We start from the raw sequence: 461,373 nt of genomic DNA on the forward strand, positions 1-461,373 counted from the left end.
GGTGAATCGTCCCAGGAGATTGGTGAAATTACCGAACTGATTTCCGACATTACCGAACAGACCAACGTACTGGCGCTGAACGCGGCAATTCAGGCTGCATCGGCTGGTGAAGCAGGTCGCGGCTTCTCGGTGGTTGCGGAAGAGGTGCAGCGCCTGGCGGAACGTTCGGCTGGCGCGGCAAAACAGATCGGCGCGCTGGTGCGTACCATTCAGACCGATACCCACGATGCCGTGGCCGCTATGGAAAAATCGACCCAGGGTGTGGTTGAGGGTGCCAAGCTGTCCGATGCTGCGGGTGCCGCACTGAACGAAATTTCGCGCGTGTCGAACCGACTGGCGGAACTGATTCAGGGTATTTCCTTCGCAACGGAACTGCAGGCAACGTCCGCTAACGGCGTCGCACACAACATTCAGCACATCTTGTCGGTCACCGAGAGCACGCAGGACGGTACGCAGCAGACGGCGAGCTCGATTCGTCAGCTGACCTTGCTGGCACAAGAACTGAAGAACTCGGTGTCGCGATTCCGCGTGGTTGCCTAAGGTCGAGGCCGTTTAAAGTAAGGTAATAAAACGATGACTGATTTTTCGCACGCGCCCCAATTTGACACTGGGCCGCTCGGCTGGGTCATGGGCGAAATCCGCGAAGCGCTGGGCCGGTCCGGCGCAGCGCTGAACGACGCCACGGCCCTGGCGGGTGATGCCCAGGCAGATTCCCTCAAGCATGCGAAAGCGTACTTGCACCAGGCCCATGGCGCCTTGCAGATGGTCGACGTCGACGGTGTCGGCGTCATGACCCAGGCTGCCGAGGCAGCGCTGGACCGCTTCCGCGATGGCTTGCTCGAATGCACGAGCGAGCACGCGCAGCTGGTCGGCGCCGTCTATACCGCCGTAATTGAATACCTCGAAGAACTGCTTTCTGGCGCGCCGCAGCAACCGGCCCGCCTGTTCCCGTATTACCGCGACTTGCAGGAACAACTGGGCGCGGCGCGGATTCATCCGGCCGACCTGTTCTTCCCCGATCTGTCGCTGGCGGTCACCTTGCCGCAGCACGCAGCCGCGCCGGTGGCAGCCGATTACGCTGCCTGCCGTGGCCGTTTTGAAAAAGCCTTGCTGCCTTTCCTCAAGAGTACCGATCCGGTCTCGCAGCAGGCGACCGCCTCCACCATGCAGGAGGCCATTGCCCTGATCGCGGCTGGTCAGAAGGAAGCGCCTGCGCGCACCTTCTGGGTGGCCATGCAAAGTTTCGCCGAGCTGGTTGCCAAGGGCCAGCTGGGCAGCAATTTGTTCGTCAAGCAGTTGTTCGGCCTGATCAACCTGCAGATTCGCCGCCTGTCGCAAGGCGAGGGCAGTCTGCCGGAAATGATGATGCGCGATGCGCTGTTCTTCATTGCCGCCGCGCCCAACCCGTCGCCCACCGCGCAAGCACTGCGCGCGGCCTACCGCGTCAACGACGTGGTGCCGAGCGACTACCAGAAAAAACGCTATGGCCGCATTGACGCGCACGCGCTCAAAGCTGCCAAGGATGCCCTGGCCCATGCCAGCGCGTCCTGGGACAAGCTGTCGTCGGAAACCGATCCTGCGCTGGAAGCCGAATTTGGCGAACTGGTGGGCAGCATGGCTGCCGCCAGCGAAAAGCTCGGTTCCCCTGCGCTGATTCGCCTGGCTGGCGAAATCGTGCGTGCCACGCGCGACTCGCAAGCGGCCGGGCGCAATCCGCAATTCTCGCTCGAGATGGCCACCGCCTTGCTGTTTGTCGAGCATGGCCTGGACCAGATCCGCCAATTGCCGGACGATTTCGATTCGCACGCCGAAGTGGTGGGCGCGCGTCTGCTGGCGCTGGCCGCCGGCCAGACCCCGCCGGACGCACCGCAGTGGCAGGGCGACCTGTCGCGCCAGATCCAGCAGGATCACACGGTGGCCGTGCTGGCTGCCGAAATGAAAAATGGCCTGCGCCAGGTTGAAAAAGTCCTCGATGATTATTATGCGGACGGCTCCAAGCGGCCAACCCTGACCCAGATCGATCCGGTTCTGCACCAGTTGCAAGGCGCCGTTGCGATCCTGGACCAGGAAGACGCCATGCGCGCTGCCTTGCACGTCAAAGAAGCCGTGCGCGCACTGGCCGCGGCCGAAGGTGATCCGGAACTGGAAGCAGCGTCGCTGCAGAACATCGCCCAGAATATTGGCGCGCTGGGCTTCTTCGTCGACATGCTGGCCAAGAATTTCGAGGCCGCCAAGGACCGCTTCTCGTTCGACCGCGAAGAAGGCATGCTGCGCGAAGTACCGTTTGAAAAGCCAAGCGGCGAAGCCGTGTTCGAACAGGAACCGGTGATCGAAGAAGTCGCGCCGGTGGCAATCGAGCCAGTGCAGGAAGCGCCGCTCGAATTCGTCGACAGCGCGGCCCCGGTTGCCGCGCCAGCCGCACCTGCCGTACCGACCGCGCCACCAATGCCGGTGGAAGGCGAAGTCGAAGCCGAGCTGCTGGAAATCTTCATCATGGAAGCCCAGGAAGTGCTGGAGCTGGTGACTGCGACGCTGCCGAAACTGAAGGCCGAGCCGTCCAACCAGGAAACCATCACCGTGGTGCGCCGTGCCTTCCACACCCTCAAAGGGTCGGGCCGCATGGTGGGCTTGAACAATTTCGGCGAGGGCGCAGCCCTGGTCGAAAAAGTCATGAACCTGTGGTTGTCCGAAGGCCGTTCGGCCACGCCGGACTTGCTGGCCTTGCTGGACTGGGCTGCCGTCGACATGACCGCCTGGGTCAACGAACTGGCATCGACCGGCAGTTCGCCGCGCAGCAGCGATGCGCTGGTGGCGAGCGCCACCCGCATGCTGGAAGGCGCGCCATTCACGATGGAAGCGGCAGCAGCCGTTGCACCGGCCGCCCCAATGGCCGAGGTGCCGGTGCAAGCGCCGGCCGACGTGCAGGAAGAAGCCATCACCGCGCTGGCACTGCCGGACGAGGAAGAAATCACGGCCCTGGCCGTGCCGGACGATGCCGCGCCGTTGGACGAAGTGGCCGCCCCTGCCGGCATGGACGCATTGTCGCTGCCGGGCCTGTCGCTGCCTGACTTGTCGCTGCCGGAACTGAACGACGCACCGCAAGTCGAAGAGACGATCGATGCGCTGGCGCTGGATCTGCCAATGGATGTACTGGCCGATGCACCAGCCGATGTCACGCCTGAACTGCCGCTGGAAATCAGCGCCGAGGCACCGGCAGACGAAGTCGTGGTCGACGAAGTGATCGAGATGACCGAACCGGAGCTGCTCAAGCTGGTGCCGGACAATGTCATCGAATTCCCGGGTAGCCGCAGCGACGCTGCCGACGACAATACCAAGCGCGTGGGCGACCTTGAAATCCCGCTGCCGCTGTATAACATCTATCTGGCTGAAACCGATGAACTGGTGCGCCTGCTGGCCCAGGACTTCGGCGAGTGGCGCCATGAAACGCATCGCGGCGTCTCGCCCGAAGCGATCAAGGCGGCCCACACCCTGGCTGGCACCTCGGCCACGGTTGGCTTCTCGGCCGTGTGCGAAATCGCGCATGCGCTGGAAATGGCACTCGACACGCCGGCACCAGTGCTGGACGCAGCCGAACGCGACCTGCTTGACGAAGCCGTCGAGTGCGCACGCGCCATGTTGCAAGGCTTTGCCCTGGGTGAAATCGCACCGTCGAATCCGGAGCTGGTCGCGCGTCTGAACACGCTGCGCGAACGCCTGGTGGAACGTGAATCGGCGGTGTATGTCGGCGCCGAGAGCTCAGCCATCAGCGCCGACGAAGTGGCAGCGCTTGATCCGCTGTTCGTCGAAACGCTCGACAGCATTGTGGAAGCAGCGCCGGTGGTGGAAGAGACCCCGGTCGTGGCGGAAGCTGCAGAGCCAGAAGCAGCAGAACCAGCAGTTGAAGAAGCTGCAGTCGCAGAACCTGAAGTGGTGGCGCCGGAAGCAATCGATCTGCCGATCGACGCTGCCGACCCTGTGCTCGACGACCTCGCTGACGAGCCGGAAGAGCTGGTTGCAGCAGTCGTGGCCGAGCCGGTCGAGGCCGAAGCTGACGTGACGCTGGAAGAGGAAGACAGCTCACCGGTCCTGGTGCCGGAACTGATTTCGATTCCTGAATCGGTTGCCATGGCAGCCGAAGTGGCCGCCATCGAATCGGCACTGTCGGACAACGCCGTGCAAAATGCGGTTGCCGCCATTCCGTTTGGCGATGACCTTGACGCCGACTTGCTGCCGGTGTTCCTGGAAGAAGCAACCGACTTGCTGCCGGAACTGGGCAATGGTCTGCGCAAGTGGCAGTCCAACCCGGCCGACACTGCGCTGGCCAAGGGCTTGCTGCGTATTCTGCACACGGTCAAAGGTTCGGCGCGGATGGCCGGTGCAATGCGCCTCGGTCAGCACACGCACGAAATCGAAAGCCAGATCGAAAACATGGTCCACGCCGGGACCTCGACGCCAGCGGCGTTCGACGAACTGCTGGCCAACTACGATCACGCCTTGCTGCTGTTTGAACAGCTGCAATCGCCAACCGACGCTGCCGCCGTGGCGCTGCCAGGTGCTGCACCTGCGGCCGCTGGTGACGACGCTGCCGCCACCCAGGCCCGTACGCCGCTGGTGCGGGTCCGTGCCGACATTCTTGACCGTCTGGTCAACCAGGCTGGTGAAGTGTCGATCACGCGTTCGAAACTGGATAACCAGGTGTCGACGCTGCGTTCCTCGCTCAACGACTTCTCGGAAAACTTGGGTCGTCTGCGCCGTCAGCTGCGCGAAGTGGAAATGCAGGCCGAATCGCAGATCTCGTCGCGCATGTCGATTTCCAGCGAACGCGAATTCGATCCGCTCGAGTTCGACCGCTTTACCCGTCTGCAGGAATTGACCCGGATGATGGCCGAATCGGTGAACGACGTTGCGTCGTTCCACGAAAGCCTGACCCGCACGGTCGAATCGGCAACCGACGACTTGACCGTCCAGACCCGTCTGACGCGCGATTTGCAGCGCGATCTGATGCGGGTGCGGATGGTGCCGTTCCAGAGCTTGTCGGAGCGTCTGTTCCGCGTGGCGCGTCAAACCGCCAAAGAAATCGACAAACGGGTCAACCTGGATATTCGCGGTGGCGGCGTCGAGATCGACCGTTCGGTGCTGGAGCAGATGGCCGCGCCGTTCGAGCACTTGCTGCGTAACTCGATCGTGCACGGTATCGAAACGCGCGACAAGCGCAATGCCAACGGCAAGAGCGATATCGGCGAATTGCTGGTGCAAGTGAGCCAGCAGGGTAACGAAGTGGTGATTCAGTTCACCGACGATGGCGCCGGTCTGAATCTGGAGCGTATCCGCGCCAAGGCGATCGAAAATGGCTTGCTCGACCCGAAAGCAGTCATCACCGACAGCGAAACGGCCGACCTGATTTTCGAACCAGGCTTCTCGACCGCCGATGCGCTGACCGAACTGGCCGGCCGCGGCGTCGGGATGGACGTGGTGCGTTCCGAAGCGACTGCCCTGGGCGGACGCGTGAGCATTGCCACCCAGAGCGGCAAGGGCGCACAGTTCACCATCAATCTGCCGCTGACGCTGTCGGTCACGCAGGTCGTCTTGATTACCAGCGGTACCAAGACCCATGCGGTGCCATCGATCCTGGTGGAACAGGTATTGCAGATCAAGGAAGCCGAAATGAACCGGGCACGCGAAGCCGGCTTCATCGAATTCCAGGGCCAGAAGGTGGGCGTGCACTTCCTGCCAACCCTGCTGGGCGATACCGAGACCAACCCACTGGTGCAGCGTTCCTGCCCGGTGCTGGTGCTCAAGCACGGTACCGACCGTCTGGCAGTGCAGGTCGACACGATTGAAGGCAACCGCGAGGTCGTCATTAAAAACATCGGCCCGCAGCTGTCGCGCATGATCGGCATTGCCGGCGCCACGGTGATGGGTTCGGGCGACATCGTCCTGATTCTCAATCCGGTGGCCCTGTCGCACCACATCGATCTGCATCCGCAGATGAAACCGGCTGCAGCAGTTGCTGCCGCCGCCGTGGTACAGCAGGAAACCCGGGCCCGCGACTATGTGGTGATGGTGGTCGACGATTCGCTGACCGTGCGCAAAGTGACCCAGCGTCTGCTGGAACGCGAAGGCTACCAGGTCATGCTGGCCAAGGACGGCGTGGATGCGCTGGAGCGCTTGCAGGAAACCGTGCCCGATCTGATGCTGGTCGACATCGAAATGCCGCGTATGGATGGCTTCGACTTGACCCGCAACATTCGCGGCAACGAAAGCACCCAGGGTGTGCCGATCATCATGATCACCTCGCGTACGGCGGACAAGCACCGCAACTATGCGCTCGATCTTGGTGTGAATGCCTACTTCGGTAAGCCGTTCCAGGAAGACATGCTGCTGGCCGCCATTTCGGGCTTGCTGAACCGGGAAATGCCGGTTGCGCATTAAGGGCTGAACGGCCAAGTGAAAACGCCTCGCATTGCGAGGCGTTTTTTTTGGTGCCAAAAAAACCAAGCACATCGTCCTCGCGAAGGCGGGCTCGCATGCGAGCCCCCTATACCATGTTACCGAATTCGGATGCGTGGTATAGGCCCCCGCCTTCGCGAGGGCGATGTGCTGGCGAAGCGGCTACCGCGAAAGCGATGTAGTGGTTATGCGGCTTGGACCTTTACTACCGCGTAGCGCTCGAGGGTTTTTTTCGCGCTTCGTCGTGCATCACAATCGGGGCCGGGTAGTTGGCCACCAAACATCGTCCTCGCGAAGGCGGGGACCCATACCACGCATCCGAATCCGGTGAAGTGGTATGGGGGGCTCGCATGCGAGCCCGCCTTCGCGAGGGCGATGTGCTGGCGAAGCGGCTACCGCGAAAGCGATGTAGTGCTTATGCGGCTTGGACCTTTACTACCGCGTAGCGCTCGAGGGTTTTTTTGCGTGCTTCGTCGTGCATCACAATCGGGGCCGGGTAGTTGGCCACCCTGGTCGCCGCCAGCCACGGCGCGTGAATTTCCTTGTCGCTCAGCTTGGCCAGCTGCGGCAGATACTTGCGAATGAACTTGCCCTTGGCATCAAATTTTTCCGACTGGGTGATCGGGTTAAATATCCGGAAGTAGGGCTGGGCATCGCAGCCGGAGGACGAGGCCCACTGCCAACCGCCATTGTTCGATGACAGGTCAAAGTCATTGAGCAGCAGCGCAAAATACTGCTCGCCCCAGCGCCAGTCAATCCCCAGGTCCTTGATCAGGAAACAGGCCGCCACCATGCGCAGGCGGTTATGCATGTAGCCAGTCTGGTTCAGCTGCAGCATGGCCGCATCCACCAGCGGATAGCCGGTGCGGCCTTCGCACCAGGCGGCAAACAGTTCTTCCGCCTCCGGACCCGCTTCCCATTCAATGGCATCGTAAGCCGGCTTGAATGCACGCTCGGTCACACGCGGATGGTGGAACAGGATCATGGCGTAAAAGTCGCGCCAGATCAGTTCCGACAGCCACACCGGCGCGCCGGCGCCACCGCCGCCATTGCCGATCAGCGCCTGCATGGTGCGCACCAGATGGCGGATCGAGAGCGTGCCAAAGCGCAGGTGCACCGACAGGTAGGATGGCCCTTTCACGGCCGGATAGTTGCGCGCCTCATCGTAGGCGGGCGCGCGCGGCAGGAAGTCTTCGAACAGGGCTGCGGCGCCCGACATGCCCGCCGCCAGGGGCACGCTGGCTGGCTCGAAGCCGATCTCGGCCAGCGTAAGCAGGCGCGCATCGGCCGGGGCCGCGGCGAACTTGGCAGCGTGTGGCTCGACCGGAAAAGCGTCAAGCGCCTGCGGCTCGGCCGCCAGGCGCTTGAGCCAGGCATTCTTGTACGGCGTGAAGACGGAGAAAATTTGCCCCTGCAAGGTCAGCACTTCGCTCTTTTCGAAAATCACCTGATCCTTGAAGCTGAACAGGCTGCGCCCGTCGGCTTCCAGCACCTGCGCGACAGCGGCATCGCGCGCGATCGCCTGCGGCTCATAGTCGCCGTTAACGAACACGGCGTCCACGCCAAGCTCTGCGGCAAGCGCTGGAATTGCTTCGTGGGCACTGGCATGGCGCACGATCAGGTAGCCGCCCATGGCGCGCAGCTCGGCATCGAGCTCGGCCAGGCTGTCATGGATGAACTGCACGCGCCGGTCCGCCCTGGGCAAGCTGTCGAGAATGTCGGTATCGTAGATGAAGGCGCAATACACGCTGTTCGACGACGTTAGTGCGTGATGCAGTGCAGCATGGTCAAACGCGCGCAGGTCGCGCCGGAACCAGACCAGCGATTTATTCAGTGTCATAGGCGTGTTCAAGGTCAAGATGAGGCCGTTTCAGCCTGTCTAACATCGCTATCAGACCGGTCCGCAATGGCGCTCGCAGTGGGTAACGGCCCCAATTCAGTGTAAACTATCGAAAAGCCCGTTGTTGTAGGCGGGATACTAGCAGCAAACCTCCTGCATCGAGGAACAGAAAGTGACGCATATGAAGAAAAGCAAGATCGGGAAAACGCCACCCATGCCGGGCATGGCCGAAGATGAATCGGGCCGATTTGCCGACAGCATGACGTCGACCTCGTCCTCCGGCCTGAACCTGGCCAACCATTTTCTGATTGCCATGCCGTCCATGCAGGACCCGATTTTCGGCGGCACCGTCGTCTATATCTGCGAGCATAACGACAAGGGCGTGCTGGGCGTGGTCATCAACAAGCCCACCGACATGACCATGGAAATCCTGTTCGAGCGCATCGACCTGACGGTGTCCGACGGCTTGCACAGCGAAGTCGTCAACGAACCCATCATGTTTGGCGGCCCGGTCCAGGATGACCGCGGCTTCGTCCTGCACACGCCAGGCACCCCGTATTCCTCCTCGCTGACGGTCACCTCGGAGGTGGCGTTTACCACCTCGATTGACGTGCTCGAAGCGGTAGCCAACGGCACCGGTCCCTCGCGCCTGCTGGTGTCGATCGGCTACGCCGGCTGGAGCCCCGGCCAGCTGGAAGACGAAATCGGCCGCAATGGCTGGCTGACCGTGGGCGCCGATCCGCACGTGCTGTTCGATCTGCCCATCGAGGAGCGCTACAACGCGGCCATCAAACTGCTTGGCATCGACCCGATGATGCTGGCTTCCGAGGCTGGCCATGCGTAGTGGTGTGTCGATTGGCCGCACCCGTGGTTGACATCGTTTTTGGATTTGATTTCGGCATCAAGCGCATTGGCATTGCGATGGGCAATACCCTGACCGGGCAGGCCCAGCCGCTCGAGGTGGTCAAGGCCATCGACAACGCCGCCCGTTTCAAGCAGATTGGCGACCTGATCGCACAGTGGCGCCCCGCGTGCCTGGTGGTCGGCGAACCGCTGCATCCGGACGGCGCCGAGCACGAGATGACGCTGCGCTGCCGCCGCTTTGCCAATCAGCTGCACGGGCGCTTCAATTTGCCGGTGCACCTGGTCGACGAGCGCTATTCCTCGGCCGTGATTACGTCGCGCCGCGGCGAAATCATCGACGCGAAAGCCGCTGCCATTATTTTGCAACAATACTTTGACGACCATGCCAACAACAACTAAGAACTTCGACGCCGAAGCGCTTTACCAGGTGCTGCTGGGCCAGGTGCGCAGCGGCCTGGCCGGTGTGCCCGACGCGGCCATCGTGGGCATCCATTCGGGCGGCGCCTGGCTGGCCGAACGGCTGGCGCGCGACCTGGGCCTGCAGCAGCGGCTCGGCTTCATCGACGTTTCGTTCTACCGCGACGATTACGCCAAAAAAGGGCTGCACCCGGACGTCAAGCCGACCAACATCGGCTTTAACGTCGACCGTGCCAACGTGGTGCTGGTGGACGATGTGCTGGCCACAGGGCGCACCACGCGCGCGGCCATCAATGTGCTGTTCGACTTTGGGCGCCCGGCGCGCATCATGCTTGCGGCCCTGGCCGACCGCGGCGGGCGCGAGCTGCCGGTGGCAGCCGACTTCGTCGCCACCCATGCCGCGCTCGAGTCAGATCAGTCGTTGGTCCTGGCGCGGGCCCAGGATGGACAATTCACGCTAACGATAGAATAAGAACAGACCCCACCATGCTCAATCCGCAACTCAATAAACACGGCGAGCTGCAGCACCTGCTGTCGATCGAAGGGCTGCCGAAATCGATCGTCAACCACATACTCGATACCGCCTCGAGCTTTGTCGGCATCTCCGACCGTGAAGTGAAAAAGGTGCCGCTCATGCGCGGCAAGAGCGTGTTCAACCTGTTCTTCGAGAACTCGACGCGCACCCGCACCACCTTTGAAATCGCCTCCAAGCGCCTGTCGGCCGACGTGATCAACCTGAACATCCAGGCTTCGTCGGCCAGCAAGGGTGAGTCGCTGCTCGACACCATCGACAACCTGTCAGCCATGCACGCCGATATGTTCGTGGTGCGCCACTCGCAGTCGGGCGCGCCCTACCTGATCGCCAAGCACCTGATCGACACCAAACAGTCGCACGTCCATGTGATCAATGCGGGCGACGGCCGTCACGCGCACCCGACCCAGGGCTTGCTGGACATGTACACCATCCGCCATTACAAAAAGGACTTCACCAACCTGACGGTGGCTATCGTGGGCGACATCCTGCACAGCCGCGTGGCGCGCTCGGACATCCACGCCCTGACCACGCTGGGCGTGCCGGAAGTGCGCGCGATCGGGCCGCACACGCTGCTGCCGGGCGGGCTGGAACAAATGGGCGTGCGCGTATTCACCAACATGGACGAAGGCTTGAAGGGCGTGGACGTGATCATCATGCTGCGCCTGCAGAACGAACGTATGGGTGGGGCATTGCTGCCGTCGGCCCAGGAATACTTCAAGAACTACGGCCTCACGCCCGAACGCCTGGCGCTGGCCAAGCCGGACGCAATCGTCATGCACCCGGGACCGATGAACCGGGGCGTGGAAATTGATTCGGCCGTGGCCGATGGTGCGCAGGCGGTGATTTTGCCGCAAGTGACATTCGGGATTGCGGTACGCATGGCGGTAATGAGCATTGTGGCAGGGACGCAAGGATGAAACTACATATCAAGAACGGGCGCGTGATCGATCCCGCCAACGGCATCGACGCCGTACAAGACTTGTTTATCGCCGACGGCAAGATCGCTGCCCTGGGCAGTGCGCCAGCCGGCTTCGAGGCCGCACGCAGCATCGATGCGCGCGGCCTGGTGGTGGCGCCTGGCCTGGTCGATCTGTCGGCCCGCCTGCGCGAGCCGGGCTACGAATACAAGGCGACGCTCAAATCCGAGATGCAGGCCGCCATGCAGGGCGGCGTCACTTCGCTGGTGTGCCCGCCCGACACCGACCCGGTGCTCGATGAACCGGGCCTGGTCGAAATGCTCAAGCACCGCGCCGGCAAGCTGCAGCAGGCGCACGTGCACCCGCTGGGCGCCCTGACCACCGGCTTGAAAGGCGAGTCGCTCACCGAAATGGCGGAGCTGACCGAAGCAGGCTGCATCGGTTTTTCGCAGGCCGAGCAACCTATCACCGATACCAACGTGCTGCTGCGCGCGCTGCAGTACGCTAAGACCTTCGGCTACACCGTCTGGGTGCGGCCGCAAGATGCGCACATCGGGCGCGGCGGCATTGCCCACAGCGGCCCGCTGGCGTCGCGTCTGGGCTTGTCTGGCGTGCCCGTCATGTCCGAGACCATCGCGCTGCACACGCTGTTCGAGCTGGTGCGTGCCACCGGCGCGCGCGTGCACCTGTGCCGCATGTCGTCAGCGGCCGGGCTGGAACTGGTGCGCGCGGCAAAAAAGGAAGGCTTGCCCGTGACCTGCGACGTGGGCGTGCACCATGTGCACATGACCGACGCCGATATCGGCTTCTTCGATTCGAACGCCCGGGTCACGCCGCCATTTCGCAGTCAGCGCGACCGCGATGCGATTCGTGCGGCGCTGTTTGACGGCACCGTTGACGCCATCTGTTCCGACCACACCCCGGTCGACGACGATGAAAAGCTGCTGCCCTTCGGCGAAGCCTCGCCTGGCGCAACCGGCCTGGAACTGCTGCTGGCGCTGACCATCAAGTGGGCAGACGAGTACGCGGCCAATCAGGCGGCGGGCCAGGGCGCAGCGGCGCCGCTGGCACGGGCGCTGGCCAAGGTGACTTGCGACGCGGCCCGCGTGGCTGGCCTGGCCGCCGGCTCGCTGGCGCCCGGTGCGGTGGCTGACGTGGTGCTGTTCGACCCGCAGGCACGCTGGACGGTGGAAGCGGCGGCACTGGCCAGCCAGGGCAAGCACACGCCCTTCCTCGGCTTCGAGGTGGCAGGGCAGGTGCGCGCCACCATCGTGGCGGGCCAGGTGGCCTGGCAGCGCAGCGCTTGAAGCCACGCCTCGCTTATCGCGTGAGCAGGGTCATCCTGCATCTGATTGGCGGCCTGGCCGTCTGCGCGCTGATTTTCCCGTGGGCCGGTGCCGGGCTGCGCGCGCGCGTTACCGCGCGCTGGTCGCGCGACCTGCTGGGCATCTGCGGCGTGCAGCTGGACCAGGCCGAAGGCAGCGCGGCGCTGGCACACGCCATGATCGTCTCCAACCACGTGTCCTGGCTGGACATCTTCGTCATCAATGCCTTGTATCCCTGCCGCTTCGTCGCCAAGTCGGAAATCCGCGCCTGGCCGGTGCTGGGCTGGCTGGTGGACAAGGCGGGTACCGTCTTCATCGCGCGCGGTAACCGGCGCGAGCTGCGCAACATCTTCAAGGGCATGGTGCAAGCCTTGCAGGCGGGCGAGCGGGTGGCGTTTTTCCCGGAGGGGACCACGGCCTTGCAGGGGCAGGTGCTGCCGTTTCATGCCAATTTGTTCGAGGCCGCGGTGGATGCCGGGGTGGCGGTGCAGCCGTATGCGCTGCGCTATGTGGATGGGGCGGGGGCGTTTCATCCGAATGTGGAGTATGTCGGGGAGCGGACCTTTGTACAGAGCATGATGACTGTACTTGGCGGTGGGCCGATCAAGGCACGCCTGACCTGCCTGGCGCCGATTGCGGCGGCTAACGCCCATCGGCGCGATGTGGCAAAAGCGGCGCATGATGCGATTGCCGCAGCGCTGACCTAACCCACATCGTCCTCGCGAAGGCGGGGACCCATAGCGTGCTGAACGACTTCGGGAACGTGCTATGGGGCCGGCGCATGCGCCGGCACCTTCGCGAGGGCGATGTCGGGTTTTGTAGTTTGCCCTTTCCCTATTTCGGTCCTTATCCCTTGCCCGGCTTTTGATATTCCGGACAATCGACCTCCAGCAGCGTGCGGTCATCCAGGCACACGGCGCTCAGTTTGCCGCCCCATACACAGCCGCTGTCCAGGCCAATCACACCATCCTGCAGCACCAGTCCGCGCGCCGACCAGTGCCCGAACACGATGCCCTGGCCTTGCGTCAGGCGGCCGGGCACCTCGAACCAGGGCATCAGATTCGAGCCCGCGGGCGCGTGCGCGCTTTCCTTCTCCTTGAAGTCCATCACGCCGTCGGCCGTGCACAAACGCATGCGGGTGAGCGCGTTGACGATGCAGCGCAGGCGCGCTATGCCAGTCAATGATTCATCCCAGCGGTCCGGCGTGTTGCCATACATCTGAGCCAGAAACGCCACCCAGTCCGGGCCGCGCAAGGCCGCTTCCACTTCGGCCGCCAGCGCCATGACTTTGGCCGCATCCCACTGCGGCAGCACACCGGCGTGCACCAGCAGGTGGCCGGCCGCCATGATCGCCATGGGCCGGTGGCGCAGCCAGGCAATCAAGGCATCGCAGTCGGGTGCCGCGAGAATCTCGTCCAGCGTGTCGGAACGCGAACGCTGCTGGGCGCCGCAGGCCACTGCCAGCAAATGCAGATCGTGATTGCCCAGCAGCGCGTCGACGCGCCCGCCGCTGTCGATCGACAGTGCCATCACCCGGCGCAGCGCATCCAGCGATGCCGGGCCGCGGTTGATCAAATCGCCCACAAACACGATCCGGGCCGGGCCGGGCGCGTCCTCGGTGATGCGGTTGAGCAGAACCTGCGCTTCGTGGGCACAGCCCTGCAGGTCTCCAATTGCGTAGGTTTTCATCGGCAGGCAGCTTAAAATGCTATCAATCCGCCAGTTTCACATAAAATTGCAGCTGGCCTCCACATTCAAGCAGGATCGCTCATGATTTTTGTAACGGGCGGCGCGGGCTTCATTGGCGCCAACTTCATCCTGGACTGGCTGTCCGGCTGCGACGAGCCGGTGCTCAACCTCGACCGCCTGACCTACGCCGGCAAGCTGTCCAACCTGGCGCCTGTCGCTGGCGACGCGCGCCACATCTTCGTGCATGGCGACATCCGCGACGACGCCCTGGTCGCATCGCTGCTGGCGCAGTACCAGCCGCGCGCGATCGTCCATTTTGCCGCCGAAAGCCATGTCGACCGCTCGATTGCCGAGCCGGGAGAATTCATCACCACCAATATCAACGGTACCTTTACTTTGCTGGAAGCGGCCCGCGCTTACTGGGCCACCCTGGAACGCGATGCGCGCGCAGCGTTTCGTTTTCTGCACGTCTCCACCGACGAGGTGTATGGCACGCTGGCAGCGCAGGACGCGCCGTTTACCGAGCAGTCGGCATACGCGCCCAACAGCCCGTATGCTGCGTCAAAAGCGGCTGCCGACCACCTGGTGCGCGCCAGCCACCATACCTATGGCTTGCCGACCCTGATCACCCATTGCTCGAACAATTACGGGCCGCGCCAGTTCCCCGAAAAGCTCATTCCGCTGATGATTGCCAACGCCCGCGCCGGCCGCGCGCTGCCCGTGTATGGCGATGGCCTGCAGGTGCGCGACTGGCTGTACGTGGGCGACCATTGCGCCGCCTTGCGCATGGTGCTGGGCGCCGGCCAGCCAGGTGAGACCTACAATATTGGCGCGGCCTGCGAGATGAGCAACCTCGAACTGGTCCATGCTCTGTGCGACCTCCTCGACGAGCTGGCGCCCCAGCCAGGCAGTGCGCATGACTTGGTTGCCCATGTCACTGACCGGCCCGGACACGACCGCCGCTACGCGCTCGACGCCGGCAAGCTGATGCGCGAGCTGGGCTGGAAACCGGCCGTGCCGTTTGGTGCCGGTCTGATGAAAACCGTCCAGTGGTATCTTGCCCAACCAGAGTTCACGACAAAGGCCGCATCATGACTGCGCCCCGCATCCGCAAGGGCATCATCCTCGCCGGCGGCTCCGGCATGCGTCTGTACCCGATGACCACGGTGGTCTCCAAGCAGCTCTTGCCCGTGCATGACAAGCCAATGATTTACTATCCCCTGACCACGCTGATGCTGGCCGGGATTCGCGACATTCTCGTCATCTCAACACCGCAGGACACGCCGCGCTTTCGCGAGCTGCTGGGCGATGGCAGCCAGTGGGGTATCACGCTGCAGTATGCAGTGCAGGCGGCGCCAGAAGGCATTGCCCAGGCCTTCCTGATCGGCAGCGCCTTCCTGGCGGGCCAGCCTTGCGCACTGATCCTGGGCGACAATATCTACTACGGTGACGGTCTTGAGCAGAAACTGCAGCAGGCAGCGGCACGTACCGCCGGCGCCACCGTGTTCGCCTACCATGTGAGCGACCCGGAGCGCTATGGCGTGATTGAATTCGGCCCTGGCGGGCGCGCTGTCTCGATTGAAGAAAAGCCGCGCCAGCCACGCTCGCACTACGCGGTGACTGGCCTGTATTTCTACGATGGCCAGGCCGGTTCGATCGCCAGCGGTATGCAGCCGTCCGCGCGCGGTGAACTGGAAATTTCCGATGTCAACCGCGCCTATCTCGAGGCCGGACAGTTGCAGGTAGAAGTGCTGGGGCGCGGCATGGCCTGGCTCGACACCGGCACGCCCGAGTCGCTGCTTGACGCCTCGCAGTTCATCGCCACCCTCGAAAAGCGCCAGGCATTCAAGGTCGGGGTGCCCGAGGAAATCGCGTTCCGCCAGGGCTTCATCAGTGCGGCCCAACTGGCCAGCCTGGCGCAGCCGCTGGCGGCCACCAGTTATGGCAAGTACCTGCTGCGGGTACTGGAAGAGCAGGTATTCTGATGAAAGTCACCCCCACCGCCTTGCCGGAAGTGCTGATTGTCGAACCCCAGGTGTTCGGCGACGAGCGCGGCTTTTTTTTCGAGAGCTTCAATGCGCGCCGCTTCGAACAGCTCACCGGGCTGGCGCTGCACTTTGTCCAGGAAAACCATTCGCGCTCGGCGCGCCATGTGTTGCGTGGCTTGCATTATCAGGTGCGCCGACCCCAGGGCAAGCTGGTACGCGTGGTGGCGGGCGCGATCTTTGATGTGGTGGTCGACATGCGCCGTTCGTCGCCATTTTTCGGCCGCTGGATCGGCCTCGAACTGTCGGCCGACAATCGCCGCCAGCTCTGGATTCCACCTGGCTTCGCGCACGGGTTTGTGGTCACGAGCGACTATGCCGAATGCCTGTACAGCACCACCGATTACTGGTCGCCCGAGGATGAGCGGGTCATACGCTGGAACGATCCGGCGCTGGCGATCGAGTGGCCGATCAGCGGTGTTCCCATGCTCTCCAGCAAGGACAACCAGGGCGTGCTGCTGGCCGAGGCCGAGGCCTTCCCGTGAGAATTTTGCTGACCGGGCCCATTGGCCAGCTTGGCTATGAACTCGAACGCAGTCTCCAGGCGCGCGGCGAGGTGCTGGCGCTGCCGCGCGCGCGCCTCGATCTGAACGACCTGGACCAGGTGCGCGCCACCGTGCGGGCGCTGCGCCCCACGCTCATTGTCAACGCCGCTGCCTATACCGCGGTGGACCAGGCCGAAGCCGCGCCGGCGCTGGCCTACCGCATCAATGCCGATGCGCCAGCGGTGCTGGCAGAGGAAGCGCGGGCGCTGGGCGCGGCCATGGTGCATTTCTCCACCGATTACGTGTTTGACGGTGCCAAGCCCGGCCCGTATGTCGAAACAGACCGGCCCCACCCCCTCAATGTGTATGGACAGAGCAAGCTGGCAGGGGAGCAGGCGGTGGCCGCGGCCGGGATCGCCCACCTGATTGTGCGTACCAGCTGGCTGTACGGCATGCGCGGGCAGAATTTTTTGCAAACCATGCTGCGCCTGGGCCGGGCCGGTGGGCCGCTGCGTGTGGTGGCCGACCAGCAGGGCGCGCCCACCTGGTGCCGCACCGTGGCGGACACCACCGCGCAGATGCTGGCGTTGGCCGCGGCAGGCGGCCACCCGTGGTGGGAGGCCAACAGCGGTCTGTACCACCTGGCCTGCCAGGGACAAACCAGCTGGCATGGCTTTGCCGAGGCAATCTTTGCTCATAGCAACATCGCCTGCGCGCCGCAGGCGATTGCGCGTGCGGCCTATCCGCAGGCAGCCCAGCGTCCTGCCCATTCCGTACTTAATTGCGATAAGCTGATCGGCCGCTTTGGCCCCATTCCGGCCTGGGATAAAGCGCTCGCATTGTGTCTGGCTTAAATCGATGCTATATATGTTTGAGCGACATCAATATTCAGGAGTTTCGCCTGCCGTATGGGCGGTCGACCCTGTAATTTTGCGCATACTGCGCTAATTCGTCTGCTTCCACCCGCGTCCAGATAATGTTTTCTTTCCTCGTCAGTTTTTTGGCGTCGGCGGTGCTGACGCTGCTGGTCATCAAATACGCCGTTTTGCATGCGCCGGCCCTGGATACCGATTTTCTCGGTGTGCAGAAAGTCCATGACCATCATGTGGCACGCATCGGTGGCTTGCCCATCTTTATTGCCCTGATGGTGACAGCGATTGCCAGCGCACTGACCAATCCATCCATCACGCCCTGGCTAATGGCATTGCTGTTATGTGGCGCGAGTGCATTGGCCGGTGGCCTGGCAGAAGACTATACCGGCCGCGTCGGTGCGGGTTGGCGCTTGTTATTCACCATGGTGGCCGCGCTGGCCGGGTTTTTTCTGCTGGACGCGCGGATTGAACGAATTGATTTTCCTCATAGCAGTGTCATATTGCCTGCTTTATGGATCAGCCTGCCTTTTACAGTGCTGGCTGTCGCGGGGATTGCACAGGCCATCAATATTATCGACGGCTTCAATGGTCTGGCCAGTGTCGTCACCATTTGCATGCTGGTGTCGCTGGCCTATGTCGGCTGGCAGGTTGGTGATGTCTTTATTCTGAGCGGCTCGCTCATGGTGGCGGGGGCCATCACCGGCTTTCTTATCTGGAACTACCCGATTGGCCTGATTTTTCTTGGCGATGGCGGTGCCTATTTTATCGGCTTCATGCTGGGCGAACTGGCGGTCCTGCTGGTCATGCGCAATGGCGAGGTGTCAACCTGGTACGCGGTTTTGCTTTTAATATATCCAGCGTTTGAAACGGTTTTTTCCGCTTATCGTCGAATGTTCCTCAGGGGGAAATCGCCCGTTATGCCGGACGGTATTCATTTGCATACCCTGATATTCCGCCGTATCGTCTTATGGACCGCCGGGGCCAAAGAAGCGCGCGCCCTGATCCGGCGCAATTCGCTAACATCGCCTTATCTTTGGATGCTCTCGCTGATGGCAGTAATTCCCGCCACGGTGTTCTGGAAAAATACAGCCGTACTGATTTTCTTCTGTTTATTGTTTGTAGTCAGTTATGTGTGGTTATATACGCGTATCGTTCGATTTAAGTCACCGCGCTGGCTCATTCTGCGCAAGAAGAACTGGCGTTTATAATCGCTTGTAGTATATTGCGACAATTGGTGAGTTTTCACCGAGCTGAATTCAACCACTCTGAAGGAACAATGATGGATCTGTCGAATATGTCCGTTGGTGATTTGCGGAACCTGCAAGACCAAATCAAGCAGGAAATGAAAAAGCGTGAGCACCTCGAAGTGGCCAAGGCGCGGGAACAGATCCTGGCGATTGCGCAAAGCGTGGGCGTGCCCATCAAGGATCTGATCGGCAATGGCATTCGCGCCAAAACCGGCACCGTGGCAGTTCGTTATCGCCATCCTGATAATTCTGCTCAGCAATGGACTGGCCGTGGCCGTCAGCCGAAATGGGTCAAGGAATGGGTCGACGGCGGCAAATCGATCGACAAGCTGCGCGTGTAAGCCGCGCCTGCCGCCTGGCAGGCTACGGTAGCGGCAAGAACGGCGGGCCCGCAATTCCCAAAGGGCCCCGCTTGCCGCTACAATATCACCCTCAGTATTTATAATTTGTTATTTCCCTATTTTCCCCGACGCATGGCGACGTACCGCTGGTGAACACCGCGTGCGCTCGGCGCGCGCCGCGATCCTACAAAGGTATTTCATGCTTGCTCTCTCCCCGACCATTTTCAAGGCCTACGACATTCGCGGTGTGATTGGTAAAACGCTGGACGCCAGCGTCGCCAAAAAAATTGGCCAGGCCTTTGGCCGTGCCGCGCTGGCCAAGGGAGAGCGCAAGGTCGTCATCGGCCGCGACGGCCGCCTGTCCGGTCCGGAACTGGCCGCCGCGCTGGCGCAAGGCTTGCAAGCTGCTGGCGTGGACGTGATCGACCTGGGCGTGGTGGCCACGCCCATGGTGTACTACGGCACCCACGTGCTGGGCGCCGCGTCCGGCATCATGGTCACCGGCAGCCACAACCCGCCTGATTACAACGGCTTCAAGATGGTGCTCGCTGGTGAAGCCATTCACGGCGAAACCATCCAGGCTCTGTACCGCGACATCGCCGCCCATGACGGCGCGCCCGCTGCGACCCAGGGTGCGTACGCCACCCACGATATCCGCGCCCAGTACCTCGAGCGCATCATCGGCGACGTCAAGGTGGCGCGCCCGATGAAAATTGCAGTTGACTGCGGCAACGGTGTCGCTGGCGCCTTTGCTGGTGACCTGTATCGCGGCATGGGCCTGGAAGTCATTGAACTGTTCTGCGAAGTCGATGGCAATTTCCCCAATCACCACCCGGATCCGGCCCACCCGGAAAACCTGCAGGATCTGATTCGCTGCCTGCAGGAGACCGACGCTGAAATCGGCATCGCCTTCGATGGCGATGGCGACCGCCTGGGCGTGGTCACCAAGGATGGCCAGATTATTTACCCGGACCGCCAGATGATGCTGTTTGCCGCTGACGTCCTGTCGCGCAATCCGGGCGCCGAAATTCTGTATGACGTTAAGTGCACGCGCCACCTGGCCCCTTACATCGCCAAGCACGGTGGTCGCCCCCTGATGTGGAAAACCGGCCACTCGCTGGTCAAAGCCAAACTGCGCGAAACGGGCGCGCCACTGGGCGGCGAAATGAGCGGCCATATCTTCTTCAAGGACCGCTGGTACGGTTTCGACGATGGCCTGTATTCCGGCGCCCGCCTGCTGGAACTGCTCACCCGCGAAGCCGATCCGTCGGCCCTGCTGAACGCACTGCCGCAGTCTGACAGCACGCCCGAACTGCACCTGCACCTGCAGGAAGGCGAGAACGTGGCCCTGATCGACAGCTTGCGCAGCAATGCCAAGTTTGCCGACGCTGAACGCATCATCGATATCGACGGCCTGCGCGTGGAATACGCCGACGGCTTCGGCCTGGCCCGTTCCTCCAACACGACGCCGGTGGTGGTGATGCGCTTTGAAGCGGAAACGCCGCAGGCGCTGGCCCGCATTCAGGGTGAATTCAAGCGCGTGATCCTGGCCGCCAAGCCGGACGCCGAACTGCCGTTCTGATCACGGACCGCCCTTGAGCCTGAACATCCTCCTGGTCCGGGTTTCTTCGCTCGGCGACGTGCTGCACAATTTGCCGATGGTGGCCGATCTGCTGCGCCAGCATCCTGACGCGCACATCGACTGGGTGGTGGAAGAGGGCTACGTCAGCCTGGTGCGGCTCAATCCCAACGTGCGCCGCATCATTCCCTGGGGCTTGCGGCGCTGGCGCAAGAGCCTGGGCAAGAAGGAAACCCGGGCCGAGATCAAGGCGTTTTTCAAGACCTTGCGCGAGCAGGAATACGACTACGTCTTCGATACCCAGGGTCTGCTCAAGACCGGCATCATCATGGGCGCGGCGCGCATCAAGCGCGGCGGCGCCAAGGTCGGGCTGGCCAACGGCAGCGAGGGCTCCGGCTACGAGGGCATTTCGCGCATTTTCCATACCCGCAGCATCGCGCTCGACCCGCGCACCCACGCTGTCGCGCGCGGGCGCCTGGTCGCTGCCGCAGCCCTGGGCTACAGCGCCGACACGGCACCTGACTTCGGCCTGCCAGGGCCGGACAGCAGCAACCGGCCCGCATGGATGCCGGCCGCGCCTTTCGCGGTGTTTTTCCACGGGACCGCGCGCGACGCCAAGAAGTGGGCGCCCGCCAACTGGATCGCCACGGGCCAGGCGCTGGCACCCATGCCGGTGCTGCTGGCCTGGGGTTCGCCCGGCGAAAAGCAGGAAGCGGAAACGCTCGCTGCCAGCCTGCCCAACGCGCAGGTCTTGCCCAAACTGTCCATGGACGAAGCGGTCAGCCTGGCGCGCAATGCGGCGCTGGCCATTGGGGTGGACACGGGCCTGACGCACATTGCTGCGGCATTTGTGCGCCCGACCATCGAACTGTATTGCGACTCGCCCAAGTGGAAGACGGAAGGCAACTGGTCGCCTTCCATCATTAACCTGGGCGACAAAGGTGCGCCGCCAGGCGCCCCGGAAGTCATTGCCGCAGCCAGGCGCTTGCTGGGTCAGGCCTGATGCGCCATTTGTATACCCTGATGTGGTGTCTGGCCCTGCCGCTGGTGCTGGGCCGCTTGTGGTGGCGCGGCTTCAAGGAGCCGGGTTACCGCCAGCATTGGGGCGAGCGGCTTGGCATGTACGGCAAAAAGAGGGCGCCTGCGCCGCTGACGCTGTGGGTGCATGCCGTGTCCGTGGGCGAAACCCGCGCCGCCGAACCCCTGGTCGACGCCCTGATGCAGGCATACCCGAACTGCCGCATCGTGCTCACTCACATGACGCCCACCGGGCGCGCGACCGGACAGGCTTTGTTTGCCAAGCATGGCGAACGCCTGTTGCAGTCCTACCTGCCCTACGATATTCCGTTCTTGATCCAGCGCTTCATCGGGCACTTCGCGCCGCGCATCTGCATCCTGATGGAGACCGAGGTCTGGCCGAACCTGATTGCCGTTTGCGGCAGCCAAGTGCCGGTGGCGCTGGTCAACGCCCGCCTGTCGGCGCGCTCGCTGCGGCGCGGCCAGCGCTTTGGCGCTCTGATGACCGATGCCGCCCGCGCGCTGGCGCTGGTGGCGGCGCAGACCGACGCCGATGCCGAGCGCGTGCGCTCGCTGGGCGCGCCGCAAGTTGCGGTCACCGGCTCGATCAAGTTCGACGTGGTGGTGCCGCCCGCAGCGCTGGCCACCGGCGCCTGGCTGCGCGAACGCATCGGGGCGCGCCAGGTGCTGCTGTGTGCCAGCACCCGCGAAGGCGAAGAAGCCTTGATTCTCGACGCCTGGAAAAGCGCTGCGCTGCCGGGCAATCCGCTGCTGCTGCTGGTGCCGCGTCATCCCCAGCGCTTTGACGAGGTGGCCGCCATGGCCAGCACCCGCGGCCTGTCGCTGCAGCGCCGCTCCGCCCTGGGCGACACGGCCGTTGTCAGCCGCGTCCTGCTGGGCGACTCGATGGGCGAAATGTTTGCCTATTACGCAAGTTGCGAGCTCGCCTTCATCGGCGGCAGCCTGCTGCCACTGGGCGGCCAGAACCTGATCGAAGCCTGTGCCCTGGGCAAGCCGGTGCTGACCGGGCCCCACACCTTTAATTTTGCCTTGGTGAGCGAGGAGGCGATTGCCGCCGGCGGCGCCATCTGCGTGGCCAATGCGATAGAGATGGTGGCAAAAGCCGGAGAACTGTTTGGCAATGACGACACCCGGACCCGCATGGGGGAGGCCGCCCTGGCGTTTGCCAATCATCATCGGGGCGCGACAGCGCGCACAGTTGGTTTGCTGCGACACATGATTGACAAGTGACTGGTAACATGTCTCCACAATAAAAGCCGGGGATCGTCATGTCGTGGTTCAATCATCGTTCACAGCTTGACAGCGCACCGCCTGTGGGCGGCCCTCTTCGGCGCGAGACCGTTTCCCCTGTTCCCGTGACCTTGCGTGGCGAAGCCGGTGCAGCGCCCCTGCTGGCGCCCGGCGAACTGCATTTCAGCGTGCGCTACGCCCTGCCTGAATACGTCAGCTTCATGTGGCAGCATGGTGGTTTTCTGATACGGCGCCGCCGTGTGGGGCGCTTTACCGGTGGCTGGCTGCTGGTGCGCAGCACGGCCGCTGCTGCCCTGCATTTCGTGGCGCAGGGGCGCGCCAGCCGGGTGTACGAGTTCAGTGTCGACGATCACGGCATCATCCGCGTGTGCGGCACCGGTGTGACTTTGGTGCCCTGGTCCGATGTGAGTGCCATTCGCCGCTACAGCTGCGGTTACATCGTGGTGCTCAAGCGCGGCACGCTGCCGATTCCCTTCCGTTGCCTGAATGGCGCGCAAAGCCGTTCCATGGATGCTTACGCCGCCGGTGTAAAAGCCGCCCACCACTAACATCGTCCTCGCGAAGGCGGGGACCCATACCACCTTAGCGAATTCGAATAGGTGGAATAGGGGCTCGCATGCGAGCCCGCCTTCGCGAGGGCGATGTGGACGAACTCTGCATTTCGTGACCCAGGGGCGCCAGCGGCACCCTAACATCGTCCTCGCGAAGGCGGGGACCCATGCCACGCCTCCGAAGTTGGTCAGCATGCTATAGGCCCCCGCCTTCGCGAGGGCGATGTAATGCGACTCTGGATTTCGTGACTCAGGGGCGCCAGCGGCACCCTAACATCGTCCTCGCGCAGGCGGGGACCCATGCCACCTCAGCGAATTCGGATAGGTGGCATGGGCCCCCGCCTTCGCAGGGCGATGTTATGGGAACAGCACGGGCAGCTCCTGCGAGCGCTTGCGCAAGCCCTCCTTGGCCCCGTCATAATCCGGGTACACCGATTCCACCGTCGCCCAGAACGCCGGGCTATGATTCATCTCCAGCAAATGCGCCAGTTCGTGCGCGACCACATAATCGATCAGCGGCAGCGAAAAATGAATCAGCCGCCAGTTGAGACGGATGTTGCCTTCCACCGTGCACGAACCCCAGCGCGTGCCGGCCGATGACAGCGCCAGCGACGCATATTCCACGCCCAGGCGCGGCGCATAGACATCGAGCCGCTCCGCAAACACGCGCGTGGCCTGTTCGCAGAACCACAGCCGCACGCGCTCGCGCAACTGCCATTCGGCCAGGCCAGGTACGACGCCCACATTGAGCACCTGCGCTTCGGCATCGAACACGCAACTGCTGCGGCTTGCCTCGTGCAGGCGCAGGGTGACGTGGGCGCCCAGGTAGGGCAATTGGGCGCCATCGACCCATTCGAAGGGCGGCGCTTCCTGGCGCTGGGCACGGCGCTCGCCGCGTTCGCCCAGTTTGGTCAGAATCCAGCGCTGCTTGGCACGGATGGCATTGTCGATTTCTGCCAGCGTGATGCGCTTGGGCGCGGTAACGCGCAGGCCGTTATCGTCGATCATGAAGCCGATCGAGCGCCGGGTCGAGCGGCGCAATTCAAATTCGAGACTGTGGGGGCCAAGCTGGATACGGCGCAGGGGCGGCGCGTCAGGCCGGCGCGGCGGGCTTGGCAAAACAATGTGGGGTGGCGCCGGCGGCGCCTTGAACAGAGGCTGGGTCGGCGCCGGCCTGGCGGCCGGCTCCACTGCAGCGAAGAAGTCCTGGGCGAATAGTTCGAGCTGCTGCCCGTCGAGCTTTTTGGGCGCGCCCGCTTCATGCGGGGCGGACGCCCGGATCAGTGCCCCAACCTCGCTCAGCCAGCGCTGTAGACGTGGGGCGAAATGACGCGCATTTCTGACTCTATCCAATTTTCTACCTCTTGCATCATGCTGTCAGCGGTATGGCCATCCGGCGCAATCGGCTTGCCGATCGAGACGGTGATCACGCCTGGGCGCTTTAAGAAGGAATTCTTTGGCCAGCACTCACCCGAATTATGCGCGATTGGTATGACAACCGTGTTGGTTTCCACCGCCAGGCGGGTACCGCCACTTTTGTATTTGCCCTTTTCGCCAACGGGGATGCGCGTCCCTTCAGGAAACATGATAATCCATTGTCCGTCCGCGAGTCGGCGTTTGCCGTGTTCGACCACATGCTTGAAGGCGTTCTTGCCCTGGCTGCGGTCAATCGGGATCATGCGCAGCAAATACATGGCCCAGCCGAAGAAGGGAATGTACAGAATTTCCTTCTTGAAGACGTAGACCAGGGGGCGCGTCAGATTGGGCAGCAGGAAGATGGTCTCCCATGCCGACTGGTGCTTCGACAGCACGATGGCCGGCGCGTCAGGCAGGTTTTCACGGCCCTTGAACTGGTAGCGGATCCCGCAGATGACCTTCAGGCACCAGATGATGAAGACGTTCCAGCGCGAGGTGAACCAGAAGCGCTTGTTGTACGGGAGCGGTGCGGCAAAGAAGCACAGCGAGGCCCAGATGATGGTGGCAACCACCATCACCAGCATGAAGGTCAGGGAGCGCAGGAAGAGGATAAAGTTACGCAAGTAGGATCTCCGGAGTGCGGGTCAGGCGGAAACGGGGGCGCTCGCCCCCCTGAGCAGGGCATTGACCATGGCGGCCAGGTCGGGGAACACTTCGGTCCCGGGTGGCAGGCCGCCGGTGTCGCGCGTCTTTTCCCCCTTGCCGGTCAAAACCAGATAGGGCACGCAGCCGCTGATGAAGCCCGCCTGCAGGTCGCGCAGGGAGTCGCCTACCGTCGGCACTCCCTTCAGACTGACCTTGAAGCGCTTGCCGATTTCCTCGAACATCCCCGGCTTTGGTTTGCGGCAGTCGCAATTGTCGATGGCCGCGTGCGGGCAGAAGAAGATGGCGTCGATGGTCGCACCCACCTGCTGCGCGCTGGCGTGCAGCTTCTGGTGAATGGCGTTCAGGGTGCTCATGTCGAACAGCTCGCGCGCAATGCCCGACTGGTTCGAGGCGATCACGACCCGGTAGCCGGCCTGGTTCAGGCGCGCGATTGCTTCCAGCGAACCGGGAATCGGAATCCATTCGGCCGGCGACTTGATGAAGTCGGGCGAATCGTGATTGATAACGCCGTCGCGGTCGAGAATGATCATCTTCATGCGCTGCTGTCCTTTATGCCGCGAGCTTGGAGATGTCGGCGACGCGGTTCATCATCGCGTGCAGGGAAGACAGCAGTGCCAGGCGGTTGTTGCGCAGCGCGACATCTTCGGCCATGACCATCACGCCGTTGAAGAAGGCGTCGACGTCGTCGCGCAGCTGGGCCAGGGTTTTGAGCGTGCCTGTGAAGTCGCGCGCGGCAAAGGCGGCGTCCACTTGCGGGCGTACCCGCTGCACGGATGCAAACAGGGCCTTTTCGGCGTCTTCCTGCAGCAGTGCCTCCGACACGTCGCCAATGGCGACATCGGTCTTTTTCAGGATGTTGGTGATGCGCTTGTTGGCCGCAGCCAGCGAGGCGCTTTCTGGCAGCGCCGCAAAGGCTTGCACAGCGTCCAGGCGTTCAACGATGTCGTGCAGACGGTCCAGATCATCAACCAGTACGGCTTCGACTTCATTGGGCGTGAAACCGCGCTCACGCAGGATGCCGCGCAGGCGGTCGACCATGAAGGCGCGCACGTCCTTGACCGGATCGGTGAAGCCGGCGATGCCGGTGAAATTCTTGCCTGCCAATGCGAGCAATTGGGTCAGCGAGACATCGATGCGCTTTTCGACCAGCATGCGCAGTACGCCCAGGGCGTGGCGGCGCAGTGCGAACGGATCTTTCTCGCCCGTTGGCTGCAGGCCGATGCCCCAGATGCCAACCAGTGTTTCGAGCTTGTCGGCCAGTGCCACCACAGTACCGGTGCTGGTGGAGGGCAGGGCGTCGCCGGCAAAGCGCGGCTGGTAATGTTCAGTGGCGGTGAGCGCTACTTCATCCTGCTCGCCGTCGTGGCGTGCATAGTAGGTGCCCATGATGCCTTGCAGCTCAGGGAATTCGCCCACCATGTCGGTCAGCAGATCGGCCTTGGAGAGCAGAGCGCCGCGTTCGGCCAGGGCGGCATCGAAACCGAGTTCGGTAGCGATGTCGCGCGCCAGGGACACCACGCGCTTGGAACGTGCAGCCTGGGTGCCCAGCTTGTTGTGATAAACGACGTTTTCCAGCAGCGGCAGGCGCGATTCCAGCGACTTCTTTTTATCCTGCTCGAAGAAGAACTTCGCATCCGACAGGCGCGGACGCACCACGCGCTCATTACCGCCAATGATGGCGCTCGGGTCATCGGTGGCGATGTTCGAGACGATCAGGAATCGCGAACGCAGCTTGCCATTCGCATCCGTCAGGGCGAAATACTTTTGATTGGTCTGCATGGTCAGAATCAGGCATTCCTGCGGCACGGCCAGGAATTCTTCTTCGAAGTGGCACTCGTACACGACGGGCCACTCGACCAGCGCGGTCACCTCGTCAAGCAACGCCTCCGGCATCAGAACCTTGTCGGCACCGGCCTTGGCCAGCAGCGCGCTGCGGATGTTTTCCTTCCGCGCCTCGATGCTCGCAATGACCTTGCCTTCGGTTTCCAGCGTGGCTGCGTAATGCTCGGCGTGCGGCACGGTCAGCGCGTCACCTTTGGTGAGGAAGCGATGGCCCAGGGTCTGCTTTCCGGCCGTAAGGCCCAGCAGCGTCAGTGGCACGATCTGCTCGCCGTGCAGCGCGATCAGGCGGTGCGCCGGGCGTACGAATTGCACGGTGGTGCCGTCCGGACGCTGGTAGCTCATCAATTTTGGAATCGGCAGCTTGGCGCTGGACTCTTCCAGTGCCAGCTGCAGGCCCGCCTGCAGCGTGCTGCCAGCCACGTTACGGGTGTAGAACAGGCTATCGGCCTTGCCGTCGGCGGCGCGTTCGAGCGCGGCCACGTCGATGTCGGCAATGCCCATGGCGGCCAGTTTCTTGGCCAGCGGCGCGGTGGCCTTGCCATCGGCGTCCAGCGCCACGCTCACGGGCAGCACTTTTTCACGCACCGATTTGTCAGGCGAGACGGCGCGCACGCGCGTGATGGACACGGCCAGGCGGCGCGGCGTGGCGTAAGTGGTGGCAACGCTGTCCGCTTCGAGCAGATCGCGTGTTTTCAAGCCATTGACGATGCCGGCGGCAAAAGCCGCGCCCAGTTTGACCAGTGCCTTTGGCGGCAATTCTTCGGTCAGCAGTTCGACGAGTAGTGTTTGGTTCATGTTCTTGTTCGTTCTATCAGGCGACGGCAGTCTTGGGGGCCATCGGGAAGCCCAGTTTTTCGCGCGAATCGTAATACGCTTGCGCGACCAGGCGCGAGAGCGTGCGCACGCGGCCGATGTAGGCAGCGCGCTCGGTCACGGAAATGGCGCCGCGGGCGTCGAGCATGTTAAAGCTGTGCGACGCTTTCATGATCTGTTCGTAGGCCGGCAGCGTGAGCTGCAACTCGATCAGGCGCTTCGCTTCCGATTCATGGTTGGCAAATTGCGCGAACAGCAGGTCGGTGTTGGCGTGTTCGAAGTTGTAGGTCGACTGCTCAACTTCGTTCTGGTGGTACACGTCGCCATACGACAGGCGCTTGGTCTCGCCATTTTCTTGCCACTCGGTCCAGACCAGGTCGTACACGTTTTCCACGCCCTGCAGGTACATGGCCAGGCGCTCGATACCGTAGGTGATTTCACCCAGCACCGGCTTGCAATCGAGGCCGCCCACTTGCTGGAAGTAGGTGAACTGCGTCACTTCCATGCCGTTGAGCCAGACTTCCCAACCCAGGCCCCAGGCGCCCAGGGTCGGGCTTTCCCAGTCGTCTTCGACAAAGCGCACATCATTCTTTTGCAGATCCAGACCCAGGGCCGCGAGCGAACCGAGGTACAGGTCGAGAATGTTTTCCGGCGCCGGCTTGAGCACCACCTGATACTGGTAGTAGTGCTGCAGGCGGTTCGGATTCTCGCCATAGCGGCCATCCTTCGGGCGGCGCGATGGCTGCACGTAGGCGGCGCGCCAGGGTTCCGGGCCGATGGCGCGCAGGAAGGTGCCGGTGTGGAAAGTGCCGGCGCCAACTTCCATGTCGTACGGCTGGAGCAGGGCGCAGCCCTGCTTGTCCCAGTAGGATTGCAAGGTCAGAATGATTTGTTGGAATGTGAGCATCTTGGGTAGCTGCCGCGCGCCGGGCGCGCGAACGAAGTGAGTTTGCTAAAACGACCAATTTTAGCGGGTTTTGCAGCCAGACTGGGCCTGGCCGTGACAACTAAGTCACTTTTGCCGGCTTTTTTCGTATCTGCGGCCGGAAATCCAGGCCGCCGCCAGGGCCAGCGCGGCCAGCAGCAGCATCGTGTAGTTGCCAAAGCGGATGAACGGCGTCATGCCGCCCATGCCTTGCACGGTCGCTGCCAGCGTGCCCTGGGTGTAGTTGGGCAGGGCACTGGCGATCTTGCCGTGGCTGTCGATCACCACGGTGGCGCCGCTGTTGGTCGAGCGCAGCATCGGGCGACCGGTTTCCATCGAGCGCATCTGCGACATTTGCACATGCTGCGGAATGGCCACCGATTCGCCGAACCAGGCCAGATTGGACACATTGAGCAGCATGGTCGCGGGCCGCGGCGCGCTGCGTAATTGCAGTGCGATTTCCTCGCCGAACACGTCTTCGTAGCAAATATTAGGTAGCACCAGCTGGTCCTTGACCGCAAACGGGGCCTGGACTTCAGCGCCGCGCGACATGTCGCCCAGCGGAATTTGCATCATGTCGACAAACCAGCGGAAACCGGTCGGCACAAATTCGCCGAACGGCACCAGGTGCTGCTTGTCAAAGCGGTATAACTGGCCCGTGGGCGCAAAGCCGATCACGCTGTTGGCATACTTGCCCGGACCGTCCGAGAGGGGAATGCCAAACAGAAGATGGCTGTTGCTGCCCTTGGCGAACAACTGCAGCGATTCGATGTAGTCCGGTGGCAGGTTGTGCGGCAAGCGGGGAATGGCGGTCTCGGGCAGGGCAATCAGGTCGGCCGGCTCTGCCGTGGTCATCTTGTGGTACAGATCGAGCGTGCGGGCAAAGTTTGCAGGGTCAAATTTTTCTTGCTGCGGAATGTTCCCTTGCAGCAGGCGCACGGTAATTGGCTGGCCTTGGGGTGACGTCCAGTTGACGAAGGTCAGCGCGAAGCCCAGCGCCAGGGTGGTGCCCAGCACGGCGCCGCCCAGCACGCGCTTGCGCTGCGTGAACATGACCACGCAGCTGCCGCACAGCGCGGCCAGCACGCCAATGCCGTAGGCGCCAATCAGGGGTGCAAAGCCGCCCAGCGGACTGTTGTTGTGAGCATAGCCCGACGCAACCCATGGGAAACCAGTCATCACCCAGCCGCGCATCCATTCCGACAAGCCCCAGCAGAATGGCAACACCAGCAGCAGGAAACTGGTGACTGGCAGGGTCAGTCGGCGCCGCAGCCAGGTGGCCACGCCGGCGGCGAGCGCGCCGAACAAGCCCATGTAGGCGCCCAGCAGGCATACAGCCGCAACCGCCATCGGACCAGGGATGTGGCCGAAGCGGTTCATGGTGATGTACAGCCAGTGCATGCCGGCCACCGACCAGCCAAAGCCGAAGGCCCAGCCAATCAGCGAACTGCGGCGCACCCGCGTATCCATGCCGACCTGGTAGAACAGGAAGGCCAGCGACAGGATCTGCACGGGCCACCAGCCGAAGGGCGCGAACGAAAACACGCTGGCTGCGCCCGCGAGGGCGGCAAACAGCATGGGCAGGGCAGTGGTGCGCGGCGCGGGCGTGCCGCCCGGCGCAGGGGTGGTGCGGCGACGCAGCATCAGTCGCGTTCGTCTTCAGGCAGGGGCAGTTTTTCCACCAGCAGCACATGCACCTGGCGGGCGTCGGCGCGCAGCACCTCGAAACGCAGGTTGTTCAGGTCGAACACGTCGCCCTTGTGCGGCATGCGGCCCAGGTGGTTGGCGACCAGGCCGCCGATGGTGTCAACGTCGTCTTCGGGCAGGTCGGCGCCGACTTCCTCGTTGAACTGGGCGATTTCGGTCAGTGCCTTGATGCGCCAGCGTGGACCGAGCTGGCCTTCTTTGATGGAGAGGATGTTGTCTTCCTCTTCGTCGAAATCGTATTCGTCTTCGATGTCGCCCACGATCTGCTCGAGCACGTCTTCGATGGTGATCAGGCCGGCCACGCCGCTGTACTCGTCCACCACGATGGCCATGTGGTTGTGGTTGGCGCGGAAGTCGCGCAACAGCACGTTCAAGCGCTTCGATTCAGGGATGAAAATGGCCGGGCGCAGCATGTCGCGCACATCAAATGATTCTTCGGCGTAGTATCGCAGTAAATCCTTGGCCAGCAGGATGCCGACCACGCGGTCACGTTCGCCTTCGATGGCAGGGAAGCGCGAGTGGGCTGTTTCCAGCACCTGGGGCATCCATTCTTCGATAGGCTTGGAAATGTCGATCACGTCCATCTGCGAGCGCGGCACCATGATGTCGCGGGCGGACAGGTCCGATACCTGGAACACGCCTTCGATCATGGACAGCGCATCGGCGTCGATCAGGTTGCGTTCGTGGGCGTCGTGCAGAACTTCGAGCAGCTCTGCGCGGTTTTCGGGCTCGGGGGAGATCAGTGCGGTCAGGCGTTCAAACAGTGACCGGTGGGTTTTGGCGTCCGTGCGGACGTCATAAGAGTGCTCTGGCATAGTTGGCGTGAGCCGTTGTTGCAATAGGCGTAGGATACACCAAAAGCCAAGTTGCCTGTTTTTTAAGCGAATTTGCCATTGTATTGACAAGATTTCCGGGTGGCTTAGGTGCGCCGCGCGGGCAGTCGCCGTTTTATATTTGTATCACCGCCGTCGTCTTCGTGACGGCGGGGACCTGTTCCACGCCGCCGAATCCGGCTAAGTGCTATAGGCCCCCGCCTGCGCGAGGGCGATGTAACTCAGTCTTATTTTTGTACCACCGCCGTCGTCCTCGCGACGGCGGGGACCTATGCCACGCTGCCGAATTCGGCTAAGTGCTATAGGCCCCCGCCTTCGCGAGGGCGATGTAAGTCAGTCTTATATTTGCACCACCGCCGTCGTCCTCGCGAAGGCGGGGACCTGTTCCACGCTGCCGAATTCGGCTAAGTGCTATAGGCCCCCGCCTTCGCGAGGGCGATGTAACTTACTGGAGCCACCCATGCCCGCGCTACAAATTAACGGCAAGACCCTCAATCTCGACGTCACTGACGACATGCCCCTGCTGTGGGCCTTGCGTGACGTGGCCGGCCTGACCGGCACCAAATTCGGCTGCGGGGTGTCGCTGTGCGGCGCCTGCACCGTGCACGTGGACGGCCAGGCCGTGCGCTCCTGCGTTACGCCGGTCGGCTCGCTGGCGGGCAAACAGATCGTCACCATCGAAGCCATAGGCGACGACCCGGTCGGCGCACGCGTGCAGGAAGCCTGGCGCAAGATCGACGTGGTGCAGTGCGGCTACTGCCAGTCAGGCCAGGTGATGGCCGCCACGGCGCTGCTGCGCGCCAAGCCGGCGCCGACCGACGCCGAGATTGACGCCGGCATGTCGGGCAACATCTGCCGCTGCGGCACCTATGGCCGCATCCGCGCCGCCATCAAAATCGCTGCGACCACCAAATAAGGAGCCGGCCATGAAACCATCCATGTCACGCCGCCGCTTCCTGCAGGTGGGCGCCGCTGCCGGCGGCGGCTTGCTCATTTCCTTCAACCTGACTGGCTGCAAGCGCAGCGACGAACGCGCCGAGCCGCCATCGGAACAAGCGGTGGGCACTGCCGCCACCAAGGAATCGAAGCGCGCGCCAGGACTGGCGCAAAACGCCTTCATTAAAATCGGACGCGATGGCATTGTCACGCTGATCGTGCACAAGGCCGAAATGGGGCAGGGCGTGTTCACGTCCATGCCGATGCTGCTGGCCGAGGAGCTGGAAGTGGACCTGGCCAAGGTCAAGCTGGAACACGCACCTGCCAACAACAGCCTGTACAGCGACCCGCTGCTGGGCGGGCAGGTCACGGGCGGCTCCACCTCCGTGCGCGGCGCCTGGAAACCACTGCGCGAAGCCGGCGCCACCGCACGCGCGGTGCTGGTGCAGGCAGCTGCGCAAACCTGGCAGGTTGACGCGGCCACTTGCAGCGCCAAGAACGGCGCCGTTGTGCATGCGGCGTCGGGCCGTTCGCTGCATTACGGGGAACTAGTCGATGCCGCAGCCAAGCTCGATCCGCCAGCCGTCATCCGCCTGAAAAAGCCGGAAGAATTCACGCTCATCGGCACCCCGCTCAAGCGGCTGGACTCGGTCGCCAAGATTAATGGCACGGCGCAGTTTGGCATTGACGCGAAACTGCCAGGCATGCTGGTGGCCACGGTGGCTGCCTCCCCGGTCCCAGGTGGCAAGCTGAAAGGCACCAACGATCAAGCTGCCATGGCCGTCAAGGGCGTGCGGCAAGTCCTCAAGCTCGATAACGCCGTGGCCGTGGTGGGCGACCATATGTGGGCGGCCAAGCAGGGTCTGGCCGCGCTGGCGCCCACGTGGGACGACGGCCCGAATGCCAATGTCACCATTGACGCCATTCGCACCACCATGAACGAGGCTGCGAAGAAGGCCGGCGCCACCGGCGAGAACAAGGGCGACGCGGTCAAGGCCCTGGCCATGCAGGAAGGCGGGCGCAAGATCGAGGCAGTGTACGAAGTGCCGTTCCTGGCGCATGCCACCATGGAGCCGATGAATTGCACCGTCGACCTGCGCGCCGATGGATGCGACCTGTACGTGGGCACCCAGGTGCCGACCTTTGCCCAGGGCGCCGCTGCCAAGCTGACTGGCCTGCCGCCGGAGAAGGTCCGCGTGCACAATTTTTACATCGGTGGCGGCTTCGGCCGGCGGCTGGAAGTGGACAACGTGGTGCAGGCGGTCTCCTTCGCCAAGCTGATGAAGGCGCCCGTTAAATTCATCTGGACCCGTGAGGAAGACATCCAGCACGATATGTACCGTCCCTACTATATCGACCATCTGTCGGCCCGCCTGGGCAAGGATGGCAGGCCGGCCGCCTGGTTCCACAAGGTGACGGGTTCCTCGATCATGGCGCGCTTTGCGCCGGATGCGGTGAAGGATGGCGTCGATCCCGATGCGGTGGAAGGCGCGCGCGATCTGCAGTACACCATTGGCGACATGCGGGTCGAGTATGTGCGCCACGAGCCCTCGCTGGCCACGGCCTTCTGGCGCGGTGTGGGGCCGACCCACAATGTGTTCGTGGTAGAGAGTTTCATGGACGAGCTGGCGCTGGCGGCCGGGCAGGATCCGGTGGCGTATCGCCGGGCGCTGCTGGACAAGTCGCCGCGCATGCTGGGCGTGCTCAATCTGGTGGCCGAAAAATCGGGTTGGACCAGCAAACTCAAGCCGGTGGCGGGGCGGCGCGTGGGACGCGGGGTGTCGGCGCAATTTGCCTTTGGGACGTATATGGCGCAGGTGGCGGAGGTGTCGGTGGGGGCCGATGGCGATATCAAGGTGCACCGCGTGGTGTGTGCGCTCGATTGCGGTCAGGTGGTCAATCCCGATACGGTGGTGGCGCAGATTGAAGGCGGTGTGGTGTTCGGACTGGGTGCGGCATTGTGGAGCGAGATCACGCTGGAGAAGGGGCGGGTGGTGCAGTCCAACTTTGGCGATTACCGGGTCATGCGCATGAACGAGGCGCCGCATGTCGAGGTGCATATCGTGGCCAGCCATGACGATCCGGGCGGAATTGGCGAGCCGGGGACGGCTGCCATCGCACCGGCTGTGGCCAATGCGGTGGCTGCGGCCACGGGCAAGCGGATTCGCAAGCTGCCACTTGCGGCCAGTGCGGGGGTGCTAAAGGCTTAGCACGCCGCTTTGATGCAGGTGTAGAACGAACCACCACATCGCCCTCGCGAAGGCGGGGGGCCTATTCCACGTATCCGAATTCGGTTACATGGGATAGGCCCCCGCCTTCGCGAGGGCGATGTGGTGGTTATGGATGCGCTTCATCCTGCTGCGCGGGCCCCTTGTGTTCATCCGGCGGCTCACTGAGCGTGGCCGCGGCCAGCGGCCTGCGTGCCGGCCCATGCAGCACTTCGCCATCAGCTGCAAAGCGCGAACCATGGCAAGGGCAGTCCCACGACTTTTCCCCGGAATTCCAGTGCACCGCGCAACCCAGGTGCGTACAAGCCGCCGACACCGCCTGCAGCCCACCATCTTCGCTGCGGTACACCGCCAGCAGTCTCCCGCCATCGCGCACCACCGCGCCTTCACCGGCAGCGATTTCATCGACCGATTCCACATCGCCGCCGCGCAGCCAGTCGGTGTACTGGGCCAGCGTGTTGGCCTGCTCGGTAATGAAGTCCCCAATGCCGTGGAAGGCCTTGCGTGCTGGCGAATACAGCGACGACCAGTCGTTGGCCCGCCCCAGAATCAGGTCGCTGATCAGAATCGCTCCGGCCGTGCAATGCGTCATGCCATTGCCCGAGTCGCCAGTGATGATGTACACATTGTCGTGATCGAGCGGATTGCGGCCCAGGTAGGCCACTCCGTCGGACGGCTCCATCACTTCGCCCGACCAGCGGTAATCCACTTCACCGGCCAGCGGGAAGCGCTTGCGCACCCACGCTTCGATCTTGTCGTAGCGGTGCTCTGGGTGGTCATCCTGACCGGTCTTGTGATCCTGGCCGCCCACGATCAGCAACTCGTAATTGGCGCCCGCAGGCGCCGAGGCCAGACGCACGTAGTAGTACGGGTCGCCCGTGTCCCACATCAGCATGCGCGGCAACGCATCTTTCGGCACGCGCGTGGCCACCACGTAGGTGCGGTAACCAGCCTGCTTGGTGTGCATGACCAGACGGTCGTTGAAGGGCGTGTTGGTCGCCACCACCACTGCACCTGCGTGGATGCTGCCCGCTTCGGTGCGCACATGGGCATTGCTGCTGTCGCCATCGATCGAGACAGCGCGCATATTGCCGTGAATGCGGCCGCCCATGCGGGTGATGGCGTCGGCCAGCCCTGCCAGGTAGCGCAGCGGATGGAACTGGGCCTGGCGGGCGAAGCGCAGGCAGGGGCCAGTGTCAAACGACAGACCGGGCACGCGTTCGAGACGGCGCACGTCCAGGCCCAGACGGGTGGTAACGGCGTATTCGCGCTCGAGCGTTTCGTCCCAGCGATGTTCAGGGCTGAACAGATAGCCGTCCAGGCGCTCGAATTCGCAGTCGATCCGCTCGCGCCGGATGATGGCTTCAACGCAGTCGGTGGCCTGGCGATAGGTGTTGGCCACCAGCGCTGCTTTTTCGCTGCCGAAGCCGCGCTCGATTTCGAAATAGCGCTCGTCGGGCGGGAAGAAGTGGGCGGTGGTGCGACCGGTTTCGCCAGCACCAATGCCGGCCGCGTCGATCACGATCACCGATTTGCCGGCGCGTAGCAGCATGTAGGCAGTGCTCAGGCCGGCGATGCCGGCGCCGATGACGCAAACGTCGGCCTGGTCGTCGCCGGGGAGCGGCGGATATTCGGGCACGGTGGCAGTGGCGAGCCACACCGATGTAGTGCCATTAGGACTTTTATTCATGGCAGGTTCCTCCTGTCTTGTTCTTTCTTGATTAGTGAAGCATCAAGTAGACAGGAGGGGCCGCGCTCTTACTGTGCGGCGGCGCACAAATCGTGCCGGAAGGAATTACCTGTTGATGTAGGACGCGAGGCCGTCAGCAAGTGCGGAAAATACTACTGAGCATCTTTTACTATTGCGCAAGTCCTCGTGCATGGCCAGCCAGGTATCGAGCTCGATGGACAGCGCCTCTGGCAGCACGCGCACCAGTTCGGGCGTGCGGCGGGCGATGCCGGCCTGGCAAATGCCGATGCCGAAGCCGGCGCGAATGGCGGCCAGCTGGGCCAGGTCGCTGTCCGAGCGCAGCGCGAACATGGAGCGGGTCAGGTCACCAAGGTGGTGCTTGACGCTGCGGATGAAGGCATTTTCGTGATCGAAGCCGATCAGCGAATGCTGCTGCAGTTCGGCCAGCGTGGCCGGGGTGCCGCGCCGCGCCAGATAGCTGCGGTGCGCGAACAGGCCCAGCTCGATTGGGCCGACCCGGCGCGCCACCAGCGCGTCCTGCGCCGGGCGGACCATGCGGACGGCGATGTCGGCTTCGCGCCGCAGCAGATCTTGGGGGCGGTTGCTCAGTGCCAGTTCGATTTGCAGTTCGGGGTAGTGCTCGTGCAGCTGGGCCAGGATTGGGGGCAGCACTTCGCAGCCGACTGCTTCGCTGGCCGTGACGCGTACGGTACCGCGTGGCCGGTCACTGTCGCCGGAAGCGGCGCGCAGCAGGGCGGCAGCGGTGGCGGCCAGCGACTGGGCGTAGGGCTTCAGGAGCAGCGCCTGTTCGGTGGGGAGGTAACCCAGCTGGGAGCGCACGAACAGGGCGTAGCCGATGCTTGACTCGAGCGCGTCAATGTGGCGGCCGAGGGTGGGCTGGGCCAGGCCGAGTTCACGGGCGGCAGCGGACAGGGACCCGGCGTCGAGGACGGCCAGGAAGGAGCGGTACAGATCCCAGCCGGGTTCTTGCGTAGTCATACATCGTCCTCGCGAAGGCGGGGACGATTCCACGTCCCCGAAGTTGATTGGCGTGCTATAGGCCCCCGCCTGCGCGAGGGCGGTGTGGTGGTTTCGCGGTCTCTTGCGTAGTGATACATCGTCCTCGCGAAGGCGGGGACCGATTCCACGTCCCCGAATTTGTTCAATGTGCTATGGCCCCCCGCCTGCGCGAGGGCGATGTGGTGGTTTCGCGGTCTCTTGCGTAGTGATATATCGTCCTCGCGAAGGTGCTGGCGCATGCGCCAGCCCCATTCCACGTCCCCGAAGTTGTTCAATGTGCTATAGGCCCCCGCCTGCGCGAGGGCGATGTGGTGGTTTCGCCGGCCTTGCGCATTCATTGCATCGTCCCCGAAGTTAAGCTCCGTGGTGGTATGCAAAAATGAATAGTATCACTAATAGTTATGCGCTTCCGTATGGCTCCGGAACCGCGCACACTGATCCCATCAACCAAACAAGGAGATCAGTATGAAAACAGCATTGGTACTTGGCGCAACGGGTGGCGTGGGTGGCGAAGTGGCGCGGCGCCTGCTGGCGGGCGGGTGGACAGTACGGGCACTGGCACGCAAGCCGGGCAACGCGATTGAAGGCATCGAATGGATCCAGGGCGACGCCATGATCGCTGCCGACGTCATCAACGCCGCGCACGGCACGTCGTTGATTGTCCATGCGGTCAACCCGCCCGGCTACCGCAACTGGGGCAAGCTGGTGCTGCCCATGATCGACAACACCATCGCCGCGGCCCGCGCCAGCGGCGCCCGCGTGCTGCTGCCCGGGACCATCTACAACTACGGCAGCGGCACCACGCCGCAATTGTCCGAGTCGACACCGCAGCAGCCGTCGACCCGCAAAGGCGCCATCCGGGTCGAAATGGAGCGCCGTTTAAAGGCGTCCGGCGTGCGCGCGCTGATTGTGCGAGCGGGCGACTTCTTCGGTCCTCGGCTTGGCAATAACTGGTTTTCGCAAGGCTTGATCAAGCCGGGAGAATCGGTGGTCACCTACCCCGGCGCGCGCGGCGTGGGCCATGCCTGGGCCTATCTGCCGGACCTCGCCGACACCATGGTGCGCCTGGTCGAACAGGAAGACAGACTGGCGACCTTCGAGAGCTTCCACTTCCGCGGCCACTGGGACCACGACGGCACGCAAATGGTCAATGCGATCGTGCGTGCATCCGCCCAACCGGCAATGAAGGTAAAGCAGCTGCCATGGCCCCTGCTGTGGCTCGCCGCGCCCTTCGTCACGACCGTGCGCGAGATGCTGGAGATGCGCTACCTTTGGCGCGAACCATTCGCACTCGATAACGCCAAACTGGTGCGCCTGCTTGGCAGCGAAACGCACACGCCACTGCCGGCGGCCGTCCGACAGGCACTGGGCGGCCTGAAGGCGAGGGCGCCATGAAGCGCCTACAGGTAAGGGTCGGGATAACCGAGCGCGCTCAGGATGTCACGCTCAAGCTGTTCCATCTCGGTCGCTTCCTCGTCGTCTTCGTGATCGTAACCCTGGGCGTGCAGAACGCCGTGAACGATCAGGTGCGCGCTGTGCTCTTCCACCGTTTTCTTTTGCTCCGCCGCTTCCTTCTCGAGTACGTCGGTGCACAGAATGATGTCGGCACGGGTCGGTTCATCGTCGGCGATTTCTTCGCCGTCGTTGTAGGCAAAGGTCAGCACGTTGGTCGCGTAATCCTTGGCGCGGTAGTCGCGGTTCAGCACTTGTCCTTCTGCTGCGTCGACAAAGCGGATCGTCAGCTCGGCCGGACCGAGTAAGGCGGCCTGCACCCAGCGCCGCACTTTCTGGCGCGTGATCGATTCCTGCAGACGGGCGTCCGGATACTGGACCGAGAGCGACAGCTTATTTTTTGCGGACATTTTTTGAGGCAGGTTTGGGCAGCGCGGCGAGATCTTCGACCGAAGCGGCGGTTTCATAGGCGTCGACAATGCGGGCGACCAGCGGATGGCGCACTACGTCGACACTGGAGAACTGGGTAAAGGCGATGCCGCGTACATCCTTGAGTACATGGATGGCGTCGATCAAGCCGCTCTTTTGCGTCTTGTGCAAATCGACCTGGGTCACGTCGCCCGTCACCACGGCCTTGCTGCCAAAGCCGATCCGGGTCAGGAACATCTTCATCTGTTCGACCGTGGTGTTCTGCGCCTCGTCCAGAATCACGAAGGCGTGATTGAGCGTGCGGCCGCGCATGTAGGCCAGCGGTGCGATCTCGATCACCTGTTTTTCGAACATTTTTTGTGTGCGGTCAAAGCCCAGCAGATCGTATAGCGCGTCGTACAGGGGGCGCAGATACGGGTCCACCTTTTGCGCCAGGTCGCCTGGCAAGAAGCCCAGGCGCTCGCCCGCTTCCACGGCGGGACGGGTCAGGATGATGCGTTTGACGGCGTCGCGCTCGAGCGCATCGACCGCGCAGGCCACGGCCAGATAGGTTTTGCCGGTACCGGCCGGGCCCACGCCAAATGCGATGTCGTGTTCCAGGATGGCGCGCAAATACTGGATCTGGTGCGGGGTGCGCCCGCGCAGGTCGCTGCGGCGTGTCTTGAGCACCGGGCTGTTGATTTCAATTTCTGGCAAGGCTTCAACGGGCGTATGGTCGGCGCCGGTGTGCGTGTGCAGACCGGTGCGCTGTTCGACCAGGGCCAGCTGGACTTCCTCGATTGGCACCACCTTATTGGCCACGGCGTAGAAACGCTCGAGAATCTCGACCGCGCGCGCGGCATTGCTGCCGCTGACAATGAACTTTTCACCGCGCCGGAAAATGGTCACGTCGAGTGCGGCGGAGATCTGGCGCAGGTTTTCGTCCAGCGGACCGCACAAATGCGCGAGACGCGTGTTGTCGAGAGGTTCCGGAACGAAGTATTCGGGCTGAATGGGCGTTTTTGTTTTCAACTGTGTGGGCGATCGTATCAAGGCAACGGGCGGGTCGCCAGTTTAACGTAAATCCGATAATGGGTCGAAACGGTGTGCCATGTCACGTAAATACTTCTTGGAAATATATCGCTATGGAAAAATCAAATCCGATAGTGCATTTTTACTATCATTCCTGGATTAAACTTATTAACAATGTTTTAATTAAACATTTTCTATTTCCCGCTGAAAATCTCCGAGTTTTCATAGATACAAATGCACAAAATTAAATAAAAAAAACTCTTGCGTGCGCCACAAATCAGCTCCATGTGTTGAAATGACTATGTGACAAGCTTTCCGACAGTTAGCTTGATTTCAAACAATGACGCGTATGTGCGAGTAAGTTGTACTTAAGGCATATGAGTCTGACCATTTGTTTGGACAAGCGTGCGTTGGGGGCGAGTGGCGCGGAGCGCATACGAGCCGGACGCGCACCTTAAGCGGGCTTTCAGATTCATTCTGTTAAATCTTGCCGAAAGGGGCGATGTTGCGGGAACTTCTTTAGACGAAACATAGTCTTTAACAAAGTTCGTAAACGGCACTATTTCAACCAACTCATCACGAGGAATTCATCATGGCACACCATGCTCTGGCATCACAAGAAAGCTACAATCCCAACCACCTGCTCGACATTCTGTTGGGCAAAATGCAGCTGAAGAATGACGCGGCTCTGTCGCGCATGCTTGAAGTCGCGCCACCGGTCATCAGCAAGATCCGCCATCACCGCTTGCCGGTCGGCGCCTCGCTCCTGATCCGCATGCACGAAGTTACTGGCATGAGCATTCGCGATCTGCGCGACCTGATGGGCGATCGCCGCACCAAGTACCGTCTGTCGGACGCCCAGGGCCGTCCAAAGCCAACCGAAGAAAAGGCAGCACCAGACGCTGCTTCGACCACTGGCAACTATGCGCATTGATGGAACGGGCATGACGGCGCTGCTGTTCATGCCCCGAACCATGGGACACTGAACTTGCCCCTGTGTTCTGGCAGGGGCGACTCAACCCAGCAGTATCTGCGTGATTTCCTCGAACTGGAGTTCGGTTTCGCGGAACACGTGCAGCCAGGCTTCTTCGTTCAGTCCCAGCGCGGTCCATGCGACCGTCGAGACTGCGGGGACCAGATCGTCCGCTTCTTGCGCCACATCGAGCGCATGGACGATCGCGTTGGCCACATGCACAATGGTGGCCAAAATGCCCGCGCCCGCTTCGGCCGGGTCGTGATGAAACGCGATTGCCGATTTCATCGTATCTGAAAAATTCCAGTGTTCGGCCAGCGCCACGCCGGCCGCCACATGGTCCACCCCCATGACCGCCTGTTCCGCCTCCTGCACCGAGCCATGGCTGGCATGCAGCTGCGCCATCACTTGCTGGTACTGGCTGGGGAAGGTGCTGATCAGAACCAGGCGTCCAATGTCATGCAGCAAACCGGCCGTGAAGGCATAGTCCTGGTTGAATTTGACCCGGCGCGCAATGACTTTGCAGCAGGCCGCGGTGGCAATGGAGTGGCGCCAGAAGGCCTGGTCATCGAAACCCGGGCACTGGCCGCGGGTAAAGTAGCCAGTGACTGCTGCGGCCGTGATCAGGTTGCGTGTGGTTTGAAAACCCAAAAAGGTGATGGCTTGCTGAATGGTGGTGACCTTGACCTGCAAACCATACAGGGACGAATTTGCCAGGCGCAGGGTTTTGGCGGTGAGGGCCTGGTCGTGCGAGACCTTTTTTGCCAGCACGGCCACGTCGACATCTTCCTGGTCGATGGCGTTAAGCAGCTCCATCACCACGGCAGGCAGGGAAGGCAAGTCTTGCAGATTGCGGACGATGTCATCGAGGCTGAGCGTGTTCATGCGCCATTCCCCCGTTCCAGCCGAAAGTCGGTGATGTAGCGCCGCAGCAGGGCAGTGGCCCAGTCGTGTTCCAGGGACGGATCGTGGCGCCTGAACAGATGGGCAAGGCGTGCTTCGATGGCGGCCGCGTCCAGTGGCGCAGCGGGCGTATCAAGGGCATCGGCCCGCAGTACGGCCAGCGAATCGATCCCATGCCCTGGCAACAGGGCGATGGTGCGGGCGGTCAGGACGGCGCCTTTGGGCAGCAAGACCTGGCCTTGCTGGTCCAGCAGTTCGTCCGACAACACCATTCCTGGCTTGACTTCCGACAGCGCCAGGTGCTGGTAAGCTGCGCTCATGCGTGCCTCCCTCTTCTGCCAATAATCTTACCATTGCAGCTCGGCCCTGTAGCGCCGTCCGGCATCTTTACTTGGTGTTAGATTTCTTGCCATTCGGCAGCTGTTCCCGTACATTGGATGGGCACAGGCTTGGAGGACCGATGTTCAGCATTCAAAACCGTCTCAAACTGCTGTTCGTGGTGATTGTGACGCTGGTGCTCGCCATTTCGGGCAGTTACACCCAATATTCGCTCGGCAAGGACCTGGAGGCCAGCAACCAGCGCCTGCGCCAGGGCGTCCTCACGCGCTTGCAGATCAGCTTGCCATCGGCGCTGTGGGACCTCGACAAATCCAAGGTCGACAGCATCGTCGAGGCGGAAATGCTGCCGCCCGAAGTGGTCTCGATCCGCGTCTACGACACCTCGGTGGGTCTGTTTGCCGGCAAGATGCGTGCGGTCAATGGCCAACTGGTGGCAGTGGATCAGGCCCCCGAGCCGCCTGGCGTGCCGGTCGAGGCCACCCTGGTGTTCCAGGATGGCGGCTCGGCCAGCGCCTCGATCAAGCCCGTTTCCGTGGGCAAGGTTGTCATCAATTTCTCGCGTGCCCAGATCGACGAAGCCCTTGCCTCCGAACTGATGCGCAAAGTGGCCGAAGTGCTGCTGCTCGATATTTTCCTGGTGCTGGCCCTGTCGCTGTCCCTGCGCATGGTGTTCGAGCCCCTCAAGCAATTGCGCGACGGCTTGTTCGACCTGGCCACGCGCGGCACCGACGACGTCGAGGAATTACCGGAAAACCGGCGCGACGAACTGGGCGACGTGATTCGCGGCTTTAACCAGATTCAGCGCCGCCTGAAGTCGACCATCTTGCGCATTCGCGAAGCGGAAGATGCGGCGCGCCGCTCGGCCCAGCAAACCGCGCAAGCGCTGACCGACTTGCGCCAGACGCAGGAGTCGCTGCTGCAGGCAGAACGCCTGGCATCGCTGGGGAGCCTGGTGGCGGGTGTGGCGCACGAAATCAATACGCCGGTGGGCATTGCGCTGACCAGCGCCTCGGTGCTGAAAGCGGCCACTGACGATATCCAGGCCGCTGTCGACACCACCGGTCTGAAAAAATCCGACATCATGCGCTACCTGGACACGGCCAGCGAGAGTGCGCGCCTGATCATGAACAATGCTTACCGCGCCGCTCATCTGATTCACAGCTTCAAGCAAATCGCGGTCGATCAGACCAGCGAAGCGCGCCGCCCCTTTGGCTTGAAGGAATACATCGAGGAAATCGTTTCCAGCCTGCAGCCGAAGCTGAAAAAGACGCCGATCCGGCTGGCACTCAACTGCCCTCCCGAAATTGTGCTCGACAGCTATCCGGGGGCCTTTGCCCAGGTCATCACCAACCTCACGCTCAATTGCTGCGAGCATGCATTTGAAGTGGACACGCCGGGCGAAATTCAGATCAGTGCCCGTCTTGATGGCGACGTGGTCGAGCTGCACGTCAAGGATGATGGCAAGGGCATCGCGCCCGATGTACTGGACCGCATCTTCGATCCCTTCTTCACCACGCGGCGCGGCCAGGGCGGTACCGGGCTGGGACTCAACATCGTGTACAACTTGATCGTCAAACAGTTCGGCGGCACCATTGCGGTGGCCAGCACGCTGGGGCAGGGCACCCATTTCACGCTGCGTATTCCGCGCATTACGCCAATGGAAGCGGAGCCTGAACCCTTGCACCCCGCGGCAGGCAGCCAGGTTCGCGCGAGCACTTGAGGGATACCAAAAGTAGCTGGGAAATCTATTGTATTCTCGGCAGGCTTTCACCTCCCCGCCGCCGTCTCTACTCAAAGGATTTCCATGAAACTCTACTTCAGCCCCGGTGCGTGCTCGCTGTCCCCGCATATCGTTTTGCGCGAGGCCGGCATGGCGTTTTCGCTCGAGCAGGTCGATTTGCGCAGCAAGCGCACCGCCAGCGGTGCCGACTACAGCGCCATCAATCCCAAAGGCTATGTGCCCGCACTGGAAACAGATGAGGGCGTCTTGCTGACGGAAGGCCCGGCCATCATCCAGTTTGTGGCGGACCGTGCGCCGGGCAGCGCGCTCGCCCCTGCCGCCGGCAGCATGGCGCGCTATCAACTGGTCGAGTGGCTCAATTTTATTTCGACCGAGATTCACAAGAGCTTCAGTCCCCTGTTCAATCCGGCTGCCAGCGAAGACATGAAGACCAACGCGCGCAATGCCATCAATAAACGCTACGCCTATCTCGAGGGCATTCTTGGTCAGCGCAACTATCTGATGGGCGAGCAGTTCTCCGTGGCCGACGTGTACCTGTTTGTCATCACCAATTGGGCCGGTCCGGTCCAGCTCGATCTGACACCTTATCCGCATGTGCAGGCGTTCCAGGCCCGCATTGGCGCGCGGCCTGCAGTGCAGGACGCGCTGCGGGCGGAAGGGTTGCTGCAATAATGCAGCGCTTGCATGGCTGCCTGTGGTTGCTGATGCGCGCCTGCGGCCTGTGCGTGGTGCTGTGCGGTTCGGCAGCACTGGCCGCCACGCAGTCGCCCCCCGTGTCCAGCCTGCGCGTGTATGTGCTCGACTGCGGCACGATCGACGTGGCCGATGTATCGGAGTTCAGTCCCGGTATCGATGTCGGCAAGCACAAAACACTGGCGGTGTCCTGTTACCTGGTCGTCCATCCCAAGGGCAGTTTGCTGTTCGATACAGGTTTGGGCGATGCGCTTGCAGCAGAACCCAATGGCAAGGCGTTCGAAGCGAATTACCACTTGCGCCTGCAGCGCCCGCTGGCAACGCAGCTGCAGGACATTGGCCACGCGCCAGCCAGCATTGACTACCTGGCCTTGTCGCATATGCATTTTGATCACATCGGCAATGTCGGCCTGTTTCCCCAGGCACGCTTGCTGATGCAGAAAGAAGAATACGACGCGGCCTTCGGCACGCAAGCCGCCAGGTTCGGCAATGATCCGCGCGACTATCCCACGCTCGCTGGCAATCCGCGCCAGCTGCTGTCGGGCGACTTCGATGTGTTTGGCGACGCCAGCGTGGTGCTCAAACGTGCCATCGGGCACACGCCCGGCCACCAGGTGCTGGCCTTGCGCTTTCCGCGCAGCGGGCTGGTCGTTCTATCAGGCGATCTGGCGCACTTCAGCAAGAACTGGCAACGCCGGCGGGTGCCAGGATTCAATTTCGACAAGGTGGCATCGCGCCGCGCCATGCGCGCCATTGCCGCCTTCGTCAAGGCTGGCAAGGGGCAGTTCTGGATCGGCCACGATCTCGAACAGAACGCCACCATCCCGCATGCACCGCGCTACCTCGATTGACCTGCTTTTTTAAGCACGGTTTAAGGATCGTCTAACGATCCTTGCGTAGCATTATTTCCGCACCAAATGTTGACGAATGCGACGCAGTTGCCGCTTTGATTAGGGAATGTTTGGCAGCATGACAAGAGAGTGCTTGTCGACTTGTCCAGAGCTGTTGCGTCGCAAAATTTTTTCACCAGATCTTGCTGTACCTTGGTTTTTTTTGACGGTATAGTCTCCTTATTCCTATTGCCTTCAAGCACTTTAGCGATGGCAATAAACCAAGTGCGGGCCAGCTTGCCCGCGCTGAGCAAGACCGTATAGCGGGCTGGACATGCGCCAAGTGTCAAACGCCGCTGACTCTGCCAGGCCCCATCCATGCCTGGCAGGCACTGCAGTTTGAAGATCGCCCGTTATCACTTATTCATAAAGCTCGACATGCCCAACCTCGCCAAACTCCAGATCGCTTTCCAGAACATTTACGTCCGCATTGCCGCCGCTTTGCTGATCGCCCTGACGATCGGCATGGCCGTGTATCTGGCGGACGTGCCGCAGGACGCCAGCCCCGTCGTGCACTCGCAGGACATTTCCAAAATCACCGCGCTGGCAGCGAGCAAGGACAAGCTCGACTACCTGCTGGTGGCCAAGCCGCTGTCGGAGTCGCCGCGCTACGTGTTCAAGTTCAAGGGCGCGCCCGAACTGCACGTGGTGAAAGTGCCAAGCACCTCGCATCTGAGCCTGGAGCGCGAAGTGCTGCTCAAGAATGCGATTCCGTATTCGATCGCCCGTGATGATTATCTCGCCTCGCACAAGGCCGTGCTGCTGGACGAAGGCCAGAACGCCACCACCGCCGAAGTGCTCAGCTTCCTCAAGCGCCATGCGCTCGACATTTTCCTGATTGGCTTGATCCTGTACGCAGTCAAGTTCGGCATTCCCGGCATGGGCATGAGCGCCAACGTGATCGCGCCCGACAAGCTCAAAGGCAGCATGGATGACCTGATCGGCATGGAGGACATCAAGCAGGAAGTGCTGCACCTGGAAGACATGATCCGCAACCGCAGCGAATACAAGTCGCACAATATTGACAAGCCGTTCAACGTGATGCTGACCGGGCCTGCCGGTACCGGCAAGACCAAGCTGGTGGGCTACCTGGCCAAGAAGTTGAATGTGCCACTGATTCAAGCCTCCGGCTCGGCCCTGGAATCGGGCTATGTGGGCGGCGGTTCCAAGGCGCTCAATGCGCTGTACCGCAAGGCCTGCGCACGCGGCAGCTGCATCATCTTCCTTGATGAAGCACAGACCCTGTTCATGCCACGCGGGCGCGGCGAAAAAAAATGGGAAGACGATACCGCCAACACCCTGCTTGGCCTGCTGGACGGCGTCAAGAGTGACAAGGGCCAGGGCGTGATCTGGGTGGTCGCTTCCAACTTCGACGATGCCTCGGTGGAGATGGACGAAGCCATGCTGCGCCGCTTCTCGGTCAAGATCAACTTCCGCCTGCCGAACAAGAGCGAGCGCGGCGAACTGCTCAAGAGCTTCCTGGGCCGCAAGAAAGCCGGTCTGGTGGACTGGAATAATCTGGACCTGGGCCAGGTCGCGGAAATGACGGCCAACCTCAGCCCGGCGCTGCTGGAAACCGTGGTCGAACGTGCCTCCATGATTTCGATCCAGGAAAAAGCCATCATCAATACGGATCTGATGTTCCGCGCCTTCGAGCGCGCCACCCTGGGTCTGACCGACCGCGCCACCACCGCCGAAAAGCACAAGCAGCGCGAGCGCGTGGCGTTGCATGAACTGGGCCACTTCTTCATGCAGATCGATCCTTACCTGCGCCAGGGCTGGTCGCTGGACCAGGTCAAGGAAAAGTCGCACCTGCTGAAAATCAGTACTGAGTCGGTGTCCAAGCTGGGCGCGCTGGGTTACGTGCTGCAGTCGGGCGATGACGTGTCGCTGCGCACGCTGGAAGAACTGGAGCAGGATGTGATCCAGCTGTACGGCGGCGTGGCGGCGGAAGAACTGTTCTATGGCGCGCGCGGCATTTCGGTGGGCAGCCAGAACGACATCGAAAAAGCCACCAAGATGCTCAACCTGATGGTCAACCGCCTGTCGATGTATTCGCGTTCGAAGATCGACTACACCCAGCTCAAGAACGAAGGCAGCGGCGAACGCACGATCCGCCAGGTCGAGGAAAAGTCCGATGAGCTCTACAGCTACACCCTGGGCGCGATTCGCGACTACAAGGATGTGATCGAATCGATCAAGGATACCTTGCTGGACCAGTACGTGCTGTCCAAGGACGCCGTGTTCGCGCTGCTGGAAGAGCGCCACGATTTGCTGATGGCGCACATCAGCGGGCCGCACCGCGCCAACCTGAAGCTGTGCACGGAGACGGCCATCGCCGTGTAATCAGTGCGGCCGCAAGGCCGCGGTGATGTGGTCCGTCATGCTGCGCGCCAGTTCCTGCTCGCCCAGGAACACGGTGCCCAGATTGTCCTGGCGCAGCAGCTCGGCATCCTGTTCGCTGTGGGTGCGCACCAGCACCTTGATCGATGGATTGAGGATGCGCGCCGTTTCCACCATGGCCCGCACGTGAAAGGTGTCGGGCGTGGCGATCACCAGCAGCGCTGCATTGGCGATGTGGGCCTGAATCAGCACGGCCGGTTCGGCGGCATTGCCAGCCACCGCCGCAATATCACGCCGGCGCAGTTGGTCCACCAGCTCGCGATTCTGTTCCGCCACCACGAAGTAAATCCCTTTTTCGCTCAGCGCGTCGGCAATCATGCGGCCCACCCGGCCGTAACCGACCAGCACCACCTGGCCGCTCAAGCGCTCCTGCGGCATTGACATGGGCAGTTCGGCCAGCGGATCGGTGGAGCGGTCGCCGGCGGCGCGTTCGGCCAGCCATCCCTGCAGCGGCGCGACGGCCTTGAACAGCAGCGGATTGAGGGCAATCGAGATGATCGCCCCGGCCAGGATCAGGCTTTGTCCTTGCGCCGGCAGCAGGCCAAGCGACATGCCCATGGCCGCCAGGATGAACGAGAACTCGCCGATCTGGGCCAGGCTGGCCGATACCGTCAGCGCCGTATTGAGCGGGTAGCGCAGGGCCAGCACCAGCAGGAAGGCAGCCAGCGACTTGCCGAACATGACAATGGCCACCACCACCAGCACCCGCAGCGGGCTGTCAATGAGCACGGCAGGATCGAACAGCATGCCCACTGAAACGAAGAACAGGACCGAGAACGCGTCGCGCAGCGGCAGCGATTCTTCCGCCGCACGGTGGCTCAGGGGCGACTCGCGCAGCACCATGCCGGCGAAGAAGGCACCCAGTGCGAACGAGACGCCAAACAGTGCCGACGAGCCGTAGGCGATGCCCACTGCGGCGGCAATCACGGCCAGCGTGAACAGCTCGCGCGAGCCGGTTTTTGCCACGCGCCAGAGGAACCAGGGGAACAGCTTGCGTCCGACCAGCAGCATGAAGCCGATGAAGGCGGCCACCTGGCCCAGCGTGAGCGCAAGCGAAGTCCAGAAGCCATTGCTGCTGTCGCTGACGGTGCCGCCCAGGGGGCCGGCCAGCGCCGGCAGCATGACCAGCATCAGCACCGTGACCAGGTCTTCCACCACCAGCCAGCCCACGGCAATACGCCCGTTCAAGGAAGCGAGGGCGCCGCGGTCTTCCAGCGCGCGCAGCAGCACCACCGTGCTGGCCACGGACAGGGCCAGACCGAACACCAGGCCGGCCCCCATGCTCCAGCCCCACAGATACGACACGCCGATGCCCATCGCGGTGGCCACGCTGATCTGCAGCACGGCGCCGGGGAGGGCGATGGCGCGCACCTCGAGCAGGTCGTCCAGCGAAAAATGCAGGCCAACCCCGAACATGAGCAGCATCACGCCGATTTCCGCCAGTTGGCCCGCCAGTGCCACGTCGGCCACGAAGCCGGGGGTGGCGGGGCCAATCAGAATGCCGGCCACCAAGTAACCCACCAGCGCCGGCAGCTTGAAGCGCACGGCAATCATGCCGAACACCAGTCCAAACCCGAGGGCGGCCGCGATGGTTGTGATCAGGCTGAGATTGTGGTGCATGGGCGCGATTCTCCTTGATGGTTCGTGATCCTAGTATAAGGCACTTGGCAAAGTTGCCAGAGAGTTGTCGAAATTCCTTACAGTCAAGTTGTGGACAATTTATAAGTCATTGATTCGGATAAACATTTCCTATTGGCATGAATATTGCTTCTTATGTTAATACGATTAACTTCAACACCAGATTACCCTATGATGATTTCGAAATTGTTCAAGACTTTGCTTGGCGCAGTACTGGCGGCCACCGTGTTTTCGGCTGGCGCAACCCCTGTAACGATGTCCCTGGCAGACGTGGATGGCCTGCAAAACGGCGGTACGATCGATCAGCTGATCGACTCGCCAGTTGCTGGCGCCGGCGTGCTGACCTTTGACCTGGTTGGCCGTGTCAGCCTGGATGGCGAGGGCTGCTGCACTGACATCTTTACGCTGTGGATCAATGGCACCAAACTGTACTCCGGCACCTTCAATATGGGTGGTGGCGGTGCGAACGTGAATTACTTCATCGATCCGTCGGTCACCATCGTGTCGAGCGTATCGAAAGGCGACTACAGCGGCGGCCTGACCAAGTTCAGTGTTGCACACGCCCTGCTCGCCGGCACCAATACCTACAGCTTCGCTTACACCGAACTGCAAGGCGCAGAAGATGAAGGCTGGGCCATCGCCAATGCCAACGTCAGCGTCAATGCCGGTTCGACCGCCGTGCCGGAACCAGGTTCGCTGGCGCTGCTGGGCCTGGGCCTGATGGGCTTTGCTGTGGCCCGCCGCCGCAAGAACTAAGATTGCCGGCCTGGCCGGTGATGGAAAAAAACCGCTGCTTGCAGCGGTTTTTTTATTTCGGCGATCATGCTTACGGTGCGGTGGCCAGGACCTCAAGCGCCTTGCGCATCGAGGCGCGCACGGCCAGAAACTGCGCGCGCCGCTCGCTTTTATTCAAGCGGAACAGCATCAAGCCTTCCACCTGCGCCACCATCAGAATGGCGCGCTGCATGGTTTCCTCGTCGCCCAGTGTCGGGTTCAGGCTGCGGATCATGTTGAAAATCGTCTTGCGCTCGCGCGCGAGCATCATGTCCATCAGACCCGAGGCGAAGTCATTGCGCGAAGCGAGCGCCCACAGTTCGAAGAAAATGGCGTGCGTGACCGGGTCGGTGATCTCGTCCAAAAACATGTCGCAGGTCGACAAAAAGCGCTCGAGCGGCGACGCGTCCTGCATCGCAGCGGCAATCGCGTCCATTTTGTGCTGGAACAGGTCCATGGTGTAGAGCAGTACCGCCTCCAGCAGAGCGTCCTTGCTTTGATAGTAGTGCTGGACATTCGACAGGCTGATGCCCACGTCGGCAGCCACGCGCCGCATCGACAACCCCGCGTAGCCCTCCGCCGCCAGCAAGGCGCGGGCAGCGTGCAAAATGGCTTGCGCCCGTCCCAATCCTTTTTCGGTGGTGGACGAGGCTTTGTGGCGCAGCGGGTCGGCGGTGGTGGCATGCATGGGCGCGATTATCGCATGGCACTTTAAAAAATAGTACGACTGACCTATAATCGGCCCATTAGGTCGTTTGACCTACTTTGACACTTTACACTGCAGAATCCTTCAGGAGTCGACGATGAGCCGCAAAGTCTTTGTCACCGGCGTGGGCATGATCCCGTTCGCCAAGCCGGGCGCCAGTGCGCCCTACGATGCCATGGGCGCGCTGGCTGCCCGCGCTGCGCTGGATGACGCGGGCATCGCCTACGACGACGTCGAGCAGGCCTACGCTGGCTACGTCTACGGCGACTCGACCAGCGGCCAGAAGGCGCTGTACCAGGTCGGCCTGTCGGGGATCCCGATTTTCAACGTCAACAACAACTGCTCCACCGGCTCGACGGCGCTGTTCCTGGCGCGCCAGGCGGTGGCCAGCGGCGCGGCCGACTGCGTGCTGGTGCTGGGCTTCGAGCAAATGAGTCCGGGCGCACTGGGCGCCGTGTTCAACGACCGTCCCAGCCCGTTCGATCCGTTTGATGCCGTCACCGACAAACTGGTCGGCATGCCTGAAATTCCGCTGGCGCTGCGCTACTTTGGCGGCGCCGGTCTGGCGCACATGAAAAAATACGGCACCCCGTTTGACGCCTTCGCCAAAATTCGCGCCAAGGCCAGCCGCCACGCGGCGAACAATCCGCTGGCGCTGTTTCGCAAGGAAGTGAGCACCCAGGACGTGCTGGACGCGCCCATGATCTGGCCTGGCGTGATGACGCGCCTGATGGCATGCCCGCCCACCTGCGGCGCGGCCGCTGCGGTGCTGGTATCGGAGGCATTCGCCAACAAGCATGGCCTGAAGGCCGATGTGTTCATCGCCGGCCAGGCCATGACGACCGACCGCCACAGCACCTTCGATTCGGACGACATGATGCGCGTGGTGGGTTACGACATGAGCCGCGCTGCCGCAGCCCAGGTCTACGAGCAGGCCGGCATCGGTCCCGACCAGCTTGACGTGGTGGAGCTGCACGACTGCTTCGCCCACAATGAACTGATCACCTACGAGGCGCTGGGCCTGTGCCCGGAAGGCGGGGCTGACAAATTCATCAGCGATGGCGACAACACCTACGGCGGCAAAGTAGTCACCAATCCGTCGGGCGGCCTGCTCTCGAAGGGCCATCCGCTGGGCGCGACCGGCCTGGCGCAATGCTATGAATTGACGCACCAGCTGCGCGCCAGCGCCGGCGCGCGCCAGGTGGCGGGCGCGCGCGTGGCGCTGCAGCACAACCTGGGCCTGGGCGGCGCCTGCGTGGTCACCATGTACCAGGCGGCTTGAACATGGCCGCGCTGATGAACGTGACAGGCAAGGCGTCGTCCTGGATGACGCCCGAGCTGGAAGACTTGCGCGACGCCGTGCGCCGCTTTGTTGACAGCGAAATCGTGCCCAATCAGGAGCGCTGGCGCAAGCAGCAGCATGTCGACCGCGCCTTGTGGCACAAGGGTGGCGAGATGGGCATCCTGTGCGCCGATATTCCGGAACAGTACGGCGGCTCGGGCGGCACCTTCGCGCACCAGTCGGTGGTGTTCGAAGAACTTGGCTACGCTGGCGACATGGCCTTTGGCATCCACGTGCATGCCATCGTCGCCCACTACATTCTGAACCAGGGTACCGAAGCGCAAAAGCAGACCTATTTGCCGCGCCTGGCCAACGGCGACATGATTGCCGCCATCGCCATGTCCGAACCGGGCGCCGGCTCGGACCTGAAAGGCATCCGCACCACCGCCGTGCGCGGCCCGGACGGCTATCAGGTCAACGGCTCCAAGACTTTCATCTCGAACGGTTATCTGGCTGACCTGATTGCCGTCGTGGTCAAGACCGATCCACAGGCCGGCGCCAAGGGTGTATCGCTGCTGCTGCTTGAAACGAAGGACAATCCGGGTTTCCGTGTTGGCCGCATTCTGGAAAAGGTGGGGCAAAAGGGGCAGGATACCTGCGAGCTGTTCTTCGACAATGCGCACGTGCCGTTCGAGAATGTGCTCGGTGGCGTCGAAGGCCAGGGCTTTGCCCAGCTCATGACCGAACTGCCGTACGAGCGCACGATTCTGGGTGTGTCCGGCGTGGCAGCGATCGAGCGTGCGCTGCAGCTGACGGTCGAGCACACGCGCGAGCGCAAGGCATTTGGCCAGACCCTGATGGACATGCAGAATACGCGCTTCGTGCTGGCCGAAATCAAGACCGAGGCGACCATCGCGCGCATCTTCATCGACCGCTGCATCGAAGACACCATCGCCGGCGATATGGACACGGTGCGCGCCTCCATGGCCAAGTACTGGATCTCGGATCTGCAGTGCAAAGTGATCGACCAGTGCGTGCAGCTGTTTGGCGGCTACGGCTATATGCTGGAATACCCGATCGCGCAGATGTATGTGGACGCGCGGGTGCAGCGCATTTATGGCGGTGCCAACGAAATCATGAAAGAAATCATCGCCCGCTCACTGTAAGGAAAACCGTTATGGCAGGACCGCTTGCAGGTGTACGTGTGATCGAAATGGTAGGCCTGGGCCCGTGCCCGTTCGCAGCCATGATGCTGGCCGATATGGGCGCGGAGGTGATCCGGATTGACCGGAAGCCAGTGGCGGGCGCGCCCAATCCCTTTCCCATGCTGGGCACTAAATTTGACGTGATGGCGCGCGGGCGCCGTTCGCTCGCGCTGGACCTGAAGCAGGCGGCCGGGCGCGAGGTGGTCCTCAAGCTGGCCGAACAGGCTGACATTCTGATCGAAGGCTTTCGTCCTGGCGTGATGGAGCGCCTGGGTCTGGGGCCGCAGCAGTGCCAGGCGCGCAACCCCGCGCTGGTGTACGGCCGGGTGACAGGATGGGGCCAGGACGGGCCGCTGGCGCAGGCAGCCGGCCACGATATCAATTACATCGCCTTGAGCGGCATGCTGCATGCGATGGGACGGGCCGACGGTCCGCCTGCGCCGCCACTGAATCTGGTGGGCGACTTTGGCGGCGGCGCCATGATGCTAGCGTTTGGCGTGGTGTGCGCGGTACTGGAGGCAAAAAAGTCAGGCCTGGGCCAGGTGGTGGACGCCGCCATGACGGACGGCAGTGCACTGCTGGGCGCCATGATGTACGGGTTTCGCGCCTACGGCAGCTGGACCGACGCACGCGAAGCGAACCTGCTGGACGGTGGCGCCCACTTCTACGATACCTATGCCTGCGCTGACGGCAAGTTCATCTCGGTGGGCGCGATCGAACCGCAGTTCTATGCGCTGCTGCTCAAGCTGGCGCAGATCGACGATCCTGCCTTCGACGCGCAGATGGATCCGCGCCACTGGCCGGCGTTGAGCGCCAAGCTGGCGGCGCTGTTCCTGACCCGCAGCCGCGACGCCTGGTGCACGCTGCTGGAAGGGACCGACGTCTGTTTTGCGCCCGTGCTGGACATGGCCGAAGCGCCACAGCATCCGCACAATGCAGCGCGCGCCACCTTTATCGATATCGATGGGGTGACCCAGCCGGCACCGGCGCCGCGCTTTAGCCGCAGCGTCCCGCAGCCAGGCATTGCACCGGCTGCGCCGGGTCAGCATACCGCGCAAGTGCTGGCCGACTGGGGCTGGACGCCGCACGAAATCGAGGCGCTGGCGCAGCAAGGGATAATCTAGGCGCATGGTGTACCATGGCCTTGTCAACAACCCGCCCAGGACTCGCCGTGGACAATTCCTTGACCGAAGGACTACTCGCTTCGCTTGAGATTACGCAGGTGCCGGGACGCGACCTGTTTGTGATCGCCAAATATCTGGTGCCGACCAATGCCTATCTGGCGCAGGGCTGCCTGGTGGCGGCCGGCATTCCGGCCGTCGTCGCCGACGCCAATCACGCCCAGGCCGATCAACTGATTTTGCCCGCCATGGGTGGCGTGCGAGTACTGGTGCCTGAAGCACACATCGCGCAGTCGCGCGCGGTGCTTGAAGCGCTTGCACGTGGCGAATTTGAAATCGATGAAGATGCCGATGTAGGAACGCCGGAGTAAGCCGTTCGCGTACGGTCTGCAGCCACCATGAAAAACGCCCCGCATCGACGGGGCGTTTTTACATGCAAGGCCAGCTTACTTCGCGGCCTGCACTTGTTTTTGAATCAGCTGCTCCAGCGCCGCGGAGCTGGTCTTGGCCTGGCAGGTGCCTGGGGTGCCGCTGCCGCCTTGCTGGGTCAGCGTGGAAGCCTCAACGCCGCATGCGCTGGCAGCCACTTCGACAGGTGCCTGGACGGTGGTTGGAATCTTGCTTGCATCAACGTTGATTTTTTTCGCGACGGCCGAAGCCACGCCGCTAACGTCGACAGAAATCGTGTTCATGTTGGACTGCTGAGCTGAAGCGAGGGGGGCGTAGCACAGGGCGATGGCGGAGGCCAGGGTGGCCAGTGCGAGGTTTGCTTTAGTCATGGAATTCCTTCATTTCAGATTGACAGAATCATCCGGAAATACTGTGCCGTTGCTGTAACGACATGGATGAAGCGAGGTCGCAGTATCGGCCAATTTGAACATGCATTGAACGCTTTGTTACATGCCCTTACAAGCTTCCAAAAGGCATTATTTTCCGTCGCTAAATTTCCGTTTTCCCCAGTAAGCACTAGGCGCGTTCAAGATTGCTGTGTTGCGCGCAAACCTTATTGCGTCTGCCCATCAAATGATGCCAGCCTTACCGCGCGTCTTCACTCTCGTGCCAATTCCGGGCGCCGAGCAGGATGATTTTCAGTTGCTGCACAAAGTTTTCCGCCATCTCGTCTTCCAGCATCGGCTGGCCCGGCGGCAGATCAAGAATGTCAGTGGCCGCGGCCAGCATGGTCATGACGATCAGGCCGCACACCATTTGCAAACGCGGCGTGGGCAGTTCCGGATACAAGCCCAGCGTGCGAAAATCCTGCGCCATTTCATTGGTGAAGTGGGTCACGTCGTTGCGAATGGCCAGGCGCAGCACGCGGCTGCCGCCCGAGCGTTCACTCGAGATGAACAAAAACTGCAGGCGATTCGCCTTTACATAGTCCTGATACACCTTGACCGAGCGGCGCACCATGCTGCCATGGGCCACATTCACCTGGCGCGCTTCGCGCAGCAGGCGGCGCAGGGTGATGCCCATTTCCTCGACCAGTTCCAGGCCCAGCTCATCGGTATTGCGGAAGTGGCGATAAAAGCCATTCGGGACCATGCCTGCCCGGCGTGCGATTTCGCGCAGCGCCAGCCCGCTGAAGCTGCGGCCTTCGCCCACCAGCTCGAGGGCGGCATTGAGCAGGGCGCGGTGGGTGACCGCTTTGCGTTCGCTGCGGGAAAGGAGCTCGGGATCGGCGTCGGACATGGTGGTTGAGTGTACGGGTGTGTCCGTATTTTACAGTGACTTTACGGAGCCATTCTTCTAATTCCGTCCAATTTCTTGACTTTGGGTGTACACGTGTACACAATGTCGTCTGTTGATACTCAGCCGTACTTGTCTAATGACTACGATTCGAAATGCGCTGGTCGGCCTGGCCGACATGTTTGCCTACCCGCTGCGCCACTCCCATTATCTGGAGCTGGTCAATCCGCTCTGGACCCGCCACGCGCTCATGGCGCGGGTGGAAGCGGTGCACGAGGAAACCGCCGATTGCCGCACCCTGACCCTGCGCCCCGGGCGGGGTTGGCGGACCCATCGCGCCGGCCAGTTCGTGCGCCTGGGCGTGCCAATCAACGGCCAGCGTCACACCCGCACCTATTCCATTTCCTCGGCCCCGGCGCGCGACGATGGCTGCATCACCGTCACCGTCAAGGCCATCGAAGGCGGGCGCGTATCGAACCAGGTCGCGCGCGGCGTCAAGGTGGGTGATTATCTGCCGCTGGGTGAGCCTCAGGGCGAGTTCACGATTCCCGATTCGATGCCCGTGCATCCACTGTTCATCACGGGCGGCAGCGGCATTACGCCGGTGATGAGCATTTTGCGCAGCTATGTGCTGGAGTACGAAGTCATTCCCGACGCGGTGCACATGCACTACGCGCCCCATGCGGACGAAGTCATCTTCGGGGCCGAGCTCAATGCCCTGCAGGCCAGCCAGCGCCACTACCAGCTGCACCGCTACTACACGCGCGCGCTAAAAGGCGCTGCGAGCGTGCACTTCAGCGCCGCGCAGCTGGAAAGCGTGTGCCCGGACTGGCGCGAGCGGGAAGTGTGGGCTTGCGGCCCGGCCACCATGCTGGACGCGGTCGAAGCCCACTGGGCCCAGGCAGGCCTGTCGCGCCAGCTGCACACCGAACGCTTTCATGCGCGCGTGGCCGAGGCGCCGGCTGAGGGCGTCAAGGCAGGGCGCGTGTTCTTTGCCACCAGCGGCGTGCAGGCGCAATCGGATGGCAGCACCAACTTGCTGCTGACGGCGGAAAACGCCGGGCTCAATCCGGCCCACGGCTGCCGCATGGGCATCTGCCACGGCTGCAATACCACCTTGATCAAGGGCTGCGTGCGTGACACCCGCAGCGGCGACATCATCAGCGAAGCGGGCGACAAGGTGCAAGTGTGCGTGTGCACCGCCGTCGGCGACGTCGAGCTGGCGCTGTAAAACCAATCTTCAACAGGACGACCACATGCCAATACCTGCTCACCTGAGCCCCGCCGACATCGACGCTTTCGGGCACGAGATCGAAGCCATCCGCAGTGAAGTGATGGACAGCCGCGGCGCGCGCGATGCGCGCTACATCTACCGCCTGATCAAGGTCCAGCGCAGCATGGCCCTGGGCGGACGCCTGGTCATCTACGCCAGCCTGGCCTTCCTGCCGCAATGGGGCCATGCACTGGCCGCGTGGAGCATGTTCTGGCCCCTGATCGCGCTTGGTACCGTGATCCTGGGTGCGGCCAAGATATTGGAGAATATGGAGATCGGCCACAACATCTCGCACGCCCAGTGGGATTGGCTGCGTGACCCGGCCATCCAGTCGGGCAGCTGGGAGTGGGACCATGTGTGCCCGTCCGACCAGTGGAAGCACTCGCACAACGTCAAGCACCATACCTGGACCAATGTTTTCGGGAAGGACGCGGACGTGGGCGGCTACGGCCTGCTGCGCCTGTTTTCAGCGCAGCGCTGGAAGCCTTTTAACCTGGGTAATCCATTGTGGGCGCTGCTGCTGGCCATCCTGTTCGAATGGGGCATCGCGATTCAGGAACTGGAGCTGGGGCGCATCGTCAAGGGCCGCATGAGCTGGGCCTCGATCCGGCCGATGTGGCTGCGCACGCGTGAAAAAATGCTGCGCCAGATTCTGAAGGATTACATCCTGTTCCCGCTGCTGGCAGGTCCCTTCTTCTTTTACGTGTGCGGCGCCAATGCGCTGGCCAATGTGATTCGCAACCTGTGGACGTACCTGATCATCTTCTGCGGCCACTTCCCGCGCGATGTGCACGTGTTCACCAAGGACGAAGTGGAAAACGAAACGCGCGCGCGCTGGTACGTGCGCCAGCTGCTCGGTTCCTGCAATATCGGCGGCGGCAAGCTGTTTCACATCATGAGCGGCAACCTCAGTCACCAGATCGAACACCACCTGTTCCCCGACATGCCGAGCAACCGCTATCCTGAAATCGCGCCGCGGGTGCGCGCGCTGTGCGAGCGTTACAAGCTGCCGTATAACACCGGTTCCTTGTCGCGCCAGTTCGGCACCACCGTGTGGCGCATCCTGCGTATGAGCTTCCCCGGTTACAGCCCGCGGCTCGACGGCCCGCCGCCAGTGCGGGTCAGGCCGGCCTGAGCGCGTTCAGCTTACTTGAGAGCGTTGGGATAACTGATAATCAGGGCCAGCGGCGCCGCGCCGGTCTGGCGGATGCCGACCACTGCGCCCTTGTACAGGTAGGCGGCGCTGCCTGATGCAAGCGGGCGGGTGACGCCGTCCGAGCTGACTTCGCCCGTGCCGGACAGGACGTAATACACTTCGTCGTGATCAATCGGATGCAGGCCGATGGCGGCCCCCACATGCAGCACGCGCTTGCGAAATTCCATGGCGCGTGGCGCCGGCACTGCATCACTGATGCGGTACGCCGTGGACATGCCGATGGCGCCGTGCGGCGGCGCTTCCTCGCGCCGCACGTCCTCCTCGCGCACGATCACCATGGCCGGGGCTGCCGCCAGCAGCAGGATTGCAGAAATCATTGTCGTGTCTCCCAGTGAAGGCCCCAGCATAGCAGGCGAAACATTGTTCCAGCCCGCGTTGTAGGGCTATGGTTGATGTTAAAATGTCATGTTTAAATTCTTGCACATGGCAGAAATGAAGAAAGCCTTTCAATGGATGGCGCAGCGCTTCGAGCTGGCGCGCCACGGTGACGCCGCCAATGTGCGTCCCATGGAAGGCTTGCGCGGCTTCGCCGTGTTCCTGGTCTTTCTGGTGCATTACGCCACCCTGATGGCGCCCTGGATGCGTGCGCATTCGCCCCTGGCCGAGACGTGGGAATGGGTGCACACGGTTGGCAATGCCGGGGTTGACCTGTTCTTCGTGCTCAGCGGTTATCTGATCTACGGCTCGCTGATTGCGCGCCGCCAGGCGTATCTGCCTTTCCTGCGGCGCCGCATTGCCCGCATTTACCCGGCTTTTCTGGTGATGTTCTTCACCTATCTTGCGCTGTCCTACTTGCGGCCAGCCGAGAGCAAAATTCCGGAAGGCTTCTGGCCTGCACTCACCTACATCCTGCAAAACTTCCTGCTGCTACCCGGGATTTTCAAGATTGAACCCATGATCACGGTGGCCTGGTCGCTCAGCTATGAAATGCTGTACTACATCGTATTGCCGCTGGTGATCGCGGCATGCGGGTTGCGCGAGAAAAGCTTGGCCTGGCGCGTGAGCTTGTTCGTGATGATGGGCGTGCTGCTGCTGGTGGGCTGCACGCTCACCGGCGGGCCGATCCGATTGACGATGTTCATTGCCGGCATTTTGTTGCATGAGGCGATACGCAGCAAGGCGCGTACGCCGCACGCCGGCCTGGTCGCCGCGCTCACCGTGTGCGCGCTGGCGTTCACTGCCACGCCGTATCTGGGGCCGTTTGCCTTCATGGCGAAATTGATGGGGCTGTTTTTTGCATTCTTCCTGCTGTGTCAGGTCTGCTTCAGCCAGCCGCAGTCGTGGTTGGGGCGCCTGTTTTCCTTCACACCATTGCGCTGGCTGGGGAATATGAGCTATTCCTATTACTTGCTGCATGGCCTGGCGCTGAAGGTGATTGTGATGGTGCTGCTGATCAAGGCGCCGGGCGTCAAGAGTGATGCGCTATTTGTGTTCGGCATGCTGCCCTTCGTGTTTGTGCTGACCCTGGTGCCGCCGGCAATCTTGTTCCTGCTGGTCGAGCGGCCATTCTCGCTGGTGGCCAAGGCCGGGCGGCCGGCGCCGGTCGCACCGCAGGGCAATAGCGCCTGAAGACAGGGCGACCCCGCCATGCACCCTGGTGAAGAGTCGCTCGATGGGAATTGAATACAGCATCCAGTTTCTGGTGCCGGAGAATTTCAATTCATCCGCGTTGCTCAATAAACTACCGAGCCCGATTTCCCACGTTTCCACACTCAAGATTTACGAATATGCGTTTGGACCAGACGGATTCTATTCCATCGATCACTTGGTCAATAGGGAGCTTGCGTCGCTGGCACTGCGCGTCCTCATTGACGAGGCCTTAAGCCATTCGGTAACCGTCCAGATCGTCGAACCATGACCGGAATCATAAACAAAAAACGCAGTCTCTCAGGGAACTGCCTCAGGTGGCACGCAAGCGGAATGTGTGAACGCGGCCAAGCGCAGACGCCATATTTCGAACGGAAATAATGACCCATGAATTCTGAGCCATATCAGTTTCGACAGGAGATTCCTGCCGCCACAAGACTCGAACTAGAACGTCTTGTATCTGATGGCTACTGGGTGCATAAAGAGTGGCGCAACGGCATCGAACTACGCAAAGGGAAAGAATTTCGTGCGTGGATGCTGTTCTTGCAGCTCCTTTTCCCATTCGTGCTGTTTCCCGGTTTCATGCGCGGCGTAGTGAATAACTTCTATGGCTATCGACACCGCATTTTTGTGACGATCGATGTTAGTGAACCGAAAATTTTGATGGTCTGACCCCGCCGGAAGTCGCCGGTCAGTGCGCAGGCTTTTATCAGCCGCGACGCACAATCGCGCTGTGGCAGTTACCTCAACGCCAGTGAACAAGGCGTTGGCTGCCTATTTAAACCCATTGCGGTCATCCGCCCATATCTCAGTAAGCCATCATGATCCCATTTCGCCTAAATAAGCTGCAATTCCAAGATCGCTACAGGGGCTGCCTCAATCGTCTGTCTGTGCAGGCGATCAAGGAAATTCAGCAACTGCTCACGCGGCCAGTACCGTCTGATATCAAAGCAGCCGAAGTGCAAATCTTTGTCGGTGTAGATGACCCATATCTTCCGTCTGCATGGATTTACTTTGAGGGCAAAAACAATCGCGTAGACCCCACTGACATGTCGATATTTCCAAGGAGATCCATAGAACTCGGCCTCGGACTTGGAACGTTGGAAGAGTTCGATGATCGCTACTTCACCGACAACTTCGGGGGCAAGGATATCGTCGCAAATGTGCTGAAGACCTGGTTTGCTGAGTGTTGGTGGAAGGCGGGAGGCTGGAGCTATGCCGTTCCCGCGACGGTTAGCGTTCACGATCAATATGGCGATGCCAGCGCAATTGAATTATCTGAACATGGACTCGGTTAGGCTGTAGATAAACGCGCTGCAGGATGGCCAGCCAATATGCCTTGCGGTTTTGAGGTCGCGGCGTTTGGCACCATAGCTTCAAGCGTTGCTCGAAATAGCTCGGACGTAATGGACGTCAAACGTTGGCGCATAAAAAACCGGAGTCTCCTAGGGAGAACTGCGGTTACTTGGACCTCCTGGAACCTCCCAGGAGTAATTCTTGGTGGTGATAGCAGCTATTGGATGGCCGCTTCTGGCCGGAAGTTGCCGATTGTACTGGACGGCGAACTGCTTCCAGCGAACAGTCCGCTGTCGCCAAAGCGGCTATTTTCGGCACGACGCCACGGCTTTTTCAGCCACTGCCGCGTTCAAGGCAGATCGCGCAAAGTGATAACAGCCGCCACCGATATTATCGCCACAATGATGTCGCTGGCACGCTTCAAGATAAGCATCCGTGTGCTGCTTGAAAACGTTTTGGGCACAGGCGCGTTCTTCGCCCTGCAATGCATTGGACTGTGCAAATGCATCCTTCTTTTCCGGCGCGTCGGTCTTGGACACATAGCGTGCATCGCCAGCCAGGGTCTCTTTCATAGCATCGAAGCAGCGGTCAAGCGCTTTAGCGGACAACGCCCATTGCTTCTGACTTGCCGCAGATTCCCGCGCCATCCGTGCCCGGTCTCGTGTGCATTCGCGTTCGCGCGGCAAGCATGCCCGGATTGTCAGCAGTTCATTTATTTCACCGCCCTCAGGGCCCCGCATCGTACCGAAGACGGCGCGCACCTCTTGCCCGACCTTTATCTTGTGCAGGGCACGCAGGGCGGGATTTTTCGCCCCGAACCCGATGTGCCAATCGCCTCCGGGCGCTTTAAGCACCAGACTGGTGTTGGACACTTCCGAAACCTTCCCGACATAGACATCACCGGCAGCCGACGCCTGCGCGCAAAAGCACATGGCAAGAATGATGCTGACGGTGGCAATTCTCATCTAGTCTCCAATCTCGACGCCAAGGGCGCCGGTTTTCCATACGAATACGTCATCACCGCAGCTCCCGCCGGCAGCGACCACCACCAATCGACCGGCGCGAACCAGAACAAGTGAATCCGCCTTGTAGTCAACTCCAAACCCTAGCTAGGCTTACCGAAAAAACCATGCCCAAGCTTTATGGTGCCAGCGAGGCCATACAACTCGAATTTTGGACACTTCGGTCTTAGGTGCAATTTTTACCCAACCATCGGTGGCTGTCGGTCCTTCTAGCTTTTGAAATAGTTGAAGCGTGCTCTCCAGCTCAACTTTCTGGCGCTCATCAGTGACGCACGCATGCATTTCCCGTACTGAGGTCATTAGCTGAGGTAACAAGTCCACCGGGAGCTGAATATCATGACACGCACCAAAGGTATCAAATGAGGCATTAAAACCTTTCGCGAATGACTCAAGAGCGTCGCTTCCGCCACGAACCAACAATGCGCAGCCAAGCTGTGCGAAATGTTCCGGTGTTCCCCACGCCTGCACCGCCCAATGTGCATCCGCAAGAAACAAGTCTTCAAGCAGGGACAATGGCACTCGCTCGGAGTTATCGATGCATTCCTTTACAACTGTCCAACGAAACGATTGATTCGCATCGATGAATTCTGCGGCATGCTTCCCATTCCAAGCGAACGCAATCTTTTCGCGTTCCATTGGGGTGTAGTGCACGATGAATTCGATGATGTCTGACACAAAAGTTCCACTTCAATTGAACGACTGGTAGCGGCCGATAGCCGACCATTGTACTTGACGTCTGTCTCGCTGATCGAGCGCGCAGTCGGAGATGGCCTGGCCGTTCTTTTCGGGCGTGATTGCCGGATAGGTCGTTGATTCTAGAAGGGCTGCAACGGCTTGCCTCGGCGTTTTGAAGATAGCACGCGTACAATATACGTTACGGCAAGAAGTGGTCCTCCAACGTTCGGAAAAAAGCGGCCGAGCACGATTGCACTTTTATCTCCGCACCCAAACTATCCTGCGTATGAAAAGCAAATTGGCTGTTTTCCTGCTTCCCACCATATTCGTCGCGTTATCCGCCTGTGACTTGGCCGGAACATGTGGAAACGAAATATCCCAAACGGTTATCTCGCCATCGGGAAAATTAAAGGCCGTGGTGTTCACTCGCAACTGCGGAGCCACAACGCGGTTTAGCACTCAAGTTTCAATCATTCCAGCCCGAGAGGCACTACCGGGCGAGAGGGGAAACACTCTTATTCTTGACGAAATGGTGCCGCTCAATATTGTGTGGCAGTCAAATTCGGAGTTGTACGTAAATGGTATTGGTGCCGCTAAACCATTCATGCAGGCGTCTTCGATAGAAGGTGTGTCGATCAGATATGGGCGCTAAGTCATGAGAGTCAGTCTCAAATGGTCTCTGTCGAGCGGCAAACGCCAACGACGTTAATGGCGCTACCGGGAACAATCGGCCCAAATCGGGCTTCATCTACATTGCTCCACACCTCCCGGGCAATTGGAAGATTTGCGCGTAACAAACCTGCCCTCTCATCAGATCAAAGCACGGCCCTTACAACTTATGGCGTCCTTGTTAATCCGTACGATGCGTTAGAGCGTGGCAGCTTGCCACTCGCGTGCGAAGCCGGTGCGGTATTTTTGAGAGGATCGCGAGTGTCTAGGAAACTCGTGACGATTCAAACACCGACTTTGCGGGCAGAATTTGCTGAAAATATTTTGAACTTGGCGGAAGGCGAAGTGTGTATGGAAAACGATCAAGGCGAATCGAGCGTCCTAATTTGCAATAACAGTGGAACCCTTTCATATGTCGCAATTGAGCCATGGGGGGAAGAAGTATCACTTCAACCGGGGGATCAACTTGGTTTGGTGGCGAGAGGACCAAAGGACGCGGGACTTCTGAAGCTTGAATACGACAGAGACGCCTTGTTCCTGTACGCATGGCCCGGTTCGACCCTGAGCATTTCACTAAACGGCGAGGTAGTCGATACAGCGTCGAGAGTAATTGCGGCCATCTGACAGCGGCACGGTGCTTCGCTGATCCTGCAAGCAAGCAAGCAAGTGAGGTGAGGGTCATCCTAGCAGGGAAGGCAAAATTGAAGCAGCGTGGGCGGCGAGTCTTAACTGGAATGTTGCTTAGGCTGCGCGCGCCTAACGCAGCACGTCGTACTGCAGCGGGCGCTGCGCCTCGCTCGCCGATGGAAATTTGCCTCACCTTGCGCTCGGCAATCATTCGAGCCGGTCGACAAATTCGATTCCACCAATGATATCGCCCTGAAGGATGTCGAGGACCACCATGCCGAGTACGCGGTGATGAATAGTGACACTCGTCTTAAGTTGCCGCCGGGATGCTGGCTGATTTGGATTGTTGGCCGAAACATAGCGCAGGTATGCACGGCTTTCCCAGACCCCCGCACCCCACTTGTTTATCGCGGTAGGCAACCACGAAAACTCAGCAGCTTGTGCCAGGGCATCTTCCATGAGCATTTGGGGATCAAATCCCGCTGCGAATTCGTCATTCGTATCGATGTGCATTCTCGAATCCCAGGGGCGGAAGGGAGCAGAGTGGTCCGGCCGCTTCTGGCCGATAGCCGACCATTGTACTTGACGTCTGTCTCGCTGATCGACCGCGCGAGAGGCGATGGCCTGGCCGTTTTTTTCGGCCGTGATTGCCGGATAGGTCGTTGATTCTAGAAGAGACGCAGCGGCTTGCCTCGCCATTTATCCACAGTCTGCTTGCGCCCCAAGCCGGAAGTTCAAGATTCCACAAAGCGGTCATTCACCGTTTGAATTGAGAGGCTGTGCCCACTTTGCCGGGTGAGGTCCTCTCGATGAAATGGCTAGTCTTTGCGGCTTTCACCCCAAAGAATGGCTCCAAAAAAAGCTGGCTGTCCCAGAACGGTATCAAACAAGCGCGCACAAAAAAACCGCAGTCTCCTGGGGAGAACTGCGGTTTCTTGAACCTCCTGGTACCACGGAGGAGTAATTCTTGGTGGTGATAGGTGGACTTGAACCACCGACCCCAGCATTATGAATGCTGTGCTCTAACCAACTGAGCTATATCACCCAACAGCCCAGCATTATAGGCACTTCAAATCGCGCTGTCAAGCCACACACCCTAAACGGGTTTGTGCCCAGCGATATGCGCCAGCATCACGCCGGCCGTGTTATCAGCCAAACAATCGATCACCACACGTTCCGGCATTGCGCGCAGCCAGGTGAGCTGGCGTTTGGCCAGCTGGCGGGTGGCCACGATGCCTGTTTCGCGCAAGCCGGCGCGGTCGATGGTGCCGTCCAGGTATTCCCAGCTTTGACGGTAACCCACGCAGCGCATTGAGGGCATGGCGGGATCAAGGTCACCGCGGGCGCGCAGGCTGGCCACTTCGGCCACGATGCCGCTGTCGTCGCTGGTGCCCAGCATCTGGTCGAATCGGGTGGCAATGCGTTGATGCAGGACGGCGCGGTCGGACGGTTCCAGTGCAAACGAAAGCAGCTCAAAGGGCAGCGCCAGCTTCTCGCGGCCGGTCAGCAGTTCGGACATCGGGCGCCCGCTCAATTCAATGATCTCCAGGGCGCGATTGATGCGCTGCGCGTCGTTCGGCTTGAGGCGCTCGGCGGTGACCGGATCGAGTGCACGCAGCTTGGCATGCATGCCAGGCCAGCCGATGGCGGCAGCTTCGGCTTCAATGCGCCCGCGCACAGCCGTGTCAGCCGTGGGCAAGTCGTCCAGACCATCGGTCAAGCCTTTGAAATACATCATCGTGCCGCCTACCAGCAGGGGCAGTTTGCCGCGCGCGCTGATCTCGTCCACCAGGCGCAGGGTCGCGGTGCGGAACTGCGCCACCGAATATGCCTCGGTCGGGTCGATGATGTCGATCAGGTGGTGCGGCGCGCTGGCCAGTTCTTCGGCGCTGGGTTTGGCGGTGCCGATGTCCATGCCGCGGTAGACCAGGGCCGAGTCGACGGAAATGATCTCGGCCGGGATCGCGCGCGCGATGGCTAGCGCGGCGGCAGTCTTGCCCGAAGCAGTCGGGCCCATGATGGCGACGGCAAGTGGCTTCATGGCGCCACCTTGGCCGTGCGTTCACTGAGCAGGCGCGCGGACGCGAAGATCAGCACACCCAGCGTGCAAGCGATGATCGCCAGTGGATACAGCGTGCCATTGAAGCTGGCGCCCACGGCACTCCCCACCGTGAACGCGACGCTCATGTAGAGCGCCCCCATCAAGCCGGCGGCAGTGCCCGCCTGTTGCGGGAAGGGGGTGACGGAACCGGACTGCGACACCGGAAAATTGACCCCGTGCGCGAGCATCGTCAGGAACATGGCCCCGGTCACCAGGGCCCAGTGCGCAATGCCAAAGCCGACCGCCATCAGAAACAGGGCACCTGCCGCCAGCGACATGGTGGTGCCGATGCGCAGCGTGACGGCGGGGCCAAATTTGGGCAGAAGGCGGCGGCACAAAATGGTGCCGCTCATGTAGCCGGACACGCCGAACGCAAAGCAAAAGCCGAACATCCCGGTGGGCACCTGCAGAATGCGGATTAATACCGGCGACGAGCCCGAAATGAATGCAAAGATCGAACCGTACGACAGCGCGCCTGGCAGCGCGTAGATCCAGAATTCGCGGGTGCCGAGCACCAGTTTGAAATTGGCTGCCAGGCCGGCCCACTCCGTGGCCCGGGGATTTTTGTGTTCATTGGTTTCCGGCAGACGCAAAATGACGGCCACCAGCACCAGCGACGACAGCATCGAGAGTGCGACAAACGCCGCCTGCCAGCCGAAGCGCACCTGCAGGTAGGAGCCAAGAATGGGGCCACACAGCGGTGCCAGCGACAGCCAGGTGCTGGCACGCGCGACCACGCGCGCGCTGTCGCCAGGCGCGTAGGCGTCGCGCACGATGGCGCGCGCAATGATGATTGCCGAGCAGCAGCCCAGCGCCTGCAGGAAGCGGGCTGCGATCAGCATGTCGATGGTCGGCGCAAGAGCGCACAGCAGGCTGGCCAGCACGTACAGCGCCAGGCCGGTGATGACCACCGGGCGGCGGCCGTAGCGGTCCGACAGGGGGCCGATGATCAACTGCGCACCACCAAAGGCGATCACGAACATCGACAGCGTCAGCTGCACCTTGGCGGCGGGGGCGCCAAATACCGTGCCCAGGCTGGGCAGCGAGGCCAGGTACAGGTCGGTCGACAGCGGCTGCAGCATCAGAAAGCCGATCACCAGCAGCAGAATCGGCGCCTGCGCGTAGTGCGCGAGCGGGCGTGGCGCGAGTTCGGATTGCTGCATTATTGGCCGCGCAAGAAAAGCTTGTCGAGCGCGGAGATCTCAAGCTGGACCCAGGTGGGGCGGCCATGATTGCACTGGTCGGCACGCTCGGTGCTTTCCATCTGGCGCAGCAGGGCGTTCATCTCGGGCACCGACAAAATGCGGTTGGCGCGCACCGCCGTGTGGCAGGCGAGGGTGCCAAGCAACTCGTTGCGGCGTTCGATCAGCACGCGCGAGCCGCCAAATTCGCGTACGTCGCGCAGCACGTCACGCGCCAGTGTCTGGGCGTCGGCGTTTTTCAGCAGCGTCGGGACCGAGCGCACCGCCAGGGTGGTGGGCGAGATGGCCGCGATGTCGAAGCCAAGCGCCTTGAGCGTGTCCTGGTTTTCCTGGGCGGTGCCCACCTCCACCGCATCGGCAAAGAAGGTCACGGGGATCAGCAACGACTGCACCTGCATGTCCTGGCCATCGACCTGGGCATCGAGGGCGGTCTTGAGCTGCTCGTACAAAATGCGTTCGTGCGCAGCGTGCATGTCCACCAGGACCATGCCCTTGGCATTCTGCGCCAAAATGTAAATGCCATGCAGCTGGGCCAGTGCAAAGCCGAGCGGATACTCGTCGTTGGACATGGTCTGCGCCGGCGCCACGTAGGGCGTGACCGGTGCCGTGGCTGCGCTGTCGCCACTGGCAAACAGGGCGCCGTAGCTGTCCATCTTTTGCGCCACGCCGGGCGCATCGTAGCGGCTGCCGGGGGCGTAGGGCGACGGCGAAAAGGTGGACGAGAACTGGGTGCCAAAGCTGGTTTGCTCATGCTCGCGCGGGCGCCAGGTCGAGGTGCTGCCGGCCACGTCGGCGGCAGGCAGCGGTGCCGGTGCCGTGCCGAACGCGGTGGCAGAGGTTTGCGCCAGTGCGCGCTGGACCGCGTGGAATACAAATTGATGGACCGAGCGGCTGTCGCGGAAGCGCACTTCGATCTTGGACGGGTGCACATTGACGTCGACCAGCGCCGGGTCCAGATCAAGTGCCAGCACGTAGGAAGGGAAGCGGTCGCCATGCAGCACATCCTGATAGGCGGCGCGCACCGCGTGCACCAGCAGCTTGTCGCGCACGAAGCGCCCGTTTACATAAAAGAACTGGCCGTCGGCGCGGGCCTTGGAGGCGGTGGGCAAACCTGCGTAACCATGAATGCGCAAGGGGCCGGCTGCTTCATCGATCGACAAGCGTGCTTCGGCAAATTCGGCGCCAAGAATATGCGCGCTGCGCTTGGCCATCTCGCCCACATTCCAATGGTCGATGGTGCGGCCATTGTGCGAGAGCGAGAAAGCCACGTCGGGACGGGCAAGTGCGATGCGGCGCACGACTTCGGCGCAGTGGCCGTATTCGGTCTGCTCGGACTTGAGGAACTTGCGCCGCGCGGGGGTATTGAAATACAGGTCCTGCACGTCAATGGTGGTGCCGAAAGCGCCCGACGAAGGCGCGACCGTGCCCAGATGCGAGCCGACGATTTCCCATGCGTGCGGCGCATCGGCGGTGCGCGACGTCACGGTAACAGCAGCGACCGCGGCGATGGAGGCAAGGGCCTCGCCGCGAAAGCCGAGCGTGGCCACGTTTTCCAGATCGGTCAGGGACGCGATCTTGGACGTTGCGTGGCGCGCCAGCGCGAGCGGCAACTGCTCGGGCGAAATACCGCGTCCGTTGTCGGTGATGGCAATGCGTTTGACGCCGCCTTCCTCGAGGCGCACCGTGATCTGGGTGGCGCCCGCATCGAGCGCGTTTTCGAGCAATTCCTTGACGACAGCGGAAGGCCGTTCCACGACCTCGCCAGCGGCAATTTGCGAAATCAGCTGATCGGGGAGGGCCTGGATTGGGCGATAAGCGGGGACGGAAGCATTCATCCGTGAATTATATCGCCTGCACCCCCGGGGTCAGACCTCATATTTGCAAAGCCCCCGGGGCTGGGGTCTGACCCCGAAGTTGCAAAAAGCACTATCTGGCCCCGGTGTCAGAGGGCGAAGGTTGAAAGTTGCAAAAAAGAGGTCTGACCCCGGCCCCGCGGTGTTGCAGAATTGAGGTCTGACCCCCGTTATTTTTGCTCGCGGACAGGAATGGTGACGTTGCATAGTTCGACGTGGCCGGGCGCGTATTTGGTCCATGGGCCGCCGCGGTTGCGCTGGGCGTTGATCACGGCCTGGAAGCTGGCGCTGTCGGTACGCATCACTTCGAGCTTGCTGCGCTCGGCCTCGGGCACGTCGGCGGCGATGCTCACTGCCAGAATGGGCGTGGCTTGCTCCGGCTTTTCGTAGAATCCAAGGGGGCCGGTGCCGCGGGGAAGGGTGCTCAGCAACGGCATGCCGCTTACGACCCGGCCGACCATGGTGATGTTGCGATCCAGGTGACGCGGGGCGTGGCCGTTCACCGCGTACAGCGAGGTGCCGCTACCGCTGCCGGCGTCACTGTCGCGCCCCACCCCCACCACGCCGTAGCAATGCGCCATCCAGGCCACGCCGGCTTTGGGGTCGCGCGCGACGGGAAAGCCGTTCGAGTGGCCGACCTGGGCCGCGTACACGTCGCGCTCGGCCAGGCGCGTGAAGCCTTTGTCGTTTTTAACGGGGATGGTAAATTCTGCCGCCAGCGCCGATTTGGCGGTCTTCACCGGTTTCGGGTTCTTTTCGTCCGCGTCGCCCCATTGCACGACGTAGTTGTCTTGTGAACGGATCACGGCCAGGCCGTCGAAATAGTGTTCGCGTGCCAGGGCCTTGATGTTGGCCACGTGCATGGGCGCAAAGCCCGGCGCCAGTTCGATGACCACCCGTCCAGCCGCTGTCTGCAGGTACAGGGTGTTGTCCGGGTCCAGCGCGCGCCAGTCGCTGGCGGGCGCGCCCTTGACGACGTCGGCCACGGTCGGGCGCGGCGGCAGTGGTTTGTCTTCGCGCGCCTGCGCCGGCGTCAGGCTGCCGGCCGCCAGCAGCGTCAGCGTCATGGTCATGCACATCGCATTTTGCATCGTCTTGTCTCCGTGGCACGCCTGGCTTGGCGCCGGGGAATTGTAATCCGGATCACGGGGCGCCGGGGCGTTTCCAGTCCCGAAGATGGTATGATGCGCGGCTACCTTTTTGGGATGATTATGGATCTGATGCAATTTTTCGACATGATTCTGCATGTCGATAAAACCCTGGGCGTATTGCTGGCCAAATACGGCGTGTATATCTATGCCGTGCTGTTTGCGATCGTGTTCTGCGAGACCGGGCTGGTTGTGCTGTTCTTCTTCCCTGGGGACACGCTGCTGTTCATTGCCGGCGCCTTCTGCGCCACCGGTGAAATGAATTATGCAATCCTGTCAGCGCTGCTGATCACCGCCGCCGTCACGGGCAATACGCTCAATTACTGGATTGGCTCGCGCGTGGGGCATCGGGTGTTCACCCACGATTATCGCTGGATCAACAAGGATGCCCTCAAGCGCACCCACGAGTTTTTCGAGCGTCATGGCGGCAAGACCATCATCCTGGCGCGCTTTGTGCCGGTGGTGCGCACCTTCGCGCCGTTCGTGGCCGGCGTGTCCGACATGACGCACACCCGCTTCCAGTTTTTCAACATCACGGGCGCAGTCCTGTGGGTGATCAGCCTGGTTACTGCGGGCTATTTCTTTGGCAACATCCCGGTTGTGCGCGAACATCTGACCGCCATTGTGCTGGTCGGCGTGGGCGCCGCCGTGGTCCCCATGGCGCTGGGCGGCTTGTATAAATTTGCTCGAAAAATGCTGAATCGATAGACAACAAGGTTGCCGCGCGCCACACTGGCGCGCGGAAAGTTTCTTTGTAGATTCAAGTTTTTGACATTCGCCGCCGTTACCCAGACTGTAACGCTACTCTCTGGAAGCCCCATGCGACATCTGATGCTCTTGTTAGTTTGCAGCTTTGCCACGTCGGTGGCCAGCGCGAACGATCCCGTCCCGGCCCCCTCCGCCGCGGCTCACGGTGCCAGCGCGGCCAGCGCCGCCAGCGCCGCCAATGTCGCCAGCGCGCCGTCCATCAAGCCATCCCTGCCATCGATCAAGCCCGCCGTGGTGCCTGGTGCGACGCCCGCCAGCCGTGCCGCCAGTGCCGCCGCTGCCGCGCGCGAAGCGCAGGCCGAGGCAGAAGCCGAAGCCGAGTTGTCCGCCAAGATCGCCGCCCGTCTGGCCGCCATGCGCGCCAACCAGCAAGCGCGCGCCGCCGCTGCCGCCAAGGCACGCAAAGTGGCCGAGGCGCGCAAGAAGGAAGCGGTGGTCGTCAATGAAGCGCCGGTCATCAAACCGTACCCGGGCGAGCACTGGTCGTATGAAGGCGAGACTGGTCCTGCCAACTGGGGCCGCAAACCGGAATGGGCAGCCTGTGGCACCGGTAACCGTCAATCGCCGATCGACCTGCGCGACGGGATGAAGGTCGATCTCGAGCAGATCGTGTTTGACTACAAGCCATCGGCGTTCACGGTGGTGGACAATGGCCACACGGTGCAGGTCACGGTCGGCCCGGGCAACTACATCTCGCTGCAGAACCGCACCTTTGAACTGCAGCAGTTCCACTTCCATCGTCCATCCGAAGAGCGCATCAACGGCAAGGGCTTCGAGATGGTGGTGCACCTGGTGCACAAGGATGCCGACGGCAAGCTGGCGGTGGTGGCGGTGCTGCTGGAACGCGGCAAGGCGCAAAGCATGATCCAGACCGTGTGGAACAATCTGCCGCTGGAAAAGAACGAAGTGGTCACCCCGTCGGTGGTGCTGGACGTGAACGAGCTGCTGCCGGCACGGCGCGACTATTTCACGTATATGGGCTCGCTCACCACGCCGCCTTGCAGCGAAGGCGTGCTGTGGATGGTGATGAAGCAGCCGGTGGAAGCCTCGCCTGCGCAAATGGCGATCTTCAGCCGTCTGTATCCGCTCAACGCGCGGCCGATTCAGGCTAACTCGGGCCGCGTGGTCAAGGAATCGTTCTAAGCGCTTGCCACGATCCGGTGTTCGCCGCGCCAGGCGCCACCGGGCTGCAGCGTCAGTGGTTCAATCAGGGCCGCTTCGACGCAGGTAAAGTGCAGGTAGTCGCTGTCGTCCATGTCGGCCAGGGCTGCCGTATCGGCAGCGCCCGGGTTCCATACCACCGCATCCCTGAAGCCAGTCTGGGTCAGACGGCGTGTTCCGGCGCCGTCCTGCAGTTCGATCGTGCCGGCGATGTCGCGGTAGATCTGATCGTGCTTGTCGCCGATGGCCAATTCCCCCGCCTGCACACCGCGCACCCGCACCGCATCGACCGTATCGACGGCGAAGTAGGTGTGCAGCGCGCTGGAAAACGCAAAGGCGTCGTCGCCGGCGTTGCGTACATCGAGCGACAGCACCAGCTGCGCAGCGCGCACCGATATCTTCAAACGCAGTTCAAATCCGTGGGGCCAGGCTGCCCCATGCGATGCGGCCAGGTCGGCGTGGGTGAGCATGAAGACGGCAAAGGCGCCGTCGTCGCCGCTGCCGCTTTCGCCCTGGCGCCAGGTCGATACGCGCGCAAAGCCGTGGCGCATGCCGGTGCCGCGTTCGGCAAACTGGGGGAAGATGACGGGCACGCCGCCGCGAATGGCGCGGCTGCCGTCCAGTGCCGAGCGCTCGCTCAGGAACAGCTGCTCCTTGCCGGCGGCGCTGGTCCATGACACCAGATGGGCGCCATACAAGGTCACGATCGCTTGCGCGCCATCGGCAGCGCAAATGCGCACGGCCGGCAGCGCGCCGTGGGTGATCAGGGCGATGTCGGTCATGCGGCTGTCTTTCAGGTCATGCGGCTTTTGGCAAGCGGCGGGTTTTTGGAGAAGTAGCGGCGGATGCCCTTGGTAATGGCGGTGGCGATTTCGTCCTGGTAGCCATTGTCCTTCAGGCGCGCTTCTTCTTCGGGATTGGAGATGAAGGCGGTTTCAATCAGGATCGATGGGATGTCGGGTGCCTTGAGCACGGCAAAGCCGGCCTGTTCGACCGAGCCCTTGTGCAGGCGGGCGATGCCGCCAATTTCGCCCAGCACCGCGCTGCCCACTTTCAAGCTGTCGTTGATCTGGGCGGTGGTCGACAGGTCCAGCAGCACACTGGCAAGCTGCTTGTCGTGGCCCTTCATGTTGATGCCGCCAATCGAGTCGGCCAGGTTTTCCTTGTTGGCCAGCCAGCGCGCGGCGGTGGAGGTGGCGCCTTTTTCGGACAGTACGAACACGGATGAACCGCGCGCGCTCGGGCGCAAAAAAGCGTCAGCGTGGATCGAGATGAACAGGTCGGCCTGTACCTTGCGCGCTTTTTCCACGCGCGTGCCCAGTGGGACGAAATAGTCGCCATCGCGGGTGAGCATCACGCGCACGTTAGGCAGCTGTTCCAGCTTGAATTTGAGGCGCTTGGCGATCGACAGCACCAGGTCTTTTTCGCGTGCGCCGGATGCGCCAATGGCGCCCGGGTCTTCGCCGCCATGGCCGGGGTCGAGCGCGATGGTGATCATGCGCACAACCTTGCCAGGTGCGGGTGCGGGCGCCGGTTCGGGACGGGCAGCCACGGCGGGCGGCTCGGGTACCACGGCCGGTGGCTGTGGCGCAGGCGTTGGTGCCGGCGTTGGCGCGGGTGTGGTCGCTGCGACCGGCGGCGCCACCGGCGTGGCGGGCGGCGCGTGCGGCGGCAGTTCGGGACTGACCGGCGCATCCTGGCGCGACCATTCGCCTTTTTCAATCATGGCTGCAATCGGATCGGCCGGGCGAATCGGGTACAGGTCGAAAATCAGGCGATGGTTATACGTGCCCACCGGCGCCAGGGTAAATACCTGGGGCTTGATTTCCTCTTTCAGGTCGAACACCAGGCGCACCACGCCAGGGCGGTTCTGGCCCACGCGCACTTGCTTGATGTACGGGTCGTTTGACTGGATCTTGGCCACCAGACCCTTCAGGGTCGGGTTCAGTTCCAGCCCTTCGATGTCGACCACCAGGCGCTGCGGATCGGGCACGGTGAAGTGCGTGGCCTTCAGATCGGTGTCGTTTTCCAGCGTGACGCGGGTGTAGTCGTCGGCCGGCCACACACGCACGGCGAGAATTTGCGCGGCCTGCGCGGGCAGGGCCGGCAATACCGACAGCAACAGGGTGCCGCCCGCTTTGAGTACGGTACGACGCGTGATCGGGCCGGAGATCAGAGGTTCGGTGCGAATTTGAGGCGGTTGAGGCATAGCAAACCCAGGTCAGACAACGCTTGCAATTCTACATCACGACCGTCGCCGGCGACGTGCAGCCAGACATTCAGATCAGGCGGCGGCAACACCGGCGCGGCTTTTTCGGGCCATTCGACGATGCAGATGTTGTTTGCGTTGAAATCTTCCCTGAATCCGGCGTCAAGAAACTCTTCCGCGCTGGACATGCGGTACAGATCGAAATGGATCACGTTGACGCTCTGGCCATCGAGCGCAATCTGATACGGTTCCGACAAGGTGTAGGTGGGACTTTTCACATTGCCCACGTGCCCGGCTGCGTGCAGCAGGGCGCGCGTGAGCGCAGTCTTGCCAGCGCCCAGGTCGCCATGCAGGTGAATGGCCAGGCCGGGCAGCAGGGCGCGCGCCAGGGCCGCGCCCAGGGCGGCGGTGCCGGATTCGTCGTGAAGGTGGGCTTTGAAATGCTGCATCGAATAGAATACCGTGTGAAATCGGGCGCCAGCGCCTATTGTAAACCGTCTACACCGGCCTCAGCATGCAGCCTTCTTCCCGCGACCCGTCCGCTCTGGCCGAATTGGCACGCACCATCAAGCAATGGGGGCGCGAGCTGGGCTTTGCCGACGTGGGCATTGCCGACGTCGACCTCAGCCATGCCGAGGCAGGCTTGCAAGCCTGGCTCGATGCAGGGCGCCATGGCGAGATGGATTACATGGCCAGCCACGGCATGAAGCGGGCCCGCCCGGCCGAGCTGGTGCCCGGCACGGTGCGGGTGATCAGCGCGCGCATGGATTATTTACCCATCGACACCCCCACCGACTGGCGCGAGCGCGAACAGGCGCGCCTGTCCGAGCCCGGCGCAGCCGTGGTCTCGATCTACGCGCGCGGACGCGACTATCACAAGGTGTTGCGCAGCCGCCTGCAGCAGCTGGCCGAACGGATTGAAAGCGTCACAGGCGAGTTTGGCTTTCGCGTGTTTACCGATTCGGCGCCGGTGATGGAATTGCCGCTGGCAGAAAAGGCGGGCCTGGGCTGGCGCGGCAAGCACACGCTGATGCTCAACCGCGAAGCTGGTTCGATGTTTTTTCTGGGCGAAATTCTGGTCGATTTGCCCCTGCCCGTGGATGCGCCCGCCAGCGCGCACTGCGGCCAGTGCCATGCCTGCATCGACATTTGCCCCACGCAGGCGATTGTGGGGCCGGGCCGGCTGGACGCCCGGCGCTGCATTTCCTACCTGACCATTGAACTGAAAAGCAGCATACCGCCGGAACTGCGGCCGCTGATTGGCAACCGCGTGTATGGCTGCGATGACTGTCAGACCGCCTGCCCCTGGAACAAGTTCGCCCAGCGCGCGCTGGTGCCCGATTTTGACGAGCGCAATGCGCTGGGCAGCGCGCAGATGGTCAGCCTGTTCGGCTGGAGCGAGGAGGAATTCAACCGCCGCCTCGAAGGCAGCCCGATCCGGCGCATTGGCCATGAGCGCTGGCTGCGCAATCTGGCGGTGGGACTGGGTAACGCGGCGGCGGGGGCAGGTGCACAGCCGGACATTGTGGCCGCCTTGCAGGCACGCGTACACCATCCGTCGGCCATGGTGCAGGAGCATGTGCGCTGGGCCCTGGCTTGCCACGGCGTTACCCCTTCCCCCGCTACATCTGCCTGAGGCGCAGGGCCGACCAGTCGGCGTCGAGCGAGATCAGGGCCACGCCGGTGGCGCCCCGCTCCTTGGTCCAGGCATTGATGCTGTCGCGCGTGAGGTCGGTTGCCTTGGGCGCAGTCGCCTTCATGAAGGCAATCCAGAGCGTGCCCTTGTCGGCCAGGCGCCGCATCGCTTCCGGGAAAAATTGTTCCAGCTGCTTGTGAGTGAGGGCAAACAGCAGCACGGAATCCGCATCGCCAGCCGCACCATCGTTATTTTCGTCGATCAGCAATTCCTGCGGCAGTTGCGCCACGATGGCGGGATGAACCGCGCCATTGATGACCGCCAGCGACCGGGCGGTTTTGAGGTACATCTTGTCAGCCAGCGTTTTGTCGTTCATGGCATGTCCTTCAGGCAGTTGCGGCATCGGCGGCCGCGCGCTGGACCACCACTGTCTGTGGGATCGTCAGCGGGCGTGAAGGTTCGCCGCTGGCGCTGCCCGCCAGCGCTATTTCAGCAGGCCGGCCAGTTCGACTGCCGTCTTGACCTGCATTTTGTCGAAGATGTGGGCGCGATGCACTTCCACCGTCCGCATGCTGATGCCCAGCTTGTCGGCCACGACCTTGTTCATCAAGCCGGCCAGAATCAGGTCCAGTACTTCGCGTTCGCGCGCCGACAGCGAAGCCAGGCGCACTTGCACCTGGGCCGCTTCACCTGCCGTGCACGAGCTGGCCATGGCTTGCTGCACCCGGTCCATCAACTGGTTGTCGTTGAACGGTTTTTCAAAGAAATCGAAGGCGCCGCGCTTGAGCGTATCGACCGCCATCGGCACGTCGCCATGGCCGGTCAAAAAAATGACCGGCATGCGCGCCGTCAATCCGCGCGCGGCCAGCTGGTCGAACACGGCCACGCCATTCATGTCGGGCATGCGCACGTCCAGCAGCACGCAGTCGCCGGCAGCATCGAACTGGGCACCGGCTTCGGTCAGGAAACTCGTTGCGCTGGCGTGGGTGCGCGCGGCGATGCCCCGGGTCTGCGCCAGCCAGGCCAGGGCGTCACGAATCACCTCCTCGTCGTCGACGATATGCAGCATGCTGGTCTCCTGTGTGGTTGGAATGGTCTGGCAAGGTAAAGCTGAAGATGGTACCGCCTTCCGGGTTGGCCCGGTAGCTGAGGGTGCCGCCGTGGAACTCAATGGCGGTGCGGCAGATGGACAAACCCATGCCCATCCCTTCGGCCTTGGTGGAAAAGAAGGGAGAGAACAAGCGTTCGCCCACCTCGTCTGCAATGCCGTGGCCCTGATCGCTTACCGAGACGCACACTTGCCCGCTCTGCAAGGCGGCACTGATGCGCAGCACGCGCCGCTCGGGTGGGCTTTGCTGCATCGATTCAATGGCATTGCGCGTCAGGTTCAACAGCACTTGCTCGAGCATGATGCGATCGGCGCTGACGCAAGGCAGGCCAGGGGCGATGTCGACCTGGATGGCAACAAACACTTTGCGCGCCTGCAGTTCGATCAAGGCCCCGATGCCGTCGACCAGCTGGGCCAGGTCGACGGCCTGCCGTTCCGGTTCCCGCTGTTTGACGAACTGGTGCACGCTGCGAATGATCTGGCCTGCGCGCTGGGCCTGGGCACTGGCCTTTTCCAGTGCAGGCAGGAGTTGCGCGGCGTCGACCGGCTGCCCGCTCTGGCGTGCATTGCCCAGCAGATTGAGAGCGCCCGTGGTGTAGCTGGAAATGGCGGCCAGTGGCTGGTTCAGTTCGTGCGCCAGCATGGACGAAATTTCGCCCATGGTGGCCAGGCGCGCGCTCGCTTCCAGTTTTTCCTGTTGTTGCCGGTTCAGTTCTTCGGCCTTCTTGCGGTCGGAGATATCGAGAATGGAGCCCATCCAGCCAGTCTGGCGGCCATTGCTGTCAACCAGGGGCGCTTCGAAAATCAGGACCGGCACGCGCTCGCCATCGGCACGCTGAAAAATTGTTTCGAACTGGGGCGTAATGTGGCCGGCCAGCACGGCGGCAAAGCGCTGCTGGTATTCGGCCATGGCTTCGGGCGCCCAGTACGGCATCGGCGGGGCCTTGCCCACCAGTTCTTCCGGCGGCAAGCCCACCAGCTGGCAGAACGCGGGGTTGACGTAGGTAACCCGTCCTTCCAGGTCGCGTGCACGCAAGCCCGTGACCAGGGAATTTTCCATCGCGGTGCGAAACGCCATTTGCTGGCGCAGCGCGCCTTCGGCTGCCAGGCGCCGTGCAATATGGCGCCACAGGGCGAGCAGGCTGATCAGCAAACCCAGCGCCAGCAGCACCACCGAGCCCACCAGCAGATTAGGCAGCAGCCGCGGCGCGCTTTTGATGCTGTCGGTGGCCAGGCGCAAATTGGCGCCTGGCAGGTCGAGCTCGCGCTTGTGGGTGTATACCCCACGCCCCGGTCCGGCGGCAGCGCGCAGGGCGACCACGCTGTCATCGGCGCCCAGCAGGGAAATCGCATTGTCCTGCGCGAACCACCAGGGCACGGTTTCGTCGAGAATCAGGCTGAGCTTGTACGTGGCGACCAGGCTGGTGCCGTCGGCCAGCGGCAGGTGGTAATCCATCTGGGTCTGGCTGGCGCGGTAGGGTTCGCTGTAGCGCCCGCGCCCGGTCTTGCGCGCGTGCTCGGCCGCGGTTTGCGAGGCCGGCGCTAGCGCGCCCAGCGCCATGCCGGCACGCATCAGAGGATGGTTGCTGGCGTCAAGCCAGGTGATGCCCAGCAATTCGTGGCTATTCTTTTGCAACTGATCGAGCCGGGCAGCAATGGCGCGCCGGTCCAGTGCCGGGCCGGCTGCCACCAAGTCGGCACCCAGCAAGGTCAGGGCTTCTTCGTTGCGGCCCAACTGGAAGCGCACCGCTTGTTCCACCCACAAGGTGTCGGCAATCAATTGCTCTTGTCGCTCGTTGGCTTCCATCTGGCGCGCCTGCCAGGGCAGCCAGAACAGCACCGCCAGAAACAATGCGATCAGCATCACCGGCATCAGCCAGCGCCAGAAACCGATGCCCCGACGCATGCGCGCTTGAAGTAATGTTATGTTCATGCCAGAGATTCTTTTACATTTGCGAAAGTTGCTATTGTGGATTTCCACAATAGGAGTGCAAAATGGTTCCGGGCAGACTCTCTCGTAGTTTTTATAATAACGGTACTTTCCTTACGTCAGGAGACATTGTGAAGATCAAGTTACTGGCCGTCGCATTGAGCGCGGTATTGTGTGTGAATGCCTGGGCACAGGCACCGATCGTCATCAAGTTCAGCCACGTCGTTGCGCTTGATACGCCGAAAGGGCAGGCAGCAGAACGCTTCAAGATGTTAGCGGAAAAGGCCACCAATGGCCGCGTCAAGGTGGAAGTGTATCCAAACAGCCAGCTGTACAAGGACAAGGAAGAGCTGGAAGCATTGCAGCTCGGCGCGGTACAGATGCTGGCACCGTCGCTGGCCAAGTTTGGTCCGCTGGGCGTGAAGGAATTCGAAGTCTTCGACTTGCCCTATCTGTTCGCCAACAAGCAGGCCCTGTACCACGTGACCGAAGGTCCGGTCGGCAAAGGCTTGCTGCAAAAGCTCGATGCCAAGGGCATCACGGGTCTGGCTTACTGGGACAATGGCTTCAAGGTCATGTCCGGTAATAAAGCACTGATCAAGCCAGCGGACTTCCGCGGCCAAAAGATGCGCATCCAGGCATCGAAGGTGCTGGACGCGCAGATGCGGGCTCTGGGTGCCAACCCGCAAGTGCTGGCTTTCTCCGAGGTGTACCAGGCGCTGCAGACCGGCGTGGTGGACGGGACCGAAAATCCGCCATCGAATATGTACACCCAAAAAATGCACGAAGTGCAGAAGTTCGTGACCGTATCGAATCACGGCTACCTGGGTTACGCCGTCATCGTCAACAAGAAATTCTGGGATGGTTTGCCGGCTGACATCCGCACCAGCCTGGCCAAGGCGATGGAAGAAGCCACCACCTACGAAAAAGCCATTGCCCAGCGCGACAACGACCTGGCGCTGGAAGCGATTCGCAAAACCGGCAAGACCGCCGTGCACATGCAAACGCCGCAAGAACAGGCGGAGTGGCGCAAAGCCCTGATGCCGGTCTATCGCGACATGGAAGGGCGCATCGGCAAGGACTTGCTGAGCGCCTTCATCAAAGCGTCTTCGGGTAAATAAGACCGGACCAGCATGCCGCGGCGTCAATACAGCGCCGCGGCATGTTTGCGTCTGAGCGACCCAAACCGTCACTGAAAGAACAACATGAAATATCTCGACCACCTGGAAGAGTGGCTTATTGCCACCTTGATGGGGGCGGCCACACTGGTGGTATTTGTGGCCGTCTTGCATCGCTATCTGTCCGGCCTGGACATTCCCGTCGTGCAGGATTACCTGATCAGCTTGAATACCAGCTGGGCCCAGGAACTGTGCATCTTCATGTTCATCTGGATGGCCAAGTTTGGCGCCGCGTATGGCGTGCGCACCGGCATCCACGTGGGTGTGGACGTGGTGATCAACCGCATGGACCCGAAGTGGCGCGGCCGCTTCGTGATCTTTGGCTTGCTCGCCGGCGCCGTATTCACCGGCCTGATCGGCACTCTGGGCGCCTACATGATCGGCCACCTGTCGCCGGACCAGACCTCGGAAGTGCTGGAAGTACAGATGCGCTGGGTCTACCTGTGCGTGCCGCTGGGTTCCTGGCTGATGTGTTTCCGTTTCCTGCAAGTGATGGTGCAATTCATTCGTCACGGTGAACTGCCGCACCACGACCACGCTTACGTCGAAGGTCTGGATGAAGAAATCGAAGACGCCAAGAAGGGACTTGCACAATGAACGCCGCCATCATCTTTATTTTGCTGCTGGCGCTGATGCTGACCGGCATGCCGATCTCCATCTCGCTGGGTCTGACCGTGCTGGTGTTCTTTGCCACCATGACCAATGTGGCACCCGAAGCGGTGGCACTGAAACTGTTTTCCGGCATTGAAAAGTTCGAGATCATGGCGATCCCGTTCTTTATTTTGGCGGGCAATTTCCTCACGCATGGCGGGGTCGCCAGACGGATGATCAATTTCGCCACCTCGATGGTGGGCCATTGGCACGGCGGCCTGGCGCTGGCCGGCGTGCTCGCTTGCGCGCTGTTTGCTGCAGTATCGGGCTCGAGCCCGGCCACGGTGGTGGCGATCGGCTCGATCATTCTGCCAGCCATGGTGCGCCAGGGTTATCCGAAGAAATTCGGCGCCGGCGTGATCACCACCTCGGGTGCGCTCGGGATTCTGATTCCGCCATCGATCGTGATGGTGATGTACTCGGTCACCACCAACACCTCGGTCGGCCAGCTGTTCATGGCAGGCGTGGTGCCGGGCGTGATCCTGGCGTTCCTGCTGGGCTTGACGACCTGGTTCCTGGCGCGCAAGCACAACTACCCGCGCATGCCGAAGGCAAGCTGGGGCGAGCGCTGGACGGCGTTCCGTAAAAGCGCCTGGGGCTTGATGCTGATCGTGGTGGTGATGGGCGGTATTTATAGCGGCAAATTCACGCCGACCGAAGCGGCCGCCATGGCCGCCGTGTATGCCTTCATCATTGCCGTGTTTGTTTACAAGGATTTGAAGATCAAGCAAATCGGCAAGGTCCTGCTGGACTCCGCTTCCTTGTCGGCCATGCTGCTGTACATCATCACGAATGCCATGTTGTTCTCGTTCCTGATGACCAGTGAAAATATTCCGCAAGCGATGGCGGAATGGATCACGGCGCAAGGCATGGGTGTGGTGACCTTCCTGCTGGTGGTCAATCTGCTGCTGCTGGCAGCGGGCAATTTCATGGAACCGTCCTCGATCGTGCTGATCATGGCGCCGATTCTGTTCCCGGTGGCGATGAAGCTGGGCATCGATCCTGTGCACTTCGGCATTCTGATTGTGGTCAATATGGAAGTGGGCATGTGCCATCCGCCAGTGGGTCTGAACTTGTATGTGGCGTCCGGCATTACCAAGATGGGCATCTCGGAACTGACGGTGGCGGTGCTGCCTTGGCTGCTGACCATGCTCGGATTCCTGGTGCTGGTGACCTACGTACCACAGATTTCGCTGTGGTTGCCAAATTTGATTTACAAGTGAAATAAATTCAAACCGCGTGTTCAAAACGCCACAATTTCCATTTTCAAATCAGTTATGATGGGCACCGATCCAGCACCAACTTGGTGCAAGCAGTCTAGACAATTTGAAGATTTGGGGAGTGGTAGGATAAAAGAACGGTAGTTCATACCGGAGAAATATCGAGGAGACACGCGTTTTACAGAATGCTGTTGGCAAGACCAAACAGCCGGGAACGTGAATAAAATTTGGAACGCGCCGCAAGGCGCGTTTTTTTTCGTCCGTCGAAAAGGGGAGCGGTTCGGTTTGGCGCGGCCTGCGGTACACTGTCGCGCATGAAGACACCGCAAGCGAACAGTATTTTTTCGGCCATCGTGCCGGCCCCGTTTGGCGCTATTGGTATTCGCACCGAAGCAGGGCTTGTGCGCGAACTGGTTTATTTGCCGCCCCATTTTAGTGAGCAGGATGCAGCAGACCCTGTTGCAAACGCAGCAGCCGAGCAAGTGGCGCGCTATCTGCGCGATGCCGATTTTGTCTTCGAGCTGCCGCTGGCGCCGGCGGGCAGCGACTTCCAGCGCCGCGTGTGGGATGCGATTGCCGCCATCCCGCGCGGCACGGTACGTACGTACGGCCAGGTGGCCAAGCACATCGGTTCGGCGCCGCGCGCGGTCGGCCAGGCGTGCGGCGCCAACTGGTTTCCGCTGGTGATTCCTTGCCACCGCGTCACTGCCACCGGCGGCCTGGGCGGCTTTTCCAATCACGATGATGAAAACGGCTTTCACCTGAGCGTCAAGCGCTGGCTGCTGGCGCATGAAGGCGTCAATACTTCCCCATGGCAGCAGCAGTCAATCTTCGGCTGATCGACGACTTCTGCGACAACCTTTGGCTTGAACAAGGGTTGGCCAAGAATTCGCTCGACGCTTACCGGCGTGACCTGCGCCTGTTTGCGCGCTGGCTCGAGCTCAAGCGGCCCGAGCGTGCGTCGCTGCATGCGGTCGAGCCGCATGATCTGGACGCCTACTTTGCCGATCGCCATGCTGAATCAAAACCGAGTTCGGCCAATCGCAGGCTATCGGTGCTCAAGCGCTTTTATCAGCTGGCGCTGCGCAACCGCCAGGTCAGCGTGGACCCTTGCCTGAAGCTGGCGTCGGCGCGCCAGCCGCAGCGTTTCGTGCACACGCTGTCCGAAGCCCAGGTCGAAGCCTTGCTGGCCGCACCGGATGTCACCACCCCACTGGGTTTGCGTGAACGCACCATGCTGGAACTGATGTATGCGAGTGGCTTGCGGGTGTCGGAACTGGTCACGCTCAAGCTGGTCGAACTAAGCTTGAATGATGGCGTCTTGCGCATCACCGGCAAGGGCAGCAAAACGCGCCTGGTGCCCTTCGGGCAAGAGGCACGCCAGTGGATCGAACGCTACCTGCGCGACGCGCGTGGCGTGATTCTCAACGGCCAGGTGGACGATGCGCTGTTTGTCACCGGACGGGGCGGCCCCATGACGCGCCAGATGTTCTGGGTCTTGATCAAAAAACATGCTGCACGGGCCGAGATCAAGGCTGCGCTGTCGCCGCATACGCTGCGCCATGCCTTTGCGACGCACCTCCTGAACCACGGCGCCGACTTGCGGGTTGTGCAACTATTGCTGGGCCATTCGGATATTTCCACCACGCAGATCTACACCCACGTTGCGCGCGAGCGCATGAAACAGCTGCACGCAGAACACCATCCACGTGGTTAATTCAAATGCGGAATGCGTAACTGCGTCATAATGGTGCTGTAGCGCTCCTTTCTTTCCCGACAACCCAGAGGTGATTCATGGCTAAAACTAATTTCCAGTACGAAAAGCGGCAGCGGGAATTAGAAAAAAAGAAGAAGGCGGAAGAAAAAGCCCGTAAGAAAGCCGAGGCCAAAAATGCGCCCGGCGGAGATGAAGCAGAAGACACACCGGATGAAGATGAAGGTGCTGAAGCGGCGCCTGAGTAAGGACCGAATAAAAGAGAAAACGGTGGGACGGGCTTGCGCCTGTTCCACCGTTTTTTTTGTACTCCCTACGGATGAGTCGGTTTCATTGACAGTGCCGAATTCGGGGAGGTGGTATAGGCCCCCGCCTTCGCGAGGGCGATGTGGCGCGGGGTTTGCTAGGCGACTTCGGCGAGTTTGTGTGTTTCGACCAGCTCGCCATGCGGCTCGTCGGCGCCGCGGAAGTATTTCGCCACGCGCTTGCCCCAGCTGTCGAGGTAGGTGTAGGCAACCGGTACCACTACCAGGGTCAGCAGGGTGGAGGTGATGACCCCGCCAATCACGGCGCGGCCCATCGGTGCTTGCTGTTCGCCGCCATCGCCCAGGCCCAGCGCCATCGGCAGCATGCCGAAGATCATCGCCAGCGTGGTCATCATGATGGGACGCAGCCGGACCTGGCCCGCTTCCATGATGGCGTCAAACTGGTTCTTGCCTTCGCGCTGGCTGTGGTTGGTAAAGTCCACCAGCAGAATCGCGTTCTTGGTTACCAGGCCCATCAGCATGATGATGCCGATCACCGAGAAGATGTTGAGCGTGCTGCCCGTTACCAGCAGGGCCAGCAGCACCCCGATCATCGACAGCGGCAAGGACACCATGATGGCAATCGGTTGCAGGAAACTGCCAAACTGCGAGGCCAGCACCAGGTAGATGAAGATCACGGCAATGCCCAGCGCGGTACCGGCTGCACTTAGCGTCTCCGCCATTTCTTCGGCCTGGCCACCGACGGCCATGCGCACGCCGTCCGGCATCTCGATGCTCTTGATGGCTTTTTGCACGTCGTCATTCACGTCGCCGGTCGGGCGCCCTTCAACGCCGGCATAGATGGCCACGCGCCGTTCCAGGGCCTGGCGTTTCAGCACTTGCGGGCTGGTCGATGGCACGAATTCAACCACCTGGCGCAGCGGCACCATGATGGGGTTGCCCGATGCATTCATCTTGCTGGAGGCCACAGACAGGTCAGCCAGATCCGCCACCTTTTGCCGACCCGACTTGGGCAGTTGCACATTGACGTCGTAGTTCTGGCCATCCGGTGCCAGCCAGCGGCTGATCTGGTCGCCGGCCACGAAGGGGCGCAGCGCGCTACCGACTTGCTGCACCGAGATGCCCATGTCGCTGGCCACTTCATTATTCATACGCACGATAGTGGCCGGGTTGGCCCCTTCCTGGCTGTATTCAATGTCTGCCACACCTTTGATGGCGCGCATTTTTTCCATCATCTTGCGGGCCACGGCATCGAGCTTGGCTTCGTCCTGACCCAGAATGCCGATGTAGATGGGCTTCCAGCCCACCGACAGGCTGATGCCGGCAATCGGCTTGAGCCGTTCGCGGATGGCGATCTCCAGTTGCTGCTGCGAGCGGCGATGGGTCAGCTTGCGGTCCGTCAGTTTCAGGTTGACCTGGGCTGCATTGCGGCCGTCGAAGGTGCCGGCAGTGGCAATCACGGCTTCGATTTCCTTGAAGTCCTTGAGCGAGGCTTCTACCTGCTTGAGCTTGCTATCGGTGTACTCCAGGCTGGAGCCGACGGCGGTCTTGAATTGCATCTGGATGAAGCCCTGGTCGGTCTCGGGCATCATTTCGCCGCCAATCATGGGCACCAGTGCCAGGCTGCCAACGAAGGAGAGCAGGGCCAGCGTCAGGGTGGACTTGCGCCAGCGCATGGCCAGACCCAGGACCTTGCCGTACCAGACGTGCATGCGCTCAATACCGTGTTCGACTTTTTCCATCAGGGCGCCCAGCCACGGCACATACTTGAAGCGGTCCTTGACGGGATCGCGCCAGACCGAGGACAGCATTGGATCGAGCGTGAAGCTGACAAACAGGGACACCAGCACCGCCACCGCCACGGTTATACCGAACTGCAGGAAGAAGCGGCCGATAATGCCGTTCATGAAGGCGACCGGAATGAACACGGCCACGATGGCAAAGGTGGTGGCCATGACGGCCAGGCCGATTTCGTTGGTGCCGTCGTAGGCCGCCTGCAAATGGCTCTTGCCCATGGCGAGGTGGCGCACGATGTTTTCGCGCACGACAATCGCATCATCAATCAGCAAGCCAATGCACAGTGAGAGCGCCATCAGGGTCAGGAAGTTCAGGGTAAAGCCGAAGAACTTCATGGCGATGAAGCTGGCCATCACCGAAATGGGCAAGGTCAGGCCGGTGATGATGGTGCTGCGCCAGGAGTGCAGGAACAGGAACACGATCAGCATGGTCAGCAATGCGCCTTCCATGATGGTGCGCTTGACGTTGTCAAGCTGGGACTGCACGCGGATCGATTCATCTTTCAGGATGCTGATCTTGACGTCGGCCGGCAGCGTGGCCTTCATCTTCTCGATGGCTTTCTTGATGCCGTTGCCCACTTCAACCACGTTGGCGTCCTGGATCTTGCCGATCTCGATCGAAATGGCGCGCCGGCCATTGACGCGCGAAATCGATTGCTCTTCCTGTTCGCCATCGATCACCTCGGCCACCTGGTCCAGGTAGACCGGGCCACTGGCGCGGCGCGCCACGATGATCTTGTTGAAGTCGCGAGCATCCTTGATCTTGCCTTCGACTCGCACCAGGCGCTCGCTGGCACCGTATGCAATGTTACCGGCCGGCAGATTGGCATTGGTGGACTGGATCGCGCGCAGCACTTCATCGACGCCGACCGACAGGCTGGTCAGCGCGTCGGGCTTCATATTGACCAGGATCTGGCGGTTGGTCTTGCCGTTGATGCGGATCTGGCCCACACCGGACACGCCCTGCAGACGCTTGCTGATCACTTGCTCGGTCAGGGTCGACAGTTCGCGCAGGCTGCGCGTGTCGGAAGTGAGCGTGATGTCGACGATGGACTGCGCGTTCTCGCCTTCAAAGCGGATGATGAACGGTTCCTTGACGTCTTTCGGGAAACTTGGCCGCACGCGGGCAACTTTGTCGCGCAAGTCCGTCATGGCCTTGTCCATATTGGTCGACAGCTCGAATTCGATCGAGACGCCGGCCCGGCCTTCCCACGAACTGGCCATGATTTTCTTGATGCCCGACACAGTGTTGACCGCGTCTTCCAGCGGGCGCGTCACATCGTTTTCCACCTGCTCTGGCGAAGCGCCTGGGTAATTGACTTCAATCCAGGCACCGGGAATTTCCACGTTGGGCATGGCTTCGACGCCCAGCCCGCGGTAGGACGCCAGGCCAAGCACGATCAGCGCCACCATCACCATGGTGGCAAAGACGGGATTCTTGATACTGATTCTTGTGATCCACATGGCTTAGCCTTTCTTGGCGACGTTCGCGCTTTCGGCCACGGGCGCCACGGCAGCGCCGGCCATGCGTACCTTGGTGCCCGGCTTGACGCCTTCGAGCTTGCCGATCAGGAGGCTGGCGCCGCCGCTCAGGCCATCGGTGACTTCGACCAGGCCCTCATCGTCGTTGCGCATGCCCAGTTTGACTGGCTGCAAGACCACTTTGCCGCCTTCGATCTTGTAGACCACGTCAGCATCCTTGTCCTTGCGCAGGGCGGCGACCGGCACCAGCGGACGCACCGCCGACTTGTGGGTGGTCAGCTGACCCTTGGCAAACATGCCACCCGACAGAGCGCGGTCGGCATTGTTCACACTAATATAGACCAGCATGGCGCGCGAGCCGGTTTCGGCGCTGGGATTGATGCGCGCCACCTTGCCGGCAAAACTTCGGCCGGCAAAACCGTCCACCTTGAACTGCACATCCTGGCCGATTTTTACCCGTGGAATTTCCGACGCCGGCACCTGGGCTTCCAGCGTCATCTGGCGCAGGTCGACAATGGTGAAGACGGGCATGTCGGGCGACAGCTTTTCGCCAGCCTGCACGTGGCGGCGGCTGATCACGCCAGCCATGGGGGCGCGAATCACGGTGTCGTTCAGAGCGATGCGCGCCATCTGCAGCTGGGCCTGCGCCGCCTTGACACTGGCACGGGCCAGGTCGACTGCGTTCTGGGTGGTGTCATGCGCTTGCTGGGAAATATACTTTTGCGACAGCAGGGCCTGGCTATTCTGGCTGTTCTTGGTGGCCAGCGCCAGACGCGCATTGGCTTCGTCCAGCATGGCTTGCTGCTGCGCCACGCGGGCTGCCAGATCGGCCTGGTCCAGCCGCGCCAGCACCTGGCCGGCAGCCACGCTGGTGCCTTCGCGCAGTTCGGCGTCCAGCACCACGCCCGACACCTTGGATTTGACCGTGGCCTGGGCCAGCGGGATCAGCGAGCCCGACAGGGGCAGGTTCTGGCTCAGGGCACGCGCCTCGACGCCGACCACATCCCCTTTTGACAATTCATATTCAGCAACCTTGCCCTCTTCGCCGGGCTTGGCGGCGGCCGCCGCTGGCGCTTTCTGCTGCGACTGCATGGCATACCAGCCACCGGCGCCGAGCGCCAGGACAACCACACCGATGACCGGTGCACGCCAACGTTTTTTCGACACGGTGGGCTGGACGGGGGCGCTGGGGAGGGTCTCTAGTTTCATGGTCGCTGATTTTCTTGTATGAGGGCGGAAGGGGCGCTTGTGCGCCGTCTTGCTGGGCAAGATGGAGCATCTGGCGCATGTTGCCACTATAGGAAATGACAAGGCCGGCCGGGGGCGAAATGCGACAGGCAGGCATTTCGGGACGATGAAATGCAAAAAAGACGGATAAAACGCGCGGCCGGAGGATGAACGGGACTTGGTCGAAATCTCCTTTGCGCCCGCACAAGGGCCTTGTCCGGCATGCGGACAAAAATGCATACACCAGAGGCGCGCCGCCTGGCCGCCTGCATTCGCCTATGAAGGAACGCCTGTGAGCAAGACTGCAACAAACACCTTCGAGCCCGAGGGCCCGGGCCGCGAGGCGCTCGACACCCTGTACCGCTTTGTCGCCGCGCTCGAACTCACGCCCACGGTGGCGGTGCACAGCATCGATCCCAACGGGTTGGTACGTTTCTGGAACCACAGTTGCGAAACCATCTTCGGCGTGCCGGCACGCGAGGCCATCGGGCGCCCCCTGACCAGCCTGGTTTCACACCTGGACAAGGAAACCGAGTTTGAAGACACCCTGGGCGGCATCTGGCATACCCGCCGTTCGCCGGCACCGCGCGACTGGCATGTGCGCCGCCTGGACGGCAAGGAACTCTGGACTTACTCCAGTCACTTTCCCATCATGCGCGACGGTGAGGTGCAGCAAGTGTTCTGTATGGAAGTGGACATCAGCCAACGCAAAGTTGACGAACAAGCATTATTGGAGGCGGGCGCCAACTTCCGCCAGCTGTTCGAGCGTTCGCATGACGCTATTGTACTGATCGAAGGCAATGCCATTGTCGATGCCAACCCGGCGGCCCTGCAGCTGTTTCATGTGCCCGACAAAGATGCCATTCTGGGCAAGACGCTGATCGATTTTTCGCCCGTCCATCAGCCATCGGGCGACTCCTCGCTCATGGCAGACGCATCCCAGAGCGCGCAAAACTTCATTGAAGGCAATCGACGCTACGAGTGGGAGTTCAAGCTGGCCGACGGCACAACATTCTGGTCTGAAATCCTCCTTACCTCGGTCGCACTTGACCATCAGCTCCTGTCGTATGCGGTCGTGCGCGACATTTCCAGTCGCAAAACAACCGAAAGCACCTTGCAAATGGCGGCGCACGTGTTTGAGAACAGCCGCGACGCCATCGCCATTGCCGACCTCGATCATCGGGTGCTGGCGGTCAATCATGCCTTTGTCCACATGACCGGGATTGCCGCCACCGAGGTGGTGGGGCGCGAGTTGCCACAGTTGCAAAGCGATATGCATGAGCCGGCCTTCTTTCAGCAAATCTGGGATTTTGTCGGCAACAACACGCACTGGGAGGGTGAGGTCTGGAGCAAGATCGGCAACGGCCAGGAACAGCCGCTCTGGGTTGCGCTCACCGCTATTTACGATAGTGCCGGCACGCTCTCGAACTATATGGTGATCCTGTCCGACATGACCGACCGCAAGCGGATCGAAGAACACACGCGCCATCTGGCCGAACACGATTTTCTGACCGATCTGCCGAACCGCGTGCTGTTCCTCGACCGTCTGCAGCAGGCGCTGGCCACGGCGCGCCGCAAAGGCACCAAAGTCGCCGTGATGTTTGTCGACCTGGACCGCTTCAAGGGCATCAACGACAGCTTTGGCCATCACGTGGGTGACACCGTGCTCAAGGAAGTGGCCAGCCGCCTGAGCGGCTGCGTGCGCAATGTCGACACGGTCAGCCGCCAGGGCGGCGATGAATTTGTCGTCATTCTCAGCGACATTGGCGGGGCAGATCAGGCAGCGCACGTCGCTGGCAGCGTCATGCAGGCCGTGGCCCGTCCGGTGCAGGCAGACGCGCGCACGATCAGTATTTCGGTATCGATCGGCATCAGCATTTGTCCGGAAGATGGCGAAGATATTGACACCCTGCTCAAGCATGCCGACGTGGCCATGTACCATGCCAAGCAGAGCGGGCGCAATGCCTTCAGCTTTTTCAACGAAGACATGAACGCGCGGGTGACCGAAAAGGTCCAGCTCGAAAACGCCTTGCGCCATGCGCTCGATCAGCAGGAGTTCGAGTTGGCCTACCAACCCGAGATCGACATGTGCAGCGGCCTGACTGTGGGCGTGGAGGCATTGCTGCGCTGGCGCCATCCGCAGCGCGGCTTGCTGCTGCCGCATCAATTCCTTGATGTGGCCGAAGAGTGCGGCCTGATCGTCCCGATCGGTAACTGGGTACTACGCGAGGCGTGCGAGCGCGCACGCAGCTGGCACGATGCAGGCTTGCGGGTGGCGGTGGCGGTCAATCTGTCAGCGGTGCAGTTTACTCACGATGATCTGCTTGGCAATGTCGAACTGGCGCTGTCCGAGTCGGGCTTGCCGCCCGAAATGCTGGACCTCGAAATTACCGAGGGGGTGATCATGAGCGGCAATCCCAAGGCTGTGGCCACCGTCACGGCCTTGCGCAGGCGTGGCATTCGGCTCACCATCGATGATTTCGGCACGGGCTTCTCCAGCCTGAGCTATTTACGCCGCTTCTCGCTGTCCAAACTCAAGATCGACCGTTCCTTCGTTGACGATATCCTCAAACAGCCCGACGATGCCGACATGATTGCCGCCATCATTGCCGTGGCGCGCAGCCTGAAGTTGCGGGTCACCGCCGAAGGCGTGGAAACGGCAGCGCAATTGCGCTTTTTACGCGACCATGGCTGCGACGAATACCAGGGCCATTACGCAGCCTCGGCCGAGGCAGAGCCGGACCTTACACGCCGGCATCACTAAGCCCACGCATTTCATCAAACAGGCGGATGCGGGCAATTACCTGGCCGTGGTCCGAGGCAGCCGGCAGTTCCAGCACCACATGGTCGTTCAGATACACCACGTCAATCACTTCGCCGATGGCATTGGGCAGGGCAGGGTTGAATTCTTCCGACACTAATATATGGTCGATCGTGGTGTAACTGCCGTCGTGCATGATCGAGAAACCCACATGGCGCAGGTGGTCCTGCCGCTGTTGCAGTTGGCAGGCATCGAACAGACGTCCGGACATGGCGCTGCCATTGCCCATCACAATCGTGGTGGACACGGCGTCCGCCACATCGTTGAAGTCGCCCAGCACCACCTGCGGGCGCTTGTTGCGCTGCGCCATACCGGTCAGCAGCACGCGCAGGGCGACCGCCTCGGTGCCGCGCCGCACCAGCGAGCGCAGGCAGGCCAGGCCGAACAGCAGCGGGTCCTCGATGCTGTCGCCATTGCGGTAATCGGGCCGCTTGGACTTCAGATGCACGACCACCACATCGACCACGCAATCGGGCGACACCTGCACCGCCGCATGGATCACGGCGCGCGAAAAAGTGCCCACTTCACGGCTGCCTTCTGGCATGGCCACACCGTCGGGAAAGGCCGCATGCAGCGTACCTGGCGTGCTCAGCGGCAGCCGCGACACCAGTGCCACCGACGGCGTGAGCCGTTCGGCGCCCGGGTCGGGATCGAAGCCCACATGGGTGGCGTCGCGGTAATGGCGGGTGCGGGCAAGGGCTTCGCGCAGCACGGCCTGCGAAAAAATTTCCTGGAATCCGATCACGTCCGCGTCCAGCAGGTCGATCTGGCGCGCGGTCCAGTCCAGCTTTGCCTCGTATTGCTCGGCCGTCAGCGGCAGCAAATTGTCGTACAGCTGTTGCCCAGCGGGGGCCAGGTTGAACGCATTGAAGGTGGCAAAGCGGATTTCTTGCTGCATAATAAGAAGCTCCTCATTGAACGTTTAGCGTATCACGCATGGCCAAGAAAGAGCACATTTCCGAAACCCCGGCAACGCAGTTCTTGCGCAAGCAGGCGGTCGTGTTTACCGAGCATCCCTATGCCTACGAAGAAAAGGGCGGCACCAAAGTGTCTGCGCGCGAACTGGGCGTGGCCGAACACGACGTGGTCAAGACGCTGGTGATGCAGGATGAAGCGGCGCGCCCGCTCATCGTCCTCATGCATGGCGACTGCAAGGTGTCCACCAAAAATCTGGCGCGTGCCATCGGGTGCAAGTCGGTCGAGCCATGCAAGCCCGAGGTGGCGCAGCGCCATTCCGGCTATCAGGTGGGCGGCACCTCGCCGTTTGGCTTGCGTAAGGCCATGCCGGTGTACGTGGAAGAATCGATCCTGGCGCTGGAGAAGATTTACATCAACGGCGGACGGCGCGGTTACCTGGTGGGCATGGCGCCGCAGGTACTGGTCGACCAGCTGGGTGCCAAAGCGGTGACCTGCGCGCTGGCCGAGTGAGCGGCGGCTGCCGTTGCTTCAAAATCAAGTTGACAAGAATTCAGCCCCAAGGCCATACTGCGCCAGATAATGTTAGCGCTAACACTTCTTTGAAAGTTACCCGTGTCCGCAATCGTTCTGTCCTGGCGTGAAAAGCTCAGCTACGGCATCGCCGACATGGGGTTCAACTTCTATTGGACCAACGTGTCCACCTTCCTGCTGATTTTCTACACGGACGTGTTCGGTTTGACTGCCGCGGCGGCGGCGTCGATGATGTTCATCATCAAGATCATTAACGCCTTCACAGATCCCATGATCGGTGCGCTGGCCGACCGGACCAGCACCCGCTGGGGCAAGTTCCGGCCCTTTCTGATGTGGGGCGCGCTGCCGCTGGCCGGTGCCGCCGTGCTGACCTACACCACGCCCGACCTGTCCGGGGACGGCAAGCTGGTCTGGGCCTATTGCACCTATCTGCTGATGATGGTGTGCTACACCTGCATCAATATTCCCTACAACGCCTTGTCGGGTGTGATGTCGAGCGACCCGCAGCAGCGCACTTCGATTAACGGCCTGCGCTTCATCTTCGCCTTTGGCGGCAGCACGCTGGTGACTGCGGCCACGCCCTGGCTGGTGCGCGCGCTCGGCGGGGCCGACGTGCAGCGCGGCTGGCAGCTGACCATGATTGTGTGGGGCGTGGCGGCAGCCTGCCTGTTCGCGGTCACCTTCTTCAACACGCGCGAGCGCATCGCCCCACCGCCGGGCCAGAAAAGCGACGTGATGCAGGACATTCGCGACCTGACCCGCAACGGCCCGTGGGTGGTGCTGTTCTTCCTCGCGCTGATCATCATGGTCACCATTACCCTGCGCGGAACCACGGCAGCTTACTACTTCAAATATGTGGTGGGGCGCCCCGAGCTGATTGCCTCTTTCATCCCGGCGTACATGATCGCGGCCAGTATCGGCGCCGCGCTCACGCCGGTCATGACGCGCTTCGTTGACAAGAAGCGCCTGATGATCATTCTCATGAGCCTGACCACGCTGCTGTCGTGCGGCTTCTTCTTCGTTCCCAGTGACCAGGTGGCGCTGATGTATGTGCTGCAGGTGGCGATGGGCTTTGTGCTCGGGCCAAAATCACCGCTGGCGTTTTCCATGTACGCCGACACTGCCGACTACAATGAATGGCGCACTGGCCGGCGCGCCACCGGCATGACGTTTGCTGCCGCCACCTTCTCGCAAAAGCTCGGCACGGCAGTGGCCGTGGCGGTGATTGGTTCGATTTTCACGGCGCTGGGTTACGTGCCGAACGCCACGCAAAGCGCCGGTTCGCAGGAAGGCATTGTGTGGCTGATGTCCTTCATTCCAGCCTTGTTTGCCTTGCTGGCGGTACTGTGCATGTTCTTCTACCAGCTCGATGGTAAAAAACTCGCGATGGTCCAGGCCGAGCTTCTGGAGCGCAAAGCAGCACAATCAATATAAAAATTACGGAGACAGTTTCATGTTACGCCCAACTGATGGCGGCGAGCGCTTCGAGCTTGCCAGTCCGACCGCCATGCCCAATGCCGCAGGCTTTCTGTGGAATCGCAAGATGATGATCCAGGCCACCTCCCGTGGTTACGCGGTGGCCCAGTTCATGCAGCCGGAGCCGGCCAAATACGCGCATGCGCCCAATTTGCAGGCCAAGTCCTTCATGCAGCCGGAGCAGGCCTACTACGCGCACCATCCGGGCCGCTTTGTCTACATTCGCGATGACGAGAGCGGCCAGCTGTTCTCGGCACCGCACGAACCGGTGCGCCAGCAGCCGGACAGCTTTACTTTCTCGGTCGGGAAATCGGACCTGCTGTGGCGTGTCGAGCATCTGGGCTTGCGGGTGGAACTGCGCCTTGGCCTGCCGACCGACGACGTGGTGGAGCTGTGGACCCTGACCGTGACAAATCTGAGCGGCCGCCCGCGCCACATCAGCGTCACGCCGTATTTCCCGATCGGGTACATGTCATGGATGAACCAGTCGGGCGAATACCGTCCCGACCTGGGCGGCATTGTCGCAAGCTGCGTTACCCCCTATCAGAAGGTGGAAGACCACTTCAAGCAGAAGGACTTCAAGGACAAGACTTACTTTTTGTGCGAAGACGCGCCTGATTCGTGGGAAGTCAATCAGGCAGCGTTTGAAGGCGAGGGCGGTCTGCACAATCCCGCCGGCTTGCAGCACGACTCGCTGGCAGGCGGCGATGCCCGTTACGAGACCCCGGCAGCCGTAGTGCAGTACAAGCTGCCGCTCGCACCGTCGCAGGTCGTTCAAAAACGCTTCCTGTTCGGCCCCGCGTTCGACGACGCTGAAATTGCGCGCATGCGCACGCGTTACCTGTCGGCCGAGTCGTTTGCGCGGACCGCAACCGAATACGCACAATACATCGCCGGAGGCAGCGGTTGCCTGCGCATTCACACGCCCGACAAGGAACTCGACAACTTCGTCAATCACTGGCTGCCACGCCAGGTGTTCTATCACGGCGACGTCAATCGTCTGACCACCGATCCCCAGACCCGCAACTACCTGCAGGACAACATGGGCATGAGCTTCGTGAAGCCGTCGGTGATGCGCGCCGCCTTCCTTCACGCGCTTGGACAGCAGGAGAACACCGGGGCTATGCCGGACGGGATTTTGCTGGTCGACGGTGCGGAGCTCAAGTACATCAACCAGGTGCCACATACCGACCACTGCGTCTGGCTGCCGATCGCGCTGGAAGCGTATCTCGACGAAACCGCCGACTGGACGCTGCTTGACGAAGTGGTGACCGACGTCAGCGGCCGCAGAGAAACGGTGGCGACCCGAATGGGCCGCGCGATGGACTGGCTGCTCAAGGAACGCGATGCGCGCGGCTTGTCCTTCATTGCGCAAGGCGACTGGTGCGACCCAATGAATATGGTGGGTTACAAGGGCAGGGGCGTGTCTGGCTGGCTGACTGTGGCTGCGGCCTACGCGCTGAATCTGTGGGCCGGCATGTGCGAACAGAGCGGAGCGCAGGAACAGGCAACGCACTTCCGCGCTGGCGCGGCCAGCATGAATGCCGCTGCCAACGAACACTTGTGGGACGGGCGCTGGTATGCGCGCGGCATCACGGACGACAACGTCAAGTTCGGCGTCAAGCAAGATGTGGAAGGCCGCATCTTCCTCAATCCACAGGCATGGGCGATGCTGTCAGGTGCCGCCAGCGGCGAACAGCGCCGCTGCATGCTGAACGAAGTGGAGCAGCAGCTGCATTCGCCCTACGGTGTGAGCATGTTCGCGCCGCCGTACAGCAAAATGCGCGACGACGTTGGCCGCGTCACGCAAAAGCATCCTGGTTCAGCGGAGAACGGTGCCGTCTACAACCATGCTGCCATTTTCTACATCTATAGTCTGTACACAGTCGGTGAAACCGAACGCGCCTACCAGCTGCTGCGCCAGATGATCCCTGGCCCGGATGAAGCGGATTACCTGCAGCGCGGCCAGATGCCTGTGTTCATCCCCAACTACTATCGCGGGGCGCATCGCGAATATCCTCGCACGGCAGGGCGATCGAGCCAGCTGTTCAACACCGGTACCGTGTCATGGGCTTATCGCTGCCTGGTGGAAGGGCTGTGCGGCTTGAAGGGAGACCGCAACGGGTTGCTGGTGCAACCGAACATGCCGGCAGCCTGGAACAGCATGCAAGTCGAACGCAGCTTCCGTGGTGCCCATTTCACGCTCAATATCAAGCGCGCCGAAGTGGGCGCAATACAGGTCTGGCGCGACGGGCAGCAGCTCGCACAAGCGCGTATCGACACCTTCGCCGCCGGCGATCACATTCAACTCGAGGTCCTTCTGCCACTATGAAAACCAAACCGAAATCGGTCGCCCTGGCTGTATCGGCCGCGCTGTTCCTGCAAACCGCCCAGGCAGCGACCCCCGATGAGCGCGCGTCGCAAGCCGTTGCCCAAATGACGATGGCGGAAAAAATCCAGACCGTGTTTGCCTATTTTTCCACTGACTTCAAGGGCGTCGCGCGGCCGAAGGAAGGGGTGCCGCAGGCGGCCGGCTTCATTTACGGCGTCGAGCGTCTGGGCATTCCGCATCAGCAGCTGACCGACGCTGGCATCGGCGTGGCCAGCCAGCGCGGCGAGAAGGTGCGCGAGCGTACCGCTCTCCCGGCAGGCATTGCCACTGCTGCCACCTGGAACCCCGCCCTGGCATACGCCGGCGGCGCCATGATCGGCAAGGAGGCCAGGCTGTCGGGCCACAATGTGCTGCTGGCCGGTGGCGTCAACCTTGTGCGCGAGCCGCGTAACGGCCGCAATTTTGAATACGGCGGCGAGGATCCACTGCTGGCCGGGATCATGGTCGGCGAGCAGATTCGGGGCATTCAGTCGAACCATGTGATCTCCACGCTCAAGCACTTCGCCTTCAACGACCAGGAAACGGGCCGCAATCATCATGACACCAAGATTGGCGAAGCTGCGGCGCGCATGTCAGACCTGCTGGCCTTCCAGATCGCGCTGGAGCGGGGTGATCCCGGCTCGGTGATGTGTTCGTACAACCGCGTGCGCGGCGACTACGCCTGCGAGAGCGACTGGCTGCTCAACAAAGTACTCAAGCGGGACTGGGGATTCAAGGGTTACGTGATGTCCGACTGGGGTGCGACCCATTCCACCATCCCCGCCGCACTGCGCGGTCTGGACCAGCAATCCGGCTGGCCGTTCGACAAGTCCCCCTACTTCAAAGACGCGCTGCAGGAAGCGGTGGAGAACGGTCACGTACCCGAAGCGCGCCTGAACGATATGGTGCACCGGATCGTGCGCACGATGGCCAAACATGGCTTGATGGAGCATCCGGTACAGATCGAGCCAGAAAAAATCGACTTCGCCGCGCATGCCAAAATCTCCCAGGCCGATGCCGAGGAATCGATTGTGCTTCTCAAGAACGACAAGGGCCTGTTACCACTGTCGGGCAGCGACAAGCGCATTGCCATCATTGGCGGTCACGCTGACGCCGGCGTGCTCTCGGGAGGCGGCTCGGCGCAGGTCTATCCCGTGGGCGGCCTGGCAGTACCAAACGAAGGGCCAACGGAGTTTCCGGGTCCGATCGTGTATTTCCCATCTTCGCCAATGAAATCGTTGGCCGCGCGGTCAAACGCTAAATTCGTCTACCACGACGGCAAGGACGCTGCTGCGGCAGCCAAGCTGGCTGCGGACAGCGATCTGGCAATCGTATTTGCCAATCAGTGGACCGCCGAGAGTGTGGACCAGCCCGACCTGTCCTTGCCCAACGGGCAGGACGCCGTGATCGCCGCCGTGGCCAAGGCCAATCCGCGCACGGTGGTGGTGCTGCAGACCGGTTCGCCGGTGACGATGCCCTGGCTTGCCAGTGCCGGCGCGGTGGTGGAGGCATGGTATCCCGGTACACTGGGCGGCGAGGCCATTGCGCGCGTGCTCACTGGTGAGGTCGACGCCAGCGGACGCCTGCCAATGACTTTCCCCGCCTCAGAATCGCAGCTGCCGCATCCCAAGGTGAATGGCAGCGATGCACCGCGTGACACACGCTTTCTGGTTGACTACGACGTGGAAGGCGCGGCAGTCGGATACAAATGGTTCGACAAGCGCAAGCAGACGCCCTTGTTCGCTTTCGGTCACGGCTTGTCGTACACCAGCTTTGCCTACACCGGCCTGCAGGCGGTCGCGAAAGATGGCTCGCTGGTGGTGACCTTCACCACGCAAAATAGCGGCAAGCGGGATGGCAAGGCGGTCCCGCAAGTGTATGTAGCCAAGCCGGGCGGCGCGTGGGAGGCGCCAAAGCGCCTGGGCGGCTGGGACAAGCTGGCACTCAAGGCGGGCGAGCGCCGCGCCAGCAGCGTGACCATCGACCCGCGCACGCTGGCGCTGTTTGACGCCAAATCGAACAAATGGAAAATCGCCGCTGGCGAATACGTGGTGACACTGGCCACTGCTGCCGATGCGCCTGTTGGCACGGTCAAGGTGCGCCTGCCAGCGCGCGAGTTTGCCGCTGGCGGGCGTTGAAGCGGACGGGCCTAGGCGCTTTCGCGCGGCATCAGGGTGTAGCCAAGATCGACCTGCCCGACGGCAGGTGCGCGGCCCGCAATGGCGTTGCGCAGCAAGGTCGCCGCCTCGTAGCCAATGCGATAGCGCGGCGTGCTGATGGTGGTGACCGATGGCTTCATCCAGGCTGACGCGGGCAAATCGTTAAAGCCGCACACGGCCAGCTGTTCGGGTACGGCAATGCCGCGCCGCTGGCATTGATAGATGGCGCCATGGGCCAGGTCGTCGTTGCAGCAGAAAATGGCTTCGCAATCGGGCGCCTGGGCCAGCATGCGGCCCAGCAGTTCCGCACCAAGCGCAATGCTGGAGGCATCAGGCACCATCACTTCGAGCCTTTCGTCGGCCAGGCCGGCTTCCTGCATGGCCTGGCGGTAGCCTGCCGCACGGCTCAAGGTACGCTCGTCGAGCTGGGCGCCGATGAAGCCGATGCGCTTGTGGCCTTTTTCAATGAGGTAGCGCGTCATGGTGCGCCCAGCTTCGTGCTGCGAGAACCCGACCGACATTTGGGTGGGGTCGGTGGACAGATCCATCATCGACACTACCGGTACGCCGGACGTGGCCAGCAACTGCTCGACGCGCGGGCTGTGGGTCAGACCGGACAGCAGGATGCCCATGGGATTGGACTGCAGGTAAGTGCTGAGCAGCTTCTCTTCTTCGGCATCGGAGTAGCGCGTGTTCCCGATCAGGAGCTGGTAGTTGGCTGCATCGACGACCTCCTGGATGCCGTCGATGACGGCGTTGAACACGAAGTTTGACAGCGACGGCACCAGCACCACGATCACGTTCGACTGGCTGGAAGCGAGCGCCCGCGCGGCGCGGTTCGGCACGTAGCCAAGCGCGGCCACTGCCTGTTCGACCCGCACCCGCACCTCGTCAGAGACGCGCTCCGGTTGATTGAGCGCGCGCGAAGCGGTCATGGTCGAGACGCCGGCACGTTGGGCGACGACGGCCAGGGTAGTGCGGCCGCTGGAGCGGCTCTTGCTGACAGTTCTGGTCATGAATGTTGGATCGAGGTGAAGTAGCCGTGATTCTCCCATGGGCGGCGGGGTTGGCGAAGGCGAAATCCGATTTTTTTTGAACGTGGTGGATCGTGATGGTGCGGGGCACCATCGATATTCGTTTACATCCCCGAAAACCCGAGTAGAATAAAAAATGTTAGCGCTAACCTTGGGCCGTAACGCCCGCACATCGTCCTCGCGAAGGCGGGGACCCATGGCGCGCTGGCGTTTCGACTGATTTTCTGCGCCATGGGTCCCCGCCTCCGCGAGGACGATAGTGGTTTTTTTCACGCGCTGAAATGTTAGCGCTAACCAGATCTCGGAAGGCTGGATGGAACAAGCAAGCGACAAGCAGGGGCGTGGTATTCGCTGGGTGGTGATGGGTGTCAGCGGCTGCGGCAAGAGCACAGTCGGGCGCGCGCTCGCTGCGGCACTTGGCAGTGCCTATGTGGAGGGTGACGAATTTCATCCGCCCGCCAATGTGGCCAAGATGATGGCCGGCCAGCCCCTGGATGATGAGGACCGCGCCGACTGGCTGCGCACCTTGCAGCAGCAGATCCGCAATGCGTGCGAAAGCGGCACCGGCCTGGTGGTGTCCTGTTCAGCACTGAAACGGCGCTACCGCGACTTGCTGCGCGCTGGCGATCCAGCGTTGCGCTTTGCGCATTTGCACGGCCCGCGTGAATTGATTGCAGCGCGCCTGGCAGCGCGGCGCGACCACTACATGCCGCCGCTGCTGCTCGACAGCCAGCTGGCCACGCTGGAGCCATTGGGCGCCGACGAAGCCGGTATCGCAATCGATATCCGCCACGCCCCGGAGCAACTGGTACACGACATTCTGGCCAGCGAAGGCAGCACTGCGTAGACAGCGCGCTTTCGCCAGCAGGTTTTTGGCAATCGCCGGGCGAGACGGAGCCGGCACAGGTAGCACAGCACGCGGCCCGTCAGTACAAGCCGCGCGACTATAAATGATAAAAATTGGAGACAACACATGAACGTACCAAGCCGCAGGACTGTGATGCACCTTGCCGTGGCCAGCGCATGCTGGTCGCTGGCTTCGCCGGGCTTTGCCCAGCAAGCCGCCCCCGATGCCGCCGCGCCGGCTGCCACACCGGCCGCCGCCCAGAGCGCCGAGAAAATCGAAGTGATCACGGTATCGGGCTCGCGCATCGCCTCGCGCGGCTTCTCGCAGCCCACGCCAACCACCACCCTGTCTGCGGCCGACCTTGAAAAGAACGCCAAGCCGAACGTATTCAATACATTGATCGAACTGCCTGCGCTGCAGGGCAGCACGGGCCGCACCACCGGCGCCTTCAGCACCAGCAGCGGCACCCAGGGTTTGTCTTCATTGTCCCTGCGCGGCCTGAGTCCGATCCGCACCCTGACCCTGCTCGACGGGCAGCGCGTGGTGGGTGCCAACGTGAGCGGCGTGACCGACGTCAGCCAGTTTCCGCAGCTATTGATCAAGCGCGTCGACGTGGTCACCGGCGGCGCATCCGCATCGTATGGGTCCGACGCCGTGGGTGGTGTCGTCAACTTCATCACGGATAAAAAATTCAAAGGCTTCAAGGCCAACCTGGAAGGCGGCCAGACCACCTACAGCGATGACAAGCACGGCACCGTGCAGACCGCATTCGGCAATGCCTTCATGGGCGACCGCCTGCACCTGGTGGGCAGCGCGGAGTACGGCCGCGAGAAGGGCGTGCCCAATCCTGGCTTTGGTGGCAACGCTGCCAACGGGCGTGACTGGTACAAGAGCACCGTCTTCACCAACCGTGGCTTTGGCGCGACCACCGACGGCAAACCGCAGCTGCAAGCAATCGACAATGCGCAGCAGATTCAGTACGCCAAGTACGGCCTGATTACCGAAGGTCCGCTGCGCGGTACCACCTTTGGCGAAAACGGCGCGCCCAGCCAGTTCCAGTACGGGACCAACTGCGTTGGCTCATTCTGCCAGGGCGGTGACCTGAGTGGCAACGTGGGCGCCGGCACCAGCCTGGGCATGGACCTGACGCGCAAGGTGCTGTACGGCCGTGCAGGCTTCCAGCTGGACGACAGGAACGAGATCTACGCAACCGCCAGCTGGAGCGAGGTGGATGCGAATTTCTCGCCTAATCCGGGCGCGGCCAAGCAAGGCAATCTGACCATGCGCTGCGATAACCCTTACCTGCCGCAGTCAGTGCGCGACCAGTGCACGCAGGCCGGCATCACCACCTTCCGGTACGGGACCACCAACGCCAACTTCCCGCAATTCATCGACGTCAATCCAAAGCGCACCATGAAGCGGGTGGTCGCCGGCGCTGAAGGGATGTTCAATTTGGCCGGCAAGGAATGGGGCTACAACGGCTACTTGCAGCACGGCGAAAACGAAATCGAGATCAACGTCGACAACATGACGCTGAACCGGCGCTACGACGCGGCCATTCAGGCCGTGCGCGCGCAGGATGGCTCGATCCAGTGTGCCAACCCGGCCGCCGTCGCCAGCGGCTGCAAGCCGATCAACGTGTTTGGCAACGTGCCGATCGACCCTGCCGCCTGGGCCTACATTGCGCCGTCCAACGGTCCACGCCAGTATTCAAAACAGAAGCAGGACGTGGCCAGCTTCAACCTGACCGGTGAACCGTTCGAATCCTGGGCCGGGCCGGTTGCCATCGCCGCAGGTGCCGAGTGGCGCCGCGAACAGTACTTCGTTACCGGTGACCCGTACGGCAACGGCGTTTTCGCGGACAGCCCCAACACGCCCGAGTACCCGGCCGATCCGATCCTGAGCCAGCCCGAGGGCAATCACTGGTACGCGGGGAATTACCATAACGGCCGCGGTGCCTACAATGTGCGTGAAGCCTATCTGGAAGCAAATATCCCGGTTCTCAAGTCGGCGACGTTTGGCGAAATGAACCTCAATCTGGCTGGGCGCAAAACCCACTACAGTACCTCCGGCGGCGTCGATAGCTGGAAAGTGGGCGCGACCTGGAATACCGGCTTCGATGGCTGGCGCGTGCGCGCTGTGACGTCGCAGGATGTGCGGGCGCCGAATTTGTCGGAGCTGTATGCGGCGCCAGTGGTCATCAACGCAGCTGTCAATTTTGGCGGCCAGTCGGTGCAGATTCAGCAACGCACAGTGGGTAACACCAACCTGCGGCCTGAAATCGCGCGCAACACGGTAATTGGTCTGGTGCTGAACCAGCCGTCGTGGGCGCCCGGTTTTTCTGCATCGCTCGATTATTTTGATGTCAAGGTCGAGGATGTGATTTCCAGCCTGCCGAACCAGACCCTGGTGGATCTGTGCGTGGCCGGCAACCAGGAAATCTGCGCGACCCAGCAGCTCACTGGTCCCGCGGGCAGCAATTTTGTCACGGCCCAGGCGTTTAACCTGGCTTCGCTGCGCAGCAAAGGCTACGACCTGGAACTGGCGTACCGCACCCAGCCCAACCCGCTGGGCATTCCCGGGCGCCTGACGTTCCGGGCGCTGGCCACGCACATGGAAAGCTTCCAGACCAAATCGGGCATCCCGAACACGATTCCAACCGAAGGCGCAGGCGTCAATCTGGGTAACACCCCTGACTGGAAAGTACTGGCCTCGCAATCGTGGGACTGGGACAAGCTGAGTGTGAACCTGGCAGAACGCTGGATCAGCGATGGCGTGTACAGCAATGAGTTCATCGAATGCCAGACCAACTGCCCGGTATCGACGGCGAACAACCGCACCATCTTCAACAATCAGATGAAGGGTGCGTTCTATGTCGACTTTGGCGTGTCGTACAAGATGTCGAAGGCGGTGACCTTGTACGCCAAGATCGACAACGTGGCCAATCGCGACCCGGTGGCGGCGCCACAGGAAAACCCGAGCTATGCGCTCAACCCGGCGCTGTATGACGTGTTGGGACGCACCTACCGGGCCGGCCTGCGCTACCAGTTCTAAACCACTGTCGTCCTCGCGCAGGCGGGGAGCCATCGCACACATGCGCCGTGATGGCGCGTGCGCTCGCTGACACGACATGTCAGTGCGATGTCCACGCCTGCGCAAGCGGAAGGCGCTTGAGGTGAAAATGACGCTCGTATCCCCTTCGGCGGCGTATTTCGGCGTGGCGCCAGTGACCTGGTCCATGCTCGCCGTCTTTTTTTCCGTATGCCTGCTTACCGTGATCATCGCCTGGGCCAAGGTGCAGCCCCTGATCGCGTTCGTACTGACCGCACTGGTTGCCGCGCTGCTGCTTGGCATGCCAATCGCGAACATCCCCAAGGCGATTGAGAAAGGTATTGGCGACTTGCTTGGTTCGCTGACCGTGATCATTTGCCTGGGCGCCGTGTTTGGCAAGCTGATTGCCGACAGCGGCGCCGCGCAGCGCATCGCCAGCTACCTGATTGCCCTGTTCGGCGAAAAGCGCGTGCCGCTGGCGCTGATGATCACCGGCTTCGTGGCCGGCATTCCGCTGTACTACAACGTCGGCTTCGTGCTGCTGGTACCGCTGGTATTCTCGCTGGTGTATCAGAGCGGCCGGCCCGCTGTGGCACTGGCAATTCCGCTGGTGTGCGGCCTGTCGATTGCACACGGCTTTTTGCCGCCGCATCCTTCACCCACGGCGTTGGCCGGACAGTTCCACGCCGACATCGGGCGCACACTCCTGCTGGGGATTGTGGTGGGCATTCCTACCTTGCTGATTGCAGGGCCGCTGTTTGCGATGACGCTCAAGAACATCAAGGGTCAAACCTCGGCTCTGTTCAAAGCCGATCCCAAACCCGAGGCTGAGCTGCCAGGGACCTTCAACAGCTTTGCCAGCGCGCTGCTGCCGGTCTGGCTGCTGGGCGGCTTCACGGTGCTGATCCTGTATCCCAGCGCAAGCGCTCAAGTCAATTCCCTGGTCGGGTTCTTTGCGAATCCCTTGATCATCATGCTGCTCGCATTCGCCAGCGCCGCCGTCACCTTGGGGCTGATGCGCGGACGGCGCCTGTCGGTCATCATGACCGGTTCCGGCGAGGCCTTGCGCGATGTGGCGCCGATCCTGCTGGTCATCGCTGGCGCGGGCGCACTCAAACAGGTGCTGGTGGAGACCGGTGTGAGTGCGCAATTGGGCGCTGCTCTAAGTACGCTGCCGGTCCATCCCCTGGTGCTGGGCTGGCTGATCGCGCTGATTCTACGGGTCTGCCTTGGTTCAGCCACGGTCGCGGGCCTGACTGCCGCCGGCATTGTGGCACCGGTTGTCGTCAGTACCGGAACCGATGCAAGTCTGATGGTGCTCGCCGTCGGCGCGGGCAGTCTGATGTGCAGTCACGTGAACGACTCCGGCTTCTGGATGTTCAAGGAGTACATGGGCCTGTCGATCAAGGACACCTTCCGTTCCTGGACACTGATGGAAACGCTGGTCGGATTATTCGGCCTGTTGTTTGTAATGCTTCTTTCGCTGTGCGTATAGCTCTTCAAGGACAAACATGACAAAGACATTTCAGCCGCTGCTGCTGGCGCTGGCGCTGCTTGGGCCGATTGGTTCAGCCAGTGCATCCGTTTCCGCAATCCAGAACATGCCGGACGACCCGCGCGCGATCAAGGTCAGCGCCACTGGCGACGGCCAGAGCGACGATACCGCCGCCATTCAGGCAGCGCTCGACCAGGCCGCAAACAAGGGCACTGGTGGCGTGGTGTTCCTGCCATCGGGACGCTACCGGATCACCCGTTCGATTCTGATTCCGCTGGCCGTGCGCCTGTATGGTGTTGGATCCACCCGTCCCGTGTTTGTGCTGGCAAAAGATACCCCCGGCTTCCAGAAGGGCGTGGGCACGATGGTCGTGTTCATGGGCGGCGATCAGTACAACACGGGCAAAGTGCCGGTGCCGGTGGCCAGCGCAGTGCCGTACAGCGAGAACGTGCGCGATGCGAATTCGTCGACCTTCTATTCGGCCCTGTCGAACGTGGATTTCGAGATCGGCGAAGGCAATCCGGGCGCGGCTGCGGTACGCCAGCGCACGGCTCAGCATTCCAATCTGTCGCACATTGATTTTCGGCTCGGGTCCGCGTTTGCCGGCATCTACAACGTCGGCAATGTGGGCTACGATCTGAAGTTCTTTGGGGGGCGCTATGGCATCGTGTCGGAGAAAACGTCGCCCGCATGGCAGTACACGCTGATGGACGCCACCTTTGACGGTCAGCGCGACGCGGCCATCCGAGAGCACGAAGCCGGCCTGACACTGGCCAATACAACGATCCGCAATACACCGGTTGGCATCGAGATCGACCGGGGATATGGCGATTGGCTGTGGGGATCGGATGTGCGGTTCGAGAACGTCTCGAAGGCTGCTCTGATCATCAGCAATGAAGACAACGTGTACACCCAGGTCGGCTTTCAGAATGCGTTGGCAGCCAATGTGCCGACCTTCGCGCGCTTTCGCGACAGCGGCAGGCAAGTGCCAGGTGCGGGGCCAAACTACAAGGTGAAGGAATTCAACTACGGCTTGATGCTGCCTGGTCTCGCCAGTGTGGGCAAATTTGGCACCAGCATGCAGGCCGCGCCGCTCAAGCAGTTGCCCGCAGCTTTGCCAAACGTGATGCGCGCTTTGCCGCCAACGGCAGAATGGGCCAATGCCCGCAAGTACGGCGCCAGGGGCGATGGCCAGACGGACGACACGGCGGCGCTGCAAAAGGCAATCGACAGCCAGCGGGTCGTGTATCTGCCGCTGGGCTTTTACATGATCAGCGATACCTTGCGGATGAAACCAGATACCGTTCTCGTTGGCCTGCATCCCGGCCTGACCCAGCTGGTTCTGCCAAACGGCGCGCCGGCCTATGCCGGTGTCGGCACGCCCCGGGCGATGCTGGCAAGCGCCAAGGGCGGGGACGCGATCGTGACCGGCATCGGCCTGGCCAGCGGCGAAGTCAATCCGCGCGCCGTGGCCCTGTTGTGGAAGGCGGGCGCAGCTTCGCTGGTGGACGACGTGCGCATTCAGGGCGGCCACGGCACGGTGCTGTATGACGGCAGCCGCAAGGACCCCTACCAGAAAACGGCGGACTTTGATCAAACCAGTCATTGGGACCGCCAGTACCCGAGCGTATGGGTGACCGACGGCGGTGGCGGGACGTTTGTCGGCATGTGGTCGCCCAGTACCTTCGCCCAGGCTGGGTTCTATGTGAGCGACACCAGCACGCCGGGCAAAGTTTACGAACTATCGGCCGAGCACCACATTCGGGCCGAGATCGTCCTGGACAAGGTCGAGAACTGGGATTTTTTTGCACCACAAACCGAGCAGGAAGTGCGTGACGGGATGGATGCGGTATCGCTCGAGATACGCAATTCGCGCAATATCCTGTTTGCGAACTACCATGGCTACCGCGTCACCCGATCGATCAAGCCTGCGGTGACGGCCGTCAAGCTGCACAACTCGCATAACATTCGCTTCCGTAATGTGCATGTGAACGGCGAGAGCGGATTCGCCGGTTGCGACGACAAAGGATGTGGCACGTATCTGCGCGCCAGCAAATTCCCGTTCGAGAACGCGATTGAAGATGTCAGCGCCAGGGCCTTTGTGCGCGAGCGTGAGTTCGCGGTGCTCGATATCGGCGAAAAGCCGGTGATTGGAAGGCCTAGCGCGCACAAGGTGGAAAAGCTCGCCGACGGCTTCTTCTCGCTTGGCGGCGCAGTAGCCGACGCCAAAGGCAAGCTGTATTTTGTGGAGCGCAAATTCAACCGCATTTACAGCTGGACCAGACCGCGCGGTCTGGAGGTGGTGCGCGATGCACCGCTCGATCCCGTCAACCTGGCCATTGACGCCAGCGGTGCCTTGTTCGTGCAATCGTCGTTCGGACCCGAGACCAGCGTCTACTCCTTCCGCCCGGATGCGCCGTCGGACCAGTTGACCATGATCGCTCCGACGCCGGTGCAGGCGCGTGCAGGTGCGCGCACCGTGCTGCCCGTGAACTGGTGGGTCAATGGGGAGTTCCGCGATCAGCTCAACCCGGATACCTACGAATTCAATACGCTGGCCGAGCTGTTCGCGCGCGAGGTCGGGACCGCCAAAACGCATGAATACGTGTCCCCGGACGGCAGTCTCGTCATGCCGGCCTTCCGCATCTGGCGTCAGGGACCCAAGGACCATCTGGGCTGGCGCTGGACCGATTCGGTGCAGGCCAATGGTTTTGTGACGGGCAAGGTCGGCGAACGTGTGGTGTTTACCAATGGGTCGGAAAACCGCACCTTCAGTGGTGTGGTGGGGGAGGGCGGCGCGATTACCGGCCTCAAACTGCTGGCCAGGCGTGGCGGCGAAAGCGCCGTCGTTGGGAGCGACGGCAAGACCTATGTCGCCAACGGCCAGGTCTTCGTGTATGACGCTGACGGCAAGGAGGCCGGGCGCATTGACGTACCCGAACGCCCGCTGCAGCTGGTGTTTGGTGGCGAGGGTGGGCGCAGGCTGTTTATCCTGACCCACCGCTCTCTGTACGCGGTGCAGCCATGAAGGCGGTGTTGCTGCTTGCCGCGGCGCTGGCACTGCCATGCGCGGCGCAAACGACCGTCAAGCTGTGGCCAGCTGGTGCGCCAGGTTCCGAGAGCCGTCGCAACGAGCCGGAAACGGTGCGCGACACTTACGTCAGCAATGTGCATGACCCGTCGCTGACGGTGTTCAAGGCCGATCCACGGCATGCCAATGGCGCCGCCGTGATTGTCGTCCCAGGAGGCGGGCACCGCATACTGGTGATGGTCAACGAGGGCGTGGCTGCTGCAAAGGCACTGAACCGCTTTGGCGTAACGGCCTTTGTGCTCAAGTACCGGCTGGCGCGCGACGGCGACGCCGGCTACACGATCGAAGGCCATGGCGCTGCCGATCTGCGGCGCGCGGTCAGGCTGGTACGCGCTAACGCCACGCAATATGGTATCGATCCGAAGCGGCTGGGCGTGATGGGCTTTTCCGCCGGCGGTGAACTGGTTGCCCTGGTGGCCGACAATCCAGCGCCACCAGCATCGGGCGCAGACCTCGTCGAACGCACCAGTGCGCGTCCCGATTTCCAGGTGCTGGTGTACCCAGGGCCGCTAGGCTCGCCGGCCAGGGCAATTGAGGGTGCGCCGCCAGCATTCATTGTGGCGGGCGCCGTGGACAAGTGCTGCGCACCGCCGGCCATTGGTCTGTACCAGCAACTGGTGGGGGCAGGGGTGTCGGCCGAGTTGCACCTGTATGCCGACACCGATCATGCCTTCAATATGGGAGCGCGCTCGGAGCGGGTGTCGGTGCAGCGCTGGCCAGACCGGCTGCATGACTGGCTGCTCGACGGTGGCTGGATGGTCCAACGCGGTGACGGCCCGCCACAAGGGGTGCCTGCGCCCACGCCGAACTGGTAGCGTCCGCGCTAGAATGGCGGGATCAACCACGCCACCTGGAACGGAAAATCGATGGGACTGTTTAGTTTTCTCAAGCGCGAGGCGCGCCCGTCGCTGGAGCAGCTGTCGTATAACGTCGCGTACGAGGTGTTCCCCAGGTACGCACACAATGAGCTAGCTGCGCTGACGGAGAAGGTGCGTAGCTCGCCCGATGCGGCCAACGCATGGTTCTACCAGCTGGCCTGCAAGGCGCTCAAAATTCGTCCCGATGCCGCCGCAGCAGCGCAGTACCGCTGGCAACCGGTCACCCAGATCGGGAATCGCAGCTGTCTGGTGCTCGCCTATCCCGACCCAGTGCCGGTGGATTTGTCTGGCCTGTCGTTTGTCGAAGTGCGCAATTCGGTGGGCACCTGGGTCCTGGCGCCATATTTTTCCGCTGTGGTCAAAGACGAAGCCAGTGGCAAGGTCGATTATTTCGTCCTGGGCCAGACCTCGATGGGCGGCGGGACCGTCATGCGCTCGGTAGACGCCGACTGGCAGAACACCGTGCTTGGCCCAGGCCCGGCACCGACGCTGGACAATTTTTTGGCGGAGGTAGCGCGTTACCTCGATGCGCCACGGGTAACCACGCTCTGAGGCTGCCATATTGCTTGCCGCTGAGGGAGGGGCTCAGGTAAGCTGACGCTCCCGGCGATGGTGTATATTCTCGCCCGGCACCCGCACATGCGGGCATAACAATAGAGAGACCCATGAATACAGCTATTTTCACCCTCGTTGCCTACCTGATCGGCTCGATTTCATTTGCCGTGGTGATGAGCCATGCCTTCGGCCTGTCGGACCCGCGCACCTACGGTTCCAAGAACCCGGGCGCGACCAATGTGCTGCGTAGCGGTAACAAAAAGGCGGCCATTGCCACCCTGATCGGCGACGGCGCCAAGGGCTGGTTCGCAGTCTGGCTGGCACAGTTGCTGGGCGCACAGTACGGCGTGGGCGACCTGGGCATCGCGCTGGTGGCCATTGCGGTCTTCCTGGGCCACCTGTATCCGGTGTTCTTCCGCTTTATTGGCGGCAAGGGCGTGGCGACCGCGCTGGGCGTACTGCTGGGCTTGAACGTCTGGATCGGCGTGGCCACCCTGGTGACCTGGCTGGTGATTGCCTACGCGTTCCGCTATTCCTCGCTGGCCGCCCTGATTTCGGCGATCTTCGCGCCGTTCTATTATGGTCTGCTGTTCGGTACCGACCGGCTGGAACAATTGCTGGCGGTTGTTGCCATGAGCGTATTGCTGGTCCTGCGTCACCGCGGCAATATCGCCAATCTGATGGCCGGCAAGGAAAGCCGCATCGGCAGCAAGGCCGCAGCACCCGGCGCCAAGCCAAACGGCAAAAAGAAGTAGTCCGCGGCACGCTTTTGCGGCAAGGCCTAAAATAGGCAACTTAATTTCCCGAGGGCCTAGCCGTGAACCAGCTGCGTATTGATTTCGTCTCCGATATTTCCTGTCCATGGTGCGTGATTGGCCTGAAGTCGCTGGAGCAGGCGCTGGCCAACGCGGCTGACGCCGTCAGCGCCGACCTGCATTTCCATCCCTTTGAACTGAACCCGCAGATGGTGCCCGAAGGCGAGGACATCGGCGAACACCTGGCGCGCAAGTACGGCGCCAGCGAAGCGCAGGGCGCGCAAACACGCGAAATGATTCGTGCCCGCGGCGCCGAGCTGGGCTTTCAGTTCGACATGGGGAAACGTAGCCGGATTTACAACACCTTCGACGCCCACCGCCTTTTACACTGGGCCGATCTGCAGGGCCGCCAGCGCGAGCTGAAAATGGCCTTGTTTGAAGCTTATTTCACCAAGGGCGAGAGTCCAGGTTCGCATGAAGTGCTGGTGCGCGTGGCAGGCGAAGTCGGCCTGGATACGGCCGAGGCATCCGAAGTACTGGCGAGCGGCGCTTACGCCGACGAAGTGCGCGAAGAGGAAGAATTCTTCCAGCGCCAGGGCATTTCTGCCGTGCCTGCCATTATCATCAACCAGCGCCACCTGATTTCGGGCGGACAGCCGCCTGAAGTGTTCGAGCAGGCGTTGCGTCAGATTGCCGCACAAACCGGAGCCTGAGATGCCAACTGCCACCTGGAACGGCGCCGTGATCGCCGAAGCGCGCGACGATGAAGTCCATATCGTCGAAAACAATGTGTATTTCCCGATGTCGGCAGTGCGCCAGGAATACCTGCAGCCCAGCAGCACGCAAACCAAGTGCGGCTGGAAAGGCACGGCCAACTACTTCAGTCTGGCGGTGGACGGCAGCGCCAATCCGGACGCGGTCTGGATTTACCACGCGCCCTTTGATGCTGCCAAGCAGATTGCCGGCCACGTCGCCTTCTGGAAAGGCGTGAAGGTCACGCGCTAAGCCGCCTTGTCGTGCGCCGCCGTGCTGTTTTGGTGCGGCGCACACAAACGGTGCTGAAAAAATCATCAGGACGGCACTGACTGCCGTTCTGACCCGCCTCGCCCCCCCAATTTCCTCCTGGCACGCCAATTGCTGAAGTACCGGCAAGGGCAGCGCACGTCTGCCCGTCCCGGACCAGCCGACAGCCCACGAGAGGATCTATGACGACCGAAGACAATACCAATCTACGCCGCCGCAATGTGCTCAAGGCGGGCGCTGCCGCCTCGCTGACCGGCCTGGCCAGTGGCGGCGTGTTTGCTGCCGGATCCGACAAACCCGAACTGGAGACCGTCAAGGTCGGCTTTATTCCCCTGACCGATTGCGCTTCGGTGGTGATGGCCTCGGTCCTGGGGTTTGACAAGAAATATGGCATCAAGATCGTGCCATCGAAAGAATCATCCTGGGCCAGCGTGCGTGACAAGCTGGTCAATGGCGAGCTGGACGCCGCTCACGTGCTGTACGGCTTGATTTACGGCGTGCAGGCCGGCATTGGCGGCGCGCAGAAGGATATGGCGATCCTGATGAACCTGAACCACAACGGCCAGGCCATCACGCTGGCGAAAAAGCTGTCGGACAAGGGCGGCGTGGACGGCCCCTCCCTGGCCAGGCTGATGCAGACGGACAAGCGCGAATACACCTTTGCCCAGACTTTCCCGACCGGCACCCACGCCATGTGGTTGTATTACTGGCTGGCCAGCTATGGCATCCACCCGATGAAGGACGCCAAGGTGATCACCGTGCCGCCGCCGCAAATGGTGGCCAATATGCGGGTCGGCAATATGGACGGCTTCTGCGTGGGTGAGCCCTGGAACCACCGCGCCATTGTCGATGGTGTGGGCGTCACTGCTGCCACGACCCAGGATATCTGGAAAGACCACCCCGAAAAAACGCTGGGCACCACGCTGGAATGGACCAAAAAGCACCCGAATACAGCGCGCGCCTTGATTGCTGCCGTGCTCGAAGCGAGCAAGTGGATTGATGCCGGCTTGCAGAACAAGACCAAAATGGCGGACACGATTGCCGACAAATCGTATGTGAACACCTCGGTTGATGTGATCAACCAGCGCATTCTGGGGCGCTACCAGAATGGCATGGGCCGCACGTGGGACGATCCGAACTACATGAAGTTCTTCAACGATGGTCTGGTCAACTATCCCTTCCTGTCCGATGGCATGTGGTTCATGACGCAGCACAAACGCTGGGGCTTGCTGAAAGGCGAGCCGGATTATCTGGCGACGGCGACCAGTGTCAATCAGATCAAGCTGTATGCGGAGGCGGCGGCCATGGCCAAGGTCAGCGTGCCCAAGTCGCCCATGCGCAGCGTGAAGATGATTGACGGAGTCGTATGGGATGGCAAGAACCCCAAGGCCTACGCCGACGCATTCAAAATCAAAGTCTAAACAGGGAGGTCGCAATGAGTGCAGTCATGGAGTCGGTCTTGCGCACACCAGCTGCGCCGCCGCTTGAGCAAGCGCTGCCGGACCGGGTGCCGCGCAGCGAACGCCTGGCCAGCAAGGGCATCACGCTGGCCAATGGCAAATCGCGCTCGCGCGCGCTGGCCCTGAAGGTATTGCCGCCCTTGCTGGGCATCGGCATGCTGTTGCTGATCTGGCAGATTTTGTCGGTCAATAACAGTGCGTTTCCCACGCCGTATGTGACGTATGTGGAAGCGGTCAAGATGTTTGCCGACCCGTTCTACAGCAATGGTCCGAACGACCAGGGCATCGGCTGGAATATCCTGGCTTCGCTCAAGCGCGTCGCGCTTGGCTTCGGCCTGGCTGCGCTGGTGGGCATTCCGCTGGGCTTTCTGATTGGGCGCTTCCGGTTCTTGGGTGGCATGTTCAATCCCATCATCAGCTTGCTCAAGCCGGTCTCGCCGCTGGCCTGGCTGCCGATTGGCTTACTGGTGTTCAAGTCAGCGCATCCAGCGGCGATCTGGTCGATCTTCATTTGCTCGATCTGGCCCATGATCATCAACACCGCGGTTGGCGTGCAGCGCGTGCCGCAGGACTACATGAACGTGGCGCGTGTGCTCAATTTGTCGGAGTGGAAAATCCTGACCCGCATCCTGTTTCCCTCGGTGTTGCCGTACATGCTGACCGGCGTTCGGCTGGCGATCGGCACTGCCTGGCTGGTGATTGTGGCCGCAGAAATGCTGACGGGCGGCGTGGGCATCGGGTTCTGGGTGTGGGATGAATGGAACAACTTGAATGTGCCGCACATCATCATTGCTATTGTGGTGATTGGGGTAGTGGGCCTGATCCTGGAGCAGGCACTGGTGGCGCTGGCCAAAGCCTTCACCTACGACGAAGTGGAGAATTAAGATGAACAAGAAATTCATCGAAGTCACCAACACCGAAATGGTGTTCGATACGCGCAAGGGCGCTTTTCACGCGCTGACGAAGGTGAACCTCACCGTTGCGCAAGGCGAATTCATCACGCTGATCGGTCACTCAGGCTGTGGCAAGTCGACACTGCTGAATCTGCTGGCCGGCTTGACCAGCGCCACCGAAGGGGCTTTGATTTGCGCAGGCCGTGAAATTGCCGGGCCCTCGCCGGAGCGGGCGGTCGTGTTTCAAAATCACTCGCTGCTGCCCTGGCTGAGCTGCTTCGAGAACGTCTATCTGGCGGTGGAGCGCGTATTCGGGGGCAGGGAAAGCAAGCATCAGTTGCGCGAGCGCACCGCCGCGGCGCTGGCGCTGGTGGGCTTGACTGCAGCCAGCAGCAAGCGTCCGCATGAAATTTCCGGGGGGATGAAGCAGCGCGTCGGCATCGCTCGGGCCTTGTCGATGGAGCCGAAGGTGTTGTTGCTCGATGAACCTTTCGGCGCGCTGGACGCGCTCACGCGCGCGCACTTGCAGGACGAGTTGCTGCGCATCGTCAGCCAGACCGGCTCGACCGTGGTGATGGTGACCCATGATGTGGACGAAGCCGTGCTGCTGTCGGATCGGATTGTGATGATGACCAATGGACCGGCAGCGACCATTGGTGAGATCGTGCAAGTGCGGCTCGCGCGCCCGCGGGATCGGCTGGCGCTGGCGCAGGATGCGCTGTATCTGGAGTACCGCAGTACGGTGCTGGAGTTTTTGTATCGGCGGCAGGCGAAGGTGCAGAAGCAGGCTGCTTGATTGATCAGTGAGATTGCAGCGCACGCTAGCAAACCTCTACATCGTCCTCGCGAAGGCGGGGACCTATACCATGTCACCGAAGTTGTTCAGCGTGGTATGGGGCTGGCGCATGCGCCAGCACCTTCGCGAGGACGACGTCAGCTCAAATCCAGCACAATCGGCTGATGATCCGATGCTGCCGTCTCTGACTGCACCTCACACTCCACCACCCGGTCCGCCAGATCCCCGGTCACAAAAAAGTAGTCGAAACAATCGGCCCGTTCCGGCCACTTGAAGCCGTGAATACCCGCCGTTGGCGCGCGCGCAATCTCGGGGTGTTTGAGCCGCCAGGCATCGACCAGCGGCAAGGCAATGCTGTCATCGGGCGCCAGCAATTCCTGATAGTCGGGCGACCCGGGTGTGAAGTTGAAGTCGCCGCAATAAATGGCGGACCCGGGCCGGAAACCCAGTTGGTAGGGCGGGTCCAGCGTGGGATCGGGCTGAAAAATGCGCGCCCGCTCGCATGCTTCCCAATGCAAATATTTAATATGCCGCACCTGCGCCATGCGTTGCACGGGCGAGTAATACTCGAGATGGGTGGTCAGCACGCGCACCTTGCCGCCGGGCGCGTCGACCACCGCTTCAATCAAGCCGCGCGGCATGCCGGCCGGATGGTCGGGGTCAGGCGGCCATGGCAGCAAATGCCGGTGCACCTGGTTGATACGGTATTTGGATAACAGCAGATTGCCGAACTGGCGCGGCATATTGTTTTGATAGATTTCGCTGGTGGGCTCGATGACGGGCTGATAGCCGCCAAAGGCGCCGGCCAGCTGCCGGAACTGGTTGGCGTTGGCGTTGCCTTCAAGCTCGGCATGGTTGGATGCGACTTCTTGCAGGCAGATTACATCGGGATTTAATTTCCGCAGTACATCAATGATCGCATGGATACGAATGCGTCCATCCTTGCCACAGCCCCAATGAATATTCCAACTGACAACACGCATACTTCACCTCCGGAAAAACACAACCGGGCGATAGTGCCATTCTTTGGAAAATGGCGGTACACGGTAGGATCAGCGGCGCGGCTGCGAGTTCCGGGTTTTCAGACTACCTTGATCTCATCCAGCGGCCAGCGCGGGCGCACATTGAAGCTGTAGTCGCGCTTGGCGGCCTGCGGATTGATCTGCAGGCGCATGGCGCCGGCAAAGGCAATCATGGCGCCGTTATCGGTGCAAAACTCCAGCTCCGGATAAAACACTTTGAATTTTTTTGCCGCTGCCGCCGCATTGAGCGAGGCACGCAGCTGGCTATTGGCGCCCACGCCGCCAGCGATCACCAGCCGCTTCAGGCCGGTGTGCCGCAGTGCACTGACGCATTTGGCGGTCAGCACATCCACGATGGCGTCGACAAAACCGCGCGCGATATCGGCTTTGTCCTGCTCACAAATATTGGCGATGACTTTTTCTTCGTGGTTCTTGACCACGGTGAGCACAGCCGTCTTCAAGCCCGAAAAGCTGAAGTTGAAATCCTTGGAGTGCAGCATCGGGCGCGGCAATTTGTAGGCAGTCGGGTCGCCAAACTCGGCCAAACGCGAAATGGCCGGGCCGCCCGGATAGCCCAGGCCCAGCAGCTTGGCCGACTTGTCGAAGGCTTCGCCGGCGGCATCGTCGAGCGTTTCGCCCAGCAAGGTGTACTGGCCAACGCCGTCCACCCGCATCAGCTGGGTGTGTCCACCAGACACCAGCAAGGCAATAAACGGGAACTGGGGTGGGTCGCTGGCCAGCAGGGGCGACAGCAGATGGCCTTCGAGGTGATGCACGCCCAGCACGGGTTTGTCCAGCGCCAGGCCGAGGCTGCACGCGATGGACGAGCCCACCAGCAGGGCCCCAGCCAGGCCCGGCCCCTGGGTGTAGGCGATGGCGTCGATGTCGGCCATGGCCACGCCGGCGCCGGCCAGGGTTTGTTCCAGCAAGGGAATAGCGCGCCGGATATGGTCGCGCGAGGCCAGTTCCGGCACCACGCCGCCGTATTCCTCGTGCATGGCCACTTGCGAGTGCAGGGCGTGAGACAGCAGGCCACGTTGCGTGTCATACAACGCAAGGCCGGTTTCATCGCAGGAGGATTCGACGCCGAGAACGATCATGGAAGGTGCAAAAAGAAGGGCTGAATGCGCCATTGTAAAGCACGCAGGCCATCGACGCCCCGGCCGGCCCGGGCAAGTGCCGCTGGCACCGCTCTTGCTACGTCTATGGTTTAGGTGCGAAAGGAGGGCGAGATGGAACCATCATGGAAAGCGGTGTGCCGGATCAGGGACGTGCTGCCGCACAAGGGCGTACGCGTGGCGCGCGGGCTGGCATGGCAGGAACTGCCGGGCGTGGCCTTGTGTCAAACGGAAGATGGCAAGCTGCGGGCTTGCCTGGAAGGTGACGATGCGCGCGTGTACAGCATCAAGGTGGAAGGCGAAAAAATCTACCTTGATGCCAATGAACTCAATGCTCCTGCCAGCCGGGCAGAGGCGGCGCTGGCCGGCCATTTCGCCGTCGCGCCGCACGTCTGAGCGCGCTTAAGGACGCTGCAGCAGTTCCGCGTGGGCCTTGCGCAGCATGGCTTCGGTGGCATCCCAATCGATGCAGCCGTCCGTCACCGAGCAGCCGTATTTCAACTGCGACAGGTCGGCCGGGATCTTTTGATTGCCGCCCACCAGGTTCGATTCAATCATCACGCCTACCAGCGACTGGTTGCCGTGGCGGATCTGCTGGACCACGTCCGACATGACCAGCGGCTGCAGTTCCGGCTTCTTGTAGCTGTTTGCGTGCGAGCAATCGACCACCAGGTTGGCTGGCAACTTGGCCTTGGTTAGCGCCTGTTCGGCAATGGCGATCGAGACCGAATCGTAGTTCGGACGGCCGTCGCCGCCGCGCAGCACCACGTGGCCGTAGGCGTTGCCGCTGGTACGCACGATCGATACCTTGCCCTGGCCGTTGATGCCCAGGAAGGAGTGCGGATGCGCTGACGACAGGATCGCATTGATGGCAATGCTGATGTCGCCGTCGGTGCCATTTTTAAAGCCGACGGGCGTCGACAGGCCGGACGACATTTCACGGTGGGTCTGCGATTCGGTGGTGCGCGCGCCAATGGCGGTCCAGGCAATCAGGTCACCCAGGTACTGCGGCGAAATCGGGTCCAGCGCTTCGGTGGCGGTGGGCAAGCCCAGTTCGCACACGTCGAGCAGAAACTGGCGTGCTTTTTCCATGCCCACGTTGACGCGGAAGGAATCGTCCATATCCGGATCGTTGATGTAGCCTTTCCAGCCCGTGGTGGTGCGTGGCTTTTCGAAATACACGCGCATGACCAGCAGCATGGTGTCGGCCACTTCGGCTTGCAGGGCCTTGAGGCGGCGCGCGTAATCCAGGCCGGCAACCGGGTCGTGGATCGAGCACGGGCCCACGACCACGAACAGGCGCTTGTCTTTACGATCGATGATGTTGCGCAGTTCTTCGCGCCCTTTCATGACCGTGTTGAACGCGCTGTCGGTCAGGGGCAGGCGGGCGTGCAGTTCCTCCGGCGTGGGCATCGTGGCGAAGGAAGTGACATTGGTATTTTCGATATCTGGCGTGATCATGATTGGCGCTACTTAGGCTGTATTTACTATAAGGATCCATGATTTTAGTCTGAAATGCTGTTTGTTGCACTGCAACTTCAATATTCGATGGAAGATAAAAAAAGGGCGGTCCCCGTCAACTTCACACGAGACCGCCCAAAGACCACGCACTTACTCTTTACACCGGCAATACTTTTAGATCGAAAACGCGCTCCACCAGCCAGACAGTAGCCACCAGTGCAATCAGGGCCGAACCACTGGTGCTGAGCTGGCGGTAGAACCAGGTGCGCCGGCTCAGGAAGGCCAGGGGCAGGAACAGCGCGACGATCGCTAGTTGCCCCAGTTCCACACCCACGTTGAATCCCAGCAGCGAGAGCGCCAGTGCACCCTGGGGCAGGCCCAGGTCGGCCAGCACGCTGGCAAAGCCGAAACCATGGATCAGGCCGAAGACAAATGCCGCCAGCGGGCGCCTGCCGTGGAAGATCGGCACCAGGTTGTTCAGTGCCGCCAGGATCACCGACGCGGCAATGGCACTTTCAACCCAGCGCGAGGGCAGCGCCACCACGTGCAGGCTGGCCAGGGTCAGCGTCAGCGAATGGGCCAGCGTGAATGCGGTGACGACCTTCAACACGTCCATGGTTGCTGCGCGCAGTGTTCGGATTTGCGCCTGGTCCTTCGATGTCAGCAGCACCGCCGGCAGCAGTAGCGACAGCAGAAACAGAATGTGGTCGTAGCCAATCCAGATGTGCCAGACGCCGTTCTTGACGTAGTCCGCAAACTGCGTGAATCGGCTCGGCGTGCTCAAAGACAAAATCTGGCGCGCACGATCTGGGCTGAAAATAGCGGTGGAGGTCAGACCGTTCGCGCGCAGCTGAAGCAAACCCTTGTGCTGCGGATCGAGCTCGGCAAACAGGCGGTAATGGACTGTCAGCGCGGCAGGGGCGCCAGGGCAGGTGGCGCTGAAGCGCAACACGGTGTAAGCGCCGTCGGTATGGTTGTCGATCAGTTGTTCGCCAGCGCGGATGGGGCACTGTTGCGTGCCGCTGGCCAGCGCCAGGTGGCTCACGGCGTAGTCGGCAATGACATCGTGCTGGCTGCGAATTTCATCCCAGGTCAGCTCACCGTTGCCATCCTGATCGAGGTTGAGCGCGAAGTCCAGATCGCGCAAGGCGATGTCCCACTGCCCGTCCACACGCGCGCCGTTCACTTGCAAGGTCAGATAGCTGTCGCTTGGTTTGTGCGCCTGCGCCGGGACGTTCATCAGCAACAGGATGGCAAGCAGCAGGCCGCGCAGCATCATGCCCCCGCTTTCATATTGCGCGCCAGGCGCTGTAGCGCGACATCTTCGAACTTGTGACGGGCTACCCAATCCAACGCAAGTCTGACGGTGACTTTGTTGTCTGCTTGTTGGGCTGCTTCGAGCAATATACGCAGGTCGGCGGCTTCCTTTTGCACGGCCCAGTTCTGCAGGGCTAGTTGTAAAGCGGCTGCCGCGTTGCCGCGCACATGCAGTTCGTAACGGGCCTGTTCGCGCTGGTGTACGGTGTCGCCGCGCTGCATGGCGGCAGCAAAGCGCGCCTGCAGTTCGGCCACGGCACGGGCATACGCATCGGCCGAGCCCGGCATTTGCTTGTACGCCAGCGCCTGGCGCAGCAGCAAACCATCGATGCGGCCCTGGTCCTTGAGCAGGGCGAGCGCTTCGGCGGGACGTTGCTCGTCAAGCAAAAAATCAGCGTAGGCGCCCAGCAAATAGCTGTCGCGTGCCGTCAGCACCAGTGCCAGATTGAAGCGCTTTTCCGCCAGTGCCGTCTCGCCGCGGCGCTGGGCAATTTCCGCCAGCAAGGTCAATGCCCACGCTTGCAGTTCCGGGTCGGCGTCGGGATCACGACGCAAGCTCAGGTCAAGCAAGGCCTCGCTGGGCGCAGCGCGGCCGGTCATGGCGCCAATGCCGGCGATGCATGTGGTGCTGACCAGTTGCGAGGTCAGGCGCGACAGGCGCGCGCAGCTGGCCGTGGCTGCCTCGTAGTCGGCGCGCACGGTTTGTACCGTGGCGCGGGTCAGCCAGGCCTGAGGGTTGTCCGGGTCGGCCGCCACCACAGCGTCCAGGTCGCGCATCGCTTCCGGAAAGTGATGGGTGCTCTGCAGCAGCGTGGCACGCAGGAGGCGCACTTCCAGTGGCGGCGCGGGCTGCGCCCACCATGGGGCCAGTGCAGCCTGGGCGTAGCCGTAGTAACGCGGATCGGTTTCGCGCCGTGCGGTGGCAATGTGCTGGCGCGCGACGGCTGTGGCCAGCGCCAGGTCGTCCGGCCGGCTGGCCAGCTGGGCACGCAAGGTGCGCAAGCTTTGCTGGGCAGGGTCGGCGCGGCGCGGCAAGCGTTCGAGCACGGTGCTGCCGCTGGCAGGAATGTAGGGCGCAGCCTGCACTGCGTGCGCAAACAAGGCGCAGGCACAGGCAGCGGCAAGGTGGTTCAGGATGGACATGGTTGTTCTCGGTGCGCGAGTCTTGCAATTTTTTATGTGAAACACCGGCCAGAGGTGGTCCCCTGGCCGGTCATACTGCTTAGCCGCCAACCGGTTCCGTGGCTTCCGGTTCGGTGACGCTGACCGCCGATACATCCTGCGGTTCCGTGTCTTCCGGTGCGCTGCCAATCAAGGCATTGATGCGGATATAAAACGCATCGAGAACCGGGGCCGGTGTGGGCAGTGGCAAGACGGGTCCATTGTCGTGCGAACTGCCGCCGCAAGCGCTGAGCAGCAGCGCGACGGCGATCAAGCTGAGCTTCTTCATGGTGCTCTCCTCAAAGTAGTGTGGCGGGCCATTACATCTGCGGCGAGCCAGGAATTGGCGACTTCAGATACGGGAAGCTGTTGTTGATCATCGTTTCGTCGAGGAAGGCGCCGTCGGTAAAGCGCAGTGCGCCGGCCGGTGCGTCGCCGGGGACGCAGCCGATACTCAGGGTGCACAGCTTGCCCATGACCACGCGCAGCGCGATATCGACCACGTCGTCACCGGGGCGGCGGCCGTTCGGGAAACCGGCAGTGTCGCCATCGATCACGCCAAGGCGTTTCTGGGCGCCCGATGCCGTCACCGGGAGCGAGGTGTTCAGGCGCAGCATTTCTGCCGGGGTGACCGTCAACGGCTTGTTCACGCCGGTTACGCCGGTCAGGAAGGCGGCCACCAGATCGTTGCGCGGGAAGTTGGTCGGCGCCTTGGCACCAGCGCTGCCATACAGAATTTCGACCAGCGCAGGCAAGGTAGGATTGGTGACATAGTCCGCGAACTGCGCATCGGCCGATGGCTTGCTGTGGTTGAACTTGTCCTTGTCCTTCAGTCCGATCACCACCTCATTGACCAGTGGCATACCCAGACGCGACACCTGGGTCCATGCGCCGCCTTCACGCGATGCATCGGCGTCCGACTTGGGCACCGGATTGAGCAGACGGCCCTGGCGCATGCTGGCCGTGGTCCAGCCGCCAATGACGGGGTCGCTGACGGTGGTGCTGAGCAAGCAGGCGGTGGGCACTTCCATGCTCAAGGTGGTTACGTTCTTGCGCGCCAGATCATCCTTGGCATCGCTTTCGGCAGTCGGGCTGAACTCGACGGCGGGCGCTTTGATGTTGATCAGGTCAAAGGTCTCGCCCAGGTTGACGACGAACGGGTCCTTGCGCTGACCGACAAACAAGCGTGCCGGCGTGGCGCAGCCGGGAATGTTCACGCTGTAAATGTGCTTGGCAGCGTAGGCTTCGTAGTTCGGGATCGACTTGGTGCCGATGTTGTCGAGTGGCTTGTCGAACGTGGCGCTGCCACCGGTGGCATTGGTGATGGCCGTGCGCGTGCCGGTGCGGCGGTCGCCGCGGACCACGTTGACGGTGAAGGTTTCGCGCACATTGGCGCCACCCGCATTGGCTTCGGCAATTGCGCCCCCGTTAATGACCAGCGGGATCGACACTTTCTTGCCGCCCACGGTCAGCTGGGTATCCTTGTTGGTATTCTTGAAGCGGAACTGGAAGGTCAGGTCTTCTTTCGCATCGCCATTGTTGTCGATGTGGATTTCGTAAAGCGCTTCCGGATCCATCATGAAATAGTTTGGTCCGCCGTAAGCATCCTGCAGTGGCACATAGTTGGCGATGATGGTGGTGAAGTCGCTGCGGCCAGCCTGATAGCTGCGGAACATATAGAAGTCGGTGGCATCAATCTTGGGATGCTTGGTGATGAAAGGCGCTTCGCGGTGGCTCGACGCCATGGCCGCCGGTGCAAACATGCAGGCCAGCAGGTTGCCTGCCAGTAGTGCGCCCACGGTTGCACGCAATCTCAGTTGTTTCATTTCGATCTCCTGTTTTTGGGTTGTGACACCGATGTGTACAGGCTGATATACGTGGCGAATCTGGCACCGGATTCATTTAGTTTTCAAAACATGCACCTCGGCACGGTCAGGTCGATGGCAATTTTTGTGGTAGCGTCTTTCCTATGACTACTTCTCAAGCTCCCTTCCTTGCAGCAAACATCATCAAGAACATTGGCCGTGGCAAGAAAGGCGCGCGCGACCTGCCGCGGCCCGACGCCCGCGACTTGTACCGGGCCATGCTGGACGGCACGGTTTCGGACCTGGAACTTGGAGCCATCCTGCTGGCCATGCGCATCAAGGGCGAGTCGGTCGACGAGCTGGGGGGCTTCATGGATGCCGCCGAAGAATCGTTCCGGCTCCTGCCTGGCGGCAGTGGCGCGTATGCGCCAGTGAGCATTCCTAGCTACAACGGCTCGCGCAAGATGGCCAACCTGACGCCCCTGCTGGCGCTGCTGTTAGCGCGCGAAGGCGTGCCGGTCCTGGTGCATGGCGTGCTGAACGATCCGGGCCGCGTGACCACGGCCGAAATTTTCAGCGCCATGGGCATTGCCCCGTCGCACACGCCAGACGATGCCGTGGCTGCGTTTGGCCGTGCCGAACCCTGCTTTATGGCAATCGAAACCCTGGCACCGAAGATGGCGCACTTGCTGGCACTGCGCCGCATCCTGGGCGTGCGCAGCTCGACCCACACGCTGGTCAAGATTCTGCAGCCCTTCGAGGTGCCGGCCTTGCGCCTGGTGTCGTACACGCACCCGGAGTACCTGGAAACCCTGGGCGCCTATTTCCAGACGGCCGCGCCGGCCGCGCGCGGCGATGCTTTCCTGATGCGCGGCACCGAAGGCGAAACCGTGGCCAATGCCAACCGCGCCCAGCAGATTGACTGGTTCCATCAGGGGCAACGCACCTTGCTGGTGCAGCGCGATGCACCAAGCGATGAGCTGGCCGAACTGCCGGAGGGCAGGGATGCCGCCACCACCGCTAACTGGATCGCCCGGGCTCTGCGGGGCGAGGTGCCGGTGCCGCGGGCCATTGCCGAGCAAGTGGCACAGTGTTTGCTAGTTTCAAAGGCATTAGGGGCAAACACAGGGGCGCGGCATGGAGAGCAAGGGTAAAGTCATTCTGGTCGGGGCAGGGCCCGGCGATCCTGAACTGCTGACGCTCAAGGCAGTCAAAGCCATTGCCAGTGCCGATGTGGTGCTGGTGGACGATCTGGTCAATCCGGCTGTTCTGGCGCATGCAGCGCCAGCGGCGCGCGTGGTCCCGGTCGGCAAGCGGGGCGGCTGCCGCTCCACCTCCCAGGCTTTCATCGAAAAGCTGATGGTGGCCGAGGCGCGCGCCGGCAACTGCGTGGTCCGGCTCAAGGGTGGGGATCCCTTCATTTTTGGCCGCGGCGGCGAGGAGCGTGCCCACCCCATGGCCGAAGGCATCGCGGTCGAGGTGGTGAACGGCATCAGCAGCGGTCTGGCTGCGCCTGCGGCCATTGGCGTGCCGCTCACGCATCGCGACTGGAGCTCGGGCGCCATCTTCGTTACCGGGCACGAGCGCGGCGACGACGCTGGCAGCGCCCGCACGCCGGACTGGGCCTTGCTGGCGCAGACCGGGCTGACCCTGGTGATTTACATGGGGGTGGCGCGCTGCCGCCAGATTCAAGCGGCATTGCTGGCCGGCGGCAAGGCCGGCAGTACACCGGTTGCCGTGATTCAGTCCGCCACAGGCGTGGGGCAAACCCAGCTGCTGACCACGCTCGACGCGCTGTCCGAAGATCTGGCCATTTCAGGCCTGGGCAGCCCAAGCATTATTGTCGTGGGCGACGTCGTGCGTTGCGCCACCCCGGACAGCCTGGCCGGTGTGGGCATGGACAGCACCGCCCAGCGGATTCAAGCCTGAAACCTGCCCGCCAAGCCGTCCGCAGTTTACAATCACGTCTTTAGTGATTAGCGGAAATCGGCAACAGCCATGGCAAAACAGTTTGATGTAGCGGTAATCGGCGCGGGCGCGGCCGGCATGATGTGCGCGGCGGTGGCGGCCCAGCGTGGCAAGCGCGTGGTGCTGATCGACCATGCCGAGAAGCTGGCGGAAAAAATCCGCATTTCCGGCGGCGGGCGCTGCAATTTCACCAACATCAATGCCGGGCCGGCCAATTTCCTGTCCGACAATCCGCATTTCTGCAAAAGTGCGCTGTCGCGCTACACCCCGCACGACTTTATTGCCCTGGTCAAGAAGCACCGCATTGCCTACCACGAAAAGCATCGCGGCCAGCTGTTCTGCAATGATTCCGCCGAACAGATCATCCAGATGCTCAAGGCTGAGTGCGCTGCCGGCGACGTGACCTGGCGCATGCCGTGCAAGGTCGAATCGCTGGAAAAGCTGGACGACGCCTTTTTCATTTCCACCGACAGCGGCGACATCGAGTGCGCCAGCGTGGTCATTGCCACTGGCGGCTTGTCGATTCCCAAGATCGGCGCGACTGACTTTGGCTACAGCATTGCCACGGAATTCGGCCTGCGCCTGGTCCAAACCCGCCCTGGCCTGGTGCCTCTGACCTTTGATGGCCCCAGCTGGGAACCGTTTGCCCCCCTGGCCGGGATTGCGCTGGAAGTGGAAGTCGAGACCGGCACCAATAAAGGCAAGGGCAACAAGCGCGGCCATTTCCGTGAAGACTTGCTATTCACACACCGTGGCCTGTCCGGCCCCGCCATCCTGCAAATTTCCAGCTACTGGCAGCCCGGTACCCCGATCATCATCAACTTGCTGCCGGAAATGGATGTGGCGCAGGAATTGATCGAAGGCAAAGCCACGCTCAAGAAGCAATTGGGCAATGTGCTGTCGCAGTGGTTGCCAGCGCGCCTGGCCGAATGCCTGCTGGCTACCAACGGACTGGCAGCGGATGCCCGCCTGGCCGATATGCCCGATGCCAAGTTGCGCAAGCTGGGCGACGCGGTCAATCGCTGGGCCATTGTCCCGACCGGATCGGAGGGCTACCGCAAGGCGGAAGTGACCCTGGGTGGCATCGATACGCGTGAACTTTCCCAGCAAACCATGATGGCCACCAAGGTGCCTGGCCTGTACTTTATTGGGGAAGCGGTCGATGTGACGGGCTGGCTGGGTGGGTATAACTTCCAGTGGGCGTGGGCGTCCGCCGTTGCTTGTGGGCAATCTGTATAAGCAGGCAAACCCTGTGGCGATGACGAAACAGGATGCCGAAAAGCTTCCCTTGCTTGCCAAACGGTGCTATTATCTCGTTCTTCCCTAAATCTAACGGTTTAATTTTTTTACATGACCACTATTCGCCTTAAAGAAAACGAGCCGTTCGAAGTCGCAATGCGTCGCTTCAAGCGCACTATCGAAAAAACGGGTCTCCTGACCGAACTGCGCGCACGCGAGTTCTACGAAAAGCCAACGGCTGAGCGCAAGCGCAAGCTGGCAGCTGCCGTGAAGCGCCACTACAAGCGCATCCGCAGCCAGCAACTGCCTAAGAAATTATTCTAAGACTGTTTAGTCGAAACTGATCCGGTGACGGCGACCAGCCAGTCCGGGTCCGTATTGAACGCCAGTCGCAGACCCGCTCCGGTTTACCGCAGCGGGTTTTGCTATTTATACCTACCAACGTGAGGATGCCATGGGCTTAAAAGAACAAATCACCGAAGACATGAAAAACGCCATGCGCGCGAAAGAAGCGGGCAAGCTGGGCACGATCCGCCTGATCATCGCTGAAATCAAGCGCAAGGAAGTCGACGAGCGCATTGATGTGACTGACGAGCAAGCTCTGGCCATCGTCGAAAAGATGATCAAGCAGCGCAAGGATTCGATCAGCCAGTTTGAAGCTGGTGGCCGCCAGGATCTGGCCGACATCGAAAAAGCCGAGCTGGTGGTGCTGAACGCTTACATGCCTGCCGGCCTGTCGGAAGAGCAGATTGCCGCGGAAGTGGCCGCCGCCGTGGCCGCCTCGGGTGCTGCCGGTCCTCAGGACATGGGAAAGGTCATGGCCATCCTCAAGCCAAAAATGCCGAAGGGCACCGACATGGGCGCCGTGTCGGCCCTGATCAAAAAAGCGTTATCCGCCTAAACATCGTCCTCGCGCAGGCGGGGACCCATAGCACGCCTGCAAATAGTTGCGCATGCGTGGCACAGGGCTGGCGTACGCGCCAGCGCCTCCGCGAGGACGACCTCGTTTCCCCCACCGATATTGCGCCCCTGCGGTATAGTCTGGCCTGAGATAAAGACTGTTCGTCCAACGTGATTCCACAAACCTTCATTACCGATTTATTGAACCGGGTCGACATCGTTGACGTGGTCGGCAAGTACGTCCAGCTGAAAAAGGGCGGCGCCAATTACATGGGCTTGTGCCCCTTCCACAGCGAGAAATCCCCCAGCTTCACGGTCAGCCCGACCAAGCAGTTTTACCATTGCTTCGGCTGCGGCGCGCACGGCACCTCCATTGGTTTCCTGATCGAATATTCAGGCATGGGGTTCGTCGATGCCGTCAAGGACCTGGCCCAGAACGTGGGAATGGTGGTCCCCGATTCGGATGACAAGATTCCCCCGCTGCAGCGTGCCCAGAACCAGGCCCAGGCGCTGGCCCTGTCCGACGCCATGACCGCGGCCTGCGAGTTTTATCGCGGCCAGTTGCGTGGCGCCACCAATGCAATTACCTATCTGAAAAACCGCGGTCTGACCGGCGAAGTGGCGGCGCGGTTCGGCATGGGCTATGCCCCGGCCGGCTGGGACAATTTGCGCTCCGTGTTTCCCGACTACGATGCACTGGCATTGGTGGAATCAGGCTTGGTGATTGACAAGGTGGACGAGGACGGCGGCAACAAAAAGCGCTACGACCGTTTCCGCGAACGCATCATGTTCCCGATTCGCAATACGAAAGGCCAGGTCATCGGCTTTGGCGGACGCGTGCTCGACCAGGGCGAACCGAAGTACCTGAACTCGCCGGAAACGCCCTTGTTCCAGAAGGGCTATGAACTGTACGGCTTGTTCGAGGCGCGCCAGGCTATCCGCGACAGCGGCTATGTGCTGGTCACGGAAGGCTATATGGACGTGGTCGCACTTGCCCAGCTCGGTTTTCCGCAAGCTGTTGCGACCTTGGGCACGGCATGCACCAGTACCCATGTGCAAAAACTGCTGCGCCAGACCGATACGGTCATTTTCAGTTTCGACGGCGACCGCGCTGGCCGCAAAGCCGCGCGCCGCGCGCTGGAAGCCTGCTTGCCGCAAGTGACGGACAACAAGACCATCAAATTCCTGTTCTTGCCAACGGAACATGATCCGGACAGCTTTGTGCGCGAGTTTGGCGCTGAAGCCTTCGAGCAAGAGATTCACGAAGCCATGCCGCTGTCGCAATTCCTGTTGCGTGAAGTGTCTGGCGAGCATGACCTGTCGACGCCGGAAGGGCGCGCGCGTGTCCAGTTCGACGCCAAGCCATTGTTGCAAGCCATGACCCCAACCTCCTTGCGCCTGCAAATCGTGCGCGGCCTGGCCAGCATGACCGAATCGACGCCCGCTGAAATTGAAGGCTTGTTTGAACTTGCCAAGCCAGTGGCGGTCGCACGCAAGGCGCCGCCGCGCCAGGGGCGGCCGGAGCCGGTGGGACTGGAATTGCAGATTTTGCGTCATCTGGTGGCCCATCCGCCACTCAGCCTGGAGCTGGACGAGTCGGCTTTGGCTGCCTTTAACTTTTTTGGCCCCGAGGCGGCCGAACGCCTGTTGCAGCTGGTGGCGGCCGGGCAAGCTTTGGGGCCAAATGGCGGATTCGCTGCTTTGTCGCAGCATTTGAAGGCCAGTGGCTCGGAATACGACGATCTCATTGCCGAGATCGCCTGCGAGCCGGAGTCCGACTTCGATAGCGTCAAAATGTGGCTGTTCGGGGCTGTGAGGCAGATCAAACAAGACGCACTTAAACAGGAGTTGAGCCAGTTGTTTTCTTCCGGACTGACCTCAGATCAGATGGGTGTGCGGTACCGCGAAATCACCGCGGAGCAGGCCCGTTTATTGCGCGAAGATGAGGCAGATCGAACGCCTCGCTAGCAGCGAAAAACGGGGTCCGCACGGGGCCCGTTCGTGACTGGAAAAAGAATGTGTGCGTGCTATAATAAAACGCTAAGTGTTGTGTTTGAACTAATTTTTTCGTCGTTCGGTTTTGTTTTTTCTTTCAGTAAGTTAGGCTCTTGATCGGCGTGGCAACAAGGCGTCGGCGGCCAGGGCCAGCTTTGGTTGCGACGGCGCGATGCGCGGTCGACGGCACGCATTCGCGTTGCCTCTCAACCACTCACGGCGCTCGCCCCCAACCGCGGTTGCAATGCAGTAGACTATTGCCGTAATCGGCCAGGGACAGGCCGTCGCGGCAAGTGTGCAGCAGCGCGGATCGTTCCTGCTAAGGTGATGTAAAGGTGTAAAAAGTGCAGCAGTGCCGGAATGGCCCGTTTGGCTTCCGGGGACGTAGGGCCGCAAGGCCGGCAACAAAACTTTATCTTAATCCACCAAGAAGCTAGTCGTTGTGACATCGAAAGCGCCTGTGCCAATCAAGAAACCCGAATCTCAAGTGGCTGAGAAGCCAACGAAAATGTCTGCCAAGGCTGACAAAGCGCAAGACAAGGCCGAAGCACGCACTGCTGCGAGCAATCCGCCTGTCGTGAGCCAGACCACCGACGCCGCCACCTTGGCTGCGATCGACACGTCCGGCTACGTCCTGCCATCGGTCAAAGTGCCAGGGCGGCGCGGTCGCAAACCAAAAGAATTCCAGCCAGAGAACGACGAAGTCGCCGCGCTCAACGCGGTTGAACGCGCCGAACTGAAGGCGGTCGACAAGGCCAAGGCCAAGGACCGCAAGGCGAAAGAAAAAGCCCTGCTGAAAGACGCGTTCTCCTCGGACACCGAAGCGAGCGAAGAAGAGCTCGAGCGCCGTCGTCAGAAGCTGAAAACCCTGATCAAGTTCGGTAAAGAGCGCGGTTTCCTGACCTACGCCGAAATCAACGATCACCTGCCAGAAAATATCGTCGATCCGGAAGCGATCGAAGGCATCATCGGCACCTTCAACGACATGGGCATTGCCGTCTACGAGCACGCGCCCGATGCCGAAACGCTGCTGCTGTCCGATAACGTTGCCACCGTTACCAGCGACGATGAAGCCGAAGCGGCTGCTGAAGCTGCCTTGTCCACAGTTGACTCCGACTTTGGCCGCACCACCGATCCCGTGCGCATGTACATGCGCGAAATGGGCTCGGTCGAGCTGCTTACGCGCGAAGGCGAAATCGAAATCGCCAAGCGCATCGAAGACGGCCTGAAAGACATGATCCAGGCGATTTCCGCCTGCCCGGTGACGATTGCCGAGATCATTTCCGCTGCCATCCGCATCCAGAACGACGAAATCAAGATCGATGAAATCGTCGACGGCATGGTCGATCCGGACGAAGGCGAAGAGCAAGTCGTTGCCGCGCCAGCCGAGGAAGATGAAGACGAAGAAGAAGGCGACGAGGACGAAGAGGGCGAGGAAGAAGAAAACAATGCTTCCGGCGCCGCGGGTTTCTCGGCCGAACAGCTTGAAGCCCTGAAGAACCAGGCGCTCGAAAAATTCGAAGTCATCTCGGTGCAGTTCGACAAGATGCGCAAAGCCTTCGAAAAAGATGGCTACAACTCCAAAGCCTACGTCAAGGCGCAGGAAGCCATCTCCAACGAATTGCTGGGCATCCGCTTCACGGCCAAAGTGGTTGAAAAGCTGTGCGACACGCTGCGCGGCCAGGTGGACGAAGTGCGCCATATCGAGAAGCAGATTCTGGACGTGGCAGTAAACAAGTGCGGCATGCCGCGCGCCCACTTCATTAAAGTATTCCCAGGCAACGAAACCAATCTGCAATGGGTGGACGGCGAAGTCAATGCCGGCCACGCTTACTCCGCCATCCTCGGCCGCAACATTCCGACGATCAAAGAACTGCAGCAGCGCCTGATTGACCTGCAAGCGCGCGTGGTCTTGCCGCTGCCAGACCTGCGCAACATCAATCGCCAGATGGCGGCCGGTGAAATGAAGGCGCGCAAGGCCAAGCGCGAAATGACCGAGGCAAACTTGCGTCTGGTGATTTCGATCGCCAAAAAGTACACCAACCGCGGCTTGCAATTCCTCGATCTGATCCAGGAAGGCAATATCGGTCTGATGAAGGCCGTGGACAAGTTCGAATACCGTCGCGGCTACAAGTTTTCGACCTATGCAACGTGGTGGATTCGCCAGGCCATCACGCGTTCGATCGCCGACCAGGCGCGCACCATCCGCATTCCGGTGCACATGATCGAGACCATCAACAAAATGAACCGCATCTCGCGCCAGATCTTGCAGGAAACCGGCGCCGAGCCGGATCCCGCGACGCTCGCGATCAAGATGGAAATGCCGGAAGATAAGATCCGGAAAATCATGAAGATCGCGAAAGAGCCGATCTCGATGGAAACGCCGATTGGCGACGATGATGATTCCCATCTGGGCGACTTCATCGAAGACAACAACACCCTGGCGCCGTCGGATGCCGCCTTGCACGCCTCCATGCGTGGCGTGGTCAAGGACGTGCTCGATTCGCTCACCCCGCGCGAGGCGAAGGTGCTGCGCATGCGTTTTGGTATCGAAATGTCGACTGACCACACGCTGGAAGAGGTGGGCAAGCAGTTTGACGTCACGCGCGAGCGGATTCGTCAGATCGAAGCGAAGGCCTTGCGCAAGTTGCGCCACCCATCGCGCTCCGACAAGCTGAAGAGCTTCCTTGAGGGCAATTAAGCCTTGACGGGCTCTTGTTAGAAGCCATATCCTCTCGCCACCTTGCCCAGGTGGCGAGTTTTTTTGTGCAACACCTTTTTTTATCCCTATCCGATCAGGCATTTATGGCCACCCAAGGCGAATACGACTACTTCAAGAACATCGGCTCATCTGGTCTTGAGCATGCCACGCACAAGCCTTGGTCCGACGAGCAATGCGGCATGTACCTGATGGAATTGGGCGCTATGATGGGGCTGATGCCGAATGGTGGGCGCTTATTGGACATGGGCTGCGGCACCGGCTGGACCAGCGTCCTGTTCGCCAAGAAAGGCTACCACGTGGTGGGGCAGGACCTGGTGCCGGAAGCGGTGGAAGCCGGGCGCCGGCTGAAAGAGCAGAACGGCATTGCGCATCTGGACTTTGTCAGCGGCGATTATGAATCCTTGACGTTCAACGAAGAATTTGACGTGGTGGTGTTTTTTGACTGCCTGCATCATGCCGTCGATGAGGTCAGCGCCCTGCGCAGTGCCTATCGGGCCTTGAAGCCCGGTGGCATCTGCATCACGTCCGAACCTGGCCTGGGCCACGCGCGCCGTTCGGCGGCCGTCATGGCCGAGTTCGATGTGACGGAGCGCGACATGCATCCGGCCAAGATCAAGCGCGCAGCAAAAAAGGTCGGATTCTCCGGCAGCAGCGTGCACCCGCACGCGCAATATCTTTACATTGCCTTGTACCGAAGCGAACAGCGCGGCATGCTGGGCAAGCTGTTCCGCATTCCCGGCATGCGCGCCCTGGTCGGCATGTTTACCGTGATGTTCTCCAAACACCAGGCCGGGATCGTGGTCCTCAAGAAATAGGATTTGGCGACGGCCGAGCGAAAGCGCCTGACGCCTGCCTGCCTATTGTATAATTCCCGCTCGAAAATCGGTCCAGCGTAGCAGAGCATTGACGCCGCGTCCGTACCCCTCAAGGGCCTCTAGCTCATGCTTGGTTAGAGCAGCGGACTCATAATCCGTTGGTGCCGTGTTCGACTCACGGGAGGCCCACCATCATAATAAGAAGGCCTATTGATTCCATTAGCCCTTTTTAATGCAATCCCTGCGCGCCATCGCAAACGTGGACACCTGACACGACTGTGCGTATGCTGTCTGAATAATCACCATCGCACGTCGCAGTTGGACTTGCCTGGCTGAACATCTGCCCCGGCGTATGCCGGATTTCATGCGTTCCATGATCCCGAGTCTTTCCCTTCGAGGAGATCAATCATGCGTATGTTCGCGAGCCGCAAGCCCTTGCCGCAACAGTCCACTCCTTCGACCCAACTTGCAAACGGACCAGTCTCACTGATGCCCTCGCCGGCGCCGCACGTTGGCCGTGATTTCAGCCAAGTCCCCACCCATGGCGCGGGCCGCAGTGTCATCCAGCGCAAGATGACGGCTGCGCCTGTGCAGCGCCTGGCCTCGCTGGCCCGCGAAGTGTCGGCCAGCCTGGGGGCTCCCGCGCAGGTCACCGCCATGCCCCATCCTTTGCGCCAGGGGCTCGAATCGATGTCGGGTATGGACTTTGGCGATATACGCGTGCATCGCAATTCGCCGCTGCCTGCCCAAGCGCGTGCTCTGGCCTTCACCCGGGGCCGTGACATTCACCTCGCCCCAGGGCAGGAAGCGCACTTGCCACATGAAGCATGGCACGTGGTGCAGCAGCGCCAGGGGCGCGTCAATGCGACCGCGCACGTGGGGCGATTTGCCGTCAATGATCATGCCGGCCTGGAACAAGAAGCCGACGTCATGGGCGCCAAAGCAGCTTCTTTGCCTGCCAGCAGGGGCTTGCCGAAGGTCCCGCCCGTCGCCAGCAGACCCACTGCCGACGTTGCCCAGCGCAAGATCCAGATCACCGGACTGGACGACGCCAAGCGCAAGAACTTCCTCGCGAAAATTAACGAAGGCTCGGTGCTGAAATTCGACATGGACGCGACCGGTTTACTAAAAGAAGCCGAGCCGGGAAAGAAATCGATCGAGGTCTACTCGAATGAAATTCTGGGCGCCGTCAACGATGCGCAAACCGTGATCCTGAACCTGGTGGCGCAGAACGACGCCAATTTCATCGACTCGTTTGTCACCGGTCAGGTCGATTACGATGACATGAAGGACTTGCCGTTCAACATGTTCCGCATCTGGCTGCTGCACTTCGTGATTGAACGCTTCGCAATGGCCAATTACGAGGCCAGCAAGGCCGGTGCCAGCGAAGCAGATTTCAAGGCTGCGCACATCAAGGGGCATGAGGCGCAGGAAAGGCAGATGCGCGAATGGTTCCCCAAAAAGACGATCAAGTTTATCAAAGAGGGTTTCGATGCTGCCACCCAGGTCGTCGACGCGGCTGGCAATGGCACGATGGACTATGTGTTCGACTTTACCGACGTAAAGCACGTGTTCAAGCAGCCGGTGGTCGCGAACAAGGCGCAAGAGCGCATCATCAGCAGCAAAATCATCGTGATTCGATAGGGCCGCGCGAGAACACGGTCGTTCCATTGGCCGTGCGGCGCTATAACGAGCTCCCATTGAGCTGTCTCTTTTCGGCAAGTCCAGCAGCGTTTACCGCGCTGATGGCAGCATCATCTTGCCCGACCAGAAGCAAAAACTAATCAAAAGTTAAGCTTGTCAAAAATGCAGCGAGCATAGCCGAAATTCGGCAGCCGTGTTGCAAATCCCACGCACAAAACTGAACTACGAATGCAAATGATAGCGATTCTTATTTGCATGCACCTGTTGATTCACATATAATCCTGAGCAACCAGCAATATGGCTTTCTGTTTTGCCATCTGCGATTTTCCCATCTTCAGGAGCACGAATTGACCCAGCAACGCAAGCCAGCAAACCTTCGCCAAGAGCAGGTTTCAGCCAAGAAAACGTCCATCGCACTGGCCATCTCGGGCATCATGTTGATGCCTTTTGCATCGCTGGCGCAGTCCGAAGTCGTGGTAACGGCTGGCGCTGCTGCTCCAGAGAAAACGCTGGGCGAAGTGGTGATTCTGGGCAAACGTGTTGAGTCCAATCCGAATGCCGAAGTCGGCGCGCCGTACAAGGCCAAGACCTCGGCCGATACCCGCCACACCCGTCCGCTGGCGGAAACGCCACAGACCATTTCCGTGCTGACGCGCACTGCGCTCGACGATTCGGGCCTGAGCGACCTCAAGCAAGTGCTGGGCGCGCAGCCAGGCATCACGCTCGGCACTGGCGAAAACGGCAATGCCTTCGGCGACCGCTACATCATTCGCGGCCAGGAGGCACGCAGCGATGTGTTCGTTGACGGCTTGCGCGATCCAGGCATGACCACCCGCGAAAGCTTTGCCATTGAGCAGCTGGAAATTTCCAAAGGCCCGAACTCGAGCTTTGCTGGCCGCGGTACCGCCGGCGGCGCCATCAATGCGATCACCAAGCAAGCCACCCTCGATCACGATTTTGAACGCGTATCGATCGGTGCCGGCAGCGACAGCCAGAAGCGCGTGACTGCTGACTTGAACAAAGGTTTTGGCGACCACTTCGCCCTGCGCGCCAACGTGCTGTACGGTGACGAAGAAGTGCCAGGCCGCGCGCCGTCCGAGCGCAACCGCAAGGGTATCGCTTTGTCCGGGCTGTATGAGCTCGACAAGGATCTGTCGGTCACCATCGATTACTACGGTCTGCGTACCAAGGATCAATTGCCGGATCTCGGCTTCTATTTGACCGGCACGGTGCCGAATCGCGTGCCTGCCACCAACGTGCCTGTGTACGCACAAGCGAACGATGCCTTGGGTTCGGATGTCGATACCCTGACGGCCCGCGTCAACTGGACCATCGCGCCTGCGCTCAAGCTGAGCAGCCTGACCCGCGTTGGCAAATCGGACAATTTCTACCAGACCACGGGCGCCTCCGCTGGCACCCGTTATGACGGCGCCACCGGCACCGCGTACACCACCGGCTACATTGACGGTGGCCACACTGGCTGGCAGGAAGTGAAGTACTTCGCCCATCAAAGCAACCTGCGCTGGGACAAGGAATTGTTCGGCCTGAAGCACGAAATGATTTTCGGTGCCGAGTACACGGACCACCAGGTTGTGTCGGGTAACTTCACTGTCGCGAACGGCAATCCGTTCAACTGCAAGAGCACGGCCGGCGTGGGCGCAAACAATGCGTTCTGCTTCACCAACAGTGCCGGTGTTCCGGTTGCCAATCTGGCCAACCTGTCGGGCCGCAGCTATGCGCGCAATACCTACAACCAAGATTGGCAAGTCAAGGCGCTGGCTCTGACCGCCATGGATACCGTGGATGTGACCGAGAACACCACGCTGTTCGGTGGCCTGCGCGCTGACCATTTTGACATGTCCCTGGTCCGCCGCACCCCGGCAACGGGCGTCATTACCGGTGACTATGGTTACAAGGACACGCTGGTCAATGGTCACTTTGGCCTGAGCTACAAAGTGCTGCCAAAACTGATCGTGTACGGCAGCGCAGCAACGGCCCAGGACATCAATGGCGGTGAAGCCGATTCGGGCACCAGCAGCGGCTACGGCGGCGCAGTGCTGTACCAGAACAAGATTGCCGGCGCCAAGCCGGAGACTTCGGTCAATCTGGAGCTGGGCAGCAAATGGAATTTGATGGATGACAAGCTGCTGGCCACCGCAGCGCTGTTCCAGACCAAAAAGAAAGACGTGATGGAAGGCGCCAACTACGACACGATCGGCACCTTCAACACTGGCAGCAATCGCGTGCGCGGCATCGAAATTGGCTTGTCCGGCAACGTGACCGAGAGCCTGTCGGTGCAAATGGGCGCCTCGGTGATCAAATCGAAAGTACTGGCTTCGGCCACGCCGGCCAACATTGGCAAGCCGCTGAGCAACTTTGCTGAGCAATCGCTGTCGGTCCAGGGCAAGTATCAGTTGACTGATGCCTTCTCGTTCGGCGCGGCCGTCCGTCACGAAAGCGACCGCTGCGGCGGCCAGCCTGATACCGCTGCCGGCTTTACCGCAGCAGGGCTGTGCTCGCAGCCGGTGCCATCGTTCACCGTGGGTGACATCTTTGCTGCCTACCGTTTCTCGCGCCGCTTCGATGTCCGGATGAACGTCCTGAACGTGACCAACAAGGACTATTTCACCGCCGTCTATCGTTCCGGTTCCTTCCTGTACAAGGGTGACGCCCGCGCCGTGCGCGTCACGCTCAACTACGAAATCTGATCCGTTCCCGGAACGGCACAGGAAGTTCGATACAATGCCGGCTAACCGCCGGCATTTTTCATGATCATGAGCACAGACCACGTCGCGCTACAACCAGCTTCGAACGCCATTCCTGCCGACATACGTTGCGCGCAGGATTACGAGCTTGCGGCCCGGCGTTACATGGCCGAGGCCAGCTATGCCTATGTGGCTGGCGGCAGCGGTCACGACGAAACAGCAGCGGACAACCGTGCCGCGTTTGCCCAGTGGTCCATCGTGCCCCGGCTGCTGCGCCCGGTGTCCGACGGACACACCCGGATCAGCCTAGGGGCGGTCACGCTGGCGCATCCTGTGTTGCTTGCGCCCGTGGCATTTCAGCGCCTTGCGCATGACGCAGCGGAGATCGCCACGGCGCGCGCCGCAGCCGCGACCGATACCTGCATGGTCTGCAGCACGCTGGCCACGCGCACGCTGGAGGACATCGCCCGCAACGCCGGCCAGCACAAATGGTTCCAGCTCTACCTGCAGCCCAGCCGCGACGCGACCCGCGCCTTGCTGGCCAAGGCAGAACAGGCCGGTTTTGGTGCGATAGTCGTCACCCTCGATGCTTCGATTCAAGTTGCCAGCCTGAGCGCGCTGCGCGCCGGCTTTCGCATGCCGGCCGATTGCGTTGCCGTCAACCTGGCTCTGCTGGCGCAGCCAATGCCGCCCCTGGCACCCGACGCCAGCCCCATCTTCCAGGGCACCATGGCGGCTGCGCCCAACTGGCAGGATCTGGAGTGGCTGCTGACGCAGACCCATCTGCCGGTGTGGGTCAAGGGCGTGCTGCACCCGGATGATGCGGTCGCTCTACAAGCTGCCGGCATTGACGGCGTGATTGTGTCCAACCACGGTGGACGCACGCTCGACAGTGTCCCGTCCAGCCTGAGCATGCTGGCAGCGATCCGCAGCGCCGTCGGGCCCAACTATCCCGTGCTGCTCGATGGCGGCATCCGGCGCGGCGCCGATATCTTCAAGGCATTGGCGCTGGGCGCCGACGCGGTTCTGGTCGGGCGCCTGCAAATGTATGCGCTGAGCGTGGCTGGGGCCCTGGGCGTTGCACACATGCTCAAATTGCTGCGCGAGGAGCTGGAAATCTGCATGGCCATGGCCGGTTGCGCCACGGTCGATGACATCGATGCGGCATGCTTGCAGCCGCACTATTCACGCCTTTAACGACGCCCCGATCGCCATGCTCATCACCATCGAACAAGTCCTCAGCAAAGACGAAGTGCGGCAATTTCGTGCCCATCTGGATGGCGCCGACTGGCAAGACGGCACCCGCAGTGCCGGCACCCTCGCGCGCGCCGTAAAAAGCAATCTGCAGATCGATGATGCGAGCGAGCTTGCCGTCAGCCTGGGCAACCACATCGTGCGCTGCATCAGCCAGCGTCCGACCTTTATTGCAGCGGCCTTGCCGCGCGAAATCTACCCGCCCAAGTTCAACTGCTACCAGGATGGCGGCGCGTATGGCTTGCACATCGATAGCGCCGTCATGCCCTTGCCCGGCACCCGCAAGAACTTGCGCACCGATCTGGCAGCGACCGTGTTTTTGTCCGAACCAGACGACTACGACGGCGGCGAGCTGGAAATCGAGACCGCATTTGGCGCCCAGTGCGTCAAACTGGCTGCGGGCGATATGGTGTTGTACCCGGCATCCAGTTTGCACCGGGTTACGCCAGTCACCCGGGGGGCGCGCCTGGCGTCATTTTTCTGGATCGAATCGCTGGTGGCCAATGAAGCTGACCGGACCATGTTGTTCGACCTCGACCAGACCATCCAGGCCCTGACGCCTGCGCTGGGCGCAACGGACGAGCGCCTGCTACGCCTGACGGGCGTGTACCATAACTTGTTGCGCCGCTGCGCTATTACCTGATTTAACTATTTTACAAAGGAGCATGTATGCGATTGACGATAGCCAAGCTGGTCCCGCTTGTTCTGGCCTGCGCGGTCAGCAGTGCCTGGGCGCACGGCGACGTGAAATGCACGACCAAGCCAAAATCGGAATGGCGTCCGCACACCGAGCTGGAAGCCAAGCTGGTCAAGGAAGGCTGGATCATCCGCCGCATGGAAGCGACCACCACCTGCTACGAGGTGTACGCAAAAGATCCAAAGGGCAAGCGGATTGAAGCCTTCTTCAACCCGGTCACCTTCGAGCGCGTTGAAGAGTAAGCCCATTGCGGTCTGGCAGGCACCGGTGCGCATCGTGCACTGGCTGCTGGCCGTGTCCATTGCCGGCGCCTGGCTAACCCGTTCGCAAGTTGATGGTTACCATGAAGTCTTCGGCTATGTCGCTGCGGGCCTGGTGGCAGTGCGTCTGCTCTGGAGTATGGTCGGCAACCGTTACGCCCGCGTCTCCGCGTATGTGCGTTCCCCGAAGGCGACGCTGGCGTACCTGCGCCAGGTCCTTGGCCACACTGCCGCACGCTATATCGGCCATAACCCGCTGGGCGGGTGGATGGCACTGCTGCTGTGGAGTTGCGTCGCCGCGCTTGCAGTCAGCGGGTGGGCGTTGAATACCGATCTGCTGTGGGGCTATGCCTGGCCAGTACGCGTGCATGTGGCGTTGGGCTGGAGCTTGCTCGTGCTGATCGGCCTGCACCTGGCCGGGGTGGTGTTCACCAGCTGGCAGCATCGCGAAAATCTGGTCGCAGCAATGGTCACCGGACAAAAGAATCCCGCCAGTGGAACTGACGTTGATTGAGTCGTGATAACAATTCTTGTCTGCTAAGGACAGTCATCATAAGTGCCCAAGATGCGCACTGTTTCCGCGCCACGGCTCACGCGCACGGCTACCTTGCGTTCACCAGCAAGATTGAGTGAGTCCATTTCTGACTGGGTCAATACTTCGCATTGTCCGACGCCTTTTTCAAGCACTGCAATCTCTACCTGCACACCGTCACCTTCATAACGCCCTTCAAACGCGACGCGTCCTTTCGGGGCCGGGCGTACGCGCTGCAAGGTATGGGTCACGCCACCGAGGCCGATGAAATAGTCGGACGCTGAGCATCGATCCGTAAAAAAGGCGATACCTTGTTTTGCGGCTGTGATTCGCGCCGCGACACAATCACCTCTTGCCACATCGCTTGGCTGAAGCGGCGCGGCAGCCTTTGCGTGGATTGAAAGGACCGCGGCGAGAAGTAAGACGAATCGAATCATTTTATGCACATCAGAATGTGGAAGGCAAATAGACAGGCTCATCTTACCTTTTGGCATGCAGGACAGTCCATGTGCTAACCTGCGGCCGTAAACAAGGAAATACCTGACTGGTCTCTGCCGCGCAGAGTAAGCCTGTCAACCGGCAAAGTAAAAGGAAGATCTGATTGAACTGGAAACCTAACGCTGCTACCGCCGCGGTGCTTGGCCTGATTGCCGGTCCGCTCGGCATGGTGTACGCCGGCATGCCCTTGGGCGCCTTGATCATTCTGCTGCTTTCGGTTCTTGCCGCGGCATTCTGTTTCGCGTATCCCGCTTCGGTCAGCAGTGACGGTCTTCTGCTGTTAAAACTGGGGATCGCTGTGGTATGCAGCTTTCTCGCCTATCGGGTTGCCCGCAGCGCCAGTCCGCGCCCCCATCCCTGGTATGCGCGCTGGTATGGCTTGATGACGATCGGCGTTGTCATTGCCCTGTTATTCCTGCTGTTCCGCCTGTTTTTGTTCGAGGGCTATCGCGTCAGCTCTGCATCCATGGCGCCTACCGCAGAACCTGGCGATAATCTGCTGATCGCCAAGCAAGGTTACGCCGCGCAGTCGGTCTACGGCATGCGTTTCGGCGTACGGGTCGCAGATCGTGCTGTCGCGCGTGGCGAGTATGTCGCGTTTATCTCGCCCACGCAAAATGCGATGTTTGCCATGCGCGTGGTCGGCGTGCCGGGCGACGCGGTGGCTTATCGCAATCGCCGCCTGTATATCAATGGCGTCGCAACGCGTGGGCCGGCGAATGGTGACTACCTCGATGGAAAGACCATGCGCCGCTATCAACGCTATCAGGAAAAAATCGGCGAGTTCAAGCACGAGGTTCTTGACGATATCGACGTGCGCGCCGTGCCGCCGCCAGATTACGATGCGTTCAAGCCGATAACAAACTGCACATTCGGCGAGAATCTGCTGGAATGCACCGTCCCGCCGGGCCATTACTTCGTGATGGGCGATAATCGGGATAATAGTTTCGATAGCCGCTACTGGGGCTTCGTCTCTGAAACCGCCATCACCGGCAAGGTGATTGGCATCTTCCACTGATCCATGATTGAATGTAACCGCACCATGGAACAAGCCCGGCGCGATTTTTCCGCCGGCCGCCTCAGCAGCGCTCTGTTTGTGCGCGTGCCCATGAGTCAGGGCGAATGGCAGATTCGCCTGCTGGGCGCAAAGGGCGATGCCGGCATGCTGCTGGATGTAAAAAATCTCGAGCCCCAGGTCTTCCCGGGACTCGACAGCGCGGCCAGGGCGCTCGAGCAAATCGGCTTTTCCTTTTCCCAGCTCAAACCCGCGCCGTGAAAAGAAGGCGCCTGTTTACTCGGCGCTGATGTCTTGCACGACTGGCGCCTTGATGCTGGCCAGCGCCAGTTCCGAGCTGTTCAGCGCGCCTTCAACAAAGCCCTGATAGTCTGAAAACGCTTCGCCCACGATGTGCACATTCTTGGCGCCGGAGCCGAAGTCGAAGGCCTTGAAGGCATCCATCACTTTCCATGAACGCACGCCCGGTTGCCAGCCGTGATTGGCGGCGCCATACGGGGCCCGTGCCCAGTCGCGAATGCCGTAGGTGATGATGGATTTCTTGATGTACGCGCTTGCCTCCACCAGCGTCTGTTCGCTGAACACCAGCTTGGAATGGGCATTCAGTTTCAGATGCGTTTCGTTGCTCTCGAGCGAGCGCTTGATGTCGCGCGCCACAAACAGGGCAAAGGCATCGACAATGCGCGCATCCTGGTCCACTTCAGCGCGGTCGTGCTTGTCGGGTTCGCTCAGATAGTGGCGCCAGAATTCCGTCGACGGGCGGTCCATGTACAGCATCATCATGCCGTGCCCATCGCGGTCCTGGTCTTGCGGGCGGCGGAAGTAATGCACTTCGCGCGTCGGCAGGCAGTTCGCATACTGCTGCGGCGGCTGATCGTAATCCCACCACGGCGCATTGCTGACAAAGAAAATCTTCAGCATGGGGAAACCATTCACCGCATCCAAGTGGCAGGAAATATGTTCCGGCAGATGCGAGGACAGTTTGCTCAGTGGCAGGCGCGGCATTGCCAAAATCAGGCGCGACGCTTGCAGCTTGATGGTGCCGTTCTTGGTGCGCACATCCAGTTCCAGCGTGCTCTGGCCCAGCGCCACAGGGCGGAAACCGCGCAGCGTATGGCCGCCGGCCAGGGTGATGTTGGGCTGGGCATGGATCTTGGCCATCAGCGCTTCGGTCAGCCTGGACGAGCCGCCTTCGATGCTGGCCAGTTTCTGGCCCACGGTTTTGAGCGCGCGCAGCCACCAGATGATCCATTCGATCGCGTTCAGGTTCTCCGGGATCATGTGATAGAAGGTGCCCGTATCGCGCAGCTTGACCAGGGCGCGATGGCTCAGCACCCCTTGCGCCGACAGCGCGTTCCAGAAGCCGGTGGCCCACAGCGGTTGCCCGTGCAGCTGCGCGTGCTTGCGCAGGCGCATGTAGTCGTCTTCGTTCAAGCCATCGATCCAGGCCTGGTCGTGCGGGTCGCGCCCCATCACCAGCATGATGCCGCGCTTGAGCAATTGCAGCGAATTCAGTCCCTGTTCGGCGGCCGGCAGTTCGCTGTCCGGCGCGGTGATGGTCTCGGCAGTGGGACCGGAAAAATCGACCAGGCCCACGCCCAGCTCGGCGCACAGGGCGGCAAAACGCGGCTGCAAGGTCGGCTCGAAACGCATCGGGCCGTATTCGGCGATGAAACCATCCATGTCCTCGGTCTCGATACGGCCGCCCCAGCGGTCGGACGAGGCTTCCAGGATCAGCACTTTGTGACCGGCTTCGGCCAGACGGGTGGCACAGAACAGGCCGGAGACGCCGCCACCGGCGATGACGATTGGAGCTTCTTGCATGGGGACAGAGGTATCTGGGAAAGGAGGGCGCGATTGTGCCATGGTTTGCCTGGATCAAGAAAGGAAGTTGGCAGCCTAGGCGTGCTGATAAGGGCAGCCGGGCGCGCTGGCCGGCGGCGCGGCCGGGCCGGCTGGACGGGCCGGGCGCTTGGCCAGCATCAGGCGCAGGCCGCCTTCCGGACGCATGGTCACTTGCAGGCGCATGCCAGGCTGTTCCTGGCCCGGACCCGGACGCAGGGTGTAACGCTGCAGCAGCATGGCCAGGATCAGGGTCATTTCCATCGACGCGAAACTCATGCCGATACACACGCGCGGGCCGGTGCCAAAGGGGAAGTAGGCGCCACGCGGAATCTGGCGCGCCGCGTCCGGCGCAAACCGGTCAGGATCGAAGCGGGCCGGGTCGGCAAACCAGCGCGCATCGCGCTGGACCAGGCTCGACAGCAAGGTGACGAGCGAACCTTTGGGCAGCAGCCACGGTCCAATCTGCACGTCCTGCGCAGCCTGGCGCATGAACACGCCCGGTGCGGGCGAATACAGGCGCAGCGTTTCCTTGACCACCTGGCCCAGGTAGGGCAGGCGGGCAATGTCGGCAAAGGTGGGTACGCGTCCTTCCAGGACGGCATCCACTTCTTCGGCTGCCTTGAATGCCTGCTCGGGGTGGGAAGCCAGTACCCAGCCAGCCCAGGTCAGGCCGGCGGCCGTGGTTTCGTGGCCTGCCAAAAAGGTGGTCATCAACTGGTCGCGCACCTGCTCGTCCGACAGCAGGCTGCCATCACCTTCGTTGTCGGCTGCGGTCAGCAGCATGCCCAGCAAATCGTTGTGCTGTTCGCCGCTGGCGCGGCGGCGCCGGATGTGCGACCAGATCAAGTCGTCCAGCAATTGCATGGCGCGCCGCTTGGCCTTTTTACGGGGCAGGGGCAGCCAGTCCGGCAGCGAGAACGGGTAGAACATGTCGTCATAGGCAATTTCGCTCAGCAGGCAGACTGCATGCTCGATGGCTGCCGTATCCTGTTCCACGCGGGCACTGAACATGGTGCGCAAAATCACGTCCATGGTCAGCATGTTCATGGCCTGTTCGAAGTCAAAGGCCTGGCCCTGGTGACTGACCAGTTTGTCGAGCACCGTTTCGGCTGCGTCCGCCATTTGCTGGGCGTACCCTTCGTAGCGTTTCGGGCTGAAGCCGGGCTGCAGGGTGCGGCGCTGCTTTTTCCATGTGTCGCCTTCCGTGATCAGCACGCTTTCGCCGTGTACCTGGCGCAGCACGTTCATATGATGTTCGTAGCGCACGAAGGAATCGGCTTTTTCTACCAGGCATTCGCGGATCAGGTCCGGGTCCATGAAGGAATAGGTGCCCTGTCCAGCCACGCTCACATACAGGCTGTCGCCATAGGTTTGCTGGGCGCGGCCCCAGAAGCCGAGGTAGTCGCGCGCCATGCTGCGCAGCATGCCGAGGCCAAAAAAACGGTCGCGCGGACCGGGTGGACGTGGGATGTTCATGGTTGCCTGTCTCCTGTTGCATTTATTATAACGGGAGGGGTTCTGAACAACCAAGCAGCTCAGCAGTTGGAGCGCTTTTTCCTTCAGGAGCGTGGCGTTACCACTGCTGAACGCGGGAGCGGGTAACGCGTTCCCACAAACGGCTCAGCAAAGAGGCGCGGCGTACCGGTTCGTCGTCAATCGGATCGCTTTGGGACAGATAGGTACTGGGAATCGGGGCAGCGCGGGCGCCCGGGCCGCTGATCGGGATGGTCATGCCATCTTCGGCCAGTTCCTTTTCGACTGTGCAATTGCAGCCGATCAGGTCCAGCGTTTTGGCCAGGCGCTGCGCACTGACGTGGTCCAGGCGGCGCCGGATCACCGCCTTGGGCGTGGCCAGCATGATCAGCACTTCGTCGCGGTCGCGCTTGAGCAGCGGCATCAGCTTGTCGATCATGGCGTCCTGATCGACCAGTTTCTGGATGCTGTCGAGCGTCAGGCAGAACGTGGCCGGGCGGTGCACCTTGCCTGCCTGCTCGTCAATCACGGTCAGGGCCAGGGCCCCGGCGCGGCGCAGCAGGAAGGGAATCACTTCCACGTTGCGGCAGGTGATGCTGATGATGCCAATCTCGCCGGCAAAACAATCCATCAAGGGGTTGTGGGCCCAAGGACACTGCACGCTATCGTCCATCAGATAGGCACCGCTGGAGGCGCAAGGGAAGCGCTCGGTGATGGCGTCGTGGAACTGGATCAACCGCGGCGCCGGGGCCTGTCCTTTTGCATCGCGCAGCAGTTTGTCCGCAAAACCATAGGCGTCATGGTTGTACGGTGGAACCGACGGAACAACGATTTTGAGGACGTAGCTCATTCGCAACTAGTGTTAGTTCGGTGAAATCGGTATTGTATTTCATCCGAGAAATTTACACGTCGAAAAACGTGTCATGCTGTGGTTTCTCGGTGTTACCATTTATGCAGTTGCACAAAACCCACGGAGCATGCGCCCATGCTGAAGCGTTTCCTTGTCGCCCTTGCATTGTTGCACATCGCATACGCCGCGATGGCAGCCGAGGGAGATTTGCGCATGATCGCGCCACGCAATCAGACCATGCCCCTGGCGCAATTTGAAAACGACAAGCTCACTGGCGGCATGCTCAAGGACCTGGGCGACGCGATCGCGCGGCGCATCGGCCGGCGCGCTGTGTTTGTCAGTGTAGCAGGCGATCAGGTCGCCGCGGCGCTTTCCTCGGGCAAGGCCGACGGCATCTGCTATGTGCGCCCGTTCTGGATAGACGGCGACTTTCTCTGGAGCCAGCCGGTCATCCCGGATGCCGAACTGGTCGCCTCGCTGCCGGACGCGCCCGTGGTGCGCTCGCTGCTGGACTTGCGCGACCGCCCGGTGGGCACCGTGACCGGCTACCGCTACCCGCGCGTGGAACAGGTGCTGGGCTTGCGCTTTCAGCGCCTCGAATCCGCCACCATGGAAGACAACCTGCGCAAGATGATGGCGGGCGGGGCGCGCCACACGCTGCTCGGCCGGGCCACCATGGTGTACCAGCGCAAAATCAACCCGGCGCTCAAGCTGCGGCCCGACCTGGTGATTGCCTCGTTCACGGCCCAGTGCGCGTTTTCGCGCCAGTCCGAAGCACCGTTTGCCGAGATCGACAAGGCCATCAAGGCCATGCTGGCCGATGGCACCGTGAAGGGCATTCTAAGCCGCTACCGCTAGCGGCGGAAACGCTCCCAACCGGGACTGCCGCGTGTACAATTGAAGCGCATTTTGCCTGTCCACGTATCCACGCCATTGACCACACGATGACACCACCGATCCTGCAACGCCGGCGCCAGGTCCTGAAAGGCGCGCTTGCCAGCGCCTTGCCGCTGGCCGTGCCGTCGCTGGCGCTGGCCGACAGCAAGAGCGAACCCCTGGTCGTGGGCGGCTTGCCCGTCACCTGCAACCTGACGCTGCCGATCGCCTGCGTGGCCAAGGCCCTCGCCAATGCACGCACGGGTGCGGCCCCGGCATTCGAATACAGCAAATACAGTGGCTGGCCCGAAATCAAGGAGTCGCTCATGACAGGGCGCATCCAGGCTGCCTACATGCTGGCGCCCCTGGTGATGGACTTGAGCGACAAGCGCATTCCCCTGAAAATCGTCTCGCTGGGCCACCGTTCGGGCGCAGTCATCATGGTGCGCACCGATTCGGCCAACAAGAGCTTCAAGGACTTGCGCGGCAAACGGGTGGCCATTCCCAGCCGCTTCGCGGTGGACTTCCTTTTCCTGCGCAAGATGCTGGCGCGCGAAGGCATGACCCCGAAAGATATTCAGATCATTGAAATGCCGCCGCCGGACATGCCGGCCGCCCTGTATGCCAAGGCAGTCGATGCCTACTGCACCGGCGAGCCGTTTGGCGCGGCCGCCCAGCGCGCCGGCTACGCGCGTGCGCTGTCCATGACGCGCGACCAGTGGCGCAACTACATCTGCTGCGTGCTGACGGTGCGCGAAGAACTGATCCAGACCAATCGGCCGCTGGTGCAGGCGCTGGTCAATCACGTGCAGGCGGCTGGCAACTGGCTCGATGCCGCTCCTGCCAATCGGGCACGCGCAGTCGCCATCGCCTCCGGGCGCAAGTACTTCAATCAGGACCCGAACGTGCTCAAATTCGTGATGGAGAATCCGGCCGACCGCGTCACCTACGGCGACCTGCGCATGATCCGCGCTGAATTCGACGAACTGATGCAGCTGTCAATCGAAGCGGGCACCCTCAAGCGTCCCGTCGCTTACAGCAGCTATGTGGACGAGAGCTTCGTCAAAAACATCGCGCCGGTCGCCATCGCTGTTTGAAACGGACCCACATGATTCGCTTGCCCGCCGTTGCGCTGACCCTGCTCCTGTTTGTGCTGCCTGCCTACGCCGCCCCTGGCGCCGCCTTCAAAGGGGGCGTGTTCGAGCCGCCGCGCGCCGCGCCCGAGATCGTGCTGCCTGCCGCCAGCGGCAAGCCGTTCCGCCTGAGCGACCATCGCGGCAAGGTGGTGGTGCTCGAATTCGGCTACACCCATTGCCTGGACGTGTGCCCGGTGTCGCTGGCCGCGCTGACCCAGGCGCGCCAGAAGCTGGGCACCGCCGGCGCCGACGTGCAGCTGGTGTTCATCACGGTTGACCCGGCGCGTGACGATGCGGCGCGCCTGCGCAGCTACCTGGCGCCGTTCGACGCGGGCATCGCCGGCCTGACTGGCAGCCCGGCCCAGATCGAGGCCGTGCTCAAGGCCTACGGCATCAGCGCCACCCGCCGCCCCGTGGACGGCAGCAAGAGCGACTACACCATGCACCATTCCTCGTACCTGTACTTCATCGACCGCAAGGGCATGCAGCGCGCGCTGATGCCGTTCGGGCGGCCGGTGGACGACATCGTGCACGACTTGCGCCTGCTGCTGCAGAACTAGATGAGCATGGACTACCTGCGCCGCAACTGGCCGCTCAGCACGCTGGTCACCATCGTCCTTGCCACCCTGCTGTGGGCTGCGCTGGCGCCGCTGCACGTGGCCAGTCACGACAAGCTGTTCGAGATTCCGAAGGGGACCTGGGCACGCCGCATGGCGGGCGACAAGGTTGAAATTCTGCCGTCGAAAGTGCGCCTCACGCTGGGCGTGCGCGACGTGCTCCTGCTGCGCAACAGCGACACGGTGCCGCAGATTTTCGGCCCGGTGCTGATCATGCCGGGCCAGGATTTCCGGCTGCCGTTTGAAACCGTCTCGGAGAACCAGTTCGCCTGCAGTGCCCACTTGTCGGGGCAAATGACGGTGATTGTCGAACCCATGCCCGATCCGGGCCTGGCACGCCTGCAATGGCGCCTGGGCGAACTGGCCCATGCCATCCGTACCTACTGAACAAGGCCTATGCAAAAACTCAAACACGCGCTGCCTTCGCTCACGCTCATCACGCTGCTGATTGCGCTGTGGTGGACCGTGGTGGTGCAGACCGACAGCCTGATTTTCCCGACCCCCTGGCAAGTGGTCACCGGCACGCTGGAGCTGGCCGAAGACGGCACCCTGTGGGAGCACATCGGCGCTTCGCTGTTCCGGGTCGGCGCCGGCTTTCTGCTTGCCGTGCTGGTGGCCGTGCCCACCGGCTTGTGGATGGGGCGGGTCGATGGCGTGTACCGCACCTTGAATCCGCTGTTTCAGATCCTGCGCCCGATTTCGCCGATTGCCTGGATCCCGCTGGCCATTCTGTGGTTTGGGGTGGGGGACATCTCGCCGGTCTTCCTGATCTTTATCGCCGCCGTGTTCCCCATGATCGTGCAGACCGCCGCTGGCGTGCACACCATTGAACGGCGCTACCTGCATGCAGCCGACAATTTTGGCGTCTCGCGCGCCACCTTGTTCCGGCGCGTGATCATCCCGGCCGTGCTGCCCGAAGTGGTGGTGGGCATGCGCATTGGCCTGGGCGTGGCATGGCTGGTGGTGGTGGCCGCCGAAATGATCGCGCTGCGTTCGGGTCTGGGTTACCTGATCATCGATTCGCGCAACGCGGGCAACCGCTACGACCTGGTCATCGCCGGCATGATTCTCATCGGCCTGATCGGCCTTTTACTCGATGGCCTCATGCGCCTGCTCGAACAACTCAACGCAGTCAGGTGGCGCTATGGACGCTAAGATCGTCGTCAACGATATCCGCAAACACTTCGGCAGTGGCGCGGCAGCCTTGCCGGTGGTGGGCGGCGTGAGCCTGTCGATTGCCGACGGCGAGTTCGTGGCCATTGTCGGCCCCTCCGGCTGCGGCAAGTCCACCCTCATGAAAATCATCTCCGGCTTCGAGCAACCCGACAGCGGCGCCGTCATCATCGATGGCCAGCCGGCGTTGCGGCCCAGCCCGAAAGGCATCGTGATTTCGCAGCATGGCTCGGTGTTCCCGTGGCTGACGGTGCAGCAAAACCTGATGTTCGGCCTGAACGGCAATGGCCATGGCGACAAGGCCGCACTGGCCGACCACTATGCGGCCATGGTGGGCTTGAAGGGCTTTGAAAACGCCTATCCGCGCGAACTGTCAGGCGGCATGCTCAAGCGGGTCGAGCTGGCGCGCGCGCTGGTGGTCAAGCCGGAAATCTTGTACATGGACGAGCCGTTCTCGGCGCTCGACGCGCTGATGAATCTGCGCATGCGCACCGAGCTGCTGCGCATCCTGGCCGAAGAGCGCCATACCGTGCTGCTGATTACCCATGACGTGGAAGAAGCGCTGTATCTGGCTGACCGCATCCTGGTGCTGTCGGCGCGGCCGACCACGATTCAGGCGACGTTTGAAGTCAGGCATGCGCATCCGCGCAAGCTGTCCAGTCCCGCACTGCAGCAATTGAAGGAAGCGATTCTGGCCGAACTGGGTTTGTAGAATCGTGCTCGTCTCCGCGCCCGCTTTCTGTCATGATGGGGCATGGCGACTCTGACTTTTCCTTTGTTTCCACTTGGCACCGTCCTGTTCCCGGACGGTGTGCTGCCGCTGCAAATTTTCGAGGTCCGCTACCTCGACATGATCAGCCGCTGCATTGCCGACGGCACCCCGTTTGGCGTGGTCCTGCTCACCCACGGCGGCGAGGTGCGCACGCCGGAAGGGCAGGAGCGTTTTGTCACGTCCGGCACGCTCGCCTCGGTGCACGAAAGCAGCGCCTCCGCGCCTGGCCTGCTGCAAGTAGTCTGCCGCGGCGGCGCGCGCTTCCAGGTGCTCTCGAGCGAGCGCCGGCCCAATGGCTTGTGGATGGCCGAAACCGAGCTCATGGAAGATGACCGGCGCATTCCCGTCCCCTCCGAATTGCAAGGCGCCTCCGAAGCGCTCGACAAAGTGCTCGCCTCGCTGCACGAAGTGCCCGAGCAGCGCTGGCCGGTGCAGCCACCGTTCCGCCTGGACGACTGCGGCTGGGTGGCCAACCGCTGGTGCGAACTGCTGCCGCTGCCAAACACCCACAAGCACAGCCTGCTCACGCTGGACAATCCCGTCATCCGGCTCGAACTGATGCACGACGTGCTCGATGAGCATGGGCTGATCACCAGCTAGGTCGCGGCATGCGGGTCAAATAGTGGCCCGGTATTACCGCCAGCTGCAGGCTTAGAAACATCGTCCTCGCGAAGGCGGGGACCTATACCCCGCAAGCAGTACCTTTACGCCAGCGTGGCATGGGTCCTCGCCTGCGCGAGGACGATGTGGGGGGGTAACCAGCAGGGGCGCTGCTGGCGCCCAGCTCCCTTGCCACCGCTTCGCATGCGCCCCTCGGCCTTGCTTAACGCTTTCTGGTACCCGCTTCGGCGCGTTCCTCTTTCTCTTCGTTGTTGACGGTGCCGTTGGCGCTGGCCGTGCCCGCGCCGCCCGTCCGCAGCGACTGGCCGGCCGTGCCCGCGCCCTGCGTCATCTCGATCTGTTTGCGCGCCCCAGCTGCCAGCGGCGCGGCACTCGCGCGCCCTGCGCCAATGGCGCTGCCGGCGGTGTTGCGGGTGGTGCTGGCGGCGTTGGTGTCCATCCCGCCCGCTACGCTGCCCGTGGCATCGCCAGTGGCACTGGCGCCACCCGGATTGACAGTGCCCCCGGCCGTGCCCGATCCGCCAGCGCCAGCATTGACGCCGAGCGAAGTGGTGCGCGCCGCTGCGCCGGTGCGCCGTGCGCCATCGGCTGCGGCCTGCGTGCCCGTCGTGGCCGTGTCGCGCACGTTTGCCACGCTGGCGCCGCCCGCATTGCGCGCGCCGGCCACGGCAGGTGCGGCCGCTTCGCGCACGCCGGTAATTTGTCCCGCCATGCTGCCGTTCCACGCACCCGATGCCTCGGCGCTGCCATTTGTCGCCGCAGCTGTGCTCGGGCCATTGCCGCCTGCGCTGGCCGGCACACGCACGGCTTTGCTGGCGCCAAGCGCACCGGCCAGGCCGCCATCGCCGCTGGCGCTGGCGCCATTGCGGCTGCCCTGAGCGGCTGCGCGACTGCTGCCGGCCAGATCGGCCGATTGGGTCAGGCTGCGGCTATCTGCAGCGCGGCTGGCGCGCAAGTCGCTGGCCAGTGCGCCGCGGCCAGCCATCGAGCCGGCGCCGCTGATCCCGCCGCCCATGTTGCCGGCGCCGCCCAGCAGGCCGCCCCCGGCCCGGCCACTGCCGCCCAGCAGCTGCGCCTGGGCTGATGCCGCCAGGCTCAATGCAAGGATCAGTGCAAGGTGTTTGGCTTTTTGTTTGGTGTTCATGGTGTTCTCCTTTGAAGGGCGCAGACCATCTGCATCCGATGCAAGGAAAACGGTGGGACGCGGCGATTTATTCCCGGCGCGGCCTGACAAACTTGTAAGAAATTATTTCAATGCCTGGGGATCGATGCGCAAGCGCTGGCCGACCACGCCTTTGCCGGTTTCGCCGGCGACGCCGTCGCTGGCTTGTCCGGCCAGGGTGGCGACAGCGCGCGCGGCGGCGGACGGGTCCGGCGTGGGCAGCAGGCGCGCCAGCAGCGCCGCGACAATGGGCGCGGCAAACGAGGTGCCACGCACTTGCCGGTAAGGCGGGCTGCCTGGCGCGGCGCTGACCATATTGCTGCCAGGTGCGGCAAACATGACCTGCGGCCCGCGTCCCGCTTCCGGCAAAACCCGGCCGCGCTTGTCCACGGCGCTGACCCCGACCACCCCCGGGTAGCTGGCCGGATACAGGGGCGGGGCGGCCGGTCCATCGTTGCCCACGGCCGCCACCAGCAAGTGGCCGCGCCGCGTCATGGCGGCCACCACCCGCTCCAGGGCCTGGTTGGGCGGGCCCACCAGGCTGAGGTTGATCACGGCGACCTTTTCGCGGGCCATCCAGGCCAGGGCGCCGGCAATCCGTTCGGCCGAGCCGCCGCTGCCGCTGGCGCAGTAAATGTCCGCCGCGTACAGCCTGGCCCCGGGCGCCGCGCCGCGAAAATGCGCCGATTGTCCGACCAACAGCGCGGCCACGGCTGTGCCGTGCGCGTCCGGCACAGGCTGCGCGCAGCCCCAGCGCGCAATGGCTGCGTCGTGGAAGACGGGATGCGTGCTGTCGATGCCGCTGTCGATCAGGCCCACGGCCATGGCGCCCGGGGCAGCGTCCGGAAGGCGCGCTGCGGGCAGCTGCGCTTCGGCTGCTGCGGCCGACCCGCTGCCCGTGTAAATATGGTTGAAATCATAGCTGCCGTCCGGGTCGCGTGCGCGCAGGCGCGCCAGCAGGGCGGCGCTGTCGGCACCGGGCGGCACTTGCAGCACGACCAGGGTCTCGTCCAGCCCGCTCAACGGCTCGGTGCGCAGCACGCGCAGGCCGGCGTCGGCGGCAGCGTCGAGTGCGGCAGGGCTGGGCGACCATGCTAAAAGTTGCCCACGCACAAAGACATCGCCACGTGGGTCAGTCTCCAGCAGGTCGCGGTGGCGCCCTAGCAATTGATTCAAGGTGGCCAGGCGCAGCGCCCGCACGTCGGGCAGCTCGCCCAGGTCGCGGCGCGCCAGCAGCGTTTCGGCCGGTTCGCGCAGCAAGCGGTTGCCGAGCGGCTGCACAGTTGGTGTTGGTAAATTGACTGACGGCAGTCTCAGCTGGGCATGCGCAGGCGCAACGGATGCGGCGATAGTAAGCGCTAACACCATGCCCCATGGGCGTACCGCACAGAATGGGCGCAATGTCTTCATGGGCCGGATGATAGTATAGAGATTGGACATCATGATCCCATAACGAGCGGGACCGGGAATAAAATCCATTGCCCCATCGTTTACTTCCTATCCATGACTGTAAACGCCGCCACCCATGCCGAGATTGCCGCCTTGCTGCCCCGCCTGCGCCGCTTTGCGCGCGCCATCACCTTTCATCGTGACGATGCGGACGACCTGGTGCAGGTCGCGCTGGAACGGGCCCTGAGCCGCAGCGCCCAATGGGCGCCTGGCACCCGGCTTGACAGCTGGCTGTTCAAAATCATGAAGAATGCCTGGATCGACGAGGTGCGCGCGCGCAAGCGGCGCGAGCAGGTGTTTGCCCCCGAAGAGGCAGGCGAGCACGTGGGCGATGGTTCTGCCGAAGCGCAGCAGCAGCGCATGGCCATCCAGAAGGCCATCAGCCTGCTGTCAGATGAGCATCGGCTGGTCATCGGCCTGGTGCTGGTGGACGGCATGGCCTACAAAGAGGCGGCGCAGGTGCTCGAGCTTCCCATCGGGACCCTGACCAGCCGCCTGGCGCGGGCGCGCGAGGCGCTGCAGGAACGATTATCTGATCAAGCGAGGACGGTAGCATGAGCTTTTCCGACGAAACCCTGATGGCCTTTGCCGATGGCGAGCTCGACGACATCACCAGCCACGAAGTCGAGCTGGCCATGCGGCTCGACCCGGCCATCGCCGAAAAAGTGCGCCTGCACCAGGCGCTGCGCTCGAATGTGTTTGGCGCCTTTGCCCAGAGCCTGGACGAGGAAGTGCCGCAGCGTCTGCAGGCGGCGGTGCGCTCGGGCAAGGTGATTCATCTTGATAATGTGCGTCAGTTGCGCACGCCACCGCCGGCGCCGCAGCCGGTGCGGGTGGTCAAGCGCGCCTGGTCCTGGCCCGAATGGGGCGCGCTGGCGGCGACCCTGGTGGCCGGTGTGCTGGCCGGCATCGTCGGCGCGCGCAGCCTGGGCGGCGGCCAGCAGTTCGCCGCCTTCGATCCGGAAGCTGGCGCGCTCACGGCCCAGGGGCGCCTGGCCACCGCGCTGGCGCAGCAATTGTCGCTGTCGGCACCGCGCGACAAAGATGTGCGGGTGGGCTTGAGCTTCATATCGCGCCAGGGCGAATACTGCCGCACCTTCCTGCTGCCCACCACGGCGGGCCTGGCCTGCCGCAGCGGCGCCCACTGGCGCATTCCGGTGCTGGCCAGTAGCGCCGACAGCAAGGATGGCGCATATCGCCTGGCCAGCAGCGAGATGCCGCCGGCGGTGATGCAAGCCGTCGATGAGCTCATTGTCGGCAAGGCGCTCGATCTGGCGGGCGAGAAAGCAGCGCAGCGCCAGGGCTGGGCCCGCTAGCGCGTGCTACCCGCGGCGCGCCCCGCTCAGGCCAGTGTTTCGGCCAGGGTGGCGCGGTTGCGCCCTTCCTGCTTGGCACGGTACAAGGCGCGGTCCGATTCCGTGATCAGGGTGCTCCAGCTCACATCCTCGTCCGGCATGGCCGTGGCCACGCCAATGCTGATGGTCACCACGCCGTGTGGTGACTTGGCGTGCGGCAGCGCCAGCGCCGCCAGCGCTTCGCAAATCCCATTCGCAATTTCCATCGCGTCATCGGCATTCGTGGCTGGCGCCAGCAGCGAAAATTCCTCGCCGCCGTAGCGTGCCACCAGGTCGCTGGTGCGCCGTCCGTGAGTGGCGATCAAGTCGGCCACGGTGCGCAGGCACTGGTCGCCGGCCTGGTGTCCGTAGTGGTCGTTGTAGGCCTTGAAATGGTCGACGTCGAGCATGGCCAGCGCCAGCGGATAGCCATTGCGGGCGGCGCGGCGCCATTCCTTTTCCAGTGCCGCGTCAAAGCCGCGCCGGTTGTGAATGCCGGTCAGACCATCGGTGCTCGACAGCTCGGCCAGTTTCGCATTGCTCTCTTCCAGTTCGTGGGTGCGCGCCGCAACCATGGCTTCGAGCTGGATCTGGCGCCGCGTCAGATGGCGCACGCGGGCCCGGTACGCCATGGTCAGCAAGGCCAGTGTCAGCACCAGCAGCAAGCTGCGGAACCACCAGGTTTGCCACCAGGGCGGCAAAATTTCAATCTCCAGCGAGGTCGGCTTGTTGTTCCACAGGCCCTGGTTGTTGGCCGCCTTGACCTGGAAGGTGTAATTGCCCGGATCGAGATTGGTATAGGTTGCGCTGCGCCGGCTGGCGTCGGTGTGGACCCAGTCGCGGTCAAAGCCATCCAGGCGGTAAGCATAGGTGTTGCGGCCCGGGTCGGTGTAATGCAGGGCTGCAAATTCGATGGTAAACACCGATTGCTGGACCGACAGCGACAGCGCGGTCGGCGAGGTCACCGGCCCCTCGAGCTTGATGCCGGGCTGGGGCTTGCCGCTTTTCAGCGAATGGTTGAACACGCCAATATCGGTGACTGCCACTTGCGGGACGATCGAGCTGCTGCGCACCAGGTGCGGAGTGACCCCGGTCATGCCCTTGACGCCGCCGAAATACAGTTTGCCGTCCGCTGCCGCATGCGCCGCACCGACTGAAAAGCCTTCGGTCAGGCCATCGGCACTGGTGAAGCGCGCCGTCTTGCCGGTGGCCGGGTCCATGCGCAGCAGGCCGCCCGCCGTGCTCAGCCACAGCATGCCCTCGCGGTCGCTGCGCATGCTCAAAATCTTGATGGCGCCCACGCTGTCCTTGTCCAGGTAGCTGCGGAAACTGATGCTGCCATCGTCGGCGCTGAGGATCTGGTTCAAGCCCTTGGCCGTGCCGGCCCACAGCCGCCCTTGCGGGTCCTGGTACAGCGAAGCGACGTTGTCGTCAGCCAGCGAGGCGTTGTTGCCGGGCTGGTGGCGCAGGTGGCGGAATTTGCCGCTGGCGGTGTCAAGCACATCAAGGCCGCCGCCGCTCCATTCCGAGCCCATCCACACGCGGCCCTTGCTGTCTTCCAGGATCACGTTGGTGCTGTTCACGCTGCGGCTGTTGGGGTCGTCCGGATTAGGGTAGTAATTGGTCCAGGTGCCCGTGCCGGTGTCGTAGCGGATCACCTGGTTGCCAGTGCCCAGCCACAAGGTATTGTTGCTGCCGGCAGCAATCGTGTTGATGAAGTCGGCGCCCACGCTGCCGAAGCTGATGGCCTTGATCGGCTTGTCGTTGCCATCGAGGCGGTTCAAGCCGGCCGAGGTGCCGATCCACAATGGCCCGCCCGGCTGCTGGTACAGGCTGTACACGGTGTCGTTGCTGAGCGAACCGGCTTTGGCGCTGTCGGCGCGCCAGGTCTTGAGCACGTCGCCATTGGCGGGGTCAAACAGGGACAGGCCCGAATTGCCCGCCAGCCAGAGGCGGCCGTCGGGCGCGCCTTCGATGAATTTCAAGGAATTGTCGGGCCGCAGATTGTGCGCTTCCACATCGAAGGGAATGAAGCGCTGGAAGCCCTGGCTGTTCAGGTTGACCAGGCTGATGCCATCGGTGAACGAGCCGACCCACAGCATGCCGCTGCGGTCATGCATCACGGCGCGAATGTAGTCCGACGGCAGGCTGTTCGAGTCGTTGGCACGGTGCACATAATGAATTGCCTTGTTGCTGCCCTTGTCCCAGCGCAGCAGCCCGGCTGCCAGCGTGCCGGCCCAGACCGTGTCGTTGGCGTCGCCGTACAGGTAATTGATGCGGGTGGCAGGCGCATCCATGCGCGCGCGCGTGTCCCAGTCGCTGGCCGTGTTCCAGCTCATTACCCCGTTTTCGGTACCGATCCACAGTGTCTTGTCACGGGCGAAGTGCAGCGCGCGCACGATGTTGAGCTTGGGATCGGGATTGGCGGCGCTGTCGACCCGGTAATGGACAAATTCACTCTGGCCCGGCGCCAGGTAATCCAGGCCGCCCGGCCAGGTGGCGGCCCAGATGCCGCCGCGCTCGTCCATGGCAATGGCATTGATGTCGTTGCTGGCCAGGCTGGTGGCCACGCGCGCATCGTGCAAATGGACAGTGAAGGTGGCCGTGGCCGGATCGAAATGCTGCAAGCCGCCCCAGGTGGCCAGCCAGATGCCGTCGCGGCCATCGCTGATGATCGACTTGATGATGCGCTGGGCCGAGGGCCCCGGCGGCGGCGCATAGCGGGTGAAATCGTTGGTCTTCGGGTTGTAGCGCGCCAGTCCGGCCTGGGTGCCGGCCCAGATGCGGCCCTGCTTGTCTTCGAACAGGGTCGAGACCCGGTCGTGCGGCAGGCTGCTCAAGTCCTGGGTATTGCTGGTGTACTTGACGGCCTGATAGCCGTTGTAGCGGTACAGGCCGCCGCTATGGGTGCCGATCCAGATGAAGCCCTGGCGGTCCTGCATCAGCGCCAGGATCGACAGGTCGTCGGCATCGAGCGAACCGAGGCGCTTGAAGCGCAGCGGCGAAGTCGGCGTGGCCCAGGCGGACAGGCACAGCATGAGCAGGCATAGCAATGCGCAGCTGCGGCGCAGCGTGGCGGGAAAGGCGAAGAACATGTTCAAGGTCGGTCTTTGAGCTGGTGACGGGGTAATGTGCCAAGGGAAGGGCGCAATCACGGCGCCGGCGCTTGAAATGCTTGCCAGCTTAACATTGCAACGGGTAAATGCCCACAAAAACGGGCGCAGCCGGCAGTGTAAACCAAGTTGTCGCGAAAGCAAGTGGCGGGGCGGGCGCAGGCCGGCGTGCCGCGCCGGGCCCCGCATGCGGCCCTGGCGCTATGCAGGATTCCATATACAGTTGCCGGGTTTTAGGGTATCGTTTACGGCACTATTATTGCATCTACGTCCGCGCGTCCGGATTTTGCCGGCGCCCACGCGACATCATTTCGAGCTGGCCAGCGGGGTTTCCTGGTGCCAGCCTTCCATTTTGGGCGTAGAGCTTAATCACATTCGCCCGGAAAATTTATGTCAGAAACACCGATCACCATTGAAGCCGACAGCGCGCCGACCGTGCGTTTTGCCGATTTCGGCCTCGACCCGCAAATCCTGCGCGCGCTGACCGACCAGGGGTATGTGCACCCGACCCCGATCCAGGCCGCTGCCATTCCCATCGTGCTGCAGGGGCGCGACGTCATGGGCGCAGCCCAGACCGGTACTGGCAAGACCGCCAGCTTCTCGCTGCCCATCATCCAGCTCTTGATGGCCCATGCCAACCCGAGCATGTCGCCTGCGCGCCACCCGGTGCGCGCCCTGGTGCTCACGCCCACGCGCGAACTGGCGGTGCAGGTGGCCGACAATGTGCGGGCCTACGCCCAGCACACGCCGCTGCGCTCCACGGTGGTGTTTGGCGGCATGGACATGAAGGGCCAGACCGTGATCCTCAAGGGCGGGGTCGAAATCGTGATTGCCACCCCGGGCCGGCTGCTGGACCACATTGAACAAAAGAACGTCAGCCTGGGCCAGGTGCAGATGCTGGTCATGGACGAAGCCGACCGCATGCTGGACATGGGCTTTTTGCCGGACCTGCAGCGCATCATCAACCTGCTGCCGAAAAAGCGCCAGAACCTGATGTTCTCGGCGACCTTCTCGCCAGAAATCAAAAAACTGGCCAACAGTTTCCTGAACGACCCGCTGGTGATTGAAGTGGCGCGCAGCAATGCCACCGCCGACAAGGTGACCCAGATCGTCTACAAGGTGGCCGAAGACGCCAAGCGCGACGTGGTCGAGCACTTGATCCGCGGGCGCGACCTGAAACAGGTGCTGGTGTTCTCCAATACCAAGATCGGCGCCTCGCGCCTGTCGCGCCACCTGGAGCAGAGCGGCATTCGCGCCACTGCCATCCACGGCGACAAGACGCAGCAGGAGCGCATGGCGGCCCTGGAAGCGTTCAAGAAGGGCGATACCGATGTGCTGGTTGCCACCGACGTGGCGGCGCGCGGGCTCGACATTTCCGACCTGCCCTGCGTGATCAATTTCGACTTGCCCTACAACGCAGAAGACTATGTGCACCGGATTGGCCGCACCGGCCGCGCCGGAGCCTCGGGCGACGCCTTGTCGGTGTATTCCGATAAAGACGAGCGCTTGCTGGCCGATATCGAAAAACTGATCAAGCAAACCATCACCCGCGGCGAACTGAGCGGCTTTGTGGCGCCCACCGCGCGCGCCCCGCGCGACAGTGCGCCCGAGCGCCGTGCGCGCCGGCCCGATGCCGAGGCGCCTGCCCGCGGCCCCGAGCGCAGCGAGCGCGGCCCGCGTCCAAGCGGCCCTGGGCCGCGCCGCGACAAGGTCGACCCGTGGTTCCTCAAGCCCTACGAGCCAACGGTGGCCAGCGCGCCCGTGCCCAAGGCCGCCGCTGCCTCAGGCAAGCCGAAACAGAAGATTGCGGCACTGCTCGGCGGCTTGCCGAAAGCCTGATCCGGCCTGGCGCGGTGGTCCCCGACACGGCCGCGCAGGCGGCCGCTGGAGGCGTGCGCAGAGTGTTGCTAGATAGAATTTCATTTGATGGCAGCAGGGCCGCTCTGGTATCATTGATGTTTGTGCAATCGGAAAGTAAAAGCGACAGCAATGGACCGCATCCTCTCATTTGAAAAAGCATTGGCCGGCAAAAAAGTGCTGGTCACCGGCAGCACCGGCTTCACCGGCGGCTGGGCTTGCCTCTGGCTGCGCTCGATCGGTGCCACTGTGCACGGGTTCTCGCTGGCGCCGGAAACCACGCCCTCGCTGTTCGATGCCCTCGGTCTGGCTGACGAATTTCCCACCACCATAGGCGACATCTGCGACTTCGACGCCATCCACGCGACCGTGCAGTCGTTCGCGCCGGACCTGATCCTGCACCTGGCGGCGCAGCCGCTGGTGCGCCGCTCCTACCGCGAGCCGGTGTCTACCTTCAACGTCAATGCCCAGGGCACGGCCCATGTGCTGGAAGCGGCGCGCCTGACCAGCAGCGTCAAGGGCGTGGTGTGCATCACCACCGACAAGGTCTACAAGAACAACGAGTGGTCCTGGCCCTACCGTGAAAACGACCCGCTGGGCGGCAAGGATCCCTACAGCGCCTCCAAGGCCGCTGCCGAGATGATCATCCAGAGTTACGCGGCCTCGTATCCGCATGCCGAAGGCAAGGGCCCGGCCATCGCGATCGCGCGCGGCGGCAACATCATCGGTGGCGGCGACTGGTCCGAAGACCGCCTGATTCCCGATTTCGTGCGCGCCCTGATCGACAGCCAGCCCATGACGCTGCGCTATCCGGATGCCACCCGTCCGTGGCAGCACGTGCTGGCGCTGGTGCATGGCTACCTGATGCTGCTGTCGGGCCTGATTTCGGCGCAGCCGGCGCGCTACGCGCGTGCCTGGAACCTCGGTCCGCAGGACTTGAAGCATTACTCGGTGCGCGACGTGCTCGAACTGATGTGTTCGCATTGGGAACGCCCCAACCTGGCGTACGAAAACAATCCGCTGCCGGAAGCGGGCGCCCTCGCGCTGGACAGCTCGCTGGCCCGAAACGAGCTGGGCTGGCTGCCAGTGTGGGATACGGCCCAGGTGGTCGAGCACACCGCGTCCTGGTACCGCGACTACTACCGCAACCCGGCCGGGGTGCGTGAACTGACGCTCAAGCAGATCAATGCCTGGCGCGCGGGCGTGCAGGAATGAAGTGTATCGTCGGTGCGCGCGGCCGTCTGGGCCAGGCGCTGGTGCGCCGCTTTGGCCCCGAAGCCGTGTGCCTGGCGCGGGCGCAGTACGAACAGTGGCCGACCCTGGACGCGGATGCGGCGCGGGCCGCTATCCGCGCCTGCTTTGCCGCCCAGGCCCACAGCGGCGCCACGATTTTTGTCACGGCCGGCCTGCTGGACCCGAAACTCGATCCGGCCGAGCATGCCCGCGTCAACGTCGAACTGCCGCGCCGTATCATCGACGCCGTCGCCCCGCTGGGCATTCGCGTGGTGACCTTTGGCACCGTGATGGAAACCCTGCTGGCGCAGCAAAATCCCTACGTGCGCAGCAAAACCGAACTGGCTGCCTATGTGGCGGCCCGGGTGGCGGACGGCGCCGATCTGCTGCACGTGCGCGTGCACACCCTGTATGGCGAAGGGCAGCCCAGCGCCTTCATGTTCCTGGGTCTGATCCTGTCGGCCCTGCGCAGCGGTAGCGTATTTAAAATGACGTCGGGCAAGCAGCTGCGCGAATACCACCATGTGGACGACGAAGCCGCTGCCGTGGCCCTGTTCGAAGCGGCTGCCGTGCGCGGCGTGCTCGACCTGAGCAGCGGCACGCCGCTCAGTCTGCGCGAACTGGCCACGGGCGTATTCGAGGCCTTTGGCGCTGCCGACAAACTGGCGCTGGGCGCCCTGGCCGAACCGCTGGACGAAAATTACAGCACCGTGTTCACGCGCCATGCCTTGCTGGCGCAAGCGGCGTTCCGGCCGGCGCTGCCGGCCATCATCACCTATTTACAAGAATGTGCAGCACAGCAGGAGCTTAGCGAATGACCGCCATACCGCACGCCCAGGAGCGCCACCGACCGCTGATTTCGATCACCATCCCGGTGCTCAACGAATCGGGCAATATTGACGCCTTGTATGCCCGACTGTATGCGCTGGGCGAGAAGATGCGCGACCGCTGCGATCTCGAATTCGTGTTTTCCGATAACCATTCCGACGATGCGACCTGGGACATGCTGGCCGCGCTGGCTGCGCGCGATCCGCGCGTGCGGGCGATCCGCTTTTCCAAGAACGTCGGTTTTCAGCGTTCCATCCTGGCCAACTACCTGCATACCCGCGGCGACGCCGTGATGCAGATTGACGCCGACCTGCAGGACCCGCCCGAGATGCTCGAACAATTCTTCGAGCGCTGGCAGCAGGGCTACCAGGTGGTGTACGGCATCCGCCGCAAGCGCCCCGAATCGTTCCTGCTCAATGGCTTCCGCCGCCTCGGTTACTGGGTCATCGACAAGATCAGCGAACACCCGATTCCGCGCGACGTAGGCGACTTCCGCCTGGTCGACCGCAAGGTGATCGAGGCCGTGGCCAAGGTGCGCACCGCCAATCCTTACCTGCGCGGCATCATTGCCGGCCTGGGCTTCAACCAGACCGGGGTGGCCTATGACCGCGATGCCCGCACGGCTGGCGAAAGCAAGTTCAATGTGTCGCGCCTGGTCAAGCTGGGCTTGACGGCCGTGTTCAACCATTCGGTGATTCCCCTGCGCGCGGCCTCCTTCATGGGCCTGGCGATCCTGGTGGTGTCCATCATTGGAGCGATTTACTACGTGGCCTTGCGCCTGTTCCATCCCGAATTGCCGCCTGGTCTGGCCAGCATCCACATCCTGGTGCTGTTCGGCATTGGCCTGAACTCCTTTTTCCTTGGCATTATTGGGGAATACCTGCTGCGCATTTACCTGGTGGTGCGGGCCGATCCGGTCGCCATCGTCCAGCACAGCCTCAATTTTTCCGCTCCAGAACTCAAACTCTAATAGGTAGACACGACGATGAAAGCAGTGATCCTCGCAGGCGGCCTCGGCACGCGCATTTCCGAAGAATCCGATACCAAACCAAAACCCATGGTCGAAGTGGGCGGCAAGCCGCTGCTGTGGCACATCATGAAGAACTATGCCCACCATGGCATCAACGACTTCGTGATCTGCCTGGGTTACAAGGGTTACGTGATCAAGGAATTCTTCTTTAACTATTACCGCCACCTGTCGGACATGACGATCGACCTGCGCACTGGCGAGCACACCATCCTCAACAGCCAGTCGGAAGACTGGCGCATCACCCTGGTCGACACCGGCCCGGACACGATGACCGGTGGCCGCCTCAAGCGCGTGGCGCCGTACCTGGACAATGAAACGTTCTGCATGACCTATGGCGACGGCCTGTCGAACATTGACATCAGCGCCGAGCTGGCCTTCCACAAGCAGCATGGCAAGCTGGCCACGGTCGCTGCCGTGCAGCCGCCGGGCCGCTTTGGCGTGCTCAACATCGATGCCCAGCACGGTGTATCGAGCTTTGAAGAAAAGCCAAGCGACGAAATCGGCTGGATCAACGGCGGCTTCTTCGTGCTCGAACCGAAGGCGATTGACTACATTGCCGACGACAGCACCTCGTGGGAGCGCGCCCCGCTGGCCAACCTGGCCAAGGATGGCCAGATGTCGGCCTTCCACCACACCGGTTTCTGGCAGCCATGCGACACCTTGCGCGACAAGCGCGAACTCGAAGCGCTGTGGGCAGCAGGCGACGCGCCATGGCGCGTCTGGGACCGTTAATGCAACAAGCCGCCATGCCGCAAAAAAAGCACGGCTGGGTCAAGCACCTGGCTGGCGCTGCCATTACCGTGCTGTGCGTGGTGGTCATTGCACGCCAGGTCAAACTGGCCGACGTGATGGCCGCGATCGAGCATTTCCAGTGGCCTTACCTGGTGCTGGGGATTGGCATGCTCAGCATCGGCTACGCGCTGCGCATCCTGCGCTGGTCGCTGCTGCTGCGCGCGTCGGAACCGAAAGTCACGTTCGCGAATTGCGTGGCACCGTTCCTCGGTTCGATCGCGCTCAATAATGTGCTGCCGCTGCGCCTGGGCGACCTGGTGCGCGCATTCGTGTTCCCGGTGGCCATGGGGGTGCCCAAGATCATGGCCACCAGCAGCCTGGTCATGGAACGCTTGATCGATCTGATGACGCTGCTGTGCTGCCTCGCGCTGGGCCTGTTTGCGATCCGCACCGCCCAGGTGCCGCCCATGATTTCCGAGTCGGCCGTGACGCTGGCCGTGGTCGGTGGCGTGGCGCTGACCCTGTGCTTCCTGTTCAGCGGCGCCCTGGGGCGCCTGCTGGAGGCGCGCGCCCAGGCCGGCGGCGCGCTGGCCAAGCCGCTTGCTACGGCAGCCGGTCTGCTGCGCGGTTTTGAAGCCATGTCGCGTCCGCGCGTGCTGGGCGCCACGCTGCTCATTTCGATGCTGGTGTGGGTCGGCGAATCGGGCATGTTCTATTTCGTCATGCGCGGTTTTGGCCTGGAAGCGACCCCCATCATGGCCTTGCTGGTGATGGCCATTGCCACTCTGTCGACCCTGGTGCCATCCTCGCCTGGCTATGTCGGTCCCTTCCATCTGGCTGCCTTCACCGCCATTTCGCTGGTGGGCGGCACGGCTGCCCAGGCCGGCAGCTATGCGGTGCTCTCGCATCTGGCGCTGTGGCTGCCAACCACCCTGGCTGGCGCGGTGGCCATCCTCACCCGTCCCGAACTGTTCCGTGCCGCACGCACTGGCAACACCTCCGAATTGCCCATTAATTGAATGAACATCATGACTAAATACGACGTAGTTATCGCCGGTGGCGGCTTTACCGGGCTCACCGCCGCTTATGTACTGTCCAAGCAGGGCAAGCGCGTGTGCGTGCTGGAAGCGGACAGCACCCCGGGCGGCCTGGCCGGTACCTTTGAATTCGGCGATGGCGTCACCCTGGAAAAGTTTTACCACCACTGGTTCAACAACGACGTGTTCGTCCCCGAGCTGGTCAAGGAACTGGGCATGGAAGGCGATGTGATCCTGCTGCCGACCCGCACCGGCATGTACTTCAACGGCCGCATGTGGAAGCTGTCGACCCCGCTTGACCTGCTGCGCTTCAAGGCCCTGTCGCTGGTCGACCGTATCCGTCTGGGCTTGCTGGTGTTCCAGGTGCGCCGCATCAAGGACTGGAAAACCATCGAACACCTGTCGATTCGCGAGTGGCTCGAGCAGCTCGCTGGCAAGAGCGTCTACAAGATTGTCTGGGAGCCGCTGATCAATTCCAAGTTCTCGGTCTACGCCGAAGCGGTCAATGCCGTGTGGATGTGGAAGAAGCTGGTTCTGCGCGGCAGTACCCGCAATGACAAGGGCGGCGAAGAACTGGCGTACTTCAAGGGCGGTTTCGGCCGTCTGGCCGAAGCGCTGGCGGCAGCCATCCGCGCCAACGGCGGCGAAGTGCGCTACGGCGCCAAGGTCACCGGCATGCAGACCGAAGGCAAGCGCATCGAAGCGCTGCAGACCACGGGCGGCGACGTCGCTGGCGCCAAGTTCCTGTTTACGCCATCGTTCCCCATCATTGCCGACATGTTCGAAGGCAAGGCGCCAGCGGACTGGCTGGCCAAGCTGCGCCGCGTCAAGTACCTGGGCAATATGTGCCTGGTCCTGCGTCTGAAACACAGCCTGTCCGAGACCTACTGGCTCAACGTCAACGATCCGGGCTTCCCGTTCGTGGGCGTGATCGAGCACACCAACTTTGACAAGCCAGAAAACTACAAGGGTTCGCACATTGCCTACCTGTCGCGCTATCTGGCCAAGGAAGATCCGGTCTGGGCCTACACCGACGAGCAGTACTGCAACTTTGCGCTTGAGCACCTCAAGCGCATGTTCCCGGCCATGGACAAGTCCTGGGTCCAGGAATATGCCGTGTGGCGTTCGGAGTACGCGCAACCGGTGACCGAGCGCAATTATTCGCAGTACGTGCCCGGCCAGGAAACGCCCTACGAGAACGCCCTGATCTCGACCATGGCCCAGATTTATCCGGAAGACCGCGGTACCAACTACGCCATCCGTGAAGGCCGTGCGGTTGCAAAGAAACTGGCTTCCTGACAATGTCTGGCGCGTGGCGGAAGGCGGGCGTCCTGGGCCTGGTGTTGCTGGCCCTGCTGGTCATGGTCCTCTACAACCTTGACCAGGTATGGAGCGCTTCGGTTGATCTGACCCACCACTATGCGCTGGTGTACCGTCTGGCCGAGCAATGGAGCGTCAGCGGTTCCGATCCCAGCCTGGGCGAAATGAACTACTATCCGCGCCTGGGCCATGCGCTTGCCGCACTGATGGGGGCGGCGCTCGATTCGCCCTTCCTGGGCATGCACGTGGTCGCACTGCTGTGTTTTGGCTCGCTGTGGGCTGCCGTTGGCGCCTTGTTTGCCAGCCTGCAGCGCAATGCTGCGCTGCTGGCCAGCCTTACATTGGCCCTGCTGCTGTACGTGAACTTCAACTGGTTCGGCTACCAGCTGCATGGCAGCGAAGTGGTAGGCAATTATTTCTTCTCGCAGCTGATGGCGCAGGCCATGGCCGTCGGCGCACTGGCGCTGGGCGCCGCCTGCGATGTGCGCGGCCGGCCATGGCACGGCGTGGCTGTGATCGTACTGGCCATCCCCGTGGTCGAAGCAACCCATCTTCTGCCGGCGCTTGAGTTGCTTGGCATGCTAGGTGTATTGCTGGCGTTGCGCAATCTGCCACCGTATCCGGTGCGCACCAGCGCGCTGGTGCGGGCGCTGGCATCGCTGGCGGTGTTCGGCGCCGCAGGCGCCGCCGCGCTGTATCATCCTGCCTTTGCTGCCATGCGCGAAATCGCGCAGAACGATGGCCGCTTGCCGCTGGCCGGTCTGGAAGCGCGCTGGGCGCTGCCGCTGCTGGCAGTGCTGGTGCTGTGCATCGCAGCGGCTTTGCTTTGGGATAGCGTGCGCGCCAGGCACAATGCCAACGCGCCGTCGCGCGCAGTGGAAAAATATCTAGGTGCCTATGGCGTGGCGCTTGGTACGCTGTGTCTGCTGCAGCTGGGGGCGCTGCTGCTGGGCGGCGGCTCGTCCTATGCAGTCAAAAAATACGCCTTTGGTTTGTCGAGCTTTGTCGTGATTGCGCTTGCGCTCGTGATCGGCCGCGCGGCGGCACGCTGGCTGCCAGGCCAGGCCGGACCCTGGCTGTGCGGCGCCGCCATGGCCGCGCTGGTGCCGGCCAGCTTCCTGTTTACCGCCGACCAACGCCAGATGCTGGACGGCTCCGAGATGGTGGCGTTGGAGCGCCGTCTGGTCGCCCTGCAGGCGGCCATGCCGCCGCCACCGGCTGGCAAAACCGACGTGATCATCGATCTGCCGGACCAGCCGATGATGGTCAACTATATGTTTTCCATTGCCGTGGCGCATACGCCGCGCCTGTATGGGGAAGACCTGCTGAGCAAGAACAAGCTGGACCATGCTGCCCACTACAACCACATCATCAGTGCACGCATTGGCTCGCGTTTCAAGAACCGCAGTTGCACGCAGGGCAGTGTCGGTACGCTGCAATATTCGGACGCGGCCTGCGTGACGCGCTCCCTGGCTGCGGCCAGCCTGTGCAAGGGCACGTTTGATTTTTCCAGCGCGGGCAATGTCGACCCGGCGATGCTAACGGGCTTCAGCGCGCCGGAAGCGTATTCGCGCTGGACGGCTGAACGTAGCGTGTCGTTCTCGTGCACCGTGGACAAGGCGCCGCGTGCTCTGGTGCTGCGCGCCGGGGCCTTCCTCAATGACAAGCTCCAGCAGCAAAGGGTGGAGATCGCGCTCAATGGCGTCAAGCTCGGCAGCGAGCTCATGCAGCGACCGGGTGAAGTCGAGACGCTGCGCACGGTCCTGCCTGCGCTGTCGCCGACGACCATCGTGACCATCACCCTGACCATGCCCGATGCGGTCGCACCCAAGGCGCTAGGGATGGGCGACGATGGCCGCCTGCTCGGTTTGAACATCCACAGCATCGGCTTCGAATAACCCCCTTTACCTGCCCGTTATGAACTCTTTCCGTGTCCTGCTGGCCCGCGCGCGGCCCTACCTGCTGATCTGGATTGGCTTGCTGCCGCTGTTTGCCGTGCTCGCGCGCTTGGCGGCGGTACGGGTGGGCGATGCGTCCGAATACTATGCCATGCTGCTTGCCTTCGACGGTATCCACCGCCCCTGGATGACCGCGGAACCCTATGCGCGCTATCAGGAATTGTATCAGAGCAACTCGATCCTCGGCTTGCTGCCCACGGACACGCTGGCCCATGCTTTCGAGGCGCTGCGCGTCAACAACACGGCCGATTTCAACCATTTCTGGCTGTACAGCTTGCTTGCCGAACTCAGCGGCACGGCGGCGCGGCTGCTAGGGATCCATCCCACCGTGCACCAGAATTTTGTGGTTCTCCACTATCTGCTGGCGGTGATGGTCGCGAGTATCGGCTACCACACGTTCAGCTGGCGCGGCGTGAGCGCGGTCCTGCTGATCCTGCTGGTGTCGCCCCTGTTTTGGTTCAGCAACAAGGCGCATACCGAATTCATGACCGTGTGCCTCGTGCTAGGGGCGCTGGCGTGGCTGATGCGGGAAAAGTACCTGCCGGCCGCCTTGCTGCTGGCGCTGGCGGCCACCCAGAATCCCAGTTTTGCGCTGCTGGCCGGCCTGGCGCTGGGCATGCGCGTCTGGCTGCAGCGCGCGCGCGCCTACAACCTGGCCGAGGTGGCGATGGTGGTGGCCACTGTGCTGGCGGTGCTGATGCACCCCGTCTACTACTTCCTGCGCTACGGGGTGCCGACGCCGCAATTACTGGCTGGCGGCGCGGCTCTGGGCGCCAATTTGTCGACCTTCTATGTTTGGTTTGTGGATCCGGATCTTGGCCTGTTCCCTAACTGGCCGTTGGGCTTGCTGGCGCTGCTGCTGGGCGCGTTCATCGTGCTGCGCCGCCAATGGCGTTCCGATACCCCGGCGACCCGCCCTTTCCTGCTGTTCTGCCTGGCTTATCTGGCAATCAATCTGTTCGCCCATTCGTCGACCACGAATCTGAACTCGGGCGCCACGCCTGGACTGGCCCGCTACGCCTTGTGGTACATGCCGCTGATGTTGCCGGTGCTGCTGCAAGTGCTGGGCTACCTGCGCGCGCGGCCGCTGGCCGGACGCTTGACGCTGGCGCTGGTTGTGCTGCTTGGCGGGGTCTCGCTGCAGGTCAACGATCCGCGCCGCTTCGAGCGTTACACCACGCCGTCGCTGTCCTCGCGCGCGCTGCAGAAACATCTGCCTGGTCTGTACAACCCGCCGCCGGAAGTATTTGCCGAGCGCTACTCCGGTCACGGCGAAAACGTCTACGCCCAAAACGTGCGCGCCGTCGTCGGCCCCGACTGCCGCAAGGCGCTCATCATGGGCAATCCCGACAGTCGGGCGGCGCTGGCGCCACCGGCCTGCGGCTTGGACAAGCGCGCGCTGGACCGACTGGTCAACAATACCGCGGTCCACCCCGGGGCACCGTATTATCTGCAGTTGCCTGCCACCATAGCGCCGCTCGAAGCGGACAAACTTGCCGCCGGGCCGCACAGGGTGGCTGCCGGAGGCGAGCCGGTAGACGTACTGGGTGAGGGCTGGAGTGTGCCCGAGTCGTGGGGCGTGTGGTCCGACGGCCATGCGGCCACGCTGACGCTGCCATGCGGGCCGGCGCAGTATTTCGGTAATGGCAAGCCGTTCACCTTGCTGCTCAACTTGCGGCCATTCCAGCAGCAGGCGCTGCGTGCCAGCTACCAGGGCAAGCTGTTGTGGGAAGGCGTGGTGAACGAGGTCGATCAGGAGGTGGTGATCAAGGTCCCCGGCGCGCCGTGCGAAGGAACACGCATGGTCATTTCCCTGGCACTGCCGGGCGCGGTATCACCGCAGTCGCTCAAGCTGTCGGGTGACCCGCGACTGCTGGGCGTGGGCTTGTCGCGCTTTGAGGTGCGCGCCGAGTAAGCGACGCGCTGGGCCGGCGCACTCGCCCAGGCCTTATGGCAGCGTGCGATACCAGTTGTCGTGGCAGATTACATCGACCAGTTGCTGCGCACTGGCAGCCCAGGTCAGCCAGGGCATGCTGCTCGACTGCGGGGCCTGACCCGCGCGCTGCAGCGCCAGCCAGGCAGAAATTGTACTGGCCAGCGGCGCCGCATCCTCACCCGTGAAATAATAGGCATGCTCTCCCGCGACTTCACGAAACACCGGGAGCTCGCGTGCAATCAGCGGCAAGCCATGCTGGGCAGCTTCGATCAGGGGCAGGCCGAAGCCTTCGCCGATCGAGGCCGCAAGCAGCGCGGCGCTGTTCTCGTACAGTTTGGTCAGCATTTCATCCGATACGCTGGGCAGCCAGAACAGTTTGCGGTCACGCAGGGCGTGGCCTTGCAGACGCTTGGCGGTATCATCGACCATCCAGCCTTTTTTGCCGACAATGACCAGGTTGACATCCAACCCCTGGTCCCACAACAGCTCGAACGCGGCCAGTGCCTGGGCATGGCCCTTGCGCGGCTCCAGCGTGCCAACCATCAGGAAGCTCGGACGGGACCGGATCGCGTGCAGAATTTGCTCAGCGTCGTCGGGCATGCCGCTGGTGGGCACGCTGGCATTCAAATCCGCGCCCAGGTGGAAGAAACCCAGCCGCAGGGCGGCCGGACGCGCCACCTTGCGCGCCGCAATGGATTCGGCCAGCTCATCGGCGACGGCGCGCGAAATGCAGACAATCCCGTCGGCTGCGGCGCTGATGGTATCGACATAGTCGCCGAACGGTTGATCGGTACCGTAAGGGAAGGCGTGGGGTAGCAGCAGCGGCAGTACGTCGTACAGCACAAAGTGGACGCCGACGCCTCGTTCGCGCATGGCCCATAACTGGCCGCGGTTTTGCGCCGTCACATGGGCAAACAAATCCAGGCCGAGGAACAGATCGCCGGGACGGGTTTCCAGCGGTGGATTTCGGGCCAGCAATTCGCTGTCACCGATCATGCCCAGCGTGAAGTTGCGCGCATACCGGTAGCCGTCCAGGTCGATCGCGCCAAAGACGGGTTCAATCCGGTAGCCGGCTGGCGGCGTGCGAATCAGGGCCAGCAGGATGCTGCGGACCACGCGCTGGATGCCGGTGCGCAAATCGGTCTGGACCAGCGCGGAGACATCGATGAACAGCTGGCGCGGGCCGCGATGGCAACGGTTGGCGCTGATCGCCAGTGCCGTTTCGGCAAGCATTGCGTCGGTGGGCGCGCTGGCGGCCGGCAAGCGGGCAAGCCCGGCAAGCAGCTGGCGGTAGCGGCGCTCGCCACTGCTGCGCTCGAATGCTTCGATGGCGTCGTAAAACACCTTTCCGACCCGCGCCGGGGCGTGTTCGGCGGCGACAAACGCCGCGCCGTTGCGGCTTAGCGTGGCGCGCAGTTCCTGGTCCCCGAACAGCTGTTCGAGGGCCGCGCTGAGCTCTTCTGTGGCAAATTCATCGCGCAGTTTGAGCAGAACATGGTCGGGTAGGGCGCCACTGGAGCCGTGGGCGTTGACAATGGTCGGAATGGCGTGCAGCAGGCAGTCCAGCACCGAAGCCGAGGTTTCCCCGCGCGACTGGCGACGCAGCTGTACCGCGCAGTCCGCGGCCAGCAGGTACTGGTTATACGCGTCGGCATCGACAAAGCCGGTGATAGTGATGCGCGCGGCCGCGGCGCTGCGCTTGATTGTGCGCGCCAGCTCGTCGCCGCTCTGGGATGGGGGATTTTCTCCAACGAACACCAGCTTGCAGTGCCGGTTCGACGCCAGTGTCGAGGCCAGAAACGCTTCCAGCAGCCGATCATTGAGCTTGGTGGTGCCGAGCAGACCGAAGCTGCAGACCACGTAGTCGTCGGGGCTATAGCCGAGCGCCGCCCGCGCGCGCAGGCGCGCCGCATCGAAGCCGATCTCGGCGACCGCCTGGCCGTGGCCGCGGATCATGGGCAAGGTGCGCCAGAGATCGGCCGTACCGAGGCCGTACCATTGATCGGCCAGCGCGCGTGCGTATTCCGAGTGTACGATCACGCCAGTGGCGTGCTCGATGACTGCGCGGTTGCAGGGGTATTTCCAGATTGCGGCATTGCGGCCGGCCTCCAGGTTGTATTCAATGGCGCTGTAACCATGTGATTCGTACAGTGCTGACAGCAAGGCCTGATGCTGGTAACCGCTATGTTCAAGTTCCTGCAACGCGTTGCTGAGGAAAAAATCATGTAGCACAACCACGCCGGGGTAACGCCGCAGCAACGCGAACATATGCTTGTGCATCAGGGAATTGCCTATGTGATACACGACGCGGTCGTACGTGCTGCGCTGCTGCTCGAACCAGGACAGAGTGCGGATCGGATAGCGCTCGGCAAGCGCGCGCTCCGGTGTGGCATCCTGCTCGACGATCAGCTCAATCTCGTAGTGATGTGCCAGTTCGGCCAGCAGCTCGACACTGTAAAACGCAATGCCGGATTTGGCCGGCGGCAGAGGGGAAAAATAAGCCATGCGCGGGCGTGCCGCGGGCGCCGCTGAGGGTACGCTGCGAGCACCCGCCTCGGCCACCAGGGCCGGCGCGCATTCCCATAACAGCGCTGCGCACGCGGCCGGTGCGGCGGGCAGGGACCGAACGGCAGGGCCAGCCGCGCTCAGGGAGGCGCTGCAGGCGGGGCTTGGGCTGAGCAACAAGGCAGCCTGCTGCAGCAGCGGGCGCTGGGCCGGCAGAAAGACAGTCTCGTCTGTATCGGCAAATCCGAGCACCGCGGGCACGCCCGCCAAAAGGGGGCTGCCGCCAAGCCATGCTGTGCCATCGGCGCGCAGTGCGGGAATGAACACCAGGTCGACGTCGCGCTCTGCCACAAAGGCGTCACGTAACCAATGTGCGGCGCCGGTCTGCCAGGGCGAGCCCGCATCCTGGGCTAGGTAGCTGTGCACCAGTGCCGGCGGCACCACCTGGCAAAGCGCGGCGCGCAAGCCGGTCTGGGCGCCGCTGCCGTCCGTGTGCACGGCAACGACGATGTCATGCGGTCCGGATGCCGCATGCACAGCCTGTACCAGGGCGACGGCATCAGCCCAATGGGCAGGGTGGCGGCAGGCTTGGAGATCGATTAGAAGACGCATGGGCGTGGTTCGCGATTCTATTTGGTCGACAATGAACGCTGCAGATCCGCCAGCACTGCGCGGGCCGACAGTGGCAGAGGATTGGCCAGCTCTTCGGCCGATTCAGGCATGACTGCCCCGGCGCCCGAGAGATCCGGGTCGCTGCGGCGCAGTGCCGCGGTGAACCGCAGCAGGCGGGCATCGAGCGCTGGAAAATGGCGCCGCAATGGCGAGATAAGGCGCCGCGCCCATTGGGTTGACGCCAGCCAGGCAACCGTGCGCCTGAGCAGCGCGCGCACGATCTTGCGCACGGAGCGGCCGCGCGCGGCGCGCCCCAGAATGCGCAGGGGGAGGGTCATGCGCCAGATGGTGCTGTTGTGCATGGCCAGCAACTGCTGTTCCATCGAGCGCGCCCATACCTCCATTTCGGCCAGTTGCTGGGCCGCCGTGGCGGCCTTGGCGTCTGCCGTCGCGGCATTGGCGCGCAGGGTCGACAGCGTCACTTCAGCCTCGGCCAGATGCTCCTGAGCGCGCCGCAGTGCAAGCGCGAGCGCGAGCGCGAGCGCGCTGTTCTGCTCGCTCGGCGGCAGGGGGGCGAGGCGTTGCTGCGCATCGCTCATGGGCTGGGACAGGGCGTCCGGCGCGCTTCGTTCGCTTAGGAGAGCCAGGTGCTGTTCGAGCCGGTCCAGGCGCAGAGCCAGCGACTCGTCGGTGGGCGCTTCAGCGTCCGTACGCACCCCACCGTCCGCCAGTGCGGCCTTAAGTTCGCCCAGACGCTGATTCTGCGCGGCGCTTTCTTCGCTCAGGCGCCGGTCCAGGTAGGCCAGGCCTTCGTTGATGCCATCGAAGCGTTGGGTGTTGAGGCTGTTGGCGTCCTGGCGTTGCGTTTCCAGCGCGCTGATCCGGGCCATTGCCTGGTCCAGCGCTGCCAGGCGCTGCTGGTCGTAGCGCTGGGCCAGTGTATGCAGGTCCAGCCCGAAGTTTTCAGCGAACGCGGCGTCGCCAGGCAGCGGCGCGGGACCGGCCTTCTGGGCCACGACGCTGTAGTCGGCGCTGACGCCGTCAAGCACGCCAAACAGCGTGATGCTGCCGGCTTCATGCAAATGCGCCGCTTCCTGGACGCGCACGATCTTGTGGCGGGCGAAGCCGGCAAAGTCGGTGGCAAAGGCAAGCAGCTTGGGCGGCAGCGGCTTGACGTGGGAAGGATCCAGGTAAAACGAGGAACTGCCCACGACCAGGTTTTCGGGATTGGGCGTTTCCATGACCAGCAGCCCGCCCGGCTGCAGCACGCGGAGCGCTTCGGCGATGAGTTGCTGCACCAGGTCGAAGGGCAGATGCTCGACCAGATGGAAGGCCGATACCAGCGCCAGACTGTTGTCGGCGCTGGCGCGCAAGGCTGTCAGCGCGTCATCGGTGCGCACATCGAGCCCGCGTTCGCGGCAAGCGGCCAGCATGCCGTCGTCGAGGTCGACACCGCGCGCGGCGAAACCGAGTTCGCCCAGCAACTCAAGCCATTCGCCGCGCCCGCAGCCCAGGTCCAGCGCCGTGGCCGGGACCAGCGTGTCAGCAAGGGGCGTGACAAACGGCGCGTAGACACGCAGCCGCTCCTTGATCATACTGCGTGTGCCGCGGTGCAAGTCTTCAAACGCACGGTAAAATTGTTCGCTCATCGTAAAATCTCGACTGTCGGTTCAATCCAGCTGGTGCCGACAAATAGTGTGCGGTCCATGTTGACGACAATGAACAGCAGCGCCAGGTCGCGCCATTCGTAGTTGTCGGTCAGGTGGGTATCTGAGCTGGTCAGCGCGGTGGTCACCGAATAACTGCCCGGCCCCAAATTCAGGGGGAACGCGAAACGGAACGTCAATTCCTCGCCGCGCCGCACCTGGTGCTGAACCGCGTCGAGGTGGAATGTATTGGTGCCGTACATGTCCTGGCCCAGCCGGTCCTTGATGGCATAGCCGAACACCAGCTGGTCGATGTCGGCATGGGCGCTGGCGCGGGCGCACAGCGTCACGGCAGTACCGACATTGACCAGTTCCACGCGCTGACCCTGGGCATCCTCGAGCCACAATTCAGTCACGCTCGCTTCGCCGGTGCCGGAGCGGGTCTGGCTGCGTCCTTCGGCGGCAGCGCTGCGGGTCACGGTATCGCCGTCTTTTTCGCCGAGCAAGGCATTGTAATAATCCATCACTTCGTCCGGGCGCCCTTCCATTGCGACTGTGCCCTTGTTGAGCAGAATCGCGCGGTCGCAGATGGACTGGATGGCAGCGCGGTCGTGGCTGACGATCAGCAGGGTGGTGCCGAGCGTGCGGAAAGCGCGGATACGTTCGAAGCTCTTGTGCTGAAAGTAAGCATCGCCCACTGACAGGGCTTCGTCGATGATGAGCACATCCGGCCGGCGCGCTGTCGCCAGGCTGAACGCCAGACGCACCTGCATTCCGCTTGAATAGACGCGCACTTGCTGGTCGATGTAGTCGCCAATTTCGGCAAAGGCTTCGATCTCGGGCATCAGGGCCAGGATCTCGGTGACTGACATCCCCAGCAGCTGGCCCGCCATGATCACATTCTGACGCCCGGTGAAGTCAGGATGGAAACCCATGCCCAGTTCCAGCATGGCGGCCACGCGCCCGCCCATGTGGACCGAGCCGGTACTTGGCTGCGTGGTGCCGGTAATCAGTTTGAGCAGGGTGCTTTTGCCGGCCCCGTTGATCCCGATCAGGCCAACCGCCTCGCCGGGCGCGACCTCGAAGCGGATCTGTTGCAGCACCCACTTGAGCGAATGGCGCGGACCTAGAAACGGCAGCATCCATTCAGCCATGCGCGACCAGCGCGTGGGATATTGTTTGTAGGCCTTGCCGACGCCGTTGACGTGGATGCGACCGCTCATAATTCATCCACCATTTCGGCCGAACGTTTGCGGAACAGGCGCAGGCTGAACACGCACAGCAGGATCGCCAGCACGGCCACCGGCGCCAGTGCGGCCCAGTCCGGCGCTTGCCCGTGCACGAGGATGGCTTGCCAGGCGTTGACAATGCGTGCCATTGGATTCCAGTCGATCAAGGGATGCACTGCGGCTGGCAGAATATTGACCGGATAGACGATCGGCGTGAGCCAAAACCAGAACTGCACGAAAATGCCGAAAAATTGTCCGACGTCGCGAAAGAACACGTTGAGCACGCCGAGAATGATGCCCAGACCGGTCGACAGTGCAATTTGCAGCAGCAGCACCGGCACCACAGCGACGAAGACCCAGCCGGGGAAATGGCCGCTGACGATCAGAAAGCCGACAAACAGGGCAAAGATGATGGCGAAGTTGACCGTCGCACTCATTGCAATGATCAGTGGCAGGCTGATGCGTGGGAAGCTGATTTTCTTGATGAGGTTGGCGTTCTCGATGAACATCGATTGGCCGCGCGAGGTGATCTCGGCAAACAGCCCCCAGCTGATGACGCCGGCGCACAGATAGATGCTGTATGACAGCGGCGAGCTGCTGCCGGGCAAGCGGCTATTCATCACCTTGGAAAAGATGACGGTGTAGACCACAATCATGGCCAGCGGATTGAGAATCGTCCAGGCTGCGCCCAGCATGGTGTTGCGGTACTTGGCCTGGAACTCGCGTTTGACGCTGCCAAGGACGAAGCTGCGGTAAGCGAGAATGCTGCGCACGAGCGCGGGCAACATCATGTTGCCGTTCCAGCCAGTTGCTGCAGCGTGAGTGTAAAAGTCGTCATGGTTCGTGTGATGGGCTGCTGTGATGGCGCGCGTACCAGCGGGCCGCTGGGACGCGCGCAGCCGACGATTATACCTTAGCAGCTTGCCAAAAATACAGGCACGTTTACGCCGTGGCTGTGCCTTCGCCCTGTGGCGCTGGCTGTTCCAGCTTGGCGCAATGTGGACACGACACGCCATACACATACTGAGGCGAGAGCTGCTCGCGCGGGGTGACCACGGCGCGGCAGGCAAAACACTGGGTGGTGGTGACGGCTTCGAGCTGGGGATTGAGCGCAGTGCGGTAGTCGAACACGAAGCAGTCGCCCGTGTAATGGGCGCCGCCCACGTCTTCAAAATACTTCAGGATGCCGCCTTCGAGCTGGTACACGCTGTCGTAGCCGATGTTCTGCATGTGAATGGCGGCTTTTTCGCAGCGGATGCCGCCGGTGCAGAAGGTGACCACGGTCTTGTCGGCCAGTTCGTCCTTGTGGGCGGCGATGACAGCCGGGAACTCGGTGAATTTGTCGATCCGGTAATCGATGGTGTTGTCAAACGTGCCCACGTCCACTTCAAAGGCATTGCGGGTGTCGACCATGACCACCGGCTTGCCGGCGTCGTCATGGCCCTGGTCAAGCCAGCGCTTGAGCGTGGCGGGCGCCACGGCGGGCGCGCGTCCCAGTTCCGGCTTGATCAAGGGCATGCGCATGGTGATGATTTCCTGCTTGAGCTTGACCAGCATGCGCTTGTGCGACTGTTCTTCGGAATAGCTTTCCTTGACCTCGATGTCGGCAAAGCGGGCGTCGCTGCGCAGCCAGGCCAGGAAGGCGTCGATCTTGTCGCGCGGGCCGGACAGGAACAGGTTGATGCCTTCGGGGGTGAGCAAGATGGTGCCTTTCAGGCCCAGTTCCTTGCACAGCGCCTGGTAGTGGGGGCGCATTTCTTCCGTGTTGTCAAAGGTGACAAACTTGTAGGCGGCGATATTGACGTGGGATGGTGCGGATGACATGGCAGTTCAGAACAAAGAGACAGGCCATATTATAAAGCAGCGGCGGGCAGGGCCCGCCACTTCCATCAGTAGGCGGTGACGACGCTGACCGTTTCGCGGTCGCCCCATACGTTGCAGTTGCCGGTGCCAATGACCGACACCGTCAAGCCTTGCGCCTGGGCCGACAGGATCACCGAGATCATGGCCTTGCCCCATGCGGTCGAGTTATCGATGACGAAATCATCGCTCGGGCTGCAGCTTGCCTTGCCCGAGACGGGCCCCACGCGGAAGGCGAACAAGATCGAATTGCCCGCCGTGACCGACAAGACCTTGCCGCTGGCAGTGCCGGCTTGGGCGCCGCTCATGCACAGGACGCTGGCAAGCAGGAGGCTGGTGATGGACAGTGCGCGGAGGCGGGAAAATGGGTTCATTATCGCTTTCGTTGAAAAGAGTGGAGGCGGCCGCTTCTGCTGCAGCAATGGGCATTGCTTGGCAGTTACAGTTGTCATTGTAGCAGTTTTATTTGGCAATTAATCCGACAAAAAATGCCGCACTCAGCAACTTCGGCGCCGCGTGTATTTCATTGCAACAATGTGATCAATGTGACACAATCTAGTAATAAATTGCAACCCGGAATCTTTTCCAGGGAAGCCGCGTCAGGGCCTGCGCTATCATGGGCTTCTTTCCGCGCACGTTCACCCACCGACAGCCGCCGCCCATGCATATACCAAAACGCATCATCCGCCTGGCCAAGGAACGCGCACTGCAGAGCTTTACCAGCCTGGCTGAACAGACCGTTGCCGAAGCCGATGCCCACCTGACGCGCAGCATGAGCGGCGCCAGTTCGACCGAGATGTACAACATCAACCATCTGCGTACCTTCCTGCGCAGCGAAGCGCGCGTCCTGCGCACCCGCATGGAACGCCACTTTGCCGGCCTGCTCGAGCGCGCCATGGTCACCATGCACGTCGATCTGCGCGCCACCCAGACGCAGGACATTGATTACAACAGCCTGGCCCTGATTGACGACGACGTGCTGGTACGCCATCTCGACGTCGAGCGCCTGGTCGGGCGCCTGCGCGACGCCGAAACCACGCCGCTGAACCGGGTCAATCTGACCATTGCGGTCATGCATAACGACCGTGAGGCGCGCGAGCGCGAAAACCCCTTCCGGCCCTACCTGCTGGCGCGCGCCCTGCACGAGGCGCTGCGCGAAACCGTCTTTGACGAGACCCAGGCCAAGCAGCTGTTCGAGGCGCTGGGCGCGGCCATGACACGGCGGCTGCCCGGCTTTTATGCCGGCATCCTGGGCGTGTTTGAAGCCGGGGGCGTGAATGCCCGTCTGGCAGCGCGCCCCTCGGCCATGTCGCGCGCCGAACGCGAGCGCCTGGCCTGGCAGGCAGCGGCGCGCCAGCTGACCGGACGCGCGCGCGGCGGCAGCGGCGGCGGACGCAGCGGCCCGGCCACAATCGCGCCCGGCATGGCTGGCGGCCCGGCTGCCGCGGGCCCGCAGACGGGAATCACCGCGGGAAGCAACGCGGGCGCCAACGCGCAAGCAGGCGCGGGTGGGGCTTTGTCCGGCCGCCTGCTGCCCACGCTCGAGCGTCTGCGCGAGCTGCAGCAGGCGGCGGCCGAATTCGCGCCCCAGGGCCAGTTGCCCGACTTTCTCGACCTGGTGTGGGACATGTTCCATCAGCCCAAAGGGGGCGGCACGGCGCCGCTGCTCGATGATGGCGCCGGCAACAATGTGCGCAATGCGCTCGATACGGTGCTGCTAGCCATGCAGCAGGCCGTCGCCGGCGGCGATCCGGCCCCGGCGCCGCTGGGCCTGCGCGTGCTGCTGGCCGACCATCCCGACAAGCCCGCTGGCGACTCCGAGCAGACCCGCATCATGGATGTGTCGGCACTGCTGTTCCAGTCGATTGCCCACGATGAAACCCTCAGCCCGCTGATGCGCACCCAGTTCGAGCGCCTGTTCCTGCCGTTCGTGCGGGCGGCGCTGATGGAGCCGGAATTGCTGCATCAGGCCGGCCACCCGCTGCGGCGCCTGATTGACCGTCTCGGTTCGCTGGGCGAAGTGGTCGAGCCGGGCTTGCCGGCGCCAGCCCTGCCGCCCGCGCAGCTGGAGGCAGTCGTGGCCACGCTGCTGACCCGGTTCGACGCGGACATGGCCGTGTTCAGCGATGCCGAACGCATGCTGGACCGCCACGTGGCAACCCAGCTCGCAGCCATCGTGCCTGGCGTGGCGGTGTGTGCGGCGGCGCTGGCCGAAGCCGCCGCCGACAGTGCGCGCCTGGCCGGTGCCGGTGTGGCCATGAGCGCGGCGCTGCAGCCGCTGCAGGTCGACCCGCGCCTGGCCGACTTCCTGCTCGCCACCTGGACCCGGGTCCTGAGCCACCCCGGTCCCGGCGCCAGCGCCGCTGCCGCGCTGCTGCCCGAGCTGCTCTGGAGCGCGCAGGAAAAGAACACGCCCGAAGACCGGGCCCAGCTCATGCGCATGCTGCCGCATCTGGTGCGCCAGGTACGCGAGGGGATGGCCTCGATTTCGCTGCCGGAAGGGCCGTCGCAATCGGCCTTTGACCGGCTCGTGGCCGTGCACATGGATGTCTTGGGCGGCAAGCAGGAAGTGGCGCGCCGGCCGATGACGCTGGAACAGTATCAGGCCAGCTTCCGTGATTTTGCGATCCACGAGGATGTGGGCGCCAGCGGCGGCTGGGTGGGCGGCTTCGAACTGGAAGCGGCGCTGACCCGGCGCCAGGCGGCGGCCACCCTGCACGCCAAGTCGGCCGCGCGCATCGCCCAGGCGCAGGACGCCGATTTGCTGGCCTGGGCCCGCCCGGGCACGCCCTTCGAAATGCGCCTGGGCGAGCGCTACGCCCAAGCCTTGCTGACGGCGGCGCCGGCCGGCGACAGCGCCTTCCTGTTTGCCGTGGCCGGCCAGGCGCATGGCGAAATCTATCTGCGCGACGCCCTGCTGGACGCGATGGAGCAGGGCAGTGTGCGTCCGCTCGAGAACGCGCACCTGTTTGACCGGGCCGTGCAGACCTTGATGGCGGGGGCGGAATCGCTGTCGGACTAACGCGGCTCTGTTGTTGTCAGACCGAGCTGCAGCACCAGGCTGTCGTAGCTCGCTTGCGCGCGTGCGCGCTCGGCGTGGGTCAGCCGCTGGAAGCTGCCCGCGCGCCGCTTCAAGGTGGCGCTGTCGGCATCGTGCAGCGCCTCGGCCACGCGGGTCCAGGCATGCGCGTCCACCAGATCGCCTTGATCGAGCGCCTTGGCGGCCATCACGGCCGCAATATGGGGATAGCCTGACTTGATCGCCAGCGAAAACAGCTGGCGCGACAGTCGCGCCGGATCGGCGCCCCGGTCAAATCCGGGATCGTCTTGCAGCACTTCCCATTCCGACTCGTACTGCTCGGCCATCTGGATCATGGCGAAAGAATCGCCCTGCCGTGCCAGCGCTGTCAGGGTGCGCAAATCCATGGTGTAGTACGGCTCAGGCGTACTGTATTGACGGGCCTGCATGCGCTGGCGGCGCGCCGCAATCCGCTGCGGTGGACTGTCGGGTAGCGCCGCGGCGATGCCGAAGGGCGATTGCAAGCTGCCCTGGCCGGCAAGCTGCCAATGTCGGCCAGCTGCCTGTGGCGCGGCAGCTGGCGCCGCGGGCACGGGGCGCGCCGGCACCTGCAGCCAGACATAGGCGCCCAGGGCGAGCGATCCGATCAACACGGCGAGTTGTTTGTGCATGGTAGAAAGCCAGTGTCGGGCCGGGCGCGCTGCCCCGGCCTGTTGTGCTTGCGCCCCGCGACGCTGCGAACGGCAGGGCGGAAGGGGAGTTACTTCGTGCCGGGGAAGGTATCGAGCGGCCAGCCTTCGGCACACAGCCATGCGTTCTGCTGCATCGCCAGATAGGTCGCGTAACGTCCGCCGGAGGCATATACCCAGCTGAGGTATTTCCCGTCCTTGCAGATTGGGAAAAGGTAAATCTGCCCATCATTCGCGCCCGAATCGTCCGTGTACAGGCGCTGCTCGACCCGTCCCCAGCCTTTTTGAATCGTCAGGGAGCCATCTTCGCCCAGCACGAATTGGTAGTTCATGTCTCTGGGCTGGTTGCCGCCGTTGGCGGCGTAGCGCGCAACGAATTTGGGATTGATAAAACCTGGCCCGTAGACGACGAAGTTGCCGTCGGCCTGCATGCGCGCATACGCACGGCCATGACCGGCACCGGTGCTAAAGGGAGTCTTGATGGTCTGGATATGTTTTTTGTACACGACCACGGCACCGTTCTCGCGCGCCATGAACAAACGGCGACGCAGCACCAAATTGCCGTCGTCGGCTTGCATGTGGAGTTCGTAGACGCGATTCTTGCTGACCATCATGTCGCCGGGCATGAGATTGGTTTCGGCGTTGAGGACGGGGCCAACTTCGGCGGCCGATGCGCCCGCAGCGAGCAGCACGGCGGAAAGGAGAGCGATTGCGAGGGAGGTTTTTTTCATGGGATCCAGTGGGTAAGGTTTGCGGCAACCGGCAATGGCGCCGGCCGCCGCGCAAGTGGCGCTCAGCTTGCAGGCCGTCAAACGATCATGCTTTTTTAGCAACTGTGAGTGCGGCACGCAGTCTGGGGGCTGGCGCCGCCGGCGGTAACTAGTCGATATGCGGGTTGACGGGCGGACAGTTCTTCAGATAAGAAGAAAGAGCCCAAGCAAGCGCTTGCGGCGCGGTAAAATAGTGTTTTTTGGTGTGCAGGCGAAGCGGAAATATGAGCATGGAAGTCATGGAAGTGGGCGGCGTGGCCGCGCCAGTCAAGGCAGCCCCCGGGTTTGTGCATCTGCGCGTCCATTCCGAGTACTCGATTGTCGACGGCCTGGTACGCATTGACGACGTCGTCGCCGCTGCCGCCAAGGACAAGCAGGCGGCGCTGGCCATCACCGATCTGGCCAACCTGTTCGGCATGGTCAAGTTCTACAAGGCCGCGCGCGGCAAGGGGGTCAAGCCGGTGATCGGGGTCGATGCCTGGATCTCGAACGACGACAACCGCGACAAGCCGAGCCGCTTGCTGCTGCTGGCCAAAAACCACATGGGTTACCTGCAGCTGTGCGATCTGCTTTCGCGCGCCTGGCTGACCAACCAGCACAAGGGACGCGCCGAACTGCGGCCCGAGTGGCTCGAGCAGCTGGCCACGTCCACCTCGACCCTGCATCCTGAGCAAAGCCAGGCCAATGGCTTGATTGTGCTCTCGGGCGCCCATTTCGGCGACGTCGGCAGCGCGATCGAAAACGGCAACCTGGCCCTGGCCGAACGCTGCGCGGCGCGCTGGGCGAGGGTGTTCCCTGGTCACTTCTACATCGAGATTCAGCGCGCGGGCCAGCCCAACCAGGAAGCCCAGGTGCGCCACGCGGTGGCGCTGGCGGCCAAGCTGGGTCTGCCCGTGGTGGCCACCCATCCGATCCAGTTTCTCTCGCCCGACGAATACATCGCGCACGAAGCGCGCACCTGTATCGCCGAAGGCGAGATGCTGGCCAACGCCAAGCGGGTCAAGCGCTTCAACGAAGAGATGCGCTTCAAGTCGCAGGCCGAGATGCAGACCCTGTTTGCCGACATGCCGGCGGCGCTGGCCAATTCGGTGGAGATTGCCAAGCGCTGCAACGTGGTGCTCACCCTGGGCAAACCGCAGCTGCCGAACTTTCCGACCCCGCCCGGGATGACGATTGACGAGTTTCTGGTGGCCGAATCGAAAGCGGGGCTGGAACAGCGCCTGATTCACCTGTACCCCGATCCGGTCAAGCGCGAGGCGCAGCGCGAGCGCTACGAGTCGCGCCTGAAGTTCGAGACCGACACCATCTGCAACATGAAATTCCCCGGCTACTTCCTGATCGTGGCCGAATTCATCAAGTGGGCCAAGGAAAACGGCGTGCCGGTGGGCCCGGGCCGCGGCTCGGGTGCCGGTTCGCTGGTGGCGTATTCGCTGCTCATTACCGACCTCGATCCGCTCCAGTACAACCTGCTGTTCGAACGCTTCCTGAACCCGGAACGGGTCTCGATGCCCGACTTCGATATCGACTTTTGCCAGGAAGGGCGCGACCGCGTCATCCAGCACGTCAAGGATTTGTACGGCAAGGAAGCGGTCTCGCAGATTGCCACCTTCGGTACCATGGCAGCCAAGGGCGCGATCCGCGACGTGGGCCGCGTGCTCGATTTCGGCTACAACTTCTGCGATGGCATTTCCAAGCTGATTCCCTTCAAGCCGGGCAAACCAGTGACCATTGCCGACGCCATCGAAGAAGAACCGATGCTCAAGGAGCGCCTGGAAAACGAGGACGAGGTCAAGCAGCTGCTGGCGCTGGCCCAGCAAGTGGAAGGCATCGCCCGTAACATCGGCATGCACGCCGGGGGCGTGCTGATCGCGCCAGGCAAGCTGACCGACTTCTGCCCTCTGTACACCCAGGGCGGCGACTCGGGCGTGGTCTCGCAGTACGACAAGGATGACGTGGAGGCCGTGGGCCTGGTCAAGTTCGACTTTCTGGGTCTGACCACGCTCACCATCCTGGACCGCGCGGTGCGCTACATCAAGCAGCTCGATCCGGCCAATGCCGACTTCGCGCTGGAAAAACTGCCGCTCAACGACAAGGCCTCGTACGATCTGCTGACCAAGGCAAAGACGGTCGCCATCTTCCAGCTCGAGTCGCGCGGCATGCAGGGCATGCTGAAAGACGCGCGTCCCGACCGCTTTGAAGACATCATCGCGCTGGTGGCGCTGTACCGTCCGGGCCCGATGGACCTGATTCCGGACTTCTGCAAGCGCAAGCACGGCGAAAAATTCGACTATCCCGATCCGCGCACCGAAGTCATTCTGTCCGAAACCTACGGCATCATGGTGTACCAGGAGCAGGTGATGCAGATGGCCCAGATCGTGGGCGGCTACTCGCTGGGCGGGGCTGACATGCTGCGCCGCGCGATGGGTAAGAAGAAGGCCGAAGAAATGGCCGAGCACCGCGAGATCTTCCGCGCTGGCGCCGCCAAGGATGGCCTGTCGGCCGAAAAGGCCGACGAGATCTTCGACTTGATGGAAAAGTTCGCCGGCTACGGCTTCAACAAGTCGCACGCGGCCGCCTACGCGCTGCTGTCGTACCACACGGCTTACCTGAAGGCGCACCACACGGCCGCCTTCATGGCAGCCAACTTGTCGCTGGCCATGGACGATACCGACAAGATCAAGATCCTGGTGGAAGACGCGATCGAGGTGTGCAAGCTGACGCTGCTGCCGCCGGACATCAACCATTCCGACTACCGCTTTGTGCCGGAAGGCCCGCCGCCATCGGTCACAGGCAAGCGCGTGACCAATATCCGTTATGGCCTGGGCGCAGTCAAGGGATCGGGCCAGTCGGCCATCGAAGCGATCATCGCCGCGCGCCAGAACGGGGGCAACTTCAAGGACTTGTTCGATTTCTGCAAGCGGGTCGACCGCAAGCAGATCAACCGGCGCACGATCGAGTCGCTGATCCGCGCTGGCGCCATGGACTGCTTTGGCGTGGACCGCGCCATTTTGCTGGCCTCGGTGGCGTTTGCGGTGGAAGTGGCGGACCAGGCGCACGCCTCGGCCAATCAGGTCAGCCTGTTTGGGGGCGACGATTCCGACCTGGTGGCGCCGCCCGACTACGTCAAGGCCACGCCGTTTACCGACCGTCAGAAGCTGGCCGAAGAAAAAGTCGCACTGGGCTTTTACCTGTCGGGCCACATGTTCGATTCGTTTGCCGGCGAAGCGCGCCGCTTTGCGCGCACCAAGCTGGCCGACCTGGAGCCCTCGCGCGAAGCGCGCATGATGTGCGGCGTGATCACCGGTGTGCGCACCCAGATGACCCAGCGCGGCAAGATCCTGATCGTCTCGCTTGACGACAAGACCGGGGTGGTCGAAGTGACGGTCTACAGCGAAGTGGCCGACATGAACAAGAACATCTTCAAGGAAGACGAATTCCTGGCAGTGGTGGGCAAGGTGTCGGAAGACCGCTTCAACGGCGGCCTGCGCATCACCGCCGAAAAAGTCTACGACATGACGCTGGCGCGCGTGCACTACGGACGCCAGCTTGGCTTGTTCCTGCCAGGGACCGTGCCCTCGCACCGTCTGGCCGAGGTGCTGCAGCCGCACCGCAACAGCAACGGCTTGCCAGTGGCAATGCGGATCAAGCCGCAGGGCGTGGACGCCACCTTGCAGTTGGGCGAAGACTGGCGCGTGGCGCCATCGGACGCGCTGACGCTGGCGCTGGAGCAGGTATTGGGAGCTAAAGAAGTGGCGGTCGAATACTAGATGCGCGCACCCAGGTCGACAGCGCGGCGCATCCTGATCTGCCGCACAGACAATATCGGCGACGTCGTCCTGACGCTGCCGCTGGCCGGCTGGCTCAAGCAGCAGCTGCCCGGCGTGCAGGTCGACTTTTTGGTGCGCAGCTATGCCGCGCCGGTGGCGCGCCTGTCGCGTTTTATCGACCAGGTGCACTGCATTGACGACTTCCCGCGCGCTGAACAGCTGTTTGCCCATCATGCCTACGACACCGTGGTGTTCGCGTATCCGAACCGGCGCCTGGCGCAGGCGGCCTGGCGCGCACGCGTGCCCGAGCGGATCGGCACCAGCCACCGCCTGTATCACTGGCTGCGCTGCAATCGGCTGGTGCATTTCAGCCGGGTCAAATCGACCCTGCACGAAGCGCAGCTCAATTTTGCCTTGCTGCGCCCCCTTGGCCTGACCCACACGCCCACGCCAGCCGAGATCGTGCCCCTGTATGGTTTGGCAGCACCGGCCCTGGCGCGCGCCGAGGCGCTGGCGGCCCAGGCGCCGTTCAATCTGATCATCCATCCCAAATCCAACGGCAACGGGCGCGAGTGGCCGCTGGCGCATTACACCGCCCTGGCGCAGCAGCTGGCTGACGATGGCGGCATTCGCCTGTGGGTGACCGGCAGCGGCTCGGAAGGCACATTGCTGGCGCAGGCCGCGCCCGACTTGCTGGCCTTGCCCAATGTGGTGAATCTGTGCGGCCAGTTCGACCTGGGCGAGCTGGCTGCGCTGATTGGCGCCGCCGATGGCCTGGTCGCCAGCGGCACCGGCCCAATGCATCTGGCGGCGGCCCTGGGCCGGCCCACACTGGGCCTGTTCCCGCCGATCAAACCAATTGATGCAGGCCGCTGGGGTGCCCTGGGGGCGCAGGCGCAATCGATGACGGCCCCGCAGCGCTGCGCCAGTTGCGCCGACAAGGACAGCTGCCGCTGCATGGAGGCCATCAGTCCGGCCCAGGTGGCGCAGGTGGTGCGTGCCTGGCGCGCGGCCCAAGTGAGCCGGGCCTGCGCATGAAGCCACGGATTCTGGTGACCTTCGATTCGATGCGTTACGCGAACACGGGATTACATACCTTTGGCGCAAGCCTGGGCCGCGAACTGCTGCGCCAGCGCGGCGCCGCATTCGATCTGCATGCCTATGTGTATCCGGTAAACCGGGGCTTCCTGGGCAGCGCGGTCCAGTATGTGCGCCACAACCTGCTGCACCGTTATTTTTTTCCGAAGGCCCGGGCCTACGATCTGGTGCATTTCAGCGACCAGTATTGCCGCTTTGGTCCGGCGCGCGTGCATGCGCCCACGATTCTCACGGTCACCGACCTGAACCAGCTGCACGAACTGGCGCCGGATAGCCCGCGCCTGGTCAAATATCTGGGCCGCATGCGCGCGCGCATCGCGCAGGCGAGCCGGATTGTGACAATTTCCCAGTTTGTGGCGGACGACGTGGCGCGCCACTTCCCCGAGGCTGCCGATAAAATCTCCGTGATCTACTGCGGCACCAATTTCAGCGCCGCACCGGCCGACCACCAGCCCCAGTTTGTGCCGCGCCAGCCCTTCCTGTTCACCATTGGCATGGTGTGCGAGAAAAAGAATTTCCACGTGCTGGTGCCTCTGCTGCAGGGCAACGACCTGCAACTGGTGATCGCTGGCATCGTCAAGGAAGGGTATCGCGACAGGATTCTGGCCGCGGCCCGGGAATATGGCGTGGCCGAGCGGGTGGTCATCACCGGGCCCGTCAGCGAACACGACAAGAACTGGTATTACGCCCATTGCCAGGCTTTCCTGTTCCCGTCGCTGGCTGAAGGTTTTGGCTTGCCCGTGCTGGAAGCGATGCATCACGGCAAACCCGTGTTTTTGTCCACCAGTACCTCGCTGCCGGAAGTGGGCGGCGACGCAGCCTATTATTTTGACGATTTCGGGCCCGACGCCATGCGCGCCGTGCTGGCGGCTGGCATGGCCGACTTTGCTGAGCGCGACGGGGAGGCACGGGCGCGCGCCCGCGCCGCGCTATTTACGTGGGAAAATGCGGCGCGCGATTATGTGGCGCTGTACCACGCGCTGCTCGCACGCCCGCCTTCCCCAGGCGGCGCCACAGCCTGAGCTTGCGGCTGGCGGCGCGCTTGAAGTTGCGCACCAGGCCGCCCGCAAAAGCGCTTTCCACCTGGCGCACGATGACCGCGTCCAGCGTGCGGTCGTTCGAGATCATGCCGTTGCTGCCGGCAATGGCGACCAGGGTGGCCCAGTCGTTGAACAGCCCGCCCACAAACAGCGGCTGGATCAATGCCCGCACGCGGCGCCCGTCGGCGCGCGGCAGCCGGTACGAGTTTTTGACCACACCCACATAGAAGTAGGCCGCGGCGATGTCGAAATGGCGGCGCACCGAGTCGGGCACCGCGCAGGCTTGCAGGTGGCGCCGGGCCACTGGCAGGGCAGCGGCGAAATCGAGGCACCACTGCTCGGACACGGCGCTCTCGCCCGGATGCTGGCGATAGTCGATCACGGGGTGGGGCAGGTGCACCAGCGACGCGCATTGGGCCAGCAGGCGCGGCACGGTAGCCACGTCCTCGAACATGCGCTCGGGCGGGAACACGGGCGCGGGCAGGCGCGCGTAGATCTCGCGCCGGAACACATTCGACCAGATGTACATCTGGCGGTCGGCGAAAAAGGTATTGAGGATGGTTTCGCTCTCGCGCAGCAGCTTGCCGACCGGGTAGCCGAGGCGCACGTCGCGGGTGCGGGCCGGATCGTCCGGGTACCAGAAGCGGAAGTCGCAGGCCAGCACGTCGGGTGCGCCGGCGGCGATGGCCTGGTCCATGGCGGCCAGGGCGCCCGGCAGCAGCACGTCGTCGCCATCGACAAAGGCGATGTAATCGCCCTGGGCCACGCGCAGGCAGTGGTTACGGGCGCTGGCCATGCCGGCCCGCTCCTGGCTGAAAATATGGAAGTTGACGCCGCCGTAGGCTTCTTGTGCCTTGAAGGCGCGCGCCAGGGTATTGTCGCGCGAGCCGTCGTCGACGACAATCAGTTCGTGGTGGGGGCGCAGCTGGCTGAGGATCGATTGCAGACACTGGTCGATGTAGCGCTGCATGTTCTGCGCGGGGACGACGATGCTGATCGACGCTTGCATGGTCAGGCGGCGCGGTGAGAACGCAGGCCCTGCGTGGCCAGGACGGTTTTGGCGGCGGCGCGTTCGAGCACCACGCTGCGGTTCGACGATGCCTGATCGCGCTTGGCTTCGCGGTGCCACAGGTGGAATACTTCGGTGGCGAAGGCGCCATCCTTGCGCATGATGCCGGCGTTGTACAGGCGCACGACCAGGTCGGAATCTTCGTGGCCCCAGCCCAGGAAGCTTTCATCGAAACCGTCGACCGCATCAAGGTCGGCGCGCCACACGCCCAGATTGCAGCTCTTGATGCGGCGCCAGGTAAAGCGCCGGCTTTCGCGGCCCAGGTCGGGCCAGCGCAGCAGCACCTGCAGCACCTTGTTGAAGTCGCCGCGCAGGCGCCAGAGCAGTTTTTGCCAGGCGCTGGCGGCCGGCAGGTCGATTTGTTCGCTTAAAATGCGCCCGGTGAGCGCTTCGCTGAGCAGCACCCGGCTGCCCGACACCAGAAAGCCCGGCCGCGCCAGTTTGCGGTGCTGCGCAATGAAGTCACGCTGGGGCACGCAATCGCCGTCCAAAAACACGATATAGTCGCCGCGCGCGGCCAGGGTACCGCGGTTGCGCGCCATGGCCGCGCGAAAGCCGTTATCGGGCTGCCAGACATGCTGCAAAGGCACCGGCGAACGCGCCTTGAGGGCATCGATGCAGGCCTGCGTGTTGGCAGTGGAGCCGTCATCAGCGATAATGATTTCAAAATTGGTATCGCTCTGGGCAAAACACGCCTGCACCACGGCCGTCAGGGCATCGGGCCGGTTGTAGGTCGTAATGACAACGGAAATGAAGGGTGATTGCTGCATGGGTGTGAAAATAGCGTCCGGACGCATATGGTAGCAAGAATATCCCACTAGAAGATGAATGAACACTAACTTGATAAAATCGCTGGGGTCGAAGCAGGCCGTCACCGCAACCCTGATGTTTCTGCTTCCTTTCCTCAGCGTCAGTGCGCTTTGGGGCACCAGTGTCTGCAGTTTCCTGTTTTTCCTGTTTGCATTAGCCAACTTTTCCGATTGCCGCGCCGCCGTCGCCCGCCATTGGCCTGCGCTGCGCTGGGTGGTGCTGGCGTTTGCCTGCCATTTTCTCTTCGTTGTTGCCTGTTTCCTGCTGCGCAAAGAAGCCATTCTCGGCAGCCTGGAAAAACCGCTGCGCATGCTGCTTGCCGTCAGCGCCATGGCGCTGGTGCTGGCCTACCGCCCCGACCGGCGCCTGTTGTGGTGGGGCGTGACCGGGGGCGCCGTTGGCGGGGCGTTGCTGGTGGCGTATCAGCGTCTGGCGCTGGGCATGGAGCGTCCGGGCGGTTTTTTGAACGCCATCACGACCGGGGACTTGCTGCTGAGCCTGGGATTGCTGGCGCTGGCCGCCGAAATCGACCTGCGCGGCACGCGCTACTGGCGCTGGGCCCTGGTGGGCATTGTGGCCGGGGTGGGTGGGGCGCTCATTACCGGTACCCGCGGCGGGGTCATTTCCTTGCTGCTGGCGCTGCTGCTGCTGATTCGCTATGCCCACGCGCTGGGCGGCAAGCGCGTGCGTGCGCTGCTGCTGGCCGGGCTGGCGGTTGCCGGTGCCAGTTATTTCGTGCCGCAGACCGGGGTCGCGGAGCGTTTGAACCAAGGCGTCGACGATGTGGAAACCTACTTTGCGGGCGGCTCGGCCTACACCAACGTCGGCATCCGCCTGGCCTTGTGGAAGTCAGCGTCGCTGCAGATCGGCGCGCATCCCCTGCTGGGAGTGGACATGGTGCGTGCCAAGCGCGAGCAGCGCGCGCTGGCCGACAAAGGCCTGGTCGACCCGGTGGTGGTGCCAACCGTGCACTATCATAACGACAGCATGCAGGTGCTGGTGACCGGTGGCGTGATTGGCTGGCTGGCCTGGCTGGCCACTTTGCTGACGCCGCTGGCTTTCTTTGTGCGCCAGCTGCGCGCTGCAGCACACACCGGGGCCGCGCACGCACGCGTGGCGCTGGCGCTGGCCGGCGCGCTGGTGGTACTGGGCTTCATCGGTTTCGGCCTGACTGAAGTGATATTCTGGTCGGTCAAGGCCAGCCTGTTCTATGCCCTCACCGTATTTGTGCTCATGGGCCTGTGCCTGAACGCGAAAGAACAAGATGGACAATAGTGTGATCGTCGCCCGCCTGCTGGCCGTGGTGAAACCCTACCGCAACCGGGCGATCCTGTCGTTTCTGACCATGGCCGGTACCGCCGTGACCGAGCCTGCGCTGGGCCGCGCCCTGCAGCTCCTGATCGACAAGGGCTTCGGTCCGCACAAGGTGGCATTCAGCTTGTGGCTGGTGCCGCTGATACTGCTGACGATTTTCGTCTCGCGCGGTATTTTTACCTTTTCAACCGCGTATCTGAACAACTGGATCATGAGCCGCGTGCTCAATGATTTGCGGCGCATGGTGTTCGACCGCCTGCTGCGCTTGCCGGTGGCGCGCTTTCATGACGAGTCGCCCGGCAAAATCATCAACACCGTGATTGCCGAAGTGCGCAACGTGGTCGACATGATCAACTCCGTGTTCATCGCCTTCGTGCGCGATTCGCTGGTGATTGTCGGCCTGCTTGGCATGCTGCTGTACACGAACTGGCGCCTGACGCTGATTGCACTGGTGGTCATGCCGGTCACGGCGCTGATCGTGCGCACCACGGCCAAACGGCTGCGCCGCCTGTCGCGCGACAACCAGCGCGTGACTGGCGAAATGACCCAGGTGGTGGAGGAAGCGGCGCGCGGCCACCAGGTGATCCGGGTGTTTGCCGGCGAGCGTTACGAAAAGGCGCGCTTCGAACAGCGCAGCAGCGCCATGCTGGGTTTTTCCCAGCGCATGACGGTGGCCAGCGCGGCCACGGTGCCGATTACCCAGACCGCCACCGCCATGGCCGTAGCGGTGGTGATCGTGATTGCGATGAGCACCGACATGAGCCAGGGCGCTTTCGTCAGTTTCATCATGATGATGCTGATGCTGCTCGCGCCGCTCAAGTCCCTGGTCGGGGTGAACGGACCGCTGCAGCGCGGCATGGCATCGGCGGAAATCATGTTTGGCATGATCGATGCGCCGCTCGAGGCCGACCCCGGCACACAAGTCATCCAACGGGCGCGCGGGCACCTGCGCTTCGAGCACGTGCGCTTCCGCTATTCGATCAATAATCCGCTGGCGCTGGACGACGTTTCGCTCGAAATCCAACCCGGGCAGACAGTGGCCCTGGTGGGCATGTCCGGTGGCGGCAAGTCGACCTTCGTTAACCTGGTCACGCGCTTTTATGCGCCTGAAAGCGGCAGCATCACCCTCGATGGCGTGCCGTACGAGGAACTGACCCTGGCCAGCCTGCGCGCCCAGCTGGCGATGGTCAGCCAGAACGTAGTGCTGTTTGACGACACGCTCGGCGCCAACATCGCCTACGGTGAAGAAAAGCCCGACCCGGTGCGCCTGCGCGCTGCCATCAAGGCTGCGCACCTGGACGACGTGGTGGCCGGTCTGAGCGAAGGCATCGACACGCCCATCGGCGAGAACGGCGCGCGCCTGTCGGGCGGGCAGCGGCAACGGGTGGCCATCGCGCGTGCCATTTACAAAGATGCGCCGATCCTGATTCTGGACGAAGCCACATCGGCGCTCGACAATGAATCCGAACGGGCCGTGCAGGCCGCACTCGATACCCTGATGGCCGGGCGTACCACGCTGGTGATTGCGCACCGCTTGTCGACCGTGGAGGCGGCTGACCGCATCGTGGTGCTGGACCAGGGCCGCATCGTTGAATCGGGCCGCCATGCCGAACTGCTGGCGCTGGACGGCATGTACGCCAAGCTGCACCAGCTGTCGTTCAAGAAGGCGGACGAATGAGCGGCCCGCGTATCCTGGTCATTTCGCCCAACTGGATTGGCGACGCCGTGATGGCGCAGCCCTTGCTGCAATTGCTGCGCCGTGCGCATCCCGAGTGCGTGATCGATGTGCTGGCGCCGCCCTCCGTGGCGCCAGTCTGGCGCGCCATGCGCGAAGTGGCCGAGGTGCTCGAAACGCCCTTCCGGCATGGCGCCCTGCAGCTGCGCGAGCGCTGGAAGTACGCCCAGGTTCTGCGCGCGCGCGGCTATGCCGAAGCGTATGTGCTGCCCAATACCCTCAAGTACGCATTGATTCCCTGGCTGGCCGGCATTCCCAAGCGGGTGGGCTACAAGGGCGAGATGCGGCATGGCCTGATCAATCGGATGCACCATGACGATGTGCCACCGCGGCCAATGGTGCCGTTCTACGCGTCGCTGGCAGGGGCGCCCGGTCCGGCCGCGCGCGATGTGCCGCGCCCGGTCATGCAGGTGGACCCTGCGCGCAGTGCGGCTGTGTGCGCACAGCACGGGATCGACAGCACGCGTTCGCTGGTCCTGTTTGCGCCAGGCGCCGAATTTGGCGCTGCCAAGCGCTGGCCGGCACGCCATTTCGCGGCCCTGGCGCAAGCCATCCGCGCGCGCGACCCCAACGCGCAAATTGGCTTGCTTGGTTCCCCCAAGGACAAACCCGCCTGCGACGACATTGTCGCCATCACCGGCGCCGACGGCATGTTCAACCTGGCCGGGGTGACCCGGCTTGATGAAGCGGTGGCCCTGATCGCGGCTGCATCGAGCGTGGTGGCCAACGATTCGGGTCTGCTGCATGTAGCGTCAGCGTTGAACCGGCCGGTGGTGGCCTTGTACGGCCCGACCGACCCCGATCACGCGCCGCCGTTCTCGGACATGGCGCGCGCCATGTCATTGCGGCTGGCGTGTTCGCCGTGCCGCCAGCGCGAGTGCCCGCTCGGGCATCACAACTGCATGGAGCAGATGGAAGCAAGCATGGTCTGGCAAGCACTGCGCCCGATGCTCGGTCCGCAGTAAGACCTCAGGGACGCCCGAAGGCGTCTGTCAGCGACAAGATTGTGCCGGTGTCGGCTGCGTCGTAGCCGGTCAGCTCGTTCACCCGCTCGTGATAAGCCGGCGTTTGCAGGACCGTGATCAACTGGCGCAGCAGCGGCGCTTCCAGGGCATCGCGCCGAATGGCGAAAAAATAGCGTTCCTGCAGCAGCGGGATGAAGTCGAGGCGGAAGCGCTGCGCTGCCGTGCGCACCCCGATGCCGACATCGGCCATGCCGCTGGCGATGTAGGCTGCCACGGCCGAATGGGTAAATTCGGCACTGTTGTAACCGGCGATGTCGTGCGGCGCAATGCCCGCCTCTGCCAGCATCAGTTCCAGCAGCATGCGCGTGCCCGAACCTACCTGCCGATTCACAAAGCGCACGCCGCTCTGGGTCAGATCGCGCAAATCCTTGATGCCAAGCGGGTTGCCAGGCGCGACAAACAAGCCCTGATGGCGCACCGCCAGATGAATCAGGCAATGCTCATTTGGATTGAGCCAGCGCGTGTACCACGCCACGGCGGCCTGCTCGAACTGGCCGGTTGGCACGTGAAAGCCGGCCAGATCGCACTCGCGCCGCGAGAGGGCGGCAACCGCATCGGTGCTGTTGCGGTAGCGTAGTTCGACCGGCATTTCCATCTTGTTGAGCATGACCATCAGGGCGGCTACGGCAAAACCGTGGCTGGCATCCATGCGCAGCGAGGCCATTTGTTCGGCCGCCATTTTGCCCAGTTCCCCTTCCAGCTCGGAGGCCAGGCTTTCCAGTGTGGGCGACAGGCGCGCCGCAATGCGGCGGTCGGCCCACACCAGCTTTTGCGCCAGCGCCGTCAAGGCGGTGCCGCGGCCGCGATCGGTCACCAGCAGGCTGCTGCCGAACATCGCTTCTGCGTCGCGCAGCAAACCCCAGGCATAGCGGTAAGACAGTTTCACTGCTTTGGCCGCTTGTGCGATGGAGCCCGTATCGTGCACGGCAACCAGCAGGGCGAGCAGGGCTGCCGTGTCGAGCGCAGGCTCGGCATGGAAACTGATTTCCCAATGGGGGCGAATATGTACGCGGATCATCGGTTAAAAATAGCCTATTTTTGTCCAGTTCAATGCATGTTACGCTCAAAAAATAATAATTGGTTTACAGGAGATATGCTTTCCTAAGCATATTGTCGTTACAAAAATAGAAGTGGAGCGAGACATGGCTTTTCTGGATTTCCTCAACAAAGAGCGGACCATTGCAGATGGTTCCTTTAACCGCTGGCTGGTCCCGCCTGCGGCCCTGGCCATTCATCTGTGCATTGGCATGGCGTACGGCTTCTCCGTGTTCTGGCTGCCGCTGTCGCGCGCCATCGGGATCAAGGATCCGCAAGCCTGCGCGGCCGACATGAGTCTGCTCAGTGAATTGTTTGCCACCGGCTGCGACTGGAAAATCTCGTCGCTGGGCTGGATGTACACCTTGTTCTTTGTGTTCCTTGGTTCGTCGGCGGCCCTGTTTGGCGGCTGGCTGGAACGGGCTGGTCCGCGCAAGGCAGGCGTGGTGTCGGCTCTGTGCTGGTGCGGCGGCCTGGTGATCTCGGCCATTGGCGTGCATCAGCACCAGATGTGGATGATGTGGCTGGGCTCGGGCGTGATTGGCGGTATTGGTCTGGGGCTGGGCTACATTTCGCCGGTATCGACCCTGATCAAATGGTTCCCTGACCGGCGCGGCATGGCCACCGGCATGGCCATCATGGGCTTCGGTGGCGGCGCGGTGATTGGTGCCCCTTTGGCCAACGAGTTGATGAAGCATTTCGCCACGCCCACTTCGGTCGGCGTCTGGGAAACCTTCCTTGCCATGGCCGCGATCTATTTTGTGTTCATGATGGCGGGCGCCTTGTCGTATCGGGTGCCGGCCTCCGGCTGGAAACCGGCCGGCTGGACGCCGCCGCCAGCAAACGCGGCCAACACCATGATCACGACCCGCCATGTGCATGTGAAACGTGTCTGGGGCATTCCGCAGTTCTGGCTGCTGTGGGGCGTGCTGTGCCTGAACGTGACGGCCGGCATCGGCATCCTGGGGATGGCGTCGCCCTTGCTGCAAGAAATCTTTGCCGGGCGTCTGATTGGGCTGGACCTGGCCTTCAACGATTTGAGCGTCGCGCAAAAAGCCCAGACGGCTGCCATTGGGGCTGGACTGGTGGGCTTGCTGTCACTGTTTAATATCGGTGGACGTTTCGTTTGGGCATCGTGTTCCGACTACATCGGACGTAAAGCAACCTATTTCGTTTTTCTCGTGCTCGGCTTTATCCTCTATGCATCGATTCCTTCGCTTGCACACGCCGGTAATCTGTTCCTGTTTGTGACTGCTTTCTGTATCATCCTGTCCATGTATGGCGGCGGCTTTGCAACCATTCCAGCCTACCTGGCCGACCTGTTCGGCACCCAGATGGTTGGTGCGATTCATGGTCGTCTTCTGACCGCGTGGTCGGTGGCGGGCGTGTTCGGTCCGGTGCTGGTCAATTACATCCGCGAGTATCAATTGTCGACGGGTGTGCCAAAGGCGCAAGCGTATGATGTGACGATGTACATCCTGGCCGGCATGATCGTGCTTGGCTTCCTGTGCAACCTGATGGTGCGTCCGGTTGCGGACAAGTACTTCATGACTGACGCCGAACTGGCAGTGGAAAAGAAGCTGGCACATGACCGTGATGCGAGCGCCAATGGGACTGGTGCTGCCGGCGCCGCGGTGGCCGTGCGCAGCAATCCGCTGGTCACCGCGTTTGCCTGGGCCGCCGTGGGCATTCCGCTGGCCATCGGCATCTGGCTCACGCTGCAAAAAGCCGCCGTGTTCTTCAAGTAAGGCGCTTGCCGGTGCGCCCTTCGGGGCAGCGCCTGGCAAGGCAAACGATCCAGTCAGGACCAGTCATGAATCACCCAGTCATTCCCATCGCAGTTCAGGGCAGTACGCGCCAGCGCAAACGCCAGGCACCCAAGGGGCGCCGCGTCGATCCGGACGCGCTGATCGAAGTACAGCGCCTGCTTGGCGGCGCATCGCGCCAGGCCGATCTGCTGATCGAGCATCTGCACAAAATCCAGGATGCGCACGGCAGTTTGTCGGCTGCGCACCTGGCGGCGCTGGCACAGGAAATGAAGCTGCCGCAGGCGGCCGTGTACGAGGTGGCCACCTTCTACCATCACTTCGACATCGTCAAGGAAGACCAGGTGGCACCAGTTGGCCTGACCGTGCGCGTCTGCGATGGCCTGTCGTGCGAAATGGCCGGTGCGCAGGATTTGCTGGCTCGTTTGCCGGCCTTGCTGGGCACCGAGGTGCGTGTGATTGCCGCGCCCTGTATCGGGCGCTGCGAACAGGCGCCGGCAGCGGTGGTGGGGCAGAACCCGGTGCCGCATGCCAGTTGCGAAAAAATCGCCGGCACGGTGCAAGCCGGGGCGGTGCTGCACGCGCCGCAAGTGTACACCGGCCTGGCAGCCTACCGCGCTGCTGGCGGCTACCGCCTGCTGGCCGACTGCGTGACCGGCAAGCGCGATGGCGACAGCCTGATCGCGATCATGGAAAGCTCGGGCTTGCGTGGCCTGGGCGGGGCCGGCTTCCCGGCCGGCCGCAAATGGCGCATCGTGCGGGCCGAAGCGGGGCCACGCCTGATGGCCATCAACATCGATGAAGGCGAGCCAGGCACCTTCAAGGACCGCACCTATCTGGAAACCGATCCGCACCGCTTCATTGAAGGTGCGCTGATTGCCGCCTGGGTGGTCGGTATCGAGACCATTTACATCTATCTGCGCGACGAATACCACGGCTGCCGCGCCCTGCTGGAGGCGGAACTGGACAAGCTGCGCGCCGATCCGCCCATGACCGGCATGCCCGAAATTATTTTGCGGCGCGGTGCCGGCGCCTACATCTGCGGTGAAGAATCGGCCATGATCGAATCGATCGAGGGCAAACGCGGCATGCCGCGCCTGCGGCCACCCTATGTGGCCCAGGTCGGCCTGTTCGGGCGGCCCACGCTGGAACACAACTTTGAAACGCTGCACTGGGTGCGCGACATCGTCGAAAAGGGCGCCGACTGGTTCAGCGGCCACGGACGGCACGGGCGCAAGGGCTTGCGTTCATTTTCTGTGTCGGGTCGGGTGCGCGCGCCCGGCGTCAAACTGGCGCCTGCGGGCATCACCATTGCGGAGCTGATCGAGGAGTACTGCGGCGGCATGCAAGAGGGGCACCAGTTTTATGCCTATCTGCCCGGTGGCGCATCGGGCGGCATTCTGCCTGCTTCCATGAGCGATATTCCGCTCGACTTTGACACTTTGCAGCCGTATGGCTGCTTTATCGGCTCGGCGGCCGTGGTGGTGCTGTCCGACCAGGATACGGCGGCAGCGGCGGCGCGCAACACGCTCAAGTTCTTCAAGCACGAGTCGTGCGGGCAGTGCACGCCATGTCGCGTTGGCACGGCCAAGGCAGTCACGCTGCTTGAACAGCCACAGTGGGATACGGCTTTGCTGGCCGACCTGTCGCAAGTGATGCGTGATGCGTCCATTTGCGGCCTGGGCCAGGCCGCGCCGAATCCGTTCGACTGCGTGATCAAGTACTTCCCGCACGAGGTAAATGCATGAATGCGATAACACGACTGGGCCGCCAGGCTCTGAGCGGCGAAGCGGTCAGCTTCGAGATCAATGGCAAGGCTGTGCGCGGCTTCGCGCACGAAACCCTGATCGAGGTGGCCAAGCGCGAGGGGATCGAGATTCCCCACCTGTGCTACCGCGAAGGCATGGAAGAAGTGGGCAACTGCCGCTCCTGCATGGTGGAGATTGATGGTGAGCGTGTGCTGGCGCCGTCCTGCTGCCGCCATCCGTCCCAGGGCATGAAAGTCAGCACAGACAGTGCGCGCGCCGTTGCAGCCCAAAAGATGGTGCTCGAAATGCTGTTGTCGGACATGCCGGAAACCGAGTACACGCGCCATAACGAGGTGGATTTCTGGGCGCGCAAGCTTGCCGTCGGCAAGCCGCGGTTTGCCTCGCGCAGCCAGCCGCGCCAGGACGCCTCGCACGCCGCCATCACGGTCAATCTGGACGCATGCATCCAGTGCACCCGCTGCGTGCGCGCCTGCCGCGACGAGCAGGTGAACGACGTGATCGGGCTGGCCTTCCGCGGCGACCACGCCCAGATCGTGTTTGATATGGACGACCCGATGGGCAACTCCACCTGCGTGGGCTGTGGCGAATGCGTGCAAGCCTGCCCGACCGGCGCGCTGATGCCTGCGCGCGAGGCGGCGTTGTCGGTGCCCGATAAAAAAGTCGACTCGGTGTGCCCTTACTGCGGCGTGGGCTGCCAGCTGACCTACAACGTCAAGGACAACAAGATACTGTACGTGGAGGGGCGCGACGGCCCGGCCAATCACGAACGCCTGTGCGTCAAGGGCCGCTACGGATTCGATTACGCGCACCACCCGCACCGCCTGACTGTCCCCCTGATCCGGCGCCCCGATGCACCCAAGCGTGGCGACTTCGTGATGGACCCGGACCGTGTGATGGACGTGTTCCGCGAAGCGAGCTGGGAAGAAGCGCTGGCGCTGGCGGGCGGCCAACTGGCCACCATTCGCGACACGCATGGCAAGCGCGCGCTGGCCGGTTTTGGCTCGGCCAAAGGCAGCAACGAAGAAGCCTATCTGTTCCAGAAGCTGGTTCGCACCGGCTTTGGCAGCAATAATGTCGACCACTGCACCCGCTTGTGCCACGCCTCGTCAGTGGCGGCGCTGCTGGAGGGGATCGGGTCGGGCGCGGTATCGAACCCGGTCATGGATGTCATCAAGGCTGAGGTGGTGATTGTCATCGGCGCCAATCCGACCGTTAATCACCCGGTGGCGGCAACCTGGATCAAGAATGCGATCCGCAACGGCACCAAGCTGGTGGTATGCGATCCGCGCCGCTCGGATCTGGCGCGCAGCGCGCACCGCTACCTGCAGTTCAAGCCTGACACCGACGTCGCGCTGCTCAACGCAATGATGCACGTGATCGTCAGCGAAGGCCTGGTCGACAAGGACTTCATCGCCAGCCGCACCATCGGTTACGAGGAGCTGGAAAAGAACGTGGCCGGTTACGATCCGGAGCTGATGGCCCCGATCTGCGGCATCGATGCCGAAACGATCCGCTATGTGGCGCGGCTGTATGCCACCTCGAAGGGATCGATGATCTTGTGGGGCATGGGCATTTCGCAGCATATTCATGGTACCGACAACGCACGCTGCCTGATCGCGCTGGCCCTGATGACCGGGCAGATCGGCCGTCCCGGCACTGGCCTGCATCCGCTGCGTGGTCAAAACAATGTGCAGGGCGCGTCGGACGCTGGTTTGATTCCAATGATGTTCCCCGATTACCAGCGGGTCGACAATCCAGCGGCACATGCCAAGTTTGAACAGGCCTGGGGCGTCAAGCTGGACGACAAGCCCGGCCTGACGGTGGTGGAGATCATGCATGCGATCAAACGCGGCGAGATTCGCGGCATGTACATCATGGGTGAAAACCCGGCCATGTCCGACCCCGACGCAAACCACGCGCGCGAATCGCTGGCAGCGCTCGACCATCTGGTGGTGCAGGATATCTTCCTGACCGAGACGGCCTATCTGGCCGACGTGATTCTGCCGGCCAGCGCCTTCCCCGAAAAAACCGGCAGCTTCACCAATACCGACCGACTGGTGCAGATCGGCCGGCAGGCCATCGATCCGCCAGGCGACGCCCGCCAGGACCTGTGGATCATCGGCCAGATAGCCGCGCGCATGGGCTTGACCTGGCAGTACGCCCACGTGTCGGAAGTGTTCGACGAAATGCGCCACACCATGCCCAGCATCGGCGGCATCACCTGGGAGCGGCTGGAACGCGAACATGCAGTTACCTACCCGTGCACCAAGGAGGGCGACCCCGGCGAGCCAGTGGTATTTACCGACCATTTTCCACGCGAGAGCGGGCGCGCACGCTTCGTCCCGGCCGACATCATTCCTGCCGACGAGCGGCCGGACGCCGACTACCCAATGGTGCTGATCACGGGTCGACAGCTTGAGCACTGGCACACGGGCAGCATGACGCGCCGCACGGCGGTGCTGGACGCGATTGAGCCTGATCCGGTGGCGCTGGTGCACCCGCTCGATCTGGCCAGCATGGGCGGCAAGCCGGGCGACGTGATCACCATCGCCTCGCGCCGTGGCCAGGTTGCCCTGTACGCCCGTGCTGACGACAGCTCGCCGCGGGGGGCGATCTTTGTCCCGTTCTGCTACTACGAGGCGGCAATCAACAAGCTGACCAACGCTGCGCTCGACCCGTTCGGCAAGATCCCGGAATTCAAATACTGCGCCATCAAGGTGGCACTGGGCGGCGTTGTGACAGAGCAGGGCAGTTACGGCGGCGGCCAGGTGCTCGCCGCGCTGGACGCGTCATGAACATGAGCGGCCATCCGGGCCGTCAGCGCCCTGTTCTAAGCTCGGCCAGCGCCGCGTTGACCCACGACGTCGAGGTGGTGGATGAGCGGGGACGGCGCTCCACAGTCGCCATCCCGGCTGAGCGGCCATTGACGGTGTATGTGGACAAGCGCGAGCTGGTTACCTTGATGACGCTGGGCGGTGCCCCGGAAGCGCTGACGCTCGGATATCTGCGCAACCAGCGCCTGGTGCGCTCGATCGGCGACATCGTATCGGTGCAGGTCGACTGGGCAGTCGACGCGGTAGCCGTCGTCACCCGCAGCGGCATTGCCGACGTCGAGCAGCGCACGGCAAAGAAGGTCGTCACGACCGGTTGCGGGCAAGGCTCCGTATTTGGCGGCCTGATGGACGAAGTCGACCAGATTGCGCTGCCGCCGGACGCACGCCTGCGCCAGTCGACCGTGTACCGCATCGTCGACACCATCCGCACCCAGCAATCGATTTACAAGCAGGCCGGCTCGGTCCATGGCTGCGCGCTGTTTTCCAGCAGTGGCGAGCTGCTTTACTTTATCGAAGACGTCGGCCGCCATAATGCAGTGGACGCCATCGCCGGCCTGATGTGGCTTGATCAGATGGATGGCGCCGACAAGGTGTTCTACACCACCGGGCGGCTAACTTCCGAGATGGTGATCAAGGGCGCGCAAATGGGCATACCGTTTTTGCTGTCGCGTTCAGGCACCACCCAGATGGGCCACATGGTGGCCGAGAAGGTCGGCATGTCGCTGCTGTCGCGCTGCACGGGCAAGCACTTCCTGCTGCTGACCGGGCATGATCGGCTGGTATTCGAGCCCGCGCTGCTTGACGTTTCCCCCAATACGGCCTGATGCTGGACGCTAGCGCGCGCGCCTTCGGCTTGCTGTTTTCCGGCGATGCGGCGCTGTGGGGCATCGTCTGGATTTCGCTCAAGACCAGCATGGTGGCCTTGTTCCTGGCAGCGCCGCTGGCGATACTGCTCGGTTATGCGATCGCCATCTTTCGTTTTCGCGGCCGTCGCCTGGCCATCTGGCTGGTGCAGGCCACGCTTTCGCTGCCCACTGTGCTGATCGGGCTGTTGCTGTATCTGCTGCTTTCGCGCCACGGACCCTGGGGCGGCTTGCACTGGCTGTTTTCGCAGCCAGGCGTCATCCTGGGCCAGTTTGTCATTGCCATGCCGGTGCTGGTGGCGTTCACGCTGGCCGCCGTGCAGGCGGCCGATCCGCGCTATGCCGAGACAGCCATCGCGCATGGCGCCTCGCGCTGGCGCACCATGTGCACGGTGCTGCACGAGGTGCGCTTTGGCGTGATGGCTGCTGTCATCAGCGGGTTTGGCCGCGTCATCTCGGAGGTCGGTTGTGCGCTCATGGTGGGCGGGAATATCGCCGGCGAGACACGCACCATCACCACTGCCATCGCGCTGGAAACCAGCAAGGGCGATTTTGCCCAGGGGATTGCGCTGGGCATGGTGCTGATTGCGATTGCGCTGCTGATGAACGGTGCGCTCATGTTCCTGCAGGGCGACGCCCATGCGGCGGGGGCACGCGCGTGAACGCGGCGCCCATGCTGCTGCTGCGTGGACTGCGCAAGACGCTGGGTGAACGCGTGCTGTTCGATATCGACACGCTGGCGGTGGAGAAGGGCCGCGCCTACGTGCTGACAGGCGTCAATGGGGCCGGCAAAAGCACCTTGCTGCGCGTGCTGGCCGGACTGGAGCCTGCCAGCTGCGCAAGCATCAGCTGGCAGGGCGAGGCGCTGCGGCTGGCGCCCTATCCGGCATGTATGCGCACGCGCATTGTGTACGTGCACCAGCACCCGGTGCTGTTCTCGACCAGCGTGGCCCACAACGTCGCCTTTGGCCTGCTGGCGCGCGGCATGCCGAAAGCGGCTGCCGCTGCCGAGGCGCAGGCTGCCATGGAATGGGCCGGCGTGGCCCATCTGCAGGCCAGCGATCCGGCCGTTTTGTCGGGCGGCGAAAAGCAGCGCGTGGCACTGGCGCGCGCCAAGGTCCTGCGGCCCGATCTGCTGTTGCTCGATGAACCGACCGCCAACCTCGACGGCGCTGCAAGGGAGCAGGTCATTGCCCTGATTCCCGCACTGATCGACGCTGGTAATACCGTGATCATGGCTTGCCATGACCGTGATCTGATCAACCTGCCGGGCGTGCGGCGCTTCAAGCTGCGCGACGGCCAACTGGAGTTCAAATGAAAAAACTGCTCACCCTTCTGGCCTGCGCCGCATTGATATCGCCGTACGCGCTGGCACAGCAGACCATTCGTCTGTCCACCACGACCAGCACCGAAAACTCGGGCTTGCTGGCTTACCTGCTCCCCGTGTTTGAAGCGAAGACCAGGACCAAGGTACAAGTCATTGCCGTCGGCACCGGCAAGGCGCTGGAGCTGGCCAAAAACGGCGATGTCGACGTCACGCTGGTGCACGCGCGCCAGGCGGAAGACAAGTTTGTCGCCGACGGCCACGGCGTCGACCGGCGCGATGTGATGTACAACGATTTTCTGGTGGTGTGCCCGGCCAATGACCCGGCGGGCATCAAGGGCAGCAAGGATGTGATTGGCGCCTTTCGCCAGCTCGCTGCGGGCAAGACCAAATTCATTTCACGCGGCGACAATTCGGGCACCGAGGTGATGGAGCAGAGCTACTGGAAGACCGCCGGCGCCAAACCCGAAGGCGGACGTTATCTGTCCGCCGGCCTGGGCATGGGCGAAGTACTGACCATGGCCGCCGAGCTGCAAGCCTGCACTCTGACTGATCGCGCCACCTTTATCGCCTACAAGGCCAAAACCGGCCTGGCGATCATGGTTGAAGGTGACAAACGCATGTTCAACCCCTACGGCATCATCGTGGTCAACCCTGCGCGTCACCCCGGCATCAACGAGAAGGGCGCGCGCCTGCTGGCGGACTGGATCACGTCGGCAGAGGGACAGCGCCAGATCAGCCAGTTCCGTGTGGACGGGCAGCAGGTGTTTTTCCCTTCCGCCGCCACGGGCCCGTGACGTGACACGCGCGGCAGTGTCGAATTTCTTTACATCATCTCTGCTTGATTAAACGTAAGTGTTTGATTTTTATCAATCTTCCGGCTTTGGCATGCAAATTGCATAAAGTGAACTACTCTTAAAAAAACAGGAATATTGATACATGAATAACTTGAAATCCCTGCTGGTTGCAATGTCCCTGATGTTCACCGGCGCAGCAAGTGCCGGCACCATCACCGATACTGGCGCTGGCGCGTACTGGGGCGGCGATCACCATGGCTATGGCGACGTGATTGGTGCCAGCATGTATGACATTCTTTCGGCTGATGCCCATCTGGACAGCGGCTGGTTGACCGTCAAAATCAACACCAACTTTGCCGGTCATGCTGGCGCAGATACCTGGGCAATGCCCAAAGGCATCGGTTACGGCGACTTGTTCCTGGCCAACGCCTGGAATGTCGTTGGAAAAGATGCGCACCACACAACCGACAATGCCAAAACCGGTACCAAATGGAACTATGGCCTGAGCCTGGACAACCGTTGGAGCAACACTGGCGGCACCTTTACCCTGTACGAGCTGAACGGCGCCACCAATGCCGCCAACATCCTCAACTCGGAAAGCTTCATGACCTGCGCGCTGGTGAAAAGCTGCTACTTCCGTGATGGTCAGGAAACGGCTGTCAAAACCAACTCGAGCACCGTGCACAACACCGGCCTGACCGGCAAGTGGACCGTCAACGCCAACAAGGACCTGACCTTCGTCATCGACGTACGCGGTACCGCGCTGGCCAACGCTGGCGACCTGGCCCTGCACTGGGGTGAAACCTGCCAGAACGACGTCATCGAAGGCTTCGTCGATGTGCCGGAACCGTCGGGCATCGCCCTGGCTGGTCTGGGTCTTGGCCTGATGGCGCTGCGTCGTCGCCGCGCCAAGGCTGCGGCCTGATTGCCTGTGGCGTCTGACTGGGATTTCAGCGCACGGTGAGCGATAATAGGGCTGAATTCATTCAGCCCGAGGTCACCCTTTGAAAGTCCTGTTGTTTGGCGCCACCGGCATGGTCGGGCAGGGCGTGTTGCGCGAGTGTTTGCAGGCTGCCGACGTGGAGCTGGTGCAAACCATCGGGCGCGCGCCCACCGGCCAGCAGCATCCCAAACTGCGCGAGCGCGTGCATGCCGACATGTGGCAGTACGACGCGATCGCCAGCGAGCTGGCGGAGTTTGACGTGTGCTTCTACTGCATCGGCGTCACATCGTCCGGCCTCACCGAACAAAAATACACCCACCTCACGTATGACATGACGCTCGCTGCGGCGGGCACGCTGGCGCGCGTCAATCCGCAAATGGTGTTCATCTACGTCTCCGCCGCGGGGGCCGACAGCAAGGAGCAAAGCCGCCTGATGTGGGAGCGGGTGCGCGGGCGGACAGAAAACGCCTTGTTCAAGCTGCCGTTTCGCGCCACCTATGTCTTCCGACCGGGCATGATCGAGCCGCTGGACGGCATCAAATCGCGCACCACCGCCTATCGCATCTTCTACTCGCTGACCAAGCCGCTGCTGCCGCTCCTGCGCGCGGCCCTGCCTAACCAGGTACTGAGCACACGCCTGATCGGGCAAGCCATGCTGGCGATTACGCGTAGCGGCAGCCGCTCGCGCGTACTGGAAATGGCGGACATCGCGCAGGCTGGCAAGGGCGCGCGGGCATGAACCGCCGCGATGCGCTGTATGCGGTTGCCGCCGGCCTGACCGGGGTGCCGGCGTTTGCCCTGCCATCCATGCTGACACGGCGTGTTCCATCGTCGGGGGAAATGCTGCCCGTGATCGGCCTGGGAACCTGGCAAACCTTCGACGTTGGCCATAAGCCGTCCGACCGCGCCGAGCTGGAACTGGTGCTCAAGGAATTCGTCGCGCTGGGCGGCCGGGTGCTCGATTCGTCGCCCATGTACGGCAGTGCAGAACAAGTGGCAGGCGACCTGATGGCGCAGCTGGGTGTGCGCAAGAAGATGTTCGTCGCCACCAAGGTGTGGAGCTCGGACAAGGCGGCCGGCATGCGCCAGATGGAAGAGTCGATGGCCAGGCTGCGCGCGCGCCCGATTGACCTGATGCAGGTGCATAACATGCAGGACGTCGAAATGCATCTTGAGACCCTGCGCGAATGGAAGCGCCGCGGCCTGGTGCGCTACATTGGCGTGACCCATTACACTGCCAGCGAACACGAGACGATGGCCAGGCTGATTGCCAGCGAAGCGGTCGACTTCATTCAGATTAACTACTCGGCAGGCGAACGTCAGGCCGAGCAGCACTTGCTGCCGCTGGCGCGCGAACGCGGCGTGGCGGTGCTGGCCAACCGGCCGTTTGTGGGCGGTGATGTATTCCGGCGTGTGCGCAGCAAGCCGCTGCCGGCATGGGCGGGCGAGATCGACTGCACCAGCTGGGCGCAACTGCTGCTCAAGTTCGTCGTGTCGCATCCGGCGGTTACCTGTGCCATTCCCGCCACCAGCAAGCTCGAACACCTGCGCGACAACATGCAGGCCGGCGTTGGCCGCATGCCGGACGAAAAACAGCGGGTCCGCATCGTGCGCCTGCTGACCAGCTGATGGCGCAGCATGGCGAAGCGCTGGCACCACCATGTGTATGTCATCGAACTGTCGAAGGATGTGCTGTACGAGCCACGCTTCCGCAAGTCCAATCCCGACTATGTGACGGGCAAGCCCTGCGTTTATGTGGGCATGACCGGGCTCAATCCGGATCTGCGCTTTGACAAGCACAAGGCGGGCATCCAGGCCAACAAATTTGTGCAGGAATATGGCCTGCGCCTGCTGCCGGAGCTGTACGCGATGTATAACCCGATGCCTTACAAGGGCGCGGCCGAGATGGAAGTGGAGTTGGGAATCGGTTTAAGAGAAGCCGGTTACGGCGTGTGGCAAGCCTAACCCCTACATCGCCCTCGCGAAGGCGGGGGCCCATTCCACGTTGCAGAATCCGGTAGCGTGGAATAGGCCCCCGCCTTCGCGAGGGCGATGTGGAGTTAGCGCACGCTTTTGAGCAGGAACGATTGCGGGCGGCAGCTGCTGTATGCCAGAGCTGTATGCGATGTATAACCCGTTGCCTTACAAGGGCGCGGCGGAGATGGAAGTGGAGCTGGGAATCGGATTGCGGGAGGCCGGTTACGGCGTGTGGCAAGCCTGACCCCTACATCGCCCTCGCGAAGGCGGGGGCCTATTCCGCTTCACCGAATTCGGAAGCGTGGGGTGGGCCCCCGCCTTCGCGAGGGCGATGTGGGGGTTTTTTTCACGTTTCCGAGCCGGCCCTCGCGAGGGCGACGTGATGTTTAGCGCACGCTTTCGAGCAGGAAGGATTGCTGGCGGCAGCTGCTGTAGGAACGTTTGATCTCGCCATTGCTGCAGCTGCGCGACTGTCCGTTCTTGTCGAAGCAGGCATGTATCTCGCGCAGGAAGCGTCCGCCGCCGCTGCAGAACGGCAGCACCGAATCGCGCGCCATGCCCGGATTGACCGCCTTGAACGCTTGTACGAAGTCGCTGTTGGCCACCCGTACTGGCTGCGCCGGCTGCTGGAACTGGCGCGGAATGACCACCTGGTTTTTCAGCCGCGCTGACAGCGCAAAATACGCCGCAGGATCAAGCCCGGAACAAGTCCCGTGCTTTTTCCATTCGTGCCCAATCAGCTTTTCGGACGGGTAGATGGCTGCGTACTTGCCACGCACGGCGCCTGGCAGCGGCTCACGCGAGCATTCCTGCGGATAGCCCGCTTCGTACTGCGGCCACAAACCATGCAGCACGAAACCCAGCTTGCGCCCGCTGTCGCACTGGTCAGGATCGCGATTGGTGGCGCAATACGATGGCGACCAGCTCAAGGCCACGGCGTAGTAATCGAAGCGGCCAGGCGCATCATCGCCACGGCGCGCCTGGGCACTGGCCGCAAGGCTCAGCATGACAAACAACAGCAACTGGTGCAATGGGCGCATCGAATACCTCACATGAGAATAACGTCGTACTGTTCCTGGTGATAGGCCGTCTCGACCTGCAGCGAGATCTTCTTGCCGATGAAGTCGCCCAGCATCGCCAGGTGCTGCGATTCTTCTTCCAGGAACAGGTCTACCACTTCCTGCGATGCGAGGATGCGGAATTCGCGCGGATTGAACTGCTTTGCTTCGCGCATGAGCTCACGCAAGATCTCGTAGCAGATGGTGCGGCTGGTCTTGACCTGGCCTTTGCCGGCGCAGGCGGGGCAGGGCTCGCACAGAATGTGCGCCAGCGACTCGCGCGTGCGTTTGCGCGTCATTTCCACCAGCCCCAGGGCCGAGAAGCCTGACACCGACACCTTGGTGCGGTCGCGCGACAAGGTCTTCTTCAACTCCTGCAGCACCGCGTTGCGGTGCTCGTTGTTTTCCATGTCGATGAAGTCGAGGATGATGATGCCGCCCAGATTGCGCAGGCGCAGCTGGCGCGCGATGGCATGCGCCGCTTCCAGATTGGTCTTGAAGATGGTGTCGGCAAAATTGCGCCCGCCCACAAAGCCGCCGGTATTGACGTCGATCGTGGTCATGGCTTCGGTCTGGTCGACGATCAGATAGCCGCCCGACTTCAGGTCCACGCGCCGGCCCAGCGCGCGCAGAATCTCTTCTTCTACGCCATACAGGTCGAACAGCGGCCGCTCGCCCGTGTAATGCTGCAGGCGCGCCAGCTCGCTCGGGGTGTACGCCTGCGCAAATTCGACCAGCTTCAGGTAATTCTCGCGCGAGTCGACCTGAATGGTCGCTGTCTCGTCATGCACGAAGTCGCGCAGCACGCGCTGGGCCAGGCTCAAGTCCTGGTAAAGCAGGCTGGTGGGCGGGCGGGTGCGGGCACCGTGCACGATGGCGCTCCAGGTCTTGCGCAGATAGTCAACGTCGGCCGCCAAGTCCGTGTCGGACGCTTCTTCGGCCATGGTGCGCACGATGTAGCCGCCTTTTTCTTCGGCCGGCAGCAAGCTTTGCAGGCGGGTGCGCAGCAGTTCGCGCTCGGATTCTTTCTCGATTTTTTGCGAGATGCCGATGTGGCAGTCCTGCGGCAAGTACACCAGCATGCGCCCGGCGATGGAGATCTGGGTCGACAGGCGCGCGCCCTTGGTGCCGATCGGGTCTTTGATGACCTGCACGGTCAGCACCTGGCCGTCGAACAGGACTTTTTCAATCGGGGTGGGGGCGACGTTCGGGTTGTCGCTGTTGCGCGCTTCCCAGATGTCGGCCACGTGCAGGAAGGCTGCGCGTTCCAGGCCGATGTCGATGAAGGCCGATTGCATGCCCGGCAGGACACGGACCACTTTGCCGGAGTAGACATTGCCAGCGAGGCCGCGCGTGAGCGTGCGCTCGATGTGCAGTTCCTGCACGGCGCCCTGCAGAATCAGCGCAACGCGCGTTTCCTGCGGGGTGATATTGATCAGGATATCTTCGTTCATTGTTCGGTAACACCGTGCCTTGTGTGCAAGACATGATCATACACGGGCAGGGCGCACCTGCGAAACAATCAGGCCAGGGGAATGCCGGCTTGGCGCAGCAGCTTGGCTGTTTCGAACAGCGGCAAGCCCATGATGCCCGAATGGCTGCCGTCGATATGCTCGACGAACAGCGCGGCCAGGCCCTGGATGCCGTAGCCGCCGGCCTTGTCGTACGGCTCGGGGGTGGCGCAATAGGCTTTGATGGAGGCGGCCGAGAGGGTTGCAAAGCGCACGTCCGACACCTGGGTGATCTGTTCGCACATGCCGGTATGCTGCACTGCAATCGACGTCAATACCTGGTGGGTGCGGCCGGACAGGCGTTCGAGCATGGCCACTGCTTCGGCCGGGCTGCCTGGTTTGCCGAGAATTTCGCCGTCAATGGTGACGGTGGTGTCGGCGGCCAGCACCGGGCGCACCGTCAGGCGGCGGTTTTGCACCATGGACCAGGCAAAGGCGGCTTTTTCCAGCGCCACGCGGGCCACGTAGTCGGCCGCCGCTTCGCCAGGCAGAATGGATTCGGTCACATCGGGGCCGCGCGGGGTATCGTTGCGCAGCATGAGCAGCTCGAAATCGATCCCGATCTGACGCAGCAATTCACGCCGGCGCGGGCTTTTGGATGCGAGGTAAATCTTTTTGTCGATCGGTTTCTTCATCGAATTTCCGGATTGTCAGACGCGATGATAAGGGTGATTCTGCGTGATCGACCACGCCCTATACAATTGCTCCGCAAGCATAACACGCACGATGCCATGTGGGAGCGTCATAGAGGAAATACGAATCAGGCCCTCGGCCTTGGCCTTGAGGCCCGGATCGAGGCCGTCGGCCCCGCCGATCAGGAAGGCGGTGTCGCGCCCGTCCTGTTGCCAGTTCATTAATTGCTGAGAAAGGCCCACGCTGGTCAGGTCGCGCCCGTGTTCGTCGAGGGCGATGAGGCGCAGGTTTTTGGCCGGCAGCGCCGCCTCGATGCGCTCACGTTCGAGCGCCATCGCGGTGGCGGCGGTCTTGCTGCCGGAACGCTCCACCGGCTTGATTTCCTTGAGCACGATGCGCAGCTCGGGCGGCATGCGCTTCGTGTACTCGGTAAAGCCAGTCTCGATCCAGGCCGGCATCTTGTGGCCGACCGCAGCAATGATGAGCTGCATGGATGCTTACTCTTCGGTCTTCTTGACGCGCTTGATGACCTTTTTGACCGGCACGGCGTCTGCTGGCGCTTTGACGGCGGCCTTTTTGGCAGCGGCGCGCTTTGGTGGCAATTCCTTGAGCGCCTTGACTGCTGCCGCTTCCGACTTGGTTGGGGCGACCTTGACGACCTTGCCTGCTGGCGTGGCGGCTTTTTTGGCCGGTGCGCGTTTTGGCTTGTCTTCGGCGGCGGCCTTCTTGGCTGCAGGGGCTTTGCGCTCGCGCACCGGCTTGACTTCCGGCGCTTCCTGGGTCGAAGCAAGGTGCTTGGACTTCGGTTTTTTCTCGGATGCTTCGGCCGCTTCCGGGGTCGATTTGCGTTTCGCGGCGCCCAGCTTGACTGGCTTGTCGCCCCAGATTTCTTCCAGACGGTAGTACTGGCGAATTGCCGGCTGCATGATGTGCACGATCATGTCGCCCAGGTCGACCAGCACCCATTCGCCGGTATCTTCACCCTCGATGCCGACCACGTCGCCGCCGGCTTCCTTGACCTTGTCGCGCACGGAGGCGGCCAGGGCTTTGGTTTGACGGTTGGAGGTACCCGACGCAACAGCGATGCGGTCGAAAAGGCTGGTCAGGTGCACGGTGTCGAACACCTGGATGTCCTGGGCCTTGACGTCTTCGAGTGCATCGACGACGAGAGTTTGAAGTTTTTTGATATCCATTAGATTTTGTATAAATTATGTTGTTGAATATAGTCTAGCACTACCGGGGAGATAAGCGAGTTTGCCAATTCTCCGCGTTGTAACGCCGCACGGACCTGGGTGGCTGAGATGTCCACATCCAGCGTCTGTGCCAGGTAAGTGTGGCCAGACGGGGTACTGCGAAGCTGATCCAGGCTCCCCTGGCGCAGTAAAAATTCTTGAGCAACGGCCGGCGGCAATGCCGCTTCGGCCAAGGCATAACCGGGGCGCGCTGCCACGCCAATGTGGGCCAGCGCGAACAAGTCGCGCCAGTCGCGCCAGGTGTCGAGCTGCAGCAGCTGGTCGGCGCCCATCAGGAACACGATCGCCGCAGCCGGTCCCAGTTCGGCGCGCAGATTGCGCAGCGTTTCAACCGTGTAGGTCGGGGTGCTGCGCTCGATCTCCTGGCGGTCAATCGTGATCGGCAGGCTGGCGGCGCGAAACGCCAGCTCCAGCATGGCGACGCGATCATCGGCAGCGGTGCGCAAACCATGTTTTTGCCACGGCTTGCCAGCCGGGAGCAGACGCAGTTGATCGGGTTGCAGCGCCGTGTAAAACAGCTTTGCCAGCGCGACATGACCATCATGGACCGGGTCGAAACTGCCGCCCAGTACTGCAACGCAAAACGTCACGTGGCTAGCCAGTCGCGGTGCACCAAAAAGTCCGTGTACAGGGCCGCTTCGGGCGTGCCGTCTTCGGGCTTCCAGTCGTAGCGCCATTTGACGATGGGCGGCATCGACATCAGGATCGCTTCGGTACGGCCGCCCGACTGCAGGCCAAACAGGGTGCCGCGGTCGAATACCAGGTTGAACTCGACATAGCGGCCGCGCCGGTATGCCTGGAAGTCGCGTTCGCGCTCACCGTAAGGCGTATCCTTGCGCGCCTTCAGGATGGGCAGATAGGCGCTCAGGAAACTGTCGCCCACACTTTGCACCATCGCGTAACTGGCATCGAAGCCAGGCGCGTTGAAGTCGTCAAAGAAGATGCCACCCACACCGCGCGGCTCCTTGCGGTGCTTCAAATAGAAATACTCGTCGCACCACTTTTTGTAGCGCGGATGCAGGTCGTCGCCAAACGGGGCGAGCGCATCGCGGCAGCTCTGGTGGAAGTGACGCGTATCGTCGACGTTGCCGTAGTACGGGGTCAGGTCCATGCCGCCGCCAAACCACCATACCGGTTCCTGGCCTTCGGCCGTGGTGGTGAAAAAGCGCACGTTCATGTGCACTGTTGGGGCGTAAGGGTTGCGCGGGTGGATCACCAGCGAGACCCCCATCGCCTCCCACGAGCGGCCTGCCAGTTCCGGACGGCCAGCTGCTGCCGATGGCGGCAGATTTGCCCCCATGACGTGCGAAAAGTTCACGCCGCCACGTTCAATGACATTGCCTTCCTCGATCAGCCGTGAAACGCCACCGCCGCCTTCGGGCCGCTGCCATGCATCGCGCAGGAAGGGCTTGCCGTCGACTTCTTCCAGCGCCTGCACAATGCGCAACTGAAGATCGAGGAGCCAGGCCTTGACGGCCGCAGGGGAGGGGGAGGACATTCTTACGGGATCAGGAAATGAAAATTTGAGGGCGAATTGTACACTGTTCGGGTGTTTTATGATATGGGAGGGTTTGGCGGAGCAAAGGTGGAATAGGTCCCCGCCTTCGCGAGGACGATGTGCCGCAACGCCGTCGTCCTCGCGAAGGCGCCGGCGCATGCGCCGGCCCTATTCCACTCTCGCTCCGTCGAACCTTGTACTTTTACGCAGCCGGCAAATGACAAACCGCCTCCATATTGTGCCCATCGGGATCGAGCACAAACGCCCCATAGTAGTTGGGATGATAATGCGCCCGCACCCCCGGCGCCCCGTTATCCTTGCCGCCGGCGGCAATTGCAGCGGCATAAAACGCATCCACAATGGCCCGCGACTGCACCCCAAACGCCAAATGCGTAGGCGGCTGATTGGGCGTGCCTTGCACGATCCAGAAGTCCGGCTTGCGGTTTTCGCCAAAGCCGGCGGCGCCTGGCACCTCCATGATGACCGCGTAGTTAATCGGGGCGAGAGCGGCGGTATAAAACGCCTTGCTCTTTTCGAAGTTACTGACGACGATACCTGCGTGATCGATCATGCTGCCTCCTGTTGAAAGCTTGTCGGTTTGACCCTCCCCCGATTGTAGTGCGTTTTTCAGACGGACTGCGGACACTGCACCAGCCCCGCGCCCACATCGAAGGGATCGAAGCCTTGTTTCAGGTGGTTGCTGGTGGCTGAGCCGGCCAGCCGGCCTATCAGGTTGAACACATTGAGCGCATTGCGCTCGGCCAGCTGCTGCGCCCACAGCGCCGCCACGCCCGCCACGTGGGGCGTGGCCATGCTGGTGCCGCTCATGGTTTGCAAGCCCCCGCCCAGCTTGGCCGAGACGATGGCCACACCTGGTGCGCTGACATTGGCACCGGTATTGGAGAAGGGCGCGGTATCGTAGCCGGCTGGCGATTCCCCCAGTGCGGCTACCGACACAACGCCTTCGGCAATGGCTGGCGGGCTGACGGCCACTTCGAAATCCGGATCCTGGTCGCGCCGGCTCTCGTTGCCGGCCGCCGCAATGATCAGCGTGGGGTGGGTTTGCAGACCACGTGCGCGCACATGCTCGGACAGGCTGTCGAACAGGCGCGTGTTGGTGCGGTAGCCTTCCAGCGCGCGCGAGGTGGCCAGCTCGGCCGGCATGCCGCCGTCGATCAGTTGCTTGACGTAGCCGCCGAAGTCCATGCCGATGGACATGGAAATGATGTGCGCTCCTTCTTCAACCGCCCACAAAATGGCCTCGACAATATGGTCGCTCGAACCGCCGCCACCACTGTCGAGTACTTTGCCGATGAGGGCGCGGTTGACCCCAGGCGCCACGCCAATGCGCGTGCCATTCACGGCGCGCCCGAATATGGTCCCAGCACAATGGGTGCCATGACCATGCTGGTCGCCATTGCCCTCGCCCGTGAAGTCCCGTTGCACCAGATCGACACCGGCAAAGGCCGGGTGACCGCTGTCGATGCCGGTGTCGATCACAGCCACAACGATGCCTTCGCCAGTGAAGGGCGAGGTGTCGGCCGCCACTGCGTGCACGCCCCAGGTAACCGTTTGCGCGGCGACGGGGACATCGCTGGTATCGAAGGGCGACACCAGCCGCATGGGCACGGCGGGTGCCACGGCGATGACGCCGCTGTCGCGTGTGAGGAAGGGAATGCTGCGGCGGTCAATGTCGCGCGATTCGGCCGCCAGGCCCTGGACTGCGGCGTCGGCCGTGTTGGCCTGCAGGGTGGCAGCGCCGCGCCACACGTCGCGCGTGGCAAGGCTGTTGGATCTTAAAATGATGTGCCTGGTTTTCATTTGGTCTCTCCCGTGGATGGTATGGGTGAGATCAATGGAAGAGAAGAAGGTTCGGCCTAGCGCACCGCTGGCAGGATGTGTGTCACCAGGATTTGGCCGCCTTGCTGCGCTTTCGGAGAATTGTAATTTTCACCGGTAAAGACGGCGACCAGGTCCAGTTCGGGCACAACAAAAATGAACTGGCCTCCGTTCCCGTCGGCGTAGTGCACCTTGATGCTGCGTCCCTGATAAGTGACCTCACGCATCCACCAAAGGTAGCCGTAAGGGGTGTCGTTGATGGCAGTGTGGCTTGCCGTCGCCTGCGCGATCCAGGCAGACGACACCAGCTGGCGCCCTTGCCACTGCCCCTTCTGCAGCACCAGTTGGCCAATTCTTGCCATGTCGCGCGGGCGCATGGCGATGTGGCCGCCTGTGTCGGTCTGGCGCTTGCTGTCGAAGCTGGCCCAGCGGGCGTCGCGAATGCCCAGTGGGGTAAACAGGTACTGACCGGCAAACTCGGGAATCGGCCGCTTGCTTGCTTCCGACACAATGCGCCCTAATGTCACCACACCACCGGTACAGTAAAACGTGGCGCTGCCGGGCGTGCTGCCAGCTGGCAGGTCGAGGAAGAAGCGTACCCAATCGGTGGACTTGTACATCTTGTCTTCCTGGCCGGGCGAGCTGGCGCTGAAGTCGTTGCACGCCTGACCGCTGCGCATGGTCAGCAGATGCGCGAGCGTGATGCCGCGGGTCAGCCCGGGGGTGTTGGGGTATGGCCCATTCAGGCGCGTCGCAATCGACTCGTCGACGCCGCTCAGCATGCCCTGATCGATGGCAATTCCAACCATCAGCGAGGTGATGCTTTTGGTGGCCGAACGCAAGTCATGCAGGCTGTCCTTGTCATAACCGTTCCAGTAGCGTTCGAAGACTGGTTTGCCATGTCGTAGCACCAGCATGCTGGCCAAGCCATGATTGGCCGGCAAGCTCTGCGCCGCCTGCTCCAGTAATGCGCCATCCATGTCGGCCTCGGCCGGTGCCGACAGTGTCCATTGTTCGTCCGGTGCCGGTGTGGCCTTGATGGGCGGCGCGTTATTGCCGCCGCCACAACCCTGCAAAAGCAGGCCCAGAACAGCGTTTGCCAACAGGGTGCAAAGTAGTTTCATCGTCGCTTGTCTCATCATATTGAAGCGGGACGGCGCGGCGCGCTGTAACCCTGGAAGAAATTGTACGGAGACCAAGCTTTGGCTTGTCTTAAGGTTGGCCCGCCTATAATTGGGCATGCACATACTCATTGTCGAAGATGATCTGGACCTTGGACTGGCCTTGCAGCGCGCGCTCAAGGCGGACGGGTTGTCCAGCGAGTGGGTCAGGCGCGTGGCCGATGCGCCAGGCTCGTTTGAAGGCCTGACCTTCGACTGCGTGCTGCTCGACCTGTCGCTACCGGACGGTACCGGCATGCACCTGCTGGCGCGCTGGCGTGCTGCCGGCGTCGACATCCCGATCATTCTTGTCACCGCCAAGGCCATGCTGGAAGATCGTCTGGCTGGCCTCGACGGCGGGGCGGACGATTTCGTTGTCAAGCCGTTTGCAATGGCGGAACTGGTGTCGCGCATTCGCGCTGTACTGCGCCGCTCTGCCCGCCAGTCAACCGAGGTGTGGACCATCGGTGCTATTGAAATCGAGCCGCGTAAGCACCTGGCGCGGTTGAACGGGAACAAGGTCGATCTGTCGCCGCGCGAATTCCAGCTGATACTGGAACTGGCGCGTGAACCAGGAATGGTGGTGGCCAAGGGCACCTTGTCGCAGCGTCTGGAGCCGCTGGGCGATCCGGTTGACTTCGGGGCAGTGGAGGTCCACATCTGCAATTTGCGGCGCAAAATCGGGGTGGAACGGATCCAGACCGTGCGCGGTATTGGCTACTTGCTGGCGCCATGATCGCGTCCCTTTTGCGGCCGACGCTGGTACGGCGCGTGTTCCTGTCGCTGCTGATTGCCAGCTTCCTGATCTGGATCGTGATGATGGCGGTCAACCTGAGCGTGACCCTGAGCGACAAGCGCACTGGCGACGAAGTCGCCAATCTGACTGCGTATCTGGCCGATGGCCTGGCCAAGATGGACAGCGACCAGTCGGCGCGGGCCTTTGTTTTCGGCGCCATCGGTGAGACCCGGCGCGATGCCTACAACTGGCGCAATTTTCAGGAAGTCAAATACCAGCTGCGCAATCAGGATGGCAAGGTGATTTTATCGAACCTGCGACCGGGCGAGGCAGCGTTGACCGGGCAATCCGGCCAGCTTGGCGAAACGCGGTTTCGAGGTCAGCGCTACCTCATGACCCGGGGCGCTGCGAGCCGCTGGACGGTCGATGTGGCGTTGCCGATGCACGATCTGTTTGGCGTGCTGCGCGATGACGCGCTGGGCCTCACGCTCGATATCGTGATCGCCTTCCCGCTGGTGTTCATTCCGGTATGGATCGCGGTGGCGCGTGGCCTGAAACCTTTGCAGCAGCTATCGGACCGCATTGCTGCGCGAGGTGCAGATGAACTATCGCCCCTCAATGTCGATCCAAAGTACGCCGAGATGAAGCCGCTGGTGGGCGCGCTTGACAGCCTGCTGCTGCAGCTGCAGCGCAAGGTCGACCGGGAGCACGCGTTTGTGCACGATGCCGCGCACGAGCTGCGCACCCCCATTGCCGTGATTTCAGCGCAGGCGCATGTGCTCAGTCTGGCGTCTGGCGCGCAGGAACGGCAGGAGGCAGAGCGCCAGATGGATCTGGCCATTGCGCGTGCCGGACATTTGATCCACCAGTTGCTCGATTTGGCGCGGCTCGACGGCAAGGCCCTGCCTGCGGCCATCGAGATCGATGTGGCCCAACTGGTGCGGGCCGATCTGGCGCAGCGTGTGCAGCTGGCGCAGACGCGCGGACTTGATTTGTCGTTCGACGCGCCCGATAAGTTGCTGTATGCGATTGAGCCGCAGGTGTTTCGCTCAGTCTTGCATAATCTGGTGGACAACGCGATCGCTTACACCCAGCAGGGTGGACGCGTTGTGGTTGAACTGAGTTTGCGTGCAGGGCAGCTGGTGCTGGCCGTGGCTGATAACGGGCCGGGCATACCGGTGCAGGAGCGCACGCTCGTGTTTGAACGTTTCTATCGGGTTGCAGGAAATGATGCGCCCGGGGCTGGACTGGGCCTGGCGATAGCGCGCCAGGCTGCAGCGGGGATGGGTGGGGAGATTAAGCTTGAGACAGGGCTTGACGCGCGAGGATGTCGCTTCACCCTCTGCCTTTAACACATCGTCCTCGGGCTCGGCGCCCCCCTTGGCGGGGACCCATACCACGCATCCGGGCTGAATTGTGCTTCTAAGCCGAGGTGCTATGGGTCCCCGCCTCCGCGAGGACGATGTGGTTTAGTGTTTCAGACCGCGCCAGCCAATGTCACGGCGGAACTGTGCGCCATTGAAGTGGATCTGATCAACCGTCTCATACGCCTGCTTTTGCGCCATGCGCACGCTGTCGCCCAGACCGACCACGCACAGCACGCGTCCGCCGTTCGTCTGCAGCTTGCCCTGCACCTGGGTGGTGCCGGCGTGGAAGGTCACGCATTCCGGCGTTTCGGCAGGAATGCCATCAATCACATCGCCCTTGCGTGGATCGTCCGGATAGCCGGCGGCAGCCATGACCACGCCCACGGCAGTGCGACGGTCCCATTCCAGTTCCACGGCGTCCAGCGTGCCGTTGACCGCGTGCTCCATGACCGCCACCAGATCGCTTTTCAGGCGCGCCATGATGGGCTGGGTTTCCGGGTCGCCCATGCGGCAATTGAATTCCAGCGTGCGTGGATTGCCGGCGCTGTCGATCATCAGACCGGCATACAGGAAGCCGGTGAACACAATGCCATCTTTCGCCATGCCGGCAATGGTCGGGTTGATGATTTCGCGCATCACGCGCGCATGCATGGCCGGGGTCACGATCGGCGCTGGCGAATACGCGCCCATGCCGCCCGTGTTCGGGCCTTCATCCTGGTCTTTCAGACGCTTGTGGTCCTGGCTGGTAGCCAGCGGCAGGATGTTCTTGCCGTCGCACATGACGATGAAGCTGGCTTCCTCGCCGGCCAAAAACTCTTCAATCACGATGCGCGCACCAGCGTCGCCAAAGCGGTTGTCGGCCAGCATGTGGTCAACGGCAGCGTGTGCTTCGCCGAGCGACATGGCCACCACCACCCCTTTGCCGGCAGCCAGGCCGTCAGCCTTGATGACGATTGGTGCGCCTTCCTGGTCGATGTAAGCATGGGCCAGTTCCGGATCGGTAAAGCTCTGATACTTGGCCGTTGGAATGCCGTGGCGCTGCATGAAAGCCTTGGCGAAATCTTTCGAGCTTTCCAGCTGCGCTGCTTCGCGCGTGGGGCCAAAGATCTTCAGGCCACGGCCGCGGAACAGGTCGACAATGCCGGCAGCCAGTGGCACTTCAGGTCCAACCACGGTCAGGCTGATGTTTTCTTTCTGGACGAAATCGGCCAGCTGAGCCGGATCGCTCAGTTCGATATTGACCAGGCGGATGTCGCGCGCCGTGCCACCGTTGCCAGGTGCCACGTAGACCATTTGAATCCGTTCGGATTGGGCCAGTTTCCAGGCGAGGGCGTGTTCACGGCCACCAGAGCCGACTACCAGAATTTTCATAATCTCAGTCTTCGATCAGGGCGTTGGTATAGACTTCCTGGACATCGTCGAGGTTCTCGAGTGCATCCAGAATTTTTTGCATCTTGATGCCATCTTCGCCCGAAAACACAGTTTCCGTGGCGGGCTTCATGATGATCTCGGCCACTTCGGCCTTGAAGCCGGCTTTTTCAAGCGCATCTTTCACGCTGGCGAACTTGAACGGGTCGCACAGCACTTCGAAGCCGCCTTCCTCATCGGCCACCACGTCGTCGGCGCCAGCTTCGAGCGCGCATTCCATCAGCGCGTCTTCGTTGGTGCCGGGAGCGAACAGGAACTGGCCGCAATGCTGGAACATGAAGGCAACCGAACCCTCGGTGCCCATGTTGCCGCCGTGCTTGTTGAACGCGTGCCGGACTTCGGCCACGGTGCGCACCCGGTTGTCGGTCATGCAGTCAACAATGATGGCGGCGCCGCCGATGCCGTAGCCTTCGTAGCGCACTTCTTCGTAGTTGACGCCTTCCAGGCCGCCCGAACCACGCTGGATGGCGCGGGTGACGTTTTCTTTCGGCATGTTGGCATCAGCAGCCTTGTCCACCGCCAGGCGCAAACGCGGGTTGGCCGCGATGTCGGCCCCGCCCATGCGTGCTGCCACGGTGATTTCCTTGATCAGGCGGGTCCAGATCTTGCCGCGCTTGGCGTCAGTCGCGGCTTTCTTGTGCTTGATGTTGGCCCATTTGCTGTGTCCAGCCATGTCAAAATTCCTTAGACGGTATGCAAGAGTGGCCGACATTTTACCATAGGGGTTGGTGTAAATTTCGCCGCCCCAAGCTGGCTGCGGCGATTCGTTTTACAATCGTCAGATGAGCAAAAGCGCAACTGACGTTCCCCATCCTCCCATTCCGCGCCCGGCCTTGCTGGCCGGACTGGCCATCGCCATTGGCGGCGCCGTGCTGTTCTCCACCAAGGCGATCGTGGCCAAGCTGCTCTACCGCTACCAGCTGGACGCGGTCACCGTGATTGCCTTCCGCATGCTGTTTTCGGTCCCCGTCTTCGCCGCTATTGCACTTTGGCAAATGCGTACCCAGCCTGCATTAAGTGTCAAAGACCGCTGGCGTCTGGTGTTTCTGGGACTGATTGGCTACTACGTTTCCAGCATGTTCGATTTTCTGGGGCTGCAATACATCTCTGTGGGGCTGGAACGGCTGATTCTGTTCCTGACGCCCACCTTTGTTCTGCTGTTCACCGCGTTTTTTCTCAAGCGCCATATCAGCCGCACCGAGTGGCTGTCGCTGGCGGTGGCCTATTGCGGCATCGTGCTGGTGTTCTGGCATGACCTGCACAGCGGCATGAAGGCGGTGGTGCTGGGCTCATCGCTGGTGCTGGGTTCGGCTATTTCCTACGCTATTTACCTGATTCAGTCCGGCGAACTTGTGCGCCGCATTGGTTCCGTGCGGTTGGTGTCCTACGCCATGTGCGTGGCCAGCGCGGCCTGCATCGGCCAGTATTTCCTGCTGCGCCCTGTGGCGGGATTGGTTCAGCCAGCCGCTGTGTACGGCTTGTCGCTGCTGAACGGGATCTTTTGCACCATTTTGCCGGTCTTCATGACCATGCTGGCCGTGCAGCGGATTGGTGCTGCCACCGCATCTCAGGCCGGCATGGTCGGGCCCGTGTCGACCCTGTTCCTGGGCGCGCTGGTGCTGGGCGAACCGATTACCGTGATCCAGCTGGCCGGTACAGCGCTGGTGATGACCGGCATTTACATGCTGTCGACAAAAAAATCATAAGGAGAGACGATGAAACCACGGATTGCGCTGATTGCGCACGACAAGAAAAAAGACGACATGATCACGCTGGCGGCAGAGTACATCGACTTTCTGCGCGGCTGCTATCTGACTGCCACCGGCACCACGGGCGGGCGGCTGGCCAATGAGCTGGGCTTGACCATCGACCGCAAGCACTCCGGCCCCTTCGGCGGCGACCTGCAAATTGGCTCGATGCTGGTCGACGGCCAGATCGACGCCGTAATTTTTCTGCGCGACCCCATGACGCCGCAGCCGCACGAACCCGATATCAATGCGCTGGTGCGCGCCTGCGACGTGCATAACGTTGCCTGCGCGACCAATGTATCCACCGCCCACTTGGTGCTGTGTCAGCTCAAGCTGGCCACACGCAAACAACCCTAGGAGTCAGCACAATGGCAAAAGCAATCCGCATGCAACAAACCGGTGGCCCGGAAGTGATGGAATACGTGGATGTGGACGTGGGCGAACCCGGCCCTGGGGAAGCGCGCGTGCGCCAGCATGCCATCGGCCTCAATTTCATTGACGTGTATTTCCGCACTGGCTTGTATCCGCAGCCCTTGCCGGCCGGCCTGGGCATGGAGGGGGCGGGCGTGGTGGAAGCAGTCGGCGCGGGCGTGAGCGAAGTGCGTGTGGGCGACCGGGTGGCCTATGCTGGCCGGCCCAACGGCGCGTATGCCGAGCTGCGTAACATGCCAACTGCCAATCTGGTCAAGCTGCCGGACGCCATCTCCTTCGAGACCGGCGCGGCCATGATGCTGCAGGGCTTGACCGTGCAATACCTGTTCAATGGCACCGTCAAACTCAAGCGGGGCGACACCATCCTGTTCCACGCCGCCGCTGGCGGGGTGGGCCTGATTGCCTGCCAATGGGCCAAGGCGATTGGTGTGAACATGATCGGCACCGTGGGCTCGGACGAAAAGGCGGCTCTGGCGCGTGCGCATGGCTGCACGCACGTGATCAACTACAACACCGAGAATTTTGTCGAGCGCGTCAAGGAAATCACCAACGGCGAAAAAGTATCGGTGGTGTATGACTCGATCGGCAAGGACACCTTCATCGGCTCGCTCGATTGCCTGCGTCCGCTGGGCATGATGGTCAGCTTCGGCAGTGCTTCCGGCCCGGTGCCGGATTTCTCGCTGGCAGAACTGGCCAGCCGTGGCTCGCTGTTCATTACCCGTCCTACCTTGTTCAGCTACGCGTCCACCCGGCCGGCGCTGGAAGCCATGGCTGCCGATCTGTTCGAGATGGTTACCAGCGGCAAGGTGAAGATCGATATCCACCAGCGCTACAAGCTGGCCGACGTGGCCCAGGCGCACCGCGACCTGGAAGCGCGCAAGACCACTGGTTCCACCATTCTCGTGCCATGAGCGGGCCCGAAAACGACAACGGCGAACCAGATGGTTCGCCGAAGTTTGGCCGCTTGCTGATCGTGCTGGTGCTGGCCGTGCTGCTTATTGTTGCGATTACGTTCGGATCGGAAGCCCTGCTCGGGCATCCTTAGCCTTCGCGCTTGAGTTCCACCCGGCGCGCGACCCCGCTCACGCCCGGGAAGCCGGTGAACGCGCTTTGCACCAGGGCCGGCATCACGTTCGGGGTCGAACGGTCGCGGCTGCTGTTATGCACAGTCACGTCAAACAGGCGCTTGCCGTCGGCAGCGGACTTGATGGCCACCTGCACTTCGCGGTTGTAATAGTGCTTGATGGTTTCGGTGTAGGTTGGGCCACCGTACCAGAATGGATCATAGAACGGGCTGTACCAGCCGCCACCCCAGTAGCGCCGCCCGCCCCAGTACGGGCGGTGGAAGCTGTACGGGCCCATAAAGCGGGCGCTGCCATAATAGCTGGGGAAGTCCGGTTGCAGCACGCGTACTGGCACATCCGTCGTGGTAAACCGCATCGATACCTTGAGCGCGGGCTTGGCGCCGGCAGCCGCTTCCTGGAAACCCAGGCGCGCCAGTTCGGTGCGCACCAAGTTCTGATAGCTACGCAACTCAAGCGTATCATCTTGCGGGGGCGGCGCCTCCAGGACGTAGCTCTTGTCCTGCACCTCGGCAGGCCATTCATGGAAAGTCGTTACATCACTGCGGATGGTCGTCGCGCAGCCCGTCAACAACAGGGTCAGCGCAGCGGCGGCAGTCGTCAATAGGCGTTTCATCGCATTCTCCATCCAAAAATCTATTTACCCAAGAATCACTCTAGTTCTGTTTTACACTATTTTCTCAGATTTTTTACGAATTGTTACCGCGTGCACAGGCGAGAAACAGTCCGAGGCGAATGCCACGCCTTGACGGTGTTGGTAAAATAGAGGTCTGCCCACCGTCACAGCCGAGTTTTCCATGCGAACAGACACCCCCCAGACCATCTACCGCAAAGACTATACGGCACCGAGCTACCTGGTTGATACAGTGGAATTGGGCTTCGATCTCGACCCTGACCGTACCATCGTCGCCAACCGCATGCGCATGCGGCGCAATGCGGCCAGTCCCCAACGCGAGATCGAGCTGTACGGCGAAAACCTATCGCTGGTGGCCCTGCGCCTGAACGGCAAACTCCTGGGCAAGAACGAGTACCGGATCGACGGCAACGTGCTGCGCATTGCCGGCGCGCCTGACGAGGTGACGCTGGAAATCGAAACCATCACGGTGCCTGTCAAGAACACCTCCTTGAACGGTCTGTATGTTTCTAACGGGAACTTCTTCACGCAGTGCGAGGCGGAAGGCTTCCGTGCCATCACGTATTTCCCGGACCGGCCAGACGTCATGGCCCGGTTCACCGTCATGCTGCGGGCAGACAAAGCGGCCTACCCGGTCCTGCTGTCGAACGGCAACCTGATCGAAGAGGGCGATCTCGGCGATGGCCGCCATTACGCCAAATGGGAAGACCCGTTCAAAAAGCCGTCCTACCTGTTTGCCCTGGTGGCAGCGCGGCTGGTGTGCCAGGAAGAGACTTTCCGCCTGGCGGACGGGCGCGATGCGCTGCTGCAGGTGTGGGTGGAAGAGGGCAACCTCGACAAGACTGACTACGCCATGCAGTCGCTCAAGAATTCAATCCGCTGGGATGAAGAGCGCTTTGGCCTCGAGCTCGACCTGGACCGCTTCATGATTGTGGCCGTGAGCGACTTCAATATGGGGGCCATGGAAAACAAGGGATTGAATATCTTCAATACCAAGTTCGTCCTGGCCAATCCGCGCGTGGCCACCGATATCGACTATGCCGGCATTGAGGCGGTGGTCGGCCACGAATACTTCCACAACTGGACCGGCAACCGGGTTACCTGCCGCGACTGGTTCCAGCTGTCCCTGAAGGAAGGCTTGACCGTCTTCCGTGACCAGGAATTCTCGGCTGACATGATCGGCACCGACAGCGGCCGCGCCGTCACCCGCATTGACCAGGTGCGCACCTTGCGCCAGGCCCAGTTCCCGGAAGATGCAGGACCGATGGCGCATCCGGTGCGGCCCGACTCCTTTGTTGAAATCAACAACTTCTACACCGTGACCGTGTACGAAAAAGGCGCCGAAGTGGTGCGTATGTACCAGACCTTGCTGGGCCGCGAGGGCTTCCGCAAGGGCATGGACCTGTACTTCGAACGGCACGATGAGCAGGCGGTCGAATGTGACGACTTCCGCGCCGCGATGGCCGACGCCAATGGCCGCAATCTGGACCAGTTCGAGCGCTGGTACAGCCAGGCCGGTACCCCAGTGGTGCGGGCCGAAACCCGCTACGACGATGCGGCCCAGACCTACGATCTGACCCTCACGCAAACCTGCCCGGCCACGCCAGGCCAGGATAACAAGCTGCCCTTCCACATTCCGGTTGCCTTTGGCATGCTGGATGCCGACGGTGCCGACATGCCGTTGGTGCTCAATGGCCAGCTGGTGGGCAACACCGCCGTCCTCGAGCTGAAGGAAGCCAGCCAGACCTTCCGCTTTACCCGCGTCAAGGAAGCGCCGACGCCCTCGATCCTGCGCGATTTTTCCGCGCCGGTGATTCTGGAATACCAGTACAGCGACGCTGAACTGCTGCACCTGTTTAACTACGACAGCGATCCCGTCAACCGCTGGGAAGCGGGCCAGCGCCTGGCCATGGCGCGCCTGCTCAAGCTGACGGCGGCCGTGGCCGCAGGCGGCAAGATGGATCTGGACACCACCTTCATCGAGGCCATGGGCAAAATTGCCGCCGATAGCAGCCTGGATGCGGGCTTCCGCGAACAGGCCATGCTCCTGCCGTCCGAAAGCATGATTGCCGACCAGCTCGACGTGGTCAATCCGCAAGCGATCCACCTGGCGCGCCAGTTCATGCGGCGCACCATTGGCCGCACCTTGCGTGCCACCTTGCTGGCGCAATACGAAGCCAACCAGATGCCCGGCGACTACAGTCCCGACGCCGTATCGGCGGGCCGGCGCGGTTTGAAGAATCTGGCACTGTCTTATCTGGCGGCGGCACCGGACCAGGCCAGTATGGACCTGGCCCAGCGCCAGTACGACAGTGCCGGCAACATGACCGACCGCGTGGCCGCCCTGGTGGCGCTGATCTACGCCGAAGCCGATGGCGCCGCCAAGGCGCTGGACCACTTTTACCGCGAGTTTGAAAGTGAAGCCCTGGTCATCGACAAATGGTTTACCATGCAGGCCGCAGCCCCCGGGACCGATGTGGCCGCCCTGCGCGCCCTGATGCGCCACAAGGCATTCAATATCAAGAATCCGAATCGCGCACGCAGTCTGCTGTTCGCTTTTGCCAACAGCAACCCGGCGCAGTTCCACGCGCCGGACGGCAGCGGTTACGCATTCTGGGCCGAGCAGGTGATTGCGCTGGACGCGATCAATCCGCAAGTGGCCAGCCGCCTCGCGCGCTCGATGGACCGCTGGCGCCGTTTTGCGCCGGCCTTGCAAAGCCAAATGAAGAAAGCGCTGCAAAAGGTCGCAGGCATGAAAAAGCTGTCCAACGATGTGCGCGAAATCGTCACCAAAGCGCTGTCGAACTAACGCGCTTTTGCGCACATAAAAGAATTCAAACAAAAGAAGGAAGTCCATGAAACGCGTCAGCCTCACGCAGCACCTGGTCGAAGAACAACGCAACCACAACTCGATTCCCGCTGAATTGCGGCTCCTGATCGAAGTGGTCGCACGCGCCTGCAAAACCATCAGCCATTCGGTGGGCAAGGGCGCCCTGGGCGATATTCTCGGCAGCGCCGATACCGAAAACATCCAGGGCGAAGTCCAGAAAAAACTGGACGTGATCTCGAACGAGATTCTGCTCGAAGCCAATGAGTGGGGCGGCCACCTGGCAGCCATGGCGTCGGAAGAAATGGAATCGATCCACCCGATCCCGAACCGTTACCCGATGGGCGAATACATGCTGCTGTTCGACCCACTGGACGGCTCGTCGAATATCGACGTCAACGTATCTATCGGCACCATCTTCTCGGTGCTCAAGGCACCGGACGGCATGGGTACCCCGACCGAAGCGGATTTCATGCAGGCAGGCAGCAAGCAGGTGGCAGCCGGGTATGCCGTGTACGGCCCGCAAACCATGCTGGTGCTCACCACCGGCAACGGCGTGAACTGCTTTACTCTGGACCGCGAGATGGGTTCGTGGGTGCTCACCCAGCGCAATATGATGATTCCTGCGGAAACCAAGGAATTCGCCATCAATATGTCCAACGCCCGTCACTGGCATGCCCCGGTCACGCGCTATGTGGACGAAATGCTGGCCGGTAAAACCGGTCCGCGCGAAAAAGACTTCAACATGCGCTGGATTGCTTCGATGGTGGCCGATGTGCACCGCATCCTGAACCGCGGCGGCATCTTCATGTACCCGGCCGATACGCGCGACACCAGCATGCCCGGCAAGCTGCGCCTGATGTACGAAGCCAATCCGATGGCGCTGATCGTCGAGCAGGCTGGCGGCGCCGCAACCGATGGCCGCACCCGCATCCTGGATATTGCGCCGCAAAAGCTGCATCAACGCGTGCCGGTGTTCCTTGGCTCCAAGAGCGAAGTGGAACGCGTCACCAGCTACCACGCAGCATAATTTGCCTGTTTTTGAGGCAAACAAGGGTGATTGCAGATTCGGACTAGCAAGTTCGCTGAATTGTTTGCTAGAATACGCGTCTTCGCCGATTTAGCTCAGTTGGTAGAGCAGTTCATTCGTAATGAAAAGGTCGCCAGTTCGATTCCGGCAATCGGCACCAGGTATTCGCTTCAAGCACAAAACCCGCTCCTGTTACAGGGATGCGGGTTTTTTGTTTTGGGCGCCTTATTCCGGCGGACGGCCGTGAAATTGAATGTACAGCGCTTTCAACGGGGTAGGAAGGGCCTTCCAGTACGGTAAGGCGCGTTCTGGCGCGACGCGCCAGAACAGGTTTTCGACAAAGGACACGTCGATACAGCGCTTGACCTGGTCACTGCCGTTGTCGAACACTTCGTGTATGTACTCGAATACAGGCTTCGCTTGCAAGGCAGCGGCGCCGTGCCGCATGTCGCTGTTGACGGCATTGGCCAAGCTTTCAAACCAGACGAAATAGGCGTCTTCGTCCGCCGGACTCTCGGCCCAATAGGTTTCATACAAGCGGTCGGCTTTTTCGGCCAGCATGGGGAAGCGTTCGTGCATCGCCTCAAAGAATGCCTGACAGGTGTTCATGGCCCTTTGACGGCGGCAGCCTGCAACACCGCATCAAGGAGGCCGGGGAAGCGGCTGTCCAGATCCTCGCGCCGTAATGAGTTAATAAACTGGGTGCCCTCGGCCGTCATCAGAATCACGCCCGCTTCGCGCAGCACGCGGAAATGGTGCGACGCGGTTGATTTGGCTACGGGCAGGCACATGGCGCCGCATGGCTGCGATCCGTTCGTTGCCAGGTTTTCGACAATCGACAGGCGGGCAGGGTCGCTCAAGGCGTACAGCACCTGGGTCAGTGTCAGGGTGTCGGTGGTCGGGTGGTTATGCAATCTCATTTGTGCAGTATCCCATATTTCATGTTAGTGTTCTATTGTTCTAATGTTCTATTGTTGTCGAACATAAGAACAACTTTCCAATAATCAATAAAAAGGAAGCAAACATGTCTGCCAAATTCAGCAATCAAGTCGCAGTTGTTACTGGTGGTTCCACGGGGATTGGCCTGGCCATTGCCAAGGCCTTGCTGGAGCAGGGCGCCCGGCGCGTGTATGTCACAGGGCGTTCGGCCAAAAATCTCGATCATGCCGCGACCTTGCTCGGGCCCAATGCAGTCGCCCTGGTGTCCGATGTGGCCTCGCTATCCGATCTGGAAAAACTCAAAGCCGAGATCGAAGCGCGCGGTGACAAACTCGATGCGGTCTTTGCCAATGCCGGCATTGCCGAGAAAAACCAGTTTGGCGATACCACCGAAGCCGAGCTGGACAAAACCTTTGATATCAACGTCAAGGGTGTGTTCTTTACCGTGCAAACCTTGCTGCCTTTGCTCAAGGATGGCGCCGCGGTGGTGCTGACCGCGTCCATCGTGTCCAACAAGGGCATGGAGAATCTGAGTATCTATAGCGCCTCGAAAGCGGCGGTCCGTTCGTTTGCCCGTTCCTGGGCCAATGATCTGAAAGGCCGCAAGATCCGCGTCAACGCCTTGAGCCCTGGTATGACGCTCACCCCGATCATGGAAAACGGTTTGAAGATGAATGCCGAGCAAATCGCCGGACTGGCCGAATTTGCCAAGGGCGCCATCCCGCTCGGCTACGTGGCCCAGCCCGACGAAATCGCCACGGCGGCACTGTTCCTGGCATCGCAAGATGCCAAATACATCAATGGGATCGAATTGAGCGTGGATGGGGGCATGACGCAGATCTGATTTGGCGCTGGGGGCACATTGCATTCTGCCGATCTGGTTGCGTGCGATGGGCCCCGTTTCAACGATCCATTTGGAAACTAAATTCCCATCTGAATTTATGCTTTGCAAACGCTGTATGGCTCTGTTAGTCACCGCACAGTGATCACCTGCTGATCGTTATATTTTTTGTATTCGCTGCATCGGTTCAGATGCAACACCGCGCGGGTATAAAACACTTTCAGAGGAATGGATCATGGACAATCAAAAATCGAACGACGGTAACGCACGCAATGTAGGCAACGAAGGCTCGGGCAGCAGCATGGGCAAGGACCTGAGCAGGGATTCGAACGGCGGCATCGGCCGCAGCACGGGCGCAACGCCGGGTGCCAGCGCCGAGATCAGCAAAGGCGCCTCCGAGCTGCACCAGTCGATCGACAAAGCTGCCGATGCCGCGCCCGCCATGGCAGATCGCCTCGCGACGAGCGCCCACGCCGGCGTCGACAAAGTGCAAGGCGCGCTGGCCAATGCCAGCAACAGCATGGGCGAAAAATCCAAGCAGTTGAGCGAAGCCTACAAAAACTTCGCTGAAACCGGCCGTGGCTATGTTCGCAGCAGCCCGGCCACCTCGGTGCTGGTGGCACTGGCTGCCGGCTTCACCCTGTCGAAAATTCTGGGCCGCCGCCGCTAATCTGGGGCCGCCGCGCCCGGCCTGACGCCGGTCGGCTTGCAGCTGGCCGGCGTTTCGGCGCGTCCTGTTCCATTCATTTCGCACGACCGCGGCTTGCCCGCAATGCAGCGTTGCGCTTATCTCCACAGTTATCGTATTTTTCGAGGTGTTACATGGTTACACGCAAAAAGACCGGCCAGTCAGATGAAGGCGCCGGCTCCATCCTCAGCTCTGTTTCGGGTCCCTCCAACGCACCGCCGCCGGGCACCTTGGGCAGCAAGACCGTCATGGGCGACGAGTTGCTGCAAAAATCAGTCGGCAATATGCAGCTTGCTGCGGAAATGCCGTTCAACCCGAACAAGGCTGCGGAGTATGGCGATGCGTCGCGCACGCCGCAACCTGGCGCGACCGCCACGCCGCCCACCCCGCGCGCCACCGCCAGCAGCAGCACGGAAACGATTCCGTCAGCCAAACTGGGCGCTGGCAATCCGCCCGACGGCTACAACCCGACGGTGGAGTCGCTCGACCGCGTGCGCGTTGATTCCGGCGGCCAGGTACTGACCACCAATCTGGGTGTACCCGTTGCCGACAACCAGCATTCGCTCAAAATCGGCCTGCGCGGCCCCACCGCGCTGGAAGACTTCATTCTGCGCGAAAAGATCACCCATTTTGACCACGAGCGTATTCCTGAGCGCGTGGTCCATGCACGCGGCTCGGCAGCGCACGGCTACTTTGAAAGCTATGGCGACTTCAGCGCATTGACCCGCGCCACCGTGTTTGCCGAGGCAGGCAAGCGCACCCCGGTCTTCACACGGTTTTCGACCGTGGCGGGCGAACGAGGTTCCTCCGACACCGTGCGCGATGTGCGCGGCTTTGCCGTGAAGTTCTATTCGGATCAGGGCAACTGGGATTTGGTGGGCAACAACATGCCTGTCTTCTTCATTCAGGATGCAATGAAGTTCCCCGATCTGGTGCACGCCGTGAAACCGGAGCCGCACCACGCGATGCCGCAGGCGTCCAGCGCCCACGACACCTTCTGGGATTTTGTTTCGCTGATGCCGGAATCGACCCACATGCTGCTGTGGCAAATGTCCGATCGCGCCATTCCACGCAGCTACCGCACCATGCAAGGCTTTGGCGTGCACACCTTCCGCCTGATCAATGCGGCAGGCGAAGCGCGCTTCTGCAAATTCCACTGGAACCCGATCCAGGGCACACATTCGCTGGTGTGGGATGAGGCCGCCAAGCTGATCGGTGCCGATCCCGATTATCACCGCCGCGACCTGTGGGAAGCGATCGAAGCCGGCGCCTTCCCGGAGTGGGAACTGGCGGTGCAAGTGTTCACGGAAGAACAGGCCGAAGCCTTCGAATTCGATGTGCTCGACCCAACCAAAATCGTCCCGGAAGAGCTGGTGCCCCTGACCCCGCTGGGCCGGATGGTGCTCAACCGCAACCCGGACAATTTCTTTGCGGAGACCGAGCAGGTGGCCTTCTGCACGGCGCACATTATCCCCGGCATTGATTTCAGTAACGATCCGCTGCTGCAGGGGCGCATTCACTCCTACCTGGACACGCAGATCAGCCGCCTGGGCGGGGTCAATTTCCATGAGATTCCCGTCAATTCGCCAGTGGCACAGGTGCACAATAATCAGCGTGACGGCATGCACCGCCAGGCAATCCATCGTGGCCGCGTCAGTTACGAGCCCAATTCGCTCGGTGGCGGCTACCCGGCTCAGGCTGGCGCACAGGGCTTTACCAGCTTCCCCGAACCAGTGGCAGCAGACAAGGTGCGTGGCAAGCCGGAACTGTTTGCTGATCACTATTCGCAAGCGCGCCTGTTCTTCAACAGCCAGACGGCAGTCGAACAGCACCACATCGCTGCGGCCTTCCGTTTTGAATTGACGCGGGTACAGACCCCGGCTGTCCGCGAGCGCGTATTGTCGCTGCTGGCCAACGTCAATCCAGTACTGGCCGGTTCGGTCGCTGCCGGCCTGGGCATGGACGTGCCGCCGCCGCAGCCCATGGCAACCAGCCTGCCGCTGCCGGAATACGATGCCTCGCCTGGTTTGTCGCTGCTGAGCCGTCCGGGTGAAACCGGGATCAAGACGCGCAAGGTGGCCATTCTGATCGGTAACGGCATTGATGGCGCCATGGTGCGTGCGGTCTACACATCCTTGCTCAACGATGGCGCGGTGCCGCGTCTGGTGGGTTCGCAGCTGGGCAAGGTGCAGGCCAGCGATGGCAGTGTGCTATACGTCGAGATCACGCTGGAAGCGGGCCCGTCGGTGCTGTATGACGCGGTGGTGGTGCCCGATGGGGCTGACGCCATCAAGGCGCTGGGCCGCGATGCGCACGCGCTCGACTTTGTGCGTGAACAGTATCGTCACTGCAAGCCGATCATGGTGGTTGGTGCTGGCACTGGTTTGCTGAAGCAGGCAGCGGTCCCGCCTGCCTTGCCGGACGGGACCGATGATCCAGCCCTGATTGGCGCCGACACGGAAGATGTGCCGGCCGCCATTGCTGCCTTCAAGGAGGCGCTGGCAGGCCATCGCTCCTTTGCGCGCGAAACCGATCCACCGATGGTGTAAGGGGCGCGGCAGTCTCGCTTACTTGGATTTGCGACGGCGCATCATCACGCCCAGCAAGCCCAGACCGAGAACGATCGATGCCGGGGTGCCTGGTTCAGGTACCTTGGTGTCGGTCGGTGGGATGACATTGAAGTCACGGCCAAAAATGGTCAGGTTCGAATAGCCCGAATACTGACGGCCATTGTTCAGCAGATTCAGTGCCCAGCTGCCGTTGAGCGTCTGGCCCGCGCCGATTTGCTGGTCGTCGAACAGCCAGGCGCCGCTGCCGCCACCGGTGTGGATGGCAAACACCAGGTCCAGGTCAACCGCGTGCAGCAGATCGGTGTTGGTCAGGGTCCAGCTGCCGTTGCGGCCGTTGGTTTTGTCGAAGGTGAAGGTCAACGAGCTGCCCAGTTTGGTGGTGCTGATGCTGGTGCCGTCATCGGCCTTGCTGTCGAACGCTGCCAGGCGTGCCCAGTCGCCGCTGCCGTAGCTGGCGAAGTCTTTGGCGAAGCCAGTGCTGCCGCCGTTCTTGCCTTGCGACTGAGGATTAATGCCATTTGCATAGCTCAGCGCGTCAGAAGGCGCGCCGGACAAGGTCACATCATTGATGGTGGCGGTACCGATCGAGCCCGCATGGGCAGAACCGGCCAGCAAGAACAGCGCGCAAACGCTTGCCTTGAGTGCGATTGATTTCAAAATAGATCCGTTGGGTTGGTACGTCGAAGGGAAGGATTGCGGGGGTTAGGCAACTCTTTACTGTTTTGGCAATTATATGGTTGTACAAAAGCAATTGCAATATCGCAAACACAATAGACGAAGAAACAACGAAAAATTTCCTCAGGTCAATGAAAAACGCCAGCTTGACGCTGGCGTTTTTTGTTTTACGGGTAGCTTACATCGCTGCTCTTCGCTGTGCTGACGGGCAGATGCGGCGCCGATTTCTCTTTCCGCATGCGCGCCATATTGCGCTTGAGCCAGTGCTCCAGATCATCAATGATGGTGAACACGGCAGGCACCACCAGCAAACTGAGCAATGTCGACGTGATCAGCCCGCCAATCACGGCAATGGCCATCGGTGAACGGAAGCTCGGGTCTGCGCCCCAGCCCAGCGCCAGCGGCATCATGCCGGCGCCCATGGCGATGGTGGTCATGATGATCGGGCGGCTGCGCTTGTGGCAGGCGTCGACCAGCGCGTCGAAGCGGTTCATGCCTGCCTGGCGTGCCAGGATCGCATAATCGACCAGCAGAATCGAGTTCTTGGTCACGATCCCCATCAGCATGATCAGGCCAATCATGGAAGGCATCGACAAGGCCTTGCCGGTGATCAGCAGGCCGACAATGGCGCCGCCAATCGACAGGGGCAGGGCCGCCAGAATCGTCATAGGCTGCATGAAGTCCTTGAACAGCAGGACCAGTACGCCATAGATGCACAGCACACCAATCAGCATGGCGATGCCGAAGCTGGCAAACAGCGCCTGCATTTCCTGGGCGTCGCCCAGTTCGGCAATCTTGACCGAGGCCGGCAGCGACTGCATCGACGGCAGGGCGCGCGCTTCGGCATTGACTTCACCGAGCGAGCGGCCCGACAGTTCCACTTCCAGCGTCACGTTGCGGTTGCGGTTCAGACGGTCGATTTGTGCTGGTCCGCTTTCCATCGTGATCGACGCGACGTTGGCCAGCATGACCGGGCCGTTCTTGCCCGGCACCGTCAGGCGTTCGATGGCCGACAGGTCGGCGCGCACCGCATCGGGCAGCTTGACCCGGATCGGCACCTGGCGTTCGGACAGATTCATCTTGGTCAAAGCCTGGTCGTAATCACCTGCGGTGGCCACGCGTACCGTCTCGCCAATGGCGGCGGCGGTCACGCCCATATCCGCGGCGCGGGCAAAGTCGGGCCGCACGATGATTTCCGGACGCACCAGCGAGGCGCTCGAACTGACGTTGCCAATGCCTTTGAGGGTACGCAGTTCGCGTTCCACCTGCTGGGCGGCAGCGGTCAGCGCGACCGGGTCTTCGCTGCGCAGCACCAGCTGCATCTTGACGCCGGTATCTTGCGGTCCAACCGTGAACTTGGCGCCTGGAATCTGGTCAAGTTTGGTGCGGATCTGGCGTTCGATGGCATCCAGCGACTCCTTGCGGTCGTTGCGGTGCACGGTCGTCAGGGTCAGAACCGCGCGCCGTGCTTCAGCAGAGGCGCCAGGTGCGAACGCATCGCCGCTGGAGCCGCCACCGATCGAGCTGAAGATGCCGGTCACGCCCTTCACTTCGGTGGCGGCCTTGCGTGCCTGTTCTGCCACGACGCGCGTTTCAGCCAGTGTGGAACCGGGCGGCAGCTCGACATTGATCATGGTCTGGGCACGGTCGGCCGGCGGAACGAATCCGGTCGGCAGCAACGGCACCAGCAGAATCGAAGCGATAAAGAAGATGCCGGAACCGACAGCAGTGATCACCCGGTGATTCAGGCACCATTTCATGGCGCGCATGTAGCGCTGCATGATCCAGCCATCTTTCTCTTCCGCGTGCGGCAGCGGCTTGAGGATGTAGGCGGCCATCATCGGGGTGAGCAAACGCGCTACCACCAGCGAGGCCAGGATCGCCAGCACCGCAGTCCAGCCGAACTGCTTGAAGAACAGGCCAGGAATGCCGCCCATGAAGGCGGTCGGCAGGAACACGGCGACCAGCGCGAAGGTGGTGGCAATGACGGCCATACCGATTTCGTCGGCTGCCTCCATGGCCGCCTGCATCGGCGTTTTACCCATGCGCAGGTGGCGCGAGATGTTTTCGATTTCGACAATCGCATCGTCCACCAGCACGCCAACCACCAGTGCCAGCGACAGCAGCGTCACTGTGTTGAGCGTGTAGCCGAACCAGTACTGGCCCAAAAACGCAGGAATGACCGACAGCGGCAGTGCTGCCGCAGCCACCAGCGTGGCGCGCCAGTCGCGCAGGAACCAGAACACCACCAGCACGGCCAGCAGCGCGCCTTCGTACAGCAGCTCCATTGAGCCGTCGAAGTTTTCTTCCACCGGGAAGGCGTTGTCGATGACTTCCTTCATTTCGATATTGGCGTGCGTGCCTTGCAGTTCCGCGATGGCTGCGCGCGCACCCTTGGCCACCGCAATTTCGCTGGCGCCCTTGGTGCGGAACACTTCAAAGCCGACCACGCGCTTGCCATCTTGCTCGGCAATGGAGCGCGGTTCCGCCACGGTGTCTGTGACTTTGGCCACCTGGTCCAGGCGCACGCGGCGCCCGTCTGGCAGGGGAATATCCATGGCAGCCAGTTCGGCCGCGGTATTGACCGTGGCGATGGTGCGCACCGATTGCTCGGCGCCGCTGACGTCGCCCCGTCCACCTGGCGCTTCGCGCTGCACGCTGCGCAGCTGGTGCGATACGTCCACCGCCGCGACCTTGAGGGCAGCCATGCGGGCGTCGTCGAGCTCCACGCGGATCTCGCGGAACACGCCGCCCACGCGCTTGACCGCGCCCACACCGGGCACGCTGAGCAGACGCTTGGCGACCGTATTGTCGACAAACCAGCTCAATTCCTGGTCGTCAAGCGGCACCCCGCCTTTGCCGGGCGTGGCAGCCGCGGTGAAGGTCATGATCACACGGCCTGCAGTGGAGGCCTTGGTCACGGTCGGGTCGCGCATCTCGGCAGGCAGGTCGGCCTTGACGCGGGCGACCGCATCGCGCACGTCATTGACGGCATCCGAGATATTTTTTTCAAGGATGAATTCCACGGTGACCGTGGCCACGCCGTCGAGCACCTTGGTGTAGATGTTCTTGACGCCTTGCAGGGTGGCGACCGAGTCTTCGATCTTGCGCGCGACTTCGGTTTCCAGCTGGGCCGGGGCGGCGCCGTCGAGCACTGCGCTGACAGTCACAATGGGCAGTTCGATATCCGGGAAGTCCTGCACCGCGTTGGCCTTGTAGGCCAGCAGGCCGGCCAGCGTCAGCAGAATGAACAGCATGATCGCCGGTATCGGGTTCTTGATGGAGAGGGCTGAAAAATTCATGATCGGTCCTTACTTCGGCGCGCCGGCCGCGACATTGCGTACCAGATCGCCTTCATTGAGGAAGCCGGCGCCATTGACCACGACCACGGCATCCGGCGTCAGGCCGCTGACCACTTCGATGCGGTCGCCCAGGCGGCGTCCGGCCTGCACCTTGATCTGGCTGACGCGCTGGTCCTGGTTCAACTTGAACACGTAGCTGAAACCGTCGCGCACCACCACCGACTGCTGTGGAACCGTCATGGCGTTCGACTGGCCCAGCTCGAACTGGCCGCTGGCGAACATGCCGGCCTTGAAGGGCGCGTTCGCATCCGTGGTGGGCGGCAGGTCGACGTAGACCAGCGCGGAGCGGGTTTGCGGATCGATGGTCGGTGCAATCATGCGCACCTTGCCCGTCAATTCGCTGCCGTTGGCGGCCTTGACCACCGCGCCGGTGCCGGGACGAAGGCGTGCCAGTTCGCTGGCAGTGACTTCGGCACGCCATTCCAGGCGGCCCTGGCGGATCATGCGGAACAGTTCCGTGCCCACGCCAACGACCGAGCCAACGGTGGCGGCGCGGGCTGAAATGACGCCATTGTCGGGCGCGACCACCTGGGTGTAGCGCAGGCGCAGTTCCTGCGAGGCCAGTGCGGCCTTGGCCGAGGCGATCCGTGCACGGGCCGTGGTTTCGGCAGTCATGTACTGGCTGATCTGCTGGGCCGACAAGGCGCCCGAGGCTTTGAGCGACTGGGCGCGCGCGGCGTTGGCCACTGCTTCGCTGGCATTGGCCTCGGCCTCCATCAGCGCGGCGCGCGCCTGTGCCACGTCGGCGTTGACGGTATCGGCCGAGAACACGGCCAGGACCTGGCCTTTCTTGACCACGTCGCCCACATTGACGCGCACGTCGGTCAGGCGCAGACCGCCCGATTCGCTGCCGATAATTGCTTCCTGCCAGGCGGCGACGTTGCCGTTGGCGGCCAGCTTGATCGGCAGTTGCGCCGCTTGCGGCCGCACGCTGGTGACGGTGAGCGCGGGGCGCGCAGGTTCCGACTTCTTGTCGTCAGCGGCAACCGAACTGCCAGGCTTGGCCAGCATGAAGGCGGCCACGATGAGCAAGGCGCCGAGGGCGAGGGCAGGAACAGGTTTGATCAGTTTATTTTTCATTGTAGGTCCAGATTCGGTTCAGTTAGCAGATGGCGTCCAGCCGCCGCCGGCGGCGCGGTACAGGGCCACCCAGGCGGCATTGCGTTCGCGCTGCAGCGTCACGACGGCGTTTTCGGCAGCCAGGCGGGTGCGCCGCGCATCTTCCAGTTCAAGCAGGCTGCCAAGACCGTTCTTGTAGCGGTCTTCGGCAGCCACAAAGGCAAGCCGGTAGCCTTCCATTGATACTTGTGCGTCGCTGCTGCGCGCTGTGCTGCTGTTCAGATTGACCAGTGCCTGTTCGACTTCGCTGACGGCGCGGCGCGCGCTGGCGCGGTAGTTGATGACGGCTGCGTCGTAGCGCGCCTTGGCCGCTTCCACGTTGGCACTGCGGCGGCCGGCGTCAAAGATTGGCAGGCTCAGGGCCAGCGGGCCGATGGTCCAGGTATCGGTCTGGATGTTGTCGCCGCCACTGCGGAAATTGGCCACGCCAACGGAACCCGAGAGCGACAAGCGCGGGAAGCGGTCGGCGCGCGCGCTGCCCACTTCGGCGCTGGCAGCGGCCACTTCGCGTTCGGCCGCAAACACGTCAGGGCGCTGGGCCAGCAATTGGGCCGGCACGGCACTGACCGCGATGGCGGGTGCTGGCACCAGGGCACTACCGGCCAGGCGGGCACGCAAGTCGCTTTCTTCCAGTGCTGTCATTGCAACCAGGTTCTTGACGTCGATATCGCACAACGCTTTCTGGAAGATGTAGCGGCTGTTGCCGTCGGCGGCGCTGGCGCGCGCCAGGGCAGCGGTCGATGGTGACTGGAAGCCCGCTTCGGCGGTCAGCTGGGTCAGGCGCGCCGTGTCGGCACGCGACTGGGCATCCTGCTTGGCCACATCGAGCAGCTGTTCGCAGCTGCGCAAGCTGTAATACAGGCTGGCTACTTCGGCCGCGACTGCGACGCGGGCTTCATGCCAGCCCGCCGTGGCACCGGCCAGTCGGGCCTGGGCCGCATCGCGGTCGGCGCGGCGCCCGCCGAACAGGTCGATTTCCCATCCCGACTGCAATGCTGCCTGGGAGGTGGTGCCGCCAGGGAGCGTGCTTTGCTGATTGGCGCGCGTCACGCCGACCGAAGCGTCGAGCGATGGCAGCAGGGCGGCGCCGGCGGCGGCGCGCTGGGCACGCGACTGGGCGATGCGCGAGCCGGCAGTGGCGATGGTGGGACTGGCTGTTTGCGCCGCTTCAACCAGTTGCACCAGCAGCGGGTCACCCTGCTGGCGCCACCACTGGCTCAAGTCGGTCAGGCTGCCGTTATGCGCGGGCGGCGTGTTCCATTGTGCGGGCGTGGGCGCATCCACCTTGGCTGGCGGGGCAAGCGCGCACGCCGATAGCGCCAGCGGCAGTATCAGTGTCGTTGCTATTCTCATTCTTGGTTCTTTCATGGCGGAGTAACGGGTGCGGCAGGTGATGTGGGCAGAGCGGCGCGGCGCGCCTGTTCGGCGTGAACCAGAGCTTCGCCATAATCGACCAGGCGTTCGAGCCAGGTGTCGATGGCGCTCTCCGAGTCCAGCAACTGCGGGGAGATTTTGTCGATCACGTCGCGCGCGATCATCAACTGCAGCGCCATGCCCACAATGCAGAAGGACAGGCGCGACAGATCATCGTCGATGGCGGTCAGCTGCATGTGGCGTGCGATCACCTGGGTCAGGCCGGCATGCGCAGGGCGGATATCGCTGTCGATTTCTTCGTGCCACAGGCCGGTGGGCTCGAGCATCTCGCGGAACCACAAGCGCATGCACATGCGCGCCAGGTCGCCCTGTTTGAGGGGTTCCAGCAAATGGGAGTAGAACTCGCGCAGCGCTTCGCGCAGGCTCAGGTCTTCGCGCGTGAACGCTTCGATGTCTTCGGTGCGGTGCGGCGCCGGCTCGGTAAAGGCGGCCCGGTACAAGCCTGCCTTGTCGCCGAAGTAGTAGCTGATCGACGCGATGTTGGTGCCGGCTGCGAGCGCAATTTCGCGCGTGGAGGTCTTGGCGAAGCCTTGTTCGGCGAACAAGCGCATGGCCGTCATTAACAGCCGTTCGCGCGATTGCACGCCGTCGGAGCGGCTTTTGCGTCCTTCGTCGGGAGGAGGGGGTGATTTTTCCATAGGCGTGATTAAATCATAAAAATCAAACGATTGATAGATTTAAATCGTTTGCTTGATTTAATTTCCGTTTGTAAAGAATATGGCAAGATTGCGCTTGTTGCGGTGCGTCATAAGGCGCGCGCCGCTCATGCGTCAAGATTGATTCTTTGCTATGGAATTAGCGAAATGTTTACGGTATTTCTACGGTATTGCGCCGCAACATAAACTGGGGTATATTGAAACTGTCTCCTCCAATACTTCTTCGAAGGTTGGATTACCGCCCGGTACCGCAAGGTACACGGGCGTTTTTTTTGGAGCCAGGTTTCAGTGCTTTTCGCGCAAGGCGAGGATGAAGGTGCTGCCCTGGCCGAACTCGCTGTGGAAGAACAGCTTGCCGCCAAGCAGGTTGGCCAGGTTCTGGCACAGGTACAGGCCCAGGCCAGCGCCTTCGGCGTGCCGGGTCGAGGTGGAGTCGAGCTGGGAGAATGCCTGGAATAGCTTGGGCTGGTCTTCGGCCTTGATGCCGGCGCCGGTGTCGGCGACGGCAAATTCGGTCACCAGCTGGCCTTCTTCAAGGCGCTGGCTGAGGGTGACCTTGACCGCGCCGGTGTCGGTGAACTTGATGGCATTGTTCACCAGGTTGATGATGATTTGCGTGAGGGCGCGCTTGTCCGAGTCGACCACCACCGGTTCCGACGGCAGCGCCACGCTCAACTCGAGCCCTTTTTGCGCTGCCAGAGGCCGCAGGCTGTCAATGGTCTGGCCTACCAGGTCCTGGCACTGCACGCGTTCCAGCGTCAGGGTGACCTTGCCCGATTCAATTTTGGCCACGTCGAGAATGTCGTTAATCAGCGACAGCAGATGGCGCGCGCTGGTACGAATGGTGTTGAGCTGCTTGTCCTGGTCGGGCGTGAGGGGGCCGGGCAGCTTCATGAGCAGGGCGCCGGTAAAGCCGATGATGGCGTTCAGGGGCGTACGCAGCTCGTGCGACATATTGGCGATGAACGCCGATTTCATGCGGCTTGCCTCGGCCAGCTCCAGGTTTTTGAGGGCGATTTCACGGTTGATCGCTTCCAGCTCGGCTGCGTGGTGCGCCAGCCGCATGTTCAACTCGATCACCTGCCGTTCGCGCGCCTGCAGCTCGCTGTTGACCTGCACCGCCTGTTCGTAGGTGGAGATCAGCAGGTCGAGAATTTGCTGGCGGCCGGCGTGAATGAAGTGTTTTTGTTCGCCCAGGTAGAGGGCAATGCCCTCGGTGCTTTGCGCTTCGCGCAGCTTCTGGTTGACCAGCATGTGGCTGATGCGGCTGAGAAGATATTCTTCCGCGTACGGCTTGCGGATGAAATTGTCGGCGCCGCATTCGATGCCGCGGATGATGTCCTTGGGGTCGTTCAGGGCCGTGACCAGGATGACCGGGATATCGCGCAGTTCGGGGTCTTCTTTGATGGCGCGGCACAGCTCATAGCCGTTCAGCTCCGGCATGATGATGTCGGACAGGACCAGGTGCGGCCGGTGCTCGCGCAGCAGCGCCAGTGCCAGGCGCCCGTTGGCAGCCACGCGGACACGGTAGGACCTTGACTGAATCAGGCGGCGCAGGCGCTCGGCCTGGGTCGGGCTGTCTTCGACAATCAGAATCTCGAACTGGTCCGGCTGGATTTCGCACGATGCGTCCACGTGTGATTCCTTGTACTAGGAGAGGTTGATAACGACTATATCATGCATCTTCGCCCTGGAAAGCACCCGCACGCCACGTCAGTACCAGGGTGTCGCGGTGGCCGTTCTCGCCAATGGGCTGAATCGGGGTCGATTCGTGAATCACGCGGGCGTCGTCCAGCAGCAGCAAGGTCCAGGGTTCCAGCATGGTAAAGCGCTTGCCGTCCGGGCCATCCGCCTGGAACACGCGGGTTTCGCCACCTTTGATGTTGTGACGTCCCACCAGCAGCACGGCCACGAAGTCGACCCCGTCGCGGTGCGCGCCTTCGGGTGTGGGACGGCCGATGCCTTCCAGCGTATCGATGCGGAACTGGTGTGCTTCCACATACCAGCGCTGTTCGCCACGCGCCTGCGCGCAGGCCTGGCCCAGCGCCGAGATCAGCCGGCTCCAGGCGGGATTGGCGACGGTCTGCGCCTCCACCGGCTCGAACAGGCGGTGCATGCCGCCGTGCAGGGCGTTGTATTCGACGGGCTGCCAGTGGGCGCGGTGCTCGGTCTGGGTCAGGGTGGCGCCGTCCTGAATGAAACAGGAGTGGCGCCGGCGCCGGTAATTGCCGCCGTCCTTGAGGTAGTTGTCCAGGGCGAGATGGTCCCAGCTGGCGGCCAGGGCATCGAGTTCGGTTCGGGTGCAGCCGGCCAGGGCGCAGACGTCGGACGGATCAAGCAGGGCGTATCCGGTGGTGCGCAGCGCATCGGTGAGCTGCGCCATACCCGTAAAGGGTGGTGCGGGAGTTGTCATTGCGATAGCGTAGCATTTTTGCGCCCGCCTGTCCCGCCAGCGGCCATTACTTCAGGGCTTGTTCGCTGTTTTTGCGGTCGAAGGTCTGCGAACGGATTTCTCCGCCGCGCTTGACGTTGAGGGTATTGGTCTGGTTTGGTAAAAAATCAGCCAGAATGTCGTGGTGTACCCGCGCGATTTTCTCAAGCGCCGTCTGCTCCAGCTCCTGATACACCACCACGCTCTCGACCCCGGCCGTCAGGCCCAGCCAACGGAGCGGCAGGCGCTTGCCATCGGCACTTAGCAGATAGAAGTGGTCGTCGATATAGGCACGCAGCTGTTCTTCACCGGCGCGGTCGCCGACGTCCACCATGGTTTTGGCGCGCAACGCCAGCAGGGCGTCGACGTCATGTGCCATCAGCGTGTGCACCACTTCCACATTGCCGGTCTTGTCGTTGTGTGCGATTTCGGTAATCGCGGTATGAAAGCGGTGCGCCAGTGCGCCAGCGCTGGCGCCGCACAAAGCGGCGGCCAGGGCCAGTTTCAGCAGCACGTTTTTCATTGGGCTTCCTTGGCCTTGCCCAGTGGTGTCTTGAAGTCCTTCATCAAGTCGTCCTTGCCTTTTTCGGTCTTGAACAACTCCACGCGCGACTGGGTGATCTTGCGCGGCCAGCTGTTGTTGCTGGTGTCGATGTCAGCTGTTTCCCAGTACGGGTCCTGGGTAAGGCTCACCATCGGTTCGTCCGTCACAATCAGCTTGGTGATTTTTTTGGACGAATAGCGCCACACTTCGGCGGGAATGCGCTCAATGGTCTTTTTGCCGGACTTGAGTTCAATCTCCAGCACTAGCGGCGTGACCAGCCCACCGGCATTGCTGAAGTCGACCAGGTACAAATGCTTGCCCTGCTTGAGCAAGGCCTTTTCCCAGTCTTCCAGCTCGGCCAGGCCCTCGTTGTACTTGTTACGGTCCTTGTTGGTGACGGTGAATTCGTCATGCTCGTTGTAGAAGTCTTTCAGTTCCGGCTGGGTGTCCACGCGGCGCGGCACACCCTTGTCGCGCTGGACCGACAGCGAAACCGGTTCAGCGTTCTTCTGGGCGCGCTTCCAGGCTTTTTCCGTTTCCGGGTTCTTGGTGCTGACGCCGTATTCAGTGATGCCGTCCACGCTCACGTCGACCGCATCGGTGGTGTAGAACCAGCCGCGCCAGAACCAGTCAAGATCGGTGCCGGAGGCGTCTTCCATGGTGCGGAACAGGTCAGCCGGGGTAGGGCGCTTGAATTTCCAGCGCTGCGCGTATTCGCGGAAGGCGAAATCGAACAGTTCGCGTCCCAGCACGGTTTCGCGCAGGATGTTCAGGGCGGTGGCCGGCTTGCCGTAGGCATTGTGGCCGCGCTGGATGACCGAATCGGAGTTGGTCATGATGGGCACCTGGTTCTTGCTGCGCATGTACTCGACGATGGCGCGCGGCTCGCCGCGGGTGTCAGCAAAGTCTTCTTCCCATGCGCGTTCCGCCAAAAATTCCAGGAAGGAGTTCAGTCCCTCGTCCATCCAGGTCCACTGGCGCTCGTCGGAATTGACGATCATCGGGAAGTAGTTGTGGCCCACTTCGTGGATGATCACACCAATCAAGCCATACTTGGTGCGGCGCGACCAGGTCAGTTCGCCGGTCTTCTTGTCCTTGGTTGGACGCGGACCGTTAAACGAGATCATCGGATATTCCATGCCGCCGATGGGGCCATTGACCGACAGCGCTACCGGATACGGATAGTCGAACGAGTACTTGTTGTACTGTTCGATGGTGTGAATGATGGCTTGGGTCGAATACCGTTCCCACAGCGGATTGCCTTCCTTCGGATAGAAGGACATGGCCATCATGTCGGTGCCGCCTTTTTTGTAGCCCTGGGCATCCCAGATAAATTTGCGGCTGGTGGCAAAGGCAAAGTCGCGCACGTTGTCGGCCTTGAAGTGCCAGCTGCGGGTGCCCGCCACGCGCGTCTTTTCGGCCGCTTCGGCCTCTTGCTGGGTGACGATGATAACGGGTTTGGTGGCTGTTTTCGCCTGCTGCAGACGCGCGCGCTGGGTTGCGCTCAGTACCGCTTCCGGATTTTGCAGCACGCCGGTGCTGGCCACGATATGGTCGGCCGGGACTGTGATTTCGACGTCGTAGTTGCCAAATTCAAGTGTGAATTCGCCGTCGCCGATGTACTGCTTGTTCTGCCAGCCGGCCGCGTCGTAATACGCGGCCATGCGCGGGAACCACTGGGCGATTTCGAACAAGTCATTCTTGTCGTCGAAGCGCTCATAGCCATTGCGCCGGCCCAGCACATTCATCTCGGGGACGTTGAAGCTCCATGCCATCTCGAAACTGGTCTGCGCGCCCGGTTTCAGCGGCTGCGGCAGATCGATCCGCATCATGGTCTTGTTGATGGTGTACTTCAGCGGCTGTCCGTTCGCATCCTTGATGGCGGCAATCTTGAAGCCGCCGTCAAAGCTGCGGCTTTCCATCAGAAAGCGCATGGTCTCGAAACGCACACCGTCGGCCTGGGTGCCCTTGGCCCACGCTTCGCGCGAAGGCAGGGTAGCCGTGATCAGACGGTCCGAGTCGCTGCGGAACATGTTCTGGTCCAGCTGCACCCACAAGTAACTGAGGGTGTCGGGCGAATTGTTGTGATAGGTGACGCTGCCACTGCCAGTAATACTGCGTTTGGCTTCGTCCAGCGTGGCCCGTAGCTTGTAGTCGGCGCGCTGCTGCCAGTACGCCTGGCCGGGCGCGCCGGACGCGGTGCGGGTCTCGCCCGGGGTAGGCAGCAGCTCTTCGAGCTGGCGGAACTTGTCGTCTGCAATATCGGCGGCGCAGGCGCCGGTGGCGAGGGCCGCAAAGGCGGCCAGGATCAGGCTTTTCTTGAACATAGGTGTTTACTTTGTCTTGTTCTTGAGCGGGGTGCGGTAGTCCTTCATCAGGTCATCCTTGCCCTTCTCGGTTTTGAACAGCTCCACGCGCGATTGCGTGATCTTGCGCGGCCAGCTGTTGTTGCTGGTGTCAATATCAGCCGTCTCCCAGTACGGGTCCTGAGTCAGGCCCACCATCGGTTCGTCCGTCACAATCAGCTTGGTGATTTTTTTGGACGAGTAGCGCCATACCTCGGCGGGAATGCGCTCGATGATTTTTTTGCCGGACTTGAGTTCGATCTCCAGCACCAGGGGCGTGACCAGGCCGCCGGCGTTGCTGAAGTCAACCAGATACAGATGCTTGCCTTGCTTGAGCAGCGCCTTTTCCCAGTCTTCCAGTTCGGCCAGGCCTTCGTTGTACTTGTTGCGGTCCTTGTTGGTGACCGTGAATTCGTCGTGCTCGTTGTAAAAGTCCTTCAGTTCCGGCTGCGCGTCCACGCGGCGCGGCATACCTTTGTCGCGCTGGACCGACAGGGCGATCGGTTCGGCATCCTTCTGCGCCTTTTTCCATGCCTTTTCCACCTCCGGGTCCTTGCTGCTGACGCCATATTCGGTGATGCCGTCCACACTCACATCCACTGCATCGGTGGTGTAGAACCAGCCGCGCCAGAACCAGTCAAGGTCGGTGCCGGAAGCGTCTTCCATGGTGCGGAAGAAGTCCGCCGGCATGGGGCGCTTGAATTTCCAGCGCAGGGCATATTCGCGGAAGGCGAAGTCGAACAGTTCGCGGCCCAGCACCGTTTCGCGCAGCACGGTGAGCGCGGCGGCCGGCTTGGCATAAGCATTTGAACCGAACTGCAGCAGCGACTCGGAATTGGTCATGATCGGCACCTGGTTTTTGGTGCGCATGTAGGGCACGATGCTGCGCGGTTCGCCGCGCGTGCGCGGGAAGTCCACTTCCCACGCATCCTGGGCCAGGCCCTGAATGAAGGTATTGAGGCCCTCATCCATCCAGGTCCACTGACGCTCGTCGGAATTGACGATCATCGGGAAGTAGTTATGGCCCACCCCGTGGATGATCACGCCGATCAAGCCGTATTTGGTGCGGCGCGACCAGGTCAGTTCGCCGGTCTTTTTGTCCTTGGTGGGACGTGGACCGTTAAACGAAATCATTGGGTATTCCATGCCGCCGGCCGGTCCGTTGACGGAAATGGCGACCGGGTAGGGGTAGTCGAACGCGTACTTGTTGTACTGCTCAATGGTGTGGATGATGGCCTGGGTTGAATATTTTTCCCACAGCGGGTTGCCCTCCTTGGGATAGAAGGACATGGCCAGCATGTCGGTGCCGTTCTTTTTGTAGCCCTGCGCATCCCAGATGAACTTGCGGCTGGTGGCAAAGGCAAAGTCGCGCACATTGTCGGCCTTGAAGTGCCAGGTGCGGGTCGCGCTGGCGCGCGATTTTTCGGCCGCTTCCGCCTCTTTCTGGCTGACGATGATGACCGGCCGGCTGGCCGTGCGCGCCTGGCGCAGCCGCTCACGCTGGGCGGCGCTCAGCACCGCATCGGGATTTTGCAGCACGCCGGTGCTGGCCACCACATGGTCGGCAGGCACGGTGAGCTGAACGTCGAAGTCGCCAAACTCCAGCGTGAACTCGCCACCGCCTAGGAACTGCTTGTGCTGCCAGCCTGCCACGTCGTAGTAGGCTGCCATGCGTGGATACCAGTAGGCGATTTCAAAGATGTCGTTCTTGTCATCCTTGAAGTGTTCGAAGCCGCTGCGCGAGCGCTCCAGGCGCGCATCGTTGATCTTGAAGCTGTAGTCGACGCTGAACACAAAGCGCTGGCCGCTGGCAAGCGCCTGCGGCAGGTCGATCCGCATCATGGTCTTGTTGATGGTGTACTTGAGGGGTTGGCCGTCGGGACCTTTGACCGCGCCAATGGTGTAGCCGCCGTCAAAGCCAGGCACCTCCAGAATGCTGCGCATGCCTTCGAAGTGCAGGCCGTCCTCGTCGGTTTTGGCCTTGGACCAGGCCTCGCGCGATTCGACCGTCGCGGTGCTGCGCGCATCCGCGTCGGGGCGGAACTTGTTCTGGTCCAGCTGCAGCCACAGGTAGCGCAGCGTGTCGGGCGAATTGTTATGGTAGGTGATGGTCTCGCTGCCGCTGATGCTGCGTTTGGCTTCGTCGAGCGTGGCGCGGATGGTGTAGTCGGCGCGCTGCTGCCAGTAGCCGTGACCGGGCGCGCCGGCGGCGTTGCGCACCGCATTCGGCGTCGGCAAGCTCTCTTCCAGCTGGCGGAATTTGTCGTCGGTGATGTCGGCGGCCGACGCCGAGAAGAACAGGCACAGGGCCGCGAGGCCGAACGGCAAACGTAGCATGCAATACCTTGACAGGATGGATTTTGGGATCAGGCATTCTAAACTTAGCCCCTTGTCAATTGACCACCCGAATTGTAAAAAACCTGAAACATCGCACAGGTGGCGCGTTATGATGGACGGCATGACTATGGCAGCCGGAGACTGCGCCGATGGATATTGATTTCAAGGCAAGCATTTTGGTGGTAGACGCCTCGCCCGAGCATTTGGTCGAGATTGAGGAACACTTGCAGGATCGCTATCACGTCAAGCTGGCACGCAATGGCGCCGATGCGCTGCGCGTGGCGCGCCAGGTGCCCCAGCCTGATTTGCTGCTGCTGGCGCCCAGCCTGCCCGACATGAGTGCGTTCGCCCTGCTGGCGGACTTGCAGTGCCACTTCATCAGCGCCGACATTCCGGTGCTGTTCATGAGTGCCCACGACGCGCTGGATGAACAGCAGCGCGCCTTGCGTGAAGGCGCCAGCGACGTGCTGCTGCGCCCTTTTGTGCCTGAAATTCTGCGCGCCCGGGTCGACACGCTGATGCAGCTGCGCGCCGCGCGCGCCATGCTCAAGGACCAGCGCCGCCACATGGCGCACCAGGTGGCCGAGCGCACGCGCGAATTGTCGCTGATGCAGGACGCCACCGTGATTGCCATGGCCTCGCTGGCCGAGTCGCGCGAAGGCGACACGGCCAATCACATCCGGCGCACCCAGCACTATGTGGCAGCGCTGGCGCGCGAGCTGCGCTACAACACGCGCTTTGCAGAGCAGCTAAACGACGACAACATCGCCCTGCTGTTCAAGGCCGCGCCCCTGCACGACATTGGCAAGGTGGGGGTACCGGACACCATCCTGCTCAAGCCGGGCAAGCTGACGGACGAAGAATTCGAGACCATGAAGCTGCACACGGTGTACGGGCGCGACGCCATTGCCGGCGTTGAGCATACGCTGGGCGGCAGCAACCAGTTCCTGCGCTACGCACGCGAGATCTGCTATTCGCACCAGGAATACTGGGATGGTTCCGGCTACCCACAAGGCCTGGCTGGCGAAGCAATTCCGCTCTCCGCGCGGCTGATGGCGGTAGCCGATGTCTACGACGCCCTCATTTCCAGACGCTCCTACCGCCCGGCCTTTACCCACGAAACGGCGGTGGAACTGATCCGCCAGGCCAGTGGCGAGCATTTCGACCCGGACGTGGTTGATGCCATGCTGGCGGTGGAGGAAAAGTTCAAGGTGATTGCTGCCCAATTTCAAGCCGAGTCTGCCTGAAGTGTTGCGCGCCGGCCCAAGGACGTAACATTTCCGTATTTCACTATGCTATAGTCAAATCACAAGATCGGATGCACGGCCATCCGACATGACAATCTGGAGTGCGATACATGCGGACTCAAGGGTACCTTGCGTTTGTAATCGGTATTTGCCTGACCGTCTGGACCTGCCTGGTTGTGATGGATGCCCAACAGGAGCGCATTCAAAGTAACTTCCAGTACGACACGGAGAAAGTCGCCAGCGATACCAATGTGCGCTTGCAGATTTACTTCGATATGCTGCTCAGCATAAAAAGCAGCTTCGCGATCAACCAGAACATGAACCGCGCGCAGTTCGCGCGCTTTGTCCAGGAGCTGAACCTGGCGCAGCGCTATCCAGGTTTTCAGGCGATCCAGTTTGTGCGCAGCGTGCCTGCCGCGGACCTGCCCGCGTTTGTCGCCAGCGTGCGCGCCGATACCTCGCTCAACGGGGCCGGCTATCCCGAATTTACCGTGCATCCCGCCCTTGCGAGCGACCAGCACTTCATCATCGAATACACCGAGCCGCTCAAGGGCAATGAAAATGCGTTCGGCCTTGATCTGGCCGCGTTGCCGCCCCACCGCGCGGCACTGGAGTCGGGCCGCGACAGCGGCGCCATTGTCGCCACCGAGCGGATCACGCTGGTGCAGGATAAAAACGGCCAGCCCGGCTTTGTGGCGCGCGCGCCGGTCTATCGGCAGAACATGCCGCTGGCGACAGTGGCGGAACGCCGCCGCGCCCTGGTGGGCTGGGTGGCGATCGTCTTTCGCGTGAATAATCTGATGCAGGAGGTGACCGACAGCGCCATGCTGTCGCAGCTGGCTTTGCGCATCCACGACGCGGGCGACGTGTTTTCAGGTGCGCGCATGGCGCCGGCCGCGTCCAACATCATGTTCGATACCACGGTGCCGGGCTTGCGGACGGTGCCCGGTCTGCGGGCCGAAAAGCGCTTGAGCGTGGCCCAGCGTGAATGGGTCGTTACCTTCGCCGCCCGTGCCGGTGGGCGCTATAGTCCGGACATGACGCCGGTGTACGGCATTGCATTGGGCGGCATTGCCGTCAGCGGCTTGCTGAGCGCCTTGCTGCTGGCGTTTCACCGCAGCCGCGAGCTGGCGGTGCAGGTGCGCACGGCACTCGACGAGCAGCGCGCGTTTCAGGACAGCGCGGCGGTGGGCATCGCGCTGTTCGCGCACGGCGTCATTTTGCGCTGCAACCGCGGCATGGAAGAAATGCTGGGCTACGATCCCGGCACCCTGGAAGGCAATCCGACTTCGGTGCTGCGGCAAGCGCACGGCGGCGGTGTCGATGTGCTGGCGATTGATCCTGCCACGCATCGCTGGCAGAGCGAACTGGAACTGGTCCGCAAGGACGGCAGCGCGATCTGGTGCCTGATCAATGGCAAGGCGGTCGATCCCGCCGACTTGAGCAAGGGTGGGGTGTGGGTGATCCAGGATATCAGCGACCGTAAGCAGACCGAGGCCGCGCTGGTGGACGCGCGCGACGGCTTGCAGCACAGCCTGAGCGAACTGGCCCTGCAAAAAGCCAATGTGGAATCAGCGCACAGCGATCTGTCGGCCGTGCTGCGCACACTCAAGCAGGCGCAGACCAACTTGATCACGTCGGAAAAAATGGCGTCGCTCGGGTCGCTGGTGGCCGGCGTGGCGCATGAACTGAACACCCCGATCGGCAACAGCTTGTTGACCGCAACGGCGCTGGACGACATGGTGCGCGCCTTCGAAAGCAAGTACACCGACGGCGGCGTGAAGCGTTCGGTGCTGGAAGCGCACCTGGCCGATACCAAAACCGCCTGCGCGATCATGACCAACTCGCTGCGCCGGGCGGCAGACTTGATCAACTCGTTCAAGCAGGTGGCGGTCGACCAGACCAGCGACAAGCGGCGCCGCTTCAATCTGGGCGATGTGATCCGCGACACCCACGCCACTTTTGCCGCCCAGCTCAAGCGCGCCAACTGCGAAACCATCATTGACTGTGCGCCCGGCCTGATCCTCGACTCGTACCCCGGCAGTCTGGGACAGGTGCTGTCCAACCTGATCAACAACGCCATGCTGCATGCGTTTGAAGGCCGCGACAGCGGCAAGATGATCATTACCGCGCGCGATGCAGGCGACGAGCAGGTGGTGCTGGTGTTCAGTGACGACGGGATCGGCATGTCGCCGCGCATTCTGCACCAGGTGTTCGATCCCTTCTTTACCACCAAGATGGGGCAGGGCGGCTCGGGGCTGGGAATGAATATCGTCTACAACCTGGTGACCGGCATGCTGGGCGGGACCATCGAGATCGACTCCTCGCCGGCCCACGGCACCACGGTCACGCTCAAGATACCCTGCAAGGCACCCAAGCGCGATGCCGAAAGCGGCAGCATGAATCTGTTGTCCTTGTAGCGCTCAAGCGTAACGTGAACGCAGCAGGTCGCGCATGGCCACGTTCAATTCCCACGCGTTCGATACCAGCTCGCCGCTGTACGGCAGGGCGGCGGTGTAAGGCGCCGGGCCAAATTCCGGCGTGAGCGTCATGCGCGGGGCACCGGCGGCGCGCCGCAGGGCCACGATCCGGTCCCACCACGCCAGGTGGGCTTCCAGTTCCGCCTGCCATTCGGGCGCGCGGAAGTCGCTCACCTGCGGTCCTTGCGCGTGGCCGACGCGCGCATGAATGTGGCGCGCGTGCGGCAGTGCCAGCGCCAGCGTGTCATGCTGGTCCTGCAATAGCGACTCGCAGGCGCAGCACCAGTGCGACAGGTCGGCGGTCAGTTCCAGGCCGGGCCGGTCCTGCAGATACGGCAGCGCCAGGGCCGGGTGGCCGGAAAAGCGGCTGCGGTGAATCTCGTGATACACCGGCACGCCATGATCGGCCGCCACGGTTGACGCCAGATCAAGCAATTCCAGGTTCTGGGCGCGGGTGTAGTAGTCCTTGCCGGTGTGCGAATTGACGAACAGGGGGCGCGCCAGGCAGGCGTTGTTCAGGTAGCGCTCGAGCGCGTCGCGGTGGTCCTCGAACCCAGGATGGAACACGGTTTCCCACTGCTGGGCAATCAAGTGCAGGCCGGCGGCGGCAATGCGACCGGTCCAGTCCTCGCGTTCGGCCGCATCCAGCGGCAGCGACATTTCGATGCCATCAAAGCCTGCTTCGAGCACGCGTTCGATGAAGTCTTGCGGCGCCAGCGCGTTGCTGCCCCAGTGGGGCGCAAAAATCAGGATCTCCATCATGCCTTACTCAAAACCGCGGACCGGGAAGCTGGCATCGCGCTGGATCCAGTTCTGCGGCGAGTAGCTGGTGGTGCCGTCGGTCGCGTGCAGGGTATAGGCGTGGCGCGACACGGGAGAGCGATTGGGCGCGCTGTAGTGTGGCAGCAGGCCATGGAAACAAACCAGGCTGCCCGCTTTCGCTTCCAGCGGCACGGCGACGCTGTCGTCCGGCCACGGGGTGCTGTCGAGCTTTTCCATCTTGATGTCGTCGCCATTGCGCACAAAGCGCTCGCGCATCGGGCCGCGGTGGCCACCCGGTTCCACCCACAGGCAGCCGTTGTCGATGGTGGCGTCTTCCAGGGCGAACCAGAACGTGGTCACGCTCACCGGGGTGGTTTCAAAAAAGGTGGCATCCTGGTGCCAGCGCACTTCGCCGCCAATGCCTGGCTGCTTGAAGATGTACATCGACTGCCACACCTTGGCGTCGCGCAGGCCCAGGTCGCGCGCGACGGCGGCCAGCTTGGGGTCGCGCGAAAACTGCTCGAATACCGGGTCCAGGTCGTGCAGGGCGTGGCCGATCTTGTTGATCGAAAGTGATTTGTCCTGTTTCAGCTTACCGTCGGTGTCGAAGGCCTCTTCTTCAAAGAAGCAGCGAATGGTGTTGTCCGAGCGCAGAAAATACGCGTCGGTGGCAGTCAGCTGGTTCTGGGTCGTGAAAATCGACCGGCTCTCGGACGGATCGAAGGCATCAACGATCTCAGCTGCGCGCTGGCGCAGGGCCGCAAGGGCGTCCGCGCTTTTAAAGCCGGGGATGACGAGATAGCCGTCGCGCTCAAATTGGGTGCGCTGGTCTGAATTCAGCATAGGTCTTGCTCCTGATTACGAATATCCCATTGTAGGGCCGGTGGCATTGTCCATCAATATGGGAAGTTGTTGACATATTGTCTTCGATTAGTTGACAATCAGGGCATGGACCAATTGCAAGCGATGGAAGTCTTTGTTGAAGTGGCGCGCCTGAAGAGTTTCTCGGATGCGGGGCGCCAGCTTGGACTGACGCGTGCCATCGTCAGCAAGGTCGTGGCCCAGCTGGAGGAGCGGCTCGGCGCGCGGCTGCTGTATCGGTCTACGCGCGAGGTGAGTCTGACGGATGCGGGGCTGGCTTACCTGGCGCCGTGCATGGCGACCGTGGAACAGGCGCGCGAAGCGACGCGCGCGATTCACCCCGCTGGCGCCGCGCTGGCAGGGCCCCTGCGGATTCAGGCGCCAAGCAGTTTTGGCAGCGTGTGGCTGGCCGATGCGCTAGCGCGATTCAGTCTGCTGCATCCCTTGCTCAAGCCATCGCTGTTCGTTGACGATGCGCTGCTTGACCCGATTCGGCATGGCTTCGATTTGTCGATCCGCGTGGGCGGCATTCCCGATACCAGCGGCCTGGCATCACGGCGGCTGGCGCCGTGCCGGGGCGTGCTATGCGCCACGCCGGGCTATCTTGCGCGTTGTGGTATGCCACAGGTGCCGCAGGACTTGCGTGACCATCAGTGTTTGCACTTCAGTCATCTGACCGACGGCACCAGTTGGCATTTTTCACGTGGGGTTGAAACCCAGACCGTGCAGGTAAATGCGGGCTTCACGTCGAACAATGGACTGGTGCTGCAGCAGGCCGCCCTGCGCGGGCTTGGAATTGTCTACAGCACGACGTTTCTGGCCTGGCGTGATTTGCAGGAGGGGACACTGGTGCAGGTGCTGCCCGAATGGGAGCTGCCGCTCAATGATCTGACGGCGCTGTATCCGGCCGGGCGCCAGTTGTCGCCCAAGGTGAGGGCCTTGATTGATTTTCTGGTCAGTGAATATCAGCCATTGCCGCCGTGGGACCGCGGACTATAAACATCGTCCTCGCGAAGGCGGGGACCCATAGCACGTGTGCGACTTCGGTAACGTTCTATGGGTCCCCGCCTTCGCGAGGACGATGTTCAGCGGCCAACGATCCAGCCGCCGTCGCGGTAGACCAGTTCATCATCCAGATACACCGCATCCGTCACCGCAAACACATCCACGTGATAGCGCGCATCCTTGCGCTTGATTGATCTTCTGGTCATCGAATATCAGCCAGCGCTACTACATCGTCCTCGCGGAGGCGGGGACCTATTCCACGTTTGCGACTTCGGTGAGGTGCCATAGGTTCCCGCCTGCGCGAGAACGATGTTTTAATGGCCAACGATCCAGCCACCGTCGCGGTAGACTAGTTCATCATCCAGGTACACCGCATCCGTCACCGCAAACACATCAACGTGATAGCGCGCATCCTTGCGCTTGAAGCCGGGCTTCTGGTACACCCCATGCTTGGCGCCGAGCGATAAATGAATGCCGCACATGCGTTCGTAAGTGCCAATATCGTTGACGCGACGCTCGCGCGTGAAGGCGCGGTTCATCCCGAAACCCAGTTCACGCACCCACACTTCACCCTCGTCGGCGTGAATGATTTCCATCAGCTTGTCGAATTCCGGCGTGGCGCCTTCAGCGCGCACCACGCGCCCGCGTTCAATCACCAGGGTGATGGGCGTGTCGGGCCGGTTGACCATGTACGAGGTGTCGCCAAACACATGCACCCGCACGCGCCCGTTGACCGCTTCCAGATCCTGGGCTTCGGTGAACACTTCGCCAATCGGGAACTGCCCGCCCACGTTGTTCATCTGGCTGTAGTCGCCGATATTGAGCTTGGCCGATTCCAGCGGCGAGGCGAACACCAGCCGCTCGCCGCCGCTGACCACAGTAGCCGAGGAGGCCGCATCGATGCGCGCCTTGAGGGCATGGCCCACCCCGCGGTAATAAGCGCTGTCGTAGGCCAGCGCTTCGATGTAATGCGCACCCTGGTCACCCGGCATGCGCGACAAATGCACGTGCTCGATCACCTTCAAGCCCAGTTTGAATAGCTCGACCCGGATCCGGAATGCCTCCAGCCGGAAGTTGGTGGACTGGATCAGCACCACCAGGTCGCCCGCTGCCATGCGTTTGAACGCGGCCAGAACGGCGTCGGGCGCCACGCTGTCGAAGTCGATCAGGTCGGCGCCGGGCAGATTGCGCCGATAGGCTTCGCCCAGCGCGCGGGCCAGGTCCGAACGCGTGTCGTAGACCACCAGCGCCTTGTGTGCGGGACCATGTTCGATGGCGATCCGCAGCACGTCCCCCAGGTGGCCGGTGGCGGCGTCGATGGCGCTGGCAGGAATTGCGCCCCAAGAGGTGTCGGAGGTCATGGCAGAAGAAGATGAACAGCAGGAGCGTCATTATAAGGCAGCGCCGTCACGCCAGAATTCCCCTCAGGAATCTCGCCAAACGCCCCTTGTCAGTTCGCCAGATGATACCGGTCAATTAAAAAGCTTGCGTCAAGCAGTTGCGCTATGATTTGAGCAGCAAACAGCGGCCAATTTGCAACGCCGCTGTGCAATCACATACATATATACGGCGGCACGCACAATGACATACAGGTGGGAAACGGCGGCCAGCGTCTGGCTGGAAGATGAACGCAGCGCCCAGTTCGAACTGGCGTCAAGCGAAGGCTTGAGCCGGATCGAGTGGCAGGGGCAGGCACGCGGACGCCTGCCCGATGTGGCGCGCCTGCTTGGCGCCTCGCTGCCGGCCGCATGCAACTGCGCGCCCATCTACCCCGAGGGCTTTGCCTTTTGCCCCACCTGCGGCCATGCGCTGCACAAGTTCGCAGGCCAGCAGCGCAAGCAGGCAGCGTGGTTCGGACCGTGGGCAGACCAGTCCTTGCCGCGCCACGTGCCGCATGGCTTGCCCGTCACCTCGCTGGCCCTGGGTGACAGCCTTGAGGAACGGCCCGCGCCGCCCCATGTCGGCCGCTTCGATCTGGCCATGCCGGTGCCGCCCAACGCACAGTGCGTATTCGCCGCCGGCAGCTACGGCTTCCCCGTGCAGCGCCTTCTGGCGCTGGCCTACGGCCGCAACGTGCTGCAATACTGGGATCCGATTGCGCAGGTCTGGCACGTGATGGCAGCCGAAGACCCTGCCGCCGATCTGACCTTCATCGCGTCTGCATATGCATGGCTGCCGGCGTCCAATCCGCGCCGCGGCGAGGTGGCGCTGGTGCCCACGGCACAAGGGCTGGCACGCCTGTGGATCAATCCTGTCAGCGAAAGCTATCACCTCGAACCCGTGCTGCAGGCTACGCTGGCCAGCGCACCGGGCCTGATGCGGCGTCACCTGGCCTGCCTGATCAACACGGCCGACGGCGTGCGGCTCTGGACGGCGCAGCAGGATTTGAGCGCGGTGGTTCTGTATGACTGCGCGGTGCCGTCCTCGGGCTGGTCGCGCCCCATCGGCTACGACGGGCGCCTGTTGTGGTTGCACCAGGAGGGGCAGCTGGCGTGGCAGAATGGTGCGGCGCCCCAGTGGCTGCGCTGGCCGCAGGGCTGGGCGCCGCGTCTGGAATTTGGCGGACCCACGCAAAGCCGCGACGGCCGCCTGTGGCTGGCAGGGCACGACGGCCAGTCATACAGCTTCCTCGAACTGGGCAAGGCAGACGGCCAGATGGAACCGATCAATGGCGCCCGTCTGGGTTTTGCCAGTTTACTGTTCCGGCGCGGCCACGCGGTGGTGGGCGAACCGTGGGACACCGAACACGTGGAAGACCCGCACGAAGACGATTCCCTGGTCGTGCCGCTGCTGCGCAGCTTTAACAATAACCGCAGCCAGCCCAGTGGTCTGGTACTGCGCCTGCATCAATACACGGGCCGCGCCGAAGACGCGCTGCATGGTCGCGTGATTCCGCGCACCACCGTGGAATGGATCGGCAAGCGCAACGTGATCCTCGACGATGTGGCGCGCCTGGTTCGTCCACTTGAGTGCGTGCCGTTCGTGTACGACGATTGCCTCTGGCTGCACCACCCTGAATGGAATCAGGTGCGCGGCTGGCGCCTGGATGAACTGTCGTGAAGCGCTTGCTGGCCAGCTTGATACTTGCGCTCTGCTGCGCCCCGGCGCTGGCGGTCTCGCACGTATTCCTGGTGCAGAATTCCGGCTGGATGGAGCCGTTTTACACCGATCCGGCGTCGCAGTACAAACCGCTGGTCACGGCCTTGGTCAGCGCGGTCGCGCAACCGGGTGACCCGCTGGTGCTCGCTGCATTTAATCAAAGCTTGCCGGGCCTGGCCTCGCCACGGGCCTTGCTGTCGGTCTCATATGAGCCCAAGGTCACGGGAAAGCAGGTGCGCGACGCGCTGGCTGAACTGGAAGTCGCGCGCAAACCGGGCAGCAAGGCGTATGCCGATACGGATCTGAGCGAGGCGGTCAATCTGGCGGTGGACAAGGCCCTGGGCGACAAGCCAGGCCTGGTCTGGCTGTTTACCAATAACCGCAACAGCCCCAATAACGACCAGGAGACGGCGCGCCGCAACAGCGAGTTCTACGCCTTGATTCACCAAGGGCGCACCATCACGCGTGCGCTGGCCTACCCGCTGCAAATGCCGGTCAAGGGCGAGCACTATCGCGCCAACGGCATCATGCTGTACGTGCTTGCGGTCGGCGAAAAAGGTGCCGCCGACCTCAAGGCGCTGGTCGCGTCGGGCGCAATTGCCAAAGTCATCACCGAGCCGGCCGCCCGCCTCAAGCCGCTGGACCAGGACACTGTGCGGCTGCTGCCGCGAAAAGTGAGCAACGCGCCCGGCGTCGGGTTTTCGATGACTCCGGGTGGCCTGCTGCGCGCCGATGTGGAATCGGACGCGCGTACGCCCGCCGCCGGTATCGAGTGGCAGCTTGAAAATACAATCTATCCGTACACCATCGCCAGTGCCACCATCAGCGCGCGCTCCCGCCTGGGTGGCGAGGATCATCCGATTCGTTTGCGCGAGGCCGGTATTGCCGGCCTGGCACCGGGCAAGTCGGCACCCTTGTCCTCATCCATGCAGCTGCCGGTCAAGCAGTTGCCAAGCAAGTGGTCATGGAATGCCATCGGCAGTGCCGGTTCGGCCTACGTTTTGCCGGGGCAGATCGAACTGCATCTGGGTGCGCAGCGCCTGGAGCTGTCGCAGGCGTTCCGCAAGCGCATGGCCACGCTGTTCCCGGGCGACCCGCTCCCTGAAATATTTACGCCACCAGAGCAGATCAAGGCTTCGACCGCGGTGCTGCCGCTGGAAGTGCGCGTTCATTATGGCGTGGGGCCGCTGGTGGCCTTGATGGCGGCCGGCCTGGCGCTGGCGGGCTTGCTGACAACGGCAGCGCTGGCGCTGGTGCGTCCGCGCAAGGCGCTACTGACCGTGGAAGACGAATTGCGCACCATGCACGCACGGGCCGGCACCACCCAGCCTGTTTTCGACAAGGCCGGAAACCGGATCGCGCAACTGAAAACCACGCTGTTCGGACACCAGCTGATCGACCTGCGCGACGGTGCGCAGGTGCGGCTGGGCCGCTGACATCTCTCTGAAAACATAAGGAACGACTTCATGCAAAACACCACGCCACCGGTCACCGATCCCGGCTTCAAGCTGCCGGGCGACGAGAAGGCGGTTGCCGACGCTGCCAGGGCGGCTTCCGCCCCGGCCCCGGCGCAGGCCAATACGATCGAGGTGGCGCCTGTGGCAGGCGCCCCTGTCACAGACACGTCATCGCGCGACCTGGCGATTGGCGCGGCCGTATTCCTGGTTCTGCTGGTGGTGTATTTTTTTGTGCGTAACGCGTATGTGCACCATATGGTTGTCAAGCGCGTGGCGCCATCGTCGGCCGGCAGTGCGGGCTGGCTGCTGTTTGTTGGCCTGTCCTTCATCAGCGCGGCCGCTGTCCTGGCGATCATCAATGCCAGTAAATTCCTTACGTTCGCAATCACCGCGCCGCTCGTTGCGGTTGGCCTGATTGCCCTGGTCGCGGCGCTGTTCGTCGGCCGCCGCTGATTTTTACCGAAAGAGAGCAACATGGCAGAATTGTCCAACACGGCCGGCGGCAAAAAGGCAGAGCGCAAGGTCGATCTGCGGCCCACGCTGTTCATTGGCGCCGGCGGCACCGGCATGGAAGTGATGCTGCGCATACGGCGCCGCATTCTGTCCGAAGTATGGAACCGCCATCATCCGACCCGGGTGGAATCGATTTGCCAGTTCCCGGTCGCGCGTTTTCTGCATCTGGACCTGGACAACAATGCCATCATCGATGAAGGCAAGTCCCAGCGCACCGATCCCTGGTTCGAACTGGTCAAGCTGGCCGACGATGAGCGGTTGGTCGAATCCATCGACCTGCACCAGTATCACGAGTCCGACGACAGCCTGGCGCGCTTTCCCCTGATCGAAAACTGGATGCCGCTGCGGCCCAAGAAACTGCGCTCCCTCGGTATCGACCCGTCCAAGGGCGCGGGTCAGATCCGTGCGGTGGCGCGTCTATATTTGTTCGATAAATACCCCAAGCTGCGCGGCCGCATCAAGGGTGCGCTCAATTTCTTGAGCAGCAACGCAGGAAACGAGCGCAAGGAGAATTATCAGCGCCTTGGCTTGCAGGTCGATACGTCCAAATTCCGCATTGTCGTCATCGCATCGGCAGCGGGCGGCACCGGCGCCGGCACGGCGATTGACCTGGGCTGGATCGCCAAGGCCATCGCTCGCCAGGAAGTCTCGGACAGCCAGGTCGATCTGGTCATGCTGATGCCTTCCGGTTTTGCCAAGGCCAACAAGGAGCGCACTGAAGCCAATGCCTATGCCACCTTGATGGAGCTGGAAACGACAATGCGCGACATGAATGCGCAGGTGCGCTGGGCCGAACCGGACAGCCTGGTAGGCAAGGGGGCACCGTTTGACGACGTGTATTTTGTCGACACCGCCAACCTGGCCAACAAGGCCACCGCCGACGTCAAAGACGTGTACCAGATGGTAGCCGACACGCTGTTCGAAGACTTTGCTTCGGCCGATTTCGCCAACCGCAAGCGCTCGATCGCGGTCAACCAGCAGCAGCACAAACTGGGGCCATTCAATCCGCGCGTGCCCGAGCAGCGCTTTGGCGACATGCGCCTGTCGTACTCCAAGGTGTATTCGGCGTTCGGTCAGGCCGTGCTCGACACCCAGCAAAGCCTGCGCGACGATATCCGCGCCTATCAATTGGCTGGTCTGATGGTAAAGGCCTTCTTTGGCCTGGCTGGTGGCGCCGGCGTGGTGGCACGGCGCGCGGGCGACCAGGAGCGCGATATTTTCATGCGCGAGCAGATGGCCATGAGCGAGCATCCGTTTGACGAGTTTCCCGATTTTCGCAAGGGCACGGTGGACGTCACACCGTTCCAGGAATACGCCCTGACCGACCAGCTGTTGATGGACAAGGACCAGCGCTCGCTGCTGGAGCGGGTCGAGAGCAAGGTGCAGCTGGAGATCGACCGCATCATGGGCTCCTACGACATCGCGGTCTGGCGCGAGAAGGTGGCCGAACTGCTGCCCAATCTGGAGCGCGATGCGATCCGCGAGGCCGGCGCCACTGCCGAGACCAGCGAAGACCGGATCAAGCGCCACACGGGCGAGCTGATGGCACGCCTGAAGGGCCGCGCACGCGAGCAGCTTTACGCGTTGCTGGACGACCGCAAACAGGGCGGGCTCGAATTTGTGCTGTCGCTGCTGGAGCAGATCAAGGCACGCCTGCAGCAGCGCGATCTGGGTCAGGTGGAGCGCAATGGCAAGCGCTATCGCGACATCCGCGATGCGCTGCGTACGCGCCAGGTGGAGGAGTCGCTGGGCAACCTGTCGCAGGCAGCCACCAAGCTGTTTGGAAAAGAGGCACAGGCGCGCGAGATCATGGCCCACCTCAAGCGCGACATCTCTGACTACCTGCGCTTTCACTTGCTGGCGGTGGCTGCCGGACAGGCGGTGGAAGTCATGCGCGGCATGTCTGGCTGGCTGGGCGACCCGCAACAAACGGATGACAATGGCCAGGCCGAATGGAGCGGCATTGCTGGTGAATTCCAGGAAGGGCGACGCTGCGTGCAGGCGATGCTCGGTGCGGTCGATCAGCGCATCGACCAGTTGCGCGCCGACGCGCAGCATGAACACGCCACCTACATCAAACTGGCCAGTGATACGCTGCCCGAACCGGTCAAGCTGACCGGTGACGTGAGCGCCTGGAGCGAGGAAGTGCTGCTCGAATTTGGCGGTTCGGCGCGCCTGTTCCCGCAGTTGGGCGACGACCGCCTGCGCGCCAGCCTGCTGCTCAAGCTGTTCCGCCGTGCCCAGACCCAGTTGTCGGTGGAGCAGCTGGGCGATGCGGGGCCGGTCGATCCGCTGCTCGAGCGCCTGATGGCAATGTCGCCACAGGAGCGCCAGCGCATCTTCAATGAATGGATCAAGAGCGCCATGCCCTGGGTGAATGCGCGTTTCTCGGCCGAGTTTACGCCACGCGCCGATCAGTTCAAATGCTTTATCGGCGTGGGTGACGTGAATGCCTGGCGCAAGCTGGAAGACGAGATCCGCGCGGCGGTACCGACCGGTTCCTTCCATGGCGACCTGGTCTCCGTGGTGAATACTGGCATCGCGGGCAAGGCGGTATGCTATATCGAGCTGTCGGGCTTCCCAATGACTGTGCTGCGCGGCCTGCCGACCTGGCGTACCTCGTACCAGATCGAAAACCCGAAGATCCCGACCCACCTGCATTTTGATGCCACCCGCTTCCGGCACCCTATTTCGCCATCGATGGACGAACTCAATCGCCTGGCCGACGACTACGAATGGTTCTTGCAAGCCGTTGCGCTGGGTGTGGTCAAGCGCAAGGCCAATCTGGCCGAGCGTGAAGCTTCGTTCCAGCCGCGCGGCCAGTACCTGTTTGAGGTTGAACCGGGTTCCGGCGAATGGCTGCAGATCGGGAACGAGTTTGCGATCCGCTCGAACGGGCTGCCGCCGTATTACCGGGAGCAGGTGATCGCGGCGGTACAGAACAAGCTGGCCACGTTGGGGCCGCACCAGATGGTGCTGCTGGCGGCCCTGATGCGCCATTACCAGCACCGGGTGTATGAACCCAAGCTCGAAGTGGATGAAACCGGCGCCCAGCTGCCGTCGCCGTCGCTGCCCAACATTACGGCGCGCAGGCTGTACGAACAATGGTTCAAGCGCGCCGCAGCCATGAACAGCACGTCCTTGGCCGACATCGACACTGCACTTGGCAGCCTGCCCTTGTGGACCGAAGCGGTGCCCGATTCCGCCAGTGACGCTTATGCATGGGAGGTTGAGCGGCTGGTGGACAAGCGCGTGATCCGGCCACAGTATCTGGCCAGCGACGCTGAAGCGGCACGCGCGCTGGAAGCACCTGCGGTGGCGACGGCCATCGCGCCGGCGCGCTACAAGCTGTTTTTGGACGGCGCGCAGCGCGGCCCGTTTTCATTCGACGAGCTGGCGCTGCGCGCGGCGCGCGGCGAGATCGGCCCGGATACCAAAGTGTGGAACATGCAATGGAATCCAAAGTCCGACAAGTGGAAGCTTGCAGGCGACCTGGCCGAACTGGGCACCTTGTTTGAGCATGCCATCCCCGATCCTGATGACGCCATACCTGACCCGGACTAGAACAGAATGAACTTGCAAGACCAGGTGATCCATCGCTGCATCCATGCAGCTTGTGCGCGGCCTTTGCCGCGGCGGGTCAATTTTTGTCCGTATTGCGGGACTGGCCAGCACGATGGTGTGGTAAAGCCGTCGCATGTGCTGCCACCTGCGCAGGCGGTGCCGGTGGTGCCGGTGGCGCTTGCGCCAGCTGTGGAGCCAGCACTACCTGCGCCGACGACAGCTGCGCCGCCTCAGCCACACGCGCCACCCACGCCACCTGCACCGCCTGCACCGAACGTAGCGCCTAAAAATGCGCCACGCGGCATCTCGCAGCCGCCCAAGCGCGAGCCAGTGCGATTGCGCTGGTGGCTTGTCGCGCTGGCGGCGCTATGGGCGATCTGGTTGTATGCGCGGCCGTCGCCCAACAAGATCGAAGCGCGCATAGAGCGTGCCAACCTGGCCAGCGCGGAATGCCGCATGAACGATGCCCAGTCCGAGTTGATTGCGCTGCGCATGACGCGCGCCTCGCCGGAGCAATTGTCACGGTTGCAGGCCACCATCAATGCTGCGTCGGCCGGTTGCACCAAAAAAAAGCAGCGCGACAAGGCGTGGGAAGAAACCACGGTCGCGATCGATAATGCCTTGTCGTCCAACGACTTTGCACGCGCGCAGAGCCGCCTGGCGCAATTTACCAAGCGCTATGGTGAGAACGATGAGGTTCAGCGTCTGAAGGAGAAAATCGCGAAGCAAAGGGCGGCCGCGCCGCCCGAGCCCGTGCCTCTGGCCACACCGGCACCGATCGTTACTCCACTGCCGCAGCCTTCATCCCAGCAAGCGCAATCGGTGCGCAATCTGATCGACGAAGCCGAGCGCGCGCTTTCAAGCGGCAATTACCGCGCCGCGTCCGACAAGCTGGAAGTGTGCATCACCATGGTCGACCCGGGCAACCGTGAATGCGCTGCCTTCAAGGTGCATGCCGACCGCCTGCAGCGCGAGCAGCGGCGCTGCATTCTTGAAGGCCGGCAGTGGACGGAAGACCGCTGCAGTTAAGCGGCGGCGTGCGCCTTCATGGTGATGGGAATCCCTGACAGGACGGCATTTCCCGACAGCGGATCGCGCAGGTTTTCGTCCAGCAGCGCGTTCAGATTGACACCCGGCCGCTGCGCCGCCACGCCCAGCTGGGCGCCCGGCAAATTGTGGCCCCAGCCGTGCGGCAGACTTACCACGCCCGGCATCATTTCGTCCGACAGTTCCACCTGCACGACAATCTGGCGCGTGCCATTGTTCACTTGCGCGGCGCCGCCATCGGTCAGGCCCAGCCGGGCAGCATCGGCCGGGTGGACCAGCGCGGTACAGCGATAGCCCCCTTTGGCCAGCACGGGCAGATTGTGCATCCAGCTGTTGTTCGAACGCAGCTGGCGGCGGCCAATGATCACCAGTTCGGGCGCAGGCGCTGCAAGGTCGGCTTCCACCCGCGCCAGATCATCGAGCAGCATTTGTGGTGCCAGCTCGATTTTGCCCGATGGCGTGCGCAGCGCTTCCGGGATCCGTTGTGCCATCGGGCCCAGATCGATGCCTGACGGCGCTGCCTTGATTCTGGCCAGCGTCAGGCCGTCCGGCTTGCGCCCGAACTGATCGCCATACGGACCCGTGCGCAGGCCCAGTTCGAGCAGGCGCTCTACGCCCTTGAGGTGGTCAAGCGCAGCCATCACCTGGTCGGCGGCGGGGCCGACAGCCTTCTTCAAGTCCTCTTCCAGCGCCTCGTCGTCCAGCGCGCTGATGTCGGCTTTGGCGCCCAGTCCCTTGGCGATGGCGGCGATGCGCAGCATGCTTTCCCATTCTTCCGGCATGCCCGGCGCGCGCGCCAGTACGGGCGGACTGTATCGGGCGTGATTGCGATGCGAGAACTGGGTGAAGGTGACGTCGTAGTGCGCTTCTTCCAGTGGCGACAGGCCGGGGAGAATCACATCGGCGTGGCGCGAGGTTTCATTCAGATAGATATCGAGGCTGACCATGAAGTCAAGTTGGTCGAGCGCCTTCGCCAGCCGTGCGCCGTTGGGCGCCGACAGCACCGGATTGCCGGCAATGGCGATCAGGGCGCGGATCTGGCCTTCGCCAGGGGTGTCGATTTCCTCGGCCAGGCAAGTGAGAGGAATTTCGCCGACGATTTCGGGCGCGCCCGAAACGCGCGAGCGATAGCGCCCGCTGACAATGCCGCGCCCGGTCCCGGGTGCACCGCGCGTGTTGGCCGCGAATGCCGCCGCCTTCGGGAACATCGAGCCGCCTTCTTCGTCCAGGTGGCCGGTCAGCACATTGATCACGTCGATCAGCCATGAGCACAGCGTGCCAAATTGCTGGGTGCAGGTGCCGATGCGACCGTACACGCATGCATTGCGCGTGTTGGCCAGGGTGCGGGCCAGCTCACGCATGGTGGCCGCCTCGATTCCACAGCGCGCCTGCACAAGCTCGGGCGCGTACGCTCGCACGGCAGCGGCCAGTGCGTCGACGCCGGTGGTGTGTTCCGCCAGGCGGCCCATGCTGACCAGCGATTCGTCAAACAGGGCGTGCACAATCCCCAGCAGGAAGAACACGTCGGCGCCCGGACGAATGAAATGGTGCTGGTCTGCCACGGCGGCAGTTTCGGTGCGGCGCGGATCAACCACGACAATCTTGCCGCCGCGTGCGCGCATGGCCTTGGCCTTGCCGCGGAAGTCGGGCACGGTCCACAGGCTGCCGTTCGAGACCATGGGATTGGCACCGATGATCAGCATGAACCGGGACCGCTCGATATCGGGCACGGGCACCGACAGCCAGCTGCCGAACATCAGACCGACCGACAGCATCTTGGGCACCTGGTCCACGCTGGAAGCGGAGAACATATTGCGCGTGCCAAGGGCGCGTGCCAGGCGCGGGAAGTATAGTGTCAGGCCCATTTTATGTGACGTGGGATTGCCCAGCACGGTGGCAACCGCATTCGGTCCGCCGGCGGCGATAATCGGTGGCAGGCGCTGTTCGATTTCAGCGTACGCTTCGTCCCATGTCGCTTCGACAAAGCGGCCATTGCGCTTGATGAGGGGTGTGCGCAGGCGATCCGGGTCGTCGTGCAGGTCTTTCAGACCGATGGCTTTGGGGCATAAAAACCCGCCCGAAAAGACGTCCTGTTCATCGCCCCTTATGCGCACGACCTTGTCATTGTCCAGATCGAGTTCAAGGCCGCAGGCGGCTTCGCAAAAGGGGCAGATACGGTGCGCTACGGTCGCTTGCGAAGTCATGGCGGTATTTCCTCAGAAAATCGAACGGTCGTTCTATTGTCGGGAGTGTCGGTGCAACTGTCAACCGCAAAATCAAGCGCAGGTGTATGCTGTCAGGCAACATCAACCCTTGCGAGAGCGACATGAAATCATCTTCCATTTTCCGTACGGCCCTGGTGCTGGCCCTGGTGGCTGGCGTAACGGCCTGCAAAAAACCTGACGAAGCAGTCGGTCCTGCGCAAAAAGCCGGCGCCGCCATCGACTCGGTGGGCGAGAAGGCGGCAGCACAACTGCACGAAAATATCGACAAGGCCAACCAGGCGGCCGAGGACATGCGCGAACGCGCCAAGACGTCCGGCGATGAACTGGCCAATGCGGCCAAGGACGCCGCCCAGGACGCCAACAAGGGCATCAGCAAGGCGACCGAAGAAGTGGGCAAAAAGGTAGAAAAGGCCGGCGAAAAAATTCAGGACGCGGCCAAGCAGTAAATCAGGCGATTGAACGCTGCTCGAACGGCGCGCCATCGGGGTGCGTCGTGCCTTGACTGAGCACGATCGACATGTCGACAAAGCCGGCGCGCCAAGCCAGCTCCAGATCCTGCTCGATCGCTTCCATTGACGTGTTCTGGAAGTTGTTAAAACCGCGCACGCCATACGCACGATTGCGGCCGTGTGCCTTGGCCAGATAGAGCGCCATGTCGACCAGGTTGACCGAACGCTCCCATGGCAGTTCGCGGTCAAGCGGCACCAGTGGGAAGGGCGCAAAGCCGATCGACACGTCCACCGAAATTTCCACGTCCTGGTACTGCACCACGGTGTTGGAGATACCGCTTAACAGGCGGCGCGCAATTTCCTCCACCCCGCTGCGCGGAATGGCCGGCAGGAAGGCGAGGAATTCTTCGCCGCCCCAGCGCACGATCATGTCGGTTTCGCGCAGGATCTCGCGCAGGCTGTCGGCGATCATGCGCAGCACCGCGTCGCCGCCGGCGTGGCCGTAGGTGTCGTTGACATGCTTGAAGTGGTCGATATCAAGCAGGAACAGGGCGCCCACGATTTCTTCGCCCGAGGTGCCGGCGCCGCGCTTTTCGGCCTGCACGTGCGTACGCATGAATTCCTGGAAGTGCCGGCGGTTGTACAAGCCGGTGAGCGGATCGCGCGAACTTTGCTGTTTCAGTTCCAGATTCTTGACCTTGAGCTGATCGTTCGCGTGCCTGACCTTGCGGTACAAGAAGCCGACAATGACAGCGGCCATGGCAAACACCACCGCCAGCAGCCACCACACGCGCTGCTGCAAATTGCGGTTGACGATATCGCGCTTGAGCACTTCGATCTGGCCCTGGCGTTTTTCGGATTCGTATTTTTCCTGCAGCTCCAGCGTGGCCTTCTGGCGCCGGTCTTCGAACAGTTCGTTCGAGATCGCGCGCTCGCGATGGTAAGCTTTGACTGCGCCGGCCATATCGCCCGCGCGTTCCAGGGCCGAGCCGTACTCCATCAGTACTTCCTGCATTTCGGGCTTGTCGTTGGCCTTTTCATACCAGGCCAGGCCCAGTTCGAAGCTGCGCTTGCCTTCGGCCAGCTTGCCCATGCCCAGCAGCGCCTGTCCCATGTTGAGACGGGCAGTCGCTTCGGTGCTTTCATCCTTGAGCAGACGCGCCGCCGCCATGGCCTGATTCGCATAGTCGACCGTGCGTGGGTAATCATGCTGCTTGAGGTAGCTGTCCGACAGATTGACCAGCGAGCCGGCGATCATGGCATCGGCACCGATCTGCTTTTCGTATTCAAGTCCGGCCAAGAGGGCGCGCAAGCCGCGCTGCGGCTGATTGGTGGCGATCGACAAGCCGTATTCGGTATCCTTGAGCGATGACATGCGGCCGGGCGAGTTGGTCTTCTCCGCGTATTCATAGGCTTCGGCCAGCGCCTCGAAGCCCTTGTCGTATTCCTTCATCTGGCCATACAGCGAGGCCAGCGCATTGAGCGCCATGACGATCTGTACCGGCTTGCCGTAATCGCGCGCGAGCTGCACGGCAGCCTGCAGTTTTTTGAGCGCGGGCGGGAAGTTGCCTTCTTCTGCAAACGACTGGCCCGAGGCGATCACGCCGCGGATACGGGTGGGCATGTCGTCGGTCAGGTTGGCAACCCGTTCGCCTTCCCAGGCCAGCTGGTGCGACTGTGGCAGATCGCTCATGCTGAAGGTGACGTAGGCTTTTGACAGCAGGCCGCGCGCGATGATCAGGTTGTCCTGGCGTTCGCGTCCCAGTGCAAGCAGTTCTTCGGCCAGGGCCAGTGAACGCGGATTGTCGCCCACACCGCGGTAGGCGTGACTGAGCAATTCGAGAAATTCCGCGCGTTCGCGTGCGCTACTGGCGCGCGCTTCCGCTTCAATCTCGGCCAGTGCCGTCAGTGCCTTGGGCGGCACAAATCGGCCCAGTTCGCGGATATCTTCCAGCCGGGTGGACAGGGGGGCGGGCTGCGCGAGGGCAAGCGAAGACAACAGGCATAGCGATGCCAGCAATACGCGCCCCTTGCGGGTGCGTGAAGCGTCCCGAAAACCTGCCGACATCACGTTCCTTAATCTGAAAAAACCGATGCTCCCGTTGGGGATTCCGAAATCAATTATATTCTTGTTGCAGACCGGAAAGACCCTTTCCGATTCAAATTTCCTCGCTAATTGCACATTTGCAGCCGATGTTGCACTAAATTCATGCCCTAAAGTTATGGAAACGTTGGACCAGCGCCACGCCGCCCAATTTGCGTTTCGTCCCCCGTTTTTGGCGTCCTGTCTCATTTCCCCATCGTCGTTGCGCCGGCTTGTTTACATTGCAATCATCCAGACAGACCAGGAACAGGAACTGACATGCTCGAGATTCGCAATGTAGTGAAAACGTTCGGCAAGGACTTCCGTGCCGTCGATGATGTTTCGCTAACGCTGGAGCGGGGCGTTGTTGGTTTGATTGGCCACAATGGCGCTGGTAAAACCACCCTGATGCAGATGATCGCTACGCTCACGCGGCCCAGCAGCGGGCAGATTTTGTTCGACGGCGTCGACATCGCGCGCAAGCCGAACGACATTCGCGGGCGGCTGGGCTTTCTGCCGCAGGACTTTGGCGTCTATCCGAATTTGTCCGCACTTGAATTCATGCAGTACTTCGCTGCCCTCAAGGGTGTGCGCGATCCGGCGCGCATCCGCCATCTGCTCGAACTGGTCAACCTGCACGAGCATGCCAAACGGCCGGCCGCCTCGTTCTCGGGCGGGATGCGGCGCCGGCTTGGCATTGCGCAGGCGCTGTTGAACGACCCGGACATCCTGATTGTCGATGAACCCACCGCCGGTCTCGATCCCGAAGAGCGGCTGCGATTTCGCAACCTGCTTGGCGAACTGGGATTTCGCAAGCTGGTCATCATGTCGACCCATATCGTGTCGGACGTCGAGAGCATCGCCGGCCAACTGGCGATCATGAAGTCAGGCAAACTGATTGGCTGCGATACGCCCGAAGCCATTTTGCACAAGGCACGCGGCACCGTCTGGTCGGCCAATATCGACGCCGGCCACTTCGATACCGTACGCGCTCAGGTGCACGTGCTCCATTCGCAGCGCCAGGGCGAGCGCATGGCCTTGCGCATTACCCACCCGGAGTCGCCGCTGCCAGGCGCGCAGCTGGTTGAACCAAGCCTGGAAGAAGCGCTCATGGCGCAGCGCTATGCGGTGCGGGAGGCGGCGTGAACTTCAATATTCTCAAGACGCTGGCACTGGGCGAGGTGCGGCTGCGCATGCGCCGTACCTCGACCTTTGTCGCGCTGCTGGCCGTGGTGGCCATCTCGTGGATGATGATTGCCGATCCAGCTGGCGGCTCGGCGCTGATCGTGGTCAAGCATACCCGCGTGCTCTACACCAGCACGGCCCTTGCCATTGGCAGCGCGTCGCTGGGATGCCTGCTGTTTGGACTGGGCGGCTTCTATCTGGTGCGCGGCCGCATGTCGGAAGACATTCGCAGCGGTGCCGGTGGTGTGATTGGCGCCACGCCAGTGGGCAATGTACAGTTCCTGGTCGGGCGCTGGCTGGGCGGCGCCGCTTACCTTGGCGCGATGGTGTTCGCTTTCATGCTGACCATCATGGTGCTGCATGCGGTACGGGGCGACGGTCCGATTCAACCCATGATTTACCTGACCAACTACATCCTGATCCTGCTGCCGCTGGTGCTGTTTACGGTCAGTACCGCGCTCCTGTTCGACAGCTGGAGCCCGCTGATGGGCAAGGGTGGCGATGTGCTGTTCTTCTTACTGTGGGCGGCGCAGTTGGGCGTGGTCGGTGCGCACGCGGAAAACGGCCTGGTGCCCTTGGTCGAACTGTTCGATTTTAACGGCCTGGGCGCATCCATGCTGGCGGTAACGGCTGCCGTGGGTCATGCCAACGTGTCGCTCGGCGACGGCGAGTTCAACGCGGCCCTCACGCCGATCCGCATGGCGGACCACTTGTGGACCGCCAATCTGGTGTTGCTGCGTGCTGCCAGCTGCGTGGTGGGTGTGCTGCCACTTGTGATGGCGTTCGGCCTGTTCCACCGCTTCTCGCCCGACAAGGTGAAGGTGGCGCGAGCCGGAAAGCGGCGCTCGCCGCTGGCGGTGATCAACACCCTGTTCAAACCCCTGTCGCGCGCCGTCTCGCCACTGTTTGCTCTGGCCGCCCGTATCGGCGGGGTGTCTGGCCAAACGTTCGGTGATGTGGCGCTGACACTGGCGGCGGCGCCGTTTGCGGTACTGGCGCTGGCAGCGAGCGCGCTGGCGGCCATGGTGGTACCGCATGCCGCGCTGGCACCCGTGACCCTGGCCGCCGTGGTGTTCTGGGGTGTGCTGGTGAGCGATCTGAGTACGCGCGATTTTGGCGCCGACGCCGAGGCAATGGCCGCAGCGGTGCATGGGGGCGCCGTGACGCGTTTCCTGCGCCAGTATGCGGCGACAGTGCTGCTTGGCCTGATGTTCACGGCCGTGGCAGCGGCGCGCTACGCCGCGTCGGAACCGATGCGCGCGCTGGCGCTGGTGGCCGGTGTGTTCAGCCTGGCCGCACTGGCCAGCGGATTTGGCCGTTGCAGCCGCAGCGCGCGCCTGTTCCTTGGCTTGTTCCTGTTCTGGTTTTACGTCTCGCTTAACGGCGGCAAAGTCGCACTGCTCGATGCAGTTGGCTTCCTGGGCGTGGCCAACTGGCAGTCGGTTGCCGTGTGGCTGTGCGCCGGCGCGCTCGCACTGGGCACCGGTTATATGTGGAACCGGCGCCCATTTTAAACGGCCAGCTGCTGCAGCAGATACAGGCGCTGATACAGGCCGCCCTCGATCTGCATCAGCGCGTCGTGGCCGCCGGTCTCGGCGATGCGGCCGTGATTGAGCACCACGATGCGGTCGGCATCGCGAATGGTCGACAGGCGATGCGCGATGGCGATGATGGTCACGCGTCCGCGCAGCTCGTTCAGTGCGACCTGGACGATCTGTTCGGTCGCGCTGTCGATGTGCGACGTTGCTTCGTCCAGCAGCAGGATGCGCGGTTCGCCAGCCAGGGCGCGGGCAATGGCGATCAGCTGCTTCTGGCCGGTGGACAGGCGTGAGCCGCTTTCACCCAGCGGGGTGTCGTAGCCGTCCTCCAGCGCCATGATGAAGTCGTGCGCGTGCGCCGCGCGCGCGGCAGCTTCCAGCGCTGCCTGGGGCAGGCCGCGCCCCATGTCGATGTTTTCGCGCGCTGATGCCGCCAGCAGGAACGGGTCTTGCGGGACCAGGCCGACTGCGGCGCGGAAGTGGGCGTTGTCGATCGCGGCCAGTGCTTCGCCGCCGATCTCGATGGCCCCAGGGGCGGACGGGTAGTAGCGCAGCAGTAGCGACAGCAAGGTCGATTTGCCGCTGCCCGTGTGCCCGACGATGCCGATGAAGGCGCCCTGGGCAATGTCCAGATTCAGGTCGTGCAAAACGTCCTGGCCAGGCGCGTAGCCGAAGGTCAGATTCCGAATACGCACGGCCGGCGCATGCGGGTCGGCAGCTTGGCTGCTCGCCAGCTTGTCAGCGTCGTGCTCTGGCGCCCCCGCCTCGTCCAGCAGGGCGGCCACGCGCGCCGATGCCACGACCGCCTGTTGCAGGCCGCTGAACTGCATGGTGATCTGGATCAGCGGCTCGACCACGCGCGCGATGTAATTGATGAAGGCGTACAGCACCCCCACTTCCACCGCAGACAAGGTGCGCTGGCCAAAGCTGTAGATGACCACTGCCAGCAACACCACATTCAGGAAGTCGAGCGCGGGGCGCAGCAAAAAGGCGTTGGCGCGCAGCTCGGCCAGGCGCGCCTTGTAATGCGAATGGTTGGTGGCGGCAAACCGGTCCGCAAAGCGCTGCTCGGCATTGCTGGCCTGGAGCACGGGCATGCCGCCAATCGATTCGGCCATCTGGCCATTGATCTCGCTGCGCATCGCGCGCGCACGGGTGACTGCCGGCGCGGACAGGCGCTGGTACAGGAACACAATCGCCACCACCGCCGGCACCAGTGCCAGCACGATCAGCATCAGGCGCCAGTCCAGCCATGCCATGGCGATCATGGTCCCGACCAGCACGATCAGGCTGTCGAGAATGGCAAACAGGACCTGGATATACAAGGTCTTGACGGCTTCGGTATCGTTGGTCACGCGGCTGATCAACTGGCCGGTGACGGCCTTGTCGAAGAACGCCATGGGCAGGCGCATCACGTGGCCGAACACCCATTCCCGCAAGCGCTGCACCGAGCGCATGGCCAGGCCGGACAGACGCACCAGCTGCAAGTAACGCAGGCCGGAAGCGATCCAGCCCGTGACCAGCATGGCAGCGAGCAGGCCGATCATGCGTGGCCAGTCCAGATGGCGTGGCAGCAGGTGGTCGTCAATCAGGGCCTTGCCCATGATCGGGCCCAGTACTTCCAGCGCTGCCGCCAGGATCAGCCAGAAGGTGGCCCAGCCCAGGTGACGCTTGTCCGGCTGGGCGGCGCGGCGCAGCAGTTGCATGGCTTGCGCCGCTTGTGCGCGCATGGCTTTGGGTGTGGTATCAGGTTGCATCGAGGCTGGCCTCCAGTTGCTGGTAGCGCCACTGGCTGGCGTACCAGCCGTCGCGTTCGAGGAGCGACTCGTGGGTGCCCGATTCGGCGATGCGGCCGTCGCGCAGCACCACAATCAGATCGGCGTCGACCACGGCCGACAGGCGGTGGCTGGCAATGATGACGCTGTGTTCCTTGCGCGCGGCACGCAGCTCGGCCAGGTGTTCGAGGATGCGCGTTTCGGTGCCGGTGTCAACTGCCGACAGCGCGTCGTCAAGCAGCAGCAGGCGGCTTTCGGCCAGTAGCGAACGCGCAATGGCCACACGCTGGCGCTGCCCGCCCGACAGGGTAATGCCCCGTTCACCGACTGGCGTGTCGTACTGTTGCGGGAAACGCAGAATGTCGTCGTGGATGGCGGCCATGTCGGCCGCATGTTCGATCTGCGCGCGCGTGGCATCGGCTCTGGCCAGGGCGATGTTTTCAGCGATGGTGCTGGAGAACAGGAACGACTCCTGCGGCACCCAGCTGATCGCCTTGCGCAAGGTCGCCAGCGTGTAGTCGGAAAGGGCGTGCGCGCCCCAGGCCAGCTTGCCCTGTTGCGGCGTGATCTGGCGCAGCAGCACCCGCAGCAAAGTGGACTTGCCCGCGCCCGTGGGGCCGACCAGTCCGAGCGTGCGGCCTGGCTGCAGCACGAGAGAAATGTCGGCCAGCGCAGGTGTGCTCTGGCCCGGATAGGCGTAGCTGATCTTGTCGAGCACCAGCGCGCCCATCGGCGCATCGGCCACCGTGCCGTGGTCGTCGACCGAGAGCGGGGTGTCCAGCAGCGGTTGCAAGCGCGCCAGTGCCGCCTTGCCCCGTTCGATCAGCGACAGGACCCAGCCAGCGGCGAACATGGGCCAGATCAACTGGCCAAGATACATGGTAAAGCTGGTCAGGGCGCCAATGGTCAATTGGTTCTGCCACACCAGGTAGCCGCCCACGCCCAGCGTCAGTACGCTCGCTGCGGTCAGGGTCCAGCCGACGGCGGGTTCATACGCGGCCTCCCATTGTTGTGCCTTGAGGCTGGCGGCGGCAGCGTGCGAGGCCAGTTCGCCAAAGCGGGTCGCGCTTTGCTGTTCCAGGCCCAGCGCGCGCAGGGTGCGCACGCCAGTGAGGGCTTCCTGCACATGGTCGTTCAGGTCGGAGAAGCGTTTGAGCGAATCGGTCGCGGCCACGTGAATGTGGCGCGATATGTGCCAGAACGCGAGCGCCATCAGCGGGAACGGAAGCAGGGCGACGCAGGCAAGGCGCCAGTCCACGCCCAGCATCATGATCCCCAGTACCATGACCAGTGTGAGCGTGCCGTCGAAGCCGGCCAGCATGGCTTCGCCGGCGGCCATTTCGATGGCGTCGATGTCATTGGTGGCCAGCGCCATCAGGTCGCCCGTGCGCTGTTTTTGATAGAAGGCCGGGCCCTGGGCCGACAGGCGCGCGTAAAAGCGGGTGCGCAGTTCGACTCCAAGCTGGTAGGCGGCAGCGAACAGGCGCAGACGCCAGCCCACGCGCAAAAAGTAGATGGCAATGCCCATGCCCAGCAGCTGGGCCAGATCGATGAGCAACTGCTCGCGCCCCAGGCTGTGCGCGGCCAGCGCGTCGATCATGGCGCCGATTTTGCGGGGAATGAGGACCGTGAAGGCGGCCACGCCAAACAGCATGACGCCGGAAGCGATATACGAGGGCCAGTGGCGACGCACAAAATTCCCAACCAGCCGCGATAAACTCATTCCCGTCCCTGCGTGAAGGGCCCGAAAACGATTAACGGGCCGTAGCCCGCTAATTTACTACTTTTGGCGCAGCGCTGCAGGGCAGCGGTGCGTGTTTACTTTTTTCGTTTTGGCTTGATGACCAGCAGGTCGGCCTGTTCGCCACCCAGTTCGACCTCGAGTTCGGCCACGTCGGCGGCCACCGGTTCCGGCGGTGTGGACTCCACGACTTCAGCGGCGGCGAGGGCAATTGGTTTGACTTTGGCTGCTACCGGGAAAGGCTCGGCTGGCGCGCTGGGAACCACGGTGTTTTCCTGCACCGGGACATCGTTGCGCTGGAGCAGGGCCAGTTGGGTGCCGCTGGCAATCGAGAACAATTCACGGCCGTAAGCGAGCAAGGTGTCAAAGTTTGCCTGGCTTTGCGTGGTGAGAGAGAACAGGTCGCGCGGATCTTTAACCGTGAACAGCTGCTGCATTGCTGCACTGGATTTTTCGAACGAGGCGCGGGTGGTCGTCAGATTCAGATTGATGATTTTTTCGGCACCTTCTACGGCTTTGGCCGTGACATTCTGGAAGAACGCCAGTTGTGCTTCGACTTGCGACTTGCCGGCTGCGGAAAACTGTTCTGGAAACGTACTCATCGGGGCTCCTTGAAAAGTGTCTATGACGCGCTGCAATATGGCTTAGTTTATCCATGAATTGCGGCATTGAACAGCGTTTTCGTGCAAGTTTCCGAGAAAATATCTTGCAATGCAGCATGCATGATTTCGTTAGATAATTTGCTTGGACGCTGGTGCCCGCTAGCCACTACAATCGTAGCGTCCCCGCTACAGGAGCACTCATGGATCTCGTGGTTCGCAATGCCAGCTTGCCGGATGGCCGGCGCCAGATTGACATCGCCATCGACCAGGGGCGCATCGCGGCCGTCGGCGAACGGCTTGCCGTCAACGCCGCGCGCGAGATCGATGCCGAGGGCGATCTGGTGACGCCCCCGTTTGTCGATGCCCACTTCCATATGGACGCCACCTTGAGCTACGGTCTGCCGCGCGTGAACCGCAGCGGCACCCTGCTCGAGGGGATTAGCCTGTGGGGCGAATTGAAGCCCGAACTGACCCAGGACGCGCTGATTGAACGCGCCATGCAGTACTGCGACTGGGCAGTGGCGCGCGGCTTGCTGGCGATCCGCTCGCACGTGGATATTTGCGACGACCGTTTGCTGGCAGTCGAGGCGCTGCTTGAAGTGCGGCGCCGGGTGGCGCCGTATCTCGATTTGCAGCTGGTGGCGTTTCCGCAGGACGGCATCTTGCGTAGTCCCACCGCGCTGGCCAATCTGAAGCGCGCCATTGGCATGGGTGTCGATGTGGTCGGCGGCATCCCCCATTTTGAGCGGACCATGGCCGAAGGCGCCGCCTCGGTGCGCCTGCTGTGCGAGTTTGCGGCAGAACGCGGCCTGCGGGTAGATATGCATTGTGACGAATCGGATGACCCGATGTCGCGTCATATCGAAACGCTCGCCTTCGAGACGCAGCGCCTTGGCCTGCAGGGCAGGGTGGCCGGCTCGCACCTGACCTCCATGCATTCGATGGATAACTACTACGTCAGCAAGCTGCTGCCGCTGATCGCTGAATCGGGCGTGGCCGCCATTGCCAACCCGCTCATCAACATCACGCTGCAGGGCCGGCACGACAGCTATCCAAAACGGCGCGGCATGACACGGGTGCCGGAGCTGCTTGCCGCCGGCGTCGACGTGGCGTTTGGCCACGACTGCGTGATGGACCCGTGGTACGGTCTTGGCTCGGGCGACATGCTGGAGGTCGCGCATATGGGGCTGCACGTAGCGCAGATGACGGGACAGGAAGCCATGCACCAGTGCTTCCTGGCGGTGACGGAAACGCCGGCCCGCATCCTTGGGCTTGAAGACTACGGCATTGCGCCAGGCTGCCACGCCGATCTGGTGCTGCTGGACGCTGGCAGTACGGTGGAGGCGATCCGGCTGCGCGCGGCCCGCCGTATGGTGATCCGCCGCGGCCAGGTGGTGAGCGAGTCGCCGCGCTCGCGTGCGACCTTGCACTTGCCCGGTCGTCCCGCTGCCACGGCATTCCGATTGGAGCGCTAAGCGATGTTGATCCTCGAGACCGAGCGTCTGCTGCTGCGTACCATCGAAGAAAAGGATGCGCCGTTCTACTTCAACCTGGTCAACAGCGCGCCTTTTCTGACCAATATCGGCGACAAGGGCGTGCGCAACCTGGCGGACGCGCGCGCCGGCATTGCCAGCGGCCCGGTGGCGATGCAGGCGGCACGCGGCCATTCGCTGTATCTGGTTGAACTGAAGGCCAGTGGTGTGGCCATCGGCATGTCGGGATTGATCAAGCGCGATGCGCTCGACGACGTGGACCTGGGCTATGCCTTTTTGCCGCCTTACTTTGGGCAGGGCTACGGTTATGAGGCCGCAGTCGCCGTGCGCGATCACGCCCGCGCTGTTCTCGGCATGCAGCGCCTGGTCGCGATCACCTCGCCGGAAAACGCCGCTTCCAATGGTCTGCTGGAGAAAATCGGCATGCGCTTCGAGAAGATGATTCAAATGACGCCCGAGGACAGCGGTACCCGGCTGTACGGAATGGACCTGCGCGCCACATTCTGAGTAATATTTACATGTAGTTCTTGGCTTTTATATCCCATTGGTACATGATGAATTAGGTTTCCTTTTGATAATTAATGATGCCGCTTTTCATGCTCGGGAGTAATGAAAATGTCACTATCTAATTTGAAAATTGCGGTGCGCCTGGCGGTATTGGGCCTGTTTTTCTTGGTATCCCTGTTGATCGTAGGCGTTGGAGGCTGGCGCTCTCTGGTGAGTACGAATGTCGCCAGCGAGGCGGCAATGCGTCAGTCAGCGATGCTGATGGAGGCCGTTGATACAGCACGTAGTGCGCAGGTCGAATTCAAAATCCAGGTTCAAGAGTGGAAGAACATTCTGCTGCGCGGCGGTGACCCGGCCCAGCTGGAAAAATACACAGCCCAGTTCAAGAAAAGCGGCGAGGCCACCAGCGCGGAGCTGAAAAAAGTCAATGTCATCCTCGGTAAGCTCAGTCTGACCACGCCGCTGGTCGACGAGGCAGTCAAGGCCCACGAAGACCTGGGCAAGAGCTATCTGGGCGCGCTGGAAAAATACGAAAGCGCCAATGCCGACAGCGCCAAAGTCGTCGATGGCCTGGTCAAAGGCATGGACCGCGAACCGACCAAAAAAATCGACAGCATTGTGGAGTACATCAGCAAACAATCGCAAGCGCTGACCGTACGCATGAATCAGGAACGGGTTGCGAACGAGAGCAAAACCACCTATCAGCTGTTTGGCATTTTGCTTGTCACGGTAGTGGTAGGCGCGCTGATCATGGTGTGGCTGGTGCGCAGCATCACGCAACCGCTGAATGAGGCGGTCGATATTGCGCGCGTGGTGGCCAGCGGCGATTTGTCGACTGAAATCAACGTCAGCGGTACGGACGAAATTGGCGTGCTCCTTAAATCGCTCAAGGAGATGCACGACAACCTGGCCGATGTGGTGGGCAAGGTGCGCGCCGGGACTGATGCGATCGCGCTGGCATCGGCCGAAATCGCGCAAGGCAACAACGATCTGTCAGCCCGCACCGAAGAGCAGGCCAGCTCACTCGAAGAGACGGCCGCTTCGATGGAAGAGCTGACCGTCACCGTCAAGCGCAATGGCGACAGTGCCAACCAGGCCAGCGAACTGGCGGGCGACGCCTCCGGTGTGGCGGTGCGTGGGGGCGACGCAGTGGCGCAGGTAATTCATACCATGGGCTCGATCAATGAATCGTCGCGCAAGATCGTCGACATCATCGGGGTCATTGACGGTATCGCCTTCCAGACCAATATCCTGGCACTCAATGCCGCTGTCGAAGCGGCGCGCGCGGGCGAGCAGGGGCGCGGCTTTGCGGTGGTGGCGTCCGAAGTGCGCAACCTGGCGCAGCGCTCTGCCGCAGCGGCCAAGGAAATCAAGGAGCTTATTGGCGACTCGGTCGACAAGGTGGAAACCGGCAGTCGTCTGGTGGGTCAGGCCGGCACCACCATGGATGAAGTGGTCAGCAGCGTGAAACGGGTTACCGCCATCATTGCTGAAATTGCCGTTGCCAGCGGTGAGCAGAATGAGGGCATTGCGCAGATTAACGAAGCCGTAGTCCAGATGGACGCCGTGACGCAGCAGAATGCGGCGCTGGTTGAACAGGCGGCGGCAGCGGCCGAGGCAATGCAGCAGCAGGCAATCAGTCTGGCGCAGGCGGTCAGTGTCTTCAAGATCAACGAGAGCCATGTGGTGGCAGCGCCAGCGCCAAGGGCGAGCACGCACAAACGGGCGCCGCTGCGGCCTGTGAAGGCAGCGCCACGCCTGGTGAGCAGCAAGAGCGCCGGCAAGCCGGTAACGGCAGGTGACGACGATTTCGAAGAGTTTTAAGCGCGACTACTGCCTGGTGCTCCCCCACGGGAAAAACCAGGTCAGCGGACGAGCGACGCGGGCGGCCCATGATTTTTCGTTGTGGCCGCCGGCGTCGTCGATGTACAACAGCACATCTTCGTCCTTGGTGTAGCCCTGCTTGAGCATGGTGTCATGCATCAGCAGGGTGTCGTCCAATCCATCATTGTCGCCGCCGGCGTCAAGGTAGAACTTGACGGCGACCTTCGGTGCGGGCGCGTTCACCATCTGCCTGTCGTTCCACCAGAACGAACTGGAAACCCCGCCGGCCTTGGAAAACAGGTCGGCGCGGCGCTGCGCAATCACCACCGACGCGATACCGCCCAGCGACGAACCCATGATGGCGGTATTCTCGCGGCCGGGCAGGGTGCGCAGGGTCTTGTCGATATACGGCTTGACCGTGTCCGTGATGAAGGCCTGGTAGGCATCCAGTTTGCCGCCGCCATATTTTGGGTCGCAGCAGGGTGTGTACTCAGGGATTCGGTCGGGCGTGTTGTCGATGCCGACCACAATCACTTCATCCATGGCACCAGTGGCAATCTGGTGATTGACGGTTTCGTCGATGCCCCACTCCACGCCGTAGGCAGCGGTCTTTGCATCAAACAGGTTTTGACCGTCATGCATGTACAGCACGGGATAGCGCTTGGCCGTGTTTTCGCTGTAGCTGGGCGGCAGATACACCCGCAACTGGCGCTTGTTGCCCAGCTGGGGCGAGGCAAAGTCAGGGATCAGTTTGACGGTGCCAAGAGGCGGGCCAAAAAACGGGTAGATGTCGAGCGTGGCCCCGGCAGGAATCCGATACACGCCGCCGGACGACACCGTGTGCGGACCCAGTATCGGTTTAACCGTGACCGCCCCCATGCCGTCGGGCCAGCTGTAGGTCCAGATGCCGTTTCCAGCGCGCTGCAGCGGCGCGCTTTTCGACCAGCTCATGGGACCCTTGTCGCCCCGCAGTGCGATGGTGTCCTTGCCGGCGTCGTAATGAATGCGCACGGTGGTGGCGTGGGCGGGCAATGTGGCCAGCAGCGCCAGTACGTACAAGGCGGGCGGGATCGTTCGCATGCGTGGTTTCCTTTCGTGTCAGGTGGGGCATTCTACGACGCCAGCGCCGCTCATGGTGCTGTCGTTGGCAGCAGACGGACACCTTCGATATCGACGCGGTTGACCGGGCCGTCGGCGCCACCGGCGGCACTGAAGCTGCGATTGGCTTCCAGATAACTCATGTTATAAAAGTCCGATAGCAGCAGCCGGTAGCGCCCTGGTGCAAGTTGCGCTGCCAGCGGCGTCGAGTAGGCTTCGATTGGCTTGCCTTGTTCAACGCGCGTATGCGGCAGCTGCACCACGCCCTGTGCCACGGTGTGGCCAGACGCGTCTTGCAGCGCCATCCACTTGACGCCACCGCTGATGCCAAGATTGATCTGGTTGGCCCCATTGCGGTAGCGGACCTGGGCCTGGTAATGGCCGGCGGCAGTGACATCGATCGCGTCGACGCGGAACACGTCGCCAGGCGCGCCCCACTGGGCGGACGGCGCGCTGACGTCAAGCCCAGGCGCCACGCAGGCAGGCACGCTGTGATGGCTGCGGTTGCCCGAACTGAGGAACTGCGCTTCAACCGCGTAGCACGACGCGGGTCCGGCTTCCACGTCCACCCAAGTGCTTGCGGCGATCCTGGATGCAGCCAGCTTGCCGTCCCGGTAGATGTTGTAGACGGTGTTTTCGGACTCTTTGGCCGGTCGGATTGCCAATTCCACCTTGCCACCTGCCACGCGCGTCAATGACGCGATGGCGCTCTCGCGGGGTGCAAACACTGCTGCCGATTCGACATACGGATCGGCGCTGACGCGCTGCATTTCCTGCACGCCTGCCTGCAACGGTCCCAGCACAATGTCGATGACGCTCGTGTCGGGGAGCTGAGCCCAGCGCACGCTCGATTGCACCGCCTTGCCATTGACACGAATCGAGGATGGCGCGAAGTAGCCGTCTTGTTTGCTGGGTGCCGGCAGATGAATTCGTACATTCACATGTTTGTCTTGCAGGTGCAGGCCACGCAGGGTGATGGTGCGCGCGTGACCAAAATGCTCGCGCTGCAGTTTGGCGGTAATGAAGGGCTGTATGCGAATGCCGTCGGCATTCGCACCGATGCCGAAGATGTTTTCGATCACCATGCCCAGATACGCGCCCACTGACCATAGCTGGCGCCGTGAGTTGATGACCGGGCCAATCAGCGCAGGATGGTTTTCGTCCAGCAGCAGCGATTGGCCCGACAACCACTCCAGATTCTCCATGTTCGACAGGTTGAGCGCGGCGCCGCGAATGAGGGTTGCGTAGGCTGCGTCGGCCACGCTGACGTTGCGCCCGATTACCGCCGCCTTCAGGCCATACGCGGTTACAAATGGCCACATGGCGCGGTTGTGATACACGGGCAGGTCCTGCTGCTGAGGATAGATCACCGGTGCGCCCATGGGGCCGTGCGGATAGTGCGCCAGTATGCTGCGTGCGTGATCGGCATCGGCCACCCCGGTCACGATGGCAAGCGCCTGGCCAAGCCAATCGAATTTGTACATTGGCGCGCCGTCGAAGTGCGCCGCGCTCAAGCTGCTGTACATGCCGGCGTCGGCAAGCCACAATTTCTGGTTGATGGCTGTTTTCAGGCTGCCGGCCCAGCTGTCGTACTTCGCGCCCAACGTCTGGTCGCCATGTTCGCGTGCAAGCGCCGCTGCCAGCGACAATGCCTTGTAGTGTCCGACATTGGTTGACAGCGCCTTGGCGCTGGCCATCGAGGCCAGATCGTTGACGATCCACGCGGCGTAGCTCTGGTCACGCCAGTCCAGGAAGGATTGCTCGCCTGTGTAGAGTCCTGACACGGCGTCGAAGGCCGCCACGCGGTCGATCTCGATCGTGTTCGACAAGGCGGCCAGCGCCCGCGCGGCAAAGTCGCGGCGCTCGGCGCCGGTCAGCATGCCAAGAACCTTTTCCGCGCCGAAGGCCCAGGTGATGCGGTCGGTGCTGACGGGCCAGCTGCCGCCGCTGCCGGTATCCTGGATGATCTGCAGGCCATCGGCGCGGCCGGGAACTGCCGCGGCTTTGCTGACGCCGGAGCGGAATGCCGACAGCTTGAATTCGAGAGAGTTGCGTACGCGCTTGGGATCGAGCATGGCCAGACCCAGGTCAGCCGCGTACGACAAGTCGCGCGTCCAGACGTAATGCCATTTCTCTCCCGTTTCGAAACAATCGCAATCGACCGGGGCGCCGGCGTTGTAATTGCCATCGCTGATGCGCCGGACGGCATTCTTCTTCATTTCCGCGCCGGCGAGAGCAAACAAGGCATCGAAAGCCAGGCTCCCGCTGCGTACGACCGGCACGCCGGCGGATTCGCTGTAGCGCACATATTGGGGCCCAGGATCGCGCAACTGGGCTGTGGTCGAGTGCACGTAACTGCGCAGCGCTGCGCGCGGTGCGGGCGAGGAAAAGCGCGCAGTCTCGCGCTTGCCGTCATAGGTGGGAAAGCTGCGTTCGTCGATGTGCCGGTTTCCCTGGTGCGGATTACGTTGCGCGAGGGGTGCGGTTTCGATCCGCATCACGCGCAGCACGGGCGCGGCTGGTGCTGACAGATCGAGCTGAAACGTGTAGTCGGCACTTTTTTTGACAAACAGATAGTCCTCCGGACCGGGCTTTTTTGCCATTGGATAGCCGGTATCTGGCGCCACGCTGACGCTGTGGTCGGGGTGGAGGACCCATTCTGTGGCCCAGTCTTTGCTGCCCACTTTGAACGGGTGGTTGCCAGGGGCCAGCTGCAAGCGCGTTTCGTAGATGCCATTGCCCTTGTCGACCAGGGCATTGTCGATGCCCCAGCCATTGAAACCCCCGCGCAGATACAGCGCTGGCTCGGCGGCCATGACGCCGTGTGGCAGCATGGCCGCGATTGCGGCCCACAAAAGCTTTTTCATCAGCGGTACTCGTTCCTTTCCACGATGCCCTTCAGGACATCCTTCGACTGCAGCATGGGGAAATCTTCGGCGCGGTAGGTTTTCGGGGTCTGGAAATGCAGCGCCCCGATCGTGGCGGCAAACGACGGCAGTGCCGGTGCGACCATGAGCCGCCTGGCACCGAGGCTGGCCTTGCCGTTGGCAAGGGTCAGTACCGCATCACGCCCGGGTGCCAGTGTGAACTCGGTGTGCGAGCGGCTCTTGTCGGGGTTGATAAAGGTGAACGCTACCTTGCGTTCTGCGTTTCCCTTGATGCGCAGCCGCCAGCGCTGGCTGCTACCCTGGCGCTTGAACTGCACGTCAATTTTTTCGCCGGCCCCAAACGGCAGAACGGCATCGAAGTGCGACCATGCGGCTGGAATCGCCGGTGCAAAGGCGAGCGTGTTGGCCATCAGCTGAGGGCGAAAGCCGACAAAATCCTGGTACCCGTTGCGCGCATATTCGGCTACGCTCCATGATTGCGCGTAGGTGCCGGACGGTTTGAGTTGGCCGTTTTCGTGGGGCAGAGCGTCCAGCAGCTCGCTCATGTTGCCAAGCGTGTCCAGGCCCAGAATCTGGCGGCCCAGGTTCTGCGTCAGCGCCCAGGACAGGTCCTGGTAGCCGAAGCGATTCAGCGCGGTGACGGTGAAGCCCGCGTTCCAGCCCCAGATCGTACCCTGGTGGTAAGCCGCATCCTTGTGATGGAAGGCGGGATTCTCGTGGCGCGGATGGAAGTAGGGATCGTTCTGGCTCAACGAGGCAATGCCATACGGGTAGAGCAGTTCCGACACCGCATTGCGCGTTACCTGCGCTTGCACCGATGGCGCCACAAAGTCGTCGAAAGGGATCGATACCAGCATTAGCTGATTGGGCCGAACCTTGGTATCGCGGCTGCCGTCCTCGCGCAGGCGGTCTGCCATGGTTCTGCCATCCCAGTACAGTTTGAGAAAGCTTGCCTGGGTGCGCCTGGCAAGCGCGCTCCATTGCGCAGCGCGTGCATGGTCGCCTGCCTGGGTGGCGAGATAGGCGCCGCTCTGCAATGCCGTGTACCACAGCGCCTGGATTTCCACTGCGCGTGGCCCGCGTGCGGACCAGGGTTGCTTGTTTTCGATGCGGGCATCCATCCAGGTGTCGGCCGAATCGTGGACCAGCAAACCATCCTGGTCCATGTAGTTGGCGATCGCGCCTTCGAAGTAGGGCACCGCCAGGCGGTACATCTGGGCAGCGAAAGCAGTGTCGCCGCTGTACTGGATATACTCCACCGCCTCGCGCAGCATCCACGGCGTGCCGTCGACGGTATTGAAGATGATGCTGTCGCCTGCGGCCACGCGGTTTGGAATGCGGCCGTACTCTTTGTCGCGCGGCTCGCGCAGATTCTGAAAGCGGGCAAAATTCGACAGCACGGCCTTGGCGTCATCGAACTGGCCGGAGACCAGCAGCGTGCCGGGCAGGGCAATGAAGGTGTCTCGGCCCCAGTTGTCGCGGAACCAGGGCAGGCCGGCCCAGATGCCGGTGCCGAATTCTTCCACGACGAACAGCTGGCTGCCAGCCTTTGCCCAATTGAGGGCACGGTTGTAGTCGGCGTCGCTGGTAGTGAGGCTGCTGCGCGTGAGCGCGCTGTGGCGGGCAAGGCGCTCGTCGCCGATGGCGTCGCCTGCGGCCAATGTCCGTGCGCGCTGGCGCGCTTGATCTGCCGTGCTGCCAAAGGCGATGATGACGTTGAGTGCGCGGGCGGCGGCGCGGGTACGTACTTCGCCGCTATTGTCGATGTCCACTGGCCTGTCTGCCGCCACGGCCGTGTACCAGCTGCCACCGCTGGCAGGTGCGAAGACGACGCTGTCTGCGTCGCGTGTCAGATGCCCTTGTGCCGGTAGCAGGGGCTTGACGAACAACTTCGACCCAGCCGTGCCGGTCACGCGAATGGCGATCGCGTGTTTTTTCGACAGCAGCGCCATTTCCTCGGTGGCGCCGTTCGCATAGGTGGCGCGGTGGCCATATGGAAGCACCTGTTCGATGGCATCCGCGCGCATGTTTTCGACGGCGCCGCCAGTCCGATAGCCCTTGAACAGGGTTTCATTACGGACCACGTAGCCTGCGCCTTTGGCGCTGGCGTGGGTAAATCCTTCGAAATAGCCCGCCACGTTGTCGCCTGCGACAAAGCGGGCCTGCTGGCCCGGCGCTGCCTTGATTGCCATCGCGTCAAAGAAGGCGTCCACGCCGGGCCGCTGCGATGCCAGCGCGGGAAGGATGGCCAGGGCGGCTGCCAGACCAAAAACGGTGCGCTTCATTCAAGCTCCAGAATCAGGATTGCGTGCGAGGGGATGGCGAGGCTGGTGTCGAGGGCGAGGCGCTGACCGGTGATGACGTCCGTACCAGCGCGTGCCTGGCCCAGCGCTTCTGCAAAGCGCGCGACAGGCAGCACGGCCTGGGTTGGTCCACGGTTCATGGCCACCATGACCTTGCGCTTGTCGTCGTAGCGGAAGTAGACGTAGGTGCCGTCTTCTGCGCCGAAATGCATGGTTTTACCCTGATGGATCACGCTGGCGCCCTTGCGCCAGTTGGCCAGTTTGCGCACGAATGCCTGCGCTTCGCGCTGGCGGGCGTTCAGGCCAGTGCCATTGAACAGGTCCACTTTGTCGCCGGCCCAGCCGCCGGGCAGGTCGCGCCGGTAGCTGGCGTCGTTGCGGCTGCCCGTGTCGCTGGGCATCAGGATCTCGCTGCCATTGTAGAACTGCGGGATGCGCGGCATCGTCATCAGCCAGCCGATCGCAATTTTATACAGACCCAGGTCTTCGCCGACAACGCTATAGATGCGCGACAGGTCGTGGTTACCGTCAAACAGGACCAGGTTGCCAGGGTTGGGGTAGAGGTAGTCCTGGGAGAATGTCTCGTACACGTCGGTAAAGCCGGCGTCCTTCTCTTTGCTGGCCAGTGCTGCGCGCATGGCCTCGGCGAGAGGGAAATCCATCAGGCTGGGCAGAGAGCTGGTGTAGCCGTCAAAATTGACTTTGCCCTTTTGCCAGTGCGAGACCACGGCGGGCGATTTGTGCCACTCCTCGCCCACCATGTTCAGCTTGGGGTATTCGGCCATGAGGCGGCGCGTGTATTCGGTGAGGAAGGCACTGTCGGAGTAGCCGTAGGTGTCAATGCGCAGGCCGGACAGGCCCGCGTACTCGATCCACCAGATGTTGTTCTGTATGAGGTAGTTCGCAACCAGCGGGTTGGTCTGGTTCAGATCCGGCATGCCTTTGCTGAACCAGCCGGTCGTGAAATTGCGGCTGTCTTCCTTGCTGGCGTATGGGTCCTGCACTGCAACGCGATGGTGCCTGGTGGGCGTGAACTGGCCCGCGTGGTTGACCCAGTCGGGCGTGGGCAGATCCTTCATCCACCAATGGCTGGCACCGATGTGGGACAACACCACGTCCTGGATGATGCCGATGCCGCGCTTGCGCGCTTCGTCAGCGAGCTTGCGGAAATCGTCATTGCTGCCGTAGCGCGGGTCGATCCGGTAATGGTCGGTGGCGGCGTAGCCGTGATACGAGTAGGCCGGCATATTGTTCTCGACCAGCGGCGTAGGCCAGAGCTGGGTGAAGCCCATGGCCGCAATGTAGTCCAGATGCTGGACGATGCCGGCAATGTCGCCTCCGTGGCGCCCGCCCGGCAGCGCGCGGTTGGCTTGCTCGGTCATGCCAGGCACGCTGTCGTTGGCCGGATCGCCGTTGGCAAACCGGTCGGGCATGATCTGGTAAATGGCGTCCTTGCTGCTGAAGCCCTGCCGTTCGGCCGAGCCGGGGGTACGCGCCAGCAGTGGGTAGCTATATAGAAGCGACTTGCCGAAGTGGATGTCGATATTGCCCGGCCGGGCCGAGGGGTCGATCTGCAGATCAATGAACAGGTAATTCTTGTTGGGCACACGGATCACGGCTTCGATGCGCACGCCCGGGTAATCGATGGCCGGTTCCAATCCGCTGATGGCGCTGCCGTGCACCATCAGCTGCAGCTTCTGCTGTTGCATGCCGGCCCACCAGAAGGGCGGTTCCAGATGCTCGATGCGTTTGTCTTGCGCGGCGGTGGCGCTTGCAAGCGTGCTCGCTGCCGCAAGCAGCACTGTCATCATTGATCGCTTCATGGCGGGCTTGTCTCCTTGGCTTGTAGTTGTGAAAACCGTTCATTACGCTTGATCGGCCCGGTAGTTTGACTACCTTTATATTGTGGAAAAGCATACACCACTGGGGAAATCGCATCAATCAACTAGTCTGCATCTGTGAAGGGGTGCTAGTTATAGTACAAAGGAAAAGCGGTGTTCGGGTTTGTAGTCAATTGTCAGGCTGTTTCCGCGGGACGCCAGTAAAAGTTGCCCCATAACAGGGCACGAACGCACAAAAACCGTGAAAAATGTCTGAAATGTAGTCGTACTACAGGGGCAACCCGTGTTGCATGTACCCGAAATACAACGTGCTAGCCCGTTGAAACTAGAAAAATAGGCAAAAACACGACATTCAAGTAGTGCTGCGCAACTCTCGTTGACAGTGCATCTAGTTTTAGTACAAAATCTTCATCAGAGCGTCTTAGAGCGTTCCGTAAAAGGATCCCGAGTAGTAGCTGCCAGGCTGGATTTCCGGGAATTGTGTAGTACTGATGAGATGAGGGGACAAATGAATATTTTCGCGAGCAAGGGCACCCAAGCCGCTTTCAAGCTGAACCCGGTTGCAGCTGGCTGCGCCGTGTTCCTTTCCGTGCTGGGCAGTTCCGCCTACGCGCAAACGGCACCTGCGACCACTGGCGCCAATGCCGAGCCAGTCGTGCAATCGGTGGTCGTGTCCGGTATCCGTCGCGGTATTGAAGACGCGATCTCGGTCAAAAAAGATTCGAGCTCGATCGTTGAAGCCATTTCCGCAGAAGATATCGGCAAGCTGCCGGATGTCAGTATCGCCGAATCCATTTCCCGCCTGCCAGGCCTGGCCGCCCAACGCGTTGCCGGCCGTGCCCAGGTTATCAGCGTCCGCGGTCTGTCTCCGGATTTCGCGACCACCCTGTTGAACGGCCGTGAGCAAGTGAGCACCGGCGACAACCGCAGCGTGGAATTCGACCAGTACCCTTCGGAACTGCTGAGTGGCGTTACCATTTACAAGACCCCTGACGCTGGCATGGTAGGTCAGGGCCTGTCGGGCACGATCGACCTGCAGACCGTGCGTCCGCTGTCGTTCGGCAAGCGTACCGTGGCCATGAACGTGCGCGGCGAGCGCAATTCGCTGGGCAAGATCGCCAACGAAAAAGCCACCGGCAACCGCGTCAGCTTCAGCTACATCGATCAGTTCGCTGACCGCACCCTGGGTGTGGCGATCGGCTTTGCCCACCTTGATTCGCCGATTCTGGATAACCAGACTGGTTTGTATGAACCATGGAAAACCGACGGCCGCAATGGCGCGCCAGCGGGCACCTATATTACTGACGGCGCCAAGACGCTGGCCCGCAGCGGCCGCAACGAGCGCGATGGTGTGATGGCTGTCATTCAGTATCGTCCATCGAAGACCTGGACCAGCATGCTGGACGTGTACGCTTCCCGTTTCAAGCGCGAAGATACCCAGAACCAGTTCGAAGTCAATCTGAGTGGGTACAACGGTTCCACCACCGCGAATCCGCTGGCAGCGCCGATCTACAACCCGGCCACGACCTCGAACGGCGTTCTCACGGGCGGCACGATCGACAATGTGTACCCTTTGGTGCGCGGCATTTATACCAAGCGCAAGGATGATATTGCCGCTGCCGGCTGGTCGAACAACTTCAACTTCGGCAGCTGGTCGCTGATGGCGGACGTGAACTACTCGAAAGCCAAGCGTGACGAGCTGAGCCTGGAAAACAATCTGCAGATGGCAGGTCCTGGCGACACGGCAGTCCTGGACTCCGTGGCACTGGGCTTTGGCAATGGCGGCTTCTCGCAAATGAATCCGGCACGTGACTACAGCAACCCGGCCAATCTGTATGTGCGTAACTCGATCTACGGTTCGGGCTACGGCAAGACGCCACGCGTGGAAGACGAGCTGAAAGGCTTCAAGCTGGTCGCATCGCTGCCAGTGCCAGCCATGGCCGAATCGTATCTGTCGGGCGTGGACGTGGGCTTCAATGTCAGTGACCGTACCAAGAAAAAGCGTCAGCCAGAAGGCGACATCAAGCTCGCTGGTTCGGCAACGACAATCTCGTCGGATCTGCTGTATTCGCCAGTTGATCTGGGCTTCTCGGGCACCGGCGTGATCCCATCGTGGAACGTGCCAGGCGTGGTCGCAAAATACATGACCTTCGCACCATCCGATACTGCCGGCTACCTGGTATCGAAGGCATGGGATGTGAAAGAGAAGATCACCACCGCTTTCGTCAAAGCCAATATCGACCATGATTTCGGCGACATCTCAATGCGCGGTAACTTCGGTCTGCAGATGCAGCACACCGACCAGTCCTCGACTGCCAATTACTACGATGGCCAGGCGCCAGCCGGCCAGCAAGTCAAGCCCGTGGAAGACGGCAAGACCTACACGGACTATCTGCCGAGCATGAATCTGGTGTTCGGCTTGCCGGACCAGCAGACCGTCCGCTTTGGCGCCGCCAAGCAGATCGCGCGTCCACGTGTTGACCAGTTGCGCTCCGCATTGGAATTCGGCGTCGACACCACCACCTTCAAACCAGGCGGAAGCGGCGGCAACGCCCAGCTCGACCCATGGCGTGCCAAGGCAGTCGATGTGTCATACGAAAAGTACTTCGGCAAAAAGGCGTATCTGGCTGCAGCACTGTTCTACAAAAAGCTCGATACTTACATTTTCACGCAGACCAAGGACTACGACTTCTCGAAGTTCACCCCTGGTTCGATCGCCACGACCAATATTGGCAACTACACCGCGCCATACAATGGCACAGGTGGTTCGCTCAAGGGCCTGGAACTGTCGGCATCGCTGCCGTTGAACATGGTGACGCCGGTGCTTGACGGCTTCGGCGTGTCGGCCAGCGCCACCTTCAGCGACAGCTCGATTCAGATTCAGGACGGCAACAGCAACATCGGCAAGGACATTCCATTGCCAGGTCTGTCGAAACGTGTATCGAACTTCACCATCTACTACGAGAAGAACGGCTTCGAAACCCGCGTTTCGCAGCGCAAGCGTTCGGACTTCGTCGGTGAGATCGGCAACTTCGCCAACGACCGTACCCTGCGTTACGTGGTGGGCGAAAACGTGGTTGACTTCCAGATCGGCTACAGCTTCGAAGAAGGCAGCATGAAAGGCCTGGGCCTGGTACTGCAGGTGAACAACATCACCAACGCCGCTTACGAAACCTACGCCGGTTCACGTGACAAGCAGCTTGAGTACGGCAAGTACGGCCGCACCATCATGGCTGGCGCGAACTACAAGTTCTAAGTTCCAGCACTGTTGGTCGAAACCCCGTCGCGCGAGCGGCGGGGTTTTTCTTTTTGGCGCACGAAAATGGGGCATTTTCCCGAGATACGGGCCCGAAATGCGCTCTGGAGGCATTCCCCTAGGCGGCAAGAGTGTTTTTCGCGCCAACTTCCCTTGAACAGGGTAAACTACAGGATGCTGTCCCGTTCGGGCCAGCGTGTTTATTTGCGAGTGTCCTCATGTCTGAAACCCCTATCCTTAAGTTCGCCGATCTCAACCTTTCCGCCGTGGTGCTGAAAGTCATGAAAGAGGTTGGTTACGAAACGCCTTCGCCGATTCAGGCGGCCACCATTCCTTTGTTGTTGGCCAATCGCGATGTGCTTGGACAGGCTCAGACCGGTACCGGCAAGACCGCGGCCTTCGCGCTGCCGATTCTCTCGCGCATCGATCTCAAGCAGCAATCGCCCCAGGCCCTGGTGCTGGCGCCAACGCGTGAACTGGCGATCCAGGTTGCCGAAGCGTTCCAGACCTATGCCGCCCACATCAAGGATTTCCGCGTGCTGCCGATTTATGGTGGCCAAAGCTACGGTCCGCAATTGTCGGCCCTGCGCCGTGGCGTGCACGTCATTGTTGGTACCCCGGGCCGCGTGATCGACCACCTGGAAAAAGGGTCGCTCGACCTGTCCCAGCTGAAAACCCTGGTTCTGGACGAAGCCGACGAAATGCTGCGCATGGGCTTTATTGACGATGTCGAGCAGATCCTGCAAAAGACGCCAGAGTCGCGCCAGACCGCGCTGTTCTCGGCCACCATGCCGCCAGCGATCAAGCGCATCGCCAAAACCTACCTGCGCGACGCGGCCGAAGTGACCGTCGCCGCCAAGACCGGCACTGCCGACAACATCCGTCAGCGTTACTGGATGGTGAGCGGCATGCAGAAAACCGAAGCGCTGACCCGCATTCTGGAAGCCGAGCCGTTTGACGGCATGATCATTTTTGCGCGCACCAAGCTCGGTACCGAAGAACTGGCATCGAAACTGCAGGCACGCGGCTTTGCCGCCACCGCCATCAATGGCGACATGCAGCAGGCGCAGCGCGAGCGCACCATCGAACAGCTCAAGAATGGCAAGATCGACATTCTGGTCGCCACCGACGTTGCCGCGCGCGGTCTGGACGTGGAGCGCATCAGCCACGTGATCAACTACGACGTGCCGTCCGATCCCGAAAGCTACACCCACCGCATTGGCCGTACCGGCCGTGCTGGCCGCAGCGGCGAAGCGATCCTGTTCATCACCCCGCGTGAGCAAGGCTTGTTGAAAGCGATCGAGCGCGCCACGCGCCAGCCGGTTGCGCCACTGACCCTGCCTACCGTGAAGGCCGTGAACGATGTGCGGATCGCCAAATTCAAGGACCAGATCACAGAAGCGATTGCTGCCGGCGGTCTGGACGTGTTCCGCTCGCTGATCGAAGAATACGAACGCGAACAGAACGTGCCAGCGATCGAAATTGCTGCTGCCCTGGCGCGCCTGGCGCGTGGCGATGTGCCGCTGCTGCTGGAAAAACCAAACCGTGACGCCAAGGCCGCGCCATCGTGGAAGGATGAGGCGCCGATGGCACGTGCACCACGTTCGGATGCACCTGCCCGCGCCGAGCGTGCTGACCGTGGCGATGCGCCAGCGTTCAAGCGTGAACGCGTGGCCCGTCCGCAGGAAGATGGCATGGGTACCTTCCGGATCGAAGTCGGCCATGCGCACGGCGTCAAGCCAGGTAATATCGTCGGCGCCATCGCCAACGAAGCGGGTATCGAATCGAAGTACATCGGCCGCATTGAAATCTACGACGATTACAGCATGCTGGACCTGCCATCGGATATGCCGCCAGACCTGATCGACCACCTGAAGGGTGTGTGGGTCGCTGGCCAGCAGCTCAACATCACGCGTGATGGCGAGGCGCCAGCGCCGAAAAAAGCCAGCGCGCCGAAAAAAGCTGGTGGTGACCGCCGCTTCGAAGAGAAAAAACTGGGACCGAAAAAATCCTACGATTCGAAGAAGAAGGAACACCGCAAGGGGCCGAAGCCAGCTTGAACGTCCTGTTCATCTGCAGTAAAAACCAGTGGCGCAGCCCGACGGCGGAGCAGATGTTTCGCCGCCGTCCGGGTTTGTCGGTGCGTTCGGCCGGTACCAGTGCCGGCGCCCGGCGCACGGTGTCGGAACACGATATCGGCTGGGCCGAGGTGATTCTGGTGATGGAAGAGAAGCACAAGTCCCGCCTCAAGGCCCAATTCGGCCGTCTGCTTGAAGGCCGCGCCATCCACGTGCTGGATGTGCCGGACGATTACAAATACATGGATCCGGAACTGGTCGAGCTGCTGGAGCAGTCGGCTGCGCCATTGTTGTGCCCCGACTGACCCGCCTTTCATCCATCAAGGAGTGCTGTGATGCGTTTGTTCCGTTTGCTGTCCGTCCTGCTGACTGTCGCGCTGCTGTCTGCCTGTGCCAAGCCGCTCCCGCCGGAACAGGCAGCGTATGCCGGCACCTGGTCGGCGCAAGGTGTGACGCTGGCCATTGCTCAGGAGGGCACGATCGCGTACCGCAAGGTCGACAAATCCGGTGGCATGAACCATTCCACCTCCATCGATGCCCCGATCAAGCAATTCGACGCCGACGGGTTCACCGTGGGCGTGGGACCCATCGAGACCAAATTTGTCGTGCAGCACCCGCCACACAAGGATGGCGAGGTCTGGAAGATGACGGTGGACGGCGTTGAGCTGACCAAGTCCCCGTAGTTGTTCAGTGTGCGGCAGCGCGCGCCGTCAGGGGCAGAGTGGCGCCGCTGCGATCGCGCACCAGCAGCCACAGAGCCGCTGAAATGGCCAGCGAGCCGCCGCAGATGACATACAGGGCGCTGTTATTGCCCACGTCCTTGAGCACGTAGCCAACCCCGGTCGACATCAACTGCGGCAGCACCACCGACAGATTGAACACGCCCATGAAGAAGCCCATGCGGCTCTTGTCAACCTTGTCGCTCATGATGGCAAAGGGCAGGCTGACAATCGCGCTCCAGCCGATGCCGGCCACCGCGATCAGCACATACAGCATCAAGGGCGTGCGCGCGTAAGCGGCAATGGCAAAGTACGCGCCTGCCATGATCGCCACGCACAGGGCCTGCGTGCTGACGCGCCCGATGCGCTTTGCCACCGGACCCAGGACCAGGGCTGGCAGCAGGAAGCCGACGGTATTAAGAATCGCGAACGAATACGCGATCACCTGGCCGCTCATCAGATTGGCCTGCGCTTCCGGCAGCCCGGCCGGAACAATATGGGTCTGGATGAAGCCATAGGTGTAGACAAACATCGACTGCACGCCCAGCCACGAAAAGCCATGCGCAATGTAGATGCGCCACAGCTGGCCCCAGTCGGCGCGCGTGGCCGCTGCGTTATCGGCCTGCAGCGCCAGCTCGCGCTGCTCCTTGATGAAGAACATCGGCAGGACAGAAAACGCAAACACGATGATCGCGCCCAGCGTGATCAGGGTCTCGTTGCCAAAAGTGGCGCCCACCAGGTAAGCCATCACACCCCAGAAGCCGGAGATGGTCTGCATCCAGGTGTAGCCCTTGGTGCGTGCCTCGCCCTCGGGCGTGAGGTCCGCAATGATGGAGCGGGTCGGGTTGAAGCTGACGTTGATCGACAGGTCCAGCACCAGTGCGATCACGATTGCCACGGCCAGAATATGGCCGCCACCAAACAGGCGGTCGACCATGTCGATGCGGGGCAGCAGGAATACCATCAGCGCTGCGAGCGTGCCGCCGATCAGAATGAAGGGGCGGCGCCGGCCGCCCCAGAACCAGGTTTTGTCGCTGATCAGGCCAATCAGTACCTGTCCCAGAATGCCCGCGGTGGGGCCAGCTGCCCAGACCACGCCGATCTGGTGAATCTCGAGCCCGAATTTGGTGGAAAGAATCCAGCTCAATGCGGAAATCTGGATGCACAGCGCAAAGCCCATCGCCGTCGAAGGCAGGCTCATTGTCGCGTAGAAAAAGTTACTCAAGCGCTTCTGCATATCCAGCATGGTGTCCCCATTCGTTCTGTTATTTGACTACAATTTTGCTTGTTTTTGTTGGTTTGCTACGGCAATTCTACTATGGAACGGTTTGGATTGACACTCAGAAAACGTCATGTTACTTTGCTACAAATTACACAATATCCAGCAGCACCATTTGGGGACACTGATGCAAATGCAATTTTCGGCGATCAAGCCGCGCCTGACTTTCTGGCAGCTATGGAACATGAGCTTCGGCTTCTTTGGCATCCAGTTTGGCTTCGCCCTGCAAAATTCCAACAGCAGCCGCATATTTTCCACCCTGGGCGCGTCGCCTGACGACTTGCCCTGGTTCTGGCTGGCCGCACCCGTCACCGGCTTGATGGTACAGCCGATCATCGGCTACCTGAGCGACAACACCTGGCACCCGACCTGGGGCCGGCGCCGTCCGTTCTTTTTCGCGGGGGCTTTGCTGGCCACGCTGGCCATGTTCCTGATGCCCAATTCAACCGCGATCTGGATGGCGGTCTTCGCACTGTGGATCATGGACGCGTCGATCAACGTGGCCATGGAGCCGTTCCGCGCATTTGTGGGCGACAAGCTCAATCCTGCGCAGCAGACTTCCGGCTTTGCGATGCAGACCTTTTTCATCGGCTGCGGCTCGGTGATTGCCTCGCTCCTTCCCAGCATGTTCGACTGGGCAGGTTTCAGCAACGTCGCCGTCAATGGCAGCATTCCCGAGACCGTGCGCTATTCCTTCTATGTGGGCGGCGTAGCCTTCATGGGCGCAGTCATGTGGACCGTGCTGACCACCGATGAAATCGCACCGGCAGACCTGCCGAAGTTTCGCGCCGAACGCGCCAGCAATGGCGGTCTGGCGACGGCCATCAAGGAAATTCTGGCTGGCTTCGGCAAAATGCCGCTGACCATGCGCCAGCTCGCCGCAGTGCAGTTCTTCTCGTGGAGCGCGCTGTTCGTCATGTGGGTCAACACGACCAATGCGATTGCCGCTAACGCTTTTGGCACCACGGATGCGCAGTCGGATGCCTTCCAGAGCGCGGGTAACTGGGTCGGTGTCATGTTCGCCGTGTACAACGGCGTGTCGGCTCTGGCGGCCTTCATCCTGCCTGTCATAGCACGCAAAACCAATCGCAAGGTGCTGCACATGATCTGCCTGATCATCGGTGGTCTCAGCCTGGCCAGCATCATGTTCATTCATACCAAGGAACTGCTGCTGCTGCCAATGATTGGCGTGGGCATTGCGTGGGCCAGCATTCTGACGGTGCCATATGCGATCCTGGCTGGCTCCCTGCCTGCTGAAAAAATGGGCTACTACATGGGGGTGTTTAATTTCTTCGTGGTGATCCCGCAGATTATCGCGGGCCTGATCCTGGGCCCGATCACCATCAAGTTCCTGGGCGGTCACGCGGTCAATGCGCTGGCCCTGGGCGGCGCCTGCATGGTCATTGGTGGACTGTGCACGCTGTTTGTGAAGGATGACGCGGCTGCGGCCAGCTAACTGGCGTCTTGTTTTGTCAACATGTCGTATCCTTCCGGGTCCAAGACAGGAGTGAAATGACATGACAATTCAAGTAATTCCCACAACGCCCTTTAGCGGGCAAAAGCCCGGCACGTCCGGGTTGCGCAAGAAGGTGACCGAATTCCGCCAGCCCGGCTACCTGGAAAATTTCGTCCAGGCCCTGTTCAACACCCTTGGCGACTGTGCCGGCCAGACCCTGGTGGTCGGCGGCGACGGCCGCTATTTCAACCGGCAGGCGATTCAAGTCATTCTGCGCATGGCCGCCGCCCATGGCTTTGGCAAGGTGCTGGTTGGCCGTGGCGGCATCCTGTCCACCCCGGCGCTCAGCTGCGTGGTACGCAAGCACGCCGCGTTTGGCGGCATCGTGCTCTCGGCCAGCCATAACCCGGGTGGCCCTGACGGCGATTTCGGCATCAAGTACAACATCGGCAATGGCGGCCCTGCGCCGGAACGCATTACCGACGAAGTCTATCGCCTGACCCAGTCGATCGATACCTACCGCATCAGCGATGCAGCCGATGCTAATCTCGACCAGCTTGGCACGGTCCGCATTGAACAGATGGACGTGGAGGTGATTGATTCGGTCGCCGACTATGCGCAGCTGATGCAGCGCCTGTTCGACTTCGATGCCATTCGTGCGCTGTTTGCACGTGGCTTTACGATGCGCTTCGATGCCATGAGCGCAGTCACGGGGCCATATGCCCACGCCATCCTCGAGGGCATTCTGGGCGCGCCCGCGGGCACCGTCATTCACGGCGAACCGCTGGAGGACTTCGGCGGCCATCACCCGGACCCGAATCCGGTCAATGCGGCAGGTCTGGTGGCGCTGATGAATGCGCCCCATGCGCCCGATTTTGGCGCCGCCTCCGATGGCGACGGCGACCGCAACATGATCGTCGGACGCGGCATCGCCGTCAGCCCGGCAGACAGCCTGGCCATCATTGCCGCCAACGCTGCCGTGGCCCCGGGATATCGCGCCGGATTGAAGGGGATTGCGCGCTCCATGCCCACCTCCGCAGCGCCGGACCGTGTGGCCGAGGCGCTTGGCATCAAGTGCTACGAAACGCCCACTGGCTGGAAGTACTTCGGCAACCTGATGGATGCCGGCCTGGTGACGCTGTGCGGTGAAGAGAGCTATGGCACCGGCTCCGACCATATCCGCGAAAAGGATGGGCTGTGGGCCGTGCTGTTCTGGCTTAATCTGCTGGCTGTCAGCGGCAAAGCGGTTGATACGATCGTCAACGAACATTGGGCCCGCTTCGGGCGCAACGTGTACTCGCGCCACGATTACGAGGCCGTTGACAGCGAAGCGGCACACTCGGTCATGCGTCGTCTGCACGCGGCCTTGCCTGGCCTGGCCGGCACCAGCGTCGGTGGCCACACGGTGGCGCTGGCCGATGATTTTGCCTATACCGATCCGGTGGACGGTTCGGTATCGCTGGGTCAGGGCATCCGCATCGTGATGACCGATGGCGCACGCATCGTGTTCCGTCTGTCCGGTACCGGGACCGAGGGCGCCACCATCCGCCTGTACCTGGAACTGTACGAGGCCGATCCGGCACGTCACGGTCTTGAGGCCCAGGCGATGCTGGCAGGTCTGGCCCAGGCGGCCGACGAGCTGGCACAACTGAAAGCGACCACCGGGCGCCAGGCGCCTTCCGTGGTGACCTGATTCATTAACCCAACCAACAGGAAAAGCATGAAGTATTCCGCACTCGTTCTCTCAATGACAATGGCCTTCGCTGGCGCCGCGAATGCCGCGACACCGGCGCCGGCCAAGCCTTTCCTGTGGGAGAACGCCACGGTCTACTTCATGCTGACCGACCGCTTCAACAATGCCAATCCGTCCAACGACCTGGCATATGGCCGCAAGGCCGATGGTGCACCGCTGCGCGGCTACATGGGTGGGGATCTGGCTGGTATTACGGCGAAAATTAAAGAAGGCTACTTTGAATCGCTTGGCGTGGACGCGCTGTGGATCTCGCCACCGGTAGAGCAGAACCACGCCAGTACCGACGAAGGCACCGGTAATTCCTACGGTTTTCATGGTTACTGGGCCAAGGACTTCACCAGCATCGACGCCAATCTTGGCACAGAAGCGGACCTGCACGAACTGGTCGATACCGCGCATGCGCACGGCATGCGGGTGCTGCTTGATGTGGTGATGAATCACACTGGGCCTGTCACCGCGGCCGATCCAGCCTGGCCAAAAGAGTGGGTTCGGCTCGATCCGCTGTGTACCTACAAGGATGCGAAGACCACGGTGGAGTGCACACTGGTCAAAAATCTGCCGGACATACGTACCGATAGCAACAAGAACGTCAAGCTGCCGCCATCGCTGGTGGCGAAGTGGAAGAAAGAAGGCCGCTACGAGCGTGAAGTCGGTGAACTTGACGCCTTCTTCAAGCGCACCGGATACCCGCGCGCGCCGCGCTACTATTTGATGAAGTGGCATGCCGACTGGGTGCGCAAGTACGGCTTTGACGGCTTCCGCGGCGACACCGTCAAGCACACCGAGCCTGGTGTATGGAAGGAGCTGAAAAAAGTCGCCAGCGAGGCGTATGAAGACTGGAAGAAGGCCAATCCTTCCAAGCGGCTGGGCGATGACAAGTTCTTCATGGTGGCCGAGGTCTATAACTATGCCATCACGCATGGACACAAGTTCGACATGGGTGGCGGGCAGCTGGTGGACTTCTACGCCAACGGTTTCGACAGCATGATCAACTTCAGCCTGCCGACGGATGCAAAGCAGGGCTATGAGAAGCTGTTCAGCAGTTATTCGAATGCGCTGTACGGGCCGCAGGGAGGGCAGGTGTTGAACTACATGAGTTCTCACGATGATGGAAATCCCTTTGATCCGCTGCGCACGCGCGCGTTCGAGTCCGCGACCAAGCTGATGCTGGCGCCTGGCGCCGTGCAGATTTACTATGGCGACGAAACGGCCCGCCTGCTCAAGATTGAAGGCGCGGTGGGTGACGCGACGTTGCGCTCATTCATGAATTGGGATGATCTGGCCAATAACGCCCAGCGCTCAGGGTATCGGGTGGGCGATCTGCACGAGCACTGGCGCCGTCTTGGCCTGTTCCGCAAGGCGCATCCGGCGGTGGGGGCAGGGGTGCATACCCAGCTGCAGACCAGTCCTTATACTTTCAAGCGTGTGCTTGAGCGGGGCGAGTTGCGCGACCGGGTGGTGGTCGCGCTGGACGTGCCAAAGGATAAACCGGCCGAGGTGAGCGTGGCCGGGGTGTTTGCTGACGGGCAGACGGTGCGCGATTATTATTCGGGGAAGACGGCGGTGGTTGCGAATAACAAGGTGGTGTTCGAGACCGGGAATGGAATCGTGCTGATCGGGTATTAACCGACCGGGAATGGAATCGTGCTGATCGGGTATTAACCGACGGGGAATGGGATTGCGCTGATCGGGTATTAACCACATCGCCCTCGCGAAGGCGGGGGCCTATACCATGCCTCCGAATTCGGAACCGTGGTATAGGCCCCCGCCTTCGCGAGGGCGATGTTGGGCGTCACTTATTGGTGCATTTCGTACAATAGGGTATGCTACGCGCGAACCTGGCCCCATTTACCGCGATGACCAAAGAATCCGACTCCGAACCGAAATACAGCCGCACCGCCTACGCCGACGGTCCGCGTCTGCTGGCAGACATCGGCGCCACCCACGCGCGCTTTGCTCTGGAGACCGCTCCCGGCGTGTTGCGCTCGGTGAGCGTGCTCAAATGCGATGACTTCGCCGGCATTGTCCCGCTGCTGCACTCCTACCTGGCCGATCACAAGAATATTCGCCTGAACCACGCGGCATTCGCGCTGGCCAATCCGATCAGCGGCGACATGATCCGCATGACCAATCGTGACTGGACCTTCTCCACCGACGAGGTGCGGCGCGAGCTGGGTCTGAACACGCTGTTGATCGTCAACGACTTTACAGCCCTGGCCATGTCGCTGCCCGGCTTGTCCGGCGCCGATTTGATGCAGGTGGGGGGCGGCACTGCCGCATCGAACGCGGTGATTGGCGTGCTGGGGCCGGGCACCGGCCTGGGCGTGTCCGGCGTGATTCCTACCATCGACGGCTTTGTCACGCTGGGTTCCGAAGGCGGCCACGTCAACTTTGCGCCTGCCGACGAACGCGAATTCGCGATCCTGCAGTACGCATGGAAGGAATGGCAGCACGTCTCGAACGAGCGCCTGATTTCCGGACCGGGCATGGAGATCATCTACCGCGCGCTGGCCGAACGTAATGGCGTCAAGGCGGCGCCGCGCACTTCGCCCGAGATCATCAGTGGTGCCCTCGACGAAAACGATCCTTTGTGCCTGGAAGTGCTGGATTGCTTCTGCGGCATGCTGGGCGGCGCTGCAGCCAACCTGGCCGTCACGCTCGGTGCCTTTGGCGGCATTTTCATCGGGGGCGGCATTGTGCCGCGCATGGCCGAACTGTTTGCAAAGTCCGCATTCCGCGCGCGCTTTGAAGCGAAGGGCCGTTTTACCGGTTACCTTGCCGAGATCCCGACCTATGTGATCATGACGCCCAATCCGGCCTTCTACGGCGTGGCAACCATCCTGTCCGAGCATTTGCGCGGCCGCAGTGGCGCCAATACCCTGATGGAGCGGGTGCAGCACTTGCAGCACGAGCTGTCGCCGGCCGAGCAGCGCGTGGCCACGCTGGTACTCGAGCATCCGCGCAAAGTACTGGGCGAGCCAATTGCCGAAATCGCGCGTCTGGCCGATGTCAGCCAGCCTACCGTGATCCGTTTCTGCCGCTCGCTGGGCTTCCTTGGCCTGGCCGATTTCAAGCTCAAGTTTGCCAGCAGCCTGACCGGCACGATCCCTGTGCGCCACAGCCAGGTGCGCGTGTCGGACAGTACCCACGACCTGTCGGCCAAGGTAATCGACAATACCGTGTCGGCCATTCTCAAGTTCCGCGACCAGCTCGATGTGGTGTCAATTGACCGCGCCATTGAACTGCTGCGCAACGCGCGCCGTGTCGAGTTTTACGCCATGGGCAATTCGCGCGTGGTGGCGCTGGACGGTCAGCACAAGTTCTTCCGGTTCCGGATTCCGACGTCGGCTTACGGTGATTCGCATCTGTTCAAACTGGCTGCCGAACTGCTGCAGCCAGGTGATGTGGTGATCGTGATTTCCACCTCCGGCCAATTGCCGGAGCTGCTGGAAGCAGTCGACGCGGCGCGTGCCGCGGGTGCGGCCGTCATCGCCATCACCAGCAGCAAGTCGGCGCTGGCCAAAAAGGCGACCGTCTGCCTGGCTGTCGATCACAGCGAGGACAGCACCTCGTTCCTGTCCATGATTTCGCGTATCTTGCAGCTGCTGCTGATCGATATTCTGTCGGTCGGCATTTCACTTGGCCCCCAAGCCATCAGCGATACCGAGGCCGAGAAGAAGCGCATGCTGATCTCGCACCTCGACATCTGACCTTTACTCCACGAAGACCACTGCGGTGCGTGCCGGGATGTGCATCATCCCGGTCGCATGGTCGTAGTGCGCCTGCGCCGCGCGCGGGTCGGCCTGGTGCGCCGGGTGCAGGCGCATGCGTGCCGCCGCACTGGCGTCAATGGCAATGCTGCGCGCTTCTTTGTCCACGTTGATGAAGTAGTTCACGGCGCTGAAATTGGCGCCGCGATAGCCCTTGCCGTCGATGCGCGCCGCGACAATCGTGGGCACCTGCTGCGGTCCGGTATTGTAAAAGCGCAGGCGCGCGTTGATGTCAGCCGCTGTGCGCAGTCGGAACAGCGTGGAGCTGGCGCGGATGCGCAGCAGATCACGAAACGCGTCGCGCGCAAAAGCAATATCCGCTGGCGCTGGCTTGAGCGCGGCATTGGCAAGCAGTGGCTTGAGTAGCGCGTAATCCTTGCCGTTGTCGGCCGCTGGCGGCAGGCCGGTCCCGAAGTAGTTATCCTGGTAGCTCCAGTCGATGCGGTTGAACCAGTCGCCCGAATTGAAGCTGTTGCGGTCCAGCGATTTGGAGCGCAGGGTGTCGATCCCGGCGTGGAAGTAAGCCACGCCCTGGCTGAAGGCGTTGATGGCGGCAGCGAGTATCTGCACGCGCGCGCGTTCGGCGCTGCTTGTTTCCAGCGGCAGCTTGAAGACGTTCATATCGTACAGCGTCTGATTGTCGTGGTTCTCGACGTAGTTGACTGCCTCTCCGGGCTCGCTGGCGTAGCCGGCCGGCTGGCCGCTGTAGTCGATGGCGTCGAGCCGCTTGATGGTGCCGTCCTGGGTTGCCATGCGATAGCTGCGTACCGAGCCGGCCAGCCCCACCTTGACCATATCGGCTGCGGCCAGCAAATCGGCCGCCGGCCGCTCGCCGGCGTAGGCATTGGCGTCGTACACCAGGCCGTTGATGTAACCCTGGCGCTTGAACATGTCGAGACCACTATCGCTGGCGCCTCCGCCCCGGACGGAATCGCGCGCGCGGTCGCTGAAGGTGCCGATGCCGCTGCCATTCAAGGATAGCTGCGACGCCTGTACGAAACGGGCGCCGTTTTCCACTTCACCGAAATTCCAGCCTTCACCAATCAGGTTCACCTGCTTGCCTGCGGCGCGGTTGACGCGGGCCTGCAAGCGCTCCATGGCGGCGCGCGGCTGGTGTCCCATCAGGTCGAAGCGGAACGAGTCGATGCGGTAGTGGCGCGTCCAGAGCGCGACGGAATCGATCATCAGCTTTTCCATCATGCGGTTTTCGGTGGCGGTATTGTCACAGCAGGTGGACTGGGCAACCTTGCCGTCGGCGTCGAGCCGGTGATAGTAGCCAGGCACAATACGGTCGAGTACCGAGCGCTCTTTCTGGCCAGCTGCAAAGGTATGGTTGTAGACCACGTCCATCCCGACCCGCAGGCCGGCACGGTGCAGGTTCATGACCATCTCGCGGAACTCGATGATGCGGCGTGCGCCGTCAGCTGCGTCGCTGGCGTAACTGCCTTCGGGCGCGCTGTAATGATACGGGTCGTAGCCCCAGTTGAAGCAGTCATTGCCTGCGTTGGCCATCACCAGCGCTTGCTGCGCATCGCTGTCGGGCGCTCCTGCCGGCGACGGCACCGCACAATCGTGTTCCGGCACGGTGGCGATGTCGTACACCGGCAGCAGGTGGATGTCGGTCATTCCAGCGCTGCTCAGCGCTGACAGGTGCCGCATGCCGTTGGAGGCCGCCTCGCCGAACGCGGCGTACTTGCCGCGCCTGGAAGGGGCAACGGTATTGTCATTGATCGAAAAATCGCGCACATGCAGTTCATAGACGACCATGTCGGTCTGCGCTGATACCCGATTGGGCGTCTGGTGCTGGTCCCAGCCTTTTGGCTTGAGCCGTGGCTCTGCCAGGTCGGCAATGTAACTGCGTTTGGAGTCGGTGCTCAGGCTGACCGAGTACGGGTCGGTAACGTGGTTGCGCACCAGGCCAGTGCCATCGGCAATCACGTCCACCAGATAGCGGTAGTAGCGGCCAGACAGATTGCGTGCATCACGCGCTTGCCAGATGCCGGTGGCGCGCTCACTTTGCAGGGCTGTTACCGCGACGGCTGGCGTATCGGGACCCTCGTAGATGCAGACGGCCACTTGCTGCGCGCTTGGCGCCCACAGCTTGAAGCTGGTGCCGCGCGCGCCTGGCGTGGCGCCCAGATCGGGCGTGCGCGATGCGGCGCCGTAAAGATCATCCAGCGCCCCTGCTACCTGAATACGGGTTGCGCCGATCACGCTGCCGTCGGCCGCTTCCTGAACCAGCACGAGCTGTTCGCGGTGCAGGGCGCGCAGCCTTTCTGTATCAATCGAAGGCACGCGCAGAACAGGGCCGGCGCCAACGAAGTGAAAGCGCGATGGCGTCGACGCGGCGCCGCTGGTCAAGGGCAGGGAACCGGCGGCGCCGTCAATGCGCCCGTTCGCGACGGTGATGCTGCCCAGCGGTGAGTGGTACAGCTTGAAGCTGCCCGATGCGCTGGCGCCCGGCCATTTCAGCGCGTACCGGTCGAGCCAGACGGCGCGCGCGGGCTGCGGGGCCGTGTTGGGCTGCAGGACCGTTTGAAAATCCGTTGCGTTGCAGGCATCAAGGGAGACTGCAGCGCTGCCGGGGAGGGCGGCAGCGGCCAGAGTAAGGGCGGCGAACGAGGGCGCAAAGCGCATGGGCGGTTCCTGATTAATTACTCAAGCTACATGGTTTAGAGGCTTGATGGTGCAATAGAATCAGGAGTTTAGCCCATTTTATGTAGTCAGACTACGCTACCGTGCTCCGATAGTTATCCGTCATTTTGTAGCGCGTGGCGTACCAGCCGAAGACCACTGCCGCGGCCATGGCAAAGGCGGCGAAGAAGAACATCTGGAAGGCCATGACGCTGATGCCGCTGCCATCGATGTGGGCAATCAGCGCTTCGTTCTTGACGCCCTTATTGGCGATCAAAACCCACAGGTTGCCGACGGTGGTGGTCAGGAACCAGAAGGCCATGATTACGCCTTTCATCGATTTAGGTGCCTGGCTGTACGCGAATTCGAGCCCGGTGGCAGCCACCAGCACTTCGCCAAAGGTCAGCAATGCGTAGGGCAGGACCTGCCACGCCATCGATACAGGCTCACCGCTGTCGATGGCCAGCTGTACGGCGCCAATCACGATCCATGACAAGCTTGAAAACACGATACCAGTGGTCATGCGGCGCAGCGGCGACGGCTCAATGCCTGCCTTGCGCAGCAGCGGGAACAGGACCACGTTATTGAACGGGATGAAGAGCATCACCAGCAAAGGATTAAGCGCCTGCATCTGCGCCGGTACAAACGTGAATGCGGTGCCGAAGGCGTGGATGGTGGGCGCGACCATGGCGTTGGCCTGCACGATCCAGGTTGAGGCCTTCTGGTCGAACAGCGAGAAGAAGGGTGTGGCCAGAGCGAACACGATCAGCACGCGCAGTACCGCGCGCACGCCGTCAACCGCTTCATCGGGATGCATGCCGCGCGCCCGCTCGAGCTGCATGGCAGTGCCGATGCCGCCAAAAGCGAGCAGCAGCACCAGTGCCGTGCAGGCAGCGATGACGAAATCCCAGGAGAACGACATGGCCAGCGCTGCGGCCGCACCGGCAGCGCCCACCGATGCCACGATCAGGCCGGGCCGTCCGGCGCCGCTCTTGTGCGCGAGCAGCGCGCTGCGGCACACGTTCAGGAACGAATGCGGATCTGGCGGGGTGGGTGGCAGGTGCACGTACTTGTTACGGCCCATCCAGAAGATCACGGTAGCGATGAACATCAGCGCGCCGGGAATGCCAAAAGCGACTGAAGGACCGTAGTTTTTCAGGAAGACCGGCATCGACAGCGAGGCGAAGAAGGAGCCGAAATTGATAATCCAGTAGAACACGTCGTAGACCACCTTGGCTTTGTTCTTGTTGGTCTGGTCGAACTGGTCGCCGACGAAGGTGGAGATCAAGGGCTTGATGCCGCCCGAGCCCAGCGCGATCAGGAACAGGCCGGTATAGAAACCGGTGACGCTATCGTCCCAAATGGCCAGGCAAGCATGGCCTGCGCAATACACAAAACTGAGCCACAGGATGGTGTCGTACTTGCCAAAAAAGCGGTCGGCAATCCAGCCGCCCAGCAGTGGGAAGAAGTAGACCCCGATGACAAAGGTGTGGAACACGTCCTTGGCGGCGCCGGCGCGCTCGGCGCCTGGCATGAACAGCAGCAGGGTACTGATCAGGAAGGGGGTAAGAATGTTGCGCATCCCGTAGAAGCTGAAGCGCTCGCAGCCCTCGGTGCCGACGATAAAGGGAATTTGCCGGGGCATTGGCCCATTGCCATCGTGTTTTTGCAGCTGCGACATTCTTGCTCCATGGGGATTCGACCAGACGCGATGCTAAGCGCTAAGCGCCCACACTGGCAATACTTGATTTTATGTCTGTAGTTTGAGTACAGAAATTTTACGCTTCGAAGTTGTATATCTCGGATAAGCACATGATTTTTATGGGTTTATTCCGTTTTTGTTGGGCCTCGCGTCTTGTTGTGAAATCGCTAGTCCTGATGTATATTATCTACAAAATCAACCACGAGACAGTCCATGCCGAATTCCATTACGCCTTGGTGGCGCGAAGCCATCATTTATCAGGTCTATCCACGCAGTTTTCTCGATACCAATGGTGATGGCGTGGGCGATTTGCCCGGCATTACCGAAAAGCTGGACTACATCGCCTCGCTGGGCGTGGACATTGTCTGGATCTCGCCTTTCTTCAAGTCGCCGATGAAGGACTTCGGCTACGACGTTTCTGATTACTGCGACGTTGATCCCCTGTTCGGCAATCTGGCCGACTTCGATGCGCTGATCGCCAAGGCGCATAGCCTGGGCATCAAGATCATGATCGACCAGGTCATGTCGCATACGGCCGAAGCGCACCCCTGGTTTGTGGAGAGCCGCAAGAGCCGCGACAATCCAAAGTCGGACTGGTACGTGTGGGCCGATCCACTCCCGGACGGCAATCCGCCAAATAACTGGCTGTCGGTGTTTGGTGGCTCGTCCTGGCACTGGGACACGCGCCGCAAGCAGTACTACCTGCATAACTTCCTGGTCAGCCAGCCGGACATGAACTTCCACAATCCGCAGGTGCAGCAGGCGCACCTGGACTGTTTGCGCTTCTGGCTTGAGCGCGGTGTCGATGGCGTGCGCATGGACGCATGCAATTTCCACTTCCACGACCCGGAGTTGCGCAGCAACCCGCCTGCAGTCAATCGCGATACCGCAACCGTCAGCGACGTTAATCCCTACGGTATGCAGGCGCACGTGTACGACAAGACGCGGCCCGAAAACCTGGCCTTCCTGCAGAAGATTCGCGCGCTGCTCGACGAATTTGGCGCGATCTCGATTGGTGAAGTTGGCGCCGACGACAATCTGGGCGTCATGGCCGACTACACTGCCGACGGCGACAAGCTGCACATGGCGTACAGCTTCAATCTGCTGACACCAGTGTTCACGGCGGCCTACATCCGCAATCAGGGCGAAGAGTTCGAGGCGCGCGTGAAGGGCGGCTGGGCTTCGTGGTCGGTGGGGAACCACGATGTGCAGCGCGTGATGACGCGCTGGGGTGGCAGCAATCCAACGCCTGCCGTGGCACGCCTGGTGCTGGCCATGCAACTGGCGCTGAAAGGTACACCGTGCCTGTACCAGGGCGACGAACTGGCCCTGACCGAAGCGGACGTGCCTTTCGAACTCCTGCAGGACCCATATGGCATCACCTTCTGGCCAGAGTTCAAGGGCCGTGACGGCTGCCGCACACCGATGCCGTGGGATGCGGCCAAGCCCCACGCAGGCTTCACCAGTGGCAAACCATGGCTGCCAGTGGCCGATCAGCACGTGGCTTCGGCCGCGTCGCTGCAGGAAAACGACCCCGATTCCACGCTCAACTTCGCGCGCCGTCTGATCAAGTGGCGCCGTCAGCAGCCGCAACTCACACGCGGCGAGATCGTCTTCTTCGACGCGCCCGAGCCGGTGCTGGCGCTGCAGCGCGATCTGGCTGGGCATGCATCGGTGGTGGCGGTGTTCAATCTGAGCGCGGAACCGGTCAGCGTGACGCTGCCCGCCGTCGCGGGCGCGGTCGCCATGGATGGCCATGGCATGCCGGGCAGCGTAGACGGCACCACGGTCACCTTGCCAGCGTACGGCGCCTGGTTCGGCAGCAAACAGTAATCATGAACGACCACACCGATCCGGAGAAGTTTGCCCGCACGGCGTTTGCCGACGGCCCGCGCCTGCTGGCCGACATCGGGGCCACGCACGCGCGATTTGCATTGCAGACCGCGCCGGGTGTATTCCGCTCGGTGCGGGTGCTGCGCTGCGACGACTTTGAAGGCATCGTGCCGCTGTTGCGGTTTTACCTGTCCGATCACGACGACGCCACGCTGCACCATGCAGCGCTGGCCGTGGCCAATCCGGTCAATGGCGACCAGGTTCGCATGACCAATCGCGACTGGCAGTTCTCTACCGACGCGGTGCGCCGTGAGCTGGGTTTGCAGACGCTCCTGATCGTCAATGACTTTACCGCGCTGGCCATGGCCATTCCCGGCCTGCGCCCTGAAGACCTGATGAAGGTGGGCGGCGGCGCGCCGGCCGGCAATGCTGTAGTGGGTGTGCTTGGACCGGGCACCGGCCTGGGGGTGTCGGGCGTGATTCCAACGGCCGATGGCTTTGTCACGCTGGGGTCCGAGGGCGGCCACGTCAATTTTGCGCCCGCCGACGAACGCGAATTCGCGATCTTGCAGTTTGCCTGGCAGGAGTGGCCGCACGTGTCGAACGAGCGCCTGATCTCCGGCCCGGGCATGGAAATCATTTATCGCGCGCTGGCGCACCGCAACGGCGTCAAGGCGCCGCCGCGCAGCTCGCCCGACATCATCAGCGGCGCGCTCGACGAGCGCGATGCGCTGTGCCTGGAAGTGCTGGACTGCTTCTGCGGCATGCTGGGCGGGGCAGCGGCCAACCTGGCAGTGACGCTGGGCTCTTTTGGCGGTGTGTTCATCGGCGGCGGCATCGTGCCGCGCATGGGGGAGTGGTTTGCGCAGTCGCAGTTCCGCGCCCGCTTCGAGGCCAAGGGACGCTTTTCCAGCTACCTGGCTGACATTCCCACCTACGTCATCACAACGCCCAATCCGGCCTTCCACGGTGTGGCAACCATCTTGTCGGAGCACCTGCGCGGGCGCAGTGGCGCCAACACCCTGATGGAGCGCATCGGCCATTTGCAGCACGAACTGACCCCAGCCGAACAGCGCGTAGCCACGCTGGTGCTCGAGCACCCACGCCTGGTGCTCAACGAACCGATTGCTGGCATAGCGCGCCTGGCGGAAGTAAGCCAGCCAACCGTGATCCGATTTTGCCGGTCGCTGGGTTTTTTGGGTCTGGCCGATTTCAAACTCAAGTTTGCCAGCAGTCTGACCGGCGCCATTCCCGTGCGCCACAGCCAGGTACGCACCGGCGACAGCACGCACGACGTGTCGGCCAAGGTGATCGACAATACCGTCTCGGCCATTCTCAAATTCCGCGACCAGCTCGATGTGCGTTCGATTGACCGCGCCATCGAATTGCTCACGCGGGCCAAACGGGTCGAGTTTTACGCGCTTGGCAATTCGCGTGTGGTGGCGCTCGACGGGCAGCACAAGTTCTTCCGCTTCCGCATTCCCACCGCCTCCTATGGCGACTCGCATTTGTTCACGCTGGCGGCGGAGTTGCTGCAGCCAGGCGATGTGGTGGTGGCCATTTCCAATTCGGGCCGTTTGCCGGAGCTGCTGACAGCGGTCGAAGCGGCGCGCGCTGCGGGCGCCGATGTCATTGCCATCACCAGCAGCGGTTCACCGTTGGCCAAGAAGGCCAGCGTGTGCCTGGCGGTCGACCATGCGGAAGACAGCACGACGTTCCTGTCGATGATTTCGCGCGTGCTGCAGCTGCTGCTGATTGATATTTTGTCGGTCGGGATTTCACTGGACGGACGTGGCGAGCGCGATGATGCGGCAGGCACCGATCAGCATCACATGCTGATCTCGCACCTGGGCAGCTAGACGCTTACGGCCACAGGGCGCTGGTGCGCGCCATCGGATTGCGCTCTTTGCGCCATTGTTCCAGCGGCATCGGCAGGCCCGATTCGTCATCTTCAATGAGAATGTCGGGATTGTCCTGGCCCACCAGGAAGCTTTCCCAGCGATGTGCCGCATCCGGCGTATTTTCCACGTAGCTCAATTGCCAGTAGCGCTTGCCGCCGATGGTCTTCGGGGTCGGACCGTACTCGATGATGGCGCCATGGCTGGCACCGCCCGAGGACTTTTCCAAATGCGCGGACCAAGCTTTCAGTTCCGGCAGCGTCATCAGGGCAGCGACCGCATCCGACTTGGAACGAGGCCCGCTGAACGGCACTTGCTGGACCACGATCGGGGTCGGCTTTTCGACCACCGGCGCGGGTGCGGCATGGTGGCGGTCATACCAGAGCGCAATGCCGGAAACGGCCACAAACACGGTGACGATAATGGTGTTCTTGTATTGCATCGAGCTGGTCTGGAGGGATGAAGATGCGGCAATACTAAAGCAAACGATGAGCATCGGCAACCGCGCACGCGGCGCTGCCGCAGCATAAAAAAAGCCCGCAGGGCGCGAACCCTGCAGGCTTTGTGCGTTCAGGTGAACAGCAATTACATCATGCCGTCCATACCGCCCATGCCGCCCATGCCACCCATACCGCCCATGCCGCCGCCAGCTGGCTTGTCTTCAGCCAGTTCGCACACCATGGCGTCGGTGGTCAGCATCAGGCCAGCGATCGAGGCTGCGTTCTGCAGTGCCGAGCGGGTGACTTTTGCTGGGTCCAGAACACCCATTTCGACCATGTCGCCGTAGGTGCCGTTGGCCGCGTTGTAACCGTAGTTGCCCTTGCCAGCCAGAACAGCTGCAACGACCACCGACGATTCTTCGCCCGCGTTTTGCACGATCATGCGCAGTGGCTCTTCCATGGCGCGCAGAACGATCTTGATACCAGCATCCTGGTCAGGATTGTCGCCCTTGACGGTGATGTTGGCACGGGCGCGCAGCAGAGCAACGCCGCCGCCAGGCACGATACCTTCTTCTACGGCAGCGCGGGTAGCGTGCAGTGCATCTTCCACGCGTGCTTTCTTTTCTTTCATTTCGACTTCGGTGGCAGCGCCAACCTTGATCACGGCAACACCGCCAGCCAGCTTGGCCACGCGCTCTTGCAGTTTTTCGCGGTCGTAGTCCGACGACGCTTCTTCGATCTGTACGCGAACTTGCTTGACGCGTGCTTCGATCGCTTCAGCCTGGCCAGCACCGTCGATGATGATGGTGTTTTCCTTGCCCACTTCAACGCGCTTGGCCTGGCCCAGTTCTGCCAGGGTGACTTTTTCCAGGGTCAGGCCGACTTCTTCAGCGATCACCTGGCCGCCGGTCAGGACAGCGATGTCTTCCAGCATGGCTTTGCGGCGGTCGCCGAAGCCTGGTGCCTTGACGGCGCAGGTTTTCAGGATGCCACGGATGTTGTTGACCACCAGGGTGGCCAGTGCTTCGCCTTCGATGTCTTCAGCGATGATCAGCAGTGGACGGCCAGCTTTGGCAACTTGTTCCAGGATCGGCAGCAGATCGCGGATGTTCGAGATCTTCTTGTCGCACAGCAGAACAAATGGATTGTCCTGGATGGCAACTTGCTTGTCCGGGTTGTTGATGAAGTAAGGCGACAGGTAGCCGCGGTCGAACTGCATACCTTCAACGATGTCCAGCTCGTCGTTCAGCGACTTGCCGTCTTCCACGGTGATAACGCCTTCCTTGCCGACTTTTTCCATCGCTTCAGCGATGCGCTCGCCGATCGAATAGTCGGAGTTGGCCGAAATGGCGCCAACCTGGGCGATTTCTTTGGTGGTGGTGCATGGCTTGGAGATCTTGGCCAGCTCTTCAACGGTGGCAGCAACTGCCTTGTCGATGCCGCGCTTGAGGTCCATTGGGTTCATGCCGGCGGCAACGAACTTCATGCCTTCGCGCACGATGGCTTGTGCCAGCACGGTCGCGGTGGTGGTGCCGTCGCCAGCGTTGTCGCTGGTGCGGGAAGCAACTTCCTTGACCATTTGCGCGCCCATGTTCATGAGCTTGTCTTTGAGTTCAATTTCTTTCGCAACCGATACGCCGTCCTTGGTGACGGTCGGGGCACCGAACGAGCGCTCGAGCACCACGTTGCGGCCCTTAGGACCCAGGGTGACTTTGACTGCGTTGGCGAGAATGTTTACGCCTTCAACCATCTTGGCGCGCGCTGCGTCGCCGAATACTACATCTTTAGCTGCCATGTTTTGTTCTCCGAGAATATAAGGGAATTACTTGACCAGGACGGCCATGATGTCTTCTTCGCGCATCACCAGCAGTTCGTCGCCGTCAACTTTGACGGTTTGGCCGGAGTATTTGCCGAACAGGACGCGGTCGCCGACTTTCACTTCCAGCGGGCGCACTTTGCCGTCATCCTGGACTTTACCGTTGCCAACAGCGAGGATTTCGCCTTGATCTGGTTTCTCGGCGGCTGCGTCAGGGATGATCAGGCCGGATGCAGTTTTGGTTTCCTGGTCGAGACGCTTGACGATAACGCGATCGTGCAATGGGCGAAGGTTCATGCAAAACTCCTTTAAATTCAATGGTTTGACTTGCTATTCAAGGCCGCGGCAGGGTCTGCAGCAGCTGAAATTCGTTGTTAGCACTCTCTGCTAACGAGTGCTAATTATAGGGACGGTAGGGGCTGTTTTCAAGGCGTCATCTGTTTTATTTCATTTAGAAGCTTGATATGGAACAAACTTGCAGGCCGCCAGAGAATGATGCGTCGCATCAAATACCGGCGCTAAGCGCCTGAATCGGTTGACTAAAAAACGTTCACAGCCCTATAGTATTGGGATGATTTCTGAATTCCACGACCTGTCCGACAAAATTGACCGGCTTGCCGAGTTGACCCAGTCCCTCCGCCGCGAGAACGCGACCCTGCGCCAGTCGAATGCCTTGCTGGCGGCCGAAAATCTGGCGTTCATGGAACGCCTGACCGAGGCCCAGCACCGGGTCGAGGCGCTGCTGGCGCAAATGCCGCAAGCGCCGGGCGAGGACGCCGAACCACATGACGAGGCCGCACAATGATCCATCTCGATGTCACCATCATGGGCAATTCGTATCGCCTCGCCTGCAAGGAAGGTGAACAGAAAACCTTGCAGGAAGCCGTGAGCTACCTTGATGGCAAAATGACGGCGCTGCGCGACTCCGGCAAGGTCAAGGGCAATGACCGCATTGCCGTCATGGCAGCGCTGAGCATGGCCGCGGAATTTTTGTCCGTGAAGGCGCCGCAAGGTCCGCTGTCCGATTTGTCGATCCTGGAAGTCAAGCAAAAATTGGGTGCAATGCATACGGTTTTGGACAGCGCCCTCACGCCACAGGAAAATCTGTTCTGATCGGTCAAATTCGTTTGACTAATCGACATATGAGAGTAAACTCCGTTCCACCCTGCGGTGTTCGCGATTGCCATATATTCCTTGAACCATTTATGTGCACAGGTTGCGGAATTTTGTTTGATGGGAGTGAGCGTCACTCGTTTGACGAACCCGAAATTGAACTAACTGTGACCGCCTTGAACCATTAGGTTCAGGATGCCGGCGAAGACGGCACATGCGGGGCTTCGATTCCAAAAAAAAACGGTTGCGCACCTTGGTCGCAGCCGTTTTTTTTATGTTAACGTATTTATGGACAGCACATGCATTACTGGTTGATGAAATCCGAACCCGATGAAGTCAGCATCGATGACGTGCTGGCCGCGCCAGCGCGCACGGTGCCCTGGTTCGGTGTGCGTAACTACCAGGCGCGCAACTTCATGCGCGACGGCATGGCCGTTGGCGATCTGGTGCTGTTCTATCACTCCAGCTGCGCCGAGCCGGGTATTGCCGGCATCGTCGAAGTGGTCAGCACGCCGTATCCCGATGCCACCCAGTTCGACCCAGCCAGTCATTACTATGATCCCAAAGCCAGCGCCGAACAGCCGCGCTGGATCAGTGTCGACGTGCGCGCCGTGCGCAAGACCCGCCTGCTGAGCCTGAAGGAATTGCGCACCCATCCGCAGCTTGAACAGATGCGCTTGCTGGCCAAGGGCAGCCGCCTGTCAGTGATGCCGGTCGAGCCGGCCGAATGGCGCTTTATCGACAAGCTTCTGAGCGCATAAAGCGCCTGCTGCAACGCGGCATAAACTGTCACTGACAGTTAACACAATTGCTGCTAGGATCAGTTCATCGATACAGCGCAAGGACCGCCCCATGAACCAGCTTTCGATCGGCACCCGTCTGTCCCTGGTATTTGCCTTGTTGCTGGTTCTGCTGCTAGCGCTGACTGGCACCGGCGTGTGGCGCATGAACAGCGCCAGCGAGATGACGGACGAGCTGATGAAGTCGAAGCTGGAAAACGAGCGCATGGTCGATGAGTGGGTCAAAGTCATCGAAGTCAATGCCGCCCGCACCACCACTGCCTGGCAGGCAAGTGACCCTGCAGCGCAGAAGGCGGTCGAAGCGCAGATGAAAAAGTCTTCGGCGCGCGCCACCGAAATCCAGGAGAAGCTGGCCGTTGTCATCACCGATCCCGCAGCCAAAACGGCACTTGACGGCGTGCTGACCACGCGCAAGGCCTACACGGAAGCGCGCGCACGCGTGTTCAAGGAAAAGGCGGCTGGCAACCTGGATGTGGCCAAGGACGTGTTCGACAACGACATGGCCGCCAAACGCGAAACTTATCTGGCCAGCGTCGATAACCTGGCCAAGGTGCAGCGTGGCTTGCTGGACGCCACCGGTGTCGAGATCAAAAACAATTACCAGGGCGGGCGCACGATCATGATCGCGCTATGCCTGTTTGCAGTGGCGCTGGGCGCCATCTGCGCGCTGGTGATCACGCGCAGCATTACCTTGCCGATTGCGGAAGCGGTGCGGGTGGCCACCGCCGTATCGGCCGGCGACCTGCGCAGCGACATCGTGGTGGAAGGCAACGATGAAACCGGCCAGCTGATGGGCGCACTCAAGACCATGAATAGCAACCTGGTGACCCTGGTCAGCCAGTTGCGCAGCGGTACCGACACCATCAACAACGCCTCCGGCGAAATCGCCACCGGCAATATGGACTTGTCGACCCGCACCGAAGCGCAGGCCAGTTCGCTGGAAGAGACCGCCGCGTCGATGGAGCAGCTCACCGCCACCGTCAAGAACAATGCCGCGCATGCGCGCCAGGCCAACGAACTGGCCATCAGCGCGTCGGACGTGGCGCGTCAGGGCGGCGAAGCAGTGGCCGATGTGGTGACCACCATGGGCGCGATCAACGAATCGTCCCGCAAGATTGTCGACATCATCAGCGTGATTGATGGCATTGCCTTCCAGACCAACATTCTGGCGCTGAACGCGGCAGTGGAAGCAGCGCGTGCGGGCGAGCAAGGGCGCGGCTTTGCGGTGGTAGCCAGCGAAGTGCGCAACCTGGCGCAGCGCTCGGCGGCCGCCGCGCGCGAAATCAAGGAGTTGATCGGCAATTCGGTCGACAAGGTCGACGCCGGTTCAAGGCTGGTCGAACGGGCCGGCGCCACCATGGAAAATGTGGTCGCCAGTATTGGCAAGGTCAGCGCGATCGTGGGCGACATCAGCAGTGCCAGCGATGAGCAGCAGCAGGGTATCGAGCAGGTCAACGTGGCCATCACGCAGATGGATGGCATTACCCAGGAAAACGCGGCGCTGGTGGAAGAGGCTGCCGCCGCTGCCGCGGCCATGCAGGAGCAGGCGGCGCAGCTGTCGCAGCTGGTTGGCACCTTCAAACTGAAAGAAGGGCGCGAGCTGGCCTTGCTGGCCCATGCCTGAGCGCCAAAAAATCGGGTCCGCGTCATCCATGTAAAATGCTTTCACCCGGGTTTTGCCCGATTTGCATGGATGCGTCGCGATGGATTGGAGCCTGGTACTGATATTGCTGGTCATGGGGATAGGCGGCGGTTTTGCTGCCGGCCTGCTGGGCGTGGGCGGCGGCATGGTGCTGGTGCCCTTTGTGACCATGATCTTCAGCGCGCGCGGCTTCCCTCCCGAGCTGGTGGTGCACATGGCCATTGCCACCTCGCTTGGCACCATCCTGTTTACTTCGCTGTCTTCCATGCGCGCCCATCATGCGCACGGGGCCGTGCGCTGGCCGGTGGTGCTGCAGCTGGCGCCTGGCATCGTGCTGGGCTCGTGGATCGGCCCCTGGATCGCCAAGCAACTCGATACCGCGCTGCTGGCGCTGGTGTTTGGTGTGTTTGTCGCCTTTTCTGCCACGCAGATGATCCTGAACCGCAAGCCGGCCGCAGCGCGTGAACTGCCGCCCGCGCCAGGCATGTTTGCCGCTGGCGCCGGCATTGGCGTGGTGTCGGGTCTGGTGGGGGCAGGCGGCGGTTTCCTGTCGGTGCCGTTCATGACCTGGTGTAACGTCAAGATGCACAATGCGGTGGCCACCAGCGCGGCGCTGGGCTTTCCCATTGCGCTCTCGGGGACGCTGTCGAATATCTATTTCGGCTGGAACGCGCCCGGTTTGCCGGCCTGGTCCTTCGGCTACATTTATGCGCCCGCCCTGCTGGTGATTGCGGCAGCCAGCGTGACCATGGCGCCGTACGGTGCGCGCATGGCGCACCGCATGCCCGTTGCCAAGCTCAAGCGGATCTTTGCCATGATCCTGTATTGCCTGGCCGCCTACATGCTGTATAAGGCGGCGGCCACGGCAGGCTGGCTGTCTGCTTAAACCGCCGCGGCGCGCGGATTGTTTTTGTAGGCCCAGGCCAGGATGATCAGTGCGCCGACAATCATCGGCAGTGACAGTACTTGACCCGAGGTGATGGGCAGGCCAGCGACCGTGGTCTGCCAGTCCGGCACGCGGAAGTACTCGGTGAAGAAGCGGGCGCAGCCGTACAGGAAGGTAAACATGGCGCCGACCGCCAGGCGCGGGCGCGATTTGCGCGAGTACATCCACAACAGCACGAAGACCAGTAAACCATCGACAATCATCTGGTATAGCGGGGACGGGTGGCGCGGTCCTTCCACGCCTGGCCATCTCATGGCCCAGGGCAGGCTCGCGTCCGCCAGACGCCCCGGCAGTTCGGCATTGATGAAGTTGCCCAGGCGGCCAGCGGCATAGCCGAGCGGCACCAGCGGCGCGATGAAGTCGTACACGTCGGCCAGATTGCGTTTGGCCTTGCGGGCCCACAGTGCCATGGCAATCACCACGCCCAGGAAGCCGCCGTGGAAGGACATGCCGCCCTGCCAGATTTTGAAAATGTCGATCGGGTGTGCCAGGAAATGGGCCGGCTGGTAAAACAGCACTTCGCCCAGGCGCCCGCCAATCACCACGCCCAGCATGCCGTAGAACAGCATGTCATCCAGGTCTTCATTTTTCCAGTTCAGCGCGGCGATATGCGGCTGCTTGATGCGAACCCGGCCCAGCAGCAGAAACATGGCGAAGGCGAGCACATACATCAAGCCGTACCAGTGAATGGAAATGGGGCCGAGGTGCAGGGCAACCGGGTCCGGCATCGGGTGAATCAGCATGGCGTGTTTTTCCTTAGTTCAGTCGACGAGGCGCAGACGTGGCGGCGCAATGCCCGGTATTTTACGCCGGGATGCTGGCTAAGGGTGTGAACGGGAGAAACGCGGCAAGGACAGGCCATCTCCAAGGCGCGCGGTGGCGCCTTGCGCGGGACTTATTTGCGCCGGTTTTGCTGGTCGAACGTGGCTTTACGGCGCGCTTCGCGGCGCTCGCGGTCTTCGTCGTGCGCTTTCTTCTTGTCGAGGCCGAAAATTTTTTCGATGTACTCGAACCAGATGAAGGCCACGATCATCAGGCCGCCGCACCACCACCAGGACATTTCTGCAAATTTCCAGACTTCGAAATATTTGAGAAGGCCAAGGGCCAGGATTAATAGAATGATAGGCATGAGAACTCCGGGTGAACTCGCATCTTACAAAGATTCCGGTTGCTTGTGGGTATTTATCTCATGCCCCGTGGCATCCCAGCGTCAACCGGGCGGGCTCTCTGGCCGTTATGGTCTGACTGCCGCCGCTGCATTTTGCGGAAACACGGTAAAATAGTTGCAGTCTTCCCTCTGGAGAAATACATGAAACGTTCGTTGATGTTGTGTGTGGTGTTGTCGGCGCTGGCATCGTCGAGCGCAATGGCCAGTGCCGATCTGGCAAAAGCAAAAAATTGCATGGCTTGCCACGCTGTCGCGACCAAGCTCGTTGGTCCTGCGTACAAGGACGTCGCGGCCAAGTATGCCGGTCAAAAAGATGCAGAGAACAAATTGGTCGCCAAAGTCATGAAGGGCGGCTCCGGTGCCTGGGGTGCGGTTCCCATGCCAGCCAATCCGCAGGTGAGCGAGGCCGAAGCCCGCACCCTGGTCAAATGGGTACTGGCACAGAAATAATTCTGGCTAGTCAATAAAAAACGCGCTGACATGTCAGCGCGTTTTTTTTCGAGCACAGCAAACACATCGCCCTTGCGGAGGTGAGGGCCATAGCACGCTGATCAAGGTCGGAAGAGTGGTATGGGCCCCCGCCTCCGCGAGGGCGATGCGTGCTTACTTGATGACTTCCATCTTGGTGCGCTTGCCGCCCTTGAAGGTGAACAGGGTCAGCGCGCCATCCTTGATGTCGCCCTTGTCGTCAAACTGGATCAGGCCGGTTACGCCCTGGTGCTTGATCTTTTTCAGTTCTGGCAAGTACTTGGCAGGATCGGATGACTTGGCATTCTGCATGGCGTGGGCCATGGTCATGACCGAATCGTAGACGTACGGTGCGTACAGCTGCACGTCGGCATTGAAGCGCTTCTTGAAGCGGGCCGAGAAGTCCGCCAGCACTTTTTCCTGCGGGCCGGCCACGCCGCCAGCTTCGGCGCAAGTGACATTGCCTTCGCCCAGGCCGTCGCCTGCCAGGCGGATCATGCCTTCGGTGCAGACGCCGTCGCCGCCCATGAACTTGGCATTGATGCCCAGTGCTTTCATTTGCTTGAGCATCGGACCGCCGACCGCGTCCATGCCGCCAAAGAAGACCAGGTCCGGCTTCTTGGCTTTGAGCGAGGTCAGGATGGCGGTAAAGTCAGTTGCCTTGTCGGTCGTGAATTCTTTGGCGACGATGTTGGCGCCCTTGGCACCCTTGATGAATTCGCCTGCCACACCCTGGCCATAGGCCGTGCGGTCATCGATCACGGCGATGTTCTTGGCGCCCAGTTTGGTGACAGCGTATTTGCCCAGCGTGCCGCCCAGCTTGTTGTCATTGGCGACCACGCGGAATGCGCCAGGGAAGCCTTGCTTGGTGTACATCGGCTGGGTGGACGACGGGGAAATCTGCGGGATGCCAGCGTCGTTGTAAATCTTGGAGGCAGGCACGGTGGTGCCGGAATTGAGGTGGCCAATCACGCCCTGGACCTTGGCGTCGACCAGTTTCTGCGCCACTGCGGTGCCTTGCTTCGGATCGGCGCCGTCGTCTTCGGTGACCAGCTGGAAGGTGGCTTTTTTACCGTTGATCAGGAAATTGCTGGCGTTCAGTTCTTCGATGGCCAGACGCGCGCCATTTTCGTTATCTTTACCCAAGTGTGCACTGGCGCCGGAAATCGGACCAACGTGGCCGATCTTGACGACTTCCTGCGCGCTGGCCGTGCCGACGAATGCCATGGCAATGGCTAGTGGAATGAGTTTGGTCTTGAACTGCATGTGCATTCTCCAATGGATTGATAACAGCAGCGCTTGTGGCGCTGATTTTCGAAAATTTTGCGTAGGCCAAAAGGTACAACAAATTATCAGGAACGCAAAGCCGATTGTCAGTAAACGCACAAGGGCGCGCATGGTGCACGCCCCTGGCGCTATCGGCTGATGATTTTGTAAGCAGTTGCAAGCAGGCTGCCTGTGTTTACCGCTATTTTTTCAGCGATTGCAGGTGCGCGACTTCCTGCGCCACCGCCCGCACCACGATTTTTTCGATGGTGTCTTGCAAGCCGGTGCGGATCTCGTTGGTGAGGCCAGCCACGGCGTGTTTCAGCACTTCCTCCATGCTGTCGCGCAAACGCTGTTCAAGGACGAAGTCGACCCGTCCCTGCAGTTGCTGGAGGATGCGCTCCGACAGGCGCCGTTCCAGCAAATTCCATTCTGGCGCCGACCAGGTATCAATGGCCCGCTCTTCCAGGTGGGCATTGACCTCGTCGCGCGCAGGCGCCGCTGCCGCCGGCGGCGTGCCAGGCTCCGTGTCGGGCTGGTCGCTGAATACTTCCGTCAGGAGCGGGATGGTTTGATCGAACTGGCTCATGTCAGGCGGCGACGAAGTGGGTAAGGGGGAATGCCTGCTGCTTGTAGGCGACGTAGCGCTGGCGTCCGGCAGCGGCATCGTCTTCGTCGCGGGCGACAATTTCAAACACGCGCTGAAAGCGCTCGACGCCCTCGGGCTGGCTGCGGGTCAGGTTGACCAGCATGTCGTGGTGCGGGAATGCGGCGTCCATCCGGTCGGTGACGATGATCGCCGAGCGCGCTGCCAGTGCGGAACCGGCCATGGCGTGTGGCAGGAAGTCGGTCTCGCCCACCGTCCACAGCGCCGCGTCGAGCTGGGCAGCCAGGCCTGCATCGGGCGCGAGCAGCACCAGCTTGCCGCCGGCGCCGTAGGCTTTGCGGGCCAGCCGGCAGGCGTAGCTGACTTTATCGGCAATATTGGTATGAAAATCGACCCGCGTCATCTGCTCACTCAAAACTTGAACGCCGGTTCAGGCTCCAGGGCTTTCTTGCGCGCAGCTTCCGCTTCGGCGGCGGCAGCTGCCACGCGGACCGCTTCCTGGTCCGGATTGCTGGGCCGCGGCGCCAGGGAAGTCGGACTCGGGTATTGATAGGTCGAAGGCAGCATCGAGCGTTCAGGGTAGGAGGCGAGCGACAAAGCCGATTCCCAGATTGACGCAGCAAAGCCGCCGGACTTGCTGCGGCCCACCATCAGGATGGGCAAGCGTTCACCGGCACCCAGCTCTTTCAGTTTCTCCTGGTCGGCCTTGGTGGTGACAGTTTTTTCCGTGAACGGAATGCCTTTGCGGCGCAGCAGCGCGCGTCCATTGTCGCAGGCAGTGCAAGCGTCAGTGGTGTACAGCGTGACGGGATTACGCGCGACAGCGTCAGCCAGCGCATAAGGGAAGCTGGTGGCGACGCTGCCGCCGGCGCCGGCCTTGATCGGTGCCGTTTTGGCAGCCGCGGGCGGCGGCGTGTCGGTAAAGTGGGTCTTGCCGTTGGCATCGACCCATTTGTACATTTGCGCGCTGGCAGCGCTCATGCACAGCAGCAGGGCCAGGCCCAGGGAAGCGCTGCGCGCGTGCGTGGTCATTGCGTTTTTCATACTTATCTCCTGCGGGCACGGTCTATTCGGACGACATGCCACTGTGGCGTAACAAGGCGTCAATGCTCGGTTCGCGCCCACGGAAGGCTTTGAACGACTCGAGCGCTGGACGCGAACCTCCGACGGCAAGAATTTCACGCTGAAAGCGTTTGCCGGTATCGTCGGACAACTGGCCGCCACCCGCCTCCAGCGCCTCTTCAAAAGCGGCATAGGCGTCGGCGGACAGGACTTCTGCCCACTTGTAGCTATAGTACCCGGCGGCATACCCACCTGCAAAGATATGTCCGAAAGAGTGTTGGAAACGGTTGAATGCAGGTGGTGTCATGACCGAGAACTTTGCCCGAACGTCGTCGATCAGGGATTGAACGCTCTGCGAACTGCTTGGATCGTAGTCGAAATGCAGGTGCATGTCGACCAGCGAGAATTCCACCTGGCGCAAGGTCTGCAAGCCCGACTGGAAGTTCTTCGCTGCCAGCATCTTGTCGTACAGCGCACGCGGCAAGGCCTCGCCCGTTTTCACGTGGCCAGTCATATGCTGCAGTACGTCCCATTCCCAGCAGAAGTTTTCCATGAACTGCGAAGGCAGTTCAACCGCATCCCATTCCACGCCTGAGATACCGGACACGCCCAGCTCTTCCACCTGGGTCAGCATGTGGTGCAAGCCGTGGCCAAATTCATGGAACAGGGTGGTCACTTCGTCGTGCGTGAACAGCGAAGGCTGGACGACGCCGTCCACGCTGGCAGGCGGGGTGAAGTTGCAGGTCAGGTAGGCGACCGGCGTTTGCAGTGCGCCGTTCGACTGCACACGGCGTCCGCGTGCATCGTTCATCCAGGCGCCTTGCTGTTTGCCAGCGCGGGCATACAGGTCCAGGTAGAACTGGCCCACCAGCGCGCCCTCGCGCTCGATACGGAAAAAGCGCACGTCGGGGTGCCAGGTGGCGGCCGTGTCCGGCAGGATCCGGACCGAAAACAGTTGTTGCACCAGGCGGAACAAGCCATCGATGACTTTGTGCTCAGGGAAGTATTGCTTCACTTCCTGGGCCGAAAAAGCGTAGCGCTGCTCGCGCAGTTTTTCCGATGCGTAGGTCAAATCCCAGGCTTGCAGCTGGTCGATGCCGAGCTGTTCGCGGGCAAAAGTGCGTACTTCGGCCAGGTCCTGTTCCGCATACGGACGGGCACGGCGGGCCAGGTCTTCCAGGAAGGCGATGACGTGCTCGGGACTTTGCGCCATCTTGGGTACCAGGGAGACTTCGGCAAAATTGCGGTAGTCAAGCAGGCGTGCTTCTTCGTTGCGCAGTTGCAGCAGGGTGGCAATGTTGCCGGTGTTATCCCACTCGGTCAGCTGGCTGAATACATTGCCCATTTCCGACGCCTTGGTGGCGTTGGCGCGGTAAATGGTTTCGCGCAGTTCGCGCTTGTCGGCAAACTGCAGAATCGGGAAATAGCTGGGGAAATGCAGCGAGAATTGCCAGCCGCTCTTGCCATCGCGCTCGGCGGCGGCGCGCGCTGCCTGCTTCACATCGTCGGGCAGGCCGGCCAGATCGGCCTCTTGCTCGACCAGCAGCTTGTAATCGTTGGTGGCGTCGAGCACGTTTTCGGAGAAGCGCGTGGACACCGCCGCATGCTGCTCCTGGATGGCAGCAAAGCGTTCCTTCTTGTCCGCCGGCAGTTCAGCGCCGCCCAGGCGGAAATTGCGTAATTCGTTGTCGAGAATCTTTTTGCGTGCGGGCGACAGCGAGGCGTAGTCCGGGCTGTCCTTGAGTGCCTTGTATTTGGCGAACAGGGCTTCGTTTTGCGACAGCGCGGTCCAGAACTCGGTCAGACGCGGCTGGTTTTCGTTGTAGACCGCGCGCAGCGCTGGCGTATCGACCACGTTGTTCAAATGGTCGACAATGCCCCAGGCGCGTGCCAGTTGCTCGGTGGCGTCTTCCAGCGGAACGACAAAGTTGTCCCAGGTGACGGCGCCAGTGGCGCTCTCCAGATCGGCAACGACTTTGCTGGCTGCGCCAATCAAATGGTCGATGGCCGGCGACACGTGCTCGGGTGTGATGGCATCGAAGCGCGGCAGGCCGCTGAAGTCGAGGAGGGGGTTGCTGCTTGCTGTGCTCATAATCTTCTCTCCTGGTATCGGTTCGCGGCGCGGCCTGCGCGCCAGTTTCAGTTTCGTTCGGCTGCTTCCACGGTATTCATGAGCAGCATGGTAATCGTCATCGGACCGACGCCGCCTGGTACCGGGGTGATATGCGAGGCCACTTCGCGCACCTTGGCGGTATCGACATCGCCGCACAGTTTGCCCGCATCGTCGCGGTTCATACCCACATCAATCACGATTGCACCCGGTTTGACCATGTCCGCCGTGAGCGTATTGCGGCGCCCGACGGCGGCTACCACCACGTCGGCCTGGCGCGTGTGGTAGGCCAGGTCCGGGGTCGCACTATGGCATATGGTCACGGTGGCGTTCGCTTGCAAGAGCAGCAGTGCCATTGGTTTGCCCACGGTGTTGCTGCGGCCAATGACCACGGCGTGCTTGCCGCGCAGATCGTAACCTGTGCTTTCAATCAGTTTCATGCAGCCGTAGGGGGTGCAGGGCCGGAAGCCCTCCAGGCCCGTCATCAGTTCACCGGCCGACAGGACTGAATAGCCGTCCACGTCCTTCGATGTCGAGATTGCCTCGATGACCTTGTGCGGATTGATGTGCTTGGGCAAAGGCATCTGGACCAGGATGCCGTGGATTTTTGGGTCAGCATTGAGCGCCGCAATCCGGTCTAACAGGGCAAACTCGGTCAGGTCGGCGTCGTATTTTTCAAGCAGCGAATGGAAACCCACGTCGCCGCAGGCCTTGACCTTGTTGCGCACGTAGACCTGGCTGGCCGGATCCTCGCCCACCAGAATCACTGCCAGCCCGGGCTGCTTGCCCTTGGCCGTCAGAGCGGCTGCGCGCTGGCCGATTTCGGTGCGCAATTGTTGGGAGAGGAGGACGCCATCGATCAGTTGTGCGGACATGGTTGTTCTTTGCCGGTAGGAGAAGGGGGAAGCGAGATTATAAAGCGCGCAGGGGTTTTCGCCGAGAGCCGCCATTCGAGGTGGCGCTCGCGTAACCGCGCCATCGCCCTCGCGCAGGCGGGGGGCTATAGCAGGCGTGCGATCGGTTTACTCACGTTTCGGCTGCGCACGCGTGGCATAGGCACCCGCCTGCGCGAGTGCGATGTGGGGTTATTCCACTATATGAAATGAAATATCGCAATTTGAAAAACTGCAAAAACGCTGTTAGAATCCATGCACTAATTTTGGGTAATGGTAAATTGTCAGCAAAATACTAAGGAGACGCATTAATGTCAGCTCAACTCGACCAGTTGACGGCCCAGGCCGCCAATGATCCCGATACGCTCGAAACCAAGGAATGGCTCGAAGCGCTCGAGGCCGTCATTGAAAACGAGGGCCCGGAACGCGCCCACTATCTGATGGAACGACTGGTCGATCTGGCACGCCGCCGCGGCGCCCACATCCCGTTTTCCAGCAACACCGCTTACGTCAATACCATCCCCGCCCACCTCGAAGAACACTGCCCCGGCAACCTGGAGTACGAAGAGCGCCTGCGCTCGTGGATGCGCTGGAACGCCATGGCCATGGTGGTCAAGGCCAACCGCGCCGACGGCGACCTGGGTGGCCACATTTCCAGCTTCGCCTCGCTGGCGAACATGCTGGGCATTGGCTTTAACCACTTCTGGCGCGCCCCGTCGGCCGAACATGGCGGCGATCTGCTGTACATCCAGGGTCACTCCTCGCCCGGCATCTACGCGCGCGCCTTCCTGGAAGGGCGCCTGTCCGAAGACCAGTTGCTGAACTTCCGCCGCGAAGTCGACGGCAAGGGCCTGTCCTCGTACCCGCACCCGAAACTGATGCCGACCTTCTGGCAGTTCCCGACCGTGTCGATGGGTCTGGGTCCGCTGATGGCGATCTATCAGGCGCGCTTCCTGAAATACCTGCATGCACGCTCGATTGCCGACACCGAAAACCGCAAGGTCTGGGTCTTCTGCGGCGACGGCGAAATGGACGAGCCGGAATCGATGGGCGCGATTGGCATGGCTGCGCGCGAACGCCTCGACAACCTGGTCATGGTCGTCAACTGCAACCTGCAGCGCCTGGACGGTCCGGTGCGCGGCAACGGCAAGATCATCCAGGAACTGGAAGCGGACTTCCGCGGCGCCGGCTGGAACGTGGTCAAGGTGATCTGGGGCCCGGGCTGGGATACCTTGCTGGCCAAGGACAAGGAAGGCATTCTGCAGCGCGTGATGATGGAAACCGTCGACGGCGAATACCAGAACTACAAGGCCAAGGACGGCGCCTACGTGCGCAAGCATTTCTTCGGCAAGCATCCGAAGCTGCTGGAAATGGTCGCCAACATGACCGACGACGATATCTGGCGCCTGACCCGCGGCGGCCATGACCCGCACAAGATTTACGCCGCCTTCAAGATTGCGCAGGAAAACAAGGGCACGCCAACGGTTCTGCTGGTGAAAACCGTCAAGGGCTTCGGCATGGGCAAATCGGGCGAAGCGCGCAATACTGCGCACCAGACCAAGAAGCTCGACGACGAAGCCATCCGCGAAATGCGCGACCGCTTCGGTATTCCGATCCCGGACGACAAGCTGGCCGAGATCCCCTTCTTCAAACCGGCCGACGATGCGCCCGAAATGGTGTACCTGCACAAACGCCGCGAAGCGCTGGGCGGCTACCTGCCGCAGCGCCGTCCGCAGGCAGCCGAAACGCTGCCGGTGCCTGCACTGTCGGCCTTCCAGAACGTGCTGGACGCCACCGCTGAAGGACGCGAAATTTCGACCACGCAGTCGTTCGTGCGCATCATTTCGACCCTGCTGCGCGACCCGAACCTGGGCCAGCGCATCGTCCCGATCCTGGTGGATGAATCGCGTACCTTCGGTATGGAAGGCTTGTTCCGCCAGATCGGCATCTTCAACCAGCAAGGGCAGTTGTATGAGCCGGTCGACAAGGACCAGGTCATGTACTACCGCGAAGACAAGGCTGGCCAGATTCTGCAAGAAGGTATCAACGAAGCCGGCGGCATGAGCTCGTGGATCGCTGCGGCGACTTCGTACTCGACCAACAACCGGATCATGATCCCGTTCTACACCTTCTACTCGATGTTTGGCATGCAGCGCATTGGCGACTTGGCCTGGGCGGCCGGCGACATGCGCGCACGCGGCTTCCTGATGGGCGGCACCGCAGGGCGTACCACGCTGAACGGCGAAGGCTTGCAGCACGAAGATGGCCACAGCCACGTGATGGCAGCGACCATTCCGAACTGCCTGCCGTACGATCCGACCTTCGCGCATGAAGTGGCGGTGATCGTGCAGGACGGTTTGCGCCGCATGGTGGCGGAGCAGGAAGACGTGTTCTACTACATCACGCTGATGAACGAGAACTACGAGATGCCTGGCCTGAAGCCTGGCACCGAAGCGGGCATCCTGAAGGGCATGTACCTGCTCCAGGAAGGCAAGCAGGATGCCAAGCAGCGCGTGCAGCTGATCGGTTCCGGCACCATTTTGCGTGAGTCGATCTTTGCGGCCGAGCTGCTGGAAAAAGACTTTGGCATCGCTGCCGATGTGTGGTCGGCACCGTCGCTGACGCTGATCGCGCGCGATGGTCAGGACGCCGAGCGCTGGAACATGGTGCACCCGACCGACACCCCGCGCCTGCCGTATGTGACGCAGCTGATGGAAAAGACCTCCGGTCCGATCATTGCCACCACCGACTACATGCGTTTGTTCGCCGAGCAGATCCGCGCGTTCATGCCGAAGGACCGCACCTACAAGGTGCTGGGTACCGACGGTTTCGGCCGTTCCGACAGCCGCGTCAAGCTCCGCGAGTTCTTTGAAGTGAACCGTCACTACATCGTGGTGGCGACGCTCAAGGCATTGGCGGATGAAGGCAAGGTCAAGACCAGCGTGGTGGCGGAAGCGATTGCCAAGTATGGCATCGATCCGAACAAGCCGAATCCAGTGACCCAGTAAACACCACCCCATCGTCCTCGCGAAGGCGGGGACCCATAGCATCTCAAATGTGCCATGGGCCCCCGCCTGCGCGAGGGCGATGCGATAACTAAGAATAATGGAGCTGCTATGAGCACAGTGGAAGTCAAAGTCCCGGATATCGGCGACTTCAAGGAAGTCGAAGTCATTGAATTGATGGTCAAGGTGGGCGACACCATCAAAGTCGATCAGTCGCTGGTCACCGTCGAATCCGACAAAGCCAGCATGGAAATCCCGTCGTCCCACGCGGGCGTCGTGAAAGAACTCAAGATCAAGGTCGGTGACAAGGTCGCCGAGGGTTCGCTGGTGCTGATTCTGGAGGCGTCCGAAGGCGCCGCCGCGCCAGCGGAAGCAGCGCCCGCACCTGCAGCGGCCGCGCCTGACGCTGCAGCGCCAGTCGCCGCCCCGGCGCCGGTCGCAGCCCCTGCACCAGCGCCCGCAGCGGCACCGGCGCCGGCAGCAGCTGCCGCCCCGGCCCCATCGAACTCGAAAGCCCACGCCTCGCCATCGATCCGCAAGTTCGCCCGTGAACTGGGCGTGGACCTGATGCGCGTGCCTGGCAGCGGCCCGAAAGGCCGCATCACCCAGGAAGACGTGCAGAACTTCGTCAAGGGCGTGATGGCCAGCGCTTCGCCAGGTAACGGTTCGGAAGCAGCCAAGGGCGGCTCCGGCGTTGGCCTGGATCTGCTGCCCTGGCCGTCGCTCGACTTCAGCAAGTTCGGTCCGACCGAGCTGCTGCCGCTGTCGCGCATCAAGAAGATCAGTGGCCCGAACCTGCACCGTAACTGGGTAATGATCCCGCACGTGACGCAGTTCGACGAATCCGACGTGACCGATCTGGAGCAGTTCCGCGTGGATTCCAACGCGGCCCTGGCCAAGGCCAAGTCGACCGTCAAGCTGACCATGCTCGCGTTCGTGATCAAGGCCAGCGTCGCGGCACTGAAAAAATACCCGGCATTCAATGCCTCGATCGATGCCACCGGCGCCAATCTGATCCTCAAGCAGTACTACAACATCGGCTTTGCAGCCGACACGCCGAACGGTCTGGTGGTCCCGGTCATCAAGGACGCCGACAAGAAGTCGATCTCGCAGATCGCCACCGAAATGGGCGAGCTGTCCGGCCAGGCGCGCGAGGGCAAGCTCAGTCCTGCCAACATGCAGGGCGCGACCTTCACCATCTCGTCGCTGGGCGGCATTGGCGGCACCGCGTTCACGCCGATCATCAACGCACCGGAAGTGGCGATCCTTGGCCTGTCCAAGTCGTCCATGAAGCCGGTGTGGGACGGCGCCGCATTCCAGCCGCGCCTGATGCTGCCGCTGTCGCTGTCGTACGACCACCGCGTCATCGATGGCGCCATGGCGGCGCGCTTCACCGCATATCTGGCAGAAGTCATGTCGGACCTGCGCAAGTCGCTGTTATAAGGAGGGCTGACTGATGAGCACAATCGACGTCAAAGTCCCCAATATCGGCGACTTCAAGGAAGTGGAAGTGATCGAGTTGATGGTCAAGGTCGGTGACACGATCAAGGCCGATCAATCCCTGATCACGGTGGAATCGGACAAGGCCAGCATGGAGATCCCGTCCAGCCACGCTGGCGTGGTCAAGGAACTCAAGGTCAAGGTGGGCGACAAGGTGGCGGAAGGCTCGCCATTGCTGGTGCTGGAAGAGGGCGCTGGTGCATCGGCGCCGGCTGCACCGGCCGCCGCGCCAGCGGCCGCCACGCCCGCATCGGCGCCGGCCGAATCGCAGGCCCCGGCCCGTCCCGACGCCGCGCCAACGGCTGCGCCAGCGGCGCCTGCGCCAACGATGGCCAAGTACGACGGCAAGGTCGATGTGGAATGCGAGATGATGGTGCTGGGCGCAGGCCCTGGCGGCTATTCGGCAGCGTTCCGTTCGGCCGACCTGGGCATGAACACGGTGCTGATCGAGCGTTACGCGTCGCTCGGTGGCGTGTGCCTGAACGTGGGCTGCATTCCATCGAAGGCGCTGCTGCACGTGGCAGCCGTGATCGATGAAACGGCCGCCATGTCGAAGCATGGCGTCACGTTCGCCAAGCCGCAGATCGACATCGACCAGCTGCGCGCCTACAAGGACAAGGTCATCACCAAGATGACCGGTGGCCTGGCTGGCATGGCCAAGGCACGTAAGGTCAACGTGGTGCAGGGCGTCGGGCAGTTTGTCAGCGCCAACCACATCGAAGTGACCGCCGCTGACGGCAGCAAAAAGGTGGTGCAGTTCCAGAAAGCGATCATCGCTGCCGGTTCCTCGGTAGTGAACCTGCCGTTTGTGCCGCAGGACCCGCGCATTGTCGACTCGACCGGCGCGCTTGAACTGCGTCAGATCCCCAAGCGCATGCTGGTCATTGGCGGCGGTATCATTGGTCTGGAAATGGCCACTGTGTATTCGACCCTGGGCGCCCGCATCGACGTGGTGGAAATGCTCGATGGCCTGATGCAGGGCGCAGACCGCGACATGGTCAAAGTCTGGCAGAAGTTCAACGAGAAGCGTTTCGATAACATCATGACCAAGACCAAAACGGTTGCGGTGGAAGCGCTGGCCGAAGGCATCAAGGTCAGCTTCGAAGCTGCGGAAGCCGGCGGCAAGGCGCCCGAGCCGCAACTCTATGACATGGTACTGGTGGCAGTTGGCCGCAGCCCGAACGGCAAGAAGATCGCCGCGGACAAGGCTGGCGTGACCGTGACCGATCGCGGCTTCATTCCGGTCGATGGCCAGATGCGCACCAATGTGCCGCACATCTTCGCCATCGGCGACCTGGTGGGTCAGCCGATGCTGGCGCACAAGGCCGTGCACGAGGCGCATGTGGCAGCCGAAGCGGCGCATGGCGAGAAGGCTTACTTCGACGTCAAGGTCATTCCTTCGGTGGCGTACACGGATCCGGAAGTGGCGTGGGTTGGCATTACCGAAGACGAAGCCAAGGCGCAGGGCATCAAGCTGGAGAAGGGTCACTTCCCGTGGGCGGCCAGTGGACGCGCCGTGGCCAATGGCCGCGACGAAGGCTTTACAAAACTGCTGTTCGACGCCGAGACGCACCGGATTGTGGGTGGCGGCATTGTCGGCACCCATGCCGGTGACATGATTGGTGAAATCGCATTGGCGATCGAGATGGGTGCCGACGGCGTCGATATCGGCAAGACGATCCACCCGCATCCGACTCTGGGCGAATCGATCGGCATGGCGGCCGAGGTGTATGAAGGTGTGTGCACGGACCTGCCGCCGGTGCGCAAGCGTTAATCGCGCAAGTAGCAACAAGCTACATCATCCTCGCGAAGGCGGGGATCTATACCACGCTGAACGACTTCGGGCACGTGGTATAGGCCCCCGCCTACGCGAGGGCGATGTAGCAGCTGTTTTGCGCCTTCGGTGTGGCAAACAAAAAGGGAAGCTCGCGCTTCCCTTTTTTTACGCCTGCGTCGCACGGGACGCCTGTCAGCCCTTGGCTGATTGTTCTTCGTTTAGTTGTAACTGGTCCAGCGGGTTGGAATTTCCATCGCGCCGCTGCGGGCGGCGTCGACATAGGCGCGCATTTCTGCGACCACGGCTTCGAGTTTTTCGGTGTTCGGGTTTTCGAGAAACCCTTTCATGCGTTCATTGAGTGCGGCGTGCTGATCGCGCCATTCGTAGCGAGCGGACTTGCTCATAAAGCCTCCTGTAAAGACTACAGCTTGCCAGATTGCCCAACACGGTTCGGTGCGCTGACGCACATACGCGTCAGCCGCCTTACGCCTGTTTCAGCACACTGCGGTAGAACAGGCCGAGACGACGATGCAGCAAGCGCAGCATTTCATCGCGGGGCTGCTGGGCCGGGTCGAACAGGAAGCGCGAGTACGGGTCACCCATGATGCATTGAATCAGGAAGCTGGGCAGCAGATCGAGGTCGACATCGTCGTGCATCAAGGCGCGCATTTCCGACCGGGCGAAAAAATTGCCCAGCATTTCGCGCGTCTGGCGCGGGCCCGCTTCAAAGAAGGAGGTGCCCACTTCCGGATTGGTCTTTGATTCCGCAATGACCATGCGCTGCACGGCCAGCGCCTCGGGCGCGGTGATCATGTCCAGAAAATGCTCGCCGAATTCGTCCACGATTTCCTTGAACGGCCGCTGATCGCCTTCCATCTGGTTGGGCGTGATGAAGCGGTCGCGATTGGCGATCAGAACGGCCTGGAACAGGCCGGACTTGCCGCCGAATTTGACATAAATTGTCCGAACGGCAACATGGGCTTCGCGGGCGATCAATTCGAGGCTGACCTTTCCGTAACCCAACTTTAGAAACAACTGGCCTGCGGTCTCGATCAAGCCTTGATGGCGTGCTTCCAGGTCGGCGGCGCGAGGGCGGCCAGGGGCTTTGTGTGCTGGTAGTACCGGTGCTTTTTCCATGGCGTCACTTTAGAGCAAAATAAAATGAAATGCAATCGTTTCATTTCTTGACTTGCTCCAGGGAATGGATAATAATGCTCGAACCCCATTTCATTTTCGGAGCAGTGCCATGTCCCAGTCATCCCAGAAAGTCGAGCCGCCAGCGCTCGCGGCCGTACCACCCGCCACCGAACCGGCAGCGGCCCCGCCGAACTGGCGCGTGCGCGGCATTCTGGCGATCATCGTGCTGGGCGCCATCGGCTTCGGCGCCAAGATGTGGTACCACAGCACCCACTACGTGGAAACGGAAAACGCCTACGTGGCAGGCCACGTCACCCCAGTGTCCTCGCGCATTGCTGGTGTGGTCACCCGCGTGCTGGTGGAAGACAACCAGATCATCAAGGCTGGCGACGTGATCGCCGAACTCGATCCGGCCGACCAGCACGTGCGTGTCGAACAGATCCAGGCGCAGATCGCCAGCGCCGAACAGCAAGTGCTGCAAGCCGAGGCCCAGGTTGCGCAAACCCGTGCCCAGGCGCTCGCTGCCAACGCCCAGGTGGCCCAATCGCAGGCGCAGCTGGTGCGTGCGAATCAGGACGCCGAGCGTTTCAGCCAGTTGTATAGCTCGACGATGAAGGCCGTGTCGAAGGCTGAAGTGGACGCTGCCAACGCCAGCCGCGCCGGCGCCACTGCCGACCTGGCAGCGCGCCGCGGCAACGTGGAAGCAGCGCAAGCCCAGATCGTCGCCGCCGGCGCTGCCCGCGATGTGGTCAAGGCCCAGATCAAAGTGCTGCAGACCCAGCTCAAGGACGCCAAGCAGCAGCTGGCCTACAACAGCATCGTCGCACCAGTCGGTGGCCGTCTGGGCAAGCGCAGCGTGGAAGTGGGCGCGCGCGTCCAGCCAGGCCAGCAGCTCGCCGCTATCGTGCAGGACGACGTGTGGGTGACCGCCAATTTCAAGGAAACCCAGCTCGCCGGTTTGAAGCCTGGCCAGGAAGTCAAAGTCGCCATCGACGCGCTGGCCAAACAGCACCTGACTGGCCGCGTGGACAGCTTCTCGCCTGCGTCGGGCAACCAGTTCGCCCTGCTGCCAGCCGATAACGCCACCGGTAACTTCACCAAGATCGTACAGCGCGTACCAGTCAAGATCACCTTGCGTCCGGAAGACGTGAAACACCTCAATGGCCGTCTGGTGCCAGGCATGTCGGCCATGGTGGAAGTCGAGATCACCCAGGCCATGCCGGCTACCACCACCGCCGCGCGCTAAGACACTGCCATGACCAGTTCGACCAGTACTATGAAAGGGGGCGGCATGGGGGCCGCACCTGTAATCGCCGAAAAGGTCGAACTGCGAACCTGGATCGCGGTGGCCGCCGGCATGCTTGGCGCGTTCATGGCGATCCTGGATATCCAGATCACCAACTCGTCGCTGCGCGACATTCTTGGCTCGCTCTCTGCCACGCAGGAAGAGGGCTCGTGGATTTCGACTGCCTACCTGTGCGCGGAAATCGTCATCATCCCGCTGACCGCGCTGCTGACCCAGGTATTTGGCCTGCGCGGCTACCTGATGGGCACGACCGCGCTGTTCCTGATTTTTTCCACCCTGTGCGGCACCGCCTGGAACCTGGAGAGCATGATCGCCTTCCGCGTGCTGCAAGGGATCACCGGCGGCGCCCTGATTCCGATGGCGATGACGCTGGTGATGACCAAGCTGCCGCCTTCAAAGCGCGCTGCCGGCATGGGCATTTTTGGCCTGACCGCCACACTGGCGCCGGCCATGGGCCCGACCGTGGGTGGCTACCTGTCCGAAATTTACGGCTGGCCGACCATTTTCTACATCAACTGGGCGCCTGGTCTGCTGCTGCTGTTTGGCGTGTGGTGGGGCCTGGACCGCGACAAGGGCCAGCTCAAACTGCTGGCCGAAGCGGACTGGCTGGGCATCGCCCTGATGGCTGTTGGTCTGGGCTCGCTGACCATCATGCTCGAAGAAGGCAATTCGAAGGACTGGTTCGATTCGAACTTCATCCTCACCTTTGCCGCGCTGTCAGTGACAGGTATTCTGGGCTGGGCCTACACCAGCTTCATGAGCCCGAAGCCGTTCGTGAACCTGCGCCTGTACGGCCAGCGTAACTTCCTGGTCGCCACCGTGCTGTCGGGCGTGATCGGTATGGGCTTGTATGGCTCCTCGTACCTGCTGCCGCTGTACCTGGGTCAGATCGCCGGCTACACCCCGATGCAGATTGGTGAAGTCATCATGTGGGCCGGGCTGCCGCAGCTGTTCATCATGCCGTTTGCCGCGATTTTGTCGTCCAAGGTGGACAACCGCATCCTATGCGGCTTCGGGCTGACCATGTTCGGCATCTCGTGCATGATGAACGCCTACATGGACGCCAGCACGGGTTACGACCAGCTGTTCTGGTCGCAGATCGTGCGCGCCGCCGGCCAGCCCTTCATCATGCTGACGCTGTCGCAGTTTGCCATGCACGGTATCGCACCGAAGGACACGGCATCGGCATCGAGCCTGTTCAACATGACCCGCAACCTGGGCGGCTCGGTCGGCATCGCCATGCTGGCCACCACGCTGACCAACCGCGAGCACTTCCACTCTGCCATCATCGGCCAGTCGGTGTCGTCGTTCTCGGCTGCCACCCAGCAGCGGCTGGACCAGTTGAGTGCCGCCTTCATCAGCAATGGCATCGATCCCGCCACGGCCGCCGACAAGGCGCTGGGCGTGATCGACCGCATCGTGCGGCGCGAAGCGTTCGTCATGGCTTACAACGACGGCTTCGTGATCATGGCGGTGTTCCTGTTCGCGTGCGTCGGCGCGCTGTTCTTTGCCGACAAAGTCAAAGCACCATCCGGCGCTGGCGCCGGCGCCCACTAATATGATGTACGGAGAAGCAAACATGAAACCATTGATCCTGTGCGCGATGCTGGCGCTGGCCGGCTGCACCACCATTGGCAGCGACTTCGTCGCCCCGGCCGACACCTCGGCCCCGGCCTGGCGTCACGCTACCACCGAGGCGGACAGCGCACGCTTGCCGGCCGAGTGGTGGACCGTGTTCGGCGACGACACGCTGAACGCGCTTGAACAGCGCGCCGTGCGTGACAATGCCGGCGTCAAAGCCAGTGCCCAGCGTCTGCTGCAGGCGCAAGCGCAGCTGAGCAACCTGAAAAGCGCGCAAGGCCCGAGCGTGAACCTGGGCGTCTCGGCGGCCAACTCGCGCACCTCGGCCGAGACGGCGCAAGCGCTGGCGCTGGGTGGCCGCTCGATCGAAGGTGACAACTACACCGTCGGCGCCTCGCTGTCGTATGAGCTGGACCTGTGGGGCCGCGTGCGGCGCGTGGTCGAAGCGGCCGACGCCCAGGCGCTGCAAACCCAGAATGACCGCGACGGCGTGATCCTGCTGCTGTCGGCGCAAGTAGCGCAAACCTACTGGCAGCTGCGCGGGCTGGACGTCGAACTGGCCATTTTGCAGCAGGCCCTCAAGGCGCGTGCCGAAGCGCAGGACGTGGTGGAAGCGCGTCTGAACGGCGGCCTGACCAACGAACTGGATGTCGCGCGTGCGCGCATCGAACGCGCCAATGCCGAAGCGGACCTGCACGAAGTGCAGCGTCAGCGCAATCTGCTCGAACACAGCCTGGCCGTGCTGACCGGCGTGTCGCCTTCGTCGCCTCTGATCACAGCACTGAATACCACCGTGCTGCCCGAGCCGCCTGCGATTCCCGTTGGCTTGCCGGCGAGCTTGCTGGCGCAGCGTCCCGACCTGGCCGCCAGCGTGGCCGGACTGCGTGCGGCGAATGCCCAGGTAGCCGTGGCAGAAGGCGCCTTCTATCCCTCGCTCAGCCTGACAGGCAACTTCGGTTATGCCTCCGAGAGCCTGAGCAATCTGGTGAGCGGCGGCGCGCGCCAATTCTCGATTGGCCCGCTGGCCCTGTCGCTGCCGCTGTTTGACGGTGGCCGCAACAAGTCCAACCTGGCGCTGCAAAAAGCGCGCTACGGCGAAGCGATTGCGAACCACGAAGGCAAGCTGCTGACGGCCTTGCGCGAAGTGGAAGACGCGCTGTCGGACGTGCAGCAGCGACAGCGTCAGGGCCAGGTGCAAGCCCAGTCGCAGGAAGCGGCAGCGCGTGCCGTGCTGGTTGCCACCGCGCGCTACGAGCGTGGCCTGTCGACCTACCTGGACGTGACGGACGCCCAGCGCAGTTCGCTGGCAGCTGACCGCGCCGCGGCCCAGATCCGCACCCAGCGCCTGCTGGCCGCCGTTGCCGTGGCCCGTTCCCTGGGCGCTGGCTGGACCCTGCAAGCGCCAGTCGCGACCATCGCCAACGCCAAATAGAGTCATTCCCCTGCGCCGAAAGTTGCAACTTCGGCGTCAGCCCTCCTGTTGCACAATCGGGGTCAGACCTCAATTCTGCAAGATTTTGTCTGCCTGGCGGTGGCCAAGTTTTCGTTTTGTCGTGCGATCGCGCCACTTTGTGGCTGTGCGACGTTGGAATTCACGAAAAACCCGAAGAATTGGGGTCTGACCCCGATTTTGAAACAAGTTGCAGTATTGAGGTCTGACCCCGATTTTGCAATTGTGGGTCTGCTGGGCTGTTTTGTGGCGGGATGTGCTTTTGGGCGGCGAGTCGTTTTACAATCGCGGTCATTGCCATTGCTTTCACAAGGACCCATGAAAAACCTTCTTGCCCCCATCTTGTTCGCGCTCGGTGCCAGCGCGGCGTATGCCGCTGAGCCCGCTGCTGCGCCAGCGCCGCATGTGGCCAGCGCCACCGAATTGCATGGCATGGCCAAACGCTATGCGCCAGTCGATCTGACTGCCGATATTTCCTCTCTTTCCGCCGGCGACCGCGCTGCCATCGTCAAGCTGATCGAGGCCGCCAAAATTGTCGATACGCTTCAGCTGCGGCAGCGCTGGGCTGGCAATGAGGCGCTGTGGGCGGCGCTGAAGAAGGACAAGTCGGCCCTGGGCAAGGCGCGTCTCGATTATTTCTGGCTCAATAAGGGACCATGGTCGATCCTGGATGATCATATGTCCTTCATGCCGGCGGACTTTAAAGGCATCAAGATCCCGGCCAAGAAACCCGAAGGCGCCAATTTCTATCCGGCCGGCGCCACCAAGCCAGCCCTGGAAGCGTGGATGAACGCGCTGCCGCCAAAAGACAAGGAAGCGGCGCAGTGGTTCTTCACCACCATCCGCAGCCAGCCCGATGGCAGCTTCAAGACCGTGACGTATGCGGATGAATACAAGGTCGAACTGACTCGCCTGGCGCAGCTGCTGCGTGAGGCCGCCGCCGCCACCGACAATGCCTCGCTCAAGAAATTCCTGACCCTGCGCGCCGATGCCTTCCTGTCGAACGATTATCTGGCGTCGGATTTTGCGTGGATGGATCTGGATGCGCCAGTCGACATCACGATCGGCCCGTACGAGACCTACAACGATGAACTGTTCGGCTACAAGGCGGCGTTCGAGGCCTACGTCAGCATTCGCGATCAGAAGGAAACCAGCAAGCTCGATTTCTTCAGCCAGCATATGCAGGAGCTGGAAGACAATCTGCCGCTCGATGCCAAGTACCGCAATCCCAAAGTCGGCGCGCTCGCGCCCATGGTGGTGGTGAACCAGGTATATGGCGCCGGTGACGGCAATATGGGGGTGCAGACCGCTGCTTACAATCTGCCCAACGATGAGCGCATCATCAGCCAGCGCGGCTCCAAGCGTGTCATGCTAAAAAATATTCAGGAAGCGAAATTCAAGTCGACCCTGACGCCCATCGCCAAACTGGTGCTGCGCCAGGATGCGCAGGCCGACCTCGATTTCGATTCCTTCTTTACCCATATCCTGGCCCACGAGATCACCCATGGCCTCGGTCCGCACCTGACCAACAACGACGGCAAGCCATCGACCCCGCGCCAGGACTTGAAGGATACCTATTCCACCATCGAGGAAGCCAAGGCCGATATCGCCGGCCTGTGGGCGCTTGGCTACATGATGGACAAGGGCCAGCTGAAGGACACGCTGGGGCAGGGCGCCAGCGCCGAGCGCAAGCTGTATAACACCTTCCTGGCGTCGGCCTTCCGCACCCTGCATTTCGGCCTGACCGATTCACATGCACGGGGCATGGCGATTCAGCTTAATTATCTGCTCGACAAGGGCGCCTTCGTCTCGCATGGCGACGGCACTTTCTCCACCGATTTTGGGAAGATCAAACAGGCAGTGACGGACTTGAACCGCGAGTTCCTGACCATCGAGGCCACCGGCGACTACCAGCGCGCGCAGGCGATGATGGCGCGTTACGTGGTGATCCGCCCCGATGTGCAGAAGGGCCTCGACAAAATGAAGGCGGTGCCGAACGATATCCGGCCGGCGTTTTCCACCGCCGCCCAATTGCTGAAGAAATAGCAAGCTGTCATCGACCATATAAAAACCACGGTGCGCCGTGGTTTTTTTACGTCGTAATTTTATGAAGCTGCTAAGCAAAATGCGCCAAGTGTTGAGGATTTTCCACAAGGAAAAATCTTTTTCATAAAAGATAGTGCACTGAAATAAATTGCCGCATAGCATGGAGTCATCCTTTGAGGAACTGCCATGCTCAAGACTCTCCTGACCGCCGCGCTTGCAATGTTGTCCTTGTCCGCCCACGCTGGCGCGCAACTGACCGAGATGGAGACGCGCTGGCTGAAAGCCGCCGCACCCGTGCTGGCGCAGGCCCAGCGTATGGGCCTTCCCATCGATATCACCGTGCAGCCCGTGGCCCGGCCGAATGATGTGCCGCTGGCGATGGGCTTTGCTGACGGCCGCTGCAAACTGGTGCTGTCCATGCGCGGCAATCCGGACGCCGAAAAGGTGCTGGAGAATGTGGCCGCAGCCGACCGCCCGGTCCTGATGGAAGCGATGGCTGCGCACGAGGTGGGCCATTGCTACCGCGTGGTGCAGGGCCGCTGGCATGCGCTGCCGGCCGGCTTTGAGGAAACGGGCGACGAACGCGCGGATGATCCTTCGCTGCTGGTGGCGGCCAAGGCCATGCGCGAAAACCGGCGTGAGGAAGGCTACGCCGACCTGGTGGCACTGGCCTGGATCCAGCGCCATCACCCCGCCAGCTATAACAAGACGTATGCCTGGCTGAGCGCATTGCGCGAAGTGCAACCCGTCGCTGGCGCCAGCCACGATACGCGCGCCTGGGTGCGCCTGGCCAAGGATGCCAGCCTGTTTGCACAAGTGAGCAATCCCTTCGAAGATGTGGCCGCAGCCTGGGGTCAGGGCTTGCTGAGCAATGATTAAACGCCTGTTTGCGCTGGCGCTGTTGGCCTGCACTTGGGCGCACGCAGCCACCCCGGCAAGTGAAGCGCAGTGGATCGCCGCAGCGCAGACTGCGGTGGCCTTTGGCCAGGCCCAGGGTTTGCCGATCGAGCTGGAAGTGGTCAGCGGCGACGGCTTGTCCGGCCACACGCCAGTCGGCATCTGGAGCGAAAACGGCCGCTGCACCCTGGTGGTGTCGGCCAAGGACAATCCCACCGCCGAGCGGGTCAGCACTATGGTTGACCCGGCGGTGCTCGATCTGTTTTTGACCGGTGCGGCGATTCATGAAGTGGGCCATTGCCACCGCCGCCTGCAGGGCTATCCCCATAACGAAAAACTGCTGCCCGTGGTGGCCTGGATTGGCCCTGTCAAGCAGTGGTTCACGCGCCGCATTTTGACGGAAGAAGCCTACGCCGACATGACCGAAGTGGCCTGGCTGGCGCGCTACCATCCGCAGCAGTACGACGCGGTGATGCAGGAAATTCACAAGGTGCGCACGCGCTTTCGTGAACCCAAGCATGACACCTTGCCCTGGCTGGAAATTGCCATGGCGACAGGCCCACGCGATGATGGCCGGGACTTGTTCTTGCTGGCTGACATGCACCTGTCGAGATATCGCTAGTTTTTCCTTCGTATGTACGTTGTCGCACAGATTGACAACTTGGTTACGCAGTTAAATCACGTACCAACAACCATATATGCAAAGGGACTCCACCATGAAACCATTCGTCGCTACCCTGCTCGCTTCCGCACTGACTGCCGCTTTCGCCAGCGCCTACGCTGCTGACACCAAGCCGGACAATGCCACCTACCGCACCATGACGGCCAAGGCCAGCGCCGACTACAAGCAAGCCTCGGCCCAGTGCACTGGCATGAGCGGCAACGAGCGCGCCGTCTGCATCGAAGAAGCCAAAGTGGCACGCGCCCGCACCAATGCCGATGCCGTGGCCCAGTACAACAACACGCTCAAGGCCCGCACCGCTGCCCGCAACACGCTGGCCAATGCCGAATACGCGCTGGCCAAGGTCAAGTGCTCGGTCAGCACCGGCGCCGAAAAAGACAGCTGCCTGGCCAACGCCCAGTCGGTGCATGTGGCTGCACTGGCCGACGCCAAGGCCGACCGCGATACCCGCGTTGCCAGCACCACTGGCGCCACCGCAGGCGTAGACGACAAGGGCCTGGTGGCCAACACCAATACCACCGATCCAGCCAAGGCGGCTGCGGTCGACAAGTGCGCCCAGGTGGCCGGTCAGCCAAGCATCGGCTGCCTGATCAACAACAAGGACAACACGGTTGCCGCCACCACCGCTGGCACCGCGTCCACTGTTGCTGCCAACACGCGTGAAGCGGCCGGCAACGTCGCCCAGAAGACCGAAAACCTGGCCGAGCGCGCTGTCGACAAGACCAAGGAAGTGGCATCGAACATCGCCAACAAGACCGAGCGCGCAGTTGACCGCGTTGCCGACCGCACCGACAACGCGGGCGAGCGTACCGCCAATGCCACCGAAAACGCTACCGCAAAAACCGGCAAAGTAGTGGCCGACTCGGTCATCACCACCAAGGTCAAGGCTGACCTGTTCAAGGAGCCTGAATTGTCGGCCATGGGCATTCACGTTGAAACCGAAAAAGGCGTGGTCATGCTCAGTGGTTTCGTTGACAGCAAGGCCGATGCCGACAAGGCCGTGCGTCTGGCCAAGAGCGTGGAAGGGGTCAGTCAGGTCAAGAGCGCCATCAAGGTGAAATAAGGCGGGCGAATACCATACGCAAGCCCGCGCACGCGTGGCTGTGGCACCCAGTGTGGCGCTGCAGTCACGCGTGCGCGCATGCTCAGCAAATAAATCGGAAGTGCGACTGGGCACGGGTATAATTTTCTCGTGAACAGACTCGAAGCCTTCGGATACATTGCCGCCCAAGCCGCGCGTGGGGAGATCACTCTCCCAACCAGCGTGAACGCCGCCTTGCGCCTGCAACTTGCCCTCGACAACCCCGATTGTCATATTGAAGACGCCATCAAACTGGTGTTGGGCGAACCTCAGCTGGCGGCCAAGACGGTCGCTTTGGCCAACTCGGCCGCCTTCAACCGCAATGGCGATGCGCCGCTCACGAATGTGCGTGCGGCCGTGATGCGGGTTGGCTACCGCAGCCTGCAAACGCTGGTGGCCAGCCTGGTGGTGCGCCAGTTTGGCGCCCGCATTGTCGACCCGGCCCTGCGTGCCAAGGCCGAACAGCTGTGGGAGCATACCGCGCACGTGGCGGCGCTGTGCGCGGTCATTGCGCGCCGCGTTACCTTTGTTAATCCCGATACCGCCATGTTCGCCGCCATCGTGCACGAAGTGGGCGGCTTCTACCTGCTCTCGCGCGCCGACGAATTCCCAGGCTTGCTGGACGACGATCCCGAAAAATGGGCCGAGCTGTGCGAAGAAGTGGTCAGCCGCGAAGTGCTGAAAAAACTCGCGGTGCCTGAGCCGGTGGCCAATGCCATCCTGGCGCTGCGCGATGGCTGGCTGACCATGCCCCCCAGTACCTTGCTTGACACCCTGCTGCTGGCCAATCAGTTCGCACCGGTCGGCTCGCCGCTGGGCGTGCGTACCGAACCGATGCCTGAACACGCCGACTCGGTGCTTGATTTCGTGATCGACGATGCGACCCTGCAAAGCATCCTGCAAGAGTCGGACGACGAGGTCAAGTCGATGAGCGCGGCGCTTCTGGTGTAGGCACTGGCGCAGCATCGCGCTGCTGCCAGCGGTACCAGTACAGACCCACCCATTCGTGGGTGGCGTAGTAGGACCGGTACAAGCCGTTCGCGCTTGGTATCAGCATCCATGGCGTCCAGCGTGCGCGCGAGTAGAACAGCGTGGGCGCAGCCACCACCTCGATCCCCTGGCGCACAAACGCTTCCCGCGAGCGCGCCATGTGCATTGCCTGGGTCACCAGCAGCACCTTGTGCACGCCGGCTGCCTTGAGCATGCGCGCGCTGTACTCGGCATTTTCAGCCGTGGTGCGCGACTTGTCTTCCACCCACTTCACTGGTGTCTTGAACTCCTCGCGCAAGGCCCGCGCCATCGGCTCGCCCAAGGCCACTTCGCGCCCGCCCGAGGTGTCCATGCCGCCGCTGACCAGGATCGGCAAGCCAGTGGCATGATGCAGGTAAGCGCCGTAGTGCAGGCGCACCAGGCCCACCTGGTCCGGTACGTCCTGCCCCTCGTATTCGGGCGCCCGTTCGACGCTGCCTGCGCTGAGGACCACAATGGCCTGGGCACCGGTATCCTTGAATGAGGTCAGTGGCGCCGTCATCGCTTCCAGCGGTTGCACCAGCAGCAGGGCGCCGGCATTGGTCGACAGAGTCAGCAGAAGCAGGACGCTGACGGCGCTGAGCGAACTGCCCAGCGCCGGCCATTTACGGCGCAAAAGCGCACCGAGCAGTATCAGGAGCAGCAGATTCGCCGGGGGCATGATCAGGATGCGCAGCAGCGTGCTGGCGGTGTCAGTGTAGGTCATGGAAGGTCCATCTTGAAAAGTTTGCCATTATGGCAGGAAGCGCGTGTGCTTACGTTGCGACAAATATTTTCCCCAGAGGGTAGACTTCTTGATACATTGACAAATAGACGCAGGAGATACCGATGAAATGGGAAGGCAATCGCGAAAGCGACAACGTGGAAGACCGGCGCGGTAGCGGCGGCGGTGGCGGTTTTGGACTGGGCCGAGGCTCGATTGGCATCGGTACCGTGGTGATTGCGCTGATTGGTTCAGCCGTGTTTGGCGTCAATCCGCTGACCATGCTCAACTTGCTCAGCGGCGGGGGCGGTTCGCCTGTAGTGCAGCAGGGTCCGCCACAGGCCGGTCCGGCCAATGACCGCCAGACCCGCTTTGTACGGACTGTACTGGCCGATACGGAAGACGTCTGGGGCAAGCTGTTTGCGGCCAAAGGCGCCACTTACCAGCCCCCGAAGCTGGTGATTTTTTCCGATGCCACCCGCACTGCCTGCGGAACCGGGCAAAGTGCGACCGGTCCGTTCTACTGCCCGGCCGACCAGGACGTGTACATTGACCTGAGTTTTTATACCCTCATGCAGGAACGGTTCGGGGTGTCGGGCGAGTTTGCACAAGCGTACGTGATCGCGCACGAAATTGGCCACCACGTGCAAAATCAGCTCGGCATTTCCGAGAAGGTGCACGCCGCGCGCGAGCGCAGTTCCGAGCGCGACGCCAACGCCATGTCCGTGCGTCTGGAACTGCAGGCCGATTGCTTTGCCGGGGTCTGGGCCTTCCATGGCAACCAGGCGCGCGGCATTCTCGAACAGGGCGATGTCGCCTCAGCGCTGAAAGCGGCCTCTGCCATTGGGGATGATGCGCTGCAGCGGCAGGCGCGCGGGACGGTGGTACCGGATTCCTTCACCCATGGTTCTTCCGAGCAGCGCATGCGCTGGTTCAACAAGGGCCTGGAAGCGGGGCAGATCGAACAGTGTAATACCTTCGAAACACGCCAGTTGTAGGCTGGGTCCCAGCGGGCGAAACAGTGGCGGCAGACTGAATTCCACTTTTTCTTGAGTGGAAGCGTTAGTGCATGCTTGTACTTACTGTACTTTTAGGCAATACTCTGGCCCATCGCTGATTTTGGCCCGCTACGCCGCTCCTGGAGCGCTTTTATGAAATCCACATACGCTGTCGTCATTTACTTGCTGAGCATGTCGTCCCTGATGGGCGCCTCGGCGCTTGCCGTCCCGGCTGCGGGCGCGGTTGTGTTCTCGCCCAAACAACTCATTTCCAGCGACATCAATGTCGGCAAGGGGGCCGTTGCCGGCCCCGGCAGTACGGTCACCATTCATTACACAGGCTGGCTGTATGCGCCACACGCGCCTAAACTGCGTGGCAACAAGTTCGACAGCTCGATCGGCGCTGCGCCCTACAGTTTCAAGGTGGGTGCCGGGTCCGTGATCCGCGGCTGGGAAGAGGGCATCAAAGGCATGCGCGTGGGCGGCAAGCGCCAGCTGATTGTGCCGGCCTCCATGGGTTTTGGGAAAGACGGGCTTGGCCCTGTCCCTTCGACAGCGAATTTGCTGTTTGAGATCGAATTAGTTGACGTGAAATAGGGGTTTTAACCACATTGCATGTCGACAAACCTTACACCTTCTGCAAGCAAACTTTTAGTACGAAATTAACCCGTTGAAATCTAGCGGGTTTTTTATTGGGCATGAAATTTGCTCACAATGTAACAGCGCATCGCAAGATGCCTGAGCGTAGTGAGAGATTGATTCAATAAAAAACTAAAAGGAAAATCATGGTACACCGGAACTTTATCCTGAAGACATTGGTAGCTTGCACCCTCGCCGCTGGCGCCATGACTGGCGCAAACGCGAACATCATTACTCCCAGCCCGTACGTTCCCCTGATTTCAGCCGGCGCCTTGCCGGACAGCCCGGCTGGCCGCGTGGATCCAAACGTGGCCGGCTCGCCTTATTCGGGCGTGGTCAGCATCAACATCCGTTATGACGGCCTGTCGTACATCTGCTCCGGCGCCCTGGTCGGCAAGCGTTCGGTGGTCTCGGCTGGTCACTGCGTCGATACCGACGGCAACGGCGCCCTGGTGGACATCAACAAGCCAGGCAGCGATGTCCGGGTGGTGTTCAACAGCAACGGTACCTACAATGCCGTGATGACTGCGACCAAAGTGTCGATGAACGAAAACTATCAGGGCTTCGGCAATTGCCCGGTTGGCGTGCCTGGCTTCTGCGTGAATGACGATATTTCGGTGATCACGCTGGGCGAAGATGCCCCAGCAAGCGCGAAGATCTACAAGGTGGCTGTCAATCCTCTGCTGAGCGGCACCCGTACCTATCTGGCCGGTTACGGCACCACCGGTGACGGCGTCAATGGTTATACCCAGGGCCCTGCATTCAATATCAAACGCACGGGCGGCAACTACGTCGATCTGTTCGACAGCGACGATGAGCAGAACTTCACCGGTGGCCCGAGCGAAGTCTGGTATGCCGACTTCGATGGCGGCGGCCGTGACACCTTCTGCGACTTTGCCGGCGTATGCTCGCCCGTGCTGGCCAATAATGTCGAAACCGGCATTGGCGGCGGTGACTCCGGTGGCCCATCGTTCATCTATCAGTACGGTGAACTGATGCTGGTGGCGAACAACACCTTCGGCAACAGCTTCCTGTATGACGACGGCCAGTTCGGCACCTACTTCGGTGGCATCGTGCTGGGCAGCTACGCAGATTACCTGCAGCGCGCAACCGGCGGTGACATCACCTTCGTCCCCGAGCCAGGCAGTTTCGCGCTGTTCGGCCTGGGCGCGCTGGCTTTGCTGGGCGCACGTCGCCGCAACAAGCAATAAGCTCTGACCCCACGGGGTCAAGCTGACCGTCCAGTGCGAGCTGGACGGTTTTTTTTCGCCTGTGTATGCGGGCGACATATGCCTGTACATACGGACTTTTGTCGAGAAACTTTACATTTCATCACAAGCAATTTAACGTAAATACATTAAGGTATTGATTATTGGTGAGTTTTTCCATACGGCACGATTACTGCTTAGCTGAGCCGCGCACCCGCACTCATACGGGGGCGTCTCAACTAAAACTAAAAAGGAAATCATGTCTTATCGGAATCAGTCTTTGAAGAAACTCGTTGGCGTTGTTGTTGCAACCGGGATCATGGCCGCTGCCGTGGGTCCGGCCCAGGCATCCTTGCTGCACCCTGTTTATACCCCCATGATCACCTCGGGCGCCTTGCCCGACTCGCCCCAGGCACGCGTGGATGGCAACACCCCTGACTCGCCGTTTTCGGGCGTAGTCAGCCTGTACATTTCCAAAAATGGTGGTGGCTATATCTGTTCCGGCGCACTGGTGGGCAAGCGCTCGGTCGTGTCGGCCGGTCACTGCGTCGATTCGGACGGCAAGGGCACCCTGGTCGACATCAATCAGCCCGGCACCAGCGTCCAGGTCGTCTTTAACAGCGATGGCGATTACAACGACGTGATCTACGCCAGCAAGGTGTCGATGGATGCCGGCTACCAAGGCTTCGGCAATTGCCCGGCTGGTGTGGACAAGTTCTGCGTGAACGATGACGTGGCCGTGATCACCATGGAGCGTGATGCGCCCGCCAGCGCCAAGATCTACAAGATCGCCACCAATGCATTGCTGGCCGGCACCCGCATCACCATGGCTGGCTACGGCACCTCGGGCGACGGTGTGAGTGGTTACTACGTCGAGCCCGAGTTCAATATCAAACGCGCGGGTGCCAACTACATCGACATGTTCGAGAAAGATGACGAGCAAGGCTTTACCGGCCGCGACGAAGTCTTCATGGCTGACTTCGATGGCGGCGGCGAGGATACCCACTGCACCTACTTCAGCGTGTGCACCCCGCAGCTGGATAACGATGTCGAGTCCGGCATTGGCGGCGGCGATTCCGGTGGCCCATCGTTCATCAAGATGTACGGCGAATTGATGCTGGTGGCGAACAATACCTTCAGCACCCGTTATTTTGATGACCAGGTCGCAGGCAGCTTTGGCACCGCCATGGGCGGCATGGTACTGCGCAGCTATGCAGACTATCTGCAGCGCGCCACTGGCGGCGACGTGACGTTCGTGCCCGAGCCAGGCAGCTTCGCGCTGTTCGGCCTGGGCGCGCTGGCGCTGGTCGGCGCACGCCGTCGTCAGATCGGCAAATAAGTACCTGCGCGTGAAGAAGGGCGGCCTGCGGGCCGCCTTTTTTGTTGGCAGTTTTTGCGTGCTCACTGGCACGATCTACAAGCATCACAAGGGCACAATAGGGGCTCTTGAGAAGGAGCGCTGATGCTGGAACTAAGACCATCCTGTGAGAACTGCAACAAGGCGTTGCCGCCGGCCTCGACCGACGCGCGCGTGTGCAGCTACGAATGCACGTTTTGTGCCGATTGCGTGGACCAGGTGCTGGGCAATGTCTGCCCGAATTGCGGTGGCGGTTTCGAGCGGCGCCCCGTGCGCCCGGCCCGCAACTGGAAGAACAACAACTATCTGGGCAAGGATCCGGCTCGCAGCGATTGCACATACCGCCCGGTCGACCGCGCTGCGCACGTGCTGTTTGCCAGCGGCATTGCCGCGATCGCGCCCGGGCAGCGCTAGCGTTCCAAGCCTACAGCGGCGCAGCCCATGCACCTACTGCATGCTGGCCCGCGCGGTCCTAGCATGAGCAGATGCCGGAATGGTCCGGCACCGATCAAGCGAAGGAGACGATGATGACTGACAAAGCAGAAAATCTGCCTGAACGGCAGGGCAAGCAGGGCGGCAGCGCCGATTCCAGCCAGCAGCAGCCGGTGGATCAGGGCGGTCATGCACGCCAGGGTGGCGGGCACGCCGGGCAGCAATCAGGCGGTATGGGTGGCATGCATGGCGGCGACCTGCACGATGTAGGCTCCGCTCAGAGCGGCATGACAGGCGGCGCCGGCATGGGCGGCAACGATACCGTCAGGCAGGCGCCAGAGGAGGGCCAGGCGGACAGCCGCCAGATCGCGGACGAAGGCAATCTGCAGGGCGCCACGACAGATCAAAGCGCACAGCGCGAGGGCATGGGCCGCCATCGGCACGTACGTGCGAATGAACAGGACATCGATGCCGCGCGCGATATCGATGCCGTGGGCGGGCGCCAGCCGGGCGCGCAGGATGCACGCCGTTCCTGAGTGCTAGCGGGGCGGTTGCGCCGTGTTGCCGGTGGAATCGGACGTGGCGGCGGGGCTGCCTTGCGCGGCCGTGCCGCCCGAGGTGCCGGGCGTGGCGCCCGTCCCCGCACCGGGTGATGTGGCGCTGCCGCCAGCACCACCGGTGGCGCTGTTGCCGGCACCGGTGCCCGGTGCATTCAGGCCGTCATGGCCTGAGGGATTATTTTTGCAGGCGGCAAGTGCCAGCGCGAATAGGGTAGCGGCCCCCACTTTGAGGCCAAGTGTTCTCCAGTGTGTCATTGCATCCTCCCTGTGACAATAGCAAAGAAAGTGTAGGGCTTCGCCCAGGCGCCAGCTATCGGCGCAATCTCGAATCCATGCAGGAACAGTCCGACGCCGCCGCTTTACAACGCACTTTGCATGACCGGCATGACGCAGGTGGCTGGCGCGAAGCGCTGCGCCGCGGCTGGCAGCGGCGAGCTGGCACTGGCAATGATGTGGCCGCCTGCCATCACGATCACCGCGTCGGCGCTGGCAATCGTTTCGGGGCGATGGGCAATGATGATCCGCGTCATATGCAATTCTCTGACGGCCTGGTTGACCTGTTTTTCCTTGTCAACGTCCAGGTGGCTGGTGGCCTCATCGAGAAACAGAATGCGCGGCCGTTTGTACAGCGCGCGGGCAAGCAGCACACGCTGTTTCTGCCCGCCCGACAGCACCGTACCCATGTCGCCGACGAGGGTGTTGTAGGCCATTGGCATGCTTAGAATGTCGTCCGCGATACTGGCCAGCTCGGCGCAGCGCTCGATCCATGCCTGGTCCGCCGCGGCATCGAAGAAGCATATGTTGTCGCTGATCGAACCGGCGAACAGGACGTCATCCTGCAGCACCGTGCCCACCATGCCGCGCAGCTGCGCCATGCCCAGCTGCGCCAGCGGGATGTCGTCGATGCGCACTTCGCCTGCACTGGCGGGCAGCACGCCCAGCAAGACGTTCAGCAAGGTCGTCTTGCCGCATCCCGAAGGCCCGACAATGGCGATAGAAGCACCCCCTGATACCTCAAAATTGATGTCGTTCAGCAGGAAAGGCTCATGCTCGGCGTAGCGAAAGCGCAGGCCGCGCACGCTAATGTGGGGCGCTGGCGTTGTGCACGCGGCCTGCGCGCGCGTGCCGCTCAGACATTCCGGCTCGGCCAGTACGATATCGGCCAGGCGTTCACCTTGCAGCGATAACATGCGCAGCTCGAAATACTTGTCGATCAAGCCGCTGACGCGGGCGCCGAACTGGCTCTTGTAGGCAATGAACGCGGTCAATATCCCCACGCTGAAATTGCCATCGATGACAAGGCGCGAACCGAGCCAGATGATCAGGATGTTCTCGCATCCAAACAGGATGCCGTTGATGAATTTGTACAGCAGCTGCAGTCTGGCGGTCCGCACTTCGGCATTGATCTGATCGACCAGCAAGGCCAGCCAGCTCGATTGCCGATGTTCTTCGCGCCCGAACAGCTTGATGGCTTTCACGCCGCGCACGGTTTCGATGAAATGACTGTGCTGGCGTGCGGCATGCACAATCTGTTCTTCCGTTGCATTGCGCAGCGGGGCATACCAGGCCCAGCGCGCAAGCAGGTAGGCCAGCATCGCGGCCAGTGCGACGGCACTGAGCATGGGGCTGTAGACGAACATGATGATCAGGGTGGCTACCGCCATGACCCCGTCGAGAATCGCATCCAGAAACGCGGTGGTCAGCGTGCGCTGGATGATATCGGTCGTGCCGAAGCGGGAAATCACATCGCCCACATGGCGCTTGTCGAAGTATTGGACCGGCAGCCGGATCAGATGCGAAAACACATTGGCGCGCCATTGGATGCTGAGCGTGGTACCCATGTACAGCAGCACCCAGGACCGCACCGACCCAATCGTCTGCTGCAGCAGCATCAGCAAGCCGAAGCCAATGGCCAGGGTGGTGAGTAGATCGCGGTCGCCGGAGACGAGGACATTATCAATCGTCCACTGCAAAAAAAAGGGCGAAATCAGGGCAAAGGCTTCCAGTGCGGCGGCAAAAACCAGAATTTGCGCCAGTGAGTGGAACAGGCCTGTGACGCGGCCCATCAGCGTGCGAAACTGAATCGCCTGCTTGGCCACTTGCGGCTTGAAGTCTTCCTTCGGCCACAGTTCCAATGCAACTCCAGTAAATGAGCGTGACACCTCGGCCATCGGCAACACGCGCTTGCCGCAGGCAGGATCATGAATCGTGACGCTTTTGGCTGTCACCGATTCGAGCACCACAAAATGATTGAATTCCCAATGCAGAATGCAGGGCAGGGCGAGCTTTTCCAGATGGTCCAGATCCAGCTTGAGCGGCCGCGTGCCCAGATGGAGCTGGCCAGCCGCTTGAATCAGACCGGACAAAGTGGCGCCCTTGAGGGAAATCTGGAACTGGCGGCGCAGGGCCGGCAGATCGGTGGCATAACCGTGGTAGCTGGCGATCATGGCAATGCAGGCAAGGCCACATTCGGCGCCCTCCGATTGCAAAATCAGGGGCAGACGCGATTGAAAGCCAAAGCGAATGCGTTCGAGCAGCGACATGATGGTCCCCCGTGGATGGCGTCACATTTTTCCGGTCAGGCTAAATAGAGGCTCCAGCGCCCATTCGTACAGTTTGCGCTGTTCGAGCAAAATGTCGGCATCGACCAGCATGCCTGGCTGCAGAAAATACCCTTGTCCGTAAGCGCGCACGGTCTGGCTTTGCAAGGCCACGGTAATGCGGTACAGCGCTTCATTGCGGCTGGTATTGTCGTCGCCATTGATGGCCGAGCGCGAAATGGAAGTCACCGTGCCGCGCGCGTGGCCGAACTTCTGATAAGGGTAGGCCTGATAGCGCAGCAGCACCGCGTTCCCGGGCCGGATAAATCCAATTGCCCGGCTGGGTGCATACAGGTGCGCTTCCATCAGCGCGCCATTCGGAATAATGCTCAGCAAAGGTTTGCCCGGATCGACTGCCTGGCCCGGATCGGCGGTCACGCCCGTGGCAATGCCGCTTTGCGGGGCCGTGATGGCCAGTTCACGCTTGCTTTCGCTTTCGGCGAATTCCTGGGTGGTGTTGGCGATCTGCCGTTCGAGCTGGGCCAGCTGATTGCGCTGCGTGATCGGCAGGCTGGCCAAGTCATTGCGGGCAGCTTGCAGGTCGCGGTCAATGCCGATCTGGCCACGCTCCAAGGTTTGCAGGCGGTCGCGCTGATCGAGCAGTTCTGCCTGTTTTTGCTGCGCCATATCGCGCGAGAAAAACCCTTGCGCCTGCAATTTTGCCGCACGGTCAGCTGAGGCCTTGGCCAGTTTGATGCGTGCTTGCTGGCCGCCGATCTGCTGCGCGAGGCTGGTTTTCTCCGCGACCAAGGTATCAACCCGCGTTTGCAGCACCAGCGCCTGATCGCGGTGCAGCTGCCGGGTTTGCTGTAGCTCGTCCTGAAGCGACTGCTGGCGCAGCGCCACATAGCGGCTGATGGAGGCTTGAATGCCGTCGCCTTTGCCGCTCTGCCGTTCCGCTGACACCAGATACAGTTGATCGCCCTTGTTGACGGCCTGGCCTTCGCGCACATGTTTGGCGAATACGGTGCCCGGTTGCGGCGGGTAAAGCCGCAGCAGGCCGAGATCCGGCGCCAGATAGCCTGACACGGTCGCACGCTTGGTGTAGCTGCCGAAGAGGGCAAAGGCGATCAACAGCAGCGTTGCGGCTGCGGCCAGGGCGGCCAGTACGCTGAAGGACAAGGGGCGCACCAGCACGATCTCGCCAATCGACTTGGCCTGGCCTTTACGGGCATCTTCGCGAAACAGGGAAGTTCTCATGGTCGGCCGCAACGCTGGTTGTTCTTGCGATCAACAAATCTTGGGCGCATCGATGCGGCTGAGCTTGCGTCGAATCAAGAAGGCTGATTGCTCGCTGAAAATTTTCCATCCGTGTGCCTGGGTCTGCGCAAATTGCTAATTAAATATAACGATAAATTGGACCCTATCGAGTGCATAGGAGCGAACCATGAAACGAATGCGCGACAAGCTGACGCTGTTCTTTTGCCTGCTGCCACCTGCCGCGCGAATCGCCTTGATTGTCGGGGGCGGCTTATTGGGCTATGGTGTGCTCGGGCATTTGTCCTTGGTACACTGGGATTTTGTCTTGTAGTATTCGCTCGGCTCTTGCAGCCCCGCTTACTCGGCGCGTTCTACAATTTTATGGCTGACGTTAAATGACCTATTTTCGAGATCTCGAGCTTATCGACTATCACAACGGTCCGCTCAGTGCACAATATTGGCAGTGCCCGTTGCTCGCGATCGGCTGGCTTGAAGCGGGAAGACCGGTTTCAAAAGGTAGTTGCGCAATTCATGTCGTAGAGAAGTTGGTCGAGTTACGACATCAGTTTGCCGAGGCATTTCCCAACTACTCCTTTCGGGGCCTTCACGCATGTACCTTGTGTGTGGATGATGAGGTCGGCCTGCAGGGTTCTCATATCAATCTGTTCATTCCTGGCGAAGACGCGGTTTATCTGGCAACCGGTCGCGTGGACCACTATATCGAGGTGCATGGCTATGCGCCACCGCCCCAGGTTATTGCGGCTATTTTGAATTGTCCTGATCCACGGAGCGCGCAGTACGCGGTCGCTATGCTGCGTTTAAATCGCGGGGAAAGACCTCCATTGTTCCCGGAGAGATGGCGCATATTCAAAGTCGACGCAAATCGCGTTCGGATGACGGTGCGGATATACGAGATGGAATCTGAAGCGGAGGCCCGAAAGTTCGCCGATATGCTCGCATCACGGGATCAAAGTCACGAGTATGACGTTGAAAGGGTGGCAGATCCGTGGGTAGCAGCAGACTAAATCGCCCAAAACAAAAAAGCAGTGATGATTTCTCATCACTGCTTATTCTGCTTACTTCTGTATTCGTGGTAGGCCGTGCGGGATTCGAACCTGCGACCAACGGATTAAAAGTCCGCTGCTCTACCAGCTGAGCTAACGACCCGAAGAGGCAGCATTATATACGACGATTTCGATTTCCGCTAGGCAGTTTTTTCAGGGCTGATCAATTTGTCAGCTTGGCCGTCACTTTCAGCACTTCTTCTGCCGTGGTGACGCCTTCCAGAATCTTGTAGGCGCCGGCAATGCGCAGCGGTTTCATGCCGTCCGCCATGGCCTGCGTGCGCAGTCCCGCCAGGTCGGTGTTGTCGCCAATCAGGTTGGTAAAGCCTTCGGATACCGTCAGCAGCTCGTACAGGCCGGTGCGGCCACGGTAGCCGGTCTGGCGGCATTCCGGGCAGCCAATCGGCCGGTACACCTTGTCGGGTTTCGGAATGTCCCAGCTGCCGGCAATGCTGGCCCAGATATCGTCATTGATCTCGCCATCGTGTTTTTTGCACAGCGCGCACAGGGTACGTACCAGGCGCTGCGCCATGATGCCGATCAGCGTCGCTTCCAGCAGGTAATGGGGCACGCCCAGTTCCAGCAGGCGCATGACGGCGGCAGGCGCATCGTTGGTGTGCAGAGTCGAGAGCACCAGGTGGCCGGTCAGGGCGGCCTGGATGGCCATTTCGGCAGTGGCCAGGTCGCGGATCTCGCCGACCATGATGATGTCGGGATCTTGCCGCATCAATGCGCGCACGCCGTCGGCAAACGACAGGTCGATGCCGGGTTGCACTTGCATCTGGTTGAAGGAGCCTTCGACCATCTCGATCGGGTCTTCCACGGTACACACGTTCACTTCCGATGTGGCCAGGGCCTTGAGCGTGGTGTACAACGTGGTGGTCTTGCCGGAACCAGTTGGGCCCGTGACGAGAATGATGCCGTGCGGACGCGTGGTCAGGCCATCCCAGCGCTTGGCGTCATCCACAGGGAAACCGAGTTCGGGCAAGGTTTTGACAACGACTTCGGGGTCGAAGATACGCATCACCAGCTTTTCGCCAAACGCGGTCGGCATGGTCGACAAACGCAGTTCGACTTCCTGGCCGCCCATGGTGCGCGTCTTGATGCGGCCGTCTTGCGGGCGGCGTTTTTCAATCACGTCCATGCGGCCCAGCAGCTTGATGCGGGCTGTCATGGCGATCATCACCACCGCCGGCACCTGATAGACCTGGTGCAGCACGCCGTCGATGCGGAAGCGGATCGAGGCGATGTCGCGCTTGGGCTCGAGGTGAATATCGGAGGCGCGCTGGTCGAACGCGTATTGCCACAGCCAGTCGACAATGTTGACCACGTGCTGGTCGTTGGCGTCGAGCTTGTTGGACTTGCCCAGTTCGACCAGTTGTTCGAAGTTGTTACGCAGCGCCAGGTCCTGCCCCTTGGACTTGTTGGCGTCCTTGATGGTCTTGGCCAGGCTGAAAAACTGCGAAATGTATTGTGCAATGTCGAGCGGGTTGGACAGCACCAGTTCGATCTGCCGCCGCGATACCTTGGCAATTTCCGCCTGCCATTCGGTATGGAAGGGTTCGGCTGTTGCCACCACCAGCTTGTTGGGTGTCAGTTCCACGGGCAGGATGTTGAAACGGGCCGCGTAGCTGGCGGTCATCACGTCGGCGACGCGGGTGAAGTCAATCTTCAGCGGGTCAATGCGCACGAAGGGCAGGTTGCACTTGCCGGCAGCCCACTCGGTCAGCAGGTCCAGCGTGAGCATGCGGTTGGGCGGCAAGGCCGACACCAGCTTGCATTGCGCCACGGCCGACAAGGGATGCATGGAACCGACTGCGTTCCTCAGAATGCCCTGCGCTTGCGCGAACTGTGCCTTGACGTGTTCTTTCTCGACGATGCCATCGGCCAGCAGCCAGCTGAAGATTGCTTGCAGGTCGAGCGCCTTGGGCCGGGTCTTGACGACGGCCGGTGCCGCGGGCGCTGCTTTTTTCAATTCTGCGTTCAAGCCGTTCTCCGTTCTTGCTTGTTAGATTGCCGCTTCCAGACCCTTGACCCAGGACTTGGCGGGCAGCTTGGTGGCGGCCACGATGGCGGCCGCGCGCACCTTGAGCGCTGCAAGGTCGATCACGGGGCGGGTCTGGAAGCACAGGGCGACCACATTGCCGTCGTGGACTTCGGGCAGGCAGATCACATGGTCAAAAGCGAACTTCATGGCTTTGATATTGCGCGCAAAGCTGGGATGGTCGCCAAACAGGTTCACCGTCATCATGCCGCCCGGGCGCAGGCAGGCATTGCAGGACTGGTAAAACTCGGGCGTGTCGAGCACAGGGCCTTTGGCGGTGGCGTCATACAGGTCGCACTGCAGCACGTCGAAGGCGCCGGCATTGAGCGGATCGTTGACGAAATCAAATGCATCCATTTCAACGACGTTCAGGCGCGCATCGTTGGGCGGCAGCTTGAACATGGATTCGCACACGGTCACCACGGCTGGGTTGAGTTCGATTGCCGTCACGCTGGCGTCGGCAAACTGGCGGTAGCAGAACTTGGTCAGTGCGCCGGTGCCCAGTCCCAGCTGGGCGATGGCGCGCGGTTGCTCGATAAACAGCATCCACGCCATCATTTGTTGGGCGTACTCCAGTTCCGGCCAGTCAGGTTTGCGGATGCGCATCGCCCCCTGCACCCATTCGGTGCCGAAATGCAGATAGCGCACGCCATCCTGCTCGGACAGCGTGACCGGGGCGAATTTGGGAGTGCGCGCCGGGCGGCGCGAGGATTCAACTTGTTCGATGGATTTTCTTTTGATAAGCATAGGAGACCTGGTTCGATCGTCCTATTATCGGCGGATGGCTTACCGGAGTGCAAGCGATTCCCTCCGGCGCCATCCGTCCTGCTTATTGACGCGGATCGGGTTCGACCGACACGCGCAGGCGAACGCGGTCGCCCGGATCACGCGGCATCATGCTGGTGTAGCTGCGCCCGCCGTAGTTATAGGTGACGTCGTAACCAATTGTGCGTGACTCGTAGGCGTCCACGGTACGGCAGCGGCGCACGGCTTGTTCCTGAGGATAGCGCGAATCGTATTCAGGCTGGCTGTTGGGGCCGCCATTGCTGATGCGGTCGCCCGCCACTGCCCCGGCCACTGCGCCCAGCGCCGTGGCGGCTGCCTTGCCGCTGCCGCCGCCGACCTGGTTACCCAAAATGCCGCCGGCCACCGCGCCCAGAATGGCACCGCCGGCGCTGCGTTCGCGCTGCACCGGCTGGGGCGCGACCTGCACATATTCGGTGCGGCATTCTTCGCGCGGCTGGCGAACCTGCTCGACCCGCGGCTCAACCCGGGTCACGCGGCCATATTCTTCGTATTCAGCTGCCTGAACCGCGCCGGCAGTGCTGGCGCCCAGGGCTGTCATTAACAATGCGATCTGCAGTTTCATGGAATGACCTCGTAAAAGTGTGGTGCGAAGGCGGCGAAACCGACGGTTCGCCATGACCTTATGGTAGTCCTGCTTTCTTAAAATGGGCGTAAGCCGTGGCAACAAGATGTAACAGCCAGAACGCGTATGGTTGGCGCCTGCGAATTTGGCCTAAAGTGCGCCGCTCAGGAGGAAATTTAGGTAAAACCTTCTGATTATTAACAAATATTGCGTTTGAAATCACATTCGGGTTGATTCGATTACTACAAAACGTTACCCTTATGCGAACGGGGGTATTATTGGCGCGTGGCAACCACGCAAGTTGACGACAACCATTAGCAGAAAGCACACCCGAAACACAGGATACTGAGGGAAAAATGAGTTTGTTGATAACAGTGCCGCCTAATCTGGTGCAATCCATCCGTGCCTTCCGCGTTGTGGAATTGCAGGAGGAAGCTGCACGCCTGGGGCAGCACTTTTTGTACGCCCATTGTGCCAATACACTGACAAAGCAGCAGGTTTGTGCGCGCATTGGTGAAAGTTTTCATTTCCCTAAACCATCCGCAAAGAATTTTGATGCCTTGCGCGAAGCGTTGACAGAAACAATCAATAAGTCTGGCACCCAGCCGGGTTTTATCGTCGTGATCGAGCAATTGCCAAATACCCAGAAATTCGACAAAGAAGCGCGCGAGACCCTGCTCGACGTCTTTCGCGATGCGGCCGATTACTGGGCCGAGAAAAAAGTGCCGTTCCGCGTCTTTTACTCGTTCGAATAAGCCGGGCAGCGCCTGCTGCACTGCAACATATTTCTCCCCGAATCTTGGTCCGGCAAGCGGCACAGGGTACAATGCCGCCTTATGAAAAAGATTGTGATCCTCATTTCCGGGCGTGGCAGCAACATGGAAGCCGTTGTCCATGCCGCCCGCCAGGAGCAATGGCCGGCGCGCATTGTGGCCGTGATCAGCAACAAGGAAGAGGCGGGCGGACTGGAATTTGCCCGCTCGCATGGAATTGCCACCGCCGTGGTGCCCAACAAGGCTTACGCCAGCCGCGAAGCCTTTGATGCGGCCTTGCAAGAGGCGATCGACGTCTTTGCGCCGGATCTGGTGGTACTGGCCGGCTTCATGCGCATTCTGACCCCGGGCTTTGTTGCCCATTACGAGGGGCGCATGCTCAATATTCACCCGTCGCTGCTGCCGCTGTTTCCGGGTTTGCACACGCACCGCCAGGCATTGGCGGCAGGCGTGGCCCGGCATGGCGCTTCCGTGCATTTTGTCACAGCCGAACTGGACCACGGACCCGTGGTCGACCAGGCGGCTGTCGACGTGATGCCGGGCGACACCGAGGACACACTGGCCGCGCGCGTGCTGGTGCAGGAGCACCAGTTATACCCACGCGCCATCCGCCTGTTCATCGAGGACCGGCTCAGTATCGACAACGGCCTTGTTCGCATCGCCGAATCAACAGCAAGTTAATAACCAAGGAATTCCATGAGATTGCCACCAGCGATACTCGGCAATACAGAAGAAGTATTGCGCGAGATCTTGCGTTTTTCGGCCCCGGCCGATACCACCCTGTCGCGTTACTTCAAGGACCACCCGCGTCTCGGTTCACGCGAGCGCGGCGCCGTTGCCGAAGGCATTTACGCGATCCTGCGCAACAAGTCCTTCTTCACTGACTTTGCCGAAGCAGGGCAGAGTCCGACCATGCGCCGCCTGACCATTCTGGGTCTGGCCGAAGCCGTGGGCGCGGACTCGCTGGGCGGCCTGACGGAAGAAGAAACCGCGTTCCTCACGCGCGTCATGGAAATCGACCGCAATCTGATGCCGCCGCAAATGCGTTCGAACATGCCGAAATGGCTGTTCGACAAATTTGTTGCGCAATATGGCGAAGCGGAAGCGCTGGAACTGGCTTCGGCCCTGAACCAGCCCGCGCCGCTCGATTTGCGCGTCAACTCCATCAAGGCCACGCGCGACGAAGTGGTCGCCGGCTTGCTGGAAGCGCCCATTGCTGCAGAACCGATGCCGTACGCGCCCCTCGGCCTGCGCGTGCTGAAAAAGCCGGCACTGCAAAACCTGCCGCTGTTCAAAAGTGGCGCCATCGAAGTGCAGGACGAAGGCAGCCAGGTGCTGTCCCAGATCGTTGGCGCCAAGCGCGGCGAGATGGTGGTCGACTTCTGCGCCGGCGCTGGCGGCAAGACGCTGGCGCTGGGCGCATTGATGCGCAACACCGGCCGCCTGTACGCCTTCGACATTTCCGAAAAGCGCCTGGCCAAGCTGAAACCGCGCCTGGCGCGCAGCGGCTTGTCCAACGTGCATCCGGTGCAGATCGCGCACGAGCGTGATGCCAAGATCAAACGTTTGGCTGGCAAGATCGACCGCGTGCTGGTCGACGCGCCGTGCAGCGGCCTGGGCACTCTGCGCCGCAATCCGGACGTGAAGTGGCGCCAGAAGATTGATGCCATCGCTGAAATGCAGGAAAAGCAAGCCTCGATCCTGGCTGGCGCAGCGCGCTTGCTCAAGGGCGGCGGCCGCCTGGTGTACGCCACCTGCAGTCTGCTCAATGAAGAGAACGACTTCATCGTCGAACAATTCCTGGCGGCGCATCCCGATTTTGAACTGGTGCCCATGCACCAGGTGCTGGCGGAACAAAAAATCGAACTGGAGATGGGCGACTATCTCAAGCTGCTGCCACACAAGCATCAGACCGACGGCTTCTTTGCCGCTGTCATGCAGCGCAAACCGATGGCCAAGAAAGCGCCAAAGGACGAAGCTGCTGACGCTGACGAACCTGCCACCGACGAATAAGCGTGCAACTGCCTATGCCACTCTCGAACCTGCTGACCGAATTATTTGAGGATATCGACAAGCCAGTCATTCTCTGGCAAGCCGGCATCATTCTTGTTTGTCTGGCAGTCGGTTGGGGATTGGCGCGGCTGTTGCGCACGGCGTTCGCCAGGCCGGAGGAAGGGTCCAGCAGCGTGGTGCAAGTGGGGGTGGCGCGCTTCAGCTATGTGCTCACGCCCCTGCTGATTGCCGGCTTGCTGGCCATTGCCAAGCTGGTCGCCCTGCCTTACCTGGGCAACATCAAACTGCTGCGCGTGGCGCTGCCACTAGTCGCCTCGGTGGCCGTAATCCGCACTGTGTTTTATTTGCTGCGGCGCGCGTTCGCGCGGCGCGGGCCGCTGGGCGCGGCGCTGGTCACGTTCGAAAAAATCATTTCGCTGCTGGTGTGGCTGGCGCTGGCCATGTATCTGACCGGTTTGTGGGTGGAGGTGCTGCACTATCTGAATACCACCACTCTGCCGATCGGCAAGAACCACGTGTCGCTTGAGGCGATCTTGCAGGGCGCTGTCTCGGTCGTGATCCTGGTGATGCTGGCCGTGTGGGCCGGCGCCGCGCTGGAAGAGCGCCTGATGGGCGTGGCCGGTCTGCATCCTTCGCTGCGGGTGGTGATGGCGCGCATGGGCAAGTCGATCCTGATCGTGGTGTCGGTGCTGCTCAGTTTGTCGCTGGTGGGCATCGACCTGACCGTGCTGTCGGTGTTTGGCGGCGCGCTGGGCGTCGGCCTTGGTCTTGGTCTGCAAAAAATCGCCAGCAATTATGTGTCGGGTTTTGTCATTCTGCTCGAACGCAGTCTGGCCATTGGCGACATGATCACGGTCGATAAATTCAGCGGCAAGGTCACCCAGATCAATACCCGTTACACCGTCTTGCAAGGCCTGGATGGGACCGAAACCGTGATTCCGAACGAGATGCTTATTTCTGGTCCTGTGCAGAATTTGTCACTGACCAGCCGGCAAGTTCGGGTTGCCACGCAATTGACGGTGGCCTTCGATACGGACCTGGCCAAATTGATGCCGCAAATCGTGGAAGTGTGTCTGGGCGTGGAGCGCGTGCTGCACGATCCCGAACCAGCAGTGGTGCTGAAAAACTTTGGCGCCGATGGGTTTGAACTTGATGTGGGCATGTGGATTCAGGATCCGGAAAACGGTCGCGGTGGATTGTTGTCGGAAGTGAATCTTGGAATATGGTCCTTGTTGCAACGTGAGGGCGTAAGCTTGCCATATCCAACAAGAGACTTGCGTATTGCTGATCCTAAACTATCAACATTGCTTGAAACGATTGCGGCAAAACAGTGAAATGAATCGCTCACGCTGTGCCGCGTGGCACTAGATCAGCGTAAAATAGAAGGGTTCCTCGGTTCCATTTTTGCATGGCGATCGAGCGCGATTGCAAGCCCTCTATTGGAGTAGTAATGAATTTGTTAAGTTCGGTTATCGACTTCCTCATCAACGGCATCGTGGGTCTCACCGCGTGGCAAGTCGTAATCTATACCCTGGTCGTTACGCACATCACGATCGCCAGCGTCACCATTTATTTGCACCGCCATCAAGCGCACCGCGCGCTCGATCTGCACGCCATCCCGAGTCATTTCTTCCGTTTCTGGCTGTGGCTGACCACCGGCCAGGTCACCAAAGAGTGGGCTGCGATTCACCGCAAGCACCACGCCAAATGCGACACCGAAGAAGATCCGCACAGCCCCGTCACGCGCGGCATTCGCAAAGTGCTGTTTGAAGGCGCGGAACTGTACCGCGCGGAATCGAAGAACCAGGAAACCATGGACAAGTATGGCCACGGTACGCCGGACGACTGGATCGAACGCAATCTTTACACCCGTTTCAGCTGGCAAGGCGTGATGGCGCTGCTGGTGGTCAACTTCATGCTGTTTGGCGTGATTGGCGTGACCATCTGGGCCATTCAAATGATGTGGATTCCGATTACCGCCGCCGGCATCATCAATGGCATTGGCCACTACTGGGGTTATCGCAATTACGATTGCGCCGATGCGGCCACCAATATCATCCCGTTCGGCATTCTGATCGGCGGCGAAGAGCTGCATAATAATCACCACACCTTTGCCACCTCGGCCAAGCTGTCGTCGCAATGGTACGAGTTCGATATTGGCTACTTCTATATCCGCGTGCTGGAAACTTTCAAGATGGCCAAGGTCAAGAAGCTGGCGCCGAAGCCGGCCTTTGAGGAAGGCAAGACGGTGGCCGATCTGGACACGCTGCAGTCCGTCATTGCCAACCGCTATGACGTGATGGCCAAGTACGCCAAGTCGTTCAAGCATGCATGGCGCGAAGAAGTGGCGCATCTGAAGACCAAGGCCGAGCTGGAAGCGCGCTTCCTGAAGTCGTCGCGCAAGCTGCTGCAGCGCGAGCCGGGCAAGCTGGAAGCGTCGCACAAGCAACAGCTGGTGGAACTCTTCCAGCACAGCAAGGCGTTGGAAACCATGCACCAGATGCGGGTCGAGCTCGGTGCAATCTGGGAACGTTCGCACTTCACGCGCGACCAGTTGCTGCAACAGTTGCAAGACTGGTGCGCGCGTGCGGAAGCTTCCGGCATCAAGTCGCTGCAAGAGTTTTCGATGCGGCTGCGCAGTTACGCATAAGCTCAGATCGGTTCAAGCGGCTCCTTCGGGAGCCGTTTTTGTTTGAAGAGGAAGTGGCTTGGAAACGACGTCGATTCTATTTGTTTGTATGGGCAATATCTGCCGGTCGCCCACGGCCGAAGGCGTATTTCGCGCACTGGCTGCACAGGCCGGTATGGCCGAGCGGCTGCACATCGATTCGGCTGGTACCCACGCTTACCATGTGGGCAGCAAGCCCGATCCGCGCTCGACCGAGTATGCGGCCCGCCGTGGCATTGACTTGTCGAGCCAGCGTGCGCGCCAGGTGGTGCCGGCCGACTTCGTCCATTTCGACCGCATCTATGCCATGGACAAGGATAATCTGGAGCGGCTGCGGGTGGCTTGTCCAGCCGAGCACCGCCACAAACTGGGGCTGTTCATGCAGTTTGCGCAGCACAGCGATGCCGAGGTCGTTCCCGACCCGTACTATGGCGGGGCACAGGGCTTTGATTTGGTGCTCGACTATATCGAGGATGCCTCCTCAGGCTTACTCGCTGAACTCGCAGCGTAAGTCTTCCGTGTAATAACAAAAAAGCCGCGCACTTGCGTGGGCGGCTTTTTCTGGTACAGAACGCGAAGATCGATTACTTGATCTTGGTTTCTTTGTACATGACGTGCTTACGTGCCTTAGGATCAAACTTCATGATCTCCATTTTGGCAGGCATCGTGCGCTTGTTCTTGTCGGTGGTGTAGAAGTGACCCGTACCTGCGGTCGATTCCAGCTTGATTTTGTCGCGGCCAGTTTTTGCCATGATAGCTCCCTAATTAAACTTTTTCGCCACGGGCGCGCATGTCAGCCAAAACGGCATCGATGCCGACTTTGTCAATGACGCGCAGACCGGCGTTGGACAGACGCAGGGAGACCCAGCGGTTTTCCGATTCTACATAGATACGACGGTTCTGCAGGTTAGGCAGGAAACGACGTTTCGTTTTGTTGTTAGCGTGGGAGACGTTGTTACCAACCATCGGGCCCTTGCCAGTTACTTGGCAAACACGTGCCATAGCGCACTCCTAAGAAAATATCCAAACTTGGAAAAACGAGAGTATAGCGCGAAAACAATCAGACAATCAATGACTTATGAAAAACAATTGTGTCTTATGAATATCTCATCATTTAACAATTGTGTCCTGCAGTTGCCGAAGGGGAACCCGTATGGTCGTGGCGGCGCCCTTACAGCAGAGCGGGAAATCAGCATACCCATGGGCGACGGCGCGAGCGACCACGCCACGGGCGCAGCTTGTTTGGACTTGGCTACCTTGCGCTGTGGACCTGGGGCAGTTGACGCGATCCGCATCACAGCTGGCCGTGCTCGGCAAATGAATGCACATGGGTGCCGGCAACCACAAAATGGTCGAGCACGCGCACGTCAACCAGGGCCAATGCCTGCACCAGCGTCCGTGTGAGCAGTAAATCGGCTTCGCTGGGCTCGGGAGAGCCGGACGGATGATTGTGGGCCAGCATCACGCTGGCGGCGTTGCGGGCCAGTGCAGCCTTGACCACTTCGCGCGGATAAACGCTGGTATGGGTGAGGGTGCCGCGAAACATTTCCTCGCAGGCGAGCAGGCGGTTTTTGACGTCGAGGAACAACACGCTGAAGGATTCGTGCGCTTGGCGGCCCAGGTCCAGGCGAAGATAGTCACGCACCGCCTGAGGCGAGCCCAGTGCGCAGCCTTGTTGCAGCTGCTCGCCGAGCGCGCGCCGGGCCAGCTCCAGTACCGCTTGCAACTGCGCATACTTTGCCGGCCCCAGGCCATGCACGGCTGACATTTGCTGACAATTGGCAGCAAACAGCGCTTGCAGCGAGCCAAAGTGGGCGAGCAGGGCGCGTCCCAATTCGACCGCATTCATGCCCCGGACGCCCACGCGCAGGAACAGCGCCAGCAATTCTGGATCGGACAGGGCGGCTGCGCCGTCCCGGATCAGCCGTTCACGCGGCCGTTGCTGATCCGGCCAGTCCTTGATCGCCATGGGCGCTTCCCTCCCCGATGTGGTGAGGCAGTATCGGGGATGCTGGCTTGGCGCGTACTGATCCGGCTGCTGTTTTTACAGGGAACCAAACCAGTGTTGCCGGATCAGTTCAAATCGACGGCTTGCTTTCGAGCTTGTCGATGCCTTTTCCCATGCGGCGTGCCGTCAGCGCCATCACGGCAGCCAAACCGAACAGTACCGGTGTCAACGGTTCGGGTATCTGGGTTGGCGTGCTTGCAGTCATCGAATCGATGCTGCCGTTCACCTGCAATTGGTCGCCGCTTACCAGGTCGACGAAGTTGATCCAAAAATAGGCATACCGCAGTGTCAGTAATTCGCTGCTGCCTGGGACATGCCCGTCGTGCAATGTCCCCGCTGGGAAGGCCCAGGTAATGCCGATGTGTTTGACAAACCGTGTGTCGTAATCATAGTTATACATACTGGTGCTGTCGCCGAACCATTGGTCATCGACAAAAAACTCGGCGCCCGACTTGGACTGGGCACCCACGCCGTTTCTGGTGCTGCGAATGACGGTCCCCGACGTTTCGGCAGGCGCGTTATAGCGCAGGAAAAAGCCGTCCGGTGTGCCGGGGTCTTGTTGCAACGGTCCTAGCGGGGGATTGTCGTCATAATAGAAATTGCCCTGGAATACGTCCTGCATTTGCACGAGTGCGCCTGGGAAGGTGCTGCTACTCACTTGCACGACGGAATTTGTCCTCATCGTGAACAGCGACATATAGTTGATGCTACCCGTAAACGAAAACGCCACTGGCGTGGCACCTGCCGATGCGGCGGAAATTGGCAAAATACATGCAACGCACAGGCGGAGCAATGGCAAAATTTTCAAGATGGTTTCCTTAATGGCGGGGTTGAGTTGCACAAAAAGAAATTACTATACTCGCATTCTTTCTTGGGCGAAATACATATTTGTTAGGCATGCTTGCGGTGGGGAACGCATTAGCAGCTGGGGCAGGCCAGCGGCCTGCATTTTGCATCGCATCGCAGGCCGAGCGTCCTGGATGGGCGGGGCCGCGCGTCGCCCAACGCGGTACAATATCGGTTTGCACGCTTTCATTTGAACTATGTCCAACGCAACACCTGCCGTCGTTACGCCCTCGGCCTACCTTACCCTGCATTACCGCCTCGCCACGGCTGACGGTACGGATCTGATCACGACCTTTGCCGGCAACCCGGCCACGCTCATGCTCGGTCAAGGCCAGTTGGCGCCGTTCCTGGAAGAAGTGCTGCTGGGCATGCCCGAGGGCGACCACCAGACTTTCCACCTGGCGCCAGGCAAGGCCTTTGGCGAGCGCAATCCGGAACTGGTACGCGATGTGACACGTGCTACGCTGGAAGAAAATACCGCACCCGGCACGGAATACCGCGTGGGCGACCTGGTCGACTTTGCCGCACCCGGTGGCGGCCGCTTTGCCGGCGTGCTGCGCGAACTGCGCGCGGACGCTGCCACCTTCGACTTCAACCACCCGCTGGCCGGACAGGCCCTGCAGTTCGAAGTCAAACTGATTTCGGTGTTGTAAAGGATTAAATATGAGCGACATTCTCCTGGCCCAGCCGCGCGGTTTCTGCGCCGGCGTCGACCGCGCGATCGAAATCGTCGAGCGCGCCCTCCAGCAATTTGGTGCACCAATCTATGTGCGGCACGAAATCGTGCACAACGCCTACGTGGTGGAAGACTTGCGCAACAAGGGCGCGATCTTCATCGAAGAACTGGAAGATGTTCCTGCCGGCAACACCTTGGTGTTTTCCGCCCACGGCGTATCAAAGGCGGTGCGGGCAGAAGCGGAAGCGCGCGGCCTGACCATTTTTGATGCCACCTGTCCACTGGTCACCAAGGTGCACGTGGAAGTGGCCAAGATGCGCCGCCAGGGCTGCGAAATCATCATGATCGGCCACGACGGTCACCCGGAAGTTGAAGGCACCATGGGCCAGACCGAAGAAGGCATGCATCTGGTGGAAACCATTGAAGATGTGGCCAAGCTGCAGGTCGCCAATCCGGAGTCGCTGGCTTATGTGTCGCAAACCACGCTGTCGGTGGACGACACGGCGGACATTATTGCCGCCATCAAGGCCAAGTATCCGAACGTGATCGAGCCGAAGAAGGGCGACATCTGTTACGCCACCACCAACCGTCAGGAAGCCGTCAAGTTCATGGCGCCCCAGGTCGACGTCGTTATCGTGGTCGGCAGCCCCAACAGTTCGAACTCGAACCGCCTGCGCGAAGTGGCGCAGAAGAAGGGCACGCCGGCCTACATGGTCGACAATGCCTCGCAGATCGATCCCCAGTGGCTGGTGGGCATGCTGCGCATTGGCGTGACGGCCGGCGCCTCGGCCCCGGAAGTGCTGGTCCAGGCTGTTATTGACCGTCTCAAGGAGCTGGGCGCGCGCAGCGTGCGGGCACTGGAAGGGGTGGAAGAACATGTGACCTTCCCGCTGCCAAAAGGCCTCGATGGCATCAAGGCGGGCACTGTCTAGTGCAAGTGCTGGTTTGAGGCAAATTTAAATTTGGCACAGTTGTTATTTTCCGATATTAGTTTTTACGAAACCTCGCTATGATGGCGACGCTCGGATTTTTTGTCGCCTTGACACATGTACATATGGCAAGGCGGTGTGCGGTTGCAGTAGAACCAAGAAACAAGGAGCGGCACTACGGGGTTTTCCCCGGGTGCCGTTTTTGTTAAGAACGACATAAAAGAGGCCTGCAAAACCATGGATACTTTTATCCAACAAATTATCAATGGCCTGGTGCTGGGCAGTATGTACGCACTGGTCGCCCTGGGCTACACGATGGTGTACGGCGTGTTAAACCTCATTAATTTTGCCCACGGTGACGTGCTGATGATCGGCGCCATGGTGGGCTTGTCGATTCTCAAACTGCTGGACGCGCTCGTGCCCGGCTTGCCAGGCTACCTGAGCCTGATGATTGCCATCATTGGCGCGATTCCTGTCTGCATGCTGGTCAACGTGATCATCGAGCGGGTCGCTTACCGCCGCCTGCGCAACGCGCCGCGGCTGGCGCCCTTGATTACCGCCATCGGCGTGTCCTATCTGTTGACCACGGGTGCCATGATCATCTGGGGCCGCAGTCCACTGTCCTTCCCGCAATTGCTTTCGAGCGAACCGATCGCCATTGGCGGCGCCGTCATCTCGCAAACGCAGGTGCTGCTGCTGGCGCTGGCCTTGCTGTCGATGGGCGGACTGGTCCTGCTGGTCGAAAAAACCAAGATGGGCCGCGCCATGCGCGCCACGGCGGAAAATCCGCGGGTTGCCGGCCTGATGGGCGTTGACTCCAATAAAGTGATTGTCTACACCTTCGCGATTGGTGCGGCGCTGGCTGCCGTCGCCGGGGTGATGTGGGGCGCCAATTATTCCTCGATTCAGTTTGCGATGGGCTTCCTGCCTGGCTTGAAGGCCTTCTCGGCAGCGGTGCTCGGCGGCATCGGCAACATTTACGGCGCCATGATTGGCGGCATTGTGCTGGGCTTGATCGAAGCGCTGGGCGCCGGCTATATCGGCGATGCAACTGGCGGCTTCCTCGGCAGCCACTACCAGGACATCTTTGCCTTCGTGGTGCTGATCCTGGTACTGACCGTGCGGCCATCCGGCATCATGGGTGAACGCGTGGCCGACCGCGCCTGAACGAGACAAGGACCATCATGCGACTCCTCTCCTTCGACTTTGAACACGACAAGAAGCGCGCCCGTGCCAGCATGGCGTTCGTGCTCATCGGCCTGCTGATCTTCCCGTTTGTGGCCCAGAATTTCGGCAATTCCTGGGTACGTATCGTGGACATGGCGCTGCTGTACATCATGCTGGCGCTGGGCCTCAATATCGTGGTCGGCTTTGCCGGCTTGCTGGACCTTGGCTATATCGCCTTCTTTGCCGTTGGCGCCTACATGACAGGTCTGCTGGCCTCACCGCAATTTGCCGCCTTGCTTGAATCGGTGGTCTACGCCTATCCGGTGCTCGGTGAATGGCTGGTGGCCGTCATGGGGCCCGAAATTCGCGAGACCGGCATTCACCTGTCGGTGTGGCTGATTGTGCCGCTGGCGGCAGCGACCGCCGGTTTCTTTGGCGCACTGCTGGGCGCGCCAACGCTGAAACTGCGTGGTGACTACCTGGCCATTGTCACGCTGGGCTTTGGTGAAATCATTCGCATTTTCATGAACAACCTGAATGATCCGATCAATTTCACCAACGGGCCGCAGGGGATCAATCTGATCGATCCGATCCGCATTTTCGGTGTGTCGCTGGGCGGCGAAGCCGGTTCCAAGGCCACCGTCATGATTGGCAGCTACGGCATGCCATCGGTGAATGCCTATTACTTCCTGTTCCTGGCCCTGTGCGCCGCGGTCGTGTTTGTCACGGCGCGCCTGCAGCACTCGCGCCTGGGCCGTGCCTGGGTGGCGATCCGCGAAGACGAGATCGCGGCCAAGGCCATGGGCATCAATACCCGCAACGTGAAACTGCTGGCGTTCACCATGGGCGCCTCATTTGGCGGCGTGGCCGGGGCCATGTTCGCCTCGTTCCAGGGCTTTGTATCGCCGGAATCGTTCTCGCTGACGGAATCGATTGTGGTGCTGGCCATGGTGGTGCTGGGCGGTATCGGCCACATTCCGGGTGTGATCCTGGGCGGCCTGATCCTGGCGGCCTTGCCTGAAGTACTGCGCCACACGGCCGAACCAGTCCAGATGGCCCTGTTCGGCAAGGTACTGATCGAATCCGAAGTGATCCGCCAGCTACTGTACGGCGGTGCCCTGGTTGGTGTCATGTTGAATAAACCGGCTGGCCTGTGGCCGGCGCCGAAACATGAAGACCGGCCCGATGCGGCCGAAGTCAACAAGGCCGAGACCTTCCCGGTCGCCTGAGGAATCACCATGACTGAACCGATTATTCTGAACATCGCCGGCGTCAACAAGCGCTTCGGCGGCTTGCAAGCGCTGACCAATGTCGGCCTGAAGATCACCCGCGGCCAGATCTACGGTTTGATCGGCCCCAACGGCGCCGGCAAAACCACTTTCTTTAACGTCATTACCGGCCTGTACCAGCCAGACACGGGCACCTTTGAGCTGGCTGGCAAGCCGTATTCGCCTTCGGCGCCGCATGCCGTGGCCAAGGCGGGCATTGCCCGTACCTTCCAGAACATTCGCCTGTTTGGCGAAATGACGGCGCTGGAAAACGTGATGGTCGGTTGCCATGTGCGTACCAAGCAAGGCGTGTTTGGCGCCGTGTTCCGCCACAAGGCGGCGCGCATCGAAGAAGCGGCGATTCGCGCCCGTGCCCAGGAATTGCTCGACTTCGTCGGCATTGGCGCCTTTGCCAAGCGCACCTCGAAATTTTTGTCCTATGGCGATCAGCGCCGGCTCGAAATCGCGCGCGCCCTGGCCACCGATCCGCAATTGCTGGCCCTGGACGAGCCGGCAGCCGGCATGAACGCGACCGAGAAACTGGCCCTGCGCGAATTGCTGGTCAAGATTAAAAACGAAGGCAAGACCGTGCTGCTGATCGAGCACGATGTGAAATTGATGATGGGTCTGTGCGATCGCATCAGCGTGCTGGAATACGGCAAATTGATTGCCGAAGGCTTGCCCGCTGAAATCCAGGCGAATCCGGCCGTGATCGAAGCCTACCTGGGAGGGGCGCACTGATGGACACCATTCTGAAAATCCAGGGTTTGAAGGTCGCCTACGGCGGCATCAAGGCCGTCAAAGGGATCGATCTGGAAGTGGGCAAAGGCGAGCTGGTCACCTTGATCGGGGCCAACGGCGCCGGCAAGACCACCACCCTCAAGGCCATTACCGGCACTTTGCCGCCGTGTTCGCTCGAAGGCATCATTGCCTACAAGGGCGAATCGCTCAAGACCACGAAATCGTTCGAAATGGTTCAGCGCAAGCTGGCCATGGTGCCGGAAGGGCGCGGGGTCTTTACCCGTATGACGATTGAAGAAAACCTGTTGATGGGCGCTTACACGCGCAACGACAAGGCTGCGATCGCGCAGGACATCGAGAAGTGGTTCACGGTCTTCCCGCGCCTGAAAGAGCGGGCATCGCAACTGGCGGGTACCTTGTCCGGCGGCGAACAGCAGATGCTGGCCATGGCGCGTGCATTGATGAGCCATCCGGAATTGCTGCTGCTCGACGAGCCATCGATGGGCCTGTCGCCCATCATGGTGGAAAAAATCTTTGAAGTGATTCGTGACGTGCACAAGCAGGGCATCACCATTCTGCTGGTCGAGCAGAACGCCAAGCTGTCGCTGCAGGCAGCCGACCGTGGTTACGTGATGGATTCGGGCGCGATCATCATGAGCGGCAATGCCGACGACATGCTGCACGATCCGCGCGTCAAAGCCGCTTACCTTGGCGAATAAAGCAGGGTGCAGACGTAAAAAAACCGCAGCCGAAGCTGCGGTTTTTTATTGGAGCCGCTGCAATTACTTGCGGGCTGCCTTTGGTACGGCGCTTTGCGCAGCTTGCGAGAACTGGCTCACAGCGGCGTTAACGTTGGTTTCAACGGCTTCCAGCGCCTGCTTGGCGGTCTTGCTCATTTGCTCGTAGCCTGCGTTGGCGTTGCCGATGGTGGCCTTGATGACCGACACCACGTTTTCCGAACCGGCTGGGGCATTCTTGGTGACTTCGTCGACCAGGGAGATGACCTTGCGGTTGGTTTCAGCGATTTGCTCTTCAGCAGCGCGGGTGAATTCAGCTTGGGTACCGGCAGCGATGGCAGCAACTTGACGGCCATACGACAGCGCTTTTTCAGCCGTTGGCTGGGCCTGGGCAGCGGTCAGCGAGAAGAATTCTTGTGGATCTTTGGCAGCCAGCAACTGACGGGTCGCAGCCGACGATTCGTCCAGCGACGCTTTGGCGGCGGTCAGATTCAGTTCCACCAGCTTTTCCATGCCTTCAAACGCTTTGGAAGTCAGCGACGAGAAAATGGCGAATTGCGATTCGAAGTTGGCTTTGGTGGCGTTCGAAAACTGCTCAGGGATTGCAAACATGTATGTTCTCCAGTATGTGTAGTTCGTTATGACAGGTGACCGGTGAAGCGAAAGTTGAAACTTTTCAGGCTGACGATCCATTGTGCAGCGCAACAGAACCCATTTTACGGAGTTTTGATGTCGAGTCAAGCGAATTTTGTGCAGTGCACCAAAAGTCTCTCCCACGACGCCAGCGGGGCGCCGTGCTAGACTCGCGGCTCCTTTCCGCTGAGCACATGATGCATCACAATACGGCTCGCCAGCCTCCGTTTCTATTGATCAATGTCAAACAATCACCATAAAAATGTTGCGACGCGACAATCCTTGAGCTGGCGCTCGCCCGTGCCCGCCTTCTTTGTCCTGCTGTGGAGCACCGGATTTATCGTCGCCAAATTCGGCCTGCCGTACGCGCCCCCGCTGACCTTTCTGATCTTGCGCTGCGGCGCTGTGCTGCTGGTGCTGTTGCCGATCGTGCTGGCTTGCCGTGCGCCCTGGCCGCGTGGCAAGATCGGCCACATTGCGTTTGCCGGCGTGTTGCTGCAAGCCGGTTACCTGACCGGGGTCTGGTGCGCCATCAAGCTGGGCATGCCAGCCGGGATCACCGCCCTCATTGTGGGCATGCAGCCCATCCTGACCGCTGCGTGTGCGCCCCTGATTGGCGAGCGCGTGCGTGCTCTCCAGTGGCTGGGGCTGGTGTTTGGCCTGGCCGGCGTGGCCCTGGTGGTGCATGCGAAAATGTCGCTCAATGGCCTGTCGCTGCCAGCCATCGGCTTTTGCGTGCTGGCCTTGTTGTGCATTACCGCAGGCACCATGTACCAGCGCCGCTATTGCCCGCAGTTCGATTTGCGCACCGGTACCGTGATTCAATTCGGCGCCACCGTCGCCGTCTTGCTGCCGCTGGCCCTGCATTTCGAACAGCTGGATCCGGCCTTGTCGGCGGTGCAATGGACGCCGCACTTCCTTGGCGCCTTGCTGTGGTCGGTTCTGGCCTTGTCGATCGGCGCGATTTTCTTGCTGTTTACTTTATTGCGGCGTAGCGCCGCCACCGAAGTGACCAGCCTGATGTATCTGACGCCGCCCACCACTGCGCTGATGGCCTGGCTGATGTTCGGCGAAGCGTTCACCTTGGCAGGCGCGGCAGGCATGGCGCTGGCGGTGCTCGGTGTATTTTGTGTCGTGAAAAAATAGGAGCGTTTCCCCATGATCGAAAGTTCGCAACAGCAAGCCGTCGACGCTGCCATTACCAGCCGCCGTTCGATCCGGGCCTTTTTGCCCAAGCCGGTCGCGCGGGAAGACATCGAAGCGATTCTCGCGGTGGCCGCGCGCGCGCCATCGGGCACCAACACCCAGCCATGGAAAGTCACGGTACTCACCGGCGCCGCCAAGGACCGCCTGGCCGACGCGATTGGGGCCGTGCATGCCGACCCGGCCGCAGCCGCGCAGCATGTGGAGGAGTACGCTTACTATCCGCGCGAATGGTGCTCGCCCTATATTGACCGGCGCCGCAAGGTGGGCTGGGATCTGTACGCCCTGCTGGGGCTGGGACGCGACAACAAGGCTGGTATGGCCGCCCAGCATGGCCGCAATTACCGCTTCTTCGATGCGCCCGTTGGTCTGATCTTTACCATCGACCGCATCATGGAGCAGGGCTCCTGGCTGGACTACGGCATGTTCTTGCAAAACATCATGGTGGCGGCACGCGGACGCGGCCTCGACACTTGTCCGCAAGCCGCGTTCACGCAATACCATCGCATCATCAGTGCCGAGCTGGGATTGCCTTCCGAACAAATGGTGGTGTGCGGTATGGCGCTTGGCTACGCCGATCCCGACAAGATTGAAAACACGCTGGTGACCGCACGCGAGCCAGTCGCGGGCTTCGCCCGCTTTATCGAATAGGCGTACACTGTTCCAAGGCAACCAATGCCAGGTGTTAGCGTTGCGCAGCCACAAAAAAACACGCGCGAGTTGGCGTGCGCGCGTTTGCGATCGGCGATCGTTTTGCTACACTGCACTAAAGGTAGGACCAGCCTGCTGTAAAGGATTTCCAGATGTATAAGCTTGTCTTGGGTGCTTTTGTTTCTTTGCTGTTTGCGCTGTCGCCGCCTGCACAGGCGCGCGCCGAGCACGGTGCCAAAGTGACAAAAACCAAGAAGTCACACGCCAGTCCGATCTTCAAGCAGCGTGCGGCTAAGGGGCGCACGCGCGCCGCTGCCAGCAATCAAGTGGTCCGCCGCACCATTGTGGTCAACGGCAAGCGCAAGGTGGTCTACCAGCGCGTGATCGTCGCGCGTAGTTACGCCGAACCCGTGCGCATGAGCGAGGGCGATCGCGCTGGTTTAAACCTCACGCGCGATCCGCTTGACCTCAAATCCAGCGTGGCCCTGGTCCTCGATCAAAGCAATGCCGAAGTGCTGTTTGAAAAGAACGCGAACGTGGCTTTGCCCATTGCCTCCATCACCAAAATGATGACGGGCCTGATCGTGGTGGAAGCTGGCCTGGACATGGATGAAATCCTGACCGTCACCGAAGACGATGTCGATCACGAAAAATTCAGCAGTTCGCGTTTGCAGGTGGGCAGCAAAATGACGCGTGCCAATTTGCTGCATATCGCTCTGATGAGTTCCGAGAACCGCGCTGCCGCCGCGCTGGCGCGCAACTATCCGGGCGGGGTGCCGGCCTTTGTGGATGCCATGAATACCAAGGCGCGCGAGCTGGGCATGAACGACACGCGCTACGTGGATTCAAGCGGCTTGTCGAGCAGGAATGTGGCCACCGCGCGCGACCTGGCCAAGCTCGTCATGGCCGCGTACGAACAGCCGCTGCTGCGCGAATACTCGACCGATCCGAAAGCCACCGTCAACGCCGGCAAGCGCATGATGAACTACCACAACACCAACTATCTGGTGGCGATGCCGGACTGGGAAATTGGTCTGCAAAAGACCGGCTTTATCAATGAAGCCGGGCGCTGCCTGATGATGCAAGCCGTCATTCAGGGACGGGCCGTGATCATGGTGTTTCTGGACTCCAAAGGCAAGCAGTCGCGCACGGCCGATGCAGGCCGCGTGCGGCGCTGGCTGGAGGCGTTCACCACGCCGCCGATGTTGAATGAGCCCTTGTTAGAGCGGACCGGTGTAACCCAGGGTGGCTGAAATCTGACTGGCCGTGCCAATCAAATCTTCCAGCCATTCTTCCTGCAGGCGGTCGGCCGGGGCTGAAATCGACAAGCCCGCCACCAGTTTGCCCGAGTCGTCATGGATGCCTGCCGCCATGCAGCGCACGCCCAGTTCCAGCTCCTCGTTGTCGCGTGCGTAACCGCGTGTGCGCACCAGGCTCAGCTCGCGTTCGAGCTTGGCCAGATCCGTGATCGAATTCTTGTTGTGCCCGGCCAGGCCGGTGCGCGTGGCATACGCGCGGATGGCCTTCGGTTCATCGACCGACAAAAACAGCTTGCCGGTCGAAGTCAGATGCAGCGGGCCGCGTCCGCCAATGGCGCGCACCACCTGCATGCCCGAGCGCTCTGAAAAAGCCCGGTCGATATAAACGATTTCATCGCCCTGGCGTACTGACAGGTTGATGGTTTGCTGCGTTTTTTTGTGCAAGGCGCGCATGAAGTCGAGCGCCGCTTCGCGTACGGACAGCCGGCTCTTGACCACGTTGCCCAGTTCCAGCAGTCGCATGCCCAGGCGATAGGTGCCGGGTTCGACCCGGTCGACAAAGCGCGTGATGACCATGTCATTGAGGATGCGGTGCGCGGTCGACGGATGCAGGCCCGACACTTTGGACAATTCCTTGAGGCTCACCGGATCGGTGTAATTGGCCAGCGCATCGAGCAGGGCGACCATGCGTTCGATCACCTGGATCGAGGTTTTTGGTGCTTCGACGGATTCGATTTTCATAATGTGGTTGGTGCGGTGCAGTATATTTTCCTTACTTTATACCATAATGCGGAAAGGGTTGGCAATTTCCGTGTGGTGGACACCACTTTTGTGGCTCTGCGCGCAGGGGCCGGGCATAATGCGGCATCCAAGCAAATTGAAAGAGCGATATGAGCGAACCCGTCAGTGAATTCAAGAGCAAGAGCGGTCTGCAGCGCATTCTGCCCGCCATGTTTTACGCCTTTGCCGGCCTGAAATCTGCCTGGCAAAATGAGCATGCCTTCCGCCAGGAACTGGTGGTGGTGGTGATTGGCACCGTGATTGCGCTTGCGCTGCCGATCTCCGCGTTCCAGAAGCTGTTTTTGATTGGCGTACTGGTGTTTGTGCTGATTGTCGAATTGTTCAATTCGGCCATTGAAGCAGTGGTCGACCGCATCTCGCTGGAACGTCATCCGCTCTCGAAAAACGCCAAGGACATGGGCAGCGCGGCCGTGTTTCTGGCCGTGTGCCTGGCTGCTGCCTGCTGGGCGGTGGTGTTGTTCAACCGCTTTTATTGACGCCAGCGGCCGCTGCGCCGCTCTGCGCATAAGCAAAGAAGAAAGCATTCGTTCGCTTTCGCCGTGCCCGCCCGTATGCTGTGATCACAGGAGGCGGGCATGGCCATTCAACTTTTCCCCGATTTTCACGTCATCATCGTGCCTGGACTGCATGACAGCAGCCCGGCGCATTGGCAAAGCCGCTGGCACGCGCGCCAGCCAGCGTTTTCGCGCGTACGCCAGGACGATTGGGACCACCCCAACCTGGTGACCTGGGCCGCGCGCCTGGGGCAGGTTCGGGCACGCGATCCGCGCCCGGCCTTGCTGATTGCGCACAGCTTCGGCTGCCTGACTGCCGTGCACAGCATCGCGCGCGACAGTGCCAACGTGGCGGGCGCGCTGCTGGTGGCGCCTGCCGACCCCGACAAATTTGGCGTGGCCGACATGCTGACGGCGCTGCCGCTGGGCTGCCCATCGCTGGTGGTTGCCAGCAGCAATGACCCCTGGATGCGCGCCAGCAAAGCGGCCCTGTGGGCGCAGCGCTGGGACAGCGAACTGGTCGAAGCAGGCCCGCTTGGCCACATCAACGCCGACTCCGGCCTGGGCGACTGGGCTGCCGGCCAGGACCTCTTGCACCGGCTGGCGGAAAAGGCGCACAATGAACGGCTGGCATTTTCGGCATGATTAACAGCCAAACCACTTTTTTATTCCACGGAGATGACGATGACTTTACGCCTGGGCGATACCGCCCCTGATTTCGAGCAGGATTCCTCGCAAGGCCCGATCAAGTTCCACCAATGGGCGGGTGACTCGTGGGTCGTGCTGTTTTCGCACCCGGCCGATTTTACGCCCGTGTGCACGACGGAACTGGGACTGACGGCCAAGCTGAAACCGGAGTTCGACAAGCGCAACGTGAAGGCAATTGCCCTGTCGGTCGACCCGGCTGATACCCACAAAACCTGGATCAGCGACATCGAAGACACGCAAAAGACCGTCGTGGGTTTCCCCATCATTGCCGACGCTGACAAAAAAGTCGCCACGCTGTACGACATGATCCACCCGGAACAATCGGCCACAGCCACCGTGCGCTCGCTGTTCGTGATCGATCCGAATAAAAAGATCCGCCTCACCATCACCTATCCGATGAGCACGGGCCGCAATTTCGACGAAGTGTTGCGTGTCATCGACGCCCTGCAACTGACCGACAAGCATACCGTGGCCACCCCGGGCAACTGGAAAGATGGCGACGATGTCATCATTCCGCTGACCATCCAGGATCCGGAAGTGATCAAGCAAAAGTATCCAAAAGGCTTCACGGCAGCGCGTCCTTACCTGCGCCTGACGCCGCAGCCGAACAAGTAAAACGCATAGCGCGCATAAGCAAATAAGGTTTCTGTTGTTTGCTTTCATGCTGAGCCCCCTTACGCTGACGCTTACTTTGGGGGCGTCTGCATGCTTTTTACATATATTATTTCCGGGTTCGGGGTCGGACTGCTAGTCGGCATGACCGGCGTGGGCGGCGGCTCGCTGATGACGCCGCTGCTGACCCTGCTGTTCGGCATCAACCCCTCGGTGGCGGTGGGCACTGACCTCGCGTTCGCCTCCATCACCAAGACTGCCGGCACCTTCACTCACCGCCTGCGCGGCACCGTACGCTGGGATATCGTCAAATTGCTGTGCATTGGCGCCCTGCCAGCAGCCGTGGCAACCGCGCTGGCGCTCAAGCAGTTCGGCGCGCTGGACGCCGGCATCGGGCAAATCATCCGCTATTCGATTGCCGGCTCGGTCCTGCTGACGGTGGTAGCGCTGCTGTTCAAAGGAAAAATGCTGGCCTGGCTGAATGCCCACCCGGAAAAACATTTGCAGGGACGCAGCCTGAGCGCGGCCACCATCGTTGCCGGCCTGGTGCTGGGCACCCTGGTGACTGTCTCTTCGATCGGCGCCGGCGCCATTGGTGCCACCTTGCTGGTCATGCTGTATCCGCGCCTGTCGGCAGCGGAAGTGGCCGGTACCGACATCGCCTACGCGGTACCCCTGACCGCGATTGCCGCCTTCGGCCACTGGTGGCTGGGCTCGATCAACTGGGAATTGCTTGCCATGCTGCTGATCGGCTCGGTTCCTGGCATCACGCTGGGCTCCTGGATGGCGCGCGCCGTCCCCGAGCGGGTGCTGCGGGCACTGCTGGCGATGACGCTGACGGCGGTCGCTGCCAAACTGATCTATTGACAGCCGCTCATATCATTTCTCGTCTAACCAAATAAGAAATAGTTCGTTTTCTTTATGAGTTCAGGGTGAGATTATGCGACCTCTTAGATAAAAATGTAATAAGAGGGCTGCATGTCTCCGAAACCACCCCCGCAGCGCGCGCCATACCGGGTTATGCCCGGCTTTGGCCTGTCGCTGGGGTTCACGATTTTCTATCTGGCGCTGATCGTCCTGATCCCGCTGTCCGCCGTGTTCCTGAAGACCTTCACCATGACCTGGGAAGCTTTCTGGAGCGCCGTGACGTCGGAACGCGTGATGGCCTCGTACCGGCTCAGCTTTGGGGCATCGCTGATTGCCGCGACCATCAACGTGTTTTTTGGCGGCATCGTCGCGTGGGTGCTGGTGCGCTATAAATTTCCGGGCAAACGCCTGATTGACGCCTTGGTCGACTTGCCCTTTGCCCTGCCTACGGCTGTGGCGGGCATCACGCTGACCGCCTTGTATTCAAGTAACGGCTGGATCGGCCAGTACCTGGAAAAATTCGGCTGGAAAGTCGCGTTCACGCCGGTGGGCGTGGTGGTGGCGCTGACTTTCATTGGCTTGCCCTTCGTGGTGCGCACGGTGCAGCCTGTGCTGGAAGACGCCGAACGCGAACTGGAAGAAGCGGCAGCCAGCCTGGGCGCCAATTCCTTACAGACCTTTGTGCGCATCATCTTCCCATCGATCATGCCGGCCATGCTGACCGGCTTTGCGCTGGCGTTTGCGCGTGCCACAGGCGAATACGGTTCGGTCATTTTCATCGCCGGCAACATGCCGATGGTGTCGGAGATCACGCCCCTGTTCATTATCACCAAGCTGGAGCAGTACGACTACGCCGGTGCGACCGCAATTGCCGTGGTCATGCTGATCGCGTCCTTCTTGTTGCTGTTGACGATTAACTTGCTGCAGGCCTGGACCCGCAAACGGTCAGGTAAATGATGAGCGCACAATTCAAAAAATCCGGCGCGGTGCTGGAGCCGGCCTGGGTTCGCATCGTTCTCGTCACCATCGCACTGGCGTTTCTGACGCTGTTCCTGTTCGTGCCGCTGGTGGCCGTGTTTGCCGAAGCATTCAAGAAGGGCTGGCAAGCATACGTGGCCGCGATTGTCGATCCGGACGCCATCTCCGCCATCAAGCTGACGCTGATTGCGGCCGGCATTTCGGTGCCATTGAACCTGGTGTTCGGGGTCAGCGCGGCCTGGGCGGTGGCCAAGTTCGAGTTCCGCGGCAAGAGCATTCTGCTGACCCTGATCGACTTGCCGTTTTCGGTCTCGCCTGTGATCTCCGGCCTGATCTACGTGCTCATGTTCGGCGCCCAGGGCTGGTTTGGTCCCTGGCTGCAGGCGCATGACATCAAGATCCTGTTTGCCGTGCCGGGCATTGTGCTGGCCACCGTCTTCATCACCTTCCCGTTTGTGGCGCGCGAACTGATCCCGCTGATGCAATCGCAGGGCAATGAAGAGGAAGAGGCGGCGCTGGTGCTGGGCGCCTCGGGCTGGGATACCTTCCGCCGCGTGACGCTGCCGAACATCAAGTGGGGCCTGCTGTACGGCGTCATTCTGTGTAATGCGCGTGCCATGGGCGAATTTGGCGCGGTGTCGGTGGTGTCGGGCCATATCCGCGGCGAGACCAATACCATGCCGCTCCAGGTCGAAATCCTCTACAACGAATACAACTTTGCGGCGGCGTTTGCGGTTGCCTCGCTGCTGGCGCTGCTGGCCCTGGTGACACTGGCCATCAAATCATTTGTCGAATGGCGTTTGCACACGGTTGATCCGGTCGAAGCCGAAGCACGAGCAATGGAGCACTAATCATGACAATCGAAGTCAAGAACATCAACAAACGATTCGGCGATTTCGTCGCGCTCGATAATGTGTCGCTCCAGTTCCCCACGGGTGAACTGACCGCGCTGCTGGGGCCTTCAGGCTGCGGCAAGACCACGCTGCTGCGCATCATCGCGGGCCTTGAGCATCCGGATTCCGGCCAGGTGCTGCTGGACGCGAACGATGCATCGGCCCGTCACGTGCGCGAACGCCAGGTGGGCTTCGTGTTCCAGCACTATGCGCTGTTCAAACACATGACCGTGTTCGAGAACGTCGCCTTCGGCCTGCGCGTCAAGCCACGCAAGGAGCGTCCGTCAGAACTGGAAATCAAGCAGAAGGTGCACGACCTGCTTGGCCTGGTGCAGCTGGACTGGCTGGCTGACCGCTATCCGCCGCAGCTGTCGGGTGGACAGCGCCAGCGTATCGCCCTGGCGCGCGCCCTGGCGGTGGAGCCGCGCGTGCTGCTGCTGGACGAACCGTTTGGTGCGCTCGACGCCAAGGTGCGCAAGGAACTGCGGCGCTGGCTGCGCCGCCTGCACGACGACCTGCACGTCACCTCCATCTTCGTGACCCACGACCAGGAAGAAGCGCTGGAAGTGGCCGACCAGGTGGTCCTGATGAACAAGGGGAAGGTCGAGCAGCTGGGCGCGCCCGGCGACGTGTACAACAATCCCGCCTCGCCGTTCGTGTACGGCTTCCTGGGGAACGTGAACCTGTTCCACGGCCGCGTGCACGAAGGGGTGCTGGCCAGCGGCGACGCCAGCTTCACCGTGCCTGATCACGCGCAGGTCCAGGATGGCAAAGGCATCGCGTATGTGCGCCCGCACGACCTGGATATTGACCGCTATGTCGCCGGCGGCGAGGGCATCGTCGTCAAGCTGCGCCGCGCACATGCGATTGGCCCGCTGGCCCAGCTCGACCTGGAACGCGCCGACAATGCGGAGCTGATCGAAGCGGTCATTCCGAATGAGCGCTTTAGCCAGTTGCAGGTACGCGAAGGCGACACGCTGCTGGTGCGCCCGCGCCGGATGCACGTGTTTGTCGACCAGGGTGCAGCGATATGAACTTCCAACAATTGCGCTCGATTCGCGAAACGGCGCGCCGCGGCTATAACCTGACCGAAGTGGCCAATGCCTTATTCACCTCGCAGCCAGGCGTGAGCCGCCAGATCCGCGAACTGGAAGATGAACTGGGTGTGGTCATCTTCGAACGCAATGGCAAGCGCCTGACGGGCCTGACCGAGCCAGGCAAGGGCATCCTCAAGATCATCGACAAGCTGCTGGTGGAAGCGGAAAACCTGCAGCAGGCCAGCCAGGATTACGCGGGCCAGAACAGCGGCACGCTGACCATTGCCGCGACCCACACGCAGGCGCGCTATGCGCTGCCCAAGGTGGTGCAATCGTTCCGCGCCGATTTTCCCGATGTGCGCATCGCCCTGCAGCAAAGCGCGCCAGATCACATTGCGGAGTGGGTCCTGTCGGGCAAGGCCGATATTGGCATTGCGACCGAGGGCTTGTCGCAGTTCCCGGATCTGGTGTCCTTCCCCTGCTATCGCTGGAGCCACCTGGTGGTGGTGCCGGACGGGCACGCGCTGCTCGGCAAGTCGCCGATCAAGCTGGAAGATCTGGCGGACTTCCCTTTGATTACTTATGACGTGGGCTTTACGGGGCGCGGCCATATTGATGCGGCGTTTGCGGCGGCAGGGGTGAAGACCGATATTGTGCTGACCGCGATGGATTCGGACGTCATCAAGCAGTATGTGTCGCTGGGACTGGGCGTGGGGATTGTGGCGTCGATGGCGTTTGATCATGGGCGCGACAAGGGTTTGCGCGCGATTGAAGCGTCACACCTGTTTGCGCCGAACGTGACGCGGCTGGCTGTGCGGCGTGGGGCTTATCTGCGCGAGTATGCGTATCGCTTCATTTCGCAGTTTGCGCCGGAGCTGAAACGGGCAGAAATTGAAGCTGCCGTAAACGCAGAAGGATAGCCGCAACACCATCGTCCCCGCCTTCGCGAGGACGACGGCGATCAGGCGCCGGGGTTGGTGATGCGACTGTGAATGGTGTTGATGGCATCGACCACCTCGGTCGACAGGGTCACCGAGGCCGCATCAATATTGTCTTTCAATTGCGCCAGCGTGGTCGCACCCACAATGGTCGACGCCACAAACCAGCGTGAATAGCACCACGCCAGCGCCATCTGAGTCGGCGTCATGCCGTTGGCGCGCGCCAGTTCCGCATATTCCTTGACCGCCGCCAGCACCGATGGCCGCAGGTAACGCGGACTCCAGTTAGCCGGGAAGATCGTCAACCGACCATGCGCCTTCGGGTCATCCAGGTACTTGGCCGTGAGCTGTCCGAACGCGAGTGGGCTATACGCCAGCAGGCTCACATTCTCGCGATAGCAGGTCTCGTCGAGCAGACTTGTTTCAAAATTACGCGCTGTCAGGTTGTACAAATTCTGAATGGTCGCAATACGCGGCAAGCCCTTCATCTCGGCCTGTTTGACGTATTCGCTCACGCCCCAGGCACTCTCGTTGGACACACCAATCTGGCCAATCTTGCCCTCTTCGATCAGCTTGCCCAGCACCGCCAGCGTGTCTTCAATCGCCACACCCCTGCGTTCCTTTTCCGGGTTGAAGGCAGTAGCGCCAAAGATCGGCACATTCCGGCTTGGCCAGTGGATCTGGTACAGATCGATGTGATCGGTCTGCAGGCGCGTGAGGCTGGCCTCGACGGCGGCGCGGATGTTGGCGGCATCAAGGTTGTTCTTGCCGTTGCGGATCCAGTGCATGGCCGCGTTCGGCCCCGCCACCTTGGTGGCCAGCACGATGTCGGCGCGGCGCCCGGTCTTTTTCAGCCAGGAGCCAATAAAGCGTTCGGTCGAGCCCTGCGTCGCCGCGCGCGGCATGACTGGGTACATCTCGGCCGTGTCGACGAAATTGATGCCCCGTTCCAGCGCGTAGTCGAGCTGACTGTGGGCCTCGGCTTCGCTGTTTTGCTCGCCAAAGGTCATGGTGCCCAGGCAGACCTTCGATACTTTCAGCGCGCTGGCGCCAAGCGTGACCTTATCCATGGATCTTCCTGATTTCGTTGGCGCAGTCGCGCACCAGTGCCGGGCCGGCGTAGATCAGGCCCGTATACACCTGCACCAGCGAGGCGCCCAGTTTGATTTTGGTGGCGGCATCCTTGCCGCGCATGATGCCGCCCACGCCGATGATGGGCAGCTCGTCACCGACTTCCGCCTTGAGGGCGCGGATCACGATGTTCGACAGGTCGAACACGGGTTCACCCGACACGCCGCCAACTTCATTGCCGTACTTGACGCGGTCCACGCTGCGGTGGCTGGTGGTGGTGTTGGTGGCGATGACGCCGTCGATCTTGTGACGCAGCAGGGCGTCGGCGATGTTCTTGATTTGCTCGGCGTCGACGTCTGGCGCGATTTTCAGCGTCAGCGGCACGTAGCGCTTGTGCTGGTCGGCCAGGCGCAGTTGCGCCGCTTTCAGTTGCGAGAGCAGGGCGTCCAGTTCGGATGCGCCTTGCAGCTGGCGCAGGTTCTTGGTGTTGGGCGACGAGATGTTTACCGTCACGTAGCTGGCGTAGGGGTAGACTTTTTCCAGGCAGTGCAGATAATCGTCGACTGCGTTTTCAATCGGGGTGGCCGCATTCTTGCCGATGTTCAGACCCAGAATGCCTTCCTTGTTCTGATAGAAGCGGGACGACTGCACGTTGGCGATAAAGGCATCGACGCCGCCATTGTTGAAACCCATGCGGTTGATGATGGCGTTCTTCGACGGCAGGCGGAACATGCGCGGCTTGGGGTTGCCCGGCTGCGGGCGCGGGGTCACGGTGCCCACTTCGATGGAACCGAATCCCAGTGCGGCCAGGCCGTCGATGTAGGCGCCATCCTTGTCCAGTCCTGCTGCCAGCCCGACCGGATTGGGGAAGTTCAAACCCATGACGGTGCGCGGATCGGCGGCCGGCTTGCGCACGGTTTTGGTCCAACCCATGGTTTCGGCCTTACGCAAGGCAGGCAGGGTCAGGTTGTGCGCCGCTTCCGGGTTGAGCGAAAACAGCAGGGGGCGGGTCAGGGCGTACAGCAATTTGTCGGACATGGGCAGCTTAAAGAATGCAGGTGCGGCATTTTACCGTGCGCGCGGCCCGGCCGCCTATTTTTGCAGCACGCTCCAAATGCCGTTCATGCGTGCTTCGAGTGGCCTGAAATTGATCTTGTAGGCCATTTTGGGACTTTGCTCGATCCAGTAGCCCAGATACACGAAGGGCAGTCCCAGTTCCTGCGCCTGTGCGATTTGCCACAAGATGTTGTAGGTGCCAAAGGAGGCGCCTGGCACGTCCGGGTCGAAGAAGGTGTAGACCGACGACAGACCGTCGGACAGCACGTCGATGATGGAGATCATGCGCAGTACGCCCTCGGTATCGCGAAACTCGACCAGGCGCGTGTTGACCCGGCTTTGCAGCAGAAACTGGGCATACTGGTCGCGGCTGTCCTGGTCCATGCCGCCGCCCACGTGGCGCGTGGTCTGGTAGCGCAGGTAGAGCGCGTAATGTTCGTCCGAGAAGCTCAGGTTGGCGACATTGGCCACCAAGCCGGCATGGCGCGTCCAGGCGCGGCGCTGACCGCGGCTGGGCTGAAATTCGTCCGTCCGCACGCGTACCGGAATGCAGGCCTGACAGCCGTCGCAATAAGGGCGGTAGGTGAAGATACCGCTGCGCCGGAACCCGTTTTTGACGAGTTCGGAATAGACGTCGGCGTTGATCAGGTGCGAAGGGGTGGCCACTTGCGAGCGGGCCTGGCGCGCGTCCAGGTAGCTGCAGGGGTAGGGCGCTGTGGTGTAGAACTGCAGCGTCGAGAAGGGCAAGTCATTTAGGTGCGCCATGCATGGTCTTTCGATGCGACGTTATGTGCTTCCTTGGCTTTCATTGTAACGAAACTGGGCGCCTTAGTGGGTGCCGCGCAAACGTGGCGGCAAACCCCAGCCGCTGACTGGCGGCTCGCCAATGGCGCTGCGTAAATGTTCCAGGAAAACCTCGCGCGACACCGGGGCCGCTCCCAGCGAGGCCAGGTGCGCTGTCTCTTGCTGGCAATCGATCATGCGCACGCCCTGGCTGCGCAGAAAATCGACCAGGAAGCTCAGGGCGATTTTGGAGCCATCGGTGACGCGGGCAAACATGGATTCGCCGTAAAACATGCGGCCAATACACACGCCGTAGGCGCCACCCACCAGCTCGCCGTCGCGCCACAGTTCGGATGAATGGGCATAGCCAAGAGCATGCAGGCCGGTGTAACCGTCAATGATTTCGTCGGAAATCCAGGTGCCCGGGCCATCCTTGCGGGGCGCGGCGCAGGCACGCATGACTTGTTCGAACGCACTGTCGAAGCGCACTTCCCACGGGCCGCCTTCTTGCATGCTGCGTTCCACCTTGCGCAGCGCCTTGCGCAGGCTGTCGCTGACGCGGAACTGCTCGGTCATGAGGACCATGCGCGGATCGGTGCTCCACCAGAGAATGGGTTGGCCTTCTGAAAACCAGGGGAAGATGCCGCGCTGGTAAGCAGCGAGCAGCCGTTGCGGCGACAAATCGGCCCCGGCAGCCAGCAAACCCGGCGCGTCCAGCGTCAAGGCCTCGGACACGTCGGGAAACGGGGAGTGGGTCTCAAGCCAGGGGATCATGAGTCGTTGGATGGGCTCGATATACGCATGGGGCGCAAGATGTCGTGCGAGTGGAAACCGAAGCGGCCGCCTGTCTCCCGTACTTTGACGCTATCGGCAAAGAACAGTTCCAGCGTCTTGCGAATGGTCGGGAACGCCAGCTCTTCCCACGGGATTTCATGCTCGGCGAACAGCTTGACGTCCAGGCTTTCGATGCCTGGCGCAAAGTCCAGGTCTTTCAGCCGGGCCAGGTAAAACAGGTGCACCTGGTGAACTTGGGCAACATTTAGCAAACTGAACAGCTCGCCGATTTCGACATTGGCGCCAGCTTCCTCTTCAGTTTCGCGCACTGCTGCTTCGGCGGTGGTCTCGGCGTTTTCCATGAAGCCTGCGGGCAAGGTCCAATAACCGTGGCGCGGTTCGATGGCCCGCTTGCAAAGCAGAATGCGCAATTCGCCGTCCACATCCCAGACCGGGATGGAGCCGACAACCAGCTTGGGATTGTGATAATGGATGGTGGCGCATTGTCCGCACACATAGCGGGGACGGTTATCGCCTTCGGGAATCTGGAGCGTCACCGGGTAGGCGCACTCGGAACAAAATTTCATAGGAGACCGTTGGATGGGATTTTTCAACTACTTTACACCGATTGTGCCCAATGTGGCGGTTCAGAAAAGCGGCGCCTGTACGGGGCAAAGCAATTATTGCTACTGCTATCGCACATCTTAGTTGGATTAACATTGCCTAAATTGGGAAAGCGCCGTATAATGATTGCATCAGACGCGGGGTGGAGCAGTCTGGCAGCTCGTCGGGCTCATAACCCGAAGGTCACAGGTTCAAATCCTGTCCCCGCAACCAGAATTGGAAAAGCCGTTGATCTTGTTAAAGGATCAACGGCTTTTTGTCATCTGCAGCGCTCAGGCATGCTGCACTGCCGCATCGCGCTTAGTTGCAATTGCCGGCCCGCGCGCAAATCGAATTCCAGATCTGGACCCAGCGATCATCCGGGATCGACGCGCCTTGCACTTTCGGGGCTTCGCTCACATAGCCATACGAGGTCACGGCCACCACCCGGTTTTGTCCGGTGTTGTTGCCGGTGCCGCCACCGGTGGCCAGCTGGGCAAAGTTCTGCACCCATGGCCCGCCACTGGAGCCGCCCCGTGCATCGGACCCGTATTCCACGTTATTCGGGGCCGTGGTGCGGTAGCTGGTGCTGGTGACGTTCTGCATGCGCTGGCAACTGTCCAGATTGCAAGGGTAGCCCAGCTTGGAGGTGTGGTTGTTGTTCAGGCTGAGGGTTTGCCAGCCCAGCCAGCCTGTCACATTGCCCAGTTTGGTCAGGGGGCCGCCCGCGTACATGGACTGGTCGCCAAATTCAATCATGGCGTAGTCAGCTGCGTTCGGCACGCCGCCCCCGCCGCTGGCCCAGGTGCCCGTCACGATGGCATAGCGCCAGTTCCATTGCTTGAGCGGCGCCGTGCCGTCGCGGAAGGCGGGCACGAATACCCAGTTGCTGTGGAAGCCGGCAGCCGTGCCGCTGTGCACGCAGTGGCCGGCAGTGACCACCACGCGGCGCTGGATCACCGAGGCCGAGCACACATAGGGCGAGCCGCCAATGGTGAAGAACAGCTTGCCAACCGTGATGTAGGGATAGGCGCGGTCGGCCGAATAGCCTGCACTGGCGCCGGCAAACAGGGGGAACACGCGGGTGCTGGTGAACGGCGTGTTGAAGGTGCCGCTGGCATCGGGTTCGACATCGGACATGGCGCTCTTGTGCGGTGCTGCCTGCTCCGGCGTGTACAGCTTCTCGGGTGCCACCTTGCCGTTCGTTGAGGGTGGCTTGCCTTCGCTGCTTTGCACATGGCCCGTGGGGGCGGCGCGCAAGGCTTCTTCGCGGATGGCGTCGGCGCGCACGGCCGGCATGGGCAAGGGTTTGGCAGCCTTGAAGCGCTCCGGTGTCCAGTAAGCCGATGCGCTTGCCTTGGTATCGTTGTTCTGCACGCTGACCGGTTGATCGGCGTCCGGCGGGGTGGCTGACAGGACCGGCATCGCAACAAACAGACAGGCGGCGCCAAGGCCCGCAGATAGCGCTGGTAGTGGATGTTTCATTTTTATTCTCGCATGGTGAGCAGAATAGCGGTTTCCCCGGCGGAACCGCGCCGGGACGGAGCGTACCGGTCTCGATCGAGACCAAATGTAGCGCAAGCTACCCGACGATTGTAGGCACGGTGGCGGCGAAGCGGCCCCGGTAAAGCTGTTGGAACTGACCGGCGTCAAAGAAAATGCGGGAACAATCAGGTACGCCATGCATAGACGAAATTGTCTTTGCTTTGACATGCATACCTGTTGCGATTCGAGAAACGGATCTCAGTCGTTCAAGCTTGCCCACAGGTGGGCGGCCGCCATGGTGCGATGGGGTTTGTAGTGTTCGAGCAGGGCCGCAGTGCGTGCCATGTCGGGCTTGCTTTCTTCGCCCAGCAGACGCTGCAAGGCGGCGCGGATGGCCACGTCGCCATGCAGCGAACAGTCGGCGTAACCGTAGCCGCGCAGTAGCGCGTAGTTGACGGTCCAGGGGCCGATGCCTTTGACGGCCAGCAAGGCAGCGCAGGTCTCGTCCAGCTTGGCGCTCCGATCCAGCGCCAGGGCGCCGCTGTCGACCAGGGTGGCCAGGCGCAGCAGCGTGTCCGCTTTCGCGCGCGAAAATTTGCGGCTGGTCAGTTGCTCTGGTGTCAGGCGAGCCACGTCGGCCGCTTCTGGATAGCACCACAGGCCGCTGCTGTGCGCGCGCCCGGCCTGGGCAATGAAGGTGCGCCGCAGCGCGATGGCGAAGGTCAGATTGATCTGCTGGCCAATGATGGCCCAGGTCAGCGCTTCGAAAACTGTGGCGGACTGCACGATGCGCAAGCCGGGCTGGCGCCGCGCCACGGGACCTAGCAAGGCGTCCTTGCGTACAGCCTTGAGAAACGGGGCCGGATCGATGCGCAGCGCCAGGATGTTGAGCAGGGCATCGTCCACCAGGGCGCGCGCTGTCGCCGACAGCTTGCCATCGGCCTGGACGACGCACTGGGCGGCATCGGCGTCAAAGCGCACATCGAGCAGCACCGGCACGCCTTCGATCAGCACACCTTTGCGAATGCGGTCTGCTTGCACTTGTTCGGCTAGACCTTCTGCATCGCGCCCGTGAAAGCTCAGGATGTCGGCCACGCGGTAATCGGCGGGCAGCGCGATCGAGCGCTTCATGCGGTGCGCCGTCCAAAGCGTGGTGCGAAGCCCGTCACCAGCGCCGTGCCTGAAATGACGATGGCGGCACCGGCAATGGTGTACCAGCCCACCACTTCGCCCAGGAACAGCGCGCCCCACAGAATGCCGAACAGGGGATTGAGGAAAGTGACGGTGAGCGCCGAGGTGGTGCCCACATCTTCAATCAGCTTGAAGTACAGGATGTAGGCCACGCCGGTACACAGAATGCCCAGTGCCAGCGCCGCGCCCATGATGCCGATGGTGGCGGTGCCGCGCATCGGGAACAGCAGCAGCGCCGGTATTACCATGATGGTGGCGGCCCACATGCTGCCGTGCGCATTGGCAAACGGTTCAACGCTTTTCGCTTGCTTGGCGTAGGCGCTGGCGACGCTGTAGCTGATTGCCGCCACCAGCGCAGCGCCAATCGCCAGCCCGGCGCCCGGTCGCGTTGTGACGGCATCAAAACCCACCAGCAGCGCCACGCCGCACGTGCCCAGCACCAGGCCGACGATTGTTTTGGGGGCGATGGCCTGGCGCGACCACAGCGCGCCGATCAATGCGCCCCACATTGGCGCGGTGGCGTTCAGTACCGACAGCACCGAAGCGGTGAGTGTGCTGGCAGCATAGGCAAACAGCAGGAACGGGAAAGCGGAGTTAAAAAAGCCCAGGATGCAGTAGTGCTTCCAGTGTTCGGCCAGGTGGAGCTTCTTCTTGAGGACCAGGCCCACCAGGAACAGGAACAGGGCGGCGAAGGCGACGCGGCACTCGATCAGAACGCCAGGGCCCAGCACCGGCGCGCTGATGCGCATGAACAGGAAGGAGCTGCCCCAGATCGCCGCCAGCAGGACCAGGCGCAGCATATTGGCTGTATTCATATTGGCGGCTTCGAAAATGATGAAAATCGTAGTGTGGCGCGCATCGTCATCGGCGGCCAGCTTGTTCTTGCTATTGAATTCAAGCGTCGAGCGCGGCGGCGTGCTGCACCTGCAGCGCCTCGGGTACGCCGTTCTTGACGGCGGTCAGCTCGGCCAGAATCGAAATGGCGATTTCGGACGGCGTCTTGCTGCCGATGTACAGGCCGATCGGGGCATGCAAGCGTGCCAGCTGGGCGTCGTTCAAGTCGAACAGCTTGAGCCGCTCGCGCCGCTTGGCATTGTTCACACGCGAGCCGATCGCGCCCACATAGAAGGCGTCGGACTTGAGCGCTTCCATCAGCGCCAGATCGTCCAGTTTGGGGTCGTGCGTAAGGGCCACCACGGCGCTGCGGTGATCAAGCTTGGCGTCGATCACCAGGTCGTCCGGCATGGCATGCACCAGCTGCACCCCTGGCAGCTGCCAGCCAGCGCGGTATTCTTCGCGCGGGTCGCACACGGTGACGTAGTAATCCATGGCGCTGGCGATTTGCGCCAGAAAGCGCGACAGCTGGCCGGCGCCAATGATGAACAGACGCCAGCGCGGGCCATGAATGGTGGTCAGCACGCCGTCGGCCAGGACTTGCACCGCGCCGGCGGCGGCCGGTTCCAGGGTCACGCGCCCGCTGGCCAGTTCAAGGCGGCGCGCCAGCAGTTCGTGCCGGTCCAGACGTGCAAGCAATTCGCTGATGCCGCTGGCGGCAGTGAGCGGTTCCAGGGCCAGTTCGATGGTGCCGCCGCAGGGCAGGCCGAAGCGATGCGCTTCTTCGGCGCTGATGCCGTAGCTGACCACTTCGGGCACGGTGCGCGTGATGCCTTGCTGTCGCACGCGCTCGATCAAGTCGTCTTCAATGCAACCGCCCGATACCGAGCCCACTACGCGGCCGTCGTCGCAGATGGCGAGCAGGGCGCCAATGGGGCGCGGGCTCGAGCCCCAGGTGCGGATCACGGTCACCAGTTCGCAGGCGTGGCCCGCGGCGATCCAGCTGTCGGCGGTCTTGAGTACTTCAAGGTCAATGCTGTCCATGGGATCGAATATACTGGCGTTCCTGATGAACGCGCACGGTGGGAAGAATGAGCAATGATACAAAAAAAGACGACGGTTCGCCGAAGTTCGGCCGTTTGCTCCTGGCCTTGTTCGGCGCCGTCGTCTTTTGCGGCGTGCTGACTTTTGTGATGGCCAGGTTTTTCCCGGATTTTCCTAGCTGACCAACTCCACTACATCGTCCTCGCGAAGGCGGGGACCCATAGCACGCTGAACAACTTCGGTCCCGTGGAATAGGTCCCCGCCTTCGCGAGGACGATGTGGTGGTGTGGGTTAGGGCGTTAGCGGCTTCTTGCCAGCCACTTTCGACTTCACATCCGCCTGCGCCGCTGCCAGCGCCGTCAGCCTGGCTGCCGTGGCCGGGTGATTGGCCACATACCCATTGAGCACAGTGGCTGGATACGATTTGTCCAGCCGCTTCCAGAACGGCGCCGCCGCGTCGATGTTGTAACCGGCACGCGCAAGCAAATACAGGCTGAGCGTGTCCGCTGCGCCATCAAGTTCGGCCGTCATCGGGCGAATCCCGGCGCTGCCGATCAGCAGCGAGGTATCGGGCCGCACATTGGCCAAATTGGTGATCACGCTGCCGATCGTGGCGGTGCTGTTGGTGGTCGCCGCATGCCCCAGAATATTGTGCGCCATGCCTTTGGCCAGCAGGACGGCCAGTTCGTCGTCGGACTGAGCGAAGTGCACCATGCCGCGCGTGACCATGACGCGCTGGCCGTCGGCATACGAGTTGACGTTGTCGGAATTACCCAGCTCGATCGCAAAGCCGCAGGCGCGCGTGACGGGAATGGTCAGCTGGCGGTTCTTGTCGTCGCGCTCGATGACCATCGGCAGGGACGCGGAGGAGGCAACTAGTGGACCAAACACGGCGCCGGCTGAACCGGACGCGTTAGGCCCCGTTGGCAGCGCCTTGCCGCCGGCGGAAATGAGTTCGTCACCACGGCGCAAGCCGGCGCGCGCGGCACCACTGCCTGCCAATACGCCAGTCACCTTGAGGCGTTCGCCCATGCCGAAGGCCACTTGCGACCCCTCGTTATAGTCGCCCGGATACCAGTAGCGGTTACGTGCGGTGAAACCGAGCAGGTTGCGCGCCTGGCCCTTGCACAATTCAGCGTTGTTGATCAGGAGGGGCGCTGCAATCCGGTACAGGCGCTCCTGCATGGACGCCATTTTGGTCAGCGCTTCGGCCGCTGCCGCCACGCGCGGCGAAATGACTGGTGCGACAGGTACCGGGGTGGTGGGCAGGGCTTCGGTGGCCGCAGTGCCGGTGGTGGCCGGGGGCAGGGTTTCACAGGCCGACAGCAGCAGGCCGGTGAACAGTGCCGGCGCAAGGACGCGCAGGCCGGTGAAACGGGTCATAGACTTCTCCATATTTTTATTGTTTGCCGGTGCTGCCAAAACCTCCTGCACCGCGCTCGCTCGTGTCGAACTCGTCGACGACATTGAATCCGACCTGCAGAACAGGCACCACGATCAGTTGCGCCAGCCTTTCCATGGGGTTCAGGGTAAAGGCGGCCTGGCCGCGGTTCCAGGTCGATACCATCAGCTGTCCCTGATAGTCGGAATCGATCAAGCCTACCAGATTCCCCAAAACGATGCCGTTCTTGTGACCCATGCCACTGCGCGGCAGGATCATGGCAGCGTAGCCCGGGTCGCCCAGATGAATGGCCAGGCCGGTGGGAATGAGCACGGTGGCACCGGCTTCAATGGTGATGGGCGCGTCGATGCAGGCGCGCAGGTCCAGGCCGGCGCTGCCTTCGGTGGCGTAGGCCGGCAGCTGGTCTTTCATGCGCGGGTCGAGAATCTTGATGTCGATGGTCTTCATGGTCTTCTTGTTTTATTTGAGGAGAGAGCGCTGTTCGAGCCGCTTGCCAATCTCGGAAATGAGCTGGCGCGCCAGGGTCAGTTTGTCTGCGCGGGGCAGTACGGTGTGGCCGTGGTCATCGAACAGCACGATGGTATTGTCGTCCTGGCCGAAAGTGTGATGGCCGATATTGCCCACCAATAGAGGAATGCCTTTTTTCTCGCGCTTGACGGCCCCATATTCCAGCAGGTTTTCCGACTCCGCCGCAAACCCGACACAGTAAGGCCAGCCCGAGAGCGAGGTGGTGGCTGCTACCGAAGCGAGGATGTCGGCGTTTTGTTCGAACTGCAGGCTGGGGGTGGCGCCGTCCTGTTTTTTCATTTTCTGGTCACTGGCATTGACCACGCGCCAGTCGGCCACGGCGGCCACACCAATAAAGACGTGCTGGCCGCCGACCGCGTTCATCACGGCGTCGTGCATCTGCTGGGCGCTTTGCACATCGGTGCGGCGCACGCCGTGGGGCGTGGGCAGGGTAGTAGGGCCCGACACCAGGGTCACGTCGGCGCCCGCTTCACGCGCGGCGCGGGCAATCGCGTACCCCATTTTGCCGGACGACAGATTGGTAATGCCGCGCACCGGGTCGATTGCTTCAAACGTGGGGCCAGCCGTGATCAGTACGCGTTTGCCCTTGAGGACCTTGGGCTGGAATGAGGCCACAAGTTCATCGAGCAGGTCGGCCGGTTCGAGCATGCGGCCCAAGCCTGTTTCGCCACAAGCCTGATCGCCTGCGGCCGGTCCCAGGATGCGGATGCCATCGGCGCGCAGCTGGGCGGCATTGCGGCGCGTGGCCGGGTTCTGCCACATTTCCACGTTCATGGCCGGTGCCACCAGCAGGGGCATCAGGTGCGGGCGCGCCAGGCACAGGGTCGAGAGCAGATCGTCGCACACGCCGTGCGCCAGCTTGCGCATGAAGTCGGCCGAGCAGGGCGCAATCAGCACCGCGTCGGCGCCGCGGGTCAGGTCGATATGGGCCATGTTGTTGGCAATGCGCGGATCCCACTGGTCAGTATGGACCGTGTTCCCCGACAGCGCCTGCATGGTGACGGTGGTGATGAAGTGGGTCGCCGCTTCGGTCATGACAACCTGCACCGAGGCCCCCGCCTTGATCAGGGCGCGGCACAATTCAGCGGCCTTGTAGCACGCCACCCCGCCGGACAGGCCGAGGACGATTTTCTTATCCTTCAAATCCATGGGCATGTCAGCTTCTCCGTTTTACTGTTTTTTCACGCGCCGCAGCTCGTCGATGATGAACAGACCGACGCCCAGACAGATCGCGCTGTCTGCCAGATTAAAGGCAGGGAAGGCGCTGCCGCTCCAATGGAAGCTGAGGAAGTCGACCACCTTGCCGTGAACAATACGGTCGATGACGTTGCCGATCGCGCCACCCATGATCAGTGCCAGGGCCCAGCAGAACAGGCGCTGTCCGGCGTGCTGGCGCAGCAGGTACAGGATGAACAGCACCGCGCCCACGGCAATGGCCGTGAACAGGTAGCGCTGCCAGCCGCCGGCGTCGCCCAGGAAGCTGAACGCCGCGCCCGGGTTATACACCAGTACCAGGTTGAAGAAGGAGGTGACGTGCTTCGATTCGTGCTCGGCGAAGGTGCGCAAGATGACGATCTTGGACAACTGGTCGAGCAGGATGACGATAAAGGCCACGCCCAGCCACGGCATCATGCTGGCGCTGCTGGATTTGGAACTGGAGAACAGCTGTTTTTTGGTTGCCATGTCGGTGCTTGGTCTGGTTATGCGAAGGCGCGTTTTTCGCCGCTGCCGAACAGATTGCTGTAGCAGCGGCCGCACAGGCCTGCGTGCTCGGCGTGGGTGCCGACGTCGGCGCGATAGTGCCAGCAGCGTTCGCACTTGGGTGCGCTCGACGCCGTCACTGTGATGGTTTCCTCAGCTTCGCTTGGCACCTCGATGGCCTTGGCCTGCGAGGTGATGAAGACGAACTTGAGATCGTCGTCCAGGCTGGCCAGCAGCTGGTACTTGGCGCCGGCTGCCTTGATGGCCAGTTCTGCCTGCAGGGACGAGCCGATCGCGCCGGACACGCGCAGTTCTTCCAGTTCCTTGGTGACGGCGGCGCGCACTTCGCGCAGGGCCGTGTATTTTTCCACCAGGGCGGCAGCATCGGCCACTTCCGGCAAGGTCCAGAAAGTCTGGGTGAAGATGGTTTCGTCGCTGGCGGCAAACGCTTCCGGGCTGGCAAAGACAGCCCATGCTTCTTCGGCCGTGAACGAGAGCATCGGGGCCATCACGCGCAGCAGACTTTGGGTGATGTGCCACAGCGCGGTCTGTGCCGAGCGGCGCGCTGGCGAATCAACGGCCGACGTGTACAAGCGGTCCTTGAGGATGTCCAGGTAGAAGCCGCCCAGGTCTTCGGAGCAGTAGTTCTGCAGGCGCGAGACGACCGGATGGAATTCGTAGCGCTCGTAGTGGCCGGCGATATCGCGCTGCAGGGCAGCCATGTCGGCGATTGCGTAACGGTCGATTTCGAGCAGATCGGCGATGGGCAGCGCGTGCTTGGCGTGGTCGAAGTCCGAGGTGTTGGCCAGCAGGAAGCGCAGCGTGTTACGGATGCGGCGGTACGATTCGGTTACGCGCTTGAGGATCTCTTCGGAGATCGACAGTTCGCCCGTGTAATCGGTGGACGCGACCCACAGGCGCAGGATGTCGGCGCCCAGCGAATCGGAGATCTTTTGCGGCGCCATCGTGTTACCGAGCGACTTGGACATCTTCTTGCCCTCCGCGTCGACCGTGAAGCCGTGCGTGAGCAGGGCCTTGTACGGCGGACGGCCGTTGAGCATGGAGGACGTCAGCAGCGAGGAATGGAACCAGCCGCGGTGCTGGTCCGAGCCTTCCAGGTACAGGTCGGCCGGGAACTGCGACTGGGCCGCGTGCGAGCCGCGCAGTACGGTCTGGTGGGTGCAGCCGGAATCGAACCAGACGTCCAGCGTGTCCTTGTTCTTGACGTACATGGCGGCGTCGTCGCCCAGCAGGTCGGCCGGCTCGATCGCGAGCCAGGCATCGATGCCTTTTTCTTCAAACAGCTTGGCCACTTGTTCCAGCAGCTCCGGCGTGCGCGGATGCAGCTGGCCAGTTTCCTTGTGCAGGAAGAAGGCCATTGGCACGCCCCACTGGCGCTGACGCGACAGGGTCCAGTCCGGACGGTTTTCGATCATGCCGTGCAGGCGAGCCTGGCCCCAGTCCGGGAAGAACTTGGTGTCTTCGATGCCTTTGAGTGCGGTCTGGCGCAGCGACGGGCCGCCGTCTTTCGGCGTGTTGTCCATGCTGGCGAACCACTGCGAGGTGGCGCGGTAGACGATCGGGGTCTTGTGGCGCCAGCAGTGCATATAGCTGTGGTCGAACATCTTCAGCTCGAACAGGGCGCCTGCTTCACGCAGGGCGCCGCAGATCGGCTTGGACGCTTCCCAGATCGTCATGCCGCCAAACAGCGGCAGGGTGGAAGCAAAGCGGCCGTCGCCCATCACGGGGGTGAGGATTTCATCGTCCTTCATGCCGTGCGCTTTGCACGAAATGAAGTCGTCCTGACCGTAGGCCGGGGCCGAGTGGACCACGCCGGTACCGCTCTCGGTGGTCACGTAGTCGGCCAGGTACATTGGCGACAGGCGGTCGAAGAAAGGATCGGCCGCGTGCAGCGGGTGCTTGAAGGCGATGCCGTCGAGCGCTTGGCCCAGGCAGGTCGCAACGACCTTGCCTTCGAGCTTGTAGCGCTGCAGGCAGGCTTCGGCCAGGTCGGCGGCCAGAATCAGCAGCAGCGGCTTGCCGTCACGGCTGGTTTCGACCAGCGCGTACGTCACTTCCGGGTTCACGTTCAAGGCCTGGTTGGACGGGATGGTCCACGGGGTGGTGGTCCAGATGACGACAAAGCCGTCGCCGGCCGGCAGCGCAGGCAGGCCGAAGGCGGCCGCCAGCTTGTCGTGCTGGGCAAACGGGAAACCGACGTCGATTGCCGGGTCCTTCTTGTCCTGGTATTCGACTTCCGCTTCCGCCAGCGCCGAGCCGCAATCGAAGCACCAGTTGACCGGTTTCAGACCGCGATAGACATAGCCTTTTTCCAGCAGCTTGCCGAGGGCACGCAGTTCGTCGGCCTCGTTCTTGTACGCCATGGTCATGTAGGGGTTGTCCCATTCGCCCAGCACGCCCAGGCGGATGAAGCCGGCGCGCTGGCGGTCAACCTGCTCAAGTGCGTAGGCGCGCGCCTTCTGCAGCACTTCAGCGGTTGGCAGGTTTTTGCCATACAGTTTTTCGATCTGGATTTCGATCGGCATGCCGTGGCAATCCCAGCCCGGCACGTAAGGCGCGTCAAAGCCGGCCACGCCGCGCGATTTGACGACCATGTCCTTCAAAATTTTATTGACCGCGTGACCGAGGTGGATGTCGCCATTGGCATACGGCGGGCCATCATGCAGGATGAACATCGGGCGGCCCTTGGCAGCCTTGCGCACGCGCTCGTAGACTTTTTTGTCCTGCCATTGCTTCACCCAGCCCGGTTCGCGCTTGGCCAGGTCGCCGCGCATCGGGAACGGGGTATCGGTCATGTTGACCGGATATTTGGAAGCCGGCTTGGCATCCTTTTTCGGGGCTTTCGGTGCCTGCTGGTTCTGCTCTGGTTTGCTGGTATCGGACATGTTTTTCTTCAAAGAGGTGTATCTGGAATACGGGAAGGACCTGCGCGTGCGGCCTGTGGCCGCTGGCGGTCGTCAAATTCGGTCGGTGGCGGTCAGGGCGCCGGCGCGCCTGAAGTAGGCGCGTGCGTGTTCGCCGTCGCGGTGGATGGCGGCCGTGAGAGTGGTTAGGTCGCTGTATTTTTCTTCGTCCCGGATCTTTTCCAGGAATTCGACGCGCACCACTTTGCCATAGCAGGACTGGGCAAAGTCGAAGACATGCACCTCGAGCAGCTGGCGGCCGCTGTCGTCGACGGTGGGGCGCACGCCAAGGCTGGCCACGGCCGGCAAGGGCTGGTCGGCCAGGCCATGCACCTGCACCACAAAGATGCCGGCCAGGGCAGGGCGGTGCGCCACGCGCAAATTAAGGGTAGGGAAGCCCAGCGTGCGGCCCAGCTTCTGGCCGTGGATCACATGGCCGGAAATGGCGTAACCGTGGCCGAGCAGTTGCTTGGCCTGATTGAAGTCGCCCTGGGCCAGCGCCGCGCGCACAGCCGAGGACGAGACGCGCACGGCGCCCTCCATCACGGTGTTGAGTGTTTCGACCTGGAAGCCGTGCTGACGGCCTGCTTCGATCAGGGTGGCGACATTGCCGGCGCGGCGGGCGCCGTAGCAAAAATCGTCGCCCACCATCAGCCATTTGACGTGCAAGCCGTCCACCAGCACGCGGCCGGTGAAGTCTTCTGGCGGCATGCCGGCAAAGTGGGCGTTGAAGTGTTCGACGATGACGCGGTCGATACCGGCGTTTTCCAGCGACTCGAGCTTGTCGCGCAAGTTGGCGATGCGGGTCGGCGCACGGCCCGGTTCGCCCGCGCGTTCGGCGAAAAACTCGCGCGGATGCGGCTCGAACGTCATCACTGCCGCTTCGATGCCCAGGCTGTCGGCGGCCGCGCGCACGCGCGCAAGCAGCGCCTGGTGGCCGCGATGGACACCGTCGAAGTTGCCGATCGTGAGAGCGCAAGGCGCGCGCGCGCGATCGTTGGGAAGTCCGCGAAATACCTTCATGGGCTGGGGTGACGTAAGCTGTTGTGAAACACTGGAAATAGAGATTATACGGTCAAAGCGAAAAAGCGCTGCCTGCAAGATGCAGGCAGCGCTTTTCGGGAGCTGCTAGAGCAGAGGGACAATCAAGACATTGGATGGTTGATGGCCATGATCCAGTAACGTGCCAGTTCAGCCGTACCATCTTTGCCGCCGACCGTTTTCAGGGTCGAAATGGCTTGCTGTTTCTTGCCAGCGGCAGCGAACGCTTCACCCAGACGCAGTTTGGCGTCTTCAGGATTGCGCAGGCCGTCAGCCTTGATGGCTTCTTCCATCATCTTCAGGCCCTTGTCGGCCTGGCCTGCCTGTACCAGGGCGTAACCCAGGTTCAGCAAACCATTGTTGTCGCCGGCCTTGACCAGTGCAGCTTCGTTGGTGGCAAGATTTTTGGTGTTGTCAGCCAGGGTCTTGTCCGCCAGGTCTTTCAGGCGCTGGTGGCGGCCCGCGTCGGCGCCGGTGCCCAGAATGCCAGCCTTGTAGCCTTTTTCGATGATTTTGACCGCTTCGGCAGCCGCGCCATCACGCAGAACCAGCTGAGCCAGTTCCATGTAGTCGGACGGCTTTTTCAGCAGGTTGTTGGCCAGTTTCAGGCGCAGCACGTCGATGTTCAGGCGCGAGGAGAAGCCAGGCTTGCTGACTACGCGGTTGAGCAAGTCTTCCCAGTAGGTGCGCTGTGGGTAGTGCTGGGCCAGCTTTTCGATGGTGCCAACGTAGTTCTGCTTGTCGCCGCTCATGTTTTGCAGATTGGCCAGCATTTTCAGCTGGTCTTCCTGCGGCGCGCGGCCGGCTTTTTCAGCAGCGCGCAGGTCGTTGTTGAGCAGCTTCATCGCTTCGTTGATGTTACCCATCGAAACGTAGTTCTGGATCAGGTAGCCGCGCAGCTGCGGGCTGTCGCCCTTGGCCAGTGCCTTGTTGATGGCAGCGTTGGCTTTGCCGTATTCCTTGCCGCGCATGTAGATGCCGACCAGGCCTTCGGAGAACTTGGCGCTTTCAGCGGCGGACAGCTTGCCCGAGTTGATCAGGTTTTCAAACGATTTTGCTGCCGTGTCGTAGTCGCCGGCGGACGAAGCCGCGGCAGCGCGCACGCGCTCGATCAGATAGGATTCATTGGCGGTCTTGTTGCCGACATTGTCGAGCTTGCGCAGCTCGGCCAGGGCGCCTTTGGCGTTACCCGAGCTCATCATTTTCTGGGCAGCCTGCAATGGGCCGCCGATTTCTGCGCGCACCGTTTCGGCGGCGTAGGCGGTCGACAGACCGATAACTGGGGTTACTGCGGTGAAACCAAGTGCGGCCATTGCGAGGCCAAGGTGGGCGAGGCGAGATTTGATCATTATGAATCTTTCAATCAAAAGCAAACGGCAGGGTGACCCTGCCGTTTGTCTATTAGCAATAGCGCTTATTGGAACTGCTCGTTACCGACCATGCCGATCTTGGTCACGCCAAGACGCTGGGCACTGGCCATCACGCCAGCAACATATTTGTAGGAAACCAGTTTGTTCGGACGCAGGTGAACTTCAGGCTGATCCGGCATTGCTGCCACGCTCATCAGCTTGTTGTCGAGTGCCTTGCGGTTCGGAACAACTTCGTTATCCCACAGAATGGTGCCGTCGAAATCGACGTCGATCGTGATGACAACAGGTTCAACCGGGTTGGCCGGTGGATTGCCCGTTGGCATATTCAGATTGACCGAGTGGTTCTGCTTCGGAATCGTGATAATCAACATGATAATCAAGACCAACATTACGTCGATCAAGGGAGTCATGTTCATTTCCATCATTGGTTCCGGGTCTGCCCCTGGGGCAGTTGCACCGACGCTCATACTCATGGTGTTTCCTTTCTAATGTTGGGACCCGTCGCAGCCAGCGGGCGAACCCGCCGCTGCGACTGAAGGGGCTAATTACTTACCGGCAGTTTTATCTGGCGGTTCAGTAATAAAGCCGACCTTCTGGATACCAGCACGTTGAGCCGTAAAGATCACCTTGCCAACGAATTCGTAGCGTGTTTCTTGGTCGCCACGAACGTGTACCTCAGGTTGCGGCAGCTTGACCGATTCCTTTTTCAGGAATTCGAACAATTCGTTCGTGTCGGTCAGGCGCTTCTGGTTCCAGTACATGTCGCCATCTTTGTTGACAACGATGTTGACCGTGGTTGGCTTAGGCTTCAATGCCTGGTTGGTCTCCGAAGGCAGGTTAATCTTCTGCAGCTTCAGAACAACCGGGCTCGTAATCAGGAAGATGATCAGCAGAACCAACATGATGTCGACCAGCGGCGTCGTGTTGATTTCTGACATGACGGCATCTTCTGCTCCGTTATCGGAGCCGACGCTCATGCCCATGGTAATTATCCGATCTTTTTAGCGCCGGCAGCGCGGCCAGCTTCGCTGGTCGACATTGCGCCGGAGATCAGTACCGAGTGAACGTCGGCGCTGAACGAGCGAACATCTTCCATTGCGGTCTTGTTACGACGAACCAGCCAGTTGTAACCCAGAACGGCAGGAACTGCGACCACCAGACCGAATGCGGTCATGATCAGCGCTTCACCCACTGGACCTGCTACTTTGTCGATCGATGCGTTACCCGACATACCGATGGCGGTCAGCGCGTTGTAAATACCCCAAACGGTACCCAGCAGACCGATGAACGGTGCGGTCGAACCAACGGTTGCCAGGAACGACAGACCATCTTGCAGACGCGATTGCACTTTATCGACAGCGCGCTGGATCGACATCGTCACCCAGGTCGACAGATCGATTTGTTCGAGCAGGGCGCCATCGTGGTGGACAGTGGCTTTGGTGCCGGTTTCAGCGATGAAGCGGAATGGGCTGCCTTCTTTCAGAGCGGCCGAACCAGCTGCGATCGACGAAGCTTTCCAGAACTTGGCCTGGGTTTCTTTCGATTGCTTCATGATCTTCATCTGATCGATCAGCTTGGTGATGATGATGTACCACGAACCCATCGACATCAGGCCCAGGATGATGGCGGTGCCTTTGGTGACGAAGTCGCCTTCGTTCCACATTGCGCCGATACCGTATGGGTTGTGTACTTCTTCTTTGGCGCCTGGCGCAACTGCTGGGGCATCGGCAGCTGGAGCGGCTGCTTCGGTAGCCGCTGGTGCTGGGGCTGCGTCGGCAGCAGGTGCTGCGTCAGCTGCAGGTGCGGTTGCCGCTGGAGCAGGAGCGTCAGCGAATGCTGGAGCCGAAACCAGTGCCGACATTGCCGACACCGAGAACAGGACAGCCGCCAGGACAGCGGACAAACGGGTATTCTTAAACATGCTTCCTCCAAATATATAAAATAATCAGTTCGCTGAACAGAATGACAACGAAAATCATGGGGTGAGGCTGTACATCACCTCGGTTTTTATTCCAGCGTCCAGACGTACTGCATTTGCATCCACGCTTGTTCAGGCTTGCCGTCAACCATACCTGGCTTGAAGCGGCACTTGCCAATACCGGTCAGGGCTGCCCGGTCGAGATCGCGGAAGCCGCTCGACTTGGTGACCTTCGAATCAGCAACACGACCATCGGTACCAATCAGGAACGACAAGGTGACCGTTCCGGTTTCTTCGTTGCGCAGCGAGGCTTTCGGCCACTCTGGCTTGGCGCAGGTGTTGAAGTCTGCAACCGCTGCAACGCGAACCGAACCAGTTGACGGCGGCGCGACGGTGGTCGGGCCTGGCGGCGTTTTGACCAGATCGTTGGTTGCCGGCTTGGCCGTCGACACGTTCGCGATCGGCGTTTGCACTGGTGGTGGCTGCTGCACGTTCACTTCAACCGGCGGGATGAATGGCGGCGGAGGTGCCTTCATTTCCGGCGGCGGCGGTGGCGGCGGCACTTCTTTTGGTGGAGGAGGCTTGACTTCCTCAATGATCTTGGTTTCCACCGCATCTGCCATCTTGGTGACCATGCGCGTACCCAGGCCGCTGACGAGGCCCCAGATGACCAACGCGTGGATCAAGACGACTACCGCAATGCCAGTGAAATTCTTCCCGGTTTGCTTCTCGTGCGAAAAATTCATGCCTGCTTTCTCCAATACCAACTCTTCTTGTAGCAACTAAACCCACAAAACACGACGAAGCCTAGAGACGTGTCCGGGACGTCGGCGAATTATACCTACGTATGCGTTTTTTACCATCCCCTTTTTGATGCCAAAAAGCTGGCCCGAAACGGGGTGAAAAGCCGGTTTGAAACCGTTTCCAAAAAGACCACCTGCATCTTCTAGCAATAAAAGCAATACGCGGTGCATTTACCGTGTGGAGTATTTCCTCTACCACCCAATATTAGGAAATATTGAAGGTTTTGTCGACGCTTCTTTAGCGCCTAGCCTCAAACACCAAATAAAGTTTGCATGTGCCGTGGCGATAATGCTAACTATATCGAGTTTTTGTCATGCAGGGCGTTCTATTGAAAGTCCGGATTTGCAGTCTTTGGCAGGGGGTTCCGTCAGGCCGCGCAAACAGGGTTTGCGGGTGCTTCCGGGACGCCGCCAGAGGCCGCGCGACGCACCCTGCTATACGCAGGGGAAATGACCGTCATCACGGTAGCAATATAGCATATTGATGTGCCATGCCTAGCGTTTTTTGCGCGGACATGGCAAATGGTGTTGCGTGATGGTGGCAGGCGGGGAAGGAGTTGGAAGAAACGTTGTTGCGATGCCATGTCGACAGCGCGCCGCCCCGCGAGCGCGCCGTCGTCTTGTTCAGTTACGGTTGCGCTTCTCGCGCTTGCACTCAAGACTGCTCACCACATTCCCCTCCGGGTCAACGGTATCGAGCCGGACATCGAAGCCCCACAGACGCGCCACATGCTTGAGCACTTCCTGGGCATGCTGGTTCAGCGGGCGACGCTGGTACTGGCTGTGGCGCAAGGTGAGAGCGCGGTCATCGCGCGTGTTGACTTGCCACACCTGGATGTTTGGCTCGCGGTTGCCCAGGTTGTACTGGTCCGCCAGTTTCTGGCGCACTTCGCGGTAGCCCCGCTCGTCATGAATGGCCGAGATGGTCAGCTTCTCGTTATTGTCGTCGTCGAGCACGGCAAAGAAGTGGAAGTCGCGAATCAGCTTGGGCGAGAGGTACTGGGCAATGAAACTTTCATCCTTGAAGTTGCGCATGGCGAAGTCGAGCGTCTTGCGCCAGTCGCTCCCGGCAATGTCGGGGAACCATTCGCGGTCTTCGGGGGTGGGATCTTCGCAGATGCGGCGGATGTCGCTCATCATGGCGAAGCCCAGCGCGTACGGGTTGATGCCGCTGTAGTACTGGCTGGTGGCGGGCGGCTGATACACGACATTGGTGTGGCTCTGCAAAAATTCGAGCATGAAGCCATCGCCGACCACGCCTTCTTTATAGAGCTCCTGCAAAATGGTGTAGTGCCAGAAGGTGGCCCAACCCTCATTCATCACCTGGGTCTGGCGCTGCGGGTAGAAGTATTGGGAAATCTTGCGCGTGATGCGGACCATTTCGCGCTGCCAGGGTTCCAGCAGCGGCGCATACTTTTCAATGAAGTACAGCAGATTTTCTTCGGGCTCGGGCGGAAAGCGCGGCGGTGGCGCGTCGGCCGCCTCTTCATCGCGGCGCGGCACCGTGCGCCACAGGGCATTTACTTGCGACTGGGCGTATTCTTCGCGCTCCTTCTGGCGTGCATTTTCCTGCGCCATCGACAGCTTGGCCGGGCGCTTGTAGCGATCCACCCCATAGTTCTGCAGGGCGTGGCAAGAGTCGAGCAGCAACTCCACCGCGTCGATGCCATGGCGCTGCTCGCACTCGGCGATATAGTTTTTGGCGAACACCATATAGTCAACGATGGCGTCAGCGTCGGTCCAGGTGCGGAATAAATAGTTTCCTTTGAAAAATGAATTGTGCCCGTAAGCAGCATGCGCGATCACCAGTGCCTGCATGGTCAAGCTGTTCTCTTCCATCAGATAGGCGATGCAGGGATTCGAATTGATGACGATTTCGTAGGCCAGGCCCATCTGCCCGCGCTTGTAGCTTTTCTCGGTCGACAGGAAGTGCTTGCCGAACGACCAGTGGTTGTACGACACCGGCATGCCCACCGAGGTGTAGGCATCCATCATCTGCTCGGCGGTGATGATTTCCAGCTGGTTGGGATAGGTGTCGAGGCCAAAGCTCTTCGCCACCCGGCGGATCTCTTCGTGCGCGTGCTCGATCAGGTCGAAAGTCCATTCCGACTGTTCGGGCAGGGCGCGCGGATGTTTGGGGTCTCTGGGCATGCAAGCTCCTTGCTGCGGGTTCGGCTATTTGGGCTGCTTTTTAAACAGCTCGCGGAACACGGGGTAGATGTCGGCCGGCGTGACGATCTTTTGCATCGCAAAGTTCTGATGGTGATCGGACACTTCGGCATACTGGTCCCACAGGTTTTGTGGCGGCCCGTCGGTGATTTCGACATAGGTGTAATACTGGACGGCAGGCATGATGGTGTTGATCAAGAGCTGCTTGCACAGCACCGAATCGTTGTCCCAGTTGTCGCCGTCCGAGGCCTGGGCCACGTAGCTGTTCCATGCGCCGCTGCCGTAGCGCTCGCCAATGATCTTGGTCAGCAAGTGCAGGGCCGAAGACACCACGGTGCCACCCGATTCGCGCGAATGGAAAAATTCTTCCTCGCCCACTTCGGCCGCGGCCGTGTGATGGCGGATGAACACGACCTCGATCTTGTCGTAAGCGCGCTTGAGGAACAGGTACAGCAAAATAAAGAAGCGCTTGGCAGTATCCTTGCGCGACTCGTCCATGGAGCCCGAGACATCCATGATGCAGAACATCACGGCCTGGGTCATGGGTTTGGGCACCTTGATCCGGTTGCTGTAGCGCAGGTCGAACGGATCGATGAAGGGAATCGCCAGCAGCTTGGTATGCAGGTGATGGATCAGATGCTTCAATTCGAGCACGCGCGGATCGTCCATCTCCACGCCTTCTTCGAGCAGGGCCAGCAGCTCGCGCTCGGCGTGAATCAAGTTCTTGCGTGAACTGCCGCCCACCGCAATGCGCCGGCCCAGCGCACCGCGCAGCGAGCGCAGCACGTGGATATTCGACGGCGTGCCCGACATATTGTAGCCAGCACGATGGTTCTTGAATTCGGTGGTGGCGGTCAGCTGGGTCTTGACCATATTTGGCAATTCCAGGTCTTCGAAGAAGTAATTCATGAATTCTTCGCGCGACAGTTCGAAGATGAAATCGTCTTCCGACGTCTGGTCACTGTTGCCGGCTTTGCCGCGGCCGGCACCGCCGCCGCCGCGCGGCCGGTTGAACTGGTCGCCCTTCTGGTATTCCTTGTTGCCGGGGTTGATGGTTTCCCACACGCCGCCGTGGGCGTGGCCGAAATTCGGTTCGTTGACGTCCTTGACCGGAATCGAGACTTTTTCGCCGTTCTCGATATCGGTGATCGAACGGCCTTTGATGGCGCGCCCGACAGCATCCTTGATCTGGCTCTTGTAACGCCGTAGGAAGCGCTCTCGGTTGATCGCTGACTTGTTCTTGCCCTGCAAGCGTCGGTCGATGAGATAAGTCAAAACGGGCCTCCTGCCTCAATCCTGTTACTTCCCGCGCGCCACCCGCCATGGGGGAGGGTGGCGCGCGGCCGCGTTACGACGACTTGCGTACACGCAGATACCATTCGCACAGCAGGCGCACCTGCTTGGCCGTATAGCCTTTTTCCACCATGCGCGCCACGAAGTCCGCGTGCTTGTTGGCATCCTCGGCGCTGGCCTTGGCATTAAAGGATATCACCGGCAGCAGTTCCTCTGTGTTCGAGAACATCTTCTTCTCGATCACGGTTCGGAACTTCTCGTAACTGGTCCACGCCGGGTTCTTGCCGCCGTTGGTGGCCCGCGCCCGCAAACCGAAATTGACGATCTCGTTGCGGAAGTCCTTCGGGTTGCTGATCCCGGCCGGCTTCTCGATCTTTTCGAGTTCGTTGTTGAGCGCATCGCGGTCGAAACTTTCGCCTGTGTCCGGGTCGCGGAATTCCTGATCCTGGATCCAGAAGTCGGCAAAGGTCACGTAGCGGTCGAAAATGTTCTGGCCGTATTCAGAGTAGCTTTCGAGGTAAGCCGTCTGGATTTCCTTGCCGATGAATTCGACGTAGCGCTGCGCCAGATGTTCCTTGATATAGGAAAAATACCGCTGTTCGGTTTCGGGCGGGAACTGTTCGCGCTCGATCTGCTGCTCCAGCACATATAAGAGGTGCACTGGGTTGGCCGCGACTTCAGTGTTATCGAAGTTAAAGACCTTGGACAAGATCTTGAAGGCAAAGCGGGTCGACAGGCCATTCATGCCTTCATCCACGCCCGCGTAGTCCACGTACTCGTGCATGGACTTCGCCTTGGGATCGGTATCCTTGAGGTTTTCACCGTCGTAGACAAGCATTTTCGAGAAGATGCTGGAGTTTTCCGGATCTTTCAGGCGCGACAGAATCGCGAACTGGGCCATCATCTTCATGGTGCCGGGCGCGCAAGGCGCAGACTCCAGCGATGAATTGCGAATGAGCTTGTCGTAAATCTTGATCTCGTCGGACACGCGCAGGCAGTACGGCACCTTCACGATATAAATCCGGTCCAGGAATGCTTCGTTGTTGCGATTGTTGCGGAAGGTTTTCCATTCCGACTCATTCGAGTGCGCCAGGATGATGCCGTCGAACGGGATCGCGCCAAAGCCCTCGGTGCCCTTGTAGTTGCCTTCCTGGGTGGCGGTCAGCAGCGGGTGCAGGACCTTGATGGGCGCCTTGAACATCTCGACAAATTCCATCAACCCCTGGTTGGCCAGGCACAGCCCGCCCGAATAGCTGTAGGCATCGGGATCATCCTGGGCGTAATCTTCCAGCTTGCGGATATCGACCTTGCCGACCAGCGAAGAAATATCCTGGTTGTTCTCATCGCCCGGTTCCGTTTTGGAAATGGCGATCTGCTTGAGCACCGATGGGTAGCGCTTGACCACGCGGAACTGGTTGATGTCGCCGTTATATTCGTGCAGGCGCTTGACGGCCCAGGGGCTGGGAATGGTGCGCAGATAACGGCGTGGAATCCCGTAGTCTTCTTCCAGGATCGTGCCGTCTTCCTCTTCGTTGAACAGGCCAAGCGGCGATTCATTGACGGGCGAGCCTTTCAGGCAATAGAAGGGCACTTGCTCCATCAACACCTTGAGTTTTTCAGCAATCGACGATTTGCCGCCGCCCACAGGGCCCAGCAGATACAGGATTTGCTTGCGTTCTTCCAGCCCTTGCGCCGCATGGCGGAAGTAGGAAACAACTTGCTCGATCACTTCCTCGGTGCCGTAGAACTCTTTGAAGGCGGGGTAAATCTTGATGACCTTGTTGGCGAAGATGCGCGACAGGCGCGTGTCGTTACGCGTATCGACCAGGGTAGGCTCGCCGATTGCCGCCAGCATGCGTTCCGGGGCGCTGGCATAGGTCAGTTTGTCCTTTTTGCACAGTGCCAGATATTCGGAGAGGGAGTATTCCTCTTCCCGGGTACGCTCGTAGCGCGCTGCGTAGTTGTCAAAAATGGTCATTTGAATGTCCTTTAGTGGGCTAACACTACATCACTCTGACTGGCAGTCGTACCGTTGGCATTCTGTCAGGCCGTTTGCTGGCGTACTCCTCTGTTTTATTCATTACATCGATCTGCTGTTTCATCAAAATTCTGAAACAAAAAACCGTATAACGATGATTATTTTTGTTCCGGATTTCTCCGGCGATTCGCGCGTGCTGCAAGGGTTTCTTACGCCTATGAAATTTATTATGTGCCTAATGGTAGCGGATGTCAAAGCAATGTATCGTGCATGTTTAAAACGTGCTTAAGTCATTGATTACAAAACAAAAAAGTCAATATTAATACGGCATGAAATGGCCGTTGCAGGCGCCTGTCATGACGCTTGAACATGGCTTTTTCAAGGCCGGTTCAAGCGCGTTGGAAACAGCGAAGGCGTATCTGCTTTTGGCCACCCGATATTGCACGAACTTGGATGCGGATGGCGCACGAAGATCGTGCGCGTGTCACACTTTTCGGGCTGCGCCGATTCGATTGCGCCGCTTGCGCTACACTTGCCGGATTGGCCAGTCCAACCCCTTCCCCGGAGACCTTGCAATGCCCACACCCGCGATCCGCACCATCGTGCAACAGATGCCCAAGGCAGAATTGCACATTCACATCGAAGGGTCACTCGAGCCGGAACTGATCTTTGAGTTGGCTCAAAGAAATGGGGTGGCGCTGGCTTATCCCTCGGTCGAGGCCTTGCGCGCCGCGTATGCATTCAGCGACCTGCAGTCCTTCCTGGACATTTATTACGCCGGGGCCAGTGTCTTGCTGCAGGAGCAGGATTTCTACGACATGACCGCCGCCTATCTGGCACGCGCGCATGCCGACCAGGTCCGCCATGCGGAAATCTTTTTCGATCCGCAAACCCATACCGCCCGTGGGGTGCCCTTTGAAACCGTGATCAACGGCATCTGGCGCGCCTGCCAGGACGCCCCCATCAGCGCCACGCTGATCATGTGCTTCCTGCGCCATTTGTCGGAAGACGAAGCCATTGTCACGCTGGACCAGGCCATGCCCCACCTGGACAAGATCATTGGGGTCGGGCTCGATTCGTCCGAGCGCGGCCATCCGCCGGAAAAATTTGCGCGCGTGTTCGAGCGCTGCCGCACGCTGGGTCTGCATCTGGTGGCGCACGCGGGCGAAGAGGGCCCGCCAGCCTATATTGAAACGGCGCTTGACGTACTGAACGTGGAGCGCATCGACCATGGCGTGCGTTGCCTGGAAGACCCGGCGCTGGTGGCGCGCCTGGCGCGCGAGCAAATTGCTCTGACGGTGTGCCCGCTGTCCAACGTGAAGTTGCGGGTGTTTGACGATATGAGTGCGCACAACTTGATTACGCTGCTCGATGCCGGTCTGGCGGCCACCGTCAATTCGGACGATCCGGCTTATTTTGGCGGCTATATGAATGCCAATTTCCTCGCCGTGTGCGACGCCCTGCCTTTGACGGCCGCGCACGCGCGCCAGCTGGCCCGCAACAGCTTTACCGCTGCGTTTATTGACCCGCAGGCGCGCCAGCGCCACCTCGACGAAGTCGATCACTATTTCTCTACCCTCTAGGACACCATGCTGCTGCAATCGTTCCGCATGACCGCGCGCGACTGGCGCGCCGGTGAACTGCGTTTTCTCCTGATCGCCCTGATCGTGGCGGTATCGGCCCTGTCGGCGGTCGGCTTCTTTATTGACCGCATGCGCAGCGGCCTCAACCGTGACGCGCACCAGTTGCTGGGCGCCGATCTGCTGATCAATGCCGACAACCCGATCGCGCCCGCCTGGCGCGCCGAAGCCGTGCGGCGTGGTTTGCTTCTGGCCGACACCGTCACCTTCCCCAGCATGGCCCAGAGCGGCGAGGGCGAGCAGTCCATGGCCCAGCTGGCATCGATCAAGGCGGTCTCGCCCGGCTACCCCCTGCGCGGTCAACTCAAGATCACCAGCGATCCGCTCCAGGCCGGCGCCGGCCAGGGCAGCAAGACCGAGGCCACGCCGGCACCGGGCACGGTATGGGTCGACCTGAACGTGCTGACGGCCTTGCGCACCAGCGTGGGCAACACCATCCAGGTGGGCGACAAGCAGTTCCGCATTGCGCAGCTAATCGCCAGTGAGCCGGATCGCGGACCCTCGTTTGCCAACTTCGCCCCCCGCGTCATGTTTGCCCTGGAAGATCTGGCGGCAACTGGCCTGGTCGACAACGGTTCGCGCGTGACCTACCGCCTGCAGGTGGCGGCGCCCTCCATCAACGACAACACCAGCGTGAGCGCCTTCGAAACCTGGATCAAGCAGCAGATCGAGACGGACAAAATCCGTGGCGTGCGGGTCGAGTCGCTTGAAAACGGCCGCCCCGAAATGCGCAATACCCTGGACCGGGCCGACCGTTTCCTGTCCCTGGTTGGCCTGCTGTCGGCCATGCTGGCGGCAGTGGCGGTGGCCATGGCGGCGCGCCGCTTCATGCTGCGCCATCTCGACGCCTGCGCCATGCTGCGCTGCCTTGGCCTGACCCAGAACCAGGTCACGCTGTTATACCTGACCGAGTTTGCCCTGGTGGGTCTGGCCGGCAGCGTGCTCGGGGTGCTGGTCGGTTTTGGCGGCCATCTGGTGCTGCTGCAGCTGATTGGCTCCCTGCTCACGACCGAGCTGCCGCCGGTGTCGGCACTGCCGGCCCTGCAAGGCGTGGTCACTGGCATGCTGCTGCTGGTCGGCTTTGCCCTGCCGCCAGTGCTCCAGCTGCGCAATGTGCCGCACAACCGCGTGATCCGGCGCGAGCAAAGTGCGCCCAAGCCGCTGGCACTGGCCACCTACGGCCTGGGGGTGTGCGTGTTTGCCGGCCTGCTGCTGTGGCAGGCGGGCGACGCCAAACTGGCGCTCATGACCGCAGGCGGCTTTTTGGCCGGCTTTGCCTTGTTTGCCGCTGCCGGCTGGCTGGGGCTGAAGGCGCTCAAGTCGCTGCGCGGCGCCGTCGACAGCCAGGCCTGGCGCTTTGCGGTCACGTCGCTGCAGCGCCGTCCCGGCGCCACCATTGTGCAGGTGGTGTCGCTGGCGCTGGGGCTGATGGCGCTGCTGCTGCTGACCGTGGTGCGCGGCGACCTGATGACAGCCTGGCGCAGCGCCACCCCGCCCGATGCACCAAACCGCTTTGTCATCAACATCATGCCGGACCAGAAGGCCGCCCTGGAGCAGCGCCTGAGCGCGGCCAGCATCAAGGAGGTCACACTGTACCCGATGATCCGCGGCCGCCTGACGGCCGTCAACGGCGATGCCGTCACCGCCACCACCTACACCGAAGAAAACGCCCAGCGCCTGGCCGACCGCGAATTCAACCTGTCGGCCACCAGGGACATGCCCGAGACGAACGAGATCGTGGCCGGCAAATGGTATGACGACAAACCTGGCGTGGCCGAGGCTTCGGTCGAGCAGGGCATTGCCAAGACACTGCGCCTGAAGCTGGGCGACAAGCTGCGCTTCGATGTGGGCGGCACGCCGGTGGAAGCGACCATCACCAGCTTGCGCAAGCTGGAATGGGGATCGATGCGGGCCAACTTCTTTGTCATCATCAATCCAGCGGCCATGGCGCAGGCCTCGCAAACCTACATGACGGCCTTCCACCTGCCGCCTGCGGCCGGCGGATTGACCAACGAGCTGGCGCGCAGCTATCCGAACCTGACCGTGATCGACGTCAGCGGCATCATCAGCCAGTTGCAGGAAGTGCTGGACCAGGTGGTGACGGCGGTTGAATTCCTGTTTACGTTCACGCTGGCGTCAGGGGTACTGGTGCTGTACGCGGCGTTGATGGGCTCGCAGGATGAGCGCACCCGCGAATCGGGCCTGCTGCGCGCCCTGGGCGCCACGCGCAAGCAGCTGTCGCGCGCGCAGTGGATCGAATTTTCGCTGGTGGGCGGCTTGTCGGGCATGCTCGCCGCCTCGGGTGCGGCGGCGCTGGGCTGGGCCCTGGCGACTTACCAGTTCAAGTTTGCGTGGACCTTCAGCCCCATGGTGTGGTTGGCCGGCCTGGTGGTCGGGGCCCTGTGCGCCGTGATTGGCGGCTGGCTTGGTTTGCGTAACGTACTGCGCCAGCCACCGTTGCAAACCCTGCGCGAAGCGTAAGTGAGGTAATTTACGCCAGTTCGCGGGTGCGCAAAAAGTCGGCAAACGAGGCGGCCGGCTCGGTCAGTTCGCCCGGTGCAAGCGGGAACAAGGCCCAGTAGAAGTTCTGGCTCCCGCGGCACAGGCGCGCCGGTTGCACATGCTTGTGCCAGCTGCTGGCAAAGCTTTTGGCGTACAGGCCATCGCCACCGCGGAACCAGGCCACAATGCAGCGCTCGCGCAAGGCCGTCAGCAGCGAATCAGGGGCATCGTTGTCGCAGGCCACCTCAAAGTGCGAATCCATGCTCGCTTCGGTTTCCACCACCAGCAGCTGCGCATTGCCCTCATGGTCGTACATGAGGATACCGGGCGGGTTCGAATACACATAGTGTTCGACAATGCCGTGTTCGCGCAGCAGTGCCCGCACCACCGCGGCAAAGGCCGGGTCGCTGACAAAGGCGTAATTGTGCAGGGCCAGCATGTCGCGCAGGGAGTCCGAGCGCGCCACAAAAAACTCGCGCTGCAGGGCGACGATTTCCGCTTCCAGCTTGTCGAGCGCGGCTTCGTCGCTTTTTTTGATGTAGCGGTCAATCAGGCCGCGGTTGAACGCGTCGACTGCCACTTTTTCATCCGCCACCCCGGTGAAGAGAATTTTTTTGCAGGGCAGATGGCGCAGGGCCTCGCACACCTGAACCCCGTTCATCTGCGGCATGGAATAGTCCACCACCAGGACCGAGGGCGTGGCAAAGCGCTGGCGGTGAAAGCTGATGCGATGAATCTGATCGATGTCGAAAGCGACGTTGCACTGCTCGTGCGCGTTGGGGTAAGTGTCATAACTGGCATGCAGCGCGTCGCTGTACTGCCCCTCGCCGTCCTGCTGGCCAAGCCAGTCAATGGCGCTGCGCGTGTCGTGGAAGGATTTGCTGGCCAGAGCGGGATCGAGCTGGAACGACAGGCTTTTCAGGAAGCTGTCGCTATCATCAATCAATACAGTCAGGCTGGGGTGCTGGTAAATCGGCAGGGACATGGCACGCTCTCAATCAATTCGGGTTGGCCTGCAGCCGCGCGGGCTGGCCGGGAAATTCAAGGACGAAGATGGTATAGGCCCACTCGCGCGACACGCAGCGGATGCTGGCGCGCCAGGCGTCGATGATCTCCTTGCACAGAGCCAGGCCGATGCCGGAGCCGGAGTTGGGCGGGTAGGAATAAAAGCGCTTGAAGATCAGCGGCAGCTGGGGTGCGGCAATGCCGCAGCCGGTGTCGATGAACAGCAGGCGTGGTGTGTCGCGGCGGCCGTCGACCACGATGCGGATCCGGCCCTTGCCGGCGCGCTGCAGCGCCTTGAGCGCGTTGCGCAGCAGGTTGAGCAGAATGACCACTGACAGTTCGTGCTTGCCCGCAAAGGTGAAGTCGGTCCGGATGTCGACCCGGACCGCGTCGCGCTGCGCCTGCGCCGTGAACGGGTAACGCCGGATGACCGATTCGACCACGGCCTGCATTGATACTTCCTCGTCCGCCTCCAGCTGGTCGCGCACCGCGCGCGCAGACAGCAGGAACAGATCGACCATGTGATTCATGTGCCGCACTTCATGCTGGATGCGGGCCATGGCTTCGCGCATTTCATGCAGGTCCGCGGCACTTGGTTTGTCCGGGCCGGACAGGCGGCGCGAAATGCCGCGCACATTGGCGTCGACGCTGACCAGTGGCGTGCGCAGTTCGTGCGATACCGTCGCCAGTCCCTGTGCCATGCCAGCCAGCTTTTCGTTGGCCAGCACGCGCCGCCCAACCTTGGCAGTGGAGATGACGATAATCGTGAAGGCGTACACCGGCAGATGCGACAGCAGCGCTTCGCTGGTGAGCACGGCCGCGTCACCGACCACGGCGAACAAAACACCGGCCACCACGGCGCCTGTGGCAAACGAAGCAAGCGCGAACAAAAACGGGAAGTGAAACAGCACGATCAGCGCGATCAGCAGCGACTGGCCCCAGATTTCTGAGCCGTGATTCATCAAATACAGGAAGACAAACTGGAAGGGCAGGACGTAGGTCACGCCAATGAACAGATAGGTGCTGCGCAGGCGCCCGGACAGCAGGCGCGCAGCCCAGGGCGCGGGCAGGCACAGGGCCGCGCCGATCAGGCGCAGCAGCAGGCTGTCGAAATGCTGGGGGAACCAGTAGGTCCAGATCACGTAGTAAGCCGGCATGCCAATGCAGCCCACCCACGACAGGACGACAAAGCGCCAGGTTTCGCCGTCAAACTGGCGTTCATAACGGTGGCGCCAGCGCAGCACGGTGTGCTGGAACCGGCACTTGAGTGGTTCGACGATGCTGGTCCAGTTTGCCATTCTGTCGTTTCGTAAGTGCTTGATATATCTCAATTGCGTTCAATCAAGCTGGATGGTGTCGCAAATTGACTAGGTGCAATTTGATATGGATCAACAAGGAGGCACGTTGCAGCTGCGCTGAAAAGCCTGGGCAGAAAATGATCAATTTTTCTTTGGAGAAATCATCATGACATTTGCTGCTAATCAATCGTTTTCCGCCATCCGCGCAGAACTTTGCATGCCCGAATTTGTCCGTCGCCGTATGGATGCCCATTATGTGACCCGCGTTCAACAACTCTTGGGCGGCGAACATTTGCACGTGTGGAAGCCGGCGGAAGCGGGCGCAGTGATGTTGGCTAGCAACGACTATCTGAACATCTCGAATCACCCGCACTTGCTGGCGGCGCAGGCACGCAGTCTGCTTGGCAGCCAGTCCGGCATGCTGATGTCGTCGGTATTTCTGCAGGAGGGCAGCAGCCAGCACCGGCTGGAAGCCAAATTTGCCGCCTACATGGGGGCCGAGGACGGGGTCCTGGCGCAGTCCGGCTGGGCTGCCAATGTCGGCTTGCTGCAAACGCTGGCCGGACCCGGCGTGCCGGTCTACCTGGATATGATGGCGCACGCCTCGCTGTGGGAAGGCGTGCAGTCGGCACAGGCCATCGGGGTGCCCTTCCTGCACAATGATCCGGCGCACCTGGAGCGTCAGGTGGACAAGCAAGGGGCGGGCATCATCGTGGTGGACGCCTTGTACAGCACCAATGGCAGCGTGGCTCCCTTGCAGCGTGTGGTGGAGATCGCCGAACGCAGCGGCAGCATCCTGATCGTGGACGAATCGCATTCGCTTGGTACCCACGGCCCGCGTGGGGCCGGCCTGGTGGCGCAGCTTGGGCTGACCGAGCGCGTGCACTTTCGCACCGCTTCGCTGGCCAAGGCGTTTGCCGGACGTGCCGGCTTTCTGACCTGTTCGAGCCAGTTCAAGGGTTACTTCCTGTCGGCGTCGCGTCCGGCGATTTTCAGTTCCTGCCTGCTCGAGCATGAACTGGCCTGGTTCGATGCGGCGCTCGATTTCATCAGCGCCGCCGACGCACAGCGCGCCGCGCTGCGCGATGTGACCACCCAGGTGCGCGAAGGCTTGCGTGGCCTGGGCTACAACATCGACGATGGCAGCGAACAAATCGTGGCGCTGGAGGCGGGGCCGGAACCGAAAACGCTGGTGCTGCGCAAGGCACTGGAACGGCGCGGCATTTACGGCGCCGTGTTTTGTGCGCCAGCCACAGCCAAAAACCGTTCCCTCGTGCGGCTCACGCTCAACGCCGGCCTGAGCGCGCAGCAGATTGCGCGCCTGCTCGACGCCTGCGCCGACATGCGCCACGAAGTCGATCTGGAAGGCTGGTCCTCGTCCAAACGCCAGCACCGTCTGACGCTGGTATGACAGGAGCCGCCGGAGTATCATGGCGGCCATGGATGAACCACAAACCTTATACAGTGTAATTGGCGGCGAGGCGCGCGTGCGCGAGCTGGTTGACCGTTTCTACGATCTGATGGAACTCGAACCCGAGTTCGCGGGCATTCGCGCCCTGCACCCGGGTTCGATGGACGGTTCGCGCGACAAGCTGTTCATGTTCCTGTCCGGCTGGATGGGCGGGCCCGACCTGTTCGTGGAACAGTTCGGGCACCCGCGCCTGCGCGCGCGCCACCTGCCGTTTGCCATCGGCAGCAGCGAGCGCGATCAATGGCTGCGCGCCATGGCCTGCGCCATGGAAGACATCGGCATTGACGAAGCGCTGCGCCTGCGTCTGATGGAATCGTTTTATCAGACTGCCGACTGGATGCGCAACAAAGCCGACTAGATGACCGACACTCACTTCTACATTCTGGCCGGCGCGGTGGCGCTGGTCCTGCTGCTGCAACTGGCGGCCTACCTGCACAAGGGCGCCAGCGCGGGGCTGGAACGGATCGAGCGCGAACTGCGCCTGGAAACCCAGGCCAGTGCCCAGGCCACGCGCCAGGAGCTGGCCGCCACGCTGGCACAGTATCACGCGGCCACCGTGCAGCAGCTTGACAGCATGCGCCAGCAGATCAACCTGGGCAGCATCAGCGCGCGCGAAGAGCAGGCCACCACCCTCAAGCGCTTCAGCGACAGCATGACCCAGAATCTGACCGCGCTGACTGAATCGAACGCACAGCGCCTGCTGGAAGTGCGCGCCACGCTGGAAGTAAAAATCCGCGATCTGCAGACCGACAATGCCACGCGGCTGGAAGAAATGCGCAAGACGGTCGACGAAAAACTGCATGCCACACTTGAAACGCGCCTGACCGAATCGTTCCGCCAGGTGTCGGAGCGGCTGGAAAAGGTGCACCAGGGGCTGGGCGAAATGCAGCAGCTGGCCATTGGTGTGGGCGACCTGAAGCGCGTGCTCACCAACGTCAAGACGCGCGGTACCTGGGGTGAAGTGCAGCTTGAAATGCTGCTCGAGCAGGTGCTCACGGTCGACCAGTACGCCAAGAATGTGGAAACCGTGGCCGGTACCGGGGCGCGGGTGGAGTTTGCCATCAAGCTGCCGGGGCAGACTGAGGGCGGGGCGCCGGTGTGGCTGCCGATCGACGCCAAATTCCCGAAAGAGCAATACGAACGCCTGGTGGAAGCTGCCGAGCGCGCCGATGCCGAAGGCGTGGCGCAGGGGGGGCGCGAGCTGGAACGGGCCGTGCGCCTGGAAGCGAAGACCATCTGCGAAAAATATCTGTCGCCGCCACAGACGACCGACTTTGCGATTTTGTTCCTGCCCACCGAAGGCTTGTACGCAGAAGTGATGCGCCGGCCCGGTCTGGCCGACGATTTGCAGCGCACCTTGCGCGTGTCCATCGCGGGGCCGTCCACCCTGGCGGCGATTTTGAGCAGTTTGCAGATGGGTTTCCGTACGCTGGCGCTGGAAAAGCGCTCGTCCGAGGTGTGGCAGGTACTGGGCGCGGTCAAAACCGAGTTTGGCAAATTTGGCGATGTCCTCAGTCAAACCCGTCTGACGCTGGAAAAAGCGGCCAAGAATATCGAAAGCGCCGAAGTGCGCAGCCGTCAGATGGCGCGCAAGCTCAAGTCGGTGGAAGCGCTGCCGAGCGAGGCGGCGCAGCTCATGCTGGGACCGCAAATCGATGACGCCGAGTAGCTGAAATATTTCCATAATACCAAGTGACCAAATGGCAATCCCATGCTATCTTTATCTAATTGCATTAGAAAACTGATGGCGTAGTCCGGTCAATACAGCTGGCAGTCATGGTCCGGGTTCCGCTCTTTGCATCGCGCCCTCACCCTGGAGTGCCGTCATGCCTGGAACCACCGACTTCCCGCAAAAACCCATCATCCTGGTGGTGGACGACACGCCGGATAACCTGATGCTGATGAGTAATCTGCTGAAGGACCGCTACCTCGTCAAGGCGGCCAACAACGGCGACAAGGCCTTGCGCATCGCCGTCCAGTTGCCCCACCCGGACCTGATCCTGCTCGACATCATGATGCCCGGTCTGTCCGGGCACGAGGTGGCGCGCCTGCTCAAGCTGGACCCGGCCACGCGCGACATTCCCATCATCTTCCTGACTGCGATGGCCAGCAGCGAAGACGAGACGCGCGGCCTGGAACTGGGCGCAGCCGATTACATCACCAAGCCAATCAGTCCGCCGGTGGCGCTGGCGCGGGTCGAGACCCAGCTCAAGGTCAAGGCCGCAGCGGATTTTTTACGCGACAAGAACGAGTTCCTGGAGCAGGAAGTACAGCGCCGCACGCGCGAAGTAGTGGCGATCCAGGATGTCACTATCCACGCCATGGCCTCGCTTGCTGAAACGCGCGACAACGAGACAGGCAACCATATCCGCCGCACCCAGCACTATGTAAAGGTGCTGGCCAATGCCTTGCGCAGCCACCCGCGCTTTGCGGCCTACCTGGACGATGCGACCATTGCGCTGCTGTTCAAGTCGGCGCCTTTGCACGATATCGGCAAGATCGGTATTCCCGACCGCATTCTGCTGAAACCTGGCCGCTTCACGCCGGAAGAATTCGAGGTCATGAGGACCCACACCACGCTGGGACGTGACGCCATTGCCCACGCCGAAGCCCAACTGGGCATGGATGTGGAGTTTCTGCGCCTGGCCAAGGAGATCGCTTACGGCCACCAGGAAAAGTGGGATGGCAGCGGTTATCCCGAAGGGCTGGCCGGTGACGCGATTCCCATTTCGGCCCGCCTGATGGCAGTGGCCGACGTCTACGACGCCCTGATCAGCCGGCGCGTGTACAAGGAGGGCATGCCGCACGCGCAGGCGGTGCAGATCATTCTTGATGGGCGCGGCAGTCACTTCGATCCCGATATCTGCGACGCCTTCGAGACTTGCCTGCCGCGGTTCCAGGACATCGCCGCACGGTTTGCCGACAGTGACAACGACATCGCCGAAAAAGCGGTGGCGCTGGCTCATGCACTGCCATCTGCCTGATCGATCATGACGACCGTACTCGATTTTCTGGAACGCCTTTCCCTGCAAAAAAAGCTGACGGTGGGATTCAGCGCGTTACTGTTGCTGGCGCTCGCGCTGGGCCTGCAAAGTCTGGCAGCGCAAAACATTTTACGGCGCGATACCCAGCGTCTGCAGCAGGAAGGCATGGTCGGCATTTCGCAGATCAAGGAAGTGCGCATCCACCTGGCACGCCAGGAACTGGCTGTGTACAAGGCCATGAATGCACGTGGTCGGGTGGGGCGCGATGAAGCGACACGCCAGCTTGACCTGGCGCGGCTGCAGCTGCATACGGCACTCGATGCGTCGCGCTCGACGCTGTTCTTGCCGGCCAATGTAGTGCGCCTGCGCGAATTCGAGACCAGCCTGGCGCGCATTGACCGCATCAGTGAAGATGCACTCAAGCTCAGTGGCCAGCAGGACCAGGAGACGGCGCAAGCGTTGATTGACAACGACAGTTTCCGTCAACTGGCCGACGACGCTGACCAGAAGCTGGCCGAGATCGAGTCGGTCAAGGAGACCACGGTACGCGACACGCTGACCCGCTTCGGCCGGCTGGCCGACCGCAGCAATATCTTCACCTTTGCCTTGCTGGGCGGCGGGCTGGCATTGGCGCTGATGCTGGCCTGGCTAATCAGCCGTTCGATTCGCATGCCGATCCAGCGGGTGCGCAGGGCGGTGGACGAATTGGCCGCTGGGCGCCTGCACGGCAGCATTCCGCACACCGATTTCAAGAACGAGACTGGCGACCTGGCACGCGCCATTGCCCTTTTGCAGACCGAGGCGCGCCAACTGGAGACCCAACGCTGGGTCAAGTCGCAGGAAGCGACGATCCAGACCGAATTGCAGCAGCTGGCCACGCCGCGCGAAGCGGCCCAGCGGTTTCTCAGCCTGGTGGCGCCCTTGCTCAAGGCTGGCCACGGCGTGTTGTACACACATGAAGAAGGCAAGACTGCGCTGACTTTGGGCGCCAGCCACGCTGTCGACGCCGCGCGGCCGGCACCGGCCGAGCTGATGCCGGGCAGCGGTTTGCTGGGGCAATGCGCGCTGGATTTGCAGCCGCGTGTATTCAAGCAGGTCCCGTCCGACTACCTGCCGATTGCTTCGCAATTGGGCCAGGCCGCGCCACAGCATGTACAGGTGCAGCCGCTGGTGCACGCGGGCCGCCTGATCGGGGTGCTCGAATTGGCCGGCTTCGAGGCCCCGGGCGAAGCCGAGAACATGCTGCTCGAAGCGCTCTTGCCCAAGCTGGCCGTGACCATGGAGATCATGGCGCGCAACGAGGCAGTGCAAACCCTGCTTGAGCAAACACGCAGCCAGGCAGCCGACATCGAGGCGCAGGCACGCCGAGTTGAGCAGCAGGCCGCCGAACTGGAATCGCAACAGGTCGCACTCAAGGCCACCGAGGCCTGGTACCGCGGCATCATCAAGGCCGCACCAGACGGCATGATGGTGGCTGATGCGGATGGCCGCATCATGCTGAGCAATCCGCAGCTGGACAAACTGTTCGGTTACGCCGACGGCGAGTTGATCGGCCAGCCGATCGAGACGCTGGTGCCGCGCCCGGCGCGCACTGCGTATATATCGGCGCACAAGGCGCTGATCGAGGCAGGTGGCGCGCGCCAGCTGGGCGGCGTTAATGCCGATCTGTACGGCCTGCGCAAGGATGGGAGCCTGTTCTCGGTCGAGATTGGCCTGTCACGCCTGCCAGCGGTGGAAGAGCGCGGCGTGTGCGTATGCGCCTCGGTGCGCGACATCAGCGACCGCAAGCTGGCCGAAGCGGAAGTCGTGCGGGCCAAGGAAATCGCCGAAGAGGCCACGCGCGCCAAGAGCGATTTCCTGGCCAATATGAGCCATGAAATCCGCACACCGATGAATGCGATCATCGGCATGAGCCATCTCGCGCTGCGCACCGACCTCGATACCAAGCAGCGCAACTACGTGGAGAAAGTACACCGCTCGGCGGAGAATCTGCTGGGGATCATCAACGATATCCTCGACTTCTCGAAGATCGAAGCAGGCAAGATGACGGTGGAAAAAATCGGCTTCCGGCTCGAAGATGTGCTGGACAACTTCGCCAGCATGATCGGCATGAAGGCGGAAGAGAAGGGCCTCGAACTGCTGTTTGCCACCGCTGCGGACCTGCCTACCTCGCTGATCGGCGACCCGCTGCGCCTGGGCCAGTTGCTGATCAACCTGGGCAACAACGCCGCCAAGTTCACCGAGACGGGCGAGATTGTGGTGGGCGCCGAAGTGGTGGCGGAGGCGGAAGGCAGAGTCGAACTGCATTTCTGGGTCAAGGACAGCGGCATTGGCATGTCGCCCGAACAATGCGCGCGCATGTTCCAGTCGTTCAGCCAGGCCGACACGTCCACCACGCGCAAGTATGGCGGGACCGGGCTTGGGCTGGCCATCTCGAAAAAACTGGTGGAACTGATGGATGGCCGGATCTGGGTTGACAGTGAGACCGGCAAGGGCTCGACCTTCCACTTCCATGCCTGGTTCGGGGTGCAGGAAGATGTGCAGGCGCGGCGCATGTTCAAGGCCGACGAATTGCTGGGGATGCGGGTGCTGGTAGTGGATGACAATGCCAGCGCGCGCGAAATCCTGTCCACCATGGCGAGCAGTTTTGGTCTGGAAGTGGACGTGGCGGAAAACGGCCACGTGGCTCTGCACCGGATGGCGGAGGCGGAACGGCGCGCATTGCCCTACGATCTGATTCTGCTGGACTGGAAGATGCCGGTCATGGATGGGGTCGCGGCATTGCGTGAAATGCAGACCGGGACGCTGGCCAAGGTGCCAGCGGTGATCATGTTGACTGCATTTGGACGCGACGAGGCCCAGGAGGAGGCGCAGCGGCAACAGGTAGCGCTGCCGTCAGTGCTGACCAAGCCAGTGACACCATCGACCCTGCTTGAAGCCATCGGCGAAGTACGGGGTATCGGCCGCATCGGCGCCACGCGCCAGACCGAGCGCCAGGATCAGGGCGCATCGGCCATGGCGCGATTGTCAGGTGCGCGCCTGCTGCTGGTGGAAGACAATGAGATGAACCAGGAACTGGCGCGCGATCTTTTGGCCAGCGCTGGCATTGAACTGATCGTCGTTGGCGACGGCCAGCAGGCGCTTGACATGCTGGCCATCGATGCCGCCTTCGACGGCATTTTGATGGATTGCCAGATGCCGGTCATGGACGGCTATACCGCCACCCGGCTGCTGCGCGAGCAGCCTCGCTTTGCCACCCTGCCGGTGATTGCGATGACCGCCAACGCAATGGACGGTGACCGCGACAAGGCGATTGACAGCGGCATGAACGATCACATTTCCAAGCCGCTCAATGTCGATGTCATGTTTGCGACCCTGGCCAAATGGATCACGCCGATCTGGCAGACGCCGATGCCGCCTGAGTCAGCGCTGGCTCCGCGTAGCGCGGTGCCACCGCTGCCTGCGGGGATCGATGCCGTAGCTGGCCTGGCCACGTGCATGGGGAGAGAAGAACTGTACCAACGCATGCTTGGCATGTTCCGCGAGACGCATGGCAACTTCATGGCGGACTTTGAACAGGCGCTGGGAAGCAGCGACGCGGGCGCTGCTGCCAGAGTCGCGCATACACTGCGCGGCACGGCAGGCAACATCGGTGCGCGCGCGATTGCTGCCGCTGCCGGAGCGCTGGAACAAGCTTGCCTCGACGGCGACGATCGCGCGCGCCTGCTGTATTTGCAAGGTGAGGTTGAACGCGAGCTGGCGCCCGTGATTGTCGGACTTGATGCACTGGACCTGACCCAGAACGCGGCAGCGGTGTCGCCGCAAGCAGATCCTGCCGCGGTGTCAGTCCTGGTGTCCCGGCTCGCAAAGCTACTGGCAGAGAGCGACACTGCCGCAATGGATGCGCTGATTGAACTGGAAGCTCTGATCGGCGCCCATCCGCTCGCAGCGCGGCTGCGCCAGGTCAGCGAGCGTGTAGAACGTTTCGATTTTGATGAAGCGCTGGTGCTGCTTGACGAACCTTCGTGGTGATTGGCGCAACAGTGACCCGAAGCGGCTCTAGACCAGTCCCTCGAACAGCAGCACCTCGACCAGGTCGCCGGCAGCGACATTGCCCTGTTCATCATGCAGCACGACCATGCAGTTTGCCTCCACCATCGAGCGCAGAATGCCGGAGCCTTGCGAACCCGTAATGCGCACCTCTTGCTCGCCATCGGCGCCGCACGTCAGAATGCCGCGCTGGTATTCGGTGCGGCCGGGCTTCTTGCGGATGGCAGCGGCCGAGCGTACCTTCAACAGCAGCTGCGGTGCTTCCGTCCCCATCATGCGCAACAGCGCCGCGCGCGCGAAGAAGTAGAACGACACCATGACCGCAACAGGATTGCCCGGCAAGCCAAACAGGAAGGCGCTCTCGCCATCCGCAGCAATGCGGCCAAAGGCCAGCGGCCGGCCCGGGCGCATGCCGATCTTCCAGAACGTGACATCGCCCATTTTGGCCATGATGTCGCGCGTGTAATCAGCCGCGCCAACCGACACGCCGCCGGACGTGACGATGGCGTCGGCGCGCGCGCAGGCGCTGCGCAAGGCGTCTTCCAGTGCTTGCGGATCGTCGCGCACGATGCCCATGTCGATGACCTCGCAGCCAAGGCGGCTCAGCATGCCGAACAGCGTGTAGCGATTGCTGTCGTAGACGCAGCCGGCGTCGAGTGGCTGGCCGATGGAGCGCAGTTCGTCGCCGGTCGAAAAGAAGGCGACGCGCAGGCGCCGCCGCACGGGAACGCTGGCAATGCCGAGTGATGCCAGCAAGCCCAGGTCGGCCGGGCGGATGGTGCGGCCCGCTTTGAGCGCGGCGCTGCCGGCCATCAGGTCTTCGCCTGCGAAGCGGCGATTGTCGCCGCTGCGGATCACGCCCGCGTCGATGGTGATGCTTTCATCGCTGATGCTGGCCACATGCTCCTGCGGGATGACGCAGTCGCAGCCGGCCGGCATGACGCCCCCGGTCATGATGCGCACGCATTGTCCTGCCGCAGGAACGGCGTCCGATGGCCGGCCCGCGTAGACAGTGGCGATGACTGCCAGTGTGGTCGGCGCGGCCGGATCCAGATCGGCCGCGCGCAAGGCATAGCCGTCCATGGCCGAATTGTCGTGGGCGGGCACGCTGATGGGCGAGATGATGTCATCTGCCAGCACGCGCCCCAGGGCGTCAAGCAGGGTAAGCTGCTCCACTTCGGCGACGGGCGTGACGAAGTTGCCGATGATGCGCTGCGCATCGCGCACCGGCAAGGCATCGGGGTCGTAATCGGACAGGCAGCTGGTCACTTGCTGCAGCGTGGGAGCGGTCATGGCGGATCTTGTTCGAATTGCTGCAGTTCGCGCAGCGTGTTGATATTGCGGAAGGCGTCGGCGTCGGCAAAGCGCACCCGCGCGACCTTGATGCGCGGATACCAGCCATCCATGCGGCGCCCCCCTTCGGCCAGATAGGCTGACAGATGCGGCAGCACGCTGGTGCGCATCAGGGCAAACACGGGATGCGGCTGGACACGCGCGGCGCCGTCATCGTCTGGCTCAAGCGTTTCGGCCAGCGCCAGGTCGGCGCCCTGTCCGGTCATTGCCTGATGCAGCCGCTGCACCAGATCATCGGGCAGGAAGGGCGAGTCGCAAGGGGCGGTGACCAGCAGGGGAGTGGCGCAGCGGCGCAAGCCGGTTTCCAGTCCCGCCAGGGGACCCTCGAAGCCTTGCAGGTCGTCCGCCCAGACGGGCACGCCGAATTGGGCGTACTGGTCCGGATTCTGGTTGGCGTTGATGGCCAGGCTGCCGGTTTGCGCAGCCAATTTACGCATTGCGTGTGCGACCATCGGCTCGCCACGAAATGGCTGCAAACCCTTGTCCACATGGCCCATGCGGCTGCCACGGCCACCGGCCAGAATTAGTCCAGTGATGTATTGACTGTCCACCTTGATCAACCGCCGATGTAGGACATTTCAACCCGCCTGGCGCCGCGCTCAAGGCCACTGGTGTTGATGGTGCGGGTCTCGGAATAGCGGTCGTCGCGCACACGCCAGAGCTGGGCAATGGCGCTGGACATTTCAGCATCGCTGCGGCCGGCGCGCAGCAGGGCGCGCAAGTCGTGGCCGCGGGTGGCAAACAGGCAGGTGTAAAGTTTGCCTTCGGTGGACAGGCGCGCGCGCGAACAGTCTTTGCAGAAGGCCTGGGTGACGCTGGAGATGACGCCAACTTCGCCGCCCCCGTCTGCATAGCGCCAGCGCGCGGCGGTTTCGCCTGCATAGTTGGCGCCAATGGGTTCGAGCGGCATTTCGGCGCCAATACGGGCAACGACGTCTGCCGACGGAATCACTTCGGCCAGGTTCCAGCCGTTGGAGGCGCCCACGTCCATGTATTCGATGAAGCGCAAGATGGCGGGTCGGCCTTTGAAGTAGCGCGCCATGGGCAGGATTTCCTGGTCGTTCATGCCCGCCTTGACGACCATGTTGACCTTGATGGGGCCGAGTCCGACCGCGTGCGCGGCATCGATCCCCGCCAGCACGTCGGCCACGGCAAAGTCGACATCGTTCATGCGCTTGAATACAGCGTCGTCCAGCGCGTCGAGCGACACGGTGACGCGGTTGAGGCCAGCGTCTTTGAGGGCACGGGCTTTTTTGGCCAGCAGCGAGCCGTTGGTGGTCAGCGTCAGGTCCAGCGGCTGACCCGAGGGCGTGCGCAGCTCGCTCAGCATGCCGATCAGGTTTTCCAGATTTTTGCGCAGCAGGGGCTCGCCACCTGTGAGGCGGATTTTTTCGACGCCGTGCGCCACGAACAGCCTGGCCATGCGCGTGATTTCTTCGAACGACAGCAGGGCACCTTGCGGCAGGTAAGCGTAATCCTTGTCGAACACTTCCTTGGGCATGCAATACACGCAGCGGAAATTGCAGCGGTCGGTGACCGAGATGCGCAGGTCGTGCAGGGGACGCGCCAGCGCGTCGCTGAGCAGCCCGGTGGGCGCTTCCAGCGTGGATGGAACTGCCGGCGGCGGCGACAAAGCGTCGCCCAGCATGATGATTTTTTCAGCCATGCCAGTACGATAGCACGAGCCCCGCAACAGCACAGGCGGCGATCAATTTGATGGTGCCCATCTTAAAGCGGAACAAGGCCACGCAGGCGAGTGCGCTGATGGCGATGGCCGCCCAGTCAGGCCGTCCGGCCTGCACAAACACATGGCTGCCGAAGAAGACGGCCAGACTCACCACCACGCCCACCACGGCGGCGGAAATGGCAGTCAGCGGCGCCGTCATGCGCACATTGTCACGAGTCGATTCAATCAGCGGCGCACCAGCCAGAATGAAGATGAAGGAGGGCAGGAACGTGAACCAGGTGGCCACGCAGGCACCGGCCACGCCGGCCAGCAGCAGGCTGCCACCAAACAGCTGGTGGGTCCAGCCGCCCACAAAGCCGACAAAGGCCACGATCATGATCAGGGGGCCCGGCGTGGTTTCGCCGAGCGCCAGGCCGTCGATCATCTGGGTCGCGCTGAGCCAATGGAAATGCTCGACGCCGCCCTGGTACACATACGGCAGTACCGCGTAGGCGCCGCCAAAGGTCAACATGGCGGCTTTGGTGAAGAACCAGCCCATCTGCGCCAGCGTTGCATCGGCGCCCGTGGCGCGGGCCAGCAGCAGCCAGACCGCCACGCCCAGCACCACGCCGACGGTGCCGACGCGCGCCAATTTGGCCCATGCAAAGGTGGCGTGCGCCGGGGTGGGCGTGTCGTCGTCAATCAGGGCCAGGCCATAGGTTGGCCGATTGTTGGGATGCTGACCGCCGATCTGGAACAGCCGTGGCGCCAAGCGTCCACCGGCCAGACCGATTGCCGCTGCAACCAGAACGATCAGCGGGAATGGCAACTGGAGCACGGTGATGGCGATGAAGGCTGCCGCTGCGATGGCAATCATCGCCGGATTTTTCAGGGTGCGGCTGCCGATGCGCCAGGCTGCACCCAGGACCACGGCGACGATGGCCGGCTTGATGCCGTACAGGATACCGGCGACCACGGGCAGAGTGCCATAGGCCAGGTAGATCCACGACAGGCCAATCAGCAGCAGCAGCGAGGGCAGGACAAACAGCGCGCCGGCCATGATGCCGCCGCGCGTCTTGTGCATGAGCCAGCCGATGTAGATGGCCAGCTGGGTCGCTTCGGGGCCGGGCAGCAGCATGCAGTAGTTGAGTGCATGCAGGAAGCGCTGCTCGGAGATCCAGCGCCGGCGTTCGACCAGTTCGGTATGCATCAGCGCGATCTGGCCAGCAGGGCCGCCGAAGCTGATAAAGCCGAGCTTGAGCCAGTACCAGAAGGCTTCTTGCATGCTGACGGGGGCGGGGCGGGTATCCGGTGCAATCATGCTGCATCGTCCTCGCGCAGGCGGGGACCCATACCACGCCCGTACATAGAAAGAGGGTTCATTTGCGTTAGCTGTCCATGGGTCCCCGCTTCCGCGAGGACGATGTTGTGGGCGAAAAAAAGGGAAGCACGCGGCTTCCCTTTTTTATTTCGTCACCGATTAATGACGGGTGGTGTCCACCTGGATCAGCGGCTCGTCCACTTGCGGTGGCAGCGGCTTGCGCTCGCGTGGCACACGCACTGGTGCTGCTGCCTGGGCTGCCGCTTCCTGCGCTGCACGCAGCTTTTCAGGATTGGTCGCTGCCAGGGTCAGGCCGGCCGAGCTCAGGATCTCGTTCAGGTCCGCAGCTGGCTTGATGACCGGCTGAACGGCAACGGGGGCTGGAGCAGGTGCAGGTGCTGCCGCAACAGGCGCTGGTGCCGGAGCAGGCGCAGGCGCAGGCGCAGGAACTGGAGCAACTTCAGCCACAGGTTCCGGATCAGGCTGCGCTTCCGGCGTGAAGATGGTCTGCTCCACGATCGGTGCCGCTGGTGCCGGTACTGCTTCGGCCACTGGCGCTGGTGCAGCAACAGGTGCCGCAACCGGTGCCACAACTGCCGGAGCAACTTCTGCCACTGGCACTGGCGTGTATTCCGACACTGGCACTGGTGCTGGTGCTGGTGCAGGCGCCGCCACTGGTGCTGGCGCAACTTCTGCTACCACCGGTGCTGGCACGGCTTCTGCCACAACCGGTGCCGCTTTTACTTCCACTGGCGCAGCTTCGACGGCAACAACGTCATTCTCACCGGCGTCGTTATCAGCGCTGTCGACGCCTTCGGCGCCCTCAACACCCTCGACACCTTCGCGGTCACGACGGTTGCGGTTGCGGCCACCGCGGCGGCGGCGGCGGCGTGGCTCATCGCCACCGGCTTCGACTTCGATTTCTTCGCCGTTCGGGCCGATCGTGGTGATCATTTTCGGCACTGGCGCGACTTCAGGCTCGCCAACAACACCGGCTTGCACTGCTGCTGCAACCGGCGCTACCGCCAATTCGTCGCTCTTGCTTTCGGCAACCGGGGTACGGTAGTCGGCACGCTCGCGCGGTGGACGCGGGGTGCGTTCCGGACGCTCGCCACGCTCTGGGCGCTCGCCGCGTTCGGCACGCGGTGCTGGCGCTGCTGCGGTATCGGCCTGCTCGCGCGGCTCGCGTGGCTCACGCGGTGGGCGCGGCGGACGCGGCGGACGGGCTGGCTTGTCGGTATCGACTGCCTTGGCGCTGTCTTCCGCACCATTGGCTTTGACCGGCTCGCGTTCTTCGCGTTCACGGCCACCTTGCTTGCCACCGCGGCTGCGGCCGCGTGGGCCACGGCCGTTGCGGTCGCCGCCATTGCGGTCTTCCTTGGCGGCTGGCTTGGCTGGCGCGACAGGCGCGACCACCGGTGCTGGTGCTTCTTCCTTGCCGAAGAACAGGTTCTTGAGCTTGGTGAAGAAACCTTCTTCCGCTGGCGCGGTCAGAACTGGCACAGGTGCAGCAACTGGCTTGGCCACTTCGGTACGGTCCACCACAGGTGCGGGCTGGGCCGGGGTAATGGTCTTGACAACCGCTTCCTGGCGCGGCTTGGCTTCTTCCTTCTGGCGCTTGCTGTAAGCCATGTCGGTTTCAGCCTGCTCGGCCAGGCTGTAGCTGGCCTGGCTGTCTTCGAGGCGCGGATCGTCATGCTTGATGCGCTCGAGCTTGTAATGCGGGGTATCCAGGTGCTTGTTCGGGATCAGAATCACGCTGATGCGGTGACGGTTCTCGATCTTCAGCACTTCGCCACGCTTTTCGTTGAGCAGGAAGGCGGCCACGTCGACCGGTACCTGTACGTGAATGGTGGCCGAGTTTTCCTTCATTGCTTCTTCCTGGATGATGCGCAGGACTTGCAATGCGGACGATTCGGTATCGCGGATGTGGCCGGTGCCCGAGCAGCGCGGGCAGGTTACGTGGCTGCCTTCGGACAGCGACGGACGCAGGCGCTGGCGCGACAGTTCCATCAGGCCGAAGCGGGAAATCTTGCCCATCTGGACGCGTGCACGGTCGTGGTGCAGGGCGTCTTTCAGGCGCGTTTCCACCTCGCGCTGGTTCTTGGCCACTTCCATGTCGATGAAGTCGATCACGATCAGGCCGCCCAGGTCGCGCAGGCGCAGCTGGCGGGCCACTTCTTCGGCCGCTTCGCAGTTGGTATTAAAGGCGGTCGTTTCGATGTCCGAACCGCGCGTGGCGCGGGCCGAGTTGACGTCGACCGAGACCAGCGCTTCAGTATGGTCGATCACGATGGCGCCGCCCGATGGCAGCGGCACGGTGCGCGCGTAGGCGGTTTCGATCTGGTGTTCGATCTGGAAGCGCGAGAACAGTGGCACATCGTCGCTGTAACGCTTTACGCGGTGCAGCATGTCCGGCATCACGTGGCTCATGAACTGATGCGCCTGCTCGTAGATGTCGTCGGTATCGATCAGGATTTCGCCGATATCAGGCTGGAAGTAGTCGCGAATGGCGCGGATCACCAGCGACGATTCCTGGTAAATCAGGAACGCGCCCGGGGCCGATTTGCCGGCGCCTTCGATGGCACGCCACAGTTGCATCAGGTAGTTCAAGTCCCACTGCAGTTCTTCGACATTGCGGCCGATGCCTGCGGTGCGGGCAATCACCGACATGCCTTGCGGCAGATCGAGCTTGTCCATGGTTTCGCGCAGTTCCTGGCGCTCTTCGCCTTCCACCCGGCGCGATACACCGCCACCGCGCGGGTTATTTGGCATCAGCACCAGATAGCGGCCGGCCAGCGACACGAACGAGGTCAGGGCAGCGCCCTTGTTGCCGCGCTCTTCTTTTTCGACCTGGACCATGATTTCCTGGCCTTCGCGCAGCGCTTCCTTGACCGACGCATTGCGTACATCGACGCCTTCGCGGAAATAGGTGCGGGCGACTTCCTTGAATGGCAGGAAACCGTGGCGATCTTCACCGTAGCTGACGAAGCAGGCTTCGAGCGAAGGCTCGATGCGGGTGATGACACCTTTGTAGATATTCGATTTGCGCTGTTCGCGCCCTGCGGTTTCGATATCGATATCGATCAGTTTCTGACCGTCGACAATCGCGACGCGCAATTCTTCCTGCTGCGTCGCGTTAAACAACATGCGTTTCATTTTTATAAACTCCGTGGCCCGCGGGCCATTCTAGTGCCGCTCTTGTCAGGGGCGGCGAAAAGTACAGGGGATGTACGCTAGAAGGGGAGAGCTGGAGGGTGGGTATGCCTTTACGTACGGCGCAGCGACGCTAAAGCATCGCGGCCGCAACAGGGCGCAGTGAGGTCGATCGACATGCCGAGTGCACGCATCACCTGCAACTTTACTGTACCTACCAAGTCAGAGACCGGGGCGCAGACCGAGCCAGGCGGTGAGCAATTCAGTGAGCCAGACCGTCGCCAGCGAACATACCAAGACTTCGATTCCCAGGCCTATGCTGCAGCCTTTATTCTCAAGCCTTCAGTATGAGGCTTACTTCGGGTCGGGCGAAAACGACAAGCGTTATCGACACCAACATCCGGCGAGCTGGAACAACGAGCCAGCTTGCCAGTACTTATCCTTACAATTCCAGGCAATCCAATTCAGCAGCCATGCGCGCTATCCGATTACAACAACGGTGCAACCTTGACCCGCGCAGAACTGTGCATACACATTTTTTCCATCGAATTTGCAATTTGGCGAGGCCGATGGAGACGCCCCTGTGTAAAATATCGTTTTAATTCTTACACCAGCAGAGGTTTGACCGCCGCCTGTCGATTATATATTCAAAATGAAGGACTTAGAGAGAATTTCTGGGAAGACAGAGCAAATGAAGATGCAAAGCGTTATTCCCCCTTCATCCCCGACGGCGCATCAACCGGTCCAGCCGCAAGCCACCTTTGTTACCATCGCCGAAGACGATGCGGGACAGAGAATCGATAATTATCTGCTGCGGGTCTGCAAAGGCGTCCCGAAAAGCCATATTTACCGCATCCTGCGTTCCGGGGAAGTCCGCGTCAACAAGGGCCGGATTGACCAGCTGTATCGCCTGGAACTGGGCGACGTGGTGCGGATTCCACCAGTCCGTATTGCCGAAAAAGCATCTACAGCACCGGTGCCCGGCGCCGAATTCACGATTTTGCACGAAGATAGCCACATTCTGGTCATCGACAAGCCTTGCGGCGTGGCGGTCCATGGGGGTTCCGGCGTCTCATACGGGGTCATCGAGCAACTGCGCGCCGCGCGGCCCGATGCCAAGTTCCTGGAACTGGTCCATCGCCTCGACCGCGAAACCTCTGGTCTGCTGATGCTGGCAAAAAAGCGTTCGGCGCTCACCAATCTGCATGAACAGATGCGGGACGGCCTGACCGACAAGCGCTATCTGACGCTGGTCTACGGTGACTGGAAGAATGCGCGACAGCATGTAAAATTGCCGCTGCATAAATTTACGACGCCGGAAGGGGAGCGCCGGGTGTGCGTGCAGGCGGGCGGCATGGAGTCGCACACGGTATTCACCTTGCTGCGTAAATTCAGCCAGTTCGCCTTGCTGGAAGCCGAGCTGAAGACTGGGCGCACGCACCAGATTCGGGTTCATACGGCCTCGTCGGGCTATCCCATCGCTGGTGACGATAAATACGGCGATTTTGCGCTTAACCGCGTGCTGCTGAAGGCCGATGCCACGCGCGGCGCGCTGAAACGCATGTTCCTGCACGCGCACCAGATTACGTTTACCCATCCCGAAAGCGGTAAGCCGATGACACTCAATGCACCGCTGGCCGGTGAATTGGAGCGTTTCTTGCTAAGCTTGGGGAAACCTTTAACGACACCGGCGCGCTGACCAGCGTGCGCCGGCCACATCCAGACAGGAGCCGGCGCGTCACCGCAGCCGGATAAGATGGCAAGAAAGCAATATGATCTGATCGTGTTCGATTGGGATGGGACCTTGATGGACAGCACGTCCACCATCGTCAAATGCATTCAGGCAGCGGCGCGCGACCTCGGTTTGCCGATTCCCCACGACGACGAAGCCTCGCACGTGATCGGCCTGGGCTTGCACGAAGCCATGCAGGCGGTGATGCCCAACATCGAACCGGCGCTGTACCCGCGCATGGTGGAGCGCTACCGCTTCCATTACCTGTCCAAGGACCACGAACTGGTGCTGTTTGACGGCGTGCGCCCGATGCTCAACGAATTGTCCCAGGAAGGCTATTTCCTGGCCGTCGCCACGGGCAAGAGCCGGGTCGGTCTGAACCGCGCTTTGAATGCGGTGGGCCTGCTATCCCTGTTCGATGCCACCCGTTGCGCCGATGAGACATTCTCCAAGCCGCACCCCGCGATGCTGCAAGAATTGACGCGCGAACTGGGTCAGGATTTGCGGCGCACCGTCATGATTGGCGACACCACCCACGATTTACTGATGGCAAATAACGCGGGCGCGGCCGGGATTGCGGTCCAGTATGGCGCCCATCCGCACGAACAACTGCACGCGTGCAATCCTGTGTATTCCGCCGAAACCGTGGCCCAGCTGCATCAGTGGCTGAGCGAGAACGCTTGATGGCCGAGGCCAGCGACAGCGCGCAGCTGATCTGCCCTTCCGAGCAAGTGCTCGAAGGCGGCAAGGGCGTGCGCTTTGCCGTCAGCGCCTTTGGCGACAAGGCCACCGGCTTCGTGGTGCGCTACGGCGGTCAGGTGTACGCCTATCTGAACCGCTGCGCCCACGTACCGATCGAACTGGATTGGGCCGAAGGCGAATTCTTCGAGTCGAGCGGGCTGTATCTGATGTGCGCGACCCACGGCGCCATTTACGTTCCCGACAGCGGGTTTTGCGCTGGCGGACCGTGCAAAGGCGGCCGCTTGCGTCCCATCCAGGTACGCGAAGAACACGGTAATGTGTACTGGACGCCGGATGAATTTATCAAAGCACTGGCACAATAACAGGCAAGACCTTTAACAAAGCACACTATGAGCGATACACCCGGCAATCAACCGCAGGCACCAGCGCCTGCCAGCATTCCCGCACCCGTCCAGGGCAGCTGGGAACGCGAGACGCTGGAAAAACTGGTGTTCGCCACCGTCAAGGAGCAGCGCGCCGCGCGGCGCTGGGGCATTTTCTTCAAGATGAGCTTTCTGCTGCTGGCCTTCTTTGCGCTGTGGTCGCTGTACGATTTCAACTTCACCGGTGCCGATGGCGAACTGCTGGGCAAGCACACGGCGCTCATTGAAATCAACGGCACCATCGAAGATGAAGGCAGCGGCTCGGCCGATGCCGTCATCCCTGCGCTGAACAAGGCATTTACCGATGTGGAATCGGTTGCGGTGGTCCTGCGCATCAACAGTCCTGGCGGCAGTCCCGTGCAGGCCGGCGCCATTGTCGACGAGATCAATCGGCTCAAGCGCAGCTTCCCGACCAAGCCGGTGTACGTGGTGGTCGATGAAATATGTGCTTCAGGCGGGTATTACATTGCGGCCGCCGCCGACCAGATTTTTGTCAACAAGGCCAGCATCGTCGGCTCGGTGGGTGTGCTGATGGACGGCTTCGGTTTTACTGGCACCATGGAAAAACTCGGGGTCGAACGGCGCCTGCTCACGGCAGGCGAAAACAAGGGTTTCCTGGACCCGTTCAGCCCCCAGTCCGACAAGCACAAGGCGCATGCGCAAGCCATGCTCAACGAAATTCACCAGCAGTTCATTGCAGTCGTGCGCGCTGGCCGTGGGAAGCGCCTGAAGGAAACACCTGAAACGTTTTCGGGCTTGTTCTGGAGTGGCGCGCGCGCCGTGGACATGGGACTGGCTGACGGCTTCGGCACGGTGGAAAGTGTGGCCCGCGATGTGATCAAGGTCGAGAATCTGGTCGACTATACAGCCCACGAAGGCTTGCCGGAACGGGTGCTGAAAAAGTTCGGCGCATCGGTCGGGCAGGGTGCGGTCAAATCGCTGTACCACGGCAGCAAACCGGCCCTGCGGTGATCGATTGCGTCAATATTCTCCTTGAAAGTTCAGGCAGGTGTTCTATATTGGACCTGTAGTTCTTTCCAAGGGGGGCCGATATAAAAAGTAAATTGAGTGTTGGCAGCAATTTGTTCGAAATGAACTACTAACCGCATCATGGATGCGGCATAGAGAGAATTGATATTCCTCGCAAGTGTCTTCGCAAGAAGACGTGAAAACGACGGTGCAATGCCGTCGTTTTCATTTTTGTGGAAGGGAAATGGCTCGGCGCGCGGCGCGTTCTGTTCAGCGTGCGCAGCTGCTGGCGCAGGGCAGGCAGGGTGCGCTGTCCCATGCGGACCAGCCGCATGCCGCAGGCGCGCAAGCGTTGCCTTCCTGCGCAAAGCCACCCATTGCCATCCATGCTGCCAGATCGCGCTGGGCGCGCGCCAGGTGGCGTGCCTGCGGCGACACCCGGGTCTGATCGCGCGGCAAGCTCGCTGCCGGCGCGCTACCACGCCAGCGCGCAATCGCGGCCCGGGTCAGTTGCAATGCAGATAATTCGGCACTTCGGGCTTGCGCCTGGGCCATCGTGCTGGCGTTGCTTGTCATGTTGCCATCCTCGCTCTGAGTCACCGCATATTCTGGGAAAAGCCTAGGGAATCGTGAGAGGTGCGTTAGGCCGATTCCTAATGATGCTTCAGTGTATCGACGGGAATACGGGTGCGTTTGATCTTTGTCAAAGGCCCTGTGCTTTGCTTCCTGAAATCCTACCCCTAAGGAAAACTCCTACCCTGTCAGGCCAGAGCAGCATCTGGTACAGTCTCGCCTTATGAGTAAATTATCCTTAGACCGGATCTTGCAATCGCAAGGCTTCGGTACCCGCAAATATTGCCGCGCCCTGGTCGACGATGGCGAGGTCGCCATTGGCGGCGTGGTGCAGACCAGCTACAAGGCCAGCATCGATACCGACGGCCTGGTGCTGACCGTGTTCGACGAAGAATGGGTCTACCGCGAGCATGTATATATCGCGCTGCACAAGCCGGCCAATTTCGAGTGTTCGCGCAAGCCCAGCCACCACCCCGGCGTGCTGACCCTGCTTCCAGAACAATTTACCTGGCGCGAAGTGCAGCCCGTCGGGCGGCTCGATCACGATACCACCGGCATGCTGCTCATGTCCGACGACGGGCCCTTCATCCACGCGCAATCGTCGCCCAAACGGCACGTGCCGAAAATTTATCAGGCCACCACCGAGGCGCCCGTCCGTGCCGAACTGGTGAGCGCGCTGCTGGCCGGCGTCAAGCTGCACGACGAGCCCGCGCCGCTGGCCGCGCTGACCTGCATCGAGCGCGGCCCGCACCAGCTCGAGATCGTGCTGGAACAAGGCAAGTACCACCAGGTCAAGCGCATGCTGGCTGCCGCCGGCAACCATTGCACGGCGCTGCACCGTTCGGCCATTGGTGGCCTGACACTCGATTCGCTTGGCATTGCCGAGGGCGAGTGGTGTTATCTGACGGCAGCACAACTGGCGCTGCTCGCGCCTGGCATGCCGGCAACGGAAGCCACGGATCCGACATGAAATTAGCGACCATCAACGATGGCACCCGGGACGGCCAGTTGGCCGTGGTCGCGCGTGACCTGAAAGCGGCCCACCTGGCCGACGGCATTGCACCGACGCTGCAAGCGGCACTGGACGACTGGAGCTTCATTGCGCCACAGCTGGCCGAGCTGTCCCAGATGCTCAACAGCGGGCGCGCGCCCAAAACGTTTGACTTCGATCCGGCGCGCTGCATGGCACCTTTGCCGCGCGCGTTTCAATGGGCCGATGGTTCGGCCTATGTGAACCACGTGGAGCTGGTGCGCAAGGCGCGCAACGCCGAGATGCCGGCCTCGTTCTGGGAAGACCCCTTGATGTATCAGGGCGGCAGCGACGATTTCCTCGGACCGATGGACGACATACTGCTGGCGCACGAAGAGTGGGGCATCGATTTCGAAGCGGAAGTGGCCGTGATCACGGACGATGTGCCGATGGGTTGCACGCCAGACCAGGCGCAGCAGCACATTCGCCTGCTGATGCTGGTCAACGATGTCTCGCTGCGCAACCTGATTCCGCCGGAACTGGCCAAGGGCTTCGGCTTTTTGCAGTCCAAGCCGGCCAGCAGTTTTTCGCCGGTGGCGGTCACGCCGGATGAACTGGGCGAGAGCTGGAAAGATGGCAAGGTGCATCTGCCGCTGCGCTCGACCTGGAACGGCAAGCTGGTGGGCCAGCCGCACGCAGGGGTGGACATGGTGTTCAACTTCCCGCAACTGGTGGCGCACTTGTGCAAGTCACGCAATGCGCGCGCCGGCACGATTGTGGGTTCGGGTACGGTGTCGAACAAGGATGAAAAACGGGGCTACTCCTGCATCGCTGAAAAGCGCTGCCTGGAAATGATTGCGGACGGCGTGGCCAGCACGCCCTTCATGCTGTTTGGCGACACCATCCGTATCGAGATGCTCGACGGCGCCGGCAAGTCCGTGTTTGGCGCGATCGACCAGACGCTCAAGCAGTACACGGCCGCGCCCGTGGGCAAGCGCGGCTAGAAGTCGTGCTTGTGCTTGAGGTAAAGCGGTAGGACCCACCACACGGCCGCAATCAGCACGGCCGTGGCGCTGCCGGCAAGCATGCCGGCGCCATGCCCGAACACTTCCGAAATGACCAGGTTGGCGCCCAGGACGAAGGCGCAGCCCAGTGCCAGCGAGCCAGCCACAATCTGGCGTGTGGCCAGGCGCTTGAAGCGGGCGCGGTTGCAAAGCGGACGCATCAGGCGGTGCTGGATGGCTGGCGCGCTCAGCAGCACCAGGCTGCTCAGGGCGCAGAAAAAGGTGGCCAGAAATGCGATGCGGCCATTCTGGATAATCTGGCGCGCGCCGGCATTGAACGGCAGGATGATCAGGAAGGCAGTGAGCATTTGCGCGCCCGGCAGGAGGATGCGCAGCTCGCTGAGCAGGTCGGACAGGTCGCCGATGTCGCGCTGATCGCTGTCGAACGGCGCGGCCAGTGGCACCACAGGCGCATTCTTGGACACGGTCAATTCTCCGGTAAAGGGTCGGCCACAGGGGGCGGGCAAGGTGCACGCGCGCTGACGCATTGGGAAAATTATCGTTCTTGACTGCAATCCCAACTTTGCGATTTCACAGCACACCGGTGCTCTGTCGTGGCCCCAGATTCCCCGTGGTAGCGCTGTGTCGAATCAAGCTGTATTGATCCGGCACAAACAAAGCGCGTTAGAATAGCGGCAGCCCCGCTTTTCTAATTGATATAAATGAAACGATTGCTTGATATCTGCCTGTGCCTGATCGCCGCGATGGTGTTCATCGTGCCGTTTTGCGTGCTCGCGCTGATTGTCAAACTGACCTCGCCGGGGCCGGTCCTGTACTGGTCCGAACGGGTCGGCAAGGACAACCGCTTGTTTGCCATGCCCAAGCTGCGCACCATGCGCATCGACACGCCCGTCGTCGCGACCCATTTGCTAACCGATCCCGACCAGTTCCTGACCCCGGTCGGCAGCTTCCTGCGCAAGTCCAGCCTCGATGAGCTGCCACAGCTGTGGTGCATTTTGCGTGGCGACATGAGCCTGGTGGGTCCGCGTCCGGCGCTGTTCAACCAGCAAAACCTGATCGAGATGCGCACCGATTGCGGCGTGCATACCGTGCGCCCCGGTCTGACTGGCTGGGCACAGGTGAATGGCCGTGATGAACTGCCGCTGGAGGTGAAAGTGCGCTTCGATGCCGATTATCTGCGCCAGCAATCCCTGGCCTTCGACCTCAAAGTGATCGCGCTGACCGTACTGAAAGTGACGCGGCGCGAGGGTGTGGCCCACTAGGCTGCGCCGGCTGGCCACCCGGCTGGCGGCCCGAATTCCATTCGAAATGAAACCGGCAAGGACATTGCGCGGCCTAAGCCGTCATCTTGCTCAATGCGGGCACTTGCAGGAGCGGAACGACCGTGCCCTGTGGCAGCGCGTGTTCGGCGTCGGCCTGGACGCCTGGCTGGCCAGGCAGACCGCCCTGGCTCCACAGATGGTCGACGATATCGGAAGAAGGCGCGTATTCACGCACCAGCTTTTGCATCAGCAGACGAATGGCACTGTGGTCAAAACGGGCACAGGCATCCTCGAGCTGCTGCAGCATTTGATTGAGCAGCGGCCATTCCAGTTCGGCTTCGCGGGCGCGCTGAATCAGCGGATGCTCGGTGTGGGTGACGTTGTTACCGATCAGCAGTTCCTCGTACAACTTTTCGCCCGGGCGCAAACCAATGTAGTGGATCTCGATGGTGCCGTTGGGGGTGGCCTCGGTGCGCACCATCTGGCCCGACAAGTGCACCATCCGTTCGGCCAGATCGGCAATCCGCACCGGCTTGCCCATGTCGAGCACGAACACGTCGCCGCCTTTGCCCATGGCGCCGGCCTGGATCACCAGTTGCGCCGCTTCGGGGATGGTCATGAAGTAGCGCGTAATGTCGGGGTGGGTCAGGGTGAGCGGACCGCCAGCGGCGATCTGCTTGCGAAACAGCGGCACCACCGAGCCCGATGAACCAAGCACGTTCCCGAATCGCACCATGCAAAAGCGGGTGCCCGAACCACGCCGGGCAAAGGCTTGCAAAATCAGCTCGGCCAGGCGCTTGGTGGCGCCCATCATATTGGTTGGCCGCACCGCCTTATCGGTGGAGATGAGCACAAAATACTTGACGTTGGCAGCAGCAGCAGCTTCGGCCAGGCTGAGCGTGCCAAACGCATTGTTGCGGATGCCTTCGATGGGATTATGTTCCACCAGCGGCACATGCTTGTAGGCCGCCGCGTGGTACACGGTTTCGACGCCGAAGGTGGTCATCAGGCGCTTGCATTTTTCCTTTTCCAGCACCGAGCCGAGGCAGGCAACCAGGTCGAATTGCACGCCGTAGCGCGTCATCATTTCGCGCAGTTCCTGCTCGATGGTGTACAGGGCGTATTCGGAGCTGTCGACCAGCAGCAGGCGCGACGGCTGCAAATGAATGATCTGACGGCACAATTCGGAGCCGATCGAGCCGCCAGCGCCGCTGACCATGATCGATTTGCCGCGCACGCAATACGACAGCAAGGCTTCGTCGGGGGCAACCACGTCGCGGCTAAGCAAGTCTTCGATCTGGATCTGGCGCACATCCTGCACCTTGGCCTTGCCGGTGACGATGCTGCTCACAGGCGGGGTGACCTTGATGATCAGCGACAAGCGTGCCAGGGAATCGAGCAGGGTGCGCTGCTGCGGGCGCGTGAGCGAAGGCATGGCCAGCAGCACGGTGGTGATCTGGAAGCGCTTGGCCAGATGCTCGAGCGCACTGGCGGGGTAGACGCGAATGCCGCCGATGGTGGTGTTGACGCGCTGAGGGTTGTCGTCGACAAACAGCACTGCTTCATATTCGTTGCCAGGCATGATGGCGCGCGCCAGCAAGCTGCCGGCCTCGCCGGCGCCGTAGATGGCAACCCGCACTTTTTCGTTGAGGTGGCCGCGCGAATGCAGCCAGCGCCGCGCTGCAAAGCGGCTGGCCAGAATGTACAGAATGCTCGAGGCCCAGAAAATCAGAAAGGGCGTCACCGACAGCGGATGTGGATCGGTCACCATGTGCAGCGCCGCCAGCAGCACCGACGCCAGCGTGGCGCAATTGACTGCCGCAATCGCAATTTCGGAACGAATATAGCGGATCACCGCGCGGTACATGCCAAGACGCACGAAGACCGGCAGCGCCGTCAGGCCCGCGCCCAGGGCAAGCATGGCGTAGTTGCTGAACATGCCATAGGGAATGCCGTCGAAGTGCAGAATCAGCGAGAAATACAGCAGGACGGGGAGGCAGGCGAAATCGAAACTGGCAGCGACCAGCTGCTTGTGAAAGCGAGGCAAATCTAGAAAGCGTGTAGTCATAACATTCCGGTTTTGGCAAGTGCACACAAAAATCTGACGGGGCAGGCGACTCGACGCAGAAGGCGGAGCGGCACGGCAGGGTCAGCTAACCAGCAAGGGATGAAATGCGCATGCGGTTAATTTTTACGGCGCCAAGCGATGCACTATGCAAAATTATCTTGATAGCACCCCGCTACTATAGCTTATTTCACCATGGGACGGCCATTGGCAATGCCCCGTCCCCTTTTCACAACGATAAGTTACGCTCTATTTACGTCTCTAAATAGTGCGCATATGTCAGTTTTGTGTAGCGTGCAACACGCCTCAGTCGCCCGGTAACAGGGGCATTCCCGCCCCTGTTCCGGAGATAGCCCGGGAGCAATATCGCGAATAATGGCAGCTGTTCCATAGAGGCCGCCCCATGTCCGACGACAGCGACGCAGAAAAAACCGAATCAGCCAGTCCCAAGCGGCTGGAAGATGCCCGCAAGGAGGGCGACGTCCCCCGTTCGCGCGAACTGGCGACGTTTTCGGTGCTGATGACGGCAGGTTGCGGCTTGTGGTTCACCGGTGGCGGCCTGGTGCGCGAGCTGAACCGGGTGATGGTGTCGGGTCTGTCGCTCACGCGCGACCAGGTATTTGACGCCAATGTCCTGATTTTGCGGGTAGGCAGCGATATTGCCCAGGTGATGCTGGCGTGCCTGCCGCTGGCGCTGGCGATCATGTTTGTGGCCGTTGCCTCGCCGCTGGTGATTGGCGGCTTCCTGTTTTCGTCCAAGGCATTCATGCCGAAGTTTTCCAAGCTCAATCCCGCTGCCGGCCTGTCGAACATGGTGTCGACCAATGCGCTGGTGGAATTGCTCAAGGCAATTGCGAAAACCATCGTGGTGGGCACCGTGGCCTGGCTGGTCGTGATGAGCCAGAAAGAAGAAGTGATGACGCTGGCCTCCGAGCCGCTGCGCAACGGCATGGCGCACATGGTGTCGATGATGGCTTATGCGTTTCTGTACATTGTTGGCGGTCTGGGTGTGGTGGCCGCGATCGACGCGCCTTACCAGATCTGGCATTACGCCAACAAGCTGAAGATGACGCGCCAGGAAGTGATCCAGGAATCGAAGGAATCGGACGGCAATCCCCAGATCAAGGGCAAGATCCGCCAGCTGCAGCGCGAGATGGCCAAGCGCCGCATGATGGCCGACGTGCCCACCGCCGACGTGGTGGTGACCAACCCGACCCACTACGCGGTGGCGCTGAAGTACGCCGACGGCCAGGGCGGGGCGCCGCGCGTGGTGGCCAAGGGTAGCGACGAAGTGGCCGCCAAGATTCGCGAGTTGGCCAAGGAACACAAGGTGGCCCTGCTGGAAGCACCGGCCCTGGCCCGTGCGCTGCACAAGCACACAGAGATTGGCGACGAAATCCCGGAAGCGCTGTACTCGGCCGTGGCCGAAGTGCTGGCCTATGTATTCCAGCTGCGCGCCTTCAACAAGGGCGGCGGCAAGTATCCGGAGCGGCCAGGGCGCCTGCCGGTGCCGCCGGAACTCGATCCGCACGATCCAGCTTCACAGAAAAAACCTGATCCGACCAAGGGAGCACATTAATGAACAGCATCAAGTTACCAGCATGGATGACCGGCATGAAGGGCGGCGGCAGCGCACTGGCCGCCCCGATCATCATCGTGCTGCTGCTGTCGATGATGATCCTGCCCCTGCCGGCCTTTATCCTCGACGTGTTCTTCAGCTTCAATATCGCGCTGGCCGTGATCGTGCTGCTGACCAGCCTGTACACGGTCAAGCCGCTCGACTTCATGGCCTTCCCGACCATTTTGCTGGTCTCGACCATGTTGCGTCTGTCGCTCAACGTGGCATCGACCCGCGTGGTGCTGACCGAAGGCCATACCGGCGGCGCGGCCGCCGGTAAAGTCATTGAAGCGTTCGGCCACTTCCTGATTGGTGGCAACTACACGGTCGGTCTGATCGTGTTTATCATTTTGACCATCATCAACTTTACCGTGGTCACCAAGGGCGCGGGCCGTATCGCCGAAGTGGGCGCGCGCTTTGCCCTGGACGCCATGCCAGGCAAGCAGATGGCCATTGACGCCGACCTCAACGCCGGCCTGATCGGCGAAGACGAAGCGCGCCGGCGCCGCCTGGAAGTAGGCCAGGAAGCCGAGTTCTACGGCGCCATGGACGGTGCCTCCAAGTACGTGCGCGGCGATGCCGTGGCCGGTATCATGGTCACCGTGATCAACGTGATTGGCGGCTTGCTGGTTGGTATCCTCCAGCACGACTTGCCATTCGGTAAAGCACTGCAGACCTACACCCTGCTGGCCATTGGTGACGGCCTGGTGGCGCAGATTCCCTCGCTGATCATCTCGGTGGCCGCTGGTATCGTCGTCTCGCGCGTGGCCAGCGACCAGGACATCGGCACCCAGCTCGTGGGGCAACTGTTTGCCAAGCCGGAAGTGCTGTTCATTACGGGCGCCATCATTGGCGGTCTGGGCTTGATTCCTGGCATGCCAAACATGGTGTTCCTGCTGCTTGCTGGCAGCCTGATTGGTGCTGGCTACATGGTACGGCGCCGCCTGAAAGCGCCAAAGGCTGTGGAGGAAGCGGCGCCCGTGGCAGCGGCCGCGCCGGCCGAGAATGAAGAAGCGACCTGGCAAGATATCCTGCCGGTCGACACGCTGGGCCTGGAAGTGGGCTACCGCCTGATTCCGCTGGTGGACAAGACCCAGGGCGGCGAGCTGCTCAAGCGCATCAAAGGTATTCGCAAGAAGTTCGCCCAGGAAGTTGGTTTCCTGGCGCCGCCCGTGCACATCCGCGACAACCTGGAATTGAAGCCCTCGGCTTACCGCATCACGCTCAAGGGCGTGGAAGTGGGGCAGGGCGAAGCCTTGTCCGGCCAGTTCCTGGCCATCAATCCGGGCATGGCCAGCGGCACCTTGCCGGGCCTGGTGACCACCGATCCGGCGTTTGGCCTGCCTGCCATCTGGATCGAGAGCGGTCTGAAGGATGACGCCCAGAACATGGGTTACACGGTCGTGGACGCCGGCACCGTGGTCGCCACGCACCTGAACCACGTGATCACCACGCACGCCTCGGAGCTTCTGGGCCGCACTGAAGTGCAGGCGCTGCTGGATCATCTGGCGAAAGAATCGCCGAAGCTGGTGGAAGACCTGGTGCCGAAGCTGGTATCGCTGTCGACCTTGCAGAAAGTGTTGCAGAACCTGCTAGTCGAAGGCGTGCACATCCGCGACATGCGCAGCGTGATTGAAACGCTGGCCGAATATGCGCCGCAAACGCAGGACCCGAACGAACTGACCGCTGTAGTGAGGGTGGCGCTGGGCCGCGCCATCGTGCAGCAGCTGTTCCCGGGTACCAACGAGCTGTCCGTCATGACCCTGGACAACCGCCTGGAGCGTTTGCTGATGCAAGCGCTGGGTGCCGGTGGTGACGGTGCCGGCATCGAGCCTGGCCTGGCTGACACCATCGCCCAGCAAGCCGGTCACGCCGCCAACCAGCAAGAGCAGATGGGGCTGACGCCGGTGCTGCTGGTGCCGGGTCCGTTGCGCGTCATGCTGTCGCGTTTCCTGCGCCGTGCCCTGCCACAGCTGAAAGTACTGTCGCACAACGAAATCCCCGAAACCAAGACCATCCGCGTCACCAGCCTGGTCGGCGCCGCCATGTAAGCGCCGGTAACGCATCGCAGCGCCACCAGCGGCGACAACGAGTTGCAAAATCGGGGTCAGACCTCAATACTGCAATTGTTTCAGTATTGAGGTCTGACCCCGATTTTGCACGTGTTTGTAAGGGCGCGCTAAGAGGGAAATGCGGCTGGATTCGCTTCCTTGCCTCTACAGTAGTGTGGCATTGATGATACGAAGCGCAAGACGTCGAAGTCGTTCGCAGCGAAAATCGAGGTCTGACCCCGATTTTGCAATTGTTTCAGTATTGAGGTCTGACCCCGATTTTGGAATACATTGCCGGGTTGGGGAGCGGTCGGGAAATGAGGGCTTTTCCCCCGCCTTCTCAAACGATGGTTTCTCTTGTGCATCGTCAATAATGATTCCTGTGTTATCGGTATGGCGCCCATGTGGGCCCGCCGGTCAAAGAAATTCCACGGAGTCGGCGATGAATGTCAAAAAATTTACTGCAACCACGTCCCGCGAAGCGCTGCGCAAGGTGCGCGAGGCGCTCGGGCCGGATGCTGTGATCCTGTCGAATCGTCCGGTCGATGGCGTCGTCGAGATCCTGGCTCTGGCCAGCGATGATGTGGCGTCCATCTCGTCCCCCGCCCACGAAACCGAAATGGCGCAGCCGCGCCCTAGCTTGTCGATGCCGCCAGAGGGGTACGCCAACCGCCGTGCGCCTGCCAGCGCACCGGTCCCGGAAGCGTTTGATATGTCGCTCATGACGTCGCAGATGGCGTCGATGATGCAGCAGGCCCTGGCTCATGCGAAGGACAGCGCCGCCGCTGAGATGAGCGGCATGATGAATGAAATACGCGCCATGCGCGGTCAGATGGAAACCCAGCTGGCCGAAATCGCCTGGGGCGCCACCGCCCGCCGCGAACCGCAAAAAACCGGCGTGCTGCGCGATATGCTCGCTGCCGGTTTTTCGGCCAGCCTGGCCCGCTATCTGGTCGAGAAGCTCCCGGCCGGCAAAGATGAAGCGGCCAGCCTGGCCTGGATCAAGACGGTGTTGGCGCGCAATCTGACCACCATCAGCAATGAAGATGAAATCCTGGAGAAGGGCGGCGTGTTCGCTCTGGTCGGCCCCACCGGCGTGGGCAAGACCACCAGTACCGCCAAGCTGGCCGCGCGTTGCGTGATGCGCCACGGTCCGGAAAAGCTGGCCCTGATCACCACCGACGCTTACCGTATCGGCGGCCACGAGCAGCTGCGCATCTACGGCAAAATTCTCGGCGTGATGGTGCACTCGGTGAAAGACGAAGCCGACCTGCGCATCGCACTCAAGGAACTGCGCAACAAGCACACGGTGCTGATCGATACGGTCGGTGTGTCGCAGCGCGACCACAATGTGGCCGAACAGGTGGCCATGCTGGCGGGCAGCGGTGCCGACGTCAAGCGCTTGCTGTGCCTGAACTCGACGTCGACCAATGAAACGCTCAATGAAGTGGTGCGCGCTTATCAGGGCAGTGGCCTGGCCGGCTGCATCATGACCAAGCTCGATGAAGCAGCCTCGCTTGGCAATGTGCTGGACGTGGTGATCCGCCAGAAGCTGAACCTGTTCTACATTTCGAACGGCCAGCGCGTGCCGGAAGACTTGCATCTGGCCGATCCGGCCATGCTGATCGACCGCGCCTTCCGCCTCAAGCGCGGCGACGCCGCCACCCAGTTTGCCGACGCCGAACTGCCGCTGCTGATGTCGGCCGCCGCCAATGAACGCAACCTGGGCGAGGTCTCCCTTGGCTAATTTCGATTTTGATCAGGCCGAAGGCCTGCGCCGGATGCTGGCGGGGCCCAAGCCCCGCATCGTGACCTTTCTTGCCGCTTGCCCCGCCGATGACAAGGGTGCCATGCTGGTCAACCTGGGCGCCTCGCTGGCCCGCGCCGGCAATGATGTGATTCTGGTCGACGCCTGCAGCGAAGAATATGGCGTGGCCCAGCGCCTCGGTGTCGAGCGCAGCGCCAGTCTGCTGGCGGTCGCACGCCAGGAGGCGGGTTTGAATCAGGCGGTGCGTCAGGTGCCGCAGGGTTTTGGTGTGGTCAGCATGGCTGGCAAACGCGTCTCGAAAGCAGGCGTGGAAGAGGCGCGGCGCTTGGCCAAGGCCTTCGATGTGCTGGTCGAACAGGCCGGCATGGTGCTGGTCGATGGTGAATTCGGCAACGATGACAGCTTCCCGGTGCCGCTCATGGCCAGCGCCGAGATTGTGATCCAGGTCGGCACCAGCGCTGCCTCGATCACCGCCGCCTACGCCCTCATCAAGCGGCTTTCGCAACATCTGGGCCGCCGCCCGTTCGGAATTTTGGTCACCGGGGCTTCCGAAGCCGAAGCGAAGGTGGTATACGATAATATGTCTGCAGCAGCAAGCCGCTACCTTGCGGTACAGTTGACCTCCATGGGGTCGGTGCCGGCAGATGAATACCTGCAGCGCGCCGCGCGCCTGGGCCGGGCAGTGGTCGATGCCTTCCCGCTGGCCGGGGCTTCGGTGGCGTTTCGCCAGCTGGCGGGGCGCTTTGCGATGTCGGGCATGCCGCAGCGTGGGCGCGCAGGAGGATCGACGCATTTGGGCTTATAAAACACAACGGTGAACATGTACACGGTCAAAGGCAAAGCGGACAAAAACGACTTACTGACGGAGCACATGCCGTTGGTGAAACGTCTCGCCCACCACATGAAGGCCAAGCTGCCCCCGAGCGTGGAAGTCGATGACCTGGTCCAGGCCGGGATGATCGGCCTGCTCGATGCCATCACCCGCTACGAAGAAACCCAGGGTGCCCAGTTCGAAACCTATGCCGTGCTGCGCATCCGCGGCGCCATGCTTGATGAACTGCGCAACAGCGACTGGCTGCCACGCTCGATGCGCCAGAACATGCGCAAGATCGAAGCGGCCATGAGCGCGCTCCAGCAAAAGCTGGGCCATCCACCGACCGAGTCGGAAGTGGCCAAGTCGCTCAAGCTGTCGCTGGCCGACTACCAGGACATGCTGTCCGACGGCGGCGGCCACCAGCTGGTGTACTACGAAGATTTTCACGATGCCGAAGGCAATGACAGCTTCCTCGACCGCTATGCGGTAGACGATGCCGATCCTTTGCGCAGCCTGATGGAAGGCGACTTCCGCCAGGCCGTGATCGATGCCATCGATGCCTTGCCGCCGCGCGAGAAAATTTTGATGGGCCTGTATTACGAGGAAGAGCTGAATCTGAAAGAGATCGGGGCTGTCATGGGCGTGTCCGAATCGCGCGTTTCGCAATTGCATACCCAGGCCGTCTCGCGCCTGCGGGCTAGCTTACGGGAGCAGGCATGGACTGGGCCAGCGTAATCGGGATCCTCCTGGCGCTGGCCGGGATCCTGCTCGGCCATGGCCTGGAAGGCGGCAAGTTCGCGTCGCTGGTGCAGCCAGCGGCGTTTGCCATTGTGGTGGTCGGCACCTTTGGCGCGGTGCTGCTGCAGACCGAGTCGCCTACCTTCATGCGCGGTCTGCGCATGCTCAAGTGGGTGTTTCGGCCGCCGCCGTCGCAGCGACCGCGCCTGGCGCGCGATATCGCAGCCTGGGCCCTGCACGCCAAGCGCGATGGTCTGCTCTCGCTTGAACCCTACATGATGGGCAGTAAAGACAAATTCATTCAGAAGGGCTTGCGCCTGGTGGTTGACGGTATTGCCCCCGACAAGCTGCGTGGCCTGCTCGAGACGGAAGTGACGGCGTATGAATTCAGCCAGCGCCAGGCTGCCAAGATCTGGGAGTCCGCTGCCGGCTACTCGCCCACCATCGGCATTATCGGCGCCGTACTGGGCTTGATTCACGTGATGGAGAATCTGGGCGACCCGGCCAAGCTGGGTAGCGGCATTGCGGTGGCCTTCGTGTCCACCGTGTATGGCGTGGGCCTGGCCAATCTGTTCTACTACCCGGTGGGGAACAAGCTTAAAAATATCGTGGCCGAGAGCGTGACCCAGTATGAAATCCTGGTCGATGTGTTCTATGACATCGCCAGCGGCGACCATTCGCGCGTGATCGAAGAGCGCGTGGCCAGTCTGCTGTCGCGCCCCTGATCATGGCCCGCAAAAAGTTCGAAACCGAAGCCGAGAACCACGAACGCTGGCTGATCTCGTACGCCGACTTCATCACTTTGCTGTTCGCCTTTTTTGTCGTCATGTACGCCATCTCGGTGGTCAATGAGGGCAAGTACAAGGTGTTCGCGATGTCGCTCGATAACGCCTTTGCCGGCAAGGATACGGTGGTGGTGATGGTGCCCGGGCAGGCCACGCCGGTGACGGTGAGCGCAATGCCGTCGCCAGCCCAGCGTAAGCGCGCCGAAGCCTTGCGCCGCGAACGCGAGGCGCTCAAGAAGCTGGCCCAGGATCTGTCGGCCACGCTGGCGCCGCTGGTCAAGGAGGGCAAGGTCAAGGTCACTCAGAACAGCCTGGGAGTGCAGGTCGAGATCAATGCCAGCGTGCTGTTCGATCCGGGCGAGGCCCGCCTGGCGCCGGATTCCGAACAAGCCCTGCGCGCATTGGGCGCGCTGCTCAAGGACGATACCCATGCCATTCAGGTCGAGGGTCATACTGACGACACCCGCATTGCCACACCGGTGTTTGCCTCGAACTGGGAGCTGTCCGCCGTGCGCGCCAGCAGCGTGGTACGCTTGTTCATCGACAGCGGGGTGGCGCCATCGCGCCTGACCGCGGTGGGGCGGGCGTCGAATCTGCCGGTGGCTTCGAACGACACACCGGAAGGCAAGGCGCGCAACCGGCGTGTGGCCGTCACGATCCTGTCCGCGCTGCCCGATACGGTGACCGAGATTCCGACCAACTAGTCAGGGGGGCCAGATGAAGAACATGATTGCGGCGCTTGGAATGCTGGCGCTGGCCGGCGCAGCGCAGGCAGGAGGCGCGATGCAGGGTATGAATGAACAGGTTCAGGTTGCGTCCAGCAATGGCAAGGTGGTGGTCACGCTGACCGTGCACAACGGCGGCAAGGCGCCGCTGTTTGTGTCCAAGGCGCTGTATCAGGCTACGCAGCTGTTCGGCCGCGTGTTCGACATCACGGAGCAGGGTGCAGGCGAGATCGATTACATCGGCCCCATGGTCAAGCGCGGGCCCTATACCAAAGACGATTATCTGAAGGTGCTGCCGGGTGCAAAGCTCAGCCACAGCATGGATATCACGCGCAGCTATGCGTTCAAGCCGGGGACGCATACGTATCAGCTCAGTTATGGCGGCCATGTGGTCAACAGCCTTAGCAAGCTCGATCAGCCAACAACGCTGGCCGTCGCCCCCGTCACCTTCACCCACACCGCCAAATAACCCCCCCACATCGTCCTCGCGAAGGCGGGGACCCATGGCATGCATGCGTGGAATGGGTCCCCGCCTTCGCGAGGACGATGTGTAAAAAAAGCGGCGTCCGCTTTCACGAATCGCCGCTTCAAAATCCCCAAGGATTTTTAAACCTGCTTAGTTACCCGCTGGCGTATTCTCGCCAAAATATTCGTGCGAGTCTGCATTGTCGACAGCGCCGGCTGGGTTGCTGCGTGCCAGGCTGGCGGCGGCCGACTGGCCGTAGGCACGGTCATCGGTTGCAGCGACCACGTTGAAGTGGCTCATCTCGTGCACCAGGGTGCCGCCTTTCGAATCGGTGCCCGTCATCGGGGCCGACCAGAACGCGTTGCAGACATAGATGCGGTAAGGCTGGGTCGGATACACGTAAGCGTAGTACGACTCTTTGCAGCTGCAGTCAACGACCACGTTTTTGGTGTCGAACGCATTCTTGATGTTGTTGAAGTGGGTACGCACGGTCGAGTAGCGGCTTGAGTTGTAGGTGCCGAACCACTTGGTGTAGCGGGTGCCCGTCTTGCCGGCTGCCAGGTAGTTCACGCTGCTGTTGGCCATTGTCTTGGCTGCGCTGATGGCCGAGGTGATGGTGCTTGTCTGCGATGCGGTGCAACCGCTGGTCGACAGCGCCAGTGGGCTGACGGTGCCGGCTTTCAGGTCGAACGGCTGGCCGACGACAGTACCGCGCGCCAGGCGGCCTTCAATGTACATCGACGCTGGCGACGAATCGAGTTCACCCATCTCGGCGTTTGCGCCCAGGGTCGCGCTGGCTGCCATCGGACGTGCATCGGTCGGCAGGAAGGTGTTCATGCCGGCTGCGTGGTAGCGCACGGTGTAGTCGCCGGTCACGCTCATGTCGTACAGCGCCGAAATCTCAACCTTGCTGGTGTGCGAGGCGCCTGGTTTGAGCAGGTAGTAATCCTTGGCCGTTGGCGCAGCGCGTTTGATGTGAGCGCCCAGGTAAGGCACGTCCACGCCATCGCGCTTGACTTCGAAGATGTGATCTTCAATGCCAGCGAACGGGGTGTGCCATTTCAGCACGTATTGCGGCTTGTTGGAGGTGTTGGTAATGGTGACGCGCAAGACCACGTCGTCATCCTGTTTCAGGGAATTTTTTTCAGGCACAACACTGACAGTGACGCCGTTCGAACCCGCCTGGGCCGAGAAGCATGCAGCAAGTGCGGCGATCGAGACGCCGGCTTTGACCAATTTATTCAAGTTCATTTCTGCTCCGAGTTTATGTTGGTTTTTATGTGTGCCGAGTCCCGCGCCCTGACCACCATGTATGCATATGCGAGCTCAACAACTTCATCCTCCGTCAAACTTGGCGCGCAGTAAACGTTGAATCGTCGGTAATTCTGTCAATTCGGCGAATGTTTAATGTTTTTAACTTTTGTTGATTCCATATGGAAATTATCCAGTTTTCCCTTATAAAACAATGATGTATCTTTGTTCAAGTGATGAATACTGTGACAATGGAATGTTAAATTATGAACATTTAAACGGCGTTTCGACAAATGTTCATGCGGGCCGCACGGGGCGAAAAAAAACCGGCGCCTTTCAGCGCCGGTTCGGTGTTGTGCTATTGCGACGATCAGTTCAGGCCGGGGGTGTTTTCGCTGAAATATTCGTGCGAGTCGGCATTGTCGATCGCTTTGGCCGGATCGCTGATAGCGAGGCTTGCCGCGCCGGACTGGCCATACACCCAGTCGTCGGTGCCGGCAGTGGCGTTGAAATGGCTCATTTCGTGCACCAGGGTGCCGCCCTTTGAATCGGTGCCAGTCAGTGGCGCCGTCCAGAATGCCTTGCACACGTAGATTGTGTAGGGCTGGGTCGGGTAGACGTAGGCGTAGTAGGTTTTCTTGCAGCCGCAGTCGACCGTGATGGGCTTGGTCTGGAAGGCATCCTTGATGGCGACGAAATGGGCTTTGACCGTGTTCACGCGGCCGGCGTCGACGCTGCCGAACCACTTCACGTAGCGCGCGCCCAGGTTGCCGCCCATGTAGGCGTCGGCGCCCGAGGCCATGCTGGTGGCGGCGCTGATGGCCTGGGTGACAGTGGCTTGCTGTGATGTGGTGCACTTGTTGAAGGCCAGCCCGGCTGCCGCTGGCGCAGGCGGCTGCGCGGCCTTGGCCAGCGCGTCCGACTGGGTGCCGCGCGGCAGACGGCCATCAATCCAGATGCTGGCAGCGCCCGATTTCACTTCGCCAACGCTGCGCTCGCTAGTGCCAAACAGATTGCCTGAACGTGCGCTGTAACTGACCGTGTACTGGCCAGTGATGCTCATGTCGTACATGTCCGACAATTCGACCTTGACGGTGTGCGAGGCGCCGGGCTGGAGCAGGTAATAGTCGCCTGCAGTCGGGGCGCCACGTTTATAGTGTGCGCCCAGGTAGGGCACCTTGACGCCGTCACGGGTGATCTCAAACAGCGATTCCTCAATCTCGCCGAATGCGGTGTGCCACTTCAGAATCAACTGCGGCTGGGCACTGGTATTGGTCAGGGTGAGGCGGACTGTGACGTTGTCTGCTTTGCCGAGCGTCGCTTTTTCGGCAGCAACGCTGGCAGTGATGCCGCGGTTGCCCGCCTGGGCTGCGCTACAGGCCGCGAAAGCGATGATTGCAACACTTGCCTTCTGGTTCCAATTCATTGTTGTTCTCCGTCTGATAGATGAGTAGCCGCATCGGGTCCGCACGGCTTTTTATATGGAATTCCCGTCCCTGAATACGGCTTGTCTAGACGAGAAACCCTTTTTGCATACTCATGGATTATTGCAATGAAGTAAAGCCGATTTGTGTAAGCGAACACGGCTGTTGCGCGGGCGCCAAACGGCCGTGTGCCGGTGGAAACGATGAGAAAAACGTGCTAATTCCGGTGTGCCTAGCATCGGCAACAACGAAATGCAAAACGGCCGCGCAGGCGGCCGTTGAACGGAGGGCAGGGAACGTTAGCCGACGACCAGCCGGCGCTTGCTGCTGACCGGCGTGGTTTGACCGCTGGGACCGTAAAAGCCGGTATCGGCCGCGTCGGCTGGCGTGCGCATGGCGTTGATCAGGATGGCATTCTGCGTGATCTGCTTGGTGATCAGCATGCCGTTGACGCGGTTGAGCTCTTTGGCTTCGCGCATTTTGCTCAGCAACTGCTGCCACTGCTCGCTATATAAAGGATTGCTCTGACCGGCAAGCCAGGCTTCCATCCCGGCATCGGAGGGAGCGGCGCCAGCCGCGGCAAGCGATTGATGACGCTGCTCGCCCAGCGCAGCCATTTGCTCGATCAGGTCATTTTTGAGGGGCGTGACGGAATTGAGGCCGTCGGTGTCGGCAGCGACCAGGAATTGCTGTTCCTGTTTCATCAGGTCGATCAGGCAGCTGATCAGTTTCAGTTCGTCTTGCACGGTGGCGTGCGCGCTTGCTGTCGGCATAATGAAAACGTCGCTTTATCTCGCTTTATCAGCGTTTGCGAGAATGCAGCAGGTCGCGTACTGTTTCCAGCAAGCCGTCTGCGACTTTCTCTGAATTGACCTGGAACTGGCCATCGGCGATGGCCAGCTTGATGCGTTCGACTTTTTTGGTGTCGAACACGCCGCTGCTGCCACCGGCTGCACTGGCAGCCAGCGCTTGTCCCTGGGACGACAGGCGCACGCTGTCGGTACCGGCTGGCGTGGCAGTGCCCGCTTTTTCGGCTGTTTTGGTCCCGGCGGCCGGCGTGCTGCTTGCCGGAAGGCCAGGGCTACTTTTAAGGGTGTCGTTAATTTTCACAGCTATTTCCTTCTCTGCTTGGAGTGGAAACTCCACGGTCTGCATCTATAACGGCGGGCGCGTCGTTAACTTTAGCCGGACCAGCAGCATTTGTGTTCTTGTCTAAAACACCACCTCGACCAGTCCGCCTGCCTTGGCCACCCCACTCAGGATGGCGCCGCCGGGCGTGCGCACCTGGACCACCTGGCCTTCGGCTGCATTGCCGATGGCTTTGGCATCGGCCGAGACCTGGAAACCGGCCCCGCTGGAAATCACTTTCACTGCTTGCCCTTGCTGTACGACAGGTTTGCTGCGCAACAGTTCCGGCCGCAGCGGCGCGCCTGCGGCAAGCGACATGCTGCTGGTTTTGCCCACGGCTTGCGTCATATCGGTCAGCACGCCATTGGGCAGTGCTGCCAGATCGCCCTTGACCATGACCAGCTGGCTGGCATCGATAACTTGCCCCTGTGCCAGCGGCATGGCAGCTGTGACGTATTCGGCTTGCACGCTCACCTGTGCTTGAATATACACCGTCCACACGCTCGGCGCCGCACAGCGTACCCCAACCGTGGTCTTGCCCCAGGCGCGTGCGCCTGGCTGCTGGATTGCTTGCGGGGCAGGGCAGGCGGCCAGTTGCGTGCGCGGATCGACCGCGCCCACCGTCACGCTGACTTCGCCGGGCAAGCCCGCAGTCTGGGTCTGCAGATATTGTTCCACCGCCTGGCGCAAGGCTGCCGGATCCTGGCGCGCGGGCGTCGCTGCCGGGGTCTGGGCGCTGGCCCAGCCCGCTGCCAATGACAAGATGATCGAGAGTGCAATTTTCATGGGGTGTCCCTGGAGAATGCAGCCATTATCTGCCTCGCGCGAGCCCTCTGAATCGGGGAATAGCCCCCCTTTAAGCTTCCTTATCGCAAGATCAGCTGGACCTTTGGACCCGTATGATCGATCCTGTTATAAAGAAGTGGAGCCGGACATGATTGGCAAACTCGACGAATACATGCGCTTTAATACGACGGCCCTGGAACTGCGTTCCCAGCGTCAGCAGCTGCTCGCGTCGAACATCGCGAACGGCGACACACCGAATTACAAGGCACGCGACATTGATTTCGCCAGCTCGCTGCAGTCGGCCCTGGCGCGCACCACGCCGCCGGCCGGCGTGCTGAACCAGACGGCGCCCGCCCACTTTGCCGGCGCGCCTGGCCAGAGTGGTGACTTTTTGCCAAATGGCACGCCAGTCCTGTATCGGGTACCGGCCCAGGGCAGCGCCGATAACAACACGGTCGACATGGATGTCGAGCGCAATCAGTTTGCCGACAACGCGCTGCGCGTGGAAGCGAGCATCACGATGATTAATATGCAAATCCGCGGCATGATGGCCGCGATCCAGGGAGGTTCCTGATCATGTCGCTGTTTAATATCTTTAATGTGTCGGGCTCGGCCATGAGTGCCCAGGCCCAGCGCCTCAATACCGTGGCCAGCAACCTGGCCAATGCAGACAGCACCGCCAGCGCCACCGGCCAGGCTTACCGCGCCAAGCAAGTCGTGTTCGAAGCGACCCAGACCGAAGGCGGCGGCACCGGCGTCAAGGTGCGCGAAGTGGTGGAAGATGCCTCGCCCCTGAAGCAGGTGTACGACCCGAAACACCCGATGGCGGACGACAAGGGCTACGTGGCCATGCCGAACGTGAACGTGGTCGACGAGATGGTCAACATGCTGTCGGCCTCGCGTTCCTACCAAACCAATGTGGAAACCATGAACGCGGCCAAATCCCTGCTGCTCAAGACACTGACCCTCGGTCAATAAAGAAAGACATTATGACTACCGTATCTACCAATCCTGGCGTGGTCTCGCAAGACTTGCTCAACGCGGTCAACCCGAAAAAGCCCAAGGCCGAAGCAGGCAGTGTCGAAGCCGATCAGGACAAGTTCATGACGCTGCTGGTCACGCAGATGAAGAACCAGGACCCGCTCAATCCGCTCGACAATGCCCAGGTCACCAGTCAGCTGGCGCAGTTGTCGACCGTCACCGGCGTCAACAAGCTGAACGCCACGCTGGAATCGCTCAAGGCCAGTTACCAGTCGTCTGAATCGCTGCAGGCAGCCAACATGATTGGCCACGGCGTGCTGGTGCCGGGCAATGACGTGACCCTGGTCGGTGGCAAGGGCATCATGGGTGTGGACATGGCAACGGCGGCCGACAACGTCAAAGTCATCATTACCGATCCGCGTACCGGCAAGGATGTGGACACCATCGACCTGGGCGCGCAGCCGGCCGGCACGGTACCGATGGTGTGGGATGGCGTGCCCGATGCCTCGGTGATCGGTAACGATGGCAAGCCCGTCACTTTGAAGGACGGAAAATATCTGATTCGCGTGGTCGCCACCCAAGGCGGCGAACAACTCAAGGATGCCAAGGCGTTGTCGTTTGACACCGTCGCCAGCGTCACCAGCAATGCCAAGGATGGGGTCAAACTCAACCTGCCCTCATTAGGCGTCGTTACGATTGCCGACGTTCGGCAGATTCTGTAAGCCAGGCCGCTTTACTACTTTATTCAGGAGAACACCATGTCTTTCCAACAAGGACTTAGCGGCTTGAACGGCGCTGCCAAATCGCTCGACGTTATCGGCAACAACATCGCCAACGCCAGCACCGTCGGTTTCAAGGGATCGCAGGCCCAGTTTGCGGACGTGTATGCCACTTCGCTCAACGGCGCAGGCGGCAACCAGGCCGGTATCGGCGTGAAAGTCGCCCAGATCGCGCAGCAGTTCACGCAAGGCAATATCGAATCGTCGGCCAATCCGCTCGACATCGCCATCAACGGTGCCGGCTTCTTCCGTACCGAAGTGGCGGGCGCGACCCAGTATTCGCGCAATGGCCAGTTCTCGCTCGACAAAGACGGCTTCATGGTCAACGCCCAGGGCGCCAAGCTGACCGGTTTTGCGGCCGGCCCATCGGGTGAAATTCTGGCTGGCTCGCCAGTGCCGATCCAGATCAACACGGCCGACTTGAGCCCGGTTGCCACCACCCGCGTGGATACCGAAATCAATCTGGACTCCGGCAGTATCGTGCCAGTCACGGTGCCGTTCAATGCCAACGATCCGACCAGCTACAACAAGCAAACCCCGATCGACGTGTTCGACAGCCTGGGCAATCCGCACGTGTTGTCGACCTTCTACGTCAAGACTGGCGCCGGTGCATGGGATGTGTACACCGCAGTGGACGGTGTGGAAATCACCAACCAGGGCGTTGCTGCCTCGGCCCAGGCCGATCCAGCATCGGTGGCGGCCCGCGCTGCCTTCCAGGTTGCTGCCACTACGCCGCCGGTGAACACGGCCGCCGCTGCCGTGGCCTATGCCACTGCCGCCTCGAACGCCGTGGTGGCCGCTGCCACCGCCGCCGGCGCCACGCCAGCCCAGATCGCTGCCATTCAGGCCGCGGCCACCAGCGCCGGCACCACGGTTGGCATCACGCCAGACCAGATCGATGCCAAGATTGCCGACGCTGTCAGCGTGCCTGGCGTACGCAGCGGTTATTTGCGCTTTGACACCAGCGGCGCCCTGAGCGCTTCGGCCATGGCGCCGCAAACGCTGCCGCTGACGATCGGCTTGCCGATCTTCCCGTCGACCGGTTCGCAGCCTGTGCTGACGTTCAAGATGAACTTCACCAATTCGACCCAGTACGGCGCGGCCACCAGCGAGAAAAAGACCACCCAGGACGGCTATACCGCCGGTTCCTTGCAGCGCTTTACCGCTGGCAGCGACGGCATCATTCTGGGTCAGTACAGCAATGGCCAGGCGCATGCGCTGGGCCAGGTGGTGCTGGCCAATTTCGCCAATCCGAACGGTCTGTCGCCACTGGGTAACAATGCCTGGGCGCAGACTTCGGCTTCCGGTTCGCCAACGGTGGGCACGCCCAACTCGGGCAGCCTGGGCGTACTGCAATCGTCGGCGGTGGAAAACTCGAACGTGGATTTGACGGCAGAACTGGTCAACATGATCACGGCGCAGCGCGTGTATCAGGCCAATGCGCAAACCATCAAGACCCAGGACTCGGTGTTGCAGACCCTGGTCAATCTGCGTTAATTGCAATAAGAGAAAGGCGCCGCCATGGACAAACTTATTTACACCGCCGCCAGCGGCGCGCGTCATATTCTCGAGCAGCAAGCCACCGCTGCCAACAATTTGGCCAACGTCAACACCACGGGCTTCCGGGCGCAGATCGATGCGTTCCGGGCAGTGCCGGTGGTGGCCGAGGGCACGCTGCCGACGCGTGCCTTCGTTACCAATGCCGAGGTCGGTTCCGACTTCTCGTCCGGCCCCTTGCAAATGACGGGGCGCGAGATGGACGTGGCCTTGCGCGGCAAGGGCTGGATCGCGGTGCAGATGGCGGACGGCAGCGAAGCCTACACCCGCCACGGTGCCTTGCAAATGAATCCGAACGGCTTGCTCCAGACTGCCTCCGGGCTGACGGTGCAGGGCGATGGCGGCCCCATCACGGTGCCGCCGGAAGTGACGGTCTCGGTGGGTGGCGACGGTACCATTTCGACCATTGCCACCACCACCAAGCCAGGTGCGCCGACCGTGTTGGGACGCCTGAAACTGGTCAACCCGCCCGAGCAGGACCTGGTGCGCGGCGACGATGGCTTATTCCGCTTGAAAAGCGGACAGCCGGCCCCGGCCGACCCGACCGTGACGGTGGTGGGTGGGGCGCTGGAAGGCAGCAATGCCAATCCGGTCGACTCGATGGTGACCATGATTGCCCTGGCGCGTTCCTTTGAACTCCAGATGAGCTTGATGAAGAACGCCGAGAACAACGCGGCGAAAGCTACCCAGATCCTCGCTTTGAATTGAGTTGCACTCCCGCATAATGTTCTTCATTGACCGGTGCCTGGATCTTTTCCATGGCGCCGTAACTGGAGAAGAGCATGATTCGTTCCCTGTACATCGCCAAGACCGGCCTGGAAGCACAGCAGACCCAGCTTGACGTTATCACCAACAACCTGGCCAACGTCAGCACCAACGGCTTCAAGCGTTCGCGCGCGGTGTTCGAGGACTTGTTGTATCAGAACGTGCGCCAGCCTGGCGCTCAATCCTCGCAGCAGACCGCCTTGCCTACCGGCCAGCAGATCGGTACCGGCGTGCGCACGGTTGCCATCGAGCGTATCCATACCCAGGGCAATCCCCAGTCGACCGGCAACAGCAAGGATGTGATGGTCAATGGCGCGGGTTTCTTCTCGGTCTTGCTGCCGGACGGCACCGCTGCCTACACCCGCGATGGTTCCTTCCAGACTGACAACAACGGCCAGCTGGTGACCTCGTCCGGCTTCGTGGTTCAGCCTGCCATTACCGTGCCCGCCAATGCGCTGTCGCTGACGGTGGCGCGCGACGGCACCGTGTCGGCTCAGTTGCCTGGCACGGCCGCCCCGTCGCAGATCGGCACCTTGCAACTGACCACCTTCATCAATCCAGCCGGTCTGGAATCGAAGGGTGAAAACCTGTACGTGGAAACGGGCGCCTCGGGCAGCCCGAATACCAACACCCCTGGTACGAACGGCTCCGGCGTGCTGATGCAAGGTTATGTGGAAACCTCGAACGTGAACGTGGTCGAGGAAATGGTCAACATGATCACCACCCAGCGCGCCTATGAAATCAACAGCAAGGCGATCACCACGTCCGACCAGATGCTGGCCAAACTGGCCCAGCTGTAATGAGAGGAGATCACCTCATGAAAGCATTTTCCGTTCTTGTCCTGTTGTCCTTGGTTGGCTGCGCCGCCACCCCCAGCTCGATTGTTCAGCGTCCGACAACTGCGCGGCCTTTGTACGCCGAAGCGGCGGCCCCGGCCAATGGCGCCATTTACCAGCCGGCACAATATCGCCCGCTGTTCGAAGATCGCCGCGCGCGCCACATCGGCGACATGCTGACCATTAACATCATCGAAAAAACCTCGGCCGTCAAAGCCGGCGCCAGCTCGGGCAACAAGTCCGGCTCGGCCAGCTTTGCCGCGCCAGGCTTGATCAAAGGTGTGTTCGGGCCGCAGATCGACCTCGAATCAGCGCACAAGTTTTCCGATGGCGACAATCAGAGCGCCAGCAACACCTTCAGCGGCACGATTGGCGTGACGGTGACGGAAGTACTGCCAAACGGAAACCTGATCGTGGCTGGCGAGAAGCAGGTTGCCATGAACAAGGGCGTCGAATTCATTCGCTTCTCCGGCATGATCAGCCCGGACAACATTGGCATGGGCAATACCGTGTCCTCGACCCAGGTGGCCGACGCACGCGTCGAGTACCGCACCAACAGCCAGATCGACCGCGCGGAAATGACATCGATGGTGTCGCGTTTCTTCCAGTCGCTGCTGCCATTCTGATAGGAATTCCCATGCGCCGCTTGTTCCACTTGCTCACTCTTGCCGCTGTCTGCGTGGCCATCCTGGCGCCGCAGGCGGTGCTGGCCGAACGCTTGAAAGACCTGTCGACCATTGGCGGCGTGCGCGAAAATCAATTGTCCGGTTACGGCATCGTGGTTGGCCTCGACGGCAGCGGCGACCAGACTACCCAGACCCCGTTCACGGTGCAGTCGATTGTGTCGATGCTGCAATCGAAGGGCGTGAACATGCCAGCTGGCACCAGCTTGCAGCTCAAGAACGTGGCGGCGGTGATGGTCACCGCGTCGCTGCCGGCGTTTGCGCAGCCAGGCCAGACCATTGACATCACCGTCTCGTCGATTGGTAACGCCAAGAGCTTGCGCGGCGGCACGCTGGTGATGACGCCGCTGCAAGGTGCCGACGGCCAGGTGTACGCCATGGCCCAGGGCAATGTGCTGGTGGGCGGCGTGGGCGCGGCGGCTGGTGGCTCGCAAGTGCAAGTTAATCACCTGAGCGTGGGCAAGATTTCCAGTGGCGCTACGGTGGAAAAAGCCGTTGCCAACAACTTGGGCGAAAACAACCAGATCCGGGTGGAACTGAAAGCCACCGACTTCTCCACCGCCGCACGCGTCGTGGAAGCAATCAACAACCATTTCGGTCCCGGCATTGCCACCGCATTGGATGGGCGCGTGATCCGCGTACGTTCGCCGTCGTCGTCGGACCAGCGCGTGGCCTTCCTGGGCGTGCTGGAGTCGCTGGACGTGGATCCCGCGCGCCAGGCTGCCAAGGTCATCATGAATGCACGCACCGGTTCGGTGGTGATGAACCAGTCGGTCACGCTGGAATCGTGCGCGATTTCGCACGGCAATCTGTCGATCACCATCACGGCGGACAATCAGGTCAGCCAGCCTGCTCCGCTGTCGGGCGGCAAGACCGTGGCTGTGCAAAACGCCAACGTGGAAGTGAAAAAGGATCCGGGCAAGGTGCTGATGGTCAAGGGCGGCGCTTCGCTGGCCGAAGTGGTCAAGGCCATGAACGCAATTGGCGCCTCGCCACAAGACTTGCTGTCGATTCTGCAGGCATTGAAAGCGGCCGGTTCGCTGCGCGCCGAGCTCGAAATTATCTAAGGGGGCACCATGATCGGCCAGACCAACGACATTTCCGGCAAGTTCGCCCTCGATACCAAGGGCATGAGCGAGTTGAAACAGTCGGCCAAGGCCGGCTCACCAGACGCGCTCAAGGGCGCTGCCACCCAGTTTGAAGCCATGTTCATCAACATGATGATGAAAAGCATGCGCGACGCCACGCCGCAGGATGGCATGCTCGACAACCAGCAGACCAAGATGTTCACGGGCATGCTGGACCAGCAGATGAGCCAGAAGATGGCCACGCGCGGTGTGGGCCTGGCCGACATGTTGATTCGTCAGCTGAGCGCCCAGGCGCAAAGCCAGGCCATTGGCGCGCAGGCGGGCACCGACGGTGCCGCACGCGCAACAGCCGAAGCGGCAGCGCTGATCGGCCCAAGCGGCTTGCAAGCGGCGCCACCGGAAACCGGCCGTGCTGCCAGCGGCCGCATCCAGGCCCCACACGTAAAAGAATTCCAGGACAAGCTGGCCAGCCACGCGGCCGAGGCCGAGTCCGCCACGGGCATTCCTGCCAAGTTCATGCTGGGCCAGGCCGCGCTGGAAACGGGCTGGGGCAAGCGTCAGATCCGCAATGCGGACGGCAGCAACAGCCACAATCTGTTTGGTATCAAGGCGGGCCCAGGCTGGACCGGCAAGGTTGCCACGGCCGTGACCACCGAATACGTGAACGGGGTGCCGCGCACCAAGGTGGAAAAGTTCCGTGCGTACGATACGCCCGCCGACAGTTTCAAGGATTATGCGAAACTGATCACCAATAACCCGCGTTACGAGAAAGTCCTGGCCCACGCCGGGGACGCCAGCAAGTTCGCCCACGGCTTGCAGCGCGCCGGCTATGCCACCGACCCGCTCTACGCGGCCAAACTGAGCCGCATTATTCACAACAATCTCGCCTGAGATCGGGCGGTGATGCCAAGTTGACAAGCTTGCAACTCAAGTTTTCGGGAATCCTGCCGTAATAGCAGTACACCAAAGAAGGACACCATCATGGCTGGAAACATTCTCAATATCGGAAAAAGCGGGCTGTTTGCCGCCCAGGCCGGTATGGCGACGACCGGAAACAACATCACCAACGCCAGCGTGGCAGGCTACAGCCGCCAGCTGGTGGTGCAGGCGTCCGCCACGACCCAGAACATTGGCGTGGGCTTCATTGGCAGCGGTACCCAGATTTCCGACATCAAGCGCTATTCCGACAATTTCCTCAATACCCAGGTGCGCACGGCCACCAGCTCGAAAAGCGCACTGGACTCGTATTACGCGCAGATCAAGCAGGTCGACAATCTGTTGTCCGACCCGACGTCCGGCCTGTCGCCGGCGCTGCAGGATTTCTTTAAAGGCGTGCAAGATCTGGCTTCAAATCCGTCCTCGAGCGCCTCGCGCCAGGCGGTGATGTCGTCGGCTGATGCCTTGGCGGCACGTTTCCAGGGCTTGAATGGGCGCCTGCAGGAAATCCGCGACGGCGTGAACACCCAGATTGAATCGAACGTTACGCTGATCAACTCCTACGCGAGCCAGATCGCCGAGCTGAACGAGAAAATCACGGCAGCCGGTACCGGTCAGGGCATGCCCAACGACTTGCTGGACGCGCGCGACCAGCTGGTGCTGGAACTGAACACCAAGATCAAAGCCACCGTGGTGCAGGGCGACAACAACAGCATTACTGTGTCGATCGGCAATGGTCAGCCTTTGGTGGTTGGCAAGAAAGCCTTCCAGCTGGCGACCCTGAGCTCGCCAACCGATCCGGGCCGTACCCAGGTCGGTTATGTGACCGGCACCAAAGTGACCGTGCTGGCCGACAGTGCCCTCGCCGGTGGCGAGCTGGGCGGTTTGATTGAGTTCCGCACGCAGTCGCTGGACCGTGCGCAAAATTCGCTGGGCCGCGTTGCCGTTTCGATTGCCGCCACCTTTAATGATCAACACAAGCTGGGCCAGGATTTGAATGGCAGCATGGGTGTTGATTTCTTCAAGGAAGGCGCGCCTGTGGTAGCGCCGAGCCGCGACAATGCGCTGTCGTCGACGGCCGTGGTTACCGCTACTATTTCCGACGTGAG

The 461,373-nt window shown here is 61.7% G+C and carries 399 protein-coding genes, 5 tRNA genes and 1 other RNA gene (2 of these 405 only partly in view); 236 read left to right on the plus strand and 169 right to left on the minus strand.

What is annotated here, in order from left to right; genetic code table 11:
- Positions 1–540 carry the 3' end of a methyl-accepting chemotaxis protein gene (locus tag BUC24_RS00530; RefSeq protein ID WP_073212148.1) on the plus strand. Its footprint begins 1,830 nt before the window's first position, so only the last 540 of its 2,370 coding nucleotides appear in the window; its start codon lies off the left edge, out of view; the stop codon is at positions 538–540.
- A gap of 33 nt (positions 541–573) precedes the next feature.
- Positions 574–6,432, plus strand: a complete 5,859-nt coding sequence (locus tag BUC24_RS00535) for a hybrid sensor histidine kinase/response regulator (RefSeq protein WP_073212149.1) — start codon at positions 574–576, stop codon at positions 6,430–6,432.
- Between the two features lie 433 nt (positions 6,433–6,865).
- On the opposite strand, the gene BUC24_RS00540 is transcribed toward BUC24_RS00535, so the two are convergent.
- Complete coding sequence (locus BUC24_RS00540) at positions 6,866–8,290, minus strand: cryptochrome/photolyase family protein (protein WP_073212150.1); 1,425 nt, start codon at positions 8,288–8,290, stop codon at positions 6,866–6,868.
- Positions 8,291–8,471: 181 nt separating this feature from the next.
- Here BUC24_RS00540 and BUC24_RS00545 point away from each other — a divergent pair, with 181 nt between their 5' ends.
- The 6 genes from BUC24_RS00545 to BUC24_RS00570 are packed head-to-tail and all read left to right on the plus strand — an operon-like array spanning position 8,472 to position 13,055.
- The gene (locus BUC24_RS00545; protein ID WP_073212151.1) at positions 8,472–9,134 is read left to right on the plus strand and encodes a YqgE/AlgH family protein; all 663 of its coding nucleotides are present in this window, start codon (positions 8,472–8,474) and stop codon (positions 9,132–9,134) included.
- Between the two features lie 23 nt (positions 9,135–9,157).
- Complete coding sequence (gene ruvX / locus BUC24_RS00550; protein WP_073214559.1) at positions 9,158–9,553, plus strand: Holliday junction resolvase RuvX; 396 nt, start codon at positions 9,158–9,160, stop codon at positions 9,551–9,553.
- The gene (gene pyrR, locus BUC24_RS00555) at positions 9,537–10,043 is read left to right on the plus strand and encodes a bifunctional pyr operon transcriptional regulator/uracil phosphoribosyltransferase PyrR (RefSeq protein WP_073212152.1); all 507 of its coding nucleotides are present in this window, start codon (positions 9,537–9,539) and stop codon (positions 10,041–10,043) included. Before ruvX ends, pyrR begins: the two co-directional genes overlap by 17 nt.
- A 14-nt stretch (positions 10,044–10,057) precedes the next feature.
- The gene (locus tag BUC24_RS00560; protein ID WP_073212153.1) at positions 10,058–11,023 is read left to right on the plus strand and encodes an aspartate carbamoyltransferase catalytic subunit; all 966 of its coding nucleotides are present in this window, start codon (positions 10,058–10,060) and stop codon (positions 11,021–11,023) included.
- Positions 11,020–12,330, plus strand: a complete 1,311-nt coding sequence (locus BUC24_RS00565; RefSeq protein WP_073212154.1) for a dihydroorotase — start codon at positions 11,020–11,022, stop codon at positions 12,328–12,330. Before BUC24_RS00560 ends, BUC24_RS00565 begins: the two co-directional genes overlap by 4 nt.
- A complete protein-coding gene (locus BUC24_RS00570) occupies positions 12,327–13,055 on the plus strand; it encodes a lysophospholipid acyltransferase family protein (RefSeq protein ID WP_073212155.1) in 729 nt (242 codons plus the stop codon). Before BUC24_RS00565 ends, BUC24_RS00570 begins: the two co-directional genes overlap by 4 nt.
- Positions 13,056–13,194: 139 nt before the next feature.
- Here BUC24_RS00570 and BUC24_RS00575 read toward each other — a convergent pair whose 3' ends face one another.
- Positions 13,195–14,037, minus strand: a complete 843-nt coding sequence (locus tag BUC24_RS00575; RefSeq protein WP_073212156.1) for a symmetrical bis(5'-nucleosyl)-tetraphosphatase — start codon at positions 14,035–14,037, stop codon at positions 13,195–13,197.
- An 81-nt stretch (positions 14,038–14,118) separates the two neighbouring features.
- On the opposite strand from BUC24_RS00575, the gene rfbB reads away from it, so the two are divergent.
- From rfbB to BUC24_RS00625, 10 genes are all read left to right on the plus strand, one after another.
- A complete protein-coding gene (gene rfbB / locus BUC24_RS00580) occupies positions 14,119–15,132 on the plus strand; it encodes a dTDP-glucose 4,6-dehydratase (protein WP_073212157.1) in 1,014 nt (337 codons plus the stop codon).
- Positions 15,129–16,022, plus strand: a complete 894-nt coding sequence (gene rfbA / locus BUC24_RS00585; protein WP_073212158.1) for a glucose-1-phosphate thymidylyltransferase RfbA — start codon at positions 15,129–15,131, stop codon at positions 16,020–16,022. Before rfbB ends, rfbA begins: the two co-directional genes overlap by 4 nt.
- Entirely contained in the window at positions 16,022–16,567 is a 546-nt protein-coding gene (rfbC, locus tag BUC24_RS00590) for a dTDP-4-dehydrorhamnose 3,5-epimerase (RefSeq protein ID WP_373887964.1), read from the plus strand. The genes rfbA and rfbC overlap by 1 nt, the downstream gene beginning before the upstream one ends.
- Positions 16,564–17,421, plus strand: coding sequence for a dTDP-4-dehydrorhamnose reductase (rfbD, locus tag BUC24_RS00595; protein WP_073212160.1), 858 nt, complete (start codon positions 16,564–16,566; stop codon positions 17,419–17,421). Before rfbC ends, rfbD begins: the two co-directional genes overlap by 4 nt.
- A gap of 122 nt (positions 17,422–17,543) precedes the next feature.
- Positions 17,544–18,647 (plus strand): MraY family glycosyltransferase, encoded by a 1,104-nt coding sequence (locus tag BUC24_RS00600; protein WP_073212161.1) that lies wholly within the window; start codon positions 17,544–17,546, stop codon positions 18,645–18,647.
- 71 nt (positions 18,648–18,718) lie between these two features.
- On the plus strand, positions 18,719–19,027 hold the full coding sequence (locus BUC24_RS00605) for an H-NS histone family protein (RefSeq protein ID WP_073212162.1): 309 nt from the start codon (positions 18,719–18,721) through the stop codon (positions 19,025–19,027).
- A gap of 199 nt (positions 19,028–19,226) precedes the next feature.
- Positions 19,227–20,609: a phosphomannomutase/phosphoglucomutase gene (locus BUC24_RS00610; RefSeq protein WP_073212163.1), complete on the plus strand. Its 1,383-nt coding sequence runs from the start codon at positions 19,227–19,229 to the stop codon at positions 20,607–20,609.
- A 19-nt stretch (positions 20,610–20,628) separates the two neighbouring features.
- Positions 20,629–21,609, plus strand: coding sequence for a lipopolysaccharide heptosyltransferase I (waaC, locus tag BUC24_RS00615; protein WP_073214563.1), 981 nt, complete (start codon positions 20,629–20,631; stop codon positions 21,607–21,609).
- On the plus strand, positions 21,609–22,874 hold the full coding sequence (gene waaA, locus BUC24_RS00620) for a lipid IV(A) 3-deoxy-D-manno-octulosonic acid transferase (RefSeq protein WP_073212164.1): 1,266 nt from the start codon (positions 21,609–21,611) through the stop codon (positions 22,872–22,874). Before waaC ends, waaA begins: the two co-directional genes overlap by 1 nt.
- Positions 22,875–22,912: 38 nt before the next feature.
- Entirely contained in the window at positions 22,913–23,443 is a 531-nt protein-coding gene (locus BUC24_RS00625) for a YcxB family protein (RefSeq protein WP_073212165.1), read from the plus strand.
- 360 nt (positions 23,444–23,803) lie between these two features.
- Here BUC24_RS00625 and BUC24_RS00630 read toward each other — a convergent pair whose 3' ends face one another.
- The 7 genes from BUC24_RS00630 to BUC24_RS00660 form a co-directional block, all read right to left on the minus strand.
- Positions 23,804–24,730: a M48 family metallopeptidase gene (locus BUC24_RS00630; RefSeq protein WP_073214566.1), complete on the minus strand. Its 927-nt coding sequence runs from the start codon at positions 24,728–24,730 to the stop codon at positions 23,804–23,806.
- Between the two features lie 14 nt (positions 24,731–24,744).
- On the minus strand, positions 24,745–25,485 hold the full coding sequence (locus tag BUC24_RS00635) for a lysophospholipid acyltransferase family protein (protein WP_073212166.1): 741 nt from the start codon (positions 25,483–25,485) through the stop codon (positions 24,745–24,747).
- Between the two features lie 21 nt (positions 25,486–25,506).
- Positions 25,507–26,064 (minus strand): D-glycero-beta-D-manno-heptose 1,7-bisphosphate 7-phosphatase, encoded by a 558-nt coding sequence (gene gmhB / locus BUC24_RS00640; protein WP_073212167.1) that lies wholly within the window; start codon positions 26,062–26,064, stop codon positions 25,507–25,509.
- A gap of 13 nt (positions 26,065–26,077) precedes the next feature.
- Positions 26,078–28,165 (minus strand): glycine--tRNA ligase subunit beta, encoded by a 2,088-nt coding sequence (gene glyS / locus BUC24_RS00645; RefSeq protein ID WP_073212168.1) that lies wholly within the window; start codon positions 28,163–28,165, stop codon positions 26,078–26,080.
- Between the two features lie 16 nt (positions 28,166–28,181).
- A complete protein-coding gene (gene glyQ, locus BUC24_RS00650; RefSeq protein WP_073212169.1) occupies positions 28,182–29,090 on the minus strand; it encodes a glycine--tRNA ligase subunit alpha in 909 nt (302 codons plus the stop codon).
- A 105-nt stretch (positions 29,091–29,195) separates the two neighbouring features.
- Positions 29,196–30,752, minus strand: a complete 1,557-nt coding sequence (gene lnt / locus BUC24_RS00655) for an apolipoprotein N-acyltransferase (RefSeq protein ID WP_073212170.1) — start codon at positions 30,750–30,752, stop codon at positions 29,196–29,198.
- On the minus strand, positions 30,752–31,630 hold the full coding sequence (locus tag BUC24_RS00660; RefSeq protein ID WP_073212171.1) for a CorC family transporter: 879 nt from the start codon (positions 31,628–31,630) through the stop codon (positions 30,752–30,754). Before BUC24_RS00660 ends, lnt begins: the two co-directional genes overlap by 1 nt.
- Positions 31,631–32,108: 478 nt before the next feature.
- Between BUC24_RS00660 and BUC24_RS00665 the strand changes: the two genes are divergently transcribed.
- Both BUC24_RS00665 and BUC24_RS00670 read left to right on the plus strand, forming a co-directional pair.
- The gene (locus tag BUC24_RS00665; protein WP_073212172.1) at positions 32,109–32,564 is read left to right on the plus strand and encodes a (2Fe-2S)-binding protein; all 456 of its coding nucleotides are present in this window, start codon (positions 32,109–32,111) and stop codon (positions 32,562–32,564) included.
- A gap of 10 nt (positions 32,565–32,574) precedes the next feature.
- Positions 32,575–34,794 (plus strand): xanthine dehydrogenase family protein molybdopterin-binding subunit, encoded by a 2,220-nt coding sequence (locus BUC24_RS00670; protein WP_073212173.1) that lies wholly within the window; start codon positions 32,575–32,577, stop codon positions 34,792–34,794.
- Positions 34,795–34,921: 127 nt separating this feature from the next.
- Here BUC24_RS00670 and BUC24_RS00675 read toward each other — a convergent pair whose 3' ends face one another.
- A complete protein-coding gene (locus tag BUC24_RS00675) occupies positions 34,922–36,502 on the minus strand; it encodes an FAD-dependent oxidoreductase (protein WP_073212174.1) in 1,581 nt (526 codons plus the stop codon).
- A 105-nt stretch (positions 36,503–36,607) separates the two neighbouring features.
- Complete coding sequence (locus BUC24_RS00680) at positions 36,608–37,501, minus strand: LysR family transcriptional regulator (RefSeq protein WP_073212175.1); 894 nt, start codon at positions 37,499–37,501, stop codon at positions 36,608–36,610.
- A gap of 486 nt (positions 37,502–37,987) precedes the next feature.
- On the opposite strand from BUC24_RS00680, the gene BUC24_RS00690 reads away from it, so the two are divergent.
- A complete protein-coding gene (locus BUC24_RS00690) occupies positions 37,988–38,917 on the plus strand; it encodes an NAD(P)H-binding protein (protein WP_178372456.1) in 930 nt (309 codons plus the stop codon).
- A 5-nt stretch (positions 38,918–38,922) separates the two neighbouring features.
- On the opposite strand, the gene ybeY is transcribed toward BUC24_RS00690, so the two are convergent.
- Together ybeY and BUC24_RS00700 are read right to left on the minus strand one after the other, a co-directional pair.
- Positions 38,923–39,384 (minus strand): rRNA maturation RNase YbeY, encoded by a 462-nt coding sequence (ybeY, locus tag BUC24_RS00695; RefSeq protein WP_073212178.1) that lies wholly within the window; start codon positions 39,382–39,384, stop codon positions 38,923–38,925.
- On the minus strand, positions 39,368–40,414 hold the full coding sequence (locus tag BUC24_RS00700; RefSeq protein WP_073212179.1) for a PhoH family protein: 1,047 nt from the start codon (positions 40,412–40,414) through the stop codon (positions 39,368–39,370). The genes ybeY and BUC24_RS00700 overlap by 17 nt, the downstream gene beginning before the upstream one ends.
- A 592-nt stretch (positions 40,415–41,006) precedes the next feature.
- Between BUC24_RS00700 and BUC24_RS00705 the strand changes: the two genes are divergently transcribed.
- Entirely contained in the window at positions 41,007–41,348 is a 342-nt protein-coding gene (locus tag BUC24_RS00705; protein WP_073212180.1) for a hypothetical protein, read from the plus strand.
- An 81-nt stretch (positions 41,349–41,429) separates the two neighbouring features.
- Here the strand turns inward: BUC24_RS00705 and BUC24_RS00710 are convergent, their stop codons facing one another.
- Together BUC24_RS00710 and BUC24_RS00715 are read right to left on the minus strand one after the other, a co-directional pair.
- Positions 41,430–42,272: an HDOD domain-containing protein gene (locus BUC24_RS00710; RefSeq protein WP_073212181.1), complete on the minus strand. Its 843-nt coding sequence runs from the start codon at positions 42,270–42,272 to the stop codon at positions 41,430–41,432.
- On the minus strand, positions 42,269–42,610 hold the full coding sequence (locus BUC24_RS00715; protein WP_073212182.1) for a hypothetical protein: 342 nt from the start codon (positions 42,608–42,610) through the stop codon (positions 42,269–42,271). Before BUC24_RS00715 ends, BUC24_RS00710 begins: the two co-directional genes overlap by 4 nt.
- A gap of 140 nt (positions 42,611–42,750) precedes the next feature.
- On the opposite strand from BUC24_RS00715, the gene BUC24_RS00720 reads away from it, so the two are divergent.
- The 4 genes from BUC24_RS00720 to BUC24_RS00735 all read left to right on the plus strand — a co-directional run bounded on the left by BUC24_RS00720 (position 42,751) and on the right by BUC24_RS00735 (position 48,299).
- Positions 42,751–44,349 carry a sensor histidine kinase gene (locus BUC24_RS00720; RefSeq protein WP_073212183.1) on the plus strand — a complete coding sequence of 533 codons (1,599 nt, stop codon included), beginning with the start codon at positions 42,751–42,753 and terminating at the stop codon, positions 44,347–44,349.
- A gap of 84 nt (positions 44,350–44,433) precedes the next feature.
- Positions 44,434–45,042, plus strand: coding sequence for a glutathione transferase GstA (gene gstA / locus BUC24_RS00725; RefSeq protein WP_073212184.1), 609 nt, complete (start codon positions 44,434–44,436; stop codon positions 45,040–45,042).
- A complete protein-coding gene (locus BUC24_RS00730) occupies positions 45,042–45,914 on the plus strand; it encodes an N-acyl homoserine lactonase family protein (RefSeq protein WP_083598617.1) in 873 nt (290 codons plus the stop codon). The genes gstA and BUC24_RS00730 overlap by 1 nt, the downstream gene beginning before the upstream one ends.
- 417 nt (positions 45,915–46,331) lie before the next feature.
- Positions 46,332–48,299, plus strand: a complete 1,968-nt coding sequence (locus BUC24_RS00735) for an AAA family ATPase (protein WP_073212185.1) — start codon at positions 46,332–46,334, stop codon at positions 48,297–48,299.
- On the opposite strand, the gene ybaL is transcribed toward BUC24_RS00735, so the two are convergent.
- Positions 48,300–49,976 carry a cation:proton antiporter domain-containing protein gene (gene ybaL / locus BUC24_RS00740; protein ID WP_073212186.1) on the minus strand — a complete coding sequence of 559 codons (1,677 nt, stop codon included), beginning with the start codon at positions 49,974–49,976 and terminating at the stop codon, positions 48,300–48,302.
- 189 nt (positions 49,977–50,165) lie between these two features.
- Between ybaL and BUC24_RS27160 the strand changes: the two genes are divergently transcribed.
- Entirely contained in the window at positions 50,166–50,750 is a 585-nt protein-coding gene (locus BUC24_RS27160; RefSeq protein ID WP_073212187.1) for a PEP-CTERM sorting domain-containing protein, read from the plus strand.
- A 70-nt stretch (positions 50,751–50,820) separates the two neighbouring features.
- Here the strand turns inward: BUC24_RS27160 and BUC24_RS00750 are convergent, their stop codons facing one another.
- On the minus strand, positions 50,821–51,456 hold the full coding sequence (locus BUC24_RS00750) for a TetR/AcrR family transcriptional regulator (RefSeq protein WP_073212188.1): 636 nt from the start codon (positions 51,454–51,456) through the stop codon (positions 50,821–50,823).
- 115 nt (positions 51,457–51,571) lie between these two features.
- Here BUC24_RS00750 and BUC24_RS00755 point away from each other — a divergent pair, with 115 nt between their 5' ends.
- Genes BUC24_RS00755 through BUC24_RS00770 form a run of 4 tightly spaced genes read left to right on the plus strand, consistent with a single transcriptional unit; the run spans position 51,572 to position 55,453 of the window.
- Positions 51,572–52,756: a lipid-transfer protein gene (locus BUC24_RS00755; protein ID WP_073212189.1), complete on the plus strand. Its 1,185-nt coding sequence runs from the start codon at positions 51,572–51,574 to the stop codon at positions 52,754–52,756.
- A gap of 2 nt (positions 52,757–52,758) precedes the next feature.
- A complete protein-coding gene (locus tag BUC24_RS00760) occupies positions 52,759–53,922 on the plus strand; it encodes an acyl-CoA dehydrogenase family protein (protein WP_229447933.1) in 1,164 nt (387 codons plus the stop codon).
- 11 nt (positions 53,923–53,933) lie between these two features.
- The gene (locus tag BUC24_RS00765; RefSeq protein WP_073212190.1) at positions 53,934–55,085 is read left to right on the plus strand and encodes a CaiB/BaiF CoA transferase family protein; all 1,152 of its coding nucleotides are present in this window, start codon (positions 53,934–53,936) and stop codon (positions 55,083–55,085) included.
- 47 nt (positions 55,086–55,132) lie between these two features.
- Positions 55,133–55,453, plus strand: coding sequence for a putative signal transducing protein (locus tag BUC24_RS00770; protein ID WP_083598619.1), 321 nt, complete (start codon positions 55,133–55,135; stop codon positions 55,451–55,453).
- 75 nt (positions 55,454–55,528) lie between these two features.
- Here the strand turns inward: BUC24_RS00770 and BUC24_RS00775 are convergent, their stop codons facing one another.
- Together BUC24_RS00775 and fabR are read right to left on the minus strand one after the other, a co-directional pair.
- Positions 55,529–55,861: a hypothetical protein gene (locus BUC24_RS00775; protein ID WP_073212192.1), complete on the minus strand. Its 333-nt coding sequence runs from the start codon at positions 55,859–55,861 to the stop codon at positions 55,529–55,531.
- Between the two features lie 256 nt (positions 55,862–56,117).
- Positions 56,118–56,771, minus strand: a complete 654-nt coding sequence (gene fabR, locus BUC24_RS00780; RefSeq protein ID WP_073212193.1) for an HTH-type transcriptional repressor FabR — start codon at positions 56,769–56,771, stop codon at positions 56,118–56,120.
- Between the two features lie 136 nt (positions 56,772–56,907).
- Between fabR and BUC24_RS00785 the strand changes: the two genes are divergently transcribed.
- Together BUC24_RS00785 and BUC24_RS00790 are read left to right on the plus strand one after the other, a co-directional pair.
- Positions 56,908–57,999 (plus strand): ferredoxin reductase, encoded by a 1,092-nt coding sequence (locus BUC24_RS00785; RefSeq protein WP_073212194.1) that lies wholly within the window; start codon positions 56,908–56,910, stop codon positions 57,997–57,999.
- A gap of 25 nt (positions 58,000–58,024) precedes the next feature.
- On the plus strand, positions 58,025–59,176 hold the full coding sequence (locus BUC24_RS00790; RefSeq protein ID WP_073212195.1) for a fatty acid desaturase family protein: 1,152 nt from the start codon (positions 58,025–58,027) through the stop codon (positions 59,174–59,176).
- Positions 59,177–59,187: 11 nt separating this feature from the next.
- Here the strand turns inward: BUC24_RS00790 and BUC24_RS00795 are convergent, their stop codons facing one another.
- A complete protein-coding gene (locus tag BUC24_RS00795) occupies positions 59,188–59,574 on the minus strand; it encodes a cupin domain-containing protein (RefSeq protein WP_178372457.1) in 387 nt (128 codons plus the stop codon).
- Between the two features lie 88 nt (positions 59,575–59,662).
- On the opposite strand from BUC24_RS00795, the gene BUC24_RS00800 reads away from it, so the two are divergent.
- From BUC24_RS00800 to BUC24_RS00815, 4 genes are all read left to right on the plus strand, one after another.
- Complete coding sequence (locus BUC24_RS00800) at positions 59,663–60,826, plus strand: acyltransferase family protein (protein WP_229447934.1); 1,164 nt, start codon at positions 59,663–59,665, stop codon at positions 60,824–60,826.
- Between the two features lie 43 nt (positions 60,827–60,869).
- A complete protein-coding gene (locus tag BUC24_RS00805; RefSeq protein ID WP_073212196.1) occupies positions 60,870–61,115 on the plus strand; it encodes a hypothetical protein in 246 nt (81 codons plus the stop codon).
- Between the two features lie 116 nt (positions 61,116–61,231).
- On the plus strand, positions 61,232–61,516 hold the full coding sequence (locus BUC24_RS00810) for a hypothetical protein (protein ID WP_073212197.1): 285 nt from the start codon (positions 61,232–61,234) through the stop codon (positions 61,514–61,516).
- Positions 61,517–61,665: 149 nt separating this feature from the next.
- A complete protein-coding gene (locus BUC24_RS00815; RefSeq protein ID WP_073212198.1) occupies positions 61,666–62,142 on the plus strand; it encodes a hypothetical protein in 477 nt (158 codons plus the stop codon).
- Positions 62,143–62,445: 303 nt separating this feature from the next.
- Here the strand turns inward: BUC24_RS00815 and BUC24_RS00820 are convergent, their stop codons facing one another.
- Positions 62,446–63,105, minus strand: a complete 660-nt coding sequence (locus tag BUC24_RS00820) for a hypothetical protein (RefSeq protein WP_073212199.1) — start codon at positions 63,103–63,105, stop codon at positions 62,446–62,448.
- A 150-nt stretch (positions 63,106–63,255) separates the two neighbouring features.
- Positions 63,256–63,837, minus strand: a complete 582-nt coding sequence (locus BUC24_RS00825; RefSeq protein ID WP_073212200.1) for a hypothetical protein — start codon at positions 63,835–63,837, stop codon at positions 63,256–63,258.
- Positions 63,838–64,782: 945 nt separating this feature from the next.
- Between BUC24_RS00825 and BUC24_RS26505 the strand changes: the two genes are divergently transcribed.
- Positions 64,783–65,130, plus strand: coding sequence for a hypothetical protein (locus BUC24_RS26505; protein ID WP_143167350.1), 348 nt, complete (start codon positions 64,783–64,785; stop codon positions 65,128–65,130).
- 210 nt (positions 65,131–65,340) lie between these two features.
- On the opposite strand, the gene BUC24_RS26510 is transcribed toward BUC24_RS26505, so the two are convergent.
- The 6 genes from BUC24_RS26510 to BUC24_RS00855 all read right to left on the minus strand — a co-directional run bounded on the left by BUC24_RS26510 (position 65,341) and on the right by BUC24_RS00855 (position 71,380).
- Positions 65,341–65,646, minus strand: a complete 306-nt coding sequence (locus BUC24_RS26510) for a hypothetical protein (RefSeq protein WP_143167351.1) — start codon at positions 65,644–65,646, stop codon at positions 65,341–65,343.
- Positions 65,647–66,101: 455 nt separating this feature from the next.
- Positions 66,102–66,178 (minus strand) — tRNA-Met (locus BUC24_RS00835).
- A gap of 51 nt (positions 66,179–66,229) precedes the next feature.
- On the minus strand, positions 66,230–67,174 hold the full coding sequence (gene miaA, locus BUC24_RS00840) for a tRNA (adenosine(37)-N6)-dimethylallyltransferase MiaA (RefSeq protein ID WP_073212202.1): 945 nt from the start codon (positions 67,172–67,174) through the stop codon (positions 66,230–66,232).
- Positions 67,171–68,397 carry a multidrug effflux MFS transporter gene (locus BUC24_RS00845; RefSeq protein WP_073212203.1) on the minus strand — a complete coding sequence of 409 codons (1,227 nt, stop codon included), beginning with the start codon at positions 68,395–68,397 and terminating at the stop codon, positions 67,171–67,173. The genes miaA and BUC24_RS00845 overlap by 4 nt, the downstream gene beginning before the upstream one ends.
- Complete coding sequence (gene mutL, locus BUC24_RS00850; RefSeq protein WP_073212204.1) at positions 68,397–70,271, minus strand: DNA mismatch repair endonuclease MutL; 1,875 nt, start codon at positions 70,269–70,271, stop codon at positions 68,397–68,399. Before mutL ends, BUC24_RS00845 begins: the two co-directional genes overlap by 1 nt.
- 188 nt (positions 70,272–70,459) lie before the next feature.
- Positions 70,460–71,380: a peptidylprolyl isomerase gene (locus BUC24_RS00855; RefSeq protein WP_143167352.1), complete on the minus strand. Its 921-nt coding sequence runs from the start codon at positions 71,378–71,380 to the stop codon at positions 70,460–70,462.
- A gap of 120 nt (positions 71,381–71,500) precedes the next feature.
- Here BUC24_RS00855 and BUC24_RS00860 point away from each other — a divergent pair, with 120 nt between their 5' ends.
- Positions 71,501–72,145, plus strand: a complete 645-nt coding sequence (locus BUC24_RS00860) for a VTT domain-containing protein (protein WP_073214586.1) — start codon at positions 71,501–71,503, stop codon at positions 72,143–72,145.
- Between the two features lie 111 nt (positions 72,146–72,256).
- Positions 72,257–73,348: a carbonic anhydrase gene (locus tag BUC24_RS00865; RefSeq protein ID WP_073212205.1), complete on the plus strand. Its 1,092-nt coding sequence runs from the start codon at positions 72,257–72,259 to the stop codon at positions 73,346–73,348.
- Here the strand turns inward: BUC24_RS00865 and BUC24_RS00870 are convergent.
- Genes BUC24_RS00870 through tsaE form a run of 3 tightly spaced genes read right to left on the minus strand, consistent with a single transcriptional unit; the run spans position 73,345 to position 76,024 of the window.
- On the minus strand, positions 73,345–74,148 hold the full coding sequence (locus tag BUC24_RS00870; protein WP_073212206.1) for a D-hexose-6-phosphate mutarotase: 804 nt from the start codon (positions 74,146–74,148) through the stop codon (positions 73,345–73,347). The genes BUC24_RS00865 and BUC24_RS00870 overlap by 4 nt on opposite strands.
- Before the next feature lie 11 nt (positions 74,149–74,159).
- Positions 74,160–75,575 carry an N-acetylmuramoyl-L-alanine amidase gene (locus BUC24_RS00875; RefSeq protein ID WP_073212207.1) on the minus strand — a complete coding sequence of 472 codons (1,416 nt, stop codon included), beginning with the start codon at positions 75,573–75,575 and terminating at the stop codon, positions 74,160–74,162.
- The gene (tsaE, locus tag BUC24_RS00880; RefSeq protein WP_073212208.1) at positions 75,539–76,024 is read right to left on the minus strand and encodes a tRNA (adenosine(37)-N6)-threonylcarbamoyltransferase complex ATPase subunit type 1 TsaE; all 486 of its coding nucleotides are present in this window, start codon (positions 76,022–76,024) and stop codon (positions 75,539–75,541) included. Before tsaE ends, BUC24_RS00875 begins: the two co-directional genes overlap by 37 nt.
- A gap of 65 nt (positions 76,025–76,089) precedes the next feature.
- On the opposite strand from tsaE, the gene queG reads away from it, so the two are divergent.
- On the plus strand, positions 76,090–77,211 hold the full coding sequence (queG, locus tag BUC24_RS00885) for a tRNA epoxyqueuosine(34) reductase QueG (RefSeq protein WP_073212209.1): 1,122 nt from the start codon (positions 76,090–76,092) through the stop codon (positions 77,209–77,211).
- Here the strand turns inward: queG and BUC24_RS00890 are convergent.
- The 3 genes from BUC24_RS00890 to BUC24_RS00900 all read right to left on the minus strand — a co-directional run bounded on the left by BUC24_RS00890 (position 77,198) and on the right by BUC24_RS00900 (position 80,225).
- Positions 77,198–77,587 (minus strand): DUF3052 family protein, encoded by a 390-nt coding sequence (locus BUC24_RS00890; RefSeq protein ID WP_073212210.1) that lies wholly within the window; start codon positions 77,585–77,587, stop codon positions 77,198–77,200. The two genes, queG and BUC24_RS00890, sit on opposite strands and share 14 nt — an antisense overlap.
- Positions 77,588–77,695: 108 nt before the next feature.
- Positions 77,696–78,280: a response regulator transcription factor gene (locus BUC24_RS00895; RefSeq protein WP_073212211.1), complete on the minus strand. Its 585-nt coding sequence runs from the start codon at positions 78,278–78,280 to the stop codon at positions 77,696–77,698.
- Positions 78,243–80,225: a sensor histidine kinase gene (locus tag BUC24_RS00900; protein ID WP_229447935.1), complete on the minus strand. Its 1,983-nt coding sequence runs from the start codon at positions 80,223–80,225 to the stop codon at positions 78,243–78,245. The genes BUC24_RS00895 and BUC24_RS00900 overlap by 38 nt, the downstream gene beginning before the upstream one ends.
- Positions 80,226–80,380: 155 nt before the next feature.
- Between BUC24_RS00900 and BUC24_RS00905 the strand changes: the two genes are divergently transcribed.
- From BUC24_RS00905 to BUC24_RS26825, 6 genes are all read left to right on the plus strand, one after another.
- The gene (locus BUC24_RS00905) at positions 80,381–81,370 is read left to right on the plus strand and encodes a TRAP transporter substrate-binding protein (protein ID WP_073212213.1); all 990 of its coding nucleotides are present in this window, start codon (positions 80,381–80,383) and stop codon (positions 81,368–81,370) included.
- 84 nt (positions 81,371–81,454) lie between these two features.
- Positions 81,455–82,024, plus strand: a complete 570-nt coding sequence (locus BUC24_RS00910) for a TRAP transporter small permease (RefSeq protein WP_073212214.1) — start codon at positions 81,455–81,457, stop codon at positions 82,022–82,024.
- A complete protein-coding gene (locus BUC24_RS00915) occupies positions 82,021–83,301 on the plus strand; it encodes a TRAP transporter large permease (protein WP_073212215.1) in 1,281 nt (426 codons plus the stop codon). The genes BUC24_RS00910 and BUC24_RS00915 overlap by 4 nt, the downstream gene beginning before the upstream one ends.
- A 311-nt stretch (positions 83,302–83,612) precedes the next feature.
- Entirely contained in the window at positions 83,613–84,137 is a 525-nt protein-coding gene (locus BUC24_RS00920) for a methylated-DNA--[protein]-cysteine S-methyltransferase (RefSeq protein WP_073212216.1), read from the plus strand.
- Complete coding sequence (gene xerD / locus BUC24_RS00925; protein ID WP_073212217.1) at positions 84,110–85,015, plus strand: site-specific tyrosine recombinase XerD; 906 nt, start codon at positions 84,110–84,112, stop codon at positions 85,013–85,015. The genes BUC24_RS00920 and xerD overlap by 28 nt, the downstream gene beginning before the upstream one ends.
- A 77-nt stretch (positions 85,016–85,092) precedes the next feature.
- Positions 85,093–85,260 carry a hypothetical protein gene (locus tag BUC24_RS26825; RefSeq protein ID WP_178372458.1) on the plus strand — a complete coding sequence of 56 codons (168 nt, stop codon included), beginning with the start codon at positions 85,093–85,095 and terminating at the stop codon, positions 85,258–85,260.
- Positions 85,261–85,415: 155 nt separating this feature from the next.
- On the opposite strand, the gene BUC24_RS00930 is transcribed toward BUC24_RS26825, so the two are convergent.
- Together BUC24_RS00930 and BUC24_RS00935 are read right to left on the minus strand one after the other, a co-directional pair.
- Complete coding sequence (locus tag BUC24_RS00930) at positions 85,416–88,538, minus strand: efflux RND transporter permease subunit (protein ID WP_073212218.1); 3,123 nt, start codon at positions 88,536–88,538, stop codon at positions 85,416–85,418.
- A gap of 3 nt (positions 88,539–88,541) precedes the next feature.
- The gene (locus BUC24_RS00935; protein WP_073212219.1) at positions 88,542–89,765 is read right to left on the minus strand and encodes an efflux RND transporter periplasmic adaptor subunit; all 1,224 of its coding nucleotides are present in this window, start codon (positions 89,763–89,765) and stop codon (positions 88,542–88,544) included.
- Between the two features lie 310 nt (positions 89,766–90,075).
- On the opposite strand from BUC24_RS00935, the gene BUC24_RS00940 reads away from it, so the two are divergent.
- On the plus strand, positions 90,076–92,547 hold the full coding sequence (locus BUC24_RS00940; RefSeq protein WP_073212220.1) for a sensor domain-containing protein: 2,472 nt from the start codon (positions 90,076–90,078) through the stop codon (positions 92,545–92,547).
- Here BUC24_RS00940 and BUC24_RS00945 read toward each other — a convergent pair.
- Positions 92,528–93,502 (minus strand): endonuclease/exonuclease/phosphatase family protein, encoded by a 975-nt coding sequence (locus BUC24_RS00945; protein ID WP_073212221.1) that lies wholly within the window; start codon positions 93,500–93,502, stop codon positions 92,528–92,530. The two genes, BUC24_RS00940 and BUC24_RS00945, sit on opposite strands and share 20 nt — an antisense overlap.
- A gap of 38 nt (positions 93,503–93,540) precedes the next feature.
- On the opposite strand from BUC24_RS00945, the gene ybaK reads away from it, so the two are divergent.
- The 4 genes from ybaK (at position 93,541) to BUC24_RS00965 (ending at position 100,038) form a co-directional block, all read left to right on the plus strand.
- Positions 93,541–94,032 (plus strand): Cys-tRNA(Pro) deacylase, encoded by a 492-nt coding sequence (gene ybaK, locus BUC24_RS00950; protein ID WP_073212222.1) that lies wholly within the window; start codon positions 93,541–93,543, stop codon positions 94,030–94,032.
- Positions 94,033–94,134: 102 nt separating this feature from the next.
- Positions 94,135–95,487 (plus strand): MFS transporter, encoded by a 1,353-nt coding sequence (locus BUC24_RS00955; RefSeq protein WP_229447936.1) that lies wholly within the window; start codon positions 94,135–94,137, stop codon positions 95,485–95,487.
- Positions 95,488–95,506: 19 nt separating this feature from the next.
- Positions 95,507–97,861, plus strand: a complete 2,355-nt coding sequence (locus BUC24_RS00960) for a GH36-type glycosyl hydrolase domain-containing protein (protein WP_073212223.1) — start codon at positions 95,507–95,509, stop codon at positions 97,859–97,861.
- The gene (locus BUC24_RS00965; RefSeq protein WP_073212224.1) at positions 97,858–100,038 is read left to right on the plus strand and encodes a beta-glucosidase family protein; all 2,181 of its coding nucleotides are present in this window, start codon (positions 97,858–97,860) and stop codon (positions 100,036–100,038) included. Before BUC24_RS00960 ends, BUC24_RS00965 begins: the two co-directional genes overlap by 4 nt.
- Before the next feature lie 11 nt (positions 100,039–100,049).
- Here the strand turns inward: BUC24_RS00965 and BUC24_RS00970 are convergent, their stop codons facing one another.
- A complete protein-coding gene (locus tag BUC24_RS00970; protein WP_073212225.1) occupies positions 100,050–101,075 on the minus strand; it encodes an HTH-type transcriptional regulator GntR in 1,026 nt (341 codons plus the stop codon).
- Between the two features lie 331 nt (positions 101,076–101,406).
- Between BUC24_RS00970 and BUC24_RS00975 the strand changes: the two genes are divergently transcribed.
- The 12 genes from BUC24_RS00975 (at position 101,407) to BUC24_RS01030 (ending at position 115,937) form a co-directional block, all read left to right on the plus strand.
- Positions 101,407–101,940, plus strand: coding sequence for a gluconokinase (locus BUC24_RS00975; protein ID WP_229447937.1), 534 nt, complete (start codon positions 101,407–101,409; stop codon positions 101,938–101,940).
- A 126-nt stretch (positions 101,941–102,066) separates the two neighbouring features.
- The gene (locus BUC24_RS00980; RefSeq protein ID WP_073212226.1) at positions 102,067–104,994 is read left to right on the plus strand and encodes a TonB-dependent receptor domain-containing protein; all 2,928 of its coding nucleotides are present in this window, start codon (positions 102,067–102,069) and stop codon (positions 104,992–104,994) included.
- 127 nt (positions 104,995–105,121) lie between these two features.
- The gene (locus BUC24_RS00985) at positions 105,122–106,486 is read left to right on the plus strand and encodes a GntP family permease (protein ID WP_229447938.1); all 1,365 of its coding nucleotides are present in this window, start codon (positions 105,122–105,124) and stop codon (positions 106,484–106,486) included.
- A gap of 16 nt (positions 106,487–106,502) precedes the next feature.
- On the plus strand, positions 106,503–109,514 hold the full coding sequence (locus BUC24_RS00990) for a glycosyl hydrolase family 28-related protein (protein ID WP_073212227.1): 3,012 nt from the start codon (positions 106,503–106,505) through the stop codon (positions 109,512–109,514).
- A complete protein-coding gene (locus BUC24_RS00995; protein WP_073212228.1) occupies positions 109,511–110,392 on the plus strand; it encodes an alpha/beta hydrolase in 882 nt (293 codons plus the stop codon). Before BUC24_RS00990 ends, BUC24_RS00995 begins: the two co-directional genes overlap by 4 nt.
- Before the next feature lie 51 nt (positions 110,393–110,443).
- Positions 110,444–111,007 carry a hypothetical protein gene (locus tag BUC24_RS01000; protein WP_073212229.1) on the plus strand — a complete coding sequence of 188 codons (564 nt, stop codon included), beginning with the start codon at positions 110,444–110,446 and terminating at the stop codon, positions 111,005–111,007.
- A 113-nt stretch (positions 111,008–111,120) separates the two neighbouring features.
- On the plus strand, positions 111,121–111,765 hold the full coding sequence (plsY, locus tag BUC24_RS01005) for a glycerol-3-phosphate 1-O-acyltransferase PlsY (protein WP_073212230.1): 645 nt from the start codon (positions 111,121–111,123) through the stop codon (positions 111,763–111,765).
- 62 nt (positions 111,766–111,827) lie between these two features.
- Positions 111,828–112,478 (plus strand): DsbA family oxidoreductase, encoded by a 651-nt coding sequence (locus BUC24_RS01010; RefSeq protein WP_073212231.1) that lies wholly within the window; start codon positions 111,828–111,830, stop codon positions 112,476–112,478.
- A gap of 1 nt (position 112,479) precedes the next feature.
- Positions 112,480–112,770, plus strand: coding sequence for a DUF427 domain-containing protein (locus tag BUC24_RS01015; RefSeq protein ID WP_073212232.1), 291 nt, complete (start codon positions 112,480–112,482; stop codon positions 112,768–112,770).
- Positions 112,771–112,970: 200 nt separating this feature from the next.
- On the plus strand, positions 112,971–114,209 hold the full coding sequence (locus BUC24_RS01020) for a CmpA/NrtA family ABC transporter substrate-binding protein (protein WP_073212233.1): 1,239 nt from the start codon (positions 112,971–112,973) through the stop codon (positions 114,207–114,209).
- A gap of 14 nt (positions 114,210–114,223) precedes the next feature.
- Positions 114,224–115,132 carry a nitrate ABC transporter permease gene (gene ntrB / locus BUC24_RS01025; RefSeq protein ID WP_073212234.1) on the plus strand — a complete coding sequence of 303 codons (909 nt, stop codon included), beginning with the start codon at positions 114,224–114,226 and terminating at the stop codon, positions 115,130–115,132.
- 1 nt (position 115,133) lies between these two features.
- Complete coding sequence (locus BUC24_RS01030; RefSeq protein ID WP_073212235.1) at positions 115,134–115,937, plus strand: ABC transporter ATP-binding protein; 804 nt, start codon at positions 115,134–115,136, stop codon at positions 115,935–115,937.
- Between the two features lie 137 nt (positions 115,938–116,074).
- Here the strand turns inward: BUC24_RS01030 and BUC24_RS01035 are convergent, their stop codons facing one another.
- Complete coding sequence (locus tag BUC24_RS01035) at positions 116,075–116,920, minus strand: endonuclease/exonuclease/phosphatase family protein (protein WP_073212236.1); 846 nt, start codon at positions 116,918–116,920, stop codon at positions 116,075–116,077.
- A gap of 98 nt (positions 116,921–117,018) precedes the next feature.
- Positions 117,019–118,059, minus strand: a complete 1,041-nt coding sequence (tsaD, locus tag BUC24_RS01040) for a tRNA (adenosine(37)-N6)-threonylcarbamoyltransferase complex transferase subunit TsaD (RefSeq protein WP_073212237.1) — start codon at positions 118,057–118,059, stop codon at positions 117,019–117,021.
- 132 nt (positions 118,060–118,191) lie between these two features.
- On the opposite strand from tsaD, the gene BUC24_RS01045 reads away from it, so the two are divergent.
- Positions 118,192–118,473, plus strand: a complete 282-nt coding sequence (locus tag BUC24_RS01045) for a hypothetical protein (protein ID WP_073212238.1) — start codon at positions 118,192–118,194, stop codon at positions 118,471–118,473.
- A gap of 6 nt (positions 118,474–118,479) precedes the next feature.
- On the opposite strand, the gene BUC24_RS01050 is transcribed toward BUC24_RS01045, so the two are convergent.
- The 5 genes from BUC24_RS01050 to BUC24_RS01070 form a co-directional block, all read right to left on the minus strand.
- On the minus strand, positions 118,480–119,538 hold the full coding sequence (locus BUC24_RS01050; protein WP_073212239.1) for a 3-deoxy-7-phosphoheptulonate synthase: 1,059 nt from the start codon (positions 119,536–119,538) through the stop codon (positions 118,480–118,482).
- A gap of 157 nt (positions 119,539–119,695) precedes the next feature.
- Entirely contained in the window at positions 119,696–120,814 is a 1,119-nt protein-coding gene (locus BUC24_RS01055; protein ID WP_073214597.1) for a HupE/UreJ family protein, read from the minus strand.
- Positions 120,814–121,998, minus strand: coding sequence for a tetratricopeptide repeat protein (locus tag BUC24_RS01060; RefSeq protein ID WP_073212240.1), 1,185 nt, complete (start codon positions 121,996–121,998; stop codon positions 120,814–120,816). The genes BUC24_RS01055 and BUC24_RS01060 overlap by 1 nt, the downstream gene beginning before the upstream one ends.
- A 79-nt stretch (positions 121,999–122,077) precedes the next feature.
- Positions 122,078–122,305 (minus strand): hypothetical protein, encoded by a 228-nt coding sequence (locus BUC24_RS01065; RefSeq protein WP_073212241.1) that lies wholly within the window; start codon positions 122,303–122,305, stop codon positions 122,078–122,080.
- Positions 122,306–122,336: 31 nt separating this feature from the next.
- Complete coding sequence (locus BUC24_RS01070; protein WP_218606474.1) at positions 122,337–123,842, minus strand: DUF4331 domain-containing protein; 1,506 nt, start codon at positions 123,840–123,842, stop codon at positions 122,337–122,339.
- Between the two features lie 143 nt (positions 123,843–123,985).
- Between BUC24_RS01070 and ybiB the strand changes: the two genes are divergently transcribed.
- The 15 genes from ybiB (at position 123,986) to BUC24_RS01145 (ending at position 140,534) form a co-directional block, all read left to right on the plus strand.
- Complete coding sequence (gene ybiB, locus BUC24_RS01075; protein WP_073212242.1) at positions 123,986–124,975, plus strand: DNA-binding protein YbiB; 990 nt, start codon at positions 123,986–123,988, stop codon at positions 124,973–124,975.
- Positions 124,959–125,750, plus strand: a complete 792-nt coding sequence (gene cobA, locus BUC24_RS01080; protein WP_073212243.1) for a uroporphyrinogen-III C-methyltransferase — start codon at positions 124,959–124,961, stop codon at positions 125,748–125,750. Before ybiB ends, cobA begins: the two co-directional genes overlap by 17 nt.
- Positions 125,751–125,819: 69 nt before the next feature.
- Positions 125,820–127,028, plus strand: coding sequence for a BaiN/RdsA family NAD(P)/FAD-dependent oxidoreductase (locus BUC24_RS01085; RefSeq protein WP_073212244.1), 1,209 nt, complete (start codon positions 125,820–125,822; stop codon positions 127,026–127,028).
- A 111-nt stretch (positions 127,029–127,139) separates the two neighbouring features.
- Positions 127,140–127,352, plus strand: a complete 213-nt coding sequence (gene rpsU / locus BUC24_RS01090; protein WP_008451879.1) for a 30S ribosomal protein S21 — start codon at positions 127,140–127,142, stop codon at positions 127,350–127,352.
- Between the two features lie 130 nt (positions 127,353–127,482).
- A complete protein-coding gene (locus BUC24_RS01095; RefSeq protein ID WP_073212245.1) occupies positions 127,483–127,929 on the plus strand; it encodes a GatB/YqeY domain-containing protein in 447 nt (148 codons plus the stop codon).
- 170 nt (positions 127,930–128,099) lie between these two features.
- Positions 128,100–129,896 carry a DNA primase gene (gene dnaG / locus BUC24_RS01100; protein WP_073212246.1) on the plus strand — a complete coding sequence of 599 codons (1,797 nt, stop codon included), beginning with the start codon at positions 128,100–128,102 and terminating at the stop codon, positions 129,894–129,896.
- A gap of 535 nt (positions 129,897–130,431) precedes the next feature.
- Positions 130,432–132,624 carry an RNA polymerase sigma factor RpoD gene (gene rpoD, locus BUC24_RS01105; protein ID WP_073212247.1) on the plus strand — a complete coding sequence of 731 codons (2,193 nt, stop codon included), beginning with the start codon at positions 130,432–130,434 and terminating at the stop codon, positions 132,622–132,624.
- Positions 132,625–132,728: 104 nt separating this feature from the next.
- On the plus strand, positions 132,729–133,460 hold the full coding sequence (locus BUC24_RS01110) for a class I SAM-dependent methyltransferase (RefSeq protein ID WP_073212248.1): 732 nt from the start codon (positions 132,729–132,731) through the stop codon (positions 133,458–133,460).
- 113 nt (positions 133,461–133,573) lie between these two features.
- Positions 133,574–133,652 (plus strand) — tRNA-Ile (locus BUC24_RS01115).
- A gap of 216 nt (positions 133,653–133,868) precedes the next feature.
- On the plus strand, positions 133,869–135,104 hold the full coding sequence (locus BUC24_RS01120) for an eCIS core domain-containing protein (protein WP_143167353.1): 1,236 nt from the start codon (positions 133,869–133,871) through the stop codon (positions 135,102–135,104).
- Between the two features lie 434 nt (positions 135,105–135,538).
- Positions 135,539–137,812, plus strand: coding sequence for a TonB-dependent receptor (locus BUC24_RS01125; RefSeq protein ID WP_083598815.1), 2,274 nt, complete (start codon positions 135,539–135,541; stop codon positions 137,810–137,812).
- A 60-nt stretch (positions 137,813–137,872) separates the two neighbouring features.
- The gene (locus BUC24_RS01130) at positions 137,873–139,006 is read left to right on the plus strand and encodes an alpha-hydroxy acid oxidase (RefSeq protein WP_229447939.1); all 1,134 of its coding nucleotides are present in this window, start codon (positions 137,873–137,875) and stop codon (positions 139,004–139,006) included.
- A gap of 16 nt (positions 139,007–139,022) precedes the next feature.
- The gene (locus tag BUC24_RS01135) at positions 139,023–139,706 is read left to right on the plus strand and encodes a Fe2+-dependent dioxygenase (protein ID WP_073214605.1); all 684 of its coding nucleotides are present in this window, start codon (positions 139,023–139,025) and stop codon (positions 139,704–139,706) included.
- Positions 139,707–139,732: 26 nt separating this feature from the next.
- Positions 139,733–140,002, plus strand: a complete 270-nt coding sequence (locus tag BUC24_RS01140) for a PepSY domain-containing protein (protein ID WP_073212251.1) — start codon at positions 139,733–139,735, stop codon at positions 140,000–140,002.
- Positions 139,992–140,534, plus strand: coding sequence for a cytochrome b/b6 domain-containing protein (locus BUC24_RS01145; RefSeq protein WP_229447941.1), 543 nt, complete (start codon positions 139,992–139,994; stop codon positions 140,532–140,534). Before BUC24_RS01140 ends, BUC24_RS01145 begins: the two co-directional genes overlap by 11 nt.
- 23 nt (positions 140,535–140,557) lie before the next feature.
- On the opposite strand, the gene BUC24_RS26515 is transcribed toward BUC24_RS01145, so the two are convergent.
- A complete protein-coding gene (locus BUC24_RS26515) occupies positions 140,558–141,046 on the minus strand; it encodes a hypothetical protein (protein ID WP_143167354.1) in 489 nt (162 codons plus the stop codon).
- Positions 141,047–141,186: 140 nt separating this feature from the next.
- Between BUC24_RS26515 and lepB the strand changes: the two genes are divergently transcribed.
- On the plus strand, positions 141,187–142,068 hold the full coding sequence (gene lepB, locus BUC24_RS01150) for a signal peptidase I (protein WP_073212252.1): 882 nt from the start codon (positions 141,187–141,189) through the stop codon (positions 142,066–142,068).
- A gap of 3 nt (positions 142,069–142,071) precedes the next feature.
- Positions 142,072–142,326, plus strand: coding sequence for a hypothetical protein (locus BUC24_RS01155; RefSeq protein WP_073212253.1), 255 nt, complete (start codon positions 142,072–142,074; stop codon positions 142,324–142,326).
- A gap of 15 nt (positions 142,327–142,341) precedes the next feature.
- On the opposite strand, the gene BUC24_RS01160 is transcribed toward BUC24_RS01155, so the two are convergent.
- The 3 genes from BUC24_RS01160 to BUC24_RS01170 all read right to left on the minus strand — a co-directional run bounded on the left by BUC24_RS01160 (position 142,342) and on the right by BUC24_RS01170 (position 146,233).
- Positions 142,342–143,889: a flavin monoamine oxidase family protein gene (locus BUC24_RS01160; RefSeq protein ID WP_073212254.1), complete on the minus strand. Its 1,548-nt coding sequence runs from the start codon at positions 143,887–143,889 to the stop codon at positions 142,342–142,344.
- Positions 143,890–143,964: 75 nt separating this feature from the next.
- A complete protein-coding gene (locus tag BUC24_RS01165) occupies positions 143,965–145,386 on the minus strand; it encodes a cytochrome P450 (RefSeq protein ID WP_083598627.1) in 1,422 nt (473 codons plus the stop codon).
- A gap of 97 nt (positions 145,387–145,483) precedes the next feature.
- On the minus strand, positions 145,484–146,233 hold the full coding sequence (locus BUC24_RS01170) for a hypothetical protein (protein WP_073212256.1): 750 nt from the start codon (positions 146,231–146,233) through the stop codon (positions 145,484–145,486).
- A 213-nt stretch (positions 146,234–146,446) separates the two neighbouring features.
- Here BUC24_RS01170 and BUC24_RS01175 point away from each other — a divergent pair, with 213 nt between their 5' ends.
- The 7 genes from BUC24_RS01175 (at position 146,447) to BUC24_RS01205 (ending at position 151,407) form a co-directional block, all read left to right on the plus strand.
- A complete protein-coding gene (locus tag BUC24_RS01175; RefSeq protein WP_229447942.1) occupies positions 146,447–147,091 on the plus strand; it encodes a substrate-binding periplasmic protein in 645 nt (214 codons plus the stop codon).
- 86 nt (positions 147,092–147,177) lie between these two features.
- Entirely contained in the window at positions 147,178–148,206 is a 1,029-nt protein-coding gene (locus BUC24_RS01180) for an ABC transporter substrate-binding protein (protein ID WP_073212258.1), read from the plus strand.
- A gap of 11 nt (positions 148,207–148,217) precedes the next feature.
- On the plus strand, positions 148,218–148,805 hold the full coding sequence (locus BUC24_RS01185) for an SCO family protein (protein WP_073212259.1): 588 nt from the start codon (positions 148,218–148,220) through the stop codon (positions 148,803–148,805).
- On the plus strand, positions 148,806–149,249 hold the full coding sequence (locus BUC24_RS01190; protein ID WP_229447944.1) for a cupredoxin domain-containing protein: 444 nt from the start codon (positions 148,806–148,808) through the stop codon (positions 149,247–149,249).
- Positions 149,250–149,258: 9 nt separating this feature from the next.
- Entirely contained in the window at positions 149,259–150,017 is a 759-nt protein-coding gene (locus tag BUC24_RS01195; RefSeq protein ID WP_073212260.1) for an ABC transporter permease, read from the plus strand.
- Positions 150,007–150,747, plus strand: a complete 741-nt coding sequence (locus BUC24_RS01200) for an ABC transporter ATP-binding protein (RefSeq protein ID WP_073212261.1) — start codon at positions 150,007–150,009, stop codon at positions 150,745–150,747. The genes BUC24_RS01195 and BUC24_RS01200 overlap by 11 nt, the downstream gene beginning before the upstream one ends.
- A gap of 42 nt (positions 150,748–150,789) precedes the next feature.
- Positions 150,790–151,407: an LON peptidase substrate-binding domain-containing protein gene (locus tag BUC24_RS01205; protein WP_073212262.1), complete on the plus strand. Its 618-nt coding sequence runs from the start codon at positions 150,790–150,792 to the stop codon at positions 151,405–151,407.
- Between the two features lie 223 nt (positions 151,408–151,630).
- Here the strand turns inward: BUC24_RS01205 and BUC24_RS01210 are convergent, their stop codons facing one another.
- Positions 151,631–152,572 carry a hypothetical protein gene (locus tag BUC24_RS01210; RefSeq protein WP_073212263.1) on the minus strand — a complete coding sequence of 314 codons (942 nt, stop codon included), beginning with the start codon at positions 152,570–152,572 and terminating at the stop codon, positions 151,631–151,633.
- Positions 152,573–152,674: 102 nt separating this feature from the next.
- Positions 152,675–153,871: a S8 family serine peptidase gene (locus tag BUC24_RS01215; protein WP_229447947.1), complete on the minus strand. Its 1,197-nt coding sequence runs from the start codon at positions 153,869–153,871 to the stop codon at positions 152,675–152,677.
- A 222-nt stretch (positions 153,872–154,093) separates the two neighbouring features.
- Between BUC24_RS01215 and BUC24_RS01220 the strand changes: the two genes are divergently transcribed.
- Together BUC24_RS01220 and BUC24_RS01225 are read left to right on the plus strand one after the other, a co-directional pair.
- Positions 154,094–154,597 (plus strand): RNA polymerase sigma factor, encoded by a 504-nt coding sequence (locus BUC24_RS01220; RefSeq protein WP_073212264.1) that lies wholly within the window; start codon positions 154,094–154,096, stop codon positions 154,595–154,597.
- A complete protein-coding gene (locus BUC24_RS01225; RefSeq protein WP_073212265.1) occupies positions 154,594–155,355 on the plus strand; it encodes an anti-sigma factor family protein in 762 nt (253 codons plus the stop codon). Before BUC24_RS01220 ends, BUC24_RS01225 begins: the two co-directional genes overlap by 4 nt.
- Before the next feature lie 26 nt (positions 155,356–155,381).
- On the opposite strand, the gene BUC24_RS01230 is transcribed toward BUC24_RS01225, so the two are convergent.
- Entirely contained in the window at positions 155,382–158,468 is a 3,087-nt protein-coding gene (locus BUC24_RS01230; protein ID WP_073212266.1) for a ligand-binding sensor domain-containing diguanylate cyclase, read from the minus strand.
- A gap of 408 nt (positions 158,469–158,876) precedes the next feature.
- Between BUC24_RS01230 and BUC24_RS01235 the strand changes: the two genes are divergently transcribed.
- The 9 genes from BUC24_RS01235 (at position 158,877) to BUC24_RS01275 (ending at position 170,396) form a co-directional block, all read left to right on the plus strand.
- Complete coding sequence (locus tag BUC24_RS01235; protein WP_073212267.1) at positions 158,877–160,325, plus strand: DEAD/DEAH box helicase; 1,449 nt, start codon at positions 158,877–158,879, stop codon at positions 160,323–160,325.
- A 150-nt stretch (positions 160,326–160,475) separates the two neighbouring features.
- Positions 160,476–161,558 carry a CDP-glucose 4,6-dehydratase gene (rfbG, locus tag BUC24_RS01240; RefSeq protein ID WP_073212268.1) on the plus strand — a complete coding sequence of 361 codons (1,083 nt, stop codon included), beginning with the start codon at positions 160,476–160,478 and terminating at the stop codon, positions 161,556–161,558.
- Positions 161,555–162,394, plus strand: coding sequence for an NAD-dependent epimerase/dehydratase family protein (locus tag BUC24_RS01245; RefSeq protein WP_073212269.1), 840 nt, complete (start codon positions 161,555–161,557; stop codon positions 162,392–162,394). Before rfbG ends, BUC24_RS01245 begins: the two co-directional genes overlap by 4 nt.
- Positions 162,391–163,374: a glycosyltransferase family 2 protein gene (locus tag BUC24_RS01250; protein WP_073212270.1), complete on the plus strand. Its 984-nt coding sequence runs from the start codon at positions 162,391–162,393 to the stop codon at positions 163,372–163,374. The genes BUC24_RS01245 and BUC24_RS01250 overlap by 4 nt, the downstream gene beginning before the upstream one ends.
- 15 nt (positions 163,375–163,389) lie before the next feature.
- Complete coding sequence (gene rfbF, locus BUC24_RS01255) at positions 163,390–164,166, plus strand: glucose-1-phosphate cytidylyltransferase (RefSeq protein WP_073212271.1); 777 nt, start codon at positions 163,390–163,392, stop codon at positions 164,164–164,166.
- Positions 164,166–165,185, plus strand: a complete 1,020-nt coding sequence (locus BUC24_RS01260; RefSeq protein ID WP_229447949.1) for a lysylphosphatidylglycerol synthase transmembrane domain-containing protein — start codon at positions 164,166–164,168, stop codon at positions 165,183–165,185. The genes rfbF and BUC24_RS01260 overlap by 1 nt, the downstream gene beginning before the upstream one ends.
- A 9-nt stretch (positions 165,186–165,194) precedes the next feature.
- A complete protein-coding gene (locus tag BUC24_RS01265) occupies positions 165,195–166,502 on the plus strand; it encodes an NAD(P)/FAD-dependent oxidoreductase (protein WP_073214618.1) in 1,308 nt (435 codons plus the stop codon).
- Between the two features lie 2 nt (positions 166,503–166,504).
- Positions 166,505–168,421: a hypothetical protein gene (locus BUC24_RS01270; RefSeq protein WP_073212273.1), complete on the plus strand. Its 1,917-nt coding sequence runs from the start codon at positions 166,505–166,507 to the stop codon at positions 168,419–168,421.
- Between the two features lie 19 nt (positions 168,422–168,440).
- Positions 168,441–170,396 carry a hypothetical protein gene (locus BUC24_RS01275; protein WP_073212274.1) on the plus strand — a complete coding sequence of 652 codons (1,956 nt, stop codon included), beginning with the start codon at positions 168,441–168,443 and terminating at the stop codon, positions 170,394–170,396.
- Between the two features lie 33 nt (positions 170,397–170,429).
- On the opposite strand, the gene BUC24_RS01280 is transcribed toward BUC24_RS01275, so the two are convergent.
- From BUC24_RS01280 to BUC24_RS01305, 6 genes are all read right to left on the minus strand, one after another.
- Complete coding sequence (locus BUC24_RS01280; RefSeq protein ID WP_073212275.1) at positions 170,430–173,534, minus strand: glycosyltransferase; 3,105 nt, start codon at positions 173,532–173,534, stop codon at positions 170,430–170,432.
- Between the two features lie 17 nt (positions 173,535–173,551).
- Entirely contained in the window at positions 173,552–175,183 is a 1,632-nt protein-coding gene (locus BUC24_RS01285; protein ID WP_073212276.1) for a class I SAM-dependent methyltransferase, read from the minus strand.
- A complete protein-coding gene (locus BUC24_RS01290; protein ID WP_073212277.1) occupies positions 175,180–176,403 on the minus strand; it encodes an ABC transporter ATP-binding protein in 1,224 nt (407 codons plus the stop codon). The genes BUC24_RS01285 and BUC24_RS01290 overlap by 4 nt, the downstream gene beginning before the upstream one ends.
- Positions 176,400–177,200: an ABC transporter permease gene (locus BUC24_RS01295; protein WP_073212278.1), complete on the minus strand. Its 801-nt coding sequence runs from the start codon at positions 177,198–177,200 to the stop codon at positions 176,400–176,402. Before BUC24_RS01295 ends, BUC24_RS01290 begins: the two co-directional genes overlap by 4 nt.
- A 151-nt stretch (positions 177,201–177,351) precedes the next feature.
- The gene (locus BUC24_RS01300) at positions 177,352–178,233 is read right to left on the minus strand and encodes a sulfurtransferase (RefSeq protein WP_073212279.1); all 882 of its coding nucleotides are present in this window, start codon (positions 178,231–178,233) and stop codon (positions 177,352–177,354) included.
- Positions 178,234–178,298: 65 nt separating this feature from the next.
- Positions 178,299–178,643, minus strand: a complete 345-nt coding sequence (locus BUC24_RS01305; protein WP_073212280.1) for a hypothetical protein — start codon at positions 178,641–178,643, stop codon at positions 178,299–178,301.
- Between the two features lie 287 nt (positions 178,644–178,930).
- Between BUC24_RS01305 and BUC24_RS01310 the strand changes: the two genes are divergently transcribed.
- Positions 178,931–181,291 carry a DUF1631 family protein gene (locus BUC24_RS01310; RefSeq protein WP_178372459.1) on the plus strand — a complete coding sequence of 787 codons (2,361 nt, stop codon included), beginning with the start codon at positions 178,931–178,933 and terminating at the stop codon, positions 181,289–181,291.
- Here the strand turns inward: BUC24_RS01310 and BUC24_RS01315 are convergent.
- Positions 181,288–181,959, minus strand: coding sequence for a hypothetical protein (locus tag BUC24_RS01315; protein WP_073212282.1), 672 nt, complete (start codon positions 181,957–181,959; stop codon positions 181,288–181,290). The two genes, BUC24_RS01310 and BUC24_RS01315, sit on opposite strands and share 4 nt — an antisense overlap.
- A gap of 89 nt (positions 181,960–182,048) precedes the next feature.
- Positions 182,049–182,708, minus strand: coding sequence for a hypothetical protein (locus BUC24_RS01320; protein WP_143167355.1), 660 nt, complete (start codon positions 182,706–182,708; stop codon positions 182,049–182,051).
- A gap of 263 nt (positions 182,709–182,971) precedes the next feature.
- Between BUC24_RS01320 and dnaE the strand changes: the two genes are divergently transcribed.
- Genes dnaE through BUC24_RS01335 form a run of 3 tightly spaced genes read left to right on the plus strand, consistent with a single transcriptional unit; the run spans position 182,972 to position 188,634 of the window.
- Positions 182,972–186,514, plus strand: coding sequence for a DNA polymerase III subunit alpha (gene dnaE / locus BUC24_RS01325; RefSeq protein ID WP_229447951.1), 3,543 nt, complete (start codon positions 182,972–182,974; stop codon positions 186,512–186,514).
- The gene (locus BUC24_RS01330; RefSeq protein WP_073212284.1) at positions 186,515–187,552 is read left to right on the plus strand and encodes a glycosyltransferase family 9 protein; all 1,038 of its coding nucleotides are present in this window, start codon (positions 186,515–186,517) and stop codon (positions 187,550–187,552) included.
- Positions 187,549–188,634 carry a glycosyltransferase family 4 protein gene (locus BUC24_RS01335; protein ID WP_083598629.1) on the plus strand — a complete coding sequence of 362 codons (1,086 nt, stop codon included), beginning with the start codon at positions 187,549–187,551 and terminating at the stop codon, positions 188,632–188,634. Before BUC24_RS01330 ends, BUC24_RS01335 begins: the two co-directional genes overlap by 4 nt.
- On the opposite strand, the gene BUC24_RS01340 is transcribed toward BUC24_RS01335, so the two are convergent.
- Both BUC24_RS01340 and BUC24_RS01345 read right to left on the minus strand, forming a co-directional pair.
- Positions 188,546–189,661 (minus strand): glycosyltransferase family 2 protein, encoded by a 1,116-nt coding sequence (locus BUC24_RS01340; protein ID WP_073212285.1) that lies wholly within the window; start codon positions 189,659–189,661, stop codon positions 188,546–188,548. The two genes, BUC24_RS01335 and BUC24_RS01340, sit on opposite strands and share 89 nt — an antisense overlap.
- Positions 189,662–189,663: 2 nt before the next feature.
- Entirely contained in the window at positions 189,664–190,491 is an 828-nt protein-coding gene (locus BUC24_RS01345; protein WP_073212286.1) for a glycosyltransferase family 2 protein, read from the minus strand.
- A 58-nt stretch (positions 190,492–190,549) separates the two neighbouring features.
- Here BUC24_RS01345 and BUC24_RS01350 point away from each other — a divergent pair, with 58 nt between their 5' ends.
- From BUC24_RS01350 to waaF, 3 genes are read left to right on the plus strand one after another with little or no spacing between them, the layout of a single operon-like run.
- Positions 190,550–191,806 (plus strand): O-antigen ligase family protein, encoded by a 1,257-nt coding sequence (locus BUC24_RS01350; RefSeq protein ID WP_073212287.1) that lies wholly within the window; start codon positions 190,550–190,552, stop codon positions 191,804–191,806.
- On the plus strand, positions 191,796–193,523 hold the full coding sequence (gene msbA / locus BUC24_RS01355; protein WP_073212288.1) for a lipid A export permease/ATP-binding protein MsbA: 1,728 nt from the start codon (positions 191,796–191,798) through the stop codon (positions 193,521–193,523). The genes BUC24_RS01350 and msbA overlap by 11 nt, the downstream gene beginning before the upstream one ends.
- Positions 193,520–194,545 carry a lipopolysaccharide heptosyltransferase II gene (gene waaF, locus BUC24_RS01360; RefSeq protein WP_073212289.1) on the plus strand — a complete coding sequence of 342 codons (1,026 nt, stop codon included), beginning with the start codon at positions 193,520–193,522 and terminating at the stop codon, positions 194,543–194,545. Before msbA ends, waaF begins: the two co-directional genes overlap by 4 nt.
- A gap of 4 nt (positions 194,546–194,549) precedes the next feature.
- Here waaF and BUC24_RS01365 read toward each other — a convergent pair whose 3' ends face one another.
- Positions 194,550–195,623: a substrate-binding domain-containing protein gene (locus tag BUC24_RS01365; protein ID WP_073212290.1), complete on the minus strand. Its 1,074-nt coding sequence runs from the start codon at positions 195,621–195,623 to the stop codon at positions 194,550–194,552.
- Positions 195,624–195,747: 124 nt separating this feature from the next.
- Between BUC24_RS01365 and BUC24_RS01370 the strand changes: the two genes are divergently transcribed.
- From BUC24_RS01370 to BUC24_RS01420, 11 genes are all read left to right on the plus strand, one after another.
- Complete coding sequence (locus tag BUC24_RS01370; RefSeq protein ID WP_073212291.1) at positions 195,748–197,388, plus strand: OFA family MFS transporter; 1,641 nt, start codon at positions 195,748–195,750, stop codon at positions 197,386–197,388.
- A gap of 65 nt (positions 197,389–197,453) precedes the next feature.
- Positions 197,454–199,154, plus strand: coding sequence for an NADH-ubiquinone oxidoreductase-F iron-sulfur binding region domain-containing protein (locus BUC24_RS01375; protein WP_073212292.1), 1,701 nt, complete (start codon positions 197,454–197,456; stop codon positions 199,152–199,154).
- Entirely contained in the window at positions 199,151–201,970 is a 2,820-nt protein-coding gene (gene fdhF / locus BUC24_RS01380) for a formate dehydrogenase subunit alpha (protein WP_073212293.1), read from the plus strand. Before BUC24_RS01375 ends, fdhF begins: the two co-directional genes overlap by 4 nt.
- Entirely contained in the window at positions 201,967–202,833 is an 867-nt protein-coding gene (locus BUC24_RS01385; protein ID WP_073212294.1) for a formate dehydrogenase accessory sulfurtransferase FdhD, read from the plus strand. Before fdhF ends, BUC24_RS01385 begins: the two co-directional genes overlap by 4 nt.
- Positions 202,833–203,534 carry an ABC transporter permease gene (locus BUC24_RS01390; protein WP_143167356.1) on the plus strand — a complete coding sequence of 234 codons (702 nt, stop codon included), beginning with the start codon at positions 202,833–202,835 and terminating at the stop codon, positions 203,532–203,534. The genes BUC24_RS01385 and BUC24_RS01390 overlap by 1 nt, the downstream gene beginning before the upstream one ends.
- 11 nt (positions 203,535–203,545) lie before the next feature.
- The gene (locus BUC24_RS01395) at positions 203,546–204,190 is read left to right on the plus strand and encodes an energy-coupling factor ABC transporter ATP-binding protein (RefSeq protein ID WP_073212295.1); all 645 of its coding nucleotides are present in this window, start codon (positions 203,546–203,548) and stop codon (positions 204,188–204,190) included.
- Entirely contained in the window at positions 204,187–204,993 is an 807-nt protein-coding gene (locus tag BUC24_RS01400) for an ABC transporter substrate-binding protein (protein ID WP_073212296.1), read from the plus strand. Before BUC24_RS01395 ends, BUC24_RS01400 begins: the two co-directional genes overlap by 4 nt.
- 142 nt (positions 204,994–205,135) lie before the next feature.
- Positions 205,136–205,918: a PEP-CTERM sorting domain-containing protein gene (locus BUC24_RS01405; RefSeq protein WP_073212297.1), complete on the plus strand. Its 783-nt coding sequence runs from the start codon at positions 205,136–205,138 to the stop codon at positions 205,916–205,918.
- Between the two features lie 79 nt (positions 205,919–205,997).
- A complete protein-coding gene (locus tag BUC24_RS01410) occupies positions 205,998–206,675 on the plus strand; it encodes an NAD-dependent epimerase/dehydratase family protein (protein WP_073212298.1) in 678 nt (225 codons plus the stop codon).
- A complete protein-coding gene (locus tag BUC24_RS01415) occupies positions 206,672–207,565 on the plus strand; it encodes an aldo/keto reductase (protein WP_229447958.1) in 894 nt (297 codons plus the stop codon). The genes BUC24_RS01410 and BUC24_RS01415 overlap by 4 nt, the downstream gene beginning before the upstream one ends.
- Positions 207,566–207,574: 9 nt before the next feature.
- On the plus strand, positions 207,575–207,901 hold the full coding sequence (locus BUC24_RS01420) for a hypothetical protein (protein ID WP_073212299.1): 327 nt from the start codon (positions 207,575–207,577) through the stop codon (positions 207,899–207,901).
- A gap of 398 nt (positions 207,902–208,299) precedes the next feature.
- Here the strand turns inward: BUC24_RS01420 and BUC24_RS01425 are convergent, their stop codons facing one another.
- The 10 genes from BUC24_RS01425 to BUC24_RS01470 all read right to left on the minus strand — a co-directional run bounded on the left by BUC24_RS01425 (position 208,300) and on the right by BUC24_RS01470 (position 216,829).
- A complete protein-coding gene (locus tag BUC24_RS01425) occupies positions 208,300–208,953 on the minus strand; it encodes a ribonuclease T2 family protein (protein ID WP_073212300.1) in 654 nt (217 codons plus the stop codon).
- Positions 208,954–208,961: 8 nt separating this feature from the next.
- A complete protein-coding gene (gene rng / locus BUC24_RS01430; protein WP_073212301.1) occupies positions 208,962–210,425 on the minus strand; it encodes a ribonuclease G in 1,464 nt (487 codons plus the stop codon).
- A 68-nt stretch (positions 210,426–210,493) separates the two neighbouring features.
- Complete coding sequence (locus BUC24_RS01435; RefSeq protein ID WP_073212302.1) at positions 210,494–211,117, minus strand: Maf family protein; 624 nt, start codon at positions 211,115–211,117, stop codon at positions 210,494–210,496.
- A gap of 15 nt (positions 211,118–211,132) precedes the next feature.
- Positions 211,133–211,606 (minus strand): 23S rRNA (pseudouridine(1915)-N(3))-methyltransferase RlmH, encoded by a 474-nt coding sequence (gene rlmH / locus BUC24_RS01440; protein ID WP_073212303.1) that lies wholly within the window; start codon positions 211,604–211,606, stop codon positions 211,133–211,135.
- A gap of 6 nt (positions 211,607–211,612) precedes the next feature.
- The gene (gene rsfS, locus BUC24_RS01445; RefSeq protein WP_073212304.1) at positions 211,613–212,308 is read right to left on the minus strand and encodes a ribosome silencing factor; all 696 of its coding nucleotides are present in this window, start codon (positions 212,306–212,308) and stop codon (positions 211,613–211,615) included.
- A complete protein-coding gene (locus tag BUC24_RS01450; protein WP_073212305.1) occupies positions 212,308–212,958 on the minus strand; it encodes a nicotinate-nucleotide adenylyltransferase in 651 nt (216 codons plus the stop codon). The genes rsfS and BUC24_RS01450 overlap by 1 nt, the downstream gene beginning before the upstream one ends.
- Positions 212,955–213,866, minus strand: coding sequence for an oxygen-dependent coproporphyrinogen oxidase (gene hemF / locus BUC24_RS01455; RefSeq protein ID WP_073212306.1), 912 nt, complete (start codon positions 213,864–213,866; stop codon positions 212,955–212,957). Before hemF ends, BUC24_RS01450 begins: the two co-directional genes overlap by 4 nt.
- 202 nt (positions 213,867–214,068) lie before the next feature.
- The gene (locus tag BUC24_RS01460; protein WP_073212307.1) at positions 214,069–214,437 is read right to left on the minus strand and encodes a VOC family protein; all 369 of its coding nucleotides are present in this window, start codon (positions 214,435–214,437) and stop codon (positions 214,069–214,071) included.
- A gap of 56 nt (positions 214,438–214,493) precedes the next feature.
- Complete coding sequence (locus BUC24_RS01465) at positions 214,494–215,687, minus strand: S8 family peptidase (protein WP_073212308.1); 1,194 nt, start codon at positions 215,685–215,687, stop codon at positions 214,494–214,496.
- Between the two features lie 56 nt (positions 215,688–215,743).
- Entirely contained in the window at positions 215,744–216,829 is a 1,086-nt protein-coding gene (locus BUC24_RS01470) for a serine hydrolase domain-containing protein (protein ID WP_178372460.1), read from the minus strand.
- Positions 216,830–216,944: 115 nt separating this feature from the next.
- Here BUC24_RS01470 and BUC24_RS01475 point away from each other — a divergent pair, with 115 nt between their 5' ends.
- On the plus strand, positions 216,945–217,601 hold the full coding sequence (locus tag BUC24_RS01475) for a response regulator (protein ID WP_073212309.1): 657 nt from the start codon (positions 216,945–216,947) through the stop codon (positions 217,599–217,601).
- Positions 217,598–218,953, plus strand: coding sequence for a sensor histidine kinase (locus BUC24_RS01480; RefSeq protein WP_073212310.1), 1,356 nt, complete (start codon positions 217,598–217,600; stop codon positions 218,951–218,953). Before BUC24_RS01475 ends, BUC24_RS01480 begins: the two co-directional genes overlap by 4 nt.
- Positions 218,954–219,070: 117 nt before the next feature.
- Here the strand turns inward: BUC24_RS01480 and purD are convergent, their stop codons facing one another.
- Together purD and BUC24_RS01490 are read right to left on the minus strand one after the other, a co-directional pair.
- The gene (purD, locus tag BUC24_RS01485) at positions 219,071–220,339 is read right to left on the minus strand and encodes a phosphoribosylamine--glycine ligase (protein WP_073212311.1); all 1,269 of its coding nucleotides are present in this window, start codon (positions 220,337–220,339) and stop codon (positions 219,071–219,073) included.
- Positions 220,340–220,343: 4 nt separating this feature from the next.
- Positions 220,344–221,069, minus strand: a complete 726-nt coding sequence (locus BUC24_RS01490) for a YebC/PmpR family DNA-binding transcriptional regulator (RefSeq protein WP_073212312.1) — start codon at positions 221,067–221,069, stop codon at positions 220,344–220,346.
- A 109-nt stretch (positions 221,070–221,178) separates the two neighbouring features.
- On the opposite strand from BUC24_RS01490, the gene BUC24_RS01495 reads away from it, so the two are divergent.
- From BUC24_RS01495 to BUC24_RS26830, 4 genes are read left to right on the plus strand one after another with little or no spacing between them, the layout of a single operon-like run.
- Positions 221,179–222,102, plus strand: coding sequence for a DMT family transporter (locus BUC24_RS01495; protein ID WP_073212313.1), 924 nt, complete (start codon positions 221,179–221,181; stop codon positions 222,100–222,102).
- Positions 222,103–222,111: 9 nt separating this feature from the next.
- Positions 222,112–222,501, plus strand: a complete 390-nt coding sequence (locus BUC24_RS01500; protein ID WP_073212314.1) for a methylglyoxal synthase — start codon at positions 222,112–222,114, stop codon at positions 222,499–222,501.
- Positions 222,502–222,512: 11 nt separating this feature from the next.
- On the plus strand, positions 222,513–223,487 hold the full coding sequence (locus BUC24_RS01505; RefSeq protein ID WP_073212315.1) for a quinone oxidoreductase family protein: 975 nt from the start codon (positions 222,513–222,515) through the stop codon (positions 223,485–223,487).
- Positions 223,484–223,621 (plus strand): hypothetical protein, encoded by a 138-nt coding sequence (locus tag BUC24_RS26830; RefSeq protein WP_178372461.1) that lies wholly within the window; start codon positions 223,484–223,486, stop codon positions 223,619–223,621. Before BUC24_RS01505 ends, BUC24_RS26830 begins: the two co-directional genes overlap by 4 nt.
- Here the strand turns inward: BUC24_RS26830 and BUC24_RS01510 are convergent.
- Complete coding sequence (locus tag BUC24_RS01510; protein ID WP_073212316.1) at positions 223,618–224,274, minus strand: DUF4136 domain-containing protein; 657 nt, start codon at positions 224,272–224,274, stop codon at positions 223,618–223,620. The two genes, BUC24_RS26830 and BUC24_RS01510, sit on opposite strands and share 4 nt — an antisense overlap.
- Before the next feature lie 181 nt (positions 224,275–224,455).
- Between BUC24_RS01510 and pepN the strand changes: the two genes are divergently transcribed.
- From pepN to BUC24_RS01525, 3 genes are all read left to right on the plus strand, one after another.
- Positions 224,456–227,101, plus strand: a complete 2,646-nt coding sequence (gene pepN / locus BUC24_RS01515) for an aminopeptidase N (protein WP_073212317.1) — start codon at positions 224,456–224,458, stop codon at positions 227,099–227,101.
- A gap of 46 nt (positions 227,102–227,147) precedes the next feature.
- On the plus strand, positions 227,148–228,149 hold the full coding sequence (locus BUC24_RS01520) for a class 1 fructose-bisphosphatase (protein ID WP_073212318.1): 1,002 nt from the start codon (positions 227,148–227,150) through the stop codon (positions 228,147–228,149).
- A gap of 84 nt (positions 228,150–228,233) precedes the next feature.
- Positions 228,234–228,309, plus strand: a tRNA-Thr gene (locus BUC24_RS01525).
- A gap of 65 nt (positions 228,310–228,374) precedes the next feature.
- Here the strand turns inward: BUC24_RS01525 and BUC24_RS01530 are convergent.
- Together BUC24_RS01530 and BUC24_RS01535 are read right to left on the minus strand one after the other, a co-directional pair.
- Complete coding sequence (locus BUC24_RS01530; RefSeq protein WP_073212319.1) at positions 228,375–228,758, minus strand: DUF7674 family protein; 384 nt, start codon at positions 228,756–228,758, stop codon at positions 228,375–228,377.
- On the minus strand, positions 228,755–229,069 hold the full coding sequence (locus BUC24_RS01535; RefSeq protein WP_073212320.1) for an ArsR/SmtB family transcription factor: 315 nt from the start codon (positions 229,067–229,069) through the stop codon (positions 228,755–228,757). Before BUC24_RS01535 ends, BUC24_RS01530 begins: the two co-directional genes overlap by 4 nt.
- 104 nt (positions 229,070–229,173) lie before the next feature.
- Between BUC24_RS01535 and BUC24_RS01540 the strand changes: the two genes are divergently transcribed.
- The 3 genes from BUC24_RS01540 to BUC24_RS01550 all read left to right on the plus strand — a co-directional run bounded on the left by BUC24_RS01540 (position 229,174) and on the right by BUC24_RS01550 (position 233,166).
- Positions 229,174–229,932 carry an SDR family NAD(P)-dependent oxidoreductase gene (locus BUC24_RS01540; protein WP_073212321.1) on the plus strand — a complete coding sequence of 253 codons (759 nt, stop codon included), beginning with the start codon at positions 229,174–229,176 and terminating at the stop codon, positions 229,930–229,932.
- A gap of 232 nt (positions 229,933–230,164) precedes the next feature.
- The gene (locus BUC24_RS01545) at positions 230,165–230,599 is read left to right on the plus strand and encodes a hypothetical protein (protein WP_229447959.1); all 435 of its coding nucleotides are present in this window, start codon (positions 230,165–230,167) and stop codon (positions 230,597–230,599) included.
- A gap of 152 nt (positions 230,600–230,751) precedes the next feature.
- Entirely contained in the window at positions 230,752–233,166 is a 2,415-nt protein-coding gene (locus tag BUC24_RS01550; RefSeq protein ID WP_073212322.1) for a catalase, read from the plus strand.
- Positions 233,167–233,184: 18 nt separating this feature from the next.
- Here BUC24_RS01550 and BUC24_RS01555 read toward each other — a convergent pair whose 3' ends face one another.
- The 10 genes from BUC24_RS01555 to BUC24_RS01600 all read right to left on the minus strand — a co-directional run bounded on the left by BUC24_RS01555 (position 233,185) and on the right by BUC24_RS01600 (position 248,090).
- Positions 233,185–233,844 (minus strand): PEP-CTERM sorting domain-containing protein, encoded by a 660-nt coding sequence (locus tag BUC24_RS01555; RefSeq protein WP_178372462.1) that lies wholly within the window; start codon positions 233,842–233,844, stop codon positions 233,185–233,187.
- Between the two features lie 185 nt (positions 233,845–234,029).
- Positions 234,030–237,164 carry an efflux RND transporter permease subunit gene (locus tag BUC24_RS01560; protein WP_073212324.1) on the minus strand — a complete coding sequence of 1,045 codons (3,135 nt, stop codon included), beginning with the start codon at positions 237,162–237,164 and terminating at the stop codon, positions 234,030–234,032.
- Between the two features lie 9 nt (positions 237,165–237,173).
- Positions 237,174–238,304, minus strand: coding sequence for an efflux RND transporter periplasmic adaptor subunit (locus tag BUC24_RS01565; RefSeq protein ID WP_073212325.1), 1,131 nt, complete (start codon positions 238,302–238,304; stop codon positions 237,174–237,176).
- A gap of 18 nt (positions 238,305–238,322) precedes the next feature.
- Positions 238,323–239,696, minus strand: a complete 1,374-nt coding sequence (locus tag BUC24_RS01570; RefSeq protein WP_083598637.1) for an efflux transporter outer membrane subunit — start codon at positions 239,694–239,696, stop codon at positions 238,323–238,325.
- An 11-nt stretch (positions 239,697–239,707) separates the two neighbouring features.
- Positions 239,708–240,415, minus strand: a complete 708-nt coding sequence (locus BUC24_RS01575; RefSeq protein ID WP_073212327.1) for a CerR family C-terminal domain-containing protein — start codon at positions 240,413–240,415, stop codon at positions 239,708–239,710.
- 303 nt (positions 240,416–240,718) lie between these two features.
- Positions 240,719–242,068: a hybrid sensor histidine kinase/response regulator gene (locus tag BUC24_RS01580; protein WP_073212328.1), complete on the minus strand. Its 1,350-nt coding sequence runs from the start codon at positions 242,066–242,068 to the stop codon at positions 240,719–240,721.
- Positions 242,069–242,108: 40 nt separating this feature from the next.
- On the minus strand, positions 242,109–242,846 hold the full coding sequence (locus tag BUC24_RS01585; RefSeq protein ID WP_073212329.1) for a 2OG-Fe dioxygenase family protein: 738 nt from the start codon (positions 242,844–242,846) through the stop codon (positions 242,109–242,111).
- Positions 242,847–242,892: 46 nt separating this feature from the next.
- Positions 242,893–243,387, minus strand: coding sequence for a DUF6702 family protein (locus tag BUC24_RS01590; RefSeq protein WP_073212330.1), 495 nt, complete (start codon positions 243,385–243,387; stop codon positions 242,893–242,895).
- Complete coding sequence (locus tag BUC24_RS01595; protein WP_073212331.1) at positions 243,384–245,735, minus strand: M1 family metallopeptidase; 2,352 nt, start codon at positions 245,733–245,735, stop codon at positions 243,384–243,386. The genes BUC24_RS01590 and BUC24_RS01595 overlap by 4 nt, the downstream gene beginning before the upstream one ends.
- A gap of 6 nt (positions 245,736–245,741) precedes the next feature.
- A complete protein-coding gene (locus tag BUC24_RS01600; protein ID WP_073212332.1) occupies positions 245,742–248,090 on the minus strand; it encodes a M1 family metallopeptidase in 2,349 nt (782 codons plus the stop codon).
- Positions 248,091–248,239: 149 nt separating this feature from the next.
- On the opposite strand from BUC24_RS01600, the gene BUC24_RS01605 reads away from it, so the two are divergent.
- Positions 248,240–249,337 (plus strand): HD-GYP domain-containing protein, encoded by a 1,098-nt coding sequence (locus BUC24_RS01605; protein ID WP_073212333.1) that lies wholly within the window; start codon positions 248,240–248,242, stop codon positions 249,335–249,337.
- 110 nt (positions 249,338–249,447) lie between these two features.
- On the plus strand, positions 249,448–251,757 hold the full coding sequence (locus BUC24_RS01610) for a CHASE domain-containing protein (protein ID WP_083598640.1): 2,310 nt from the start codon (positions 249,448–249,450) through the stop codon (positions 251,755–251,757).
- Between the two features lie 3 nt (positions 251,758–251,760).
- Here the strand turns inward: BUC24_RS01610 and BUC24_RS01615 are convergent, their stop codons facing one another.
- Entirely contained in the window at positions 251,761–252,579 is an 819-nt protein-coding gene (locus BUC24_RS01615) for a sugar phosphate isomerase/epimerase family protein (RefSeq protein WP_229447962.1), read from the minus strand.
- Positions 252,580–252,582: 3 nt separating this feature from the next.
- Positions 252,583–253,422 carry a phytanoyl-CoA dioxygenase family protein gene (locus BUC24_RS01620; protein WP_073212335.1) on the minus strand — a complete coding sequence of 280 codons (840 nt, stop codon included), beginning with the start codon at positions 253,420–253,422 and terminating at the stop codon, positions 252,583–252,585.
- A gap of 105 nt (positions 253,423–253,527) precedes the next feature.
- On the opposite strand from BUC24_RS01620, the gene BUC24_RS01625 reads away from it, so the two are divergent.
- Positions 253,528–254,439: a LysR family transcriptional regulator gene (locus tag BUC24_RS01625; RefSeq protein WP_073212336.1), complete on the plus strand. Its 912-nt coding sequence runs from the start codon at positions 253,528–253,530 to the stop codon at positions 254,437–254,439.
- An 86-nt stretch (positions 254,440–254,525) separates the two neighbouring features.
- Here BUC24_RS01625 and BUC24_RS27435 read toward each other — a convergent pair whose 3' ends face one another.
- Positions 254,526–254,651 carry a hypothetical protein gene (locus BUC24_RS27435; RefSeq protein ID WP_267873464.1) on the minus strand — a complete coding sequence of 42 codons (126 nt, stop codon included), beginning with the start codon at positions 254,649–254,651 and terminating at the stop codon, positions 254,526–254,528.
- A 108-nt stretch (positions 254,652–254,759) separates the two neighbouring features.
- On the minus strand, positions 254,760–255,806 hold the full coding sequence (locus BUC24_RS01630; RefSeq protein ID WP_073212337.1) for a M29 family metallopeptidase: 1,047 nt from the start codon (positions 255,804–255,806) through the stop codon (positions 254,760–254,762).
- A 220-nt stretch (positions 255,807–256,026) separates the two neighbouring features.
- Here BUC24_RS01630 and BUC24_RS01635 point away from each other — a divergent pair, with 220 nt between their 5' ends.
- Genes BUC24_RS01635 through BUC24_RS01660 form a run of 5 tightly spaced genes read left to right on the plus strand, consistent with a single transcriptional unit; the run spans position 256,027 to position 264,107 of the window.
- Complete coding sequence (locus BUC24_RS01635; protein ID WP_073212338.1) at positions 256,027–257,505, plus strand: hypothetical protein; 1,479 nt, start codon at positions 256,027–256,029, stop codon at positions 257,503–257,505.
- Positions 257,502–258,980: a hypothetical protein gene (locus BUC24_RS01640; RefSeq protein ID WP_073212339.1), complete on the plus strand. Its 1,479-nt coding sequence runs from the start codon at positions 257,502–257,504 to the stop codon at positions 258,978–258,980. Before BUC24_RS01635 ends, BUC24_RS01640 begins: the two co-directional genes overlap by 4 nt.
- A gap of 30 nt (positions 258,981–259,010) precedes the next feature.
- On the plus strand, positions 259,011–259,454 hold the full coding sequence (locus BUC24_RS01645; protein ID WP_073212340.1) for a hypothetical protein: 444 nt from the start codon (positions 259,011–259,013) through the stop codon (positions 259,452–259,454).
- A gap of 21 nt (positions 259,455–259,475) precedes the next feature.
- On the plus strand, positions 259,476–263,078 hold the full coding sequence (locus BUC24_RS01650) for a tubulin-like doman-containing protein (protein WP_073212341.1): 3,603 nt from the start codon (positions 259,476–259,478) through the stop codon (positions 263,076–263,078).
- Between the two features lie 6 nt (positions 263,079–263,084).
- Positions 263,085–264,107, plus strand: a complete 1,023-nt coding sequence (locus tag BUC24_RS01660) for a hypothetical protein (RefSeq protein ID WP_143167357.1) — start codon at positions 263,085–263,087, stop codon at positions 264,105–264,107.
- On the opposite strand, the gene BUC24_RS01665 is transcribed toward BUC24_RS01660, so the two are convergent.
- A complete protein-coding gene (locus tag BUC24_RS01665; RefSeq protein ID WP_073212344.1) occupies positions 264,104–266,329 on the minus strand; it encodes a molybdopterin-dependent oxidoreductase in 2,226 nt (741 codons plus the stop codon). The genes BUC24_RS01660 and BUC24_RS01665 overlap by 4 nt on opposite strands.
- 122 nt (positions 266,330–266,451) lie before the next feature.
- On the opposite strand from BUC24_RS01665, the gene BUC24_RS01670 reads away from it, so the two are divergent.
- Complete coding sequence (locus BUC24_RS01670) at positions 266,452–266,796, plus strand: hypothetical protein (RefSeq protein WP_073212345.1); 345 nt, start codon at positions 266,452–266,454, stop codon at positions 266,794–266,796.
- 1 nt (position 266,797) lies between these two features.
- Here the strand turns inward: BUC24_RS01670 and BUC24_RS01675 are convergent, their stop codons facing one another.
- A complete protein-coding gene (locus BUC24_RS01675; protein WP_073212346.1) occupies positions 266,798–268,867 on the minus strand; it encodes a tetratricopeptide repeat-containing diguanylate cyclase in 2,070 nt (689 codons plus the stop codon).
- 294 nt (positions 268,868–269,161) lie between these two features.
- On the opposite strand from BUC24_RS01675, the gene BUC24_RS01680 reads away from it, so the two are divergent.
- Both BUC24_RS01680 and BUC24_RS01685 read left to right on the plus strand, forming a co-directional pair.
- Positions 269,162–270,028 (plus strand): ABC transporter ATP-binding protein, encoded by an 867-nt coding sequence (locus BUC24_RS01680; RefSeq protein WP_073212347.1) that lies wholly within the window; start codon positions 269,162–269,164, stop codon positions 270,026–270,028.
- Positions 270,025–271,581 (plus strand): hypothetical protein, encoded by a 1,557-nt coding sequence (locus BUC24_RS01685; protein ID WP_073212348.1) that lies wholly within the window; start codon positions 270,025–270,027, stop codon positions 271,579–271,581. The genes BUC24_RS01680 and BUC24_RS01685 overlap by 4 nt, the downstream gene beginning before the upstream one ends.
- Here BUC24_RS01685 and BUC24_RS01690 read toward each other — a convergent pair.
- The 3 genes from BUC24_RS01690 to BUC24_RS01700 all read right to left on the minus strand — a co-directional run bounded on the left by BUC24_RS01690 (position 271,578) and on the right by BUC24_RS01700 (position 275,723).
- Positions 271,578–273,362: an ABC transporter ATP-binding protein gene (locus BUC24_RS01690; protein ID WP_073212349.1), complete on the minus strand. Its 1,785-nt coding sequence runs from the start codon at positions 273,360–273,362 to the stop codon at positions 271,578–271,580. The genes BUC24_RS01685 and BUC24_RS01690 overlap by 4 nt on opposite strands.
- Positions 273,352–275,103, minus strand: coding sequence for an ABC transporter ATP-binding protein (locus tag BUC24_RS01695; protein ID WP_073212350.1), 1,752 nt, complete (start codon positions 275,101–275,103; stop codon positions 273,352–273,354). The genes BUC24_RS01690 and BUC24_RS01695 overlap by 11 nt, the downstream gene beginning before the upstream one ends.
- A gap of 95 nt (positions 275,104–275,198) precedes the next feature.
- On the minus strand, positions 275,199–275,723 hold the full coding sequence (locus BUC24_RS01700) for a phasin family protein (RefSeq protein WP_073212351.1): 525 nt from the start codon (positions 275,721–275,723) through the stop codon (positions 275,199–275,201).
- 200 nt (positions 275,724–275,923) lie between these two features.
- Between BUC24_RS01700 and BUC24_RS01705 the strand changes: the two genes are divergently transcribed.
- The 3 genes from BUC24_RS01705 to BUC24_RS01715 all read left to right on the plus strand — a co-directional run bounded on the left by BUC24_RS01705 (position 275,924) and on the right by BUC24_RS01715 (position 279,547).
- Positions 275,924–277,198 (plus strand): amidohydrolase family protein, encoded by a 1,275-nt coding sequence (locus BUC24_RS01705; protein WP_073212352.1) that lies wholly within the window; start codon positions 275,924–275,926, stop codon positions 277,196–277,198.
- Between the two features lie 3 nt (positions 277,199–277,201).
- Entirely contained in the window at positions 277,202–277,723 is a 522-nt protein-coding gene (locus tag BUC24_RS01710) for a GNAT family N-acetyltransferase (protein ID WP_073212353.1), read from the plus strand.
- A gap of 108 nt (positions 277,724–277,831) precedes the next feature.
- Positions 277,832–279,547 carry a methyl-accepting chemotaxis protein gene (locus BUC24_RS01715; protein ID WP_178372463.1) on the plus strand — a complete coding sequence of 572 codons (1,716 nt, stop codon included), beginning with the start codon at positions 277,832–277,834 and terminating at the stop codon, positions 279,545–279,547.
- A gap of 6 nt (positions 279,548–279,553) precedes the next feature.
- On the opposite strand, the gene BUC24_RS01720 is transcribed toward BUC24_RS01715, so the two are convergent.
- From BUC24_RS01720 to BUC24_RS01735, 4 genes are read right to left on the minus strand one after another with little or no spacing between them, the layout of a single operon-like run.
- On the minus strand, positions 279,554–280,627 hold the full coding sequence (locus BUC24_RS01720) for an alpha/beta hydrolase (protein WP_073212355.1): 1,074 nt from the start codon (positions 280,625–280,627) through the stop codon (positions 279,554–279,556).
- A gap of 50 nt (positions 280,628–280,677) precedes the next feature.
- The gene (locus tag BUC24_RS01725; RefSeq protein ID WP_073212356.1) at positions 280,678–283,512 is read right to left on the minus strand and encodes an esterase; all 2,835 of its coding nucleotides are present in this window, start codon (positions 283,510–283,512) and stop codon (positions 280,678–280,680) included.
- Positions 283,512–285,818 (minus strand): amylo-alpha-1,6-glucosidase, encoded by a 2,307-nt coding sequence (locus tag BUC24_RS01730; protein ID WP_073212357.1) that lies wholly within the window; start codon positions 285,816–285,818, stop codon positions 283,512–283,514. The genes BUC24_RS01725 and BUC24_RS01730 overlap by 1 nt, the downstream gene beginning before the upstream one ends.
- Complete coding sequence (locus BUC24_RS01735; protein WP_073212358.1) at positions 285,815–287,659, minus strand: glycoside hydrolase family 13 protein; 1,845 nt, start codon at positions 287,657–287,659, stop codon at positions 285,815–285,817. The genes BUC24_RS01730 and BUC24_RS01735 overlap by 4 nt, the downstream gene beginning before the upstream one ends.
- A gap of 526 nt (positions 287,660–288,185) precedes the next feature.
- Between BUC24_RS01735 and BUC24_RS01740 the strand changes: the two genes are divergently transcribed.
- The 4 genes from BUC24_RS01740 to BUC24_RS01755 all read left to right on the plus strand — a co-directional run bounded on the left by BUC24_RS01740 (position 288,186) and on the right by BUC24_RS01755 (position 293,694).
- Entirely contained in the window at positions 288,186–290,933 is a 2,748-nt protein-coding gene (locus tag BUC24_RS01740) for a TonB-dependent receptor (protein ID WP_083598642.1), read from the plus strand.
- A 218-nt stretch (positions 290,934–291,151) separates the two neighbouring features.
- Positions 291,152–292,993, plus strand: a complete 1,842-nt coding sequence (locus BUC24_RS01745) for a DEAD/DEAH box helicase (protein WP_073212359.1) — start codon at positions 291,152–291,154, stop codon at positions 292,991–292,993.
- Positions 292,990–293,316 (plus strand): low molecular weight protein tyrosine phosphatase family protein, encoded by a 327-nt coding sequence (locus BUC24_RS01750; protein WP_143167358.1) that lies wholly within the window; start codon positions 292,990–292,992, stop codon positions 293,314–293,316. The genes BUC24_RS01745 and BUC24_RS01750 overlap by 4 nt, the downstream gene beginning before the upstream one ends.
- A gap of 30 nt (positions 293,317–293,346) precedes the next feature.
- On the plus strand, positions 293,347–293,694 hold the full coding sequence (locus BUC24_RS01755; RefSeq protein ID WP_218606475.1) for a hypothetical protein: 348 nt from the start codon (positions 293,347–293,349) through the stop codon (positions 293,692–293,694).
- 4 nt (positions 293,695–293,698) lie between these two features.
- Here BUC24_RS01755 and BUC24_RS01760 read toward each other — a convergent pair whose 3' ends face one another.
- Positions 293,699–294,976 (minus strand): MFS transporter, encoded by a 1,278-nt coding sequence (locus BUC24_RS01760; RefSeq protein WP_073212361.1) that lies wholly within the window; start codon positions 294,974–294,976, stop codon positions 293,699–293,701.
- 160 nt (positions 294,977–295,136) lie between these two features.
- Here BUC24_RS01760 and BUC24_RS01765 point away from each other — a divergent pair, with 160 nt between their 5' ends.
- From BUC24_RS01765 to BUC24_RS01780, 4 genes are all read left to right on the plus strand, one after another.
- On the plus strand, positions 295,137–296,465 hold the full coding sequence (locus BUC24_RS01765; protein ID WP_073212362.1) for an MFS transporter: 1,329 nt from the start codon (positions 295,137–295,139) through the stop codon (positions 296,463–296,465).
- 61 nt (positions 296,466–296,526) lie between these two features.
- On the plus strand, positions 296,527–298,158 hold the full coding sequence (locus tag BUC24_RS01770) for an alpha-D-glucose phosphate-specific phosphoglucomutase (protein ID WP_073212363.1): 1,632 nt from the start codon (positions 296,527–296,529) through the stop codon (positions 298,156–298,158).
- A 27-nt stretch (positions 298,159–298,185) separates the two neighbouring features.
- Positions 298,186–299,844 (plus strand): alpha-amylase family glycosyl hydrolase, encoded by a 1,659-nt coding sequence (locus BUC24_RS01775; protein ID WP_073212364.1) that lies wholly within the window; start codon positions 298,186–298,188, stop codon positions 299,842–299,844.
- A 230-nt stretch (positions 299,845–300,074) separates the two neighbouring features.
- Entirely contained in the window at positions 300,075–301,928 is a 1,854-nt protein-coding gene (locus BUC24_RS01780) for a glucokinase (protein ID WP_073212365.1), read from the plus strand.
- A 3-nt stretch (positions 301,929–301,931) separates the two neighbouring features.
- On the opposite strand, the gene BUC24_RS01785 is transcribed toward BUC24_RS01780, so the two are convergent.
- Together BUC24_RS01785 and BUC24_RS01790 are read right to left on the minus strand one after the other, a co-directional pair.
- Positions 301,932–304,625, minus strand: coding sequence for an alpha-1,6-glucosidase domain-containing protein (locus BUC24_RS01785; RefSeq protein ID WP_073212366.1), 2,694 nt, complete (start codon positions 304,623–304,625; stop codon positions 301,932–301,934).
- Between the two features lie 91 nt (positions 304,626–304,716).
- Positions 304,717–306,303: a POT-type proton-dependent oligopeptide transporter gene (locus BUC24_RS01790; RefSeq protein WP_073212367.1), complete on the minus strand. Its 1,587-nt coding sequence runs from the start codon at positions 306,301–306,303 to the stop codon at positions 304,717–304,719.
- 234 nt (positions 306,304–306,537) lie between these two features.
- Here BUC24_RS01790 and BUC24_RS01795 point away from each other — a divergent pair, with 234 nt between their 5' ends.
- Entirely contained in the window at positions 306,538–308,157 is a 1,620-nt protein-coding gene (locus tag BUC24_RS01795) for an alpha-glucosidase (protein ID WP_073212368.1), read from the plus strand.
- 2 nt (positions 308,158–308,159) lie between these two features.
- Entirely contained in the window at positions 308,160–310,016 is a 1,857-nt protein-coding gene (locus BUC24_RS01800; RefSeq protein WP_073212369.1) for a glucokinase, read from the plus strand.
- A gap of 4 nt (positions 310,017–310,020) precedes the next feature.
- On the opposite strand, the gene BUC24_RS01805 is transcribed toward BUC24_RS01800, so the two are convergent.
- The 3 genes from BUC24_RS01805 to groES all read right to left on the minus strand — a co-directional run bounded on the left by BUC24_RS01805 (position 310,021) and on the right by groES (position 312,608).
- Positions 310,021–310,497, minus strand: a complete 477-nt coding sequence (locus tag BUC24_RS01805; RefSeq protein WP_073212370.1) for a hypothetical protein — start codon at positions 310,495–310,497, stop codon at positions 310,021–310,023.
- A gap of 143 nt (positions 310,498–310,640) precedes the next feature.
- Positions 310,641–312,290, minus strand: a complete 1,650-nt coding sequence (gene groL, locus BUC24_RS01810) for a chaperonin GroEL (protein ID WP_073212371.1) — start codon at positions 312,288–312,290, stop codon at positions 310,641–310,643.
- A 27-nt stretch (positions 312,291–312,317) separates the two neighbouring features.
- Complete coding sequence (groES, locus tag BUC24_RS01815) at positions 312,318–312,608, minus strand: co-chaperone GroES (protein ID WP_073212372.1); 291 nt, start codon at positions 312,606–312,608, stop codon at positions 312,318–312,320.
- Positions 312,609–312,882: 274 nt separating this feature from the next.
- Between groES and BUC24_RS01820 the strand changes: the two genes are divergently transcribed.
- The 6 genes from BUC24_RS01820 to BUC24_RS01845 all read left to right on the plus strand — a co-directional run bounded on the left by BUC24_RS01820 (position 312,883) and on the right by BUC24_RS01845 (position 316,752).
- Positions 312,883–313,116, plus strand: a complete 234-nt coding sequence (locus BUC24_RS01820) for a hypothetical protein (protein WP_073212373.1) — start codon at positions 312,883–312,885, stop codon at positions 313,114–313,116.
- Positions 313,113–313,424, plus strand: a complete 312-nt coding sequence (locus tag BUC24_RS01825) for a cell division protein ZapA (RefSeq protein WP_073212374.1) — start codon at positions 313,113–313,115, stop codon at positions 313,422–313,424. Before BUC24_RS01820 ends, BUC24_RS01825 begins: the two co-directional genes overlap by 4 nt.
- Before the next feature lie 46 nt (positions 313,425–313,470).
- Positions 313,471–313,651: non-coding RNA, 6S RNA (gene ssrS, locus BUC24_RS01830), on the plus strand.
- 72 nt (positions 313,652–313,723) lie between these two features.
- Complete coding sequence (locus BUC24_RS01835) at positions 313,724–314,185, plus strand: EVE domain-containing protein (protein ID WP_073212375.1); 462 nt, start codon at positions 313,724–313,726, stop codon at positions 314,183–314,185.
- Between the two features lie 91 nt (positions 314,186–314,276).
- Complete coding sequence (locus BUC24_RS01840) at positions 314,277–315,848, plus strand: methyl-accepting chemotaxis protein (protein WP_073212376.1); 1,572 nt, start codon at positions 314,277–314,279, stop codon at positions 315,846–315,848.
- Between the two features lie 79 nt (positions 315,849–315,927).
- A complete protein-coding gene (locus tag BUC24_RS01845; RefSeq protein WP_073212377.1) occupies positions 315,928–316,752 on the plus strand; it encodes a sulfite exporter TauE/SafE family protein in 825 nt (274 codons plus the stop codon).
- On the opposite strand, the gene lgt is transcribed toward BUC24_RS01845, so the two are convergent.
- On the minus strand, positions 316,749–317,555 hold the full coding sequence (gene lgt, locus BUC24_RS01850; RefSeq protein ID WP_073212378.1) for a prolipoprotein diacylglyceryl transferase: 807 nt from the start codon (positions 317,553–317,555) through the stop codon (positions 316,749–316,751). The genes BUC24_RS01845 and lgt overlap by 4 nt on opposite strands.
- A gap of 152 nt (positions 317,556–317,707) precedes the next feature.
- Complete coding sequence (locus BUC24_RS01855) at positions 317,708–317,941, minus strand: TIGR04438 family Trp-rich protein (protein ID WP_073212379.1); 234 nt, start codon at positions 317,939–317,941, stop codon at positions 317,708–317,710.
- A 180-nt stretch (positions 317,942–318,121) separates the two neighbouring features.
- On the opposite strand from BUC24_RS01855, the gene BUC24_RS01860 reads away from it, so the two are divergent.
- Positions 318,122–318,430, plus strand: coding sequence for a c-type cytochrome (locus tag BUC24_RS01860; RefSeq protein ID WP_073212380.1), 309 nt, complete (start codon positions 318,122–318,124; stop codon positions 318,428–318,430).
- 153 nt (positions 318,431–318,583) lie between these two features.
- On the opposite strand, the gene BUC24_RS01865 is transcribed toward BUC24_RS01860, so the two are convergent.
- The 6 genes from BUC24_RS01865 to folD form a co-directional block, all read right to left on the minus strand.
- A complete protein-coding gene (locus BUC24_RS01865; RefSeq protein WP_073212381.1) occupies positions 318,584–319,714 on the minus strand; it encodes a branched-chain amino acid ABC transporter substrate-binding protein in 1,131 nt (376 codons plus the stop codon).
- 202 nt (positions 319,715–319,916) lie between these two features.
- Complete coding sequence (locus tag BUC24_RS01870) at positions 319,917–320,303, minus strand: hypothetical protein (RefSeq protein ID WP_073212382.1); 387 nt, start codon at positions 320,301–320,303, stop codon at positions 319,917–319,919.
- Between the two features lies 1 nt (position 320,304).
- On the minus strand, positions 320,305–320,724 hold the full coding sequence (locus BUC24_RS01875) for a DNA polymerase III subunit chi (RefSeq protein WP_073212383.1): 420 nt from the start codon (positions 320,722–320,724) through the stop codon (positions 320,305–320,307).
- A gap of 8 nt (positions 320,725–320,732) precedes the next feature.
- Entirely contained in the window at positions 320,733–321,365 is a 633-nt protein-coding gene (locus BUC24_RS01880; protein ID WP_229447964.1) for a glutaredoxin family protein, read from the minus strand.
- 22 nt (positions 321,366–321,387) lie between these two features.
- Entirely contained in the window at positions 321,388–323,475 is a 2,088-nt protein-coding gene (locus BUC24_RS01885; protein WP_073212384.1) for a M3 family metallopeptidase, read from the minus strand.
- Positions 323,476–323,522: 47 nt separating this feature from the next.
- Positions 323,523–324,368 (minus strand): bifunctional methylenetetrahydrofolate dehydrogenase/methenyltetrahydrofolate cyclohydrolase FolD, encoded by an 846-nt coding sequence (folD, locus tag BUC24_RS01890; RefSeq protein WP_073212385.1) that lies wholly within the window; start codon positions 324,366–324,368, stop codon positions 323,523–323,525.
- A 329-nt stretch (positions 324,369–324,697) separates the two neighbouring features.
- Between folD and aceE the strand changes: the two genes are divergently transcribed.
- From aceE to lpdA, 3 genes are read left to right on the plus strand one after another with little or no spacing between them, the layout of a single operon-like run.
- A complete protein-coding gene (gene aceE / locus BUC24_RS01895; RefSeq protein WP_073212386.1) occupies positions 324,698–327,394 on the plus strand; it encodes a pyruvate dehydrogenase (acetyl-transferring), homodimeric type in 2,697 nt (898 codons plus the stop codon).
- Positions 327,395–327,448: 54 nt separating this feature from the next.
- Positions 327,449–328,834, plus strand: coding sequence for a dihydrolipoyllysine-residue acetyltransferase (gene aceF, locus BUC24_RS01900; RefSeq protein ID WP_073212387.1), 1,386 nt, complete (start codon positions 327,449–327,451; stop codon positions 328,832–328,834).
- Between the two features lie 13 nt (positions 328,835–328,847).
- Complete coding sequence (gene lpdA / locus BUC24_RS01905; protein ID WP_073212388.1) at positions 328,848–330,665, plus strand: dihydrolipoyl dehydrogenase; 1,818 nt, start codon at positions 328,848–328,850, stop codon at positions 330,663–330,665.
- 221 nt (positions 330,666–330,886) lie between these two features.
- Here lpdA and BUC24_RS01910 read toward each other — a convergent pair whose 3' ends face one another.
- Complete coding sequence (locus BUC24_RS01910; protein WP_073212389.1) at positions 330,887–331,072, minus strand: hypothetical protein; 186 nt, start codon at positions 331,070–331,072, stop codon at positions 330,887–330,889.
- 79 nt (positions 331,073–331,151) lie between these two features.
- A complete protein-coding gene (locus tag BUC24_RS01915; RefSeq protein WP_073212390.1) occupies positions 331,152–331,805 on the minus strand; it encodes a TetR/AcrR family transcriptional regulator in 654 nt (217 codons plus the stop codon).
- Between the two features lie 109 nt (positions 331,806–331,914).
- Here BUC24_RS01915 and BUC24_RS01920 point away from each other — a divergent pair, with 109 nt between their 5' ends.
- The 8 genes from BUC24_RS01920 to BUC24_RS01955 all read left to right on the plus strand — a co-directional run bounded on the left by BUC24_RS01920 (position 331,915) and on the right by BUC24_RS01955 (position 341,799).
- Complete coding sequence (locus tag BUC24_RS01920; protein WP_073212391.1) at positions 331,915–333,051, plus strand: HlyD family secretion protein; 1,137 nt, start codon at positions 331,915–331,917, stop codon at positions 333,049–333,051.
- 9 nt (positions 333,052–333,060) lie between these two features.
- The gene (locus BUC24_RS01925) at positions 333,061–334,668 is read left to right on the plus strand and encodes a DHA2 family efflux MFS transporter permease subunit (protein ID WP_073212392.1); all 1,608 of its coding nucleotides are present in this window, start codon (positions 333,061–333,063) and stop codon (positions 334,666–334,668) included.
- A gap of 22 nt (positions 334,669–334,690) precedes the next feature.
- Entirely contained in the window at positions 334,691–336,124 is a 1,434-nt protein-coding gene (locus tag BUC24_RS01930) for an efflux transporter outer membrane subunit (RefSeq protein WP_073212393.1), read from the plus strand.
- A 336-nt stretch (positions 336,125–336,460) separates the two neighbouring features.
- Entirely contained in the window at positions 336,461–338,188 is a 1,728-nt protein-coding gene (locus BUC24_RS01935; RefSeq protein ID WP_073212394.1) for a dipeptidyl-peptidase 3 family protein, read from the plus strand.
- 186 nt (positions 338,189–338,374) lie between these two features.
- Entirely contained in the window at positions 338,375–339,067 is a 693-nt protein-coding gene (locus BUC24_RS01940) for a hypothetical protein (RefSeq protein WP_073212395.1), read from the plus strand.
- Positions 339,060–339,707 (plus strand): hypothetical protein, encoded by a 648-nt coding sequence (locus tag BUC24_RS01945; RefSeq protein WP_073212396.1) that lies wholly within the window; start codon positions 339,060–339,062, stop codon positions 339,705–339,707. The genes BUC24_RS01940 and BUC24_RS01945 overlap by 8 nt, the downstream gene beginning before the upstream one ends.
- 94 nt (positions 339,708–339,801) lie before the next feature.
- Positions 339,802–340,830, plus strand: coding sequence for a BON domain-containing protein (locus BUC24_RS01950; protein ID WP_073212397.1), 1,029 nt, complete (start codon positions 339,802–339,804; stop codon positions 340,828–340,830).
- Positions 340,831–340,959: 129 nt separating this feature from the next.
- On the plus strand, positions 340,960–341,799 hold the full coding sequence (locus BUC24_RS01955; protein ID WP_073212398.1) for an HDOD domain-containing protein: 840 nt from the start codon (positions 340,960–340,962) through the stop codon (positions 341,797–341,799).
- Here BUC24_RS01955 and BUC24_RS01960 read toward each other — a convergent pair.
- Positions 341,768–342,583, minus strand: a complete 816-nt coding sequence (locus tag BUC24_RS01960) for a YdcF family protein (protein WP_073212399.1) — start codon at positions 342,581–342,583, stop codon at positions 341,768–341,770. The two genes, BUC24_RS01955 and BUC24_RS01960, sit on opposite strands and share 32 nt — an antisense overlap.
- Before the next feature lie 122 nt (positions 342,584–342,705).
- On the opposite strand from BUC24_RS01960, the gene BUC24_RS01965 reads away from it, so the two are divergent.
- The 6 genes from BUC24_RS01965 (at position 342,706) to BUC24_RS01990 (ending at position 347,750) form a co-directional block, all read left to right on the plus strand.
- The gene (locus BUC24_RS01965; protein ID WP_073212400.1) at positions 342,706–343,578 is read left to right on the plus strand and encodes a KPN_02809 family neutral zinc metallopeptidase; all 873 of its coding nucleotides are present in this window, start codon (positions 342,706–342,708) and stop codon (positions 343,576–343,578) included.
- Positions 343,579–343,731: 153 nt separating this feature from the next.
- Entirely contained in the window at positions 343,732–344,175 is a 444-nt protein-coding gene (locus tag BUC24_RS01970) for an FKBP-type peptidyl-prolyl cis-trans isomerase (RefSeq protein ID WP_073212401.1), read from the plus strand.
- Positions 344,176–344,423: 248 nt separating this feature from the next.
- A complete protein-coding gene (locus tag BUC24_RS01975) occupies positions 344,424–345,428 on the plus strand; it encodes a trypsin-like serine peptidase (RefSeq protein WP_178372464.1) in 1,005 nt (334 codons plus the stop codon).
- A gap of 277 nt (positions 345,429–345,705) precedes the next feature.
- Positions 345,706–346,764 (plus strand): trypsin-like serine protease, encoded by a 1,059-nt coding sequence (locus BUC24_RS01980; RefSeq protein ID WP_178372465.1) that lies wholly within the window; start codon positions 345,706–345,708, stop codon positions 346,762–346,764.
- A 123-nt stretch (positions 346,765–346,887) separates the two neighbouring features.
- Positions 346,888–347,196 (plus strand): DUF1272 domain-containing protein, encoded by a 309-nt coding sequence (locus BUC24_RS01985; RefSeq protein ID WP_073212404.1) that lies wholly within the window; start codon positions 346,888–346,890, stop codon positions 347,194–347,196.
- Between the two features lie 113 nt (positions 347,197–347,309).
- Entirely contained in the window at positions 347,310–347,750 is a 441-nt protein-coding gene (locus tag BUC24_RS01990; RefSeq protein WP_143167359.1) for a hypothetical protein, read from the plus strand.
- A gap of 3 nt (positions 347,751–347,753) precedes the next feature.
- On the opposite strand, the gene BUC24_RS01995 is transcribed toward BUC24_RS01990, so the two are convergent.
- From BUC24_RS01995 to BUC24_RS02005, 3 genes are all read right to left on the minus strand, one after another.
- Entirely contained in the window at positions 347,754–348,029 is a 276-nt protein-coding gene (locus tag BUC24_RS01995) for a hypothetical protein (RefSeq protein ID WP_143167360.1), read from the minus strand.
- A gap of 104 nt (positions 348,030–348,133) precedes the next feature.
- Positions 348,134–350,317, minus strand: a complete 2,184-nt coding sequence (locus BUC24_RS02000) for a peptidase domain-containing ABC transporter (protein WP_073212407.1) — start codon at positions 350,315–350,317, stop codon at positions 348,134–348,136.
- Positions 350,318–350,338: 21 nt separating this feature from the next.
- Positions 350,339–351,574 carry an HlyD family secretion protein gene (locus tag BUC24_RS02005; RefSeq protein ID WP_073212408.1) on the minus strand — a complete coding sequence of 412 codons (1,236 nt, stop codon included), beginning with the start codon at positions 351,572–351,574 and terminating at the stop codon, positions 350,339–350,341.
- 187 nt (positions 351,575–351,761) lie between these two features.
- Between BUC24_RS02005 and BUC24_RS26835 the strand changes: the two genes are divergently transcribed.
- Both BUC24_RS26835 and BUC24_RS02010 read left to right on the plus strand, forming a co-directional pair.
- Positions 351,762–351,905 (plus strand): hypothetical protein, encoded by a 144-nt coding sequence (locus BUC24_RS26835; RefSeq protein WP_178372466.1) that lies wholly within the window; start codon positions 351,762–351,764, stop codon positions 351,903–351,905.
- A gap of 64 nt (positions 351,906–351,969) precedes the next feature.
- Positions 351,970–352,599: a DUF7919 family protein gene (locus tag BUC24_RS02010; protein ID WP_073212409.1), complete on the plus strand. Its 630-nt coding sequence runs from the start codon at positions 351,970–351,972 to the stop codon at positions 352,597–352,599.
- Between the two features lie 66 nt (positions 352,600–352,665).
- Here the strand turns inward: BUC24_RS02010 and BUC24_RS02015 are convergent.
- The 4 genes from BUC24_RS02015 to BUC24_RS02030 form a co-directional block, all read right to left on the minus strand.
- Positions 352,666–352,741, minus strand: a tRNA-Lys gene (locus BUC24_RS02015).
- A 60-nt stretch (positions 352,742–352,801) separates the two neighbouring features.
- Positions 352,802–354,613, minus strand: a complete 1,812-nt coding sequence (locus BUC24_RS02020; protein ID WP_073214652.1) for a type IV pilus assembly ATPase TfpB — start codon at positions 354,611–354,613, stop codon at positions 352,802–352,804.
- 33 nt (positions 354,614–354,646) lie between these two features.
- On the minus strand, positions 354,647–355,429 hold the full coding sequence (locus tag BUC24_RS02025) for a spermine/spermidine synthase domain-containing protein (RefSeq protein WP_073212410.1): 783 nt from the start codon (positions 355,427–355,429) through the stop codon (positions 354,647–354,649).
- Positions 355,430–355,511: 82 nt separating this feature from the next.
- Positions 355,512–356,051 (minus strand): glycine zipper 2TM domain-containing protein, encoded by a 540-nt coding sequence (locus BUC24_RS02030; RefSeq protein WP_073212411.1) that lies wholly within the window; start codon positions 356,049–356,051, stop codon positions 355,512–355,514.
- Between the two features lie 356 nt (positions 356,052–356,407).
- Here BUC24_RS02030 and BUC24_RS02035 point away from each other — a divergent pair, with 356 nt between their 5' ends.
- The 6 genes from BUC24_RS02035 to BUC24_RS02060 all read left to right on the plus strand — a co-directional run bounded on the left by BUC24_RS02035 (position 356,408) and on the right by BUC24_RS02060 (position 362,016).
- Positions 356,408–356,806: a barstar family protein gene (locus BUC24_RS02035; RefSeq protein WP_073212412.1), complete on the plus strand. Its 399-nt coding sequence runs from the start codon at positions 356,408–356,410 to the stop codon at positions 356,804–356,806.
- A gap of 81 nt (positions 356,807–356,887) precedes the next feature.
- On the plus strand, positions 356,888–357,505 hold the full coding sequence (gene purN / locus BUC24_RS02040) for a phosphoribosylglycinamide formyltransferase (protein WP_073212413.1): 618 nt from the start codon (positions 356,888–356,890) through the stop codon (positions 357,503–357,505).
- Positions 357,506–357,520: 15 nt separating this feature from the next.
- Positions 357,521–358,837 carry an RsmB/NOP family class I SAM-dependent RNA methyltransferase gene (locus tag BUC24_RS02045; protein WP_073212414.1) on the plus strand — a complete coding sequence of 439 codons (1,317 nt, stop codon included), beginning with the start codon at positions 357,521–357,523 and terminating at the stop codon, positions 358,835–358,837.
- A 2-nt stretch (positions 358,838–358,839) separates the two neighbouring features.
- Positions 358,840–360,171 carry a mechanosensitive ion channel family protein gene (locus tag BUC24_RS02050; RefSeq protein ID WP_229447967.1) on the plus strand — a complete coding sequence of 444 codons (1,332 nt, stop codon included), beginning with the start codon at positions 358,840–358,842 and terminating at the stop codon, positions 360,169–360,171.
- A 116-nt stretch (positions 360,172–360,287) separates the two neighbouring features.
- The gene (locus BUC24_RS02055) at positions 360,288–361,487 is read left to right on the plus strand and encodes a DesA family fatty acid desaturase (RefSeq protein WP_073212416.1); all 1,200 of its coding nucleotides are present in this window, start codon (positions 360,288–360,290) and stop codon (positions 361,485–361,487) included.
- 58 nt (positions 361,488–361,545) lie between these two features.
- Positions 361,546–362,016 (plus strand): low molecular weight protein-tyrosine-phosphatase, encoded by a 471-nt coding sequence (locus tag BUC24_RS02060; protein WP_267873466.1) that lies wholly within the window; start codon positions 361,546–361,548, stop codon positions 362,014–362,016.
- A 73-nt stretch (positions 362,017–362,089) separates the two neighbouring features.
- Here the strand turns inward: BUC24_RS02060 and rpmG are convergent, their stop codons facing one another.
- The 4 genes from rpmG to BUC24_RS02080 form a co-directional block, all read right to left on the minus strand.
- Positions 362,090–362,260: a 50S ribosomal protein L33 gene (rpmG, locus tag BUC24_RS02065; RefSeq protein ID WP_197422130.1), complete on the minus strand. Its 171-nt coding sequence runs from the start codon at positions 362,258–362,260 to the stop codon at positions 362,090–362,092.
- 10 nt (positions 362,261–362,270) lie between these two features.
- The gene (gene rpmB, locus BUC24_RS02070; RefSeq protein WP_073212418.1) at positions 362,271–362,507 is read right to left on the minus strand and encodes a 50S ribosomal protein L28; all 237 of its coding nucleotides are present in this window, start codon (positions 362,505–362,507) and stop codon (positions 362,271–362,273) included.
- Between the two features lie 292 nt (positions 362,508–362,799).
- The gene (gene radC / locus BUC24_RS02075; RefSeq protein WP_073212419.1) at positions 362,800–363,474 is read right to left on the minus strand and encodes a RadC family protein; all 675 of its coding nucleotides are present in this window, start codon (positions 363,472–363,474) and stop codon (positions 362,800–362,802) included.
- A 109-nt stretch (positions 363,475–363,583) separates the two neighbouring features.
- Positions 363,584–364,321 (minus strand): hypothetical protein, encoded by a 738-nt coding sequence (locus BUC24_RS02080; protein ID WP_073212420.1) that lies wholly within the window; start codon positions 364,319–364,321, stop codon positions 363,584–363,586.
- Between the two features lie 235 nt (positions 364,322–364,556).
- On the opposite strand from BUC24_RS02080, the gene BUC24_RS02085 reads away from it, so the two are divergent.
- From BUC24_RS02085 to BUC24_RS02110, 6 genes are all read left to right on the plus strand, one after another.
- Positions 364,557–365,012 (plus strand): FKBP-type peptidyl-prolyl cis-trans isomerase, encoded by a 456-nt coding sequence (locus BUC24_RS02085; RefSeq protein ID WP_073212421.1) that lies wholly within the window; start codon positions 364,557–364,559, stop codon positions 365,010–365,012.
- Between the two features lie 10 nt (positions 365,013–365,022).
- Entirely contained in the window at positions 365,023–365,967 is a 945-nt protein-coding gene (gene ispH / locus BUC24_RS02090) for a 4-hydroxy-3-methylbut-2-enyl diphosphate reductase (RefSeq protein WP_073212422.1), read from the plus strand.
- 234 nt (positions 365,968–366,201) lie between these two features.
- Positions 366,202–367,131, plus strand: coding sequence for a branched-chain amino acid ABC transporter permease (locus BUC24_RS02095; protein ID WP_073212423.1), 930 nt, complete (start codon positions 366,202–366,204; stop codon positions 367,129–367,131).
- Positions 367,132–367,148: 17 nt separating this feature from the next.
- Positions 367,149–368,360, plus strand: a complete 1,212-nt coding sequence (locus BUC24_RS02100; RefSeq protein ID WP_073212424.1) for a branched-chain amino acid ABC transporter permease — start codon at positions 367,149–367,151, stop codon at positions 368,358–368,360.
- A 9-nt stretch (positions 368,361–368,369) separates the two neighbouring features.
- Positions 368,370–369,140 (plus strand): ABC transporter ATP-binding protein, encoded by a 771-nt coding sequence (locus BUC24_RS02105; protein WP_073212425.1) that lies wholly within the window; start codon positions 368,370–368,372, stop codon positions 369,138–369,140.
- A complete protein-coding gene (locus BUC24_RS02110) occupies positions 369,137–369,859 on the plus strand; it encodes an ABC transporter ATP-binding protein (protein ID WP_073212426.1) in 723 nt (240 codons plus the stop codon). Before BUC24_RS02105 ends, BUC24_RS02110 begins: the two co-directional genes overlap by 4 nt.
- 63 nt (positions 369,860–369,922) lie before the next feature.
- Here the strand turns inward: BUC24_RS02110 and phaP are convergent, their stop codons facing one another.
- The gene (gene phaP / locus BUC24_RS02115; protein WP_073212427.1) at positions 369,923–370,489 is read right to left on the minus strand and encodes a TIGR01841 family phasin; all 567 of its coding nucleotides are present in this window, start codon (positions 370,487–370,489) and stop codon (positions 369,923–369,925) included.
- A gap of 261 nt (positions 370,490–370,750) precedes the next feature.
- On the opposite strand from phaP, the gene BUC24_RS02120 reads away from it, so the two are divergent.
- From BUC24_RS02120 to pbpG, 3 genes are all read left to right on the plus strand, one after another.
- Positions 370,751–371,656, plus strand: a complete 906-nt coding sequence (locus BUC24_RS02120) for a DMT family transporter (protein WP_073212428.1) — start codon at positions 370,751–370,753, stop codon at positions 371,654–371,656.
- A 12-nt stretch (positions 371,657–371,668) separates the two neighbouring features.
- Positions 371,669–372,364: a nitroreductase gene (locus tag BUC24_RS02125; protein WP_073212429.1), complete on the plus strand. Its 696-nt coding sequence runs from the start codon at positions 371,669–371,671 to the stop codon at positions 372,362–372,364.
- A gap of 152 nt (positions 372,365–372,516) precedes the next feature.
- Positions 372,517–373,617, plus strand: coding sequence for a D-alanyl-D-alanine endopeptidase (pbpG, locus tag BUC24_RS02130; RefSeq protein WP_073212430.1), 1,101 nt, complete (start codon positions 372,517–372,519; stop codon positions 373,615–373,617).
- Here the strand turns inward: pbpG and BUC24_RS02135 are convergent.
- Complete coding sequence (locus BUC24_RS02135; protein ID WP_073212431.1) at positions 373,585–374,364, minus strand: IclR family transcriptional regulator; 780 nt, start codon at positions 374,362–374,364, stop codon at positions 373,585–373,587. The two genes, pbpG and BUC24_RS02135, sit on opposite strands and share 33 nt — an antisense overlap.
- A 149-nt stretch (positions 374,365–374,513) precedes the next feature.
- On the opposite strand from BUC24_RS02135, the gene BUC24_RS02140 reads away from it, so the two are divergent.
- From BUC24_RS02140 to BUC24_RS02175, 8 genes are all read left to right on the plus strand, one after another.
- Complete coding sequence (locus BUC24_RS02140; RefSeq protein ID WP_073212432.1) at positions 374,514–374,900, plus strand: diacylglycerol kinase; 387 nt, start codon at positions 374,514–374,516, stop codon at positions 374,898–374,900.
- Positions 374,901–374,999: 99 nt separating this feature from the next.
- Positions 375,000–375,563, plus strand: coding sequence for an RBBP9/YdeN family alpha/beta hydrolase (locus BUC24_RS02145; protein WP_073212433.1), 564 nt, complete (start codon positions 375,000–375,002; stop codon positions 375,561–375,563).
- A gap of 39 nt (positions 375,564–375,602) precedes the next feature.
- Entirely contained in the window at positions 375,603–376,241 is a 639-nt protein-coding gene (locus BUC24_RS02150; protein WP_073212434.1) for a peroxiredoxin, read from the plus strand.
- 90 nt (positions 376,242–376,331) lie between these two features.
- A complete protein-coding gene (locus tag BUC24_RS02155; RefSeq protein ID WP_073212435.1) occupies positions 376,332–377,105 on the plus strand; it encodes a sulfite exporter TauE/SafE family protein in 774 nt (257 codons plus the stop codon).
- A gap of 111 nt (positions 377,106–377,216) precedes the next feature.
- The gene (cysT, locus tag BUC24_RS02160; protein WP_073212436.1) at positions 377,217–378,062 is read left to right on the plus strand and encodes a sulfate ABC transporter permease subunit CysT; all 846 of its coding nucleotides are present in this window, start codon (positions 377,217–377,219) and stop codon (positions 378,060–378,062) included.
- Positions 378,062–378,934: a sulfate ABC transporter permease subunit CysW gene (cysW, locus tag BUC24_RS02165; RefSeq protein ID WP_073212437.1), complete on the plus strand. Its 873-nt coding sequence runs from the start codon at positions 378,062–378,064 to the stop codon at positions 378,932–378,934. Before cysT ends, cysW begins: the two co-directional genes overlap by 1 nt.
- 2 nt (positions 378,935–378,936) lie before the next feature.
- Positions 378,937–380,010 (plus strand): sulfate/molybdate ABC transporter ATP-binding protein, encoded by a 1,074-nt coding sequence (locus BUC24_RS02170; RefSeq protein WP_073212438.1) that lies wholly within the window; start codon positions 378,937–378,939, stop codon positions 380,008–380,010.
- Entirely contained in the window at positions 380,007–380,933 is a 927-nt protein-coding gene (locus tag BUC24_RS02175; protein ID WP_073212439.1) for a CysB family HTH-type transcriptional regulator, read from the plus strand. Before BUC24_RS02170 ends, BUC24_RS02175 begins: the two co-directional genes overlap by 4 nt.
- Before the next feature lie 41 nt (positions 380,934–380,974).
- On the opposite strand, the gene BUC24_RS02180 is transcribed toward BUC24_RS02175, so the two are convergent.
- From BUC24_RS02180 to BUC24_RS02200, 5 genes are all read right to left on the minus strand, one after another.
- Positions 380,975–382,021, minus strand: coding sequence for an aldo/keto reductase (locus BUC24_RS02180; RefSeq protein ID WP_073212440.1), 1,047 nt, complete (start codon positions 382,019–382,021; stop codon positions 380,975–380,977).
- Entirely contained in the window at positions 382,014–383,060 is a 1,047-nt protein-coding gene (locus BUC24_RS02185; RefSeq protein ID WP_073212441.1) for a quinone-dependent dihydroorotate dehydrogenase, read from the minus strand. Before BUC24_RS02185 ends, BUC24_RS02180 begins: the two co-directional genes overlap by 8 nt.
- Positions 383,061–383,114: 54 nt before the next feature.
- Complete coding sequence (locus BUC24_RS02190; protein WP_073212442.1) at positions 383,115–383,843, minus strand: arginyltransferase; 729 nt, start codon at positions 383,841–383,843, stop codon at positions 383,115–383,117.
- Between the two features lie 63 nt (positions 383,844–383,906).
- A complete protein-coding gene (aat, locus tag BUC24_RS02195; RefSeq protein ID WP_073212443.1) occupies positions 383,907–384,635 on the minus strand; it encodes a leucyl/phenylalanyl-tRNA--protein transferase in 729 nt (242 codons plus the stop codon).
- Positions 384,632–385,222 (minus strand): NUDIX hydrolase, encoded by a 591-nt coding sequence (locus tag BUC24_RS02200; protein WP_073212444.1) that lies wholly within the window; start codon positions 385,220–385,222, stop codon positions 384,632–384,634. Before BUC24_RS02200 ends, aat begins: the two co-directional genes overlap by 4 nt.
- Before the next feature lie 173 nt (positions 385,223–385,395).
- On the opposite strand from BUC24_RS02200, the gene BUC24_RS02205 reads away from it, so the two are divergent.
- A tRNA-Met gene (locus BUC24_RS02205) sits at positions 385,396–385,472 on the plus strand.
- 87 nt (positions 385,473–385,559) lie between these two features.
- Here BUC24_RS02205 and BUC24_RS02210 read toward each other — a convergent pair.
- From BUC24_RS02210 to BUC24_RS02295, 18 genes are all read right to left on the minus strand, one after another.
- The gene (locus BUC24_RS02210) at positions 385,560–386,723 is read right to left on the minus strand and encodes a trypsin-like serine peptidase (RefSeq protein WP_073212445.1); all 1,164 of its coding nucleotides are present in this window, start codon (positions 386,721–386,723) and stop codon (positions 385,560–385,562) included.
- Positions 386,724–386,981: 258 nt separating this feature from the next.
- On the minus strand, positions 386,982–387,854 hold the full coding sequence (locus BUC24_RS02215; RefSeq protein WP_073212446.1) for a DNA-3-methyladenine glycosylase family protein: 873 nt from the start codon (positions 387,852–387,854) through the stop codon (positions 386,982–386,984).
- Entirely contained in the window at positions 387,851–388,729 is an 879-nt protein-coding gene (locus BUC24_RS02220) for a DMT family transporter (protein ID WP_073212447.1), read from the minus strand. The genes BUC24_RS02215 and BUC24_RS02220 overlap by 4 nt, the downstream gene beginning before the upstream one ends.
- A 79-nt stretch (positions 388,730–388,808) precedes the next feature.
- Positions 388,809–389,792 (minus strand): XdhC family protein, encoded by a 984-nt coding sequence (locus BUC24_RS02225; protein WP_073212448.1) that lies wholly within the window; start codon positions 389,790–389,792, stop codon positions 388,809–388,811.
- 291 nt (positions 389,793–390,083) lie between these two features.
- Positions 390,084–391,175 (minus strand): M48 family metallopeptidase, encoded by a 1,092-nt coding sequence (locus BUC24_RS02230; protein WP_073212449.1) that lies wholly within the window; start codon positions 391,173–391,175, stop codon positions 390,084–390,086.
- A 16-nt stretch (positions 391,176–391,191) separates the two neighbouring features.
- Positions 391,192–391,641: a dUTP diphosphatase gene (dut, locus tag BUC24_RS02235; RefSeq protein ID WP_073212450.1), complete on the minus strand. Its 450-nt coding sequence runs from the start codon at positions 391,639–391,641 to the stop codon at positions 391,192–391,194.
- Between the two features lie 12 nt (positions 391,642–391,653).
- Positions 391,654–392,871 (minus strand): bifunctional phosphopantothenoylcysteine decarboxylase/phosphopantothenate--cysteine ligase CoaBC, encoded by a 1,218-nt coding sequence (gene coaBC / locus BUC24_RS02240; protein WP_073214655.1) that lies wholly within the window; start codon positions 392,869–392,871, stop codon positions 391,654–391,656.
- 21 nt (positions 392,872–392,892) lie between these two features.
- On the minus strand, positions 392,893–393,405 hold the full coding sequence (lspA, locus tag BUC24_RS02245; RefSeq protein ID WP_073212451.1) for a signal peptidase II: 513 nt from the start codon (positions 393,403–393,405) through the stop codon (positions 392,893–392,895).
- A 17-nt stretch (positions 393,406–393,422) separates the two neighbouring features.
- Complete coding sequence (ileS, locus tag BUC24_RS02250; RefSeq protein WP_073212452.1) at positions 393,423–396,329, minus strand: isoleucine--tRNA ligase; 2,907 nt, start codon at positions 396,327–396,329, stop codon at positions 393,423–393,425.
- A 72-nt stretch (positions 396,330–396,401) separates the two neighbouring features.
- A complete protein-coding gene (locus tag BUC24_RS02255) occupies positions 396,402–397,370 on the minus strand; it encodes a bifunctional riboflavin kinase/FAD synthetase (RefSeq protein WP_073212453.1) in 969 nt (322 codons plus the stop codon).
- A gap of 122 nt (positions 397,371–397,492) precedes the next feature.
- Positions 397,493–398,737, minus strand: a complete 1,245-nt coding sequence (locus tag BUC24_RS02260; RefSeq protein ID WP_229447971.1) for a tetratricopeptide repeat protein — start codon at positions 398,735–398,737, stop codon at positions 397,493–397,495.
- Between the two features lie 65 nt (positions 398,738–398,802).
- Positions 398,803–399,231 (minus strand): ExbD/TolR family protein, encoded by a 429-nt coding sequence (locus tag BUC24_RS02265; protein ID WP_178372467.1) that lies wholly within the window; start codon positions 399,229–399,231, stop codon positions 398,803–398,805.
- Positions 399,232–399,303: 72 nt separating this feature from the next.
- On the minus strand, positions 399,304–399,741 hold the full coding sequence (locus tag BUC24_RS02270) for an ExbD/TolR family protein (RefSeq protein ID WP_073212455.1): 438 nt from the start codon (positions 399,739–399,741) through the stop codon (positions 399,304–399,306).
- 5 nt (positions 399,742–399,746) lie between these two features.
- Entirely contained in the window at positions 399,747–400,679 is a 933-nt protein-coding gene (locus BUC24_RS02275; RefSeq protein WP_218606476.1) for a MotA/TolQ/ExbB proton channel family protein, read from the minus strand.
- Positions 400,680–400,765: 86 nt separating this feature from the next.
- Positions 400,766–401,422, minus strand: coding sequence for an energy transducer TonB (locus BUC24_RS02280; protein ID WP_073212456.1), 657 nt, complete (start codon positions 401,420–401,422; stop codon positions 400,766–400,768).
- Between the two features lie 681 nt (positions 401,423–402,103).
- Positions 402,104–403,630: a SpoVR family protein gene (locus tag BUC24_RS02285; RefSeq protein ID WP_073212457.1), complete on the minus strand. Its 1,527-nt coding sequence runs from the start codon at positions 403,628–403,630 to the stop codon at positions 402,104–402,106.
- Positions 403,631–403,654: 24 nt separating this feature from the next.
- Positions 403,655–404,923, minus strand: coding sequence for a YeaH/YhbH family protein (locus BUC24_RS02290; protein WP_073212458.1), 1,269 nt, complete (start codon positions 404,921–404,923; stop codon positions 403,655–403,657).
- A gap of 73 nt (positions 404,924–404,996) precedes the next feature.
- Positions 404,997–406,919 (minus strand): PrkA family serine protein kinase, encoded by a 1,923-nt coding sequence (locus BUC24_RS02295; protein ID WP_073212459.1) that lies wholly within the window; start codon positions 406,917–406,919, stop codon positions 404,997–404,999.
- A gap of 575 nt (positions 406,920–407,494) precedes the next feature.
- Here BUC24_RS02295 and BUC24_RS02300 point away from each other — a divergent pair.
- Both BUC24_RS02300 and BUC24_RS02305 read left to right on the plus strand, forming a co-directional pair.
- Positions 407,495–408,502: an adenosine deaminase gene (locus BUC24_RS02300; protein ID WP_073212460.1), complete on the plus strand. Its 1,008-nt coding sequence runs from the start codon at positions 407,495–407,497 to the stop codon at positions 408,500–408,502.
- 6 nt (positions 408,503–408,508) lie between these two features.
- Positions 408,509–411,040: an ABC transporter permease gene (locus BUC24_RS02305; RefSeq protein ID WP_073212461.1), complete on the plus strand. Its 2,532-nt coding sequence runs from the start codon at positions 408,509–408,511 to the stop codon at positions 411,038–411,040.
- Positions 411,041–411,050: 10 nt separating this feature from the next.
- On the opposite strand, the gene BUC24_RS02310 is transcribed toward BUC24_RS02305, so the two are convergent.
- Positions 411,051–412,046, minus strand: a complete 996-nt coding sequence (locus BUC24_RS02310; protein WP_073212462.1) for a response regulator — start codon at positions 412,044–412,046, stop codon at positions 411,051–411,053.
- Between the two features lie 13 nt (positions 412,047–412,059).
- Positions 412,060–413,364 (minus strand): sensor histidine kinase, encoded by a 1,305-nt coding sequence (locus BUC24_RS02315; protein ID WP_073212463.1) that lies wholly within the window; start codon positions 413,362–413,364, stop codon positions 412,060–412,062.
- A gap of 166 nt (positions 413,365–413,530) precedes the next feature.
- On the opposite strand from BUC24_RS02315, the gene cqsA reads away from it, so the two are divergent.
- The 5 genes from cqsA (at position 413,531) to BUC24_RS02340 (ending at position 421,851) form a co-directional block, all read left to right on the plus strand.
- Positions 413,531–414,775 (plus strand): alpha-hydroxyketone-type quorum-sensing autoinducer synthase, encoded by a 1,245-nt coding sequence (gene cqsA, locus BUC24_RS02320; protein WP_073212464.1) that lies wholly within the window; start codon positions 413,531–413,533, stop codon positions 414,773–414,775.
- A 19-nt stretch (positions 414,776–414,794) separates the two neighbouring features.
- Positions 414,795–415,193 carry a group II truncated hemoglobin gene (locus BUC24_RS02325; RefSeq protein WP_073212465.1) on the plus strand — a complete coding sequence of 133 codons (399 nt, stop codon included), beginning with the start codon at positions 414,795–414,797 and terminating at the stop codon, positions 415,191–415,193.
- Positions 415,194–416,504: a DNA recombination protein RmuC gene (gene rmuC / locus BUC24_RS02330; RefSeq protein WP_073212466.1), complete on the plus strand. Its 1,311-nt coding sequence runs from the start codon at positions 415,194–415,196 to the stop codon at positions 416,502–416,504.
- Between the two features lie 157 nt (positions 416,505–416,661).
- Positions 416,662–417,819 (plus strand): response regulator, encoded by a 1,158-nt coding sequence (locus BUC24_RS02335; RefSeq protein WP_073212467.1) that lies wholly within the window; start codon positions 416,662–416,664, stop codon positions 417,817–417,819.
- A gap of 6 nt (positions 417,820–417,825) precedes the next feature.
- Positions 417,826–421,851: a response regulator gene (locus BUC24_RS02340; RefSeq protein WP_073212468.1), complete on the plus strand. Its 4,026-nt coding sequence runs from the start codon at positions 417,826–417,828 to the stop codon at positions 421,849–421,851.
- A gap of 27 nt (positions 421,852–421,878) precedes the next feature.
- Here BUC24_RS02340 and glp read toward each other — a convergent pair whose 3' ends face one another.
- The 5 genes from glp to BUC24_RS02365 all read right to left on the minus strand — a co-directional run bounded on the left by glp (position 421,879) and on the right by BUC24_RS02365 (position 429,368).
- A complete protein-coding gene (gene glp / locus BUC24_RS02345; protein WP_073212469.1) occupies positions 421,879–423,162 on the minus strand; it encodes a molybdopterin molybdotransferase MoeA in 1,284 nt (427 codons plus the stop codon).
- On the minus strand, positions 423,159–423,773 hold the full coding sequence (gene mobA / locus BUC24_RS02350) for a molybdenum cofactor guanylyltransferase MobA (protein WP_073214664.1): 615 nt from the start codon (positions 423,771–423,773) through the stop codon (positions 423,159–423,161). Before mobA ends, glp begins: the two co-directional genes overlap by 4 nt.
- A gap of 5 nt (positions 423,774–423,778) precedes the next feature.
- Complete coding sequence (gene moaA, locus BUC24_RS02355) at positions 423,779–424,888, minus strand: GTP 3',8-cyclase MoaA (RefSeq protein ID WP_073212470.1); 1,110 nt, start codon at positions 424,886–424,888, stop codon at positions 423,779–423,781.
- A complete protein-coding gene (gene chrA, locus BUC24_RS02360) occupies positions 424,881–426,209 on the minus strand; it encodes a chromate efflux transporter (protein ID WP_073212471.1) in 1,329 nt (442 codons plus the stop codon). The genes moaA and chrA overlap by 8 nt, the downstream gene beginning before the upstream one ends.
- A gap of 159 nt (positions 426,210–426,368) precedes the next feature.
- Positions 426,369–429,368, minus strand: coding sequence for an Rne/Rng family ribonuclease (locus tag BUC24_RS02365; RefSeq protein ID WP_073212472.1), 3,000 nt, complete (start codon positions 429,366–429,368; stop codon positions 426,369–426,371).
- A 688-nt stretch (positions 429,369–430,056) separates the two neighbouring features.
- Between BUC24_RS02365 and BUC24_RS02370 the strand changes: the two genes are divergently transcribed.
- Genes BUC24_RS02370 through BUC24_RS02385 form a run of 4 tightly spaced genes read left to right on the plus strand, consistent with a single transcriptional unit; the run spans position 430,057 to position 433,193 of the window.
- A complete protein-coding gene (locus tag BUC24_RS02370; RefSeq protein ID WP_073212473.1) occupies positions 430,057–431,064 on the plus strand; it encodes an RluA family pseudouridine synthase in 1,008 nt (335 codons plus the stop codon).
- 57 nt (positions 431,065–431,121) lie between these two features.
- Positions 431,122–431,781, plus strand: coding sequence for an HAD-IIIA family hydrolase (locus BUC24_RS02375; protein ID WP_073212474.1), 660 nt, complete (start codon positions 431,122–431,124; stop codon positions 431,779–431,781).
- Positions 431,781–432,161, plus strand: coding sequence for a Rieske (2Fe-2S) protein (locus BUC24_RS02380; protein WP_073212475.1), 381 nt, complete (start codon positions 431,781–431,783; stop codon positions 432,159–432,161). Before BUC24_RS02375 ends, BUC24_RS02380 begins: the two co-directional genes overlap by 1 nt.
- A 27-nt stretch (positions 432,162–432,188) precedes the next feature.
- Positions 432,189–433,193, plus strand: a complete 1,005-nt coding sequence (locus BUC24_RS02385; protein WP_073212476.1) for a S49 family peptidase — start codon at positions 432,189–432,191, stop codon at positions 433,191–433,193.
- 267 nt (positions 433,194–433,460) lie between these two features.
- Here BUC24_RS02385 and BUC24_RS02390 read toward each other — a convergent pair whose 3' ends face one another.
- Positions 433,461–433,766, minus strand: coding sequence for a hypothetical protein (locus tag BUC24_RS02390; RefSeq protein WP_073212477.1), 306 nt, complete (start codon positions 433,764–433,766; stop codon positions 433,461–433,463).
- A gap of 220 nt (positions 433,767–433,986) precedes the next feature.
- Here BUC24_RS02390 and BUC24_RS02395 point away from each other — a divergent pair, with 220 nt between their 5' ends.
- The gene (locus tag BUC24_RS02395) at positions 433,987–434,733 is read left to right on the plus strand and encodes a pseudouridine synthase (protein WP_073212478.1); all 747 of its coding nucleotides are present in this window, start codon (positions 433,987–433,989) and stop codon (positions 434,731–434,733) included.
- Entirely contained in the window at positions 434,730–435,737 is a 1,008-nt protein-coding gene (locus BUC24_RS02400) for a fumarylacetoacetate hydrolase family protein (RefSeq protein ID WP_073212479.1), read from the plus strand. Before BUC24_RS02395 ends, BUC24_RS02400 begins: the two co-directional genes overlap by 4 nt.
- Here BUC24_RS02400 and BUC24_RS02405 read toward each other — a convergent pair.
- Positions 435,734–436,222, minus strand: coding sequence for a DUF6328 family protein (locus BUC24_RS02405; protein ID WP_083598824.1), 489 nt, complete (start codon positions 436,220–436,222; stop codon positions 435,734–435,736). The genes BUC24_RS02400 and BUC24_RS02405 overlap by 4 nt on opposite strands.
- 237 nt (positions 436,223–436,459) lie before the next feature.
- Between BUC24_RS02405 and BUC24_RS02410 the strand changes: the two genes are divergently transcribed.
- Positions 436,460–437,020 (plus strand): sugar transferase, encoded by a 561-nt coding sequence (locus tag BUC24_RS02410; protein WP_073212480.1) that lies wholly within the window; start codon positions 436,460–436,462, stop codon positions 437,018–437,020.
- Between the two features lie 73 nt (positions 437,021–437,093).
- On the opposite strand, the gene BUC24_RS02415 is transcribed toward BUC24_RS02410, so the two are convergent.
- Complete coding sequence (locus tag BUC24_RS02415) at positions 437,094–439,088, minus strand: polysaccharide biosynthesis protein (RefSeq protein WP_073212481.1); 1,995 nt, start codon at positions 439,086–439,088, stop codon at positions 437,094–437,096.
- Between the two features lie 400 nt (positions 439,089–439,488).
- Between BUC24_RS02415 and flhB the strand changes: the two genes are divergently transcribed.
- The 8 genes from flhB (at position 439,489) to BUC24_RS02455 (ending at position 448,053) form a co-directional block, all read left to right on the plus strand.
- Positions 439,489–440,664 carry a flagellar biosynthesis protein FlhB gene (gene flhB / locus BUC24_RS02420; RefSeq protein ID WP_073212482.1) on the plus strand — a complete coding sequence of 392 codons (1,176 nt, stop codon included), beginning with the start codon at positions 439,489–439,491 and terminating at the stop codon, positions 440,662–440,664.
- Positions 440,664–442,754 (plus strand): flagellar biosynthesis protein FlhA, encoded by a 2,091-nt coding sequence (gene flhA, locus BUC24_RS02425; protein ID WP_073212483.1) that lies wholly within the window; start codon positions 440,664–440,666, stop codon positions 442,752–442,754. The genes flhB and flhA overlap by 1 nt, the downstream gene beginning before the upstream one ends.
- A gap of 442 nt (positions 442,755–443,196) precedes the next feature.
- On the plus strand, positions 443,197–444,501 hold the full coding sequence (flhF, locus tag BUC24_RS02430; RefSeq protein ID WP_073212484.1) for a flagellar biosynthesis GTPase FlhF: 1,305 nt from the start codon (positions 443,197–443,199) through the stop codon (positions 444,499–444,501).
- A complete protein-coding gene (locus tag BUC24_RS02435) occupies positions 444,494–445,327 on the plus strand; it encodes a MinD/ParA family ATP-binding protein (RefSeq protein WP_073212485.1) in 834 nt (277 codons plus the stop codon). Before flhF ends, BUC24_RS02435 begins: the two co-directional genes overlap by 8 nt.
- Positions 445,328–445,342: 15 nt before the next feature.
- On the plus strand, positions 445,343–446,071 hold the full coding sequence (locus BUC24_RS02440; protein WP_073212486.1) for an RNA polymerase sigma factor FliA: 729 nt from the start codon (positions 445,343–445,345) through the stop codon (positions 446,069–446,071).
- Positions 446,053–446,799: a flagellar motor protein gene (locus tag BUC24_RS02445; RefSeq protein WP_073212487.1), complete on the plus strand. Its 747-nt coding sequence runs from the start codon at positions 446,053–446,055 to the stop codon at positions 446,797–446,799. The genes BUC24_RS02440 and BUC24_RS02445 overlap by 19 nt, the downstream gene beginning before the upstream one ends.
- A gap of 2 nt (positions 446,800–446,801) precedes the next feature.
- A complete protein-coding gene (motD, locus tag BUC24_RS02450; protein WP_073212488.1) occupies positions 446,802–447,563 on the plus strand; it encodes a flagellar motor protein MotD in 762 nt (253 codons plus the stop codon).
- Positions 447,564–447,576: 13 nt separating this feature from the next.
- Positions 447,577–448,053 carry a hypothetical protein gene (locus tag BUC24_RS02455; RefSeq protein WP_143167362.1) on the plus strand — a complete coding sequence of 159 codons (477 nt, stop codon included), beginning with the start codon at positions 447,577–447,579 and terminating at the stop codon, positions 448,051–448,053.
- A gap of 147 nt (positions 448,054–448,200) precedes the next feature.
- Here BUC24_RS02455 and BUC24_RS02460 read toward each other — a convergent pair whose 3' ends face one another.
- From BUC24_RS02460 to flgA, 5 genes are all read right to left on the minus strand, one after another.
- Entirely contained in the window at positions 448,201–449,301 is a 1,101-nt protein-coding gene (locus BUC24_RS02460) for a M35 family metalloendopeptidase (RefSeq protein WP_073212489.1), read from the minus strand.
- A 370-nt stretch (positions 449,302–449,671) separates the two neighbouring features.
- Complete coding sequence (locus tag BUC24_RS02465; protein ID WP_073212490.1) at positions 449,672–450,727, minus strand: M35 family metalloendopeptidase; 1,056 nt, start codon at positions 450,725–450,727, stop codon at positions 449,672–449,674.
- A gap of 297 nt (positions 450,728–451,024) precedes the next feature.
- Complete coding sequence (locus tag BUC24_RS02470; protein WP_073212491.1) at positions 451,025–451,498, minus strand: flagella synthesis protein FlgN; 474 nt, start codon at positions 451,496–451,498, stop codon at positions 451,025–451,027.
- A 28-nt stretch (positions 451,499–451,526) separates the two neighbouring features.
- Positions 451,527–451,835: a flagellar biosynthesis anti-sigma factor FlgM gene (gene flgM, locus BUC24_RS02475; RefSeq protein WP_073212492.1), complete on the minus strand. Its 309-nt coding sequence runs from the start codon at positions 451,833–451,835 to the stop codon at positions 451,527–451,529.
- Between the two features lie 102 nt (positions 451,836–451,937).
- On the minus strand, positions 451,938–452,639 hold the full coding sequence (gene flgA / locus BUC24_RS02480; protein ID WP_073212493.1) for a flagellar basal body P-ring formation chaperone FlgA: 702 nt from the start codon (positions 452,637–452,639) through the stop codon (positions 451,938–451,940).
- A gap of 148 nt (positions 452,640–452,787) precedes the next feature.
- On the opposite strand from flgA, the gene flgB reads away from it, so the two are divergent.
- The 10 genes from flgB to flgK all read left to right on the plus strand — a co-directional run.
- On the plus strand, positions 452,788–453,213 hold the full coding sequence (flgB, locus tag BUC24_RS02485; RefSeq protein WP_073212494.1) for a flagellar basal body rod protein FlgB: 426 nt from the start codon (positions 452,788–452,790) through the stop codon (positions 453,211–453,213).
- A 2-nt stretch (positions 453,214–453,215) separates the two neighbouring features.
- Complete coding sequence (gene flgC, locus BUC24_RS02490) at positions 453,216–453,617, plus strand: flagellar basal body rod protein FlgC (RefSeq protein ID WP_073212495.1); 402 nt, start codon at positions 453,216–453,218, stop codon at positions 453,615–453,617.
- An 11-nt stretch (positions 453,618–453,628) separates the two neighbouring features.
- Positions 453,629–454,342 (plus strand): flagellar hook assembly protein FlgD, encoded by a 714-nt coding sequence (locus BUC24_RS02495; protein WP_073212496.1) that lies wholly within the window; start codon positions 453,629–453,631, stop codon positions 454,340–454,342.
- A 36-nt stretch (positions 454,343–454,378) separates the two neighbouring features.
- On the plus strand, positions 454,379–455,896 hold the full coding sequence (locus tag BUC24_RS02500; RefSeq protein ID WP_073212497.1) for a flagellar hook protein FlgE: 1,518 nt from the start codon (positions 454,379–454,381) through the stop codon (positions 455,894–455,896).
- A 24-nt stretch (positions 455,897–455,920) separates the two neighbouring features.
- Positions 455,921–456,664 carry a flagellar basal-body rod protein FlgF gene (flgF, locus tag BUC24_RS02505; RefSeq protein WP_073212498.1) on the plus strand — a complete coding sequence of 248 codons (744 nt, stop codon included), beginning with the start codon at positions 455,921–455,923 and terminating at the stop codon, positions 456,662–456,664.
- A 74-nt stretch (positions 456,665–456,738) separates the two neighbouring features.
- Positions 456,739–457,521, plus strand: coding sequence for a flagellar basal-body rod protein FlgG (flgG, locus tag BUC24_RS02510; protein ID WP_073212499.1), 783 nt, complete (start codon positions 456,739–456,741; stop codon positions 457,519–457,521).
- Positions 457,522–457,538: 17 nt separating this feature from the next.
- On the plus strand, positions 457,539–458,183 hold the full coding sequence (locus BUC24_RS02515; protein ID WP_083598652.1) for a flagellar basal body L-ring protein FlgH: 645 nt from the start codon (positions 457,539–457,541) through the stop codon (positions 458,181–458,183).
- 11 nt (positions 458,184–458,194) lie between these two features.
- A complete protein-coding gene (locus BUC24_RS02520; RefSeq protein WP_073212501.1) occupies positions 458,195–459,307 on the plus strand; it encodes a flagellar basal body P-ring protein FlgI in 1,113 nt (370 codons plus the stop codon).
- Positions 459,308–459,316: 9 nt separating this feature from the next.
- The gene (flgJ, locus tag BUC24_RS02525) at positions 459,317–460,219 is read left to right on the plus strand and encodes a flagellar assembly peptidoglycan hydrolase FlgJ (protein WP_073212502.1); all 903 of its coding nucleotides are present in this window, start codon (positions 459,317–459,319) and stop codon (positions 460,217–460,219) included.
- A 90-nt stretch (positions 460,220–460,309) separates the two neighbouring features.
- Positions 460,310–461,373: the 5' portion of a flagellar hook-associated protein FlgK gene (gene flgK, locus BUC24_RS02530; protein ID WP_073212503.1), read on the plus strand. The gene runs 898 nt beyond the window's last position; the window shows 1,064 of its 1,962 coding nt (coding positions 1–1,064); its start codon is at positions 460,310–460,312; its stop codon lies beyond the right edge, outside the window.

Origin of the sequence: Massilia sp. CF038 (assembly GCF_900129765.1) — a bacterium.
In the GTDB taxonomy this organism is placed as follows: domain Bacteria; phylum Pseudomonadota; class Gammaproteobacteria; order Burkholderiales; family Burkholderiaceae_D; genus Telluria_A.

Coding starts and splice junctions, on each gene's coding strand:
- BUC24_RS00535 (WP_073212149.1), top strand. CDS start 574: ATGACTGATTTTTCGCACGCGCCCCAATTTGACACTGGGCCGCTCGGC.
- BUC24_RS00540 (WP_073212150.1), bottom strand. CDS start 8,290: ATGACACTGAATAAATCGCTGGTCTGGTTCCGGCGCGACCTGCGCGCG.
- BUC24_RS00545 (WP_073212151.1), top strand. CDS start 8,472: ATGAAGAAAAGCAAGATCGGGAAAACGCCACCCATGCCGGGCATGGCC.
- pyrR (WP_073212152.1), top strand. CDS start 9,537: ATGCCAACAACAACTAAGAACTTCGACGCCGAAGCGCTTTACCAGGTG.
- BUC24_RS00560 (WP_073212153.1), top strand. CDS start 10,058: ATGCTCAATCCGCAACTCAATAAACACGGCGAGCTGCAGCACCTGCTG.
- BUC24_RS00565 (WP_073212154.1), top strand. CDS start 11,020: ATGAAACTACATATCAAGAACGGGCGCGTGATCGATCCCGCCAACGGC.
- BUC24_RS00575 (WP_073212156.1), bottom strand. CDS start 14,037: ATGAAAACCTACGCAATTGGAGACCTGCAGGGCTGTGCCCACGAAGCG.
- rfbB (WP_073212157.1), top strand. CDS start 14,119: ATGATTTTTGTAACGGGCGGCGCGGGCTTCATTGGCGCCAACTTCATC.
- rfbA (WP_073212158.1), top strand. CDS start 15,129: ATGACTGCGCCCCGCATCCGCAAGGGCATCATCCTCGCCGGCGGCTCC.
- rfbC (WP_373887964.1), top strand. CDS start 16,022: ATGAAAGTCACCCCCACCGCCTTGCCGGAAGTGCTGATTGTCGAACCC.
- BUC24_RS00600 (WP_073212161.1), top strand. CDS start 17,544: ATGTTTTCTTTCCTCGTCAGTTTTTTGGCGTCGGCGGTGCTGACGCTG.
- BUC24_RS00605 (WP_073212162.1), top strand. CDS start 18,719: ATGGATCTGTCGAATATGTCCGTTGGTGATTTGCGGAACCTGCAAGAC.
- BUC24_RS00610 (WP_073212163.1), top strand. CDS start 19,227: ATGCTTGCTCTCTCCCCGACCATTTTCAAGGCCTACGACATTCGCGGT.
- waaA (WP_073212164.1), top strand. CDS start 21,609: ATGCGCCATTTGTATACCCTGATGTGGTGTCTGGCCCTGCCGCTGGTG.
- BUC24_RS00625 (WP_073212165.1), top strand. CDS start 22,913: ATGTCGTGGTTCAATCATCGTTCACAGCTTGACAGCGCACCGCCTGTG.
- gmhB (WP_073212167.1), bottom strand. CDS start 26,064: ATGAAGATGATCATTCTCGACCGCGACGGCGTTATCAATCACGATTCG.
- glyS (WP_073212168.1), bottom strand. CDS start 28,165: ATGAACCAAACACTACTCGTCGAACTGCTGACCGAAGAATTGCCGCCA.
- glyQ (WP_073212169.1), bottom strand. CDS start 29,090: ATGCTCACATTCCAACAAATCATTCTGACCTTGCAATCCTACTGGGAC.
- lnt (WP_073212170.1), bottom strand. CDS start 30,752: ATGCTGCGTCGCCGCACCACCCCTGCGCCGGGCGGCACGCCCGCGCCG.
- BUC24_RS00660 (WP_073212171.1), bottom strand. CDS start 31,630: ATGCCAGAGCACTCTTATGACGTCCGCACGGACGCCAAAACCCACCGG.
- BUC24_RS00665 (WP_073212172.1), top strand. CDS start 32,109: ATGCCCGCGCTACAAATTAACGGCAAGACCCTCAATCTCGACGTCACT.
- BUC24_RS00670 (WP_073212173.1), top strand. CDS start 32,575: ATGAAACCATCCATGTCACGCCGCCGCTTCCTGCAGGTGGGCGCCGCT.
- BUC24_RS00675 (WP_073212174.1), bottom strand. CDS start 36,502: ATGAATAAAAGTCCTAATGGCACTACATCGGTGTGGCTCGCCACTGCC.
- BUC24_RS00680 (WP_073212175.1), bottom strand. CDS start 37,501: ATGACTACGCAAGAACCCGGCTGGGATCTGTACCGCTCCTTCCTGGCC.
- BUC24_RS00690 (WP_178372456.1), top strand. CDS start 37,988: ATGAAAACAGCATTGGTACTTGGCGCAACGGGTGGCGTGGGTGGCGAA.
- ybeY (WP_073212178.1), bottom strand. CDS start 39,384: ATGTCCGCAAAAAATAAGCTGTCGCTCTCGGTCCAGTATCCGGACGCC.
- BUC24_RS00705 (WP_073212180.1), top strand. CDS start 41,007: ATGGCACACCATGCTCTGGCATCACAAGAAAGCTACAATCCCAACCAC.
- BUC24_RS00710 (WP_073212181.1), bottom strand. CDS start 42,272: ATGAACACGCTCAGCCTCGATGACATCGTCCGCAATCTGCAAGACTTG.
- BUC24_RS00715 (WP_073212182.1), bottom strand. CDS start 42,610: ATGAGCGCAGCTTACCAGCACCTGGCGCTGTCGGAAGTCAAGCCAGGA.
- BUC24_RS00720 (WP_073212183.1), top strand. CDS start 42,751: ATGTTCAGCATTCAAAACCGTCTCAAACTGCTGTTCGTGGTGATTGTG.
- gstA (WP_073212184.1), top strand. CDS start 44,434: ATGAAACTCTACTTCAGCCCCGGTGCGTGCTCGCTGTCCCCGCATATC.
- BUC24_RS00730 (WP_083598617.1), top strand. CDS start 45,042: ATGCAGCGCTTGCATGGCTGCCTGTGGTTGCTGATGCGCGCCTGCGGC.
- BUC24_RS00735 (WP_073212185.1), top strand. CDS start 46,332: ATGCCCAACCTCGCCAAACTCCAGATCGCTTTCCAGAACATTTACGTC.
- ybaL (WP_073212186.1), bottom strand. CDS start 49,976: ATGCACCACAATCTCAGCCTGATCACAACCATCGCGGCCGCCCTCGGG.
- BUC24_RS27160 (WP_073212187.1), top strand. CDS start 50,166: ATGATGATTTCGAAATTGTTCAAGACTTTGCTTGGCGCAGTACTGGCG.
- BUC24_RS00750 (WP_073212188.1), bottom strand. CDS start 51,456: ATGCATGCCACCACCGCCGACCCGCTGCGCCACAAAGCCTCGTCCACC.
- BUC24_RS00755 (WP_073212189.1), top strand. CDS start 51,572: ATGAGCCGCAAAGTCTTTGTCACCGGCGTGGGCATGATCCCGTTCGCC.
- BUC24_RS00760 (WP_229447933.1), top strand. CDS start 52,759: ATGGCCGCGCTGATGAACGTGACAGGCAAGGCGTCGTCCTGGATGACG.
- BUC24_RS00765 (WP_073212190.1), top strand. CDS start 53,934: ATGGCAGGACCGCTTGCAGGTGTACGTGTGATCGAAATGGTAGGCCTG.
- BUC24_RS00775 (WP_073212192.1), bottom strand. CDS start 55,861: ATGACTAAAGCAAACCTCGCACTGGCCACCCTGGCCTCCGCCATCGCC.
- fabR (WP_073212193.1), bottom strand. CDS start 56,771: ATGTCCGACGCCGATCCCGAGCTCCTTTCCCGCAGCGAACGCAAAGCG.
- BUC24_RS00785 (WP_073212194.1), top strand. CDS start 56,908: ATGACTACGATTCGAAATGCGCTGGTCGGCCTGGCCGACATGTTTGCC.
- BUC24_RS00790 (WP_073212195.1), top strand. CDS start 58,025: ATGCCAATACCTGCTCACCTGAGCCCCGCCGACATCGACGCTTTCGGG.
- BUC24_RS00795 (WP_178372457.1), bottom strand. CDS start 59,574: ATGATTTCTGCAATCCTGCTGCTGGCGGCAGCCCCGGCCATGGTGATC.
- BUC24_RS00800 (WP_229447934.1), top strand. CDS start 59,663: ATGTTTAAATTCTTGCACATGGCAGAAATGAAGAAAGCCTTTCAATGG.
- BUC24_RS00805 (WP_073212196.1), top strand. CDS start 60,870: ATGGGAATTGAATACAGCATCCAGTTTCTGGTGCCGGAGAATTTCAAT.
- BUC24_RS00810 (WP_073212197.1), top strand. CDS start 61,232: ATGAATTCTGAGCCATATCAGTTTCGACAGGAGATTCCTGCCGCCACA.
- BUC24_RS00815 (WP_073212198.1), top strand. CDS start 61,666: ATGATCCCATTTCGCCTAAATAAGCTGCAATTCCAAGATCGCTACAGG.
- BUC24_RS00820 (WP_073212199.1), bottom strand. CDS start 63,105: ATGAGAATTGCCACCGTCAGCATCATTCTTGCCATGTGCTTTTGCGCG.
- BUC24_RS26510 (WP_143167351.1), bottom strand. CDS start 65,646: ATGCACATCGATACGAATGACGAATTCGCAGCGGGATTTGATCCCCAA.
- miaA (WP_073212202.1), bottom strand. CDS start 67,174: ATGAAGCCACTTGCCGTCGCCATCATGGGCCCGACTGCTTCGGGCAAG.
- BUC24_RS00845 (WP_073212203.1), bottom strand. CDS start 68,397: ATGCAGCAATCCGAACTCGCGCCACGCCCGCTCGCGCACTACGCGCAG.
- mutL (WP_073212204.1), bottom strand. CDS start 70,271: ATGAATGCTTCCGTCCCCGCTTATCGCCCAATCCAGGCCCTCCCCGAT.
- BUC24_RS00855 (WP_143167352.1), bottom strand. CDS start 71,380: ATGCAAAATGCGATGTGCATGACCATGACGCTGACGCTGCTGGCGGCC.
- BUC24_RS00860 (WP_073214586.1), top strand. CDS start 71,501: ATGGATCTGATGCAATTTTTCGACATGATTCTGCATGTCGATAAAACC.
- BUC24_RS00865 (WP_073212205.1), top strand. CDS start 72,257: ATGCGACATCTGATGCTCTTGTTAGTTTGCAGCTTTGCCACGTCGGTG.
- BUC24_RS00870 (WP_073212206.1), bottom strand. CDS start 74,148: ATGACCGACATCGCCCTGATCACCCACGGCGCGCTGCCGGCCGTGCGC.
- BUC24_RS00875 (WP_073212207.1), bottom strand. CDS start 75,575: ATGCCTCAACCGCCTCAAATTCGCACCGAACCTCTGATCTCCGGCCCG.
- tsaE (WP_073212208.1), bottom strand. CDS start 76,024: ATGCAGCATTTCAAAGCCCACCTTCACGACGAATCCGGCACCGCCGCC.
- queG (WP_073212209.1), top strand. CDS start 76,090: ATGCAGCCTTCTTCCCGCGACCCGTCCGCTCTGGCCGAATTGGCACGC.
- BUC24_RS00890 (WP_073212210.1), bottom strand. CDS start 77,587: ATGAACGACAAAACGCTGGCTGACAAGATGTACCTCAAAACCGCCCGG.
- BUC24_RS00895 (WP_073212211.1), bottom strand. CDS start 78,280: ATGCTGCATATCGTCGACGACGAGGAGGTGATTCGTGACGCCCTGGCC.
- BUC24_RS00900 (WP_229447935.1), bottom strand. CDS start 80,225: ATGCGTCGGGGCATCGGTTTCTGGCGCTGGCTGATGCCGGTGATGCTG.
- BUC24_RS00910 (WP_073212214.1), top strand. CDS start 81,455: ATGAAATATCTCGACCACCTGGAAGAGTGGCTTATTGCCACCTTGATG.
- BUC24_RS00915 (WP_073212215.1), top strand. CDS start 82,021: ATGAACGCCGCCATCATCTTTATTTTGCTGCTGGCGCTGATGCTGACC.
- BUC24_RS00920 (WP_073212216.1), top strand. CDS start 83,613: ATGAAGACACCGCAAGCGAACAGTATTTTTTCGGCCATCGTGCCGGCC.
- xerD (WP_073212217.1), top strand. CDS start 84,110: ATGGCAGCAGCAGTCAATCTTCGGCTGATCGACGACTTCTGCGACAAC.
- BUC24_RS26825 (WP_178372458.1), top strand. CDS start 85,093: ATGGCTAAAACTAATTTCCAGTACGAAAAGCGGCAGCGGGAATTAGAA.
- BUC24_RS00930 (WP_073212218.1), bottom strand. CDS start 88,538: ATGTGGATCACAAGAATCAGTATCAAGAATCCCGTCTTTGCCACCATG.
- BUC24_RS00935 (WP_073212219.1), bottom strand. CDS start 89,765: ATGAAACTAGAGACCCTCCCCAGCGCCCCCGTCCAGCCCACCGTGTCG.
- BUC24_RS00945 (WP_073212221.1), bottom strand. CDS start 93,502: ATGCAGCAAGAAATCCGCTTTGCCACCTTCAATGCGTTCAACCTGGCC.
- ybaK (WP_073212222.1), top strand. CDS start 93,541: ATGGCCAAGAAAGAGCACATTTCCGAAACCCCGGCAACGCAGTTCTTG.
- BUC24_RS00960 (WP_073212223.1), top strand. CDS start 95,507: ATGTTACGCCCAACTGATGGCGGCGAGCGCTTCGAGCTTGCCAGTCCG.
- BUC24_RS00965 (WP_073212224.1), top strand. CDS start 97,858: ATGAAAACCAAACCGAAATCGGTCGCCCTGGCTGTATCGGCCGCGCTG.
- BUC24_RS00970 (WP_073212225.1), bottom strand. CDS start 101,075: ATGACCAGAACTGTCAGCAAGAGCCGCTCCAGCGGCCGCACTACCCTG.
- BUC24_RS00975 (WP_229447937.1), top strand. CDS start 101,407: ATGGAACAAGCAAGCGACAAGCAGGGGCGTGGTATTCGCTGGGTGGTG.
- BUC24_RS00980 (WP_073212226.1), top strand. CDS start 102,067: ATGAACGTACCAAGCCGCAGGACTGTGATGCACCTTGCCGTGGCCAGC.
- BUC24_RS00985 (WP_229447938.1), top strand. CDS start 105,122: ATGACGCTCGTATCCCCTTCGGCGGCGTATTTCGGCGTGGCGCCAGTG.
- BUC24_RS00990 (WP_073212227.1), top strand. CDS start 106,503: ATGACAAAGACATTTCAGCCGCTGCTGCTGGCGCTGGCGCTGCTTGGG.
- BUC24_RS00995 (WP_073212228.1), top strand. CDS start 109,511: ATGAAGGCGGTGTTGCTGCTTGCCGCGGCGCTGGCACTGCCATGCGCG.
- BUC24_RS01000 (WP_073212229.1), top strand. CDS start 110,444: ATGGGACTGTTTAGTTTTCTCAAGCGCGAGGCGCGCCCGTCGCTGGAG.
- plsY (WP_073212230.1), top strand. CDS start 111,121: ATGAATACAGCTATTTTCACCCTCGTTGCCTACCTGATCGGCTCGATT.
- BUC24_RS01015 (WP_073212232.1), top strand. CDS start 112,480: ATGCCAACTGCCACCTGGAACGGCGCCGTGATCGCCGAAGCGCGCGAC.
- BUC24_RS01020 (WP_073212233.1), top strand. CDS start 112,971: ATGACGACCGAAGACAATACCAATCTACGCCGCCGCAATGTGCTCAAG.
- ntrB (WP_073212234.1), top strand. CDS start 114,224: ATGAGTGCAGTCATGGAGTCGGTCTTGCGCACACCAGCTGCGCCGCCG.
- BUC24_RS01030 (WP_073212235.1), top strand. CDS start 115,134: ATGAACAAGAAATTCATCGAAGTCACCAACACCGAAATGGTGTTCGAT.
- BUC24_RS01035 (WP_073212236.1), bottom strand. CDS start 116,920: ATGCGTGTTGTCAGTTGGAATATTCATTGGGGCTGTGGCAAGGATGGA.
- tsaD (WP_073212237.1), bottom strand. CDS start 118,059: ATGATCGTTCTCGGCGTCGAATCCTCCTGCGATGAAACCGGCCTTGCG.
- BUC24_RS01045 (WP_073212238.1), top strand. CDS start 118,192: ATGGAACCATCATGGAAAGCGGTGTGCCGGATCAGGGACGTGCTGCCG.
- BUC24_RS01050 (WP_073212239.1), bottom strand. CDS start 119,538: ATGATCACGCCAGATATCGAAAATACCAATGTCACTTCCTTCGCCACG.
- BUC24_RS01055 (WP_073214597.1), bottom strand. CDS start 120,814: ATGCTGCGCGGCCTGCTGCTTGCCATCCTGTTGCTGATGAACGTCCCG.
- BUC24_RS01060 (WP_073212240.1), bottom strand. CDS start 121,998: ATGTCCATCCTGAACCACCTTGCCGCTGCCTGTGCCTGCGCCTTGTTT.
- BUC24_RS01065 (WP_073212241.1), bottom strand. CDS start 122,305: ATGAAGAAGCTCAGCTTGATCGCCGTCGCGCTGCTGCTCAGCGCTTGC.
- BUC24_RS01070 (WP_218606474.1), bottom strand. CDS start 123,842: ATGAAACAACTGAGATTGCGTGCAACCGTGGGCGCACTACTGGCAGGC.
- ybiB (WP_073212242.1), top strand. CDS start 123,986: ATGACTACTTCTCAAGCTCCCTTCCTTGCAGCAAACATCATCAAGAAC.
- cobA (WP_073212243.1), top strand. CDS start 124,959: ATGGAGAGCAAGGGTAAAGTCATTCTGGTCGGGGCAGGGCCCGGCGAT.
- BUC24_RS01085 (WP_073212244.1), top strand. CDS start 125,820: ATGGCAAAACAGTTTGATGTAGCGGTAATCGGCGCGGGCGCGGCCGGC.
- rpsU (WP_008451879.1), top strand. CDS start 127,140: ATGACCACTATTCGCCTTAAAGAAAACGAGCCGTTCGAAGTCGCAATG.
- BUC24_RS01095 (WP_073212245.1), top strand. CDS start 127,483: ATGGGCTTAAAAGAACAAATCACCGAAGACATGAAAAACGCCATGCGC.
- rpoD (WP_073212247.1), top strand. CDS start 130,432: ATGTCTGCCAAGGCTGACAAAGCGCAAGACAAGGCCGAAGCACGCACT.
- BUC24_RS01110 (WP_073212248.1), top strand. CDS start 132,729: ATGGCCACCCAAGGCGAATACGACTACTTCAAGAACATCGGCTCATCT.
- BUC24_RS01120 (WP_143167353.1), top strand. CDS start 133,869: ATGCGTATGTTCGCGAGCCGCAAGCCCTTGCCGCAACAGTCCACTCCT.
- BUC24_RS01125 (WP_083598815.1), top strand. CDS start 135,539: ATGTTGATGCCTTTTGCATCGCTGGCGCAGTCCGAAGTCGTGGTAACG.
- BUC24_RS01130 (WP_229447939.1), top strand. CDS start 137,873: ATGATCATGAGCACAGACCACGTCGCGCTACAACCAGCTTCGAACGCC.
- BUC24_RS01135 (WP_073214605.1), top strand. CDS start 139,023: ATGCTCATCACCATCGAACAAGTCCTCAGCAAAGACGAAGTGCGGCAA.
- BUC24_RS01140 (WP_073212251.1), top strand. CDS start 139,733: ATGCGATTGACGATAGCCAAGCTGGTCCCGCTTGTTCTGGCCTGCGCG.
- BUC24_RS26515 (WP_143167354.1), bottom strand. CDS start 141,046: ATGCCAAAAGGTAAGATGAGCCTGTCTATTTGCCTTCCACATTCTGAT.
- BUC24_RS01155 (WP_073212253.1), top strand. CDS start 142,072: ATGATTGAATGTAACCGCACCATGGAACAAGCCCGGCGCGATTTTTCC.
- BUC24_RS01160 (WP_073212254.1), bottom strand. CDS start 143,889: ATGCAAGAAGCTCCAATCGTCATCGCCGGTGGCGGCGTCTCCGGCCTG.
- BUC24_RS01165 (WP_083598627.1), bottom strand. CDS start 145,386: ATGAACATCCCACGTCCACCCGGTCCGCGCGACCGTTTTTTTGGCCTC.
- BUC24_RS01170 (WP_073212256.1), bottom strand. CDS start 146,233: ATGAGCTACGTCCTCAAAATCGTTGTTCCGTCGGTTCCACCGTACAAC.
- BUC24_RS01175 (WP_229447942.1), top strand. CDS start 146,447: ATGATCGCGCCACGCAATCAGACCATGCCCCTGGCGCAATTTGAAAAC.
- BUC24_RS01180 (WP_073212258.1), top strand. CDS start 147,178: ATGACACCACCGATCCTGCAACGCCGGCGCCAGGTCCTGAAAGGCGCG.
- BUC24_RS01185 (WP_073212259.1), top strand. CDS start 148,218: ATGATTCGCTTGCCCGCCGTTGCGCTGACCCTGCTCCTGTTTGTGCTG.
- BUC24_RS01190 (WP_229447944.1), top strand. CDS start 148,806: ATGAGCATGGACTACCTGCGCCGCAACTGGCCGCTCAGCACGCTGGTC.
- BUC24_RS01195 (WP_073212260.1), top strand. CDS start 149,259: ATGCAAAAACTCAAACACGCGCTGCCTTCGCTCACGCTCATCACGCTG.
- BUC24_RS01200 (WP_073212261.1), top strand. CDS start 150,007: ATGGACGCTAAGATCGTCGTCAACGATATCCGCAAACACTTCGGCAGT.
- BUC24_RS01205 (WP_073212262.1), top strand. CDS start 150,790: ATGGCGACTCTGACTTTTCCTTTGTTTCCACTTGGCACCGTCCTGTTC.
- BUC24_RS01210 (WP_073212263.1), bottom strand. CDS start 152,572: ATGAACACCAAACAAAAAGCCAAACACCTTGCACTGATCCTTGCATTG.
- BUC24_RS01220 (WP_073212264.1), top strand. CDS start 154,094: ATGACTGTAAACGCCGCCACCCATGCCGAGATTGCCGCCTTGCTGCCC.
- BUC24_RS01225 (WP_073212265.1), top strand. CDS start 154,594: ATGAGCTTTTCCGACGAAACCCTGATGGCCTTTGCCGATGGCGAGCTC.
- BUC24_RS01230 (WP_073212266.1), bottom strand. CDS start 158,468: ATGTTCTTCGCCTTTCCCGCCACGCTGCGCCGCAGCTGCGCATTGCTA.
- BUC24_RS01235 (WP_073212267.1), top strand. CDS start 158,877: ATGTCAGAAACACCGATCACCATTGAAGCCGACAGCGCGCCGACCGTG.
- rfbG (WP_073212268.1), top strand. CDS start 160,476: ATGGACCGCATCCTCTCATTTGAAAAAGCATTGGCCGGCAAAAAAGTG.
- BUC24_RS01245 (WP_073212269.1), top strand. CDS start 161,555: ATGAAGTGTATCGTCGGTGCGCGCGGCCGTCTGGGCCAGGCGCTGGTG.
- BUC24_RS01250 (WP_073212270.1), top strand. CDS start 162,391: ATGACCGCCATACCGCACGCCCAGGAGCGCCACCGACCGCTGATTTCG.
- rfbF (WP_073212271.1), top strand. CDS start 163,390: ATGAAAGCAGTGATCCTCGCAGGCGGCCTCGGCACGCGCATTTCCGAA.
- BUC24_RS01260 (WP_229447949.1), top strand. CDS start 164,166: ATGCAACAAGCCGCCATGCCGCAAAAAAAGCACGGCTGGGTCAAGCAC.
- BUC24_RS01265 (WP_073214618.1), top strand. CDS start 165,195: ATGACTAAATACGACGTAGTTATCGCCGGTGGCGGCTTTACCGGGCTC.
- BUC24_RS01270 (WP_073212273.1), top strand. CDS start 166,505: ATGTCTGGCGCGTGGCGGAAGGCGGGCGTCCTGGGCCTGGTGTTGCTG.
- BUC24_RS01275 (WP_073212274.1), top strand. CDS start 168,441: ATGAACTCTTTCCGTGTCCTGCTGGCCCGCGCGCGGCCCTACCTGCTG.
- BUC24_RS01280 (WP_073212275.1), bottom strand. CDS start 173,534: ATGCGTCTTCTAATCGATCTCCAAGCCTGCCGCCACCCTGCCCATTGG.
- BUC24_RS01285 (WP_073212276.1), bottom strand. CDS start 175,183: ATGAGCGAACAATTTTACCGTGCGTTTGAAGACTTGCACCGCGGCACA.
- BUC24_RS01290 (WP_073212277.1), bottom strand. CDS start 176,403: ATGAGCGGTCGCATCCACGTCAACGGCGTCGGCAAGGCCTACAAACAA.
- BUC24_RS01295 (WP_073212278.1), bottom strand. CDS start 177,200: ATGATGTTGCCCGCGCTCGTGCGCAGCATTCTCGCTTACCGCAGCTTC.
- BUC24_RS01300 (WP_073212279.1), bottom strand. CDS start 178,233: ATGTCATCCGCACCATCCCACGTCAATATCGCCGCCTACAAGTTTGTC.
- BUC24_RS01305 (WP_073212280.1), bottom strand. CDS start 178,643: ATGAACCCATTTTCCCGCCTCCGCGCACTGTCCATCACCAGCCTCCTG.
- BUC24_RS01310 (WP_178372459.1), top strand. CDS start 178,931: ATGCATATACCAAAACGCATCATCCGCCTGGCCAAGGAACGCGCACTG.
- BUC24_RS01315 (WP_073212282.1), bottom strand. CDS start 181,959: ATGCACAAACAACTCGCCGTGTTGATCGGATCGCTCGCCCTGGGCGCC.
- BUC24_RS01320 (WP_143167355.1), bottom strand. CDS start 182,708: ATGAAAAAAACCTCCCTCGCAATCGCTCTCCTTTCCGCCGTGCTGCTC.
- dnaE (WP_229447951.1), top strand. CDS start 182,972: ATGAGCATGGAAGTCATGGAAGTGGGCGGCGTGGCCGCGCCAGTCAAG.
- BUC24_RS01330 (WP_073212284.1), top strand. CDS start 186,515: ATGCGCGCACCCAGGTCGACAGCGCGGCGCATCCTGATCTGCCGCACA.
- BUC24_RS01335 (WP_083598629.1), top strand. CDS start 187,549: ATGAAGCCACGGATTCTGGTGACCTTCGATTCGATGCGTTACGCGAAC.
- BUC24_RS01340 (WP_073212285.1), bottom strand. CDS start 189,661: ATGCAAGCGTCGATCAGCATCGTCGTCCCCGCGCAGAACATGCAGCGC.
- BUC24_RS01345 (WP_073212286.1), bottom strand. CDS start 190,491: ATGCAGCAATCACCCTTCATTTCCGTTGTCATTACGACCTACAACCGG.
- BUC24_RS01350 (WP_073212287.1), top strand. CDS start 190,550: ATGAACACTAACTTGATAAAATCGCTGGGGTCGAAGCAGGCCGTCACC.
- msbA (WP_073212288.1), top strand. CDS start 191,796: ATGGACAATAGTGTGATCGTCGCCCGCCTGCTGGCCGTGGTGAAACCC.
- waaF (WP_073212289.1), top strand. CDS start 193,520: ATGAGCGGCCCGCGTATCCTGGTCATTTCGCCCAACTGGATTGGCGAC.
- BUC24_RS01365 (WP_073212290.1), bottom strand. CDS start 195,623: ATGATCCGCGTACATATTCGCCCCCATTGGGAAATCAGTTTCCATGCC.
- BUC24_RS01370 (WP_073212291.1), top strand. CDS start 195,748: ATGGCTTTTCTGGATTTCCTCAACAAAGAGCGGACCATTGCAGATGGT.
- BUC24_RS01375 (WP_073212292.1), top strand. CDS start 197,454: ATGAATCACCCAGTCATTCCCATCGCAGTTCAGGGCAGTACGCGCCAG.
- fdhF (WP_073212293.1), top strand. CDS start 199,151: ATGAATGCGATAACACGACTGGGCCGCCAGGCTCTGAGCGGCGAAGCG.
- BUC24_RS01385 (WP_073212294.1), top strand. CDS start 201,967: ATGAACATGAGCGGCCATCCGGGCCGTCAGCGCCCTGTTCTAAGCTCG.
- BUC24_RS01390 (WP_143167356.1), top strand. CDS start 202,833: ATGCTGGACGCTAGCGCGCGCGCCTTCGGCTTGCTGTTTTCCGGCGAT.
- BUC24_RS01395 (WP_073212295.1), top strand. CDS start 203,546: ATGCTGCTGCTGCGTGGACTGCGCAAGACGCTGGGTGAACGCGTGCTG.
- BUC24_RS01400 (WP_073212296.1), top strand. CDS start 204,187: ATGAAAAAACTGCTCACCCTTCTGGCCTGCGCCGCATTGATATCGCCG.
- BUC24_RS01405 (WP_073212297.1), top strand. CDS start 205,136: ATGAATAACTTGAAATCCCTGCTGGTTGCAATGTCCCTGATGTTCACC.
- BUC24_RS01415 (WP_229447958.1), top strand. CDS start 206,672: ATGAACCGCCGCGATGCGCTGTATGCGGTTGCCGCCGGCCTGACCGGG.
- BUC24_RS01420 (WP_073212299.1), top strand. CDS start 207,575: ATGGCGAAGCGCTGGCACCACCATGTGTATGTCATCGAACTGTCGAAG.
- BUC24_RS01425 (WP_073212300.1), bottom strand. CDS start 208,953: ATGCGCCCATTGCACCAGTTGCTGTTGTTTGTCATGCTGAGCCTTGCG.
- rng (WP_073212301.1), bottom strand. CDS start 210,425: ATGAACGAAGATATCCTGATCAATATCACCCCGCAGGAAACGCGCGTT.
- BUC24_RS01435 (WP_073212302.1), bottom strand. CDS start 211,117: ATGAAGAAACCGATCGACAAAAAGATTTACCTCGCATCCAAAAGCCCG.
- rlmH (WP_073212303.1), bottom strand. CDS start 211,606: ATGCAGCTCATCATTGCTGCGGTCGGCCACAAGATGCCGGCCTGGATC.
- rsfS (WP_073212304.1), bottom strand. CDS start 212,308: ATGGATATCAAAAAACTTCAAACTCTCGTCGTCGATGCACTCGAAGAC.
- hemF (WP_073212306.1), bottom strand. CDS start 213,866: ATGTCCTCCCCCTCCCCTGCGGCCGTCAAGGCCTGGCTCCTCGATCTT.
- BUC24_RS01460 (WP_073212307.1), bottom strand. CDS start 214,437: ATGATCGATCACGCAGGTATCGTCGTCAGTAACTTCGAAAAGAGCAAG.
- BUC24_RS01465 (WP_073212308.1), bottom strand. CDS start 215,687: ATGAAAACCAGGCACATCATTTTAAGATCCAACAGCCTTGCCACGCGC.
- BUC24_RS01470 (WP_178372460.1), bottom strand. CDS start 216,829: ATGAAACTACTTTGCACCCTGTTGGCAAACGCTGTTCTGGGCCTGCTT.
- BUC24_RS01475 (WP_073212309.1), top strand. CDS start 216,945: ATGCACATACTCATTGTCGAAGATGATCTGGACCTTGGACTGGCCTTG.
- BUC24_RS01480 (WP_073212310.1), top strand. CDS start 217,598: ATGATCGCGTCCCTTTTGCGGCCGACGCTGGTACGGCGCGTGTTCCTG.
- purD (WP_073212311.1), bottom strand. CDS start 220,339: ATGAAAATTCTGGTAGTCGGCTCTGGTGGCCGTGAACACGCCCTCGCC.
- BUC24_RS01490 (WP_073212312.1), bottom strand. CDS start 221,069: ATGGCTGGACACAGCAAATGGGCCAACATCAAGCACAAGAAAGCCGCG.
- BUC24_RS01495 (WP_073212313.1), top strand. CDS start 221,179: ATGAGCAAAAGCGCAACTGACGTTCCCCATCCTCCCATTCCGCGCCCG.
- BUC24_RS01500 (WP_073212314.1), top strand. CDS start 222,112: ATGAAACCACGGATTGCGCTGATTGCGCACGACAAGAAAAAAGACGAC.
- BUC24_RS01505 (WP_073212315.1), top strand. CDS start 222,513: ATGGCAAAAGCAATCCGCATGCAACAAACCGGTGGCCCGGAAGTGATG.
- BUC24_RS26830 (WP_178372461.1), top strand. CDS start 223,484: ATGAGCGGGCCCGAAAACGACAACGGCGAACCAGATGGTTCGCCGAAG.
- BUC24_RS01510 (WP_073212316.1), bottom strand. CDS start 224,274: ATGAAACGCCTATTGACGACTGCCGCCGCTGCGCTGACCCTGTTGTTG.
- pepN (WP_073212317.1), top strand. CDS start 224,456: ATGCGAACAGACACCCCCCAGACCATCTACCGCAAAGACTATACGGCA.
- BUC24_RS01520 (WP_073212318.1), top strand. CDS start 227,148: ATGAAACGCGTCAGCCTCACGCAGCACCTGGTCGAAGAACAACGCAAC.
- BUC24_RS01530 (WP_073212319.1), bottom strand. CDS start 228,758: ATGAACACCTGTCAGGCATTCTTTGAGGCGATGCACGAACGCTTCCCC.
- BUC24_RS01535 (WP_073212320.1), bottom strand. CDS start 229,069: ATGAGATTGCATAACCACCCGACCACCGACACCCTGACACTGACCCAG.
- BUC24_RS01540 (WP_073212321.1), top strand. CDS start 229,174: ATGTCTGCCAAATTCAGCAATCAAGTCGCAGTTGTTACTGGTGGTTCC.
- BUC24_RS01545 (WP_229447959.1), top strand. CDS start 230,165: ATGGACAATCAAAAATCGAACGACGGTAACGCACGCAATGTAGGCAAC.
- BUC24_RS01550 (WP_073212322.1), top strand. CDS start 230,752: ATGGTTACACGCAAAAAGACCGGCCAGTCAGATGAAGGCGCCGGCTCC.
- BUC24_RS01560 (WP_073212324.1), bottom strand. CDS start 237,164: ATGAATTTTTCAGCCCTCTCCATCAAGAACCCGATACCGGCGATCATG.
- BUC24_RS01565 (WP_073212325.1), bottom strand. CDS start 238,304: ATGAAAAATAAACTGATCAAACCTGTTCCTGCCCTCGCCCTCGGCGCC.
- BUC24_RS01570 (WP_083598637.1), bottom strand. CDS start 239,696: ATGAGAATAGCAACGACACTGATACTGCCGCTGGCGCTATCGGCGTGC.
- BUC24_RS01575 (WP_073212327.1), bottom strand. CDS start 240,415: ATGGAAAAATCACCCCCTCCTCCCGACGAAGGACGCAAAAGCCGCTCC.
- BUC24_RS01585 (WP_073212329.1), bottom strand. CDS start 242,846: ATGACAACTCCCGCACCACCCTTTACGGGTATGGCGCAGCTCACCGAT.
- BUC24_RS01590 (WP_073212330.1), bottom strand. CDS start 243,387: ATGAAAAACGTGCTGCTGAAACTGGCCCTGGCCGCCGCTTTGTGCGGC.
- BUC24_RS01595 (WP_073212331.1), bottom strand. CDS start 245,735: ATGTTCAAGAAAAGCCTGATCCTGGCCGCCTTTGCGGCCCTCGCCACC.
- BUC24_RS01600 (WP_073212332.1), bottom strand. CDS start 248,090: ATGCTACGTTTGCCGTTCGGCCTCGCGGCCCTGTGCCTGTTCTTCTCG.
- BUC24_RS01605 (WP_073212333.1), top strand. CDS start 248,240: ATGGATATTGATTTCAAGGCAAGCATTTTGGTGGTAGACGCCTCGCCC.
- BUC24_RS01610 (WP_083598640.1), top strand. CDS start 249,448: ATGCGGACTCAAGGGTACCTTGCGTTTGTAATCGGTATTTGCCTGACC.
- BUC24_RS01615 (WP_229447962.1), bottom strand. CDS start 252,579: ATGATGGAGATCCTGATTTTTGCGCCCCACTGGGGCAGCAACGCGCTG.
- BUC24_RS01620 (WP_073212335.1), bottom strand. CDS start 253,422: ATGCTGAATTCAGACCAGCGCACCCAATTTGAGCGCGACGGCTATCTC.
- BUC24_RS01625 (WP_073212336.1), top strand. CDS start 253,528: ATGGACCAATTGCAAGCGATGGAAGTCTTTGTTGAAGTGGCGCGCCTG.
- BUC24_RS27435 (WP_267873464.1), bottom strand. CDS start 254,651: ATGACCAGAAGATCAATCAAGCGCAAGGATGCGCGCTATCACGTGGAT.
- BUC24_RS01630 (WP_073212337.1), bottom strand. CDS start 255,806: ATGACCTCCGACACCTCTTGGGGCGCAATTCCTGCCAGCGCCATCGAC.
- BUC24_RS01635 (WP_073212338.1), top strand. CDS start 256,027: ATGACATACAGGTGGGAAACGGCGGCCAGCGTCTGGCTGGAAGATGAA.
- BUC24_RS01645 (WP_073212340.1), top strand. CDS start 259,011: ATGCAAAACACCACGCCACCGGTCACCGATCCCGGCTTCAAGCTGCCG.
- BUC24_RS01650 (WP_073212341.1), top strand. CDS start 259,476: ATGGCAGAATTGTCCAACACGGCCGGCGGCAAAAAGGCAGAGCGCAAG.
- BUC24_RS01660 (WP_143167357.1), top strand. CDS start 263,085: ATGAACTTGCAAGACCAGGTGATCCATCGCTGCATCCATGCAGCTTGT.
- BUC24_RS01665 (WP_073212344.1), bottom strand. CDS start 266,329: ATGACTTCGCAAGCGACCGTAGCGCACCGTATCTGCCCCTTTTGCGAA.
- BUC24_RS01670 (WP_073212345.1), top strand. CDS start 266,452: ATGAAATCATCTTCCATTTTCCGTACGGCCCTGGTGCTGGCCCTGGTG.
- BUC24_RS01675 (WP_073212346.1), bottom strand. CDS start 268,867: ATGTCGGCAGGTTTTCGGGACGCTTCACGCACCCGCAAGGGGCGCGTA.
- BUC24_RS01680 (WP_073212347.1), top strand. CDS start 269,162: ATGCTCGAGATTCGCAATGTAGTGAAAACGTTCGGCAAGGACTTCCGT.
- BUC24_RS01690 (WP_073212349.1), bottom strand. CDS start 273,362: ATGCAACCTGATACCACACCCAAAGCCATGCGCGCACAAGCGGCGCAA.
- BUC24_RS01695 (WP_073212350.1), bottom strand. CDS start 275,103: ATGAGTTTATCGCGGCTGGTTGGGAATTTTGTGCGTCGCCACTGGCCC.
- BUC24_RS01700 (WP_073212351.1), bottom strand. CDS start 275,723: ATGAGTACGTTTCCAGAACAGTTTTCCGCAGCCGGCAAGTCGCAAGTC.
- BUC24_RS01705 (WP_073212352.1), top strand. CDS start 275,924: ATGGATCTCGTGGTTCGCAATGCCAGCTTGCCGGATGGCCGGCGCCAG.
- BUC24_RS01710 (WP_073212353.1), top strand. CDS start 277,202: ATGTTGATCCTCGAGACCGAGCGTCTGCTGCTGCGTACCATCGAAGAA.
- BUC24_RS01715 (WP_178372463.1), top strand. CDS start 277,832: ATGTCACTATCTAATTTGAAAATTGCGGTGCGCCTGGCGGTATTGGGC.
- BUC24_RS01720 (WP_073212355.1), bottom strand. CDS start 280,627: ATGCGAACGATCCCGCCCGCCTTGTACGTACTGGCGCTGCTGGCCACA.
- BUC24_RS01725 (WP_073212356.1), bottom strand. CDS start 283,512: ATGAAAAAGCTTTTGTGGGCCGCAATCGCGGCCATGCTGCCACACGGC.
- BUC24_RS01730 (WP_073212357.1), bottom strand. CDS start 285,818: ATGAAGCGCACCGTTTTTGGTCTGGCAGCCGCCCTGGCCATCCTTCCC.
- BUC24_RS01735 (WP_073212358.1), bottom strand. CDS start 287,659: ATGAAGCGATCAATGATGACAGTGCTGCTTGCGGCAGCGAGCACGCTT.
- BUC24_RS01740 (WP_083598642.1), top strand. CDS start 288,186: ATGAATATTTTCGCGAGCAAGGGCACCCAAGCCGCTTTCAAGCTGAAC.
- BUC24_RS01745 (WP_073212359.1), top strand. CDS start 291,152: ATGTCTGAAACCCCTATCCTTAAGTTCGCCGATCTCAACCTTTCCGCC.
- BUC24_RS01755 (WP_218606475.1), top strand. CDS start 293,347: ATGCGTTTGTTCCGTTTGCTGTCCGTCCTGCTGACTGTCGCGCTGCTG.
- BUC24_RS01760 (WP_073212361.1), bottom strand. CDS start 294,976: ATGCTGGATATGCAGAAGCGCTTGAGTAACTTTTTCTACGCGACAATG.
- BUC24_RS01765 (WP_073212362.1), top strand. CDS start 295,137: ATGCAAATGCAATTTTCGGCGATCAAGCCGCGCCTGACTTTCTGGCAG.
- BUC24_RS01770 (WP_073212363.1), top strand. CDS start 296,527: ATGACAATTCAAGTAATTCCCACAACGCCCTTTAGCGGGCAAAAGCCC.
- BUC24_RS01775 (WP_073212364.1), top strand. CDS start 298,186: ATGAAGTATTCCGCACTCGTTCTCTCAATGACAATGGCCTTCGCTGGC.
- BUC24_RS01780 (WP_073212365.1), top strand. CDS start 300,075: ATGACCAAAGAATCCGACTCCGAACCGAAATACAGCCGCACCGCCTAC.
- BUC24_RS01785 (WP_073212366.1), bottom strand. CDS start 304,625: ATGCGCTTTGCGCCCTCGTTCGCCGCCCTTACTCTGGCCGCTGCCGCC.
- BUC24_RS01790 (WP_073212367.1), bottom strand. CDS start 306,303: ATGTCGCAGCTGCAAAAACACGATGGCAATGGGCCAATGCCCCGGCAA.
- BUC24_RS01795 (WP_073212368.1), top strand. CDS start 306,538: ATGCCGAATTCCATTACGCCTTGGTGGCGCGAAGCCATCATTTATCAG.
- BUC24_RS01800 (WP_073212369.1), top strand. CDS start 308,160: ATGAACGACCACACCGATCCGGAGAAGTTTGCCCGCACGGCGTTTGCC.
- BUC24_RS01805 (WP_073212370.1), bottom strand. CDS start 310,497: ATGCAATACAAGAACACCATTATCGTCACCGTGTTTGTGGCCGTTTCC.
- groL (WP_073212371.1), bottom strand. CDS start 312,290: ATGGCAGCTAAAGATGTAGTATTCGGCGACGCAGCGCGCGCCAAGATG.
- groES (WP_073212372.1), bottom strand. CDS start 312,608: ATGAACCTTCGCCCATTGCACGATCGCGTTATCGTCAAGCGTCTCGAC.
- BUC24_RS01820 (WP_073212373.1), top strand. CDS start 312,883: ATGATTTCTGAATTCCACGACCTGTCCGACAAAATTGACCGGCTTGCC.
- BUC24_RS01825 (WP_073212374.1), top strand. CDS start 313,113: ATGATCCATCTCGATGTCACCATCATGGGCAATTCGTATCGCCTCGCC.
- BUC24_RS01835 (WP_073212375.1), top strand. CDS start 313,724: ATGCATTACTGGTTGATGAAATCCGAACCCGATGAAGTCAGCATCGAT.
- BUC24_RS01840 (WP_073212376.1), top strand. CDS start 314,277: ATGAACCAGCTTTCGATCGGCACCCGTCTGTCCCTGGTATTTGCCTTG.
- BUC24_RS01845 (WP_073212377.1), top strand. CDS start 315,928: ATGGATTGGAGCCTGGTACTGATATTGCTGGTCATGGGGATAGGCGGC.
- lgt (WP_073212378.1), bottom strand. CDS start 317,555: ATGCTGATTCACCCGATGCCGGACCCGGTTGCCCTGCACCTCGGCCCC.
- BUC24_RS01855 (WP_073212379.1), bottom strand. CDS start 317,941: ATGCCTATCATTCTATTAATCCTGGCCCTTGGCCTTCTCAAATATTTC.
- BUC24_RS01860 (WP_073212380.1), top strand. CDS start 318,122: ATGAAACGTTCGTTGATGTTGTGTGTGGTGTTGTCGGCGCTGGCATCG.
- BUC24_RS01865 (WP_073212381.1), bottom strand. CDS start 319,714: ATGCAGTTCAAGACCAAACTCATTCCACTAGCCATTGCCATGGCATTC.
- BUC24_RS01870 (WP_073212382.1), bottom strand. CDS start 320,303: ATGAGCCAGTTCGATCAAACCATCCCGCTCCTGACGGAAGTATTCAGC.
- BUC24_RS01875 (WP_073212383.1), bottom strand. CDS start 320,724: ATGACGCGGGTCGATTTTCATACCAATATTGCCGATAAAGTCAGCTAC.
- BUC24_RS01880 (WP_229447964.1), bottom strand. CDS start 321,365: ATGAAAAACGCAATGACCACGCACGCGCGCAGCGCTTCCCTGGGCCTG.
- BUC24_RS01885 (WP_073212384.1), bottom strand. CDS start 323,475: ATGAGCACAGCAAGCAGCAACCCCCTCCTCGACTTCAGCGGCCTGCCG.
- folD (WP_073212385.1), bottom strand. CDS start 324,368: ATGTCCGCACAACTGATCGATGGCGTCCTCCTCTCCCAACAATTGCGC.
- aceE (WP_073212386.1), top strand. CDS start 324,698: ATGTCAGCTCAACTCGACCAGTTGACGGCCCAGGCCGCCAATGATCCC.
- aceF (WP_073212387.1), top strand. CDS start 327,449: ATGGGCCCCCGCCTGCGCGAGGGCGATGCGATAACTAAGAATAATGGA.
- lpdA (WP_073212388.1), top strand. CDS start 328,848: ATGAGCACAATCGACGTCAAAGTCCCCAATATCGGCGACTTCAAGGAA.
- BUC24_RS01910 (WP_073212389.1), bottom strand. CDS start 331,072: ATGAGCAAGTCCGCTCGCTACGAATGGCGCGATCAGCACGCCGCACTC.
- BUC24_RS01915 (WP_073212390.1), bottom strand. CDS start 331,805: ATGGAAAAAGCACCGGTACTACCAGCACACAAAGCCCCTGGCCGCCCT.
- BUC24_RS01920 (WP_073212391.1), top strand. CDS start 331,915: ATGTCCCAGTCATCCCAGAAAGTCGAGCCGCCAGCGCTCGCGGCCGTA.
- BUC24_RS01925 (WP_073212392.1), top strand. CDS start 333,061: ATGACCAGTTCGACCAGTACTATGAAAGGGGGCGGCATGGGGGCCGCA.
- BUC24_RS01930 (WP_073212393.1), top strand. CDS start 334,691: ATGAAACCATTGATCCTGTGCGCGATGCTGGCGCTGGCCGGCTGCACC.
- BUC24_RS01935 (WP_073212394.1), top strand. CDS start 336,461: ATGAAAAACCTTCTTGCCCCCATCTTGTTCGCGCTCGGTGCCAGCGCG.
- BUC24_RS01940 (WP_073212395.1), top strand. CDS start 338,375: ATGCTCAAGACTCTCCTGACCGCCGCGCTTGCAATGTTGTCCTTGTCC.
- BUC24_RS01945 (WP_073212396.1), top strand. CDS start 339,060: ATGATTAAACGCCTGTTTGCGCTGGCGCTGTTGGCCTGCACTTGGGCG.
- BUC24_RS01950 (WP_073212397.1), top strand. CDS start 339,802: ATGAAACCATTCGTCGCTACCCTGCTCGCTTCCGCACTGACTGCCGCT.
- BUC24_RS01960 (WP_073212399.1), bottom strand. CDS start 342,583: ATGACCTACACTGACACCGCCAGCACGCTGCTGCGCATCCTGATCATG.
- BUC24_RS01965 (WP_073212400.1), top strand. CDS start 342,706: ATGAAATGGGAAGGCAATCGCGAAAGCGACAACGTGGAAGACCGGCGC.
- BUC24_RS01970 (WP_073212401.1), top strand. CDS start 343,732: ATGAAATCCACATACGCTGTCGTCATTTACTTGCTGAGCATGTCGTCC.
- BUC24_RS01975 (WP_178372464.1), top strand. CDS start 344,424: ATGACTGGCGCAAACGCGAACATCATTACTCCCAGCCCGTACGTTCCC.
- BUC24_RS01985 (WP_073212404.1), top strand. CDS start 346,888: ATGCTGGAACTAAGACCATCCTGTGAGAACTGCAACAAGGCGTTGCCG.
- BUC24_RS01990 (WP_143167359.1), top strand. CDS start 347,310: ATGACTGACAAAGCAGAAAATCTGCCTGAACGGCAGGGCAAGCAGGGC.
- BUC24_RS01995 (WP_143167360.1), bottom strand. CDS start 348,029: ATGACACACTGGAGAACACTTGGCCTCAAAGTGGGGGCCGCTACCCTA.
- BUC24_RS02000 (WP_073212407.1), bottom strand. CDS start 350,317: ATGTCGCTGCTCGAACGCATTCGCTTTGGCTTTCAATCGCGTCTGCCC.
- BUC24_RS02005 (WP_073212408.1), bottom strand. CDS start 351,574: ATGAGAACTTCCCTGTTTCGCGAAGATGCCCGTAAAGGCCAGGCCAAG.
- BUC24_RS26835 (WP_178372466.1), top strand. CDS start 351,762: ATGAAACGAATGCGCGACAAGCTGACGCTGTTCTTTTGCCTGCTGCCA.
- BUC24_RS02010 (WP_073212409.1), top strand. CDS start 351,970: ATGACCTATTTTCGAGATCTCGAGCTTATCGACTATCACAACGGTCCG.
- BUC24_RS02025 (WP_073212410.1), bottom strand. CDS start 355,429: ATGCTTATCAAAAGAAAATCCATCGAACAAGTTGAATCCTCGCGCCGC.
- BUC24_RS02030 (WP_073212411.1), bottom strand. CDS start 356,051: ATGAAACTGCAGATCGCATTGTTAATGACAGCCCTGGGCGCCAGCACT.
- BUC24_RS02035 (WP_073212412.1), top strand. CDS start 356,408: ATGAGTTTGTTGATAACAGTGCCGCCTAATCTGGTGCAATCCATCCGT.
- purN (WP_073212413.1), top strand. CDS start 356,888: ATGAAAAAGATTGTGATCCTCATTTCCGGGCGTGGCAGCAACATGGAA.
- BUC24_RS02045 (WP_073212414.1), top strand. CDS start 357,521: ATGAGATTGCCACCAGCGATACTCGGCAATACAGAAGAAGTATTGCGC.
- BUC24_RS02055 (WP_073212416.1), top strand. CDS start 360,288: ATGAATTTGTTAAGTTCGGTTATCGACTTCCTCATCAACGGCATCGTG.
- rpmB (WP_073212418.1), bottom strand. CDS start 362,507: ATGGCACGTGTTTGCCAAGTAACTGGCAAGGGCCCGATGGTTGGTAAC.
- radC (WP_073212419.1), bottom strand. CDS start 363,474: ATGGCGATCAAGGACTGGCCGGATCAGCAACGGCCGCGTGAACGGCTG.
- BUC24_RS02085 (WP_073212421.1), top strand. CDS start 364,557: ATGTCCAACGCAACACCTGCCGTCGTTACGCCCTCGGCCTACCTTACC.
- ispH (WP_073212422.1), top strand. CDS start 365,023: ATGAGCGACATTCTCCTGGCCCAGCCGCGCGGTTTCTGCGCCGGCGTC.
- BUC24_RS02095 (WP_073212423.1), top strand. CDS start 366,202: ATGGATACTTTTATCCAACAAATTATCAATGGCCTGGTGCTGGGCAGT.
- BUC24_RS02100 (WP_073212424.1), top strand. CDS start 367,149: ATGCGACTCCTCTCCTTCGACTTTGAACACGACAAGAAGCGCGCCCGT.
- BUC24_RS02105 (WP_073212425.1), top strand. CDS start 368,370: ATGACTGAACCGATTATTCTGAACATCGCCGGCGTCAACAAGCGCTTC.
- phaP (WP_073212427.1), bottom strand. CDS start 370,489: ATGTTTGCAATCCCTGAGCAGTTTTCGAACGCCACCAAAGCCAACTTC.
- BUC24_RS02120 (WP_073212428.1), top strand. CDS start 370,751: ATGTCAAACAATCACCATAAAAATGTTGCGACGCGACAATCCTTGAGC.
- BUC24_RS02125 (WP_073212429.1), top strand. CDS start 371,669: ATGATCGAAAGTTCGCAACAGCAAGCCGTCGACGCTGCCATTACCAGC.
- pbpG (WP_073212430.1), top strand. CDS start 372,517: ATGTATAAGCTTGTCTTGGGTGCTTTTGTTTCTTTGCTGTTTGCGCTG.
- BUC24_RS02135 (WP_073212431.1), bottom strand. CDS start 374,364: ATGAAAATCGAATCCGTCGAAGCACCAAAAACCTCGATCCAGGTGATC.
- BUC24_RS02140 (WP_073212432.1), top strand. CDS start 374,514: ATGAGCGAACCCGTCAGTGAATTCAAGAGCAAGAGCGGTCTGCAGCGC.
- BUC24_RS02145 (WP_073212433.1), top strand. CDS start 375,000: ATGGCCATTCAACTTTTCCCCGATTTTCACGTCATCATCGTGCCTGGA.
- BUC24_RS02150 (WP_073212434.1), top strand. CDS start 375,603: ATGACTTTACGCCTGGGCGATACCGCCCCTGATTTCGAGCAGGATTCC.
- BUC24_RS02155 (WP_073212435.1), top strand. CDS start 376,332: ATGCTTTTTACATATATTATTTCCGGGTTCGGGGTCGGACTGCTAGTC.
- cysT (WP_073212436.1), top strand. CDS start 377,217: ATGTCTCCGAAACCACCCCCGCAGCGCGCGCCATACCGGGTTATGCCC.
- cysW (WP_073212437.1), top strand. CDS start 378,062: ATGAGCGCACAATTCAAAAAATCCGGCGCGGTGCTGGAGCCGGCCTGG.
- BUC24_RS02170 (WP_073212438.1), top strand. CDS start 378,937: ATGACAATCGAAGTCAAGAACATCAACAAACGATTCGGCGATTTCGTC.
- BUC24_RS02175 (WP_073212439.1), top strand. CDS start 380,007: ATGAACTTCCAACAATTGCGCTCGATTCGCGAAACGGCGCGCCGCGGC.
- BUC24_RS02180 (WP_073212440.1), bottom strand. CDS start 382,021: ATGGATAAGGTCACGCTTGGCGCCAGCGCGCTGAAAGTATCGAAGGTC.
- BUC24_RS02185 (WP_073212441.1), bottom strand. CDS start 383,060: ATGTCCGACAAATTGCTGTACGCCCTGACCCGCCCCCTGCTGTTTTCG.
- BUC24_RS02190 (WP_073212442.1), bottom strand. CDS start 383,843: ATGGCGCACCTAAATGACTTGCCCTTCTCGACGCTGCAGTTCTACACC.
- aat (WP_073212443.1), bottom strand. CDS start 384,635: ATGATCCCCTGGCTTGAGACCCACTCCCCGTTTCCCGACGTGTCCGAG.
- BUC24_RS02200 (WP_073212444.1), bottom strand. CDS start 385,222: ATGAAATTTTGTTCCGAGTGCGCCTACCCGGTGACGCTCCAGATTCCC.
- BUC24_RS02210 (WP_073212445.1), bottom strand. CDS start 386,723: ATGAAACATCCACTACCAGCGCTATCTGCGGGCCTTGGCGCCGCCTGT.
- BUC24_RS02215 (WP_073212446.1), bottom strand. CDS start 387,854: ATGAAGCGCTCGATCGCGCTGCCCGCCGATTACCGCGTGGCCGACATC.
- BUC24_RS02220 (WP_073212447.1), bottom strand. CDS start 388,729: ATGAATACAGCCAATATGCTGCGCCTGGTCCTGCTGGCGGCGATCTGG.
- BUC24_RS02225 (WP_073212448.1), bottom strand. CDS start 389,792: ATGGACAGCATTGACCTTGAAGTACTCAAGACCGCCGACAGCTGGATC.
- BUC24_RS02230 (WP_073212449.1), bottom strand. CDS start 391,175: ATGACCCGTTTCACCGGCCTGCGCGTCCTTGCGCCGGCACTGTTCACC.
- dut (WP_073212450.1), bottom strand. CDS start 391,641: ATGAAGACCATCGACATCAAGATTCTCGACCCGCGCATGAAAGACCAG.
- coaBC (WP_073214655.1), bottom strand. CDS start 392,871: ATGGATTTGAAGGATAAGAAAATCGTCCTCGGCCTGTCCGGCGGGGTG.
- lspA (WP_073212451.1), bottom strand. CDS start 393,405: ATGGCAACCAAAAAACAGCTGTTCTCCAGTTCCAAATCCAGCAGCGCC.
- ileS (WP_073212452.1), bottom strand. CDS start 396,329: ATGTCCGATACCAGCAAACCAGAGCAGAACCAGCAGGCACCGAAAGCC.
- BUC24_RS02255 (WP_073212453.1), bottom strand. CDS start 397,370: ATGAAGGTATTTCGCGGACTTCCCAACGATCGCGCGCGCGCGCCTTGC.
- BUC24_RS02260 (WP_229447971.1), bottom strand. CDS start 398,737: ATGATCAAATCTCGCCTCGCCCACCTTGGCCTCGCAATGGCCGCACTT.
- BUC24_RS02265 (WP_178372467.1), bottom strand. CDS start 399,231: ATGAGTATGAGCGTCGGTGCAACTGCCCCAGGGGCAGACCCGGAACCA.
- BUC24_RS02270 (WP_073212455.1), bottom strand. CDS start 399,741: ATGGGCATGAGCGTCGGCTCCGATAACGGAGCAGAAGATGCCGTCATG.
- BUC24_RS02275 (WP_218606476.1), bottom strand. CDS start 400,679: ATGTTTAAGAATACCCGTTTGTCCGCTGTCCTGGCGGCTGTCCTGTTC.
- BUC24_RS02280 (WP_073212456.1), bottom strand. CDS start 401,422: ATGAATTTTTCGCACGAGAAGCAAACCGGGAAGAATTTCACTGGCATT.
- BUC24_RS02285 (WP_073212457.1), bottom strand. CDS start 403,630: ATGCCCAGAGACCCCAAACATCCGCGCGCCCTGCCCGAACAGTCGGAA.
- BUC24_RS02295 (WP_073212459.1), bottom strand. CDS start 406,919: ATGACCATTTTTGACAACTACGCAGCGCGCTACGAGCGTACCCGGGAA.
- BUC24_RS02300 (WP_073212460.1), top strand. CDS start 407,495: ATGCCCACACCCGCGATCCGCACCATCGTGCAACAGATGCCCAAGGCA.
- BUC24_RS02305 (WP_073212461.1), top strand. CDS start 408,509: ATGCTGCTGCAATCGTTCCGCATGACCGCGCGCGACTGGCGCGCCGGT.
- BUC24_RS02310 (WP_073212462.1), bottom strand. CDS start 412,046: ATGTCCCTGCCGATTTACCAGCACCCCAGCCTGACTGTATTGATTGAT.
- BUC24_RS02315 (WP_073212463.1), bottom strand. CDS start 413,364: ATGGCAAACTGGACCAGCATCGTCGAACCACTCAAGTGCCGGTTCCAG.
- cqsA (WP_073212464.1), top strand. CDS start 413,531: ATGACATTTGCTGCTAATCAATCGTTTTCCGCCATCCGCGCAGAACTT.
- BUC24_RS02325 (WP_073212465.1), top strand. CDS start 414,795: ATGGCGGCCATGGATGAACCACAAACCTTATACAGTGTAATTGGCGGC.
- rmuC (WP_073212466.1), top strand. CDS start 415,194: ATGACCGACACTCACTTCTACATTCTGGCCGGCGCGGTGGCGCTGGTC.
- BUC24_RS02335 (WP_073212467.1), top strand. CDS start 416,662: ATGCCTGGAACCACCGACTTCCCGCAAAAACCCATCATCCTGGTGGTG.
- BUC24_RS02340 (WP_073212468.1), top strand. CDS start 417,826: ATGACGACCGTACTCGATTTTCTGGAACGCCTTTCCCTGCAAAAAAAG.
- glp (WP_073212469.1), bottom strand. CDS start 423,162: ATGACCGCTCCCACGCTGCAGCAAGTGACCAGCTGCCTGTCCGATTAC.
- moaA (WP_073212470.1), bottom strand. CDS start 424,888: ATGGCTGAAAAAATCATCATGCTGGGCGACGCTTTGTCGCCGCCGCCG.
- chrA (WP_073212471.1), bottom strand. CDS start 426,209: ATGATTGCACCGGATACCCGCCCCGCCCCCGTCAGCATGCAAGAAGCC.
- BUC24_RS02365 (WP_073212472.1), bottom strand. CDS start 429,368: ATGAAACGCATGTTGTTTAACGCGACGCAGCAGGAAGAATTGCGCGTC.
- BUC24_RS02370 (WP_073212473.1), top strand. CDS start 430,057: ATGAAGATGCAAAGCGTTATTCCCCCTTCATCCCCGACGGCGCATCAA.
- BUC24_RS02375 (WP_073212474.1), top strand. CDS start 431,122: ATGGCAAGAAAGCAATATGATCTGATCGTGTTCGATTGGGATGGGACC.
- BUC24_RS02380 (WP_073212475.1), top strand. CDS start 431,781: ATGGCCGAGGCCAGCGACAGCGCGCAGCTGATCTGCCCTTCCGAGCAA.
- BUC24_RS02385 (WP_073212476.1), top strand. CDS start 432,189: ATGAGCGATACACCCGGCAATCAACCGCAGGCACCAGCGCCTGCCAGC.
- BUC24_RS02390 (WP_073212477.1), bottom strand. CDS start 433,766: ATGACAAGCAACGCCAGCACGATGGCCCAGGCGCAAGCCCGAAGTGCC.
- BUC24_RS02395 (WP_073212478.1), top strand. CDS start 433,987: ATGAGTAAATTATCCTTAGACCGGATCTTGCAATCGCAAGGCTTCGGT.
- BUC24_RS02400 (WP_073212479.1), top strand. CDS start 434,730: ATGAAATTAGCGACCATCAACGATGGCACCCGGGACGGCCAGTTGGCC.
- BUC24_RS02410 (WP_073212480.1), top strand. CDS start 436,460: ATGAAACGATTGCTTGATATCTGCCTGTGCCTGATCGCCGCGATGGTG.
- BUC24_RS02415 (WP_073212481.1), bottom strand. CDS start 439,088: ATGACTACACGCTTTCTAGATTTGCCTCGCTTTCACAAGCAGCTGGTC.
- flhB (WP_073212482.1), top strand. CDS start 439,489: ATGTCCGACGACAGCGACGCAGAAAAAACCGAATCAGCCAGTCCCAAG.
- flhA (WP_073212483.1), top strand. CDS start 440,664: ATGAACAGCATCAAGTTACCAGCATGGATGACCGGCATGAAGGGCGGC.
- flhF (WP_073212484.1), top strand. CDS start 443,197: ATGAATGTCAAAAAATTTACTGCAACCACGTCCCGCGAAGCGCTGCGC.
- BUC24_RS02440 (WP_073212486.1), top strand. CDS start 445,343: ATGTACACGGTCAAAGGCAAAGCGGACAAAAACGACTTACTGACGGAG.
- BUC24_RS02445 (WP_073212487.1), top strand. CDS start 446,053: ATGGACTGGGCCAGCGTAATCGGGATCCTCCTGGCGCTGGCCGGGATC.
- motD (WP_073212488.1), top strand. CDS start 446,802: ATGGCCCGCAAAAAGTTCGAAACCGAAGCCGAGAACCACGAACGCTGG.
- BUC24_RS02455 (WP_143167362.1), top strand. CDS start 447,577: ATGAAGAACATGATTGCGGCGCTTGGAATGCTGGCGCTGGCCGGCGCA.
- BUC24_RS02460 (WP_073212489.1), bottom strand. CDS start 449,301: ATGAACTTGAATAAATTGGTCAAAGCCGGCGTCTCGATCGCCGCACTT.
- BUC24_RS02465 (WP_073212490.1), bottom strand. CDS start 450,727: ATGAATTGGAACCAGAAGGCAAGTGTTGCAATCATCGCTTTCGCGGCC.
- BUC24_RS02470 (WP_073212491.1), bottom strand. CDS start 451,498: ATGCCGACAGCAAGCGCGCACGCCACCGTGCAAGACGAACTGAAACTG.
- flgA (WP_073212493.1), bottom strand. CDS start 452,639: ATGAAAATTGCACTCTCGATCATCTTGTCATTGGCAGCGGGCTGGGCC.
- flgB (WP_073212494.1), top strand. CDS start 452,788: ATGATTGGCAAACTCGACGAATACATGCGCTTTAATACGACGGCCCTG.
- flgC (WP_073212495.1), top strand. CDS start 453,216: ATGTCGCTGTTTAATATCTTTAATGTGTCGGGCTCGGCCATGAGTGCC.
- BUC24_RS02495 (WP_073212496.1), top strand. CDS start 453,629: ATGACTACCGTATCTACCAATCCTGGCGTGGTCTCGCAAGACTTGCTC.
- BUC24_RS02500 (WP_073212497.1), top strand. CDS start 454,379: ATGTCTTTCCAACAAGGACTTAGCGGCTTGAACGGCGCTGCCAAATCG.
- flgF (WP_073212498.1), top strand. CDS start 455,921: ATGGACAAACTTATTTACACCGCCGCCAGCGGCGCGCGTCATATTCTC.
- flgG (WP_073212499.1), top strand. CDS start 456,739: ATGATTCGTTCCCTGTACATCGCCAAGACCGGCCTGGAAGCACAGCAG.
- BUC24_RS02515 (WP_083598652.1), top strand. CDS start 457,539: ATGAAAGCATTTTCCGTTCTTGTCCTGTTGTCCTTGGTTGGCTGCGCC.
- BUC24_RS02520 (WP_073212501.1), top strand. CDS start 458,195: ATGCGCCGCTTGTTCCACTTGCTCACTCTTGCCGCTGTCTGCGTGGCC.
- flgJ (WP_073212502.1), top strand. CDS start 459,317: ATGATCGGCCAGACCAACGACATTTCCGGCAAGTTCGCCCTCGATACC.